Here is a 415,840-nt window from a genome sequence, read left to right as displayed (position 1 = left end):
AAAAAGGTTAATTCAACAACCAAAAGTGTAACCCATGTCTCCGGTTTAAAGTGTTACCTATGTTCCCGGTTCTTCACTGTTTAGGGTGGGGGGCGTGGTTCGTGGGACCCCAAGCCCCAAATCCCAGCTATCAGAAAAATTGATTTCTTTCAAACGAAAAATTCCAGGCCATCTCGTGTAGGAGCTCCTTCAAAATTCCCGTCGAAAAAATATTCCTGCGCTTTTATTCCTCAAATATGCCAAAAAAATTCTTGCGCGAAAGCAGTTCTTCGTATTCATTTAGAATCGTTCTAAACTGGGGGACAAGGATGAATCTTACAAAAAAAATCCCAATACTTATCGTTCTACTCACTCTCTCCGTAGCTTGCGGTCCATCGGAGAAATCCAAACGACTCATGGATGATTCCAAAAAGACCTTTGGCACGATTCCGGAAAAAATGCCCGGATCGGAAAAGGATACTCCGGAAAGGGTTGCTCTTGGAGAAAAGCTGTACTTCGAAAAAAGGCTTTCGGCAAATGACTCGCAAGCCTGCAATTCTTGTCATAACGTAAATGGAAAAAGCGCAGGAGTAGATAATCTTCCTACTTCTCCGGGCGCATTTGGCAAAAACGGAGATAGAAATTCACCTACGGTGTTAAATGCAGGATTTCATCTTGCACAGTTCTGGGACGGAAGAGCCCCAAATCTGCAAGCGCAAGCAAAAGGACCGATTCTGAATCCGATCGAAATGGCTATGCCTTCTGCTAGCGAAGTAGAAAAGAAAATTTCCGCAATTCCTGAATATGTGGATCTATTCGGAAAAGCATTCCCTGCCGAAGAAAAGAAAATTACTTACGACAACCTCGCGGAGGCAATTGCAGCCTACGAACGCACATTGATTACCAAAGACCGCTTTGATGATTTTCAGAATGGAAATCATCGCACATTAAATTCGGATGAGCAAAAAGGATTAGAAACATTCTTATCAATAGGATGCATCGCCTGTCACAATGGCCCTTTGCTCGGAGGGAATTCCTTCAGAAAACTGGGACAAGTGAATTCGTACGAAAACACAAATGATAAGGGAAGACATAACGTCACGAAGAATCCTGCCGATCTCTTCGTGTTTAAAGTTCCATCGCTCAGAAATGTCGCTCTTACCGGTCCGTATTTTCACGATGGAAAAATCCCCACTCTGGAGGAAGCTGTGAAAAAAATGGGGCATTTGCAGCTGGGAAAAGAGCTTTCCTCAGAAGAGGTAAATTCTATAGTGAGCTTCTTAAAGACTTTGTCCGACAAAAATCGGTCTAATTAATTAGCACTAATTTGTATTGAAACCTATTCGAGCCGGCCTCTCACGAGGACGGCTTTTTTTTACCTTTCCAGAATTTGCTTGTACTTCCTCGGGGCGTTCCCGGTGTAAATCTGTCTCGGTCTTACTTTAGAATAATCCCCGCTCAATCTTTGCTCTCTCCAATGGGCCAACCAGCCGGGGAGCTTGCCGATTACCTGCATCGCGGTGAAGAGCTCTTTAGGTATCCCAAGACTGTGGAATATTATAGCACTATAAAATTCTAAATTAGGATATAAGTTTTTTTCTAGAAAGAAGGAATCCTTGCTCAAGTGATCATCCACTTGCATCGCGATTTCCGCAACAGGGTCCAATTTCTTTTGGCGATAAAAATCCAAGAAAAGCTTTTGAGCAATCGATGATCTTTTGCTTTTTGCTTTGTACGCGTCGTGCCCAAAACCAGTCGAAGGAAAGTGTACCTTGTCTTTCTTAAATCTTTCAAAATACTCGGACACGGAAAGTTTCGATTTGATTACCGCTTCGATTAATTCGACCGTAGCAACCTGTCTTCCACCTTCTCTGGAACCCCAAAGAGCATTAATCGCCGAGGAAATGGACGCGAATATATTCGCCTGCGTAGAACCGATCAGCTGAACCGTAGTGTTGGAAACGTTCTGCTCGTGATCCGCATACAAGATCCAGAGTTGGTTTAGAATTCTATCGTGGTCCTCTCCAGGTTGGTATTTGACCGAAGGTAGGGAAAACAACATGTAAAGAAAATTCGTGCAATAAGGATGACGATCCAAAGGATACACGAATGGTTGCCCTATCATTTTTTTGTACGAAAACGCTGCAATCGTTCTAATCTTAGCGAGCAACCTAGCCGCCTGATCAATCCCGCGATCCAGATATTCCTCATACTCATCTTGGTAATAGCTAGAGAGAGATGAAACCATTACGGAAAGTACTGCAAGAGGGTGAGCTCTTCCTGGAAATCCGTCAAAAAGATTGATCATATCTTCATGAATCAATGAATGCTTGGACAGCTTCGTGGAAAATTCTTTCAGCTGTTTTTCGGTTGGAAGTTCGCCATAGATAAGAAGGTAGCTGGTTTCTACAAATGTAGAGTAATGCACCAGTTCCGCGATATCATACCCCCGATAAAGAAGATCACCGGTTTCCGGATCTCGTTTTGAAATACGACTCTGAGCATATGCTGTATTAAAAAAACCCGGGTCGTAAGAAGTCAGGCCTGTCTTGTCGTGCAGTTCCCTAAGATCGATTCCCTTTTTTCCGTCCGTTCCATGAATCACAGGAAAACGGTGGACAGTATCTCCCACTTTTAGTTCCACGAAGTCGCTCATACCGATAGAAAACTTAATATAGTCGCGATCGTCAACAAGCTTACGCGAAAATTCCTTTCTGCTGGACAAAGCCGATGTATGCGGCTTTTCTTTTCATTCATGTCCGGAATCGATTTCACTTATTACACTTCCGGTTTTTTTTTGCATCTATGGATCCAATTCGGGACCGGACTTTGCATTTTGCTAGCACTGATGGAATTGGTCAAAAAAAGGGAGACGAAATTTCCTGGGGGAATGTTTCTCTTGGCCTTGCTTCTCGCCTCAGTCCAAAGCAGATTGGGTTTTACAATCCTTCCGAATTCTTTCGAAAAAGCTTGGGCCTGGACTTTTTATTTTTCTTCGATCTGGGCAATAGGTCCGACCTTACTTTTGGTGTCCAGAAATATGGTTCAGTTCGCCTTGAGCAAAGAAGTGCCGATCGTAATACACTTCATCCCCGCATGTATCGTATTTTTGCTAGAACTCAGCACTTTTTTCTTACCCGAAGAAGCTCGAAATTCTATTATTAAGAACGCAGCCTCGGAAAGAAAGTTAAGCGGACTTACCGCACTTTTGACATTAGGTTTTTTGCATCAAACGTTCTACTGTTTATATCTCTGGATGCTATTCAGAAGGGTTTTTAAAGAAGTAGAAATTCATTTGTCCAAATTCGTTTATCTAATATTGATAAACGTATTCGCGTCCGTTGAGTTTTCCTGGCTTGGATTCTTTTTAATGGATAACAGGATTTTGGCAATCGGCGCGAGCTTCATTACGCTTGGTTCCGCTTCGATTTTCTTGTTTTCCTCTCGCTATCCGAACTTCTTTGTCTCTCTAAAATCAGAGTTACGACAAAGGAGATACGAAAGGACTCAGTTAGGAGGAATCGATCTGAACGCAGTTCAGATCAGACTGAAAGAATTCATGGAAGAGGAAAGAATTTACCAAGAAGAGACTTTGAAGATCCAAGACTTAGCTCAAAAACTACTCATCTCTCCTCACCAACTCTCCCGAGTATTGAATGAAACATATGGAAGAAACTTCAATGAATTCGTAAACGGTTACAGAATCGAGGAAGCAAAGAAACTACTACTAGCCGACGAAGCCAGAACCGTGCTATCCATAGGATACGAGGTAGGCTTCAATTCCAAATCCACCTTTAACGCACAGTTCTTACGGATCACAGGAAAGACTCCCGTAGAATGGAGAAAAATAAGTCGCAATTCATAAGTTCGGACGATCTTTTTGGCATTCCAAATATAATAAGACCCTGAAGGAAAAATCTGCATGGGCAAAAGTGAAATTTTGGAAAACAAAGAATTCGTTTATTATCCGGTGCGAAAACCCAGATTCGAGTTTTCTGAACCTGTCGCTAAGCACTGGTTAGGTGACTCTGCCTACCGGACTCATATTCTGAATGCTTGGACTTTGATCTTTCCAGATGGAGAGAGATACTTTATCCGAACTGTACAGCCCTTTTTATCCAAAATCAAAGATCCCAGAGTCTTGCGAAACGCAAAAGCATTCATAGGACAAGAAGCCCAGCACGCAGGGGAGCATAAAAAGTTTTGGAGAAATTTGGAAGACCAAGGCTATCGAATCAAAGGTTTCATTAAATTCTTCAATAAATTTGCTTTCGGCTTTTTGGAAAAGATCGCACCGAAAAGGTCCAATCTTTCCGTCACCGCCGGCTTAGAACATTATACTTCTTTAATAGCCACTGTAGGTTTAGGGTTAGGCGTACTAAAACAAGCGGATCCTCAAATGCGAAAACTCTTTGAATGGCATGCCGCAGAAGAAATAGAGCACAAGTCCGCCGCATACGACGTCTATTTGGATACGGGAGGTGGATACTTCAGAAGAGTCATAGGCATGATTGTGGCCTCGATTCTATTTTGGAGTTTTACTTTTTTGGGTGCAGAAATGCTGCTTTGGCAGGATGGTCTTACCTTTAATTGGAAAGTTCGGAGGGACGCTTTTGAATTTATTTTTTGGAAAGAAAAAGTATTCTTTCACGGAATCTTCGCATTCTTAAAATACTTTCATCCTCGGTTTCATCCCGAGCAAGAAGACAATTATCACCTGAGCCGGGAAATCTTTACTTCTCCCGAGCACCAGTATAAGGAAGTAGCATGAGTAAACTGAAAGGTAAAAACATTTTGATCACCGGTGCCAGCGGAGGATTTGGCCGAGAACTAACCAAACAACTTTTGAAAAAGGGAGCAAACCTAGTATTAACCGACATTAAGCCTCCTGATAAGCGCCCAGAATTCTACCTAGACAACGGTGCACCGGCGGAAGGTAAAATTCTTGGAAGCTTCGGCGCGGATCTTCAAACCGAAAAGGGATGCAATAACGCCTTTAAAGAAGCCAAAAAGATCCAACCGAAAATCGATATTCTAATCAACAACGCTGGCTTAGCTTTTCTAGGACAATTGCTAGATATTCCAGATGAAAAATGGAAGCTGATCTTGGACGTAAACCTAATGGCTCCGATTTATCTCACCCGACTTTTTCTACCGGGTATGCTTGAGAGAAAGTACGGACAAATCGTAAATATTTCTTCCTGCGCAGGAATTACTGCCCCAGGAGAACTCGTATATTATTCGGTTTCTAAATTCGGCATACGCGCATTAGGCGAGGCACTCGATTCAGGTTATAGGAGACACGGAGTCTATACTACGAATATCTATCCTTTCTTTTCCGATACCGCAATCTTAAAGTCTCAACAATTTGGAGTGCAAAAGAACAAGGACGTTCCTAAATTCCTGGTGGATAAGGTCGACAAAGTGGTGAAAGCTATGGTGAGAGGAATCGAAAAGAAAAAGATGCATGTGTTCCCAAGTAATATGGCAAAATTTCTGAGATTCTTGACTAGAATGTCTCCCGGGTTTTTAAGAAAACTAGAACATATCGGACAAAAATTTACCTAAGAGATCTACTCAGATGAAAGTAAAGAATGCGAAAACAGCAAAAGTTTCCTCCAAAGCTCCTAATAAAAAAAGGAGCTCTCTTACAAATTTCGATCTCGCATTTTCCGCCGAAAAGAAAAAGGGGCCTGGATTTTCCAGGGATGAGTTCCAAGAAGCTTACGTTCCAAACGGAGAACTTTCGCTTTATGTAAAATATAATCATACAGCTAGCGAATCTCCGAATAGACCCACTCTGCTGTTTGTCCATGGATATCCGGACGATCACACTACTTGGTCTTATCAAATGGAAGCGCTAAGCGACAAATTCAATGTGGCTGCTTGCGATCTCCGGGGATCAGGGAAGTCCTCCAAGCCGAAAGAACAGAAAGCATATAATGTTCGTAGAATGATGGAAGATCTAGAAAAAGTAATACAGTTTATTGGAAACAATAAACCTGTTCACTTAGTAGCTCACGATTGGGGAGCGGTGATTTGCTGGGCCTTTATCGCAGATTCAAAATATTCCAAATGGGTGACTTCCTATACCGCGATGGGCTGTCCACACCCTGTTTTAGCTACAAAGGCAATGTTCCGATTGCTCCTTAGTTTCAACCCGATCCATTGGTGGAAGGCATTTCGACAGTCGATAAGATCCTTCTATATAATCGTATTTCAAATTCCTTGGTTGCCTCAGTGGATCTGGAGCACATTTTCATTTCGGGTATGGCAACTTGCTATGACCATGGGTGGAGTACCAAAAAAAGATCCACTACGACTCAAGACTAGAGAGAAAATTTTATCTTCTTCTATTTCTACTCTGAATCTATATAAAGAATTAGTCAGAGGAGAAAGATTCCCTGAAATACAACAAATCAAAATTCCTGTACAGGTCCTAATTCCAATCCGCGATTTTGCGCTAAGCCCCGAATGCTACACATTACATTCTGGAATATGCGAATCCTACACGGAGCATAAGATAGATTGCAACCACTGGATCCAGAGAATTTTTCCTCAGTATGTGTCAGAAAAAATTTTGGAGCACGTTCGATCCGTTTGACTGCGATCTTTATCTAGGAATCTTCTCCTAAGCATATAGATTTGATTTGAAAAACTTTTGCATTCTTAGAAACTAAGAAGTCGGAGAAGTAAAATCTTAGGTTCCGCATTCGGTTTGGAAATCGGCGGTCCATCTTATTCTATGACCCAACAAACTCGAAACGTTGACATTTCGGAATTGGAAGAAGGAGATCTTCTTTTCTTTGATATTACAGGATCCGGAATCAGTCACGTAGATGTGTATCTCAAGGACCAAAAGTTCGTCCATGCTTCTGTAGTAAAAGGAGTCACCGTAAACTCCTTACAAGAAAAGTATTATCAGGAAAAATTTAAATCCGCAGGAAGGATCCTTACAGTAAGAAAACACGAAAAGGATTAAGATTTTTGATTATATGATAGGGAATAGAACGAAATACTCCGCTATAAATTTCATTCAATCGATTTCTTTGATTTCTCTTTGCTTGGCTTGTCTGTCCTGCGAAAAGGAAAAAATCCAACAGAATGATTCGAGTCTTTTCGTTGTACAAGGATTAGTCGCTCTAAAAGATATAGACCCTACAATTCGAATCGAACTTAAATACTCCACTCAAGACAATTTTACCGGAGAAAAGATTTACCCTTTTCATACCTGTTTACTTCGGAAGGAAACCGCGGAAAAACTCAAGAATGCGAATCTGGAATTTGCAGGCTACGGCTACAGGATCAAAGTTTGGGACGGATATAGACCGGGATACGCGCAAGAAATTCTCTGGAGTAAAGTTGCAGATGCTAGATATGTGGCCGATCCCAGAAAAGGCGGATCTGTTCACGGAAAAGGCGGCGCAGTTGATCTAACACTCGTCGACTCCTCGGATAAAGAACTGGAAATGCCATCTTTGTACGATGATTTTTCTAGCGCGGCCTCTCCTCTCAGAAAGGATTTGACACACTCGGTTGCTTCGAACTTGAACGTACTCGTAAGCGTTTTAATAAAACATGGCTTTTCCCAAATTTCCTCTGAGTGGTGGCATTTCAACGATTCTGATTCTAGATTCTACCAAAGACTAGAAGTAGACCCGCGACTCTGGGAAGGAAACCACTGACGGGATTTGCACAAGAAAAAGTGCCATCTTGTGTGGCACCTTTTAAGGAAGATCCTACTTAGAAACAATCGCGTTGATTCGACCAGACAGAGAAGTGGTAGTCACTTGCCAATCCGATGTAGCAGCTGGAGAGTGGGCCTTTCCGATTTGGCCCCCTACATCTTTTCCTACCGCTACAAACAAATCCAAAGTTGCATTATATGCTGCGTCTGCCCAGTCCGTCCTGGTGCATCCGGTCATCGTTGCAAATGATGTCCAGTTTGCGCCGTCATCAGTGGTCTTGACCCAATTGCAATGATCCCCCAGGCCTAGCAGCATCGAACTCGAATCTGCAGCAGCATTAATTCTATAGTTTATCCCAAGAGAAAGATACTTTTCTGTTTCCCACGGTGTACTTGGGGTTCTTCGACTAGCAATAGCTAGACTATCTGTGTTTCCCAAACCAAAAGAAAAGTATCTACCCGACTTTGCAGGATACATCCAAAAAGTTCTAGGGGAATAATTCGGCGGAGGAGTAGCTGCCAAAATGGCCATTTGCTGAATTCCACCTGCGGCTTCCACACCGGTTCCCCCGCCGGGGTAGGTAGTGAAATTCCAGGCTCCAGTGTTCGGATTGTATTTCGCCACGTCAAAAAAGGAGCCGTTTTCAATCGAACATTCTGCAGTACCGTCCAAGAAAGTGATAAAACATGTAAAATCAAAAATACTCGGAATAGAATAGTCGCTTACGATTCCTGTGTATTCCCAGTTGAAGCCGTCGGAACTTTTGACTCCATAAATATTTCCGGCAGAACTCATCTCGATTTTTAAGCCGGCGGCCATAAATGTTCCGACACCATTAATATTACCGAAACTTAATGAACGAAGTGGAAGGTCGACCACCGCCGAAGCACCAGAGGTTGGTCCGTGCGGACACAAGACTCTTGTCCAGGTAGTTCCATCAGTGCTCACCCAAATTCCGCAATTGTTAGAACGAGTGGAGTAACTCGCTGTAAGAGTTCCAACAGCCACGTAGGTTCCATTCCCGTAAGCAACGTCATAGATGGATCCTCCATTGCAGCCAGGAAAAGGACTCTCTGCACCTTGCAAGACCGTCCAGTTCACACCGTCCTCTGAAGAAAAATAAGAGCAGTTGTCTCCGACAGCCATGAGCTGAGGTCCAGGAGAGAAATTTGCCAATGCAAAATCGAAAAGCAGCCCGAGCGGACTTTTAGAGGCATCAATATCTAGGGCCTTGGCCTTATTACAGCTTAAAATAGCCAAAATTCCTAAAACCATTACGAAACGATGATTCATTCCACTATACCCTACTCATATATAACAAAGGAAAGTCTTTGTTCCGACGATTCTTTTCTAATAAGTAGTAAATTTTTTGCCGGTCACCGACAGTAAATACAGATTTTATTCATCCGTATCAGGCTTTGCATGATTCGAGTGGGAAGGAGCTCCCTCGGCTTATGTAGCAGATGCTATACGTTATTTAGGGAATGAATAGGGATTCGACTGACTATTTTTCACTTTAATAACCGAACTTGTTGTCTCAAAAGTACAAAACTGAGGTTCTAATAAACCATTGCAGAATATTCAGTATAGAGCAGGATGCTGCATTTACGGATTCTTATCTTTTTCAGAGGATCCTCAGATTTAAGAAATGCGGAACAGTTTTGAGAAAACGGCAGTCACCATAATTAAAAGGAACCTTAGTGAATAAAAAACAAATCTCTATACTATATATCGAGGATGAAATTATCGTTTCTACTGCCATGAAAAAAATCTTATCTGGCAAATTCCAAGAGGTAGTCACTGCAGAAGACGGTGTGCAAGGGCTTGATTTTTTTCAAAAGCTTCGACCGAATATCGTGCTAACCGATATCAGAATGCCAAAAATGGACGGCTTAGAACTATGCCGTAAAATTAAGGCATTAGATCCAAATGTTCCGATTGTAGGAATCACAGCTTCTACAGAAGAAGACACTCTAAAGATTTGTAAGCAGGCGGGAATGAGCCTGGTTTTAACAAAGCCGGTGAATTTTGTGGATATTATTCAGCAAATCGAGGACCTAGTAAACAAAGCGGAGTCTAAATCAAAACAAATAATCTGACGATATTGGGATTGTAACCTGTTCTTTTTGGCAATATCCTTTGAACCGATACAGAATCCCAGCTAATCTTTTCTTTTTACTCGCCCTTCTTTGCGCTTTCAAACTTCAGTCACAAGATCAGACTAGTAACTTACGAATTTATAAAGATGTGATTGTCGAAGACTTTGAGAACTTTACTGTCGACTCTAAAATGGTAAAGGAAAAGCTCGGTCCGGAATTCTTTCCGGAAGTTCGCATTTCCAACGTTCTGCACACTCAGCAAAGGGAATCCGCCAAATCACTGTATATCGAAGTAAAGGCAGAGAAAAATCAGTCCTTTCAAATATTGTTCCCTAAGCCTTGGAGCTCCTCCGAATTCGTTAAGGAATTTACTTTTCATATATATGCAAACGAAGGCGGAGGTTCGCTTTACGTTCTGCTCAGAGACTCCACCTTAGACATTAAGAAAATCCTAGTAGCACATTTACTCTTTTCAGGGTGGAAGGCCCTCTCTATAGATGTTTCCCGCAAAATAAGACAAGATGATCTCGTAACGAACAAGCATTCCGAATTGCAACTTTTGGGTTTTCTTTACGAGGCTCCTTTTGAAAGGAGAAGGGGCACTAGAGAAATATTCGTAATCGATGATATTATAGCGAAAGTCCGACCCAAGTATCTTCTCTTTCAAGGAGAGAAAACCTTGGTACGATAAACCCTCAGACTTCTATCAAACCCATATCCAGTCTGATTGGATAATGATTCCTTCTTCTTTCAAAATATTCCCAATCCTGTTTAGACCAAGCTTCCCTTAATTGACGGTCTTCTTCGGACAAGAAAAACTCGGTCTTAAGATCGGAGGAGAATATCATAAATTTCTGAATTTTTGGAAGCGGCTCTTCTCCGTAAAGAATTGCAAGCTTTTCCGCAAGCCTATATGTACCGGTTAATCTTCCAAGTTGACTGTAGCCGGCAATATGAGGAGTAAAAATCGATCTGGTCGAATTCAGGAATAGCTCCAATTCTTTTTTAGGAGGTTCTTCGGAATACACATCGATCACTTTCATGATATCTGATCTGCTAAGAATTTCCTGATAAGCTAACTTTTCCCAGACTTCTCCCCTACTCGTATTTAAGACTAAAGTTTCCGGTTTGAGCGCCGTAACATGCTTTTTCTGAAACATAGCTTCCGTCGGATACGGTCCCGACTTTGTCAAAGGAACATGAAAACTTAATATAGGACATTGATAAACTGCATCTAAACTACTTGAAAATTCCTTAAAATAAGGGTCGTGATAGACAAAGCTTATCCCGAAGTAAGAGAGGATCTTACCAAAAGCCTTTCCAGTGTTTCCAAAACCCACCAAGCCCACTTTCTTGCTTTTCAATTCTTCGAGCGAAAAAAAATACAAAAGCGAAACCCAGCAGTATTCGGCAACTGAACCTGCATTGCAGCCGGGAGAGTTTAAAAAAATTTTTCCGGCCTTCTTTAGATCCGAAAAGTTTACATGGTCCACTCCGGAGCTCACTGTGGCAAAAATCCGTACGCTCGGAAATTTTTCCACCGCCTTGGAGTCGACGATAAGCCTTGTGCTTGCGATCAGAATTTCGGGTTGCAAGGACTTTGCAAATTCCAGGTTCCCGCTGGGATAGGATTCAATGTGCAGTTTTTTAAAGCGGGAAAATATCTCCGAAGCGCCAACTGTTCCTTCGGGATAGCATAATAAAGCCACAGGGATACTTTCAAATGAAAGCCTATCTCATCCAACGCTTTTTCTGGGAAAATCTCTTGCCAACACGCGCCCTGATTGTAGCCTCTCGCTTCAAACGGAAAGAGAATTGGTATGTGGACAAAAATAAAGCAACTTCCGACACTCGTATGGATCTTAGGTGGAGTAGTTCTACTCGTATTACTCCTGATTTTCGCATTCTCAGAGTCTGAGAGTAATAAGTCTGGTTTTTTTGGAAAAGATGAGGACGAGTCTTACGGATTTTCGGTGAGTCAAAACGAATCCGGAGATTGGATTATTCATCCAGCGATACAGGAGACTTCGAGAAATATCTATAAAGACGGAGAATGGTTATCATATGAGGAAATACTGAAGTATGCTGCCAGCGGCGAATTAGATATGGTCTCAGAATTGTGGGCCTTGAGAAGACGTTGTCCGCAAGATATGGGCCCAGATCAGTGCAATGAAATAGTCAAAGCGTTTTTGTTGGAACAGTATCCGGGCAAAGACGGTGAAAAGTTAGTGGCGTTGTTCGGTAAGTACCTGAAGTACGAAGTCACTATGAGAGAAATGGAATTACCGGGCGACCTGAAATCTCAGGAAACTTACGAACTGGTCAAGCGAAAGAGAAGAAATATCTTTTCGGACGAAGAGGCCAAACTAGTTTTCGGAATGGAAGAAGCCGAAAGAGACTACCAGTTTTCCCTGTCTCATTTTTTGAACGAAACCAAGAATCTATCGGGCGACAAGCGTATGCAAAGATTTGATGAATTCCGCAAACAAGTCTATGGCAATTATTATAATACGGTCACGAAGAGAGAACCGAAGTTTAATGGTTACGAAACCGAAATGTTCCTGAGAGAAAACGAAATGGAAAAAATGGCTCAGGCTCAAAAAGATTCTCAAGTGAGAGCAATTCGGGAGAAATATTTCGGCAAGGAAGGCGCGGATCGTATCGAACAAGTATATCGCGACATCGAAGATCGCAAGAACAAAGAGACCCAGGTAATGAGAGAAGAACAAGCCTGGCTATCCACAAACCCGAATGCTAGCGCCGACGAAAAGAACAAAGCGATCGAGGCGATCCGATCTAGAATTTTAGGCTCTGATGAAGCCGAAGAATATTCGCGAAGAAGATCCTTAGAAGAAGAACAGAAAAAATTGAACATTAAATGATCCGCTTCGATCAGAATCGGAAGCTGATTCTTCTTACAACATATTGCGTCGGAATCTCCTTGGGGATTTTGCTTGCGATGGAGCCTTTCGGATTCTTTTTGGCTGGGATCAGCGCAGCTAGTTTGGCTTATCTTTTCTATTTGGAACTTAGGGAATTACCACTCAGATTTCAAATCGCTTGGCTTTTGATTTTATCCCAGCTAATAGATCTGATCGTTTTTTTATGGATCCCAAATTCAATTTCCGCGATTTCTGGTTCTGGCAAGACCGTTTCTTGGGCTCTATTTTTGGTTTACGGTCTGTTTTCCCAAATTAAACTTTTTTTATTTTACTTCGGATGGAAAATTACTTCCGATTTTCATAATAAACTAAATAAGAATAATATCCAAAGTCGGCAATCTTTATTGTTCGATTGGGCCTCCTTTCCGATTTGGGGAACGATTACTGATCTGATTACGCCTCAATTGTTTCCGTGGTTTTGGGGAAACTTAGCTGAGGGAAGTTTGTCTTTCTCCCAAAGCGCATCCTGGTTCGGAATATACGGCATCGGATTCTTTTTACTTTGGATCGGGGCAAGTGCCGCACTCCTGGTTGTAAAAAAGGAAAGAATTCTCGGAATCTTAGGGGTCGCGATATTCACCTTCATTTGGATACTTGCTTCACTTAGGCTCTATTCTGCTCCCGAGTATGCCGTGCCCACAAAAACGCCGGCACTCGAAAAAGAAGTCCTTCTACTCTCGGGGTTGTTAGTACAACCGAACACTTCTCCCGCAAAACGAGAATTAGCCGAAAACGCAGATTTTATCGGAAACGCGATGAGCAAAATTTTGGAACTTTCTCTACAGGCAGCCTTGACTACTTCTCCACCGCCAGATCTAATTTTTCTACCTGAATCCGCAGTTCCATTTCACGGTACGAATCCAAATCAATCCTCCAAGGAAAAGAACATCTACTCTCCGACATATCATGGTTTAGTAAAATACCTTTCGCTAAAAACTGGAGCAGATCTAGTATACAACGAACTAAACCAATATTCAGAGGGCTTGAAGAACCAAGTGTCTCTTATATCCTCCGAGTCTCTATACTCGATTCGTTATGATAAACGAAGACTACTTCCATTCGGAGAATTCATTCCTTTGGAAAAATATTTCCCGAAACTCAGGAACCTATTCGAAGAAACTTCGAAGTATGTTCCAGGTGACGAGCCGGCTCCATTGAAAGGGCAAAGGAAAGAGACAAGAAGTCGATTTCCGAAAGCGCCTACCGTTCTCGATCTGAATCTCATCCAAAAACCGGAGCAGATCTCTTCGGGGCTCGTTTATAACGATGCAGAAGCTGAATCATCCGGAAGTTTTGATTACCAAGTACTTCCGCTCATCTGTTATGAGGCAATGTTTCCAGAATTAGTCAGTGATTCGATTCAAAACTCAGAATCCGAAGTTTTCACTTTTTTGGTCAATCCTACAAATGACGCCTGGTTCTCTTCTTCAACCGAAGCTTGGCAGCACGGGGCGGCTTCTAAATTTCGATCGATAGAATTTGGACTGACATTAGTTAGACCGGCGGTTAGCGGAATCTCTTATGCAGTAGACCCGTATGGAAGGGATCTCACTCCACCTTTAGAATTCTCCGAAGTAGGGAGCAGATCTTTTTTACTCCCGATCACTCGGAAAAGAAAAGAGGGAAATACCTTTTATGCTAAAATCGGAAATCTACCGTTTTATTTATATTCTGTTTTATTGATCGGTTTTCTGTTCGTCTTACGAAAAAGAAACATTGTTTTCTTAAAATAAGAACCGAAAGGCGGAAACAAAAGATAAAAACTTTTAAATTTCCCGCTTAAGTGAAGTATAGAGGAAAAAATATTTGTTAGAACACACTTTCTGTCACCTTCCTGGAATAGATATCCAAGAAGAGAAAAGATACTGGGAAAAAGGAATTCTCACTTGGGAGGATCTTAGAGGGCATTATCTTGAACTTGCTAAATCCTCCGAAGATACCTATCCAAAGCTTCTTTTGGATTCTCTAGAGTTTTCTCGCCGTGAACTCGAAAGAAAAAACTGGAGCTACTTTTTCTTTGCACTCCCGAACAGACAAAAATGGAGACTGTTCCCCAGAATCCGAGAAAAAATCCTTTATCTCGATATTGAAACCTCCGGACTTTCAAGGGAAGACTTCGTCACTGTAGTAGGCTCTTACGACGGTCAACAGTTCAAGGAATTCCTTAGAGGTCGAAATATGGATGACTTCCTGGGATATCTTGATCCTCAACATATATTAGTAAGTTATAATGGAGTCGCTTTCGACATTCCATTTCTCGAAAAGGAATTCGGTCAAAAGTTTCGAAATCTTCACTACGATTTGATGCATATGCTCCACGGGCTAGGATTCAAAGGTGGTCTGAAAAACTGCGAAAAGGCCTTGGGCATTACTAGAGATCTTCCTTTCGAGGTCAACGGATCGGATGCGGTAAGGCTTTGGTGGCAATACGTTCAATACGATGACCAGGAAGCTCTTAGTCTACTGCTCAAGTACAATCGCGAAGACGTAAAAAACTTAGAGCTGATTTTTATTAAGTGTTACAACCTAAATATCCGAAACACTCCCTTTTACGGAGAAATTATTTCGGAAAATGTAAACCAAATCTGATCGAATGCATTTTTACTTTTCGCCGATCCAGCGGTAGGTTTCGTAGGGTGGCTCAGTCTCGATCACTTCTACCCAACCTTTATCGATGAACTTTCTTACAAATGAATGCAAAATCGCCATAGCTGTATTATAATATCCTGAATTAGCTACCTTCTCTCCCATCGCTTCCAAGACCAAGTTCGAAAGGTCCTGGTCTCTTTCCTTTAATCTCCTCATGACACCTCGTTCCAGAATCTGAAGAGTTTTGGAGAGCAGCTTGATCGCTTTTTGAGGGTCTTCTGGTTCGGATCCGTGGGCCGGCAAAAGTCTTCGAATCGAAATCTTAGAGAGCCTATCCAAGGATCTGTGGTAATCATCCAAATTGCCGTCAATTTCAGCGTAAATCGAGGAAATATTTTGGAGGACCAGGTCACCTGTAAAAAAGATTTCTTCCCCTAACAAATACGGAGTTAGATGCCAAAGGTTGTGACCGGGAGTGTGCAAAAAACCGATCTCTCTTCCTCCTGCGTGAATCACATCCCCTTCCACCAACTCGATGTCAAAGCGTACATTCGGCTCCACCTTATGAGAACCTTTGACTGTATTAATTAAATTTAAATTACCTTCTTCGATTCTAGTCAGCTCTCGCTTTCTGTCTTCCGCAGAACGGTGACCTTTATATACTAATCTCTTTGTGGCCCGATTGAACACCTGAATATTTTCAAGATAGTTGCCGATATCAGCCGCCATACCTTTCATTGCATACAATTTTGCGTCGGTATAAAATCGGAGAGTAAGCATCGCACTCATATGATCCAAATGGTTGTGCGTATAAATTATATGCTTTATCTTCTTTAGATTTAGACCTACTTGTTTAAGAGCTCTTTGGAGCATTCCCAAGTTCGCAATATACCCAGAGTCGATAAGCGTCGGCTCACCGTCTGGTAGTATGTATATATTGTTAGGCGCATAGAATGGCTGGGGAATTTCTGTTTTAAGTATTCCGTCTCCGATTTCTTCTATTTTTGGGACAGAATCATAATGATGAACGCGCATACTGAAACTTCAATACTAGGAAAACAATCTACTCCTTTCCCTGCAAGCTTCTAAATTTCCGGTGCGAATATAACTAGATAATTCTCTGATTAATTCCAAGTGTTGCTCCGCATCTTGGCCCAAGATCTTTTTTAGATACTTCGCCTCAAAGGAGGATAACTTACCATCAAAAGAACAAGCAAGGCACAATAGCTTTAGGCAAGCTTCCCTATCTTCCTTTTTGAGCCCCGCAATCAATTTTGCAAAAGTTTCTAAATCGTCAAAGACAAAGTCTTCGGTTCGTATTCCAAAATTCTTATACATTTTGATTAACAAATATTCTAGATTCGGATGGAACCTTTGAGTGAACACTACAGAGTTTCCGACAGCGGCCAAGAATGCCAGCTTGGCTTCCTTTGTTAAACGACGTTCGTTAGCGAAAATTTGAGCGACGATATCCTCAGCGATAACTCTGGAAATTAATCGAATCCTTAGTTCCGACAAAATGAGCCAAAGTACGACCGCGTCCCAAATTGCAGTAATCGGTGCGGCTATAAACTCTGCATAAACTCTAAGAGAATTTCGCGCCAAGACCTTTCTTAAAACGATTTTTGCAACTAAGTTGGAGAGCAAAACTTTCGCCTTGTATAAGACAGTTCTGACTAGTAGACTTCGTTTATCAGTAAGTTTTAATGGATCGATCCCTAATAGCTTTAAGTCTGGATCCGGGATCTCCAGCGCCATTCTAGCAAGCAGGTTCGATTTGGCAGTGAAGAGATCCGGGTCGTCCTCAAGGTGCATTCCGGCGAGTTGAGTGATTCGAAACGCTGCCCACAATCCAAGCTCGTATAATAAATAAAATTCTAATAGAGTCCCGACGATTAACGCCCCACCCGTCCAGGCCCATTTTTCGTAAAATTGAAAAGACCAAAGTTCAGGTGATTCCGGAAATATTTTTTCTACGATCGTAATTCCGAATGTGGTCCAAAATCCAATATTCAAGCCCCAAAAGAAGGACCACCAGATAATCTTGCCACTTTGGGAAAAGAATTTTGACCCAGGCCCAGAAGGATCCTTTTCTAGCGGCGCTCGTTTGACATAATTCTTTAGAACGCCTATACCCCATTTTTCCAGGAAGCCTGGGTTATACTCTTGGGCGCTTTGGTGCAACATTTCCATAGGTGGTGATAGGATATTAAAATCGAATTTGAGTCAATCGGAATGGAACGGTTTTTAAGCTCTGGGGTCGAAAAGAAGGCAGAGGACGAAAGTCCTCTAATTCGATTTCATTCTTGACCGGTGCTTGCCGATGATTCAATTTAGAGCTATGCGTTCCCTTTTTTCTCGAACACTGCAATCTTTATTTGCTAAGTCTTTTTCTCTATTGGCATTTTGCGGGGTGGCAACCCTGGCGTCTTGTCAACACACCACCCCGAATAAGGTAGATATGAAAGTAACCGGGGGAGGAAACGTTTATCAGGTATACCTGGATGTGGACAACGATAAGACTCCTAACTGCGGAAATGCAGCTCCATATACGGGAGGAACTGGAACCTCGACTACCGGTGGAACAACAACTACAACACCGACCACTGGAGGGAGCACCACAAACAGCAGATATCTCGTTACCAGTACTCTCTACATGAAGACTGGAGAAATTCTTATATTACGTTTTATTTATGATAACAACCAAAACCAAGGGACTGTGGACCCTCAGCAAGGTTTCTCTTTTTCCGGAAGTGTTGGGACTAGTTCCCAGTATATTCCAGCGGTTACAGGAAAATTCGGAAAAGTATTCTGGGGCGGTTCAGGAGTTCCAGTCTATGATAGCTCCAGCGGTGGTGCGCAGGCTCAGGCGCTTCAATACCTAGACGTAGATATTAATCTTACCGGAAATTTTTCGACTACGACGGGCGGCGTGCAACTCAATCAGTGCTTCACAGTAGACGGAGTTAAGTGTACAGCTCAGACTTCTTCGACGACTTGTTTTACTCAGGATAATATCAGTTGCTTCTCTACTTCAGCTTCTACTGGAGCTGCCGCTGCCATCCAAGGAAGTGTAAGCTGCAATGCTCCAGGGGTTTTCCCAGCAGGAACCTAAGTTAGCGGACTTCAGAGAAATTCTTTGATCCATAAAAATGCGGATAAAGCGCTCTAAACCGAGCTAAGCTTTCGAAACTGCTCTTGGACAAGCTTACCCTCTTCAGTCGGTGGGTAAGCATTCAAGAAACGTAGTAGTTCCTCGATATCGGCCTGAAACTCATCATTTAACATTTTCCGAATATTATACCTATTCAAAAGAGAAAGTACGACAACTTCATCCTGTCCGTTTCTTTCCGCTTTTCCAAAAAGAGAATGCACTAGCTTTTTATCGTTCCTGTCAGATTTTTCGAGCAATTTCAAAACGGGATATGTGTACAATCCGTTTTTAAAATCCTTAAGCGGCACTTTCCCAGTTTGGTTGCCCGCTTGAAAATAATCTATCGCATCATCCTGCTTTTGAAACAAGAATCCAAGTCGAATCCCAAAGTCATGCAGCTTCTTGCGACTTTTCTTGGGAAGTTCTACAAGTATGCCAGCGGCTTCAGAGACAGCTCCAAAAAGAGAAGCCGTCTTTCCGTATACAACGCTATCGTAAATCTCGGAGGTAATTTTAGAGTTCTTTTCCCATTCCATTTGGATTAGCTCGCTTACCGAAAGATCTTTGATCACTTTCGTAAACAGGTCCATCAGCTCCGAAGAACCCAAGCTGTTTAGATGGTCGATTCCGCAAGCGAGAAGATAATCTCCGGCCAAGATCGCGGTCTTGTTTCCGAATTTTGCTCCTACACTCGGAATTCCTCTTCTAGTTTCCGCCTCGTCCACCACGTCATCGTGGAGTAAACTCGCGGCGTGGATCAGTTCAGCGATCGCTCCGACGTCGGCCCACTTTTCTCCCCGATAACCCAAGATCTTGCATACACAATAATGAAGAATAGGACGAATTCGCTTTCCACCGGACTGGATCGTATAGTCTTTGATTTCAGAAAGTATTTCGAGATCTTCGTCGATGATCTCTTTGAGCTTTTTATCGAATTTGCGGATTAGTAATTCTTTTAATCCCTTGCCTTTCACTTCTATCCCCGTTTCGACACTATGTACGGGCGAGCTTTCGGCTCAAGCAGGAAAGAAGTCTTCGACTGATGACGAATCTCAAGAATTAGAGGACCTAAGCTTTCGGTTTGTTATCCAAGGCGAGCAAATGCTTTGAAAGGGTCTTTTCCATATCTCGGTCTTCTTTTTTTCTATAGATATGGATCAAATTTCGGTACATCCGCTTAAGCATTGTTAGAGTACTAGCACGCGTAAAATAGCGATCGTGAGCTTGAAAACCGTTCGCTTTCAAAAATCGAATGCAAGTAGATCGATCGAGCATCACACCACCGTGATATGGATCAATGTACGTCTGAAATTCGGAAGATTCAAAATGGAGTAAGAAGTGCAACGGCATATTCACTCCGTATAAGGGCAACTGCAATCTGTGAGCCACAAGCAAGTAGATCGCGGATAATGAGATAGGAATTCCGCGCTTCGATTCGAAGACTTTATGTAAATAAGAGTTATCCGGGTCCTCGTACTGATCGTGATTTCCGACAAAGCCTTCCTCCTGGGATAAGACTCTCGTCAAAAAATGCACCTTCACATCGTCCGAGGCAAGATCCTCGTTTAAGTCGACAAGTTCTTCTACTCTCAAAGCGATCCGATCCAGATACGTCCGAAAATCAGGATAGTATAATTCAGGGTTCACGACACTAGATAATAAGAATACGCCTTCTTCCAAATCATCATAGTGATTCAAATGGCCTTTCTCCGCCAAGGCAGCATAACGGTAGGAGATCCTCTCCATGTGAATCGATTCGGAGACTGCTCTAGCGTAAACTCTTAAGGTTGGATCTTTTAGATCGTCTACCACTTCGCGAATCCGAACTTGCCAAGGAATCATGCTAGCAATCTCTCGGATGATACCGGATTTTTCTTCCGACCGAGAAAACTCTAGTTGGTAAAATTTATCTTCGATCCTTTCCGGAGGAAAAGGCAACGTCCCGAAAGACGAATCAGAGGATTGCATACACAATAGATTCCCATCTTAAAACCAAGCAGTCAATTCAGAAGTGTTTACTCTCTTCAAAAAAAGGATGTACTTGATAATTGGACTATGTCGTTCACAAAATTTATCGCAATAGCTTTGCGAGATAACCGAGACGAAAGATTGTTTTCGAAAATCAGAATCGGTTCATTCAAAAAACGGCAGAAACCGATCGTTTAATATTCTTTCAGATGGAAACTGCATCCAATTCTTGTAAAGCCTGCTTTCCTTGCTCTTCGCTTGGAGGAGTACCATGCCACCCTGGATTGTTTTCCATAAAGGAAACACCTTTACCCAGGACAGTAGTGAAAAGGATAATCGTAGGAGATCCTACATGAGCTTTTGCTTTTTCAAAAGCGCTAATGATTGCGGAAACATCATGGCCATCAGCATCGATCACATTCCAACCGAAGGCTTTGAACTTTTGATCCAATGGCTCCAGATTCATCACATCTTTTGTATATCCATCGATCTGGATGCCATTTTTATCCATAAATGCAATTAGATTGTCAGTTTTGTAATGAACCGCAGATTGAGCGGCTTCCCAAGTCATTCCCTCTCCGCATTCTCCGTCAGAAATACATGCGTACACTTTAAAATTTTTGCGATTCAAACGAGCACCGAGCGCAATCCCAACAGAAACAGATAGACCTTGGCCAAGCGAACCTGAAGAACTCTCCAATCCTTTTAAATAACGAGTTGATGGATGACCCTGAAGCTTGGAATCGATCTTACGAAATGTCATAAGATCTTCTATGGGAAAATAACCTGACTGAGCCATGGCAGCATATCGAACCGCACAAACGTGTCCGTTGGAAAGTATCAAACGATCCCTATCTTCCCAATCAGGATCAGAAGGCTTGTGATTCAAAATTTTCTTATAGAGAACCGCATAGATATCCGCCAAACCCAAAGGACCGCCGGGATGGCCAGATTTGGCAGCGGTTACCATCTTGATTACATTCTTACGAATCTCATTTGCAAATTTTTTGATCTCAACAATTTCATTCATGGAGGTTCTTCCGATCCTAGTGTGCTGAGCGAAAAAGCAACAGCCCGGATATGTACACCAGGGTATATAATGGTAGAAAAATAAATCTTAGCTTTCGATGGAATCCTTTTTTTCCAAATGCTCCTGACCATCCGGTCAGTAACATGAGAACTAGTGCGATTGCAGCAAATCCGCGATGAACGTCTATAATCCATCGATCGACTGTAGGAACAAACCCTGCTGCGTCCAAGCCTCCGAACAAATACTTCAATGAAAGAAGATAAAAGGCCGTGATCAAATTAAACACGATTCCGATGCTGTTCAAGATCCTGTGAAGTCGGTTATTTCGAAATCGAAAGTACAATCCGGTATAGAACAATACGATCGAACAGGTCATACCCAGGTTCACTAATAAAAGCGCCATTGGAGTCAGGATCGAGATTCCCTTGGAGGGATAAATTCCTTTTTAATCGGTTGACCGAGGAATTCGGACGGAAATACTGGTTCTCGAGTCCAATGCTGCCTTAGCTCAATTGGTAGAGCAGCTGACTTGTAATCAGCAGGTTGGGGGTTCGATTCCTCTAGGCAGCTGACGTAGATTCTTACCAAAAAAATCTACGCCATATTCCGGACTCAGATCCCACTTAACCACGGGTAGGTACTCAAGCGGTCAACGAGGGCAGACTGTAAATCTGCTGGCCAAGCCTTCGAAGGTTCGAATCCTTCCCTGCCCATTATAAATTTCTAATTCAAATAATAAATCAGAAGGATTCGAAGATTTCGAGCGAGAGCATTTGTAGCGACCCGTAGGGAGCGTAAGCAAATGCGACCTGAGTCCATGGATGGACGAAGGACGCGAGAAAGACGCCTCGGAGCACAGTTGACCACGAGGGGAAACTGCGAAGAGGCGAATCCTTCCCTGCCCATTATAAATTTCTAATTCAGATAACAAATCAGAAGGATTCGAAGATTTCGAGCGAGAGCATTTGCAGCGACCCATAGGGAGCGTAAGCAAATGCGACCTGAGTCCATGGATGGACGAAGACGCGAGAAAGACGCCTCGGAGCCCAGTTAGCCAGGATGGATAACTGCGAAGAGGCGAATCCTTCCCTGCCCATTATAAATTTCTAATTCAGATAACAAATCAGAAGGATTCGAAGATTTCGAGCGAGAGCATTTGCAGCGACCCATAGGGAGCGTAAGCAAATGCGACCTGAGTCCAGGGATGGACGAAGGCGCGAGAAAGACGCCTGTAACTAAAAGCGCTTTCTCTAAAAGGCAGGATGAGGAAATTCGCAAGGTCCGAGAGTGGGCCACGGAGGGTCCACGTCCCAGAGCTTGATACAGGATGTATCAGCGAAGGGCGAGGATTGCGATTTACGAATCCGACTTTTTATTTTTGCCAAGCCACTATCGATGGCTTGACCGCTACTACAAAATACTCTTTACCGAGTCTGATTTCCGCATAGGTGCGATTTAGTATTTTACGATATACAAAATATTCCAAATTCCATGGTCCGAGTGCGACTGTAGGACCTACCTGATTCGATTTTACGGGAAGTGTCGGCTGAACTGGAGGATCGACCGGATTTTCGGGAATAATCTCTACTTCTTTCCAAAATAGTTTTGCAGAAATCGGCAAATACGCTGGATCAGCAAAGGCAAAGCTCACTTCCTCCTCTTCCTCCACAGAGTTCAGCATTTGTTCCAGTGTCCCGGGAAAAATTTCGGTGCAATACTGCGGTTGGATAGAAGGATTCGAAAAGAAAGGTCTACGTAACACTTTACAAATATATTTTGTTCTGTCCGGAAGTACTAGATTAGCTTCTCGATCTCTTGCGTCCCAAAAAGGAAGTTTGTTCCTATCCTCATTTGGCAGAAGCAAAGTTAAAATCTCCTCGGGTTCGAGATCTTCCTCTCCATCGGTATCCGTATCTGACAAAAAGGTTCCCATCTCTTTTACGAAGTAGTCCCTCGCCTCTTTACCGCCTCCTTGCAGAATATATGAATATAACGGATCTGGAGAATCCTTCGAAAGAATACGAAGGGCATGAGAATATTGAGCGCCCCAATCAGTTCCCTTGGTCTGACAGATTTTTCTAAACAAAGCTTCGGGTTCTTCGGACCCGTTATAAATTTCTTGTGGATAATCGCAAGCTTCCTGTTTTCGATCCATAAGGAGCAAATTTTTAGCTGCTTCGAATTTCGCTCTTCTCGGATTTCCGTACGTCCCGCTCATGAGAAAGTATCGAGTGCTCGCTTCCCATCTCCCCTTATGACGCAAAAACTTTGCGTAGAGAAATGCAATATCCGATTTTGATTCGTTGGTAAGAACTTTGGAAGTACCTGAGAGATAAATTCTTCGATAAGGAACTCCTCTACCGGACTGCAAGGAGTATCCAACCCAAAGTGGAAGAGCAGTTTCCTTTGAAATCGAATTCTTTTGAACTATCGTTTGAAAGATATTTTCCCAGCTTTCATAATCTTTGAGTTTCATTTTGATCGAATAGCAAAGACGAACCAAGGGAGCATTTTCAGGCTTAAGCAAAGAGCGGTACGGCTCAAAGGGCACAAACGGAACAGGCTTGCCCGTTTCTGAATCAACTGATTGCTCTTGGGGTTCAACCAAAGGAGGCGTGGACCTGGAACAAGAGGAGAGAACTCCGATTAGAGAATACGGGCTGACTCCCAATCCTTGGGAAACGCTCTGAACGATACTAGACCATTCCCCTTTTTTAGTCTTTGTAGTTCCTGCTCTGATTTGGTACTGCAAGGCCGGAACGTACTTTCGAAATTTTTCATATAGAAAATAAAGTCTCGTAGAGGCCGTCTTGCGGACATCGTTTTGTTTTGCGGTGCGAACCACTTCTTCGTAGAGAGGAATGGCAAACACTGGAGAATCTTTCTCCATCGCATAAGCTTCCTCATACGAAACTGCACTGACTCCTCGAGTGATGAAAAAGTAAATACCTATGGTTAAGAAAATTCGAAAAAAGAAGCCCACTAAAAACCACAGAATTGGATAGCGAGGTTCAAAATACGTTTTGGAAGATTTCTTTTTTTGCATCCGATTTGTGACTCAAAGGGCAAACTTCTGTAGGGGGATAAGAAGGATGGAACAATTCACTCACCTTGGTTGGACAATCCGGTCCAGGTAATTTTCCGGACTCAGGACACACGCTGACGGAAATCGCTCTCTGCGAAAACTTATACTTTCTCTTATCTTCCTTGTCTCCAGATTCGACTTGCTGAAACAACTTCGCGATCGTTCCCCAAAGAGGCGCCGCCACGACTCCTCCTAACGCAGAAGGTCCCATGCCATAACTTGGGGAATCATATCCTACCCAAATTGCCATAGAAATCCCGGGCCGAAAACCTACGAACCACGCGTCCCTGTATTCGTTTGTAGTACCTGTCTTTCCAGCTACTTCGCCTTTATAGCCCGTGTTTCTAACTCCAGCGTGATTTGCACTTCCGTGGAGCAAATCCACCATGATCTCCGCGGTCGGCGGCGAAATCGTCTTTCTCTCCTTGGGCCACTTCAAGCCGAACTCATCTTGGTCCTTTCTTTGAAAGACTATATTCCCCGCTCTATCTACAATTTTTTCGATAAGATGCGGTCGTACGATTTTTCCATCATTCGCAAACGCAGAATAAGCAGACGCCATTTCCAAGGGAGAAAGTTCCAATGAACCTAGCGCTAAAGATAAGTCTTTTCGAAAGCGATTTTTCAAAATCTTTTCTTCCGGAAAGAAGAAACGACCGAATGCATCTTCGATTCGGTTAAGTCCTAATTTTTCCGCAATCTGAACTGCCGCAGTATTCTTAGACTTTGCTAATGCGACTCTGACCGAAATATCTCCGTCGTATTGATTTCCTATATTCTCGGGCATCCAATTCGAACTAGAATTTCTATAAATCAAGGGCGCATCCAAAATCCTCGAAGCCGGATTGATATATCCTTCATCGATCGCATCCGCATACAGGATGGGCTTAATCGTCGAACCCGTTTGACGATACATGCCTGTGGCACGAGGAAACTGGTTATCCGCCTTGAACTGAGTTCCTCCGTGCAAAAGTAGGATATCCCCAGTATTTGGATCAACCGCGACTACGGCAACTTGGAGTCCACTGTCTTGGCCGGTCTCGAATTTATCTGTATCAATGAATAATTCCAGTGCCGGAGAAATATCGGAGACTAAGTTTCTAAAAGGATTCGCTTCTACATTGCGCCCTGGATCTACTAATCTATTCCGCCTAACTTGTCCGGAACGCAGTACATTTTCTACATGAGATTTTACTAATCTTTGCAATTCCGCCTGAACAGGCTGAGAAATCGTGGTGTAAACGGAAAATCCTCCGGTTTCATAGATATTCGTATCCGGATACATAGTTTGCAAAAATTTTCGAACATGCTCGGTTACATAAGGAGAATCATCCCTTCGATTTCCGAATACAGTTTCTCCCGGAGATCTGGTGGAAAAAACCATATACAATTCATTAATCACCGGCCTCAGATCTTCTTTTAAGGCACCATCGTTCTTTAAAGAATCTAGTATGTTTTGCACACGATTCATGGATAGTTCAGGATTTTTTAATGGAGAATATCGATTCGGAGCCGAAGCCAGAGACGCCAGAACGATCATCTCCGGCAAAGAGAGATCGTTCGGTTTTTTTCCAAAATAGAATTCTGAAGCGCTAGCGAATCCGAATGCACCGTGACCTAAGTATACATTATTCATGTAATGCAAAAGAATTTGCTGCTTATTTAACTTGGATTCTAGGGCGTAGGCCAACTGTGCTTCCTTCAATTTCCTACCGAGGCTTTTTTCTCTGTCGTTCAAGAGAATTCTCGAAAGCTGTTGGGTGATCGTGGAAGCACCTTGCTTGAATCTTAAATGTATAATGTTTACAAAAAACGCCCTCAAAATCGAAGGATAATGGATTCCTCCGTGGTCGAAAAAGTGTCTATCTTCCACGAGCATAACCATACGTTTCAAGTTTTCTGGGTATGCATCCCACTCTAGATTGCTGGTTTTCTTTCCGAATATCTCGGATACTTTCTTTCCATCACGATCGTAGATAATTGTTGGTTGATGGATATAAAACACATTCAACAACCCATCCACTTCTCCTTCTCTCTGAATCACACCGATCCAAAAGAAAATCAGCATTACCAATGCCATGGGTAATGGAATGGCTAAATACCAAATGTTAAATGATACTTTAGGAAATTGGAATTTTCTACTTTTCTGTACGAGCCTTTCGGCCAAGGTTTGGATCGGCCTCTTGAATTCGCTTGGTTGTTCGATCGTTTGTTTGGTTTTTACTTTTTCGAACCAGGGCTTCGTTTTTTCAGATCCAGTGTTTCCCTTTTGAAAGACATCCTTCCAACCGTTCAGCTGCTTTTCAAGCTTGGCCACCGCGCTCTCAAAAACGGCTCCCCATTTCTGAAAAAACTCAGGCTTAGAAGTTTTGCCTTTTGCTATTTCTATCCTGGGTGGTTGGGGGAAAAATCGATCCCCAAAAGAATCGAACCTTTCCGAAGATTGATTCTTTTCCGAAGTAGCAAGAGAAGAAGCAGATTCTTCCTTGGGAGCGAATTGGGGTGGCGCCTCCTGAGAAGTGGCTTTTGGTTCTAATCGAACAAGTGATTTATTTCCACACCGATAACAAGTGAGACGGAATATGGAATGAGTAGGAACTCCTTCCGGAAGCCGAGATAAGGTTCCGCAAGATGGACATTCAAATTTATGCTCCGAGAGCGTGCGGATTCCTGTGTCGAGCATCTCTTATAACTTCGGAGAATCCTCATGCTCCTACAAGCACGAAATTCTATTCTTGCGCCGGCTTTCTCTGAGTAATTACAACAAAATCTGCCAATTTATATTCAGAGTCCCCGACTTGTTTTCCTTCTTCCAACGGAAACAAACTGAAAGTAACCACTTTTAGGCCCAGTTGTTTGAGTCGATATACGACTCCCATTCCTTCGTCACTATGAAACCTTCCGTTTATATGAAAGACCTTTCTACCAGACATATATACCGCTTGTGCAATCGAGTCCGACATGCTCGCGTCCCAAAGATGTTGTGCATCTACAAAATTCTTCAGATTTTCCTGAGTCACTCCGTGCCCATGAGATGACAGTGCCTCTATCAGTTTCGTCTCGTATTCAGGCTGCCTGTGAATTAAAGATAAATATCTGGGCGGAAGATATGGAGAGCGAATCGCGAAAATAGATTGGATCCCTTTTAAGGAAACCATGTTTACATACCTGCGGGGACAGTTTCCTGCAATCACAAGAGATTTTCTTTCCTTAGCGGCTTTTACCAGGGGATGGTAATCTTGGTTATAGTTTGTCCAAAGCTTTAGTCCGCTAAGATAACCAATTTCTGAAATTTGATCCTGAAGAAATTCATCTAATACTCGTTGCTGATCTCTCTCCAAAGCTTCCAGTGAAAGCACCAACGGAAATTTTTCGGAAATCCTTTGAAACGCAATCAGTTTCCAAAAATGTCCGTACTCATCGAAATGCTCCTCACCAAGTACGAGCGCATCAGAATTCGAAACCGCATTTAAGAGAGCATCCCAGCCTACCTGCTTTTTGCTCGCTGATTCATAGATCTCAATTTTATTTATATCAATAGATTTAGCATCCGAGGAAGTGAGCTCTCTCCCGAAGGAAAAAAGAATCAAAAGTAAAAAACAGAAACGAACCCAAATCTTGTACATAAAAACCTACGAATCGATAAAATACGGAATTATCTTGGATTCTTCGGATCGCTGAATGGTTGAGAAAAATAGCTTTCCGGCTGCAAAGGAACAGGGCTATCGCTTACTGTCATTTCTTTGACTGGATTTCCGTTCAAATACTGGCCCATGAATTTTTGAGATGACGCGCCATCGCCTAGCGCGATCGTTTTGGCGGTCGCATTGTTATTAAACGTATAGTCCGCCAACGCTTCCAGTGGTTTCCAGACACCGTAATAGTCCAGCGCATCCAGTGCCCCGATTCCGATGATTGTATCCTTGATCGGAACGTAATGATCCGCTAGCAAGGTAGTTCCGCTGGAAGAATCAGTGTATACAGAAAGAAAATCTTTTTCTGTGTTCGCAATACTAGTGATGTGTTGAAAGATATCGATTCCCATTCTGTGATCAGTTACCTGATCGTTTTCATAAATCTGAACCAAAAGCTTTGTCGAAGCCGGGATCTGAGTTAAATCGGTATCGGTCATTCCAAAAGAATACCAAGGAGCGACCATAAATATAAAGCCCCCGTTCGATCCCCAGGTTTCTGTTACGAGCCCTTTCTTCGCCATATAAGGAGTTGCGCCTCCTCCATAGCTATGACCCATGAACCCTACTCTAGTCGTATCGATTTTATCGGGATACTGCTGAACAGCCGACAAAATTCCATTCCACATTATATCATAATTTTCTAATGGATCTCTGTCGTCCGAAAAGTAGATCGGAAATACAACGACGTACCCTTTTGAAACATAAAAATCGATCAAAGGATAATAAGGCTCGGCAGAAGGAGCGCTGAACCCGTGAAACAAAAATAAAACAGGAGCCGGGCCTGATTGATCCGCCGGAAAATAAACACAGACATTCTTGGGAGCGACCGGATTCGGAAGAATATTTACGGAAACAGAATGAGTTCCTCTTGCTCCGTAGCCAGATGTGATTTGAGGAACTGGTCCTCCAGGAACTACCGGAGTTATCGCACAAGTATTGATTAGGTAGGGATATGCAACGATCGCGAGGGATTCCATGAGAACTTCATTCTTGCTCTTTCCCTCATTATTAGTGCAATAGAAGCTAGACTGCAGGATAAGCAAAAGAATTAGAACGCGGATGATCATACATCATCGTTCTAATTCAATTAGTAGCTTGTCAAGACGCAAGTGCGCTTTCTGGCAAAAAGCGCACTTCTCTTACTATTCTGATATTTATTTGCCTGACTCTTTATTATTGAACCAGGAATTCTCTAGATGTTCCGGTAAATTTGCTATAAGTAGTTCCGAACAACCACCAAACTTTGCTTAGACCGTTGTATACGATTCTATAAGTTCCAGGTTGCACATTGCGTACTAGCCAAGTTACTGTAACTTCCGAAGTAGCAGACAAATCTCCGCCGGTTCTTTTCCAATCGAAAGCAGTGTATGGATCCCCGTCTTTCGCCACAGTTACCCATGCCCCGTTGCTATCTTTCTTTTGAACTTCTAAGAAAGTAAAGGTGGCCGGATTGTAAAATTGGGAAAGACTTCCGTCTAGTTTCTTCTCTTCGGTAGTTCTAGGGTGAGCACCTTGGAATCGAACAGCGACAGTATCTTTCGCTTTGCTATAAGTTGCATTTGCGTCAGTCAATACTGTACCGAAGTTTCCTCCATCGGTTACTACTCCGTTCTGAGAAACCCAAGTTTGGATGAACTGCTGGTTGGAAAGATCCGGAGGATTCGGGCCAGCATTCGTTGGACGAGCAGCAACGATGTCGCTCGCAATTCTATCGAAGTCTTGATTCAGTGCTGCAGAAGCCCAAGGCCCATAGACAGTGAATCCACCTTCGAAGTGTTGTGCGGAGAATTCTTCACGAGTAGTTAGATACTGTGCATACGCGTTTGACATCCCAGCCACTACGATATTGCTGATATTCGCAGGTGCAAAGGTAGTTTGCAATTTCTGCCTTAGCCTTCTTCCGGCTTGCGTACTAATCTCGAAAGGTGCAGCGACAATTGCAGTGTTACCGATCGCAACGATTTGGAACGGTAGAACCACAGGAACAAACGGAACATTTGGATTCGGAAACCAGAAGTCATCCACTTCTCCGACCGGAAGCAGCGTAAACTTATCTGCATCGCAATTATCATACTTGGTTGTCTGTAAGACTGCCGAGGCTAGTGGCCAGAGGACTCCAAGAATCTTAGCAGCTCCAGACGCATCTGTGAGATTATACTTGTGACGCACCCATTGCCCGTTTTCGAAAGTATAGGTGTTTTTGATATCTCCTTCTTTCGCAAAATCTACAGGAGCTCCTTCTTCGTCTCCTGCCAAGAAGGCTCCTCCTATGGTCGCCACACAAGTAGTTGCAACGTTAGCGTTGTCATAAGGCATTTGTTTATCGCCGATATAGCTTGTATTAACCGGAAGTTTTTGATTCCAAGTTACATGCGAATGGCGATACGTCAGTGCACCAGACAGAACTGTGCTTGCGGAATTATACAATTCCAAAGCTTTATTCGCCTGAATCGCGCCGTGCACAATTGGATTTTCCAGCATATGCAAATTTGGATCCAAATCGTTCGGACGCTTGAACGGTTTAGTAATATCCGTTGGATCTGGGCTGTTTGGACTTACGTCCCCGAAAATACCCTGAGCAAAAGCCGCGATAAAGTTCCCGCCTTTGGTCCTTTCCACTTCGTAAGCAGCCCAACCCTTGTTATCTCCGTGGACTCTGTCGTTCTTAATTCCCAAAGAAGTACCATGAACACCAAGCCAGTTGATTAAGCCGATTTCGGAACCATCCGTTCCGTCAAAGCGCAGAAGGTACATGGTTTCTTCGACGTTCTTTGCATATTGAGTAGCGTCGAAGTTCTTCCAGTATGCAATGGAAGAACGATTGTTGATTCCACCGGGGATATTTCCGCTCGCAAATTTAATTTTTGCAGGCTTTTTGTTTGCGTAAGCTGCTTTAATAGAATCAACGACTCCGTTTACCACGATATTATAGTGTAAACGGTCGAAACCCACGACACCATTAAATAAATTGAATAGAGTGTACCACGAATGATTCGATGGAGCCGAATGTGTGTGCGTAGCAGAAAGTAGGATATTTTCGGTCTTGAAAATGTTTCCGTAACCATCAGCGGCTAGTTTTTTGACAACTCCAATCTTAATACTTTGATACATATGTATCTGTTCGAGAGTTACAATCGCGACCTGATCTCCAGTTCCTGGTTTTTCGATTACGAAAGCTCTTGAATGCAATCTCATTGCAAGGCCATGCATTTCGTCGCCAGGGCTATTATAACCTGTGCTTGATTGCACAAACGGGCCAGTGATATCTTTTTTAGCTGCCCCAACCATATATACATCGTCCGCACCAGAAGTAAGTGCGAGAGCATTGTTTCCAACTAAGGAAGAAAGACTGTTTACATCTTTATCATTAGAACCGAGTAAACCCTTTGGGCTACCATTACCATTATCACTACAAGTGCTTAATAAAAGCATTAAGCACAAGATTGGAATCATTCTGAAATTCAAACGAAACATTTTTCGCCTCCGACAAACACGGACTAACTGGTTACTCGAGTTTTTTTCTTAGTCAAGCGTTATTTAAAAACTGCTTGCAAAGAGACTTTTGATCACTGCGAGAGTCCATCGAATGATCAAGAAACGATTCGTCATCAAACTCTAAATTATAATCAAAATATAAGTGAGAAAAAAACTACATAAGACAATCATAATGTACTGCACTTTCTTTTGACACAATTCGCAAGGATCAGCGTATAAGTCGCCCCATGTCCCTAGAGTGACAACAAAGCAGGAAAAATCGGCTATTCAGAAAAAGAAACGGCGGGTAAGTAGCCTGGCGGATCTTCCCTAATTCGTAAAATGGCTTTCTCGCAAGCCCTTATTTTCCCGCGGATTGGTTGAAACTCCTGCAAACTATATTCAATAATTTTAATATATGAATTCTCGCAGGATCTCCAGTTATAAAAAAGCCTCGGAAGATCCGAGGCCCTTTAGTTGTGAGTTATTTTTTAAGGTTAAATTCTAGATGTCTAAATTAACCTTCGTATCTTTCAATGAGCATAGACCCCGCGATTCCACCGTGAGCACATGCAGTAATCACGACTCGTTTCGCACTTTTGTCTTCCTTCAGATCCATAATCGCATTTGCGACAAGTCTGATTCCGGTAGCTCCGAAAGGATGTCCGATTGCAATGGACCCGCCGTTCGGATTGATTTTCTTCTCATCGAATTTCTTTTCCCAATCCCAACCGGTATCCATTTTAATCTGCTCGAGGGCTCCAACCGCAGTGGCTGCAAACGCCTCATGAATTTCTACGTAGTCGATATCCTCGATTTTAAGTCCGGTGTCTTTGAGAAGTCCTTCGGTAGCATATGCTTGGCCGATTCCCATATTGTTTGGATGAACCCCTCTCATTTTCCAACCGGAAACTACTGCTTCAATTTTTAGACCCAGTTCTTTTGCCTTCTCTACTGTAGTAACAATTATACCAGCAGCACCATCAGAACGAGGGCTCGCATTGAAGATAGACACGGTCGGACCGTGACTCTTTTTCAGATCTTTAGAATATTTGGTTTTAAACTCATCAAATTTCATCTGTGGATTGTCAAAGAGCAACATCGCGCGGCCCATACGGCTTGGATTTTCTACCAACCCTTCTCTCAATCCAACTGCTTCGTCAATCGCAAGCTCTGTTCCGTCTTCATCTTTCATTGGAATGATGTAAGGAGCATATTTTCCTGCTTTAGAAGCCTCTAATGCGCGTTTGAAAGATTCAAAAGCCAGCTTGTCGCAAATCTCTCTAGAAAGGGCGTAGTTTTGTGCAACGATTTCCGCAGTCACTTGCATTCCGTAAGAGGTTTCTCCGTCTCCCAAACCGTCTTCCAGAGTGTCTCTGAGCTCCACGCCTTCAGGCAAGTTGTCCGGGAGTAACTTCTTCAGTTTATCCAGGGATCCTGCTTTCTTATTTAATCTTGCATTCTTAACAATAAAAGGCATAGAAGTCTGGGACTCTTCGCCGATTGCAAGGAAGAGTTCGCCTTCACCTAATGTAATACGACGTGCAGCCTCAGCCACAGCTTCCATTCCCGACACACAATTGTTAGCAACCGTGATCGCAGGAATTTCATCCTTCAGGCCAATTAGGTTTGCAATGACTCTAGCCGAGTTTGGTGCGTTCGAAAATCCCTCTCCGACAACCACTCCGTCGATCTGCTCTTTCTTTAGTCCGCTCTTCGCAAGAATATCTTCAGCTACTATACGACCTAAATGGTGGCCAGGATAAGGTCCCAACGCCTTCGCGATTTGCGCAAAGGGAGTTCTACGTGGCGTACATAACGCCAATTTTTTCTCAAGTTTCATCTTTTCTCTCCAGATGTTAGATTTAATTCCATTCCTAATCTAATAAAATAGTTCATTCGTCTCCCTCCAGTTGCCATCCTTCGGGATATTCAGTGTTTTTGATCGCGTCTTTCAGCATTTCTTCGGTAACTCTTTTCGGCCTAGTCTTACTGATCGAAACAACCAACAAATCATCGAGTGACTCTGCTAACACTTCCTGAGTGATCGAGTCCGTGATTTCCTGGCGCATTCTACACCAAATTTTTTCAAAATTGCGGATCCAGGTTTTTACTACAACCTTGCGTCCCGCTATGAGAGGTTTCGCATAACGTATCTTTCCGCCCATATAAAAATAGGTCGTATCCATCGCAATCAGGTGATCCAAGGATAAGCCTGACTCAGCGGTAAAGTTCCATCTTCCTTCTTCTAAGATTCTCCAATAGTGAGATGGATTGTAGTCTCCAAAAGGATTTCTCTCACAGAAAAACAAATCCCTCTCGGCGCCGGTTCGTTCACAACTTCCGGAAAAAGGCAGGATCGGTTCGAAAGAAGAGATCAAAGCCTCCGCACTTTCGGTGGCGGGAATTGCTTCGAAAAGGATTCCAGCTTTTTCTGTGCGAGCCAGAGTTCTAATTTCTGCTGCGACTTTTCCCGTGGAATCGAGTAAGTCCTGTTGGAATAACAAGAATCCACCTTCTCCGGAGCGAACATTGGTTCTGACTTCTAGATCAGAATTCTCCATTTGCTGGGCCAAGAACCGTATATCGGATGCTTGAGTCTTCAGAGAAATCGAATCCGAAAGCATTTGCTTCCAGTTAAAACCGGCTTCTTCTAAAATTCGGTAACGATCTCCTAAGCAAGCTTCTTCGTATGTTCTACTCGTAACGTGCCTTTGGGTATCCAGATCCGAAAATCTAGTTCGAAAGTTTTCCTGTCCTACTTTTGGCATTGGAACCTCTCCCTGACACTAGATTAGACCCCTCCAGATTCGGAGCAAGAAAAATACAGAACGTTCGTTCTGTATTTTTTTGCACTAATCTCAAATTCTATTGACGGAATGCCTAATTCAGGGGATAATGCAATTAGTTACGACTTAAAGAAATGACCGCCCAAAGGAAAAAAAGAGACTCCGGTGCAAGCGTCCGGGAACGTATTTTAGATACAGCCACCGACCTTTTCTATAAACAAGGGTTCTCAAACACCGGAATGAGACAGATCATCCAAGAGTCCGGATCTGTAGCGGCGAGTTTGTACGATCATTTTCCCTCAAAAAAAGAATTGGGAATCGCCTACTTAGCCAGACAGGAGGAGAAAACTCTTTCTGACTTGAACAACCTGATGGAACGCTACCCGGAAGTGCAGGAATTCCTGCGTGCCTGGGTGATTCTAAAAGAAAGGCAAATCAGACAGGGAGAATTTCACGGGGATCCGTTTGCAGGTTTTGCAAACCAAGTGATGGATTCAGATCCAGAATATACTGAATTTCTGAAAGGGATCGCTGACAAGTGGACTCGCATGATTCGTAATTATCTTTCCAGGGCCGTAGCGTCCGGACAGCTCTCCAGAAGCATGGACATACACTATGTTGCCAGAAGAGTGCTCATGGCTTATCACGGAGCGATCACTCTTTGGAGAGTTACGAAAGATCTTCGCTATATTAAGGAAATGGAAGATAGCTTGCGCGAAATATTCGAAAACTATCTTACCAAATAAGCTTTATATAATTCTGAATCGATCGCTAGTTTTTCCTTTAGCGGTCTAAATTTTTTTGTTTTTCGTTAACGGCTTTTCTTCTTTGCGCGTTTTGGGTTAGCTTTGCTCGCAGATTGTTTTTTCGGCGAGCCTTGCTTTTGAGACTTGGAAGAAGATTTTTTCGGAGCTGCCGAAGCTTTCTGCTTTGCCATGGCTTTTACCGGTTGTTTTGCTTTTGCTATAACCTTCGCGGATTTTTCGGAAACGACCGCTTCTTTTACCTCAGGTTTGACTTTGATCGGAAGCGGATCTTTCTTTTCTTCCGATGTCACCAATGAGCCGATACACTCAATTCCCAAAGGCCCAAGAACTAAATTTATATGTCCGTATTCTGGAACTTCTACGTCGTCGTGGTTTCCCAAGCGGGAAGACTGCCATGGAAGAACGATTTCTTCACCTTTAGTGAAGACGGCTTGTACATTATGATATTTTGAATAAGTCTCGATGACCTCTTTGACGATCTTGGACCCCGGCATCATTTGCCAACACGCGATAAACATCGGACCAATATAAGCCAATCTAGTTCCGTGAATCGGAGATCCGACTAGATATACTTTTCTGACTCTATCCCTTCCCTTGTAGGTAAGTCCAGCAGCAATCAATCCACCCATGGAATGGCAAACTAGATAGCAATCCTTAATCTTTCGCTCGATCAGGAACTGCTCGAGTTGTTTGCTTTTTTTACGAATATTGCCTACCTGAAAACCAAGGTCTACGGTATAAACCGGGTGGCCCAGTTCTATCAGGTGTTTTCGCATATTATTCCATGTTAATGGTCGTCCCAAAAATCCGGTAACTAAGACGATTGGTCTCTTGAAACCCTCGATATGATCCGGGACTTTGATAAAGATGCCTAACAAGTTGCAAGCTAAGTAAAACAATCTATAATAGAATTCTGCAATTCTCTGTACTAAGAACGGACGTATCGGCTTGTTTTCGGGAAGGTAAGTAAGATAATCTTTTCTCATGCAATTAGGACCACAGACTCTGTCGTCCGCCTTGGAGAGATTCTCCCGGTTGCCAGGGGCTGCAACCGGAATTTTATAAGGATGGTTTACTTACTGATTACTTTGCTTCTTTCTTGAATTTGAGAGAGACTGAATTGATGCAATATCTCTTTCCAGTAGGTGCAGGTCCGTCTGGAAAAACGTGACCCAAATGTCCTCCGCACCTGGAACAATGCACTTCCACCCTCGTCATTCCATGACTGTTATCCGTTTCCGATGCAACGTTCTTATTATTTGCAGGCTGATAAAAAGAAGGCCAACCGGAACCAGATTCATATTTTGCATCGGACTTAAATAACTCAGCTCCGCATGCAGCACAAAGATATGTCCCTTTTTCCTTGTTATGATAGTACTCACCGGTAAAGGCTCTTTCGGTTCCCTTATCTCTGAGTATCTGATACTGCTCTTCCGACAGGATTTTTCTCCATTCTTCTTCAGTTTTTTGTACTTCGTACTTCATTTTTCCTCCTTTTGATTTTTGATTAGGATCCCCAAATTGGGGAGAACAGCCCCCTGCTACTAAGAACAATAAAATACTATAGACTACAATCGCCTTACCGGCAACTCCCTGGCCCATTCCTCTTACCTCACTTAGTTTGTTCGATAGAACGCAGTATAAGTTACGTAATTTTTCCAAAAACTGCTCCATGATTCAAACAAGTTGTTTGCAATACAACCGAAACGTACAAGCGCTAGCTCCTATCGAAGACTTGACATTCGCTCTAACGAGAGTTCAACTAATGTACATTAGATTTCTTTTTCACCGGAGCGGCCAATGATTCAGAGTAATTATTTTCAGGACAATCATGACCTTCAGCTTCATTTCGATCAGTTGATCGACTGGAACGAAGTTGTTCATGCATACGAAGGCGACTTTTTAGACGCGGCAAAGTACAAATCCACAGGAAACGAAAGATACTCCTTCGCTCCCTCTAGCGTGGAAGAGGCAAAGAGTTACTATCATTCTATTTTAGAATCTTTGGGTGAAATCATGGGAGACTTTGTTGCTCCCAGAAGTAAGGAGATGGATAAGATAGGATTAAAGTACGACAACGGAAAAGTAATCTTCCCGAAAGCTCAAGAAGAATGTTATACTACGTTGAAAGAATCGGGTCTCATGCCGATCGGAATCAGTCGCAAGTACGGCGGACTGGGATTGCCGGTTGCGGTTCAATCTATTATGTGCGAGCTCTCTGCTCGTGCAGACGCTGCCTTTTGCCTAACATACGGAAATATTAATATAGTTGAGATTATGGAAAGGTATGCTTCCGAAGAAATGTGCGAGAAATGGCTTCCGGAAATTGCCGCGGGTAAGTATAGCGCAGCAATGGCTTTGACGGAACCAAATTACGGCTCCGACCTTCCGAATGTGCAAACCAAGGCAGTCCAAGAAGCTGATGGTTCATGGAAGATTACCGGTACAAAACGTTTTATCACTCACGCGTGCGGTTATATAGGATCTCCTTCGATCATCCTGACTCTTGCGAGAACAGGATCTCCGGAAAGCGGAGCAAGGGGACTCTCCTTTTTTCTAGTAGAAGGAAAGGACGTACATATCGCCGGAGTAGAGCACAAATTAGGACTGCACTGTTCTCCTACGTGCGAAGTGGTCTTTGACAAATCTGCCGGACATCTGATTGGAAAAGTTGGTTATGGTCTTGTCAAATATTCGATGGGAATGATGAACGCTGCCCGATTGACGATTGCCGCTCAGTCTTTAGGAATTTCCCAAGCGGCATTATCCGAAGCCCAAAAATATGCTTCTGAAAGAATCCAATTTGGAAAACCGATCTCCAAAATTCCCGCTGTCAAAAAGATCCTGGATCGTATGGAAAGAGAAGTTTGCGCCACCCGATGCCTGATCCAAGAGGCAGCGAGAACGATCGAACTCTATCACTGGAAAAAAGAAAGAATGCTCAAGGAAGAAGGCAAAAGTGAAAAGGATGTGAGTTCTAACCAAGAATTGCGCCACTGGGAAAAATTAGCGGACTTATTTACTCCATTAAGTAAATATTATGCTTCGGAGGGATGTGTATCGATTTCTTCTGATGCAGTTCAGATCCACGGCGGAAGCGGTTACACCGAAGACTATGATGTCGGAAAAATCTTCCGAGATAGCAGGATCACGACTATCTACGAGGGCACTACCCAACTTCAAATAGTAGCAGCGATCGGAGGAGTGGTTTCGGGTATGTCTCCGACCGGAAACTTAAGACATTATGTGGAAGAGGAGTTGGCTAAATTCCAGCCATCTCAGGATCTTCTTCATCTGTGGAAAACCCTGGACTCGAGCGTTCATGCTTACAAATCGATTTCAGACAGTATAAAGAAGGACTCTCTCGCTTTCGAAACCGTAGAAATCGCGGCTAGATTGATTTGCAGCTTACTACTGGAGAGGTCCCTTACGTCTGTTACTGGGCCGGAAAAAGAAAAACGCAAATCCATGACCGAGGACTACTTGGTTGATAGTTTAGCAATCGCTGAAGCAAATTCCTTGAAACTTGAAAGAGCTTCTAAGCAAGCCGCGACAGTTTCCTAGAAAAAGTTTTCATTCGCCAGATCCTTTCTTTTCGGAAGGGATCTGGGGGATCTCCCCGATGGACACGCCGAGCGCGATCCGATTCAAAGTATGTTGGTGAATCATTCTTTTATAAATTGTTTCCGAATTGATCATCGCTAATTTAGAAAGGATCGCTTCGATTTTACTGGATCTTCCTGATTGATAATTAGCAGCTTGGCTCCCAGAGGTCTGCTTTGCGAGTTGGAAAGCTTTTTCGTAGATTCTTAACAACTTTTCCGAATTTTGAAAACTTTCAAATGCATTACGGATTTCTTGAGTAGCAGTTCTTCGAATAAGAGATTCCTGCAGCTTTGCCTGCTTACTAGCAGACTCCGCCATCTTTATGTCGGCAGCCGCCGATAAGGGAGTCAAAGGGACCGTAACCGCCAACTGAACTATGACGTCTTTGTTGCGAGCTTGCCCGTGGACCGGAAAAGAATAGTAATTATTCACCGCGATATTTGGGAGAAAACCTACTTTCGCCTTATCTTGGTTAGCCTCCGCGACCTTAACGCTCTTCCCCGCAGATAAGACATCGAATCGCTTGGAAATAAATCCGTCTGGATCTATAGACATAGGCACGGGCGGAAGAATTACCTTGAAATCGGCTAGTCGAACTTCTTCTTTTAAACCGACCATAAGAGCCAACGCAGAGCGAACCTGTTCCAACTGAAATTTGGTATCCGTAAGAGTAGCTTCTGAATTGGACAAGTCGGTTTCCGAGGAGAGCAATTCGCTCCTCATGATTCTTCCTAGAGAATATAATCTTCTTCTTTCTTTTACGATCTCGGTCTGAAGTCTAAACGATTCTTCTGAGCTTTTAACACTCTCTGCTAATTGAAGAAAATTAAAATATCCTTGAGCGATTTCCAGATACAATCTGCCCGCTTCATGTTTTGCTTCCAATTTTCTTTCTTCGATTAACATTTTTGCGGCTCGATAATCGTTGTAAGCGGATATCCCGTTCGTTAAAGGAATGCTCAGGAGTAACCTAGATCCAGCACCGACTGTTGGAGGCAGTGCGCTATAAGAAGAGGACGAAGGCAAAAAGGCAGTCGCATCTCCGCTTTGATACGCATTGTACTTTCGAATATTTTCCGTAAGAGTCGGCTGAGGAGTATGTCCCGGAACTGAGTAGAATTTGTTATAAACATAGGACAAAGTAGGAAGAAAGCCGGCTATTGCTTTCGATTTTTGTGCTGAGGCTTGTTCCATTGCTTCGTTTTTGATGGCCAGCCTTTCCGTTCTTTCCACCGCCAAAATATACAGATCATCCAGACTCAACTCTTCCTTATGGGAAACCCTCGATACGTCGTCCGTCGTAATTCCTGTAATATCCTTCATGCTCTCTTCTACAATTCCGTCGTTCAGCCGAATCTCCGGAGCAGAAGAACATCGGCACAGAGATATCGCAAAAAGCAGGATAGAAATCCTCGCAAGGTAAATGAAAGACCTTGTAATAGGTTTCAGAAAAGACATGTCTATTCCTTTTCCATAATATAGTATGCAGCAGGAACCACTACAAGAGTAATTAAAGTGGATAAAGTCATTCCGCCGAGAACAGTGACTGCCATCGGAATTCGAGTCTCGGCCCCCGGCCCCAGCGCGAGGGCTGGAGGAATTGCGGCGGCGATCGTGCTAAAAGAAGTCATCAATACAGGCCTCAAACGAATCGGGCAACCTTCCCTAATCGATTCCGAGATGTTCTTTCCGGAAGATCGGATGTGATTTACGAATTCTACTAACAAAATAGAGTTCTTTTTGACTAGTCCGAGTAACAGAATCAACCCGATAAAACTGTACATATTAAACGACTGACCGAACAGGTATAAGGCGATCAACGCACCGGAAAAGCTGAATGGCATCGAAAGCAAGATGTACAAAGGCTGTCTTAAACTATTGAACTGACTAGCGAGAATCATATAAGACAGGACGATCCCCAACACTAGAGCAAAGACAAGGCTTTCGGAAGATTCTTTGGCAGTCTTTGCAGATCCGGTCACATCGATTCTGTATCCAGGGGGTAGGATTTCTTTGGCGAGCTTGATCGATTCTTCGGTGGCCTTATTCTGTCCAAGCTCTGGCGCTGGATTCCCGAAAAGTTTGATTGTTCTTTGCCTGTCCACTCTCGTGATATTCTGGAGACTAGATGATTCTTCCAAATTCAGTACTTCTCTTAACCGAACAATTTCGTTATACGTATTCCGAACCGATATATTCGGGATAATGTCTGCCTTTGCCCCCTGCTCTTTTCGAATTTTTACCCTTACGTCGTAACTGCGCCCGTTCTCGGTAAACCTGCTCACTTTCTTTCCACCCATCAGAGGTCCGATCGTATTTCCGATATTCGCCATGCTCACACCGCGAGAAGCTGCCGCGATTCGATTTGGTATCAGTCTGATCTCAGTTTGCCCAGTAACATAGTCTGAGTCTACATCTAACAGCACTCCGCTATCATGCAGTTTTTTTTCTATCCTTTCAGAAGTAAGGGCAAGCTGTTCCCAATTTGGACCTGTAAGCACAAGTTCCACGGGGTACCCTCTTCCTGCAGAAAAACCTCTCTGTGAAAAATCCTGGATCGAGAATTTGGCTTCAGGTACAATTTTTGGCAATTCAGATCGCAACTCTTTGAATACATCACTCTGAGTATATTCATTGCCTGTCGCCGGGTTACCTGGTCTTTTTCCAAAATCCTTCATCGTGATAAAGAACATAGCAGAACTAGGCTCCCCTCCCCCAAAACCACCAATCGCGACGAACTGCTTTTCTAACTCCGGCCTTTTGGAAAGATATTTTTCTACCTTCTTCATTTCATCGTCGGTTTTATAAATCGAAGAACCGATCGGAAGTTTTGCCCTTAACAAGAACTTGCCCATATCTTGCGGTGGAATAAACTCCTTTCGCAAAAGGAAAAAGAATCCGAGAGAAACGCAAAAGAACAACGTAGATGCCAAGAGTATTTTGCGCGGATGCTCTAAGACTATATTCAAAATTCTTGAATAGAATCTGGCGGACCAATCCATGAAGTTTTCCATCCAAGGGTCAATCCACCGAAACGGAGAATAGTTCAGCGCCGCTTTTACAAAGTTCGGGACAAATGCACCTGATGCCGATTTCCCCGGCAAAAAAGATTGAGTTCCTGATCTAAATCTAGATGCCCGCATCGATGTAAAGCTGAGTGCCTCAAACAAAGAAAGAACCACAGCAACCGAAATCGTGATACCGAATTCTAGAAAATACTTTCCAATGATGCCCGACATGAATGCGACCGGGAGAAAGATCGCCACAATTGCAAGAGTAGCAGACAAGGCAGCAAACCTGATTTCGGAAGAACCGTCCAATGCAGCTTGCATCCAAGATTTTCCGAGATCCCTGTGTCTATTAATATTTTCTAATACCATTATGGCATCGTCGACAACGATACCTGTCGCCAAAGCAAGCCCGAGGAGAGTGAATGTATTGAGTGTAAATCCAGAAAAGTAAAGAAAAAGGAATGTCCCGATAATGGAAGTCGGAATCGCAAGTAACACGTTTCCGGTGCTTTTCCAATTTCCTAAAAAGAACCTACACACAAGCCCCGTGAGAAGAGCGGAAAGAACCAATGTGAAATTCAACTCGTTTACTGAATCTCGAATGTATTGAGTATTATCCGTGGTAATATTGAGCTGATATCCAGGAGCCAACTGCGGACCTAACTCTAAGACCTTTGCTTTGACTCGATCCGCGACTTCTACTGCGTTCGATCCTTTGACTTTCTTAATTCCTAAGCCAACTGCAGAAATAGAATTGTATCTGGAAATTCTTCTTACCTCGTCCAGGCCGTCTTCAACTTCAGCTATTTCCTTTAAGCGAATAGGTCGGAATAAGGGTACTCCACTTCTGGAGTTTAGAAATATATTACGAAATTGTTCTACAGTAGGAACATCGCCGACAGCGCGTAAGGAAATTTCGGAGTCTTTGTTTTGCAACCTGCCGGACGGAACTTCTATATTTTGCTCTTGGAGAGTACTGATGATATCATTTACAGTAATTTCATATCTTGTAAGCAGTATCGGATCCAAGTATACGTTGATCGTTCTGTCTACATAACCTCCTAGATAGATTTCCCCGACTCCCTGTACCTTTTGGAATTTATCTTTTAGGAAGTCCTTCACATAGATCATCTTTTCCTTTTCGGATTTTCCTTCCGCAGTCAAAGCGACCCAAATAATGGGAGTATCATCCGGATTCGCCTTAGTCAAAACCGGCGGGTCCAAGGCGTCCGGTAATTTGTTGGAAACTTGGGCGATCTTGGTCTGAATTTCCTGAAGCGCGACATCCACATTTCTGCTGAGCTCGAGCTCTACAGTGACATTTGCAGAATTGTCGGCGGAAACAGAGCGAACTTCTACTACTCCCTCGACTGTAAGCAGAGCCTCTTCGATCGGATCAACAACATCTGTCTCCATAACGCGAGCATTTGCGCCTTCCAAAAATAAACCGACGTTCACGATTGGGAAATCTACGTCGGGCATTTGAGAAAGACCCATCCTGGAAAAGCCAATCCCGCCGAGAAGAATTAGGGCTGTCATCATCATCCAGGAAAAAATCGGATTTCGTATGGAAACTTCTGAAAGCAAGTGAGACCTAGCCTAGTGAATTCGACCGCTGAAAATTCTTCAAGTGCCTGATTTTTTCTTGAGACCGAATCCGTTTCAAATTAGAAGTTTGGCATGTCTTTTCAACTTCTAGATTTCGATAAGGGGATTTTCCTAAAAGAAGCGAATTCTACCAATTCTCTAGTCAAACAAAAGGAATTTTCACCGGGTACCTGGATATTAGCCGATTCTCAAAGTTCTGGAAAGGGTAGAAAGGGTAGAACCTGGACAATTTTAGGGAAGGAATCCATCATATTTTCCGGAAAACTCAGATCGACTGGAGATGTACCTTCCCCCAACCTATTTTCCATCATGGTAGGCTCTGCGGTCGCAAAGGCCTTACTTTCTACCTACAAAAATTCGATCTCTGTGAATGAACTGAAAATCAAATGGCCAAACGACATATTCGTAAGAGACAAAAAAGTCTGCGGAATATTAATCGAAACAGAACAAGAAGGTTCTCACTGGGACTGGATCGTTGGAATTGGAATCAACCTTTTGGGAGATCCTAAAGAAATCCCAGAGAATTTACCGGACGCAGGATTCGTAACAGCAGATCCAGCGAACGCAAATAAGAAACACGCTCTATTAGAAACTCTGATACCGTTGATAAACGACGCCGCATTGGCCATACAAAGAGACTCGGAACCTACGGAAGAACTTTCGTTTATCAACGAGCACCTGCTTTGGAAAGACCAAAAAGTCTTTTATACGGAAATGAGAGAACAAAAGAGCGGACAGCTTTTAGGAATCGATTCTGCAGGCAGAATGTTAGTTCGGTCTCCAAATGGAAAGGTCATCGAATTTATTGACACACCGGATGAATTCAGATCCTTGGAGTAGAAATGATTCTCGTTGTCGATATAGGAAATACGAACACAGTTTTCGGAATTTTTCGGGATGGGGCCAAAGAACCGATCTTTCATAAAAGAACCGTCACTAGAAGGGACAGAACTTCGGATGAATGGGGCTTATTTCTCCGAGGCTTTTTAAGAGAATTTGAAATCGCAAGCTCTTCGATCAAGGGCGGGATATATTCTTCTGTAGTTCCCACATTGAATCCGATCTTGGAAAGAATGATGCATGATTGGTTCGAAATCAATCCTGTGCAAGTTCACTACCAAATGAAATTGCCCTTTAAAATCAAGTATGCGAGACCCTTTGAAATAGGGGCTGACCGATTAGTGAACGCAACAGCGGCAATCATAGATCATCCCGGAAAATCCATAATTATAGATCTCGGGACTGCGACTACATTTTGCGTAGTCGACGATACACCGTCTTACATAGGCGGTGTCATTGCACCGGGGCTCAAAGTGTCTATGGATGCACTTACTAGAAATACCGCCCAGCTACCTCCGATTGTATTTCAGGCTCCATCCAAAATACTCGGGGACTCAACAGTTGAATCGATTCAAGCGGGTTTCTTCTACGGTTGGACAGGACTATTGGAGGGAATCATTCGAGAAATCAAATCTAAATACGGAAGCGATTACAAAGTAATCGGAACCGGCGGCCTGGTCACAACGATCGATGCCGCGCATCCAGGGTTGTTCGATCGAATCGAGCCGCTCTTGACATTACGAGGTTTACAAATCTTGTACGAAATGAATTCCGAACATTAAGAGATTATAATTTGGATTTAGAATTCGAACAAATCAGAAACCCTTCCGACGAATTGCAGGAATTCCTTTGGGGTCAACTCAGAGAATTTAGCACGTCGAAGCACAAGGATCCACGGTTAGAACCCTTTGATTATATTAGCATTTTGGCAAAGGACGGGGATCAGATTGTGGGTGGATTACTTGCAATCATGTATTTTCGCGGAATGAATTTGCAATGCTTATGGGTTCACGAGAAATTCAGAAAGCAAGGGTTAGGAAAGATCCTATTACGCAAGGCCGAAGAAGCAGCCAAAAAATTTGACTGCACTGTAGTATACGGAAATACTTTTACTTTCCAAGCTCCAGATTTTTATTTAAAGGAAGGATACAAAGTGTTCGGAACTATCGAAGATTATCCAAAAGGATACAATTGTTACTATCTAGTGAAGTATATCTAAGCCTAAAAAAACAGAAATCTCCCCAAGGCGACTCCCGCCAAACAAAACAAAACTCCAAACAAGTTCGATAGAAAAAAGTAACCGATCGCGAGAAGAAAGTTTCCGGATTCCAAGAGGCGAACTATCTCCAAACAAAAAGTGGAAAAGGTAGTAAAACCGCCCAAAAAGCCCACCGTAATTCCTGCACGAAGGTGGGCCGGCAGAATCGTCTTGTCTCCCTCCGTACCGAATACAATTCCGATCAAGAAAGCACCGACTATATTGACCAAGAAAGTAGCAAATGGGAAATCTAGAGTCCAAATTCTGAGGACAGCCAAGCTAGTATAATATCTTGCGAGTACCCCGAGTATCCCCGCGGGAATGATCCAGTAAATTGCGTTCATTCTAGTAAATAGGAGGGACCTTTCCTTCTGGTACAAAAATCGAAGATGATGTCTCACTTGCCAAGAAAATCGCTAGATTCGTCGCAAATCCTTGTTCGGCGAGCGCGGGCAAAAAAGTAAGATGGATCTGCAAAGATTCGATTAGATTTTTCAAATGTCTGCGTCCAGATTTCAAGCGATGAGATTTTGCTTTAATTCCAAAATCAGAGGCATATTTCATTGCCCTTTCAATTTCGGGTCTCCGCTGGAAAAATCTGTTTACGGTAGCAATGTGCAATTCCAGTTTCCTTTCCTCAGAAAGCATTACAGCGGTTCGCAAAGCCTTGCACGCATCGGAAGTTCCATCAAATAATACTAATATAGATTCTGGAAGTTCCAAAGAATCATCCGCAAGTAAAACCGGAGACGGACTCGATAGAAGGAATGCTCTTGACAACGAGCCGATCTTTGCGCCGCTTTTTTGGAAGTTTAAACCTCTTTTCCCAAGAACAACTAAATCGTACCAATTTGATTCTTTGACCAAAGCTGAAGCACCCCACCCGGTAATGAACCTAGACTCCACATTTTTAGTTATCTTTTTACATTCACGAAGGCGCTTTTCTAGGACGTCCTTCTCGTGCTTCTCAGATGCAGCCGGGGGTTGAGGAAGTTTGCGAGCGTAGAGGTGTGCAAGAGTTAATCTCGCGGACGTAACCCTTGCCACCCATAGAGCAAAATCTAAAGCTTTTCTACTTTGGACAGAGCTATCTTGGCCAACTAAAATGGAACGGTACACTGGTGCATCTGTATACCGTAGAGTTAAAGGATGTCAAGTTAAAGCGAACTTAGCCTGCAACTTCCTGTGCTTGTCTTTCCATGCCAGGACTTGCTTCAGAACTAAAATTCGATTTCTCTTGTTGGCTCGACTTCCTAGAATTTTTGAGAGATTCGTACATGCCCGGTTTTAGCGGAGACCATCCGATGTTTCTTCTCAGCTTCTTTAAGTATCCGAGGTACGCATGCTTATTGACGTAAACTGCGTTTCGATCGATCTTCAGGTATTTCACTCCTCCGTTCAAAACCGGATGATCTTTTTCGATGAGCTGCTTGAATTTCTTTTCGGATTTGCTTCCGTTTCTTTTCGAGGCAACATAAGAAGAAATTAAATCTGCCATCTCATCGTACATTTTGTATGCCCCGCCATCAGTTTCCATGTACCCAAGAGCATAAAGATCCTCGTGATCTCTGCTAAAGAGAGACAAATAAAGATCTGGCCTACCTCCTCTCCAAATGAAGTAAGACTTATCCATGTACGGAATTGACCAATTGTAACCGGTAGCATAAACGATCAGATCAACTTTTTCTCGGCTTCCGTCTTTGAATTCCACAAAGTCTCCGTCCAAGCGTGTGACATCCGGTTTTGCCTGAATATTACCATGTCTTAAATTATGAATAAGTTGATCGTTCGCGATCGGATGTGTTTCCAAAATATGGTGGTCGGGTTTTGGCAAACCTACTTTTCTAAGATCTCCCATCACAATTTTGTTTAATAGGAATTCAAAGATCGGCGTGGACATCCAAGCGGGCATCCAGGTTGATCCTTCGCCGAAAACGTCAGCAGGTACACCGAAAATATGTTTCGGAATAAAGTAATATCCTCTGCGCACGCTGATAAATGCGTTATCCGCGGTCGTAGCCGCATCGCAAGCAATATCGCAACCCGAATTACCTGCACCGATAATTAAAACTTTCTTTCCTTTAAAGATGCTTGGGTCATCATACTTAACCGAGTGCATCTGCTCTCCATTAAAACGACCCGGAAGAGTAGGCTGATTTGGATCCCAGGTAATTCCAGTAGCGCACACGACCCCTTTGTACTGAATCTTTTCGCCATTTTTTAAAGTCACGATCCAGCCTTTCTCCTCTTTGACTATATTCTGAATCGGCATATTGAAAGTAACGTGGTCGTACAAGTGGTATGTCTTTGCAAAAGATTTATGGTATTGCAGGATCAACTGATTGGAAGGATAGTCCGGATACTCCTCCGGCATTGGAAAATCAAAATACCCGGATAGAGTTTTTGAAGAGATAAAGTGCGCAGACTTATAAATCGGAGAACCTTGGTTTTTTGGGTCCCAGATTCCACCCACATCGGAATGCTTTTCAAACACATCAAAAGGAACTCCTTTCAATAGAAAGGACCTTGCCATCGCCAACCCGGCAGGACCGGCTCCGATAATACAATAGTGATCGGATTTGTCCTTAATTGCGGTCTCTTGGGATTTTTTTGCCATGGTTTTTCTCCTTACTCTTCGATTAACAATATATGATCAATGAACACATTTTCATGAGCATTGTTCATATTATTGATATTAGTCAACTGAAAATAGGACCCGATCTTGACCAAAAGAAAAAAAGTTGCCAGATAACCAAACTCAGAATGGATTCTATTTGAGCATGAATAAGCCGATTATAAGAAGGAAGCCGAGTCAAACTCGAAGTAGAGAACGGGTAGATCTTATCCTAAATACTGCCCGCGATTTAATCGGCCAATTTGGGAACGATGCGGTCAGTATGAGAGAGATAGCTACTAATGCCGGGATTCCAATTAGCTCGGTCTATCAATACTTTCCGGATAAAAGCTCTCTGTTGATGAGAATCATGACCGACTACTTCGAGTCGATTCACACTGCTCTCCGAAATGAAATCAGCGAAATCAATGACCTAGAAGCTTTATTCGAGGCTGTCCCTAAATCACTTAAAGTATTCGTAAACTTTTTTGTAGAGGATCCCGCTTTATCCAATATTTGGGCAGGCATACAAGCGGATCCAAAACTCGTCAAACTGGATGCAGACGACAGCTATCGCAACGCCGACCTTTTTAGCGACGTAATTCTTAAGGCCATTCCTGCTTTAAAGAAAAGCGAAGTAAAACCATTCGCTTTGTTTTTTACTCACACAGTCGGAAGTTTGGTCCGGTTCACTTTGATCGTGGACCAAACGGACGGAAAAGCTCTTCTAAGAGAGGCGCAAAAATTAATCGAGTTAAGGCTACTAGACCTTATACGCATCGCTGAAGAAAGAGCGAAAGCAAATCTGTAACTTTTAGAAGTTCATCGTGGAACACTAATCCGCTTCTTTTCCAATATTTTATAGACGAGAGCTCGGGCAAAGGATAAGAATAGCAAACTTATGGGCTATAAACGAACCATCGCGACCAGTGCATCCGAAGACCGTCTTGAAAAATTAATCCAGGACAGATTACAACCCGGAGCAAATAAAGAAAATGTTGATAAGCGAATATGGGACCTTTTCGGAGAAGAATGGTGTGTCATGTTCACGGATCTTTCCGGATTTTCGAGAGGCGTAGAAAAGTTCGGGATCATTCATTTTTTGCAAACTATTCACGAATCAGAAAGAATCCTAATCCCGGTCATAGAAGACCACGACGGAATTCTTCTGAAATCGGAAGGAGATAGTTTGCTGGTCATTTTCAGAAATGTAGGCAAAGGAATTCAGTCGGCAATTCGAATGCAAAAGGAACTGCTGACTTACAATAAGGATAAGATACCTGAAGAAAAAATTCTGCTCTGTGTCGGACTTGGATACGGGAAAGTTTTAAAAATCGGAGATTCGGATGTATTCGGTTCCGAAGTAAACTCAGCAAGCAAACTAGGTGAAGATACTGCAGAGGCTGGAGAAATCCTAGTGACAGATTCCGTTTTTCAGGAAGCTTCCAAGAACGGTTTTAAATTCGAACAACTTTCAGAAGCGCCCGCTGGAACTTCAAAAGCTTTTAGACTTCTATATTAGAAATAAAAAAGGAGAGAATTTCTTCTCTCCTTAAGATCAATTTTAGGATTCGAAAGAGAACCGTAAAAAGTTCTCTGACTACAATAATACTTTCGGAATTACCAGCGATAGTGGCTGAACGCTTTGTTTGCGTCTGCCATCTTACGGATGTCTTCCTTCTTCTTAATCGCAGATCCGGTTCCTTTTTGCGCTTCGATGAACTCGGCAGCCAACTTGTTTGCCATGCTCTTCTCGTTTCTCTCACGAGAATAGCGGATCAACCAGCGGATTCCGAGAGCCAAGCGACGCTCTGGACGAACTTCGATTGGAACTTGGTAAGTAACCCCACCCACTCTACGTGATTTTACTTCTACTTGAGGTTTTACATTCTCAAGAGCTTCTTTAAACGTAGTGTAAGGATCGTTTCCGGTTTTCTTTTGAATAATTTCTAAAGCATCAAAGAATAATTTCTCGGCGACTGACTTCTTTCCGTCTACCATCAGACAGTTGATGAATTTCGCAATTTGTGCGTCTCCATAAACTGGATCCGGTTGGATCTTGCGTGGTTCTACCTTTCCTCTTCTTCTAGACATCTCTAACTCCTATTACGCCTTAGGCTTCTTAGTTCCATACTTGGAACGGCCTTTACGACGTTTGTCGATACCCAGAGTATCCAAGGTACCACGGATAATATGATAACGAACCCCTGGAAGGTCTTTTACCCTTCCTCCGCGGATCAGAACAACGTTGTGCTCTTGCAGGTTATGTCCTTCACCCGGAATGTAAGCGGTTACTTCTATTCCAGTTGTTAAACGAACCCTTGCTACTTTTCTCATAGCAGAGTTTGGTTTTTTCGGAGTGAATGTTGTCACCCTCGTACACACCCCTCTTCTTTGGGGGCTGCTCTTTAAGGCAGGAGACTTAGATTTGTTTTTCTGTCTCTTTCTACCGTGGCGGATAAGCTGGCTTATTGTAGGCATGAATCCCTTCTTTTATTTCCGCGGTTTTCGGACTATTTTACCAAATTCCTAAAACCGCGCAGTTTGTAAAGTTTTCTCTTAGTTCTCGGTGTCTTCCGGTATCGCAGGAGGTAGTTCCTCTTCTTCGACTTCCAGAGGACGATCCAAGTCCCCGTATGTTTCCTTGAAGACCGCTACGTCGCGATACTTCCTCATTCCGGTACCTGCTGGGATCATGTGACCGATAATCACATTCTCTTTAAGTCCCATTAGGTTGTCCGTTTTTCCTTTGATTGCAGCGTCTGTCAGAACCTTAGTAGTCTCTTGGAAGGAAGCTGCCGAGAAGAACGACTCAGTATTCAAGGATGCTTTTGTCAGACCGAGCAGAATCGGAACCGATTGCGCAGGAGATCCACCTTCAGCGATGACTCTCTTGTTTTCTTCCATAAAGGTAAATCGATCCACTTGCTGCTGGCTTACAAACGAAGTATCCCCAGAGTCTGTAATCAGAACTTTTCTCATCATTTGGCGGACCACAACTTCGATATGCTTATCGTTGATGTGAACCCCTTGCAGTCTGTAAACCTCTTGGACCTCTTGGACGAGATAGACCTGAAGTGCGGTCACTCCCTTTACTCTCAAGATATCGTGAGGATCAAGGTTACCATCGTCTAACTGGTCTCCTCGTTTTACGTAGTCACCGTGACGAACGCGAAGCTGCTTTCCGATTGGAATCGTAACTTTTACTCTATCTTGGTCAGGATTGTCAGGAGTGATATAGAGAACGCGCTTTTCTTTCACGACTTCTCCGCTATCTTCGATCTTTCCATCCACTTCTGCCAGAGTAGTCGCGTCTTTCGGACGTCTTGCTTCGAACAACTCGTCTACACGAGGAAGTCCTCCGGTAATATCCCTGGTTTTTTCCGCCAAGGTAGGAATCTTAAAGAGAATATCGCCCGCTTTGACTTTGTCTCCATTCGGAACGCTAAGAATAGCATCCACCGGAACCACATATTCTTCTCTAGAACCACCGGATACGATTACGATTCTTGGTACTAGTTTTTCCCTACGTTGCTCGATGACTTTGTAGATAACGTTGGATGTTTTTACGTCCTCGTCGCGTCGTACGTTCTTTCCTACTTCCAGATCCACCCACTGAGCAACTCCTTCGAACTCGGAAACTCCGACTTCGTTATAAGGGTCAAATTCAGCTAAAGGTTGGTTGGCTTCGGTTACATCCGCAACTTTTACCTTGATCGCAGTTCCCGTTTTGACCGGAACAACTGCCTCATCGCCGAGAATACGGAACAGACCGTTCTCGATCTTAACAGTACCTGGAGCTTCAGAAGTTACGTTCTCGCCAGAAACAAAGGTAGCTACTAACTCGCCCTTATCTACTTTCTGGCCAGTCTCAACTCTTAAGTTGGTCAGATCAGCCGCGTTATATTGTTGAATCAATCTCTGAACCACAATAGAACCGCGACGAGTAAAGATCGTCTGACCTTTATCGTTTACGATCGTGCGCCCGTTGATATTGTTAACGATAGCTTTATAACCGACTTTGTGTTCCTTCTCCTGAACTTTCGCAGAAGCAGCACCACCGATGTGGAAGGTACGCATTGTCAGCTGAGTTCCCGGTTGCCCGATCGACTGAGCTGCGATAGTTCCTACAGCTTCACCTATCTCCACTTGGATCAGACGAGCCATGTCCATACCGTAACAACGCGCACAAATTCCCCAGCGAGCTTCGCAAGTCAGAGGAGAACGAACCTTAATTCTTTCGTAACCAAGGTTCTCGAGTTTTTGTCCCACTTCTCTGGTAATCAAAGTGTTCTTAGGATAAACGATTTGCTCAGATACAGGATCCACGATGTCTTCTGCAGTGAATCGGCCGAACACACGATCACTTAAGGAAACGATAATGTTCTCACCTTCTTTTACTGTTCCAAGAGTGATGGATTCTTCGGTCTCACAATCATCTTCTGCGACGATTACGTCTTGAGAGATGTCCACCAAACGACGGGTCAGGTAACCTGCGTCCGCAGTTTTCAAGGCGGTGTCCGCAAGACCTTTACGAGCTCCGTGAGTTGAGATAAAGAATTCTAGAACGCTCAATCCTTCGCGGAAGTTAGAACGGATCGCGAGTTCGATGATTTCTCCGGATGGTTTTGCCATCAATCCCCGCATCCCTGCGAGCTGACGAATCTGTTGCTTAGACCCGCGTGCCCCGGAAGCCGCCATGATAAAGACCGGATTGTATCCACCTTTATCTTTCTCTAACTCTTTGAACATTGAATCGGTGATCAGGTCGTTTGTCTTAGTCCAGATCTCGATTACTTTTTTCTTACGTTCTTCGTTAGTGATGATACCTTTCCGGTATTCGCCGTCAGCTCTCTCCACTTCCTTGTTCGCGTCACTTACCAGGGTTACTTTACCAGGAGAAACACGAATGTCTTCGATAGAGATCGTAGGGCTGAAGATTGTCGCATAACGATACCCAAGTTTTTTGATATCGTCCAACATTAGAACAGTCTGAGCAGCGCCGAATTTTTCATAAACATCTGCGATGATTCTGTTCGTTTCTTTATCGGAGAGTGGACGGTTTACGTATGCATAACCTTCCGGAAGAACCGTGTTAAAGATCAATCTTCCCGGAGTTGTTTCCAGGATTTTACCTTGGTGTAACACGGAAATCTTAGTCCGGTACTCGATCACTCCGCGATCAATCGCATACATCACTTCTTCTAAGTTCGCGAAAGATTTGAGGTTCGTTCCAGGTGCCGAAGGCAATTCCGAAGTTAGATAATAAATTCCTAATACGATATCCTGAGTTGGTCCGCAAATCGGATGCCCGTTTGCAGGGTTCAGAATATTGTGAGGAGAAAGCATGAGCATCCAAGTTTCCAACTGGGCTTTGGGAGTCAGAGGAACGTGGATCGCCATCTGGTCCCCGTCAAAGTCTGCGTTGAACGCGTGACATACTAACGGATGCAGCTTGATCGCTTTCCCTTCGACCAAAACAGGTAAGAAGGCTTGGATTCCGAGTCTATGGAGAGTCGGAGCACGGTTCAGAAGAACTGGGTGCTCTTTTACGACAGTCTCGAGAACGTCGAAGACTTCTTTTTCTTCTGCTTCTACTTTTTTCTTAGCAGACTTGATGTTCGGAGCGAGGTCCAGATCCACAAGTCTTTTCATTATAAAAGGCTTAAATAGCTCCAGAGCCATTTTTTTAGGAAGTCCCATCTCATGGTACTTCAACTCCGGACCGACAACGATTACCGAACGACCGGAATAGTCGACCCGCTTACCGAGTAGGTTTTGACGGAAACGACCTTGCTTTCCTTTGAGCATGTCGGAGATCGATTTTAGAGGACGATTTCCTTTTCCTTTTACAGTCCGCTTGCGGCGGCTGTTGTCGAAGAGAGCGTCCACAGCTTCCTGCAACATTCTCTTTTCGTTACGAACGATGATTTCAGGAGCCTTTAGTGCTAGTAGTCTTTTGAGACGATTGTTCCTGTTAATGACTCGGCGATACAAGTCGTTCAAGTCAGAAGTCGCAAAGCGTCCACCTTCCAACTGCACCATAGGGCGAAGTTCGGGAGGAATGACCGGAACCACATCTAGAACCATCCACTCAGGGCGGTTTCCTGAATCACGGAACGCCTCTAAAACTTCAAGACGCTTCAGAATTCTCTTATCAGAAATTTTTTCTTTATCTTGGATTTTCTGACGGATAATGCGCGCTTCTGCATCCACGTCGATGCGAGAAAGTAATTCCTTAATCGCATCCGCTCCGATTCCAGCTACGAACTTATCTCCGTACTCGTCTAGATACGCGTGGTATTCTTCCTCGTCGATTAGCTCTCCGCGATTTCTTCCCGTGTCCGCCGGATCTATGATCACATACTTTTCAAAGTATAGAACGCTCTTGAGTTGATTGATGGTCATGTCCAAGAGCAGACCCATACGAGATGGAACTGAGCGATAGTACCAGATATGTGATACAGGAGCCGCTAACTCGATATGACCCATTCTCTCTCTACGGACCTTGGAGTGAGTTACTTCCACACCACATTTGTCGCAGACCACGCCTTTGTAACGGATAGACTTGAACTTACCGCAATAGCATTCCCAGTCTTTCGTAGTCCCAAAGATCTTTTCGCAGAATAGACCGTCTCTCTCCGGCTTTAAAGTCCGGTAGTTGATGGTTTCTGGTTTCTTGACTTCGCCGTAGGACCATTCTTTGATTCTTTCCGGTGAAGCCAGTCTTATCGTAATTGATTCGAAGTCGTTGTTGGATCTCATGCTGCGGTTCCCTTAAGCGTTTTCGATGGTCTCGAATTTAATCTTCTTCTTACTTTTGGAATATTCATCTTCGTAATCGGAGATATCCACTTGGTTACCTTCCGAGTCGGTGATGACGATATCCAACGCAAGTCCTCTGAGTTCCTGTACCAATACGTTAAAGGACTCCGGAATTCCAGGTTTGATGGAATGAATTCCTTTAACGATTGCCTCGTAGATCCGAGCCCTTCCGAGCATATCGTCGGACTTGATCGTGAGTAATTCTTGTAATGTATGGGATGCTCCGTATGCTTCCAGTGCCCAAACTTCCATTTCTCCCAAACGCTGACCACCGAACTGAGCCTTTCCTCCCAGTGGTTGCTGAGTAACCAGAGAGTAAGGTCCTGTGGAACGAGCGTGAATTTTGTCGTCCACAAGGTGAGCCAGTTTCAACATGTAGATGTATCCGCAGAATACTTCGTTCATGAACGGCATTCCGGTTCTTCCATCATACAGTTTAAATTTAGAACTCAATGGAAGGTTTGCTTCCTTGCAATATTTCTCAACGTCTGCTTCTGTCGCACCATCGAAGACCGGTGTTTCAAAATTGATTCCGAGTCTGCTTGCGGCCAAGCCGAGTTGTGTTTCGAAAATCTGCCCGAGGTTCATCCGCGAAGGAACACCTAACGGATTGAGTACGATATCCATCGGAGTACCGTCTTCCATGTAAGGCATATCTTCTTCAGCCATGATGCGAGCGACCACACCTTTGTTTCCGTGGCGACCGGCCATTTTATCTCCGACCAAAAGCTTACGCTTGCGAGCCACAAAAACTTTGACCATTTCTTCTACGCCGGCAGGCAACTCGTCGCCTTTCTCACGAGAGAATCTCTTGATATCGATGACTGTTCCCTCGAAGCCGTTTGGCATACGAAGTGAAGAATCTCTAACTTCCTTTGCCTTTTCTCCGAAGATGGAATGTAAAAGTTTATATTCAGGAGTGAGGTCTGTTTCTCCTTTTGGAGTCACCATACCCACCAGGATATCGCCTGGTTTTACTTCTGCTCCGATTCGAATCACACCTGTCTCATCCAGATCCCGGAATGCTTTGTCGGATAAATTTGGAATATCTCGAGTGATCTGCTCTTGTCCAAGTTTAGTTTCTCTAGCTTGGATTTCGAACTCTTCGATGTGAATAGAAGTGAAGATATCTTCCTTCACTACTTTTTCGGAGATTAAGATCGCGTCTTCGAAGTTGTAACCTTCCCAAGGCATAAATCCTACGAGAACGTTTCTTCCGAGTGCGAGAGTACCGGTATCTACTGCTGGTCCGTCCGCAAGGATCGTTCCTTTTTGCAGAATATTTCCGTGCTCGTCTAATCTCTCTCCAACGATGATTTGTCCAGCGATCGTACTTCCTCTACGAACTTCTTCGCCGTTTGCAACAAGCGGTTGGTATTGCTTGGACCCGATCTGGAGAACGTACTCTCTAATTTGTCCGTTGTCCGCTGTAACTTCGATTTTATCCTTACCGACCTTGGAAACTTTTCCATCGATTTCAGAGTGGACCACTCCAACTACTGGAGTTTGGTTAAAACAAGTTCCTTGGTTGGTCTTTTTGAACTTTGTAAGATCGTAAGTATCAGTTTCTTTGCCGCCTTTTCTTTCTGCGACGATCTTCTCTGCGTCTACGTACTTAACTACTCCGTCTTGTTTTGCGATTAAGCAAATTCTAGAATCGTATGCAGCGCGGGTCTCCATACCAGTTCCCACAAACGGAGCCTCTTGTTTCAAAAGAGGAACTGCCTGACGTTGCATGTTGGAACCCATGAGCGCACGGTTCGCGTCGTCATGTTCCAAGAACGGAATCAGCGCAGTAGAAACAGAAACCACTTGCATAGGAGCAAGGTCCATGTACTGGATTTCGTTCGGATTTCTGAAAGGGAAGTCGGAACGGTGACGAGTTGAGATCAGCTTGTTTTTGAACTCGCCTTTTTCATCCACTGCAGAAGAAGACTGAGCGATAAAATGATACTCTTCCTTGTCTGCGGTAAGATACTCTATCTGATTCGCAACTTTTCCATTTTTGACAACTCGATAAGGAGTTTCCAAGAATCCATAGTCGTTGACTCGAGCATACGAAGACATGGACAGAATCAATCCGATGTTTGGACCTTCCGGAGTTTCAATCGGACACATACGACCGTAGTGGCTGTAGTGAACGTCGCGAACCTCGAAGCCCGCTCTGTCTCGAGAGAGACCTCCCGGTCCGAGAGCGTTGAGACGACGTTTGTGAGTGAGCTCTGCAAGTGGGTTCGTCTGATCCATGAACTGAGATAACTGGCTGGATCCGAAGAACTCGTTGATGACCGCAGTAATCGGTTTGATGGAAATCAGTAGCTGAGGTGTTTGAGTTCCTACTTCTTGAACGGTCATTCTTTCTTTGATGACGCGTTCAACCCGTGTAAAACCTACTTTTAGCTGGTTAGCAATCAGCTCACCTACAGAACGAATCCTACGATTTCCGAGGTGGTCGATATCATCCGGGTAATAGTTTTCGGTTTCAGAAATCAGGTTCAGGAGATAACGAACCGTTTCAATAATATCAGCAGGACGAAGAACTCTCTCGTGAACGCTGGTGAATTCTTTCGGGTTGTTAAATTCAAACTTGCTGTTGATTTTGTAACGACCTACATCACCCAGATCAAAGGTCTTTGGAGAAAAGAATAAACGATTCAACTCTGCTTCTGCGTTTTCGATCGTAGAAGGTTCGCCTTGGCGCATAATCGAATGGAATTTCAGAACTGCGTCTTCGTAATCGTTGACTCCATCTTTTTCCAAACAGTTCACAAGAACCGGATTGTCCTTTTCACGCGGGAACTCCACGAGTTCAACTTCTTTGACTTTCATCTCTTTCAAGATGGAAATATTGTCTTCGTTAACTTTGGATCCGGCTTCGAGCATTACTTCTCCGGTTTCCATGTTGATCACATCTGCGATCACCCTTCTACCGATGATTCTTTTTAGCTCTCTAGAAGTAGCTCCGGTGATTTTCAGTTTCGTAGAACGATAGAATAAACGTAGGACTTCCTCGTTTGTTCCGTGTCCTAGAGACTTAACTAGTAATGTAGCTGGGAACTTTTTCTTACGGTCGATCTTCGCAACTAGGATCCCTTTGTTGTCCATCTCGAACTCTAACCAAGATCCGCGATAAGGAATCACTCTTGCGGAATAGGTATCTTTCTCAGTATCATAAGAGAAAAAGATTCCTGGAGAACGGTGCAGCTGGCTCACGACCACTCTTTCTGCTCCATTGATGATAAAGGTTCCTTGCTCTGTCATGACAGGCAGGTCACCCATATAAACAATCTGCTCTCTGATCTCTCCGGTTTCTTTAATGATTAAGCGAATTACTGCTTTTAACGGAAGCGCAAAAGTTGCGTCCGTATCCTTACATTCTTGAGGAGACTTTTTAGGATCTCCTAGAACATAATGGCTGTATTCCATTACCATATCGTTGTTGGGACTTTCGATAGGGAATGTTTCGCGAAAAACTGCTTCCAAACCTTGGTTCTTACGTTTGGTGGGGTCCTTTACTTCTGATTGGAGAAACCAATCAAAGGACTTCTTCTGAATTTGAATCAAGTTTGGAAGGTAATCAAGATTCGTAATCTTTCCAAAATTTACCCGTTTTCTCTCTACTTGACCGTACATCGGATGCCCCCTTGTGGGAAAAAATAATGAATAATTGCGATAAAAAGCAATCGGGCAAGGAGGCCTAGACCTCCTTGCCTAAATGAAAGGATTGATTGTTGGTTTCGAGGAGACAGAGCCTCGGGACCGATCAAACAGCCTTGAGTTCGATTTGGGCGCCGACCGCTTCTAGTTTCTTTTTCAGGTCTTCAGCTTCTGCTTTAGCAACCCCTTCTTTCACTGACTTTCCGCCCGCTTCTACTAGATCTTTCGCTTCTTTCAAGCCGAGTCCAGTTATTTCACGAACAACTTTGATGACTTCGATTTTCTTATCGCCAAAGCCTTTGAGGATTACATTGAAAGAAGCAGGCTCTTCAGCTGCTGCTGCTCCGCCGCCCGCAGGTGCTGCCGCCGCAACTGCGACTGGAGCTGCTGCGGAAATTCCGAACTTCTCTTCCATTTTCTTAACGAGGTCGGCCGCCTCTACGAGAGTCAGCTTTCCGATTTGCTCTAATAACGTTTCAGTAGACATTAGGTGCTCCTTTGATTCCGTTTCGTCCTTTATTCTTCTAAATAGGTTCTTCTATTGGTTGTTCTTCTCTGCGACTGCTTGAATCGCACGTGCAAGACTTGCAATGATCTGGTTGATTCCAGAAGCAATGCTTCTTGCAGGACCGTTAATACCGCCAGCAATCTGAGCCAAGAGTTGCTCTTTGCTTGGCAAGCCTGCAATGGCCTCGACACCGTTTGCATCGAGAACGCCACCGTCCATATAACCTGCCTTTAAGACTAGATTCTTGTTAGTCTTTGCAAATTCTTTACAGATCTTTGCAATGGAAGGAAGGTTTGCATCTGCGAAGATTGCAGCAAGCGGGCCTTGGTATTCTGGTCCAAAAGCGATGTTCTTATCCTTGTGCTTTGCGGATTCTTTCAGGGCGAGTAGGAATAAGTTGTTCTTAACAACTTTCATTTCCGAACCTTCTTTACGAAGTTTCGCTCTCAGTCCTGTGATCTCCTCAACGGTAAGTCCGCTGTAGCTTGCTAAAATAAAATCGCTGTTTGCTTCTAATTTTCCCTTGAGTAGGGCAACTTTTTCGTATTTGTCCTGGCTGGGCATCTGATATTTCTCCCTGCTCCCCCTTCCTTACACGGAAGAGTTCACGAGCTCCTTAACATCTACCTTAATTCCCACACCCATGGTCGGTGCCACAGAGAAGGTCTTGAGATAGTCACCTTTTGCGTCCGAGGGTTTGTCCCGGAGAAGGGTTTGTACGACAGTGCGAATATTCTCCACGAGTTTTGCTTGGTCAAAGCTGACCTTACCAACTCCGAGGTGAACAACTCCGCCTTTGTCAGGACGATATTCGATACGACCTGATTTTAGCTCGGTAATTGCTTTCACTACGTCATTCGTAACAGTGCCTGCCTTTGGCTTGGGCATAAGTCCCTTGCGACCTAGAATAGGGCCTAATTTTCCCACATCCTTCATCATGTCAGGAGTAGCCACGCAAGCATCGAAGTCAGTCCATCCGCCGGCGACTTTTTCGATCAAGTCCATATCTCCCACAAATTCCGCACCGGCAGCCTTTGCGTCGTTCTGCTTGTCTCCTTTACAAAAGACTAATACTCGAACTTTCTTTCCGGTTCCGTGCGGTAAAGAGATGGTCCCGCGAACATTCTGGAGTGATTTATAATTTACTTTAGTTGCGATTTCGATCGTTCCATCGAACTTGCTGTAAGAAGAAGCTTTTGCTAATTCCACGGCTTTGTCGACTGGATACACCTTGGTGCTGTCGATTTTATCTTTCGCAGCACGGTATTTTTTTCCGCGATTCATTATGCTCTCCTTCTATTAACCTTCTACAGTAACGCCCATAGAACGACAAGTCCCTGCGATAATCGCAACTGCCGCATCTACATCGTTCGCGTTCAGATCCGCCATTTTAGTTTTGGCGATTTCTTCCAGCTGTTTACGGGTAATCTTCCCCACCTTGGTGGTGTGAGGTGTTGGAGATCCGGTCTCTATCCCGATCGCTTTCTTTACTAGAAGAGCTGCAGGAGGAGCCTTGGTGATAAACGTAAAACTCCGGTCGGAGAATACGGTGATTACAACGGGAAGTTTATATCCGATTTGGGACTTGGTCCTCTCGTTGAACTGTTTGCAAAACTCCATAATGTTCAAACCGGCTTGACCTAAAGCTGGACCTACAGGAGGTGCAGGGTTGGCCTTTCCGGCTTCCACTTGGAGCTTAATCTGCTTAACTACTTTTTTTGCTGCCATTGGCGAAACACCTTAATTTGTTTCTCCCGGTATATCCCACCGGTCAAGGTTCGGTTTTTACCTGTAAATAATCTAATTCCACAGGCGTGGAGCGTCCGAAAATCTCCACTTTCACTCTAAGCCTTCCTTTATCAGGAAAGATTTCATCTACAACTCCGGTGAAGTTGGCAAATGGTCCGTCGATAATCTTGAGACTATCTCCCACTTTAAATAGAATGCGAGGAGTCATCGGCTCTTCGCTCTTCACATCACCAGATTCCGCAAAAAGATTTTTCACTTCTTCTACGGATAAAGGTTCTGGTCCTCCATCTTTGGATCCCACAAACGTGGAAACAGAAGGAAGACTTTGAATCATGAAACGGAGGTCATCGTCCATCTCCATCTCGATCAGGACGTAACCGGGCATCAGTTTTTTTTTGGAGACTTTCTTTTTCCCGTTCTTCATCTCGGCCACATCCATGGTCGGGATTCTGATCTGGGCTATCTTTTCTTCCAGCTTACGCTGTAGAACAAGCTTCTCCAAGTTTTTTTGGACCTTATTCTCATGACCGGAATAGGTCTGAAGCGCATACCATTTCAAATCGCCCATTGCTCCTACCTCGGTATTCCCTAGCTCCTTAATTCTCACAGATTCCAAAATCCGGTGAGTATCCGGACAAATGCCATGTCAGAAAGGAAAAGAAATGTTGAGAAAAATAGTACGGTTGCGAGTACCACAAAAGTAGACTGTACAACTTCCTGGCGATTTGGCCACTGGACTTTTTTCAGCTCTTCTCTGCACTCTTGTATGAAAACGCTCAACTTCACTCTTTTCCTTCCTAAAGATAAGGTTTGTTCCTCTTTTGGAACTTTCTCTCCAGGCCTGGAGAGAATCGAACTCCCACCAAGGACTTTGGAGATCCTTGTTCTACCATTAAACTACAGGCCTGTTTCTATAAACCAGCCCTCTACCAGGCTTGAACTGGTGACCCCTTCCTTACCATGGAAGTGCTCTACCGCTGAGCTAAGAGGGCGTGCTTCGATCTTTGCCCCCTGGTAGGGAAGCTAGAAATACACATTATTTTTACCCTGGGTCGTAGGTCAAGGTTTTCGCGCCCGAATGGGGGTGATTCACCTGTATGTTCAAAAGTTTTTCTTAGACGCTAGTATAACTGGCATTATTTGTGCTAGACACTCAGATCGGTTAGCTCCGAAAACCGATCCCCTAGCAACTTTTGAACCAAAAACTTTCCCATCCAGAAAAACGGATGTCTTCCATTTTTGAAAAAAAAAATGAAGCACATGAGAATTTCCAGAAAATGAAGAAAAAAGAGGTAAGAAAATGGGAAAACCACTTGAAAGCTATCAGATTAAGCCATATAATGCCATCTATTCTAGACATATGAAGACTACACTCTACATACCAGATGAGCTACTCGCGAGTGCTCAACAATATACCGGAATTGAGGAAAAGACCAGACTAGTACAAGAAGGCTTAAAAGCTCTGATTCGGGAGAAGGCAGCCGAAAGACTTGCATTACTGGGAGGGTCAGAATCGAATGCTAGCGCTCCAGAAAGAAGGAAAATGCAAGAGTGAAAGTTCTTGTGGATACATCGGTCTGGATTGACCACCTCAGGACACCAGATTTGGAGCTAATAGAGCTGTTAAAACAGGGCCTAGTGTTACAGCACCCTTTTGTAATCGGTGAATTGAGCTTGGGAAGAATTCAGAACAAAAGTGATTTCTTGAATAACTTACGGCAACTTCCGGAAAGCAAAATTGCCACGCACAAGGAAGTATTCCAATTTGCAGAAATTCGCTCACTTGCTTCCAGCGGAATCGGCTGGATCGATGCGCATCTATTGGCTAGTTGCGTTATCTCCAGATCCAGTTTATTTACTAAAGATAAATCCTTACGCCGCACTGCAGAATCCTTATCTCTTCACGTGCAAACGAAATCCTAAAACGAATCACTTTCCCTTTTTAGGAGTTGCTGCTTTCAAAGATTTGCGCTTTGTTTTAGATTGAGGTTCCTCTTCAAATCGAAAGAAAAAATCGACCGGCTTTCCGTAGAGCTTGGCCAAATTCCAGAATTCTATCACATCAATTCTACGATCTCCTGCTTCAATCTTCGAAACGTAAGATTGTGCCTGCCCTAAAGCCTCCGCAACGTCCACCTGGGTTAATTCTGCTTCCCTCCTGGCCTGCTTTAGTAGCTTTTGAAAATGACGATATTCGTCGGTATAGATTGTTTTGCCCAAGATAGTATTAGTTTACTTTCTATATCAGTATATACCAAATCGGGATAGAAACCTTGAAAATTTGGAACTAGATATCTATATAAAGGAAAATTATTTTAGTTTGTTCCATTTTAGATTTTGGTTTATGGACGAAATCGGAAAATCCAGATTGATTTTTTAGACCCCGGAACTGCGGTAACCATATGTCTAATTTTGCGATCGGAATGCTCATTTTTCCTAATATGACCCAATTGGACCTTACCGGTCCGCATGAAGTATTTACTCGAATGAGCTCTGCAAAGGTATTCCTAGTTTCCGAAACAAAGGATTTGATCCGTTCGGAAAAAGGACTCATATTTCAAGCGGACTATTCTTTGGAAGAAGCTCCAGCCTTTGATTTAATCTTTGTTCCGGGAGGCGTAGGAACAAACAACCTATTGCAAAACCAAAAAGTTCTTTCTTGGCTGCAAGGGCGCGCCCCGAAGACTAAGTTCATAACTTCGGTTTGCACCGGCTCGTTAGTGTTAGCTGCAGCAGGATTGCTAAACGGTTTTCGAGCCACGACCCACTGGCTTTCATTAGATATTCTTAAACTATTCCCTTTGATTCAAGTTATTGAGGAAAGAATCGTAAGAGACCGAAATAGAATCACAGGTGGAGGGGTTACGGCAGGCATAGACTTCGCACTTTCTATCGTCGCTGAATTACGCGGAGAGGAAGAAGCGAAGGAAATTCAGCTTATGTTGGAATACGATCCGGAACCTCCATTTCGCTCCGGACACCCTCGGTCCGCGCCTAAAGAAGTTACTTTAAAAGTGAAACGAGCTCGAGAGCAAGCCCAGGCTCTTCGCTCGGATATCGTCACAAAGATCGTAAGTCAGCCGAAGACACAGTAGGAATCCTTTTAACTCTAAGGTAGATTTTCGCGTTTTTTGTTTCGGTAGGAGAAGATTGCAAATACAAGAACTCAGATTTTTAAAGTGGGCTCTAACAAACGCGGCAATTCGGACAGGCTAGAAATTTCTCCTTCTGCGTGTTTCTGAAATGCGGTCCAGCCACGTTCTCTTGTTGGAACAATATCAAATTCCACCTTATCTCCGCAGTATATTAGATTTTTCGGGTCAAGACCTACTGCTCTTTCTGCCGCTTCAAAGATTCGTGGTGATGGTTTTTCATAACCGAATTCCGCAGAAACAAAAATCGGATTAAAGTACTGAGCTACCCCTACGCTTTTCAACAAATCTCGTAATCTGTGGTCCCAATTAGAAATAATTCCTAACCCGAACTGATTCTGTTGGGTAAATTCTAAAACTTCACGAAACCCGGGATCTAAATCCCAAAGTCTTGGATCATCAAATTTTTCGAATATAGATTCTGCGATAGAATCAGGAGAAACATCTGACCCAATCTTTTCTAGAAAAATACTGAGGAGATCGCGCCACCACCCTTTGCTTCCGTCCTGGTGGACGTGAAACTTATCCTGAAAATCTGGTAATGGATTTCGAGTCATCTCTGCGTAAGCTAAACGAAATGCCTTCTCTAGGTTTAGCTTGGGCTTTTGAGTGATGCCGAATTTTGAAAGTACTTCGAAATAGATCTCGCCTGCAGGTCTATTCAGAGACATCAAGGTGTCGCCTACATCTAAGAATAGATAACGTTCAAATTTTATCGACATTTACCTACAACCTTTCAAACACTGTTCCAAGGGCAATGAAAAACCGCGATTCTAAGGAGACCAAGTGCAATTATGGAGTTGAAACTTTTGAGTTAGATTGAATCGCCAATCGAACTTCATCGAGTCCTTTGCTCAATTTCGGATCCAAGGAACTAGAAAGCGCTAGCTTCAATTCGCGACGCAATGCTTCTTCCTTTTCTCTCGAAACTATCTTATCGTTCGAGTGCAAAGAAGCACTCAAGGCATCCAGAACTTCCTTAAGCAGAACCTCGGATGACTTGTCCCAAATAGCAGAAGTTAATACGATTACGATTTTCTTACTTGGCACAAGGTAGATGAACTGACCACCCTTGCCAGTGGCCATATAGGCAGGAGATCCTTCAAATTCATGCAACCACCAATGCAAACCATAACGAGGATCTGTTCCTGGTTCAAAAGTCCAGGCAATCCACTCGGGGCGAACCAATTGGCGTCCGTTCCATCTTCCTCCATCTAGATAGAGCTGTCCGATTTTGGCCATATCGATTGCTCTGAGGCGCAAACCGAAACCAGCAGTTTGTCTTCCCGAAGTAGCGGTGTTCCATTCCTCACCCTGTATATTCAATCTCGAAAATACAGTTTTCTTTGCATATTCGTACAAGCCATTGCCGGTCTTTGCCTCTAAATATCCTGCGGCTAGCTGAGAATCTCCATTAGAATATTCGAATTTTGTTCCGGGAGGATGCGAAAGTGGAGGTTCCCAGGCGACAGCAAGAGGATCGGAATCTGTTCTGATTTCTTCTTTTTTCGGAAAGGAATCCCATCCCATTCCAGAGGTCATTCGTAGGACATCCTTCAATCGAATAGATTCCTTTCCTTCTAACTGAGCCGGAAGCAACCCAGGAAGCTTATATTCAGCTTTTGCAATGCTTTCGTCTAGTTCTACTCCGCAGGATTCTGTAAAGCATATCCCTAGTAAAAGTGAAAGGACAGACTTGGTAACCGAATACATGCTATGATTATGATTTCTTGTAGTACCACCGGCGTATCGTTCCCAAACTAATTTTCCCTCTTTCACGATTAAGAAGGAACGAACTTCCCATTTCTCTTTTCTCATCTTTTTGGAAAGTTCCACTAGAGGCTTGGAGTCTAAACCTACCTCTTCAGGATAAACTACGGAGAAGGCGTCCGCTGAAGTTCTATATTCGGTATCTGAAATTTCCCAATTGAATCCCTCTGGAAGCTTTACCCATCCCATTTGGAGAGCACTACAGTTTCCAAAAAATAAAAACAGTAGAACAAAAAGTATCCGAGATATCTTATAGAGAAATAACATCTGCAAGTTTCCCTGATTGCTGCTAAAGGGCATGCTACTAATTCTATCTAAGAGAATTGGCGCGGCGGTCACCCGTGCATTTATTGGACGCGGATCTATAAAATTATTATTAAGCTTTTTTCCGTATTTTTTAAGCAAATTTGGTTGATTTCGATTGTTCGCACTGGCCTTTCCCGTTAACCTATTCTCTATATTGAGTGCTACAAATTTACGGATACCAGATTCAACTTGAGATTAGTAAGTTATTCGTTTCTGTCAATTCCTCTTGTGTTTCTAAATTGCGCATTCGCGATCAATTGGACTGATAAAAAGTCTCAGTTGCGCGAGAGAACAACCTTGGCTGAGGAAATGATTCCGACCAAAGATTCAGCAAATCTTACAAAAGCAGAAAGTGCTAAAAACGCTCGCCAAGGCAAAAAGTCGGCTGAAGCAAATTCGTTACGCGTCGAGGCCACATCAGATTCTTCGGGATACGCGTATGAAAAAAATTGCTCGAACCAGTTTCTCAAATGCAGTGAAGATTGCTGGAAAGAATATCCTGTTCCTAACTTGATTACTGTTTTCACTTCAGTTGACGCTGACTTGAAAAGGCGAGTCTGCTTAGATAAATGCGCTAGCGCTTGCCCTGGAGTGAATCTACCTTATCCGTATTCCAAATCAAGCGAGAGAAATATTCCTTAATCTCAGTTTTCCTTCTTTGGAAAGAATACGCCTAACTTAACCAACCATAGATCATTAAAAAGTTGGAAGAAAGTGTAGACAAATGAAATGCAAGAATATATTTCCTCACTTTCAGAGGAATTACAATGGCAGAATCACAGGAAATTTTAGTTTTTACGACTCTTGCAGACCGAGATTTGGCAGAAGAGCATATTGAAGAAATGCTCCAACTTGGAATCATCATCAGTGGGACGATCTTTCCAGAAGTTTCTTTGCTTTATCAGTGGGAAGGCAAGCTCACGATAGATTCTGAAAATAAGATCCTCTTGAAAGCCAAGGCCGACAAGTATTCTGCAATTGAAGAATTTATTATGAAAAAACATCCATATCTTGCTCCTGAAATTATAAAAATGGAAGCTAGCTTTGGATCTGATAAGTTTAAAGCTTTTATCAAAGAAAAGATCGCGCGGGGTGGTTAACTTTTTTTGCGGAAAGGGCCCCGCCCTTTTTAGGGTGGGGGCCGGTGGTGGGTACCCGGAGCGCCGATTCCAAGTCGCATATCAGATATTGCACGATTTGTCAAGTGCTTTATAGTTGAAAGATCTGTAGGAGCTCCTACAAAATTGGGACTTGGCTACATTATAATATTGGAATATATTGATTTCATTTTCCCATTGTCCTCAGTCGGATTTCGGGAAATTTTCGAAAAAGATTACAATAATTTCAAAAAATAGGAAATGAATGCGCTGAATGATTCCGGAGCTATCCACAAGGCGCAAGCTAGACCAGCAAGTGCCCCAAACAAGTGAGCATCGTGATTGATCCCGTCGTTTCTGCTCCTTGAAGCGTAATAAGTATAACCGATATATAACACTGCGTATATTGGACCTGGTATCGCGAACGGAATCGGAAACATGTAGAGGCTCATTCCAGGAAAAAAGAGAACTGCCGCAAATAGAACGCCCGAAACTCCTCCGGAAGCGCCCAAGGTCGCATAGTTCGGATCATCTTTATATTTTAGCTGAGAGACTACACTTCCAGAAAGTACCGAGAGCAGATAGATTACACCAAAAAGGATTGGTCCTACTTGCCTTTCTACTGCAGTCCCAAAAAAATACAGAGTGATCATGTTGAAGGCGAGGTGCGCCGGATCTGCATGCAAAAAAGCGCTCGTAATTAAAGTATAATATTCTCTCTTTCTATCCTCTCGGTATGGCCGAAGCATGAACCGATCCAATAAACTTTGATCTTGGTAGAGAGCATAAAGGCTAATCGCGACGTTTGCCACGATCAATAGAAGAGTAAACATATCTAATTCTTACTCCAATTTCACTTTAGAGAAAGCATTTTATCTCTGAGCATTGCAGCCCTCTCGAAGTCCAATTCTTTTGCCGCCTTGAGCATTTCTTCGCGGATCTTTTCTTTGAGTTCATCTTTAGAGTTGAAATTCTTTTGCTGGAACTTCTTGTTGATCTGCTCCATCGCTTCCTCTTCGGCGGTTAACTCTCTGGTTTCCCTTTCAATGATATCAGCGACTTCTTTTTTAATCGTCATCGGAGCAATTCTGTATTTCAAGTTATGATCTTCCTGTATCGTCCTTCTTCTGTGAGTCTCCTCGATCGCTTTTTTCATTGAATCTGTCATATGATCCGCGTACAAGATCGCAGTTCCGTTGACATTTCTCGCTGCTCTTCCGATGGTTTGGATCAAACTCTTGAAATTTCTTAAAAAGCCTTCTTTATCCGCGTCTAATATTGCAACCAACGAGACTTCCGGAATATCCAAGCCTTCTCTTAACAAATTAATCCCGACGAGCACGTCGTATATTCCCTTTCTAAGATCGCGGATAATCTCAACTCTCTCAAGTGTATCCACCTCTGAATGTAGATACGAGACCTTCAGACCAAGCTCCTTGTAATAATCGCTTAAATCCTCGGCCATTTTTTTCGTAAGAGTAGTCACCAATACTCGTTCTTGCTTTTCAATTCTCTGCCTGATTTCTACAAGAAGGTCTTCGATCTGGTTTTTGGTCGGCCTAACTTCTACGACCGGATCCAAAAGCCCGGTCGGGCGAATGATCTGTTCTACAACTACTTTACTTTTTTCGAATTCATATTCTGCAGGCGTTGCGGATACGTACAATGTTTTTGGCGTGAGTGTCTCGAACTCCTGAAAATTCAAAGGTCGATTGTCCAAAGCGCTAGGAAGTCTAAATCCAAAATCTACAAGAGTTTGCTTCCGCGCCTTATCTCCAGCGAACATTCCACCAACCTGAGGAATGGTGACATGTGATTCGTCCACAATCAGCAAAAACTCACCTCGGAAATAATCGATCAGACAAGCCGGCCTTTCACCTTGCTTTCTTCCTGTCAGATGCCTGGAATAGTTCTCGATTCCATTACAGTATCCCATTTCATCCAACATTTCCATATCGTAGTTGGTTCGAGATACGATGCGCTGAGCTTCTAAAAACTTATTCTCTTTTTTGAATTTGTCTTCTTGTTCGACAAGTTCGCTTCGAATTGCTAGGATCGCTTCCTTTACCTTAGGAATAGAAGTGATAAAGTGTTTTGCCGGATATATAAAACAGCGCTCGAGCTTCGAAATAATTTGTCCGGTGACCGGATGAATCCGACTGATACCATCGATTTCATCTCCAAAAAATTCGATTCTGATTCCATCCGTGTGATACGAAGGGTAAAGTTCGATTGAATCTCCCCTGACTCTGAAATTTCCTCTCGAGAAATCGGTATCATTTCTAAGATACTGGATATGCAATAACTTACGTATTACCTGGTCTCGATCTAGGTGATCTCCCTTTTTGACCGCGACGACCGAATTCGTATATTCTTCTGGCGAACCCAGGCCGTAAATGCAGGACACCGAACTAACTATAATCACATCATCCCTCTCTAACAGAGAAGAAGTTGCTCTAAGTCTGAGTTTATCGATTTCTTCGTTAAGCGAACTGTCTTTTTCTATAAAAGTATCCGAAGAAGGAACATACGCCTCTGGTTGATAATAATCGTAATACGAAACGAAATATTCTACGGCATTCTCGGGAAAAAATTCCTTAAACTCTCTAAACAATTGCGCCGCAAGAGTCTTGTTATGCGATAGAACCAAGGTTGGAAGACCCAAGTTCGCGATCACTTCCGCCATGGTAAATGTCTTACCGGATCCGGTTACACCGACAAGAGTTACTTTCTCCTCTCCGTGTTGGTAAGCGTGAACAATTTTATCGATGGCCTGGACCTGATCGCCCGCCGCATGGTATGGTGAATGTAGTTTGAATACAGCAGCCATCTTCGTTTAATATTAGATTCTCCCGGATGTTTTCCGGCTATTAGTAAGTAAGATTTGTTATACTTTTTTTTCTGCTCGAAACAGTGCTTGTTTACGCTCTTCTAAGATTTCCAAGTCGAGCTTATCGAACAGCTTTTGCATAACCATCATGCCCCTCATCAAGGTCGCTGTAGAAGAGAACTTTCCTCTCTCGATATCTTCATCAATGCTGAACTCGCGAAGATTATTCACCATTTGGATTTTAAAGAGAGAACCGTTTTCTATCCAATAACCGACCTCTACAATGGAACCGTCTCCATATTTTACAGCATTCTCTACTGCCTCGATAGAACCTATTGTCAAATCTACGATCGTATCTTCTTTGATTCGATTGCCTCTTAAGAAAGCTTCCAATCTACTCCGAACGTATTGCATTGGTTGGAATTCGGTTTTGCCTAAAATTACATATTCTTCTTTGAGAGTAGGCTTATTTAAAAGTTCCGAATTGGTAGGTAATCCGAATTCTCTAGAATTATATTTCCCGTGTATTATGGTTTTGGATTCTTTTAATGTTTCGAGGATCTTAGGAATCCAATCAGGCGGAATTTTCGGTTCTTCTCGAAATTTTCTAAGAATTCCCATGCGAATCCACGCATAGAAATCCTGGGAAGTTCCGACTAGACCGCAGGCTAGGAGTTCCTGTACTTGGGACTCGATTTCTCCTAGGGAAAAGGTCATTCCCATATTTCTCCATAGGATCTTCTTTTTAGGAGAAAGTAAATCCGATTTTTGCGAGTCTCCCGTCGTATTTCTCTTTTCGGAAATTCGTATTTTTCTACCGAACTCTGCATTTTCGAATTACAAATTTCTATTCGCACCTTACTTGCAACTCTCCTCTGGGACCAAGAGGGTTCGACTGAACCTCTCCTTTGATTTTACCAAGACTTAATTTGACGAAGCGCTTCGTAGGCAACCACTGCCACCGCGTTACTAAGGTTGAGACACCTGCAATCGTCTTCCATCGGGATCCGTATTACAAAGGATGGATCAACGGAGGAAAGAATTTTTTCAGGTAAACCTGAGGTCTCACTTCCAAAAAGAAACGTATCGTTTTCTCGATATCTCTGCGAAGTGTACGATAGTTTACCCTTTGTAGAAACCAAAAAGATACGAGAATCCGAGGAAGAATTCTCTAAGAATTCCTCCCAATCCGAATGTTTACTCAGATTCACTTGGTTCCAGTAATCTAGGCCAGCCCTTCTGGCTGCTTTTTCGGAAAGGTCAAAGGATGCAGGTCCTACGATATGTAGTTCGGCAGCAATCGCTACACATAACCGAGCAATATTGCCGGTGTTTGGCGGTATTTCAGGTTGAAAGAGTGCGATTCGAAGAGCCAACCTTTTTCTCTACTTCTTTTTGCCTTGACTGAGAGATTTGGCGAGGATCGCACCGAAGGACGACGTAGAAGAAGTTTCCTCGGTCAGGAACCCGCTGTATCCCATTCTGTCTTCGATCTCCTTTGCTTTTAGGATAGAAAGTGAAATCTGTTTTTTTGCAAGATTCACTTCCATCACAAAGGCTCGAATCGAATCTCCAGGTTTAAAGTGTTGGTTCAAAGGAACTCGACTAGAAATTCCTGTTTCGCGATTAGGAACCAAACCGGAAAAGTTTTCATTGATCTTTACAAAGATCCCGAACGGCTTGATGCTTTCCACCGTGCAAGATACGATATCACCTTCTTTTAACGGGATATTTTGCGCCCATGGATCGTTGATAAAATCTTTGATCGTAAAGCTATGCTTATTCTCCACCCAATCTAGTTTCAGCACTTTTGCCCGCAAAACTTGACCCGGGTGAAATTCCTTGGCAAGGTCCACATTCTTTTTGAAAGTAGCTTCCGAAGTAGGGACCAAAGCGGTCAGTCCGTCTGCTTCCACGATCAGTCCGAAGTTGTGCACGGACTTTACTTTGCAAGTTACGAACATTCCAACTTTTAGTTCGCTTTTTAGTACGCTAAGTTTGGCGTCTCTTTCTTTGTCAGCGATCTTCTTTTGAGAAAGTATAATTTTCCCTTTGGGTCCGATATCTTGAACTAGAAATCGAATTTTTTTCCCTACCGCGCTCCCCTGTTTGCGCAGTTCTTGGTCCAACTGTGAGAACGGGCAAAAACCGACACCGTCGCCTAACCGAACTTCGACGCCAGCTTCGTTTTCTGCAACGATATGACCTAGAATCGGAATCTCTGACTGAAAAGCGATGGAGATTAAGTCTTTATCGATCGTATCTCCTATTAAGCAAGTCGTGAAGTACTGATCTCCTGCGGATTCCCTCAAAAAATAAGCTTCTACTTGTTCTCCGGATTTTGGAAGTTCAGAAAATTCCTCGGAGGCAATAATTCCGGTTACTCCGGTTTCTTTTGCTTTTATAAAAACGTAATCCGATTTTGCGCTAGTTACAACTGCAGTTACTTTTGCTCCGGTTTCGAGTGCGGCCTTTTTGCGGAAGCTTTCCTCCAAAAGTTTTTCAAACAATTCTTTTTGAGAATCTTTCATATTACATCCCCCCTATCTTTTCGCGAGCTAATCAATTACTTCGGTTTACCTTGCTGTTTCGATCGCTTCAATTCGGTTCTTTTCTTTTCAGTTATGATTGTCCTTAATGAAGAAAGTTTTTCCAATCCTTTCAACGGATCTTCCTGAAAAATCAGCAGATGGGCCTTTCCTCCAGTTCGAATTCTGCCCTCGTGAGGAGCTCCCAAAAAAGAGCAGGTTGTCTCCGAAGCTGTTCTCAGAGCTTCTTCGGGTCCGAATATCTCGGATAAAATAGAAAGCTCCTTCCAACCCCCAATTCCCGGAAACGTTAGGTAATAGCCTGCTCCGGAAGCCAGCAAGATCCTAGGAGACAGATTTTTTCGGGCTTTTAGAAACGCAAGGTAGGAATTGTACTCCTTCTCTGCCTCAGACCTTTCCTTTTCTGACAAACCTGTCAAAGAAGAAATCCAGTCTTCGGGAAGCGCTTTCTCTTTAAAGCTCGGGCTCCACGATAATAGTCTAGACCACTCTTGCTTAAATTCTGGAGTTCCCACCAACTTCTGATTGTAGTAAACTCCGAGCATTGGTCCCCAGTGAGCTTGAAAAAGATGCCGAGTTACTGGAGCAAGAAACTCAGTTTCAGGAATCGGATGGTACAGTATTTTTACGCCGGAAGAAAGAGCCTCCCAGTTTGCAAACTCCTCTCCGAAAGTAGAAACTGATAATTCTATTCCTAGATTTTCCGACTTTGCCTTCATCCTGTACAAAAGCTTTCCATCAATTTGAAACGAATCACCTTGCGTGTATCTCAAAAATAAATGAAGATTCTTTTTGGATTTGGAAGAGATAGCATCCATAGCTTCCTCTTCACTTTTCAAAACCTGGTATCCGGAAAGTTTTCCAGATTGGTTACGCAATTCTTCCGAATCTGAAATTAAAATAGGAGGAGTTACTTTAATCTGAGGAAAATTTCCGTTTTTACTTTGGTTCTTTGCGAATTCCTCCAGCCAGGATCCATCTGCAACACTTTGCACAAAAGTAAACCCATGTTGCAGTAAAGAATTGAGAGCCTCTTCGGTTTCTTTTTTGTCTCTTTGGCCACCTAATGAATTGGAACCGAGAGTTACATATGCATCGCAAAATCCAGGAAGAATAAAGACAGGAGCTTGAGAAGATTCCGAAGGAAGTATTTTTTGCACCAGTCCGTCTTTCACAACAATTTCTACCGGACCTTGGTACCCGGAAGAACCTTGTTTTAGAACATAGGCGCCCTTCCAACTCCAGGTTTGTGAAAAACTTTCCTGGTTCAGAACAAATAGATAGGCACACACCAAGACTCCAAACCATAAGATCGAAGAACGAGGCTGCTTTTTTAATTGCGATGGAATGAGTCTCTTGACAAACAAAACGATTTCCGGAAAATTTAAGACCATGGGACAGGAAATCCGGGATATCTCCGATAATATCCGGCTTACAGTCGAGAACGGTAAGATTCTTTCCCTCAAAACCCACAGGATGACCAAATCCGTGGAGGAACACCTTCAGGAAGCGATCGAGCTCATCTTGGATAAGGTGACCACTCCAACTCTCGCTACCACTGTCTACACTATCGTGAAAGAGTTGGCGATCAATGCCTGTAAAGCAAACCAAAAAAGAATCTACTTTGAGGAAAAAGGGTACAACCTAAACGATCCAGCGCAATACTCCAAAGGAGTTTCGGAATACAGAGAAATTTTTTCCGAGTCCATGTCTGAAATCTACGGAAAGAAATCAAAACAACGAGGTTACTACTGTTTGATCAGCTTTGATTACAGCGCTGACGGAATCCGAATCGAGGTCTTAAATAATATAGAAATCCTTCCCGAAGAAGAAAAGTCGATCAGGGAAAAATTAGAAAAAGGTATGCAGTACAGAGATATCGCCCAGTTTTACCTAGATAACGCAGACAAGATCGACACTACGGAAGGGGCAGGATTGGGGCTCGCACTCATTTTGATTATGCTGAAAGGAGAAGGAATAGATCCCTCCCACTTTCGAATCGGAATCAGAAAAGATGCCACCATCGCCAGGTTGGAAATCCCTCTTACCGAATCCTTTCAATCTGTGAGAGACCAGGATTTTATTCGAAACTAAATGCCTCTTTCCATCTCCGCTTGCATCATTACTCTGAACGAAGAAGATACGATCGCTCGCTGCATTTCCTCACTTTCGTTTGTCAGCGAGGTCATCGTCCTGGATTCGGGATCCACGGATAGAACCAAAGAACTAGCAGAAAAATTAGGCGCTCTAGTCGAGTATCGCAAATTCGACGACTACGTCGCACAAAAGAACTATGTAGTTTCTCTCGCAAGAAATAACTGGATCCTAACGATAGATGCAGACGAAGAGGTCTCTCCAAAACTCGCCGAAGAGATTTATGAGTATTTCGGTGGTAGGGAACCCGAAGAAGACGGTTTTTTAATTCCAAGACTCACAATGTACATGGGGCGCTGGATTCGGCACGGAGGCTGGTATCCTAATTATAAGGTTCGTTTGTTTCGCAAGGAAAAGGGAAAATTCGAAGGTGGAAAGGTCCACGAATCGGTCACATTAACCGGAAAAGGGAAAAAGTTAGAGAACCCACTATTTCATTATTCTTATCAAAATTTATCCGATCATTTGAACTTCATCAATCGCTACTCCGATCTTTCCGCCCAAGAGAAGTTCGCAAAAGGAAAAAGAATCGGACTCTTTGTGTCTCTGGGAAAAGCTTTTTACAAATTTGCTTGGATGTATTTGGTCCGATTCGGCTTCTTAGACGGAAGAAGAGGATTGGTTCTCGCGATTATGGGGTTTTATTATAACTTTCTTAAATATGCGAAAGTATTCGAGATGAGCCTGACAGAGAAAGATCGAATCAGAGACGAAAAGAAAACGAATTCTTAATCTCTACGTTCTTTGTTATGATTGATCCGATTCATTATATAGAGTGCTAAATAGCCGCCTAACAGAACAGCGATCAAGTTTACGTTCGAAAGTTGATAGATTCCAACCTTCGGAGAGATCAACCAGAACACTGTGTCACGAATGATGTCCTGGAAAATGGACAAAATAATCAAAGAACCGAGTAGAGAAACTAGGAAGGCAACCCAAAATCCACCCAAAAGATCCTTACGCTTATAGTAATAGAAAAACCAAGCGAGACCGGCGCTGATTCCTACAACAAATAAAGCATTTGTGATCGGTGTCCACCAACCAACTGAAAACGCTCCAATGATTAAAAAAGGTTGAGAGCCTAATAAAGGAAGAAAATTGTAGAAGGAAACCAGTACTCCCATCTAGTTTACAGCTTTTTCGAGTTTTGGGATAAAGTCGAGAATTTTAACGAAAAAACGGGCAGCCCTTTCTTGAAAATCTTCAATGACACATCTTACTACTTCGGAATTTTAGGGAATCCCCTTTCACACACCCTTTCTCCTCTACTTCACAATTCCTGGTACCAGGATTTAGAGTTAGAAAATGCATATTTAGTATTCCCGATCGAGAAAATCAGTAAGAGTGAACTGCTAACTCTTTCCAAATTCAAGTTCTTAGGTTTCTCTGTGACGATTCCTCACAAGGAAGCAGCCTATAAGCTGGCAGACATTGCGGATCCTACCTCCAAAGCAATGAGGGCGAGCAATACCCTAGTCATTCAGAACAATCAGGTGCGTGCATTTAATACGGATGGCATGGGAGCTGTCAGGGCGATTCGGGAAAAAACACCCGATTGCTTGCAAGGACATATCTTGATTCTCGGAAGTGGAGGCAGCGCAAGAGGGATCGCATATTCCTTGTTAGAGGAAGAAAGCGTCAAATCCATAACGATATCTTCTAGAAACCAAGCCAGAGGAACAGAAATCGTAGAACTTTTGAACCAAATCCGCAAAAACTCTTCTACTTATGAGGATTTAGGCAAAGTAAAAGAAAATTTTAAAGAATATTCCCTGGTAATTCATACTACTCCTCTCGGAATGAAAGGAAAAGATCCCGGACCAATCATCAAAGAAGTCGAATTTGCGAAAGACCAGGCGTTGTTCGACATAGTATACAATCCGCTCAGAACAGAACTCGTAAAAGTTGCGGAAAAATCCGAAGCTCGAATCATCCTAGGATCAGAAATGCTATTGTACCAAGCGGTCGAACAATTTAAGCTTTTCACCGGAATTACATTATCGGAATCTAATATAGAGGCGGGAAGAAAAAGACTGGTCGCCGCGCTCGGTGTTTCCGAAACAACATGACCACCGACTTTTTAGAGTTTGCCGGCAGTCTGAACAACCTAGAGAAAACTAGGAACTTTAACGTCTTTACCGGATATTCCTTGGAACCGTTCTCCGATTTGCTCGATCGATTTGGCTGGCGAAATCGGCGCAGACCAAGGCTGAGGATCAGCGTAGTAGGAACTAACGGGAAAGGATCAGTTTCCCATTTTATCGCACAATCTTTTTGTAAATTAGGTTTTCGTACTGGATTATATACTTCTCCTCATCTATTGGATCCCAGAGAAAGGATCCGAGTAAGCCCCGATTTACGACCCATTTCCGATTCGCTCTTAAAAAAAATATCGGAAGAAATATTCTCCCGCTGCGATCCCAAAGATCTCGCACAATTATCTTGGTTCGAATGGTTCACATTAGGTGCATTGGTTGCCTTTGAACAAAATGACTTGGAGATTCAGATCTTTGAGGCAGGTTTAGGAGGAAGATTAGATGCTACAAAATTAGCAGAACCTGACCTAGTAGTTCTTTGTGCGATCGGAAAAGATCACACTTCCATTTTAGGCGACACAAAAGAAAAAATACTTTTGGAAAAGATAGGAATTGCGGGAAAGAACACAAGATCCATGCATTCGATGGATCCCGGGCCCGAACTGAGGAAAGTCTTAGAGAATTCCACAAGAGACAAAGGGATCGAGCTCAAGGTTTATCCAGCCTTAAAGTCCGGAGAAAACTACTTAGAATACAACCGGAAACTTTCCGAAGAAATCGTAAAATATTGTATATTAGAAATCTCGAAATCTCTTTCTTTGGGAAGTTTGGTCGATGCAAGGCATAAGCTGCAAGACCTACAAAATTTTGACACTCGATCGGAAGATCAAAACTTAGAACTAGAACCAGACAAATTCAACTCTTTACTCCCTCCAGGTCGCCTCGAAGTACTCTCAAAATCCCCCTTGGTTATTTTTGATCCTGCGCATAACCCGGATGCGATCAACATTACTCTCCAAGCGATTCGATCGAAATATGCAGAGAAAAAATTTTCGGTCCTTGCGGGCTTCTTGAGGGATAAGGACGGAGAAGAGATGGCAAATCTGATTCAAGAATTTACCGATAAGACGAACGCATTCTTTTTAAAGGATGGAGAATTTCGCTTGCCCAAGAATGAGGGAATCCAGTCCATTTCTATAGCCGAAATTGAATCCGTGATAAACAACCCGAAAAATTCCGAAGGAAAGGGAATCATCGCCTTAGGTAGCTTTCGACTATATAAGTATGTTCTGGAATCAGTAAAAAACTTGTCTAACCATTAGTTTTTTTGCATATTCTAAATCGGGATTCCGCAACAGCGAACATTCCATTTGCAATTCAAAATCTGAGAAGAAATCTTGCGTAGGTCTCCGTTTCAAACTGATTCTCTAAGATATTGGTATAAATAGGAGATCGCACTGGGCGAATCCCTATATCGACAGTTTCAGAATCCAAGCCCAAAGCATAAAAAGTAATCGTAAGCGCAATCATCGCCGCGATTCCGTACAACATGATTCCACCATGTAATTTTTGATGACGGCCAAATTTTCCGGAAATCGATCGATAGTGGTTAGCCTTATCTCTAGCGTGCTGCACTAAGTTATCTTGGTAGAAAAATGCGGTGGCAAACGTGTTCAAATCCGGAGAGCTCTGCTGCAAGGCTTGCACCGCCGCAAAGTTTGTCAAAGTGACTTGTGGCCTCGTTCCTTCCAGAACAGAATCCGCTTTTAAATTAAAATAATAATAGCCCGCATAAAAGAGCAGAGTTCCGTACAAAGAGTAGATCGCAAAGTCGTCGTAGGTGTGATCCAGAAATAGATATTTTTTATTGGCGTAGTAGGCACTGGAATCGCCTTCCTTCAACTTAGCTTTTACTTCTATAGGAGAATCTTTTTTGATTTCGACTCCTTGAAAGGAATCGATATATCCTTCTTTGGAAAATCGTATTCGATTCCAACCAGTCCGAACCGGAACTTTTTGCAATGGAGTTTCGCCGAGATACTCCATTCCTAAGTAAACCTTGACTCCGGACGGATCAGTTTCTACAGAAAGAAGACCCTCCCTCTTTTCTTTCAAAAGTTCCAGCTGTATTTCTTTCGAAGAAACTCTCATGTCCAGTTGGTCTTTCCATTCTTCGAAACCTTCCTTAGAAACCCGTAACTCGTGAATTCCCGGAAGTAAGTCGTTACGGACTAAAGGAGTTTTTCCTATATAGTTTCCGTCCAAAAAAACCAGTGCGCCCGTTGTATTAGAAACTTTTAATTGCAGTCTGTATGTTTCACGTCCGAGCAGGAATTTTCTGAGTTGATCGATCAAAGGATTTAGTTCCTGATAGGATCGCCTAACACTCGTTGTATGAGAAAATTCTTTTTTCGATCCTTCTTTTAAAGAAAGCAGCAAAATTCTGATTCTCATTTCCTCGGCTGCTTTTTTTTCGTATTCCCCATAAACCGAGTAAAAACATCCATTTTTTTTAGCAACGTTGATGATCACTCCGTCGTCGGGAGCAATTTCTTTTTCATAAGGTTCGGATCGTAAAGAGATATATCTGGGGTCCTTGGATACAGGAAGGTGCAATTCTCCTTTTTTTAGTTTTTCTAATTTTTCAGAGTTCCAACTAGTATCCTTGTTTTTCTTTCCCGAATCTCCTCCAGGCTGATTGGAATTTTTTCCAAAAGGATGTTGCACCACGACCGGTAACATTTCTTCGTCATAGATCTGTACTATCGATTTGAGATTTGAATAAAACACAGACGCATATCCCGAGGAAAAATAGTCGATATTCGACTCGCCGCCCAAATTCCGAAGCGGAAAAAAACAGAGCTTCCTTTCTGTTTCGAACTGAATCTTCTCCTTTGTAGAAGATTCTCTGAATCGAAATAGATCATCGATCGCATAGAGATTCACGGTGCAAGGTAAGATGGAAAAAAGCGCGAACACAGCACCAAGTCGGATATGCATATCAGGACTTCCTTCCGCCCGAAATGTAAACTAGACCGAGTATTCCGAGTATGGGCGAAAGTAATGCCCAGGGGGCCCCCTCCACATAATCCTTTGAAAAAGAGATTTGTTCGCCCAACCCCGGACCAAAAATTTCTCCACCGACAGAAATTCCCAAGAATCCAAAGATCGCCATAGTCATTATTACCGAAGGCAAACCAGTCGTTAACAATATTAAGAATATTTGAAATCCCTGAGGTAAAATATGAGCACGAAATATATAAGCATTGCTCGCACCGAAACAAGATGCCGCCAAAACATATCCACTGTTCTTGACTTCCTCGAATTTTGCACGAAGGGTTTCATAGGCAGGCGCCCAATCACCTAACAGAATCGCTATGAACAAGGAAAATGTTCCGATTCCGAAGCCTTGGATCACCAGTAGAGCCAATAACAAAGAAGGAAGAGCTATAAAAACTCCGGATAACGGAGAAATGATATTCTTTTGAGCAAATGGGGACAAATAGGAAAATAACCCCATGACCGAAGCGAAAAAAAGAGTCAGAAGTCTAGCGGGGAACGCGAATAGAAAAGTAGCAAAGCTTCCGTAGCTCACCATTGCCCACACGTCTCTTCCTAGTCGATCTTTACCCAAGGGAGATTGCCAACCGGGCGACAAAAATGAATCTGACAGTTTCACGTTCGTAGGACTTTCATTAATCACGATTCCCAAAAGAATCAGAAACAAGAAAATCGCAGTGATTGAAGTGCGAAAAGAGAATTTAGGAAAACGAAACCGATCTTTTATCACTTTGCTTCCTCTTCCCAGCCTAACAATCGATCCCGAACTTTTTCGGAAATTCTGCCCATTAAGTAAAAAATCAATCCACTATAAAACAATAATGCAGCCAATAGAGATGAGTCCATGGTGCGTATTGCGTGATACATCGATTTTCCGATCCCGGGAAAAAAGAATATCTCTTCTACCACGATGGCACCCGAAAGCAAAGAGCTGAAGTCCAACAGGATCAATACAAGTAACACGGGCAGAATCTTCAAAAGTATGTGTCTGTACAAGATTCTTTGTTCAGAATATCCTCTCGCGCGAAGCACCCTCACGTATTCGCCTTCTAATTCTGTCTCCGCCAATCTAAAAGTAAATCTATACAACCTCGCCCAAACTCTGGATCCTAACGCGATGCCGGGAAGTATTACAAAGGAAATATTCCAGGATTCGTATCCGCCCGGCGGCAACCAACCTAGAATCAAAAAGAAAACGACTAACAGTAGTATCGCGACGACGAAAACCGGTGTGGAAAGAATCAACTGGCTGAGTATATTAAGAAATTTTTGTGGAGCAACATTCACTGTGCTAAGCGAAAAGAATGCCAAGATCAAAGAACCAAGGACACTGCCAATAATCGCAAAAGACGCCAAATGAAATGTAGGCCAAAATCTGGAAGCCAAATGCGCCAAGACTAGTTCTCCGGATTCGGTGAGACCCAAATCGAAAGTGACCATTCCTTTTACGAATCTAAGATAGCGATCGGTCAGGTCTTCTCTTTGCGAAAGTTTTTGCCTGTCTTCCTGACTCATTCCCGAATCTGCAAATAAGAAGCCACGATTGACAGACCGAATTTCGGAAAGGAGTACTGACATCGCCGAAAGTATCAATACGAAGATGAGAAAACGTCTTGTCTCTTCCAGCAAGTCGGAGTTCCTTCAGTTAGAAAACGTTTTACGAATCTCGTCGAAATCCTTGGCCTGGATTAATTTTTCTCTGTCTTCTTTTACGTTCAAAGTTTTTGCTATTTGTGCGAGAGTCTTAATGTGTTCCTGAAATTTGGATTTAGGCACGATTAATAGAATAAAAATATGCACTGGAAGATGATCGATCGCGTCGAATTCGATCCCTTTTGCTGAAAGGCCCATTACGCATTTCAGTTCATCTACTAAGTTCACGGAACAATGCGGAATCGCAACGCCACTGCCGATTCCCGTTGACATGGACTTTTCTCGAGCAAGTAAAGATTCGTAAACCGGTTCTCTTACATCCGGTTCGATCAGTTTTGCCGACACAGCCTTATCTAGAAGTTGTCCGATGACTTCCTCTTTTGAGGAGCCCTTGATCTCAAAAACTACTGTTTCAGGCTTGAGTAAAGTCAGGAGCTGATTCATGCTTCTCTACCCTATCCCCTAGAAAAATACGAATTAAAATGGATTCAATGAAAAAATACGAAGGGATCCACACAAATGGAGGTACAAAATCCAGTGGTACCCAAAAAATAAAAGGGACTAAAAGAAAAAGAGTTAAAAAAGATACAGGCAAAACTTTACCGAGGTTACGCCCTGGAAGTCCCAACAACATAGAGAAGAATATTACGCTAGACAAGCCCGGGCCCTGAAAAAAATCTCGAGGCGGAACTCCGCCGATTTGCAACCAAGCGATCTCAATCACAGAAAGACCGACTGGCAAAAGCAGTGCTAAAGGCTGCTTCAATAACAGCGGCAATAAAAAAAGGACCGAGTAACCGCTCGCTGCTTCAAGTATAGAATAGCGAAACCCAGGGAGAGACTCTTCCAAATAATATCCTTTTGTAAACCAGTCCGCATATTGGTCGATTCTGTATCCTGGAGAGACTCCGGATTTCCATTCACTAATCCCGGGCAAAACTGTATAGAATATTAGAAATACTAAAAGTTGAAATAAGGCGATCGGAGATCTTACATTCAACTTTCTTTCCCATTGGAACCAAAGTACAAATCCAAGTGCAATCGCGATAATGGAATGCACAGTATATCTAGGATCCCTAGGAATCACCAGAATAAAAGTGAGTGAATGTAGGGCCCAGTACAACGGGTACGTTTTCTTTTCTAAAAGTAAAAAATATGCAACGAAGCCGACTGCGATCGAACAAAAGAAAGGTACTAGTAAAAAGTAGCTGCCACCAAACCCAATAAAAATTACTAGAACTGAAAGTATAATAAAAACGATGTCCGGAAATAGTAGGTCTTTCTTGCGAAAGAAGCCGTACCCAGTACTTAATACTGAATTAGTTCCCAACGATTTCACCTTTAGCTTCCCGAATTTTATCCCTAAGAGATATCGAAGACGGACACAGGAAAGTACAAATACCGCATTGCATACAATAGTCGGAGTTAAACTCTCCTAAATATCCCACCAAGGCCATCGGATTGGATCTAGTCGGACAATTCAAAGAACATTCACCACATTCAACACAGGGAAATTCTTTTTTTTCGCGATCATGATTCGCGAGTAGAATCAAAGAATGATAGAGTCGAACGTCCCAGAAAAATCCATCTTTGACGGAACGGACGGGATAGTAATCGTAAAAGGAATTCAAAGTAAATGCTGAATATTTTGATCCGTACTCATCGAAAAGAAATTTTAGATTCTGTCCGTTTCTTAAGCGCAGCGGAGCATTCGCTTTTTTTAATGTACCGTTCTTTTCTACAAAATAAAGAGTAATGTCCCGTTCGATAAAAGGAAAGTCCCCGTAGAGTGCCCGGTACAAATGATGGAGAGTTTCAGGACCCAAATATAATACTTCATTAAATTCGGCAAAAGGGAGCTTTTCGGTCTTGAAGAGAAAGTATTCCGGAATGCCCCAAGGATGCATGTATTTCTTAATCGGGGATTTTAGGTCCAAAATATAATCGCGAACTTCGCTCTCTGGAAACCAAACCTTAAGTGCATCCAAGAACGCTAAATGAGAAGCACGGTTTTCTTTAAGGATTTTCAGATAATCGATATCTTGAGTTCTGGTAAATGGCGCCAGTACTATAAATTTAGGTTTTTGTAATTTTCGAAATAGAGAGGAAAGCGGTCGATCTTTTATATCTAAGGAGACGAGACCGTAAGCGTCCATTGCATCTAAAGCTTCTCCCAGTTTCCAGGACCTAGGTTGGAGCTCCTTTGACTGATAAAACACTCCGTCTTGCACAATCCGAATTCTGGTTTCTGAATCCGACTGCTGCAAGGAAGCGACTCCGTTGACCGGGGAAAGTACTACTCCAGATTCTCGCTTGAATAATGGATCACCCGCCCGAACACGCGCGGGAAACTCTTTTAATAGCAGAGCCCCGCCGTCTGGGAAAAGTGTATAAGGTTCATCCAGGACCGTTTTGCGATTTCCCGCATTTGGAACGATCCCTGGTTGGAGAAGAAAGGGTTTTCCGAACAAAGCCCTTTAATTAGGGGACTTAACCATGTAGATTTCGTCTTTGATGGGAAGTTCTTTCTTAAGATTTTTGATATAAGGAAGGACCTCTCCCATTGGCTCATAAAACTCGCAATCCGTTTGCATACGGCGTGCAACGGTGAAGTATTTATAGAGTTTCTCTTCACCGGAGCGCTTAGACCATTTCTTTTTGGTGCACTTGACCCGGAGGATGTATTTGTCTGCCTCAGATTCGTACTGCCTAACGGTTACGCAGTGGAGGCAGTTGGCGCAATAGACTTTTTCACTCATCGGTTATCCTGTTTCCTGGGGTATTTGACAGATTTTGCCGGAGAAGCGAGCCGTCAACCCGTTTCTCCTACTAGTATTGGACTGCCGATTAGGCTTCCTGGGGAACTTCCTCGGTAGACGCGGTTTCGGCAGCTTTTAGCTTCCAAACCGCTTCACGGAAGGATTGGAAGGATACAAAGAAGAATCCGATTCCGTAAACCATCAAGAACCCTACAATATAAGGTTTTCCTACAAAGAAGGATAAGAATACGGAAAACAGGCAATAGAGCCCGAGCAAGAATTCTAGGACTACATGGAAGTCTAGAGGCACTGTATATTTCATTCTTTCTTTCAAAGAGTCCGAATTCTTTTCGATTCGAAGTTTCGGTGTTCTCTTAAAGGAGGACTGGATTCCCATAATCGCTTCTAACCAAGCACGGGTATTTACTACGGAAACCCCGGTACCGATCATGACCATGATCGGAAGGTAACGAAGACGGCTTTTCCAATCTTTGTATAGAGTGCGCTGAGAATATGCGTAGAAGAATAGCGGTCCTACAGATCCAATCGAAAGCACTGCCGCAGTTCCGGTCAAAACTTCCAATGGCAAGCCATAGAAATCGATTCCGGCCCAGTATTTCATTAATAAGAGAGGAGCGCTGAACAGAATATTCATCACCATCAAAGGTGCAACAGAGTAATTCAATAAGTGAGTAATCGCCTCTGCCTTAATTCTCCAAGGGAGACTTGCATCCCAAATTCTAGGCAAAAGTTTGACCGCAGTTTGGATGGATCCTTTGCACCAGCGGAATTGCTGTGATTTGTATGCAGACATCATTGCAGGGATTTCTGCAGGGCATACCACATCCTTGAAATAACGGAATTTCCAACCCCTTAATTCTGCTCGATAGGATAGATCGAAATCCTCGGTTAGAGTATCGTGTTCCCATCCACCTGAATCAACAATGGTTTCTTTTCTCCAAACTCCTGCGGTTCCGTTGAAGTTCATCCAAAGATTTGCTCCATTCCGAGCTACCTGCTCGATCATGAAGTGCCCATCAATTCCAAAGCTCTGGGCCTTTGTAAGAATATTATAATCTGCGTTAATATGACCCCAGCGTGCTTGGACCAATCCGATTTGCGGATCGTCAAAATATGCCATCGTTTTTAATAAGAAATCAGGATCAGGAATAAAGTCCGCATCGAAGATCGCAATAAAATCACCTTTGCATACCTTCATGCCCTCGTCAAGTGCGCCCGCTTTGTGTCCTATTCTGTTCGTGCGATGCAAATGAGAGATCTGAAATCCTTTCGCTTTGTATTTCGCAACGAGTGAGGCTGCTTTTTCTACGGTTTCGTCGGTAGAATCATCCAGAACCTGGATCTCCAACTTGTCTTTTGGATATTTGATTGCTACAGTCGCGTCTATCAATCTGTCTACAACGTAGAACTCGTTAAAGATTGGCAGTTGCACGGTTACTTTGGGCAGGTTTTTGTCTGTTAAGGATAGGTCTTTGGCAGGATCTGTATCGCAGCGTTTATGGTATTTTCGAAACAGATACACCATGATATATGTATGTATCCCAAAAAAGAATAAGCCCAAGATATTAAGGCCGTAAATTAGCAAAAATAAGACTGTAACCGCTGTAAGCATTTGGGTCAAAGCTTACGGAAGGGGGTAAAAAGTCAATGGGTTTTGCACCGCAACATGGAAACGGCACATTGATTTTTCCCTCCTGGCACTCTTCGAATTTTCTGAATTTCTAAAGAAAAATCCTAAGTTCCTCTAAGGTAGAAGGATCTGAGACCGATATTTGTACGCGGATGGACCTCGACCTCCCTGGTTGGGAATCCTCCACTGCGAATTTTCACTTCCCCGAGGGGACGGGCACACCGTCCTCCGGCTTTTCTTCCTGTTAGATTCTTCTTGCTACTCGTTCCGACATTTCTAAGCTTGCTCCAATGCGATCCACAATCTTAGGACTTGTTGCTGCATTCGCCTCTGTCCTACTTGCGATCTTATTGGAAGACGCTCACCTATTCTCTTTTATCAAGCTTTCCGCTCTAGTTCTTATCATTGGAGGAACCGCAGGCGCAACTTTTGCGAGTTATTCCATGGATGAATTTGCAAACTTAATTTTGCACATGCAAGACTCGATTTTTCCGCGCAAATCAATTCAGTTAACCGAGTTATTTTTGGATTTCTCCGAAAGAGCCAGAAAAGACGGACTGCTTTCTCTCGAAGATAGATTGGCAAGTGTTCCGGATGCATTTTTAAGAAGAGGAGTGCAATTGATTGTAGACGGCACGGATCCTCGAGCTGTCGAAGAAATTCTATTCGAAGCCGCAGCAGGCCTAGAGGAAAAAGAATTACGTTCTTCTAAAATACTAGAAACTGCAGGCGGTTTTTCTCCTACGATAGGAATCATTGGTACGGTTATGGGACTCGTTAGCGTTTTGGAAAATCTAGGCGCCGGGACTAGAGCTTTAGGAGAAGGAATCGCTACTGCATTTATTGCAACTTTCTATGGAATCGCTTTTGCGAATTTGCTTTTCTTTCCCTTGGCAAACAGAATCAAGACTTGGGCAAGATATCAGAATAACAGAAGACAAGCGATCATTCGCGGCATCATCGCTCTACAAACCGGAGACAATCGAAGAATCTTACAGGAAAGAATGTCTCCTTTCTTGGATTAAAAAGTTATTTATAGCTAAGCAGTCCTTTAGATCGCGCTTCTTTTTCACTTGCAAGTACCTAGAAGGATCTTGAGATCGTAAAGTTAGTCCTTTAAAGTATGAGATGTAAAATGAAGAGAGCCGTTTTATTTTTATCATTTTGCGCGATCCTCTTTTTCTTCCACACCGCTTGTCTCAAAGCCGAAAGAAATTCTAGAGACGTTTCTACTTCCTCCGGATTGATAAACGACATTCTATACCTTCTCACAATCGCAAATTCTATCGAAAGCGTATCCAGTCTTTCTCCCCCTTTCCTTATCAATGGAGAAAGTTATTTTTCTATAATGCGAGGACTTGGTTCGGAAACGAGCGTCTATATTGTTCAAACTAAGGATGGTGTCACATTTACTGGCTATCCAGTGAATGGTATGAAGTACGCCAGGAGTGTCGGAGGCACGGGAACAGTTGGTTATATGGCCGGTGCAATCTTCGACCCTAGTTTCATTACTTTTTATTTTTCTCAGTTCGATCAGCTAAATAGTTCAGGATCGAATATCGCAAACGGAAGATTATCCAACTACATTACTCCTGTCGGTGTCACTTCTTTAAGTTCGAGCACTACTCCTTCACTTTCTCCTTCTCCGACCAATCCTACTTTGCCTTCTGGAGAATTTGTATATCGGATATTTCCTTTTTTGGCGGGCGGGAGTAGCAGATACTTTTTGACGGCTACTTCTACAATGCAACCGTATCGATTGTTCTTCAGTCCGGACTTTGTAAGTAATTCTCCAGTACTCTTAGGCAGCCAAACATTTCGAGATGCTAACGCCTGTAATACGGTGTATTTTGGCGGAGGAACAGTTGCTTGCGGTGTATTTTCAGGAGCTTCTCAGATTTCACCTCTAACACCTGGCTCAGCTCCTGCTGGAACTTTTATAAACGAATTAATGTTGAATGAAAGTGTTCCTGGAAACTTTGTTTGGCCGATCCAAACTTCGGGTGCTCCGAATTTTACTTTGGACTTTCGTTTCGGCACCACATTCCCGCCAGGCAATATTTTTGCGGGGACTAGACCTTTCTCTCTCGGGTTCTCGAATCCTAGAAGATTCAAGATGGTGGGAACGGGTGGCGCCGGCTTTGCAGCGATTGTGTTTCTTGCTGATTTTTGTGACTCGTCTGGTTGCGGAACTCACGTAGTCTTTATCAATGCTACAGGAGAAACAAGTACTTCAGGACAACCGATGGCTTCTGCTCCTTTCGGGGATGGCGATAGCGAAAGGGGGATGGCTCTGTTTACCACCACTGGTGGTAATAAGGTTCATTTTTTGTACATGCAAAAAGAATTTTTGGGGTCTCGTCAGTTAATGAAGATAACCTACGACGGATTGACAGTAACTCCGGCTCAACCAGTTCCGATCACATATTTGCCATAAATTCGATCCATAATCGAAGCCTTTGAAAATCGGATCTCCCCATAAGTTCGACATCGAAAAGTCTTCTACTTAAGATAGGAGCTATTTGAAATAAAAATATTTCAACGGGTCGTTTTCCTATTGAAATAATTTCTGGATCGATCGCATTGTCTGTATTCGGCGGATCGAGCTATCTAATGTATTCAGGAAATAAATTACTTTTGCGAATTAAAGCCAATCAAACTGCTCTTCTATATATTATTCTATTAATTACCTCTACGTCGTTGTTCGGCGAAACAATCATATTAAGAAATGGTAAATCGTTTAAAGGAAAAGTGATCAAACAGTCTGAGAAAACAATTACCGTACAAGATGAATCGAACCAAGTTGTGGAATACAGAAAGACCCAAATCTTAAAGGTAGTATTTAAAGACATCTCCGAAATAGAGGCGAAGAAAATCCACGAAGAAGAAGAACGAAAGTTAAAGGAAAAACAAGAGCTGGAGCAAAAAAAAGAAGAAGTTCCTCCTCCAAAAATTGAAGAACCGAAAAAACCTTTAAAGCCTCGCTGGGACCTGACTTGGAGATCTGCGGTATTTCCCGGCTGGGGACAGTACCACGGCGGTTATAAAAAAGAAGCAAAGATAGATGCAATCGTTTTTTGGTCCTTGGCTGCAGTCGCTGTGTATGCTTACTACGACCAAGACCAGGCAAAGAAAAAGTACCAAAACAATTCCGGAATGGATATCGTGCGATTATCTATATCTGACCTAGATCCGTTCACGTATTCACTTTTGGATGACGATAAAAAGAATTTCCAGGAGTATCATTCGAAGGTCCAAAACTTCAATATTGTAGCCGGTCTATTAACATTGTGGTATATCGGACAGTTAGGTCACGCATACATAAAAGGAATCGAGCTAGAAGCAGCGGAACACGTAGGGTGGAACTTTCAAGCCGGTATGCGATCCGCCTCAACATTTTATTTACCTAAGTCTATAAATGGAGCGGAATATTTCGGAGAGATCGGTTATACTTTCCCCTTAATTACTGGTGAGCATCGATGAGAAAGCTCGGAAATTATGGTGCTATACTTTGTATCTTTTTCTATTTCTCCATTTCTTGCTTAAGAGCAGATCGTGTCTCTCGAGACGTTTCTACGGCACCCGGGCTAATCAACGATATGCTCTATCTTATGGGAATCGCATACTCAGTAGATAGCGTGAGTAATCTTTCTGATCCGTTTAACAATGGTGGAGAAACCTACTTTTCCATCATGCGACAGTCAGGAACTACATCAACTCTCTATTTAGTGCAGACCCAGGACGGCGTTACGTTTACCGGATACCCGGTCAGCGGACAACAATTTGCGCGACTGCTCGGAACACCTAGAACTGTTTCCGTGATGACAGGGGCGGTAGGTGCAGGTGGATACGTTTATTATTTTACTCAATACGATGAAATGGACGATTCAGGCAATTCAGCGGATCACGCGAATCACTACTCGTTTACCTCGAGCGGAACTTTAAACCCGGCGACTACTCCTGTAATCTTGCCTGTGCCCATGTCTCCTACTTTAGGTACGGGCGAAATTATTACTAAAGTTTTTCATTACGTTGATGGATCCTCGAATCGTTACTACTTAACGGGAAACTTAAGTACGAACCCTTATGAATTGTATTTTTCTTCGGATTTCGTTACTGCACCGTCCAAGATCACTTTTGGAGGACTTGCCTTTCGTGACGCAAACAATCCTTGCGAAAGAGTGTACTTGGTCGGAGGAACCATTGCCTGCGGTTTCTGGTCGGGGGCGGCGGGTACTGGTAGCTTAGGTGCCGCTGGTAGCACTCCGGGTGGTGCACTCGGAAATGGACTCATGGCAAATGAGGAGGTCCGTACAAATTTTGTATCTCCAGCACAAGTTTCCGGTCCTCCAAACTACTCCCTGGATTTTTACTTTGGAGGAACGTACTATCCGAGTAGCCTTTTTGCCGGGACTGCTAGGCCGATTTCACTTGGATACACAAATCCTCGCAAATTTAGGTTAGTCGGTGATGGCTCTAACAATGCGATCGTATTTCTTGCCGATTTTTGCGATGCGGCAGGTTGCGGAACACATCTCGTCTTTGTAAGCGCACCGAGTGAAAGCCAAATTATGAATCCACCTACTAGTTTTGGTCCAATTTTGGACGTAAGTGCGATGGAAAACGGAATCGTGCTATCTAATAGTAAACTTGGTGTTCTTCCCACCAATGTCCAGTTTCTTTACATAGAAAAGGGCCTTTTGGGTGCGCAAAAATTGATGATGCTGAAGTATGATATAGCCAGTGGGAAGTTGACCGGGCCTGTAGAAGTAATCATTAATTATTTGTAATATATAAGTTTTTAAACTTTCCATTTTCCTTTCAATCGGGACGTAACGTTTCGGTTCTCACCTTCGGAACTTATTGGAGTAAAACCGGGTTTACATCTCCATCCTCTAATTTCGTTTTTCCTGGTAGTACGATATGAGCATCTCCGCGATAAATCATTTCGGATTCCACCAGGCCTTTTTCTTAAGGAAAAGTTGCAAGGGGCGTGAGACAAGCATCCGTATTTTATCTGCCTAAGTGCATAAAAGGAGCGGATTTTTCTGGAGAAGTAAGTTATACTTTTTCTTTAATACCTAGGGGGGGGAAGTGAGAAGGCTAAGATTTATTGCAGTTATTTGTATCGCGTTCTCCTCTTCACTATTTTGCCTCAGAGCCGAAAGAGTACAGAGAGACGTTTCTACTTTCCCAGGATTATTAAACGAAATGCTCTATCTACTCGGAGTTGCATATTCAGTAGATAGCGTATCCAATCTATCGGATCCATTCAATAACGGTGGAGAAACCTATTTTTCCATTATGAGGGAAACCGGTGGACTTACCTCACTGTATTTGGTGCAGACTCAGGACGGTATCGCATTTACCGGTTATCCAGTGCAAGGTCAGCAGTTCGCGAGACTGATCTCCACTCCGAGGACGGTTTCGGTGTTAAATGGAGCCACCGGAACCAATTACTACTTTACTCAATATGATGAAATGGACGAAGGAAGCGCAGCCGACCACGTGAACCATATGAAATTTACTTCGAGTGGTACATTGAATCCTGCGACTACTCCTGTGATTATTACGACTTCCTACTCTCCGGTCCTTCCGAACACCGGCGAATTCATTACAAAGGTTTTTCACTTCTCAGATGGATCCGGAAATCGATACTTCCTTACTGGAAACTTAAGCACAGCGCCGTATGCGCTGTATTTCGGTGCAGATCCATTTACGACTGTAAATGAAATTACATTTTCAGTGGGAGGAGTTCCTACACCCTTTCGAGACGCTAACAATCCTTGCGATCGAGTGTACATGGCGGGAGGTACAATTGCCTGCGGATTTTGGTCCGGTGCAACAGCTAGTTCTATTTTGAATCCGGCGAGTGGACCTCCTGCCGGAGCCCTCGGACACGAAATCATGGGTCTTGAGGAGTTAGCTACTACATTTGTTGCACCTGTGCTAACTTCGGGAGCTCCGAACTATACATTGGATTTTTATTTCGGCGGCACGTACTTTCCGGGTTCACTTTTTGCCGGAGCGGAAAGGCCAATTTCTCTAGGTTATGCGGATCCTCGCAAATTTAAGATGTCGGGAGATGGATCTAGCGATGTTATTACTTTCCTGGCAGATTTCTGCGGTAACAACGGTTGCGGAACACATCTAGTATTCCTTAGTTCGCTATCAAATTCTCTAGACTCTCCTCCTGCGACTTTTGGTCCTATCTTCGATATAAATGCATTTGAAAATGGAAAATTACTTTCTAATAGTAAGCTTGGGACTCTTCCCACCAAGGCCCAGTTCCTCTATTTAGAAAAAGGCCTTTTGGGTGCGCAAAAATTGATGATGCTAACCTTCGATATTGCCTCGGCGAAATTAACTGGGCCGACCGAAGTCATCATTAATTATCTGCCGTAAGACAATTTCATTTATCGCTCGCCCTCATTCTGGACAAGATTTCTCGGATCGCGCCTTCAGCGTTCACCTGCGTAAGCACCAGAATCACATCTCCATCCTCTAATTTCGTTTTTCCTGTCGGTACGATATGAGTATCTCCGCGGTAAATCATCGTAATCAAAGAGTTCTCAGGAAAGCCGAGCTCGTACACGAATTTACCAACGGAAGCGGATCCGTATGGTACGATGAACTCCAACAATTGTGTATCGCTTTGTTCCTTGTTTTCAAATTCGAAAGGATAAGAAGCTCTCTGTTCCAACGGAGCTTCTAAACCCAAAGTCTTAACCATCCACGGAACCGTAGTTCCTTGCAAAAGCAAGGAGGTCAGAACTATAAAAAATACGATGTGAAAAATCATTTCGGATTCCGGCAGGCCTTTCGCATAAGGAAAGGTCGCAAGAATAATCGGCGCTGCGCCCCTCAACCCGACCCAGGAAATCAAAGTTTTTTCCTTCCAATCCATCCCGGATCCTAATAGCGAAATAAAAGTCGCAAGTGGTCTCGCTACAAATATTAGAAAAATCGAAAATGCGATTCCGATTCCGATGACCGGGGGAATCCTAGACGGAAAAACGAGCAACCCCAGTGCAAGAAACATCGAGATCTGCATGAGCCAGGCAATCCCATCCATAAATCGAAGATTACTTCGTTTGTGCACGAAGGATTGGTTTCCTATAATTAACCCAGCAATATAGACTGCAATAAACGGATTGCCGCTAATGATACTTGTAAAAGAATAAATAAATACTACCGAAGCGGAAAGTAAGACCGGATACAATCCTTCATAATCCAACTTAATCCGATTGATTCCTCTGTAGATGATGTAACCTAGTACAAGCCCCGACGCGGTTCCAACGACGAACTGGAGCAAAAGATTCGTGATTAGTTTGGGAATATTCGGAGCGCTTGTGCCGACAAAGTCAAGGATGCTAACTGTCAGTAAAACCGCCAGAGGATCGTTACTCCCTGATTCCAATTCCAAAAGGGAGGTCAGGCCTTTCTTCATTCCTGTATTACGAGTTCTTAATACATTGAATACTGCTGCAGCATCGGTCGAGGACACGACGGCTCCCAAAAGAAATCCGATCACTGGATCGAAACCGAGGACGTAGACCGAAAAAAGACCCAGAATTACGCAGGTCAAAAAAACGCCCAAATTTCCGAGCGCAAGTCCTCTCCAAAGTATCGGGCGAATCTTGGACCAGTTTGTCTCCAAGCCCCCGGAAAAAAGTATGTAAGCAAGAGCAATCGATCCGAACTTTCTAGTAAAATCCGCGTCCGAAAATTCAATTCCGAGAATTCCGTCGGAACCCGCTAACATTCCGATTGTTAAGAAGAGAATCAGAGATGGAACTCCTACCTTTGTAGAAATCCGAATGAGTACAATGCTCAATATGATGAGACTCGCGATCGCGAATACTCCGAATTCGAAATCCATTCGGTTAAACAACATCTGCGTTCAATTCATTCAAGAGATCTTCAAGTTCGCGAGGGTCTAGCACTTCGACTAACCGATCTTCTCCGTACTCGTCCGCTTCCAAACGGACAGCAAAATATCCGAAACTTTCCTCACCTTTTAAAAAGCCTACATCCAAATTGACGAGCTCCCTGTCTTCTTCCGAAGTCGGGATGAGCAGAAAATACTGGCTCTCATCAATTTCTACAGCCTCTCCGATCAGAAAAGTGTGGGAATTCCCATCTTCGTCTAACAGATAAAGAGATTCTTCGCTGAATTCTTCGAAACCTCTTTCCGCTGATTCTGGATCTAACGCTTCCATTTTTATACTGCAGAGTCGCTACCTGTAAGATCGGCTAGAAGTCCGTGCGACAGAACCAAATTTCACGTCAAATCGGTGGGTCGGAAAGTGTAGACAAAGCCCAAAAAATGAGGATGCTGAACACTATCAGACACCTTTGAATTTAGTGCTCTTATGAGAAAAATTCTTTTTTGTATATCTCTCATTTGTCTTTTATCTTGCAAGCAAGGTTTTCGGTCCAAGTTACTTGCGACCCAAGGTGAACTGGATCTGAAAAGCTGGGATTATTCTCAAAGTACAATTCAGCTTTCTGGAGAATGGGAGTTTCATCCAAATGAATTTCTGATTTCGGATTCACTCGCGGATTCGACCGTCTATAAATTTGTCTTCATTCCAAGAGATTGGGATTCAAAATATAGGACTGCCTATCCATTATATAACTCTAATGCATCAAAGAGAGGAAGTCTAAGACTCAAAATTTACCTCCCAAACAATGCAAAAGATTTGTCGATCCGCCTTCCGTATCAAGATACAACGTACAGAATTTATATTGACGGGAAGCTTCTCGCCAATGTGCAAAAAAGCGACTCGAATAACACCGACTTTTCTCTATTTTTAGGTGCGGTGGTGAAAACCATTCCCCTGCGCGGGCCGATTTTGGAATTGGTTCTGGAGATCGAAGATATCGGACAAATCGACTACGGAATCTGGAACGGCCTGCAAATCGGAAGTTCCGAAATCATTTTCAGTAATATCTACCGAGATGTGACGCTTGAAATCAGCATAGCCTCTTCAGTGTTTGTTTTATCATTATACCATTTCGGAATATTTCTAACTCGAAGAAAATCCAAAGCGCCTCTCTACTTTGCGATCTTTTGTTTTGCAGCTGCTATTCGAGTCCTGTTCATCAACAATCGATCCTTAGATACTTTGTTCCCGGAGATTTCCTCCGCCCTGTCCCTGAGAGTAGAATACATTTCTACCTATACTTTCGGATCCCTCTTGTATATTTACGCGGCGGCCAATTACCGAAAAGAGTTCCATCGGTTCACCATACCTGTAGCTCTGACATTCTTGGTTTTCTTTGTGGGGATTGCGGTTATTTCACCAATGCAAGTTTATACCAAGTTGCTCCTGCCCTTTGAGGTTTTTTTGGTACTCGGCTGCATCTATGTGCTCGGCGGATCTATTCTTGCTGTTTTAAGAAAAAGAGAAGGCGCTCTTATTTTTCTAGTCGGCATTTGCGTTATCTTGCTCGCTGCAATTAACGATTTGTTATTTAACCAATATTTAATACAGACTGCGAGCATTATTCTTCCTGCATTTTTCATCTTTATTTTTATGCAAAGTTTCGCGATTACTCTTTCCTTCTCCCGAGCTTACAATCAGTCGGAAAACGTAAGTAAAGAGCTCAAGAGCACGAACAGAAATCTAAATCAAGTCAGAATCCTACTCGAAAGAAATGTAGAATCTCGGACGAAAGAACTGCGTGAAGCCAAAGAACGCGCAGAGGAAGAAGCAAGATACAGGTATGAGTTTCTTGCAACCATGAGCCACGAAGTTCGAACTCCTCTGAACGGACTTATGGGAACCGCAAATTTGTTATCCGAAACCCCATTAAACGAAGAACAAAAAGAATATCTGGATATCATTAAGCTGTCCGGAGAAAATTTATTACATTTAGTGAACCAATTGTTGGACCTCTCCAAAATCGAAAACAATCGATTCCAATTGGAAGAGATCCCGTTTGATCCCTACGGCGTGATCCAAAAGGCGGTGAGAGTCATTCGGGCGAGAGCCGACGAAAAAAGGATCAAACTGGAGATCCAATATTCAAATCGACACCCCGGAATTTTTTCGGGAGACGAGAACCGAATCCAACAGGTACTCCTCAACTTGCTAAGCAACGCTGTCAAGTTTTCCAATTCCGGAGATAAGATTTCCGTTGGAGTTAAATTCGTTGGAGAAGATTCCAATTCCAGAATATTAGAATTTTTTGTAGAAGATACCGGGATAGGAATTGCTCCAGAGAAAATGTCCTCTCTTTTTGAACCTTTCGTACAAGCAGATTCATCAGTTTCTAGAAAATACGGAGGAAGCGGCTTAGGACTCACAATCTCGAAGAAACTAGTAGAGTTATTGGGAGGGAGTATCCAAGTTGAAAGCAAATTGGGAGAAGGTTCCCGGTTTTCCTTCAAAATACCATTTCCGCAAGAAGAGGAAGATTTGGCTCTGGCGGTCGGTGAAGCCGATTCCGCTCCGGAACCTTTACGTCCGATGAGAATTCTTTTGGCAGAAGACCAATCTTTTTCCAGATCTGTCGGAAAGGACACTTTAGAAAAATTGGGAATGATCGTAGAAACTGCCTCGGACGGAAGGGAAGCCTTGCATAAACTACAAGAGGCCAAATTCGATATAGCTCTTCTTGATATCAATATGCCCGAAATGACCGGAACTGAAGTTGTCAGAATATTGAGACAAAAAGGAGGAAGCATTCCTCAATTAGTCGCATGGACAGCTCAATCTTTTCCGAATTCCGAAAAGGATTTCAAATCAGCAGGCTTCGATCTTTATCTCCGAAAACCTTGCCTAATCTACGACTGGGACAGATTCTTAAGAAATATATAATATATTGCTAGCTCATTTTCCGATATATTTCGCCTTCCTCTTTTCTAAGAACGATTTCACACCTTCGGCGGCATCCTCAGTCTCCATTAGTTTCAAGGTAACCGGAAGCAGATCCCTCGCGGCTGCGATTTCTCCCTCTTGCACATATTTTCGAGAAGATGCCAGAGCGGCTTTTATCGCAAGTGGAGCTTGCTCGCTAACTTTTGTCGCAAGTTCTATCGCACGATCGAGCAACTGATTTTTCGGAACCACTTCCTGGACTAATCCCATTCTAAAAGCTTCATCGGTTGAAAAATCATCTCCGGTCAAAATATATTTCATTGCATTTCCCCAACCTGCAGATTGCACGAATCTGAATGTCGCTCCGCCAAAAGGCATAATTCCCCTCTGCACTTCCACCTGTGCGAAACGGGTTTTTTCTGCTGCGATTCTGATATCCGAAGCGAGCAGTAATTCTATTCCAAGGGTAAAGCAAAAACCGTGAACCGCGCAAACAACCGGCTTAGTGCGAATCCTATCTGTTCCTCCGGTTCCCCAAGGGTCAACATGGTCTTTTTTGTATAAGTGATGTTTATTTTTTCGTAATGTGTTCGCCACATCGTCAAGTTCCAGACCCAAAGTAAAGTGCATCCCATTCGCATAAACGACAGCGCATCTTAAATTATCATCGTTCTCGAACTCGGTATACGCTTCGCTCAATTGGATTAACATTTGGGTGTTCATCGCGTTACGAGCGTCCGGCCTGTTGAACCCGATTAGATAAATATGATCCCTTTTTTCGGTTAGGATAAATCGATCTTTACTCTCAGACATATTTTTCTCCCCACATAGAAACTTTAGTTTTCCTACAAAATTAATCGGAAACCCGCCGTTCTTCTAGCGCGGATAAGAATACATCAAAGGAAGTCTATTTGTCTATGTTTTTAAAACTCTTCGAAAGGAAGTTTGTTCTTTTTTGCATTATTACATTCTTTGCATGCAGGAACAAGGTTTGCTTTGATAGACTTACCACCCTTTGCAAGCGGGATCAAATGATCCATGGTTAGCTCCTCGGGCGGAAATTTCTTGCCGCAGTAATAGCAAATTCCGTCAGCTTTCTTTTTTTTCCACCAAGGAGTCTTTCTCAAATCTTTAGCGATCTGCTTTTGCTTTTTAAGTTCTTGCTCGCTGACCCAAATCGCGGGTTCTTCTGGAAAGATCGGTGGCTCTTGCATAGAATTAACTGTAGTGAATCCAATCCGATCCAGGCCCTGACCAAGAAAGTTGCAAGTTTTGGCTTAGTGATTTACATCGAATCCCTGCTTTCATCCCCGCCGCAGTAATCAATACTGTGTCCCCCGTTTTCAATTCCAATTCACCATCCAGGGAACACGAACCGGACAATACTAGTAGAATATGAAACACTGGCTCGATTGAAAACGCAGGTAGCATTACTTCCTGTGCAACAGGAATTTCTAATATTTCCATTCTAAATTTATCATTTGCGGTCAGAAGTTGACGGGAACCTTCGCTCGCCCAAGAGATCTTTTGCGGAATCAGAGAATCGTGATGGTTCGGTCCCGAATAATCCAAGACATCCAATGCCTTTTGCAGATGCAGCTCCCTTGGTCTACCGTAATCATAAACTCGATACGTAGAATCGGAAGACTGTTGTACTTCCATCAATAGAATTCCCCGACCGATTGCGTGAATTCGTCCAGGGTTCAATAAAAAAGAATCCATTTCTTTGACTTGGATTTCTTGCAGGAGTTCCTCTGCACGGTTCTCGGAGACAAATTTTGAAAATTCATCCCGACTAGTTTTCTTGGAAAATCCGCAAACCAAGCTAGCTCCTTGGTCGGCTTGCAGTACTGTCCAGGCTTCTTTCTTTCCCGAACTTTCCGGATCGTATTTTTCTGCGTATGCGTCATCGGGGTGTACTTGCACAGAAAGCTTATCTTTTGCATCGATCAACTTTACCAGCAATGGAAACGACTGTCCGACAAAGGGCTTTCCTAGAACTGCCTCGGTATCTGAAAGATAAATCTCGCGCAAGGTCTTTCCTGCTAAAGTACCATTCTCAACCAAAGACAAATCGTTTCCGTAATCGGAGACTTCCCAGGATTCCCCTATCTCTCCCGGTGGTAAGTTCCTTCCCAGTACAGATTCTAACTTGCGACCTCCCCATACTTTCTCTTTATAGATCGGTCTGAACTTTAAAATCTTCTGCATATGCCTATTTTTCCGGGACTGTGCAAAGTTCAATTTTTACTTTCAAAGATTGCTTCTTGAAATGAGTAAAAGGGTCGGGTCTAAACCCAGATAAATCAATCGTATAGATCTTTCCCGGAACCAAAGTCCCAGGTTCGGCTCCAAATCTCAAATAGCGGAAACTTTTATATGTTCCCTTTCCCCCGCAAGAATCGCAGTACAAATCCGAGCCTCGGCAATTCGGACAAAGTACACGAACCACCAAAGGAATCTCTGCCCTAATTCTACCTGCCAGCTCTTGCTCTGTCACTCTGATTCGGATATCGTGAAAAATTCCGGAATATTTCCTTCGATCTCTATTCCGGAGGCCTGCCTTTAACAGACCACGTTTTGCGAATTCGACCGCTTGTGTCGAAAAGACGATTCTAGAGGCAGGGATCTTGAAGTAATTTTTAGAAGGCGAAGCCTGACTTGCTTTTTGAAATTCAAAAAATTCGTGATCGAATCTCTTTCTTTCTTCGGGTTGAATTAGAACCTGATACGATCGAATGATTTTCAAAAATATTTCTGAAGATCCTGTACCAGGGTTATCGGGATGAAATACTTTTGCTAGCTTTCGAAACCTAGCCTTGATCAGTTCTAGTTCGGCTCCCGGAGGAATTCCTAGAATCCTATAATGGTCCACGAAATTCCGGTTCATACTTCCTCAAAACCTAGAGCAGGAACGAGCGTAAGTATAGATCGATTATTTGCGAGAATTGTACTCTTGGAAAGTACCACCGGACTCGATACCATCCAACATGGTGTCGACATCCCTTTTGTCCGCTTGCAAGGTTCCCTGTACATACTTTTCAATCGATCTAACGACTTCCATGAGGCTGTCTCGATAGGTTCTAACCAATTTCACTCTTTGGTTCGGAAACCTCATGATTGCGAGATTGTATACTTCTTCCTGTACTCCCGCATCCGTTTTTCTTTGTACGGTCAAGACTAGGGAGTTCGGGTCCGAAGCAGCCACGCTTTCGTTTTTTAGCTCTCCTACTTCTTCCGAAAAAGGTCTGAGCTTGGTTACAAGGGATTTGCGAGTAATAAATCGAATCCCTTCTAATTTCAGCTCTTTATTTCCTCCGGCGGTCTTTAAATAAAACTTCCTGTCTATTAGATATCTGTCGCGGACTGGGAAATTAAAATTTTCCATTGCAGGGACAAATTGGAAATATTCGTTATTAATGATTTTTTTACGTCTATTGAGAAACGGTAGTAAACCTTCGATGCGCCTGTGGTAATCCCGGATGTCCTGAGTCAGAAGCTCAATTTCTCTGGCTTGCGTTGGTTCGTACGGTAGGATCTTCATATTGCCATCTGCATCGAAATCTTGAGCGGTCAATATGGAGCAGAATAGCAGAATCAGAATGGCAGAGACGTACATTTTCTTCATGAATTCAAGTTCACCGTACTTGTTTCTTTAATTAATGTCGTCCTTTCTCTCAAAAACCCCGGAATTTTCTGAAAAATTCGTTGAATTCCGGCCGGATTGTACGAAAAAGGAAGGGTACAAATATGGAAATCAGTCAGCGAAAATCCGGAGACACAAACGTGATCTCCTTATCAGGAAGTTTGGATATCTATACTTCCATCGACCTGAAAAATTTTTTCGAACAGAACATCGATCGAAATAACAATCATGTCGTGATCAATCTGGAAAAACTGAACTATATCGACTCTTCCGGAATCGGAATGCTGATCAAACAGCTAAACTATGTCCAAGAACTGAACGGAAAATTTTATATCGCAAATATGAAGCCGGCGATCGAAAAAGTATTTAAAGTTGCGGGTCTAACTTCCTACTTTCAAACTCTTTCGGAACATGATTACCTGAGTCAGTATCCCTAACTATCCCCGCGGCAAAGCGCAAGACATAAACCAGAAGCTATTCGCAGCCGAAACGAACTGCGTATTTCTTATTGTATGATAGTGGAATTAATCCTCTTTGTTATACGAATAAAAAATATCCCAGATTCCCCAAAATCTTCCCGTATCGCCCGGATCCGGTTCCAATTTTACAATCATCCTTCCGTTGACTAATTCGGCAGGATCCACTTCGATCCTGACTGGCGGAGACCTGGAATAGATGGATTTCTGGTACAAATTTTGATTCGGGAAACGTACTCTTTCTTTTTCGATTCCGTTTACAAAAATTCTGAGTTCTCTTTTCTGCAATGCGGAGGAGGAGCTGCTGATCTGATACAACGTGAGATCGAGATATATATAGAGTAGATCCTTCCTGTCCGGATCCGCCACTAGTAGGACCTCCAAACCATCTACCGGAATCATTCTACACTGATTGTCGAAGAGAATCCCGGTTCCGGCTCCCGGAGCAGCATCTTTGCGATCTGGCGCTAACTTCATTCCGTTGTGTAAAGCCCATACTGATAGTTCCGGGTACGTACGATAATCTTCCGAAATGTACTTCTCTCCTCCCATCGGGAGGGAGAAATTCTCGTAATTTTTGGTTTTCCGATTTTCGTCGGCTCCAAGACCTTGGTAGCTAGTGGTCGAGAATAAAAGCAGAAGGCAGATGAGTCTAAGCTTAGACATCCTACTAAAGTATCGACAAGATCCGGAGCAAAGACTTTGAAAATTCTCCGACGATTAGAACATCTTCAGGACTCCATTGAATCCCCAAATGTAGTTACTTTGGGAAATTTCGATGGAATTCACTTGGGTCATCAGGCTCTCCTGGAAAGAACCCGAGAAATTTCCATCGAGATGGACCTCCCCTCCTGCGTAGTAACCTATTACCCAAATCCTGCTCTGGTATTGGGAAAAGACAAAGATCTAGGCTCCCTCACCAGTCAAAGCGACAAAGAAGCGTTAATCGAGTCTTTCGGTATCGATAGCCTGGTAGTGGCTCCATTCACGATGGAACTCGCGCAAATGGAAGCCGAAGATTTTATCAGAAAAATACTGGTAGAAGAACTCAAAGCAAAAGCGATTTTGATCGGTTATAATCACTGCTTTGGAAAAGGAAGAAGAGGGAATTTCGAACTACTCGAACAGTATTCCTCAAAGTATCATTATCGACTGGAAAAACTGGATCCGGTATATTTGGGAAACATAAAGCTCTCTAGTTCCTATATTAGATCTTTATTACGCGATGGAAACGTAAAAGAAGCGGAGGAGTGTTTAGGCCGGGAATTCTCTGTGACAGGAAAAGTGATCCACGGAAAAGAGAGAGGTCGCAAAATTGGATTCCCTACTGCAAACTTAGAAGTTTCTAACGAGTTGATTTTGCCTGCGATCGGAGTCTATGCGGGAAAAACCGAAATCGAAGGCAAATATTATCCTTCGATGATCAACATCGGGAACAACCCGACCTTTGGAAACAACGCGATCAGTCTCGAAAGTCATATATTCGATTTTTCTGATAATCTTTACGGAAAAACAGTCCGTGTATTATTTACTGATAGAATTCGCTCCGAAGTCAAATTTCCTGGCGTTGAAGCCTTGGTTAGCCAACTAAAGCAAGACGAGGAAGTTTCGAGAAAAATACTTTCGGAGCTGTGATTATTTTCTTGAGCTCAGTTGGAAACGTGAACCGCTTCCCTCGCCCTACGCCGACACATCCATGTGTCGAGCTCCGGGACGTGAGCCTTCCTGGCTCACTCTTCGTGAATGCGTTTCCCGTTTCCTGTCTAATTCTCTGCGAGGAATTGCTCATAGCTTGCCGCCTCCGGCTTTGCCGGACGGGCGACTCCGGTTTCGCTAAGCGCTCATCCAACACATTCTGCGCATCCAGGTTTGCTCATTCATTACAATTCTGTGTTGGACTAAAGCCCTTTGTATCCCTGGCGGTTTTATTTCTTCCTAAAGTCCACTCTCGCTTTCTTAAAGAATCGTTGTCAATGAACAATATTTAACCGTTCTATGATCAGCTACAGCGCCGGTACAGTTGTAGAGAAGACTGTTTGATGTTTTTGTAGCCGCGCTTAGCTCTTGGCAGGGACCTCGCTTCCAAATCACCAAGAAACCGAACACTACAAGCAACCATCCCCGAGAAATAGACAAGAAACGGAAACCAACCCTATCACTAGAAAAGAAACCGAACACTAAATGCAACCAACGCCGAGAAATAAACAGGAAACGGAAAGCCGAAATCCCGAAAGCGAAGCCAGGATGGCGAAAGCGTTCCGGAGCTCGGCACAGGAGGTGCCGGCGCAGGATAGGGATTCGGTTTCCGTTTCCAAACTTACTCAAGATTCATCCTTCCAAAATCTTGTTCGCAAAAAGATAGCCGCCAAGAAAAGGAACTCCATCTCTACCGAGCAGAACTCCTTCTAAATCCTCAGGTGGAGTATAGCGAAGTACATTAATGAAAAGTTCGAATGGAATCAATTCAGTCCAACCGGATAATATCCTATGGAAAGGAGTCCAAAATACACGAAATCCGTCGGCTTCCTTTTCCACCTCGCTGAAATCAAATTTATTTCCTGAAGTCTTTTGGAACCAGTCGACCAAAAGCAAGAGAATGTCCGTCTTGCTCCGAAACGGAAATGGCTTTTGAGTTTCGAATGTAAATGAAGGTTTGAATTTGCAGCCGCAGCCTTTTTGAGTGCAGGAAATCTCTCGAACTTCCTCCATAAAATTTGCCCAATCTCTAAGTCTACCTTTTGACTTTAACCAGTAGATTGGGGTCTCTTTCTTACAAGAAAGGCAATACCCTACGGGATAAATCGTGATTTCTCTAACAGAAAGAACGCAAATTCTTGTAATAGGTAAAGTGATATCTAAGTTCAATAAATAGGGGGAGGAGTATTCTGGGTCAAAATCTTTCCCATCGGTTCGGGTTTCAGATATCAGCTTTTTTCTGTCGGATTCCATGTTACGAACCTACAGAAATTATAAAATTGGCTTTCAATATCGCCTAACGCAAGCTATTTTTTAGGGTTCAAACTTAAAGAAATCTTGAAATTTCAAACCTTTTGACTTTGGTAAATTTCTGCATTTCGTACCAAAAACTACCCAGATTAGAGATTGATTCGCAATTCGTACCGAGGTACGATGCCTCGAAGCAAATCAGGCAATGAATCATTATTTATTTTTACCAATTACCGCCCTGATTACGAATACGCTTTTAGTCACTTACGTATTTGCTCGAAGATTTAGAAGCGCTGTAATCGCGGATTTCTTAAGATTTGCCTTTTTCCTGGATCTTTGGCTTCTGGCCTATATTCTTTATTGGGGGATGCTCCCTGCCGAGTGGATGACCCCTATTTTCAAGCTCACTTGTTTTACTTGGATTCCGGCTGGATTACTTTATCTAGAGGTGGTTTTTCGATTTCTTAACCGAAAATCAAAAGTACTCCTACCATTCTTCAGATTCGTTATCCTTTTTTCTATACTTGTTACCACGGTAACGGATTGGGTGATCAAAGGCTCCGTACTATATGACTGGGGCTATGAATTGGATCCCGGCTGGTTCTTTGTTCCTATGAGTCTTTTGGCGGTAAGTGCTCCTGCTTATACAGGTCTGTTCTTACTCATTCGCGAAAGATTTAGAACTAAACAGGAACACATAAAAAGCCAGCTAGACTTTTGGATTGTCGGAACCGTAATCGCCTTTTCGTTAAGCATGTACACCGAACTGCTCAATTTGGACCAGAACGGTCGATATCTATTCCCACCTCTGACTCCGGTTGCAGTAACGATTCAAACATTCTTTATATTCATCGCGATCACTAGATTCGGATTTTTGAATATTAGCATGGAGAGAATCGCAATCGAACTTTTCCGCGATATTCAAGATGGGATCATTCTGACTAAGGAAGACGGGGAATTTTTTTATGCAAACCAAGCAGCGATTTCCCTGATTCCGTCTTATCTGGCCAAAGCGAGCCACTTTCATCCAGGGGAACACTTTTTGAATTACAGCGAAGCAGATGTACTTCCGAAAGAATATGCTCTTGCGGGAAAGACCCAACCGGAATTTATAGAATTGACCAAGTCCAGAATTCGGATCAGCGAGTCAGAATCGGGCATCTTGTATTTGCTTCACGATGTCACAGAGAGAAAATCGAATCAGGAAAAAATAGTCCAACTATATTCGCAAATCGTAACAGACCTGGAAATCGCGAGAGTAACTCAGTCATCAATCATTACTCAAAAATTTCCGGAAAGAGATAGATTCAAACTGTATTCTTTCTTCCAACCGATCGACAAAGTGGGAGGAGATATGCTTAGGGTCATCGAACATCCGTCAGGAAGAGTAGATATTCTTTTTGCAGATGTTTCCGGTCACGGAATCGCTTCTGCAATGGTAGGCGGGATGCTTTCGATCACATTCCAAGTAGTTTCACAAAAGTCACTTTCTCCGAAAGAGAGCCTCGAAGAAATTCATTCTATTTTAAGCAAGATGGTGCTTCATCATCATATATCCGCGATCTATGTCAGCTACTATCCTGAGGAAAATCGTATAGATTATTCCTACGCAGGACATCACCCGATATTAATACTTCGCGATGGTAAACTGATTCCATTGCAAGGAGAAGGAAGAATCTTATTAGCGATCGAAGAGACGTACTTAAATAATTATTCTGCGCAAGTGAAGCCTTCCGATCGGGTCATCTTTTATTCGGACGGATTCTTTGAAGTGAGAGACCAAGAAGGCGATATTCTGGGATACAGTGCGTTTTATAACTGGTTGCAAACAATTGTTCACAAAGACACTCCGACCATGTTAGAGGCGGCAATTCATAAATCTCTAGAGTTTGGAAACGGAAAAACGAACGACGATTTAGCAATGCTGGCAATGGAGATTCGCCCTGCATGAATCCGTATTTAGTGATTCCGCTACTTGCACTTTTTCTAAATCTATATTTATTTACTTACGTATTAGCATTGAAGGGAAGACACAAAGTCGTAAATGTTTATCTGATTTATTCCGCAGATCTTAGTCTCTGGATCTTTTCCCTGGTTCTTTACTGGTCCTTTTTGCCCGAATCATGGATGATGTGGCTAATCAGGATCACATCATTTAGCTGGATTTTCTGCGGGCCTCTATTTCTGGAGTTCTCTTTCGTTTTTCTGGGAAAACGTAGCAATATTCTATTAAACTTATTTAGGGTTTTTGCAATTGCTACTTACGTTCTTTCCCTTCTGACCGACTTGGTAATCGCAGGGTTCGTGCGAAAATACTGGGGAGATACTTTGATCCCGGGACCATTGTATATCGTAAGCCAGTCGGTCCTATTCTTAGGCACAACATCTTATTCCGTATTTCTATTGCTCTTTGAATCTAAAAAATTTGAACCCGGATTTAGAAAGCAGTGCTACTTGCTCGCCGGAGGTACTTTACTCACTACTTTATTCGGATTTATAACAACAGTTTTGCCTCGCGTCTTTCAACAAGGAACCTTAATATATCCTCCGTTAAGCGGGAGCGCTAGCGTGATCCAATCAGTCTGTACTTTTATCGCAATTTCGAAATACGGTTTTTTGGAAATCCGGTTAGAACGAATCGCGCTGCAGCTTTATTCTAAAATAAGAGAAGGCGTCGTATTACTTTCAAAAGAGAGAGAATTACTTTATTGGAACCAGAGCGCGAGACAAATGCTCGGCTTTCCACCTGGGACCGGTTCTCCCGAAAAGCTGAATTTATCCGATTATTTAGAAGGATTTACTTCGGATCAGATTATAAAGCAGGACTTTAGGAGGAAAATTGGAGACTCGAAAGTTAAGAAAAGGAGCTTAGATACTGACGAAAATCTTTTGGATCTAAAGTCTCCTATGGCGCTCTATTTGGAAGTGTCTAAATCCGTAATCCCTCTCGCCGGCAAGGACGAAGGAGATGTTTTTGTTTTTCGCGATATTACGGAAATGAAAATCGCCTCAGAGAAAATCCGTATTCTATATTCTAGAATTTTAAAAGACCTAGACTTTGCGAAAGAGATTCAGAGCACGATCACTACTAGAGATTTTCCGAGTTCAGACGAATTTAGAATCTACTCTTATTTTCGACCCTACGATCGCGTCGGAGGAGATGTGCTTAATTGCGAAAGCACCGAGAAGGAATCCATCGATGTTCTATTTGCGGATGTTTCGGGACACGGAATTTCTTCTGCTATGGTGGCTGCCATGGCGTCCATTGGATTCAGCGTCATTTCCCAAAAAGGAACCCGGCCAAAAGAAGGGCTATTATTCACCAACGAACTATTGTCATCGGTCGTGACTCAGCACTTTATTTCTGCTGTTTATTTAAAGTACGAATACAAAAAAAGAAGATTGCTCTACAGCTATGCCGGCCATCATTGCGGCCTTTTATTAAGAAAAAATAAAGTAACTGAAATCGAAGGGAAAGGCGGAGTTTTATTGGCTGTAGGAACTCCAATACTAAACGAATACGAAATCGTATTAGAACCCGGAGATAGAATTATTTTCTATTCTGATGGTCTTTTTGAAGTCACGGGAACCAATGGAGTCCCTTTGGGAAATAAAGCCCTAATCGAAGAGATTAAAAAGCTTTCTAACCGAGATTCGGAAAGTTTAATCCGAGCCTTAGTACTTTTTTCTGAATCCTTCGGTTCAGGAGTCATGTCAGACGACGTGACTCTTTTCTGTTTAGAAGTGAAAGACTAGAAGTTTTCAACTTCTCGATCGAAAGCTTTTATTAAACCGAAAGAGAATTTGCCCTTTCCTTCACTTCTTCTAGATAAGGTAAGAACTCGTCCAAAGCGGCAGGAAGTTCGTATTCGATAATATCCCCTGCCCGAATGATGTCCTTTTCTTCTAGTGCCAAAGCAATAGCAGCGAGAGAATCGTTCAGTTCGTTTGTCTTCTGCTCGAAGGACTTCCCATTAATTTCTACAGTAGAATAATCCAAGCCAGGAAGCTTTTGCTTTAAAGTGATAAACGAAGTGAGCAATACGTTAATCTGGGAAACCGCTTGTGTGAGCAAGTGAGTAGCTACCTCGTCTCTTCCTGACTGATAGTTTTCATTTACCTTAATAAAACCTTCTTTCAACGCAGGAACTGCTTTGATGAAAGTCTCGAGAATATCCCTGAGAGTGGGAAGATCCAGATCTAAAACCGAAGCCCGCGCTACCAGATCCATTATAAACAATTTTAGATCTCTTAGATTTTCGAGGAATTCCTCGATCGGAAGCACTCCATCCAACTTGGCAGATTGCCGAGCCAATGAAAAAAGTATTTCTTCTACATTGTTTCCGGTGCCCATTGGTTTAATCTGTTCGAATTTTAGTTTCAGCAAGTTTCCCGCGGATCTCAAAACAGTATCGATCCACTTGACTCCGTCGGAAAGTTCTCTGGATTCTTTTTCCGTAAGGCTATCTCTTCCCAAGAGAGTGGTCCCAATTTTATCCACATAGGAATCCAGTTCTCCCAAAGAACTAATGAGGATATCCAACTCTTCGCCTACGAAAAATTCCATTTTAGAAACTGTATCGATTCCGATTCCATTCATGGTAGATAGGAATTCTTTTCCGTCTACCGTACAGGACAAAAGGAATTTACCGTTAGCCTCGACCCATTTGCCGACAGCCTCGAAAATCTCCCCTAGGCTTTTCTCGTTTTCAATGGCGCTTTGTAACTTCTGGTCGTTAACAAATATTTCCACCTAAATTACCTCCGATGAGTATGCGATCATTTTCATTATTTACCGTCATCTCCACCCTGACCCTTCATCAAGTTGTTGTTCAGGTAGTTTCCGACGGCCTTGTTCCTGCCTACGCCTTGTTCCATGTAAAGAAACTTATCTTTCAGTTTCTTCTCATAGCTTCCTAAATGAGCTTCAAAATTCTTAATCTTCTTATTATTCTCAGCAACTTGCTCTTCCAACAACTTGATCTTTCCAGTGACTAGGCCTCCGGAAAACTGAGTGTATGGTTTTAGGTGATCGATAAGATTCACTCCTACACCAGTATCCATCCTAGCGTCCGAGTTGGTATCCTGAGCGAATAGATGCCTAACCGCGTCCGGATTTTCGGCTAATCTTTGCATCAGCTTTTTTTCATCTAGAACGAGGAACCCTTCTTTAATATCGGTCCACTTGGAGCCGACCGGTCCCGTAGAGATTCCGATATCCGCTAGCATTCTAATTTCAGAATTCGTTAATGCGGGGTAAGAAGAACTGACAGTGGTCTTCATTCCGGCAATGAGTCTTACGACTGAGTTTTCTCCGGATAGCAAACCGGACTTGGACTTTCCTTCCCAATAGGATCTCGTGATATCCGGATCTTCATTCTTGGAATCAGAGATTTCTGAGCTCTTTTCAACAGAAGTCGCTTCAGAAGAGTATTTTATGACATTATTATATGCTTCGATGAATTCCTTTATCATCTGGATCCCTTTCTCCGAATCCACGCTGATATCCACGGTCACGGGACCTTCGCTTTTTTTGTGCAAGTTCAGCTGAACCCCGTCGAGTACGTCGGTCAATCCCTCGTTCTTGGGCCTATGGACTTCGATACCGTCAACAGTAAAAAGAGCATCTTTTGCTTCCACGATAGTCTGAGCTGGCTTTGCGCCCATAAACTCCGCAGGAATTACATAACGAATTTGTGATAGTTCTCTTTCTTTTTCCGTAGAATTGACTACAATGATTCGATGGATTTTCTTATCATCCAGAGAAGATTTCAATGCAACTCTGAGCTTTCCATCTTTGTGATAGGCCTTTTCCAGAAAAATTTTATCTTGCTCGTCCTCTTCGTAAACGATTCCGAGCTGAATCGTATCGTTTTCTTCCAAGGGTTCGGAGAGTGTGGCTTCTAACCTTGCTCCCTTCTTTGCTTCCTTCGTATCGATCGTAAATTGAAAAGCTTGCTTTGCTCCGATTTTTACTTTTGCGGGTTCTTTTTTCTCAGGATCCGCAGGTATGAAAACAGGTCTCGCACTCTTATCAATTCCGTACTTGTCTGCTTGAAAGCTCGTAGTCTGACTAGCTTCCCAACGAATTCCAAATACTTTGGGTGGCTCTTCCGGAAGCATTCCACCAACTAAATAGGCGGCTTTCAATACTCCGTTTGGATCGTTGAACTTGAGCTTGTTTTCTTTTCCAGACTGACTCGCAATTAAAGATAATACGTATTTGTCTTGGTCTACTTTTACGATTGTAGATTGCACCAGACCCGCGGCTGCAGTTCGAATCGTCTGCGCAAGATCTTGTATCGTCCCGCCATTGAATTCGATTTCTTTTTCGTTTTCTCCGGAGATGATCTTAAAACTTCCTGAATGAATTTTTCTCTCCGAGTCAATCGGACTCCCGGAAACTTGGTGAAAGGTTGCTAATTCTTTAATATCGATTTTACGTTTACCGCCGACTGCCGATCTCGCAGCATCTCCGGTGACAACTCCCTCCGGCTCGGAAACGATGGATTTGGTAGCGAACGGCGCGGTAAAAGAAATAAGTTCTCTGGTCTTGTTCTGCAGATCGGTGGTAAGAGTTTTTAACTGGTTCCAGGCTTTCACCTGAGCATTGTTATATGTATTTTGGCGTTCCAAGCGGCGGATTGGCTTTGCTTCCAACTCTACCAGCTTTTTGACGATTTGGTTTGTATCCTGGCCCGAACTTAGGCCCGGAATGGAAAACGCAGGCATACTCTTCCCCCTTTTGTACCATCGGCCATTTCCCAAAAATGATAAGATTTTCTCGGATTTTTTCCGGTTTTATAGACTGTAAAAATCGATTTTTAGGTACAAATCGGTAGGAATATAACAACATTCTTTGAAAATTCCAGAAAGAAAGGGGATCCTATAACGTGAAGCAGAAAAGCCAAACACCAAGTGCTGTATTCCGTTTGCTTAATAGTGTAATGATTCTATTTTTGCTGACGTTCGGATGCAGCGACCAGGAACAATTTTTCTCCAAAGAGGAATCGTCTCTCTTGTACAATAATGCCAAGAAATACTATAATGAAAACCTTTGCTCAGCAAAAGAAAAAGAGGATCAAACATCTTTAAATTCGCTGTTTTCTCAAGAGTTTGTCTACGATGACCTGATCCAAAATTTGAAGATTTCAGGTTTTAATAATATTAATAATTCTCTGCGTTCCTCTGTCATCAGAGATATTTGCAAAACTATAAATCAACCGAACAATTACTATAGTTATGTTTCCAAGAACGAAAGCCAACTATCCGTGACCTATTCAGAACTGTTTAAAGACGGTGTCCGAATTTTATTAATCAAAATTGCTTTGTCCGAAAACCGTTTTATCATCAAAGCGTTGCAAGTCGGCGGAAACTGAATCTAAAGAATTTTATCTATTTCGGTTAACAATCCAAACTATTTCGCTTAATAATTTTTGTAGCGCGAATCAGGTCTGATTTCACCCTTTACATCCCAGGAGCATCAAATTGCGAAAAAATAAAGTGCCGTATCTCTTACTGGCTCTTTTTGCCACAAGTCTTTCCGCACAGGATAGCTTTTTGAGCGGAAAAAAGAGTTCGATGTCCATTCGGGCGATTGATCTAAGAATAGATTCTGCGACAGCGAAGAACGCCCTAAGTATGGGGAACGGCTTATTTTTGAACAATCGCCTAAGCGGAGTAAATGATATTACTTTTGCACCCTCGATGCAGTTCAAAGGCCAGGGCATCGAATGGGAAACAAATATTCGACATACTAGATTGTTCAAAAGTAATTACCTTCTCTCCTACGCCGCACTTACCTCCGGAGAAGCTCCAGTTCCCAATACGTATGATTCCACTATTACTTTCGGCGGTTCTCCGATCGTGACGCATTCCGACACCGCATTCATATACTCAAATAACAAACTTTCCACTGCGAGAATTAGTTATTCGGGAGACTTTTACATTTTTAATCAGACTAAGAATCCTCTTTTAGAGAATCTTGCACTTCGAGTAGGATTCGAGTCCACTGGAAACTTTGTTAAAATGATTTCAAACCGAAATATCGAAAACGGGTACGATTCCTTTTCTGGACCAACCAGCGGGATCGATTTTATGACCAAAAAATCCATCGAATATTCAGAATCGTACGGCAATGCGTTGTTAGGTTTTAATTACAGCATGACATTCTTGAATAAAAATAAGATAGATTTCGGTTTCGAGTATTTTAAGAGTTTTGCAAGTTCCGCTGCATATTTGGAAAAGACTTTGTCAATCTTTTCAGTTGGAGGACTTGTTCTACCATCCACAGGAAAAATCGACGGTATGGTTAAGACCGAGGCCTCGGGTGCCAGATACGCGTTCGGTTATTCCTACCTCTTGGGCGAATCAGCATATATCCGATTTTCTTATATGATGTCCCAAGCAGTTCATACCGTAACGAGTGCAGATATTAAATCACCACCAGGGGTCAGTCTTTTCCTATCGGGAGACACAACTACTGCTCTTTTTCTATTGACCCAATCCGGTTTGGGCCCTTATCCGAGTTCGAAGGATGTAAGATCCCAAATCGGAATCGAGTTTGGGTATAAATATTAAAATTCAAATGCAGGAATTAAAAGGGAGAGCGACCTTGAACCGATTTTCATTTTCATTTATCATTCTGATTTCTTCAATAGCTTATCAATGTACTTCTCTTCCGGAGTATCGAGAAGTAAATAACTCTGCAACACAGCTTTTAGGTGACGCAGACCGGTTTATTCAAGAAGGAAATCTGGAAGAAGCTTCTGAAATCCTGAAGTATGTATACAAACTCTATCCGGAAGACCAAAGGATTGCAGCTTCTCTGAACAAACTTCCAGAAAAACTTAAAGAAAACGTAATATCGAAATCTCATCTAAGCACGAATAAATCTGATAGAGTCTTTGATGACACGGGCATTTTAGAAAGAATGGCATGGTACCTTCCCGACAGAATCTTGGACTTTCTGGATATTTTTAGTTTAAATATTAAGATAGGACCTCAGATCGGTGCGAGTGCCTGGATTACGAGAGGTATCCAGGTTACTGCATATGCAGGTGACACCGTACAAGTAGGCTGGTTTCAAAAAAGAAATCTTGGATTCATGGAAGAACAATCCGCGGAGATTGGATTGGGTCCATACGTTCCGATCGGTATTTCCGGTAGAAAAACTGGAACCGCAGAGGAAAAGGACGCTTACGACTCGTTCACTGTACACGGTCCGCAAAGTCCTGTTTACCAGGATTACCGTGATTATTGGAGCGTAGGAAGCAAATTAGGTGTGGGGCTGATCGGTTTAGAAACTGAAGTTCACTTACTAGAAATTGCGGACCTGATCGCCGGAATATTTACGATTGATTTTACCAACGATGATTATGCGAAATCGCGGCCCTTCAAATTCACCAAGACCCAGAAAGAAAATCTTTCTAAGGTCAAAGAAGCACTTAGAAATTATAAAGAAAACGAATTTAAGGAAATCCGGGAACAATACCTAAATTCAGGCGTCACGCCATCTGTCACGGAGACAGCCGAAACATCTAAAGTTGAAGAGAAACCTAAAAAGAAAAAATAAGCTAGGATTTCATAGAAAGAGATCATTTGAAGCATCAGAAATCCTTTTACAGTTTGAAGACTTTAATTCTTGGATTAGTTTGCTTTTCATTGGGATGTTTTTACAGATCAATTGATTATCCCAAAGAACGACAAGTATCAAGCGAACCGAGCCATTCATCCACGCAACTTAGGGTTCTGGTTCGTGGAAAAATTTGCTTGGAAAATCCCGTTCCTCAGAACGGTCACGAAAGGATTCCAAATCAACCGAGCAAGGAAACTTGCAAAAAATATAAAATAGCCTGGATTCCGATCCAGCTACTTTCTTACGAGAAAACTCTTTTCGATCCCGAATTTTATTCCGAGAGAAAACGGGGTTTTTTTCTAAAACTTCCTAAGATATTAGAAACTTATTGTATTAAGACTATCCGATGCTCCCTTTTTGATGGAGAAAATCCAAAGCCTAAAGTGGAATCAGATTCTCGCGATCATTCTGAAAACATTTTAGAAATCAAAATTTTAGGAATAGATAAAAAAATCCATTGGTCTTTGTACGCTTCTTCTTTTAGTCTCTTGATCTTTCCCGGATTTTTTCGAGAGTCCCTACATTTGGAAATTACAAAAGCCCAAGGAGAAAATCGAATTAACCCAGTTCAACTAGGAACTCCTACGATTAAGAACTGGTTCGGTTGGATCTTTTTCCTGTGGGGTCCTCTGGCCTCGTATTCAGAGGAGGATCTATTTTTGGATGTGCTAGAACAGGCTTTAAATTAAGGCGCTTAGGAAAGTTGCACTTGCGATCTTGCTGCTAACTTCAGCAGTTTTTTAAACAACTTCTATTTAATCCTGGTGAACGACCAGACCTTCGTTGGATAATTCTAACCAACCACTATCCTGAAATTCTTCCACAATTTTGGATAAAAATTGATTAAATAGAGAGAAGAGCTCTTTGTTCTTTATATTCCCAGTAGTTACTATTAAAAGCTTACGCGGTTTCTTTTTTATTAGATAAGAATCTAAGAAATCTGAGTCCTTAGTAACCAAAACTAAATCATTTGAATCACAATACGAAATTATATCGGAATCGGAAGTTTTATTTCCGAACGGGAGATGCTCGGTATGAAGTACTTCAAAATTTTTTTCATTGAATATATTAATTAAGCTATAAGGAAGTTGGGCATCAATAAGGAACTTCATGCAGAAGCTTTGTATATCGATTTAACTTTTACTAAATTTAAAGCATACTCAAGACAAGCTAAGATATCTTCTTTTTCAATTGCAGGATAATCAGAAATAATTTCTTCTTCACTCATTCCAGAAGATAAGAGATCAAGTATTAGCTCAACAGTGTATCTCTGGTTCCGAATAGTTGGTTTTCCGTGACATACTTCTGAGTTTAACGTAATCCGATTTAACAAATTTGAACTCACGAATCAACCATAAGCATTTAAACCATCAATGTCAACACTAATCGTTTGTAATGTTTTGTGAAGTTCTAAATATCAAGATATGATTGAAAGCTGCTTTAAACAACTGAAGCACTGCTAAGGGAAAGTCAAACGCCCTATCGAGTGGTAACAAGCGCCTACTTGTAAATTTCTGAATCACTCGAGTCCGGATTGAGCACATTTATATCCACCGGCCCGGTAACTCCAGATATGGCGCCTCGACTATTAAATTGCCAGAGAACCCATTTCAGATCTGAAAAAGTATTAGGATGTTTGAATATATCTCTGATCCAAACCGGGTAGTCCTCAAAATCTTTCCCTAAGTATTTATCTTTAAACTCATAAGTCAGGTACAGAACAGTCTTTGTTCCGTAATGAAAATCTACTTTCTTTAGATAATCTTTGATCTCTTTTTGAACATCATCGATTTGCGGTCTTTCCGAACAATTTCCTGTAAACTCTAGATCTAAAACCGGCGGAAGAGAATTCGCTTCTTTCGGAACCGTTCGTATAAAGTTCTGCGCCTGTTCAAGTCCAGATCTACACAAAGTAAAGAAATGATAGGCACCAGTAGGAAATCCTACATTTTTCGCTTGGCGCCAATTCGCACGAAACGATTTATCTTGGAAGTCTCCACCTTCTGTAGCTTTTATATATACAAAAGATACTTCGGTTTTAGGAACGATTGCCCAGTTGATCTTACCCTGATGATTGGACACATCGATCCCTCGAATTGGATATTGCTTCTCGGAAGGATATACGAACCAAATCTTTCCAGTATTCAAAGCTTGGTACAAGGTAAAAAGAATCAGAGCACCGAAGATAAGAAATCCGCTAAGTACAGTGAACCTGATTTTCAAATTTGTCCGATTCACTTTTTCGTATTTGGGAGTGAAAGAAGCTGCAAAGTTTACTTTCTCATTTTCCGATTGATGGACCAGCGTTGAAAAAATGCAAAGACTCCATACGCAAAAAAGACTGCACCTAGTGAAATAAGAAAGATATTCATTTCCGAAATTGACCCGAAGATGATGAAAATTGCCCCGCTAATCATCAAAAATCCCCCGCCTATGTAGCCGGACTTTTTATTTGCTAAGATAAGCGTTTCCGAAGGAGTAATCAGACGCAAATTTCTCTCGATCAAATCGATTAGCAATCGAACATCTTCCTCGCATTTTCCTTTGCATGCGAGTCCTTTTCCCAGATCTACAGCGTATTCTAATGACAGACCCTTGCCGCAACTGCGACAAGTCCCAACAGCATCCTGGCTCATATTATAAAAACATTTCATGTGAATCCCTTAAGATAGAAGCTAATCATTTTCAGAGAGTCCCGTCAGAATCCATTCTTAAAGAAGAACCGGTTTGGATTCGGCTACGCAAAGCTTTAATTTTGCTTTTAACCCTTCCAAAATTCCGAAACTGTCCAGATTGTATTCATGAACGTAATTTAATCTCTCGCGCTTGAGTTCATTAGGAGTTCTTAAAGTAGATCGGAAGAATAATAGTCCAGCGAGCAATCTTGCGCTCGCCCAGATGATTTCATCTGCGGACTCTTCTCTGGATTCGGAACTAGGGAGCTCCTTATAAAGAGAGATAATTTCCTTGTAACAGTCCCAAACTTCAGGGAGTACACCTAAGTCTTGTGTTTCGAATTTCTTCCATTCGTTCTCCACGTACTCCTTTAAAAAACCATGGGAAGACATTCCGCTCACTACGCTTCCGATGGCAGCGTTTACTTGAATTTGAGAAGTTCCGTCGTATATTGTCGTAATACGAGAATCACGATAGATTCTGGAGATATCATAATCCTCCGTGAATCCGACACCTCCGTGCAGCTGCACTCCGTCACCGGCAATTCTTACACACATTTCAGAACAGTAGAATTTCGAAATAGGAGTGAGCAGGCCTGCTAGCTTTTCCCAGTATTTCAAAACGATATCTGATTTTAGATCACGATCGTTCGCACCTTTAGCTCTTAGGTGCTCTCCCCTCCAATAGTACATGTCCATGGTTCTCGCGCCCTCGAGCATCAGGCAGCGCATCGCCATTGTCTCTCTTTCCATTCTGCGAAGAATTTTGCGAACAGCAGGAATTTCGTTTAAGGGTCTGCTAAATTGGGTTCTCTCGCTTGTATACTTTAAAGTTTCTGCAAGTGCTGCTTGTGAAATTCCAGTACCTTGCTGCGCGATTCCCATTCTTGCACCGTTTAACATTCCCATCGTATGCCGGATCAGTCCATGGCCCTCTTGACCGATCAGAATTCCGGGGGTGTTCTCTAAAACTACTTCGCAGGTAGGAGAACAATGGAGGCCCATTTTTTTCTCGATTCCGGCGATTTGTACGTCCTTCGATTGTACCAAGAAGAATGACAGTCCTCTTGCTCCGCTACCTTGGTCTCCGGTTCTTGCTAATAACAATAGAACCGCTGGGATTTCGCCAGTTCCGCATCCTTGAGTGATGAACCTTTTGGTTCCATTTAATAAGTAAGTATTCCCTTCTTTGTGAGTTGCTCTGGTCCTCAGTCCGGGCAGATCGGATCCATGATCCGGTTCGGTTAATCCCATAGCACAAGCGAATTCGCCCGCAGCAAACCGCGGAAGCCAGGCATCCTTTAATTCATCACTTCCGTTTCTCTCGATAATCTCGGCCAGGTTAACGCAACCGATCGCGATACAAATAGAAGCATCCGCTCTATATAACATTTCCGTAATGAAGGCACGAACAGTCCAAGGGATACCCAAGCCTCCGTATTTTCTGGAAAAACCTGTCGGTTGCAGTCCAGCATCTCTTGCTTTTCGAACGATCTCTAATAATTTTTCCGGAAAGATTACTTTGCCATTCTCGAACTTGAGACCTTCTCTGTCCAAGTCCGCCACGTGAGGAGCAATCTCCTTGCCTGCAAATTCCCCTACTGATTCGACCAGAGTTCGATAGTAGTCTAATGCTTCTTCGTAGTTAGAAGGGGCTGTAGCGTACCGATCATCCCCTGCTTTAAATTTGGCTGCGTCCGAAAATCCGTTCTCGTACGAATCTATAATTTCCTTCCAGTGGATTAAATGATCAAAATGAAGTTTTAGATCTGGTACGTCGTTAAAATAGTTATTTTGGATCATCGTTTTACCTTTCCGATCCCAGAATACTCCCTGAATTCGAAAAGGGTCAAACGGTTTTTAAGATCAGATATGCTCGTGATTGGAAAGATGATCAGAACAGTATTCGTGATCACCGCATTCCACACAATATCGAAAGTCCATTTGTCTGTTTTCGTTTTCAGTGATTCCACAAATTGTGCATCTGTGAATCGCGGAACTCCCTTCGTACTTGGTCATTCTAACTTGCTTTCGCATGTTTCCCCGCAGATCCAAAACGAAATCTCTTCCGTAGAACAAGAGCAGGTTAGAAAGCCCCAGGATCATTCCCAAGAAAGGTAAAAAGGAACCGAGTACACTAACGGAATAAATTCTAGAGATCAAAAGAATCGCCGCGGACAAAAGCCCAAGCCACTTGATGCGGATGGGAAATACCAGGAGTATATAAATTTGGTATTCCGGATATCGATAAGCGACAGCAAGAAACACGCTAGAATAAAATAGACTCTCGTCTATGGCTAACGGATAATAAACGGAAGCAATTGCACCTAACGTAGTTTGCAGGATTCCGACCAAAATATACAGATTGAACTTTGGAACTCCCAAGTCTTCCTCTAGCATCCTTCCTAAGAAAAAGAAGAAGTAGAGATATAAAATCAGACCAAGCCAAGGGTTGCCGAAAAAAGAAGAATCTACGCGAAAAATATAAAATAGTACGCTGAGCCAATCCCCCTTTCCGACCGTCATTGCATTGATTTGTGCAAAACCTGGTTCTCTCCAAAGGCTGTACGCGCTGATGACTCCGGTCAATACCACAAAATATCCGGCCAAATTCTCCACCGCATATTTGTTTACAAAATTATAAAATGCCCGTTTCAAAGATTGACATTCTCCTTTTCTTTATATGCTTCCGGAATGGCAGGGATATCGGTAACTCCGTAGTCAACTCCAGCCTGGAACAGTGCAGTAGAAATTTGACTTCTATGGTGGGTTTGGTGGTTGAAGAACTGAGTCACTGCAAGCCAACAAGGAAGAATCATCTCCTTGTTGTACATAACGCTCTGAAATCTAAGATCATTCGACAACCAATCTGCATCCAGATATTTGGACCAGGAAAGAATTTCCAGATCCAAGAGTCCCCTTTTTTCCTGCAGATCTCCCAGATTTGAAAAAATCGATTGTTTCGGATCCGAAAACCGAAGTGGTCTTTGAAAAAACCGATCCATCCAGACATAATCGATAAATAGTAAATGATTCCAAGTTCCGAAAATAGACTTAAAAAAGAGTCCTCGATCTCGTCTTAGCTCTTCTTCTTCCAATTTGGAACAATTTGCCAATAAGGATTCATTCTGCCAGCGGTTATAACTCGCCATTGCTTTGCAGTATTCCAAATCGATCATGGTTCAGGTCTCCTGTGTCTTAGGACCTGGTCAATCGTTTTCCTTTTCCCTAAGATTCGGAGGAAAATGCACATCCTGATACCGTCAAAAAAGTAAGAGATCATGGAATCTAGCTCTTTTCCAGGGTTTCCGGAATTTTCAGGCAGCTTGACACTCCGCCTAGCAATTCTAAACCAAGAAGAAAGAAGGAATCTACAGTGCCCCCGAAAACGAAAACAGTCGAGTCGGCCTTACCGGCAGTTCCAGCTCCCGCAAACGGATCCCTGGGCCCTATTCATCTCGGAAATCCTGATATTTTTTTCGATCGGGAACTCTCTTGGTTGGACTTCAACACTCGCGTCTTGGAAGAAGCGAGAGACCTGGAAAATCCACTCCTAGAGCGACTGAAATTTCTCTGCATTACTGAAAGCAATCTAGACGAGTTTTATATGGTCCGCGTCGCTGGACTTAGAAATATGCTCCAAGAAGGAAACGACGAAAAAAGTCTAAACGGCCAAAGAGCGTCAGAGATCCTCGGAGAGATTTCCAAGAAGGTGGGCGACTTTGTAGTAGAACAATACAGGATACTTTCTTTGACTCTAGACCAGCTCAAAGAAAACGGAATCCATCTGATTCAAAATCCAAAAGAATTAAATAAATCTGAAATAGAGTACATCCGCCAATACTACACAGAAGATGTTTCTCCGATTTTGACTCCTTTGGCGATTGACCCTGCTCACCCGTTTCCTCATATTCTAAATCGATCCTTGAATCTGGCCATCATTCTAAGCACGGATGATGAAAAGACTGGTATGAAAAAAGATCTCTTTGCGGTCGTGCAAGTTCCTTCGGTGCTTCCTCGATTTTTGCAATTACCTTCAGAAGGAAAACAGAGAAGATTCTTTCCTTTAGAAGAAATCATCAAACTGCATGTAGACGATCTTTTCTACGGAATGGCGGTAAAAGAAATTTATCCTTTCAGAATCATTCGAGATGCAGACATTTCTATCGATGAAGAAGCTTCAGTCAAAGACCTTCTGATCACCATGAAAAAGGAGATTCGAAATCGGATTTGGGGAGACGCTGTCAGAATGGATATTTACGAGGGAACTTCTCCTTTCGTAAAAAGCACTCTTAAGGATCTGTTGGAATTACAGGATCACGAAATATTTCCTGTTCCTTCTCTGCTGAATCTGAACGATACGATGTTCTTTTACGGACTGGAACATACTTCCAAGTTCAAATATCCTTTCTTTCAGCAAAAGCTCACTTTGAAGTATGATTCTCCGGAGAAGATCTTTGAAGCGATCAAAAAGAAAGACCGACTTTTGCATCACCCTTACCAATCTTTTGCTCCGATAGAGGACCTCCTACAAAATGCTAGCGAAGATCCGAAAGTTCTAGGAATCAAAATGACCTTATATAGAACAAGCGGGGATTCTCCGATCATCCAATATTTAGGTCAGGCAGCAGAAAACGGAAAGCAAGTGACAGTGCTCGTCGAACTCAAAGCAAGATTTGACGAAGAAAGAAACATCAAATGGGCCCAGAAACTGGAAGAACGCGGAGTTCACGTGGTGTACGGAGTCGTCGGACTAAAAATCCACTGCAAGATGCTGTTGATTGTGCGCAAAGAAGAGGAGCACCTCATGCGCTATGTTCACCTCGGAACTGGAAACTACAATTCTACGACTTCTAAGTACTACACTGACCTGAGCTTTTTTACGGTGAATAAGGAAATCGCCGAAGACGTATCAACAATCTTTAATACGATCACTAGCTACGCAAAAATGCCTAGGCTGCACAAACTGGCAGCTTCTCCACACAATCTAAAGTCAGTATTTTTAGGTCTGATCGAAAACGAAACTGAGAATGCAAAGGCTGGCAAACCTGCTAGAATTATTTTCAAGATGAACAGTTTAGTGGATCCGCATCTGATTCTCGCAATGTATAACGCGAGTCAGGCGGGTGTAAAAGTAGAATTGATCATCAGAGGAATCTGTTGTCTCAAACCAGGCCTGCCCGGAATTTCGGAAAATATCACCGTGCAATCCATCGTAGGCAGATTTTTGGAACATACCAGAATCTACTTCTTTGAATCCGGAGGCGAAGAAAGTATTTTCCTAGCTTCTGCGGATTGTATGCCTAGAAATTTTGAAAGAAGGATCGAAGTCCTGTTTCCCATTTTGGATGCCAAGAACAAAGACAGAATTAAGAAAATTTTAGACGTCCAGCTGAGGGATAATGTAAAGGCGAGATTTTTGCACCCGAACGGACAGTACATGAAGAAAGTCCGTACTCCGGACGACAAAGCAGTGGACTCTCAAATCGAAAGAATGAACTTTGCGGAATAACCTGAACGATGAGCAACTTGACGGAAGAAAAACGGACTCGCTTAAAATCAATACTCGGAGAAGAAAAAGTATTCTTTCGAGACGAAGATAAAATGGACTCGGCGACCTTCCTTTCCTACGGATTGGATCGTACAAAAACATATTCTCCTGATTTCGATATCCTGGCTTTTCCTAGAAACACCAAAGAAGTTTCGGAAATATTAAAATTTGCTTATGAAACTGATATGAAAGTAGTTCCTTCCGGAGGAAGAACCGGATACGCAGGAGGAGCCGTAGCAAAAGAGAGGGAGATTGTTGTATCCCTTTCCAAAATGGATCAAGTTCTGGACTTTGATCCTTTCTTTGCTTCCATCAAAGTCCAGGCAGGAATGATCACAAAGAACTTGCATAAGGAAGTAGAAGAACGCGGGTTTTATTTTCCAGTGGATTTTTCAGCAACTGGGTCTTCTCATATCGGAGGAAATATAGCAACCAATGCCGGCGGAGTTCGCGTAGTCCATTATGGTCTGATTCGCCAATGGGTTCTAGGTCTTACCGTGGTCACCGGAACCGGAGAAATTTTGGAATTCAACGGTGAAATTCTAAAGAACAATACAGGATACGATCTTAAACAACTGTTTATCGGCTCCGAAGGTACACTCGGCATTATCACCGAATGCACTCTGAAATTAACCAAAAAACCTTTGGACCACAGGGTTCTATTTACTGCGGTTCCGGATTATCCTTCTATATTAGAATTATTTAAAGAAACTCACAATGTTCGGGTCCCTCTACTTGCCTTCGAATTTCTGACCAGGTATTGCCTGGATAAGGTAATAGATCACTTGCACGTTCCTGATCCATTTTCGGAGTCTAGTCCTTATTATGTTTTAATGGAATTTGAAATTGGGGAAACTTCCGACGAGGAAAAACTCTTCGGATTCCTGGAAACGATCCTTGAGAAAGGATACGTAACCGATGGAAGCCTAGCGCAAAATTCCAGACAGGCCGAAACATTCTGGAAGTATCGCGAAGGAATTAGCGAATCTATTTCGTTGGATTATACGGTTCACAAAAACGATATCTCTCTTCCTCTTAGAAACATGAATCCGTTTTTGGAAGACCTGATGGCCTTATTGGGAAAAGAGTATCCTGATTTTGAAGTCGCGTTGTTCGGACATATCGGAGACGGAAATCTACACTTGAACATGATAAAGCCTTCCAATCTTGCAGATAAGGACTTCTTTGCTAAATGCAAGGAAGTGGATCCTCACATGTTTGCACTTTTGCAAAAGCACCACGGATCTATTAGTGCAGAACACGGAATCGGACTTTTGAAAAAAGAATTTTTGCATTTTTCTAGATCCAGCGCAGAAATAGAAATCATGCGAAAGATTAAACAGTCTCTAGATCCAAAAAACATATTAAATCCGGGTAAAATACTTCCTTGAGTCTTCGACTTGCTGCCATGCCGAAAGAATTTTTCAAAGGATTCACCGTACTGAGTTGGATCGTATTCGCCGCTTTGCAGTATAACGATCCGGATCCTTATCTTTGGATGCCTGCTTATCTCAGCGTTTCGTTTTTATATGCCTCTTCCTGGGTTTCGCTATTCCGATCGCCTGTATGGGAACGCAGGCTCAGAATATTTTCCTTATCTTTAGCAGCAGTTTTTTTGGCTTGGGGGATAACAACATTTTTGGTCAATCCGATCGCAGACTTTGATTCGGAAACATTCCGAGAAAGTCTAGGACTGACCTTAAGCTCGATTTGGTGCTTGATCTATCCCCTCCTAGCAAAAACGAAAAAGGGAAATTGAAGTGAAATCCTATTTGATCACCCGAATCGTATATTATCTTTTGAAACTCATTTATTTTTCCATTCGCTGGAAATTGGAAGATCCGCCACAAAAGACCGCAGAGTTTCTTAAGGCCCGCAAGGGCTTTCTTGTAGCGTTGTGGCATTACGAGATCTTTACGATGATCTATGTGATCGCATATTCCCTCCAAAAAAAGTTCAAACTGAAAATTGTACCGCTTGCCTCTCAATCCGAAGACGCGGAGATGTTGGTCAAAATATTAGATTCTTTTAAAATACATACAAAAAGAGGTTCGAGTAAACGAGGAGGAGCTGCAGGATTGAAAGCGCTGGTCAAGGAAGCCATGTCTGGCAGCGTTTCTTTGATTACACCGGATGGTCCAACGGGTCCAGCGCTCGAACTAAAATTAGGAGTCGTAACCTTAGGTTCCTTGACCGGGTATCCAATCATTTCCTATACCGCTCAGATAGATCGGTACTGGACTTTGAAAAGCTGGGACAGGGTCCGAATTCCAAAACCTTTCGCAAAAGTTACATTCAAATTTTCTGAACCGTTTTACGTGCCGAAGCTAAAGGGTGAGAAAGATACGGAAAAATGGAGAAAGAAACTGGAAACGTTTATGCTTTCCCATTCCGGTATATCTTTTCCAGAGGCAGAAGATTTAAGAGAAGAAGTCAGGTTGCACAAGGAAATGCGAATGCATCGAAATGCGTCAAAACTTGGATCTGTAGAAACTCCAGTGAACGATAAAAATTCTAGAAAGCAACAGATATAAAGTTTCTCCGTAGGATCTTTCATTAGGATCCGTGATTGCTTCAAAAGAACTAATCAGTTCTCTTAATATTTCTCTTTCACCAGGATCCGAAATCAAGTTCAGATCGATCGACTGAAGATCTTCGTCTTGCGGGAACATCAGACCGTTGGCTTCGAGCAAAGTTTCTAAAAGCTTTTCTCCTTCGATTACGATTGAATCCGAAGTTTTGTCCGGAGTTTCCGGTCCTTCGATCAGACTATAAATTCCGTCCGCGAGCTCTAAAATCAACTCACCAAGAACCATATCGTCTCCGGAATTAAAACTCTCGGAGATAAGATCATACCTTTCTTTTAACAGACTTCTTACTTTTAGAAACGATTCGGCTGCATAACGCATCTCAACTTCGTCCATCGCTTCTTCGAATCCCTGCAGCCAATCCGGCCCCGTCGGATTAAAATCTCCCCAATTCGCCCATAGTGATTCACTAGCGATAAATACCTGATCTGCAGTGGTTCCAATATGTTGATAGGTATTAACTACTTGCGCCAGTTTTCCGACTGCTTCAGACCAATCGGTTTCACGACGATTGGTCTCCATGTTCATAGACATATCCATATCATAACCTTATATAAACAAAGGGAAAAGCACGATTCCTAGGAACTTGTTCCAAACTTAACTTTTATACCTAAGGACGTATCCTTAGATACAACGATTGATTTACATGACTACAATCGAGCGTTAAATATTTTGCACGTAATTCGTTTATTAATACTGAAAATATTTTAAATGTTATTTAACCGAATCCAAACTCTGAGCAAAAAATTCTATGCTTCGCAAAACAACTTGTGCTGCAAAAATCAACAATTCTTAATTTAGAATCATTACAACCACTGATTCATAATCTCGGAGACTTCACTTGCCTTTTCCACATGAAGAGCGTGCTTTGCTCCTTTGATCCAGGATATCTTACTTTTCTTTAAATACGATGAAAGCTTTCGAATCATTTTCGGTTCCGTAATCGGATCGTCTTCTCCGGAAATAATGAGAGTTTTTAATTTGATGTCGGATAATCTTTTCCCTGGAAATATCTCTTTCTCTCTGTCTAGTGTATTAATTGTCAGATAATGGTGAGCTGTATTATTCCAGACTGATAGTAATGCCTTCTTGGCAAAGCCGCCCAAACTAGGAGCAGATTCATAATAAAGCGCTGCCAGTAATTTCTCGATCTCTTTGGAGGTTTGAGGAAACAAGAGAGCCCTCATCTCGTCTCGTCTTGGATGTGGAATTCCTCCAGGCGCTAACAGTACTAATTTTTGAATCCGTTCTTCCACTTCCTTATCTCTTAATGCAATATGCATTGCGATAAGTGCGCCCATCGAGTGCCCTCCCAGAACTACATCTTTTAAATCCAAAGACCGGATCAGTGAGTATACTAAATGGGCAAAAATATCCACTTGGTAGAGATAACGAACTGCGGGCAATTTGCTCCAACCGAATCCGGGAACATCCACGAGATACAAGTCATAATCCTTGCGAAGAGTCGGACATAGTTTCCGAAATCCGGAGGCCGAATCTAAAAGACCGGGAATCAAGAACAGAGTTTTACGTTTAGCTGCATTTGAGTTGGACGATCGTTTTAAATAGAAGATCTTATGGCCACCTAGATCGTGAAAAAACTTATGGAAGCCCAACTCCTTCTCCATAAATCTAATTTTCTGCCTTGTATACTTCCAGAGAAATAGTTGGTAGATCTGCTTCATATTTGCACATCTAACTAGAAGCTTGAGGCAGATCATCTAAGAATCGGAGAACGTACCAATTTTTGAAAGGACCTGCGCGTTTTGAATAAGTATCGACATATACAAGAGAGAAGAAAAAATCTCTCCGATTCATGCAGAATAAGGACCTCCTTCAAATTCTGGAGACTGCGTTTTTTCCTTCTCACGAAGGTATGCTCGCACTAGAACCTCATACTTATAGAATTCTAAAATCAAATCCCACAGCTCGACAAATTTTGGGATATTCTAAGGAAGAACTGGAGAATCTATCGCTCCACCATCTACTTTCCAGACCGGAGAGAATTCTTGATATATCTCCTGGTCCGGAGGAACTCGGCATTTCCCTCCTATGGAATCTGAGAAGAAAAGACGGCACAAAGCTGCTCGCAGAATTTGCGATCAACACCTTAGGTGGAGTCCAAAACTCGCCTTTAATCTTTCATATCTACCGCAGGTCAGAACTGCGCGAAGCGGAACTAAGACTCTACTATCTTCAAAGTATACTAAGAACACTTCGCTTATTAAAATTGAATCTGAGATCGATCCGAATGAATTCAGAATCGACCCTGTTTCAAAAAATCTGCGATACTCTTAAGGAAAATCCTCACTATAGTCTGGTCTGGTGCTTTTACGTGAGAAAAGACGGATCCGAAAAAGTACTGACTCAATCTGATCTGAGCACCAAGTGGAGAGAAAAAATCGAAGCTGCCTGGAACGACAAATCTATCGCTTGCCCTCTCAGAAGCCTGATTTCCGAGAAGGAGCAGTTTGTTATACACGAATTCGGGAGCGGCAATTTTCCGAGATGGGAAGAGGAACTTGGAGATCACGATTTTAGACGTTCTTTAAGTTTGATCGTAAAGGAAGAGGGAAAAATCGTCGGGGGCGTAGAAATCCTTTCTAAAGAAAACATGTCCTTTGATTCCGGAGAGAATTATCTATATTACGAAATTCTTGAGGACTTATTGTCTTCTCTTCAAAATCTCCGAATCGAGAGACAAAAAAGAGAGACCGCAAAATTGCTCCAGTTCCAGAGTGCTCTACTCAATTCTCTAGAGGTGCCTCTACTTTCCACGGATGACGAAGGATTCATTACTTACGCGAACAAAAATATCGCCGGACTATTGCACATGAACCGAGAGGAAATCACCGGTTCCCAAGTGAGAGATCTTTTAGATCTAGATCCAGAAGCAATGGATAAAATTCTTTTAGGATCTAGAGCCGAAATCAAACTTTCTTTTTCCGGAGCAAAGCAAGTTCCTTTTTTATTGGCTTCTTCTTCGTTAAAGGATGATTATGGAAATAGAATCGGCACTATATTACTTCTCTTGGATATTACCGAACAAAAAAAGAACGAAGAACTGATTCGGGCCTCAGAGCTTAAATTGCGAAATCTCTTCGCATCAATGAATAACGGAATCGTAATACTTGCTCCGGACGGAAAAGTGCTCGAAGTAGCTCCCATTCTAAAATTTTACTTATTTCAATTCTTAAATGTGGAACCGGGAGATCCTTTTCCCGAACTATTTCCGGAAGACACGAAAAAAGGGATCCTCGAGAAATTGGGAGAATGCGTGAGAACCCAAAGAGCAACGTATTTAGATTTCTCTATGGCGCTGTTAGGAGACGAAGATAGTTTTTTCTCTGTAAAATTTCTACCACTTAAGAAATACCAAGAACACCATATTGCTGCAATGCTCGTCTTTTCCGATGTGACGCAAACCAAGCTCTTGGATCGTCAATTATACGAGACTGCAAAATTCTTATCGATCGGAGAAATTGCTGCCGGAATTGCTCATGAAGTGAACAATCCGCTTCAATCTAGCTTGCTTTATTTGGAAGATCTTTTGGATCACGAAGACCCTGATCCAGCAGAACGAAAGAAAGTATACAAGCGAATCGAAGGCGCGGCAATTCGAATCAGAGATCTGATCAAGGGTTTGCTAGATCTAGGAAGAAGCACTCCTCAAAAGAAAGAATTAGTTTCTCCCTATTTTATTCTACTAAGGGCTTGCGAATTGATAGAGGTCAGTTGCAGAAAACAAGGCATCGAATTAAAAAGGACGACTAGTCCCGAACTTCCTCAAATCTATGTTGCTTGGCAGGAAATAGAACAGGTGCTGATTAACTGTCTAGTAAATGCCGTAAATGCGATTTCAGAGATGGAACATAAACCTGCATTCCCTTTTATTCAAGTCTCGGTAAGAAAGGAATTGTATTTGAATGGAGAAACTGTCAGCTTTACCATCCAGGATAATGGTCCAGGCATGAACTCCGAAGTCGCAGAAAAAGCATTTCTTCCGCTTTTTACTACAAGAAGGGGAAGACAAGGAACAGGTTTGGGGCTTACCATCTCTCAAAGGATCGTTGCAAATCATGGTGGGACGATTCAACTGGAGACAAATCCCGGTTACGGAACCAAGATCACAATCCGCATTCCCGTAGGAAAAGTACTCGTACAATAAAATTGGAAATTATGGCTGCCGATCAACCGAGTGTTCTTGTAATAGATGACGAAGCAGAAATACGAACTGCTCTCGAACGCGTAATCTCAAGAGAAGGCTATTCCGTATTCGTAGCGGAAGATTTCGATTCAGCGATGAGAATCGTTCACGAAAATTCAGTAGATATCGTGATTTCAGATATTCTAATGGGTGGCAAAGACGGAATCGAAGTCACAAAAGAAATTAAGAAATACAACTCAAACATTCCAGTGATTCTTATCACCGGTAACCCGCAATTAGAAACTGCGGAAGAAGCTTTAAGAACAAGAGCTTTCGATTATATTTCCAAGCCAGTCACTCGACAAAACCTGCTCGTCGTTTTGGAAAATGCTAGAAAAGAAAAAGAAGATAAAGACCGCAAATCCAGAAGGATCATGCAGACTGTAAGAGAGAAAACTCATCTCGCTCAGCAGTTTAAAGATTTAAATTTTAGAAATTCATTAATCCTGGAGTCAACTGGAGATTGCGTTATCACCTTGGACGAATCTCTGATCATACGCTGGGTCAATGAATCCACCTGCAGACATTTTCACTACAGGGAGAACGAGATCATCGGACAAGATGTTTCCATTCTAATACCTGAGCCAAAGAGAGAAGCTTATACTGAGAAAGTAAATTCTCTGATCGCCAGAAAGCATGACCGCCAGATCGCGAGATTACATAACGCGGAACTCATGAATAAAAAAGGAGAGGTCCGCACTTTCGATATATCAGTTTGTCGTTATATGATCGGAGGAAGGGCCTACTACACTGGAATTGCAAGAGACATTACTCAAAAGCTTTTGATTTCAGAAAAATTGATTGATGCAGAAAGAAGAGCCTTCCTTACAACGATCGCCTCGAGTATCGGTCACGAAATCAATAATGCCTTAACTGCAATCCAAGGATTCATCGAAGTAGCAAGATTACCCGATTCAGATGAAGCCCTGAAGGATAAAGCTATTCAAGTGACCTGGAACCAGATCACTAAACTGAAAAATCTTACTTTCAACCTACTTCAGCTAGGAAAACCGGGAGATATCGGAAAAGATAGGGAAGTACTAGACCTAAACGAAGTAATCGAGTCAGTAATAGAAGTTTTTAGAAAAGCATCTAGATTAAAAAACTGTGAAATAACCTTCGAAAAACCCAGGGAAAAGGTTCAGGTTTATTCAAATTCAGATCAACTCAGTCTGCTACTATCAAATATCGTTCTAAACTCCGCGGACGCTACCCAGAACAAAGGAAATATTCAGATTTCCTTAACCGAAAGGAACCATCACCCCGTACTCAAAATCAAAGATAACGGTGTCGGAATGAGTCCAGAGGTTCAGAAAAAAATCTTTCAGCCTTATTTTACTACGAAAAAAACCGGGCAGGGAACCGGACTCGGGATGTTTGTCGCCAAGGAAATTGCCGATCTATTCGGAATCCGAATCGAAATCGACTCAGAGTTGGACAAGGGAACTGAATTCCGCTTGGTCTTTCCGGATAAGCTGCCGAACTAGTCTCGGCGATGTCTTTTTCACTAGGAGAAATAGAACAAAAATTTGTCACTCTGGACGGCGAAGTTCCGAACAGAATTGAAGCGCTTACTCCAGAAGCATCCGCTAGGCGTTACTTCAGAATTTATTATCCAAAACGGAAACTTATCTTAAGCAAGGATGTGCAGTACCAGCACGACTATGTGGAAGTCTCCAAGTTTCTCCAAAAAAACCACATATCTGTACCGCAAATCATTAAGACAGACGAATCGAATCACTTAATGCTACTTTCCGATGCCGGAGAAAAAGACCTAACTTCTGTCTCCGACGATTCGCAATATCGTGATTATCTAATGGACTTGATACAGACAATCGCTCGCATGCAGGAGCTCCAACCAGAGGAGCCAGTAATAAATAGATTGTTCGATTACGAAAAGTTAAATTATGAAAATCAGTTTACTCTTTCTGCGTTCGATCGGTTCTCCAAGAGATTTAATATAGAAATCGTCCTCAGGCCCGAAGTAAAAATATTTATGGAAGAAGCCTCGGCGTATCTGGGACAATATCCGGTCAAAGTCTTTTGCCATCGAGACTACCATTCTAGAAATATACTTTTATCCGATGAGGGAAAACTTACTTTGATCGATTTTCAGGACGCAAGAATGGGAACTCCTTTTTACGATCTGGCTAGCCTTCTCTACGACGCGTACCGTCCTATACCATTTTCGATGCGCCAAGGATTGTATTTGCATTTCCAACGATTCCTTGACCCTAACCTTCCCAAAGCAAAAGAGTGCTTTTATTTGCAATGCTTACAAAGGTCTTACAAAGCGTTAGGTTCCTACTTTATGCTGGTTACTGATAAAGGTTTTGATAAGTATAGAATCAGCCTTTTAAATTGCCTGGAAAATTTGCTCGAAATCGTTCAGGTAGGATTATTTCCTGACCATCTTTTCGTATTCTTTCATTTGCTTCGAAAGGAGTTAATGAATGACAAAGACTTTATGAGTTTGGTAGAGAGCTGAAACAGTTTTGAAAAAGAAAGTGTTCTTACCTTGCGCCGGATTTGGAACCAGAATGCGCGAACTCACTAATGACACCCCCAAGCCTTTACTTTTAGTACATCATGTTCCTTTAATATACTATTCTCTGTTTCTAGCTAACAAGTGGGGAATGACAGAAGCGACCGTCAACGTTCATCATTTGAAAGAAAAATTCTCTGGAGAGTTTGAAAAGTTCTCTCTCTTTCCGATTCATGTTTCTGAGGAAATTCCGGAGATATTAGGAACCGCTGGCGGACTCAGGACTGCAATCGAAAGATTCGGCTCTCTGAACGATGAATATTTGATCATCAATCCGGATTTTATCTTATTGCCTGAGAAGGATTTCAATCCTTGGCCTAGCGACGAAGAAAGAGAAAAATTCGACTGCATTTTGTATCTCGGCCTTTTATCGAATAAAGACAATTACACTGGGCTCTCGCTTTCGGATGGAAAAGTCAATTTTTTGCAAACAGGGAAATATTTCTATCTGGGTCTTGCTTGGATCAGAGCCTCGATCCTTTCCGACTTAGAGGTGAACCGAAGCTACGATCTGGCCGACATATTCCGCGAACTGTCCGCCAAATCTAAGTTAGGTGGAAAGGTTTTCCCCGGTGAATTCATAGATCTCGGAGAAAAGGAACCTTATTTGCTTCACAAGGATACTGATTTTGGAATCCAGTACGGACCAGAGTGGACCGCCTATCTAGATATAACTGGAAAGACACCAGGCGCAAATTCCTAGGTCTCTAGATAAATGCTCTGCGTGTTTTAAGTTCACATCTTCCGGAACTTTCGGGAAAAATATTCTATCGTCTACTACTCTGCCGCAATAGTTGCATTTGGAAGTCTTCCAAGATGGTTCCGTTTCCTTCTCGTGAAAATCGGGAAAAGGTCGAATGTCCTCGTCGTGCAGTAGTTTTTCGCGAATCGACTCGAATCCCTCATCGAACGGAAGTTCGACTCTGAAAACATGCTCGCCTCCAGAAGTTTCAAATCGAATTAAGCTAGGGTGAATTCCAATATCACGAAATTGTAAAAAGGCAAGTGCAATGCCTAACTCTTTTCCCTCTTCGTCAAAAGGATAGTCTTCAAAATATTCGGACACATCCAGGTAACTCTTTGCTCTGGACAAATACTCGGTTAAATCCTCCTCGGATTCGTCGGGAATTATTGCATTATTTGCAATTTCAATAGAGATAGAACCAGGACCGTGAAATATCGTAGTTCTCAAGAAAAAACCTTTTTCTTTTAATTCAGCTCTAAATTTATTCGGGGAAGAAAAATCCCATTGAGAAATGAACTGATCTTCCTTTCCGGATAGGTCGCTTCCATCAGCCGCGTCCCAACCGTTTTGCAGGAAAAAGAAGTTCCTACAATTCTCCCTATGGGAGCGATCCATTAATGCGAATAACAAAGATAATGCGGGAGGAAGAAGGTCCGTCTTTTTGTAATAATCAAGACAGAATCTGAGGTAGTTTTCCAAGTTGGATTGATAGCAGGAAGTAAGCACAACTCCGTGGAGTATGATTCGCTTTCCTGCATCCATTGCTTGGATGAGTTGGTTCCATTTTCCGAATTCGAGATTCATCCGCTTGATGGGGAAGAATCCCTTTTTAATGATCGGACGTTGGAACTCCTATGTCCGCTTTTTTTCCTAAGAGTTAATTCTTTTTCTTGCGGAGCTCGATCACCTTCTGCAATTCCTTGCGAAAAGAATAATCCAACCTACCCATCAATAGCCGCAGACCCTGCAAAATCGTGTCCGGCCTCGGGGGATCTCCTGGAATATAAAGGTCAGGCTCCCTAGGGACAATTCCCCGCTCAAAAGAACCTCCCGAGATCGCTTCGGTACCACAAGCGACTAAAGCCTTCGGATCCGGCATAGTGTCCCAGGCTTTTGCGAGCGGACCCCTCATTCCGTCACTCACTGGACCGGAATACAGCAACACATCCGCGTGCTTCGGTGATGCCACAGAGCGGACTCCCTCAGATTCAGAATCGAATACGTTGTTAAAGCTCGCATTCAACTCCGCCTCTACCGTGTTATTGCCGCAAGCAGCTACTTCACGATAATTTAATCCTTTTCTGTGAGTTAATTTTTTGAATTCTTCTCTTCGTTCTAATCTTTCCTGCTTCGTTTCTTGTACTTCGAAAGGATTCGTACGCAGCGGCTTGCTCGGATTTTCCTGTATTACACCGTTTTCATATTCCACTACAAGCTCTTCTCTATCTAACGTAAAAGCGTAAATCAATCCAGAATTCTCTAATATAGCATTCGGGCAAATCTCCACACAGAGCCCGCATTGCAAACAAGCTCCGTAGTCGAAAACGAGTTTGGACTTCGATTGGGAACCGTTGAGAGCTATCGCTTTTGTAGGGCAATAACTAACGCACTCACTGCAACCTTCACAAGATCCGTTTTTTACCGGAACCGGAACGCCTCTCGCCTTTCCGTGAACAGGTGTCGGCTTTTTGTAGTTTAAAGTAGCCGGCTTTTTGAAAAAGTTTACGATTTCATAAATTGCCATTAAAGATCCACCCCAACATAGCTCAAATTGAAGGATTTGTTGTTCAGAGGAAAGTCACCGACAAGCTCACCTCGAATCGCGATTTCTAGTGCGTGCCAGTTCAGAACGCTCGGGTCGCGTATATACGCTTCCTTTATTGTTCCGTTTTGATTGAGCAAGAGCGCGACCAAATTCGAACCTCTCCATCCCTCTACACCCGCGTAAAAAGGTCCTGATCCTTTTACCTCTGGCTTTTCTTTTAATACCCTAAAAGCACCTTTGCCGGACGCATCCAAATTCAATGTTTCGATTACCTGTAGCAGCCAATGAGAACTTGCCTGAAATTCCAGGAACCGAAGATAGAACCGAGACCATGCGTCTCCGTGAAACGAAGCAGGATCATGATCCAATTGTAAAGGTTCCTTTGCGTGCGAATAAAGAGGCTGGCCGTATCTTAGATCCAGTTTCATTCCTGTCGCACGACATGCCATACCGATGACACCGTTTGTATATGCTTGCGTAGTTCTTAATATTCCGCAGTTCTGCAACCTTTCTCTGATCGTGGAATCCCTGGCGGCTTTACCGAAGTGAATTTCAATCTTTCGTAATAGAGCGACCAACTTTTTCTTGATGTCTTTTAGATCCGAGGCTACCAACTTAGGATTTGCCCTGACTTCTCCTGGATAAAGCGCACCCTTGCCCATGCGATTTCCTACCAGTGTCTCCATGAAACCTAGAGGAACTCCCCTATCTGTTGAACAAACTCCGAGTAATGGATAATAGCCAATGTCCCCAGCGATAGCTCCCATATCACCGATGTGAACCGCAATCCTTTCTACCTCGAGCAGGACCATCCTCCAGAGCTCCACATCCGGAGAAACCTTCCATTGGAATGCCGACTCGAAAGCTTTGGAGAAGGCATAGGAGTACGCGACTGTTGAATCACCTGAGATGGTTTCCGCAATCGCCATGGCTCTTATCGGATCGCATCCAACAAGTTTAGATAATATTCCTCGTTTTTGAAAACCGAGTCGGATCTCCAAGTTTTGGATCTGTTCTCCATTGACTACGAACCTAAAATGTCCAGGCTCAATCACTCCGGCATGAATCGGTCCGACCGCGTGGCTGTAACATCCCTCCAAAATCGGAATCTTAAGCCCGGAATATTTCAATCCTCTCAAAGTTCCTTGTTTATAAAGTCTAGATACATAAGCTTCTCTTTTCAGAGACAAGTATTCTCTTGCATCCCGGTCAGTATAATCTTCGGGTAGCTCAGAAGTACCCAAAGAGTGTCTCAATAACCAAAGAGGATACTTTCGATCCATCAGCATATTTAGCAGATCCGAAACACCTTTCTTTTGGGTCTCCATAAAGAGATTGCTCTGGGAGATCTTAAATACGTAATAATCTGTGCCCTGAGCAGGATAAAATAATCCTGTAGCAATCTTACTTTTTCGATCAGCCATGAATCCAACCTCCTTGCGTCAATCCCCAGAATCCTAGGAAACCTAGGGCAATCAGTATGAACAAAAGCACAGTCGTGATAACGAATCGAATATTCACGTTATTGCGAATATCTTTATAGACTTTTCTATGAGGTAAATTTAATAAAGGAAGCAACCTACCGAATATGACCGCAAAGAAAATCAGACCTAGTCCCGGAACCACTAAAGGCCAGAAGTATCCGTTATCCAACCCAAGCTTTACTAATAAAAGGTCCGTAAAGAAGACCGGCGAGATGGGCAAAGTGAATGCCGCGCATACCGCAGCAAGCATGAGAAATGTCGTAAACCTATGAATCCCTCTCCCTCCCAGTATTTGGTCCAAAAATCTGTGCCCACCGTCCATCCTCAAAATACCCAATGACGAAAATAAGAACCCTTTTAGGGCAAGATTGACTGCTTGCAGAAAAAAGAATATTTCATTAGAAGGACGAAACCATAAGAAGACCGCGATCGCACCGCTATGAAAAAGGGCTACCTTTGCGGTCATCCTTCGAACATCTTGCAATTGATAAACGGTCCAAATGCTATACAAAATCGTAATAATCCCCGAAATCAAAAATACGTTAGACGGTTTTATGAATTTCGGAGAAAGCATTGCATCCATCTCCAAGAGAGGACGTAGAGCAAAACTTACCGCAACCGGAATAAATGCTGCGATCAAACCAGAAATTTGGCTGGAACTTTCGGCATATGTATCTCCAACCCAAAACAGATTCGGAAACAAACCTAATTTCGCGGAATAGCCAAAGATCGCGAGCCAGAGTCCGATTTGCACTATAAAGTTATCATGCGCACCGATAGTAGCCAATAGTACAGTCGAATCCATGGATATTGCATTTTGATTTCCAAAAGAAATGAGGATCAATCCAATGAAGGCAATACCCAATCCGTAAGAGTTCAAAAGCAGGAATTTCCAAGCGGCTTCGACGGACTTGCTAGATCCATTGGATGCGACTAGCAAGGCGCCAAATAAGGTGCTCGTTTCTATCAAGACCCACTGAAAAGTCAGATCAGTAACTCTTAACGAAAACAGCAATACTGCGCAAAACATCAGCATTACTAAGGTCCATACGATGCTGTTTTCCTGATTTTTGGTATGAGCAATAAGAAAACTCAGGGACAGTAACCCACCTACAGCTAACGCAACGTAGATTAGAATTTCATAAGTCATCTACAATTTCTCCATCTTGAACAGGGGGTACCAATTGAGCGTGTTTCCGCGGATCCGTCCTAATTCGAATAGCGGCGGCAGAAACGATTACGAGTAATGCGTCGACGAAGGCTCCCAACTCGACTCCGAAAGGAAGACCGCCGTGCAACAGTAGTGTCAGCAAGAAGGTTCCATTCTCGAAAATTACAAATCCTGCAACTAGTGCAATCCAATGAGTTCTGACTATGAAAGTAAGAATTCCCACATAGATCAGAAGAAGTACATAAACTACGTCGATACGATGGATTCCCTCGGGGAGTTTTTCAAGGCCCTCTGTAATTCCAACGGCGAATAGAATGCCTGTGATCAAAAAGAACAAAGTTGCGGTAGAGCCAACCCTCGGGTGAGTTCCTTCTCTAACGCGCATTCTATTAGAAACCCAATACAAAACGATCGGGGACAAGAGAATCTTAAAAATTAGGATTAGTCCGATTAATATCCAAGTATGGTATTCCGTGATTTTGTGAACTTGCAAAACAGAAATGGCAAGAAGCATCCCTTGCAGAGTTAAAATCTGCAGCACTCGCTTCAACCTGTTCTCGATGAGAATGACCACACCGGTCAAGAGCAGAAGCAAATAGACTATGTCAAAAAGCATATCAGCACGATTCATAATCATTCGCTCCCTATATATTCAGTTTTAATAATGTTCCCAAAATCAGGATAAACAGGAATGTTAAGCCTAGAGTTTCGGGCACCCAAGTCCATTTTCTACGAACACTCATAGATTCCCAGTATCCGAGGACTCCAAAATAAAAGAGACTTCCAAACAATACCAACAAGTTTTGATATAGTGGCGCCCAAGAATGAAGTTGAGAATGTTCGATTGATAAACGAATCAGAAAGACAACTAAGGCGCAGAATTTATGGAATCCGGCTACTTCAAAAAAAGCGAATGTACGACCGGAAGCTTCCAAAAGCATAGCCTCGTGCACCATCGTCAATTCCAAGTGAGTTCTGGGATCATCAAACGGCGGTTTTTTAACTTCTGCGAGAATCGCTACCGAAGAGGCCGCAAAAAATGCCAGGCCGATGATGATCGAACCTTGTGATAACGGCATTTGCAACTTTGACTGAGCCACGATGATCATCAAAATGATGATGGGCTCCGCAGCGACGGAGAGCAATATCTCCCGGGAACTTCCAAGGCCACCGAAGGAGGTCCCCGTTTCCATCGCAAAAGTCATCAGCGTGATTCTCTGGAGCGCTAGGAAAAATGGAATCAACAAGAAGGGAGCCCATTCGAAAACCGAAATGGAATACAGGATCAAACTCGATACCAAGGCGATCGTAGGAGAAATCTCTGCAAAAATACCGGAGTTTACTCCGTCGACAGGTTTCTTTGAACCCAATCTCATTACGTCAAAAAGTGACTGCAACAGCCTGGGCCCCTTTCTGTTCTGAGCCCTGGCTCTTATTTTTCGAATTATACCCGGGGCTATCGGCGGTAATCCAAGGAATATTAGAATCAGCACGAAAAAGTTTGCGATATCCATTAGCCCGATATTGGAAAGTCGATGTATGATTTCGTTAAAATCCAAGAATTACCTCCAGAACTTCTGCATCGCCATCAAGACAATGGATAATAAAAGGATAATAGAGGAAAATGCTAAATAGTTCGAAACTTCGCCGGAGCTTGTCCAGGACCTCCAATATTTTCCTACGTCCATTACTTTATCCGAATATTTATGAAAGAGAGAATCCACTCTCGCCAAACCTTCCCGATTTACGAAAAACCTTCCGAGAGAGGAATACAACGGCTCAGAGAATATGTGCGAAGGAATAGAAACTTCCTCTCCCTTGTGTTCGCTACCACAGTCCCAAGTACTCCTTTTTTGTATCCTGTGCGAACGCTTTAAGAATATGTAAAGGAAGAGAGACTGAAATAATAAAGACATTACGAACAGAATTTTGAACCAACCCGTGTGGGTCGTTTGGACTCCCCAAGTCAAGTACGCGGTAAGTAGAACAGGCAAGATTAACAAAAGAATTAGCAAGGATAGCAATGCTGTTTTTACTGTAGTCGGAACCGTGTGAGAGCCGTGCTTTTCTACCCAAGCTCTCAAAGCAGGAGAGGGCATCGAGAGCACGGTAGGCAAATAAATTCTTACGTGTGCCAACCCGCCCACGACCATTCCGATTAATAGTACCACAAAGCCAGGTAGGTATGCCGCGGCTTGAGCACCTCCCAGATCCGTAACCTGAGCCAAAAGATAGAAGAAGGTGACTTCTGTCAAGAAGCCGAGACTTCCAGGGACTAAAGCAAAACTGAATGTTCCCATCCCGAGCAATAGAGAAGGCAATCCACTTAATCTTCCGACACCACGAAGTTTATCCAGCCTGGTGCTTCCGCCCAATCTGCAAAGATAACCGAATGCAAGAAATTGGTACAATTTGGAAACACTATGGTGAACCATTCCGATATAGAATAGAATCTTAAAGCCGTTTCCAATCGAAGCGAGCGTAGGATCTGAACTGGTGGTCCATTCCGAAGCCAAAAAGAGACAAAGCCAGAGAAAGTTCAGATTTTCCACAGTGGAATATGCGAGCGCCTTCTTTGCATCCCTATGAAAAAAGGAAACAATACCGCTAAAAAAAACCCCGATCCCGGCCAAGGGAATGAGAAATTTCCCTAGGCCGAGATCAGCCCAAACCGGGGTTACGTTAGTTGCAAATAGGAGCAAAGGTAAGTTATCCATTAATCCGGAAAAGGCTGCAGCTAAATGTGCTGGAGCTCCTCCGTTGGCTTCCGGAAGCCAAAAGTGAAATCCAAAGAAAGCGGCTTTCACAAGTAAACCGACGATCAGAAATAAAGTGCCGGTAGTTCCCGTAGGTAGGTACACCCAAACTGCAAGACAAAGCATACTGAGCCCGCTCGCGATAAACAATGCCACAGTAGATTTTACTGATTTATGCCCGAGATTGTGCCCGGAGTGAATTCCGAGTGTACCATAGGTAGCGGTTTCCCAAAAAATCCACAACCAATGAGACTTGCCGGACAGGTAGGAACCGGCAAGTCCTCCGAAGAATATTAAATAACCGAAAAGTATCCAGCCACGATTCCTATATTCATATCCATAAACATAGTGAATCAATATAGACCCGCAAACGAATTGCAGACCGAGTCCGACGAGCAGCGGAAACTGTGACTGGCCAGGCATCAATTTGCCGGGGTCAAGAAATAGTAAAGGTATTGCCAAGAATAACGAGGCAATGGTCTGGAAAAGGATCATTCAGAACCCCTATTTGACTAGAGTCGCTTAATAACTAAAATTGTTAAGGATGTGTTAGACGGTGGAAGGAGGAGGGATATTCAGCAGATACTGCGCCAATAATTTACAGAACTGATATTGAAACCTATCCTGGTGGGAAGGGTAAAAACCAACGAAACCTGGTCTAAGTATTTTTTCCAAGGACAGGAATTGAAACAAGAGCTCCGTAGATTCGGAAGCTTCTGCCAAATTGCTGTCTTCTTGGTATTCGGTTTCGATCCCAGTGATGATTTGTTTTGGTTGGGATTTCTTCCCGGGATAAGGGCTGTAAAAAGATGAATGTAGGAAAAATGCAAGAGTAGAAAGAGCTAGAACCGAAGCGATCGATCGAATGCCCTTACCTTTTACAACCATACATCCCTATCCAGAACCCAAAAGGCCCCTTGTCAAGCTTTTCAGGAAACTTTTAAATTATTAGAAGAATCCGTAATACGGATTATGACGGACTCAAAGACCTTTATCTTTCAATCGATTTCTTAATTCTTCCAAGCCTGGTTTTCCCAAAAGTGCAAACATGTTTTGCTTATATGCCTCCACCCCAGGTTGATCAAACGGATTTACACCTAACATGTATCCGGAGATCCCGCAAGCAAATTGAAAGAAATACATCAAATGGCCTATGCCCTTTGGTCCTATCTCTGAGAAAGAAATTTCTAAACAAGGGACTCCTCCTTCAGAGTGTGCGGCGAGTGTACCGATCATAGCTTCTCTGTTGATTTCGGAGATGTCCCTTCCCGCGACGAAATTAATTCCATCCAAATCCTGCGGATCAAAAGGTACTTTCAAATTGGAATTGGTTCTATCTGGGTGTAGCATCGTTTCAAAAATTTTCCTCTCTCCATCCTGCAGATATTGACCCATAGAATGCAAATCGGTTGTTAAATGAACTCCGGCAGGGAAGATTCCTTTTCCGTCTTTACCTTCGCTCTCACCATAAAGCTGTTTCCACCATTCAGTAAACGTATCTAGGTTCGAAGAAAAATTTGCGAGCACTTCCAGCAATCTTCCATTTCGATAGAAATGATTTCTTAATACTGCATATTTACACGCTACATTATTCCGGGGATCTTTTTCTTTTAGGAGCGCTTCGCATCCTTCTTGAAACCCTTTTAGAAACTGCGAAATGTCTATACCCGCGAGAGAAACCGGAAGCAAGCCCACGGGAGTAAGGACGGAATATCTTCCTCCTATATCATCCGGAATCGAAAAAGTGACAAACCCAAGTTGCTCCGACATTTTCCGTAATGCACCCTTTGTGGAGTCAGTGGTCGCGATGACTCTATCCTTGGCTTTTTCTCCGTATTTCTTCTTGAGGAGCTCCCACAAATTTCGAAACGCAATCGCAGGTTCCGTCGTAGTTCCCGACTTAGAAATAACGTTCACGGAAAAATCTTTGTGTTCTAAATAAGAAAGAAGCTGGGACAAATACTTTGAGTCCAAATGTTGCCCTGCGTATAATATTTCAGGAGAACCTTTTTTATGTGATTCGAAATGACTTTTGCAAGAGTCGATCACTGCCTTTGCACCTAAATAGGACCCTCCGATTCCAACGATCACTACCGCTTCTGATTGAGACTTCAATCTCGCAGATTCCTGCTCGATCCTTTCTATTTCGGTTTTCTGGATATGATTCGGTAATTCCACCCAACCTAAAAAATCTTTTCCTTTTCCATTTTTGGAAACCAAAGTCTCAAGCGCGAGCTCGGACTCCTCGTACAGGTTTTTTTCTAGATTCGTGTCCACATATTCTCGAGCGAATCGATCATTCAGTTTTACCGAAAATGCCATAATCCCTCCAAAGTGGGAATTCCGAGACAGACTAAGCGGAGAACAAGAGAGATCAAGGAAAATCATCAAACAGAAATACTACGAATTTGTAAAATCCTTGATGGAATCAATGATATAGATTACCCAGTTTGAATGCATTCAGCATCGTTCCGGGAACTTTCTCAAAAACTAGATTTTGCATTCGGAGAAAGTTCAGTAGAAAAGCAGCCTCGTTACTTTTCGGCACCCGGACGAATCAATATCATCGGAGAACACGTGGACTACGCAGGAGGGATCGTACTTCCGGCAGCGATCAATTTAAAAATCAACCTAGCGATCCGAAGAAACGAAAGTTCGACATTTCGATTTTATTCCATAGATATGAATGAAACTCTGCAAACGGATCGGATCGAGTACAGCTCGGAATATCCATGGGCAAACTATATTTTAGGGATCATTTCAGAGGCCAAACGGATTGGCAAAAATGTTTCGGGATTCGATGCTGCATTTTCCGGAAACATACCGCAAGGAGCCGGGCTTTCTTCCTCTGCTGCCTTGGAAGTAGTCGTAGCCTTTGCGTTATCCGAAATTTTCCAATGGAATTTTACAAAAACTGAATTAGCTCTACTTGGCCAAGCAGCGGAGAACAGATTTGTCGGAGTGCAGTGCGGAATTATGGACCAGTTCGTTATATCGGTGGCTAGAGAAAATACTTGTATTTCACTGGACACTGATACTCTCGAATTCACATATCAACCACTCGATTTAAACGGACATGAATTCTACTTAATAGATTCAAAGGTAAAGCATAGCTTAAAAGACAGCGCCTACAACCAAAGGAGATCGAGCGTGGAATCCGCGACCCTCAAACTCCAAAAATCTCATCCTAATCTAAAATCTCTGTACGACTCTGATCCGAACTGGTTAACTAATTCGGAATTAAGCGCCGAGGAAGCCAAAAGAGCAAAGCACGTACAAGGCGAAAGAAGACGGACCGAGTTAGTGATTCAAAATCTAAAATCAGGAGATCTTGAATCCTTAGGAAAGCTACTCTTCGATTGCCACAGATCCTTGTCTGAAGAGTTTGAGGTTTCCTGTCCGCAAACCGATTCCTTAGTGGATCTATTAAAGAGCCAAAAAGTGACCGGGGCAAGAATGATAGGAGGCGGATTTGGCGGATGCATACTTGTTTTGGACAAGATCGGTCGGTCTGAGACCGTTTGGCAGAATATCCAAAAATCCTATTTTCAAATATTCGGAATCCAACCCGCGCTTTATAGAATTTCGATCTCCGGTGGAGCCAGAGAAGAAGTGTCTATCGATTGAAAAAACAGTCGAAAAATCTTTGCGCTAGTTACATGCTGTTCGTTATACCAAGGAATGTATGTTGGAATCTCCCCTTGACTTAGATAGTTCCGAATTCGATCACAACGCGCCGGAGCTAGGTGTCGTACTGGATAAAGATCATATCCCGAAAGGATTACCTAGAGAAGCGGTAGTGGTCAGAATCTATGGAGAAATCAATCTGTACTCTGCACAGATCATGAAGGAGAAATTTTTCCATCTCTTGGACAGAGGATTTTATTATATCCTAGTGAATATGGAAAATGTGAAGTATATAGACTCTTCCGGTTTAGGGGTTTTTATGGCCACTCACTCCAGACTGGTAAAAGCCGGCAGAGGTGGAATCGCTGTATTTTCACCTTCTTCCCAAGTAAACAAAATCCTAGAACTAACTAAACTCAAAAGTTTAATTAGAGTAGGAAGCACTTCCGAAGAAGCTTGGAAGCTGCTGGCACCTTAACCAAATCTCTCCTGTAAATCCGTAGGGATGACTCACTCCAAAGAATTCCAAACGCATATTCAAAAATTATTAAAATGCAAACTTTGTCCTAAAATGGAAGGTGGTCCTGTCCATGGTTGCATCGAAGGATCTCGGATTCTCAGCATAGGACAAGCTCCTGGAATTCATGAAGAAAGATTCGGAAAACCTTTTGCATATACAGCCGGCAAAACTTTGTTCAAGTGGTTTGCGTCGATCGGAATAGAGGAAGAAATTTTTAGATCCACAGTCAACATGTCCGCAGTTTGCAGATGTTTTCCGGGCAAGGCAAAAAACGGAGATCGCAAACCGGACGCCAAGGAAATCGAAAATTGTTCAAGATACTTGGACTTTGAAATCAAGCACAACAAGCCAGAGTTAGTGATTCCGATCGGCAAATTGGCGATCGATCAATTAATCGAATTAAAAAAATATAAATTAGAAGAAGTGATCGGAAAAAAATTCAGAAAGAATTTTCACGGAGTAGAACTAGACTGGATTCCTCTTCCTCATCCGTCCGGCTTGAATGTCTGGAATCACACCCCGATCGGAAAGAAATTGATCTCCCAAGCTCTGGAATTGATCAGGAATCATCCTGCGATCGAAGAAGAATTTTTCGAAATCAGTAAAAAATCATGATACAAGAATTGGAACTCAGAGTTTCACCAGAAGTAGCGGGGCAGGAACCCGAGCTAAAATCATATATTTCTAAATCTAGCAAAATCTCCGAGAGCGAAATCCGTCATATCGAAATACTGAATCGGTCGATCGATGCGAGACAAAAGAAAGTAAGCGTAAATCTGAAAGTTAGGATCTACGTTCAGGAAGACTTTGTAGAAGAGAAGGTGCAACTTCCGGATTATCCGAACGTTAGCAACCGCAAGGAAATTCTAATCGTTGGCGCCGGACCAGCAGGATTGTTCGCGGCGCTTCAACTGATTGAATCAGGTTTCAAGCCCGTAGTTATCGAAAGGGGCAAGGATGTAAAATCCAGAGTATTAGATCTGCAAGCGATTAATGTCCGACACGTCGTCAACGAAGATTCCAATTATTGCTTTGGAGAAGGTGGAGCGGGAACCTATTCTGACGGTAAACTTTATACTAGATCTAAAAAGAGAGGGAACGTCCGACTCGTTCTGGAAAGGCTAGTAGGCTTTGGAGCAAATAAGGATATCTTAATAGAAGCGCATCCACATATCGGAACCAACAAACTTCCGAATATAGTGCGAAGTATAAGGGAGAGAATTATCGCGCAAGGAGGAGAAGTACATTTTAACAGTCGAGTCACCGATTTTTTGTTAGATGGAAATAAAATCTGCGGAGTCGTAACTCAGAACGGGAACAAATTCCTTGCAGAAAATGTGATTTTGGCAACTGGACATTCGGCCAGAGATATATTCGAATTACTTTATAAAAAAGGAATCGAGATCGAGCTAAAGCCTCTCGCGATGGGAGTGAGAGTAGAGCACCAACAATCTTTAATCGATTCCATACAGTATAGCTGCGAAGAAAGAGGCCCATTTTTACCCCCTTCTCCTTATAGCATAGTAAAACAGGTCCAAGGAAGAGGAGTTTACTCTTTTTGCATGTGTCCGGGTGGGGTCATCGCAGCTTGCGCCACTAGGCCAGAGGAAATCGTTACGAACGGATGGTCTTCCTCTAAAAGAGCAAGGCCGTCCGCGAATTCCGGAATCGTAGTAGAATTACGACCAGAAGATTTCCGGACTTTTTCGAAGCACGGAGTCTTGGCAGCAATGGAATACCAAAAGCAAATCGAGAGAACTGCCTGGATAGCGGGTGGAAAAACTCAAGCCGCTCCGGCACAAAGGCTCGCGGATTTTGTAAATGGAAAGCAGTCTTCTGACTTACCTAAAACTTCGTACACCCCAGGAATCACTTCCGTAGATTTACAATCGGTTTTGCCGAAACTAATTTACGATTCCTTAAAGGAAGGATTCAAAGAGTTCGATAAATCCATGAGAGGATATCTGACAAATGAGGCGGTAGTGCATGCACCTGAAACTAGGACTTCTTCTCCAGTCCGAATTCCCAGAGATTCAGAAACATTAGAGCATACGAGAATCGAAGGATTATATCCGTGTGGAGAAGGAGCAGGCTACGCAGGGGGCATTATCTCCGCCGCAATCGATGGGATCAAATCAGCGAACGCTTGTGTGGCGAAGATTAAAAACCGAGGTTAAGATCTTTTACTTTTAATCCTTCCAATTCCACCATTTTGATTTTTCAGAGTCCGGGTTTTTAGATCCAGAAACATAGACTGCACATCTGAAAACATACAGCATGCACCGATCCACATGAGTTCCAAACAATTTGCAAAGTTCCTCATAGAGCACTTCCGGATCTTTTGCAGCGAGCTCCTTTCTGCTTCGAATTCCAAGATTCCAAAGATCCTCCGAGATGGACTTCCCCACTCCGGGAAGAGTTCGAAGTTCTTTCAATACGGCCGCTTTGTCATGGCTCATGGAAATCGAGCCTCCATTTGATTTGCATAATTGCATTCCAGAAATCGAATGCTGAAAATTTCGGACCTTACACGATCACTTTTCAGAGTATCCCAAAACTTCAAAACACCAACGCTTTTCCAATTCTCGGTTGGAGAAAGTGACCGATTCCGGATCTGCGGTTTCAGAAAGTATCTTCCAAGCATCTGGATGAAATTCGTCGGACACAATTCTTGCGCTGGGGAATTCCTCGCCCAAGCCTTCGGCGAATCTGACGGCTTCGGCCCAGTTCATCTCTTTGAATACTGGCAAATACTCTCGGACCTCTTCGATCCATTCCAAAGGAAAGTCGCTCTCTGCATTCAGAACCAGGACGATTCTGTGGAGCATATTCTCTCCCCTATGAGCCAAGGTCCGGGATAAGTAAGAAGGTGGAACTTTCGAGAATTCATCTATCAATTCCGTGATTAAGGAAAGTGCAAACGGCTCGCTAGGATATAAAACTAAATCAGTAACCGCAAACGGGTCTCTATTCAATCTAAGTTTCAATCTAGAAAAAAACTCTTTTCGACTGGATTCCAATTGTTCGCCTTTCCACCAAACAGAGACGTGGCGAGCACCAGATCTGGAAAAATCTTCGATTCCATTTTTGTCGCTCTTGCCACGCGTACCAAAAGTAAAGACGTCGATCATTCCGGGTATTGGATCCACTAGATACGGACGAGGACTTTCATCCAATCTGCGATTCAAGCGATCCTCGGAACGAAACAAAGTTTCAGTCAAATCTTCCGGACTAAAACTAGGAGTCCTGATGACTCTGTAAGGTGGCTTGGAAAGATACACCAATCCTTCGCGATCCGAATCCTTTCTCATTGCGGTCCCTGGGAGAACAGAAAGCGGAAAGACTTGCACCCATTCTCCTAGTCCTCTTTCGAAAAAGAAATCGATTCCCCTTAGTACATCCTCTGGCGAATCTCCCGGAAGTCCAATGATCAAATCCAAAAGCAGTTCGACCCCCCTGTCGGTTAACATTTTTGCTGCTTCCGCAACTTTCTCCGGGCTACCGTATCGCTTCACCCGCTTTAAAGTTTCCTTATTGATCGACTGCATTCCGATTTCGACTCGATTAAACCCGGCTAACGCAAGTTTATCGGCTAATCTTTCTGTAATTCCTTCTGATCTGAGTTCGGCAAACATGGTCATTTGTCTGTCAGAATTTATTTCGATAATTGCGTCTAGAAATTCCTCAAATCCGGGTCTATGGTTGAAAGTCGGATCCAGAAACACAAGCTCCCTAGCGCCTTGGTCCTTCAAACTAGCAAGCAACCGAATCGTTTCAGGAATATCTAATAGACGAAGCACATTGCTGCTCTTAGGATAAAAGCAATATGTACATTGGGATCTACATCCTCTAACTGTTTCTAAATATGTGGATCTAAAAGGGTCCACCGGCACAAAGCCTTCAAGATAAGGAGAAGCATAACTCGTCAAAGGAAAGGAAGCATTCTCTTCTTGCGAAAATGCACTCATCTTCCCGTCCTTTCCCCTGACGGAAAGATTCGAAATCAGCCTAGGGTCTTCTTTTTTTAAAAGGGTATCTATAAGTAGGGCAAATGTCTGCTCTGCTTCTCCTGAGACAGCAATATCATAACCTGTTTCAGAAAGTACAAATGGATTGTCCGGATTCACTTCCGGACCTCCGATCAGAATTTTCGTACCTGGAGATCTTTTTTTGACTTCTCTAGCAAGATGAAGACTACGTTCCGAATTCCAAAGATAGAGAGAAAACCCAACAAATTCCGGTTCTTCTTTTGCGATTCTATCTGCGAGTTGCGAATCTCCTTCCAGATCCGTTATGGTCGGATCCATTACTTCGATTTCTAAACCGCGTTTTTCCAAACCATGGGTCCGCGCAGAGACAGCGAGGCTTCCCGCTGCTAAAGGCACATTACCGGTAGCCGCAAATACGGAAGGAGGAGGGACTGGAAGTTGCACTAGCTTCAACTTGGGCATAAGAAACCTAGTTCTAAGTCAAGATTTTGCAATACTGGCCAAGCGAGCAACCTTGAAAAATTAGAGGTTTGAAGGAACAATCGGAATCGGAAACGCATCCCGCCATGTCTTGCTTCATGCACCTCGGACAGAACTGATTACCTAAATTCAAAAGCTGGTTGCTCCAGCATTCGGTAATCCTGAATTTGAATTGATCGACTTCATTATTGTGCCAATCTTTCTTTCGCGATGCTTGGACTTGTTTCGAGACTTTTAGCAATTGTAAGCCTTGTGTTTCTGAAATTTTTTACCAGAGACGCCCGAACGGCAGATCTCGATTTTATCTTATCCCCGACCGTTTTTTTAACGGAGCTTATGTCTTCCCGTAGGTTTGCCCAGGACACAACTTTGGGCTATATCGATTGGACCGGAAATATTCTCATTGATAAATCCTGTAGCGGGATGAACTTCCTGGTTCTCTCTGCAATTCTTCCGATTCTATTTAGAAAATCCGAGGACTGGTGGATATTCTGTGCGATAGCTTATCCCATTACGATTATTGCAAATTCCATTCGAATTACCGGAGCCATTTTCCTTCAATCGTTCGCAAACGATCCCGTGTTTCATACGATGCACGGTAGTTTCGTATACCTCAGCATACTGATTGGTTTCTATCTTTGTATAATCGGATTCAAAAGAAAGGAGAGCATTCCGCAATGAATGAAAGTCAAAAGGTTCGCAGAATCGAATGGTATGTACTCAGTACTATCCTGCCAGTTTCTATTTATCTCTTATTGTGCTGGAGAGATTTTTCGCTCTTTCAATCCATATTGCCAGAAGAGTCCTTATCGGATTGGCATATCTTATTTTTACTGTTAGGAGGATATTTAACACTATCGATTTGTTATGCGATCTCCACCAAGTTCTACGGAAACTTTTCGGTTCATGCCTTAGTTTCCCCGATCGTACTCTTGCTCCATACTTTTTTGCTCTGGTTGTTCCTGACCAATGACTACCGTCTGTATCCTAGAGAAGTACCGGCTTGGATGAGCACAGGATCCGAAGCCTTTATATATCCGCTCACCTTTTTGATTCCCGGATTATTGTACGCGGTTTTGGTCGGCATCATCATCCTAACCCCCGAACAAAAAAAACAAAGGATCTGGCTCAATCTACTTTCGACCGTTCTGATACCGATCTTTCTGTACATCGGGTATTTGTTCTTAGAATTCCTTAGAAATAAATATTCGTTCGATCCACAAACCGGTGATTATGTACATAATGAAAATTTTATATTCTTGCATTCGGTTGTTATTTCCTCCGGATTCGTGATCGGGTTCTTTTTGTTCCTATTTTTTCTTTTCCGCTCTTTATTATTGATTTGGAGAAAATCGGAAATTCCAAGATCGATCAAAACGACCATAGTCGTTCTATTTTGTATCATATTCCCTATCCTGGGTTTATTATTAAACAACCAATCCAAACTGCTTGACCTGCCCGGATTTCGCACGAACGAACACATCTTTGGAGACTATAAACATCCGCTATGGTATATCTTGGCGGTTCTAAATGGAATCCTAATCATCCTACCTTCTCCAAATGATCGAAAATGGAGAAGTGCTCTTACCTTTGGAAGATTCTTGTTAGTTCCCTACACTCTATATTTTGCTTTAGTATTTCTCCCTTACTTACCTTTTGCATTTTTTGGTCTCTTTTTATTCGGGGTTGGGCTTTTGATGTTCGCTCCATTTGTATTAGCTTTTTTTCATACTCAAGTTCTAAGTGTTGATCTCTCTTACTTTCGCGAAAAAATCGGAATTTCCAATACGGTTATTTTTGCTCTGATTTCTGTTTCGATTTTGCCCGCATTTTATTATGCGAAATTGAGAATCGATCGTTATATCTTGCATTCTGCGCTGGAATACTTATACGAACCTGATTTTAGAGATACAAAGTCTCCGTACTTTATCTCCTCGCTCGAAGGAATACTTGATCATATCCAAACAATAAAGGAGGGGAATAGATTCAACTTCCTAAGCGGTTCAAATTCTACTCCCTACCTGGATTCCTGGTACAACCGAACAGTTCTAGATAACTTGGTGCTTTCCGATGAGAAAATAGAAACATTGTATGCTGCTTATTCGGGAAAGCAGCCGATACGCAGAAAAAACTCCAGTTGTCTGGCGGCTCGTTGCGACTCCTATCTCCCCCCGGAGGATAACGCAAAATTAATCTCCGTATCCGCCAAAACCGAAAACTTCGACCATTATTACAAAAGCACGATAGAGCTGACGACCAAATACGGGCAAGGATGGGCACAGGGTGACTATATTACCCAATTTACGCTAGCAGATGGAGCATTTATTAGCGACTATTATCTATTTATAGGCTCTCATAAAGAGCAAGGGATATTGTCCGAAAGAAAATCTGCATTATGGATCTATAATCAAATTCGCAATTTCCGCAAGGACCCGGGAATACTTCATTATGTATCACCCAACCGCCTAGAATTAAGAGTCTTCCCTTATTCAAAGGGTGAAATTCGAAAAACTGGATTTACGATATTACATTCTCGTCCGGTGAATTTTTCCATAGATGGTAAGGAGATTCATCTGGAAGGGAATGACATAACAATTCAATCTCTATCAAGCGTGTTCGTTTCGGAAAAATACTTTGCAAAACTTCCAGAAATCAAACGCACTCCCAAATATTATTTTATCCTGGATAACTCTAAATACTCTTCGGAATCCGAAAAAGTATATCAAGAATTTGTAAACAAGTACGCCGACAAAAGTTCTGTCATCTTGTGGGCCAATTATGAAGTCGAAGAAAGGAACAAGGAGAATGCTTTTATAAATATTCCAGCTTACAAAGGCGGTTTTCTGTTAGAAAGGACATTAAGGAGTATCTTCGTAAAACACTACTTAGAAAGAGATTTTACGACGTATCCTGTTCCGATCGTCGTAACAAACCAAAATAGCTTCTACGGCAAAAATCATGAATTGCTGGTTTGGGAAAAGAACCTATCGGATATTTCTTTTCTGTTTCCGGAAAGCCCGAGATTTTATTACGCGATTGCAGATAGCAAAACCCAAAAAACGGAAACGTATCTTCTCTCCTTGGAAAGCGATTACGCAGCAGGGAAATTGATTTCCGGAGATCTAAAAAGCGAGATCTCCAAATCCAGAAGTGTAGTCCGCATATTCGGAGATCTACAGAACAACGGATTTTTACTAAATGCGCCCGGAGTGTATCCGATTCCAAAAAAAGAATCGGGTGCGGAGGAAATTCAAGATGGTGCCGAATCAGAATTCCAACAGGCAATCTCTTTGGAAAGCCTGTGGAAACTCGCATCTATGAATCCGAATACTTATCAGTGGAAAAGGGTCGTAGCAGAAAGTTTCTCCACAAAAATTCTTAGCCCGCATACTGCATATCTTGCCCTCGAAGACGATGCACAGAAGGAAGCGCTAAGACGCAAACAAAAGGAAGTTCTCTCCTCGAAACCGTACTTGGACGGAGAGGAATTGATTCAGATGTCCGAACCTACTCTCTTCGACTTGGTCTTACTTCTCTTACTTTCTATAGGATTCATAAAGATCCGCTTAATAAAAGAATATTCAATATTCTTGGTGAAAACTATCAGCAAGCAGAGGTTTTAAGCTTTAATTTAAGTTTCGATCTTCCGGTAAATTTTACGAGTAAATTGAATTACGAAATGTAAAACGACCTTTCGAAGATATTTCTCCGAAGGGCCGCAAGATTTAAGTAGGAGGTAGATCTGGTTTACCGAATTCTTTTTTACATTTCTTTAATTCTGTAAACTTTGTGGCCTCTAATTCGCATTTGACCTGTTTTAGAGTTTTTTCCAGAACGCAATTCTTAACGATTGCTTCATTCATTTCCGGCTTTAGTATGCTACGCAGCATAAGCGCTTGCACTTGTTTGTCCATGCTTTGGTCATCGGCGATCAGCTTAACGATATGAACCTGTGCATCCACACACTCTTCCGGAGTAGGAGTGGTTCGAGTGCAATTGGAGTTCAAAAGTAGAAAGCAAAAAAGAAAAGCGGACGATATCCGTCCGCTTTTCCTGTTTGTGTGAAAGTGAAAGCCCAGATTACTGGTTAGAAGCAGATTCATCAACTGCTGCAGTAGCTTCCACGCGTTTACGAAGCTCTCTTAAGTAACTCTTATCGGCTCCAGACATTTTCATAGCTTCTTCGTAAAGCTTAATAGATTTCTCAAAATCACCTTGAGAGAAATAGTAAGTAGCTAAGTTTGCTTTTGCTCCCCAAGACTTACCGCTCGCTTTCTTATCAGCTTTTTCCCAAACTTCTTTTGCTTTTTTAAAGCTAGGAGTTTCTCCAGCGATCTCTTCGAGACCCTCTTTCAAAAGCTCAGAAACTTCTTCATCTTCATCTTTTACGAAAACTTTGATTTTCTCGGTCTTAACTTTCGGAGAAAGTCTTTCTCTGATGTAAGCAGCTGCTTCATCTAGACCTTTTCCAAAAGAATCCAGAACCGATGGGCAGTTTAGATTTCCCACACCACCATCTACTTTCGCAGGGTTGGAAACCACAGCTTTTTTCACTTCTCCGGTTTCTACTTTGATCAAAGTAGCATCCAAAGGAATGAGCATATAGCGAATTGCAGTTTGTTTTTGGACGGGTCCGGATCCGGAAGTATCTACGTTTCTTCCAGAAGCCATAGAAGCAATTGCACCACCGAGTTTCATCGCTGCTGCACCGTAATCCATCATCATTTCAGAACCACACTCAGTATATGGTTTTTGGTAACCGATATAAAGAATTGCCTCCGCACCGATCAAATTTCCGATCTTAGCTTTGTTTTTAGTAATTCCTGATAATGAAAGAGTTGCTTCATTCATCGCGTCCGCACGCTTGCTGAGGTCGATCAATTTGTAATAGGATTCCTTATCGAATGCCTCGAAAACTTTTGCAGGCATTTGATCAATAAAGCTGGATCCAGGACCAAAAACTGCCTCCCAGAGGCTCTTTTGGGGTTTTTCGACAGCGAGACCAACGTTACGAATTGTTCCGAGGAATTTTTGAAGAGCACGTCCTTCTTTAGATTTTTCGAAAACAGGGTATTCGACATCGATTGTCGGGTCGCAATTAACGAAAGAAATGAAGAGCACTCCTGCAACTAGCAAAGAAGCGATTTTATTCATTTGGTTTAGTACCAATCCTTTATGGATGATTTTTGGGATAAGTATGTATTTGTGCTAAGAATTGGTTTTCTGTCAATTTATTTTGAAAATAACCCTGCGAAATCGCCCGGAATGGGGAAAAGGGCACATAATCAGGGAACAAAACTAGTTTCTTTTTTGTCGAAGCTTCTTTTTCGCCCTGGATTAGATTTCCTTTTCAAACTTTCGGATCTGAATTGAATTGCACCGAAAAATCCATCCTGAGAAATGACGGAAGGCTGATCGCTTTCCAATTTCGGCAAATTGAGAATTACGGTCTAATTATATAGATCGATTTTGACGGAATTAATGCACCAAACTAAACCCCTTGTAGCGATTGAAAGTGCGCAATTCTCTGAGGAGTCCAAATGAAAACTCTTGAAGAAATCAAAAAATCCCTAGAATCCACTTATCTTAGTCACGAAATCGATGAAAAGCTTCCTTTAATTGAGGAAATCAATCGACTCAAAAAGGAAAAAAATGCGATTTTACTCGGCCATAATTACATGACACCTGACGTATTTTTCGGTGTTTCAGATATCACTGGAGACTCTTTGTATCTGAGTAAGGTCGCAGCAGAAACAGACGCAGATATTATTTTATTTAATGGAGTTCACTTTATGGCGGAGACTGCCAAATTAATGTCTCCGGAAAAGAAAGTACTCATCGCAGATTTGAAAGCTGGTTGCTCTTTGGCGGAAAGTATCACGCGCGAAGATGTGAAAAAACTAAAAGCACAGTATCCAGGGGTTCCGGTCGTGACCTATGTCAATTGCACTGCTGAGGTCAAAGCTGAGACGGACATCTGCTGTACTTCTGCTAACGCAGCCCAGATAGTAAATTCTTTAGACTCCGATACAGTGATTTTCCTACCCGATGAGTACCTCGCGGGGAATGTGCAGAATCAAACGAATAAAAAAATCATTTCTTTTCCGGGAAGATGTATGGTCCATGAAATGTATACTGAGGAAGACATACTTTCCGTTCGCAGGCAATGGCCTGAAGTAGCGGTGATTTCTCACCCGGAATGTAACAAGGATGTAGTCGCGGTCTCTGATTATTCCGGATCCACTTCTCAAATGTCGAAATACATCAAGGATTCTGGCGCAAAGAATATTTTCCTGGTTACGGAATGCTCAATGGGAGACAATCTCAGAACCGAATTTCCGGATAGAACATTTGTATCTTCCTGCAGGACCTGCCCTCATATGAAAAAAATCACTCTGGAAAAAATCAGAGACGCGCTCGTATATGAACAGTTCGAAGTCAAACTCAAACCTGAAATTATCGAAAAAGGCAGACTTGCAGTCCAAAGAATGCTGGATCTTTCCTTTAAATAAAAATAATTTAAAGATAATTAAAATACTTAAACTATAAAAACGAAAGAATGTTTCGAATTGGACAAGGATTAGATTTTCATAGGTTGGAAAACAACCCGAATCGCCCCCTAATTCTGGGGGGAGCGATCATCGATTCGGAATATGCATTGGTAGGACATTCCGACGCCGATATCATATTACATGCATTAGCCGATGCGATCCTAGGGGCTCTTGGATTGGGAGATATCGGACAATACTTTCCGGATACAGATCCGAAATATAAAAACCTAGATTCTAAGCTGATTCTACAAAAGTCTCTGGATCTCATGAAGGAAAGAGGTTATAGCATACTAAACCTAGACTGCACGATTTTGGGGGAAAAGCCAAAGATCGCGCCGCATAGGGAAACGATCCAAAAATCTTTGGCAAAACTTGTAGGAAAAAATCCAGATTCAGTTTCTATCAAAGCTACGACTACGGAAAAAATGGGCGCCCTAGGCAGAAGCGAAGGAGTCGGAGCGAGCTGTGTGGTTCTATTACAAAAAGTTTAAGTACTCAGTGAATTCTCCGGGAGGAAAATTAGATTTTCGACGTAACAGATTATTCTGTGGAATATTCCATAAGAACCGCGTCTTTTCCAGGTCCGTAGTAGGATTTTCTCACTCCGATTTCTTTTAGTCCGACTTTCGCATATAAATTTCTAGCGGAAACATTCGAAGACTCGACCTCCAGAAATGTTTTTTTCGCTCCATTGCACATCGCCGTTAGAGCCTTTTCTGCTTCGCCTAATCTTCGTTTATGCGGCAGAATTCCGATTCGCAAAAGTTCCCTTTCCGATTCGATTTCTATAAAAAGCAAATAACCTAATCCCGGAAAAACCCAAGCGGATTTGTCTGTTAGGTGATCCTGAATGTTCTGTATCGTCCAATGAGTCTGAGGAAAACAAATCTTTTCCATTTCAAAAAGTAACTCTAGATCTTTTCCTGTCGCAATTCTCCATCCCATCGGAAGTAAATTTTTTTTTCTATCAGGCAATTCTTTTTCTCCTTGCGAAGCTCTAAAATCGAAGCCACAATCATCAGTCGTTATTGCACGTCGCTATTGTTTTGAGGAGGATTTAAATGGTAAAGAACATCGGTAAGTACATTTACGGAGCTGTAATGCTCATTTTCGGTCTCAGCCACTTGGCAAATGGAGAAAAAATGGCCGGTATGGTTCCAGCTTTTATTCCAGGCGGAGTAATTTGGGTCTATGTTACCGGGCTTGCACTGATTGCTGCGGCGGTTAGTATTTTTATAAATAAGAAAACAAAACTGGCAACATTGCTTTTGGCAATTCTGATCGGAATCTTTGTCGCGACGATTCACGTGCCTAACGTAATCAATAAGGTTCCTTATGCCGAAGTTACCTTGCTAAAAGACGTTGCTTTAATCGGAGCAGCATTGATTATCTCCGGAATTTCTAAAGATAACGATTAGAGAGATTCCTGTAGGAGGTCCTACATCTTAACCAAATTTCACTTGCAAACAAAGCAAGTTTTTGGTAAGGGGCGGACTTCCACCGCACCGGCCCCCGCCCAGGAAGGGCGGGGACTTTTCACTAAAAAGTACCCCTCTTCGAATCATTTTTTCCAAAATACTTTTAATTTCCGTCGACGAACCGTTATCTCGGGAGAACCGTATACTTCAAAAATTCATTTCATCCTCGAGGGTCCTATTAATGCGTAGGTTTCTAGTTCTTCTAATGACCATCTTGATCTACGGTGACTGCAAAAACATTAGCAAGTTCAATCTTAAAAAGGGAGATAAGCCACCCACTGTAGAAGATTTGGAAGCGTGGAAAGAGAGACTTTCCATGGACGAAGCAGAAATCGTGGAACTGGAAAAAAAGATTCGAGCTCTTGCAAGCAAGACAAGATCGGCCGGCGCCCTGAGCTGGAAAATCGCGCAAGGATATATGAAGATTGGAGACTATGATCTTGCCACAAAATATTATAATAAAGCAATTCACGAAAACTCGGAAGGAAAGAAGGTAGAAGTGATCGGCGCAGATGTGCACTTCTTTGAATCTGCACTTCCATATTTTGATCGAGCTTTGATCCAAATGCCTGTGGACCAACAACTTCTATTCGAAACTGGGTTGGCTTATGCAAACGCCTCCAAGGATCGAGGCTGGGAACCAGTGCGAAGACAATCTGCAATCGAAATTTTTCAGGCATTGTCCCGACAAGATCCGAGAGATTCTAGATTCCCCTTCCAGCTTGCATTGATTTATTTCGACTCCTCCATGTCTGACTCTTCATGGGAAGGAATCAATGCTGGATTTCACGACCAAGACAAGGCATTCGTAATTTTGGAATCGATTCTAAAAAAAGAACCTCGCAACGTTCCGACAAAATTTACATTAGCAAACTTTTATTTTAGGTTGGGAAAAGTCCAGGAAGCAAAACAGGAGTACCTCCAAATCAAATCTACAATCGAAAGTTTAAAAAAAGACGGATTTGTGAAGGAAGAATTAGAAGAAAATGACTCTTACAAGAATGTTCTAGAAAATTTGAGACAAATAGACCAACTCGAAAAATAAGAACTTTATTCGGCTATTTTTCTTTCTTTGGGAGGATTTTATCCAAGACTTTTTATCTCTTTCCTTTCCCAAAATATTCTCAGTATTGACTCGCTCTAAGCTTTTGAAGGATTCCAATTCGTGCCAGGAAGTCTTGAGAAAAATCGTCCCTTTGCTTTCCGAAAAAACCAAGAAGGAAGCCGATGCATTTTCAAATCTGGTCAAATCGGAACTTATAAAGTGGAATGCCAAGGTCATCGATTTTTACCATCCTCATTACCCAAGCCTGTTAAAGGAAATCTACGATCCTCCAGCCAATCTATTTTGCATCGGGAACTCAGAAGTTTTGAAAGGCTGTCATATTTCCGTGGTCGGAACAAGAAAGCCCTCTCCTATCACAATTGCAGCCTCCAAAATTCTTCCAAAAGATTTGAAAGCTTGTGGGTATGACGGAGTTGTTTCTGGACTGGCGGCAGGGGTGGACGCAGCTGTGATGCAAGCGGCCCTGGAAAGCGATCTTGCGGTTATTGGCGTGATGGGAACCGGGCCGGAAATGGAATATCCTCCCTCTAACAAATTACTTTACAAAAAGCTTAAGCAAGGTTCTAAAACTGCGATCCTTACCGAATATCCTCCTGGCTTCTTAGTAAGAAAGTATGCCTTTCCGCGAAGAAACAGAATTATCACCGGAATAAGCGATCGCCTTCTAGTGCTCGAAGCCCCTGAAAAAAGTGGGGCGCTTTCTTCGGCTGCAAATGCAATCGAACAAAATCGAGAAGTCTACATTTTCGATCATCCGGATCAGATCTCGAATGCTGGAGGAAGAAAACTGTTGTTAGATGGAGCAAATCAGTTTACATTTTTAGAATCCGATTTCGGCACTAACATATTTCATTTTAACGAACAACTTCCCAATGAATTTGAAGGGGTTTCCAGAATGCTTGCCCAATTTTCAAAAATGGAATCCGATGGCAGTTGGAAACATTTAGGACAAGGCTTTTTCCGACAAACCGCGCCGGAGCCAGACCGATGATCGAAGCAATAAAATCTTTTATCCAAAAATCAAAGCTACATCTAAAGGGAACTTCTCCTGCCTGGTCGGTAGGAATTTATAGATTCGTTTTCGGAATTCTATTACTGATTCTCACTCTTAGATATCTTGTCTACGGATGGTTGCCGAAATACTTTTTGAATCCATCGTTTCACTTTAAGTTTTTTGGATTCTCCTGGGTACATGTTTTACCGGCTTGGTTACTCTATCCACTGTTCTTTTTATTAGCTTTGTGTTCGATCGGAATCGCTCTTGGAGTTCTTTATCGAGCTTGTATCGTAATTTATTTCTTCGGGTTTGTTTATTTTAATTTAATAGATGTAACAGTATATTTAAACCACTACTACTTGATCGCGCTTCTTCTCTGGATCCTTTTCTGGATACCTGCGGATAAAAGTCTATCTGTCTCTCACTTTTTGGAATCGTTTCGTCAAGGTAGATGGACAGTTCCAAGAATTCCTACCTGGGGACTTTGGATTCTGAGATTCCAAATCGGATGCGTATATTTTTTCGGAGGTTTAGCAAAGATTGTTCCGGACTGGTTATTTCAAGCTCAACCACTCAGGATTTGGCTCCTGCGAAACACTGATTTTCCGATTTTGGGTAGCTTCTTTTCAATGCCAATTGCCGGATATTTATTCAGTTATCTCGGTTTGTTTTTTGATCTATTTGTCCCCTTTTTACTTTTAAGTAAACGGTTTAAGCTTTTCGGATATAGCCTGGTTCTGATCTTTCATTTGATCACTTGGAGACTCTTCCCAATCGGAATGTTCCCTTGGGTGATGATTTGCAATGCCACCTTATTTCTATCCCCTTCTTGGCCCTTGAAACTGCGAAATTTCTTAAAAAGAAGAGTGCTATTCCCTTACGGTGGACCAAGGAATTTATTTTATTTTGTCTGGGAAAAACTTCCGTTTAGAATTAGATACCGTTTTGGAAAACTAATACTTAAGATTTTAAGTGTATTCGAAAATCTGAATGCTTGGGGCCATAATCTGAGTTCTCGCCTCCCGCATCTGCTTTCTTTCCCACCGAGATTAGCTGCAGGATTTTGGATTTCCTACGTATCGCTTCAGTTATTTCTTCCGGTCCGTCACTTTCTTTACCCTGGAAATCATCTTTGGACCGAACAGGGATTTCGATTTGCATGGCATATCATGCTGATCCAAAAAAATGGAATTGCATCGTTTAGAGTTTTAAACCTAAGAACAGGCGAACAACAGTTCGTTCTTCCGGAAACGTATCTGTCCGAAATGCAAAAAACAATGATGAGCACACAGCCGGATCTGATCCTGCAATTCGCTCACTATATCGGAAAACTCGAAATGGAAAGAACCGGCGATTCGGTTGCCGTTTTCGCAGATGTTACCGTTTCCTTGAACGGAAAAAGAAGCAGGATTTTTATCGATCCAAAGAGGGACTTAATGAAGGTAGAAGAAGGATTTTTGCATAAAGATTGGATCCTTCCGGAAGACTAAGCTATCTAAAAATGCCTCAGAGTTAAATGCTCATAAAGCTTCTCATCGAAATCGATTTATGCTCGAACCCTTCGTGTATGAATTCGATTTTTTCGTCCCTTCCCATTGACCCCAAAACGTAAAAAATAGGATCGAAGTGTTCGGTCGTAGGTACGGATAATTTTGCAGCCTCTCCTACTTTAGAATATTCTAAAATAGCTAAATCATTTCTTTCAATTAAAGCTTCCCGAACATATCTGTCAAACTCGATTGCCCATTCGTAAGGAGGAATTTCCGGGTGATGAAAGTCGGCCAATCTCAGATTATGGACTATATTTCCGCTACCTAAAATCAATACATCCTTCTTTCTGAGTTCGTGCAATTTGCTTCCGATTTCCATTTTTTCTTCAGGGCTCAGATTTATATCCATGCTCAGTTGCAAAACAGGAATCTCTGCTTTCGGATAAATATGTAGCAAGACAGCCCAAGCTCCGTGATCCAGTCCCCATTCTTCCGTGGTCAAGGCACCATCGTGCTTTAGGAATTCTGCAATTTCTTTTGCCAACTCAGGATTGCCCGGAGGGTGGTACTCTATCTCATAAAGCTCTTTAGGAAATCCATAAAAGTCATAAATCTGCTCCGGCGCTTTTGCCGAAGTTACGAAGGTCCCGCGACTCTGCCAATGCGCAGAAATGACAAGAATCGCTTTTGGCTCTTTCAACTTCGACACAAGGTTTTCCAAATTCTTTGTATAAGAATTTTTTTGAGTCGCATTCATCGGGGAGCCATGACCAATAAAAAGTACGGGCATCATAGTTTTAGTAAAGCGGTCACTCCTGTATTTAGGCAAACAAATTATTTGGGCGTTTGGTGTAGAATTAGAGTTAATCCGAGTTTAGTGGCTGGTTCAAATTTGAGAACATCGGACCAAAGCCTTTTTTGCTAATAAACCAGAATATTGCTCGGGCAATAAAATAGATTTAACTGTTGTCAGGGCAACAACGACTAACGTTCAATATTTTCTTTTGTCTCTTAACAATGTCAGAATGTAAGGCACGATTTCGGCATTAAAATCCTTAGAATCAAAGTTAATATTTTTTGAAATACTGCCGAAGAATACATCGTCTTATAAGGAAAGTATTGCGTGGCACCAAAAGATAAACAAAGCGAACTTGACTCAAAAAAATTGGATCCAGCAGACCAGCCATTTTCATCTCGGAAAGGATCCGATTTCCGTGGAAAGATTCGGCCAATTTTTTTAACAAGAACCTTCCTAGTTTCAATCTGTGGATTCATTTTGTTCCTGCTTTTTCATTGTAAGCAGGCTTCTATTTCGGAACCTTTGCAGTTTCAAAAAGTTCCCCAGGCAGAATTCTCTCCTTACCAAGCAAGTATCGACGGTAAACTAAGCGAGAATAGCCTCGAATATAGATTCAGGCTGAAAGTCGCAGAGAATATCAAGTTTAGAATGGAGATCTCCACGGATCACTCAGGTTTGGTCGCTTATCTAGTAAAGAAGAGCTGGTGGATGGATGAGAGATTCCCATGTATTCAAAAGCCAATGCAAGGAATGATCTTTTGTGAAACGGAGATCAACCCGATCCGCAAAGGAGACTATGCGATTGTACTCACGAAGGAACATAGTCCAGGTATAGAACCGATCTCTTATCGAGTATTTTCATCGATCCAAAGAAACGGCAGAGGAGATCCTTTCGTCTTATTATCTTGGGGAGAGGAAATTGCGGAATAGTAAGAAGCATGCAATCTTCGCACTACCGATTTTTCTAGTAATGTTTTTCGGTAACTGCAGACACGCATGGGTTAGATACGCTCAGGCCCCGCCTGAGTCTTGTAAGATTTATCCTAGTTCCAGAGAGTGCAAAAAAGCATTAGAACTTAGGAATTCGATCACGGAACAAAAAGGACAAGTGCACAAGGTGCAACAAACCTATTACTTAATGGGTTTCTATCCTGCAGCGAGGGTCCTGGATACTGCGAATTATTGCCCCGAAGGGCCTAAGGTAGTGCATCAGTACACTTCTTTTTCCGATGGATTGTATGAACAACTTAGCCTCGGAATCTATTCTCCGCAAACCTTGGAGGTAGAATGTTATCCTTAAGTAAAACACTAGCACTATTCTCTTGCCTCATATTGACACTGAATTGCCATACCACAGTTGTTGTGCACAAAGAATCCGGAACTCCTGATTCTGTTTCAAAGGAGCAGACTTTTTCGCCTGATCGCACCTTTAGACAAGGCAGCTATCTTGTAGGAATTTACCCTTCGGAATCGGCTCCCGATATTTCTTGTCCCAGCGGAACTCCCGAAGTGAAAATGATCACTAGTTTTCGCGACGCTCTAATGCATGTACTGATCGGCGGAGTTTATACTACGAAGACTGTAGAAGTGTATTGCAAAAAATAGTAAATATCTCCAGAGCCTCAGATCTCTTTCCCAATCACACAAATTTCATTTCTTGAAAACTGACTTAGACTTTTTGCATTAGCGTTTCTTCTTTGTTTTGAGTGCTTTAAACTTAAGCAAAGATTTGGATTACAATTGCACTGCAGTCCGTTGCACATCGCAGAGCCATCCTGTAAGAGATGAACAAAGGTAGTAGTTTTGAAACTACTACTTCGACTAACACCAAACTGACTATAAGCGATAATTCGTATTTGGTTCGAAATAATCCTTTTACATTATTTTTTTCTTAAATGCGACTTACGTTTTCTCTCTCATCACGACGAAAGTGTATGTCAATTTATTAATATTTAATCCCCATTGACAAACGAGAGTCTTCCGATATATTGATCGCTAATCAGCTATCATTTTCACAAAAAGAGTTCCTCTATGATCACGCGCATTCATTCTGTTTATTCCGTAAAAAAAGTTATTTGCTCCATCATCTTATTAGGAACTTTACAAAACTGTATGGCTTGGCCTCTCTTCACGGTCGCCGCCGGACTTGCAGCGGGCAAAAAAGGAGGCGGTAAGTCCTTAATGTTTTTACCGGGTGGAGACAATCCGCCAGAACTTTCAAGAATAGAGATTTCTTCCACTGCAGATAGCTTTGCGAAAACTACGACTCTTTCTCTCAAAGCAACAGCCATTTATTCCGACGGCACAAATCAAGACATTACAACTGAAGCAAGTTGGTCTTCCTCAGACGCAAATATCATCGAATTTGTTTCCAAGGCAAATGCGAAGGGAAAAGCAGTAGGTGTTGCGAAAGTAAAAATCGAATTCCAGGGGAAGACTGCACAGTTTACACTGACTGTCACACCTGCTCCTTTGATCGGTACGAATCTTACCTGCGCAGAGACAGGGAACCTTCCCAAAGGAATTACTAGGCAATGTACTCTCACCGGGAATTTTGCGGATGGGACAAACCAGAATCTGACTACGGATCCAGCAGCTCAATGGGACACTCTGGATTCGAGTAAAGCCACAGTCGATTCAAATGGATTGGTAACTGCAGTTGATGCAGGCTCTACTCAAATACGTGCAAAGTACCACGGCTTCACCGCACTCTTACCTATTACCGTCAGTACAGCTACTTTGGTTTCGCTCGCAGTCACTCCGACAAACAAATCGCTTCCATTGGGGAAAAAACAACAGTACACCGCGACCGGAACTTATAGTGACAACTCAAATGTGGATATTACTGGTTCTGTAACATGGAGTACTGGAAATGGTGGAATCGCGACAATCTCTACTTCTGGATTCTTGTCTACTCAGTCCGAAGGTGGAACCGAGGTAATTGCAACTCTGGGCACGGTCAGCAATCAAACTAATGTAACCGTAACTCCGGCAGTATTGGAAACGATCACGATTACTCCCGCTGCACCAAGCATTGCGAAAGGTAGAATCGAAAATATGATCGCTACCGGAAATATGTCCGACGGTACTACCACACCTATTACCGACCAAGTTACTTGGTCGAGCGGTGACGACTTGGTTGTAGATGTAGCAAACGGTGCAGGTCTGCACGGTCGCGCTACCGCAAAAAAGGTAGGAAGTACTAGCGTCCAAGCAGAGATCGGTGGAATTTCCGCTAGTGTCACATTCACTGTCACAGCTGCGGTAATCGATTCAATAGAAGTACATGCGGATGATTCTTCAATTCCAAAAGGAACCAATACGTTAGTGACCGCGACCGCAATTTTTTCGGATGGCACAAATCAAAACGTTTCGGACCAAGTATCTTGGAACACCTCGAGTTCTTCTATTTTACAATTAGGAGTCTTAACTGCCGGACCTAAGAAAAGAGTTAATTCTCCTAATAACGGAAGCACTGGCACTGCAAGGATAACAGCTACACTCGGAGCAAACAGCGGCTTTGCGGATATCATAGTAGCCGCTCCGATTCTAGTTTCGATACAAGTAGATCCTACGAATCCAAGTGTAGCGAAAGGTTTAACAAAAACCTTCTCTGCAACCGGAACCTATTCGGATACTTCCACTCAGACTTTGACTACTCTAGTTACTTGGAATTCCTCGAATCAAAGCGTAGCGGAAATCAGCAACGCAGGCGGCTCTGAAGGAATTGCTACAACCAAGATCGTAGGTGCTACGAACATCACAGCTACTTTAGGCTCAGTCACTTCTCCTATTAGTGTACTTACGGTTACAACAGAAGAGCTTTTGGACATCACGATTGCACCTTCTCCTACTCTAAGTATCGCCAAAGGCAGAAATCAAAACTTTACCGCAACGGGCCACTACACCGACGGAAGTACTCCGACTATCACTGATCAAGTTACTTGGTCATCTACGGACACTACGAATGCTCAGATTAGCAATGATCCTGGCACGAAAGGAAAATTAACTGCTTTAGTACTAGGCACTGCTCAAATCAAAGCGAAGCTAGGATCCGTAGAGAGTCCGAGTACTCTTGTAACAGTCACCGCAGCAGAATTAGACAGCATTCAAGTGACTCCGATCAACGCGAGTGTTGCCAAAGGTTTAACAAAACCTTATACTGCAATGGGAACCTATTCGGATAATAACACTCTCGATATTACTACTCAAGTCACTTGGGATTCTAGTAGCACCGCAACTGCGGAAATCAGCAATGCAGATCCAACCAGAGGAGTTGCTAGTTCCAAAGCGGTCGGAACCACTACAATCTCTGCTCAATTGGGAACAGTAACAGGAAGCACTCAACTACAAGTGACGGCGAAAGAGTTGGTCTCAATTGCAGTTTCACCAACCAACCCATCGATCTTTACAAGCCAGACCCAAGACTTTAGCGCAACTGGTACCTACACCGATTCTACCACCAATGATTTGACTACTCAGGTAACTTGGTCTCCGAGCAGTAACGGAGTCGCTACGATCAGTAATGCTCCCGGAACCCAGGGTCGAGCTACAGGTGTGATCGCGGGAACAAGTACGATCACCGCGACTTTTGGATCCATTACTGGAAGTACCGTATTGACGGTAGCGACCCTGGATACGACTGCTCCGACAGTTACAAACGTCGTGTCTTTAACTCCGACAACAATCAAAGTAACTTTCTCGGAACCGGTGAATTCTACCCAAGCAACCACTGCTTCGAATTATAAAGTTGTTCTTACTTCGGGAATGACCGGTACTTGCTCGAACAATAGTAACTTCTCTTCTAGTTCCGCGATTTCGGTGTCCTCCGTTAGTGGAACCGGTTCCGTGTACACTCTGACTTTAGGATCTTCTCAAAATTCAGGAACGAATTATACGTTGGTCGTAAATAAGATCGGCATCCAAGATTTGGCTCCAAGCCCGAACTCCTTGGGTTGTCCGAATAACGCTGATTTTGTGGGATTGGAACAGCTAAAAGTAAGCTCTGCTTCTTGTTCGTCCACATCTCAAGTAATCGTTAACTTCTCTAAACCTGTGAAGGTCGGAAATAACGTCGATGGCTCTGCGGAATGTACTTCTGCGATCCAGTGTGCCAAGAGATTCAAACTCTCTGGAACTTCGAATTTGGGAGATATTACCCAGGCAAGAATTTTGGATGGAACTGTTTGCGGTGGAGCGGCTGCGGATACTTCTAAGGTGTGTTTGTCTCATAGCTTGCTGCAATCAGGTGCCCAGTACCAAGTCACAGTTGCAAACGGTCTGGACGGAGACGGATTTGATAACTCCACCTTTGGATCTCTCCGGGATTCGGCGGATTCTGAAAATGTGCAATCATCTCCAAGAGATAGGGCTACATTCTTAGGCTGCGGAAGTTCCCCAGTGAATTTCAATGATGGGCCGATCAGCACGGATCCGTTCGCAGATAATTCCTCCTTTGGATATCTAACTGATTACAACGGTAAGATCTATATCGGTCCGAATGTTCTGGGTAATGCGGCTACAAGATTCCAGTATGACGGATCTTCTCCTGAGTCGATTCAATTCACCTTTGCAAAAGACACTGATAATTCTAACTCTGGAACGAGCGGAAACACTGCAACCACTCGAGACGGTTCTATTACTGTGCCACCTTATGTTACTTTGGGACACTCAGGTTGTACTCAAAACAACGCGAACCTTTCTACTGGATGCGGGCCGGATAACGAGGATGGAAGAGGAGTGTTCGCGACTGGAATGTTAGGCAGCACTCCGAATATATTCATCGCGGCCGCTCGTTCTGGTCAAAATTTCGATTATCTGTATTATAGCTCCGATATAGATTCCAGCTTAGATTTCAAATACATCGATTTGGGAACGATCACTGGAACCGTGACCGCTGGAACTTCTTCCATCGGAGTACTAAATAACCGAGTATTTGTAGGATTTGCGAAAGAGAATACCGGAGAATCCAACGCACCTGACTTCGGATTCGTTACTTTCAATTCTGCGGATTCCGGAACTGGGAATTGTACGATTGGCACTAGCTGCGACGCTAACGACGGAACCAAAGGAAGAAGAGTGAGAATCGACTTCTTGTCGTTCTTTGGAGGAGGATCAGCTGGTACGGATAACACAAGTCCGAACTGGGGTTACTATATTGGGGTAGATTCCATCTTTGTGTTCCGGAACTTTATTTATGCTGCAAACGGCGGACACCATAAACTAGATCACAACGGATCGATTATCCGCTCCACAGGCGCAGATCCAACTACGGCTTGTTCGGCGATAAACACCTGCACAAACTGGACGGAAGTGGGACCAAGGACAAATGCTAAATGGTACAACTCTTCCCCCGGAACTTCAAATCGCTACTCTTTGGAACTCACGAAGTTCTTCGATTTGATTCCAGGAGATAAAGCATTCTCAATGTTTGCTCAGTACAACGGAAACTTGTATGTGACAAGGACTACCTGCCAAGTAACCCAGTCCACTGCGACTACCTTCCGAACAGGCATTACTACAATTGCAGGCTGTACAGACGGAACTGATACAAACCGAAGGGCTCAGCTTTGGAAATGCGTACCAGAAACGAGCGGAGGCACGGATACATGCGACGCAGGTGACTGGTCTGTGGTTGGAGATGACGGAACCGGAAACACCAACTTTGGGGAAGATACCAACAGAACGATCACCATGGTGGTCAAGAACGGCGCATACCTGTATGTAGGATTCGATAACCCGACTACCGGAATCCAGGTTTGGAGGACTGGTGACACCAACCCAGGATCCTCTTCTTCTTCCTGGACAAAAATCGGAGGAAACGGACTGGGAGACGCTACGAATATCAAACAGATCTTCTCTGCTACTTCTGTTCCAGTGGGTGGTGTGAATTATCTGTACGTAAGCGCGGGTAAGAATGGAGTTCCAGTTCGTGTATATAGGCAACAAAATGAATAGGCAGGAGAAGAAACAAAAAGAACCGGGAGTAATCGTTATGAATCCAGCAGCAAAAAAGAGAGCAAAGATTTTAGGAATCTTCGGATTTCTAATCTTGGTAGCAATCCTATCAGAAGGATGCAGGCATGCGTGGGTGCGTTATCCGCAACTTCCACCAGAAGCTTGCAGAATCTATCCTAGTTCTAGGGAATGCAGGAGAGCCTTGGATGCCAGAGATACGAACCAGCAATCCAGTTCCGGATCGGTACACAAAATTAAACAAGACTATTACTTTTTTGGACTCTATCCTGGAATTCAGGTGCTAGACACCTCACAGTACTGTCCGGATGGACCTAAATTGGTCCACCAGTACACTTCTACTACGAACGCAATATGGGAACAGGTAAGTCTGGGAGTGTATTCTCCTCAGACTGTGGAGGTAGAATGTTATCCTTGATCCGCAAAAGCACAATCTTAGGTTCGATTCTGATCTTCCTAGTCCTAAATTGCCACAGTACTGCGGTGATTTATAAGGAGCCGGTGATTCCTGTTGCAAACACTGAGAAACATTCTCCACCGGAGGAGAAGCTGAATCAGGGAAGTTATGTATTCGGAATTTACCCAAGTTCTCCTGCACAAGAGATTTCTTGTCCCGGTGGGGCGAATTATCCAGAGGTGGTCATGACTACGGGAGTCTGGGACTCTGTGATCCATATTCTGATCGGCGGAGTCTACACCAGAAAGACCGTAGAGATTTATTGTAAGAAATAACGCTCCGTCGTATTATTGGACCCAGTCTAAGAGATTTACATGCCTAGCTGGGTCTTCGATTATATTGTTCTGCCAATCGGCATTTATCTAGCAAGGGTAACCGACGTTAGCATCGGTACGGTTCGAATCATCCTGATTTCAAAGGAAAGAAAGCTTCTGGCAGCAGGCCTTGGATTTCTGGAAGTTTTGCTCTGGTTGATCGTAATTACCCAAATTATGAAAAATCTAAACAACGTGCTCTGTTACGTAGCTTACGCTGGTGGATTTGCTACGGGAACCTATCTCGGGATGATCGTGGAAGAAAAGTTAGCCATAGGCCTTTCTCTGATTCGGATCATCGTTCCAAATAAAGGGGAAGAAATCGTTAGAAACTTAACGAAAGCCGGATTTAGGACAACCTGCTTGGAAGCTACGGGCTCCAGGGGACCGGTAAAAGTGATCCTTTCCCTGCTCCGCAGAAAAGATGTTCCAGTGGCCCTAGCTCTAGTAGGAGAAACGGCTCCTGGTGCGTTTTATACGGTCGAGAATGCGAGAAAAACGAGCGATCCAGGACTCTGGGAGGAAGGAGAGACGGATGTGGCTGCCTTCGCTAACATCCTGTGGAGAAGACAATCGAGAATCCGAAAATAGGATTCTCTAGAAAAAGAAAAGCCCGGGGTGGACCCCGGGCTCATTTTTCCAAAGAAAGCTAAGCTGGAACCTTGATTAAAAACTTTCGGATCTCCTTATGCATAAAGGCCGGAAAGTTTAAATTATAGTCTGGCAGCAGCAACTTCCAATCATCCTTACGGATGAATTTTCGACAAGACTGAGCACCACAACGACACTCGAAGGTCTGGTCAAAGTTTACCACGAAATTTGCGTAATCAATGGTAAGCTCCTCTCCTACTTCGATGTCCCTCTTTGCTATGATATTATCGTTTTGGTCGTACCACATGTTTGGGTTACAAGAATGATTCATGAAATTGGAGTTGTTTACGACGAATTCGGATCCACTCGGACCGGTCATCAGTCCAAAATCCACGTCATATCCGTATTTCATGAAGATTTCCCTCTCGGATTCGGGTAGGGCTTCGACTTCAGGTACTGATAGTACGCTCCAGCCGAACTCTTCGTCCTCGATCCACTCGCTATAGCTGAATAATAGAGTACCCTTAGCTATGGGCGCCGAGGCGAAAATCCCGTTCTCCCCGAACTTGTTCGTGCGTCTTTCGATCATGCAAGATCAACCTGCTCTTCCCCAATTTGGCGGGGGCAAAATTTTTATCAGTCAAGACTAGGATCGAAAAAACTTCAATTAAAATAAAGAAATGTCTCTACCTAGTCGTGGAAAAACAAAGAAGGTAGCCAGCCGAATTTTTCCCTCCATTCCACGGCCAAGGCTCCTTCTCTCTTTAGACGACGAAGTCCTTGAGTCCCCAGCTCGAATACGAAGTTGGAATGAGTAAAGAGAGATGTTCTAGAGCTGGCCTCGGAAATACGAGAAGAGTCTCTTCCGAACTCCAAAAAGCAGGTTAGACCAAAGTTATTATTCCATTTTTCCAGAAGACCCTCCAATTGCTGGGAAAAATCTCTTCCTTCTCCGTCCAAGCCCATGCGAGTCGCATTCACTAAGACCGGCAAAATTCTGGGGGAGGTCATTCCCAACTTGCCGTCCGAAATTTGTTTGCAAAAAGCGTCGGCTTGCGTGAGCGATTCTGCAAAACCGAGAATGATTGGATGTTCTAGATCTGAGACTTCCCTCAGGACCCGACCCAACTTGAGAGCTTCCTCCATACCCAGACTACCCTTGGGCAGGATGATGACCGGTTGAATTTTTCTTTTGGTGATTTTGAACAACCATCTCAACAGACGAATCGGTCGGTCTTTGGAAAGTGAAATCAAAGTAAACAGCATGACTTGGATTCCTGCTTATATGATATCTATTCTTTTGTATAGTATTATTCTCGGCAAAGTATCGAATGTGAGAAGGAAAAAATTCACATTGCACGAGGACAAACTCCCGGTTATCCCAGAAGGAGTTCCGACCAAAAAAGTATATTACAATAATCTAATTTTCCTAACTTACTTTCTTAGAAAAAACGCCACAGCTACGACACAAATCTCATTCTTACAGTCCACTATGTCTCATAGAAAGAACAGAAGAATTCGAAAAAACCAAATTTTGAAAAACGGCTTGAGCGTATTTGCTATGAGTATAGATTTCGGATCTAATTTTTACCCATCTTTTGCGAGGTGAACGCCTATGAATGGAAAGAGAATCGTATCTAAGCAAGATCACCAAAGGATTCTTTCTAAAATAGAAAGTCCTGAAAAGCCGGAAGCTTCGCACCAACCCACACTTCAATTACTCAAGAAGGAACTTTCTAAAGCAAAGAAGATCGATCCAAAAGAAGTGCCACAAGACCTCATAACGATGAACTCTAAATTTGTGCTGAAAGACATAGGAGATGCAAAGGCCTATCAATTCACTTTGGTCTATCCGGAGGACTTTGAGCCAAAAGAGGGAAAAATTTCAGTGTTATCACCTCATGGAACCGCTTTGATTGGGATAAGAGTAGGTGAAGTGGTCCGATGGCCTTTCGCAGGAGGAGAAAAGTATCTGAGAGTTCAGGAGTTGCTTTACCAACCAGCGGCGTCAGATCATTTTCACCTTTAATCTGTGAATCAGACCTTTATTCTTCCATTTATAAAATGTATCTAATTCCGTGACTTTTACAATAAACACCTAACAATAACTCGTTTTTTTAATCCCTAAGCTCTGCCAAGCTTCACTTGTTAGTGATTAGCTACTAACAAGTCGAATGGAGGATGACTCCCCCTCGCTACAGTCGCGTTATTCGCGCCTTCCGCTACCCCCTCGCCGGGAGCTTCTTTCCTGCGAAGCCCGGAACCCGGCTCGACCTTGCTTCTTTTTTCTATTTTATCCCGGTCCTTCATACTTTAAGAAGCTGTTACCAATGAATGAAGAAAATCACGAAATTTTCTGAACGTCTCGGTCCTCTTAATAGATTCACGCCTCAAATCTATCAAATAGAATCAGAATTCATATTGACACTGTTATCAAATTTGGTAACATTCTATTATTATAAATGCCTCTTAAAGTTATAGAGAAGAGGAAGTGACCTAAAGGAGCCCTTGAACTTCCAGCTCTGGAAAAGAGAAAGTATGCTACTCTATTGCGAGAACTCGAAGTTTCAGGACCGATTAGAAAAATTGGCCAAACTTCTCTCCCTTAGGGAAAAATAAATATCACTGTCATTTATCATATAGCTGGGTCGCTTGCTGGGAATATGTGAAAGGGTCAATAGTGATTGAGGTGTATTATGTTGGTAGTCGTGAAAACGCCCCTTACTGAAGTGAGAGTCATAGGTGAAATTCCAGAAAAACTTCTTGATGTATTAAAGGAAGAATTCGGAAAGAAAGTAAAGATCGAGAAGGATAACCCTGTCTCGTTTAGAAAAGGAGAGTTCTTTCAAAAAAATAAAAACAGTTACTGCAGTTTCTGTGCTGAGATAGTATTCACCTGACAGTCATCGAAAAACCGGTGGCCCCAGCTTCTTCTAAAAGAGAATTCAATGGAAACAGTTTTATGGCCTACATGCGGATGCAATGATTGTCTCGGATACTGTTACAGTCTATTCTGCGAATTTTCGTCAGATTTTTCGGGTCGTTTTCTTTTTGCATATTGGAACAAGAAAGATTCTTCATTTCGATATCCACACGAATCCCACCACAAAATGGATGAGAAAAGTTCTGAAATTTGCTATAAGGAAACGCTGCGGTAAAGACTTTCGCTATTTTCTTTCGGATAATGATCCTCTCTTCGGAAGACGATTTACAACCTATTTAGAAAGATTAGGTATCAAACATAAAAAAACAGCCCCACGCTCTCCTTGGCAAAACTGCGATGCGGAACGATGGATTAAAACTTGTAGAAACGAATTTCTAGACTTCTTCATTCCAATAAATGAATACCATTTATTAAGAAATTTAGATGAATTCATTCATTTTTATAATCATCACAGAACCCATTTAGCCTTAGAAAAGGACACCCCCGTGCCTTCTACAGGAAGAAGTTCTTATATCCTCGGTCAATCATTCTGAATAAAAATTAATCGAAAAATTCTCTGTTACGTTAGTTTTTGCGAGGCTGAAGTAATATTTAGGAGCTCAAGGATAGGCTTTTCGATTATAAGAGCTGAACTATTACCGTGTTGTATGAGTTTTTTAATCATAAAAACCTCCGTAACAATAAAGTATATACAATAGTATTACCAAGTCAAGGAGTATTTTTAAGGCTTTTGCGTCTAAACGACCAAGGCCTGCAAGTTCGCTTAAACACAGGGCTTCCCCTCCGTTAACGCAACCACTCTTTCCGCATCTTCAAAAATAAAGTTGCCTGCTTTTGTCAGAACTAGTCAATTTATCTCACCTTTCGCAAAAAAACAAAAGATGATAAATGAAAATAAATTATATAGATTTTCAATTCTGTAATTTTATTATATAATAATATACTAATGTTTTGTAAATTCACTGAAGCATTAAACATTTCAATTAAAAATAATCGCCTCCCCATTGCACCACCCGAAGTGATTAAAAAAATTAAATATTACAAACTAATTTTCTAATATTTAATTTGCTCAAGACTCCCTCCTGGCTTTTCATTTCAAAGGCCCCACTTAAGAAAAGGAGGAATATGAAAAAGTCTAAAAACAGCTACCATACTACACTGATTTTTAAAACGCAGCTAAACCTCCTCACTCCAAGAGAAAGAAAAGCTATTCCTAAATCTACTCAGCAGGACTGGAAAAAGAGAAACCTGTCCAAAATTGTAGGATTCGACGAAGATCCAAACTGCGGACAAGCCGAGCTGTTTCAAAAGATGATGGATAGTCAAAACTTTAAGAAAGTCTTACGATCAATTTTTCGTGTTTATTCATTCTATGCATCTCTGGTAGAAAATCTTCGCGGCAAGAGAAGAATATGGAACGAACAAAAACAAAAAATCATCTCCATCATACAGAGCATCTCACCGGCCTTCGGAGTAAAACGCTCCTGTCAGCTTATGAAAATCTCTCTCCAAAGATATTACAGATGGAAAAACGAAGTGCCTTGTAATTTGTCACCGTTGGCTCTTTGCCGAAAAAAGAATCAGAGACAACTCAGTTCAGAAGAACAGAAAACCATCTCCTCCTATGTAAAAAATCCTCAATTTGGAAATTGGCCGCTTCGCTCCATTTTTTACAAAATATTGAACGACGAAAACGCGTTTTTCAGCATTAGCACTTTTTACAAATACGTAAGAATCCTCTTTCCTTTTAGGAAAATAATTCGAAAGCAAAAACATAAGATAGGCATTCGAGCGAATTCTTCTTTACAGCTTCTCCATATGGACACAACGCTCTTAAGGACTTTGGATGGCTCAAGAGTATATATCCATTTTATAATGGATAATTTTTCTCGAGCAATTCTAGGATGGAAAACTTCCCTACAATGGAATTCGAAAAACACCATGTTGAACCTCAAAGAAGTCTGTCATAAATTTGATCTTTTCTACAAACCGCTACACCTTTTATGTGACGACGGATCCGAAAACGCTGGAGCAGTAAACAACTTCCTTTTAGAGCCTGGAGTTTCTATTCGTAAGTTGACTGCGCAGGTCGATATTATTTTTTCAAATAGTATGATCGAAGCAGTGAACAAGAAAATGAAATACGAATTTTTATTTCCAAGCAAACCATTCTCGATCCAGGACGTCCAAAAAACTTTAGAGAAAGCTGTTCCTGAATTTAATTCCAGGCCTAACGGTGTTCTTTTCGGTTTTACTCCCAACGAAGTTTTAGCCGGAGCCATACCCGACAAGTTCAGATTCTCTACTCAAATCAAAGACGCCGCTACAAAGCGAGTGCAAGTGAATCAAAACAACCATTGCCATGAGTGTTAAGTAATCTTAATGTATAGAGTATGCAGCACTGTTTATCCCTCTTTAATGGTGGCCGGATTTCCGCACCTTGTTTTTAAGGTTTTGCGCGGATTCTGCACTGTTCTTAGTTGTTTGTGCAGGTCTTCGTTGGCACTCTTAATTGTTTCTTCGTAGGCTTTTGGTATAGAGTAGAGAGAATCTAGTGTCTGAAGTACCACCATCTTTTGCGAGTGTTCGTCCATCTCGTTTCTGAGTTGTTCAAATGCTTTTACGTTCTTTTCATCTAGCTTCGTTGTTTGCAATTGGTTGATAAAGAACTGTACGTCTTGGGTTGCGCCTTGGCTGATTGTTCGTTCGTCGAACTTGCTCGGACTATTTGCAAGGACGGAATTCAGTATAGTGTTGGCGTTGAGATTTACGGAAACTCCGGTTGGCAATGTTCCACCAAAGCTTTCTACCATTCCTTGGATTTGGTTATATGCATCTCGGAGTACGGTGCTATCATCCTGATCTTTCATCGTAGATAGAAAATCTGTTTCCCAGCGCGTCTTCTCTTTCAGCGCTTTTTCTATTTCCCTTAGGTGGGCTTCTTCTCCTACTTTGGCTTCTTTTCGGAAGTCGACCCTCCATTCATCCCACTGTTCTCTTGAGCTCATTCGGAAACAAGAACCGCTTCCCTCGCCCTCCGCCGTCACTTCCTGTGACGAGCTACGGGACGTGAGCCTTCCTGGCTCACTCTTCGTGAATGCGTTTCTCGTTTCCTGTCTAATTCTCGGCGATTCTTGCTTGTCGCCTCCGGCTTCACCGGACCGGGCTCTACGCTCAATCAGCGAAGCACCATTACGCTTCCTTTATGCACGACTCAATCGTTTTAATCATGGTGCATCGCCGTATTTCCGCTACGATCCCTGGCGCTTTATTTCTTCCTAAAGTCTGCTCTCGCTTTCTTAAAGAATCGTTGTCAATGAGCGATCTCTTACAGTTTACTGCATCCAGCTGCACCGCCGGTGCAGCTGGAACCATTCCTAGTTAAGAATTACAAATCTATATATTACAGATTTGATTTGTATAGTTTAGAGTCATACTTACTTTCAGTCAAATTAGTTTTGGTTATTTCTTTTTTATATACCAGTTGTTGCTAACTCCTCATTAGTTCCTGCCACTTTATTTATCAATTCGTTTCTTATCTTTCCTATCAAGCCACATAAGACTATTCAAATAAATAGATTTCTAATATCTCGCTTCATGCTCTTCTTAACTCTTTTGTTAATATGGAACGATCTTTTCTTTCCTTTTCGCTACTGTTTATTCTTCGTAACGAGAATAGTGTAGATACTTTTGCCTATCATTAGTATTGGATTCGAAGGTTCTTAAAAAGATCTTGCTATTGATTATTTTGGAACCCGGGTTTGGCTTTTCTTCGGAAACAAGTTTCCGAGACTCTTTATAATTTATTCTTTTATTATAACAAGGTAATGTAATGTACTATGAATTCAGTTTCTGAAGAAATTAAGAACATTCAACATTCCAAAGACCATTAATAGGGTTCAGATTCTGAGCCCTTTTTTTGATTTCTTTCGAGTCTTTCGGCCATGTTACTTCGCTCTTTTATAACAAAATATGGCTCGACTCACGTCCCTATTGGATTATTTATATATTAATTCAACGATATTCAGGTATCTATTTCTATGAAAAAAACCTTACTTCTATTGCCTATCTTAGCCGCCCTTCTTTGGAGCTGTGGGGATGAGAAAAAAACGGACAATACCGCCCTTTTTGTAGCACTTACCGGCGCACTGCCTCATAGCATTGAGATTTTTAAATCAACTACTTCTGTTAATAATTCGGCCTCCATTTCGGTAACCGTTTATTCTGGTCAAGGTTGCACAGGTACAGTTATAGTTGCCCCCTTCACAATGACAGATGCAAGTAATACTACCACTGTTCAAGTTCCAGCTAATGCAGTGTATTCGATACGCGCTATAGATAGTGGTCAGATCGAGACACCAATTTGCGGTAATTCTACAGATGCTTCTAATGTGAGACCAGGCGGGACTAGCACCTGCCAAATCATTAGCGCTGCGATCAACTGCTAAGCAGTAGTAAAATTTCTTTATTTAACCTTAAGGGATGGCAATTGCTTAGCATTTCAAAATCCGAATACAAATACATATCTTTAAGTATGCAAAATTTTTCTTGCGCGCATTAGGAAGTATCGGCCAGTAATTCGCCAGGTGCTTGATAATTCTAAGGAACGACATCCTCCTTCTTGTGAGGATGTCGTTTCAATTGGCTTCGCTGCTTTCTGGAAAGAACTTACATAAGCGCCTAATCAAACACATGTCACCGCGAATTGCGGTAAATCCTGACGGGAAAGATTCCTCGGCTCCATTTCCCAAGACTTAAATAAATCTCGTAAGTATGCGTAAGGATCCGCTCCAGAAATCTTCGCATTTTGCACTAAAGAATAGAATCCTGCACTGGCAGTAGCTCCACCTGGGCAACCAGAGAAGAGCCAATTCTTTCTTCCTACTACGAAAGGACGAATATCATTCTCGACCAGATTCGTATCTAATTGCAATTCCGGATGATCCAAAAAGATAAGAAGTTTCTCCCACTGACCTGCGAGATAACTAAGAGCCTTGCCCATCGAAGATTTTGGAGCAACTTCTATGATGCGTTTATTCATCCAGGAACGGATCTCATTAACGACCAACATAGATTCGGATTGTCGAAGTCTAAGATGCTCTTCCGAATTTAGATTTGCTTCTTTAGCCTTCGACTCGATTGCGTAGAGCTTACCGATTTCTTTTACGATCCATTCAGCTTGAGCGTTCTTGGAATCTATCTTTAGAATTTCGAAGAATCGCCTTCGAGCATGATTCCAGCATCCGGCATGAAGAATCTTTGGTTTTACTTTTAATAAAGAATCATAAGATTCAAAACCGTCTGTTTGGATAATTCCTTCGAAATCTGAAATCCATTCCTCTAAAAATTTGGCACTGCGACTCGGTTCGTAGTGATATAATACTACTGGCCTTTCTCGGATAAATCCTCGAATCACCCACATGTATGATTTAGAAATGTTAGATTTCCCAGGCTCGTTCAATACTTGGAGCACAGTCTCGTCAATTTGCAAATACTTTGACTTGAAAAGCTCCTCTCTTACATCTTCGATCATTGGAGAAATCTTTTCATAAACTTGGATTGCGGTATTTGACAAAGTCGTTCTAGAGATATCTACTCCGGATCTCTGAAGAATTCCTACTTGTCTGTAGAATGGAAGAGCATCCGCAAACTTTTGAGTAAGTGTGTAGGCTAAGAATCCAGAAGAAAGCATACTCTTCTCGGCAATCTGATTTGGAACCGAAGCTATTTTGACAACTGGAAGACTTTCATTGGAAGTCCCTTCGCAATGCTTGCATGCATACTTAGGACGAATATGTACTTCTACCTGGACTTTAGCAGGAATAATGTCCAGCTTCTCCGACTTTTCTTCTCCAATACGAGTAAGCTCATACCCGCAAGAGCAAGATTTTTCGGTCTTTGGAATATCGTGTAAAATTTCGATTCTGGGAAAGTAGTCGGGAAATGGCTGTCTTCCCGTCTTCTTTCTCGTGTGGCTTTTGACTGGAGTGAAAAGACTTACTTCCTTCGGATCCGGCGAATCTTCTTGAAGAGAACTTTCTATTTCATTAAATAAAGACCCCTGCTCTATTTCGATTTGACTCCATTTCTCAGTCCTTCTGCCGAATAACTGGATCTTTAAACGTTCAATTTGGTCGAGGTGCTCCGCTTCTTTTTGCCTTTGGAATATAATAATTTTCTTGAGTTCTTCTAAATCATTCGGCAATGCATTTATATCCAAAGACACGGCGTTTAGATTTCATTCTTACTCAAAAATTAGTCAACCTGTTTCAGCTTACTTTCTTATATTTTAATTTCTTATGTTCTTTAAAGAAATCAATACCGTTCAAGAGCCAATGAAGTCTCTCTACGGAGATTTTTCGAACCTCTTCCTCCGAGTTCGGCCAAGGAAATTTACTCTCCTCCAATCTCTTTTGCCAAAGGCAAAATCCGCTCTTGTCCCAGTAGAGCATTTTGAGTTTATCTTTCTTACGATTACAAAATAGAAATAGGCTCTCCGAATATAGATCCTTTTTCATCTTGCCTTCTACGATGATAGCAAGTGTATTAATCGATTTCCTTAAATCGGTGACTCCAGGTCGTAAATATACCTTTCTATTACCAGGATTTAGCTTCATAGATCAAGACTAAACTGGAGGTTCACTTGTAGCGAAGCCTTGCCCGAGGAATCTATTTTTAGAGTCAAAAACTCAGACCCTGAAGGAGAGATACCATTTACGACTGAGCTAGGAACTTCCACGAAGCTGTCTTTGTTCTGATTTTTAGATCGTCTTTCCCAATGGTAGCGAAACGTCGAATACTTGATCTGCTTTTCTCTGCAATATTGCGGCTGAGAAAGGCCGCTTTTTGAAAAGTCTTCAAATTCCTTTTCCCAATCAATATCCGTTTTTTCATCGGGGATAGATTACCACGTTTTGCGGATTAGGAAAAGGTGTGTTTGATTAGGCGCTTACCTACAAGTAATCTCGCAATGGATTCGTTTTAAAAACTTCCGAACATACCGGAAAATAAAGTAACGGGACCGAATTCGAAGCTGAATAGCTGAAAGATTCGCAAGGGGTTAAAAAAACTTCTTCCAAGCAGGTGTTTAAAGATCCGCCGTCTATGAAGCTGTATCTTGACTCACAACTTCTAAGCTCCTTCACCGACTCCAAAAAGGTTTCGTCCGTGCAGTCCACCTCCCCCATGGTCATCACGCCACCGTATTGGATTCCTGCCTGGTATGCAGAAGGGCAACTTCCACTTTTCAAGACCACGGCCGCATAGAAACGGCTCGATGCCTCCGACCTCGGAATTCTGGATTGTCTCTCTTCATCCCGCAATTTCCAAACCGGATCTGTAAGGCAGGAAACGAATACGAAAATACCCGCTAAGATAAAAAGGGAGGAAGGAGGAGAGAGGTTCAAGTCCCTGGAACTTCTACCCACTTTTTCGCTTTTGCCTGCACCTTCTTTAAGTAAGAAAAATCCCCTGAGTCCATTTCCTTTTTCCGCTCGTAATAGCCGTCTTTTTTAAGCTCATTCTCAAAGTCAGGTGATTCCCAGGCACAAGGTTCCGCATGAGCTACCCAATAATCTTCCTTGAGCTTTTCCAATTGCCCACTCTTCGTGTAATAGTATTTTCCATCACAATAAGCTTCTGGCCAAAGCCATCCGATATGACCTTTTCTTTTTCTATGTTTTTCTAAAACGTCTTTCGTTGCATTCTTACCTAGTACTATATTCTTTCCCTTTGGCCCAATTCTCACTTCCTGATACACCGAAAAATCAATAAGTTGATTTCTATAAAAAAACAAACTCACGGTTTGCCTTTCATCCGTCTGGATCTTACGGATGATATTTTTGCCATCGTCTTTTTCAGACTTATTAGAGAGAGTTCCAAAATAGCTAACAATGCGATCTACAGGATAATAATTTCCCTCGATTTTAATCGGCAATGTATAGTCTCCATAAATCGTTTCGGCATAAATTTTTTTTCCGAAGGAAGACTCTATTCTTTCAAACGTTTCTTCTCCCAATTTCAAACGTATAATTTTCTCAATTGGAATATACACAAATTCATTATAAGCGAAATCTCCGTGCTTTTTCGTTTCGGCATCCACGCAGAGAGTAGTGAGCACTAAGCCTAAAGTAAGCGACAAGTTATAACGATTCATCCTGCTCACCTGTTCCTATCGTAATAAAGCAGGAATTCCTCGCGATATGTCCCCATGTAGCTATGAGTTTTCCAATCTTTATTGTTCGCATCTTGGTAATTCGTATTGATAGCCTTATAGTTATCTACACTCGTATCGTAAGTTTTCGTGCCCCATGTTTTTCCAGTGACTAAGTCCTGTTTGTGCATGATATCCGTCCAAGATTTCACCTTTGCATTAATTGCATTACTATTCGCTCCGCCAAGGGTTATTACATCGGCTTGGATCGTAGCTCTGGCATCCGCATCCCTGATCCCATTCTCGATCGTGCGTCCACCTGCACTGTGCCCCAAGATCGTACCTCCTGTTTCAAATGCTCCATTGTTGATCAAGGTCGTCAAAGAAGAAGAAACTGTCTTATCATTCAGATTCGGTGTTACCACGTTACTCACTTGCCTATCCCGGAATATATGAATCACTTCGCCAGTTTGACCCCCCTGGTTTGCATCCAGAATGTTTACATGCCTTGCTATCGATTGGAACATTTGGGCAGCGTCTACACCGGAGTTTCCGATTCCATTTGTGCTCACAACGGCGTCGGTGATTCCATGGTCTTTAACATACTTTCCGAGTTCTTCTTTCTTGATTACTCGTAATGATCCGTCTGCGTCCATGACCATAGCATCGCCATTTCTCATTAACTTATTATTCACATAGGTTAATGTTTCGCCGTTGACGACCCTTTCGGATACTTCGTTGACTACGCCATTTTTCAATTCTTGAGTATAACCGACTGTAGCTTTTCCATCAGCTCCGTATGCCAGTTTCCATCCAGTTTCACCTTTGGATGGATCATAAACCTTTGGTGTTGCTTCTCCGAGACCGTATCCGTTAGGTTCAGCCTTCCCAACGGGCAGCATCCAAGAAACACGGTCCCCGGAAGAATCCCCATTCCATAATGATCTAATGTATTCGCTTCCAACTTTACCGGCTTCTATTAAGCTTTCTAGCATTGAGGTTCCAAAAGATGAAACTGCATCCATAGTTCCGCTGAATAGATTCTTCGTCCCTTCCCAGAGACCCGCAGATTGGGCTCGAGCTTTTAACTGTTCTACCTCATACTCGGTATACTCTTGATTCGACATACCTCCGGTAGACATCGCTCTATTCTTACCAACATCTCCGAAGAAACTCTGGTTATACGTGGCAGTTCCACTCGCTAAATCATAGGTCAGTGCTGTCGCTCCATTTGAATTCAAGGTTGCACTAGCACTCTTCGTCAAGTTGTTATACGAATAGCTTACGTTCGTTCCAAGTACAGCGGGAGTGCTTGCAGTCCAAGTATCTCCTCCAAAGGCTGTGTGGCTGTAATCGATTCCACCTTGCGAGACCGCTTTGTTCACACTTTGGGAGATCCCTATATTCTGTCCAAAACCGGTATTTTTATCATAGCTAAGTCCTACGTTTAGTGAGGCCATCGGTTTACCCGCAGAATTCGTTCCCAGGCCCACACCGAAGCCGGTATTGACTCCTGTGATCCCGCTATTGTCAAAATTCACTCCTAAGTTACCCGTGATCCGTGCGTTTGGGTCCATGCGCATTTGAACTCCTACACTTCCGGATATGGCTCCTGTATTCGCACTGTAGGATAAACTTCCTCCAAGGCCTAGTCCAGCTTTACCCAGTCCTCCTCCGACACTCGCTTGAAAGCCATCTTCGTAACTGTAAGACATTCCGTAAGAAAGCGCTCCCGCCGAGAAACCTTGCAAATAAGCATTTCCAAAGTTTGCTGCTCCTGCTACTGCACCGAGCACTCCACCTTCATACGCTCCTTGGACTGATTTATAAGCCGCATAAGCGATAAACGATGCACCACCAGTAAATGGTGCTGCTATCACGGCTGCAACCGCAGTCACTGCATCCACGATTTCTTTGTTATCGTGCAGTGTTTTACTGATCATTTTACCGTCTAACAAGCCAAAGGTGCTCGCCTCCATCACACTTCCCATGGCATTCGAGAATCCATCTCCCTTGAGCGATTCTCCTTCTTGTTTCATTTCATTATATTTTTCTTTGAGTTTCAGGATGGTATAGAATTGGCTAAAATGATGGTCTCCGAACTTTCCTCCCTCTGTTAGCCCTACTAGGTATCCGGAGTTCATGGCGCTCTCTTCCATTGCGCGCTTGCCACGTTCATCTGCATTCGTATATTCTAATGCTTTTTGTGGGTCTGTGAACAGTTGTCTTAGTCCTGCTTGAGCTGCTTGGGCTACCTTTGCGACTGCGATTGGGTCTAATGCCGCTATCGCTATTTCTCTGTTAGATGGATTTTCCGGGTCGTATACTTTTTTAAAGTCCAAATCCATCTGAGTTTGTGCCAATTTCACCATCGTCTGTAATTCAGAGGATGTGGGTCCTCCTTTGGCGCTTAATGCGCTGTAGTTACTTAGGTCCCATTCTTTTCCGTTACTATCTTTTACTTTTGGTAGTTGGTCTGGTGAGTTGTACACATAGTCTGTGTAGTCTGGTAGCACCTGTGCTTGTGGGTTTCCGTCTGGTCCTACTGTTTGCCGGATATACAGGTTACCCGTTGGCATAAATCCATCTTGCCCAAGTTGCGTTTTGAGTTGTTTGTGTAAGTCCTCGTTGGCACTTTTGATCGTTTCTTCGTACGCTTTTGGTATAGAGTAGAGAGAATCTAGTGTCTGAAGTACCACCATCTTTTGAGAATGTTCGTCCATCTCATTTCTGAGTTGTTCAAATGCTTTTACGTTTTTATCATCCAGTTTGGTCGTTTGCAATTGGTTGATAAAGAACTGTACGTCTTGTGTTGCTCCTTGACTAATCGTTCGTTCGTCGAACTTAGTCGGACTATCCGCTAATACCGAATTCAAGATTGTATTTGCATTGAGATTAATAGATACTCCGGTTGGCAATGTTCCACCAAAGCTTTCTACCATTCCTTGGATTCGGTTATATGCATCTCGGAGTACGGTGCTATCATCCTGGTCTTTCATTGTGGAAAGAAAATCTGTTTCCCAGCGCGTCTTCTCTTTCAGCTCTTTTTCTATTTCCCTTAGGTGGGCTTCTTCTCCTACTTTGGCTTCTTTTCGGAAGTCGACCCTCCATTCATCCCACTGTTTTAGTATGACACCGGTTAGGTCATTGAATCTGGCATTTCCTGTATCTTGCAAGTACTGGATGTTTTGTACCCATTCTTGTTTTCTGGAATGGAAATCCTTTTCTTTTGCATCCCAGGAAGCGATCTGTGCTTTTCTCTGTTGTTCAAGACTTAGTTCAAAGAGTTGGTCCACGATTTTCCCTTTGCCCATGTAATCCGAAATTACGGTTTGGTACATTTCAAACTCTATGTTTTGCCCATTCCCATTGCTTAACTTGTTGATGAGTTGGGAGAAAAACTGTTCTCTATCGTCCAGAATTTCTCTTCTGTCTGCCTTCTGTCCTCCTGGACCGACGCTTGCTTCTTGTGCGGCAAAGTATTCGTCTCTTTCCACTTCGTACTGAGAGCGAGATAGTACTGCCAAGGCAGATACAAACTCATCTCCCGACACCATAAAGGCCGTTTTTACTCCGTCACCGCTCGTTGAGGTAGAACTGGTTGCTATAGCCGTTCTTCCGCCTGGAGTATAGCTTGTATTATTTCTTACGAGTAGTCCGTATGCATCGTGGATATATCGATCTTGTGCTACTGGATCTCCGTTCTTACCTGCAATTTTATCTAGATTAAGTCCTTCTTTTCCAGCAGTCCATTGCAGGCTGCCCTCAGTCAAAGTTCCTGTACCGGTTAAGAAGTCCGCATCACTCGTTTGTAGTCCAGTGTTTAGCTTATACTTACCTGAACTATTTCCAGTTCCAAGTAATACGGACCGCAATTGTTCCGCACTAGAGATGTCGGTATAATAATTCAGCTCTGCCTGCAAATCTTTGAGTCTAGTTGCCGAAACCGTCGCATTGTCGATGGAGTTTTGCAGATCAGTTTTGGCTCGGATCCATTCTTCATTTCTACGAATTGCCTCCGCACCTACAAGCGGATTCCCCCAGCCCATGATCGCGATAATGATTGCTTCAGCACTTGTAATCTCGCCTAACTTTGCATCCATCTTCGATGCATATTGCGAATAACTACTCGATTCTAACCTTAAACGTGCTGTAGAATTAGCCTTGTCGTCCGGCCAAGCAAACCATACTCCGTCGAATGCATTTTGAGCATCGATCATCCTGTCCGCAGCTGGTCCTCCTTTTCTCCGTCCGTTCACAAAGCCCAAAATATCATACTGAGGATATTTATTCGAAAGCCCTCCCCCAAAGGTCGACCCATAGTCTCCTCTTCCGCCATTGATAAAATCCCACATCCCTATTTTACCGTTTAATATTCCTTCCACGATATTATATTCGCTACGAAGATCGTCTTCTATCACCCTGTAGGTAGCTGCATTAATATCAATACGTCCAATGAGTCCATTCGATTTAATTTCTGTCCTTGGTGGAACAAGAAACATATCGAGCTGCCCCTGCAAACTTTGCCTCTCATTCGCTATCTGCTTTTTCAAATCCTCCATCCGATCCTTAATCTTTGTCTCTGCTTGGCTAAATCGTAGTGCTCTCTCGGCCCAGTCTTCGGTAGCTTGTTTGTTTTCTGCTACTTTTGGATCCGCATTCAAGTTTGCTAATGTGGTTTGGTTCGCGATTCTGGTTTGGATTTCCTCGATTTCCTTCAGTTTGTTTGTGACTTCTAGGTTCGAGGCGTCTAATCGTTGCTTTACGATCTCTGTTGGACTACGAATGCTACTCGGATCGCTTCCTTCTTCGCTAGTGTGTTGCGAATACGCCACCATCTGTGCAAAATCGTACAGCGCTGTTTTGCTATTGAGTTCCTTGGACGAATCTTGCAAGGCATTGTATGCCGTTGTCACTTGTGTTTGTTTGGCTGTATAGTTTGCCTGTATCCCATCTACTACCACTTTTTGGTTGGTAAACTCTGTCTGCGCTGTCTCAAAGTCTGTCAGTGCTTGTTGGTAATTGTTTTTTACTTTTTGTAAGTCGGTGACTAGTGCGTTTTGTAGTGCTGTTCCTTTCAGTGCTTTTCCGCTGGAGTCTACGTATGTGTTAGCTATCCCTGTTAGGATTCCAATACTCTTTCCTGCGGTGATCATACTTTCCGCTGATCCTGTCATATTTCCTTTTGCTTGTGACGTCTCCGCATACGGATCGTTTACTGCCGATCTTCCCGGTAGATTATTATCTACGTAGTTCTCTATGATTCCATATAAATTATCCAATCCGCCTTTGAAGCTGTAGTCTCCCGATGCGTTTTTGGCGTACACCTCATCTCTGATTTCGTATCCTGAGTTATCAAAGTCTTTGAGTGCTCTTCGTATCGATGGGTTTGCTTCTTCCTTAGTTGGGTCAAATGCTACGCTCTTGTATCCCTCCACCAGGCCCAAAAAGTTCCCCAGTCTTTGTTCTGCTTGCAACTCCAACTCTCGTAATCGATCCGTGATCTTCTGGTCGTCGCTCGGTTCTAATTGGCCCTTTGGTCCTATGTTTATATAACTTAAATAAGATTCTACGAGTGCGTTTTTCTTTACGATATCATACGCAAACTTGCTGTTTTGCTCGTTTCGATTCAGTTCGATTGCTTTTTTGGTAAACGTAACATCTTCTTCTCCTAGTTTATTTACAAAGGTAGAAAATCCTGTTTTATAACTAAAACTCTTTAGGAATTGCTCCGCGGACACTTCTTGAAACGGATTCAGAGTTCCAAATGGATCGTACAACCCTGCTTTCGCTAGTATCAGTCCCTGTTTTTCTGAATCTGTAATTCCTCCGCTCAGTTTGGTGCCCAGATACGCAAAATACTCTTCTTCTGTTTCTCCTACGTATCCAGATAGAATGGTTTCCATTCTGACTGATTTGTTAAGTGAAGTGACCAAACTTGGTTCGTATTTTTTATCCTTGAGCCAATTGGTAAGTGCAACCAGGTCGTCCGGCTTGAGCGTGTTAGCTGTTGCGTCGTTGTAATACGCAGTCAACGCGTCTCTTTGTTGTAATGCTTCCGTTTTTAAATAATATGCAGTATTTCTGTTATTGTAATTGGCAAGATAATCGGCTAAGATTGTGTCTTCCGAATTTTCCTTTCCGATTCGTAGCAAGTACTCATTTCTAGCAGCGATTCTGTCGGCTTCATTGTTTCCATTCCAGTTCTTGTTGGAACTTAAAAAAGCCAGGTAGTTCGATACGATTCCGTACTCTTTCAACTCCGGTTGGAGTGCATTCACATTGACTAATGTTCCTTGCGCCAAGGATGTCTGGATTCTGTCATAGTTCAGTGCCAATGCTTGCGTTTTTAGTGCTTCTCTAATCTGTGGGTCTGTTACAGTGAGTATCGCGTCGATATTCGCACCCAAATTGGAATTTGCGATCTTCACTTGGTCTGCGTATGGCTTGAGACTATCCTTCAAGTCTGCTATTTGTGCATCTGTTAGATTTTGTCCTAAGAATTTAGAGTTTCTTTCTACTCTCGATCCGTTTTGTCCGGTCAATACATACTTTCCGGCCTTGACTTCTGCCAGAAACGTATCCAAGGATATATTCTCTTGGCTCGATGCCAAATACGCCTGTGTCAGATTTCCTTTATGTGCACTCCAGGCGTATTCTCTGAGTGATTCCATTCCGCTTCTGATTTCGCTACTCAATTCATAGGTACCGCTAGCAAGTTTGGTTTTTAGCACTTCATATTTTGCTAATGAACTCTCTATCTGGTCCATTGCCGTATACATTGGCTGTCCGATTTTGTCCAGATTTTCGAGCGTAGCCTTCAGGTCCCTAAAGAGCAATTGTGCTTCTTTTATGCCGGAAGTATTTGCCTTTGCTTCATTCCACTTTTGTAACGTGGCCGCCTCTGTTCTGTCTGCGGAGGGGACACCTTGGAAAAATTTCAGTTTTGCGATTTCATCTGTAAATGCTCCCACGTTTTCAAGTGATTCCAATACAGCAGTGTTTACTTCCTCTCCCTTGGATTGTTTTTCTACAAAGAAGGTTCTTAGTTGGTTTACATATCCTACCAGTTGCTCCTGTGAGATCTGATTTTTTGGCTCTCCTCCCAAGTACACTTGGATCCTGCCTTCTAATCCTGTGCGAAATGTTGCTATTTGTCCTGCAAGTGCATCCTTGTCTGTTTTAGCTTTCTGTAATATGCCAAGGCCTAAATCAGCCCCGCTGAGCAGGCTCCCTCTTGCTCCCACCGGCAAATAGCTATCTTGTACATTATATACTCCGAATGTATCTCTCGTAAATAACGCTTCGTATTCGATCAGTCGATCTGTTGGCTCTCCTTGGGAACTCGAATAGTACTGAAAGCTATACAATCCTCCGTTGTTGTTATAATCGTTTCGAACTCCCTCAGGCATTACTGCAAGTGATGCATCGTTTACTAGAAACTTGTTCGGTAGTCCAAGGCTTGTCTTCATACTCGTCAGAATAGACTTTCCTTGTTGGTAAACGGAAATCGACTCAGAAGAAATATCCATAAAGTAGATTTTTGCTGACTGATACGCAGCATTTAGTTCATTCAACTTTTGTGATACAATCTCCAACTGCGCAAAATACTCAGGGCTTGCTTGCGTAAGTCCGGATAGTTTCGTGTTCTCTGTTAGATAGTTCTGGCGCGCTGTTTCTAATCCGGTCTTTTGAGCGTCCCACTGCGCTAGCTTCGGTCCAATATTGTTAATATAACTTTCCAGTCCGGTAAAATCCACTCCCGGGTAAGCAGGTTGGCTAACATCCAATGGATTCGTTAAATCTTTCAGGTTGTAAAAGTTTGTGACATCAGTCACTCTAGAAGAATACCAATCTCTCAAATCACTGGTCATAAATCCAAGTAGTGATTGTGGCGCGTCGTTTACGCTCGCAAGGAGCGGGGTCAAATTCGACATTGCAGTCGTCAAATCCCCACTTCTTACATTCCATTCTTCTCCGTAGTTGGAAGCTTCTGCGTATACCTTCAATCTTTCCTGTGCGCCAAATATATTCCCGAGTTTGTCCAGATCTTCTAATGCAGCCAAAAATTCTGATTCGCTCGTTTTGCCGCTGATCAAATCATTGAGAAGATTTTTTCGGAGTGTTTCCGCTTCCGTATCATGGTCCGTACTCGTTCCCAAAGAAAAAGAATCCTGCAATAGATCCGATGCGGTCAGACCCGATAATCCGCCGACTTTTTTGTGTATTTCGTTTAACAATCCGGAAGACTTGTTTTCCTGGGTTCTATAATAATCTTCTTGGATGGCGCTTAAAATTCCTCCGGAGCGGACATTTCCCGCAAAGCTTTCCAATCTCTGTACGATCGCGCCTAAAGCAGCCACTTGATTTGTCGCTTTCCCGAAAAAGAATGTACTTCCAAATGTATAATATTCGTTTAATTCCCTTTTTTCATCCAGACTTCCGTTCTCTCGGATGGCATTTCTCTCTGCCTCTGTTAAATCCCCTCCGTCCTCGTAGAACTCTGTTATTTTTTCCGCAGTTGTTAGTTGTTTAGAAATACTGTCCACGAACGTATTATAATCGCCTGCTTGCAAAGACCTGTCTAAAGAGCTTCTGTTCGCTCTTACAAAGTCTAATACCAGCTCCATCGCTTTACGTTCTTGTAATGCATTCGGTCCCAGTTGCAAATTCGTAAATCTGTCGTCGCTATCCTTTAGAATTTTGAGATAGATATTATCTACATTTCTGTCTTCTGGATCCAAACCTGAAATATAACTTTCAAAAATCGATAGAGCCTTCTCGTTAATTTGTGCGCCTTCTAGATTTCTCTTGTTTTGGGCGGATTTTACTACTTCGTTTAACGAATCGGAACTACCGTTCGGATCGAGCAAGAACTGTAGCTCTGCTTTTCTTCCTTCGTACTCTATATTCAAACCGTCATACAAAGATAAAAGCTCGGAGGAAACCTTCTGTCCGATCCCACTTCTATTTTCCAAACTAGAACGAAAAGACTGGATCGACTGACCAAAATTAGAAAATACTGAATCTAAAGAACCAAATGGAGCCGATGCCAGGGTCAAAACCGGAGTCCATTCTTTGCTCCCGGTAGTATAGCTCGACCTAAGACCCGAAAGTGTTCCCTTCGCGTTATTTCTAGCATCTCCAGTCAAACTAGAATCGATCGTTGCGTCTGCGATCTGAAAAGAATCCAGAAATACCGCATCCAAATACGATGTAGTATTCTGAATTTCTGTTAGATAGGTTTGAAACCCACCTACTTTCATTGCACTCTTCTGAAGTACTCCTCCCAAAGAAAGCATCTCATTCGAATATTCTACATTCCCCTTCTTACTAGCATTCGCAGTAGCATAATCCAAAAAGTCCTGGCTATCTTCGGACAAATCTTCCAAGCCGTCTTTCAAAGTACCAATATTAGAATCCCAATGAGAAACCAGATCTTCTAGATAAGCTATCCCCTGATTGATCTGATCCTTATCTATATAAGAAGTATCGAAAGTGTTCGCTCCAAGCAAAGAACTTCTAAGAGACTTCATTCTGTCCAAATACTTCACTAAGTCCGCTTTCTTTTGGCCCAGTTCCTCGCTTTGGAATTCATTCGATGCGTTGTGTAGTGCGCTCACCTGCGTTTGAAATACATCTACAGAATCAGTAACCGGCTTGTTTACATTGACTAAACCCTTTTGCAGGTTGGTCAGATTCGCACGGATCTGTACAGAAAGATCGTTTCCATACAAAACGTTCAAATTCGATCCGGACAACAATGAATCTATTTTTTGAGAAAGAGTGCCGTCTCCTCCGATCAAATTCCCTAGGAGTACTTTATTTTCTTTTAATTTCTCGAATTCTAAAATCTTCTTTAAACTTTCATTATAGAACGCCTCTGTTCTGAGTGCATTTTGTCTTTCATAAGAAAGTTTGTACATCTCAGCTTCTTGCTGGCGTAATATCTCTCTTTGCCTTTCTAACTCTTCGTTCGCCTGATAAATCTCGTATCTTAATCCGCTATCTACTTTGTTTGTACCAGGATCCGTTTTTAATTCACCGATTTTTCCGAGTAACTCGGGGTTATTCACCAAAACCTGCATTTTCGTGACCGAATCAAAACTTAACCTTCTCTCTTCCATGAGAGAACGAGCTTCCTCTACTTTCTTACGCTTTTCTTCCAGAAGTCGATTTGCAACTTCCAAGTTCGCCAAGATCCCGCTTCCAGTTGCAGTCGCAGTACCTCCTACAGTACTCGAAGTAGAATCCAAACCTGTAGAAGAAGAACTAATGTCTCCACCACCATTCAAATCCGCGAGTAGCTTCAAATAAGCAGCTTCTTGTGTTTGGAAAGCGCTCTTTGCAGCCTCTACCTCAGAAGTAAGTTGAGCCTGAGACTTTCCTGCTACATTTTGGATCGCATAGTCATACACTTGTTGTGCTCGATCCTTTTTCTGCTGTAAAACCTTTAGCTCTTCTTTAGCAATCTTTAATTCTAGTTCTGCGCTGGAATAAATAAAAGCGTCGGAACCGCCCGCGTTATACAACAAACCTTTGCCGACGGAAGTTCCACGAATGTCCTCGTTGTGAATCTGATTTTGAGAGCTCGCGACTAGGTTTCTAATCCTAGTCTCTAAACTAGTCCAATAGTTCAATTGGTCTTGGTACTCTGTTTTGATTTTCGTACCATACCCGGAGCCTGGAACATTCGCTCTATCTAATGCTTCTTTAAAGAATTGCTTGTTTGCAACAATTGTACTGAGAGTATCTGCTCCACCGCCAACAACGCTTTCTACACCTCTCACATGAGACTGCCACTGTTCACGATTTGTTTCCAAGGTGCGATCAAGTTCACCCAAAGCTTTTTGTCTGTTTGCTTGCAAATCTGCTGCGGATTTGTCCCAAGCCTCCAATCCTTTTTGGATCTGGGCCTTGATCGTAGAAGTCCAACTTTCTCTGGCAGCTAACAGCTGATTAAACGCTTCGGCCCAGTTTTCTTCTCCGTTTTTCCACTGGCGCTCTACTGCCTTGTCATACTTAAGCTTTCCGAGTACCAAGTCATCGATCGACTTTTGCCACTGAGCTTGCCCGTCTTGCAAAGCTTTCAAAAACTTCGACTGGTAATCTTCTCCCTCAACTACGCTAACAGGAGGAGTAAGAACGCCACCGTCCGGTGGCAAAATCCCAGAATATTTTTCGTCGATCGTTTTCTTTGCACGTGCGATCAAAAGAATCGCTAGCTGAGAAGGATCCGTTTCCTGAGCGATTCTATTCTGCAAATCTTCGCTTTCATTTTCTTTAGAAACAAACTGAGCACGATACGCACTCAAAACCGAAGATTCTTCGTAGGAATATTCCGCCTGAATATATTTCTTGATATCTAAAAGTGACTTCTCAAAGGAATCCTTCTCAACTGCACTCCCAAAACTAACAGAGCCAGACAAACCGCCAATCCGATCATCTAACTTAGTTTCCCAGTTGGAACGATACGCGCCCAAAGCACCCTTTATAGATGTATCAAAAAGACTCACCCTTTCTGTAGCCGACGTGCCTGCTTTAGAAGCATTCTCCGCACTTACAATCGCTTGGTAAATTGCAACCTTATCGATTCCGTCGAGCAAGTCCTCCAAGCTACCGCTGGAAACTTTTGCCTTCCATTCGCCCTTTCTTGTATCTATCTCTCTTTGAACGTCAGTTTCCCATTCTCCCAGAACGAGCACTTTATCTTTTTGTAATTGTTCTCTAACAGAGTCTTTATCCGAGAGAGCAACACCCAAAAGTTGCTTTTCGATTTCGCTGTCCGCATTCGCTTCCCAGTCCGCTTTTAAAAGCTGCTTTCCCTGGTTTACATCCTGGTCCCAATCGGATTCTTGCTTTTCGGAATCCGCTTTTTTGTACTGCCTTTCTAATTTACCGTCCGAACCGTTCTTCCAAAGATCTCGAAATAAACTAGGATCTGCAGCCAAAGGAGAAAGCGCAATGTCCAGAATCATAAAAGCCAAAAGCCCGAACTTCGCACCAACTTGGCCTATAGCCCGCACCTTTCTAAAAAGTCTTCTCCGGTTTTTTCTGTCCGCAAAACCCTTCCACGAACGATCCGCTGTGGAGATACAGAGCAAAGCGACGGACAAAGCGCCGGAACAAGCGACGCTCTGAATTTGAGAGACAACCTTCGCCTGCCTTCGTGTTGGATTCTGCGTTAGGTTACGCTTTAAATTGTGCGTTAGGATACGCGTTAAATTTTGTCTTAGATTTCGTGTTAGATTTAGAGAAGAGATCTTTTGGAAAAAAGTTAAGGAAGGAAATTTCATAGTAGTATAGTACCTCTAAGATCTGGATCGCCATGAGTACGGCGTGCATAATAACGCGTCAGTTTTCGATTCAGGTGCACATCATTTACATGAAGCGCAAAAATAGCGTTAGGCGAAGAATCGCCCCTAAAAACAGAGAAAGTAAACTTCGAGTTGGAAGACTTTTTCTCTTTCAAAGAATTGCCGGAACGGTCCAAAATAAAGCCCGGCAAGACCACCAGAGTTCCACCGAATTGAGAAAACGGATCCTCGGGCCTCATTTGCATCAAGTCCAAGCCGAATCCATAATAAAATTGTAAATTAGATTCCACGATCCCCAAACGAATCGCGGCGATAATGGGATCTTCCCAATCATTTTCAAAGGGAGCAAAAATTACACCGTGCGCTTCCGCCACACTACTCTCAGTTAAAAGTTGAGAAGAGTCCGATTGGAAAATAGCAACCTCTGCACGAAAATCGACAGATCCACTATCCAAACTTGGAAATTCAAAAGTCTCCGCTTGGTGAAAATCTTCTAGGAATTCCCAATGAGAAGAAACCAGAGCAGAACCGCTTGCCACCTCAAAGTTTCCACCCCTGGAATCAACCCCTTTCAATAAGGAAAGAAATTGAGTAAAAGGAAGGATTAAGGCGGACGCACAAAGGAAAACCCCAAAGAAAGCTTTCCAGTTACTCTCGCCGAAATGAAAAATACGCGCAAAAATCACAAAAAGAGCAAAACTCCAAAATTATGTCAAAGTGATGAAATAAATTGGCTTAACGGTAGGAGCTCTGGCCAGATCATAACGGACAAGTACTTTTTTTCAGGAAGGTGCCTTAAATTCCACCTAACAGAACAATCACTATCAATTAAGGGATGAATTGCCAGGAAAGAAAAACTTTCCCAAAACACCAAGCAAGCCCACTGACCAATACACAAGAAACCGAACACTAAAAGCAGCCCTCGCCGAGAAAACACAGGAAACGAAACACAAAGAGCAGCCACCGCCAAGAATAAGACAGGAAACGAAACACTAAGAGCAGCCACCGCCGAGAATAAGACAGGAAACCAAACACTAAAAGCAGCCACCGCCGAGAATAAGATAGGAAACGAAACACTAAGAGCAGCCACCGCCGAGAATAAGACAGGAAACGGGAACCAAGCCTTCCTGAGAGCGGAGCCAGGATGGCGGAGCGCTCCGGAGCTCAGCACAGGAGGTGCTGGCGGAGGACGAGGGAAGCTGTTCCCGTTTCCAAATTGCTCAAGAATTCGCATTGACTTTGTTATCAAATTTGGTAACATTCTATTATTATAAATGCCTTTTAAAGTTTTAGAGAAGAGGAAGTGACCTAAAGGAGCCCTTGAACTTCCAGCTCTGAAAAAGAGAAAGTATGCTACTCTATTGCGAGAACTCGAAGTTTCAGGACCGATTAGAAAAATTGGCCAAACTTCTCTCCCTTAGGGAAAAATAAATATCACTGTCATTTATCATATAGCTGGGTCGCTTGCTGGGAATATGTGAAAGGGTCAATAGTGATTGAGGTGTATTATGTTGGTAGTCGTGAAAACGCCCCTTACTGAAGTGAGAGTCATAGGTGAAATTCCAGAAAAACTTCTTGATGTATTAAAGGAAGAATTCGGAAAGAAAGTAAAGATCGAGAAGGATAACCCTGTCTCGTTTAGAAAAGGAGAGTTCTTTCAAAAAAATAAAAAGCTTTTTACCCCGGGAAATCACATGAAAACATATAGGTCTATGGCTGGATTCACTCAAACAGAACTTGGTAAAAGAATCGGTGGGATTCCAAGATCTCACATATCGGCGATGGAATCGGGAAGTCGTTCTATTGGGAAAGAAACGGCTAAAAAGTTAGCGGAACTTTTCGGTGTATCTGTAGAAATGTTCCTATAACTTGAATACAAGTGCAAGAATCAGTTTCTGTTCCTATACTCGGCGGACTTTAACCTAGTTACGTTTTAGGAGACACTTTTTAAGCAATTCGTTCTTCAAATTCCGCAGGACTCATAAACCCTAAAAATGAATGAGACCTTTGTCTATTATAAAATACTTCTATATGATCGAAGAACACTGAAGTGGCCTCTGCGATATTATGGAAAGTATTATATTCCAATTCTCTTTTAAGGGAACTAAAGAAAGACTCTGCGACTGCGTTGTCCCAACAATTCCCCTTTCTACTATTACTTCTCCTAATTTTATTTAAAGACAACAGCTCACGAACTTCACGAGAACAGTAATTAGATCCTCGGTCCGAATGGAATATTAAGCCCTTTGCCGGATTTCTAAGTTCGATCGCCTTCGCAAGTGTATTCGTCACGAGCCGAGAGTCATTCTTGTCACTGAGAGACCAACCAGCCACTTTTCTCGAATACAAGTCTATGATCACGCAAAGATAAAACCAGCCCGAGAGACATCTTATGAACGTTACATCCGATACCCATCGCCTATTCTTAGAAACTGCATTAAAATCACGCTTTACTAAGTCCGGTGCAATACGTTCTGAATGATCAGAATTAGTCGTGAATATCCTAAACCGTTTCTCTTGTTTCCCTCGAATATTGCAGAATTTCATCACTTTCCGAACTCTCCTGGCTCCATAAGGAAAAGAGGCTTTTTTAACTTCACGCAAGATCCTAACTAAGCCATAATTCCTTTTACTTTTGAGCCACGTTTTGCGAATAAAATCCACGACGACCGGATCAAGATTATCCATTTCAGTTTTACAACGTTTTAGAAACTTATAATAATAAGTCCGAGATACCTCCAACACTTCCGCCATGCTCTTGACTCGAAATTCCGTCCGGTGAGTTTCCATAAACTCTAATCGGGATTTTGTTCCCGTGAAAGCATGGCTGCAAACTTTTTTAGGATAGCTACTTCTTCCTTAAGCTTAAGATTTTCTTTCCGAAGCCTTTTTAGTTCTTCGCTCTCTTTGAGCTGCTTATCTGTCGGAGGATTTTGATCTTCCGACTTCTTCATGTATTCAGCCTTCCATTGTCTAAGCACAAAATAGCTGACTCCTAATGACTGGGAAACTTCTTTTATTGTAAATGAGCCTGTCAAAGTCCGTCTTACGGCCTGTTCTTTAAACTCCGGAGAGTATTTACCTCGTTTACTCATCTTTACCCTCTTCTCCTTTTGAGCGAAAAAGGTGTCTACTTTTACGTAACTAGGCTAATATGGAACAAGCAGAAACAAAAAATCGTTTCCATTATCCAAAAAATCTCTCCATTGCTCGGTATAAAACGCTCCTGTCCGTTCTTGAAAATTTCCACCCAAAGATTTTATAAATGGAAAAACGAATTTCATGCGCCTTGTCCCCGATCAATCTATGCAGAAAGAGTAATCCAAGGCTTCATTAGAATACAATTCCAAAGTTACTATGATGAATCTCAAGGAAGTCTGTCGGAAATTTAACTTATTCAATAAACAACTTATACTACTATGCGATAACGGATCAGAGAATGAAGGCGCCGTAAACGGTTTCTTAGCTCAACCCGACGTTTCCATTCGCAAGATGATTGCCCAAGCTGATATTACGTTTTCAAATAGTATGATCGAAGCCATAAACAAGAAAATGAAATACGAGTTCCTTTTCCCAAGTAAACCATTTTCATTCAATGACGTGAACAAAATTCTACAGCAGGCTGTCCCTGAATTTAATTCCCGACCAAACGGAGTCCTTTATGGTTACTCTCCTCTCGAAGTTCTAAATGGAGCTAGGCCGATTTTCGACCCAGGTAAAAGAAGCCGCCGTAAAACGACCAAAAGAAAATAGAATAACTAAATGTTCTGATTGTTGAGTTAATCTAAAATGAAAAAATCAACTTTTACCATCAAGCCAATACTCGTCCGGATATCCGGACGGTTTTGTTTAGGTTTTGTGTGGATTCTGCACTGCATCAGATTCGACAAGAGTCACATTTCGTATCCGTACACTCCGTCTAATTCCTCTTTCAGACGCTGCTTATAGTCGATTTCTTTTACCAAGCCTGTGCATACGTCGTACACCCATCCATGAATTTTTGGAAAACCATATTTCTTTAAAGCACTTTGGATCAAACTCGTCTTGTACAGATTGATCACTTGTTCGATCACATTCAGTTCGATCAATCTCCTTTCTCTCTGCTCTTCCGAAAGTCCGTCCAATTCGATTCTATGTTTTAAATAAACGTCCTTGATATGAGTAATCCAATTGTCGATCAGGCCCGTCGATCTCCCCAAAAGGGCAGCCTTGGCGCCGCCGCATCCATAATGACCGCAGACAATTATATGTTTTACGTTTAATACCTCGATGCCGAACTGCAAAACACTGAACAAGCTCATATCGTCTACCGAGACTACATTTGCAATATTCCTTGTTACAAAGATCTCGCCAGGATCCGTTTTCGTGATGACGTTCACAGGAACTCTTGAGTCACTGCAACCGATAAAAAGGACTTGCGGTGTTTGGCCGTCAGCCTGCCGCGAAAAGAAATCGGGATCGATGTCGGTTCTTTCTTTTACCCAATCTCTATTATTTTTTAGTAATCTTGTGTACTTTTCTTCCATTTCAGATTGAAGAGAAGCGATATCATTTTTCATATTCGGAATACCTCCGAGAACGACTTTGATGTTTTTTCGTTCCGCATTTCGCCTAAATTCGTGAATCAGCTCGGCGATATCCTGATCCAAATGAAGTGTTCGAGTCCCATCAATTTCTAAAATAATTCCTTCGGGGAGTTCGTCTAAAACCGTTTGAATTCTTGCCTTGTGAAAGAATCCTAAATTCTCACCCAAGACGATCCTTCTGAACTTTCCAAAATTCTCAACCCTGACAATCGCAGTTTGGTGGTCTTCCTTCAAAACAAAGATCAAGGAGGTAGCGATCCCGGTGACTACGCCGATCAGTAGGTCAGAAAGCAGAATAGCGACAATCGTTACGAGAAAAGGAACAAATTGGTAGATTCCTTTTTTGTACATCGCCTTGAAATTTTTCGGAGCCGCAAGTTTGAATCCGTTAAAAATTAGAACAGCTGCCAAGGAAGATAGAGGAATTGCATTCAAAACATTAACAAAGAAGACAACTCCCAGAAAAATCAAAACTCCATGGATTATCGTAGAAAGTTTTGTTCTTGCCCCAGAAGAAATATTGACCGAACTCCTTACGATCACGCTAGTCAACGGCAAACCACCGGTTAACCCGCAAACCAGATTCCCTGATCCCTGAGCGATCAGCTCTCTGGACGTTGGAGTCTTTCTATGTGCGGGATCCATTCGATCCACTGCTTCGATTCCAAGCAAGGTCTCTATCGAAGCAACAAAGGCAACAGTAACCCCCAGCAACCATACTTTATAATTTCCTAATTCTTCCAATTTTGGAAAAATAAAGTAATTCATCAAATCTGTTCCCGAATTCAAATTCGGGAGCTGCACCAAGTGATCTTTGCTTAGGCTCCCACCGGACAAGAAATCTCCGAATAAAGAGTTGGCCATTAACCCGCAAATTACTCCGAGAAGTGAAGACGGAATCTGCTTCAGCTTTTTAGGACCGTACCATTCCCATAGGACAATTACCGACAACGAAATCAATCCTATCCAAAGTACGTTCAATCTCAAGTTACTAAGCGAGTGGATCAAAACGGTAAAACTGTTCGACTCTGTTCGCTCGTGCGGATCGGAATAGGATTCGTTCAAATCCTGAGCGGTCAGTCCGAATTCTTCCACACCGAATTCTTCGATATCGTATCCGATCAGGTGAGGCAATTGCTTGATAATCAAAATGACTCCGATTGCCGCCATCATTCCATTCACAACGGAAGACGGAAAATATGCAGAGAGAGTTCCGGCTCGAAGTACGCCCAAAAAAATCTGGATCAGACCTGCCAATACCAAAGCGCATAAAAAAGCCTGAAAGCTGCCTAAATCGCTGATTCCGGAAAGAACTACCGCAGTCAAACCGGCCGCTGGTCCGGAGACGCTTAAATTAGATTTGCTTAATACGCCGACCAGAATTCCGCCGATTACTGCACTGATAATTCCGGAGAATAATGGTACGCCCGAGGCATGAGCGATACCTAAACTCAAAGGGAGCGCCAAAATAAAAACGGCAATCCCGGAAAGTGAATCCTTAAATAGATTCCGCAATCCACCTGAAAAATCAAGTTTCGCAAATACAGGAAACTTTGCCGTGATTCGGTTAGATAAGCTCAAAGAACTTTAATTCCTATAAAAATTTCCCAAACAATCAGTAACCGCTCCAAAAATCGAACGAACAATTATGATGTAAGAATCAGAAAATTTACGACTAGTAAAATTGCCAGGACAAAAAACTTTTTTTGGAGGTGAATTGGATGGAATTTCCGTTGAATCGAAAGCTGCTTAAAAGTTCCACATTATTGATCTATTTATTTTTGGTTGCAATAGCAACTAACGGTAGTTTTGCGAAAGATAACGTCAAAACCGAAACAGCAATTTTTGCCGGCGGCTGCTTTTGGTGCATGGAACCTCCCTTCGAAAAACTACCAGGAGTCCAATCAGTCATCTCCGGGTATTCTGGCGGAAAGGAAAAGAATCCTACTTATGAAGACGTTAGCTACGGAAGGACCTCCCACAGAGAGTCGATCCAGGTGACCTACAATCCAAAGATGATTTCCTACGAAAAGTTGTTAGAAGTATTTTGGAAACAGATAGATCCGACCGACGATGGGGGGCAATTTGCGGATCGAGGAAGACAGTACCGTACTGCGATTTTTTACAAAGGTGAATCTCAGAGAAAACTCGCTGAAGCTTCTAAAAAGAAATTAATCTCTTCTGGAAAATTTTCCAAACCGATCGTAACGGAAATATTGCCCGCAGAAAATTTTTATCCCGCCGAGGAATACCATCAGAACTACTATTTAAAAAATCCGGACCACTATAAAGCATACCGCAAAGGATCCGGCAGAGAAGATTTCATTGAAAAGACCTGGGGAAAAGGTCCTTAAGAAGAAAACTAAAGACCGGTATTCCCTACTCTTCTCTTAACAACCGGAAAAGATAAATCGTGAGTCTTTGGAGTTTATCCCTTTCTGGTCCGGGGATTTCTCTTTCCCTATCGATTGTCTTGCGATAAATCGACTTAAGGTGATTTTTCATCGTTCCTGAATGAATTCCGAGTTCTTCACTAATTTTGACTTTATCAGTGCCTATCGCGATAGAAGCACAGATTTCGGTTTCCTTTCTAGTCAACTTGGTTCTTGAACGGATTACTTTTACAATTTCATCTCTGTCTTTATCACCCGAAGAGTGACTGAGCAAATCGTTACCTAACGAATGACCATTCAGATCTTTTTTGTGGAGTTCCTCTTGAGAATTACGGTTTAGAACCATGCTTAAGAAATTCGTAACTTTCCCGGAAGAATCTTTTATAGGTTGTATAACTTGCTCCCATTCCACAACTTTCCCATTGTGATTTCCATTCTGGAACAACCCTTTATATTCTTTTCCTTGGAACATTCTATCCAGAAAGAGAGAATAAAATTCTTTGGAGATATTACCTGACTCGAAAATTTTCGGAGTCTTGCCTAGAAGTTCCCTTTCTTGCAAGCCCGAGATCGACTCGAATTCGCGATTTGCTGCTATGATCTTACCGTCGGTGTCTGTAATGAACATCGCATTTTCCGAATTTCTAAACACGTTATAAAAGATTTGGTTCTTATCGTATTCTTTCGGAACCCCTGAAGGCTTTAAGAAAATAAAGAAAAGAAATTTCTGATTAGAATCAGACATGGGGCGAAGAATCAATAAGGCTGAAACTTCTTCTCCGTTCTTCTTTTTTACTTGGATTTCCCCTCTCCATTCGCCGTTGCTAACCGCGCTTGGAAGTATGTCCTTGTCAAAATTATCTTTATTTAAACCGGAGAACAACTCGTAGAAAGATTTATCATTTATCTGAACACCCTGAGGCAGACCTAGTGACAATTTACCCTTATCACTAATATAATAAATCTCTCCCTGTGAATCACAGATGAGGAGAATGTCCGGTATGTCCTTGTGCTGAAGCGCTTGCTCCTGTATATCTTCCAAATACCGAATCCTCTGCAAAGCCTCTTGCTACCAAAAGGCTGTTATTAATAGTCCGACAAAAAATTTAGATAAAATCCAACACTTAAGTACGTTGAAATCATTATCCGTTAAGTGAAGTGTTCAGAATCAGAGAGAATCGTTTGGTTCCTTTAATAAGTATGGCTTTGGGTCACAGGTAAGTATGTCAAAAGTATATTAAGTTCGTTTGAATTCCTAAAAGAATTGAACACATTGCATTCAATCCAAAAAATAAATCAAAGCATGTGCGATATCTTTTCGCCCATGAAAAAGCACTTTAGACGGTGTGGATTATTAAAATACACATAAAGAACCGCTTGCCATACCGAATCCAATCGCAAATTTACGTAGGCATGTCCGAATTCAAATTAGTGTTAGGTACTAAGAACTATTCTTCCTGGTCTCTAAGACCTTGGATACTGCTTAAGCAGTTTGGGATTCCTTTTTCAGAAACCATTCTTACGGTTCAACATGAATCCTTTCCGAAAGAAATTCAAAGGTATTCTAGGGCAGGCAAGGTTCCGGTACTGATTGATGGAGTTATAAGTGTTTGGGATAGTCTCAGTATTGCTGAATACGTTGCTGAAGCCTTTCCAGAAAAACACCTCTGGCCCCAGGACAGCGTGGCAAGGGCAAAAGCCAGGTCTATTACTGCAGAAATGCATTCTGGATTCCTTAGCTTGAGACAGAACTGCATTTTTAACTTTACCGGAAGATTTAATCCTCCTGTATCGGAAGCCGTAGAAAAGGACGTTCACCGAATAGTGGAAATTTGGGAAGAATGTATAAAAGAATTCGGAGGACCATTCCTGTTTGGAAAAGAATTCTGTGTAGCCGACGCTTTTTATGCGCCGATCGTTTCTAGATTCACTTCTTATAATATTCCAATTTCTTCTGAAATAGGAAAAAAATACATGAGCACGATCCAATCCCTTCCTTCTTACCAAGAGTGGAGCAAACTCGCAGTGGAAGAGATGGATCGAGCCAAATCTAACTGAAAGAATTTGTTTATCGGAAATTTCTTAACCTTAGCGCATTCGTGACAACCGAAACTGAACTCAAAGCCATTGCGGCTCCTGCCAACCAAGGAGCCAAATAGCCCAGGGCAGCGATCGGAATTCCGATAGCATTGTAAGCCAAGGCCCAAAATAAATTTTGTCTAATATTCCTGACAGTTGCTCTGCTCAATCTGATCGAGTCCCAAATGCGCAATAGATCTCCCTTAACAAGAACCACTCCGGCACTCTCCATCGCAATATCTGTCCCGTTACCCATTGCAAATCCCACCTGAGCAACTGCGAGCGCTGGTGCATCGTTCATTCCATCTCCCGCCATCCCAACCTTCTTGCCGCCTATTTGCATCGCTTGGATAATTGCCGCCTTGCCGTTTGGATTCAGAGAAGCTTCGATTTTCTGTATACCTGTTTCTGCGGCGACAGCTTCGGCTGTCTTTAGATGATCTCCGGTTAACAAAACTAGTTCCAATCCAAGTTCTCTCAATTTTTGAACCGCTCGAATCGAAGAAGATTTTAGAGAATCTTCCAATGCTAAAATTCCGAGTGCTTTCTTTCCACCTTCGATTGCTGCCCAAACTACCGTTTTTGCAGAGAGCTCCCATTGATTCACAATATCTGCCAAATTCTTAGGAATAGAAACGCCTTGCGCTTCCAAAAATTCCTTTTTACCGATTACGATCGAATCTTCTTCCAAATTGGCACGGATCCCACCTCCGGGTTCCGAAACTACCTTTGTAGGAGTTCCTATAACTAGACTTTTCGCCAAGGCTTCTGCGACGATCGCGGCACCTAACGGATGTTCGGAGGAAGATTCAACAGAAGCTACCTTTCTCAAAAAATTATTCTCTTCGTCACCTTGTACGGAAATTGCGGTCAGTCGGGGCTTACCTTCAGTCAGAGTCCCAGTCTTATCGAAGGCGAGCACCTCAAGAGAGGATACCGTCTCGAGAGATTCCGCATTTCTGAATAGAATCCCCATGGTAGCCCCTTTTCCAGTTCCGACTAACAGGGATACAGGTGTCGCTAGGCCTAGAGCACAAGGACAAGCGATCACGAGAACAGCAATTGATTTTTCCAGTGCACCCGACAAATTACCGAAATCTATAAAAAAACTCCAAATCAGAAAATCCAGCACCGCAATGACAACTACTGAAGGTACAAATATAGCCGAAATCTTATCTGCGATTCTTTGCAATGGGGCCCTGCTCGCTTGCGCCTCCTCTACCGTTTTAATAATAGAGGAAAGCACCGTATCTTGACCGACCTTGTCCGCCCTTTCGATCAGTCCACCTTTTCCATTCATCGTTCCACCGAATAGTTTACTAGAAGAAACTTTCTGCACAGGCAGGCTCTCACCGGTTAACATAGATTCATCGACTGAACTCGAACCGTCTAAGACAATTCCGTCCGTCGGGATCCGTTCGCCAGGGCGAATTTGAATCAAGTCACCTTCTTTCAAAAACTCCAAAGGTACTTCTATCCATTCTGAATCTTTTTTTATACGAACTGTGTCAGGTCTTAATCCCAAAAGTGCCTGGATCGCCTGAGAACTTTTTCCCCGGGCAATTGCCTCCATCCATTTTCCTGCTAGAAGAAAAGCCAAAAGCACTGCAGAGGTTTCGTAATACAAAGAGGGATACATTCCATGTCCTTGATGCGATTGACTCTGGTTTAAAAACCAAGGATCCTCCAAAGACAAGCCAAGAGTCAGACTGTAAACGAAGCTATAGCCAAACGCAGCGCTCGTGCCTAGCGCGACCAACACATCCATGTTAGCTGATCCATTCTTCAATGCTCTAAATGCACCCTTGTAAAAAGGAAATCCGATCCAAAATTGCACGGGAGCAGCAAACAGAAACTGTACCCAAGGGTGCATTAGATACTCCGGAACCGGAAGAAAAGATAAAATGGAAAAGTGCGAAGCCATCGTGTAAAAAAGAGGAAAGGCCAAAATCGCCGAGGAAATAAACCGGAATCGTAGTCTGTTTTTTTCTTTAACGTGCTCCTCAATTACTTTTGGAGTGCTCGAACTGAGGTGCTCTGAAGCATTATATCCTAAGGATTTCACCTTCTCAATCAGGTCCTTAGTTTGAAGCTCAGTATTAAATTTTACGTAGGCAGTCTCCATCGCAAAATTCACCCTGGCATCCTCCACTCCATTCAATTTATTTAATCCTTTTTCGATTCTGAGCGCACAGTTCGCGCAAGTCATTCCGTAGAGATCCAAGGTAACAGTAGAATCTTGCGTATTACTTGATTCAGTTGGCTTAATCATTTCCATGCAGATTTCAACCGATCGGTCCTCCCAATTCGTATCCCTCTTCTTTTAGGAGATCCTTCAATTTATCCAATCTGGAAACATCGTCGATCGATTCAAGTTCTACGAATTTTCCTTCCAAATTCGCCGCTCCCGAAATTCCTTCTTGTTTTAACAGCGCATCAATCGTTTTGACACAATGACCGCAGCTCATACCATTTATGGAATATTTTGTTTTCATAATTCTATTTACCTAACCATCTTGTTCAGGGTGGAATCGAGTTCTAAAAAAATAGACTCGTCGTTTTTGCGAATTTTATCAGCTACACAAGTCCTCAAATGATGTGCAAACAGAAGTTTGCTCACTCCATTGAGCGCTGCCTGTACGGAAGAAATCTGATTCAGAATATCGTCGCAGTATTCGTCCCGAGTAACCATTGCAGAAACTCCTCGAATCTGTCCTTCGATTCTTTTTAGCCGGTTTTCCAGATCCTCTTTTATTTTTGGATCATTCTGGATTTTTTTGCGAGCAGCCACTATAGAATACCCCCCTATCCTATAGACCTCGAAAAACCAAATAAGTTCGCTTAATAAAAAAGCCTAAATAACTACTCATTTTTATGCTTTACTTTTGTTTAGTAACAGTTCAAAATCCTAAGTAAGGTTAACTTTATGAGCGAGAATCCAGGAACAGGTCGATCCAGAAGAGGAACAGATTCCAAAATAGAAGGTAGGTTCGAAAAAACAAAAAGAGAATCCTGGACCGAGGACGAGACCGACGGAATCTTACCACACAAGGTAACAACCCAGTTTTTCTTTGAATCCGCAAAAACAATTTTAACGAGCAACCAATCTCCCGATCTCCCTTTTTCCACATCAATCAATCCGTACCGAGGCTGTGAGCACGGCTGCATTTATTGCTACGCTCGTCCGAACCATGCTTACGTGGATCTTTCTCCGGGATTGGATTTTGAATCTAAAATTTTTGTAAAAAAGAATATTAAGAATCTACTCGTAGAGGATTTAAAAAAACTTAAAGCTCCCATTCGTGCAATTAGTCTAGGTGCGGCGACCGATCCATATCAGCCAGGAGAGAGAATCCACCAAAACACAAGACAGGTTCTGGAAACTCTATTAAAGTTCAAACATCCGGTAGGAATAGTGACAAAATCCTCCTTAATTCAGAGGGACATCGATATTCTAGCCGAGATGGCTAAATTAGATTTAGTGAAAGTATTCGTATCGATCACGACTTTAAACAACGAACTCTGGTCAAAATTGGAACCGAGAACCCCAGCTCCGGCCAAAAGAATTGAGACTTTAGAAAAACTTTCCCAATCAAAAATTCCGGTTGGAGTAATGTTTGCTCCAGCAATTCCCTTTCTGAACGATTTTGAAATGGAATCGATTCTTTCCAAAGCTAAAGAATCTGGGGCAGCCTCCGCAGGAATGGTCTTACTGAGGCTACCTCACGAAGTAGCTCCTCTATTCGTAGATTGGCTTGATACACATTATCCATTAAAGAAAGATAAAATTCTAAAAGTGATTTCTGAGGCCCGTGGAGGAAAGCTCTATGACTCCGCTTTCGGCAAGAGAATGATAGGCTCAGGTAATTACTCGGACCTGCTTCAGAATAGATTCCGAGCAGCAATCCAAAGATTAGGATTAAACAATAGGCATCCTTTGAGAACAGACTTGTTTAAGGTCCCGGAAGAATATCAGATTCGCAAGTATTCAAAAGAAGAAATACTTCCGGGCTTATTCGACTAATATCAATTCACTGAGGAAGTTCCCTTAAAGACTGAATTTTCTGTTCTTTTTCGGGAGACTGCCAAGCCTTTGACGAAAAAGTATTCAGATCGTAAGTTCTAGTGGCATAAGAATCCTTGAAAGGAGCGATCAATTCTTTATCAGGTTCGGTCGATTTTGCAGCTAATATCTTCTTCATCCCGGCTTCACCTTGTTTAAACCATTCCGGATCGATAGGCAGATTCACTCTGTGTCCTCTTAATTGCTGTATGGAATAAGGTCCGTCAAAGCCTGCATCCTTGAGTAGTTTTCCAAAAAATAGAAATTCCACTTCTTGCCGTCCGCCCTGTAGCTTTCCGTCAAATGACGCCCAAGCTATCGGGCTACCGGATCCCGGATGAACGAGGTTTGCCTCGAGATGATAATTGCCTGCTTTAAAAATATTTAATCCAGCTTTTATTACTAAGGAACCATCGCTCGGAGAATCCGAAAAGTAACCGCTCCACTCCGCGGGTTGATTCGGCGAAGAAAAAAAGGAAGTCAAAAGTTTTCCCTCTTTCTTTTCCTTTCCATACACGAACTCGGCTTCTAGATACATATCACCCCAGTCCTTAGGACTAGGTCTCCAACTAAAGGTATACAGGTTGTCGCTCGATTTCACATCTCCGTCGATTCCCTTATCATTATAATCCGGTAAGACCGAGCCGAACTTTTGACCGTCAAACTCACGCCAGAACTTTACGGAACGGACATCCAAGTTGGCACGCTGCATCTTTGTATCAAAACATTCTAAGGTTATATAAATCGGATCTCTTGTACCTATCGCGGCCCAGTGCAAAGGTTGTAGTTTGCAAGAGTACCCATTTGGCGTTTTATCCTCGGGTCGATCCACCATCGGAATTGCAACCATCCCAATAAAATCCGGCTGCAATAAATCGGGGTTATACTTTGTTAAAGGCCTGGAGTTGGGAGGATATTCAGCCCATTCCATATAATCTTTAAGTATGATCTCTGGCGTAATCGTCTTGTCTATGCTTTCCAGATAATTTCCGTCTTCGGTGTCAAATCCGACTCCTCCAGGCGGATAACCCTTTGCCATGAACTCTCCTTTTTCCCTTTTCTCCTTTTCGGATAAAAACCATCCTTGGTCTTCGGCTTCGTCGTATAACAAAAAAGATATTAAAAGAACAGCTAAAAAGATTCCTGCGTAGATCCAAAGTTTTCTCTCTTTCACGATTTTACCAACCCGCGTACTAACAAATCGGCTACCTTTTTTCAAAGAATCGCAAGGAGAACAAGTGAAATTTCCCTCACCTAACTGAATCCCGGATATAGATTTAGAAAAAAAATTCGATTTTTTTCTCAGTATTTCTCCAGTAGGACTGCTCCCCAACTACACCAAGAGATTTATTTTTTCAAATCAAGAGTCCTAATCCGAATGGTATAATTTTAATTTTCTACGACCTTTAGTTTAGTATGTTTTTCTAATATACATTACCTTAGTAATCAATTTATTTCACAATTCCATCAATGTATCAATTCAACTTATTATTGCCATTTTTATCCAAATTCGTTTCATATCGTATGTTATGCGATAAAACAGCACTTTCGATTGACTATTTTTTTTAATGAGTTATTGAACACCGTTACGCGGAATCGTTCCTGAAAAAAGAACATTGCTTCCGGGTACGGAGAAAAACAAGTGAAGAAGAATCTTTGGAAACCAATTATGATGGGCTGGGTGGTTGTAATGTTTTTGGCAGGTTCATTATCTGCACAAACATACACTATCTTTATACACGGTAAATCCGATCTGAATCATAGCGGTATCGGAACCCAAGATGTAAACAACTACTGGGGTAGCGCTCCGGATTCCGTATCTGGCGCTAAAATATTTATCGGGTATGATGGAACTTCTGATCCAAGAAATTACGGACCAGAAAGAGCACAGACCAACATTACAAGCGGATTAACGACTTATTGCACAGGAGCAAACTCTTGCAAGATCGCTTGTCACAGCGCTGGTTGTTATGCGATCGAATATTGGTTTGCAAACTTGGGCGGAACAGTTGCTTCTAGAGGTTATAATTTGACTAAGGTAACCGCCTTGGCATCGGCCTCCGGAGGATCCGAATTAGCGTCTGCATTGAATGCTGTCACCTTTGGATTCGGCGGATCTGCAATGGACCAAAGCTTGATCGTATCAACTGCTAGAGGAGCTTACAACCATAACAACGGTTCTGGCGTGACTATCTACCAAGTACCTGGGTCAAAAGGTCTTTTCGGTGCATCCGCGATTCTACCAGGAGAAGATGACTTTGCAGTCGCATATCACTCTTCTTGCGCATACAACCAAGCAGGGGGATTGAATGTATGCCAGTCGTCGGTGACTCAAAGTGAAGGAATTTGGCCTTTCAATTATAATGTGACCTACACACAATTCCAAGGACACACTAGAGCACCATCGGTCAGCACAAGCGGGTTGTATTTAAATCACACCGAGTTAAAAGGAGAAGGATGGAGATAAGGAGATAACCGACACTCTGTTCGTCCCGGTTTAGAAAAATACATTCTGTTTTTCTAAACTATTTTCAAAAATGCCGTCCGGAAAAAAAATTTTGGGCGGCGTTTTTGTAACCTTTCTCTCACAAAAAACTTTAAGAAGACGCAAGTAAACAATCGTTCACAATTTTTCAGAAGTGACGAATAATCCATTCGCTCTAGTTTTTCTTCAAACCAAACCAGTTTAAAGCTATTTCATCCCGATACAAATTTGGTTTATTATAGTTTTAGAGTGTGTTTAACGAAAAACGTTATCCGAATCTGAGAAAAATACTATTTCATAACAATTGATATTAATAAAGGATGCTTCGCATAACACAAAAGCATCGAAAATCATATTATCCTAATTGTTATGCGAAAAAAGAACCCATTCGCTTGACTCAGAACTCCGGCTCCGTCAAAATAGTAGGCGAGCAGATTCCAAGCGCTCGGCTAGGGATTTGCTCCAAAGATCGGAGAATAGTGAAAATGAAAAAAGCAAAGAGTATGATATTGGGATGGGTTTTCGCGCTGGTATTTGCCGGCTCTCTATCGGCTGAGACATATACTGTCTTCATCCATGGAAAGTCTGACAGCAACCACAACGGCGTGGGAACTACTGACGTGAATAACTACTGGGGCTCTGCACCAAATTCTGTTTCTGGTGCTAAGATATTCATCGGATACGATGGAACTTCTGACCCTAGAACTTACGGCACGGCCAGAGCACAGACCAACATCACAAGCGGTTTGACTGCATATTGCAAAGGTACAAATACCTGCAAGATCGTATGTCATAGCGCAGGTTGTTACGCAATCGAGTATTGGTTCGCTAATTTAGGATCCAGTGCTTCCAATAATGGTTTTCATCTGACTAAAGTGACTGCTTTAGCTTCAGCTTCCGGTGGGTCGGAACTTGCTTCCGCACTAAACGGTATTACGTTTGGTTTTGGTGGAAGTGCAATGGATAAAAGCCTAATTGTAAGCACAGCTCGTGGCGCATACAACCATAACAATACCGCTGGTGTTACGGTATATCAAGTTCCAGGTTACAAAGGAATGTTCGGTGCATCCGCAATTCTACCTGGAGAGGATGATTATGCTGTGGCATTCCATTCTTCCTGCGCGTACAACAAAGCAGGCGGTTTGGATAAATGCCAAACTTCTTTGACTCAGAGCGAGGGTATTTGGCCGTTCAATTCGAACGTTACTTATACCCAGTTTCAAGGTCATACAAGAGCTCCATCCGTTCCAGTTTCTGGACTATACTTGAACCACAGTGAATTGAAAAACGAGGGCTGGAGATAAAATTCTAGCCAAAAGACTCGCTGCGCTTCATTAGAAAATCTAAATGTTTCGCAGCGAGTTTCACTCCAAGGTAAGTTTCAAATACCTTATGAATTCCAAATCCTACTATCTTTTATTCCTAAATTTCATTCTTATTAATTGCTCGTATCTCCAGTGGAGACCTGCTAGCCTAGCAATCGAACGAGGCTGGTCTGAAAACGGAAATCATGTGGTTCAAACCGAAGTAATCTACGAAGAAAGAGATGCTTGGAATCCTTTAACAGGAACGACTCATAAGCGAAATTATGGTACAAAGTTTCGTATTTATTTAATAAACGACAAAGCAAAGGGCGACGGCTCACCTCCAATTTTTACTAAGGAAGTCTCATCCTGGACACTGCCTGGCTCAGTATATTTTCATTCCGCAAGCTCTTTGCTATTCTGGATACAGGGTAAAAATGACGAATATGCTGGAAAATCTCGCTTCCCCGCTATATGGTCTCCTGAACTCTCCATCGACCAGGATCTAAGTTCGATTTTACTTGCTGGTGAAACAGTTTTACAATTTGTTCCGGCGCCTGATGCAGAATTAGCTGCATTAATTTTAGGAAAAGTTGATCCGAGTCTAGAAATACTTTCTCCTAGATTAGTTTTTTGGAATGTTAAGGACAGAAAGACGCTTACCTCCATAAGTTTAAATTCCTGGAAGGAAGTACCGAATTATAGAATCAGATGGTCAGTTAATTCAAAAACTCTCTATTTAAGAATGGAAGACAAAGTTTCCAAAGCAGAAAATGATTTTCATTCTTTGAGTAAAGCTTCCGAATTTCCCCTTTGTTTTTTTCCGCCGACAAATTTCGGCCCTGTAGGAATTAGTCCTGCAGGTTCCGGGGGAGATACTTCCTTTGATAGAAAAATCGAGCCCCCCCTTTTCAAGAAGTTTGAAAAAGTACCGATGATAAGCGATGTCGGAAGGATTCGAGATTGTTCGAATCCCTAGCTTTATTTTGAGATTTAAATTCTACCTTTTCGTTTCTCTTTAATAAACTCAATCACCGCTGGCATCACGGACAAGACGATAATCGCCAAGATTACCAACTTAAAATTTCTTTGCACAAAAGGTAGATTGCCAAACTGAAATCCACCTATCGTAAAAATAAGAATCCAAAAAAGCGCGCCGAGAACATTATACAGAGCGAACTTAGCATAAGTCATCGTTCCGATCCCTGCAACAAAAGGAGCGAAGGTACGAATGATCGGAATGAATCTAGCAATAATGATCGTCTTACCACCGTAAGTTTCATAAAATCGATGCGCTTTTTCCAAATGTTGTTTGTTCAAAAAGCGGATTTTTTCCTTCGCTAAAATCTGTTCTCCTGCGACATTTCCTATGAAGTAGTTTACTGCATCTCCTAAGATTGCAGCAATCACGAGCAATACTATCACCGTCGTTAAGTCGAGAGATCCTCTTGATGCAAAAGCTCCCACTGCAAACAAGAGACTATCGCCAGGTAAGAAAGGAGTCACAACCAGCCCAGTTTCGCAAAATATGATCAGAAAGAGTATTAAATAAGTCCAAGCGCCATATGACTGGATCATCCCATCCAAGTGAGTTTCTAAATGTAAAAAGAAATCTAAAACAAAAGTAATGGCTTCCAAATCGGGCCTCCTGGGTCAGATTTGGGTTCTCAACAAGGATGTCAAACGTCTTAGTAGATTAGGATTTCGAGAATAGACTTTCTGATTCGTAATCTTTTCTAAATATCTTTGTAGGATAATTCAATCTGTACCCTTCGGAAGACAACCCACGCTTATCCGGTTTGATCCGAGCGTTAAACTCCACTTCATCTCCCTTGGATAACGCAAGCTTTTGAAATCCTCGAGAGTAATAAAACAATTGCTTGCTAATCACCTTGCGACCCGAAATAAGTAATCGGATTTCTTTTAACAAAATCTTAGATTTAGAAATATTCTTATCGGACAAAACGGATGATACAACAGCGCTATATCTCGTGCGAATCGAAGGTACCTGCTCTAAGCTTGGATTAGACATACCGCTACTTCCTGAATAAGTAGTGTCCATGGAGCAAATCAACCTTTTTCTATTGTATTCTCTCTCGAAACAATGTTATAAGGATCAATTTAAAGTTTCTATTGGTCCAATTTTCAAGGGGACTTATCCCGAGGAGCTCCATATGACTAACAGCCACAATTTCCTTCAAATCAGGTCCATGTTTCGTCGAGTCCTTCTTTATTGCTTCGTTATTGTTGTCAATATCCTATCAGTAAACTGCTTTACTAGCATAAAACCGGGTGAAGCCGGTTTAAGATGGTATCCGTTTTCCGACGGGCTACAAAAGGAAGTACTTACAAATGCATTGTTCGGGTACGCACCTTGGAACGATATATACGTTTATAATCTACAGTGGATTTCTTACAAAGAGAAGGTAGATGTATTGACTAGAGACGATCTGACGATAGATGTTTCTGCCGCTGTAATACTTCGTCCGATGCCGTCAGAAATATACTTTCTTCAAAGAGAAATCGGCACAGATTATTACGAAAAAGTTGTCAGGCCTCAATTCAGAACTTCAGTAAGAAATGCATTATCTTTATATAGCATGATTAGAATTTCAAAAGAGACTCCAAGGGTATCGCAAGATATCAAAACCTCTCTTGCGGAGAAACTAAAAGGCAAACATATTGAAATCGATGATGTAATTATCGATGATATAGAGTACAGCCGTCCTATTCTCGCAGCTATTGAAAGTAAACTGACTAAGGAACAGGAACAGGAGCAGATGAAATTCGAGATCAATATTGCAAAAAGGGATGCAGAGATCACGATCATCAAAGCTGAAGCAAAGGCCAAGGCAGTATTAATCGAGGCCGAAGGACAAGCCAAAGCTCAAAGAGTCATTTCTTCAGAGCTGACTAAATCTTACATTCAGCTTAAAGCGTTCGAGAATCCAAATACGAAACTGATGTTAGTTCCTTCAGGTAGGGATGGTTTACCCGTAATCGTAAACACTCCTGCAGATACCGCAGGAAGCTCAGCTCATCCAATCGCCTCAACTGTGAAAAAGGATCATCACTAAACTTCGCAAAAGCTAAAGCTCAGCTATTCAGTGCGGCAAAATGCTCCTTATTTGCCGCATATAGTTTTTTGAAAACGGAGTAATTCCTGTCGTAAACTTTGCGATTCTGAGGATTTGGTATCCAACGATCTTTCACAGGGACTAAGTCCTTAATCTGCTCGAATTTTTTTATTTCACCTAACCCTAATGCGGCGATGGCTGCAGCTCCAGTTGCTCCGGCGTTTTGAGGATGGTCGATCGTCTCAATTTCGTGACCGGTTACATCTGCTAGTATTTGGCAAATCAAAGGGGATCTCGCAACCCCACCAACGAATCGGATTTTAGAAGATGCTTTCACTTTTCGATTGGCCAATTCAAGAATCCATTTTTTTTGGAAGACTATCCCTTCTATTACAGCACGAATAAGCATACGCTTTCCCGTTCCCAAACCTATATTAAAAAATATTCCTCGTGCCAAAGGATCTTCAAAAGGACATCTACTTCCGTGTAACCATGGAGTGAAAATTACGCCATTAGATCCAGCGGGAGTATCCTTAATTGCATCGAACATAAATTCAAATAGGCTAGCGTGAACCGCCTCAGGTCCATCTGTAACATGTTTCTTTTCAAGATAAACATCGATCTCATCTAAGGCGAGGTGATCTTTTACCCATTGCAGACACTTTCCCGAAGTTTCTTGTTCGCCAAAATAATTATAGTAGCCGTGTCTCGCTCCCACAATAGAAGCAATTCTTGAAGAGATATCTACTTTACGTTTTCTTGTTACTGTTGAAACCCAGCCGGAAGTGCCTGCATAAATATGAGTATCTCCTTCTTCGACCGCTCCGGCACCAATTCCAATTAGGGAGGCGTCTCCCCCTCCACCAAAAACCGCTGTGCCTTCCTCCAGACCGAGTTCCTTGGCCGCAGCAGCAGTAATACCTCCGACTCGATCAGTGGAAGATACTATCTCAGGTAAATGTTCTATTTTCACCCCAAAGGATTTGCACAAGCCTTTGTGCCAGTTTCCTTTTTTAGGACGAGAATCAAACAGAAAAGTCGCAAACGCCGAGTCTTCCGTCATCACAGCTCTACCGGTCAGTCTTCCGATCAGATATTCCTTTACATCCAACCATTTATAAATTTTGGAAAAATTGGACGGTTCGTTACGTTCGACCCATTTGTATTTCCACAGTGGATCCTTTACGCTTGCGGCCACAGCTCCAGTAATATAAAGGGATTTTAATAGCTTTCTAGCGTTTAGCCCTTCGATTTTCAGGCCATGCTCGATTCCCTTTTTCATTTCCCCTCTAGCTCTCTGATCCATGTAACTCATGGCGGGTCGAATATGGTTAAGATTTTTATCAACTAGAACTAATCCCTGCATTTGAGAGCAAAACGATATTCCCTTGATAGAGGATGCAGATACATTAGATTCTCTTAATACGCTTTGAGTGGTGGATTTAATTGCATTCCACCACTCCTCCGGGTTTTGTTCCACCCCACCATGGTCCAACAAAAAAAGTCCGTATTCCGCAAGCGACGCGTAAACCAAACGAATCCGGTCCGATATTTCAAAAAGACAAGTTTTTGTTCCGGTGGTTCCTATATCATACGCGATTACATGCACGGGCGAACTCATTCTCTGTAGCTCCCTAAGGGCAATTTGCCACATCTACTGGATTTCACTCTCTATGAGTGAGCGCTCACTCACGATAAATGTGAGGCGCGACCCAGGCAATCCTTTTTCAAGGGGGGAGGTTGGTTCCCCCACCCTCTTTAGGGTGGGGGGTGGGATCGTGGGAAAGCACTGCGCTCGCATAGCGCATTTCCAGGCAAATGTCAATGGCTTTCTGTGCGGATGTGGGAAGTCCTACATCGGATAGATTCCGAAATCTAATGGCTTTCAGCTTTATTATTACCCTTTGCTTCCTCAGCCTCCTAGTTTCATATATTTGAAATAGAATTTGCGCGAAGCACCGAGCAAATCACTCGCAGCTTTCTTCCTGGATATAATCGCAAATTTCGATATTTGATTTTTCAATCGATTCCTAAGATTGCAAAATCAGAAAATTCCCAAAGAACTTTAATTTTCTCTAAAATTCCTTTCGTCCCTAAAGTGAAGGAACAAAAGCAAGCTTGTTTCACTTTTATCTTAGTAAGCTATAAGAAATAACGACTGTTTAAATAAAAATGCAGCCAAGGAAAAAGTAGATTACTAAATACTTATATTTCCCTTATACTAAGCATAAATTCTATTATCAAAGATATTTTGTTAAGTAGCATCGATTCTCTTTCTAAACATCTTTCTTATCGATTTTGAATAAAAAAGTTCCTTTTCTATCGATACCGTGGCACACTGTGCCTTAGAGAGAATGGAACGCATGGTTGTTAAAAAAGCTGCTCAGGATTCGGTTGCGAATAACGTTGGTCATAAAAAACATATGAGCCAAAAAAGAAAAGGTAACTTAATAAAATCGTACCCAGTGCAAAACGGCACAAATGGACACACAGAGTCAAACATCCAGGTTTATGGATATCGATGGGCAGTTCTTTTCGGATATGCTGTTATTACCGCAATTATTTGTATACAATGGCTCACCTTCGCACCGATAGCAAGAGAAGCGAAACTATTCTACAACGTCAGCGCGTTTCAGATTGATCTTCTCTCAATGGTGTTCTTGGCCGTATTTATAGTGATGGCCATTCCGGCTTCTTATGTAATCGATACCTACGGCATTCGCAAGGGAGTCGGATTTGGGGCTGCACTTACTGGGATTATCGGACTTATTAAAGGTGCTTATGCAAGCGACTATTCGATCATGATCGCTTGTCAATTTGGATTGGCAGTTGCACAACCCTTCATTATCAATGCCGCAACTAAGGTCAGCGTTCTTTGGTTTCCAATCAATGAACGAGCTACCGCAGTAGCACTCGGAACTTTGGCACAATTTGTCGGAATTATTATCGTGATGATTTGCACCCCAATTTTGATCCAGACTTCTTCTGGCTTGAACATTCCTAGCGCGATTATGACCTACGGAATTGCCTCAAGCATAGGAGCAGTTATATTCTTCCTTTTGGTAAGAGAGAAACCTCCTACCTCTCCTAGCACACACGGTGAAGATGCAAGAATTAGTGTCCTTGAAGGATTAAGGCATATCCTGAAACTGAAAGACATGCAAAAAATGATTCTGCTTTTCTTCATAGGATTAGGAATATTTAATGCTCTTAGCACTTGCATCGACCAGATATGCGAGTTAAAGGGATTAAATATTGACCAATCAGGATTGGTCGGCGGGGTGATGTTAATTTCGGGAATTTTGGGTGGAGTGATCTTGCCCCCTCTTTCGGATAAGATTCAAAAAAGACACCCTTTCATGATCCTGGCAATGGCCGGTTTTATCCCTGGAATCGCAATTTTGACTTTTTCAAATAACTTTAATATTCTCCTAATAGGCTCTTTCCTAATCGGATTCTTTCTTCTCGGAGTAGGTGCACCTGTCGGATTCCAGTATTGCGCAGAAGTGACCTCTCCTGCACCTGAATCCTCTTCCCAAGGCCTACTTTTGTTAATCGGTCAAGTGTCTGGAATCGCATTCATTGTCGGGATGAATATATTTGGTATGCTAGAGTTCATGAAGATCTTCTTAATTCTTGCCATATTGAATGTCGGTTTGACATTCATGCTCAAGGAATCCCCCATGATGAATCCAAGTTCATCAAAAACGGAATCGCATTAGAATTCATTAATATTCCCATTTTATGATTTTAGACAGTTTCCGTAGGAGCTCCTACGGAAACTTGCTTAAAAAGTGATTGATTTTTTATCGCGTTTAAGTTATGCGGTGTGGCGTACTTCCACCACACCGGCCCCCGCCCAGGAAGGGCGGGGCCTAACCCCCATACCAAAAACCGGAAGCCACACACCACTCTTACTGAATATCCAAACAGCACCGGAACGAATACGCATAAAGAAAGCTTAATTGATTTCCCACAAGGAACAAAAGTAGAAGCGAATCTTTCCCGCGCAAGTCATTCGACGAGAAGAAATAACTTGCCTAGTAACTCACCTCTCACGAACTCTGATTCGAAATCTTTTTTTGCAGAAGAATGGGCTGAGAGCTCAATGGTCAAATCTCCGGCGCATATTTGAGAGATTCTAGCTTCGCAAAAATAATGAGGGGGACAAAGGCATGATGAAATTCAAAAGGGCCTGGCCTTTTTTAATAGCAATTTATTGTTTCACTGCATTATTGCATTCCGAATCTGCACAAAGATCTTTGTTAGAGTATACTGACATTTTTGTATCAAGCGACAAGTTCGGTGGCATTTGTTCGGAAAAGAATATAAATCAAATTACCGGATTAACAATCGATGGGTGGTCCACCAATACAAGCACTTTAGATATTAATGAAAAAATTGCTAACTTTTACAAATTAGCTGAATGCGCAACTTCACTTCGAATTCTTGTATTACGTTCCAATAATACAGATTCTGCCTGTTCGGTATTCCTTCAGGAGTTGGATGTGTTTAACAATATTTACGGAGAAAAATTGCAGAAAATATTTTCTGGAACCGCAACCTATTATGAAAAATACAGTTTTACCCCAGACTGCTCTCCAAAAAATAAAACTCCCAATTATATAGGGCCGGAGAATACCAATAATGGCTTTGCAAAGTATAATTATGAACTTAAGAACCTGAAGAAGGATCAGTGCTTAAAGAAAATCCAGGATCTAAGTACATTTCATATGCAGCTCGTTTCGTTAAAGTCTGAACCTTCTGAATGGTCAGAGGAGCTAAAGAAAAAATACAGGACTAACATTGAAAAAGACTTGGAGCGACTCAAAGGATTGAACCACTGCTCTCGCCTAAGGACTGTCATCATAAACTTGCCGGCAATACTTTATGTTCCTAGATCAGCGTATAGAGATCGAGAAATTTATGGTAAAATGAATTCCGAAGAAAGAATGTTTTACTATGACAAAATCTATAAAGTAAACTTAGATGCTTTTCGCAAAATATATGGAAAAAGAATTCAGGAACTATTACCGAATAAAGAAATACTGCTACACAATACGGTTTGGTAACTTTTCGCAATGCAGTGCATCTATTGCTGAATGCGAAGATAGGTAAGCGGTTATTCATCTTAAGAATCGGATTCGCAAATGGAACCCTTACTGAGAACTAGATCAGACCTTTTTTTCGAAATTCCGCAATCACCGGCTCTAGATCGTTCGGAACATCTACGCTCAGTGCAGCACTCGCTGCGATATATACTCCAATGGAAAATCCTGCCTCCAAAGCTCTTAGTTGCTCCAAAGATTCGGATTCTTCCAATGGACTGTTCGGTAAGTCCGGATAACCGAGTAAAAAATCGCGATCGTAAGCGTAAATTCCGAGATGTCGATAGCAGGGAACATCTTTCTTGAATTGGCTAGGAATCGCCGACCTAGAAAAATAGAGAGCTCTACCGTTACGATCCATCACAACCTTAACCCGATTCGGATCCCCAATTTCCGCAGAATTCATTCGAACTGCGGCCGTGCTCATTTCCCAATTTTTGTGTTCGGCTTTGAGCCTAGCAACTCCATCGATCAGATCAGCTTCAATGCCAGGTTCGTCTCCTTGGATATTCACAATGATAGAAGCATCCTTGAAAGCAAGGGCTGCCTCGCGAATTCGATCGGTGCCCGAAGGATGTTCCGAGGAAGTCATCACAGCTTTTCCACCGTGTTTGATGACTTCGTTAAGGATTCTCTCGTCATCAGTAGCAACAACCAAGTCATCTAGCAAAGAAGACTTTAAAGAATTCTGATATGTCCAGACAATCATCGGGTAATGACCTATCATCGTCAAAGGCTTACCTGGAAATCGAGTACTCGCAAAACGAGCAGGGATCACGCCCAGTATCTTTGTACCAGGCATTAGTTTACAATAAACTCTGTAAAGTAGACTTCCTGGATTTTACCTTCTGAGAGAATATGGTTGATCTGAGCCTTAATCTCTTCCCTTAGATCAAGTTGGTCTTCCACATCGATCAGATCATCCTTTGTCTTTCGACCAACGATCAAGTTCACAAGGTCTCTCATTTGCGCGATCCGTTCTGCAAGTTCATTCGTAATTTTGGTATCATCTCTACCTACACCGAAAGCAAGTTTCATTTTCACGAAATGAGCTTCTCCCTTGTCTGCGGTGTTGATCCTAAACTCGTCTAAGAATGCAAAAGTCACTAGCGGTGGAGGCGGTTTTACCAGTGCTACGTTCTTCATCTCTCTAAACGCACTGGTAGCAGTTTGCCTAGAAACAAACATAGAAACTAATACGACTAGAATGATTCCGAACACCGCTCCTGCGATGTATATTAGCCATTTGATGAGTGGGGACGATGCAGCACCGGCATCCCCCGCGGGGGCCGCCCCTTCTTCCTCATCTATTTCCGGATCACCCATAAGTCCCTCCTTGATTTCGTTTAATATCCAGTCTCGCTGGATGATTCCGACCCTGGAAGTCGGCTTTTTGGAAGTCCGTAATTCGATTCATGCGGACCCCGCTTCGTTGACCTGTCGGTCAAAATAACAATATCAATTCTACGATTCAGTGCTTTTGCTTCTGGAGTCCCCGCATTCTCGAGAACCATCGGACGATAAGAGCCGTAGCTTACAGCCTGAAACCAGCTCGGATCCAATTTGCCTACTCCAATCAGATAATCCGTTGCGTTAATCGCTCTTGCTCCCGCAAGATCCCAGTTATTTAAATATGCCCTTTCTTCTCTACTTGGACTTACACCCGGAATCACCGAATCTTGATCGCAATGCCCTTCGACTCGAATAAACCTTTCTAAACTCTTAATTAGGCCGCTGGCTTTCTTTAACGTTACTTTAATTGGCTCATTCAGAATCGCAGATCCAGGATTAAAGTAATCCGCACCGACCAGACTGATAATCAGACCTCTTTCGTCTTCGGAAACCCGGACTTTTCCGGCTTCGATCTCTGGCTTAAACAATTCCGTAGCAGTCTTCTTTGATTTAGACAGTGCTTTACCGGTGGTCATAGATGGAAGACTTTCAATATTCATCCCCATCTCTTCTAACTTACCTTTAGAAAGAGTTTGGCCACCGTCAAAGAAACCGGTAGTTGTCTTGAATGCAGACAGAATGATCTGCATTTCGATCGCATTCGTTTTACCGGTTTTGTACAACATGATGAAGAAGCAGAGCAGCAGAGTCACCATGTCTCCATAAGTCAACATGTACTCTGGAATTGCCTGTATGCATTCTGGACATTTTTGGTTCGCCATAGTATTATTGTCCTACACTGAAGTCAGGGTTAGTCGTTTTCTTCCTTCAGTACGCCGCGTTCAGATGGAGGCAGGAAGCTAGCTAACTTATCTTTTACAATCCTCGGGTTGTCTCCGGATTGTATGGATAAAGTTCCTTCGATCATAATTTGCTTCACGAGAAGTTCGTCTTCGGATCTGCGCATTAATTTTTTCATGAATGGAATCGCGACGATGTTTGCTCCAAGCGATCCATACAGTGTGGTAATCAAAGCGGCCGCCATCCCGGTTCCGATCGCGGTGGGGTCCCCGGAACCAAGGTTTTTAAGCATCTGTACCAAACCGATCAGAGTTCCGATCATCCCGAATGCAGGCGCAAGAGATCCCCAGTTTTCCCACCAAGCTTTTCCTTGTGCGTGCCTTTGGGCGATATTCCCCATTTCGGTTTCCATAATATTCCGAACTAGTTCTGGGTCAGTTCCATCCACAACCAGAGTAATCCCTTTACGCAGGAACTCATCCGGCAATTCGTTTACATCATCCTCCAAAGCGAGGAGACCTTCTCTCCTTGCTTTTTCAGAAAAAGAAACCAATGTTTTGATCAATTCTACTAGATCGTTCTTTTCCACCTGAAAAGCTTTTCTGGTAACTTTACCGATCGCCAAAGTGGATTCCCAAGGCATCGCTGTAATCGTACTTGCAGTTGCCCCTCCGAACGTAATGAGAACGGATGGTATATCGATAATGTCTATCGGGTTCAACCCCGCGACCACCATCCCGAATGCTACGAGAAAGAATCCTGTTCCTAACCCGATTAACGATGCTATATCCATAATCGCCTACTCCACCTTCTTAAATTGGTCTGGGTCGGAACCAATTGGAAACATAAGTACTCTTTTCTTAAACTCTACGATTTTAGCCAAGACCTCGGGTACGCTTTCTCGAACCACATACTTCCGATCATTCGATAGAGTGATCGTAGTATCTGGGTTGGCTTCGATACATTCAATATGGGAAGCGTTTAGTACAAATTCCGTTCCCTTTAATCGATGCAGGGTGATCAAGTTCCCTTCCTACCTTTCGGGTTCTTGGTTATAGTCTCGACCGTCTTTTCGATTTGGATAATGAATTTTTCCTCTGTAAAACGATCCACGGAGCGCTGAAAATCCTTTTCCTTCCAATCTATTTCCAGGATTTTCTGCAAGTTCTGGTTCAATGATTCCACGGATTGTTCTGAAAAAAATAGACCCGTCTTACCCGCTACGACAGTTTCCAAGGCACCCCCCTTTCCGAAGGCCAGAACAGGAGTCCCATGACCCTGAGCTTCCACCGGAGCTATCCCGAAATCCTCCATACCTGGAAAGATGAATACTCTTGCTTTAGACATGTACTCATCCACTTCCTGGCGAGGCCTATGCGGTAGAATCTCCACATTTTTTGGAAGGTTTTGAGACAAGGATTTATACTCCTGCCCGCTTCCCAAAATCTTAAGCTGCCTTCCGTTCTTTCGATACGCTTCAATTGCTAGATCGATTCGTTTGTAAGGAGCAAATGCAGAGACAATCAGGTCGAAATCCTGCTTTTCTTCTCTTTTCACCTTAAAACCTTTCGGAAGGCAGGGCGGATAAATTACATCCGAGCTTCTTCTATAAAACTTCTGGATCCTGCGACCCACAAAGGCGGAATTCGCAATAAAATGATCCACTCGATTGGAGGAGGTTGAATCCCACATTCTGAGATAGTTTGAAACCGTCTGAAATGCGAAGAACTTGAATCCTTTCTTATTCGGAAAGTAGTCATAGTACAAGTCCCATACATATCTCATAGGAGAATGAATATAGCTGATATGAATCGCGTCCGGTTCAGGGATCACTCCTTTTGCTACACAATGAGAAGAAGAAATTACTAAATCGTATCCCTTCAAATCCAAGGACTCGATCGCTGTGGGGAAAATCGGCAAGTACCATCTGTACTTGGATTGGAATGGCAATCGATTCGTAAAAGCAGTAACGATCTTTCGATTTTCGATCCTAGAATTCAGTTTTCCGGGAGAATAGAATAAAGTAAACAGGTCGGCATCCGGAAATACTTTTAGAAGGGAATTCAGAACCACTTCCCCGCCTCTCATTCCGTTTAACCAGTCATGAACGACTGCAACTTTCATACTTAAAGAATCGGCAATCCGGATAAATCTACTGCCCGATTTTTGCAGAACAAGCAAGTCGTGTTAAGGCTTGAACTCGCACCAGGAGGAACAGCGCACCTGTTCCAGGGAATCAGCAATCTACCCCAAGAGCAACTTTTTCCTAATTCATCCGTTATTCTTATAGAACCCGGAAATTTTGAGAACCTGCGCCTATCCCCGATTTGAATTTCGCATCGGACCAGTCTAGGAGAACAGAACGTGAAACGAAGTAATCTATCTATTCTTAGTGATATCCCCAACTTACAAAAACGAAGAAAATTTTCTGAAACGTTTGGCATTTGGATTCTTGCGTGTATCTTTGGAATCATTCAGAATTGTAACGAGGCCAAGCCACTCGAAATCGATTCGAGCAAGAGCGCACTTGGCCTGGCTATGGATAGCACAGCCTCCATTATACAACAAGCTCAGAATCAAAATTTCTCCGTGCAAGGAAATCCTAGCGAAGGAGGTTCAGTTCTAGTAAAGATCATATCGTCCACAGAATTTCCGTTAGATGCAACCGCGAGCATCAGCGTAAACTCTGCGAATGTCACACTCTCCCAAAATGAATTAACCTTTTCTGTCGGTACTAACTTTTCCGAAATTTCTATTACAGTTCCGGAAGATATAGGATGCGCAGATACAAGCGCAGAACTCACTCTCTCCTTCCACCAAACGAATACTGTAGAAAAAGTAGCGCTGATAGTCCAAGACAATGATCGCTGCCTTTTTATCGCAAAAAATCCGAACGGGGCATTTGCATTAGGTTTTGACGGGAATCTAGGCGGAATCCCAGGAGCCGATGCAATCTGCGCTTCTGAGAAACCTGCGCACTTCCCGGGACAGAACACACAATACAAAGCCTTCCTTGTAGGAAGATACCAGAAAAACGGCGCTCCGGTGACAAGGGGAATTGGCGGAGACGAATGGGTAATTCTTCCGAACACAAAGTACTACAAGTTTGAAGAAAACCTATTAGAGTGGCAGTTGATTTTCGATAGAACGGATTCTCAGGGAAAATTTCCGTTTAATACTACATTCAAACCGATGTACTATACTGCTACAGATATGTGGACTGGATTGACCAGCACCTGGAACACCACCGGGTCTAAATGTAGTTCCTTCGTTACTCCTGGAATTGACTGGACGTACGGTTTTGACTCGCAAGGAGGAGCCCCTCAAAACGGAAACGTCGGGTTAGCGAATTCTCCGGCAAGCTCCGGCATCTACTATGCCACGAAAGGTTGCGGAAGCCACGCACTAATTTCCTGCGTGCTTGTGAAATAACTATAGCTAAAAGTATATTATAACTTATTGAAATAGAAGTCGTTGGACACGTTTCCGATCAACGTCGTCCTGCGATACAAGTTGATCGAAAATGGAATCGTGCTGTTTCTTTCTAGCTTTCGGTATCCTTCCATGTATCTTCTTGCGTCGTCGCCAAAAAGACGCATATCGTAGACGGTTTCGGAGAGTCTGTCATAGAGCTCATAAGAATTAATAAGGCGAGGAACGGATCCTTTTTCTCCACCCAATTTAGCGGAGATCTCTTGCATATTCTTAAAGCTCAGACGAATATCATCCCGGTTCTCTCTAATGATACCGGTGGAGGCCGCAAAAAAGTCGTCATAGTACCGAGCAGAAGGTGAAAAGTCCGGAACGATATCTTGCCCTTCCTTAAAAGTAGGGTTAAAAAAAGCTTCGTTCGGATTTTCCTCCGCACTCCCCGGGTCTATATCGATCGTTCTTCCAGAAAGCACGGTAGCAGTCCGAAAGTAAATTCCGTAATTTGAATATAGAGTGATCGGATCGGAGAGTCGAATCGTAATCTCTACCGCCTTTTTTCGGTGTACATCTAGGAATTTTTTATCAGGAACATCTTCGATCGGAACTACGTCCAAATCCCGGACTAGCCCCTTTTCTACTCCGAGAATACTGACCGGAGTTCCCGGTCGGATTCCCTCCGACTTTGGGTAATAGATTTTTAGAGTATAAGGATACATATCCTTGGTACCGGCTCTCTCTATGATCGCCTGGTACATGATGAGTCCGAAGCTTATAAAGAAAACAAAGCCAATATAAATCGGAGAAGGTCGGCTAAATCTCATTTCAAAAGGGCCCTTTCAATCTTCCATCGGCCCAGTTAGTATGACAACTAAAACCGTTAGATTGCCTTTTTAAAAACTAGGAGATTCCTTTCAAAGATCCCGATACCTATAAAATAGGTACAAAAAGAACTGAAGAAAGCTGTATGAGACATAATCTAATTGACTTTCTAAAGGAATTTCTGCAAAAAAGAACCAGTTGGTGGCTTCTGGCGGCTTTGTTTCTATTGCTTGGAGCCATAGGATTTGCTTTCCAAAGGGGAAAAACTCCTCAGGAACTAAATAAGCTTATCCTAACCGGACACGAAACATTAAAGACGGAAGAAATCATTCAGACCATGGGAATCCAACCGGGGACCTCCTTCGAAAACTACGATCTGAGTCTCATGGAAGCCAAATTGTCTTCGCACCCCAGAATCAAATCAGCTCATCTAGAAAAAAAGTCTGAAGATCAATTGCTAGTCGAGATCACAGAGAGAAAACCTACCTACATCGTAAACTCCGATGGTTCCTTGTTTGAAATTGATTCAGAATTTCATGTATTATCAAAAGATGATGTTAGAACAAAGGGTCTCACGATATTATCCGGTACATTTCATCGCGAGAACGGAAAAGTAGTAGGTGCATCCTTTCAAGACCTTCACACGTCTGTGGAGAATGCATTCAGAGCATACCCTGCACTCAAATCTAGAATCTCAGAAATTGCATTACACGAAGACGGAGAAATTTTCGTTTATACCGATATTCCAAAGCCGATCCGAGTCCAAGTTGGAACCTTATTTCAAACGGAACAAGTTCGAAAGCTTTACGCTGTTCTAGCGTTTTTAGAAAAAGAAAATATTCAACCGAAGTTAGTCGACATTCGGGGCGAAGACGCGGTCTACCACTAAGATATGGAAAACTCCAATACGATCATCGCAGCATTGGATTTAGGTACCTCGGTCACGAAAGTGGTCGTAGGACGTCCTGTCTCTGAATATGAGACGGAAATTATCGGCACAGGATCCTTTCCTTCCTCCGGAATTAAGAACGGTTCTATCGTAAACATAGAGGGAACAACTCGTTCGATCATCGAAGCCGTCAGCGAAGCGGAACTTATGTGCGGTCAGGAAATTGGTTCGGTAATCGTAAACTTAACTGGCAAAACAGTCAGGGCAGACAACTCTAAAGGAGTAGTTGCGATTACAAACAGAGACCGAGTCGTCACAGAGCCCGACGTGGTCAGAGTGATCGAGGCAGCTCAATCGATTCGTGTCCCGGCTGATCAGGAAATTATCCATGTATTGTCCAAGGAATTTTCGGTGGACGACCAATCCTCTATTAAGGATCCGATTGGCATGACCGGAGTCCGTTTAGAAGCCGAAGTTCATATCGTCACCGCAGGTATAACAGCACTTCATAATTTAGATAAATGTATTGAAGCGGCAGGCTTAGCCGAAGGAGCAAGAGTTCTTTCTAGTCTGGCATCTTCGGAAGCGGTACTGACCACTGGCGAAAAAGATTTAGGTACAGCCGTAATAGATATCGGAGCCGGAATTTGCGATCTGATTATTTATATCGATGGCGGTATCTCTTATTCAGCGATCGTTCCGTTCGGAGGGTACAATGTTACTTCGGATTTGTCCATCGGCCTGAAGACTACAATCGAAACCGCGGAGCTTTTGAAGAAGAGATATGGCCAATGCGCGTTAGACGAAATAGATCCGACGGAGACGGTAGAAGTTCCGCCGATTAGCGGAAGACCGGCCCGTACAGTCTTAAGAGAAGAGTTGGTCAACGTGATCGAACCTCGAATGAGGGAAATCTTCGAAATGCTGGACGCTGAACTAGTTAAATCCGGAAAAAAATCCTTTTTGGCGGGTGGAGTCATTTTAACCGGAGGCGGGAGCCTATTGGACGGGATAGAAGTCCTCGCAGAGGATGTATTCAAGCTGACAGTAACTCGCGCAAGGCCAGCGGGTTTGTCCGGTTTGTCCGAAAGAGTTTCCTCTCCCGAATTTTCCACAGCAGTGGGTCTGGTTAAATATGCGTCCAGATTAACCGACATGGAACAAAAGTCCCAGGACCGCACTGAATCCTGGGGAAGAAAAGTACGTCGTTGGATAGAAGAGAATTTATAAGAATTCCTTAATTTACGAAAGGGTGTTAGGAAGGTAAAAAATGTTACGTTTTGAAGATGAGGAAAAGACAAGCCCTGCAATTATTAAAGTACTAGGAATCGGCGGCGGCGGAATGAACGCCGTTTCTCGGATGGCGAATTCGAGTATGACCGGTGTGGAATACGTCATCATGAATACTGATGAACAGGTTCTTAAGAAATCTCCCATAGAAAATAAGATCAACCTAGGCTCGAAGGTAACGAGAGGAATGGGCGCTGGGGGAGATCCCGAGTTGGGAACCAAAGCCGCGGAGGAAGACAAGGATAGGATACTGTCCGTGATCCAAGGTGCTGATTTAGTCTTTGTGACCGCAGGGATGGGTGGCGGAACCGGAACCGGAGCTGCTCCAATTGTAGCCAAGATCGCAAAGGAAGCAAAATGTTTGGTCGTAGGAGTTGTTACGATCCCCTTCTCTTTTGAAGGCAGAAGAAGAATGGAATTCGCAAAGAGAGGAGTCGACCAACTTAGAAACTATGTAGATACTCTAATATTAGTAAATAATGAATCGATTTTTCAGGTAGTGGATCGGAATACTCCGATCGATCAAGCTTTCAGAGTCATAGATGATATATTACTGAACGCTGTCAGAGGAATCAGCGACATCGTAAACAATCCGGGAATCATTAACGTAGATTTTGCAGATGTAAAAGCGATTATGAAGGACACCGGCGATGCGGTTATGGGCGTCGGAGAAGGTTCCGGAGAAAGCAAGGTTTTGGAAGCTGTAGGTTATGCGATCGACAATGTTCTACTCGATTCGAGATCAATTATGGGTGCGACTTCCCTACTGATCAATGTAACCGGCGGATCCGATCTTACGATTTCTGATTGGAACGAAGTCTCTCAAATCATCACCTCTCAAGTGGATCCGAACGCGAATATCATTGTTGGCCTGACAGAAGACCCTCAGTTGCAAAATAGAATCCGAGTCACAGTAATTGCAACCGGCTTTAATAAAAGACCGAACTCTTTATCCTCCGGGTTAAGACAACCGGAAGCAAAGGTAAATAGTTTCCGAAAAGTTGTAGGAATTCCTGATATAGAGCAAGAGGAAGAATCGAAATCTTTGCGGCGAGAACCTGAAAGAGGTTTAGACCAAGATACGTATCGGAATCTCAAAAACAAAGCGAGCGCGAGGCAAGAGGATTACGATATCCCTGCGTTTCTCCGGAGGGGGGATAAAGGAAGATAAGATGCGTCCCTTCGGAGTAAATTTTTGTGCCGGTATTGGTTCCAAAATTACTCTGGTCCTCATTCTTGGTTTCTATCTTTCCTGCGGCGAGCTCCTAATCCGGGAGGACTACCATTCTTCTCAATTGAAATGGCGAGAGCCGAACCCAAAGGCAGCCCTCGCAGAGTTTCCTTCTGGTGAGAGAGGTTCCTTCATTACTACTTTAGAAAAATCTACATTACGCTTTTTCTCAGGCGATATGGATTTTTCTGACTTGAAGCGACAAGCTGAGCGCAGCAAAACAAAACTTCGTTTTACTAGTAACCGAGATTCGAAATCATTCTTTTATATGGAATCACCCGAAGGCTATTACGCTTCTGAAGCAGAAATAATCTACATGCATATTCTGCTCGGTTTGTTTTATGCAAAATCCAGTGATTTGAATTCCGCCAAAATAGAAGCAACCTATGCAGGAAATTTACTCAATAGTGAACCAAACGCAGAGGGTCAATTTGACGACGCCACTCTTAGGATCTTGCTGGCCACTCTTCTTACTACTTGTGGAAATTGGAATGAAGCGAAGGCAGAATTCAAGGCTGCACTCAAGCTTTCCCAGAAATCTTCCTGGCTGAAACAATTGTCAGGTTCTACAAATCCTCCTGCCGAGCTATTAGTACTGTTTGGTGGCCCCGGACCTGAACCATACTCAAGCACTGGAATGAATCCAAATCTGATCACCGGCTTGAAAAATCTGAGCTTTGAATTCTTTGGAAAACGGACGGATCTAAATTGGCAGGATTCAACCGGTAGAAAGGGCCAATTGTTTTTGGGTCCTTCTACCGCAGACTGGTACCAGAGACGTTTAATACGAGATAATGCGATACAGGAAACTCTGAAAGATTCTCGTTACTTTCATAAATTTCTTTCTTCTGCAAAAAAAGAAGAAACGATTGCGGGGCTAAAAACCGCAAGTGCAATCGCAATAGGTTCTATGATCTCCGCCTTAGGGGCCGGTATCGCTTATATTTCTGCGAACACCAGTAATGGAAAAGGAATATTGGTCGGAGTAGTCATGATTGCTTACGGAATCATGTTCGCAGTCGAAGGAAACGAGCAAGGCGAGGCGCAAGCAAAGAAACAGTCTTTAAACGAAATCGATATTTCGAATAACTTTCGTTTTGCTAGATTCTTACCAGAATATCTTTGGGTCGGAGATTCGCAGATTTTCTTAGAAGCGCCTGTTGCTGCAGTCAAAAAAGAAAACCTTCTCGTTCGATTTAACCCCTCGTTCGGTAAAATTCCAGTACGGATCGGATATTTTCCCGATCTCTACGACTTTGAAGATTGATACACATTTATATCCGGATTTTTACTTTGCTTTGACGTCTTTCCATTTCAAGGAAACAGTCCAAGTTAAAATATACATCAATAGTCCGTACATCAGAATCGTAAGTAAGGTTTCAGGTTGATTGACATAAAGTTCCGCGATCAAAAGTGCAAGGGACAAACTTCGGACCCCGGTTACCATAGAAACAGAAGCTTGTACAGAACGCGCTTCTCGAATAAAAAGTGTACCTGCAGATAAAGCGATTACGATCAAGAGCGCAGCGACAACCCATGAATTCCAGCCTAAGAGCAATGCATCCGAAGCATGCGCAAATGCGAGCAACAAGATCGAAATGACTAAGGCAACCGTGCTAAGCTTTTCTACCCAGGGCAAAACTTTCTCCGACAGTTTCGGTAAATACAGTCTGCTGATCAGGCCAGAGAGTAAAGGCAAGCCTTGGACTACTAAACTGACTCCGAGCAAATATCCTAAGACATTGATCTCTATTTTCCCACCTCCCGTATATTGAGCAAATAGGAACGGAGTGATAAAAGTATTTGCTGCGTTAAGTGTTGCGATGAGCAAACCTCCGATGGCAGGATTACCATTCGCTTTTAGAACGAACAGACCTCCGGAGGCTCCTCCCGGAGAAGACGCGCAAAGAAAAATTCCAAGCGCGATAGGATAAGAGAGAGCAAACCATTTTCCTAAGAAGATGGCAATGACCGGTAAAATCAGAAAGTTAAGTAAAAAAGCTCCTAGGACAATAGGACCAGATTCTTTTAAGGATCCGAGTTCCTTCCGGTTTATTTTCAAACCTAGACCGAACATGGATGAGATTGCTAATACAACAATCGCCAATTTAATCGCTGCACCGGACTCAAACATTCGCAATCGAACCTATTAGATTCCGAGTTTTTCCCGGAATCTTTTTTTCTCCTTTATGAGTTGCGATACGAAAGTAGAAATCGCAAAAAAGAAGGCAAATGCTAAAAAGAAATATGGCATGATGGAGGTCCTCTCCGGTGGAATACTAGACTGGATCGTCAGTCCGGAAAATGTCACCACACCGAGTACAGCGGGCACGGTCAATACTGCCCCCAAATTTACGGAAACCTTATATGTAAAAGATGAATCGAATGCTTTATCGATCACTCCGTAAGACCAGAGCCAGCTTCTGAATTTTTCTTGAGAAGATGCGTTTTGAAACCACAATTTCTCCCCGACCTTTTTTACCGTATAACCTGCGGATTCTAATTTTGCGATTAAGGTTTTTAGATCCGTTTTTGTATCGAATTTACCTTTTAAGAAAGAAGGAAAGGTTCTACGAAATTCACTTTCCTTAAATTCTATCTTCTTTTTCTTTTCGCGGATGGAGAATAGAAAGATCGTAATAAAAAACAAAAACGGCAGAACCATCTGGAGCACATTCATGCGAGCTTACTCTTTTTGCCGATTATCGGCTGGGAATATTTGTATCTTTTCCCAGCCTGTTCTCTTTTCGACTAAAAAACTAGTAACTAGAATCCTGCAGCCTGAATCGCGGTGCTCGCGCAAAGAACTGCATTCGGATCGCATAGATACGAGTTATACTGAACTCCACTCGCTTCTATAATTACAGATCCAGCTCCGCTAAATCCTAAATCCGCACAGGACTTTGTACTAAGCGCCGATTTTCTCATGGAATTATCTAATCCATAATCCGGATGCAAGTAGACATACGCTTCGGGCGTCAAGGTCACAAACTTGTCCAAGCAGATACCGCTATAAGTAAGGTTCGATGCTACATCTATACGGACTACTGATTTATGACCGCTGGGACTCGTAGAGAGCAGCCCTAACACATTCCGATAATCTTCCTCTGGAACTGGTCCCTTGCAGGATGAGAAGAGCGCGCAGAATAATATAATTTTAAATAACTTCATATAGATCTCCTATTCTAGCCTCGCAAATCTTTCCGGCGTCATAGTACCGGTCCAGAAATTGGCTTGAAGTTGAAAATAAACCACATTATCTCGAACATCCGTTGGTTGTCCGGTAACCCGATCCGGAATCAACTTATCTCTAAAGATTTGATAGAAGATCTGGGCTTTGAAAACGTGTTTGTCACCAAACAGATTCAAGCCGATCCAGTAGGAACGAAACACCTCGCCGGGATCCAAACTCTTATTCCAATTTAGATCTCCTTGGAGGTAGTCATATCTTGCTGTCGGCATAATGAATTTTCCTCCGCCCAAATGGAACACGTAACCCAAAGAGAGGTGATATCCTTTCAACTTGTCCGGAGCTGCAGATCCGGAAAAAACAGAGTAAGCTCCGTTCGCATAAAACCCGTGGGAAGTAAAGGTAAAATCATAGGTGTGCCCGATCAAACCTAGCTTCGGTTTTCCCGGACTAGTTTTATTTGCCGGCTGAATGTAAGAAGCTCCCGGATCGCCTCCATCCGGTGTGGTTTGATATGCGAGTAGTCCTGGCTGCGCAACCCCTGCTGGATAATAATCAGGGTTAAACGGCGATGGAACTTTTATGTTTCTATGATCTGCAAAGGCTGCACCTAAAGAGAGCTTAGTGTCTTTTTGAAAGATTTCCTCTCCCTCTATCCATCCGATATCCTTTCCGTTTTTATCCAATCCTCCAAAAACATTCCACTGCATTCTTCCGTAATAGGCAGGTGAAGTCAGCTTTGGAACATTTGGTCTATCTTCGGCTAAGTCCACTCTTCTTCCGAATCCGTAGTCTCCTGGACCACCATGCCCATTCGCAACCATAAGCTGAACTGTGAGCATCCTTTCCCACTTCTCATTGATCTCTTTTAGCGGATGGAGCAAAAGGTTAACACCTGCATCGAATTGAGGAAGTACGAGTGTGGCCATAGAGCGTTCCACGTTAATCAAGTTTGCAGAAGTGGCTATATATTCCCTTTGAAACGGAACGTTAATCGCGCCGAAGAAAAGTCTTGATTTCATCCACGGGATGTTCAACCAAATAGCTGCTTCTTGGATATACCCTCTTGCGTTCCCGAGAGATACATCTTTTACGTTTCCTGCGGCGTCTTTTTTCGTACGGAGGAACTGACTGCTAATTGCGTTCTCCAAACGTAGGTTGGCCATACCCCCCCACCATTTGTCCCCTTCATAGATAAATCCCAAACGAAGTCTTCGAAAGTTCCAATCAACTACGGAGAAGTCGTCACGACCATTCGCATAAACGGAGCCGGCTTGTCCGGAAATACCACGGAATTGCACTCGACCTGTAATAGTTAATCTCTCCGTATTCGGATCCTGGGGTCTATTCGCGATCCCGTTCGGAAGCGGAGCTTCTGGAAGGCTGGTTGTAAAATTCTGATTTTCTAATATGATTTTTTTCCGATTCGGACCGGGCTTTCTGTAAATTTGGCCCGTGGCTTCATCCTCATATAGTTCCTGTACTCGATGAGCCTTTTCCTCTTGTTTTGTAGGCTCTGGACTTTTCTCTTGTCCCCTTAATATCTGTGTTTGGAAAGCCAAAATTCCGACAAGAAGTACCGTCCTTTTCCTTCCCTTTGCTTTGATTCTTTTCATTTTTAAACCGATGAATTCCTACCGTTTCGAAAAATTGCCCGTAACGGATTTGTAATCGTTGTAACCGAATCTAAACAATTTTTATTACAATTTAATTACGAATTCACTAGGACTATTTTACAAAGACCCGGCACGCACGCTGAATCACAGGGAATTCAGTGATAAAAGAAATTTTCGATTACTAATAGGTTACATGTTGAATGCCTAGGCCAAAGGCCAGAGAATCAGCAATATGGCGGAAGAGAGTAAAAATTGCGCGAGAAGAAGCTTATATTTGTTCAGCTCGCGGTTAATAAGTCGGCATAAGTGAAGCCGCTTCGCTCTACGATCTCACCTAGTCGGATCGGAATCGGGCGAGAGAAAAAAGGCGCATCATAGACGATCGTATGGAATTCTCCGTTTTCGCCACAGGGATCTACAGTAGCCGGAAGCTTTTGTAAAAAATCCAAGTCGAAATCCAGACCGACTAAATCAGGAGAAAGTATTTTAGGATTCAGAGTGCTTATTTTGGCCTTAAATCCATTGGCGATCATGTCTAAAGCGAGTTGTTTTGTGTCCCGACCCCAAATCGGGAACACCGGACGAATCCCCGAATTGGCCAGTTTCTTTTCTCTATAGTCCCGAATGTCCTGGAGAAAAAGATCTCCGAATACCAAGATCTCTACTCCACTTTCCTTTAGTTGCGCACATGCAATATCCATCTCTGCTTCGTAGACTTCCATAGGACAGGGTTCAGGCAATCTAACTTTCAATAGAGGAACTCCTGCTCTATCACCTTGGAGATCCAAGAGTTCTTCGCGTACTCCGTGCATCGATACTCTGGATCGTTCTTGGTTGATGCTAGTTAGCAGAAATTTGGGTTTTTTTCCGTACATTTTTTCCGCGACCCAAAATGCAAACGCCGAGTCCTTTCCAGAACTCCAGGAAATTGCCCACTCCATATTTTCGCTTAACTGCATCAATTCAAGACTTCCCTTATAGATTTTCTTTTACTAGCTTAAATACGAAAGACAATTCTTTTGAAATGAGATCCCTAGTTTCAGAATATTTTTGCTCCTCGTCCGATGTACCGTCTGATTTCTTAGGATCGTTATATGGAAGGCTGACTCTAGATTCAGCTCCAGGAACATAAGGACAGCTAGAATCCGCGTCGGAGCAAACCATTACTGCGATAAATTCAGAGTTTGGATTCGTTGCATCGGAAATCTTTTTGGAAAAGCCCATGAGTGCAGGACCTCCTTCCGCCCAACGAAAAGAGTATTTTGGATTTCGAGGAGGTCCTTCGTTTTCGATTCTGTATCCTACATTTTCTAGACAAGAGATTACGGTTGGGTAAATTTCAGTTACTTCGGTTCCACCAGAAAAAGATTTTACTCCGGGGATATCATAGAACTGAGGGATACAAGCTCCCAAAGCTTGGGCCAATTGGCTTCTTCTAGAATTATGAGTGCATACAAAGACCAGGTTTGCTTTTCCTTTATCGTGCAAAGATTCTTGAACTTTAAATGCCAACGACTTTAGAATCTCTTTTCGTTCCGTAGTGATTTCTTTTCCGTTTGATTCTATTTTTTTAAGGTACTCATTTATCTTGGAAAATAGTTCATTCATGGGTCCGCCCTTTTCCTTTCCAAAGTTACCAGAATTACAACCGACTACGGTCAGGGTTTCTTTGCGTTCTCGGAAAACTCCATTCGAGCAACTTCAGAAAAAGACACAAACGAGGGTAATTTTCCAGAAAAGGGGAGTCAAGATAGAAATCCAGGACCATTCTTAGTACCTGTCCTTCTTGGTTCCATCGATTCAAAATCCAGTACAAATTGTTCGTTACGATTTGACTGCATCACATTAGATCTCTTAGGCGAAGGACAATCGGAGTGTATAAGGAAAAAACCGATTTTCGACTTGAATTAAGTCCGATTCAAGGAAACCTTTCTTTCCAAACGTTCTTTTTCATGACAAGAGATTCTAAGAATATTTCAAAAATATGATACGCAAAAAAAGTAAACCTGTACATTCGAAAAAAAATACTTCTGATTCAACTCCAACCGTACTGATCACCGGTGGTTCTTCCGGAATCGGAAAGGAATTTTCCAAATTATTTCTCAAAGCCGGATATCGACTATTGATTGTTAGCCTGGACAAGTCCGAACTAACAGAAACCAAAAAGGAACTTACTAAGATCTCCAAAAACCAAAAGATAGAAACGTTAGAGTTAGACCTGACCTCCAAAGGAAGCGGTCAAAAACTTTATGCGTGGACAAAATCGCTCGACGCAAACGTGGACATTCTTGTGAATAACGCAGGTTTTGGATTATGGGGAGAAACGGTCGAGCTCAGTCTTGCAGAAATTCAATCCATGCTAAACCTAAACGTAATCTCCCTAACAGAACTCTGTTCCATCTTCGGAAAAAAAATGAAGGAAAGAGGTGGAGGTTCTATCTTGAATGTCGCTTCTACCGCCTCATTCCAACCCTTGCCTTTTATGGCAGCATATGCAGCGAGCAAAAGCTATGTGGTAAGTTTTTCGGAAGCCTTGGCAGAGGAGCTATCTCCATTTGGAGTAGAAGTAAGCATACTTTTTCCAGGAACTACTCGCACAAATTTTTTATCGAGAGCGGGAATACACGCGGAAGAAGGAAAAAAATCTCTCGGGACCTTGGCGTACAGAATTGCGATGGAACCAAGCGAGGTCGCGAGGATAGGATTCGAAGCCGTTCTATTAGGAAAATCGAAAGCAATTCCCGGAACGATGAATTATCTGCACTTTCTTTCCACGAAGATTTTTCCCAGATTCATCGTTCGATCCATAGCCGGAAAGATTTTTCAAAAGAAATAGACGGATTAAGATTCTACTCCGTAGAATTTCCGAGCATTGTTTCCTAGGACATCATCCAAGAGTTCACCTTCGAATACTTCTTGGATGGTTTCTAAGTCCTTTTCTGAAAAAGGTATTCTGGATCGAGTACTCGGCAAATCGGTTCCGAACATCAGTGAAGTCGGGTCCGCTTTTGCAAACATTCGTAACGCGATCGGAACGTCAAAATCCACACGACCGAAACCGGTCGCCTTGATTTTCACTCCGTTTTCGGCTAGTTTTATCATGGTGGGAAGTCCTTCCTTCGAAAGACCTAGGTGATCAATAGAGATTTTAGGTAAGGAAATAAAGAGCTTAAACAAGAATTCATCGATTTCTTTCGCATCTATGTACAGTTCTGCGTGCCAGCCTACAAGGTCATAGACCCGATTGGCAAGCTCCCTGATTCTTGCCAAAGATTCGGAGCCACCACGCTTGACATTAAATCGAATTCCTTTGACTCCTGCTTTCGCAAGCTCGAAGATTTCAGAATCGGCAGTGTGAACGGAAATCTGAGTCACACCTACATAATTTTTTCCTAATGTTTTAAGCGCATCGATTAAGTACGTCTGATCAAATGCCTGAAAGGATCCGGAAACGACTACCCCTCCATTGATTCCCAATTTTTGAACCCAAGGTTGGTAATCCGAAATCGGAAATGGGTCCGGAAGGTAACCGTGGTTTGGGACCAAAGGAAACCTGGGATCTATAATATGAAAATGAGCGTCAAAAATAGACATGAGCTTTCAAAAGATTCTGCCTTAGATTCGAGTTAAATTCACTCAAAAATAGAGCAGTGCTCCAATTTGACTAGAGGATCAAAGCGAACTTGGTATTACAAGACAGTTTACGATTGCTTTGAAAGTTTCATGCATTCGTATTTTCTGCTTTCCCTTAATCCCAAGGTTCGGGCAATACCTGCAGATTCACCTGAAATCGCATCCCAATGGACGAACTTTCCTTGTTCCAGGCCCCATTGGAACATCCGGATTCCCAAGGCTTTTGCAAGTCCTTGGCCTCTATATTGAGGGTGAGTGTCTACCTGAACTTCTACTCCGTTCTTATAGACTAGATAAGATGCAATAGAAGCAATCGGTTGCAATCCTTCAATGACTACAAAGCCGACTCCATATTGGCAAAAACTGCGAGCCGATTCAAAATTAGAAATTTGATCGCGGGACCATTCTTGTTCCAATAGAAAACTTGCAAAATTAGGATCGATCGGGCGGATTTCTATACCCTTGGAGTATTTTCTTTGAGCCGCACGAAACATCCATTGATCCAAACTATACCAGTCGAAACTCTCTCTAAAATAAATTTCGGTTTTAAATCTACCGCTTCCGCTTAGCTCTCTCCACCAATCGGAATCGGAAGGTAAAATATGCAGCTCTTTTGACTGACAATTTTGCAGCACTCCTTCCAAGAACTCTGTTTGGAAATCGCCTACAAATAGTAAAAAATCACCGGCTCGTATAGCTCCCGTTAGCTGGTTATCCGAACGATCTAACCACGCCTCACCCATTCCCGACTCCAGAAATGCATATGGAATCTTCGTAGGCAGACAATCCGGTAACAATTTGGCCGGAAATTCTAAGGAGGCAATTGGGTTCATAAGGGACAATTTCATATACAAGCGTGTTTTAAAAGATTCAAGCTATTATTCAATAAATCGAATATATTCCACTTATTTTATGTTCTACTATCGAATAATATTACTCTATTATTTATTTTATTTTTATGATTCTTTTGAGTTTTGATACGCAGAAAGTATTAATTCCCACGATTGCGGGATCATATCAAATCGGATACGATTCAATATGAATTCATTTGATTTCCGTCTTTCCACTTTCCTTGATAGGAAACTTTACCGTCAGAATCGAACAAAGTTCCTTCGCCATTCCTCATATTGTTGGACCAACTTCCTATATAAGAAGAACCGTCTATATAACGATATGTGCCTTTTCCTTCTTTCCTACCAAAAGCCCATTCTCCTTCGTAAGATTCTCCTGATTCCAAAATCAAAGAGCCCTTTCCATGTGCTAAACCGCTCTTAAAATCTCCTTCATATCTATAAGAACCGGGACGAGCCTTAATTCCATACCCTGATTCGCAATTACCCTCGATACAGTTAGAGGAAAGATACTTGTACAAGCTTGCAGCTCCCACCAGGAGCGCTACCACCAAAAGAGCTCGTTTCACCATACGAAACAAAAATCCTTATATCTGTTTTCTAAAAATTAAGACGTTGTTATAGCCGCTTCCATCGGATTTGAAACCGCTCTGAGTAACACGAAGAGACTTACGTCCGTCCAACGATTCAATTTCTCTAATAGAAGAGCTCAAAAGTTTTCCTTCTTCCGAAAAAATATCGGTAACCATGCGATCCGGAGCCTTGAATTCCAGGATTACTCTTAATCCGTTGAAATTATTTTCTCCTTCCACCAGATGATATACGATCTCTTGACTTTGCTGATCCTCGTCAAGATACTGCATGCTTACGATATAGGCGTTATCTTCTGCCTGAACACTATACTCCCCGCCCATTGGAATCGGGCCAAATTCGTATTTGGTTCCCTTCGGGTCCATAATCCAGGTTCCAAGAAAGTCAGAACGGTCCATAGCCGGTGCCTCTTGCAGAAGGTACTAACTTTAACTGCATTTTAAAAGAAAGTCAATAGCATCCGGAAGACGGACATAAAACAGGAGACCCAGACAAGCGTTGCGTATTTTCTTTCCGGTTTTTCCTCCGATACGGTAATTTTATATTTACGATACTAACAAGTTCCGTAATTATTGGAATTCATGAAAAAATCTCTGCGCTATGTGAGCATGGTTTTGCTCGAAGCCCAGCCTGCTTGGTTGGCTCTAGATCGTAAAACTCGGAATGAAATTATGACCCCGTTACGAACGATCTTATCCAAGTATCCAGATGTAAGCGTACGGTGGCTGGATTCGGACGCTATCGGACACGGATATACAGATATCGCACTTTGCGAATATAATGATATTGAAAAGTATCACTTTCTTTGGGAGGAATTGAGGGACACGATTGTTTTCGGGCATCCTTATTTCCTGCTGAAAGATACGCTTTTCGGAATCGAGGACGCTTACGTTGCCTTCGAAAACAGTAAAAATTAAGAAGAGAGGTCGGCCTTTTTCTTCGGATACTGAGAGTGCGATTTTGAAGGCCGTGCCTGCAATTCTAGCATCTAAAGGATTTTCTGGTATGACTCTAGACGACGTTGCACTTGTCTCAAAAACCGGAAAGGCTGCGATCTATCGAAGATGGAAAGGAAAATCTGAGCTGGTCGTAGACGCGATTCGAATGGCTTTTCAACAGACAAATCCGAAAGCGCCGAATACCGGGGATCCGATCAAAGATTTGTGCATTTTATTGGGCAATACTGCAAACATGTTGGAAAATTCTTTCGCAGGAAAAGCGATCCGAAGGCTGGTTTCTGAATTGCCTTCTCAACCGCAACTCAAACGCCTAGTGCGAGAATTGGATACAGAGCGTAGGTCCTTACTGATCGAGATTTTAGACCGTGGGAATTTAAGGAACGACTCGGAGACAATATCTATGCTTTTGGGTCCGATCTATTTTCGATTTTTGATTACGGGGGAAAAAATTTCGGAGGAATTTATCTTTCAAATCGTAAACAGAGTTTCTTCCCCTGCTAATTCATTGACAGCCGGAGCCTAAAGGATTCCCCTTTTACTGTGGATCGAAATCGTATAGCTTTAGCAGTCACTTTCGTAGTTGCAGTTCTTTCGTTGTTCGTCGGACTAATCAATCTTGTATCGAATGTCACTCCGTCCAGACTCACTAGATTAGAAGGTCGTCCAGGATTGGGTACTTCTAGGACTGGTGCCGCCCTGGTCAAAATCGACGGAGAAATTCACTCCGGACATTCTACTTTTGAGAGCACAGGAGCAGATACAATCCTGGAACAACTTAGATCGATTGAAGAAGATCCGAATATTGTAGGAGTCTTAATCGAAATCAACTCACCCGGGGGATCTGTAGGAGCATCTCAGGAAATCTATCGAGAATTGATGCACCTGAGAAAGGACAAAAATATCAAAATCGTGGTGTCCATGAAAGATATCGCAGCATCCGGGGGCTACTATATCGCCGCAGCTGCGGATAAAATTTATGCGTTAGGCGGTACGATTACTGGTTCGATCGGAGTGATCGCGATCGCTCCGAATATAAAAGGACTATTGGATCGATACGGCGTCAAAGTAAGAACCTTTAAGGAAGGAAAGTACAAGGATTCTCTTTCCCTTTTTAGGGACAATACTGCGGAAGAAGATGATATGATTCAGAAAATGTTATCCGACACCTATGAAGAATTCATCGAAGATGTTTCCAAAGGCAGAAACCAAACCGTAAAATTCGTTCAAGCACTTGCGGAAGGAAGAATCTATTCCGGACACGATGCTTTCAGAAACAAATTAGTCGATGATATCGGAGGCAGAAGAGAAGCCCTTTCTGAATTATCAAAGCTTTGCAACTACGATGGAACACTTCCTTTATACGAAGAAGAGCACAATCCTTTGGATCGGTTTTTTCAACTCTTGCAATCCAAGATGAACGGCTTTTCCTCCGAGAAAGCGTTATTAAACGAATTAAGACGTTCTCCGGTTTTAGTATTGTATCCAGAGTCTATCCGTTGGTGAGCAATTATGCTTAAGATTTTTTTTGTAAGAAGTATCGATCTGATCGACTGTATACTATTCGAGCCCTTCCGCGCGGAATCTCTTCTTTCTACTTGGGAGCCAAGGTCGTTAAAAATTTTAGCAAGCTTGATAACGCTCATCTCATCTATAAGTATGGGTGCTGCATTCGTACTGATTTCTCCACCTTACACAAACAGAAGTTTTGGATTTCTGATATCGGGTGCGATCGGTCATTTTCTTTTCTTTAGCCTTCTCCCCTATTTGCTTGCTTTCGTGATCGATGGCTTTGCGCAACAGAGGGATAGAAAAGGGCACTCGAAGATCACGTTCGTTTTCGTAAAGCTATCCATCGTAGTGTTCCTCACCGCTGCTGCTTGGTCAGTCCTACTCTCGCAGTTAGGACTTTCAGGTGGATTTGGAATATTCACGTTGTATACGGTACACTATGGATTCTTCACCGCAGTGTTGATTCGAGGAACCATGTACTTATACGATCTAAAATGGAAAGATGCTGTGTTTTTTAATTTAGGAACTTTTATAGTGACTTTCTTTTTTCCTCTGACCATGTATTTCAGTTTAGTGTCTTCTTTCAGCGCAGTGTTTCAATAGATCGATCGGTAAGTTCGCAACTTTAACTATGAATATACTTATCACCAACGACGACGGAATTTCGTCCCAAGGAATCCTCGCTTTAGAAAAAATTCTTGGACCGGAACATAAAACCTTTCTGATTGCTCCTTTAAAAGAAAGATCTGCCACTTCCATGGCTTTAAGTATTTATGATACACTTAGGGTCGAGAAAGTAAATGATAACCATTACATTGTGGATGGCTATCCTGTTGACTGTGTGAATATCGGTTTGCACGGTAATATTTTTCCCGAAGTGGATCTGGTCTTATCCGGAATCAATCGCGGGGTCAATATGGGCTACGACGTTCATTACTCCGGGACTGTTGGGGCGGCAAGACATGGTGCGATTCATAAAAAATTGTCGATTGCAATCAGTTCCGGAAACATGCAAAGCGGTTATGATTATTATCCGGAAGCACAACTGATTAAAGAATTCATTAAGACCTTTGCGGATAAGTTAAACCCGGGAACCGTTTATAACTTCAACGTTCCTCCTAATATCAAACCTGAAATTTCTAAAATAGAAATTGCTAGACTAGGAGTTAGAACCTATACAGATACATATTCTACAAGCTCGATCATCGGAGGAATTTCCGATTTTTCTTTGGGCGGTTCTATTCTCGGGTACCATCATGAAGAAGGGACCGACTTCACTGCGTATTATTCGGGCAAAATACCACTGACTCCATTGAGCCTGGATCAGACTTCTCATGTTTCTCTCCAGAAGCTAAAACAGTCACTATCTCACCGAGTAAAATAAAATAAGCAAGGGCCAAGCTTTGGATAAAAAGGAATCAAAGCCTCCGAAAAGTTCCAGCATTCCTCCAAAAAGAAGGATATATTCCGAAATTCTAAAGGAGAATTATACGTTTGCGATCACTTTGATCGACCGTGAGATTTCCGAAAAAGGAAAGGATCCAGAATTGTTGTACAACTTTGCGGTCTGTTGCTCTAGAACAGGGAACCACAACAAGTGTGTATCCGTTCTGGAGGAATTACTCTTGGAGTTTCCGCGTTTTTATGAGCGAGACAATGTTTTCAGAATGGAGATCTATTCTCTGATCGAGATTGGAAAGTATAAAGAAGCGCTGGAAAAAACCGAAGAAAGATTAAAGCTCGCGGTCGACGATATTATGCTGTTATCTTTGAAAGCCAGTGCTCAAGAAAAATCTGGCGAGGTCGGTGCTGCCATAGAAACTCATATGAGAATTTTGAGACTACAGCCCGAACACAAGAACAGCCTGAATTCTTTAGGATACCTGCTTTTGAACGATAGATCCCCGAACAATGAGGAACTCAAAATCGCGATCGATAGTTTAAGAAAGGCGCTTCAGCTTTCCCCGGAGAATCCTGCCTATTTGGATTCGTTCGGAGTGCTTCTTGCTAAATTGGGAAAAACCGAAGAGGCACGAAAAGCCTTTTTGAAAGCTCTTCAGGGTGCGAGTTCCAACGATACGATTCTAGAACATCTGAAAAATCTCTCTCAAAGCAGCGAACAAGGAGCTTGACAATGCGGCCTCCGTGGAAAACATGGAATCCGAATTCGGGATGTAGCGCAGTGGTAGCGCATCTGTTTTGGGTACAGAGGGTCGCTGGTTCAAATCCAGTCATCCCGAGATCGAGGGATCGACTCGGTAGCTCAGCTGGATAGAGCAACTGCCTTCTAAGCAGTCGGTCGGGGGTTCGAATCCCTCTCGGGTCAAATACGGTGAGCGTAGCTCAGTTGGTAGAGCTCCAGATTGTGGTTCTGGCTGTCGCGGGTTCGAGCCCCGTCGTTCACCCATCTTCCTCCCTCAAATTCCAAATCTAATCATTCCAAACACAATTTCATTCAGGGGCTCGAAGCGAGATCTTGAAAGCGATCATAGCGACCCATAGGGAGCGTAAAGGATCGCGTCCGAGACACACGATGTGTCGAGGCAAGATCGAGACGCCGTGGAGCTTAGTCGGCCACGACGGACGACTGCGTAACGGCGAGCCCCGTCGTTCACCCATCCTCCCTCAAATTCCAGACATACAGCTTTCATGCATCCAAAGCATTCCGAATGCTAATCAACATTTCATCCATTTGGAAGGGCTTTTGCACGCAGGTAAGCACTCCAAGCGCCCTCATTTCGGAAATAATTCCCGGCTCAAAGGAACCACTGGTAAGGATAAGTTTCATTTTCGGATGAATCGCTTTGACCAACTTAGCGACTTCCCTTCCGTCGATTGTCGGTAAGCCTAGATCTGTGATAATAATGGAAATTTCTTTTTGGTGCTGAGAAAACATCGTAATGCCTTCGGCTCCGTCTTTAGCTTTTAAAACCGTGTAGCCGCTTTCCTCTAGATTCGAGCTCAGCAAATCCAGAACCATTTCTTCATCTTCAATTAATAATATAGTTTCTGTTCCTCTCGGAATTCTTCTCGCGATTTGCTCTTCTTCCGTATTTATTTTAGAAAGGATTTCAGGTGCAGGCAAGTAGATCGAAAAGATCGTACCTTTTCCCGGTTCGGAGGCTACATTGATTCTTCCTTGGTGATTACTGATAATACTATAAGCAAGAGACAAACCTAATCCGCTTCCTTTGCCTATGTCCTTTGTGGTAAAGAATGGATCGAATATTTTCTGCTGAATCGATTCATCTATTCCAAAACCAGAATCTTCAATTTCTATTACTACAAACTCGTCTGCGATTTTTCGTAAGAGCTTGTCATGGATATTCTCGAATGGAGTTGAATGGGTCCGAATACACAATTTTCCACCGCTCGGCATAGCGTCTTTAGAGTTTACGCAAAGGTTCAATAAAACTTGATGGATTTGACTGGCATCAGCCAAAACAAATGGAAGATCTTCTTGGAGATCCGTTACGATTTTTATGTTTTTTGGAAAGGTTTCACTTAAAGTTTCATAAATTTCTAATGCAATATCGTTCACCTGAGTCGGCCCCAGGCTAAAGTCGCTTTTTCTGGCAAAAGTAAGTAGCTGTCGAGTTAAGGAGATCCCTCTCTGAGTAGCTATTTTCAGGGCTTGCATGCTCTTGGAAAACCTATCATAATCTGATCGGAAGTTCTCTAAGACGGAAATGTGTCCGGTTATAATCGTAAGAATATTGTTAAAATCGTGGGCAATACCGCTCGCGAGCGTCCCCAGCCCCTCCAATTTCTGGGCATGGATTAGCTGGAGTTCCATTTCTCTTCTGTAGATTTCGTTTTCCTTTAACTTCTGCTCCTTTTCTTTATTCGCAGTGATATCTTCAGCCAAACCGGCAAATCTAAAGATTTCTCCTTTTGAATTTCGAATTGGAAAGCCCCTATCTCGTATCCATCGTATCGATCCGTCTGGTCTTATAATTCGGTATTCCTCGCTGTAATTACCAGTAACGAGTTTATCAAATGAGCTCTGCCTTACTCTTTCTTTGTCTTCCGGGTGAATTGAATCGAGCCATGAGCGTGGATTCTGAGTCAAGCTTTCACGTGACCTACCCCAAATCTCCTCGTAGCCTAAACTAATATAAAATATCTGCGTCTGCTCCGGATCTACCATCCAAAAGACTTCTCGAATAGCATCTGTCAGCTGGCGAAACTGCTCTTTACTTTCCTCTAGTTCCTCCTCCGCCAGTATACGTCTTTGAATTTCTCTATCCAGCTCCTCTGACAAGCCCGGTTTAACAAATTTACTGTTTGTGTCAGAATGATCCATAAACGTTCGCCAAGTTGGCATAGGAAAATAATTCGCACCAAATATATTATATATATATAAAATACCTGCAGTGGCCGCTTTTCTATCCCAAGAACCGCTCTATTTAAAAAGAAAAATCGGGATTTTGTCTACCTATTACTGGTCATACACAAGTATTGTTAGTTTCTTAATATGTCCCATTTATAGATTTGACTTGTAAGTTTAGGGACGAATTTCAGACTTAAGCTATGGATCAACTGTTAGAAAATAAGAAAATTGTAATTCGCTTTAACAAGGAAGTTATTGAAGACGGAAACTCCCAGACATTTCGGGAGATTTTCGATCCTGATTTTGTCAATCGAACTGCCCCAGAAGGATCTAACGGACCGGAAGGAATGTTCAATACTTTTAACAATATATTGAGACCGGCTTTTCCGGATCTTCGAGTAGAAATCTATGATCAGATTGCTGAAGGCGACAAAGTAACAACAAGAAAGGCAATCCTCGGAACCCATAAGGGAGAAATCATGGGGATTCCGCCTACAAACAAGAATGTACGGATAGACGTTATTGATATCGTAAGACTTCGAAATGGCAAATACTTTGAACATTGGGGAGTAAATACCCTGCCATCCGTGCTCGCAGAATTGAGAAACGGTTGATTCCTATATTGTTAAGCGACTTGAATAAAATCGAGTTCCGCGGGTTTTGGATTAGAAAATATACGAATCGCACTTGAAATCACTTTATTGATTGCAGCAAACATCGATATGCAAGATGGTTGTGAATTTTCTGAATCATTGAAATAGAAAAAAGGAATATTCAATAAGCTTTGTTGAATATTTCAAGAGGAAGGAACCATAATGCGTGCAATACCAATTAGAAAACCTTGTAAAGCATCTGAACTTAAAATTGAGAATTGGCCGGATCCTAAACCCCAAAAGGGAGAAGTATTAATCCAAGTCAAATCGTTCGGCCTAAACTTTGCGGATATAGTCGCGAGAAAAGGCCAGTACAATGATGCGCCTAAAATGCCCTTTGTTCCGGGTTATGAAGTCGCCGGAATCGTCAAGTCGGTCGGGAGTGGTGTAAAGAAATTTAAGCCTGGGCAGAAGGTATTAGCTCTGACTTTATTCTCCGGCTACGCAGAACTTGCAATTGCTAGCGAGATGACTTGCTTTCCTCTGCCGGCAGGTATGACCTTCGCACAAGGCGCTTCTATACCGGTTAACTTTGTGACCGCCTGGCATTCGTTACACGAAACAGGAACCCTATTAAAAGGGAGTAAAATACTAATTCACGCTGCCGCTGGCGGGGTCGGATTGGCCGCGATTCAGTTGGCCAAGCTCGTCGGCGCTGAGATATTCGGAACGGCGGGATCAGCCGAAAAATTAAAGCTACTAAAGAAGAGCGGTGTAGACCATCCGATTAACTATACATCACACGACTACGTTAAGGAAATATTAAGAATTACGAAAGGTGAAAAGATCGACATAGTTTTGGATTCTGTCGGTGGCGCCTTTTTTAAGAAGGACCTCTCTTTGATTAAACCACACGGAAGAGTTGTGGGCTTTGGAGCTTCTGCATTTTCGGATAGAAGCTTTGGAAAAATGTTCTCAATTGTTCCTCAGTTGATCAGCATGCTCACTCTTTCGATGATAGATCTTATGCTCAACAGTAAGGGCTTTTATGGAGTTAATATGCTCCGCGTTGCTAAAGAAAACACGGAGCTATTCAATCAGGAGATGAATAATCTTTTGTCCTTGTTCAAAAGCAAGAAACTAAAAACTGTTATCAGCAAGGAATTACCTTGGGATAAAATCGGAGAGGCACATTCTCTGTTAGAAAATCGTAGCACTACTGGAAAGATCGTTTTGAATGTAGTCTGATATCAATAGATGTTAATAGACATCGCTTCTTTTAGTCGCGCGACTATTGGAAATGCAAATTGTGATTTGGGTCTCCCCGCCCTTCCTGGGCGGGGGCCGGTGTGGTGGACTTCGGCCATATTCCACAAAAATCGGTCTTTTTCAAGCCTCTTATTTTATTGAATCCCCTGTAGGAGCTCCTACATCTATAGTTGAAAAACTATTGCTTTTTCACTCGCCTTCTCCACCGAAGCTTTCTCCGGCTCATTCAACTAATTGGATTTCTCTAAGACAAACTTCAGGCCCTACTTGCTCAAAAGATCCCTGGACCGACCAAATAAATATTCCTTTTGGATAATCTGTTTGTGGAACATTGGTGAAATTTTCTGTAATCTGAATTGTTTCTTTTTCTGAATTCCGAAAATCTAAAGTTACTCTCTTTACGATTTGATCCTTGGGTAACCTAGATTCCTTATCCACATTGATGGATTCCCGCAAAATAAGGGAAAGTTCCAGCGGGGGTGCATTCTTGGAACAGGCAATCACTTGAACCGCCTTCCATTTCCTGGGGACATATATTTTTTCCTGCAACGTATGAGTCAGCCGAAGTTCTAAATCAAAATCAGCCTGTTGCGGTGAGTTCCTAAGTTTTTTCCAGGTAGAATCCAATTTTCCATCCACTAGATGAAAGATTTGCGAACTTCTATCCTCCAAATAAGAATCTGTAAAATCAAACCTCAGAAAAGGAGGGTTAGACTGATACACCTGCATTTTTTCCCTGGTAGTTATAGCGAGGTATAGATTTGCTAGGATCAAAAAGGAAAGAAACAAAAATGAAATCAGTTTGGAAATTGAGAAATATTTCATACTGGAACTTAGTGCAGAATTGCATTATACCAAATCGGTGCAACTTAGATTTCCTTTCTTCTTGTCGGAACTGATCCCTTAAGAAAGAATGCTCAAGAAAGTCACTTAAGCAAAAAATTTTTTAGTAACCTTTTAGAAACAATTTTGGACGGATAATTGCATGCTTATTGGAATTACAGGCGGTACAGGATTAATCGGATCACTTCTTGCATTGCGCCTCCGCGCAGAAGGTTATGACGTCAGAATCTTTAGTAGAAGTGGCAAGTTACCGTCTAGATTGATGCGTATGTCCGAATGGGATGTCCGATTGGGAAGCATTCCTAGTAAAATTGATTTAGAAGGTGTCAAGGTCCTTATCAATTTAGTAGGAGCTCCAGTCGTAGGTGCTCGATGGACCCCCGAATATAAGGAAGTAATCCGATCTTCGAGAGTAGACTATACACGAGAACTAGTGGACGTCTTAGCAGAACTGGGAAGCAAAGGTCCAAAAACTTTAATGAATGCGTCCGGAATCGGTTACTACGGTGGATTTGAATCTGCTACTCCTCCTTTTTCGGAGTCCAGTCCTGCAGGAAGCGATTGGCTGGCCACGCTTTGTCAAGACTGGGAATCCGAAGCTCGAAAGGCAGAATCGATCGGAATCAGAACCGTTTTACTTCGGACTGGAATTGTACTTACTACAGAGGGCGGGGCTTTGTCAGCGATGCTTCCGGCTTTTCGTTTGTTCGCAGGAGGTCCACTCGGGACCGGAAACCAAGTCATGTCATGGATCCACATCGAAGACCAACTTTCTATTATACTTTATCTACTAAAGCGGGAAGAAGCAAAAGGAGCTTTTAATCTAGCTTCACCTGAAGCAGTTAGCAATTATGATTTTAGTAAAGCTTTAGGCAAAATTTTGAACAGGCCTTCCATTTTTAAAGTACCTTCTTTTATACTCAACACCGTGTTAGGCGAAGGCGCGTTCGTCGCCACTCATGGACAGAGAGTGATTCCGAAGCATATTATGGAATTTGGATATAAGTTTCGCTATCCGAATTTAGAAGGAGCCCTAAGAAGCCTACTCGGATAAACGAAGCAACGGAACTCGAATCAAAAAACAGATTTGATTTTACGTTAATCTCCCTGAAATACTAAAACTCGACCGGCACATAGAGCGCTAGGTGAAAAGTTCTAAATTCATAAGTGTACCCGTTTTGATGAAAGATAGGTCCGCCAAAAGCTAATCGAAATCTCACAATATCGAAGATTCTAGGTGTCTCAAAGAAAAATAAGAATGAAGTAAACGTACTGGCCGAAAAGCTCACCTGAGTCCGGGCTAAACTTCCGATCGTAAGTGCTTCCAACGGAGTGTAGAGTCCGGGATTCATTGCAAGCACTCCCAATGCAAAAGGATCTGGATGAAGAAGTCCTTTGGAGGCCAAGTACAATCCCAATAACTCAAGATTGTTTCCCGTACTTAAGTTCGCGAGTAAATAAGTAACGACTGGATCTCCTGTGCTTGGGTTTACATTTCCTAAACCGAACTGAATTGCAGAAATATTATTTAAGAATAATGTACGATTTGAAGAATCACCTAGACCGATTGCCAAATTAACAAGCGGATTTGAAAAATCCACATTCCCATTTAGGCGAACTTGACTCGGGCCTACTCCTAATCCGAAGCGAAACGAATCAGAATTAGATTTACCTAAATAGAATATGGGAATGGCCATCGAATATACGCCTTCCATTCTTGTATTTAAATCTGCTTTAACTCTGTCTCCGGAACCAGTCGGACTGGTATTGGAAGTACTTCCGCTGCTACTGCCTCCGGAATCCGAAGTGGAAGGTCCACTCGGAGGCTTTGGAACGAATTGATTGTTTAGATCAAAGCTGGAATTGTGAAGTAACAAATGAATTCCATACCATTCTCCGATTTGAAAATCCTTGGATTTTATATCTAACATCCAAGTTGATTTACCAGGACCTGCTTGGGTCATGGTGGCATTGTTACCGCGACCAGAAATATCTACAGTAACGCTTTCTAAAGTTACTCCAGGATTTAAGGAAAAATATTTCGGTGCGTGAGTCGGTGGAGGCGTTATGGGACTAATCATAGAGCCGGGCTTGCTCTCGACAGTCGATGAGTTCCCTTCCTCCTTATCACCTCCTCGAAGAGGTGAAGAAGGAATTTCCGGATTCTCAATTTGAGAGAGTGGGTACTGCGGCAAAAACCAAGCACGACCGAATTTTGAGTGAATCGTCTGAGCTCTTAAAGATATGCCAGGCAAAAGAAATAAGAGCCCTAACAAATAGATTTGATTTTTCGCTAGCAAACAAAGCACCTCTTAACTTTTCATTTATAAGTCAGAATCGGGATCAAAATCTTATTCTCCGAAACAACAATGAAAAATTTTTCGATTTCTTACTAACTTATACCTCAAACTTTTCGTCTCGGACTCATTAAGCCTAAGGATTTCAAAAACAGATGCGTGAATCTTGGTAAAGTCTGATAGAAGCGAAGCATAAACCAAAGAATCCAGGGAAAAATAACTTCCCGCTTGTTTTTCCGAATCGCAGCGATCGCCTTGTCTGCTACCCTTTCCACTGTGAGTGTCGGTATGATCTGTTCGATTCTAGGAAAATAGCGAACGTCGGCATCGTTTCTCTGAAAATATCCTGTATCCACTTGTCCCGGGCAGATAAGAGAAACTTCTATGCCTTTTTTCAAAAGTTCCTCCCTCAAAGAAAGGGACAATCCTACGATTGCATGCCGCGAAGCCACGTATGGAGTCATGTAAGCAAATGGAATGTAACCGGCTGGGCTTGTTAGATTGAGAATATGACCGCTTCCTCTTTTTATCATCGAAGGAAGAATCGTATGAATCATCGCAATGCTAGCAGCTAAGGGAACCTTTGTAGAAATCAAAACCTCTTCTAGACTGGATAAATCCATTGGCTTGAAAGTTCCGGTTCCAGCATTATTCACCAAAATATCAATCGGATTCTTTATTATGAAATCGCTTACCGTAGAAACCGCTTTTTCAATATTCGTTAAGTCGCAGACAAGAAGTTCAGCTTGGTAGCCTTCACTCTTTATTTCGTTCACCGCTGCCTGAAGCTTCTCTTTGCTTCTTGCTAACAAAATGACTTTGCATCCTTCCTTTGCAAGTCTGTATGCGATTGCTTTTCCGATCCCTTCCGATGCTCCAGTAACTAATGCTGTTTTTCCTTTGATTTCCTTCATAATCCCACCTTAAGCAGATGAAATTCCGCGAACAGTCGCAAGCGTTTCATCTACTGGCAAAGAATCGATTCAACGAAGAAATACAAGAATTAATCCTGTAAATGACAAGTTGTTCACTATTTTTCACAGCCGGTGTTCTTTAGAGGCTGGAACTTTACAGATCAAATCCAAACAAAAAAGATAAAAAAAGCGCAAATCCGATATACCCCCTAGAGTATTCATGTCTAATCAACATATGGACAATGCACTACCGACATCTTTCGAAGAACTGATTAAATCTCACGATAAGCCAATACTTGTGGACTTCTGGGCTCCTTGGTGCGGACCCTGTAAAATGGTCGCCCCAGAACTAGAAAAGTTCGCTCAGTCTCATAAGGGCCAAGTTACTGTTGTGAAGGTAAATACAGATGAAAAACCGGAAATCGCAGGGAACTATGGAATCCAGGGAATTCCTACGCTGATTCTATTTAAGAACGGAAAGGTTGCAGAAAGGATTTCCGGTGCAATTCCTGCTACACAGATGGAGAAAATTTTCGGCCAGCATTTGGCCTGACCGAAGCCGATCGCCCTGCGTCTGATCGAAAGGACGCAGGTTCTGAAGATCTATGCCTGTCAACGTAGACTCTTTCCAAGCAAATTTGAATTATACAAAAATATAATATAGAATTACCACTCTATAATTTGATTTACTTCCTCCAAATCCAAAGAGGTAGAATCGAAATCGCCAGGAATCCCTGGAATGGTTCTGTAAAGATGATTCACATACCCTTTTGCAAAATTATCGAAGATAGAAGTTTTTGATCCAGAATCCCTATCGTAGAGCGATTGTTCCAAAAACTCTGCTAGCGCTAATGCGCCATAGGCAAGATCCGATAGATCCACTCGAAAAGCTTCTTTCCATTCTCTCGTTTGGTTTTCGAGCAAGTTAGTCCATTTTGATAACAACCAGTTACCCACCTCCGATGCTTGGCGCAACTCAGGAAACTTACTCGCACGATTAAACTGTTCGCTTGTAAGTAAAACAAAGGAGTCACGAATCTTTTTCCGATTCATCGCACCTAACGCATGGTCTGTAATAATTAAATGAGTTCCTTCCCAGGTCTCATTAATTATACAATCGTTATGAAGTCTAGGCAAACAGGTATAATCCCCAACGATCCCCGAACCTCCAAGAGCTAAAATTGCTCTGTGAGTGATCTGAGTAGACAAGGAAGAGGATTTGTATTTTAAAAGAGGAGTTGCCAACTGCTCTGCCAAAATGGAAGACCCTGACCAAGCGATTCCTCTGAACAATGGCAGCACAATAGATGCATAAAGAATTTTTAATTCCGCCAATTCCCTGGCGTATGCACCAAAATCTCTAATTTTTTTGCCATAGGCAGTCCGAAACTTGGAGTATTCAAAAGCCTCCATGAACGCTCTTCTAGACATGCCAGCGGCTGCCAAAGCTACGTGAACTCTGCTTGTTCGAATTACATATCGTATCAAGTTTGCAATTCCATGAGAAGGGCGTCCTAAGGCTTCAGCCTCAAGGTTATCATAAACGATTTCGACAGTTAGCTTTCCTCTAGATCCGATTATATCCTTTTTCCTTAATATATGATGTCCGTTTAGCGTACCATCTTCCTTAACCCGAGGGACTAGAAAAAGGCCGATTGTTTCTGAACCCTCAATCTTGGCGGTAGTTACCCAAAGATCTCCTGGATTCGAGCAAAACCATTTCTCACCGTTTAGGATCCACTTTCCATTTTGCCCCTTTCTGGCAATTGTCCGATTTGCCCCCACATTACTTCCGCCGACTCTTTCGGTCACGTACTGACCAGCCATAAAATGGGAATTAGATCCTTTACCAGCGACTAAAGGCAAATACTTTCGCTTTTGCTCTTCGGTTCCGATCGCTTGTAAAACTTGGATCATTCCCTCAGTCATCGCAAGAGGACAATTGACTCCAGCCTCTCCATTTTGATTGGCAAGATAAGCCAAGGCAGATCTATGAAGATCCGTAAAAGGATATTTCCATTCATCATGAAAATCTAAATTTACAATTCCGTATTCGTAGGAAATTTTTCGAGAAAGCTTTTGCTCGTTGCAGTAAACGATTTCGTCAATTCGATTCCCAGTTCTGTCGAATTTAACAACCTCTCCATACTTTCCTTCTTTATGACTCGCCTCCGTCAGCTCGTCTAGAATTCCTCCCACAAGCTCACCATAACCTCTAACGTGATCCAACATGGCTCTCTTATGCTCAGAGGAATATTCCGCAGAATATCTTTCTAAGACTCTCTGCAGCACCTTGTCTGCATCGTAAAAATTTTTTCCTCGATTCCCTTTATAGTTTGAAACGTCGTATGGCGCTAATCCTGGATTGGATGCTAGTCCTTGTGGAACTTGCATGTATTTCTCCTTAGCAATTATTGAAACCGCTTAGAATTTTGTTTATATCAGGTAGCTAAAATTATGCCCAGCATTTTTAGGGAATCGGAATAGGTATAAAAAGCTCATGAAGCACTGTCTAAACAGTGTTCAAACTTTTTGCATATAGATGTACGGAATCAAGTTCAATACTGAAGCACAAGACCTTCGTACGGAGCGATTTCGAACACAACCGGTATTTCCATTTTTTCCGGCTTGCGATGTGTCGATATAACTACTTGTGCAGTTCGATTCGCGTTAGCTACGATCTTCTTGGATTCATTCTCGAAATTTAAAATGACCAAACATTTCTTTTTCTCATATTCTCTGGTGTACTGCAATACGCCAGGAGGAGAATCGTAATCCAGAGCCAGACTGCCTTTTCGTAGAATTTCATTTTTCTTTCGGATCCAAATCAATTTTCGATAAAAATTCAACAAACTATTGATCGTTCGAGATTGTGTTTCTACATTCACGGAACCGTACTGAGAATATACAGGCAACCAAGGATCAGCGGATCCAAATCCTCCGTAAACATCTCCCGACCAGCACATCGGCAGCCTACAATTGTCTCTGCTCGGATAAAGAGGCCAATACCTGATTCCAACTGGATCTTGAATTCTCTTTTTCGGAACTCTTTCATCCATCATCCCGAGTTCTTCCCCGTAATATAAAAAGGGAGTTCCGCGCAAAGTTAAGAGCATTAGCGCTGCGATCTTTGCACGAGCATTCGTTTCCAGACCGTTTCGGTAACGAGAAATATGGCGGCGAAAATCATGATTACTTAATGTATAATTTGGCCACCCTTTATCTCTCAGGCACTTTTCCCATTCTTTGATTACGTCTCTGAATTTCTCTGCTTTCCATGGAGTGTGAAAGAAAGCGAAGTTAAAAGCCATGTGCAATTCATCGCCTTTTTCACCGTAATAAGACGCCGGAAGCGAGCTGGTTCCAGGAGGTTCCATCATCACCTCTCCCACGGACATACGATCGCCGTAAGAATCCAGAACCCTACGTAGATCCTTGAGTATTCCATGCATCTCGGGCCTGTCTCTATCGTAAACGTGGTCCTGTCTATCGAATGGCCGAGCTAGCCAACGCTTGCGAGGGTTGCTTCTAAATTCAGAATCCTTAATGTATAAGTTGACTACGTCTAGGCGAAAGCCGTCCACTCCTAGATCGAGCCATTTCTTAATCATCTGGAATACTGCTTTTTCCACTTCCGGATTTCTCCAATTCAAATCCGGTTGCTGGGATAAAAAAGAATGATAATAATATTGCCCGGTTTCTTCATCTAAAGTCCACGCCCTTCCTCCAAAAGTACCCATCCAGTTATTTGGAGGTCCACCATTCACAGGTTCTTTCCAAATGTACCAATTTCTCTTGGGGTTGCTTTTAGAAGATTTGGACTCCAAAAACCATGGATGAAGATGAGAAGTGTGGTTTACAACAAGATCCATGATCACCCGGATCTTTCTTTTATGCGCTTCCTTTAGTAGTTTTTTAAAGGTATCTATATTACCGAAAACAGGATCTATGTTTTCGTAGTCCGAAATATCGTAACCAAAGTCGAACATTGGAGATGGATAGATCGGGGATAACCAGATTGCATCAACTCCCAGAGAATTCGGAGTTCCATCATTCAGGTAATCCAATTTTTGAATGATACCTTCCAAGTCTCCGATTCCGTCTCCATTGGAATCCCGAAAACTTCTGGGATAAATTTGGTATACAACTGCTTCTTTCCACCAATCCGGATTTGATTTTTTTTTGACGGTGGTCTTAGGTTTCGCCTTCTTTTCCAATGCCTGGTTTCCGTTTTTCTAATGGAATGAGAAAGAAGGCCATCAAACCCTCTTCGTGAACCATTTTTAAAACACGAGCTCGCCTGTCACGCTTTCCGTGGCCTGAATTCCTAGGATTCGGGACTCCAGAGTTGACAATAGATTCGAATCTGTAACCTGTTCTCCATCCTTTGTTTGAATATAAAAGGAATCATAGGCATAATCAGCGGATGTAGAGACTCGGAGGTAAGAAACCTTAAGGTCAAATTCGAAAACTTTTCTTAGAATGCGGTATAGAAGACCAACCATATCCGGCATACGAACTTCCATAATCGTAGTGTCCGAAAGGTCCACATTAGAAAAACGTACGGAACGATTGATCATGCTTTCCGGAATGGCCTTCCTTGGATTCCATTCAGTTCTAGCGAAAGCAATGCTGTCTCTTTGCAGTTCTCCCTTCGCCATTTTTTGCAGTTTGCTCTCTATTTTCAAAAGCCTATCCGCAGAAAAATTACCGCTACCTGAGGAATCCGTAATCTGGAGAACGTGGATCTGATATTCTGCAAAAGCATAACTCTTCATTCCAACTAGATTCAAACCTTCGGAAGAAACTGAACAACATAGATCGAGTAAAATTTCCGGAATATTTTTACTTACGACTTCTACAGTGACAAACGCGGGATCCCGTTCAGAATCAAAGGACAACTTGGAATCTTCGGCCTGTCCCAAAGTGACAATCATTTTAAAATGTTTTAATATTCTCCGATTCGAAACTGTGTTTAAGTAATTCGGTGGAATCACTTGATTTGCGAATTCGGAAGCCGCGATAGCCACATGTGGCTCTTGCCCTTCTCTTTCTATCAGATAGGATTCAACGTTTTTCTTCCAAGCTGATCTTTTGGAATCGGCTTCGCCATCGTCCTTCGGCCCATCCATCGAACGGAAGTAATCCATCGTATTCATGAAAAGATGATTTAGAATCGATTTTTTCCAGTTCGTAAGTACGTTATTGCCTACGGATTTTGTATCGATAATCGTAAGCACATAAAGCAACCTAAGTCTGTCAACGGTTCCTACAGTACTTGCAAAATTCTGAATCAGTCCGGGATCCGAAATGTCTCGCTTAGAGGAGAGTTCAGACATTAGGATATGCTTTTCTACAAGGAATCGGAATAAGTCAGTATCTTCATCCGAAAGGCCTAACCTGTCTCCGACCGCGACAGCCAGCTCAGCACCATATTCAGAGTGATCTCCTTCTTTTACTTTTCCGGCATCGTGCAAAAGAACCGCGAGAGCCAAAATTTCAGTCTTGGAGCATTCTTTATAAACTTCTAATATTTCTGGATCTTCAAATTCTCCGCGATCCAGTCTATCGAGTTCGTGCAAAATCAAAAGTGTATGCTCGTCAACAGTAAATTCGTGATGATAGCTAAACAAAGGAAAGTTTGTGCAAGCACCAAATTCCGGCATAATGGCGCCGAGCACCTGACATTCGTGCATCAACTTGAGCACTCTTCCCCTGTCTCTTCTGTCTCGGAGTATTCTTAAAAATTCTCCATTCACTTCGGCCGAATATCGAAAGTCGTCGTTTAGAAAGTTAGAAGCAAATCGGATTTCGTTTAATAAAGTTCCGGAAACCAGCAGCCCTGTTTCTTGGATCATCCTAAAAGTCCGAATCACATCCCTGTATAAGGTGTGAGGATCGGCAAACAAGTTCCCTTCTACTGGAGGAAACACCAAATTCTCAATCTTATAAAAGGAAATTCCTTCGGAAGCGATTGGTTCTCCCTGGCCAGACTTCCTCCTCTCGATAATCGAATCGAGATAGGTCCTTAGAACAAAGAAGCAGTTTTTTTGGTGTCCATATAAAACATTCATAAACCTTTCTATCGTCTGTAGTTCGTCCTTGCTCCCAAAGCCTAAATATTCGGCGACTTCGGGTTGCAGATTCAGATCCAGGCGATCCAACTTTCGGCCTGTGACAACATGTAAGGCAATCCTAACTCGTAACAAGAAGTCGTACGCTTCTTGTAAGAGTTGTACTTCCCCTCTTTGAAATACCGGAAGAATTGCCAGGCCACCCAAGGAAGGGATTTGTCTGAGAGATTTTTCCATCCAATATGCGTATTGAATGTCTCTTAGACCGCACAGATCCAATTTCAAATTCGGTTCAGATAAAAGTATCGGCCTATCCTCTCTCAAAAATCTTTCGGAGAGTTGGGCTTCCTTGGCCTGGTTGTATCGATCTATGTACTTGATCGGAATCTTTGCCAGGAATTCGGTTTGGTATTTTTGGTACAGTGCTGAAGAGCCTATTAAGAAACGGCTGTCCAAAACCGCGTGAAAACTGGACATATCGTCCAAGTATTTAAAGGATTCTTTAATAGTCCTACAAGTATGACCTACTTGCATTCCAGAATTGTACAGGTATGTATTGATCGAGGAAATGATCTCATACAGTTTCGTCTCGGATATCCCGTTATGTAGATAGAGCAAGTCTACATCCGAATACGGTGCAAACTCCATTCGCCCGTAGCCGCCTAATGCAACCAAAGCGAGCTGATCTCCCTTACCCAAAATGCCTGAGATCTTTTCGTATCGGGTCCGGAGAAACGAATCTATAATGAATGTTAGTTGGCGCGCGACCAGCCTACCGGATACGGAACGGCTCTTTTCCAGTAGCCTTTGAAAACTGTAGTTAATTTCTAGCTCTAAGGGCATAGGCCCCTTCTCAACCTCTTATTTTAGACGATCTCCGGGCATAGCGTCCTTTTGGGGAACGAATAGAGTCAAACTTTCACCCTCTCCAGCCGCGAGTAACATCGCTTCTGAAATTCCGAATTTCATTTTGCGGGGCTTGAGATTCGCGACTGCCACAACTTTTAGACCTACAAGTGCTTCCGGCTGATAAGCCACTTTAATCCCTGCAAACACATTCTTTTGACCCAGATCTCCTAGATCCAATTTGACCTGGACCAATTTTTCGGCGCCTTCGACTGGACCTGCTTCTAAAATTTTCCCGACTCTTAAATCAACTTTTGCCAGTTCCTCGATAGAAATCTCGGAGATGCTCGCAACTCCCTCGGTCTTAGTTTGGCCTTCAGAATTTGACTTTGCTTTGGTTTCTTCCTTTAAAGGAGCCTGACTTGCCTGATTCTCTTGCAACATAGTTTGGATCGCCTTTTCTTCTACCCTCTTAGTGATCATTTCATAAGGAAGTACTTTTGTATTTTCAATATCTTTATTTATATCAGCGAAATTAGGATCATGATCAATTCCTAATATTCGATAGACCTGCTTCGAAATTTTTGGCAAAATCGGATAGAGATAGATAGAAAGAATTCTTGCCGCATTCAAAGCCACAGTCACAGTATCTCTGGCTTTTTCTGGTGATTCCTTAATCTGAATCCAAGGCGCGAGATCGTTCACATATTTATTCGCGATGTCCCCGAGCCTTGCGCATTCACGCATAACTTTCGCGTAGTTACGAGACTCGTAGGATTCCCGAATACTGGATTCGGAATTCTTCAGAATGTTCAGCAGATCCTTTCCGTCTGGATTCAACTTTCCTAGTTTTCTATCAAGTTTATCTAATATAGATGTAGATACTCTCGAAACTAAGTTTACGAAATTTCCTACTAGGTCCGAATTTACCTTTGCGGTATAGTCATCAAAAGACAGATCCAAATCGTCCATTCCAGGGCCGAGCTTTCCGGCCAAATAAAAACGCAAGTGTTCGGGGTCTAGATACTTCAAATAATCTTCTGCACGGATGAAAGTACCGCGAGACTTAGACATTTTTTCCCCGTTAACTGTGATAAATCCATGAACGTGCACCAGTGAAGGGGGGCGATAACCTCCACCTTCCAAGGTTGCTGGCCAAAATAAAGTATGAAAGTACAGGATATCCTTTCCGATAAAATGCACTATCTCGGAGTTGCTGTTCTTCCAAAAAGAGTCGAACTCCTTTCGATCTCCTTTAAAATAATGTAAACTAGAAGCCATGTACCCGATTGGAGCATCTAGCCAAACATAGAAGTATTTGTTCTCTTCTCCCGGAATTTCAAAACCAAAGTACGGTCCGTCCCTTGATATATCCCAATCCTGCAATCCTGCGCTGAACCATTCCTTGAGTTTTTTGCTGACTCCTTCCGCGACATGGCCTTCTTCGGAAACCCAGTCGGATAGCAATTTTGAAAAGTCGCCTAACTTAAAGAATATGTGTTTTGAATTTTTCGTAACTGGAGGAGTTCCGCAGAGAGCGCACTTGGAATCTTTTAAGTCTTTAGGTGAATAGGTTGCTCCGCAAACCTCACAACTGTCGCCATACTGATCGGTAGAACCGCAGTTCGGACAAGTCCCTTTAATAAAACGATCCGGCAGGAACATTTTGTCGTTATTGCAGTACGCCTGTTCTATTTCCCGGTCGGTAATATGGCCCTTTTCTTTGAGAGATAGGTAAATTTCTTCAGAAAGAATTCTGTTTTCGTCTGAATTTGTGGTATAATAATTATCGTATTCAACTAGAAAGCCGCTGAGGTCACGGTAGTGCTCTTTGCGAACACGAGCAATCAGCTCTTCGGGCGGTATACCCTCTTTTCGGGCAGCCAACATGATAGGCGTACCATGAGTGTCATCGGCACAGAAAAAATAGCATTCATTCCCAGATGCTTTTTGAAAACGCACGTACACGTCTGTTTGAATCGCTTCTAAAACATGTCCGAGGTGAATCGGACCATTTGCGTACGGTAACGCAGACGTAACTAAGATTCTGCGGTTGCCTTTGATTCTCACTCAGTCAGGATCTGAAAATTTCCTGCGAACGCAACATGGATTTTCATTGCAAAACGCTGACGTCGGATAAAATACTCAGAAAAACCGGGTCGCAACCTCGGTGGGAAGGAAAACATGGAGAGAGTTTCATCCTTGGCAAGCAAGGTCCTACCAGGCCACGAATTTTATGAGAAGTTCCAGGAGAGCTTGGATCCTGAAACAGAAATATTTCAGCTGAAAATGAACTATGCAAAAGTATTAGTAAGCCTTTGGTCTTATTCTTGTCATGCGGACGGAGTCTTTCACAAAAAAGAAGGAAACCTAGTAGTTCAAATGGTCAAAGCCATGTTCGACAAGGATTGCATCTTTTACAGTCACCAAGACCAAAAGCCGGAAATCATCGATGAGCTTTCTGAAATCTTCGATTCTCCTCTCCCGATTAAAATGATTTCCGAATTTGCAGAAGGCAATCCGGTGCTTGCCGCAAACTTCTATGAAGATGCAGTCTGCATCGTTTCTATGGATGGAACCTTTAGCGAGAAAGAAAAGGAGTTCTTAGACGATCTCGCAAGCGAGCTCGAGATTTCCTCCATGGATCGAAAAAACATCGATCAGAAATACACAGTCACTTCAAAAGAAGATTAGGGCGTTTCCCCGCTCTTCACAAGTGAATGTCCTCCGTCTTATTGGTTTTAATCTACACCTATATCGGTGTACAGTTCCTACTTTCAGGGCCGTTTCTTCAGCTCATCGTCAATATATTCGGATTTAGAATTTTCAAATTTAAGTGGCTTTCTCCGGGGGTTTTGCTTCCCGGACTTTGGGTCTGGGCCAGAACTTTTTTAGTCCATTTTCCTGGAGAACTTGGTACGGACATTGTCCACGCGAAAGGAAGCTTTCTAAACTTTCGGATCTCTTTTTCCAGATTACTCAAAGGGAAGCTGGTGCTCAAAGGTGTCAATGTTCGGTCCTTTCATATGGACTACACGAACAGAATCGATTCCAGAAAAAAGACTGCCTACCTTCCTAAGCGAGGAAGAATGCAGGTGCGTTTTGAGAAAGTAGGACATACGAGCATCGATATAGAAGATCGAACCTTGACTCCGACCTTTACGATCCAGATCAGGGATATTCGAATCGAGAATTCAGTACTGGACATAGGTTCTCCCCTGGAAATCCTGTTTAGAAGTAAAATCGGAACCTGCAGATTAGGAAGAGAAGGTTTACTAAGAGTCGGACTATTGCGTTCTGGAGATAGAGGTTATTTGTCATTATCAGGAATCACTTGGGGAGAATTGGCCGGATTAGAAATCATCCCTATCCCCCTATTCAAGAAAAATGTGCACCTCTCTTTGGAATTCAGACATTTAGATGAAAATCATACCGACTTTGAAGGAACTCTGGTCCACACTTCAACAGGTGAAGCGGAAGTTAGTGAAAGCTACCCATTTCGTTTTGGAGTGGACTGGAGGGATTACAACCTTACCTTCGATATCGCATTACGTAAGTTGATTATGGAGCTCTTCCTCCACACTAAGTTAGAAAGCTTGATGGCTCGGACCTTACAATCCATCGCGAAAGGGATCCGATTATTTCTAAAAAAAGATTAGTCAGACAAACTCGATTCGTATAAGAAAGTTTAAATATTATTTTTCCATGAAACATACCCCTGAAAGAATTCCCTCAATAAAGAATGAGCCCTTTTTTTCGTCCTGGAGCGGCGGGAAAGATTCCTGTCTAGCACTTTACAAAGCCATACTCGGCGGAGGAGTTCCGAAACTCCTAATTAGCATGATGATCGAATCCGGAGATAGATCCAGATCTCACGGACTTCATATTGATGTATTGTTAAAACAGGCAGAATCTTTGGGAGTTCCACTTAGGGCAACTCTTACAAGTTGGGCCCACTACGAGGAGAATTTCATTTCTTCTGTCAAAGAAGTACAGCAACGAGGAATTCAGTTCGGCGTCTTTGGAGATATCGATGTTGAAGAAAATAGACAGTGGGTGTGGAATGCTTGCGAAAAAGCTAATGTAGAAGCGGTTCATCCTCTCTGGAAAAGACCCCGAAAAGAACTTTTGGATGAGTTTCTTTCATCCGGATTTAAGGCAAAAATTGTAGCAGTAAGGGATGGAGTCTTAGATAAGAAATTCTTGGGCGCGGAGTTAAATCAGCAAACTATTTCAGACTTGGTCGATTCTGGAATAGATCCTTCGGGAGAAAACGGTGAATATCACACTGTCGTAATGGATGGTCCTATTTTTCAGTTTCCGATTCGGTTAGAAGCGGGAGAAAAATTGTTAAAAGACGGAGTTTGGTTTCAAGACTTCGCAATCTAAGTATTGAAAACGACCGGGTGAACCGCGGCGTGACTTTCCCTAGAGCAAACCGACCTTTTAAAGACGCAATAATTTTAGTCGGCTACTCCTTCTTTCACACGATCCACAAGATGATCCAATTTGATTAGGCCGGATACTATATCCTTCATCGCAGACCTAAAAAGCTTTTTCTCCTCTTCCGTTGCCGAGAAATTCGTGAGATCCGATTTCATGGAATCCACAGTATCTATTACCAAAGATAAGATTCCGTACATCGGCTTATCACTGTTTGTCGCAGAAACGACAAATTCGATATTCGTTCTATACATAACCCGCACCTAGACTATCAAAACTTTTTAATATATATTTCAGATCTATTTCTATCATGATTCGATAAAACTGTAGGAGCTCCTACAAACTGTGTCTTCAAAAAACTCTTGACCCAAAAACGAGTCTGTGATAAACGCCCGTCCAGGATTTGCTTTTGGGGTTTTACTTCCACCGCACCGGCCCCCGCCCAGAAGGGTGGGGATTCACACTAAAAAGTACACACGCTCCAAGCAGGCCGCATCGCCTTCCCTTACTATAGACAGTTATTCCTTTTTCAATTCTCTTCTTTCCGAAGTTTTAGGACCTTTTTCCAGAAGAAATTCTGGCAACATTTCGTCCTTGAGAGCGACCCCAGAAATTTTCTTCGCGAAGGCTTCGCTCAACAGATAATTAGTTTTTAAAACTGCTTGAGATAATTCCAAACCCCCGGGGCGTATATTTGAAATGCAATTCCGGAGTTCATCGGTCATTCCTATCTTAGGTCCGTAGGTTAGATAGACTCCGAGGCTGTCCGAAGAACTAAGCCCCGGACGCTCACCGATGATTACAACCACGGCTTTCGCGTTTAAGACTTCTCCGATCTCGTCCCCGAGCGCTACTCGACCCAAACGAGCCAAAACGATTGGCCCTAACTTCCAGGGTTTAGAGTCAAACGACTCCAAAAGCAATTGCATAAACGGGATCAGATTCGTTTCTAAAGCCGTCGCAGAAAGCCCGTCAACTGCGCATATTAGAATATCGCATTTTCCTGATATTCCCTTAAGTTCATCTCGGGAGGAAGAGGAAAGCCTTCTTCCCAAATCTGGTCGAAGCAGGAACTCCTTTCTATCTCTTGCCAAACTACTTACAAATGAAGTCTGAATCCCAAATTTAGATCCAAGATTTTCTGCCTGAGACCTTAGATTCTCGAAATTCGGCTCAACCAAGACTGCGTCTCGAGCCTTTGCATGGTCTAGACGAAACTTCAGTAAATCGGAAGTAGTTACCGAACCTCCGGATCTTCCTAAACCGATTCTCGCACTACTGAATCTTTTCCAATTCTCCCAGTTCAGCATCAGGCCTTCTCCGTTAGCAATCCTTCCAATAAGTTAAGACTGCTATTTTCTTTCGGAATAAGGCCTCTGAGTTCTGAAAGCAAACCGATCTTGACCAACCATTCTTCAAATTCAGGAGTCGGCCTTAAACCTAACACTTGTCGCAGGTACAATGCATCGTGAAAGGAAGTACTTTGATATGACAGCATTACATCGTCCGCACCAGGAACACCCATAATGTAATTACAACCCGCTACCCCAAGCAGAGTCAGTAAGGTATCCATATCGTCCTGATCGGCATCTGCATGATTCGTATAACAAACATCTACGCCCATCGGCAATCCAAGTAGCTTTCCGCAGAAATGATCTTCTAGACCGGCCCTCAAGATCTGCTTTCCGTTGTATAAATATTCCGGACCAATAAATCCGACGACTGTGTTAACTAGGAGCGGAGAAAATCTCCTGGCTACCGCGTACGCACGCACTTCCAAGGTTTGCTGGTCGATTCCGTGGTGCGCGCCTGCAGAAAGCGCGCTACCTTGTCCTGTTTCAAAGTACATAACATTTTCTCCGACGCTCCCCCTCTTCAACGCCAAAGCCATTTCCTGGGATTCCTGGAGAATAGAAAGATTGACCCCAAAACTTTTATTGAGAGCTTCGGTTCCACCGATAGACTGAAAGACCAAATCGACCGGTGCTCCTCTCCTCATCGCTTCCATAGACGTGGTCACATGACAAAGAACACAAGACTGAGTAGGAATTGAGTATTTTACAATAATGGAATCTAGCATCTCCAAAAGAGCAATGACTGTTGGAACATTATCAGTGGCTGGATTAATTCCGATCACTGCATCCCCGCTTCCTAACAGGAGTCCGTCCAAAATACTCGCAGCGATTCCCTTTGGATCGTCCGTAGGATGATTCGGTTGTAATCTGACCGACAATCTACCAGGCAGACCGATCGTATTTCTAAACCGGGTGACTACACTGCACTTTTTACCGACCAAAATCAAATCCTGGTTGGACATGATTTTAGAAACCGCAGCCACCATTTCGGGTATAAGTCCCCATTTCAAAGATTTCAGTACTGCAGAATCGACTTCTTCGTTTAATAAAAAGTCCCGAAAGCCCCCGACAGTCAGATGAGCAATCGGTTTAAAGGACTCGTAATCGTGAGAATCTAAAATAAGACGCGTGACCTCGTCGGTTTCACCCGGAATCAGATGTACATTCAAAAATTCTGATAGATGTAGATCGGCAAGAGCCATCTGTGCCGCGACCCTTTCTTCTTGGCTTGAAGCGGCGATTCCGGCCAATGAGTCACCAGATCTTTCTGGTGTTGCCTTTGCCATCAATGTTTTCAAATCTGGAAAGCTGTAAGTTTTGGAACCTAGAATCGTTTTGTAGCTCATAAAAATATCTTATCCCGGTATTTTTGGAAGAAATAGAACTTTTCCCGCCCATAGCACTCCGCTCGCCAAAATCAAAAGAAAAACTCCGAACAATTTAGGGTGCTGCCAGGCAATAATCAATAGAATCAGAAAAGAGAGAGTCATTGCTACAATCGGAACAAATGGGGCACCCGGAACTTTGAACGGTCTCTCTTTCTCCGGTGCTTTTGATCTTAAAACAAGGAAACTGATCATCGAGCAGAAATACAATGTAACTGCACCGATTGCAGAAAGCGTAATTAATTCAGAAGTTTCTGCGATAAAAAGAGAAAAGATTCCAATTGCTGTATTTGCAAGAAGTGCCCAAGCGGGCGTATGAAATTTAGGGTGAACTCGTCCCAGGAATTTTGGTACGAATCCTGCTCTCCCAAATTCGAAAGTTGCTCTTCCACCGGCCAGGATGATTCCATGAAACGATGCTACTAATCCAAAAAGTCCGATCGTAACTAGTAAATGAAACGCCCAAGAATCCTGCCCATAAATTTTGCGCAGAGCCAAAGGAAGCGGGGAATCCGAAGTATCTATTCCATTTCCTGAATATACAATCGCTTCCCAACCATCCACTCCAATGGATGAAAAAAATATGAGTATACAAAGAAAAACTAATGTAACCAAAGCAGACCCAAATCCTAAAAGGACATTCCTCTGAGGGTTTTTTGTCTCCTCTGCAACGTTTGCAATACCTTCGATTGCTAGGAAAAACCAGATGGCAAAAGGCAAAGACGCAAGAGCTCCGGACCAGCCGTTGGGCAATGGATCGATAGCAAAACGCTCCCAGGAAAAGTGAGGCAGAGTTAATCCTGAAAAAATTAGTAATTCTAGTACTGCTAAGATTGTGATTCCAAGTTCAAATACAGCAGCTGTCTTAACTCCTACGATATTCAATGTTGTAAACAGCAAGTACACAATAATCGAAATCCAAACCGGATTTGTGCCATTTAGAAAAAAGGAAAAGTAGGCTCCGATTGCGGCAGAGATTGCCGGAGGTGCAAACAAGAATTCTACCAATTGAGAAGTGCCTACCAAGTAGGCCCATCGATCTCCTAGAGCCTCTCTACCATAGTCAAAGGCGCCCCCGGCTTTTGGAATCATGCAGGCCAACTCTGTATAACTGAGAGTAAATGTTACATAAAGTAGGATAACTACGAGTGTAGAAACTCCTAAGCCAAGGGTTCCTCCCACAGGAAGTCCCAAATTCCAACCAAAGTACATCCCAGAAATGACGTACCCCACGCCTAGACCCCAGAGCAGCCAAGGTCCTAATGATTTTTCTAATTCTTCTTTCATTCGAACGATTTAAGATGCAATATTGATGCCTAGATGAGAAATCTAGGCAACTATAAGAAATTCGATTTTAAACACTCGACGTCTAAACCTATAGCAGTGTAGCCGTTAATTATGCCCCAGTACAGATCACGCACTTCTACAAATGGCCGCAATATGGCGGGAGCAAGAGCACTTTGGCGCGCGACCGGAATGAAAGAATCCGATTTCGGGAAACCAATTATTGCGATCGCAAATTCTTTTACCCAATTCGTTCCTGGCCATGTTCACCTGAAGGATTTGGGGCAGCTGGTTGCACGAGAGGTAGAAAAAGCCGGCGGAGTCGCAAAAGAATTCAATACAATTGCAGTAGATGACGGAATCGCAATGGGGCATTCCGGAATGTTATATTCGTTACCGAGTAGAGATCTGATCGCCGATTCGGTGGAATACATGGTCAACGCACATACTGCAGACGCACTCATTTGTATCTCGAACTGCGATAAAATCACACCAGGCATGTTAATGGCCTCATTGCGTTTGAATATACCGACTGTATTCGTTTCCGGTGGTCCGATGGAAGCAGGCAAGGTAAACTGGAACGGCCACGACAGAAAGTTGGACCTGGTCGACGCGATGGTAGACGCCGCAAATCCGAATATTTCCGACGAGGAAGTGGCAGCTGTAGAAAGGTCAGCGTGTCCGACCTGCGGCTCTTGTTCCGGAATGTTCACGGCAAATTCCATGAATTGTTTAACCGAAGCGCTCGGGCTTTCTCTTCCAGGAAACGGGTCTACTCTCGCAACACATTCGGATCGCAAGGAACTGTTTCTTACAGCCGGAAGGTTAATTGTAGAATTAGCCAAAAGATATTATGAAAAGGAAGACGAATCAGTACTTCCAAGAAACATTGCAAGCTTCGAAGCATTCGAAAATGCAATGAGCTTAGATGTTGCGATGGGAGGTTCAACGAATACCGTCTTACACATATTAGCTGCTGCAAATGAAGCCGGAATTGATTTTACCTTAAAAGATATTGATAGAATTTCCAGAAGAGTTCCTTGCATCTGTAAGGTCGCCCCTGCTACTCAAAAATATCATATGGAAGATGTACATAGAGCAGGTGGGGTCATCGGCATTCTTGCTGAACTAGACAGAGCGGGATTAATCAATCGAGATGTTCCCACAGTTCATAGCCGGACTCTAGGCACTGCATTAGAAGAATGGGATATTGTTTTGCAGAAAAATGGATCCAGGGCCAGGGAATTATTCAGCGCGGCACCCGGGGGAATTCCTACGACTGTGGCTTTTTCTCAGTCTATGCGCTGGCCTGAATTGGATCTGGATCGTAAAGAAGGCTGTATTCGAAGTAAAGAATATGCTTATTCTCAAGACGGAGGATTGGCGGTCCTATTCGGAAATCTAGCTCCATTCGGCTGCATCGTCAAGACTGCAGGAGTAGACGAATCCATTTGGAAATTCAGCGGTCCCGCTCGAATCATGGAAAGCCAGGAAGAGGCAGTCGAGAAAATCTTACACGGAGAAATTCAAGCCGGAGATGTGGTAGTGATCCGTTATGAAGGACCAAAGGGCGGACCCGGAATGCAGGAAATGCTCTACCCTACTTCCTATTTAAAGTCCAAAGGACTCGGTAAATCCTGCGCACTACTGACAGATGGAAGGTTTTCCGGAGGAACGTCCGGATTGTCCATAGGCCATGTTTCCCCGGAAGCGGCAGAAGGCGGAATCATTGCGCTTATAGAGGAAGGCGATCTTATAGAGATCGATATTCCAAATCGGAAAATCGAGCTAAAGGTTTCGGAATCGGAATTGGAACATAGAAGAGAAGAAATGGTTTCCCGAGGAGAAAACGCTTGGAAGCCCAGGGAAAGGAACCGATTTGTTTCGGCAGCTTTAAGGGCTTACGCTGCTTTGACTACATCTGCTCACACAGGAGCCGTCAGAGATGTCTCCCAAGTAGAAAAGGTGCGAACTCAAAGTAAAGCTCAGCCTATTGCGGGTAGGTTATAACCTTTCTTCGATAATTTTAAGTTTGGCTCCGACAATCTTTTCCAGACCGGATAGAATTTTAGAATTCAAGTCAAAGCTATCTACGATTTTGAAATTCAGATAGAAATTGGTGACCGCGGTCGCCACATTCGCTTTTAAGTTTGTGAGCATATTTTTTGCTCCGCAGTTTTCGCATACCAAGCTTTCCAAAGATGCGTCCGTAGGATCGTCCGCCCAATCGTTTAGAAAGTCGATCAGAACATCGTCCATATCCTCTTCGCATTTGGAGCAACGGGATCCGAATCCTCCCGAATAGTTTTCGGGAACAAATTGGGCCTCGGATTTATCGTAAAGAACCATGTACTCAAACGCAGGAGCATCGCCTTCGTAACCGTTGAAAAGATCGGCTGATTTTTCCCCCGCACTGAAAGCTCCGGGATCGTCCCCATAGATTCCGTTTAAAATTCCAGTTTTGGAAAGATAATCGATGATTTCCTGCCCTACTCCCCTCCCCTTTCTCCTCGGTTCGTCAACGGGAACTAGATAAAAGTTTAATTCGGACATGAACCCCCCGAAGCATGATTCGTAGTTTTGATAACGTTATAGTCAAACGGAAAAAAGAAAAAAAGGCGGGAAAAAATTCCCGCCTTCCTCTGTATTCATTTGGATTCGACCGTTTTAGGTCGAAACAATTTTAGGAGTTAGGATGCGTACTGATCCAGCAGAGATTTGGCAATTACCCGAAGCGCCATGACTTCTTCCGCGCCTTCGAAGATGGAAAATACTCTCGCGTCTACAAAGTATCTGGAAACCGCGTATTCTTCTGCATATCCCATTCCACCGTGGATTTGCATCGCTTCTCTGGAAACCCATTCGGCCACCTTAGAAGCATAAAATTTGATCAGGGTTGCTTCCATCTGACCTTGGTGATTATCCAAAAGTTTTGCCACGGTGTTTGTGTACTGACGGGAAGCTTGCACGATCATAGCCATGCGTGCGATTTTCCACTTGGTCATGTTGTACTCGAAAATCGGTTTTTGGAATACATGTCTTTCTTGGGCATAACGGAGGGCCGCTTCCATAGCAGCTTGCATCACACCATTTGCTCTCGCGGCAGTCTGAATTCTTCCACCGGAGAAACCCTCCATTTGATAGTAGAAGCCTTTTCCACGACCGGACTCACCACCGATTAGATTCTCTTCTGGTACAAAGTAATCCTCGAAAGATACTTCAAAGGAGTGCATTCCTCGGTAACCGATTGTTCCGATCGCCTTACCAGAGATCCGCCCTCCCCCATCCTGTTTGTAATCAAACTCATGACCTAAGAAGGTAGGTTTTTCCGCTAAAAGTATAGATAGTCCTTTGTGCTTCAGCTCAGGATCTGATTCGGTTCTGCAGAGGATCAAAAGTAGGTTTGCATACCCGGCAAATGTACACCAGGTCTTGACTCCATTAATCACCCAACCGCCCTGCACCTGTTTTGCGGTGACGGAAACTCCGGCTACGTCCGACCCGTAGTTCGGTTCCGTAACCATGATCCCTCCCATTTTCTCGCCGCTTGCGATCAATGGTAACCACTTCTCCTTTTGGGCGTCCGTTCCACCTTTCAATAAGGCTTTGGATAAAATTTCCGGACGAGTGATCAAGGATCCTGCAATTCCGAGAGAGCCTCTAGAAAGTTCTTCGGTAACTACGAGCATAGAAATATTGTCCGCTTTTCCGTCTGGCTGTAATCCGCCATAGGATTCCGGAATACACAGACCGAAGCATCCCATGTCTCTGAGTCCCTGGATAATTTCTTCAGGAACAATATCATCATCTCTGTGAACGTGCTCTGCTTTTGGAGCCACAACTTCTTCTGCAAATTGTTTGAATGTTTGGCGGAACATTTCGTGGTCTTCACTAAGACCGTAAGCGCCAAAATGTCCTTGGGAGACGATGAGCTCCGAAATCTGATTATAATTTTGGATCGCAGTGGCTTCTTCAATGAACTTGTTCGTTTCTTCGTCGAAAAGTTTGGAGACTAATTCCTGAGAAGTAATTCCGTATTCAGAAGGTCTCGAGCTAATTTCCGAGCGGATATGACCGACTGCTTCCGCCGCAAATGCAAACGCCATCAATCTTTCTAAATCTCCTGTCCCGAGAGATTCATTCCATGCGTATTCGATGAAATTTTCTGCGATCCTTTGCTCCGAAGTCATCCACGCGAGTTGGTATTGCACCAACTGGTTCTGATCCATTTTGGCCACGGAGACTTTTCCGTTGGAGCTGCATTTTGCTGCTAAGGATTTAGTGATCTGTTCAATCACTCCAGCTGAATTAGAAAGTGCCTTTTTTGCTTTCGACGCGTCCGTCGGGGAATTTACTGCAATCATCGTTTCAACCTGCCAAGCGATATGCTTTATTCATTCACCGTTTATCCAAATCCAGAAAAGATTCAGAATCGTTCTACGGTGTTTTGTGGGTATAAATTACTATAAATTGGCCTAGTTGAAGGATGTCATTCGGTTTTTGGGAAATCCATCCCTTGGGCTTCCCAATTCATTTGGAGAAGCTCAATCGCTAAATCGATTTGAGAGGAAGTCGAGAGAATGAGACAGAATTACTTGAAAAGAAGTCTCTTGTATTTCTAGTTTGTGCTCTTTTCTGAACCCATTTTATTTTTAGAATAAGAAGGAAGAGACGGATCTATATTCGCCCAGGGAACTGCTAAACTCGTCCAGATTTGGTGCGTAGGTTTGACCAGATTCGGATTATCTAAAGTACCCGCCTTGATAAAAACGAGATCGGGATGAGCGGGCGATTTTGTAAATAAGGGAGATCCGCATTCGGGGCAAAATTCTCGGGTAATTTTGTTTCCGCTATCTGCAACTTTCGTAAATCCTTTCGGTTGTCCTGATACGATTCTGAGCAATTTTATCTGCGCCCGAACTCCTACATTAAATGCGCTTCCAGTAGTTCGTCTGCAATCCGGACAATGACAATAGTTAGCCCCTTCGAGTATTCCATAGTATTCATAACGAACGAACCCGCAGAGACATCGACCGGATATCATTTTTGATAAGTGACCAACGAATTACGAATTTTTAATAGATTATTTCGAATTCTTCTTTTTTGATCTTCTGTCAAGTGAATGACACCTTTTTCCGCTCTATCTAACACCAAGGAAGCTTTCTCTACAAAGGTTAAAGCCGCTTCATCCACAGATTCTCGCTTTAGCTGTTTTTGTTTGAAAACATCGAGAGCTTTTTGGACTTCTTTTAACTGATTCGCGACTGTTTCGATTTCGTTCAATTGCGCCGGCATCGGATTCTCCTACTCGTAAAGCACATCTATGTACTTTTTCTTTGCTTCCGCGTGTTCCTTGAATGTTTTAGAAAAGTAATGGAAACCGTCCGGCTTTAACAGAAAGAACAGATAATCTGTTTGCGCCGGCATAAAGGCGGCCTCGAGCGCAGGAAGTCCCGGATTCGAAATCGGCCCAGGTGGATATCCTTTATTTAAATAAGTGTTATATGGAGAAACAATCTTAAGATCTTTTTCAAAGATGCGAGGATGAGGTTTGTCGAACAAATATTGAATCGTGGCGCAAGACTCCAATGGAATATCCTGCTTTAAACGATTCAGAAACACACCTGCCATTAACGGTCTTTCCTCGTTTTTCTTCGCCTCTCTCTCCACAACCGAAGCAAGAACTACGATTTCATGAAGTTTTTTGGGAGTCAGATCCTTAGAATTCGGAATCTTTTCTAGCTTTGCAAAGAACCGTTTGATCATCATTCTCGCAATCTTATCCGAGGGATAATTTACCGGAACGCTATAAGTCTCGGGGAAAAGATAACCTTCCGAAGTTCCGGCAGGTATATTAAATTCTCTCAATATTTCCGTCTTATTTGCTGCGTTTAAAAAATCAGCTCTACTTTTTACCAGATTTTTCTGAACTAGAAGGTCCCCAATTTGCCGGTTGTTGTATCCCTCGGGAACTGTAAAATGTACCAGCTTAACCTTTCCTTCGGTAATCACTTGCAGGATTTTACGAGAATCCATTCCGTCATTGATCTCATACAAGCCGACCTTGATTTTGTTCGCCGACCGAGTCGCCTTGATCAAGAATAGAAAATATTTCGAAGATTTGATCAGACCGTTCTTCGACAATACATCCGTTACCTCCGAAGGTGTGTCCCCCGGTTCGATAGAAATATCCACTTTTACTTGGCCTGCGCCTACAGCCCCGCCCTTCAGTTCATCCACAATAAAGAATGTTACGAGTGCAATTAGTGCGAGTCCCCCCAGTACTATACCGGAAAGTAGGAGGAATTTTTTCTTAGAATTCATACTGAAAAGTCCCTCTGGACATATCGACAAAAGTTAAAAAAATCGAAATCCATTTAAAGCGTGTTCTTCGTATTTTCCTTTCCGAAAAACGGTATAGAAAGTGTCTTATATTCTCCATTGCCAGTCTTTTCTCTAAAAAAGCAGGAGTAATATCCCTCGTGGCAGGCAGCACCTACTTGTTCCACTCGATACACTAGAAATGTCTTATCTTCGGAGACCAAAATTTCTAGTACATTTTGGATGTGACCAGAAGTATCGCCTTTTAGCCAGAGCGAATTTCTGGATCTGCTAAAGTAGGTACCTCTCTTATTTTTTAAGGTCATCCGAAGACTTTCTAGATTCGAGAATGCCTGCATTAAGATTTGATTCTTTGCATCCACTGTAACTACAGGAATCAATCCGTCTTTGAACTTTAAGGACTCTTCCAAACTCGAATCGATTGGATACGAAACCAAAGAGGAACTGCGGAACGATGGATTTAAAAATAGAAAAGTATCCGCGTCGCAATCTACCAATTCGGTGGTTCCTGAAGGCAATCCTCTTCGAAATCCATCCAATTCCTCATTCGTAATTCTGGTTAACGAAGAGAGCATTTCATTCGAGGAAGGTGCGCATATCGCCGTAATCATAGTTCCCCTTACAATAACTTGGACCATCCGAACCGTGTCAAGGTTACCTCAGAATGAAACCAGAGATTTGCAAGAATATAGCCGGGGAAAATCCCCGGCAAACGATGACCAAGGCGAATCGATGTGTTACGAATTGTGAAGTAAACTCGCATTGCCTTGGCCAATTGTATGAAAGGAAATTTTTTGAACTATTTAGATGTCGACCGAAGAGTTTTTATGCTGCTTCCTTTTCCCTTTTATCGAACCCGTCAAAGCGAACATCATCCGCGATTATCTTCACTTTCGAGCGACTTTGTCCCTCCTGGTTCTTCCATCTGTCTTGCTTCAGGTATCCGACTACTGTGACTTTTCGACCTTTCTTTAAATACTCGGAGCAAGCTTCTGCACTTTTGTCCCAAGTCTCTATATCAAAGTAAGAAACATCTCCGTCTTCATTTTCCGAACGAGTGAAATGATTGACTGCAAGTGTAAACTGAGCGACCGACTTTCCGTTCGGCGTTTTCTTGAGTTGAGGGTCTGCGGTTAAATTTCCGTCCAAGACCGTGAGAGAAAGATTTTTCATTCTGTATCCTCCAGGATTTCAACGATTCGGTTCCCAGAGAACACAGATTGCGAAAAAAAATTTTGAACTATTCTTCTAAGCTGCTTAAGTAAGGTTCGCCTTCCAAAATAGAAGAGATCCCGTAAACAATTTCATCTTCCTGAGAATTCAAAACGTTCATCGTGGTCCAACCGAGACCCAAAGTGAGCAGAAGAATTGCAGCCGCTGCCAAAAACCTTGAAACAGTTCCTGATCCGAATTTTCTAGACCCGGATTCTGCACAGTATTTTTGTATTACGCAGCTCGCTAGATGTTTGGACCATTGCGGATCCGATTTTCTCTTCTGAACTTCTTCTTGTAAGTTAAGGTTTTTATTCACGGCTCGCTCCATATCGCGCCTCCGTCCCTTCGCTCTGCATGATAAATTCTGCGAAGCATTTCCCTTCCTCTTGCTGCCCTAGATTTTACCGTGCCAGCTGGAACACCTAAAGTTTCCGCGATTTCTCTTTCTGAAAATCCGGATAAATAGTACTGCAAGACAGTACGATACGATTCAGGGATTTTTAACAACCAGGTCTTTGCTTTTTCCCAGCTAGGCAAATGTTCCAGGCTATTGTCATCCTGAGAATGGGAGAATTCTTCTTGCCTTGCTTCGACGGATCTTCTGCCGGCACGTTCCGCCTTCGCTTCTTCCCTTGCTAGATTCTCATTCATTCTAAGAGATTCGTTTCTAGCAATTGTGTATAACCAAGTGGTCAGTTTGGATTCTCCCCTAAACTGACCTTTCTGCAAAGCCTTGTAAGCTCTAAGATACGTTTCTTGAGCGACGTCATCGATCGCATATGCAAATCGCTCAGACAAATTACGAGAGATCGCCGATAAGACGATCTCTCTTGTATCTTCTACGAATCGGGAAAACTCTTCTTCTCCCATCATTCCTCCGTAGGGATTCTATCCCTTAACCGTCAGCCCTATCAAATCTACTCTGGAATTTTATCACAAGATCTGCAAGCTTGTTCCTTTGTTCCGGAGTGAGTACTGCATGAAATTCGACTGCTTTTTTAAGAAAGAAGACTCTCATTGTGCTCATCTTTTTTTCTCTTTCCTCGCCGACCTTGTTCCACTTATCTACATTCAGTGTAGCGCCCCTTAATTCCTCAATGGCCTCTTTTGGAAGCATTGGGCCACCCAGTTGGAGTTCCTTGCGTTTTGCCAGGACTTCGTCCTTGATCTTGTCAAGAGTAGCAGACTGCGCGTCAGTCAAGTCTAGTTCGGATTTTAGTTTTTTGACGATGTATTCCGCCCTTTTTTCCGGAGAATGCCATCTGTGGTGACATCCTTGTGTTACTGCCACCGCTAGTCCAAGTACTAGAGCGACAGCTGAAATTTTTGCGATCTTTCGAAACATTGGTTATTTCCTCGTTACTGAATCTGGGACCAGAAACTGAGGAAGCGGTTCCAAAAAAAATCAGGGTTGATCAATCACCAGGATATCTTCTTCGGGAATTTCATATTTAGACGCAAGGCGCGTAACGACTGAAGAAAGGATTTCTTTTGCATTTTTTCGAAAGTAAAACTGAGGGCCAATCTCTAAGAAAAATTTTCTGGGCTCCGGAAGCTCTTTTAAAACGAAAGCCACTTCCTGCACGATCCTTTCTGCGTTCTTGTTATAAGGACATCCGTTCAGCTTTGCTCCTACTCCGTAGGAAACCTTCTGAGCAAGTTCGACAGTGAACGGAAAGGATCTCTTATTGACCAATTGATTGGATTGGATGCCGATAGCTTTGCAAATACGATCTAAAAGCTGGTCCGGCTGAAATGGCTTAATTATATAAGCTGCAAGTTGTTTACTGGACGCAGCGTTAACTATATCTTCTTTCTCGTTACTAGCAGTAAGAAAGATAATCGGAGTCTGCCGGTTTCTGTCCGGAATTCTGTTTACCAGTCGAAGCCCAGTCATGACCGGCATTCGGTTATCAAGCAAGATTAAGTCATACACTTCTTTTCTGAGCTTTAGTTCGGCAGCCATTCCATCCACAACATGGTCGACTTCGAAATTGTATTGCTCCAAGAATCGCTGAAGAAGTTCAGCGGTCGTTTCATCGTCTTCAGCGACGAGCACTCTGTAGGACTGGTACTTCATAGAAACGTAATCTTTGTTGACTGTCCCGAAACCAGAGAATCCAAAATCCTATCTCGCTCGGATTTTAGAAATCTGGACGGACCGTTTGGGATCCTATATTAAGCAGAACTGCCAAAAAGAAGCAAGAAGAACCTGCAAATTTGCCACAGATTTCCATCAGTTTTCGAAAGAAACAGTGCGATTATGAGGCAAAAAAAAACCGACCCTGGGGAAGCGGCATATCCCTAGATCGGTTGTTAGTGAGGATGGATTCCGAGGTTAAAAGAGTATCTTTTTAACGACCTCTTTCCCAGTAACCTTCGTTGTATTGGTCGGTCAAATCGACCCAGACATCGTTGGTCCCAGCAGAAGCTTTAGCTTCTTGTAATTTGCGATTTTCGTACGGAGTCAAAGGAACCGAGAAAGATGCTCCAAGAGCACCACAAACGGACTTTCCATTTGACCATGGACCGGAAGAAGAGGTGATCACCCAGTTATTTGATCCGCTTTTGCAAGCGTATCTTAATGAAGCCGAGCAATTATTATCATTCCAACGCCCGTCTCCCCAAGATTGTACACAATCTTCATTACCGCCGGCATTGTTCGGTTCCGCACTTGCCCAGGACCAAAGTCCCATTTTTGCAAAATCAGGATTAAACTGATCAATTCCGAATACATTTACTTCGCACGACAACATTTGAGAAATATTATCTTTTGTGAATACTCCGGTTTCCTTAGCGCCGTCAAAAATTCCAAAGTAATTCGTGCTATCGTTGTAGATTCGAGTCATACTCTGCTCGAAATTACTTCTGCTCCAATTACAATCTGGGTATCCTTTGAATTCTTTAGGATGCGCAGTGTATGGACCAAAGAAAGTCTTCTTAAAGTAACTATTCCAAGAACCACCATAGCAGCCGTTGCTCATGAGAAGAATTCTTTGATTTGAATTCACCATATCTTTCAGCTTAGGCATGTCTGCTGGACTCGGAATGTCTCCGCAGGAACCGTTATAGCGATAAAGGTAGGGATCCAAGTAGGATTTTAGAATTCCCAGAAATTCGTCTGTTCTATTATCTATATAGTCTTCTATATAAAGAATTAGAACTTCATTACGATTTTCTGATTTAGTTACCCAGTTTCGAATCTCTTCCAACCCTTTTTGAACCGGGCGATCGAATACATTGCAACCTACACCATTTGCTTGTGCATGACAGAGCAAGAATTCTTTTTTGAAGTGTGCACCCAAAGTGTAGTGTACATCCAACTCTATGAATCTTGCGCCAAGTCGTAATTGATCACCGATCGAATACTGTTGGTTCGGAAACGCATAAGAAAAGAACGGTCCTGCATATGCTTTGCTGTTATACGAATTGTGAGTTCCGTAAAACAACGCCCTATGAACAGGAAGATTCGTTTCTACTTGAATCTGTCTTTGCAAAGAAAGACCTTTTGCTTCTGACGACTTTTCAAATACGTCGATGGGGTTTTCTACAACCGCACCTCTGCTCGCGAACAACGAACTGCCCGCAAACAGAAAGATGGCTGCAAAAAGGAGCATCTCAATTTTCTTCATCAATTTCACCTAAAATGATTTTCCAGGGCTTATAGTAGGTTCCGGTCCATTTTTTGAAAAACAGAAGTCTTACATCCCTCTTATATTTGGAGATTTTTATATATAGCGCTCGTTATATTTCTGACTGGATCCAACATTTAGGTACCAAGAAGATAGGAATTTTTGAAATTTGTAGGAGCTCCTACAAAAGCCTCCACAGAAATTACGGCTTGAAAAAAAACGAAACTTCGGATATCGCGCTGTTTAGGTGCCGGTGTGTACCCTCCACCATCCCCCCACCCACGATGGGCGGGGCCCATCCGCAATTAACCTACCCTTATGTCTGATAGAGTCACATTTTCTCCCAGGGCTTGCAGGAATCGGATTCCATTTTTCTAATTTTGCAAGAATAAGGCCCCAAATGACCGCAAAAGACCGTTTTTTGCTTGCTATAAAAAAATCCAATCGGCACACAAGGTCTCGGTACCCCCAATGGAAATTACGGTTCAAGACGACATTCATATCATCAAGATCTCCGGATCCATCCTCCAATCCGATAGCGAGGAACTGGACCGTAACTTAAGTGATCACAATTTCTCCCCTTCCCCAAAGGTCATTATTGATCTAACAGAGGTGAACCATATTTGCTCTACCGCGCTCGGAATTTTGGTTTCCTATAAGAAGAAATTCAATTCCGCGGAAGGCGATATTATCATCGTTGTAAACGACGAAGATTTGCTCCAGCTATTCGAAATTACGATGCTGGATAAAGTTTTCAAAGTTGTTCCTACAATTGAAGACGCATTTGACGAGTTCAAACTCGGCAATTGAAATCTTTAGCATTAGCCACCAACAACCCTCATAAAGTAAGAGAAATCAAGGCCATACTTGAACCATTGGGCTTCGAGGTAAAAACACCTAAGGAGCTTAGAATTAGTTTTGGTCCTGATGAAACTGGGTCTACGTTTCAAGAAAACGCATTCATTAAAGCAAAAGATTTGCACAAACAATCTGGACTCTTGTCCTTAGCGGACGACTCAGGAATTTGCGTAGATGCTCTAGAAGGAAAGCCCGGAGTCAATTCGGCTATCTATGGTGGAGACGGTTTGAACGACGAGGGCAGAGCAAGGCTACTCTTGCATGAAATCCAAGGAAAAGAAGATCGAAGCGCAAAGTATGTTTGCGTCATGGCTTTGGTTGGTCCAGACTTAGAAGTTTCCTTTGAGGGAGAGTGTAAGGGAAAGATTGCGGAAGATTACGATCAGACCGGGCATGGATTCGGCTACGACCCGATTTTTTATTATCCACCCTTTCAAGCTAGATTCTCGCAAGTGCCCGAATCTCGAAAAAACGAAGTATCACATCGTAAAATCGCGCTAGACAAACTAGTTCACTACTTAATAAATTTCTAAAATAGATTTTTTTCGGTTTTTTGCAAATTGTCAAATGTACGTATTTTTGACAAAATTTTGCAGCGAACTTTCCTTCCTTCTGGACTGCCAAATTTTCCGAATCTTCTTGTAGCGTTCGCTCAATAATTCTACTTTGTGGCATCTTATCTAACAGTATTCAGGGGAAAAAGGTATGTCGAAAAGAAAGTATGGCCGCCAAACATCGATTTTACTACTGATTTTGCTCCTAGCAATGCATTCATTTTGTAAGCCTTTTACTTACAATCCTGGAGACCCTTCGACAAAAGAGTTCGCAGAAACAAAACTTTTGGAGTGCATGTTAGGTGGATGCAAGCACGTGGATCCAGGTACTTCCCCTCTTCCTCCAGTTCCATCGAACGTTCAGCTTTCGGCTCTGGACGTTTCTAGTTTGAGTTTAAATCCCGCCTTTTCACCCGCTGTTCCAAGTTATTCGGTCGCATTGCCGGAGGGTTCCACTGACATCACACTCACTGGAACCGCACCCCAAGGAAGTGTCTCAGTCACTGTAAATGGAACTCCTCAGGGTTCCGGATTTCCTCCATCGCCGGTTCCAGTTTCCTTAGGACCTACTACAGTTCAGATACAAGTAGTCAACGGAAGCGACACGGGCACCTACGAAGTCAAGGTCATGAGATTTGGCGCAAAAGTGCTTACTACGGAACAGTCCACTTGCTATAACGCAAGCGGGGCTACGATCTCTTGTTCTGATCCGACCTTTCCCGGCCAGGACGCTGCTGTTTCTGCGACTACACATAAGGCTAGAATCTGGCCAGGGCTCCAACAACCAGTGGCAAATCAGTTCACAATGCCTGAATCCGTAAGCGGACTCGTATGGCTTCGTTGCAGATTGGATAATGCCGGGAACGGCTTGAGCACTTCTAGCTGCCCCGCAGGAGGTCCTTCCGGCATGAATAAGACGAATTCATTCAATGCTTGCGACAATTTAGTATACGCAGGATTCAGCGACTGGAGACTCCCCTCTGCCGCAGAATTTCTGAGCATTGCGAATCTGAACGATCCTTCGTTTTCGTTTACGACCGAACTCCCGAATTTCGAAAACAATCTCTGGACTAGCCAGACCTTAGGTTCGAATTCAGTGAAACTTCAATCCGCGTCTTTCAAATTTAACGCGGTTCCGGGATCTGCGAACAATTCAGCTCATTGCGTAAGAGGAGCCTACAGCTACTCTCAGCCACCTATGTACGAAACTACGAGCGCGGACACCGTAATTGACTATAGAACCGGTTTAGAGTGGGACCGTTGCCCGCAAGGGTTATCTACTTCTTCTTGTAGCGTTGGGACAGCGAATCCGATGAATTGGGGAGCAGCCCTACTCGCTTGCCAGGGCAAAGGTACAGGCTGGAGAGTTCCAACCAGAAACGAGCTGATCAGTATATTAGATATGGGTAAAGTATTTTCAGGAGCCAGCGGTCCTTTTATCGACGATGTGACCTTCCCTAACACCGGAGCAGTTCTCTATTCTACTTCAACCAGTGATCCTTCGGATGCAGCAAAGAATATCGGAATCGACTTTGGCACTGTGGCGGTGGCACCAAGCCAAATTAAAACCACGGCTCTCCGGGTAAGATGCGTGAGAAGTTTGTTCCCTTAGAACAAGCTTCTCATTCAAACTTCTACTTTGCTTCGGCTAAGACAGGACCGCCTGCCAATCTTTTATAGAATTCTGCGCCTTCCCTTTCTAGGAACTCTTCATAGGTTCCTTTGAAATCTCGGATCCCTTCCGTTGTAACTTCTAAGATTCGGGTCGCGAGTGAAGAAACAAATTCTCGGTCATGGGAAACGAATACTACAGTTCCTTCAAATTTCGTAAGTGCGTAGTTCAAGGATTCGATCGATTCCAAGTCCAAGTGATTGGTAGGTTCGTCCAGCGCTAGAAGATTATCTTGTTCGAGTATCATTCTGCCGATGATGATTCTGGATTTTTCGCCGCCGGAAAGTACGTTTGTCGGTTTTTTGGCCATATCACCGCTGAATAACATTCTTCCTAGAATTGCGCGGATTTCTTCCATTTCCGTTCCGGCAGGAGCATGTCTGTACAACCAATCTACCAAAGTATCAGCGTCTTGTCCGATCCCTTCTCTATGATCTTGCGGAAATACGGAAGCTTCTACAGATTCTCCGAACACAACTGCCCCGGAGTTTGGATCTATCTGCTTCATCAGGGTTTTTAAAAGTGTAGTCTTTCCTACACCGTTTGTTCCGATGATAGCGATCTTTTCACCTTTCGTAATATTAATAGTAAAATCTTTGAATATACTCTTTTCCTCATAGGATTTACTGATGCTATCAGCAAGGATTACATCTTTTCCGAGAGGCCTTTTCATTTTGAAAATGATATAAGGAAATTGTCTGGAAGAAGGACGAATCTCAACCATATCATCCTTGATCTTCTCGATCATTTTTTGACGAGAAGTCGCCTGCTTTGATTTCGCGGCATTCGCGCTGAATCGGCTCACAAACTCTTGCAACTCTGCGATCTTCTCTTTCTTGCGCTTGTTATCTGCACTCATCCTTTCTCTCGCAGCTTGAGAAGCTTCCATGTACTCGTCATAATTTCCAGGATACACGGTCATGGTCTGATAATCCAAGTCTACGATATGAGTCGCGATCGAATTGATAAAATGTCTGTCGTGGGAGATTACGATGACGACGCCTTTGTAATTGGTAAGGAACATTTCCAACCAGTGAATGGTTTTGATGTCAAGGTGGTTGGTAGGTTCGTCCAAAAGCAAAACATCAGGTTTTTGAAATAGAACCTGAGCCAGCAAAACCCGGAGTTTAAATCCACCAGTCAAAAAGGAAAGAGTTTGGCTGTGTATCGTTGTAGGAATTCCTAAACCTTCCAAAAGCTCGCCTGCAATACTCTCGGCTTCATATCCGCCCATTTCTCCGAACGCTTCCTCTAATTCAGAAACTCGGATCCCATCCTCGTCCGACATTTCTGGTTTAGAATAAATCGCGTCCCTCTCTTTCGCGACCTCCCAGAGTTCCTTATTTCCCATCATGACGGTGTTTAGAACCGTCTCGTTTTCGTACTCGTAGTGATCCTGTTTTAAGTATCCGACTTTTACTCCCACATCGATCGAGACTGCTCCGGCCGCAGGTTGCTCCAAGTCCGCTAAAATCTTCATAAATGTGGACTTTCCGGATCCGTTTGCACCAATTAGACCGTAACGGCAACCTGCCTTGTATTTTAGGGTAACGTTCTCGAAGAGTATTTTCTTACCGAAATTGAGGGACAATCCTGAGACGCTAATCATATCAAACTACCTGCCTGTTAAGGGACATTCCGAAAAGGGGGGAATAGATCCAGAGTTTCCAAGCCGCCAAAGCTTGCCAACTAAATCCCTCGTCAAGGACTCCGGAAAAACCTCCGAAGCTACTTATATGACCTTATCATCTAGGATTCTCTCGATCATTTCTATTCTTTTCTTTTCGACTGGCATGTTTGCAGAAGAAAGAATATTGGAGGGGAAGGTCCTACAATTTGGAAGGATGATCCATGTTGGAGACGAGTTCGTGCAAGTTCTTTCCAACGACTTGAGCTCTGAACTTTCCAGACTTCAAAACCAAACGGTCCGAATGTTATGCGAAATGAAAGGACCGAACTGCGAACCTGTTCGTTACGATATCTATCCTTTTGCGGACTCCAAAGGAATCGATCCATGGACTCTCAAAAAAATTCCGGACTATGTAAATCGGGGCCTCTTCGCTTTCAACCCGACTGTATCTCCCGATGGTCGATCGTTATTCTGGACTGTCTTTGTGCGAAAAGGCAGATCAGGAACTCAGAAAATCTGGATTGCCGAAAAAGATAGGAACGGGTTTTGGAAAGACGGCAGAGAAATGGATCCACCTCTGAATAACGATCTGCCGAGCGCTCTTATCTCCGCCCTCCCCGGCGGAAATGAATTATTTCTATTTGGATCCTTTGGAATCAACGACTCCAAGCAAGTTCCACTCTATAAAAGTTACAAAGAAAATAATTCCTGGTCCAATCCGAAGATGATCGATTTTCCAAGATTTTATAATTTGTACAGAAAAAAGGAAAGCCCTAGTCAAGAAGTCTTCGGCGGTTGCACTTTATCATCGAGTGGAACCATACTGATTTATTCTGCGCAGCACGAGGACTCTAGAGGAAAACTGGATTTGTACGTGAGTGTTCAGAATGAGTCCGGCACGTACTTGTTAGGCGAAAATCTGGGGGACACGATCAATACGGAAAAGGAAGAAATGGCTCCCTTCCTGGCGAGCGATAGCAGAACCTTGTATTATTCGAGTGATGGTAAGAACGGATTATCTATTTATGTTACAAAAAGAATCGGGGAAGGTTGGAAAAACTGGACTCCTCCGGTAGAAGTCTCGAAGAACTTGCGCGATGTGAACTTTTTTTCGATACCCGCCAACGGAGAATGGGCATACGCCAGTAAAGAAGGTCACTTATTTATGACCTACCTTCCAAAAGAATTCAGGCCAAACCCTGTCGTAGTTATTAACGGAAAGGTCTTGGACGAGGAAGGAAGTCCTTTGTCTGCGGAAATACATTACGAATCCTTAACACGTCTAGAAAAAAGAGGAAGTTCCAAGAGCGATCCAAAAACCGGCGAGTTCAGTCTGATCCTTCCTTACGGAGAAAAATACGGATTTTACGCGGAGAAAGAAGGCTATCTTCCAGTTTCTTTGAATGTGGATTTAAGTGGAACGGAGAAAACTCAGGAAAAAATACAGGTTGAGTTTCGATTGCCGACGGTTTCTATCGGAAGACAAATTCAATTGAATAATCTTTTCTTCGAATCCAATAAATACGAGCTCTCCAAAGATTCCGAACCGGAACTAGATAGGATCGGTGCACTGCTTAAATCCAAACCGAATCTAAAAATTTTGGTAGAAGGACACACAGACAATATCGGGAAAAAAAGCGACAATCAGACACTTTCCGAAAACAGAGCGAAGGCAGTTCTAGAATACCTAAAGGCAAAACATAAAATCGAAGAAACTAGAATCATGACCAAAGGATTCGGAGATTCGGTACCAATTACAGAAAATGATTCGCCGGAGGGCAGGCAAAAGAATCGAAGAGTGGTTCTTAAAATCTCCGAATAGTGGTTTACTTCCATTTTTTTAGGGTTTACTCGCGGAAAACTACGAAAAAGATAAAAACCCTTGAACAACCGCTTGAATTTTGTTTTCTAAGTAATTGATGAAAATCGCGGTCATCGGCAGTGGAATCGCGGGACTAAGCGCCTGTTGGTATTTGGGCAAAGAGCACAATGTGACACTAATCGAAAGGCAGCCATTGGTAGGAATGGATGCACAAGGCACAAATATCGAGACCGAAAGCTCTACCGTTCGTGTAGACGTTCCCTTTAGAGCATTCAAAAAAAATTACTACCCTTGTTTATTAGAACTTTATAAAGAAGCCGGAATCGAAATCAAACCGATCGATTACTCTTTTTCGCTCAGTTATGACGATGGTAAAACTTACTTCGGTTTTTCGACGATCGGAATCGGAGGGAACTTTTTTCCTTTGGCGCAGCCGGAATGTTTTACCTCTTCAGACTCTAGGAGAATATTCTTCGATGCAATTCGATTCTATAGTAAGTCGGCGGAACAGCTAGACCAGTTGAAGGGAGAACAACTGACTATTTTGGAATTCCTGAGAAGGTTTCAGTATTCCGAAAAATTCGCTTTAGAATACCTCTTGCCTATGTTCGCGACCATCAATACTTGTTCCCTTGAAAGCGCGGGAAATTATCCCGCAGAGGCAGTCATTGATTATCACTCAAAAGGTTTTCGCTTTTTAAGATTTTTTTCCCATGCAAAGGGAACTACAGATGTGACCACTCGGCTGAGTAAAAGAGCCAGAGAGGTTCGGTTGAACTCTGATCCTAAGAGACTCGTACTTTCCGGAGACAAAGTGAGAGTACTCTACGGAGACGGAGAAGAATCTTTTGACAGAATTGTCCTAGCGGCACCCGCCAACCAAGCAATCACAATGCTACCCGACGAATTTAGAAGGGAAAAGGAGATCCTTCGCTCGATTCGATACGAATCTTCTGAAGTAGTCACTCATACCGACGAAAGTTTTATGCCCGCCAAAAAAAGGAATTGGGCACCGCTATGTTTCTCCTTATCTGCAGCAAAAGATAGTGCATCTGCTACATTACGATTGAATAAACTACTTTCTTCCATCGGAAAGAGAGAGATTTTCCAAACCTGGAACCCCACCCGCGAGATCCGGCAAGGTTCCCTGATTAGCCGCTCCAGATTCGAAAGGCCTGTGATCAACCTAGAATGCAAAAGAGCTCTGACAGAGTTTCACGAATTGCAAGAACAGCCGAACCGTAAGATTTGGCTCTGCGGATCGTATGCAAGATACGGGATTCCACTCCTAGAGGCGGGGGTAGCAACTGCCCTAGATGTGCAAAAGTGGTTGAATCACTCTGTTTTAGTTTAGAAATTCTGCATATTATGCGATTTTAATAAAACTAATTCTAATCCTTTTTTGCACAAAATACTACGAATTGAAAAAACTCAGCGCATAGCTCTGACCCCAAAAACTCTCCAAAACTAGAATAACGATTTGCTAGGCCTGGAGGAATCTTTCCTTTTAAAAGAGGCAGGTTGATTTTCAAAAAATTGCTGAATCCGCTAAACACTTCCTTTTCAATTCGTTCTAGTTTTTGTATAGAGTAGCCCTCCGCTTTGAGCATGGAACTTAATTCCTCAGAGGTCATTCGGCTTTTAGAGGGAATTCTCGCTATAATACAAATTAAGATCCTTAGCAAACTTTTCCAAACAGAAAGCTTTTGGTCGTTATAGATCAGCTGCGCGGACGCCAAAATTCCACCTGGTCTTAAGATCCGAAAGCATTCCTTATATGCCTTTTGCTGATCAGGAAAAAAATAAGCACTATCTAAACAAAGAATTCTATCTCTTTCGGAACTTTGCATTTTAGAAAGAGTTCTTAAATCTGAGCAGATAAGATACGCGGAAAGGCCGAGTTCGGTTAGTTTTTTCTCTGCAAAATGGTACTGCAACTTCGAGGAATTAATCGCAGTGATATTTTCTGAAGATACACCGAAATCTTTGCACCAAACAAGGATTTGGTCCCCACACCCAAATCCGAGATCCAGAACCTTATGCCACGAATCCAAACCGGCATCGGATCCCAATTGTCTGGCTAACTCACGGCAAGCTGAGGAGTATTCTGCTGTATTTTTCCAATATCCCAGGTTTGCCCACGAATTGTGAGGGTCCGTGTTTAAGTACAAATGGGATAAAGTATCAGGCGATTCCGATTGAAAGAAATTATTTCGAAACCACTGAATGATTCGGTTAGTGCCCGAGAATCTGGTGTTAACTTCTCTATCCATCGATTTCAAAAATTCGCGTATTTCAATCATCGGATCGTAAATCAGAAAGAATGCGTTTCTGCCAAAAAAATCCTTTCCCTAACGGAACTTTTAAGAAAAAACTTCAGACAAAGAGAGCGCCATGAATAAAGAACGATTGCTAAAGATCTTATTCTCCTTTTGGGAAACTATAAAGAAAAATTGGAGGTCGATTTTAAAGTACGGATCGATCGCTGGTTTGATCATAGGATCCTTTCTTGTCGGCGGATCCTACGTGGTCTGGTTGACGAAACAGGATGAAGTATCAAAGAATCTAGAGGCATTCGAAAGAGAAGTAACCAACGTCTTTGATCCTAATGAAATCAAACCGATTCGTATATTGGATAAAAACGGAAAGCTTATCGGTGAGTTTTCCAGAAGAAAATTCAAACCAATACGAACTGATAACCTCAAAGAACACTCAAACATTGTTTGGGCGCTGCTCAGTTCAGAGGACCAAGACTTCTATTCTCACCATGGGATCAACTACACCGCTCTATTACGCGCGATCATCGTCAACCTTACCACCTTTCAAAAACAGGGCGGATCTACGATCACGCAACAACTTGCTAAATTGACTCTCGATCTTGGCGCGAGAAACATATTCAACAAACTGACTGAGTTTTATTGCACTTTCTACCTGGAAAGTAGATTTAGCAAGGACGCGATTCTGGCAATGTACCTGAATCGAATCTTCTTGGGAGAGAGCAATACCGGCGTAGAAGAGGCTTCGAGATACTATTTCAATAAGCCTGCCTCAGAACTTACCCCTGCAGAGGCTGCGATGCTCGTCGGAACAATTCCAGCGCCCTCAGTCTATAATGCGGTTCGAAATCCAAAAATTGCCTTAAAAAGACAAAAGATGGTACTTTATCTAATGGCAGATCACAAGGATCTGAATCCTAAGAGCTCCTCAGTGGAAAGGGATTTCGAAAGAAAGGTAGAGGCGAACATTAGAAAATTCAGAACTTCTTATAAAGTAGAAGAAACTAAAGAGGAAGACGAACAGATCACAGTTACTTCCGAAATCGGAAAATACGGATTCGACAAAGATTTTACGGTCAACCTTGCCCCCGATTTTAATTTCGGAGTCAGGCAATTCGTAATGGAAAATTTCTCAGAAATCGACCTCGAAAGTAGAGGATTAAACGTCTACACTACTCTAGATTACGATAAACAAGAAGCCGCAGAAAGATCTCTCAGAGAAGGAATCGAAGGAGTTCGCAAAAAACTCACGGACGACAAAGCTGTTTTCTTAAAGGCGGGAAAGAACGAAGAGGCGACACTACAAAATAAGATCATTCAAAATATGAATGGTAGCTTGATTTCGATAAATCCTACAAACGGTTATGTCGAGGCAATGGTCGGTAGTTACAAAATTTCTAATATATTTCGACTAAATAGAGCTGTTTCTGCAGTCAGACAGCCGGGTTCGGTGATCAAAGGGCTCGTTTATCTTTTGGCATTTCAAAAAAGGATTATCAACCCGACCTCCATCGTAATAGACGAAGCGATAAAAATCCGAGGATATTCTCCGAAAAATTGGTATAAAGGATACCGAGGAGAAATGCAGGCGAGAGTTGCATTTGCACAATCCGTAAACACAGTAGCAGTTAAACTTCTCCACGAAATCGGAGTCGGAGACTTCTTATCCACGTTAGGCGATATTCTAGGACTAGACAAGTCAGAGCTCGACCGAAGATTTCAACCGAATCTTTCTTTGGCACTGGGCTCAGGAGAACTTACACCTGAAGAGCTCGCTACGATTTATGCAACGATTGCAAATCTCGGAAAAAGAGTTCGTCCGATTCAGATCTTGAGAATTACGGATTATGAAGGGAGTGAATTTTATTCTTCTGCTCCGATCGATATGCAAGAAAAGGATCAAATCCTGGACCCGGTTGCATGCGCCATGGTGCTAAATTTGTTGGAGGCAGTTCTGTCAGAAGAAGGAACTATGAAGATCGGTCTCAAGGATGGAGATCGTTTCCCGATGGGGGGAAAAACCGGAACTGTGCAATCTCCTAAGGAAGCACGAAAAAAATGGGGAAGCAGAAAAGGAGTTCGAGACGCTTGGTTTGCGGGTGTAAACCCTAAATTAGTGACTACCGTCTGGGTCGGGAACGATATAGGAGCTCCTTTTCAAGGATCAGGTTCCGGAATTTCCGGCTCGATTTGGTTTAGATATGTATCTTACGTGGCAAGAACCATAGGATTCGGAGATACCTTGATTCCTCCGTTTAACGGGGATTATGTGAAAGTAGATATTTGCGGAGACGATGGAAGCATCCTATCGGAATCAGAATGTAAAAACCCTTTGAAAGGACAGTACTACTATGTTGGAGACCAACCTACCGGACCAATCGTAGTTACTTCCAACGAATCCGCAAAGTCAGGAGCAAATGGCTCCGAAAACGGTGAAGGCCTTTCCGGAGATGATTCGGTAGAGTTGGAATTACCCGAACAACCTAAGGAAGGTCAGACGGAAGATTAGATTTAGATTCGAGGGAATTCCAAAGTCTGTCCCCGACCAGATATAATTCGTACGGAGACCAAAGAAAGATCCAAGGGGCGTCCTCCTTGAGTATTTGCCAGGAACTTCTTTCTGAATCTCCCAAATCCAATTTGTCGGAGTTCCTCGCAGATTGAAGCAGTAGATCCATTTTGTGATTCGAGTAGAAGGCACGATTTCCCGCATTACCAAAGCGATCAGAGGCAAATAAAGGATCTATAAAGTTCCAAGCGCCCGGAAAATCGGCGTACCAGAATAACAGAGTCAAATCTCCTTTCCTCTCTCCGTTTTCCTTGTACAGCTCCGCCTTTTCCATTGGCAGGATCTTGATTTGCAAACCGATCTCCCTCAGGTATTGAACGATTGCTGCACCGTTCGCCTGGTTCTCTTCGTCTGCTCTCATTCTAAATTCCAGTTCTCTCTTCAAAATGCTCGGATAGCAAGCTGACTTAGCAAGATATTCTTTCGCGAGTTCCCTATTGTAAGCAAATATCTCTTCTTGTTTCCTGGAAAAAAGATCACTCGCAACCGAGGATGGAAAAGGACCCGATGCGACTTCCGCGTTATCGTCCAAAAGAACTTTTATTATTTCTCGTTTGTCCACTGCGTAATTCAAAGCGTAGCGAAAATTTCTGTCAAAACATGGATCTCCCTCGCGTATCGCCACATACTGAACTCCGGAACCTTTTCTAGCCAGGATTCTGTCCCTGCGCACATTCCGATTTCCTAATAGAAAATTGGGCAATCTCATCAGATCGAGCTGGTCTTTCGCATACAAAAAAACTCCCGTGCTCGCCTGCGGAAGTACACGGAACAGAATTACTGAGGCTTTTCCATCCGATTGGAATTCATTTTTCGAAATTCTAATATAGTTATTTCTCTTCCACTCAACTAGCGAGTAGTCTCCGCATTCGACTTTCTCAGGACAATATATACTCGCTTGCGGAAGGGCCAACTTTTCCAAGGCATTACGCAGACCGCCCGAAAAAAATACATCGAGTGTAGACTGATCCACTACCCTTCCACCTTTGATAAACGAATAAGAACTTTGTTTAGGACCAGATTCAGAACGCAATCTGTCGAGAGAATCGATTACTAACTGAGAATTTAGCAGCTTATCTCTTGAAATCTTACGAGGAACCAGCTTGATTCTAAGAGTTCTCGTGTTCGGGTGCGATCCAGGAAGCAAGGAATAACTTTCCGCAAGAGAAGGAACAATTTTCCCAGATTCGTCGTATCTGAACAGACTTGGATACAGATACTTAATTACGATTCTAGAAGAAAGATCCGTAGATAGAATCGGATCGAGAGAAATGGGATCCGATGGTAATGAGATAATAAGTTCATTCGGGCTACGCTCACTCCCCTCACAAGAGCAAAAAAGAAGGGACAAAAGAAGTAAAGCCAGAGACAAGGTAAGAGGAGTAAATCGCATTTCGGACCTATGAACGTCTATAGGCGCCTTTTGAAGTATTCCTTCAAGTATAAATACAGATTAATCACAGGGATCGTACTATCTTTCCTTGTATCTGTGTTAAATGCTGCATCTCTCACCAGTTTAATCCCTGTGTTCGATTCATTAGGCACCGGGGAGAAAACAAATTTCGAAATCACTCTTACCAAAAAGGATAAGGCGCTCTTAGAAAAAAAAGCCGCGCACGAATCCTTGAATACTGTGGATGAAATCGAGGTAGCCTTCGCAGAATATAAGATAAAGGCGAACGACTTTTTCCGATCGCTCCCACAAGACCAACTTGTTCTACTCTTCTGCATGGTCGTTTTTCCAATCTATCTGGCAAAACTGATCTTTTTGGCCGGCGCTGTCTACTGCATCAATTCCGCAGGATATTTAGCAGTCAGAGATCTTAGATTCGAGCTCTACTCGAAGGCCCAAGATTTGCCGCTAAATCATTTCGTTCAAGAAAAGACCGGAATCTTTATGAGCAGAATCATCAATGACGTAGAGGTTCTTGCGAAATTAGTTAGTTCCGATTTGAAAGATGCCATCACCGATTTCTTTTACATCGTAGTACACCTGTTGCTTCTGTTGATTTTAAGCTGGGAAATGTTCCTCGCTGTCTTCATAGTAGTTCCCTTAATATTGGGCCCAGTTTCGTCTTTTGCAGATCGAATCCGAAAGGCGACGAAAAACCAACAAGAGCGCCTTTCTGCGTTAAACGGTCACTTGCAAGAAGTGATCTCTGGAATACGAGTGATCCGCGCGTTTTCTATGGAAAAGGCAGAGGCGCTAAGATTCTGGAACATCAATAACGACCTTTCGGACAAAACGTTCAAAGGACATTTTTACCACCAGGTTGGTCCTTCCCTAGTGGAGTTATCCAGTTCGATCGTAGCGGTCATCTTCTTGAGCTTCGGAGCTTACTTGATGGAAGGCGGAAAGATTTCGGGTGGAAAGTTCTCTCTTGGGGACTTCATGGTTTTCTTTCTAACACTGATTTTCTTGATGCGACCTTTCAAACAAATGGGAGTACTTTCCAATTCGATCCAAAGTGCGGTCGCAGCTGGTCAAAGAGTATTTGAGTTACTCGACAGCCAGACAGATATTGTACAGCCGCAAAATCCTCAGTTTATTAAGAAGCTATCCAAGGAATTGGTCTTTGACCGTGTAAGCTATACATATCCCAACGCAAAAAATCCTACATTACAGGATCTTAATTTAACAATTCCTAGAGGGGCGACAATCGCACTAGTCGGAGCTTCCGGAGCTGGAAAATCCACTTTGGTAGACATGATTCCAAGACTAATCGACCCGACAGAAGGAAAGATTACTTGGGACGGAATCGACCTTAGGGATTTGGACTTATCTTCCTTACGTAAGAAAATATCCATCGTAAACCAACAGGTATTTCTATTTAACGGAACTATTCGCGAGAACATTTGCTACGGGAGCGGTCAAGTTTCCGAGGAAAAATTGCGAGAAGCTTCGGACCTAGCCTTTGCTTCCGAATTCATATTATCTTTTGATGATGGATTCGACACTCTCGTAGGAGAACGCGGAGTCATGCTTTCAGGAGGCCAAAGACAAAGAATTTCAATCGCAAGGGCTTTGCTTTGTAATCCCGAAATATTGATCTTAGATGAGGCTACATCCGCTTTAGACACTGAATCCGAAAGAGTCGTGCAGGAAGCCTTGGAATCTCTTTATAAAAACAGAACCGTAGTGATTATCGCGCATAGATTGTCTACGGTGCAAATCGCTGACACGATTTTTGCGATGGAAAACGGTCAGATCGTAGAATCAGGAAGTCATCAGGAATTGATCAAATTGGACGGAAAATACAAAAAACTCTACGAAATGCAGTTTTCGGAAAGTTCGGTGTAAGACTCCTTGATTCGAAAAATATTTTATTATCTCTTCTTTCCTATTTTATATATATTAAGTTTTGTTTACAGACTCCTTTTTCTACTCGATCGACTTCGAAAGAAAAAAAGTACCCTTTCAAATGCGATCGTAATCAGCGTTGGAAATTTCAGCGTCGGCGGAACCGGAAAAACTCCTTTCACTTTAGAATTAGCGAATCTTCTTAAAATTTTTTTTTCAGATACTCCAATTCTGATTTTGAGTAGAGGTTACGGATCCAAAACAGCAAATTCAACTCGAGTTACTACCCAGTCCTTGCCGGAAGAAGTTGGAGACGAACCTTTGCTACTGAAGCGAAATCTTCCTTTTGCTGAAATTTACATCGGGAGAGATCGGCAGTCCTCCTATCTCAAGTATAGAAAAGAAATATTGTCGGATGATAGTAAGGCTGTTTTCGTACTTCTAGACGACGGATTTCAGACTCATAAAATCCACAGAGATTTGGATATTGTTCTCTTGGATTGCACTCGAATCAAAAAAGACAATTTCTTGCTGCCTGCAGGTAGGTTGCGGGAATCCTATAATTCCTCCGCACGAGCCGATATGATCATCGCTTCCAAATATTCTCAGCAATATGATGGCGATTTGATTTCTTGGATAAAAAAATACAGACCGAATCAGGTTCTAAAATTTTCCATGACTCCGGTCGATCTCAAGTGTGTCTGGTCCGAATCCAAATCAGTTGCACTCGACACAATTAAGAATAAAAAAGTTTTAGCATTTACAGGATTAGGAAATCCTAATCCGTTCTTCGAAGATATAGCATCACTGCATCCGAAGGAGCTCACTCGAAAACCTTACTTGGATCATTATTCGTATCGCGCGAAGGATCTGGAAGAGCTCCGAAAAAATATTGGAGAGATCGATTATCTGGTCTGCACCGAAAAGGATGCAGTAAAACTGCAAACTTTGGCTGCTCCAAAATTTCCGGAAAAGTTTTTGTTTCTCAAAATCTCTCCGAGCCTAGAAAATAAAGAAATCTTGATCGAGCAAATTCGAGGACAACTCGTAAACCGCTGAATTTGATTCTGAAACATTTCATTTTCGGAATGTAACATTCTCTAAACAGAACAAGACGCACTGAAACAGAATTTTATATATAACGTACGCTCCAAAAATATTCCGTAAGATTTCTAAGTTTTCCAGCGTTCTCTTAGAAATTCAATGGAAATTAATTTCCAGGGAAATGAACTTTGTCCCATAGCCCTACTCAGGAAGCCCAAGAATTAAGTCTCTCTTCCCTTCGGAAAAGGATTGTAATGCGATATGCTTTCACTCATAATCCCGGAAGGCCCTACTAATTATGCATAGATCGCCAAGATTTGGTTTTATTTTTATCCTATCCTTTCTACTTTCATTTTCTTTCTCCCCTTTATTTGCAGAACAAACCGTTTACCTTCGAAATGGAAAAGTACTGAAAGGAGAAGTCATCAAACAAACACCAACTGTAATCATCGTTCGAATGCCGGACGGAACAGAACAAGAAATTAAGAAAACAGCAATCTTGAAAGTTTCTTTTAAAGAGTTGTCTGCTCAGGATCTAAAGGCAGAGGAAGAGAAAGCCAAGAAACAAAAAGAAGAGCAAGAGAAGGCTTCTAAACTTGCAGACGAAGAAAAAGAAAAGGCGGCAAAACTTGCAGAGGATGAAAAGAAAAAAGCTGCTGCAGAGGAAGCAAAATCAAAACGAGCCAAGGAAATGGAAGAAGCGAAGCGGCATTATATCCAGCTGCTGCTAGGATTCGGACCTGGTCATTACATATCTGGAGCACCTCAATATTACGATAATATTGAGAACGTTGGAACTTTTCTGAATGATTTTTCAGCGGGTCCTTTGCACACCGCTCCAGTTAGAAAAGGAAAGTTTTCCAGAACAATACATCTTAGATATGCGTGGAATCGTTTGGTAGTAGAAACCGGAGGTTCCTACTTTGAGTCCAGCACTACGTCTAGTTATCCCGGAACCCTGAGATTGAGCGATAGCCCTTTGGTAATCCAGAACACTTTTACCACAGGAACTTATCCCGAAAAATACAAACAAGTTTATGGACAGATTTCTTATTCCGTTTATCCGAATAAGAAATTTGATATTCGACCGATTGTAGGAATTCAAAGAATCATCACGAACACTGTGGATAAAAATTCTGTGCTATTATCACCTGCGGCTCCTGGAGGATTCGATTTGATTCTAAGAAAGGATAATTCCTTTTCGGAAACGATGAGAGGAACCAGCGCAGGACTTGCTTTCGAAATGAAATTTGCAGAGAAATTCGAAGGCAGAATTGAAGTGCTATCCTATAACTTGAACGCAAGTTCTCGGGGAGAAAGAGGAGACTATTCTCTTAATTTATCTAACGGGTATAGAAATAAATACGGAGTCTCCAATGATTGGAAGATCACCGGAACTTCCGTCAACTTAAGACTATTATACCAATGGAAATACGGCATCTCTTTCTGGGCAGGGATCAGCGCTGCAACTTACCAGTATAAGGCGGTAAACACTGTGGCAGCCTTTAACGACAATAGTACCCCAGACCCAGTCGTCTTACTACTTCAGGCAAAGCTGATCAATGGCCTGACTCAAATGGTTGCACCGGAGGCAAAAGTTTCCGCACTATATTTCGGAGCGGCTTACACGTTTGATTTTATGAAGAGTAATAAAACAGAATGAAGTAAATCGGCAAGTAATAGTCGATCGCAGAGGAACCTGCTAGCCTAAAACAGAGCAGACAGGGCAATCTTTTCTGCGTAGCAATGACACTTTCCTAAAATCTTCCGATTTCGATTCTACCTGGAGCATTTTACCGAACAAAGCATTGTCGCCGGTTTCGGTCATTCCCAAAAGAAATTTAACTGCTTCGGTAGATTGAATTGTTCCTACAATTCCTGCCATCGATCCGATCACACCTGCTTCCGAACAGGAAGGAATAGAATCCGGAGGCGGCAAAGATTCGTAGATACATCGAAAGCAAGCATCCATTCCCGGTCTGACACCCATGACGGTTCCATCGAATCTCAAAATACCTGCTGTGATGAATGGGATCTTCAATTTTACGCAAATATCATTTACTAAGAATTTGGTTTCGAAATTGTCAGAACCTTCCAGGACTAAATCAGATCCGGATAGGATCTTCTCAGCATTATCTAAATCTAATCTAGATTGTATTCCTTCTACAATGATAAATGGATTTAGTTCTCGAGCGCGCTCCGCAGCTACCAAAGCCTTTGGCTTTCCTATATCTGCGTGCTTATAGATAACCTGCCTTTGCAGATTTGTGGTATCTAAAATATCAGAGTCAATGATGCGAAGAGTTCCGACTCCGGAAGCCGCCAAATACAACAAAGCCGGCGACCCTAGTCCGCCGGCTCCTACAATCGTTACCTTGGAGGCTTTGAGCCGTTCTTGTCCGGCTCTTTTTACCTCATCCAGAAGGATATTTCGTGAGTATCGACTAAGCTCTTCTGGGCTGAGCATCCCAATCCGAAAAGATCAGCCTTTAATTTTTTTGGTGATCACGTTGAGCAAGTCGGCAACAAATTCGTCTCCGCGACGGTTTTTATCTGCAAACTCTAATGCTTCCTTAGTAGCATCTTCCAACTTTTCGCTCTTCGTAGTAATATTCAATAAGCCGGCAAGAGCAACATAAACTATGTCTCCGTTCTCCGAGCTGATGATTTTATTTTTCAGTGCAATTGTAGTATCACCGGGCTCGGCGATTAGCCCTAAAGCCACGAGCACAGGAACGGCAACCTTCGGGTCATTCGCACGATTTAATAAATTGATAAGTTCTGGAATTGCAGATTTCTCTTTTTTATCACCGAGATACTCTGCAGCTTCGACTTTTTCCACGTCGGAGCCGGACGAAAGAGCCTTAATATGGTCTTCGGTAGATTTTTCCGCATAGAGAGAAGAAGCCGAAATAAGTGCAAACAGCAAAGCCGCAGGTAAAATACGAGTTTTCATGAGTTCCTCCAGTAACCTCGGAATTCTCTAACCAAGCCGAGAATCGTCAACCGAAATTAATCCAGGCACAAAAGATAGTGAAGGAAACCAGCCTATGCTAAATTCTGGATACTGAGATAGATGGAATTCAAGATTCCCAAGTTTTCCAAATCGTCACTGGAGAGTTTTATTTCCGGAACCAAGGAGGAGTTCTTCCCACCCAGAATTCTGGACAAGTACGTATTTTCCGAGTTTTTTAAAACCTTCCTAGGCACCTGCCTAATGATTACTGCTTTGATCTTTTTGACAACGGTAAACGATAATCTTAAGAACATATCTTCCACGAAGGCTCCAAAGTTTCACGTCTGGCTTTATCTTTTGTACAGTTTGCCGGACATTATCACTACTTATTCGATCAACATGTCATTGCTATTTGCGGTGTCATTTACAATAGGACAGTTTTCGGCTAACAAGGAGTTAGTGGCGATGATGTCTGCGGGAGTTTCCTTTCACCGTATCGTTGCGCCGATTGTGTTCTTTGGATTTTCTTTATGGTTCATCGTTTTCGTAGTAACTCAGGTGCTGGTAAGACCTTTCAACAAACTTGCTCGCGAAGAACACAAGATGATCACAGCAGGTACCGGTACTTTGAGCAACATGGTGTACCAGTTTCATTTTAAAGGAAAGGAAGGCTTTTACTATATTTACTTTTATGATCCCGTAAAAGACGAGATTAACGGCGGATTTAATTACGTAAAATTGACCCCGGACCAAGTACCTGATTATGTTGTGTCTTCCCTAAAAGCTAAATATGATCCTAACAGAGATATCTGGAAGCTCACCAAGGTAGAGGAAACTAAGTTCAATTCTGATCTTGAAGTAGAGTCATTTACTACTTATCCCGAAAAAGAATATTACTTTCCTGAAAAACCTGATTACTTTAAAATTCCAAAAGGTTCTGTCAAAGAGATGAATTTGTTCGAATTGGCGGAGGAAAAGGAAAATCGTTTAAAGAAGGGACTCGCGTACGGCGATGTAGAAGTAGAGCGTCATTCACTATTCGCAAATCCTTTTTTAGCTGTGATCGTCACCTTGGTCGGATGTGTGGCAGGATATTTTACCAAGAGAGTAGCAGGAGTCGCTTCTTTAGGAGTAACTTTGATCGTGATCTTGGTCTATTTTGTGATGAGTTCCGCTTTTGTATCCATCGGTGAAAATGGAGTAGTTCCCGCTTGGTTGGCAGTTTGGGTCACACCCGGAATTTTCATGAGTGTTTTGTACGGAATCTACCGCAGAATGCGAATATAATCTCTCAGATTCTTTGCAAAAGTACAGTATATTTTCTTAATATATCTAGTTGAAATTCTCAGGGGAATTCAAAGTTTCTAAGGGAGAAATCAGTTCGGGAATCCCTTGTGCAAATACAATGAATTCCCGAATTCTGAAAATCGGTTAATGATACAACTTTTATTGGGCTGACTTTGGTTTAGCTGAGGTGGTATTTCCAACTCGAAGCGAATCTACCAAGATTTTGTAACCGCCGGAAACGGTGACGACCCCTTTGTATAAATCAGAAACATCCGTGATTTTTGCGATAAACCAACCGCATGTACGAGCTTCTTCCTTATCATTCGGAGGACGATATCCGTCCTCAGCACTCAAATCCGCCATGATCACAACCGTACCAATTTTCAGTTCTGATTCCACAGCTTTGTGAGTCGAGTAATAGAATTTTGTCCAAACCTTTTTGCCGTCGACCACTTGCAAAAATTCACCTTCGTTCTTGGTTTTAGCACTAGGAGGAGTTGTTTGTTTCGCTATGTACACATGAATCCAAGGCTGAACTTTAAATTCCTCTTTTGTAATGAAAAAATCATCCGGCTGAATGTAGTGTGCGTCTTCTTCGGCAAATATCGTAGAAAAAGGTAATATGCTCAAGATGAAACATACAACCAGGAAAATTCGAGTTTTTTTATATTGAAAATTCATAAACAAGAGACTCCGTCGTTTATTCTTTATCGTTAATTGGTTTTTGTCTTTCAAGCTTTTGGACAACAGCCATAAGCCCATCGACTCTGATCAAATTGAAGTTCTCGCTAGATTTAGTCAACGGTTCCTTGAAAGATTTTTCCAAAAATCTCCGAACGAAGCTGCAAATTTAATAGACAATCGCAAAAATTTTTCGCGAATAACTGTCCGTTAAATTAACTTATTGGAATATCCTTTATCCCTTAATGTAAAACGAATCCGATCGAAAAAACTTTTTTCCGATCGGATTCACGAACGAACGAAAAGTCAAGGAGCAGTTTTTAACTGAGCGCTAAATAATTTTGGAGCCATCTTATCGACCATTTTTCTGGATAATGCAGGCAACCACCAAGAAGACATGTACGAACCAGGATATATAAGTCTTGGCTTTCCTTTTAACATGGAGCTTATTATTTTCTTAGCCAAGATTTCTGGTTTTCCCTCGGGGAGTAATTTCAGGACTCCTCTTTTACCTCCCAACGCAGTATACGCGTGTTCAGACATAGGAGTAGTCACAGGACCCGGATACACAGTGAGGATTGAAACTCCGGTATTTTTGAGCTCCGCACGAACCGATTCGGAAAATGCGCCTAACCCAGCTTTGGAAGCTGAGTACCAGGATTGCATTGGAGATGGCACAAATCCCGCAACCGAGGATACGTTGATCAGATTTCCTTTTGACTGAATCAATTTAGGTAAAAGCAAACGAGTTAGTACAAGAGGAGTCTCGAGGTTTAATCGGAGCAATTGCAATGATTCATCGATAGATGACTCTAAAGTTGGACCAGTATTCTCCATGCCTGCATTATTTACGAAGATATCAATCGGTCCGAATTTGGACTCTATGTCTGCGATACAGCTTGTCGCCTTCTTTAGATCTGATAGATCAAGTGGAACTATATTGCACGGAACTTTGGCTTTTTTTGCGAGGTCCTCCAAAAGATTCGCTCGTCTAGCGATCAGAGTCAGCTTCGTATTATACTTTGCGAATTCTAAAGCGAGTGCAGCTCCAATTCCGGAAGATGCTCCTGTGATTACCACATGCTTTCCAGATAGCTTTTTCAAAATTTTACTATTCATCTTTTTACTTTTCCTTTCGAGTTTGGATCAAAACAAATCTATGTTCACTATTTAGAAACCAGTCATAAAAAAAGGATCCTATTTATTTTCATTTGCAAAGCAAATTATTTTAACAACAAAACATCGTTCAATTAACTCAAAAAAATCCTCTAAGTCATTTAGAAAATTTGAAACTATTGTTGTCTCGATATTCATCCTATATAATTCATTTATCAGTGAGCAACAAAGCCACTGAGCCTAAATATAAGGAATCAAAAAAAGAACAGTAATAGAACAGGGGAAAACACAAATGCCTACTTTTAAGAATATCAAAATCGAAGAGAAAGGGCCACTGGCTTGGATATGGTTAAACCATGCTCCTTCCAATGAAATGACTGAAGAGATACTCGAGGAGTTAATCCAAGCTCACTTACATCTGGCCGAAATCAAAACAATCAGGGCTGTCATGATCGGATCCAAGCAGGAAAAGTTTTTTTCCAACGGATTAGGAGCAAGTTATATGTTGGATCGATCCATCGATGAGAGAGTAAAAGTATTCTCAAAGCTCTTCGATCTTATAAGAGTAATGTACTCTTTTCAAAAGATCGAAGTGTCCGTGATCAATGGGCATGCAATGGCAGGCGGAGCTGTTCTCGGAATATTAACCGACTTCAGATTCATGGGGGACGGAAAATTTCGATACTGCTTTTCAGAGGTTCTTGTGGGCCTTACGATCCCCCGGACTCTATTGAATATCATTGAGACAGTCGTTGGAAAATCCAAATTGAGAGACGTCGCGATGTTGGCAAAAGCATACAAACCCGAAGAAGCAAAAGCGATCGGATTAGTGGATCAAATATTTCCGACCGCCGATATGAACAAAAAGTCCGAAGAAGCAATCTTAAGTATGTTGGAACTCCCGCAAGCGAGCATGGAATCGATCAAGAAAAGTATTCGCGCCGATCTAGTACGGGAGTTAAGCAATCCTTCGGAAAAACTGATTCAGGAGTTCGTGCCTTTTGTGAGTGGAAACTTCGATGAAGGTTTGCACGCTGTACTAGAACGAAGAAGGCCCAAGTTTGTAAACTCTTGAACTGAAACTAGACGATTAAGGAATCGGCTCCCACAATTCGATTTTGTTTCCGTCAGGGTCCATGATCCAACAGAACTTTCCGTAAGGTTCTTCTAACATCGGAGCAGTGGGTTCGATTCCTTCTGACTTTAGTTTCTCCATCAACTGTACCAGATCGTCCACGACGAAGTTGATCATAAATTCTTTTGTAGAGGGCTCAAAGTATTTCGTACTTTTCTCGAAAAGTCCGAGCACGACTACCGATCCGTTAGGATATTTTTCCAAAGTGAAGGCCGGTACGTTTTCATCTTCAAACGCTATTCCTAAGTGTTTTTTGTACCAAGCTAGTAGATCACTTTTGTTATTCGATTTGTAAAAAACTCCGCCGATTCCTAAAACTTTAGCCATGCTCCTCTCCCCCGCAAAACAGGGGTTTCGGAAATAGAATATTAGGAAAGCAGAAAACGGATTTGATAGTGGTTTTTCTTTTTTGATCGAAAGATCTGATATAACTACGCGAAAGTTACAAATTGTAATCGATTGAGATTAGATCTTGGTTCATCAATCTTTCCATTCCCTTCCAACTATCCCTAAGCGGGACGAATCCGACCTTAGAATACACCTTATGCGCATCGTTGGTAAAAAGCAAAAATCTAGTCCCTCTTAATTTTGGGAGGTTTATAATCGTTTCGACGAGCCATCTTGCTAACCCGTTTCCGCGATGCTCGGGCAGAACAAACACATCTGCCAAATAAGAAAACCTTACCAAGTCGGTTACCACTCTCGCATAAGCGACTTGAGAGGCGCCCTCGCTTCCTGGCTCGCCCCGGTAGACTCCGAAGCACGCCGGAGAATTCTCAATGAGAACATCGACTAATTCTTTTCGGATTCCCTTTGCCCAGTACGAATTCGAAAGGAAAGAATGTATCGTGCTTCTATCCAAATACGATTTTTCTGAGCTCAAATAATAGCCGTCGCCGCGGGCGATTAAGGTGCTTTCCACAGATTCTCTTTCGGATTTTTTTCCCAAAAAGCTGATACATCGGAAAAAAAATTCATTGGTTCTGAGGACTTTTTCCGATATTGAGTACAGATAAGCCTGCGGAGTAGCCGGATAGATGCGACATAAAAGCCGGGTGGGGAAAGAGAGGAAGTAGATTCCAGTTATCCTCCACTTTGGTCCGGTAAATCCGAAAAGGAGGGTAAAGAACATGGACGTTCAACTGACGAATCTAGTATCATCAGCAGAAAAACTGCTCAGAGACAAAAGATCCGCCGTTCCAGGGAAAACGGAAGCCCCTTCGGAAACAGCAAAGAACGCCGTAGATAAGACAGAATTCTCTTCGAGTTTGACTTCTAGGTATCTCAAGATCCAAGAATCGCTCGCAGGACTTCAGGCAGAATTATCCAAAGAGCAGATGAAGTTAGGAATTCTCGGTGAAGGAAACACTCCTAAATCCGAGTTAATCAATATTCTATTTGGAGAAACTCCCTTATTTAGAGAACTCGCTGAAAATCCAAACATGGATCTTCAAGCAGTAGAGAAAAAAATCACCGCGAATAAAGAGAAACTAACCGGAGAGATTCGAAAATACGAAGTTGAATCCGAGAATGTTCTATCTGTTGGAATGCTGAAAGGCCAGGACCAATTCAGAAAATCTCTGGAAGATTTATCTGCAAAAGATGTCCGCATGAAACAGCTTTCCGAAAAAACCATCGAACGCCTAATTCAGGATTAATCTCTAATTCCTGAGTCAGCGTTTTTCCGCGATCTCAACCGATCTTGAGAATGGTTTTGATTTCTTAAGATCCGCAGATAACCTGTATTTTCTCCAAAGCAAAAAGCTCCTTATTAAACGAAATCCACTTCAGAAAAATGTTTGCTGAGTTCTTATTTCGCAAGGAATATGATTCATAGATGTTCTTTCGCAGTCATAAGTTGATCGCTATACTAACTCTCTTTCTTTTACTTCCGGTTTTCCCGGAAGATAAAAGTGCTGTACGTTATGTTCTGATCACTTCGGGAAGTTTGAATGTCAGGGAAGCCCCCGAGACTGGTAAGGTGCTGTTCGGTCTAACAAAAGGCGCCAAAGTTCATATCGTAAAAGAAGAGCCCTCCGAATGGGTGAAGATAAAAACGGAGGACGGCAGAACCGGGTTTGTCTCTAGAAAGTATTTAGGCTCAACTCCCCCTGATACACTCGACACATATAGACTTTTAGGTTTTGTGTCGGCTGCATACGATCCTAAGGAACTCCCAATTTTTGTGCCTCTCGCCTTTTACGGCCCAGGCGGTTGGCAAGTAGCCAAGGAAGAATACGAATTTGATTATAAATTCAGAAGCGGGGTCAAAGAAACATTGCCTTCGGTAGCACTTGTTACTGGAGAGAATGGACCTGACTTTCTAGGAGATGCAGCTACTACTTACGGATGCCAAGAATTACCAGCGTTGAAGGTAAAGCCCAGCAAATCCTTGGATTCAAAAAATATCTATGTCGTTTATTCTCCGGAGCTTGGGCTAAAGTCTATCGCCTTACAGGAATTAACTACAGCAAATTCCACGGATTTCGAACTTTATAAAACTTTAGCCGGAACTGTATGGAAGGCAAAAGGATTTTCCGAAGCAGAATGGCTAAAAGTGCAAATACAGGAAGTATACGAATTCAAAACCCCCAAAAAGGAAACTTTCATTTCTGGAAGAATCGCTTACGTTAAGAATAACGCAGAGAGAAAATACTTGTATTTATTGGCTCGCAAATCAGGGCCCGAAAAAGTATTAATTGCATTCGAATATTCTGATAAACTTACGGAAGAAATCGGAATGTACGGCGGCTCGTATCACTTGAATGGAATCGTTTACAGATCGGAAGACCCTACACCAGTTTTGATTTTTACTGATATAGGCTACGACGCCTCAATACACAGCCTGTTTGAGCTGAGAAACGGAACTTTACATCTCCTCCTCCACGGAGGAGGAGATGCTTGTTAAGTTGACTCGCTAGTTTACGAGTTGCTCGGAAAGCACACCGTTTTGGTGCGAATTCTCGGCTAACACTTTATAGTCGGTATAGCCTTTCGGTCCTGGTGTATAAAATGTATCCGGATTCGGATTTTCCAAAGTTTGGCCTTTTCTCAATCTATCCACCAAGTCTGGATTGGAAATAAAGTTTCGTCCGAAGGCGATCAAATCACCTCTTCCGCCTTTCAGATCTGAATCGGACCTAAGAACATCGTATCCACCCGAAAGAATGTAGAGACCGTTCGGATTTGCCTTCTTATATTCTTCGCGGATCCTGCGAACCGTATTTTCTTCAGGTTTCGGAGCTCCCATAGAGGAATGGTCAACGATGTGAACGTATGCCAGCTTCAGAGTTCCCAACTCCTTGGCTAAAGTGGAATATTGCTCTTCGATTCCATCATAAATTTCTAAACTATTGAATACCCCAAAAGGAGAGATTCTGATTCCGACCTTTTCCGGTCCGATCCTTTTAGCAACTTCTCGAGCTACTTCGACCGCAAAACGATTTCGGTTTTCAATGCTTCCACCGTATTCGTCGGATCTGTGATTCGTACCAGGATTCAGGAATTGATCGATCAGATAACCGTTGGCTCCGTGAAGCTCCACGCCATCAAATCCGGCAGAAAGTGCATTCTCAGCGGCAACCGCATATTCTTGAATCGCCTTTTCAATATCTGCCTTTTGCATTTCCCTAGGCGTTCCGTAGGGTTGGTTTCCTTGGGCATCTGTCCAGATTTCACCCTTGAGTGTAATTGCTGAAGGTGCGATTATCTCGGCTCCTTTCGGCAAATTCAGAGGATGTCCCACACGCCCTGTATGCATAATTTGAACAAAGATTTTTCCACCCTTTTTGTGAACTGCTTCAGTGACTTTTCTCCATCCAGAAACCTGTTCCTCAGAGAAGATTCCTGGGATCCTTGCGTAGCCTAATCCATTCGGAGAGGGAGAAGTTCCCTCGGTTATAATTAAACCTGCATCTGCCCTTTGTGAATAGTACTCTGCCATCAGTTCGTTTGGCAGATTGGAAATCGCTCTAGACCGAGTCATGGGGCTCATTACGATGCGATTTTTCAAAGAATGTGCGCCTATTGATAAGGATGAAAATAATTGGTTCATGTTTACCTCAAATACTTAGACAATAAACTATTTAATATTAAAGTATTTTTTTTAGGTTTTTGGAGTGAATTTCTTTTCTTCAGGTTTATGATGCTTTTCTTCTTTGGTTCGGAGTTTCTTTAACTCTTCACCGGAGACTGCCACTAAAGCCTTGCAGATATTCAGGAATTTGATGAGGTCTTCGTCGGAAAATTGGGAAAGTGTGTTCTGAACAGCCATTCCAAAGGATTCAAAATGGCATCCAATTTCTTGGCCACGATCGGGCAGAGGCATGATCAGCACCTTTCGTCGATCCTTCGGATCGGCTACTCTTTTGGCCAGGTTCGCCTTTTCTAAGCGATCGATCATTCCAGTAACCGCACCAGAGGTCAGACCCGTACGTTCTGCGAGTTTCCCCGCACACATTGGCCCATGGATATTCAAAAAGTCGGCGGATTCCATATCCGAACTATTGATCCCGACTATATCGGCCACCGCCTGACTAATCAGAACAGAAATGCTCCCTAGTTCCCTCATGGTCCAGTGCAGCGTTTGTAAAATCTCTTCCCGAGACATTTTTTCGACAGAAAAGGTTGACATATATCTTAGACGATAATTATCTTAGTTATTAAGATATTTAGCACTAAAGAAATTTAGTATATAAAGGATAATCTCATATTCCCTAGGTTCTAGTCAAGACTGAACTTTATTGGGAGAAAGAAATCCGAACGGAGGCACCTGTGAACCAAATTCTTGATGAACTACAAACCACCCAGTCCTGTGAAATCGACAAAAGTCCTTTGGTATACCGTGCAGTGGAAGCATTCGCACTCACCGACCAGATTAGCTCCCGTCCGGAACCGGATTCTAAGGAGTTTTATCTGGAATCTATTTTGGAGAAGGATCTGAGCCAAAGCTATGTAGGCTGCGTTTTCCTGCCGTTTGCGTTTGCTTGAGGGTGTCCCCACCCTTCTTTGGGTGGGGGCCGGTGCGGTGGTACCCGCGAGGCAATACAAAGCGCCTTTCACCGCGCCGATCGATTGGCCTCATAGCATTGATTCGCTTTTTACGCAAGTTCTAATTTGAATCTATGTAGGAGCTCCTACACGATAAAAAGTTATTCTATTGGTGGGCCCAGTACTTGGATCGTGTCTTCGTAAAACTCTTTCATTCGTTGGAATAATTCTTCCGGCAATTTTCGCTCTTGGTCGTTCTTTAAGTATTTCTTAATCGGAATTACCCTGAATTCTGCCTTCTCTTGTGTCTTATCGATATGAACCCAGATTGGTTCGTAACCCGCATCTTCTACCTTGGTGGAATTTCCTTTCTTTACGAGTTTGAATTTTAGGACCATACCTCCATCCACATAGCGCCGATCCTGACCAGAGACAAAGTTCCCTAGAGAATATACGAAAAATCTTTCCTTCTTGTCTTTAAATCTGTCTCTGACTACTTTCTTCCCGAATTTTTGAACTGTATGAGGATGACCTCCCAGCACGATATCGGCACCGGACTTAAATGCAAAATCCGTAATGTCTTTTTGATAATCGTCCGGTTCTCTCAAATATTCCGCACCGTAATGGAACATCACGATGATTGCATCCGGGTTGTAGGATTTCGCTAAACGTATATCCTTGGAAATCAGCCTTTTATCGATTAAATTTACGATAGTATCCGAAGGAATTTCCAAACCATTCGTTCCGTACGTATAATTCAGGAAGGCAAGTTTGAAATCCCCAACTTCCACTCGAAGTATTCTATTTTTCTTATATTCTTTTTTGCTTTGGTAAGTGCCGAGATGCTTTAGTCCTATTTCATCGAGCGCCTGAATCGTTCTAATAATCCCGTGCCTGCCCTTATCACAGGAATGATTGTTGGCAGTAGATACTACATCGAAACCTATGTCTTTGATCGTTTTCGCTAAAGAATCCGGAGATCCAAACTGGGGATAGCCCGAATAAAACTTGGGCTCTCCCGGCAAGGTAGTCTCTAGATTTCCGACCGCAAGATCCGCTTCCGAAATCATTGGTGCAATCTCCGAGAAAACCTTTGAGAAGTCCCAACAAGAACAAGAAGAATCAAAAGCAGAATCCAGCTGGGTTTGGTGCGACATGATATCGCCCACGGCCACAATACTCAGAGTTTTGGCGGGTTGACTAGGGGCCGAGTCCGCAGGAATTTCTACAGAGCAGAGGCAATATACGAAAATTGAATATAGAATGTACGACACTTTTGTCATGAAAAACTTTTTGTTCCAAAAATCAGAGTTCTCGTCGGAATCTTGTTCTACTGAATTACAAAATAAAAGGATTCGAATATTTATATATTTTTACGTGCGATCGTCAGACCATCCGCAATCGAGAGCATGGAGAGATCGACTCGGACATCTCCGAGAATAGCATCGTTAAGAGCCCGAATCGCGATTGTATCATTGTCCTGGTGATTCGGATCAATCACTTTGCCATCCCATAGTACATTATCAATCAGTATTAAGCCGCCCTTTCGCAAGATGCTCAGGGATAATTCATAATACAATCTATAGTTTCCCTTGTCGGCATCGATAAAGACGATATCGATCTGCTCTTCCTTTCCAGAATCAATTTTCTCTTTCAGCTCTTTTAGAGTTTCTGAAGCGGGACCGATTTTAAGTCGAATCTTTTGTTCTAGTCCTGCCTCTTTCCAGTATTTCTTTGCGATATTTGTCCATTCCTCGCTGGTATCACATGCATAAAGGACTCCGTCTTTAGGCAAAGCGGATGCAAAACAAATAGATGAATAGCCGGTAAAAGTTCCGATCTCCAGAATTCTCTTCGCACCTAAAATCTTAGTGATTAAGTGCAAAAATTGACCTTCATCCGGGCTGATTTGCATTCCGGCCTGTGGAAGCTTAGCGGTTTCTTTTCTCAAATCCCTTAGAAGTTTATCTTCTCTCAAGGACTTAGAAAGAAGATATTTGTAAAGTTCGTCTGTGAGTTGGATTGCTTTTCTGCTCAAAATGTAGTTCCGTAAATTTTTTTCAGATCCGCAGCGATATTCTTTTGCATGGCCTCGTTTGTGCCTCCTCCGATCGAAAGCAAAATCGCATCTCTGTGCAATCTTTCTACCGGATACTCTCTGCAATATCCATAGCCTCCTAAAACTTGGATCGCATTTCTAGAAACACGCTCCGCCATTTGCGTAGAAACCAACTTTGCAGATGCAGCACCCAAAGAGTTTCTATTTTCCGGATGAATCTTGGAAGCTACTTCATAAACAAGTGCCCTTGCCGCCTGAAAGTCAGCATAGGATTCCGCGACCAATCTTTGGATTTGTCCGAATTCGATCAGCTTTTTACCAAAAGCCTCTCTATGCCGGATCGTATAATCGCACATGATATCCACGCAGCGTTTTGCAATTCCCAAGGACTGGGCCGCCAAAGTGATCCGCTCTATTTCCAAATTCCGCATCATATGAGTCAGAGCACCGTCTTCAGAACCTAAAAGATTTTCTGCAGGTACTTCCATATTATCAAAAACTAATTGAGTTGTCGGAGAAGATCGCATCCCCATCTTCTCTTCTTTTTTTCCTACGCTAAATCCGGGAAAAGTACTCTCCACTACAAAGGAAGTAGTTCTGCGCGCGTCCTTGTGTGTTTTTGCATAGATCAGGAAAACGTTCCCTGTATTTCCGTTCGTAATGAATTGCTTGATACCGTTGAGAACAAAGCGATCTCCTTTCCGAGTGGCAACTGTGGTCATTCCGAGTACGTCGGTGCCAGCTCCGGGTTCGGTCATTCCCATTCCGGCAATCCATTCTCCACTCAAAACTTTAGAAAGGTATTTCTGCCTTTGCTTTTCATTCGAGCTGAAGTAGAAGTTATTTACGAAAAGAACTTCATGTGCCAAATAAGAAAGTGTAAATCCTGGATCGTAAGCTGATAACTCTTCGTGAATAATGACTGCTGCAACCGGATCCATTCCCATTCCACCGTGCTCCTGTGGAATCGTTACGCCGAAGATCCCTAGCTCGGATCCTAATTTACGAAACAGGTCCAAATTGAACCGCTCTTCGTCGTCGTGGCTTTTGGCTTGGGAATCCAAGCTTTGTTTCGCAAAGGTAGCCACATTTTCTCGAAGGGCTATATGGTCCTCAGTAGGATTAAAAATGTCTAATTTCTTCTCCATGGTTGCTTTCATGGTTCTCCTCTCTTTCACCTTTTATTTGTTAAAGACAATTTGTTCTTTCTGTCTCAGACTTTGGACCGTTACAAATTGATGGAACACCTGCAACGAACCCCGTCTCTTATCTTCCAAAACGGGCTGGACATTGAAGACGGTTATTTCGATCCTATTGTAAGAGCGGTTATGAAAACCGCATTTTCTTTTTTCCGGATTCTCACTCAAAACGTTACCTGAACGACGTTTCTTATTCCAGAACCGGTTAGGATGGAACAAAATGATCTATTCAATCATACTCACTTTGCTTTGCGCCGTATTCTTTTTCTTAGGTGCACGTAAAGGAGGATTATCCTCATTTAACTTAGAGGGGATCAGAACTTCTTACCAGAACTCCATTCATCAACCTCTTCAATCCAGATCAGTTTATTGGTTTTTGTTTTTTCTTTGTTTTTCACTTTTACCCTTCTTTTGGGGATTAACCTTTTTCTTAAAAACCGATGCAAACGTGATCGTAGTAATCGTTGGATTGGCTTGGGTATATTTCTGGAGTAGAACGTTCATTCTGTTTCATTGAGGTAGATTTCCTAAAAGAAGCTAAAAAAGTAGTTTGCACCCGACCTTTCGCAGATTTTCGTGTTTAAAGCACTATTTTATTTGGAGAACTCAGGTTCATGAAGATCATCGTTTTAGTGAAGCAGGTGCCTGACACCGAAACGAATATCAAGGTCGGAGACAAATCTATTAACGAAGCTGGTGTTAAATGGATTATCTCTCCCTATGATGAATTCGCAATCGAAGAAGGTTTAAGACTGCGCGAGAAAAATGGAGGGGAAGTTATTGCTGTTTCCTTAGGACCAGACCGCGTCCAAGAATCCCTTCGTCAATCATACGCAATGGGAGCGGATCGCGCCGTTCAAATTAAAGTTGATAACTATGTCCCTTTCGACACAACACTCACTGCAGAGTTAATCGCTAATTTTGCTAAGTCTGAAAATGCAGACGTTATTATCGGAGGACGCCAGTCCATCGATTCTGATAGCTCTCAAGTTGTAGTTCAAGTCGCTGAAGCATTAGGAATTCCTCACGTAGCTTTTGCAGTTAGCCTCGAAATCAGTGGAAGCTCAGTAAAAGCAACGAAAGAAATCGAAGGCGGAACTCAGGTTGTAGAAACTTCTCTTCCAGTAGCAATCACAGCTCAAAAAGGATTAAACGAACCTCGTTATCCTAACCTAAAAGGTTTGATGGCTGCTAAGAAAAAACCGATCGAGACAAAAACTCCGGCCGACCTAGGAAATCCTGCAAGCAAAGTCGAAGTGGTAGGTTTAGAACCTCCTCCACCTCGTATTCCTGGCAGAAAACTGGAAGCTGCAGATGCTAAGGGTTACGCAGAACAATTAGTGAAAGCTCTCAGAGAAGAAGCTAAGGTTATCTAAGGAGAGAATCAGTGAGCAACGTTTTAATTATAGGCGAACTCAAAGACGGAGAACTGAAGAAAATCTCCAGAGAAATCACTTCCGCAGGTCGCAAGATTGCGGATAAATTGGGTGGAAAAGTAACTGCACTTCTTATCGGATCCGGTGTAGAAAAATTTGCCGGAGACTTGGGAGCAGTTGGCGCTGACACCATTCTAACCGTAAATGCAGGCGAGTACAACGCAGAAACTTGGGCAAATTTAGTGTCCGAAGTGATTAAAGACAAAAAACCTGCTGTAGTATTACTCCCTCATACTTCTCAAGGGAAAGATTATTCACCTAGAGTGGCTGTTAAGGTTGGAGCTGGAATCATTGCTGACGCAGTAGGTCTTTCAGTAGACGGAGACCGCGTAATCGCAAAGAAACCGATTTATTCCGGAAAAGCGTATGGAAACTTCAAAGTGACTAGCGCGATTCAAATCTTCACCGTGCGTCCGAATTCACAAGAAATCGTTCAAAAAGCTGGAGCAGGAGCTGTGGAATCCGCAAGCCCTTCCGCTGGAGAAGCAAAAGTAAAAATCGTATCTACCGATTTATCCGGTGGTTCTAAAGTACAACTTACGGAAGCATCTATCATTGTTTCCGGAGGTCGCGGAATCAAAGGACCAGAAAACTGGCCAGTTCTGCAAAGCTTAGCGGATGTTTTAGGTGCGGCTTTGGGAGCTTCCCGTGCAGCAGTGGACGCAGGTTGGATTGCTCACAGCCACCAAGTGGGCCAGACCGGAAAGACTGTTTCTCCGAATTGCTATATCGCATGCGGTATTTCCGGAGCGATTCAGCACCTCGCCGGAATGGGTTCTTCCAAGTATATCGTAGCAATCAATAAGGACGGAGACGCTCCGATCTTCAAGGTTGCCACTTACGGAGTAGTCGGGGATTTATTCGAAGTAGTTCCTGCACTCACCGATGAGTTTAAAAAAGTACTTGGATAATTTCGTCTAATGAAGCCATAGTAGGAACGATTATGGCTTTATCCAAGGGTATTATATCCTTTTTGGGTGCCGCAGTCCTACTGGTCTGCGGCACTTCTATTTTAGCGGATCCTGGTAGGGACCGACTCAACGCGCTTTTAGGAAAAATGGGAGAAATCTCTAGTTTTCGGGCAAGTGTTACGATCAATAACGAACTTTCTGGAACCTTGTCTTACAAAAAGCCCAACCAACTTCACGTAAAATTCTCAGATGGAAGGGTGATTGCTGCGAATGGTAGATTTCTTTGGTTTTATTCCCCATCTAGAGGAATTGTTGGAAAACAGGATCTAAGAGGAATGACCGGTGGAGTCTTTGGATTGCTTTCTGGATATGAGGAAGTAACCCCAGTCGGAGGCTCGCTTAGATTGAAATCTTCTAGCAGGACCTACGAAGAAATCGTAGTCACAATGGGACCAGACAATACTCCTCGTTCTCTTAGAATGAAGCACAGAGGTACTGGTGAATACACTTCCATTGCTTTCTCTGGCGTGCAGACTAATGTTGGACTCTCCGCATCTCTTTTTAACTTTGGCGCTCCTTCCAATGCGCAGATTGTGGAGAATCCCCTAAACGAGAGGGAATAACCTTGTCCGCTAGTTCGCGCACAGACGCACATAAAATTTTTGCGGACCTTTACAGAAAGACCCGGTCCCCGGAACACCAACAGAAGATAGATGAAGTCATTCAGAAATCGAATGATATCTTTATCCGAATCGACTTGATGAAAAAAGTTGATGAGGAGTTTGAAGCTAAAAAGCGGGAAGAAAGCCGAGTCAAAACAGAGGAAGAAGGTAAAGAAGAACGTCCTTCCGAGGCAAAAACTTCGGCCACCAAGTCTCCTTCGAAAACCACCCGAAAGACAACCGATCCAGGGCAAGGGTTTGGATTCTTTGCGAATTTGTTCGGCGGTAACGCAGCGATCAATCGTTTCGCAAAAGAAACCGGAACTGTCGAAGTCGGATTTTTGGGTAGAAATCTCAAGATCCATCCAGCCGTAGAAAGATTATTCAAAGCTTTAAAAGAAGATCAGATTATCACGACTCTGCAAGCTTTGAGACTTTCCGAACAACAAGGCTGGAGACATTGGAGACCTATCGTTTATAATATCGTATTAAATTTTAATAAATTCTTTAATAACTTTATCTCCTTGGACTCTCTGTTTATCGATGAGATTTCGCCCGAAATCTTTTTGAATCGATCTTTAAAAATGCAAATGTACTACGCGAGGCATTTGTCCAGAGAGGATGCAAAGGAAATCATACTGACTCATGTTCCTGAGTTAGTCAAAAAAGACGAAAAATTAGCACTGAAATTGCCTTCAATCGTTTCAGGTTTAAATTACGGACTAAGTCTTGAAAGTGGTCGTCCAAAACTAACGGATGCAATTCGCGCGTTTTATGTAGTATCCAACAAAAAAGTTATCACTTGGGAAGAAATATTAGAAACTTTGAATGTTCCACCGATCGTTGACACGAAATTCCAGGGATCTCCGGATATCACAAAAGAAGTCGATAGTACTCTCATCAAATTGACGGATGATATCCTAACCCGTATGAACAAAAAGGAAGAACTGCAGGGTTTAAGGCAAAGATACTTTAAGATCGATGAAAACGGGAAAATCTCTTTTGATTTTCTAAATGGAATCGTAGACGACTTCTTTGCCCACCATATGCCGGAGAATATGCAATCCGCTGCATTCAAGGCATCCTATAAAGGAATGCCTCATAAACTGATCTATATCTTAATGAGGGATTTCCAATCTTGTTATACTCCGATTCTGGAAGGAACTGTTAAAGTCGGATCTAGAAATCATAGCAGGGACGTGCTCATCATGGCTCCCGGGCTCTTCAAACCGGAGATCGAAGAAATCAATAGCTTGCTTAGACAACTAGATGCATTTAACAAAAAATATCCGAGCTTTCAGTATTCCTTTGCGAACTTCAATCAGCATTCCACCGGAGGAGTCGAGGATCAGATCGCGGTCAATCTGATCAAAATGTTAACCGAAGCCTCGGCTTTTATGGGAAAATTTGCGGAGAAGATTAATATCCTCGTAGAAAATCACCTGCTTGCAAAAGATTACGAAACGAAGGGACAACTCAATGATCGAGTGTTGGCTTCGAAAGAGAAGGTAATCGACGAGGTCAAAATTCTCCATCGATTCATTCCATTTTACGATTCTGCGCTAGTCACACAAAACAGATTGATGGGAAAAACTCTCGAATACGCATTCGTAGATATGGCCCAGCTTTTGTTTAACTATGCAGTAATTTATAAAGATAAATTTACGGTGAACAAGCTTACAGCGCACAGAAAACTAGACGTGGAACTCAGAGCGCTGAAAGGTGAATACGAAAGATTATCTGGAAAAACCTTCGAGCTCCCTCCGCATCTACTATCATCAGAGGAAAAACAATGAGGATCCTGACTGGAGTCCAACCCTCCGGAAAATTGCATTTAGGAAATTATTTCTCAGTCATTCGAAAACTCGTAGATTACCAAAATCGCTCCGACCTTTTCTGCTTTGTAGCAGACTTGCACGCACTTACTTCATTCTCTAATCGGGAAAATCAAAGTAACAACACATTCGATGCGGTTTGTGATTTTTTGGCCTTGGGAATCGATCCGGACAAGTGCACCTTTTGGGTGCAATCCGACTTACCAGAAGTGACCGAACTGAGCTGGTATCTCTCAATGTCCATTACCGTTTCCCAGTTGCAATTGGCGCATTCTTTTAAAGACAAAGTCGCGAAGGGAATCAATCCGAGTGGTGGGCTTTTCATTTATCCTGTTCTGATGGCTGCGGATATCCTTGCATTCAATAGCGATAAAGTCCCAGTAGGAAAAGACCAGAAGCAACACTTAGAATACGCGAGAGATATCGCTGAAAAATTTAATGCTCAGTACGGAGAAACCTTTAAGCTCCCCGAACCGGAAATCGACGAAGAGACCGCAATTGTCCCCGGGGTCGACGGAGCAAAAATGTCCAAGTCTTACGGAAATACGATCAACTTCTTTGATGATGAAAAGAAACTTAAGAAATCCGTAATGGGTATTGTCACCGATTCTGCTGGAATCGACGACGCAAAGGACCCGGACAAAAGTATCATTTATTCAATTCATTCTTTGTTTTTAGATGCAAAATCCAGACAGCAACTAAGAGAAAAATTCACTACTCCTGGAACAGGTTATGGTGATCTAAAAAAGAATTTATTAAACGACATTCTCGAATATTTCGCGCCTCAAAGAAAAGAGAGGGAAAGAATCGCGAACGACCCTGCATACGTAATAGAAACCATGAAAAAAGGTGCAGCAAAAGCTAAAGAAGTTGCCTCCCATACCTTAGAAACTGTGAGAGATCGACTGGGGATCGGAATTGAAAACAGAATCTCCTCAGTTCGAGGAGCTGCAGGAAAAAATCAGTAATTTAGAAAAATTGAATGGACTAACCCATTAAAAAAAGAGGAGGGTGGCCCCTCCTCGACAAATTTCTTGGGTTAATAAATCTCCTAGTTAAAGCCAAGAGGAATTTTATAAACTTGGTCCTCCAAGTTCAGGTCAATTACCTCCTCTCCTATTTTACCCTTTATAATCACGCTTTCTTTAATTTCCAGGGTAGGAACACCGGTATTAATATCGGGGGCTACTTTAATACTCTGTTCTACAACCTCAACGCTTAATTCAAATGGTGGATACTGATAACCATTTGCGGAAAAGTTGTTCGATTGCAGGCTAAATAAACCAGTAGAGTGAAATTCTTCCTCTCCAGCGATATTAGGATCAATATCCACTATTGTCATCGTTGAATCGGCTACTAGCTTGAGCTCGCCGCTCACGGTGAACACAACAGCTTGTTTGGAACCGTCGAGAGAGATCGAAGGTAGTACGCAATTTGCGTAACCTTGTACCATATTCGCGGTAATATGATCGGTCGTAGGATCAATTGACACAATAGTCTGATCACCATCGACCGTTTGAATTCCACCAGCTGGACAAGGAAAGGTTGCCTGCACAGCCGCTCCCTTTTGCAAGGAAGAAGATTTTACTGATGGGTTTGGGTTTCCTCCACCGCCATTCGCCTGATTCATCGGAGAAATCACCGCGTAGATCCCACTCAAACCGGGATTTCCTGCAGCTATTAACGCCATTAACTTTGCAGTATCTTTCGCATCTTGTTTATTGCCCGAACAATAAGAGACAGACAATAGTAGGAAAAGGAAAAGTAACCAACGATTCTTTTTCATCTGATCCTCCTTCATAAGATCAAGGTTGAAAACGAAATCGATTGATTCGTACTGCCAAAAAAATTAGAAAGCTTTTCCAAAAGAGAATGAAGCGCCTCCTTGAAGGAGCGAAACCTTAAGCAACAGAGTTTCTCCTTGAGAATCCCGATTCATACTTAGAAATCCATCCAATACTAATACTGAGAGAAACGTTAGCGCAAAAGCATCCCTTTCTCTCTTCAAAGTCTCCAATTCAATTTCTCTTCCATTTGCCAAAACAAACCTTTGAGACAGATACATAGTGCCATATCCAAAAACAATTGCTCTCTGATCCGGTGGCACAACGAAAGGAATTAGCCCTAACTGCATCGAAGGACCTGGTTTTTCCAACAGTGAGGTCTTTTCCCCATAATATAGCGCTAAGTTATAGGCTAAATAAATCTCTAGCAAAGAAAGCCCAAACCCAGTTCCCCGCTTCCATGGATCCGTGGATCTGATTAAAGGAGACCATCCCGGAATCATTCCACCTGCAAAGAGCAACAGAGAATCCGAAGTTTGAGAAGTTTCTTGCGGCTTTAGGTCGACTGACTTAGGCATTTTCAACAAATCGGAGTTGTCCGCTTTTTCTAAGATTTCACCGTCCTTGGAATTTGGAACCTCGTTCCAATTGGCTTCCGACCTAGCAGGCTTCTCTCCAAAATTTGCAGGAGAATTTGAACTTATAGAGGTCTTCTGAGTCTCCACGGCCTTGATTGAACTACTCGAGAAAACTCGTTTGCTTCCGTTTTGGAATTTTACTTCAAACCCGTTTTGCACAAGCTTCACTTTTACGTTCTCGAATTTTGAACCATCCTTCAGCAGCAAAGTATCTGCTCCTATACTCTCAGAGAGGAATGAAACACCAAAAGTAAGGAACGAAATAAAGAATATTATAATATATCTATATGTTTCCATTGTAGGTAGAAAAAATTAGACAAGAGAAATGATTTTTTTGTCCTATTTAAAATAGTCAACATGTAACAACTAACGTATGAACTTAAATGCTTATTCATTCAACTTCGATGAAATGTTCGGAAAATACCATAAGAAGGTATTCTTTACTCTCAGAAAATGGGGCGCAGAATATGAAGAAGCAGAAGAGTGCGCGCAGGAAATTTTTGTTAAGATACTCAAAAATTATCATACCTATGACCCAACAAAGGGATCGGAAGCGGCCTGGGTCTTTTCGATCGCTAGAAATGTTTGCATCGATCTCTTTCGGAAGAACAATAAATATTCAGCATTACAGTCTATTCAGAACTTAGATTCGAGCGGTTGGCTTTCTACTGATTCAGAAGAACAAAAAAGAGACCAAAAATGGGTGCAAGAAATACTTGTAAAAAGAATCAAGGAACTTCCCGAGCCAGAAAAGTCCATCGTTATATTAAGATTTTTTAAAGAATGCACTGCCGAAGAAGTCGGGAAGACCATCGGTGTATCCGTAAGAACTGTTAGCCGAAAAACAATTTCTGCGTTAACGATACTAAAAATGCAGTTAAAGCGGGACGGCTTGAATGAAGAAGCGCTCAAAGGAGGACTTTTATGAATACCTCGGACAAGGACGACAAAAATATGGAACGAGCGCTTTTTGGAAAAATCGAACCAAAGGAACTATCCGAACTTCTTGCAAACCAGGAGTTTAGAAAAAGGTATTTCTCTTTGCTTTCTCTAAAGGTTGAGCTAAAATCTCTAGATACAAATTTAACAAGAAACCTACTTGAGGCACAAACTAAAAGTGGACCTAAGGTTAATTACAAAACTTTAATGTTTCCGATTTTAGCGGCAGCCGCTACTTTAATGATCGTATTTTCGATCTATCGGTGGAAAAATACAAATCTGAGAGACACTCAAATCTCCGTGCAAAAAACGATTGGGCTTGATACATGTTTACCCAAGCTAGCCGACGGATATTTGCAAATTGATTCCAAAGATACTTTTTGCGATAACCTATTGATCGCAAACTCGAAACTATTTTTGAGGCAGTTCCCGAATACTGCTCTAAGTATCCGAATGGAAAAAGATGAGATTCATATTGAAGTCGTCCAAGGCACCGTATTTCTCTCTACTAGTGAGAGGGAGGCTTCAATCCGAATTTTTGCAAAAACAGGAAAACTTCAAGGAGAGCTTCTCGGGACTACCGTCGTTTTATCTTCAGATGGGGAAAGTGAAAAAATTCAACTTCTTGAAGGTAAAGTTTCCCTTACCCAGGAGGATCTTGCACAAAGTAACAATCAGACACCGATTCTGCTCAATTCGGGACATTTCACTTCTATCGGACAAAAAACAGGTTTTGAGTCCGAAGACCCAATCGAAATCCAAACAATCTCTGAAAGAGACATGCAAAGATTGAAAACCATATCAGATAATATGCAAAAAACATTATCTGCTCAATCCTCAGACTTTCGCTATTCGGAGGCTGAAATGAATTTGCTTCTGAAAAATCAGAAGATCGCGCAATGGAGCAAGTACCCCTATCTTACTTTCTATCGCAAAGACAGTACTAAAATAGCCGGATATGCGACTCAAGAAGGCAATATTTATAAGGTGCTCTTAGACGATGGTTCAGAGATCGTCTTGCCAAAATCGAAAATTGCGCGCATCGAAGTAAGCGCCGAGTAAAGTCAAAGGAGAGGAGGACATTCCTCCTCTCTCAGCCGGCTTCAGAAAACTCGATAAATTTCAAGCAAATGGAAAAGAAAACTCCATCCAGATCCACATTCTAGAGTACTGATTCAATCCGATTCGTCTGTTTATACAGGACGTCTGACAAGAGGACCCTAGGCTAATATGGTTCTTCGATTTGCTATTTTTCGCCAAAAATCCTTTTTCGTTTTCTTTTTTGTCCTCGGAGTCTTTTACTCTTCTCCGAATAACTTGTTGGCCCAGCAGGATTTGTTTAACGTCTCCGCAATCAAAATCACACCCGAAGGCAGACACTACTTTCAAGAGCAAATTATTCCTTATCCGAACAACATACAGTTTGATACCACCTACATGCACGGTATAGGGAATCATCAAGAGATGGGATTAAATCTTTATAATGTTTTTTGGATTCCAAGACAGAATTCTTCCTCCTTTTGTTTTACATTGGATTGTTTATCTCCATATCCCCACGTAAGTCCCACATTAACTTTTGCTTATCAAAAAAAAATTCAAATCTCCGAGGATCTGAATATTGGATTTGGCACTAAGAGCGGAGGTGCGGTTTACCCAAACGACCGAGATATTAAATTTGCAACATATGATTATTTTCTAGTTGCCCAAGATCTGAAGAAAGTCCGGGGCATAGTTTATTTTGGCGGTTACTATGGAAATCCAGCTTTTCTTGGAGCAAATCGAAGAAAACTAAGAGGATTACCGGAACCGCATAAACTGAATTATTATGGGATTCTGAGTGGATTCGACATAGCATTACTCTTCCATTACAGTCTCCTGTGCGATTCTATTTCCGGGGCTAACGCACTTGGTGTAACGGTATGTGGACTAAGTTACGAATTCACTAAAGATCTCGCTCTGTCAGTCGGATACCAAATTCCAAATCATAAAAACGCAGATTTCAATCCGCATTCAATACTTTTTGAACTAAACTTATATTTCTAAAACTTCAAACCTGTAAAAGGATCCGCGGGTTTCCAAACAATCGGAATTCTAATATCGACATCGCTAGCTTTTCCTTTGGCCAATAAGAACTTGATCGAGTTATCGAAATTATCCAAGAATGGAGGTAATAAAACTAGTTCCCCATCCAAGGGTTCAAAGAAGTCGTCCCAATGAACCAAGATCGCGCGTTTCGCACCAACGGTTTCCATTGTTTCCTTCCAGTATTCTTGAAGGTATGATTCATCAAATTTTCCTAAACCGCTTACTCCTAAGTAGACCACATCCGCCTTGTGTCCTTTCAATGCTCCCGGAATGAATCCAGCGCTTCCTTGGATCAAAATCGACCGATTGCCGTGCTCGACTAAGACAGAATAACAATCCCCCATTTTATATTCGCTCGCCTTCGTAGGATTCGTAATGGGAGAGGTGATTTCCCCAAGGTAGCGGCCACCTGGAATATGAGAGGATTTTAATATAGTGATTTTGAATTTTCCGTACTGAAGTTTACTTTCGTTAGTTACAACCTTAATACGATTCTCCGGAAGTCCGAATCCTAGACCGATATTGCGAGTTGATTCGGATCCGACCAAATCTGCATTCGTCAGTTCTGCTACCACTGCAGAGTCAAGAGCGTGATCGTAATGAGAATGAACCGGAATGACTGCGGCGAGAGACTTGACTCCCAATTTTCCTAGACTTTGCACAATTAAATCTTTATTCGGTGAGATACTATTCAATTGCAATAGCCCTGGTCGAGTAAAGAATCCGTCCGTCATAAATGCGGTCTGGCCGTCATCAACTAGTAAAGTGGAAACTCCCAGGAACGTGACTTTCAGGTCCGCTGATTCCTTTTCAGGCTTTTCCTCAATCGGTATGAAATGATCCTTGTATGCGTCTAGGCTAGGATGGTAATTCAGCTGATAGCCGATCCAAATTAGGACAATCAAAAGTATAATGGAAAGTACTGCGAATATACGTTTTATCATTATTTTACAAATACTTTATTTTTATCTTAAGCAAGTAAAAATTCCAGAGAACCGTCCGCTTAATGATTTCGGAAATCGAAAAACAATTCAGAGACTGGATTCCAATCTCCTTAGTTTCTTATTTTGCGATCGGCTATTTTTCCTGTTTGTCTCTAGACCTGATCCTTCCGAACTTGCTAATTTTCTGGTGTAGCGCCGCCTGCTTAGGATTGGCCTACCTCCTAATACAAAATTCACCTCGAAATGACTCTCGCAAGAAACTGAGTACGGTCTGTATCGGAATTCTATTCTTTTTAGCGCAAGATCTTTCCCAAGCTCGACGCCATGAAGCCCCGTTTCTAAAGGATTCCGAGATTCTTAAGCAAAAATCCGGCCAATTCGTAAATCATTTGTTAGACGAAGCAGATATAAGCGGAATCGATAGAGATATTTCTCTTGGCCTTGTGTTAGGCGACTCAAAAGGGTTAGATCCGGATTTTAAACGCGCTGCACAAGAAGGTGGGATTCTTCATTTATTTGCAGCCTCCGGATTGCATCTCGGAATATTGCTCGGGTCAATTTTTTTCTGCTTAAAGAAATTTCCAAAATTAGGATATTATTTTCCTATAATATTTCCTGTAGGATTTGGATTCGCTTTTCTGGCTTGCCTGGGGTTTCCGATGTCGCTTTGTAGAGCTTGGGTCTTTTCCTCACTTCTTCTGCTGCAATCTCTCGTTTTCAGAAAACTAAGAATCTCCGACTTGCTACTCTTTACAGCATTTATACTCTATCTCTGGGATCCTGTCCGATCTTTCGGAGTCTCGTTTTTACTTTCTTTCGGTGCAGTAATCGGAATTTTCTTACTAAGGAATTGCTTTGCAGTCTTAATTCCTTTTTCGAATCGAGAAAATTCATGGAAAACAACTGTGCTTCGATTCATGAGAGAGAATTTATTGATCTCGATGTCAGCAGGTCTCGGAACCTTTCCGGCTCTGGTGTGGTATTTCGGTTCTTACAGTTTCGGCTCCTTATTCCTGAATTTACTCTTAGTACCTCTTTGTGGAGTACTTTTACCGATTTTATATCTTGCTATCCTGCTTCAATCGATGGGAATCCCGTATTTCTGTGAACTAGCCTGGTGGAGCGCTAAGCTTCTACTTTTTTTACTCGTAGAAATTACTAGATTTTGGTCGGACAGCGAGCTCGGAATTCTTTGCAGCTATTTTAGAGAAGCAAAGATTCTTTCTTTGGCCTTATTCAGTTCGCTTATACTGTTTCTTTGTTATACGAAAGTCTTACTTTCTAAAGACAGAAGTGTGAAGCTTCATGCAGAACAAGGGTCTTTAAATTTATATTTAGAAACATCTTCTGGAGAAGATTCACTATCTCAAGCGGCGGCCAGAAGAAAGAATTCGGCGCTTAGAAAATTTTTCCGTTCATTATTCGCGTCTGGCTTTGCGCTCATTTTATATCTTTCCCTTTACTTCAGTTCCAAGTGGACCCCTCCACCTCCACTTTTCTTCGGGGACAGATTTTCTTTTGTAATCCGAAACCAAGGTACACTAGAAATCGCGGGCAAATGCAAGTATAGCAATCGTTTGTACTATTCCACATTCGTAAGAAAGCGTGAATTTGTCTGTGGTAATCTTGCCTATTCCAAAAACGAAGAGAGAACCTTTCCGATCCGTGAAATATATCTCGAAGATGAATCTTGTTTTAAGTGGATCGCCTCTTGTATAAAAGGTCGATCTAACGTTTCTATTTTTTATGCCGGCAAAGATTTTGAAAATTCGGACTCATATTCGGATTGGAATATGCAAAAGACAGAAAGAAGGAGCTGGTTTTACCTTCCGAATCCATCCGGCCCCAAAAGACTCATTCGATTTCGATTAGGCAAGGATCGTGTAGCAAGTCTGGTCCGAGAAACAAGAGATCAGGAAGGACTTATCTTACTATTGCCTCGGTACAAACAAACCGCGGACATTTACCGATGGAACCAAAATAGAAAACAGCTTGGAATCGGGCCAGGTTGGAGATTTATTGGAAGCAATGAAATTCCCGGAGTACCCATTTTATAAGCCGTCCAAGATCCGAGAATTTCTAGAGAGCAGATCTTCGGCTCCTCTGAAAAAATGGGGGCAGAATTTTCTGATCGATCCAAATTCGATCCAAGCGATCTTCGATAGCGCAGATTCAACACTGGTGCAAGAATCCGAACTATTGATCGAGATCGGTCCAGGGCTTGGGGCACTTTCCCACAAATTAGTGCAGACTGGAAAAAAAGTACAGTTATACGAGATCGACCCTGTCTATTGCAACTGGTTGAAGGAGTTCCTTCCGGAAGCAGAAATTATTCCTGGAGACGTAAGAGAATCCATTGCACATGAATTTCCCGAAAAATGTTACGTTTTTGGAAATCTTCCCTACTATATTACTTCCGAACTTATACTATTGTGTCTGGAAAATTTTACCGGATTACTGGGAGCAGTATTTTTAGTGCAAAAGGAATTTGCGCAAAGGATGACCAAGGAAATTTCTTCGTTGGGAATTTATGCCGGAGCATACGGAACCTTCAAACTAAAAAAGACAGTCAAGGCAGGAGCATTTTATCCGCCGCCAAATGTAGATTCTGCAATTTTGGAATTCCGCGCAAATTCCAGATTTCAAAACTCTGATCGCTTTAAAGCCCTCGAATTATTGTGTAGGGTACTTTTTTGGGGGAAAAGAAAAAAGATCGGTTCTTCTATAAAGGAAGCACCGATCAAATCCTTTTATCCGACTCGACTTCCGTTCGACCTATCAGAACAAACCCTTAGAGAGAGAATGTTAAAAGCATTAGAAATATCTAAAATATCTACGGACAAACGACCAGAAGAATTGCTCCCAGAAGAGTTCTACGCCTTGGCGGAAAACTTTTGAAATTTTCAAGAATATCTTTCTTTTGCCCTCTGCTTTTTCAACAGCTTCTTCCACAGACATTTGAGACCGCAATAACTCCGCTTTTAGTTTTGTGTAGCTTCTAAATCTGTCCAAGGCAATTTTTCCGTTCGAGATTGCGGCCTGCACCGCACGTCCTAATTCAGAATTGTGAGTGCAGTCCTTAAACTTGTATCGCTCAGCCGCTTCGGTTATCTCCGGAAAGCTTGTCTCTAATCCGGAACCATCGGACCAGAGTTGCACCTCGCGCATTCCTGGCGTATCAAGCAACCAAGCCCCATCTGAAAGTCGCCATGCTCTATTTCCTAGAGCGAATTGATAACAGATCCTTTTTCCTTTCAGTGGAAATTAGGATCTCGCCTCTCGAGGAGAGGCACCAAAGTGAAATTGGTGAATGGCGATTAGGCAATCATATGCGGATCTGAGTAAATGCTGGAATCTATTCTATGCTTTGTAAAGAAAATTTTGCAGTACGTTTTGAGAACGCGAGGAAGACTTTCCCCTGTAATTTACGATCTATACTTGATTGGTGAAAGTGCCATACTCTTTAATTACCGCCTCTCCGAATTCCCTCCAATCATCATCTTTCTTGAATCCGAAATATTGTAGGACCTCCCAATGAATCGCCGCAGAATCCGCTTTACCATCGTGACAGTCGATCATCCAGTCTGAAAGATAGACTGAATACACGATATCCTTGGATTCCCTTTTCGCCATCAGAGGTCTGTGATGATATTCCGCGGCAACCCGGATCGTATCCGAAAAATTCCATTTTTCGCAGATCATACTTCCCAATGAAGTATGGGTAATTCCAAGAGCGGCTTCTTCCAAACCTAAAGGAGACGGAAGTAGATTCTTTCCGGTAATGTCTGTTAGACGATGAACAGTATCCGGTTCGAGAGTTAAGAGCAGGACTAGGCCAATATCATGGAGTAAGGCGGCACATACCAAATTGGTAATGAAAGTCTTTTTCCATCCCATCCTTTCTCCAAGACGTCTGCAGATGAATGCCGACAAGCTCGATCTTTCCCAGATATTCTCGAATTCCTTGTATCTATCTTCTAGAATTTTCTTAGTCCCTAGGCTCAAAAGGATATTATTCAATTCGGAGAGTCCAATTCTCTTGATAGCATCCTCTAGTGTTTCTACTTTTCTACCCATGGAAAAAGAAGCTGAATTAGCTAATTTTAATATATTCGTAGAAAGGGACACATCGCGCCCGACTAAATCAGTTATGTGACTCATAGAGGAATCGGGTTTATTGATAACACTCATCAGCTGATTCAGATTTTCAGGAAAAGTTGGAAGCTTATCTATCTCGGCAATAATTTCGACAGTTCGTTGAAACGAAACGTTTCTATGTTTGAAATCTAATGGAATCTTAATATATGCAGAAGTAATTCCGCCTTCACCCTTGATTTGATAACAATTTCCTTCTATACCTTCGTTCTTAAGCATCAGCAAGGACATCGCCAAGCCTAATCCGGCGCCCTCGGAATCGTCGGCGTGATCTGCAAAAACCTCGCCGAGGTCATTGTATTTTTTGGACTTACCGATTCTATTTTCTACCCTTCTGAATTCTTCCGGCAAAATCGGAGCATTATTTGATACCTTCATTAAAAAACTGTTTCGATTGAAGGCCAAGGTGATAAGACAATGAAAATTCTTTTTTTCCAAAAGCTGCGCGTATCGATCCTTGTCCCGAATCATTTCCTGCTTAAAGGTAGTCATCCCTTTTGCATAATCCGCTGGATTCAGAATATTCAGTCCGTTTTCTAGAAAAAATACCCGTTTAGAATTTGCCTTCACTGCATTCATTACGCTTTCCCTAAGAATCGAAAAAACGCATTCTTTCAAAGATATCGCGTCCAAATACACGAGATATCGATCTAGAAGAACAGTTAGTAGCTTATCGACGTTTTTATTAAGTGTGTTAATTCGAATATATAACGGATTGAGTCGCTCAATACGTTCGTTCACGTTTCGAACGCTGATATAGTATCCTTCCTTTTCAAAGTGGTACCAATCAATATTCATTTTTTCGGAAGGCCACCTCTATCCTATTCTTCGGCAAGTTTTGTCAAGCCGGAGTAATTCGAGAAAACCAAATTCAAGAATTTCAAATATTCCTTAGGGGGGTAACTGGGCATTCGATTATATTTCCATTCGACGATTTGTCCACAAGAGTAGGATTTTTAGAATTAAAATCCAAAGGCCTACCTGTAAAATGGCAAAAATTCCGTAGGACGAGGGATCATTGACAGTCCCCTCTAATAATCTGTTTGAGTGGTAAAAAACCGACCCCAGCTGAGGCAATATCCAGTAAGCGGATAAGATTACGAGTTTGTTAGCTTCGCTTATCAACTTAGATTCTGCTAAAGTTCCAGAATAGACAATATAGTCTATAATCGCAGTCGCTATAATTAAGATAAAACTGGCTAAAACCGAGAACGTCTGATTGATTTTCAAAGTAATCTGAAATGATAAAAGAAGCAGAAACAAATAGGGAAAAAACATTATACTTTGGTACATAATGAATTCCCACGGAATCGAATTCTCCCTCGAGAAAGCCGAACCGACTTGAATCACAAAAACTGAAATCAGAAATATTGCAATAATACTTAATAGCGCGATCGCTTTACCCGCGAGATAGGTTCCCAAACCTAGAGGTCGGCTTAACCATAGGGTTTGTGCTTGAGAATCCCAATCTTCTCTGAGCAAGTCCGAAGCCATCATTATGATAAATGCCGTGATCCAAAGTGAAGAAAGGAGTACGTACACCCACATGGATACACCTTGTTGAACTTCTCCCCCGATTTCCGAAGTACAAATCCATTCGCCTAACAAAAAGAAACCGAGCAGTGAAAACAAAAAGAAGAGAGATTTACGTCGAAAAACTTGTCGATAGGTTAAGCTCGCGATTACCGGAATTTGCACAATTTGAGCTCGAAGAAAAGACAAAATAGAAGTGTCTCGTGGTTTCAAAGTCATTCTATCAAACCTCTCTCGATTCAGCATGTATAGCTTCGTTAGTCGTCAAACGAATGAACAGTTCTTCGAGAGACTCAGTACTTCTTTCATAAAGCATCAAATCAGCGCCGCGGTCCACGAGACGCGACGGCAGAGTTCGAAGATCTACGTCCGGCTTCGGTTTTATTTCCCATTCTTTTCCGTCCTGTTTCCATTCGATCGCGATTTCTCTTAACAAAAGTGCAACTTCTTCCTGCTCTGCTCCGAGACGAATTCGAAGTCTGTCCTTTCCCTGTTTGAGATCATTCAGTTTTCCTTGAGCCTTTAGATGTCCTTTGTGTAAGATTGCAATATCCGTACAGATTTGTTCTACTTCTGCAAGTCGATGTGAGTTTAACAAAATCGTCACACCTCGTTTTTGATTTTCTCTCAGAATCGTTTCGCGAAATTCCTTATAACCAACTGGGTCCAATCCGGTTCCTGGTTCATCCAGCAAAAGCAATTCAGGCTCAGCACCAAGTGCATTCGCCAACCCCAATCTTTGCAACATACCTTTCGAATACGTAGAAACGCGTCTATCACCTGCACTTTCTAAACCCACACTCTGTAGGAGTTCCTTTGCTTTCGATATAGATTCAAGCTTCGGAACAAAGGCAAGTCTAAGGCTATACTCGAGAAATTCTCTGCCCGTTAAAAAAGTAGGAATCGCCATGCGTTCAGGAAGAAAACCAATCCTAGATCGAAGAGAAACTGACGGAACCTTTCCGAGAACATGGCAAGTTCCTTCTGAGGGAAATGAAAACCCAAGTAGGATTCGAACTAAGGTCGTCTTTCCGGCGCCATTCGGTCCGAGTAATCCGAAGACGCTGCCTTTTGGGACTTGAAGGTGAACATTTTTTAAAGCGCGAACACCCGGATAATTTTTAGTTATCCCTTCGATTTCAATTGCAAATTGAGACACTGCTTTAGACCTTGTGCTTGCGGAAGGTTTGCTCCGCAGGCCGACTATCTTTTTCTGAAAAACAGAAAGCACAACTAAGAAACTCAGAACTTATCTTATGAAGATCATCATTGCTCGCCACGGAGAAGCTGAACCCGCCTCCGATGATGGAAAAGATTCCTCCAGAGAATTAACACAAAAGGGGAAAGAAGACGCGGAAAAGATGGCCACGTTTTTACAAACCGGATTCCATATTAAGAAAATCTTCCATAGCCCCTTTTTGAGGACTATGAAAACTGCTGAAATTTATTCTAGAATTTTAAAGCCAGAGTTAGAGACTGAATCGACTTTAGATCTTGCACCTGGAGAAAATTACGGCGGAATACTTCCAAGACTAAAAGAATACTCCAACTCAGACGCGATTCTGATTGTAGGACATAGTCCTGATGTAAGCATTTTTGCGGAGAGACTTTTGGGAATCTCAGGAGTCGGAAAGTCCTTCTTGTTTACTCCAGGGTCCGCGCTCGCAATCAACGTTCCAAGGGAAAAGATGCACGATGGTCAGATCATCTGGTTTGTTTCTCCAGATTTTCTTTGCAACTAGAGCCAAATTGTTTTGCGAACTTGCTCCGAAGCTATGTCGGAAATTAATGTTTACAGGATGCCTAAATCCGGAAGAACATGCAAAGTAGAGAATCGGGGTGTAGCGCAGTGGTAGCGCACCACTCTGGGGGGGTGGTGGTCGCTGGTTCGAATCCAGTCACTCCGAGTCTTGCATCTCCCGAAAAATCCAACCGGATTCTTTTTAATGATTCCTATTCCAACTTCGGCATAGGACATTCGATCAAATCATAAAATTTTTGGATCGTTTGACTTCGATTCGCTTGGCTACTTCGATTTAAAAACGTAATCGCAGTAAATTGATGCAAATCCGAATCGACAAGAAGACCTTGAAACCAAAAGCTTTTTTCCCATGAACCGGATTTACCATAAACAAGAATCCCTTTCTCGGAACACTCCGACCAAAATAAACTTTGCATCCAAGTTTCCAAAAGGTTCTTATCCATCTTACTTTTTCTGTTAGGACTGGTCCAAAAACTGGCAACCCAAATTGAATGGATTTCGCCTGGTCTAAGGCGAAGCGAACCCCCATGCTTCAATGCTTCCGTTCCTCTCCACCAATTTGCTGGCAATTTACCAGTTTTATCCGGTGTAGGTTCACCTGGCATTTCTCCGTATCCTATTCGAGATAAAGTTTTTTCTAATTTCGATTTTCCTAATTTTCTAAACGTTTGCAAAAAGTAATCATTAGAAGAATAGAATAGAGCCTCCCTCAAATTGAGCATTCTAGGAGAACCTACAATATGCGGATCGGAACAAGCGAGTTTTTGCGAGAGAGAGACGACTTCGTTTTCTAACAAAGAAAGCGCTAGGTAAGATTTGAATGTTGAAGCCGGAGAGAATTTTTCCGTTCGATATTCCCGGTTTCCAAAATATTCCATTCCCGGAGTCTGCTCCTGCTTTGGTGAAAATCTGGAATAAATCAGCAGTTCGCTTTTTCCGATAACAAACTGCTGAATCGTACCTTCTCCCCAAACCGAGAAATTGGAAATGAAAACTATGAAGATGAAAAAGGATTTAAGAATTCTATCGAAAAGGTAATGGACCGTTTTTTCAAGTTCGCTGGAACATATAATTGAAGAACTTTCCAAGAATTTCATACCGAACTATAAAGTATATTAAGAATACTTTATATACTTTCGATTTAGCCTGTAGGAGCTCCTACACTATTTCCCGACTTTAAAGAACTTGCAAGAAAAGAAAGCTTATGATAGATGGCGACTGGGTGTACTTCCACTGCACCGGCCCCCGCCCAGGAAGGGTGGGGACTCCTCCCATCGCTCCAAAAAGGAAGATGGACTTTATTTTTTTAAAAACTGCTTCAGAAGGTTGTCACGGATTTCTTCAAACTTCACCAAACCCCAAGCAAGTGGGACCTTAACTTTAAGAGCATTCTCGCTCAGATCCTTTTCGCCCTGCGCGCGCAATTCGTCGAAACGCTGCTCCACCTTTTCCTTTCCGTGATTTAGATCCTCTAATAGTTTATCGAAAATTTCCTTGGATGTTTGGACAGCACCGATTCCCGCGTTGATGATATCGTTTAGCTTTTGGTTGTCCATACGAACACGCCCCTTTTTCTTCCATTTTTATGCAGCGCACAATAAAAGCAAGCAGAAAATTCCGGCAATATGGAATGAATCTGATTGCCAGGGATAAAGAAGATCGGAAATCCTGTGCCCCATGGCTTCAAGAGTTATCGTTCGAATTTGCTTATTTCTGCTTCTGTTTCTGGCCTCCTGCGCCGGGGAGGTAAAAAAAATCTCTTTAAGCCAATGTAGCAAATTTCCCGGAATGCCGGGCCCTGAGGACCTTGACATAGATAGATCTGCCGGAATTTTATATGTCTCTTCCCATGAAAGAAGGACCCCCGACCAAGATGGATTTTTATTCGTAATCGACCTAAAATCCCCGAATCCGCAACCGATTAGAATCGAAACAAATTATCCGAAATCCTTTCGACCTCATGGAATCAGCCTACTTAATAAAAACGGAAAATACAGGCTGTTTGTAATCTCTCACCCGATCATGTTCAAAGAACACGCGATCGAAGTTTTTGAGAGAACGGAAGTACCAAGTGCAAAATCCAAGACCGGAGTCTGGAAACACATACGAACACTCAAGGATCCTCTTCTGACTAGCCCGAACGACTTGTTTGTCAGGGCCGAAGATGAGATTTTCGTTTCCAATGATCACGGTTCCGGAGGAGTAATGAGGTATTTGTTCGACGATGCATTCAATATCGATCGAGGACCTATTGCGTATTTTGACGGAAAGACTTGGTCGAGTTTAGGCAACGAGCTAAATTATGGAAACGGAATTCTATCAGTAAAACGATCCGATGGAAGTGAATTTCTATATCGTTCCGGATTTACGGATCGAGGCGTGTACAAATTTCCCATCCTCAGAGAATCGGGAAAGCTAACATTAGGAGAACCTAAATTAATCTCTTTGGACTCCGGCACGGATAATTTGATCGAAGATGAGGACGGGAAAGTAATTGTAGTCACTCATAAATCGACTTGGAAATTCTTGAGGCAAATGAGAGATCCGAATTATCCTTCGCCAACTCAAGTCTTTGTAATTAATCCAGATGATTCGTTTAATGAGATTTATGCAGATACTGGCGAAGAAATTTCTGCTGGAAGCACCGCTTTGACTTACGCAGGCAAATTATATATTGCTCAAGTATTTAATGATTTTGTTTTAGGCTGCAATTTACCTAAAAAATAAAAACAAATTTCATGCCCGAAAATCTAAAAACCCCCAAAGAATCTGCTGTGGAAACAAGGCATATCGTTATGCCGGATCACGTAAATCACTACGGCACTCTTTTTGGAGGGGTGTTGATGTCATGGATCGATTTGATCGCGGTCATGGTAGCTCAAAGACATTGCGGTAAAGAAGCAGTCACTGCGAGTGTCGACAGACTGAACTTTTTACAGCCGATTCATATCGGAGACCATGTGGTCCTGCGGGCTTCGGTCAACTACGTCGGCAGATCTTCCATGGAAGTCGGAGTGCAAGCTTCAAAAGAGAACCCTTACACCGGGACCGTCGTAAGAGCGACTACCGCCTACCTTACCTTTGTTGCCCTAGACGAGAATAAGAAACCTTGCGAAATACCTAAATTGAAGCCGGAAACCGAATTAGAGCACAGACGGTTCGCAAATGCCTTATTAAGACAAGAAGCAAGCCGCGAGCTTTTGAAAAAGATCCTCGAAAAAGAAAAAGAAAAAATTGAAAAGTCTTAAAGATAGATACCGATCAATTTCGAGATAGCGCTTACATAAGCGTTTCGCATAATCAAATAACCCGATTGGTTCGGATGAATCGGGTCTAACGAAGGATACAACGGAACCTGGGTTTCCGCGGAAAGAAATGCAGTTTCCATATCAGCGGTTATGTAAATCGAAGCTAGACTTTTTAGAAAAACATTAATTTCTAATATTTTAGTTCTGTAGCCACCTGGACCCGCACTTGTTGGAGGCAAAATAGTTATCAGAGGAATCGCATTAGATCTTTGTTTAAGTTCGGAAAGCAACCTTTGGTAATTTCCTGGGAATTCGGAAGTCGGATATCCGGAAACATCGTTTGTGCCGAGCTCTATAATGACCAACTTGGGATTTGGAGCCAATGCAGTTTGCAAATCCGGAATCCAATCTAGTACGGTCCTTCCACTTACGCATGTGTTGTAGACCAGAAAATCCGCGCCTAATCCTTCCTTCAGATTGAAGGCATCGGATCTTTCGCAGAGAGAGTCCCCGATAATAGAAACTGGAATTTGGTGGGATAAAGACAAAATATCCGATACGGTATTTTCATCCGTTTCTGAATAACAATGGAAAATCGAAAACAGCTGGACCGATAGAACCCAAATCGGAATGAAAGAGCGCTTTCTCATTTCTACTTCTTCAAATAAATCTGGGCTTCTGCTTTTACAAGCTTTCTGGCACCTGAAGGTTCTACGGAAACCGAAACGATTCTAAACTTTGCATGATTTTCCTGTAAAAACCGATCCACATATTCGTTTCTTTTTTGGCCGACCGAAATAACAAACGCGTCCACGGTCTCGAGTGTAGCAAGAAAATCAGAGGGAGGGATCGGAAGTTCTCCTGGGATAAATTCTAGAATTTTTGTACCCGGCAATTCTTTGGACAATGTAAAATACGGATCCGGGATCGCCTGAAGGTAAATCTTTTGGGATCCCTTCAACTTTGGAATCATAGCTTCCGTAAAATTCTTCTTTAAGTCAAAATTTGAATTCGCAAATCCTATCTTTCTATACGCATAAAACAAAATAAATATATTACAAAATATTAATATAGCAGCAAAATACTGAACTCTTCTGCTCCGAATTCGTTCAAAAAAGAATCCACCGATTGCTGAAATCGGTAAGCAAAGATACATTACATAATAATATTCCGTGGATAAGAGTAGAAATCCTAGAATCGAAAATACCCAAATAAGAAAAAACTTTGCGAGCTCCGACTTCTCAAAAAATTCTTTTCGGATCACCCAGACTCCGAGCGCGAGACCTAAATAAAATAAAAGCCTAATTCCGGGAGTCTCGTATCCTCCTAACAGGACTTTGATTTTGGTGATCGGAGAAAACGTTTTAAACAGTTCGGTTTTTCTGCCAAATTGCAAACCGAACTGGTAGATGAACAATTCCCAATCCGGGTAGATCAAAACTCCCCAGGCGACAATCGGTATCAAACCTCCGAACCAATAGGTCCATATTTTCCAGCCTTTCCTTTTATGAATGAGAAACAGAGAAGGAATTCCAAACACAGCCGCAAACGGATGAGCCAAAAAGGAAATTCCAAGACTTAGCCCTGCCAGACCGCCTTCCCAGTATGTGAGGTTTGATTTTGTCTGGTTTGCAATTCCAGAATTTCTGGATAGTATATACAAAGACAGGATAGAAAAGAAAAGACAGAGAGCTTCCATTCTTGCTGTCCAACCCACTCTCAAAAAAAGCAAGTCAGTAGAAAGTAATAAGCATGCACCGAATCTAGCTCTAACAGAAAAACCTAAAGATTGCAAAAAGACCCAGAACATCCATACGGAAGCAAGAGTAGTAACACTTGCAAACAAGCGCAGGCTCTCGATTTCAAAACCGAAAATCTTTATCCACCATCCATTCAGAATGAAAAATAGTGGAGGCATCCAAAGAGTCTTTTGATCCATTCCACGGATCAATCCTTCTAAAACTTGAGTTCTGAGAGTTCCATGCTCCGCAAAGTCAAGAGACGGAGAATAAAAGAGAACTTCATCCGGCCAGATCGGTGGGAACTCCATCCCAGATTGGTAGAACGCCAATAGATAGAGGACGGATAGCAAAACTAAGGCCGCCAAACCTAATTGATTCGGATAAAGAAATAAAAAGGAAAAGAATTTTTGGGGCCTATTCGGTTCGGAACGCAACCTTGGTCCCCTTTTATTATTTGAGAGTCGTTACTGCTTCAGATTCAGTTTCATAGACCTCAAAGAGATCCAATAATTCAACTACATCGAAAACTTTCTTCACATTTGGTGTAATGCAGCAAAGTTTCAATTTACGTCCTTGTTTTTCTAGCTCCCGCACCATACCTACAAAAATCCGAATACCTGAAGAGGATATGTAGGAAATATTCTGCAGATTGATAACGATATCTCCCTGCCCCGATTGAACATCATCCAATAATTTGGCTTCTACTTCATCGGAATGGGTAATGTCCAGCCTGCCATCCAACTGCACAAGAGTGTGTTTACCGATTTTTTTGGTTTTAATTTCCAAGCATGACTCCCAACACCGGTTTACGAGGCGAAATCAACTGCAAAAACTTTCCAACCTAATTAGAATTGGAAATAAAAGCAAAGGCAGAAATCTCGCCGAAGACTAAGATAGGGAGGAAATAGCGTTTTACAACAAATTTTTGGGGTTTTAGGTCGATTCGTCAGGCCGCCTTTCGCAGAAATTCCTCCAAAGGATACTGTTTTCTGGGATTTTGGGACTGAGTGCATTTACCATATTTTCTCAGAGCGCGCTTCGTTGTAAAACCGACCTGAGCTAGAATACTAGACTGGTCCCATCCGACCTCCATCATATGTACGATGGAAGACTTTCTTAACAGTAAATTATTGACTCTGATTCCGGAGCGTTCCTGTAATTTCACAAACATTTTTTGGACAGTACGAGGATGCAATTTACCAGACCTTCCTTCGAATAGCGGATCTTCGGGTTTTCTTTTTTGGCAACGAAACCATAAATCCCTCCTCAAATATTCAGGAATCATTAAATCTCGGGAAGTTCCTTCTCCCCTAATTCGAATTTCGTAATTTTCCCAATTGATGTCCCCCACTTTTAATTCTATGAGCTCTTTGATGAATAGCCCGAGTGAATAGATCATGCGAAACCACAAAGAATGATTTTCGTTTCTACTCAAATGCAAAAGTAGTTCACAAATCAAATTCTGAGAAAGGATTTCCTGGTTCGTTGTCTCTTGCGGCCGGAACCTTTGAATCGGAAATCTATGATACTGCATAAAAGTCTAGGAAAAACGGAAGGGTGCAAAAAATCGTGTTAAGTGCGATACAATTTCGGGAAAACCAAAAATCCAAATGAGAAGCGGAAAAGAAGTTCCGATCTTAAATCGTCATCCTTCCGTAATGTTCTCTTAACCCTAATGCTGTCTTTTATAACAATGAGCTATCTGTGGAAAGCCGCAAAGTTTTCGTATTACTGTCAGTCCTTTACTCCTCCTTCGGTCAAAGAATCAGAAATAGTCATCAACTTTGATAATCAAAGCATCCCAGCAATTTTATATACACCGGAAGGTAATTCGGCTGGAACCATTCTTGCGGTCAATGGATTGGCTTATCTCGGAAATAAGGATCCAAGATTTGCGAGCGTATGTAAGGCTGCTTGTTCTGTCGGTTTTACAGTTATTTCTCCATTTCTGGAGGAGGTCACACAATTCAGAATCGAAACTGCTACAATCGATCGAATTCGTGGATTGATCTTAAAAGTCTCTAACGACCCAAAGCTTTGCCCCCAAGGAAAAGTCTCTTATATCGCTCCTTCTTTTTCCGGAAGTATGGGGTTGATAGCGGCATCAGACCCTTCCACAAGTAGAAGATTAGCTTCCTTTTTGGCGATCGGAGCTTATTGCGATCTGGACTCTACATTAAATTATCTCATGACCACAAAGAATGGAGACGAGTATGGTCGAATGATCTTACTTTATAACTTCTTGAAGTTCGTTGTAAAAGATTCGAAAGAAATCGAATCTGCAATCTACGCTTGTATTTTGGACGGAAGCTTCGGGAGAGAATCCCAAGGACTTCCAGAAATACTTAAAAAGATTCATCCGGAAAACAGAAAGATCTTTGAAGACTTGAGAACGAACGAAGAGTATAGACTCAGTATATGGTCTTCCATTTTAAAAAATGCAGGCGCCTTTCAATCATTTCTGAAGGATTTGCAGGTAAAGGATAAATTAGAACAAATTTCTTTTCCAGTTTCCATCGTGCACGGTTTGGAGGACAATGTAGTTCCTTCTGTTGAGGCCTTACGCCTTTCTCAAAACTTACCGAAAGGAAAATCAAAACTTCTGGTCACACCGCTCTTGTCCCACGGAGATATTGGCATTTCTCTCAAAACAATCCCAGCGATCGCGCAACTTATCCAGGGTTTTGCCTATTTCTTCAAGTATGCGACTCAGAATGGCTCGCAAGGAAGTGTTCCAGTAGAAGCGGACTTACCGGAAAATTCCCCGGAAATGCAGATTATAGTATAAATTTTCGTTTGCGAATCTATCTTAATTCGAAATCGTTTTACGAATCGCGTTGGACCTTTCTACTGGATCGATATCTACATTGATCCAGTACTCGTCTCCATAGTCAAAGAAGAGCTCTTCTCCTGCTCTGATCCTACGTATTACTTCGAATCGAGCGGTTTTCCAGCGAGTAGATACTACGAGTTTGATATTAGGCTTGGTGCTATGATTGATATAACGAGTATAGTTGGCTTCTTTACCTTCTCCATAGATCCAATGGTCCTTACAAATCCAAAGAAGGTATTTCGATTCACAGTATTTGGATGAATTCGCTGATTTATCGTCTAAGATTCTTCCCGTATAAAAACCGACCGTATCACCCTTAAAGACATCCTCTTTTGCAAAAAGGCCCATTCCTATTCCAGGAATCAAGGATTCTCTAATTTCAAAATCGGATCTCGAAAAAACTTGGGGTCTGCGAAGTCTACGACTCAAGTTCATATTCGGAAAACAATCCTCCAATGGATACGGATATTTTGTACTACAGAATAACAACCCCTCTCTTTGTCCATCTTCTATTCAAAAGAAGCATGATAACCTTGAGTAATCGAAACTAACTTCATTAGAAGCACTTGATTTTCATCATCTACATAAGATGCAATTGCGAAAGCGGAAACGACTTGTCTCAGAACCAGCCATCAAGTTTGTTTTCCTTAATATGAGTAAGCCTTACCGAAAGAACGTAGGAATGGTTGTATTTAATTCCAAGGGAGAAGTCTTAGTCGGTGCGCGAATGAGTTTTCCAGGTTCTTGGCAATTCCCGCAAGGCGGCATTGATGATAACGAAGATCCAAGCCAAGCGGCTCTGAGAGAATTGTATGAGGAAGTAGGCATCCAAGAAGTTAAGATCGTTTCCGAATATCCTGGTTGGATATCCTACGATTTTCCGGAGAATCTGCAGTTAAACAAACATTTACAAAAATATAAAGGTCAGATGCAACGATGGTTTCTCATTTATTGGGATGGCAAAGAGGAAGATACCAATTTAGAAATCCATGAAAGAGAGTTTGAACAGGTTAAATTTGTTCCGTTAAGCGAATGTCTAAAAACTGTTGTATCTTTTAAGAGAGATGTATACGAAAAGGTAGTCTCCGAATTTTCCCCTACGATCCAAAAATACTTAGAAAAGCCTAACCAATGAACCAGGATCAATTTTTTTTGCCTTCCGGAGGACCTCCTGAGCCTGACCCGCGCTTGCGATCGCTCTATAGCATATTGGGAGAGGAAAAAATTAGAAAGCTCGTATTCGAATTTTATAAAAGAATCGAGTCTAGTTCTATCCGTTCTATGTTTCCACCAACGCTCGAAGAAAGTGAGGAAAAGTCGGCTGATTTTCTGATCCAAGTCTTAGGAGGACCTCCTCTGTACGTTCAAAAGCACGGTCCTCCTAGAATGAGAGCTAGGCATTTTCCGTTTCCGATTGATGAAAAAGCCAGAAGGATTTGGCTTTCTTGCTACCGGGAAGCACTGCGTGATTGGGAAGCTGAGACGGACGAGAAGGAAATCCTGTGGAAATTCTTGGAGTCATTTTCCGCATGGATGGTGAATACTTCTACGAAATCGGAATAAATTCTCACAGAGAAAGCAGTCGAATTTGTCCTGATTTTCAAAAATTCTTGAACAAAAACCTTTTTTGTTAAATGATTCTAATCCGAGAAAGGGGATGGAATGGGAGAAAAGAATCTAAGTAGAGCAAAAATTCGCATTCGTGGAATCGTTCAAGGCGTCGGGTTTCGTTACTTTATCCTACAAAGAGCCCAGGAATGCAGGTTAAAGGGTTATACGATGAATCTTCCCGGAGGGGAAGTAGAAGCAGTCGTAGAAGGTGATAAAGTTTTTATTGAAGACTTCTATAAGGCTGTTCAAAGAGGACCTTCCCAAGCAAAAATCTCCGAAACAAATATTTATTGGGAAGAGCCCAAAGGAAAATTCCGCACATTTGAAATCAAACGATAGATTTTCTTTTATTTACTGACGAATCCGATCTTTTTACAAAGATTGGACCCTATGTTTGCGAAGGGAGTAGACTTCCAAGGAAAATCTAATTTCAACTTTCGTGATTCAGTTTTCTGTCGCATTACATTTTTCATCTTCTTAACTGCGCTTCCACTTTGGACTGAGATATTCGCCGGAAATCCTGTTCAAACAAGTTCTCTAACTTTAAATCCGATTTATGCGGTTCAGGAAGATAAGGGAATTCTAAGACTTATCTCCATTTCCGCAAATTCGGGGAAATCCACATTATTATATACAGGACCTTTAGAAAAAGGGATTCCGGTGTTCAGAAAGAATCAGATGATTTTATTTCAAACTCCATCTGAGTTAACTTTATTAAATTTACTGAATGGACAAAAAAGTATTCTTCCGGGATCAAAGGATGCATTTCCCGGAAATTCTGGTTTTTTCCGAGACAGGCCTTGGTTGGTTTATTCCAGAAAATCCGGCTCAAACACCGCTCGGTGGGAGACCGTTCTCTTTGATTACGAAAAAGAAAGCGAACTCAAAGTCTTACCAGGGAACCAACCATTCATTTCACCGGATCAAAAAAATATCTATTTGATCGGAAATGAAGTAAAATATTCTGAGCACGGTGAGCCTTCCCTAAGAGTACCTATTCATAAATTCTCAATAGACACTCAAGAAACTTCTACCCTCGCCTGGATCGAAACTGAATCAACAACCGAACGAATCCAAGTGACTGACGTCTATGGAATCAATGATGATTATGTAGTCGTTCGAGTTTCGAGCGAAAAAGAGAACAGATACCATTTTCTTCCTTCCACCAAAGGTGAATTAGTCAGCCTCCAACAATCCTTCTTTCCATCAAAAAAGAAATCGGATTTACCCAAGGAGCAATTCAATCTAAGCGTAAGTCACGATGGAAAGTTCATCGCATTTTCAGAAAGGACAGAAGGAAAACTTGGTTACGTAGTCGTAGTGGATCTCCGCAACAGACAAAGATACGAATCTTCTTTTATAGGCTCTTTTCCTGTTTTTAGAAACGGATTCGTTTATTTTCTAGCGGATCCGGAAATAGTGAGGGCAAGTAAGGAGACGGCAAATAAACTTTATAACTCCTTCACTCTTTACGAGCTGGATTTTAGGAAGGATAAAATCAGAACGATTGCTAACCTTTCCGGAAAGGCAGAACTTCTAGAATAACTTTAACTGAATCTTGGGCCGATTTCCTTCATAATATTAGTTTATTTTAATTTTAAAAAATCTTCCCGAAGTTTAGAATACCTAAATCTGGAATCACTTTCTCCACCTAGCTTTCGATCCAGTTGCTCGTAATCTATAATCGATAAGACGTGCAGTACCTCTGGCAAAAGGGCTCTTCTGAATCCTACGAAATATGCCATTCGGTAAAGCCAAGGAAATTTTTCTCCGAGGCATTCCAGAGCTGCTCCGCAGAATGCTTCTACAAACGCATCTCTCAAAAACCAAGAACCAATCTTATTGCGATTCGAGTAAATTAATAACAAAAAGGATATTGAAGTCTCGGACTCAAATCCGTATTTTTCCTCGAATTCCCCTAGAATCGAAAGTACTATCGCTTCCGAGTTAGGGCAAATGCAGATGCAAGGTCCGGTTCGACCATAATAAACTACATTTATAAAATCGTGATCTTCTAATAAAGGTTTTAGCGATTTCGATCCGAAAGCTCTGCCCTCGAGTCGAATGAATTTGGAAAGCGGTTGACCTTCTTTCGAAATTGTTTGGCGTAAATTTCTTTGAATCCTGGCACCTTCCGTCTCCCTTACAAAGTTCTCGTTCATTAATGCCTTTGTGCCGATAGAGGTGGCCAAATTTAAGAAATCCACATCAACAGAAGGGAGCTTAGTGTCCGCAATTCTAGCCCATTCACCGTTCAGCATTCGGCTTCTTGCAGGCTCCGGCGAATCTACAATTTCGAGTAACTCAGCTTCTAAAAACTGATCCCTATGATGCTTTACCTCTTCCTCAAGCCATTGAGCTTGTTCCAAAACTCTTGGAAGAAAATGATGAACATAAAGTATTTTAACTCTTTCGAATAAACTTCCTATTTCCGTTTCTGGAACGTACACATAACCGAAATTTTTTGTTGCAACCAGGAATCCTTCTTCGTTTAAGAATGCATCGATTTGCTCTTCTGCTTCATCCGTCGCGTCTGATTTTAGCAACTCTTGGTACCGAATTCGGTTTAGGAAATTTGAAAGTGTCTGTCGAGCCGATATAGGTTTTTCATTCCAGGTCCCACTCGCAACTTTGGTCAGCAATTCTTCTAACTGCTTTACTTTTGCATTTTGAGATTCTAAAATATAATTACGCACAGCCCATGCGGATCTACGATGAATTTCGAGCAAGAGTGCACGAAAGTCTTCACGATCTCTTGAAGATGTACCCTTTGCAGTAATTACGTGAAATACCAGTTCACCGCCAGGCTTTTCTTTTTTGTACTTAATTCTCGGAACGAGCAAAATCAAACTTTCCCTCAAAAGGGAATGGATTCTGGAATAGAGCTTTCTATCCCATTCTTCTTCAGCGGATAAAGTAAGCAGTTTGCCGTCCGACAAACCCCCGATCGTAGAATTCGATTTTACCGAAGATAATAGTATCTCGGTGTCTGAATCAAAATACGAACGAGTCTGGGATACGGGATTCGGTTCGGTCCTCAATCTTGGATGTGTTTGGTGGGGCGGTGTAAACCCGGCGACTGTGTCAGTGTTAGTTGCCTTCATGTGTCTCTGATTCTAATACTTTTGACTTCGAAATCACACACTTTTTCGATAAGATAATAAAGAATCTTCGCGTACATCCCCGAAGTAATCCCAATAGACTACCGCTTAAGGCTTAATTTAGAATATTATAAATCTCTATGCTAGATGACGTGACATATGGATTCGGCACTATAGCATTTCAAGAACGGACTAAATTTGATCGAATCAAATTGACCGGCTTCGAGAACTCATAGATATTTTAGGATCTGAGCTTTCAAAATTCTTCATTTAACGATGAATATTAAAACTTTTTTCGGGAAATCCTGTCTGTCGTAAGAGCAGGTCGGTACATCTTTCTTTGGAAATTAAGGCCAACTCGATCGATTTATGGCTGTTTGCTAAAAAAGCGAACAATACCGTTTTACATCAGTTGTTAAACGTTTCAAAGGATGGGACTGGAACTATTCCGAAATAAGCCGAAACCATTCCTCGCGTCTAACATCTCGTTTCGGAAAACGATTGCTATCGAATCAATTCAGAATAAGTTTCGGTAAATTTATTTCCATGGAGTACTTTATGACTAAGTTAATTACAGCTTTAAGCCTTGGGCTTTTTGCGATCGGAATCGCTTTTACTTCTGCAAAGTTATTTGCTGGGACAAAATACAGCGTATTTTGTGCGGATAATAAGATTGAAGTGGATATGCGTGATTTGGATCAAATGAAGTCTGCGCGCGGATCTAATGTTTGCATTCTCAAGGAATTTGATTATTCTTCGGATGCTGATAATTACGCGCAATCAATTGGTGGGAAAGGAGCAGCTTGTTCCTGTAACTAATTTTCGATTAGTTTCTCCAAATCTTTTTGCTTCCCGAACAAAACCAATACATCATTCTGTTTGAGAATAAGATCGGGCTGCGGAATTCCGAGGACATCCTCGATCGCAGCTCCTTTTTTTAGCGCTTTCTTTGGTCTCTTTACTGTGACCAAATTCAAATTCCATTCTTCCCGAAATTTACACTGGGCTAAAGTTTTGCCTGACATCCCTTTGGGCAATATGATTTCGAGCATCCTAAAATCCTCACCGATTGCGGTGACTCCTTTGACTCCGGTATGACCTAGTTGCTCGGCCATAGAACGCGCGGCTTGTTCTTCGGGGTTAAATAGATTTTCAATCCCTAGCATCTTTAGAACTCTTTTATCGAGATCGTATTGATACCGAGCATAGATCGATTTTACATTCATTCTACGAAGTACATCTGCAGTAACGATCAGATTTTCAAAATTATCTCCGATCGCGATTACTACTGTGTCCATATCTTCCAAGCCATGTTCCCTGAGCTCAGATTCGTCGGTCGAATCTATCGTTACACAGTAAGTACATTCATCCTTAATTTTATCCACCTTGACTTCGTCCTGATCAACTGCCGTAACCTCGTGCCCGTCTTCGTGAAGCCTTTTTACTAATTCGATTCCAAAATCACCGAGTCCGATAACCGCTATTTTCTTTTTCTTCATGAATATCTCCGTTTAACCTACTACGACGTACTCTTCGGGATAGCGATAGTGTCTCGGTTTTCGCTTAGGAACAAATGCAATTAGTACAGTAAGAACTCCAACACGACCAACGAACATAATAACGCATAACAGTAGTTTTCCGAATATCCCAAACTGTGGAGTGAGCCCTCTAGACAATCCTACAGTCGCGTAAGCCGAAACGACTTCATAGCAAATATCCAAAAATGGCATGGACTTTTCAAATACTACCAGTCCGAATATACCTAAAAATATTACAAAAAGAGAAAGTATTATAGCCACTGACGCTCTTGCAAGTGAACTTTCCGCCAAGGTTCTTCCAAAAACATCCACTCTATTTTTCCCTACAAGATATTGATGAAACTGAAGAATAGCGACCGCTAATGTTGTAGTTTTAATTCCGCCACCCGTTGAATTGGGAGAAGCACCTACCCACATTAAGAACAGGCTTACAAAGATCATCGGCGTTCCCATTTTAGCGATATCCAATGTGTTGAATCCTGCCGTTCTAGTTGTGACCGAGTAGAAAAGCGAATGGAAAGCTTGCTTGTACCAAGGAAGTCCAGCCAGAGTCTCATTGCTTTCCAAAACCCAGTAGGAAACCGTTCCCCCAAATAAAAGCAAACCGGTTGTAATTAAGATGAGCTTTGCTCCTACCGTAAATCTTTCCGAATGGAGAGATCGTATCGAAGCAATTTTCTTGATCAGTTGGTTTACTGTAGGAAAACCTAATCCTCCAAAAACTATGAGCAGCATAATACTAGTGATAAACGCATAAGAATCTTTTAATAAATCCTCTGCCAAACCTTTTGGAAACAATGAAAAACCCGCGTTACAGAATGCACTGATTGAATGGAATAAGCTATAAAAAGCCAACCTGTCCAAGCTCAGTCCAGTCTGATTCGGAAAGCTCAAGAATAAAAGGAGGGCACCCGCCATTTCTATCCCGAATGTAAGAAAAGCTACTTGGCGCAGGATCGAGCCGACTCGACCGATTGTCTCCTCACTGAATAGATCTCGAATCAATAATTTTTGTGCTACGGAAACTTGACCTTGCAACACTAAAGAAAAGAAGACCGTCAAGGTCATGAGGCCCAACCCGCCTAACTGAATCAATACCAGCAAGATTGTCTGACCTGTTCCCGTGAGCTCGCGACCAACGTCGATCGTACTAAGCCCAGTGACACAAACAGCACTTACAGAAGTAAAAAGTAAATCTACAAAAGCAACAGGAACAACTTGGGCACGGGGCAAACAGAGAGCAGCAGTCCCTAATAAAATCAATGCCAAGAAACTCAAGGTCATGACCAGAGAAGGGGAAATCTTTCGTAAAGAAAATGTGGCCCTTCTTAGAAAATGCGCGATCCCTCCAAAAAGTAAAGTCAACTGACTCACGGATAAAAATAACAGAACCACATCATCCGTTCTGGCTTTCGATCCTGAAAGAAAAGATTCGATTTCTCTTTCAAAATAAAATTGTAATAGAACCAATAATACTACAACCGCTTCCACCTTGTGCTGAAAAAGATAGGCTCGATACGTATGCAAAGTGAACAGAAAGCCAGCGATCTCGTACGCGATCAGATACCAGACCACCGCTTTTGTGCTTTGCTTTAGAATATGAACCCACTCAAGTGGATAATAAAAACCGTAGATCAATATTAACAGTCCGAGTGATACGATTCCCGTAACCCCGAAGGCAACTCTCAAAATCGGTCGCAATCTTTGATCAAAAAAAAGACATATTTCAAGCCAAAAGTTTTTAACCATAGTTAGGCGGTCTTTAACTGGATGATCAGTAGGATTGGATGATTTCAAGAGTTCTGCCTAGAATGAAGCTCTCAAAATCTGTAATTCAAGTTTTGATTCACTTACTTGGGAAAATGAATCATATCGATATCCTGGAATTTGATGAATGACTCTGGACAATTTGTCCGGGCTAGTCGGATCCGGAACAGGAGCTTCCGGTTGATTTTCCAATTTCATTTTATCATAATCTCTTAAATCAACCCAAGCGTTCGCAAACGACAAAGAAAAGGCGGCGCCGAATATCCATAAACCGCCTTCAAATGTCTTCTGATATCCGTGCCCAGCCAGGCTAACCGTGCCGTAACTCAATGCGGCTGCTATCGGGAGAGTTAAGAAAAATATAATAGAGAATCTTCTGAATCGGGTTTCGGTATAAGGCTCTTCTTCCTTTCCGAACTCGTCCATTTTCCTTTTTCTCTCTTGAGCCTTGGCTGCCCTTGATTGAATCAGGTTCGTATTCACTTCTCCCGTAATCGGGTTGAACAGCTCTTCGTCTCCTCGATTTTGAACCGGATTTACAGTTCTGCGAACTCCTTGTGCAGAACCAGGTAGCGGCAAAGGATTTGAAAATGGAATTTGTGCATTCTTCGGAGTCACCAAACTAGGTTTCTCGAATTTTGGAGGGAGGCTGTAATCTTTGAAGCCGCCTTCCGCACCGTCTTCTTTATAGTTTCTTAAATTATAATCGTAAGGGTCAGAAAAATCGCTCTGTACCTGAGCAAAAGTTGGTCTCGAGATCAATACGAGGCAGACCAAAAATCCCGAAAGAAATTTTATAATTCTCTTCCATCCTGCCCGACTCACAGAGTTGAATGCTTTTTTATCAATGACTTTCAAATTCATGAATATACCGAGTCATTATCTATCTGAATTAGATTCTTACTGCCGCGCTCTTCCACTGAGTATCTCAGATGTGTATTGAAATGAATCCTTTCTAATTTCCTCTAAAAATTCAGGGGAAACACCGATGGTTTCTGCCTTATTATATTCGTTTTTCATACTCGTCCCGAAAATGCCTGGATCATCTGTCGATATCGTCATCCTCATGCCCTTTTGAAAAAACCGGAGCAAGGGATGGTGGCCAATATCTTTTACCATTCCTATGTATTCATTTGAACTCGGACAAGATTCAATTACTGCTTTTTGATCCAAAATCGAATCCATACAGTAATTTTGAAATCCTTTTGATATGAGCAACGATTCTTCGTCCTGATAAAGTTCTACTTTTTCTTTATGTCGGATTGAATCTATTTCAAGACCGATCTTTTCCCTAGTCTGTAATTCGCAATAATCGGAGATTTCGTCCCGCCTTTCATACAAGAATTCCAGAGTATCTCTAAGCTCTTGCGCGGACTCAACGATCGTCTGTCCCAAAAAGGACATAGGCTCTATTCCTAACGCTATCGCGTGACCCAAACGGTGTGCTCCAAATTCTGCGCTTTGCAATATCCACCTGCTTGCCGAAACCAAACTCTTATCTTGAAAGGATTCTCCTACATGGTATAAGACCGCAAGCGCTGTCGAACTCTCTGCAAGGTTGTCTCTGTTCACCAGCTCCAAAAATTCTTTCTTATCTTTTGGTGGAAATCCTTCTTCTATATAACAAAAATCCAATCCGACTAAGTATTCTTTGATCAAGGAAGATTTTTCCATAATGCTTTTGACTACTTCATATTCCCGAAAAACATCACCGTCTCTGTGTAAAGAGATAACGAGTCTTCCTCGAGCCTTTTCTTTCAAAGTAGATTCTGCTTTTTGAAGTCCTTCGCAAGCCGCTAAAGTTTTTTCATAAATACCTTCGTAAGTTTCTTTCTCAGAGTACATGATTCTGTATTCTCCAAAAGTAACTCCGTCTTCGTACTGATCCAAAACTACTCTTTCAGAAATGAATCGAATCTCTTGAGGATTGAACTGCGAAAGTGCAATGATTAAATTAAACTTCGCCTGAAACTCTAAGAAAGGACCTGAATGATTGAACAGATATAAATCACGAAACGCTTTCGAGTCTTGAAAATCCGAAAAGAAAGTTTCCGGTCTTATTTTTCTTCCGTACAACTGTTCATACGGAATCGTAAAGATTTCCCATCTAGGAGAAGGATTTGATCTTCCGATCTCCCAAAGTAATTCGGGTCGAATACTTCCATATAAATGATTGTGTAAGTCTGCAAAACCTGAAGTAAAATCTTTCATACTTGCCGATCTAAATGCCATCCTAGCAGCCGATCCTAGTGGATAAATCGTTTTTCCGGAAAAAAGGCTGGTGACTCCAAGCTTGGTTGCAAAGTTTGAATTTGATTGGAAGCAATTATTAAGAGAATCAAGCGGAACTATAAAGCTTCTTCCCTGAATAAGTCAATCCTTGGCTTAGCCATACCCGTTGTATTATCCATGGTAAGTCAGACTATTGTCTGGTCGACTGATTCAATTATGGTCAGTTACTTAGGCAAATCAGCTCTCGCAGCAATCGGAATCGGAGGGATCAGCTACTATACTTTAGTAGCTTTCCTAATCGGGTTTTCCATCGGAGTACAGATCATCGTTGCGAGAAGATTCGGAGAGGGCAAGGTCTCCGAAATCGGCAAAATCGGAATCACAACACTTTATCTTTCCGTTTTACTCGGATCTCTTATTAGTTTCTCAGGTTTCTTGTTTTGCGAACCTCTAGTAAAATTAATAAGCAACGACAAGACTGTAAACGAATTAGCCGAGACCTACCTGCGATATCGCTTTATTGGGAGCGCGTTTTATTTTATAGGATTTTGTTTTCGCGGCTTCATGGATGGACTCGGAATTACTTCCGCAGGATTCGTGTCCATGGTGGCAACTACTTTGTCAAACATCCTCTTAAACTGGATATTCATCTACGGAAATTTAGGGTCGTCGGAAATGGGACTCGCGGGTGCTGGCTTAGCTTCTTCTTTGGCAGGCTTAGTAGGCTTATTAGTATTTCCTGTTTATCTAATTTTCTATAAGGCTGACCGTTATTTTAAAAATATCGGATTCTTACCTACGATAGAGCACGCAAGGGAAATCTTCAGAGTTGGAGTTCCTCCAGGATTGGAAGGTGGAATGGAGAATATCGCCTTCATGATTTTCTTTAAGTTCCAAGGAATGGTGTCTACGGTTTCGGTAGCAGCTTCGAATATCTTATTTTCTACACTCAGTATGTCCTTTTTGCCTGGATATGCATTCGGAGTAGCGGCGACTACACTGCTGGGTCAAGCAATGGGAGCAGGAAAGTTCAGATTAGCCTACCATGGAACTTTTCGGTCAGCCTTATTTTGCGCACATGTAATGGGACTGCTCGGACTTTGCTTTATCCTATTCGGAAAATCCATCTTGAAGATCTATACTCAGGACCCTGAAATATTAGAAGAATGTTATCCGGCTTTGTTGCTACTAGGGACGATTCAAATCGGAGATGCGTACCACTTGGTTTTCGCAGCTGCTTTGCGAGGTGCGGGATTTCAAATGTATGTGTTTAAAACTTATTTAGTAGTATCTTATTTTGTTATGCTGCCCTTGGCCTATGTTTTTGGAATTGTTTTGGGCATAGGATCAATGGGCATTTGGGCTGCCTTATTCCTTTGGATCCTGATTATCTCGCTTGTCTTCGTATTCGAATTTCGCCGCAAAAAATGGGTCAAAGGGACGGTATAGAAGCCTGCTAGGTTCCTAAACTTCCTTGCCTCTCTCGGTCTCTTAATGTTTTTGGTATCAGAATGAAAAAAGCGCTGATCACCGGGATCACTGGCCAAGACGGATCCTATCTAACAGAATACCTCCTAGAAAAAGGATACGAAGTTCACGGCATCGTTCGCAGGGCCAGCTTGTTCAATAGAAGCAGGATCGAACATATCAGAGGAAATGCAAAATTATTCTTACACTACGGAGATCTTACCGATTCTTCTAACTTAAATAGAATCCTGGAAAAAGTTCAGCCTACCGAAATCTATAATTTAGCAGCGCAATCTCACGTAGGAGTTTCCTTCGAAGTCCCTGAATACACTGCGGAAGTTGACGCAGTAGGAACTCTGAGAATTCTAGATGCGATCAAACAAACAAGTCTGACTTCTAGATTCTACCAAGCTTCCACATCAGAATTGTACGGAAAAGTTCAGTCTATTCCACAGACAGAAAAAACTCCATTCTATCCTCGTTCACCTTATGCAGTCGCAAAATTATATTCTTACTGGGCAGTAGTAAACTATAGAGAAGCATTCGGTTTGCACGCATCAAACGGAATCTTATTCAATCACGAATCTCCCAGAAGAGGAGAAGGATTCGTCACGAGGAAAATTACTCTTGGAATCGCAGGATTGATGTCCGGGAAGACCGGTCCGATCCAACTCGGAAACCTCGAGGCAAAACGCGACTGGGGCTATGCTCCTGATTATGTAGAAATGATGTGGATGATGCTTCAACAACCTGAGCCGGACGATTACGTAGTTGCTACGAATGAAATGCATACCGTAAAGGAATTTGTTGAAGAAGCATTCAAGCACCTAGACATCCAAGTAGATTGGCGCGGTTCCGGAGATTCCGAAAAAGGATTCAGCAAAAAGGACGGAAAGCTACTTGTAGAAGTCAATCCTAAGTTTTACCGCCCTTCTGAAGTGGAATTGTTAATCGGTGATCCTCAGAAAGCAAGAGAGAAACTAGGCTGGGAGCCCAAGGTCAAGTTCAAAGAACTCGTCGAAATTATGATCAAAGCCGATTGCAAACTTTTCGAAGTCCATATCTGATCTTTCCACTGTGTTTCCCAGCGGAAAGATCTATTAGAAAAACTTAAATAAACTTCGGCCTGCGCTGCTCCGTAAATGCAGTCATTGCTTCCATCAGATTTGCCTGGATCGTTACATTGGAAAAATTTTCAGACAGAATCTTAGCGTGAAAATCTATACTTTTCACGATATCGTGATGTAGAGACAATTTTGTTTTCATGAACGCAGAAATCGGAATTCTAGTAATAGTTTCCAATTTCTTCACGGTGATTTTACGGAGTTCCTCTTTGGTTGTCGAGATTTCATGAATAAATCCGATCTGCTTTGCTTCGTCTGCCTTATAGATTCCGCCGTAAATCATATCGTTGATAAAAGCTGGTGAAACGGAAAGCTTGATCTTTTCAATAAAAATTCCTGGCAAAGGCAATCCGAAAAAAACCTCCGTAAAAGAGAGCCTGCCTTTCTGATTTAACATATGCCGAAAATCGCAAGCCAGAGCAAGTACTGCTCCTCCACCCATCGCATACCCGCCGATCTCCGCAACCAGAGGTTTATAAAACTGCATCAGGTAACTAAAGAACTTAACGATTTCTCCCATTTCCTCCGCTAAATCCTCTTTCGGAGTTTTTGCAACCTGAGAGGCATCTACCCCGTTACTAAAAAACTTTTCATTCTCAGAGCCTAATATCACTGCTTTTACGGAGTTATCATTCTTCAGTTCTTCCATGATGGCTCTAAACTCGAGAAGACTACTACGTGTCAGAGAGTTTTGTTCATTTGTCTGAATCAGTATGGATTCTACACGACTGCCTTTAATATCTAATGTTTCTCTTTTGAAATTCATCAGCAAATCCTCATCTATTTACAGTTCTAGGAGGTTGGCTATATCGGGTCAGCAGATTTTTTTAGTGGATAGGAATACTTAAACGCAAATTTCCCTTTTTCCATTTTGAATCGGTTTGACGGAAAAACAAAATAGACTCAGAATGAACGTCTGTTTACCATTCTTCATCGCCATTACTTATGCTCGCCCAAAGGTACCACGAAAAGATCGTTTTATAAGGAGAATAGAGATTTGCGTGATTGATGATTTCTTTTTTCGAATTTCGATCTATGCCATAATGGATTTCAACTGCTTTGCGAAGAACTAAATCGTTTAACGAAAAGTGATCCCATCGATCCAAAGCGAACATGAGCACCATCTCCGCGGTCCACGGTCCGATTCCTTTAATCTTGCAAAGTTCTTCAATTACATTCTCGTCATCCAATTTTCTCAGCTTCGAATCCGTGATCGTCTTTTCCGAATATGCAATTCCGATCCGATGTAAGGTTTGAGCTTTTGCGTTGGACATTCCAGCAGAGCGAAGTTCTTCGTGAGATAAATTCACCAGATTTTCCGGTGTAGGAAATTTGTTTCTAGAACCGAAGCGATCGATTAACTTTTTCTGCATACTAGCAGCCGCTTTCGTAGAGAGCTGCTGTCCGACTACCGATTTCACTAAAACATGGTAAGGCGAACCGATCGGTTTAAGCGTGCACGGTCCTACTTTTTGAATCAGCTTTTTTAATACAGGGTCTTTTTTTCCAAGCCACTGGACTGCTTTCCGCAGTCGGGCATCCCTATCCATTGGAAAAGTTACGCCCTCTTCTTGAGCTTTTGATCGATTTGGGATTTTTTACGATACGCTTGGACTAGTTTTTCTAGCTCGAGTAAGTCAATACAGGAAAGCTTTCCTTGGTCCAGTTTGATGAATTTGTTTTTCGTAATTAAATCTAAAACTAAATTCTCATCCTTTGGATAAGCGAGTCCAACCATTTTCAAAAGATCTTTGGTTCCGATCTCGAAGTTGTAGGAAGCCTTCGCTACAACCCTGACCCTATTTTTTTCTGCCAATGTCAAGAGAGTATCGGCGACTCTACCTTGCGGATCCGTGATCAACAAGTTGGCGAGCTGTTTATATGCAGTCCAAATTCTTTCAGAAAGAAGAGTAATCAATCTGGTGGCAAGTTGCGGTTGAGCCTTGACCATTCCTTCAAAGTTTGCCTTATTGATTGCGAGCAATTGTATATCTCCCCATGCAATCGCTGAAGCAGATCTTGGCTTATTATCTAGCAAAGCCATTTCGCCAAAAATGTCACCGCTTTGCAGAACCGCCAAAAGGACTTCATTAGAATCTACAATCTTAGTGATCTTAACTTTTCCGTTTTGAATGATGTACAATTCTCTACCAGGTTCGTGCTCGCAGAAAATCATTTCATTGTCGCTATAAGATCGATTGAACTTTGTATAATCAATCGGAGCGGCCGCAACCGGCTGGTTCATCGTTTGAAGTTTCAGTTTTGCCTGAGTCGCGTACTGTCCATTCGGAAGATATTGCAAATACTGTTGGAATGCATAAGCAGCGTGTAGATTATTTTTTTGATTAAAGTAATATTCTCCGATCGCAAAGAGTTGGTTTGGATCCTCTTCTACCGCAGATCGAAACGACAATCTTGTAATCGTAGAATCAAATTGTCGGAGCTTCATAGAGAAGTACCGAATGATTTTCATTGCGACCGGTGTATTCTTTTGGATTAGAGTACCAAACTGATCATAGCTGACTTGGATAAGAGAAACATCGGTCAGTGCGATTGCAGATTCGATTTGCGCGTGCTGACTCATTGCTGCGACAACACCGAAGAAATCTCCGGGTCCCAAAAGTTGGTTAGGATCCTCTCCTACTACTTGGTTTTCGCGAGCAACGCGCACCTTGCCCTGTCGGATAATAAAGAAGTTATGAGCTTCCTTTTTTCCTTCTACAATGACATACGACCCTTTCGGGAAGTTCACGATTTGAAAGAAGCCGTTGGACATACTTTACCAGTGATTAAAAAATTCCGCCGTCGGAGTTCAACTATAAACTAGTATCGGCTGGAGAACGCAATTTTTGGATTTAAATACGCTTCTTTCTGCTAGTTTTGGCGACAAGGTTCCGCCTCCGGGGAATTTTCGGTGTTTTCCGAGAGAACCTCTAAACCGGAAAACTCTAAAGCCGCCTTTTCGGCCATTCCTCTCGAGTAAGATTGTCTACAAATCGAAGAAAACACTTCTTTCGCTTGAGCAGTTTCTCCCATCCTGACAAGTAACCGCCCTGCTTCCAAGTAGGATTCGAGTCCGAATTCCCCCGTTGGCTCCATTTTGTAAAGGTCCAGACTGACTTCTAACGCTTTTTCCGGCCGGTCTAGCTTCAAAAAGCATTCTCTTAGCATTCTCAGGACTTTGGTCCTGTCTGAACTGGTTGGATACAGGACTAAAAAGCTACGGAGCTCTTCGACCGCTTTATAATACCTACGGTCTCGGAAAGACTCTTCGGCGATCCTCATCAGGATATCCGAGGATTGGATTCCATTTTTCGCCGGTTTTGCGTTTTTATCCGAACTCTGGGGGTAAATTCCCAGAGAGGTTATCAAAAGGAAGGAAGATAGGAGGAGAACGATCCGATTTGTTTTTAGGTAGAAATAAAATCCGGAAAACAAGGCTGCCTACGATAGAGAAAAACTCTATCCTAATTATCCGCAGTTTTCCGGATTTTATGAATCACTTTTTTTTATCTATTTTTTTCCTGTGAAACTCACAGAGTCGATATAGCCTTCCAGTGGAAGGGTTCTTTTTAGCAACTTTGGTACCGCATACGATACAAAGTCCTTCTTTTCTTCTCCTTTGGTAGAGAAGCTGTACTCTTTCAGCTCCTGAAAGATTGTACTTACTGACCTGAATCCGGAACCCCTTATAAAGGTAGTTCCCAATCGCTTCGACGGACTGGGTTTTGACTCCGGTGATGATTTTCTCTAAATCATCATTGGTAACTTTCTTTGGCTTCATAAATCTTAATGGACGTAACAACGATTATATTCTTACAAAATAGTTAAAGTGTTTTTAAGTTTCCGCATAACATAACGTTGTTTTTTTGCGATTATTATTCGTTTACGCCTGTTAGATTCTTATTCTTTTTCCATTGATTCAAATTCAGTTATATAGAATCGGATAGCACCGAATAACGCATCTTTGACGCTCGAAAAGGCATCAATTCAGCGTTTGGCGGAAATTACCCACAAATATGGAAATTTCTTTCCATGGATTCGCCACATAACAGCGAATGAACGCTTGTCCTCAAATTTCAAAGTACTTAAGGAACAGATCGTTCCTAAGATCATGGCCGGAATTTCTGATCCGATTTGTTTAGCGAACGATATAAATCAAAATCTGTAGCATGGGAGGGCATATAAATTAACATAGATCAAGTGTCAGAAAAAGCTATGGGCGAATTTTTAAGTGTTTTCCAGTCTTATCTTATGGGGGAAGTTTCCCTAAAATCGATCTTTCGAAACGAGGTTTTCTACATGGATCATTCCCCTATATTGAGGTCTTATTCTGCAACCTGGGGATGTATTTTCATAGTTTTCCTAATTCTGTTTAGTTACGGCTGCAAACAATCACCTAAAGAAAGCGCCTTAGAAATTTTACAAAAGCAATCCATCCCAGAACCGGAAAGAATCCGCGAGGCCGCCGAGGCGCTGTTTGGCGAAAGGCTTAAGGACATGGAGGTTGTTCCGGGATCTGACTCTTCCAAATACGAAATCTATCTGGCGTTTGGTGGAACTTCTGCTCTTACTTTCTTGGAATCAGACCAATACGCTGCAAGAATGAGACTGGAGCTAGCCTTACAAACATTCAGATTTTTGCAAGTCCTCGAAGGATATCCGATCGGCAAGTTTCGAATGAGTTTAGTAAAACCTTACTTTGTCAAAAACTCAGAAGAAGACAGAGGCGTAGAAGAATTCGAGGTGTTCCGATTTAGGGCAGACGGAGAACAGCTGAGAGCTTTGCCTGGTTTTAAAGATGTGGATGCTTTTTCTGCAGATCGATACGACGCACCTAAGCCAGAGGTGATCAACGTTTTGTTCAAGATCGTCCAAAATTGGCAGGTAGAACTGGATCTGTTTCCTAGAGTTCAAGTCAAGTAAGCAGCTTACTCATTCTTTCCGGAAAATTAGTAAATATTCCATCCACTCCGGCGAGTAGCCCAGAGCGAATTTCCTCTTCTGAATTCAAAGTATAACTTAAGACCAAGAATCCTTCCTGGTGTATAGAAGATACAATTTCAGAAGTTAAAGAAACAAATGGGAGATTGATACTTACCGCATTCAAGCGGAAGGCGATATCCAAGGCTTCCTCCCAAGGAGTATTGTCTCCTACGAGTATCCCAATCTTGGCATCTGTACATAATTCCCGGATCTTAGCTAGAGAATCCCAGGAAAACGAAGAAAACAAAGTTCTCTGCAATAGCTTTTTGTCTTCGGCATATCGAATCACTTTTGCTTCGATAGAATCTTTTTTAACCCCCGGTTCGTACGCCGAGGATTTGATTTCTACATTTAGGCCTGAGCTCGAATTCGCAACAAGGTCCCAGACTTCCCAAAGAGTAGGAACTCCTTCACCGGTAAATTTCGAATCCTTCCAGGTTCCTGCTTCGGCTTTTGCAAGCTCTGCACAGTTAAAATCCGAAGCCATTCCTTTTAGGTTGGTGGTTCGGTCCAAAGTATCATCGTGCAGCACGATTACTTCTCGGTCTTTAGAAAGCGAAATATCCAATTCGATCCAATTTGCGTTTGCCTCGATTGCTTTCTTGAAAGCTAAAATTGTATTTTCTGGGTACAAACCGCTATAACCGCGATGGGCAATGACCCAAGGTTTTTTTATTTCAAAAGGATTCTGTGATTTCATGTAGGTTCAGATTTTATTTCAGAAAACTGTAATTTATAAGAATTCAAAATGCGATTCCGATTACTATATTCAAACCGAAGCTACTCCCCGGCTTTGTTTCGTAGTTTTTCAAAGAATAAATTCTATAGTAAAGATCGTTCAGATCAGCGACTCGGTTGGAATATCCTAGATCAGAAACTTGATAGGAATTTTTATACGGGAAATACCAACTCCAAACTCCTTCCCAACCCCAAAAAAATCGGCTCTCTGTTTGAAATCGTAAACCAAGTCCGAATCCTGCAAAGGTTTGAGGTCCCCAGGTTACCGAGCTCCTTTCCCATCTGTAGGTGCTACCTGCACTTTCCCAAAATATGGAACTCGCCTCTCGCCTCATGTGTTCTCTTCCCAACCAAAAGGATACAAAAAAGGGAGAATCGTACAGATACCTCTGAAGATAAAGGGCCCCACCCCAGGTTTTTCTTTCGTAATTTCGAATTCTTCCGTAAAATGTATTCGCAGGAAAGGCGACCGAATAAGCAACATCTGAATCGAATCTGTTTACATAAGCATTTTGGTAGCCGGTCATTCCGACAGCCCAGTCTCTATTGATTATAAATGTGTAATCTACGGAGAAATATCTTTCGTATCCAAAGCCTCCGAGTTGATTCCGAAATTTTTCCCGTATATCACCCTGACTTAGTTCCTTCTTTTGTGAAGAAGCGTCCGATTTTTCGGCTAGGCCAGTTTTTTCGGATTTTTTTTCCTCCGAATTTACGGAAGGTATTGGGCCGGAATTTTCCTGGGCGAGAAGAGCATCATCGAAAACCAAAAGAGAGGTAAGAAAAATGGAAAGGATGAAAATCAGATCCCTTTTCTTGTTACGTTCGGGACACATAAACTAGGATGAGAATCCCGAATTTCAGAAATGTCAAGCAGGGCTTTTTAGGAGTGGGCGGGAGAATTCCCCCCGCCTTAAAAGAGAATTAAGCTTTGGTTGCGGTTTTTCCAGCAGCAGTGGTTTTGATTGTTTCAGCTACTTCAGCTAGTTTTGCTTTAACAGCTTCTAACTGGCCTTCTGGAACGCGTTTTTTGATTTCTTCAGAAATTTGATTGTACTTTTCTACAATCTTTCCGCGAGTTTCTTCGTAGTTTTTGCCAGCTACAGTAGAAACTTCTTTGATTTCGTTTAACAGTTTGTCTACTGACTCACGAATTTTTACAGAAGCTTCTGAATTGTCTGCTGCGCCTTTTGCGACGAGCTCGCCATAGGTTTTTTCCAATTCTACTTTGGCTTTTTCCAAACCTTCTTGGCCAGATTTGAAGATTCCAATACCAGCATTGAGGATGTCCAACAGTTGCTTTTCCATTTTTTTCTCCTTTCGGGAATGAGCTATTTAGTGCGATGCACAAACCAGTTTTAATGCGGCGCACAAAATCCGTCAACATGCTTTTGATTTTTTTCCGCAAATGAGGAGTTTTTTTACCTGTGGACTGGCCGGAATTCGTTTGCTAGAATCCGCTTTCGGTGTTAAAAAATACCGCTTCCAGCTACCCTTCTTGCTTACCACCTGAAAAGGCCGACTGGTCCCATTTCCTCAAAAAGGAGGATGTTCTATGGTAAAAGTTATTTTCTATTCTCTTTTGTTCCTCGCGGTCGGTTCAGCCCAGGCAAGCACACTTTCCGAGTTCAAGCAATTGCTGGAAAAATACTCATTATCTCTGGAAGAGGACAAAGAGTATTCCGAAATAAAGTTGGAAGAAGGATCCAAGTTAAAGTCGGACTTCACTTTGAGGCATATATCAAAAAAGCTTGAAATACGGTATATCATTCAACCCGTAGTTCCTGAGTTAGAGAGCAAGTTACCCGGACTCTATATTCTACAGGCGCAGAATATTGCGATGATCATTTGCCAATGCAAAGACCGAATTATCGGTTTACCGTTTTCTAGAGAATCCATTAAATCCGAATTCGGTGCAGATTGGGGTGCAACCTTGCATGTTGCATCGGCAACTGAGTTCAGCAAAGACTACGCATTTGCGATCGTAATCGCTTTATATAGAAAAGGTAAGGCGAACGCTTATACTATATTTTTGTTCGATGATTTTATCGAGATTCGCGAAGAGCTTAAAAAAGCTTTGTATCACTTAAAGTTCAAAGGTGAAATCAAAGGAGCATATTCCGCCTAACATACTCAAATCGAGGAAGCTATTTTCCCAAGAGTTGCGATCGAGCTTTTCACTCTTGGTCCGAAAGAGATTCCTGCGTTAATCCTAAAGCATTCCTTGTATTTCCCGGAAAGTGAGAACAGATAACCGGGAACGATACTGATTTTTTTCTTTAAAGCAAGATATCTTAGATCTCTCGAATCTTTTCCGGGCGACAACTCTACCCAGAGAAGAAATCCTCCTTTCGGCAATGTGATATTCGTACCAGAAGGAAAATATTCTCGAATCGCATCCGCATAGGACAAAATAGAATTTCCGATCTTCCGCCTAAATTCTCTTAGGTGCCTTTCAAAGGCAAGAGACCCCAAGAAATTTGCCGCTGCAAGCTGAGTCAAATTAGGAAGAGAAAGTGCCGAAGTTGTTCTCCGATTCGATGCTGCATCCACATTACGTTTATCAGTTATCATCCAGCCTATCCTTAGACCTGGATCAAGAATTTTGGATAAAGAAGAAACTTGGGTCACAACCTCCTCTTGGTCCAGTGAAAGTAAAGAAGGAGGCCTCGGTCCTGGCAAATGGGAGCATTCTCCATAAATATCATCTTCGATAATTCGTACTCCGTACTTTGCCGAAATTCTGATGAGCTCCTTCTTTGCCTCTACCGGAAGCAGACTTCCGGTCGGATTAGAGAATGTGGGAACAGTCACCAAAAACTTTGGCGCGTCCTTTTTTAAAACCGATTCATAAGAATCTATATCTAACCCAAACTTTGGATCCGTAGGTATCTCGATCGCCTGTAATTTCAAATCGATAAGTATTTGGTACAGTATAAAATGTAAGGGAGATTCTACGGCGATCTTATCTCCCGGACGCGTAGCTTGTGCAAGTGCGGTGTATGCGGCCTCAGTACAGCCTAAAGTAATGTATACCTGTTCGGGCGTAATTCGATTGGATTTGCCAGATGCTCTCAAAGCGATTTTACTTCTAAGCTCGAAGTCTCCTTTCGGATCCGAATAATTGTGGGCAAGAGGGTTCTTTAAAACTTCTTTATATGATTTTTCCAAAGCTGCCAAAGGCAAAAAATTAGAGTCAGGAATTGCTGCACCGAATGAAATTATATTAGGATCCGTCAGTTCGGAAATTAAGCTATTCATTTCATCGGGAAGACTTGGTTTGGAAACCCGAATCGGTTTTGCTACCTTTGCGCGTACTTCGTTTTCAACCCTAGGCAGAACAAAGAACCCGGATCTTTCTCTTCCGCTAATATATCCTCTCTCTTGCAAGATTCCGAATGCCTCTACTACTGTAGATAAATTGCACTCTTCCTTTTCGCAAATCCGACGCAAGGAAGGTAGCTTGGTGCCTACGGGAAATTCGCCGCCTTCTATTCTCTTTATTAAATAATATGCTATTTTAGAATATTTAGTTTCGAATTGATCTGTATCGCTCATAATATGAATTTCTGTATCTGTATTGCTCTTATGATTTCGGATATAACATATCCTCAGAATGGTTCAAGGAAATAACGAATCTAAAAGCTTAAACGACTTGATCCAAATTTCAAGCCGAGCACAAAGAACCAGATCCTCTGCTATTCGGGAAATCTTAAGTGTCATAGATGCTCCTGGTATGCTTTCCTTTGCAGGCGGACTTCCCGACGAATCTTTATTTCCAATCGATGGTTTTCGAAAGTCATATGAAAGAGCGATCGAAATTCTCGGACCCAAATTATTCCAATACTCTTCGACTCAAGGGTGCTATTCCCTTCGATCTTGGATCCATGAGAGATATTATTCCGAATCGGATGACTCAGCTCCCGATCAGATAATTATTACAAGCGGATCGCAACAGGCTTTAGATCTGCTTTCAAAATTCTTCATTAATGAGGGAGATACGATTTTCGTAGAAAGACCGAGCTATTTGGGAGCCTTGCAAGTTTTTTCCTCATACGGAGGCCGCGCTTTGAGTATTCGGTGTGATTCCGAAGGACCAGGCATAGATGACTTGAAACAAGCAATCCTTAAGTTTGGTCGTCCAAAGTTCTTTTACGGAATTCCGGATAACCAAAACCCGACAAGTAGATCCTACTCGACCAATCGTAGAAAGTCTATTTCTGAACTGTTGGAATATTATAATATTCCAATCATTGAAGATACTGCTTATTATGAGCTCGATTTCCTCCCCGAAAAAAACACTTCTGGCGAAAGAGGAAAGCCTTCGTTTGCAAAACTTTTGCCAAATCACTCATTTTCGATTGGCACATTTTCTAAAACTCTTTCTCCAGGATTGCGAATGGGCTGGCTTCGTGCGCCTAAAGAGTGGATCTCTCGTTTGATTTCTCTCAAGCAATCCATGGATTTGCATTCCGCGGTTTTGAATCAGGAAATTGTGAATCAGTTTCTTCGCTCTGGAGAATTCGAAACTCATTTAGAAAAATTGAAAGCAACGTATTCTTATAAAGCGTCTATTACGAGCGACAACCTCTACAAGTATTTTGGAGAAGATATTCGGTTTGAGGCACCAACAGGTGGTATGTTTTTTTGGTTAGAGTTTCCAGATAAAACGGATACTTCTGTTTTATTTGATTACGCCCTCAAAGAAAATGTTGCCTTTGTTCCGGGCTGTCACTTTTATTCCGAAAACCCAGAGCATCATTTTGCTCGCTGGAATTTATCGCATTCTGGAATCAATGACTTAGAAGAGGGAGTTGGAAGACTACACAGAGCATGGAAATCAGCTCGAATCGGTACTTGATGAAAAAAGAATAAAGAGGGGAAAAATTGTCGGCGGGAGAATACCCGCCGATCCTGGAGTCAAACAAACGGCAATTAGTTTGCAGTAGCTGATTTTTGCGAAGGAACTGCTTTTTTCACAGTTTCCGCAACTTCAGTTAATTTAGCTTTGAAAGCTTCGATTTGCTCTGGTGGAACAATCTTTTTTACTTCTTCAGTAACTTTGTTATATTGTTCTACGATCTTAACGCGGGCATCTTCATAGCTCTTTCCGGCCGCGGTGGAAAGTTCTTTTGCTTCATTCAAGAGTTTATCTACGAACTCACGAACGCGAACTGAAGCTTCTGAATTGTCAGCTGCTCCTTTTGCGGCAAGCTCCTGAAAAGATTTGTTGAACTCAGCTTTAGCTTTTTCCAGTCCTTCTTGACCGGTCTTGAGTACTCCGAGACCTGCATTTAGGATGTCTAGAATTTGTTTTTCCATTTGGGTTTCTCCGTGGTTAGATCGTTGTGCGACGCACAATCCATGTTTATTGCGCCGCACAATTCTTGTCAAGAAAATATAGAAAAAAAGCAAAGGAAAGCTGTAGGAACTCCTAATTAGTAAAAAACTGAGGGAAGCACAATATTATTGCGACATAATGTACAAAACTCTTATGACATTCTGACAATTATCATATTTGTATTCTGTTTGAGCTATAGTATGATTTCAGCATAGTTCAGGAGGCAATTGATGAGCTCAAATGTGGGAAACCTAGATCGAATTCTAAGAATTCTTGGCGGAATTCTGATTATCGGTTGGGGAATTTACGCGCAGAACTGGGTAGGGGTTTTAGGAATCGTTCCGCTTTCCACTGGCTTGGCGGGTTGGTGTCCTGTTTATTCACTCCTAGGACTAAATACCTGTTCTGGAAACGAATCCTAGCCTGAGTTTGAAGTGTACGAGGGCAGCTACGAGATTGGAGAAAATTCTCAGATTAGCGACCGGGCACCGAAGAAAATTCAATTCTCTTAGCAGAGTGTTTTAATAAACGAATACTAGCTCTCGTAGCTTGCTGCAATCCCTCATAAAGTAGCAGGCTCTTTTTAGCGATTGCAAGTTGCTCGTTCTTTTTCTCTTCGAGTGAAAGAGAAGTTTCGTATCCTTCCGTGATTGTAAGAATGACTCTTTGCAAGCTTAATCCAAGATACTCTGTAAGTCCTTTTTTTGCTGTAACTACTTCATCGATTTTGGAAAGTTCCCTTAGCGAATTTTGAATTTTCAGTCGATCCTTTCCTCCTTCGGAAATTAAGTCATATACCTCGCCAGATAAATTGACTCCGGTTTCGATCGAAGAAAGAAATTCTTTGAGCTCTATTTCTAATTTACGAATGTCTTGAATAAGACTTTGGAGATCCAGGTCTCTGTTTGGCGTAGAAAAAGAACTGATCTTTTCTTTTACCTTGGATGCAAAACTTGTATCCGCTGGATTTCGTTTATAGTATTCCGAAATCTTTTCGGTAGAAATTCCTTCGAGGATCACTCCGTTTCTACTCAAATTGATCCAGGGACAAGTCTTCGGATGTTCTTCAAACCATTTCTTAAAAATAAGTAGCTTTTCGTTTGTCCTCAGTTTTTCGCCTTGAATAGAAGGAACCCATTTAGGAGGCAATGCAGTCATTTGCTTATAATTGTGATGCTCTCTTCGGAACTTTCTGGATTCTAGATGGTTTAGTCTTTCCTCCAGTACTGCTCCCTTGCAGTGCGCCAGATTTCCAGGAAAGGATAAGTCCTGTCCGATCAATAAAACTGATCGCGCTACCATTTTCTCGGCAAGGCTTGCTGCGTTTGTAGAGACAGATCCTCCAAAATCGACCTTCCCCAGATCACCTAACCATCGTTCTTCGATCAGTTTGATCCAAGGAAATGGAGAAGAGGATACAAAGCCGCCTAATTGGACGGAAGGAAGCCTCATGGAATGATAGGAAGTAGTGGGATCGAAAACGAATCTAGCGTTTCCTGAATATTCCTCCAGATATTTCGAATTCAAAGGCTGAGGATCCACACTAAAGACCAAATCCGGATCGATTCCGAATTTTTGTAAAACAGCCAGAGATGTATCGACTGCAATCAGTACAAAACGATCTCGGTAAGAACGCAATTCTTCCAAAGATTCGGACAAAGAAGGTCCGGCACCGCAAACTACTATATCTACTTTTCCGGCACAAAGCCCGAACAAAGAACGAAGCGGTTCCAATTGAACCATTTCAGGTAAATTGAGCAGAAAATTCTTGGTCCAGACTTTCTCAAACCTGGTGAGAGTCGCCGTATTTACATCCTTCTTATGAAAGAAAGCTTCGGAGACAAAGCGCAGCTCTTGGTAATCAAAAGACCTCCACTGAAGACTTCCCCTGTGCGGAATAAAGGTGACTGGCAATCCTAGGATTCCTTTGAATCCCTCGTACAAAGATGCTTCGTTATAAGGCGGAAGAAGTATGCGGAGTCTGTTTTCTTCGAGATGTCCAGAAAAGTCGTAAATCGAAAGTGCCAATTTCAGAATCCCCGGATTCGGCTCCATCCATACACAAGATACTTTAGGAAATTCTAATGCATATTGCACCGAATATCCGAGCCCCGCTCCGAAAAACAAGAATACCCTTTCTTCATCTTCCTTCTTCAATTCGGACAATTGTCTGGTAACTTCTGTCCACGGATCTCTGCTACTGTGCAAAAGCATAGAGTCGATTTGTAGCGTAGGATATCCCGCAGGTGTCTGAACTAGCTCTCCAAGGATCTTTGTAGATCGTATTGTTTGGGCGATGTCTGGAGAAATCTTCTGGATAGATTCTAGATTTCTCCGAAGGACTTCCTCCCTAGTCTGAAGCTCGTTCATTGGAAATATACGTTGATTCTGGTTTCGGAAATGGGAGCGCCAGGAGCAGGTTCCTGCTGGTAGCAAAATCCGCTGCCGTGCAATTTATAAGTAGCTCCGGAACTAGATAAGGACTCTACAACTTCTCTTTTACTTCTTCCGATCAGATTGGGAACTGCATTTAATTTCGGATCTGAAATCTTTCGCTCAAGTTTGGATAAGCGTACTTGGACGGTTTTTTCGCCCTGCTCAATAATCGGTATGATGTTCTCGACTACTTCCTTGAAAACCGGGGCGGCGATTCCTCCACCGGTATGGCTAGACCCTTTTGGTTCATCGAACAGAATCAGACCGACAACCTTCGGTTTTTCTGCTGGAAAGAATCCTAGGAAGGATGCGGACCACAATCCTTCTTGGTAGCCTCTTCCAGAAATCGCCTTTTGGCCGGTTCCTGTTTTTCCCGCAATAGAGTATTCTTGAATGTAAGCATTCTTTCCTGTTCCGGCCTGGACGACTCTTGTCATTGCTTTCAAAAGTCGATCGGTCGTGTATTCCTTGATTCCGACCGGAGCTTCTTCCAATTTGAATTCGTGTAACACTTCTCCATAAGAATCCGTAATGTGAGAAACGATCCTCGGGGTAATAAATCTGCCTCCGTTTGCTACAGACGCGGCTGATGCAACCAGCTGAATCGGAGTTACTGAAATTCCCTGGCCAATTGCCATGAACATTGGTGTACTCAAATTCCACTTGCTAACATGGGGCATAAATCCAACCGATTCATTTGGGAGCAATCCTGTCTTTTCTCCAAATCGAAATCGCTTCATATATTCATAAAGCACATCGTTGGGGATTCTAGAAGCTGCCTTGATAATCCCTGCATTGCATGAGTACTGTAGGATTTCATCGAGGTTAACCATTCCGTGTGCTTGCGTACAGTTTATTCTAGTTTTGCCTAGTTCCACGTATCCAGGACACTGGAATTTTTCGTGCGGTCGTATTAAGTTTTCATTTAGTAAAATGGTAGCTAGAAAGATTTTCATTGTCGAGCCAGGCTCGTACACATGCCTTATCGCCCAGTTTGTATGAGTAATTTCTTCAAACGAGGCATATCGATTCGGATCAAAAGACGGGAAACTCGCCATTGCCAAAACTTTTCCAGTATGAATCTCCATTAAGATACCGATGGCTCTTTTTGCACCGGTCTCCTCGAATCTTTTGCCTAGGGCCTTTTCCAATTTGAATTGAATAAGACCGTCCAACGTCAAATGAACGTTAGCGCCCTTGGTGGAATCCGATTCCACCGGAGTCATCAATTCCTGATTATAATAATATTCTAATCCAGAAAGTGCCGAATCATCATCCATTCCAGTAAATCCGACCAGACTCGCGGCCAGACTTCCGTGAGGATAAACCCTTTTAAACTCCCTTTCTCTTCTTACTCCCGGCAACGCCATTTCCATGATTCGACTCGCGGTCGCATCGTCTATTTCTCGCTTCAGCAGGAAGTAGCGGCTCTTTTCTCGAATGAGAGATTCTATCCTTTCGGTGGGAATATCCAAATAGGGAGCGAGTTGCACTGCGGTGAAATTCGGATCATAGATATTCGCAGGATAAATTCCGATCGTGGAAGAATCGATGGAAAGAGCGAGCTCTATTCCTCTGCGATCATAGATAGCACCTCTCAAAATTCTCTCGCCGTTTTTGTACGCGATTTCTCGATCGTTCAAAAAGGATAAGAAGGTGACCCGAGCCAATAGAACAATAAATAGGCCACATAGGAGATAAAAGAGGATTCCAAATCTTTTTCGGTTAGGTAACACGCTGCTGATTTACAGATCGGCAATTTAACCAAATCTGAAAAGCCCTTTCCAACCCTAAACCGTACTTCATAAAGCCCAAAGTACAATTCCCCGGAGTTTATGAAACGGGATCAGTCCGTAATTTCTAGAGTCTGTGGAGAATTCCCTGTTATCTCCCAACACCATAAAATAGCCCGGAGGGATCCTACCCGAATCCCCGATTCCAATATTCCCAGAAATTGAAACTACCGGCAGCACTGCCCTAGAAGGCGCATCCGTTCTAAACCCTTTGGAAAAGGATTCTTCCAGAGGGCTGTCGTTAATATGAATTCTACCGTCAGAAAATCGAAAGTAATCGCTCGGCAGGCCGATCACCCTCTTAAGACTTAATTCGGCCCCCACTCCGTCCAAAACCAGAACATCGAATCTTTTCACTTCCGAATGTCTGAAACTCAAGGTCCAGGGACCGATTCGAGTAGGAAATCCCCACTTCCAAACTAGAACTAGATCTCCGTCTTTGAAGTTAGGCAACATAGAGTTGCCGCTAATAAAGTAAAATTGCAGAACAAAAATTCTAAGGTACAGTACGGTGCTAATTGCTAGAATTACCGGAAATGCTTTTCGGAACCAAAGCCAAATCAAAGGTAAGAATTTTGCTGCAACAGACTTTAAGACTGAATTCATTTTCTTCCAGTAGACCTTTCGTTATAGCACACCAGCCATTCCCTCATTTTTTTTACAAAGCTCAACGGGAATTTATTCTTTGCGGATGAATCTATGCTGATTTCCGAGAATCCATTTCTACAATAGAAAGCTTGTCTTTCCATAAAAGAAATGGCTTTTCCACAATTAAGAAAAGAAGCCATGAGAATAAAAAGGAAGAAGCCAAGCCCATCACGCAAGCCCAGACAATTTGTCCAGGACCGATAGTTCGTGTTCCTTTCAAAATATGGGAAACTGCCCATCCCGCTAAAATCAAATTCCACAAGTACATCGTATAACTAAGTCTGGCAATCGGCCTTAGGATAGGCTGATTGAAAATCCACGCGCACAAAGAATTCGAATCTAACGCTAAAAGCAAGATCCCGGCATAACCTAAATTGAAACAAGAGATTCCTAAAGTTCGGCGGAACCAGTTTTCTAAATCAAAACTGTGACCTAACAGCAATAATGCGATAGATAAGAAAATCAGAATCGCGCTGACTTTCTTATCGAGTGCAAACTGAGAACCCGATCGGTTTCGAGAAGAGATCAATTCTGCGACAAGCATTCCGGAGACAAGGCTGTCCATTCTGCAATGAGTATAAATCAAAGGATCCAGTCCTGAATTTTGGGCTTCGTAAAAAAATCGAAACCCGAGAGCGATAAAATATAGTAAGAACAGAAAACCGATTCGCATCTTTTGCGAAACAGTAAACAAGAAATATCCGGATAAGAATGGCAATATCAAATAAAACTGTTCTTCGATAGAAAGAGACCATCCGACAATACTCAACCGAAAAGGAGTATAATTCGAAAAATAGAAAAAATCTCCGAAAGAATATTTCAAATTCATCATAATTCTGTAAAGTAGCTCTATCTCCCCAGGATTAGGATTCGCAACTGAATGCAACTTAACAGATTGATTTTGATAATAGAAGAATAGTACGATTAAAGAAAAATAGTAGGCGGGAAAAATCCTAAGCGTCCTATCTATAAAGAATTTCCGGATGGATAATTGCCGATTTTTTTCTAAGCTCCGAAGAAATCCTCCATAGATCAGATAACCACTCAGAACAAAAAATAAATCCACTCCCGAATTCAAATTTACTAGAATATTTTTTATAAGTACAGGAGTTTCTGTAGCAAATTGTCCGAGCAAGGTCCATAAGTGATATACGATCACGAATAAAATCGCAAAGGCTCTCAATCCATTCAAGGATTCTAATTCTCCCTGCTTTTTTAAGAAAGGAGAGAAAACGTATTCGAACAATCCTTGCAAAAATGTTCTTTTTGTAACGGTATGCATTCTTTTTATAAAAAGAAGAAATGAAACCGTTCTAGCGACGTCGACCTTTAAATCATAAAGAATGACCGAAAATCTTCTTGCGCGGATCGAAAATCCAAGTCAAATTTTAGCTATGTCTACAGACTCGCTTTCGCAAGCTTCTGCGTATATTTCTCGCTTCCGTGCAGAAAGGGGCAAGATAAGATCCTTTTTGTCCAAATTTCCATTTTACGCAGATATCGTTAAGAATCACGAGTACTACAATACCGATTTATTAATCCGAAAGGAATTAGCTTCCAGGATCGATGCTTTAAAGGAGCCCCTCCGAAGAATCGAAGAGGGATTTGTTCGACAAAGAAGATTGGAACTTATCGGATCTACCGAGATCTTACTTTCACAAGTAGATCGACTGAAAAACGAGATCGTCGGCGCGGGTTATGGACTGACCGGAATCGGTTCAGGCTTTAAGGCGACCGAAAAAGAATTGGAGTCACTCGCAGATTGGGATTATTCCCTTTTGAGCCATGCAGAAGAATTGAAAACGAAGGTCAATGCACACGGCTTGCAAGCAGAAGATTCCGAGTCGAAAGTAAGAGATTGGGTGAGTCAGTTTAGAGTAGAATTGGATCAATTCGATTCAGCTCTCAAGAAACGGAAGGAAGTCTTTTTGAAAGCATAATAATTATTTGATTTCATTCACTTAGTTTAGATCAGTCAGTTGCAACGAATAATTTTAAAGGAGATAGAATGGCACTCATAGATGTTATAAAATACGAAGGAAATCCCGGCGAGGTAGTTTGGAAATTTCCAAGAAATGATATCAGTACCTTTGGGCAGCTGATCGTAAATGAAAGTCAAGAAGCAGTTTTCTTCAAAGAAGGAAAGGCTCTAGACATTTTCGGTCCCGGCACTCATACTTTAAAAACCGGTAACGTTCCGATTTTGGAAAAATTAGTGAATCTTCCTTTCGGAGGCCAGACACCGTTTACCGCAGAAATAGTCTACGTAAACAAAGCTTTAATACAGCTAAAATGGGGCACCCCTACTCCGATACAGGTAGAAGATCCGAAATACAAGATCACTCTGGGCGTGAGAGCATTCGGAAATTATAATATTAAGATTATTGATTCTAAGTCTTTCGTTACAGGAATCGTAGGTGCAAAAGGTGCCTATACTCATGACCAAGTCGATGAATTTTTAAAACCGATGGTGGTTACTCGACTCAGCGATTTTCTCGCGGAAGTGGTATTAAAAAGCGGCGAACCAATCACCCGGTTGAACCAACATTTGGAAGAGGCTTCCTCTGCGGGGAAAACCAAGGTCCAACCTGACTTTTCGAAATACGGAATCGAGGTAACGGACTTTTTCGTTCAATCGATCAATTTCGACCAAAATGATCCCAATTTCCAAAAGATACAAAAGGTTCTGGCAGACAAATTCGAGATCGAAACCTTGGGCGGAATGTACCAGCAAAAGAGAATGCTGGATATCGGTGAGGCTGCGGCAAGTAATCCCGGGGGAAATGCAGGGGAGGGAATGTCCGCGGGAATGGGTCTGGGCATGGGAATGAACATGGCAAACATGATGGCGGGAATGATGGGCCAGAACAAAGCTGGAGGTGGCCAAGAAGATGCCACTGCCAGACTTGCCAAGTTGAAAAGCATGTTGGACCAAGGCTTGATTTCTCAGGAAGAATTTGATGCCAAAAAAAAGGAGATTCTGAACTCTATCTAAAAGTATGAGTTCCACAGCGACTAGATACAAGGCAGAATTCCGTTGTATCAATGAATCTTGCAAATCCACCTATGATTTAAACGAGGTCATCTACGAATGCAGAAAATGCGGCAGTCTGCTGCAAGTTTCTCACGATATGGATGCACTCAAAGAAAAATCCGGCACACAATGGAAGGAGCTCTTTGATTCCAGGCTGTCCTCGGTAAAATTTCCGAATACTTCCGGTATTTGGAATAAGAGAGAATGGGTCCTCCCGCATGTAGAAGACGAAAGCATCGTCAGTTCCGGGGAAGGACTCACTCATCTTTTTAGCTCAGAAAGACTTACAAAAGATCTGGGTTTGGGCGGTCTTTGGATCAAGCAATGTGGCATCTCACACACAGGTTCTTTTAAAGACTTAGGGATGACTGTGCTACTCACTCAAGTGAAGCATATGATTTCCAAAGGGGTTGGAATTCGCGCGGTAGCCTGCGCAAGCTCCGGAGATACTTCCGCTGCCTTGGCTTCGTACGCAGCAAAAGCCGGAATTCCCTCTATCATTTTTCTACCTTCCGGAAAAGTATCCCAAGCCCAATTGATTCAACCGGTTTCTAACGGTGCATTCGTGATTTCCCTGGACACAGATTTTGATGGATGCATGAAGATCGTCAAAGAAGTCACTAGACAAAACGGAATCTATTTAGCAAATTCCATGAACAGCCTTCGCATCGAAGGTCAGAAGACGATAGCTCCGGAAATCTTACAACAACTGGAGTGGAAAGCTCCGGATTGGGTCATCATCCCTGGAGGCAATCTAGGAAATGTCTCGGCCCTAGGTGCAGGCTTTGAAATGTGCAAGGAACTGGGGCTTATCGATCGACTGCCTAGAATTATTCTTGCCCAGGCCGAAAATGCGAACCCCTTATATCTTTCTTACTTGAAAGGGTTCGAAGAATTTTCTCCTGTAGAAGCCAAGCCTACTCTAGCATCTGCAATCCAAATCGGTAACCCGGTTTCCGTACAAAAGGCGATCTCTATTCTAAAGAAATTTCACGGAATCGTGGAGCAAGCGAGCGAAGCCGAACTTTCAGATGCAGCAGCTCGTACAGATTTATATGGGCTATACAATGATCCCCACACCGGAGTGGCGCTTGCGGCCATGCTCAAATTGCTAGAAAAGGGGACGATCCAAAAGGGAGAAAAAGTGGTCGTAGTCTCTACTGCGCATGGCCTAAAGTTCACCGAATTTAAGCTAAAATTTCATGAAGGAAAAGTTCCCGGAACAAATACCGGATTGCAAAACTCGATTCACTCTTGTAAACCTGACCTAAGCAAAGTAACAGATCGGATTAAGGAATTCCTAGATTCTAGAACAAAATAAGGTTCTAAGAGGTCCAGGATAGAAGGAAACGCCTTTATTGCGACGTCCCTTTAGGCCGATGTTAAACATATAGATGGCCTTTTTTATTCAAGTAACTCCCTTTTTTTGTTTCATTTTTTCTGATGCGCTTTTGGTTTTTTTCTCGAAAGCAAAATTGGCCAGTTATAATCGAGAATTCGAATGAACGAGGGATTTGAGGATCTTTCCCAGGAATTCCTTTTCGAAGTCGAAAATGCCGTCCGAAAGGAAAATCCCCTTTCCATTATTACCTATGTATTGAGCAATAATGGAGAATCCAAACTCAAGCATATCCTACAATCGGTTCTGGCCAAGTATGAAAGGCTGGATTTAATCGAATTACTTTTTACCTCTGCAAAAGAACTAATCGTTAACGCGACAAAGGCGGCCATCAAAAGAGTCCTCTTCAACGAAATGAAACTGGATATAAATGATCCTGACGATTACGAAATCGGGATGGGCTCATTCAAGGAAAATCTGGTAAGTCGTAAGTTCCCTTATTACCGCCGAAAAATGAAGGAAAATAATCTTTTCGTAAAGGTTACATTAAGCTTTACTAAAGACAGAATTATATTGCTGGTACAGAATAATTTTACGCTTAGTACAAAGGAAGAAAAGAGGATTCGTGAAAAGTTCCTGCTTTCGAAAGAATTTGACAATCTCTTTGAATACTATATGAAGTACGGAGATACTACGGAAGGGGCAGGAATGGGGATCACCATGGTCGAAATCCTTGTAGCCCAAAGCGGATTTGATCGACATCTATTCACCATCTTTAGTCGCAGAGACGAAAATCGGACCGTTGCAAGAGTAGAGATTCCTCTGAACGAAAGCTACGTGCCCAGAAGACAAAGATATAAAAAGTGGCTCGAAGAAAAATCCCGTAGCATTGTGGAATAGCTCTATACACTTGAGGAAGAATGGAAGAAAATCCGCAGACAAACAAACTCCAGGAGCAGGCAAATTTAATGAACCTTGCCCTGGAATCGGTGCATACGGAAGAACAGGCGATCGAATTAATCCAGGGCAAAATTAAGGATGCATATTTACTAAAACTTAAAGTAGATATAGAAAATCGAGTAGGAGTCGTTCTTGGAGTAATCTCGAAGTATCGGAGCGAGATCCTGGAATTGTACTGCCTTTTTTCAAACTCAGATCTGCTAAGAAGAATTAGAACATTTGAAGATTTTGCTCAATTCACACATGACATGGCGGAGGCCGCAAAGCAGGAACCTATCGATCAACCTTTGTGTGATCAAGTCGGGAGAATCTTATATTCCAAATTAAACAAAACTATATTAGAAACTTATTATCAACATTGGGACAGAAACGACACAGCTGCTCTAGTAAATCTTATTGAAAATCAGATCAAGGCTGTTCTGAAAGTAAAAATGGTTCGAGTACAATCGGACGTGGAATCTGTATCGAGTTTGAAAGTCCGCTCGAAGGCTTTTTTTGCCGGAGTCTTGCCGACAATTAATAAACCCGTCGAGGAAAAGGTTCAAACCGTAACCGCTATTGATGACCCAGAAAAAGCCGCTGTTCAAAGACAGATTGAGACAATCGTAAAACCGTTTGGAAGAGTGGTTGCGGCAAAGACGATTCTCTCTCCAGTCAACGGAATCGATTTTGACGACTTGATGGAGGGAGATAAGATTCTATTCAATTTGCCCACCGGAACCATAGAAGAAAAAGCATTAGCTAAAACATTAGGAGCAATGGACCAGGAAGGAAATCCGAAGCCAGTGATTGGTCAATTTGTAGCCATCGCTTCCGGAAAGAATGAATACCATGTATTTGCAAAAGGTCCGGCCGGAGTGTTGCTCAGAGCTTTTGAAGAGCGTCCGGTCAGACTTGCAAGACCGAAAGCTAGTTCGTCATCGCCTCCTCGTCCACCCGGAATGGGTTCTTCTAAATCCAGTGCGGACGGGGGCAATTTATTGAATTATATCATAATAGGCGGCGTGGTTTTATTGGCCGGATTGCTTGCATTTATCTTAATGAAGTAAATTTAAGCAACGACTATATTGACAAGCTTGCCTGGGACGTAAATTTCCTTTTTGATCTGTTTTCCGTTTAAGAAAGGAAGAATCTTATCCAACTTTTTCGCTGCGGATATTGCCTCTTCTTGTGCAATCTCTTTCGGTGCTTTGAATTCAGCACGAAGCTTTCCGTTGACCTGTACTACGATCAAAATCTCATTTTCGATCAAATATTTTGGCTCTAGAGTCGGATATGACTCGTATGTTAAGCTTTGCTTCTTTCCGCAAAGAGCCCACAGTTCCTCTGAAATATGAGGAGCGAATGGAGCCAAAAGCAAAAGGAACTGTTCTAAGATCTTTCTAGGTCTGCGATCGCTAGGAGTCAGTTCATTCACAAAAATCATCAATTGAGAAATTGCAGTGTTAAAGGAGAAATTCTCGATATCTTGAGCGATCTTCTGAATAGATTTGTGCAGAATCTTGTATTCTTCGTCGGTCGGCTCGATATCATCCAGGCGAAACGTTTCGTTTGCGCCGGAATGGAACAATCTCCAAATCCGATTCAAAAAGCGAAATACACCTTCAACTCCTCTAGTGCTCCAAGGTTTGACCATTTCGAAAGGTCCCATAAACATCTCGAATAAACGAAGACTATCCGCGCCAAAAGTGTTCACCACTTCGTCCGGGTTGACCACGTTTCCTAAAGACTTTGACATCTTTCGTTTGTCTTCTCCAAGGATCAGTCCCTGGTGTACTAATTTCTTGAAAGGTTCAGGAGTGGAAACATATCCTAAATCGAACAAAACTTTGTGCCAAAAGCGAGAGTAGAGCAAATGCAAGACTGCGTGTTCCGCACCGCCGACATACAAATCAACCGGCATCCAAGCTTTTTCTAAATCAGAATCGACAAATGCTTTTGGGTTCTCTGGATCAATGTATCTCAAATAATACCAGCAAGAACCTGCCCACTGAGGCATGGTGTTCGTTTCTCTTTTTCCGATTTCTCCGGTAGCCGAATCTTTGTAGGACAACCAATCTCCTGCCAAAGCAAGGGCAGATTCGCCTGTGCCCGAAGGCTTAAATTCTTGGAGATTCGGAAGCTCTAAAGGTAATTCAGATTCTGGTAGAGGTTTGGTAACTCCGGAAGGAAAGTGCACTAAGGGAATAGGTTCTCCCCAATACCTTTGTCTAGCAAATAGCCAATCTCTTAATTTAAACTGAATCTTTCCTTTGCCTAAATTCTTGCGAATCGCCCAGTCAATAATTTTAGAAGATGCTTCTTTATAACCCAACCCATCAATTGAAACTTCTTCCGAAGCAGAATTGATACATTTGGATTCCTTGGAGTCAAAGGCAGAATTCGTAATCTCGCCTTCAATAACCGGTAGAATGTCTAATCCAAAAGCCTTTGCAAATTCGTAGTCTCTCTGGTCATGAGCCGGAACCGCCATGATCGCTCCAGTTCCATATCCGTATAAAACATAATCTCCTACCCAGATCGGAATCTTTTTATTTGGAGCGGCGGGATTGATCACGTAGGAACCAGTAAACACACCAGACTTTTCCTTGGATAATTCCACTCGGTCCAACTCACTTTTGAGCAGAGAAACTTTTCTGTATGACTGAACTTCTTCCCAACAATCTTCTGTAGTGATCCAGTCTACCAAAGGATGCTCTGGAGCCAAGACCATATAAGAAACTCCGAATATAGTATCCGGACGAGTCGTATAGATTTTGATTCCTTCGAGAGAAATATCCTTCAAAGAAGACTCCAGCAGGTTACGTGCCGAAGTTTTATTTGAACTTTTTAATGATTCGATGACTTGTTTGGCTTCTTTTGCAAAAGGAAATACAATCTCCAATCCTTCACTTTTTCCGATCCAATTTCTTTGCATCTCCAAAGTGGAGTGAGGCCAAGAGACCAGACTTAGGTCTTCGAGCAATCTTTCTGCATAAGCAGTGATTCGCATCATATACTGTCTCATTGGTTTTCGAACTACTTCGTAACCTTTTTCGGTCCATTCTTCCACTTCTTCATTAGCGAGAACGGTTCCAAGTCCTGGGCACCAGTTCACAGGGATCTCTGCCTGGTATACCATTCTAAATTTTGCAAGGATTGCGTCCTTTTGCGCTTCGGAGTTTTTCTCCCAATCTTCTGCAGAAAAAGTCTCCAGCTCAGTAAAACCCGCAGAGCCTTTTTTTTGGAAGATTTCGACTAGTTCGGAGATCTTACGGGCTTTCTTAGAGTTCGAATCGTACCAGGATTCGTATAATTTTAGAAAGATCCATTGGGTAAATTTGTAGTATTTCGGATCTGTAGTCGAAAATTCCCGATCCCAGTCGTAGGAAAGACCAATTAGCTTGATTTGCCTGCGAAAATTATCTATGTTCTGTTCGGTAGTTTTGGCCGGGTGAATTCCCGTCTGCATCGCATATCTTTCTGCAGGAAGTCCAAAAGCATCCCAACCCATAGGATGCAATACTTCGAATCCCTTCATCCGTTTGTAGCGAGAAACGATATCGGTAGCAGTATAGCCCTCCGGATGTCCCACATGCAAGCCTGCACCGGAAGGGTAAGGAAACATATCTAAACAATAGAATTTGGGTTTTTTAGAGCGCAGATCCGTGCGAAAGGATCTGTTATCCTCCCAGAATTTTTGCCACTTAGATTCTATTTCCCGAAAAGGATAGTCCATACCGAGAGATTTTTAGCAGAGTCTTAAAATCCAATCCTTTTTTGAGCAAAAGGAATCGATTCAAGATCGGATCTCTGTAGTGCGCGTTCGAATTCGTGAAGAAATGTTGGCCGATTCGTTTCAAAAAGTGGAACAGTAGAATTTTTATTCGGTCCAAAAACAACAAAAGCCGGATGGAAGCCGGCCTCGAGGAAACTTCGCCACCTAAAATCTTGTAGCTCTGGCGAAAGAAGGAATATTTGGAAAGGAAAGTTACTTTCTAACTGAGTCGATCACCTTGATGAGTCTCTTAAATGCCACATTCAAGCAGTCGCGACATAGATCGTACTGGAATAATTGTGCCGTATCTACACCGCATCCTTTACAAGTAAGTAAATTTTCCGATGCAGTTTCACCTTCCGCCTCTTCTTTATTTAAATCAGTCACTGTTAATAATTGCATCTTGCTCCGAGATATTTCCATCGATGTTGTTTTTATTTACGGAGTGTCAATAAGTCCGAACCCTTTGCCCTTTTCGGAGTCGACCCTCCGCAGGTCGAGAGTTACTTTATAAATTCGACCGATTCTAGAGTCAAAAAAAATTAGGAGCGTCTGAGTTGAAAATGCCGGTAAAAATTTTGAAAAAAAATTCCATGTGACATGTATGTTGGAATAGTTTTTTCCAAAGAAAATTTTTTGCGTGGAAATAAATTTCACATCAAGTGCCGAGTTTAGGTCAGTCCAAACCGAGGAAGGTAACATTTTGCTATCCGTATCAAAGTTAAACAAGTCGTACAAAGTTGCTGGAGAAAAATTTAATGTACTAAAAGAGGTAAGTTTTACCGTAAACGAAGGAGAATTCGTAGCGATCGTCGGTCCTTCTGGATCCGGCAAGTCAACTTTACTCTCTGTCTCCGCAGGATTAGACAAAGCAGATTCAGGAAACGTAATTCTAGACGGAGTATCTTTGCTCGAAAAGCCAGAGGACGAGCTCGCAAAAATTAGAGGAGAAAAGATCGGCTTCATATTTCAGAATTTTCAACTCATCAAAACATTGAATGCATTAGAAAACGTATCATTACCGTTGGCCCTGACCACGAACCTATCTGAAAAAGAAATTAGAGACAAGGCAACGCATTGGTTATCAAAAGTTTCTATGCAACATAGGGCGATGAACTTTCCGAGCCAGCTCTCAGGCGGAGAAGAACAGAGAATCGCAATCGCAAGATCCTTCATACACTCTCCTAGAATTTTATTTGCGGACGAACCGACTGCAAACTTGGACAAAAGAAATGGAGACAATGTTATGTCATTGTTAAGAGAACTAAATCTCAAGCACGGCTCCACTCTTCTCGTAGTAACCCATGATCCGAATGTCGCCGCAATCGCGGATCGAATTCTGGAAATGAGAGATGGAGAAGTATTCCAAACAAGAGCGAAGGCGAAGCCGAAAAGTAAGAAGAAAAACTCACCCAGGAAATACAAATGAGCCTTTCTTTTTTTCTTCGAAATATTTTTCGCGAAATCGGCTCTAGAAAGACCTCCTCTCTGCAGGTAATATTAGCCGTTGCTATAGGAACAGGAGCAGTATTAGCGGTTCATTCGTATCGAGATCAGTTATCTAAAGCAATCTTAAGAGAAGCCAAAAATATCCTTGGCGCGAACCTAGTAGCTACGAGCCCTGCACCTATTTCCTCCCAGCAGAATGCATTTTTACGCAAAATACTCCCTAATGGGACAAAATCTTCTGAACTCATTCAGTTCCCTTCCATGCTCCGAAATCCGGATTCGGAAGATACTAGCCTAGTTTTAGCCAAAGCAATGAAAGGAGAATATCCGTATTTCGGAGAAATCGAAACCGAACCTCCTGGATTGTATCGCAAACTAAGGCCTGGAGAAGTTCTGCTAGATCAAAGTCTGGTAAAGAACCTAAAGCTAAGAATCGGCAGTTTGGTTCAGCTTGGAGAAAGTAGACTAAAGGTGATCGGTGTAGTCACTAAGGAGCCAGGACTAGTTGGAAACTTTCTTTCCATGGCGCCGAGCTGCATTCTTCATAAAGATTCCTTAGCAAGTACAGGCCTAGAGCAAAGGGGTTCTCGGATTAGCTACCAAGTTCCTATTTTATTGCCAGAAACGATAAATGAGTCCGAGTTCAAAGCAACACACTTTAAAGAATTTGCAAAGATGGACTTCATTCTGTACGAAAGTACTGAAGCAAATTCAGGCTCTCAGAAGTTCTTAACAAATACATTAGATTTCTTTACTTTATTGGCGCTCTGTTCTCTTTTCCTTGGTGGAATTTCGATCCTGCTCTCCAGCCAAGCAGGACTGAGAGCGAAGGCAAATGCAATCGCGATCTACAAATGCTTGGGCGCTTCCCCAAACATGATTCTCTCCTTAGTACTAGGTGAGCTGCTAGTCTTATCCACAATCGGCGCTTTACTCGGATTTGTTCTTGGAATTTTTGTACAGTCCAGAATTCCAAATTTGGCAGGAAAAGAATTTCTATTTGAACCATCTCTGGTTCCGGGTTTTAAAACTCTACTTTGGGGATTTTTCCTAGCCTGGGTGGTCCCACTTGCTTCCGCTTGGGATTCTCTTTCTAGAACGAAAAATCTAAGCCCTTTGTATGCACTTCGCTCTGATTTTTCGGAACAACTCGAAACGATTCCCAGATTGCGACTTCGGAGAGTACTTTCTTTTGTGATCGTTTACGTTCTTTTTTGGGCGTTAGCATTTTGGGAGACACAGGATTGGATCAAGTCGTTTCTATTGTGTAGCATCTTGATTCTGCTGCCGCTCGTAATCTATTTAGGCGTGATAGTTGTGAGGAGAGCGTTATCCTTTGCTTTGCTTAGGTTCAACTTTACTCCTAGCGCTAGGATGGCTCTGCGAAAACTCAATCGACCGGGCACCGGTCTCTCTTGGGTCATTATCGGTCTCGGCTCCTCTTTGTTTGTGCTTTTATTAAGCGTATTCATAAGCGATAGTCTTTTAGAATACAGTGGAGCAAAAGATACGGAGAGGAGGCCGAACCTTTTTGTGATGGATATTCGGCCGGAACAATTGGAATTCTTTTTGCAAAGCGCGGGAAAATATCGCGCCGAGAAAGTACTAACTGCACCAGTGATCGGAGCTCGTTTGGCAAAGATCAATGGCCAAACCGTTAAAAAAGAAGATACCGAATCCTCGGCTCTCAGAAGGGATTGGAGGTCCACTGCAAGAACAAGAGAATACTTTCTTTCCTATCGAGAGAATCCATTTCCTACGGAGAAAGTCACCGACGGTGACTTTTGGAGAAAAGGAGAAGAGGACCAAATCTCTGTGGAAAAAGAATTTTCAAAATATCTAAAAGTCGAACTCGGAGATACGTTAACTTTCTCTGTGGGAGGAGTCGAGGTCAACGGAATCATTCGAAACTTTCGGAGCGTAAATTGGTCCGATATGAGGCCAAACTTCGTGGTGATATTTTCCAAAGGAATCTTAGAAAAAGCCCCGAAGGTTTATCTAAGCTCACTTCGGATTGAATCCTCGGAAACTCGCTATCTGTTACAAAGAGAATTAGTCTCTGAATTTCCTAACTTAACCATTATAGATACGGAAAAGGCAATTCAGTCCTTTATGAGAATCCTGGAAAAGGTCTCCTTTGCAATTCGCTGGATGACCGGATTGATCGTTTGCTCCTCGTTGCTCCTGATTCTAGCCTCTTTGGAATTGGGAAGAAAGGAGAGATTAGAAGAAACATCTCTATTAAGAATTCTTGGCGCCACGAAGGAGTTCCTACGAAAATACTTTCTGGGAGAATCGTTTATATTATCTCATACTTCTTTTCTTCTAGCGATTTTGCTCGCTTGGATTTCCTCCAATCTTACGGCGCGAATTCTTTTTGAGATAGAGCCAACGGTTCCTTGGATGGAAATACTGCTGACCTATCTTGCCACAAGTCTTGCGGTGCTCACCGTACACTTTTTGACCTTGCGAAAAGAATGGGATAGGAGCCCAGCCCTCTATCTAAAAGAAGTCTGAAAATCGAATGTTTAAGATTGTTGAGTTTGAAGTATGAAAAGAGCAACAGAACTCTGCGATCTCCAAAGGATCCGAAGAGCTCTTTTTCAATTCGTATATCTGAGCTTATCTTAGTGATGAGATAAGCTTCCTCCCGAAACACAGCGCACGGATTCCTTATTTAACTTAGGTGTGGTGGTAGCGTAAGGTGTCGGAGTGGTTGTAGAAAAGGAGATTGCATATGCCATATCGGGAAACGAAGAAGGCTCCGCTGACCAATACAAGTCCTCTTCTGTATTTGGAAATTGGCTCTGGTGTAAAAGAAAATACTGATAAAAAATAAACAATTCGCAGTCATTTCCGGCTGAACTAAAATCGCGACAAGTAGGAACTCTCCAAGTATTCGTTCCACCGAATCCTATTCCGTTGTTTCTTTTATTCAAATCGTCGCATACCTTAAAGAGTGGACCTGTTTGCACTTGGTGAGACGAATCCCCTCCATTGCAAGAGTGATCATTTACTGTGCAAAATTCTACCTTTGTAACGCTTCCTGCGCAATTCGGATCAGCAAGATCTTGGCCGTGGCTGCAGCGCATTACTTTGATTGGGGATGCGTTGTACCATCCACCGTAGTCCAGCTGATTTGCGGACAGTCCGACAATGTTATTGGCCTCAGCAATTACCGTCTGATCTATGCCGGCACTTGCGAGCGCGGAATCCAGTAATAATCCAATTGGAGATTTGGAGGAATCGAGATTTAGCGCTGTAGCTTTGTTACAACTTACCGATGCAAAGATAAGAAAGGAAATAAGGCTTAATTTCATGGAATATAGCTATCCTGGATAGGAACAACAATTTTACCTCCCCTTTTTTGCGCATTTTTTGCGTTAGGTGGCCCCCACCTGCAAGCATTTGGTTGTTTCACAAAGGCTTTACCCCGATTGATTTTACTTCGGTCGATGCCTCCGAGAACCAAGAATCGGCAATTGTCCAATCCTCCGGAAGCCCGCTATCCGAAATTGAAAATAACGTGGAAAGACCAGGGCCTCCATCTGCCGTTTCTCGAAAGCCCAAGGTCACAAACAATTTTAGATATTCGTGATATTCTAAATGAGTCCAGTGCGAAGGATATGTCGTGCAAAACGACATTCTCTGGGAAGGTCCTCCGACCCACGTATTCCCACCATCTTCGGAATAATCGATTCTGCAATTCTGACTAGCGATTACAAACCTTTCCGGGCTCAAAGCCACCCCGAACTGAGCGCTTTCAATATTGGAAAAATGTGTGGTCCAAGAAGAGTCGGACTCATTAAAAATGGAAATCCCGGCATTTATAGTATGAGCCCTATCTGGGTCCGCGTTTCCAAACGCTAAAAGTCGGCCGCTTGGATCTGTTTTTAAGAATCCTAAATTTTCAATTGAATTCTCATAAAAGGAGCCCGGGGTCGAAATCAATGAACCGCTCCAATGAGTATCCGAAAAACTGAGGCTTCTATGAATTCTGCTATAGTTTCCATCCATGCAGTAAAAATGATCTTTATAAAAATGAAGGTTACAGGACGGATAAGAATTCGATTCAAAGGCTTGCTGGTGAAACCAAGTTACCCCATCATTAGAGTATATTAGGTAAGTATAATTTCTCTCCGACTGCAAATAGCTTCTGCCGACTGCCCAAAAGCGAGTTTTGCCGTTCTCATTGCCAACAGATATGCTCTTTAAAGTACTGACCCCTCCCGATTCGTTTCTCGGGCAAGAACGCCTTGTCCAAGTCAAACCGTCCGGACTTGTCCAAATTCCACACCCTTCTCCAGCTATCGAGCTCGGCGCAGAATCTCCTCCCACAGCTACCCAGAGTCCGTTCCCAAATTTAATATCATACAGAACGGCACCGGTATTACATTCCGAAAAAAGAGTCGTCGATCCTTCATGGCCCGTCCAACCCTTTCCATCTATACTAGAAAAACTAGAGCAATTAGAACCTACTGCTATGATCTCTGCCCCCACTCTCGGAACATGATCCCCGAAAAAATCTCCTGAAGCAAGAGCACCCAGTGGTTTAGAAAGATCCAACTCGATCTTTTTTGCGCGGTTACACTGACTTAGAAATATTTCAATCAAGAGTAAAAGCGAAATAGCCAACCTTCGTTTCATTTTATCAAATCAATTTAATTATTTCTAATATTCAAAAGCCCGATAATTTTGAGCTTTCAAATACGGGCAAGCGCGCTTCCTAAACATAGCCAGGAAGGGCCTAAAACCCTCTATTTGATCAGAAAAAACAAACTGACTGACGTGTCATTCTTTTTTGTTCACCATGTTCTGGTTTCCGAGGAAAGCCCCGAATTGCGTAAATCCTCAAAGCAATCTAGGATTTGGGCAATTCGGGGTATTTGTAACAATAGCGCTTTCTTAGCGCGAGAACGTTAGCTGTCCTTCTTTGTTCTTTTCCAGATTTTGCTCTAAAAACGATTTCAGGTCTTTTTCAAAACGGTCTGGACACTCTAGCATCGGCGTATGGCCAATTTTGTATTTAATCAGTTTATGATTTTTGAATTTTCGAATCGCTTGTATATTTCTACCAAGCTGAATGAAGCGATCTCGAGTCGCCCAACAAAAGAGCACAGGACAATCGATCTGAGCAATTAGCGGCCTCAGATCCTCGGAATCTCTCCAAAAAGAGTCCCAAGCTTTCTCTAAGACTGGAGCGATCTCGTAAGCATTCCGAACAATTTCATTTCTTGCTGCTTCTGCCTGTTTGGAAGGTAACACAAGTTTGTAATAAGCATGAAATGCAGAGCGAAACCATTTCCTTTTTCTTGTTCCGGCATGGAAAAAGGAAACCATCATTTTACAGACGAGTTTGTTGAATAGTCCCCCGCCTCCTTTGTCAAGACCACCAGGATCCATTAATACTACAGCTCTCGGCTTTATTTCTGGATCGGCGCCTAACCGGACTGCCACCGCGCCACCTATTGAATTTCCAAGTACGACCGGATTCCGAATCTCGGATCTAAGCAAAAACTCCTTTAATAATCTATAATACGATTCGGAAGATACACTTTGCTCTCCAAGAGGAGATTTTCCGTTACCAGGAAAATCAATTGCAATTACTTTGAAACCTGCAGGAGGGTTATTTAGGAGAAAATTATAATCCTCGGAGCTGTGACCAATCGCGTGAAGACAAACTATGCAGGGGTCTCCGTCCTTTCCTGCCGATCTGTAATGGATTGGATTCCCTGAGATTACTTCTCTTCTGATTTCTACGTTATTCGAAGCTTTCATTTGCACCATGCATCAAACTTAAGAAATTTTGAAAGTAAAGTCATTAACTCAGGTTAATTCGAAAATTTTTTTCAAGAAATTTTTCCTTCTCCCTTTAACCGCGTTCTAATTCTGCTCAAAGCCACAGGAGTTATCCCAAGATAAGAAGCGATCATGTAGTCTGGGACAAGCTTCTCCACTTGCGGAAGATTTTTTTTGAAAAGTAAATATCTTTCCGGAGGAGACAGCGCAAGTAATTCGTATTCTCTCTTTGCCTTTTTTATAAATAATGATTCAGCTACTTTTCGGCCGACTCTTTCCCAAGCAGGATGCTCATCAAATAAAGCAAAATAGTCTACAAATTTGGCGACTGCCAACTCACAGGCGTTAACCGCTTCTATGCTTGCCGTGGAAGGCTGTTTAGACAGGAGGTCAAAGTAAGAACCAGTAAACTCCCCTGGTATACAAAACGTTTTTATAAATGCAGCACCCTTTTCGGTCGTGTAAAATTCCTTCACAACTCCCGAAATAATAAACGCAAATTCAGATGCGGGTTCGCCTTGTCTTACTAAAAACTCTCCTGGACGCAAACGACGGAACTCAAATATTTTCGCGGCCTTGATCATCTGCTCTTTTGGAACCGGAGCAATAGAAAGAACAGCCGCGCTTAATGATTCGATATAAAATTGATCTATTTGGTTCATACCCTTGGAACAACCCTAAAGTTAATTTGTATTTGATTACTTTTTCCGCGTTCTGAATTAAACCTATAACTAAGACTTCTTATTGCGTTCAAGGAAAATATCCAGCCACAGCGATTGATAAAATTGTTATCACTTAAAGACCAAGCTAGGACATTTTTGGTTTTAGTTATTTTCGTTTTTTTATATTATAAAAACTTAAAAAAACTTATTTTTTTTCATTTAATATGGAACTCTTTTGCAAACGCAAGGCAAGCCTAAAACATTTGCAATCTGTCCCAAATCATCTAGCACCCCAACTAATAAATGATAATCCAACAGTTTGGTCATTCAAAGTTTTTGTCGTTTTAGGCATACTCGGCAAATCTTCGATCCTTCTCTTATCAGACCGGGGTATAAATGTAATCGCACGCCTAACACCTGTAAGCTTGGTGCAAGATACACAATCTAGGGCGGACGATTTTAGTCTTGAAGGAAATGCAAAATGTGCAAATTGACTAAAGTTAAATCAATGGGCTTCGAGAGCTCAATGGATCGGGATTTTGATCCGATTTTAACTTTTGCTATTTTTTGGATGAGACTGTTTCTCTAGATAAACTGTGAAATCAATTTGTCCCTTAATAAATTTAAGATTATAGCGACTTTCATACAAGAGAAGAGCACTTGCAGATAACATGAAAATGCCACCTAACATGGCGATGGCGGTCGCTACCCAAGCAATCTCTCGAACAAGAGCGATAGTAAGCGCAAATGTCAAACTCGAAGTGATAAACAAGCAAGTGGATAAGTAGAGAAAAGCCATAGACCGTTGAATTAAGACTGCCCTTTTCTCTTGTATTGCTAACTGGTTCTTGAGATATTCTCTTCTTTCCTGAGGAAAGGAAAGTCGGCCTTCGAGTACGGCTTCTACTTCTGCTTTTAAGAGATTCACTCGATCGAAAATTCGACCCAGTCGATTTGCTGTGGAAAAAATAAGACTTGCAGTGGCGGAAATTAGAACCGCCGGTGCGATCATACCTGTGAATATTTCGAAGCCGGCTAAATTCTGGAACATAGGGCTAGTTCAGCATTGGATCTTTTGTATGCTCCACAAAATACTTGTATAAACCACCTTTGCTTTTTAGAGCCTCTTGCCAGGTGGTTTCAGGATCATCCGTAAAAATCCATTCTGCTTTAGGTTCGTGTACAACCCAGGATTTCCGCTCCATTTCTCCCTCTAACTGATCTGCTCCCCATCCTGAATATCCTTGGTACACATTGAATTTCGACTTAGTGGGGAACTCCAACAATTCTACTAATGCTTCGAAACTTCTAGCTAAGTAAACTCCTGGAATGACCTCGATACCAGGTTGTTTCAACTTTGGATTATCGTGCAAAATAGAGACGAACGTCGGATCTACAGGCCCACCCGAATAGATCGGCATAGAACCATCTACGGTTTCTGGGATTCCTTGAATTACATCGTTTAGAGAGACTTCCATTTTTTTGTTCAGAACAACACCAAAGGCGCCATTTTGATCATGCTCGACCATCAAGATAACGGTCCGATTGAAATAGTCTGTCACTATCGAAGAATTAGAAATTAGAACTTTTCCACCGTAAGTCTTTTCCATACTTTCTTTAGTTATTATGGATTTCCTTCAGAATCCGATGCGCAATTTCCAAAGTCTGTAGATCAGACTGGCCGTATACCATAGGTTCCGTTTCTTTCCGAATACATTTCACAAAATGTTCGTGCTCTTGCTTAAGTGGATTATCTTTATGAACGAAGATCTTTTCCACGATCGACTCTTGTCTATATTTGATTTCTCCAGTCATGAGAAGAATATCAGAAGTAGCCTGTCTATGTAGCTCAATTTCTTGGTCCGTAAAATCTAATGTAATATATACATCTTTTTGAGTAATATTTAATGTACGAATCTTAGACTGCGTGCAACGGCTTGCAGAAATATTTGCAATCGTCCCATTTTCGAAATGCATTACGACCGATGCGATATCTTCATGATCGGACATTACTTTCGCTCCAACTGCGGTCAGATATTTGACGGGAGACTTTACGAGATTCAACACGATATCAATATCATGAATCATCATATCTAGGACTACGCCAACATCTTTAATCCTGGGATTGAAAGGAGCTAGACGCCTTGATTCAATAAGAAGAGGTTTGTCTGCAATATTTCCCAATTCAAGGACTGCTCCATTAAACCTTTCCACATGTCCGACTAACAGAACCAGGTCATTCTTGGAAGAGAGATCGACCAGTTCCTTTGCTTGCTCCAAATTTTCAGCGATCGGCTTTTCGACTAGAACGTGTTTTTTTGCAAGCAACGCTTTTTTAGCGATTTCGTGGTGCAAGAAAGTCGGAGCCGCGACGATTACAGCGTCGACCTTTGCAAGCAGTTCCTCTATGGAAGAAAAAGCGGAGGTTTTGTGCTTCTCCGCCATTTGTTTTGCTCTTTCTTTATCTGCATCGTAGATTCCGACCAAAACGGCGTCGGAAAGCATCTTAGCGACGTTCACATGATACTGGCCCATATGTCCGGTGCCAATGACACCGATCTTAACTCTATCGGACATTCAGTTTCCTTTATCCTAGTGTAAGTTATTTGTTTGAGAAGATTTTGCTCTTAGGTCCGTGCAAGTTTTCCCCGGACTCTCTTGCAAACTCTTCGATTAATTCTCTTTGACGACGAGACAATCTCTTCGGTATTTCCACTCTTACGATTACGTGCTGGTCTCCCTTTCCATAACCGCCCAAGTACGGAATTCCATGTCCTTTTAAACGGAACACTTGTCCGGATTCTGTTCCTTCCGGAATTTTCATTTTTACTTTCTTACCGTCAATTGTAGGAACCTCGATCTCCCCTCCCAAAATTGCCAGAGATAAGCTGATTTTTTTGCTTAGTATAAGATCGTTTGCCTGTCTCTCAAAGAGTTCGTGTTTTTTAATATGTGTAACAACATACAAATCTCCGTGAGGGCCGCCGTTTGGTCCGGCTTCTCCTTCCCCAGAAACTTTTAAGCGACTGCCAGATTCGATACCTGCAGGAATCTTAATATTTATAGTTCTGCGTTTCTCTACCAATCCTTTTCCATGACAAGAACGGCAAGGGTTCGAAATCACAGTACCTTTTCCATTACAAGTACCGCATGTAGTTGCTACTGAGAAAAATCCTTGGGACCTACGTATTTGTCCGCTTCCACCGCAGTCAGGGCAGGTCACGGGTGTACTTCCTTTAGCCGCTCCGCTCCCGGAACATTCCACGCAAGTTTCCAATCTCGGAATATCAATCTTAAATTCTCTCCCGAGGGCGGCATCTTCTAGAGATACCTCTAGGTTATAGCGCAAGTCGGAACCTCTTTGAGGTCCCGATCTACGACCGCCTTGAAAGCGACCACCTCCGAAGAAATCACCAAAGATATCTCCGAAATCTCCAAAAATATCAGAAAAGTCCGTGTAAGCACCGGCTCCGAATCCGCCTTGAGCGCCGGCCCCAACTCCAGCTTTACCAAACTGGTCGTAGGCCTGACGCTTTTTAGGGTCCCGAAGAACTTCGTATGCTTCCGTAGCTTCCTTGAATTTTTCTTCCGCTGCCTTATCACCCTTATTCTTATCCGGGTGATATTTTATCGCCAGCTTCCGATACGCAGCTTTGATTTCATCATCGCTTGCGCTTTTGGAAACGCCTAGAATATCATAGTAATTTGCTTCACTCATCGGTTACTTACTTTTTCTCATCGTCCACTACAGTATAGTCTGCGTCCACGACCTTTTCGCCGGATTCGCTGGTTTCCTGAGATTTCGCTCCTTCACCCGCTGCTCCGTTTTGGGAAGCTCCTGCAGACTCATTACCACTTTGGGAATAGATCTTGGAAGCAATCTCTGAGGAAAATTTAGAAACTGTTTCTTTCGCAGCTTTGATTCTACCCAGGTCTCCCGACTCGATCGCCTCTCTTGCTCTTTTTACTTCGTCAGTTGCAAGTTGTTTCTCGCTTTCGCTGATTTTGTCCCCGGCTTCTGAGACTGCCTTTTCAAGAGCGTATGTGATCGTATCCAGTTCGTTCTTAGCTTCCACCAATTCTCGAAGTGATTTGTCCGCAGCGGCATGAGCTTCTGCGTCCTTGACCATTCTCTTGATCTCGTCCTCGGATAATCCAGAAGAAGATTCGATTCGGATCTTTTGCTCTTTTCCGGTTCCAAGGTCTTTTGCAGAAACGTGAACGATCCCGTTCGCATCGATATCGAAGGTTACCTCGATTTGAGGTACTCCTCTCGGTGCTGGCGGAATTCCGATTAGATCAAATTTTCCTAATGTACGGTTGTCCTTTGCCATCTCGCGTTCTCCTTGAAGAACATGGATGGAGACCGCATTCTGATTATCAGCAGCCGTAGAGAATACCTGAGACTTTTTAGTCGGTATCGTAGTATTCCTTTCGATCAATCGGGTTAAAACACCGCCGAGAGTCTCAATTCCCAAAGAAAGAGGAGTTACATCGAGCAATAATACATCCGATACTTCTCCGGCCAAGACGCCGCCTTGGATAGCTGCACCAACTGCGACTACTTCGTCTGGGTTGACTGAACGGTTAGGCTCTTTTCCAAAAATTTGACGCACTAATTCTTGCACAGCTGGGATCCGAGTAGAACCACCAACAAGAATCACTTCGTCTACTTCAGAATTTTTTAATCCTGCATCTCTAAGAGCGTTCTCACAAGGAATGCGAGTTCTTTCGACCAGGCTACGTGTCAACTGATCAAATTTTGCTCTAGTCAGATTCATATCCAAGTGCTTCGGACCGCTTGCATCTGCAGTGATGAACGGAAGATTGATCTGAGTAGACATCGTTCCGGACAATTCGATTTTTGCTTTTTCCGCAGCTTCCTTAAGACGCTGAACTGTATTTTTATCGTGAGAGATATCGATTCCGTACTGCTTTTTGAATTCTTCGATCATCCATTCCATGATGACCATATCAAAATCATCTCCACCCAAGTGAGTATCACCATTGGTAGATTTTACTTCGAATACCCCGTCCCCTAATTCCAAAATTGAAATGTCGAACGTTCCACCACCGAGGTCGTAAACCGCAATCTTCGCATTGGTTTTTTTCTTATCAAAACCATAAGCAAGAGCTGCAGCCGTCGGCTCATTGATGATCCTTTCCACTTCCAATCCGGCGATACGTCCTGCATCCTTTGTTGCTTGGCGCTGATCGTCGTTGAAGTAAGCCGGAACAGTGATCACCGCTTTGGTAACCTTGTGACCTAAGTAATCTTCTGCGGTTTGTTTCATCTTTTGCAAGATTCGAGCAGAAATTTCCTGAGGAGTAAATTCTCCTGCAGCAGTTTCGAATTTCAGCCCATCGTTTCCGGCACGGATCACTTTATAGGAAACGTGCTTCATTTCGGATTCAACTTCGTTGAACCTGCGACCGATGAATCTTTTCGCAGAACGCACTGTATTTACTGCGTTTGTAATTGCCTGATTCTTCGCGAATTGGCCGACAAGGGTTTCTCCCTTTGCCGTAAAGGCAACGATCGACGGGGTCGTTCTAGATCCTTCCGAATTCTGGATTACAACCGGATCTCCACCTTCCATAACGGCAACAACTGAGTTCGTCGTACCAAGGTCGATTCCGATGATTTTTTCTTTTGCCATATTGGTTCTCCTTTATTTGTTCCCTTATTAAAATTTCCTGTTGTTCAGTTTCCTGCTTTTGGTCTTCCTACTCGAACTCTTGCAGGACGCAGAGAAAACGTTTCATCGTTTTCCTTAATCAAATAACCAGCCTGATACACTTCCACCACGGTCTCTTCTTTGTACTTTTCGCCCTCTTCAGATGAAATCGCTTCCATCGTAGTAGGGTCAAAAGGGAGCCCAACCGGTTGAAATCTGTACACGCTTGCTCTCTCCAACACGGAGTAAAATTCCTTTAGAATCATACCGACTCCCTCAACAAAGGGTTTTAACTCGTCGGTAACATTGGTCGTCGCCTCAACTCTCTCAAGATTGTCTATCGGAGTTAGGAAATTCGCAACAATCGATTTAATCGCTTCTCTTTTTACATGAGCGAACTCCTGCGCGGATCTCCTTTTATAATTTTGGAATTCCGCTCTTTCGCGAGCCCATGAATCTTTCAAAGATTCGATTTCTTTTTTCGAAGCTTCTAATTCTTTAGAAAGCTTTTCTTCTAGAGATTCCTCCTTTCCGTTTGCTTTTTCCGATTCTAGATTGTTGTCGGCACTTGCTACGGTTTCTTCTTGATTCATTTCCTTCTCTTTTCCTCGCTAATTTCCTGACTATTATCTATCTACTTATCCTGGTGATCATTTCAGAGACAAGCTTAGAGGTAAAATCTACAAGCGGCAATGCTCGATTATAATCCATCCTCTGAGGTCCGATGATTCCCATCGTTCCGATTCGCTTTTCACCCATCCGATAGTTTGAAGTAATAATTGCGACACCGTCCATTAGACCGTCTCCTTCCTTGCCGATCACGGTGATGACACCTTCGTGATCGATATGCTCTCCGAAGAATTCTCTTAACAATCTCTTATCGTCGAGCAAGGAGAGAACTTGGTTCAGCTGCTTTTCTTCGTCTCGAAAACGACCATAAAGGTTTTTTAATCCATCGATATACAAGCTCACTTCCGAATTATCCGGAGTCATTGCAGCAGCGATGACATCTGATACTTTATAAAAATCTTCTGGACCATCTTTCTTGTTCAAGAGTTTAGGAATAACCGATTCCTGAATCTCGAACATATCGTAACCTTTTGCATTCTCATTCAAATATTTTGATATTTGATAGAGCTCTTCTTGAGAATAGTTTCTATCTAAAAAGACATTCCTGTGAACGACAGCTCCTGACCTCATCACCATGATCATAAGAACTTCGTCTCCATGAACATGGATCAATTCCACATGCTTTAAAGTATCCAGACTTTTTGCGGGTCCGATCACAATCCCTGCTGTGTTAGATAAACTTGCCAATACACTCGCAGTCGCCTTCAGGATCTGATCCAGTCTGAATTGCATTTTCAGGTATTCTTCCTGGATCCGCTGTTTCTCTTTCAAAGTCAGTTCATAGACAACTAACAGAGAATCTACGTAGAAGCGGTATCCTTGCTCGGTAGGTATCCTTCCTCCAGAAGTATGCCTGGAAGCAAGAAAGCCCATATCTTCCAGATCCTTTAATACAGCACGAATTGAAGCGGGTGAGAGACCTATATCGTGTTTATCGAATAAGGTCTTTGATCCCACAGGACGGTTCTCATCGATAAATTCATCGATCAATGCTTTCAATATCATCCTGTGTCTTTGGGACAGTTCCATTCCATTGATTCCTGGCACTCTGATGGTTAGAGTGCTAAAGCTCCCCACAAGTTTCCCAAAAAAGCCAAAAAAAGTCAAGAATTTCAAGGGAATCTGAAGCAGTTTCGGCTTGGAACTGCTAATTTATTGGGTATTGCCTGGATTCTGGATTCCTTTCGGTTTTCGCGGGCCCCACCCGGGCCTGGGTGGGGGGATGGTGGCGGGCAAACCGAAGGACCCCAATACCAGACTTTCTCAATTTCTACAAGGATTTTTGCTCTGTCTTCGGACTGTAGGAGCTCCTACAGATCTTGATTTACACTGGAACGAGCTTTTTATAGAACAGACTTCCCCTCAAAATCGGCCAATGCAGAAAATTAAATCGCTCTACCTTTCCTTTCTACTAGCTTTCTTTTCCTTACAGTGCTCAGATAAAACTCAGATCGAGAATCTCAATGAAGAGAGCCTACTGATTTCTCTTCATTTGCAGAGCAGATTGATTTCCTTATTCGAAGCCCAGCTTCCCGCAACTGCGAGTATCTTCCCCAAAGGCAGCACTGAAACTTCTAAAGCGATCGGCTCCGGTTTTTTTATTAACAGACGAGGAAACCTTCTCACCTGCCAGCATGTAATCCAAGGCAGAAGAGAGGTAATTGTGCAGCAGGGGAAGACTACAAAGAAATGGAAAGCTATTGTGATCAAAGAGGACAAGGAGTTGGATTTGGCCCTTTTAGAAGTGCAAATTGATTCTGAGTCGGTTCCATTTCTGGCAATCCCCAAAATATACACTGGAAAGCACGGCACGATCTATCTTGCAATCGGTGCATCCTATGGACTCCCGGACTCAGTTACATTCGGGCTAATTTCTTTTCCTCAGAGAGCGAATGTAGACCCTGCGAAACCACTCCAAGGTTTTGTACAACTTAGTCAGTCTGTACTTCCCGGAATGTCTGGCGGTCCCATTCTGGACTTGGAAGGAACTCTGATCGGAGTCCAAAGGTTTACTTACACTCCGACAGGGCTCGCCGGCATCGGACCCGGATTTGCGATTCCAGCCGGGAAATTATCAGCCTTTGTCGAATCTGATTTGGGCGTGCTGGCCGATAAGCAAAAAGTACAACGCGGAATTATAGAAATCCCGATCACTACTCCTTTCTTAGTAAATAAGTTAAAACTACCCAGCCCCTTTGGAGTGATCGTTAGTTCAACGGAAAAAGGAAGTCCTGCCGAAAGGGCAGGTCTCCAAAGATACGATTTTATTGTAGCAGTAGATGAAGAAAAAATTCGGTTTGCGGGCGATTTTTTTAGAATCATGTCCTCCAAGAATGTTAAAGAAGATATAGTTCTAACCATATTTCGTTCCGGAAAAGAGCAGAAAATTACCGTATCGGAATAGGCTTGCCAACTTGCTTGGAAATTTTTTTCCATTTATAATAGCTAGAGAATTCTGAGTGAAGCTTTCGATTCACTGGGAGAGGAAAATGAGAAAACTGACGAATGTTGCCGTTATGATCGCTTTACTAGGTCTCGTAACGGTATGTAAGAGCGAAAAGGAGAAGGCTGCGCATAATTTAGCAGTTCTTTCCCTCTTGGGCCAAAATGTCCAATTAAGTCCGGAACAAAAATCAGCCAGCGCATCTGTGAACGGTGCAGTTTCGGCTTCGAATGGAGCTCAAAATAACGGTGGCATGGTTGCTTTGGGAGCTCAGTCCATCGAACAAGAACTCATCGCTCAAGTCTTTGAAAACGGATTGGACCCGGTTGTTGCTAGAGAATCCGCGATTGCAATTGCAAACTTACACAAAGATAAAAAGAGTGAAGTCCAACTCACAGCAATTAATACTCACTCTACCACCTACCCTAATTTTACTTTTGATGGAAGTGTTACCGGTGTTGGGATTCAAGTACAGAACATTGATATAGGTGCAATCATGCCGTTTCTGGGAGCTTGCTCCGTGAATTATGTAACTGCGGATCCAGGTATTCCAACTGGAACTGCAACCTTCGCCAATGGAACACTTACTTTCACCGGTTCTGGTTCTGGCTCTTCTTTTTCCGGATCTAGCGCCTTTGCCGCCGACGTAACCTTTGCAGGCTTTGGAGCATTCTACACAGATTGGTTAGAATACATCATCGTTGCAAAAAACCCGCCGGACACGAGCGGCGCATTTACTTGTGAAGCATTCAAAGATTCTTTTTCCCGCTTCTTAGATGTCTTTTACAAATATAGCGTTTTTCAATCCGGAACTGCTCACGTGACTCATAACAGAACCTACTCCAGTGAAAGCACAGGAACTTCTTTAAGTGCGAATTCTTCGTTCACGGCTACTGTAAATTCTCCCGCTGGATTGATGATCCAAGAGTACGAAAACGGTGTCGCAGGAACTGCAAAATTAGTTACGTTGGAAAATGTGACCTACGGATTCCAATCCAGCATGCAAGTGTTAACTGGTACTCCTGGAACTCCTCCGATCAGTGCAAACGGCGGGATCAGTGTGAATTTCTCTGGGACCGTAAACGGCGTAGCGATCGATCAATCGTTCGCGATCAATTTCTAATATTACTAGAACCTAATCTCCTACTCCCTCTTACAAAAGAGGGAGTTCCTTCTTTTTCCCCTTTTTTCTCCCATCTTTTCCTAACATTTTTCCTTAGGACCAAAAGAACCAAAGTCCAATCTTTGTGATTTTGTCCAATCTCGGGCTTATTCAAAATTTAGTTGAATCCAAATCCGTATTGGGTTGGATAATAGGACTTTATGGAAACCATCCAATTGTTTCCTTTGCTTTATCTTTTCTCCGGGGGATTTTTTACCCTTGTTTGGTCTTTAGGCTCTTTGGCGGAGCCTTCCAAATCCAAAGATAAATACTGGGTTTCGTTTATTCTCTTTTGCACGGCGATTTGGCAATTTGCAGGTGCGATTTCGTTTTCGGAAGTTCTTCGCTCTGTGCCGATTTTTCTCGGGGTACACTTGCCCTTTGCTTGTTCGATCGGACCTGCACTCTTTTTATATTATAAGAATGTACTAATGGAGGAAGAGTCTTCTTTCAGCTTGGAAGCCTTGCATTTTCTACCAGCCTTCATTTGCTTTTTGCTGTTTTTGCCGTATTGGATTATGGATCGGCAATCCGAACTCGGAATTCTTTTTAAGATCTATTTGGGCAAGAACGATCCGTATTCGATGATTCTAAGTTTTCTAATTCTATTGCCCAAGGTTCTAATACTAGTCTATTTATTGCCAGTCTTGTGGCCAGCTTTACATGTGCTTTTTAGAAAAGAAGCCGGCAAGAAAGATGAAATTAGACGAAGATGGTTCCTTCGCTTTGTCGCTTTGACTTTTTTCCTGATTTCCCTCGGTTTAGCCGGCTTTATTCTCCAAAAACCCTTACTGGTTTTACTCAGCGCTTACGGTCTCCCAATTTTATTAGTAAAATCTTATATCATTTCCCAAAGATTCCCTGGCTTGTTGATCGGAATCGGAAAGAAAATTCGTGAAACCAAGTACGCGAAATCTCGTCTAGGAGGCTTGGATCCTTCTGAATTGAGTGAGAAACTATCTCTGCTGATGCAAAAGGAAAAAGCTTTTACCGACGAAGATCTGACTCTCCCGTCCCTGGCCCAGGATTTAGAAATCAGTACGCACCAACTATCCGAATTTCTAAATATGGTCCTTCAGACCAACTTTTCAGATTATATTAACTCTTGGAGAGTCAAGGAAGCCGAAAGCTTTTTATTGGAGGATCCAAACAGATCCATACTTTCTATCGCTCATGCCTCTGGTTTCAATTCAAAGTCCTCTTTCAATCAAGCTTTTCGTAAATTCACCGGAATTACTCCTTCAGAATATAGAAAACGAAAAAAGGGAACTTCCCCCCACTTTGCGTAGCAAGTTATAACTACGCACGTTTCAAACTATCTCCCCGGTCGAACGATCCTTTCTAAACTCATATACTATCATCTTGCAAATGCAAGGAGGAGTGTATGAGGACACTGGCTGATTTGTTCAAATATTGCGCGGAAAAATATGGTGAGTATCCTGCTTTCGCAACCAGAAATGATAACGGCGATTTCGAAACGATTTCGTACAATCGACTTTATCGAGACTCGATCGCTCTAGCGGCAAGTCTTGCAAAACTGGGACTGCAACCAAAAGATCGTGTCGCGGTTTTTGCAGACAATCGTTTAGAATGGATGCTTACGGATATGGCGGTCATTCTTTGCGGTGCTGCTGACGTGCCTCGCGGCACTGATCTCACAGATAATGATATTAACTATATTCTACCTCATTCGGAAGCTACATTTCTGTTTGTTGAAAATGATAAAGTATTAGAAAAAGTTTATAGAAATCCGGAATCCTTGGAAAACGTCACAAACGTAGTTCTTATGGATCTTACAGCCCAGGGTACAGGAAAGGAACTTAGGCTCTGGGATCTTATTCAAGAGGGCTACGGGCTCCTAGAATCCCAAGGCGAATTAATTCAAAAAAGGATAGAGCAAATTGACGAAGAAGATTTGTTCACGCTCATTTATACTTCGGGAACGACAGGCAAACCGAAGGGAGTAATGCTTACTCACAAAAATGCTCTTTCACAAATTCACAATTTGCCTATCGCCCTGAAAGCAAAAGAAAGGGTTGTTTCCATTCTTCCGATCTGGCATATCTTTGAAAGGATCTTTGAAATGGTCTCGATGTATTTCGGGGCCTGTACGTATTATTCGTCCGTGAGGAACATAAAAGAGGATCTTAGAAAAGTAAAACCCACCTTTATGGCCTCTGCCCCAAGAATTTGGGAAAGCGTTTATCAGGGAATATTAAACACCGTAGCAAAATCCTCTTTAATCAAGCGGGCACTATTCCGCTCCGCCTTGACCTTGAGTTCTATAAAGAGTTCCTCTGTGCGTTGGTTACGATTCCAGGAGTTGGACCTGAAAAATCGGAACTCGATCAGCTCATTTTTTATAGGGCTACTCAAATTCTTGGAATTGCTCTTGGTGTTTCCTTTCTATCTAGTCTTAGATTTTATAGTACTGAGAAAGATTCGGTCCGCAACTGGAGGCAAGTTGGTAGCAACTTGCTCGGGGGGAGGAGCACTTCCCTTTCATGTAGACCAATTTTTCAACAATATCGGAATCCCGGTACTCGAAGGATACGGTTTGACGGAGACTTCTCCGATTTTGGCAGTAAGAACTTTTGATAAACTAGTGCTAGGTACTGTTGGCCCACTTTATCCAAACACGCAACTTAGAATAGTAGATCCCATCTCGGGAGAAATCCTGTATACAACCGAAAAAGAAGAAACAGAAGGAGTCAGCTTAAAAGGAGAAATCCATGTAAAAGGCGACCAAATCATGAAAGGATACTTTAAAGATTTGGAATCCACTTCGAAGGTTTTGAGAGACGGATGGTTTAATACTGGTGACTTAGGAATGATCACCTACAACGGTTGTTTGAAAATTGTGGGTAGAACCAAGGAAACGATCGTATTAACTGGGGGCGAAAACGTAGAACCTGTTCCGATCGAAAACCTGCTTTTGCAATCCCCTTTAATCGAACAGTGTATGATCGCCGGGCAAGACAGAAAATATCTTTGCGCACTGATCGTACCGAACCGAGAACTTTTCCCTTCTTATAAGAACGGATTTGGCTTTTCTAGTGAGTTCGAAGAAGAGAGGTGCATCCAAAAAATTCGCGAAGAAATTAAGCAGAAAATCTCCGCTCAAAACGGATTTAAGAATTTTGAAAGAATCGTAGACTTCCGCATTCTTCCAAAAGCTTTTGAGCCTGGGGACGAATTGACCGCCAAACTCTCTGTTAGACGGCACGTAATTTCGGAGAAATATTCGCACTTAATAGAAGAGATGTATTCTGAAAATGTAAAAGTTGCAAAATGAATTCCTGGTTGGAAGGAAAAGGTTTATGGCATAGTTTCAGATTTATGCTTCAAAAAAAGTTTAGTGCGCTTAACAACGAGGCTTGAATCACAAAAAATATTTGACCTAGTCTCGAAAAGCGCCCTATCATTATTGCGATTTATGCGGATGATTGCGTTCGCGAGATCTAATATTGCATAGACTCAGGCATAGGTGTGATTCATGAATATACTTGTCTCTTTCGCAAATCCCAAAATGGGAGCTAAACTTTTCGGACTTGCGCGATCCTTATTTGCAAAATCGGGACAAGACCTTTCTATCGTAGCATTACATATTATTTCAGTCGAATCCGAATCTGAAGGATTTCCTCGTCTTACAGAAGATGAGATTTTTGAATCGGTTAGGCAAGAGGCCGCCGGAGCAAATCTGAATTTTGAAACGGTAGGTTTTCCGTCTGACTGGATCGTTCCCGGTATAGTCGAAATGGCCAGGACAAAGGAAGCCGATTTGCTATTGTTAGGTGCTTCGGGTTCCTTGTTTTCCAATGATCTTTTGGGCGGCCGGGTTGGAGAAATATTGCACGAGCTTTCCGATTCGGATATTGCTGTTTTAGCAGACAATGGTTTACGTTCTCCGATAGAACCAGTATTACTTGCACCTGGGATCGCTTCGATGGAGCTATTTCCACTTGCAGAAGGTCTTTCCAAATTTATTCAGAAACCAATTGCTGTCCATGCCGGATCGGCTCCGGAAGAATACAGTTTAGAGACCTCTAGCCACTTTGTTCCTTGGCTACCCTTCTCTCTACAGGAGGACCATTTTATAGATAAGAACTTAGTAATATTGGAATATGATACTTACAAAGGTTTCCATTCTCATTTACTCGACATGAAGAATGTTTCTTATCTAATCCTTAGAAAAGGAAACAGGTAGATTTTTTAGCGAACTTTGGACTGAACTAAAAGAGCGCTTGTCATTCCATCCTATCAAGTTTGAAAAATTGGGATCGAATGACAAGATTATCCTAACTACGCAGCTCGCTTCTGTTTGATAGACAGAGAGCCAGCCGGGCGGTCTCCGGTTAAGAATCTCTCGAGCAAGTAAACAAACAAGAAACATCTGGATACTCCGTGAAACCGTGCAAGGTTTCCCAATTTTATCCAATCCGATTGCCTGGGTCTAAAGTTGATTCTGACCCAAGTTGTTTTCGTCTTGGCCCTTTGGTATCGTACAAATATCGGGTTCGAATTCAATCTTTCGATTCGGTCGATGCTGCCGGAATACGTTTCAAGTAACTCTTTTAAACACTTCGTAGCCGACTTGCTTGTATCCCAATGCTTTTTATATCTACGATGCGTGCGCTGCGGTAAAATTAGCGTGCAAACTCCGTTTTCAGAATTAGAAGAGGCTGCCAAAAGAGATTTAGTTTTTGAATTTTTTATAGGATTAGTTTGAATCAGTCTAAGTTTCATACCAGTTACGGTGATAAATAAAAATCACCTGCTTTAACTTTTGGGATTTGGAAAACAAATTCCAAACAAGGAGCTTTATGAATCAGGACAAACTAGAATATGCCACTCTGGGTGGAGGTTGTTTTTGGTGTGTGGAGGCAATTTACCAACTTGTAAAAGGCGTAGAAAGCATAGAATCAGGTTATGCAGGAGGTCATGACCCTTCCCCCAATTACAAATCAGTTTGCTCTGGCCAAACTGGCCACGCGGAAGTTATACGAATTGGATTCGATCCTAATATAATATCCTTTGAAAGTATCCTGGAAATTTTTTGGGAAGCTCATGATCCAACGACTCGCAATCGTCAGGGAAACGACGAGGGTCCTCAATATAGGAGTATTATACTTTACGAAAATGAGAATCAAAAAGCGATCTTTGAAAAATCCAGGACAAAAGCGCAGGAGAAATTCAAATCTCAGATCGTCACAGAGATTGTTCTTTTAACAAAGTTTTTTAAGGCAGAAGGCTACCACCAAAATTATTTTCGGACCAATCCCAATCAGCCTTATTGTCATTACGTCATTCGCCCAAAAATCGAAAAATTTCTGAAGCGCTGATATGAGAAGCTTTTACGAAGCTTCTCATATATAAGAAAAAACTAACCGACTGGAAGCCTTACGAAGAAAGTAGTTCCTTTCGAAGAAGTCTCAAACCGAATCGAGCCTCCGTGATTTTCCACGATTCTTCGAGCGATATCTAGTCCCAAACCGGACCCTTCGCCCGGTGCCTTGGTAGTAAAGAAGGGCTCAAAGATTCTATGTTGAATCGCTTCTGGAATCCCTGGACCGGTATCTTTGATTCGTACTTCTACCTCGTTCTCCGAAATCCAAAAACTAGAAACAGTTAAAACGCCTTGGAAATGCATCGCTTGAGCTGCATTATAAATTAGGTTCATCCAGACATGCAAAAGATCATCTGCATATCCTTCAATCAAGGGAAGATTATTATATTCTTTTACTACTTGGACACCCGACTTCAACTGATTGTGATAGATCGTAAATACTGTTTCCAAGCACTCAAATAAGTTTACCAAAGTCTTTTCTCCGGAGTGATTCGGATGCGAAAAATTCTGCAGGGCGTAAAGGATCTTAGACGTTCGATTCACCGACATTCTAATCATTTTACTAGACCGAATTGCTTGAACTTCTTCCAAAGCGTACTGGACCAGTTGCGGTCCTTGTTCAAATTCAAATACTTTAGGAAATTGGATAGGAGATTCTTCCAAACCGGATTCCACAAGCCATTCGGCTAATACTTTTGGATTATGGTAACCGAGCCCCGATAGCGCAGGTTCTATTTTTGTAGCCTTGTTCCTAATTTCCCGTGGAGTTGGAATCTCTACAGCCCTTTGACCCATGTCGATCATTCGTTCTAATTGTTCTCTGGTGTCTGTATCGAGTAATTCGTAAATAACCGCAGCTTCATTTGCTCTTTTATTCGTTCTTTCTAGATAATCCGCCAAATATTCGTTAGATGAACCAATGACTGCCAGCGGATTGTTTATTTCGTGTGCAAGTCCAACTACGATTTGGCCAAGAGAAGCCCTCTTCTCTGATTGAAAAATCTGAGCCTGAGTCCTTTTGATGCTTTCCATCGCTTCGGCAAGCTTGGAGTTTTGCACTTCGATAAATTGATTCTGAGCCGAGATTTCCTGATTCAATCGCCTCAGTTCCTGGGCTTCCTTCCGGTCTGAAATATCCCGGACCATTTCTATCAAGCATTCCTTCCCGGCAATATTCACTACTCGTGCAGAATACTCTGCATGTTTAACTTCTCCGTTTTTTGACAAAATACAGAGTTCTTCGTTTAATATAATATCTTCTTTTAGGAGCTTGATTATGATCCGCTTCCTTTCTTTCGGGTCCTTCCATATCCCAATTTCAGCACAAGTTTTTCCTTTCACCTCTGCTCGAGTATAACCGAAAGTTTTTGTAAACGCTTCATTTACATCTATATAAGTACCAGTACGCATGTCTGAAATAGAAATCGAATTCGGACTCATTCTAAATACCTTCAAAAAGAGTTCCTGACTTTTTCTAAGTTCCTCTTCGGATTTATATTGTTCGGTAATATCCTGTCCGGTCCCGAATCCTAGATGTTCTTCTTTGTAACTTCCCCTTACCTGTATGTACCGATATTTTCCAGTTCTTCCTCTTGTTTTAAAAACAAATTCGGCGGTATACCTGGGATTTTTTCTTTCAGCAATTGCAGTATTGTAAACAGAAACGATTTTTCCTCTATCGTCTTCATCCACATAATTGAACAAAAAGTCCGTGAATTTAAATGTCCTGGCAGACTTTGCCCTGCGGTAACCTAAAACGCAAAGATATTCTTGGCTCAAGGTTAACTCTAGAGTTCTGGTATCGAACATCCAGCCGCCTAACTGAGCATATCTTTGTATATCGCTGAATTCTTCTTTGATTCTTCCATACCCTCTAAGATTCGAAATAAGTAATATTGCAACAGTAATGAATCCAAGCACCTGTGTTAGCAGTGTTTCTTTTACATCAATTCCCTTTGTTAGAGGAATCAACCCAACATCTTGTATAAAAAATAGAACAATACAGGTAAGAATGGAAAATATCGCATACGAGTACGTTGTTTTTTCTCCCAAAACCATGGAAGCAACTAATATCGGAACGGAAAAGAGTGAAATCGAACCGACTAACGCGCCCTCTATGATAAAAGAGGAGGAAGCCATCATTGCCCAAAGATAGAGCACAAAAACATGGGCACCGAGTATGAACTTTCCGTTCTTCGCCAAAGTATGACAGACAGCGATTGCCAAGATTGTCAAAACGATTACATAGTGAGTATCTCTCGTTCTATCCGTAATTAAGGGATGGAGCACGGAATAGAGAACTGACATGCCCGCAGCCAATCCCATGAGCCAATATAAGATCTTAATTTTCGAATCTCTTTCCGCATCGGTATAGACCGGCGGGGTCAGTAAATCCAACATTCGATATCGCATCTAGTAATTTCCGTTTGCACCTTATTTTCAAATCCCGACCGATAAGCCAACCCACCATTTGAAGCGAAGATATTCGACACTGCAACGTTAAGCGTAATCTGATTTCGATGCAGTAATCCGAATATTGCGTTTCGGACAGACAATATTTACCACAATTGATAGAAGAGATTTTTGATCTAAACAGAAATTTTTAAAAAAAGAAATAAATCATTTTATAAAATCTTTATGTCTTCATTTTGTCCAAAAGCCATTTCTGTGTCGCAAAGTTTTTCCGCACTTATTTTTTGCTTATATCCAAAAGTTTTCCATCTAACAATCATTAACCTATTTTAGAGCGATTAACAAATTGGAAGAGTTACAAAAAAGGTCGTACCCTTTTCGGAAGTCTCGAACCGAATCTCTCCTTTGTGGTTTTCTACGATTCTTCGAGTGATGTCCAATCCTAATCCAGATCCTTGGCCCCTAGCTTTCGTTGTAAAAAAAGGTTCGAAGATTCTATGCTGAATCGCCTCGGGAATTCCAGGGCCAGAGTCTTTGATCTGGACTTCTACCCTTTCCTTACCGGATTCGTAGACACCGACTAGCAACTCTCCAGAAAAATTCATAGCTTGCGCTGCATTATAAATCAGATTGGACCAGACATGTAAAAGATCATCCGAATTTGCCTGGATATTTGGTACAGGATTATATTCTTTCGTAACTGCAATCCCGGATTTAAGTTGATTGTGATAAATCGTAAGTACGGTTTCCAAATTCTCCTGAAGACAAACTTGAGACTTTTGACCGGAACCGTCAAAGTGGGAATAGTTTCTGAGTGCATAAACGACTTTTGATGTTCTATCAACCGACATCTCGATGAGCTTGCTATGTCGTTCCGCCTGGATCTCTTCCAACACAAACTCCAAAACATTTCTGGAATCCGAACTACCGAACAATTTGGGGAACTCCTCCAGGAACGAATCCAATCCATTCTCTGCAATACCTTCGGCTAGATTCCTTATATCATTCTCAAATCCGCGTTCCATCAGTTTACTCTCCAAATTCTTGCTTCTCAGGCGAAGCTCTTTGGGAGATAAAAGGTCCGGACAAGTTTTTGCTTTTTCGAAAATTCTTATTAGCTCCTCTTTCTGTTCCTTATCTAGAGAGCTTAATATTTGGATCGCCCGATCTATCTTTTGTTCATTTTTCGCAAAATGAATTTTTAGTAGTTCGTTTGAGGATCGTATCACGCCGATCGGATTGCTCAATTCGTGCGCGATACCGGCAACGAGCTGACCAAGCGCTGCCATTTTTTCGGAAAGGATGAGTTGGCTTTGAGTCCTTGTTAGATTTTCCAGCGTATTTTCGAGTTCCCTTTTTTGTTTTTCGATCAACTCCTTTTGTGACAGAATTTCCAAGTTCAAGATTCTAAGTTTCTGAGCCTCTTTTCTGTCTGCAAGATCTCTCACGACGGAGATTAGCCATTGCTGTCCATTGATAATTGCGACTCTTGTAGAGAATTCGGCCTGAATGATCCTGCCATCTTTTCTTCGATACTCGGTTTCTTCGTTTTTTAAAAGACCATCTTTTAGGAGCTTCTTTACGAAATACATTCGATGCTCTGGATCCACCCATAAATTGATTTCGAATGTAGTTCTTCCTACGACTTCCTCTCTTGTATAACCGAAGAGGCTCGCGAACCCGTCATTCACATCTATGTATCTGCCTTCATCCATCGTGGAAATTGCGATCGCATACGGACTGAGCTGAAAAACTTTCGAAAATAGTTCCTGACTTCTTCTCAATTCTTCCTGTGCAATTTGTATTTCGGTAATGTCCTGCGCCGTTCCGAATCCCACTACATCGTCCCGGTATTTTCCGTTTACTAAGATGTATCTTATCTCTCCATTCTTAAGCCTTGTTCTGTAATAAAATACGGAGGAGAAATTAGGATCGTGACGATTTTTAAGAGCCTCGCTCATCATTCCGATTACTTTCGGGATATCTTCTGGAATTACATATCGCTGCAGGAATTCTTCGAAGGAAAGTATTTGGATTTCTTTTGCCTCCGGTTCACCCAAAAGCGCTAGATATTCTTTGGAAAGAATTGCTTGGTGAGTGACCGTGTTTAAAGTCCAGCCCCCCAGTTTCGCATATCGTTGTATCTGAGATATTTCGTCTTTGATCCTTCTAAAACCGAATAAGGCGATTCGCATCAAAAGAATCAGGAAAACAAATCCTAGAACTTGTCCGGCGAGCATGATCCAGTCGCCCTGTCTGCCTGAAAAATTAATCCAAAACCGATTGTCCCAGGAGATCATTCGAGCTGCGGCAATAGAGATCGCAATCGAAGCGTAAACATAGGTAGATTTCTCATCCAAAACTAACAAGGAGAGTACGATCATCACAATACATAAGGAAAATAAAACAGAGTGGATTCCTCCTTCTTTACTAATCCAAGCAAATGCAAGAATCCAACCGAAACCGATCAAAGCGTGAGCTGCAATCTTAGTCCTTCCGGACCGAAGCAGAAAATGCGAAAGGATCAAGATAAAAGGAAGAGCGTAAATCGGTAGATAAACTTCTATCGGAGGTTCCGCAACGAACGGATAGAAAAGCCCAAACAGCAAAGCAGAAACGAAACACAAGCTCATCAGACCGTACAGTAGCCTGATAGCAGAGTCCTTCTCCGCATCTGCATACGCTGGGGGACTTAATATGTTCGGTATCTTCAATTTTAGAACCGTGTATCCGAAAAAGTGCCATCTATGATAAAATGATTCGGGCGAATGGAAAGCCTGATTTCGGAAATCGTTTATTTTTTAGATGTAACTAAGGCTAGATTGTGTAAAAACACTTTCAAGACATTGGTAAATTTGATGAAATTGGCACCATGCGCCTTCTACGAACCTTGTTTCCAAGTCCCATAAAGATTCATCGAGTGATAGAAGTATTTAGCGTATTCGCATTCTTACTTTTAATAGGATACCTATGCTTCAAGTTTTCTTTGGTGTTAGCTAGTGCGATCCTCGAGGACACTTTAAGTGCAAGTTTGATTATATTCGGATTAATCTTATCGGCCTATATTACTGCCGATTTCTTCTCAGGGTTTGTGCACTTTCTCGGGGATAGTTTTGGAAATGAGCACACGCCTTATGTCGGTCCGGCCTTTATTTTTCCTTTTCGCGACCACCATGTAGATCCCAAAGGAATTACTAGACACGATTTCTATGAGACCAATGGAAACAATTGCTTGGTCTCGCTACCTATTCTTCTTTATGCCCTATTCGCTTCTTATGACGAATCTGAAATACCTTGGGGAAGGATTTTCTGGGTATTCGTGTTGGCTGCCATCTTCTTTACGAACCAAATCCACAAATGGGCTCACCAGGATTCTCCGTCCAAATGGATTGCGTTTCTGCAGAAAAGGAGAGTTATCCTTTCTCCGAGCCATCACCAGATTCATCACACCAAGCCACACGACTCTTACTTTTGCATTACGACCGGCTGGTGCAATCCGGTTCTAGAGAAGCTCGGTTTCTTCAAAGGTATTAAGAAAGCCGTAGATTCTATCCTCGCTAAATTTTAACATTCTCCGACAGCAGGGCTCTGCAATTTTCATTTGCCAGTCCTTGCCATGGTCTGACATCTCACCTAACAGTATTTATAACTCTTGAATTTTCCTTGATTCCAGCTCGAAAGAAATAAGCATCGCTGCTTATGGTCCGTAAGTTCTTCTTTCTCGCAGTTCTATTCGTCTTTCAAATGAATTGCTCCACCACAATCTCGCTAAAGGGAGAGATCCATCACCCGAAGACATCCGACGGTTGGGATCTAACCTTGGAGCATTTCCCTCCTCTTGCAGGAACCCCTCCAAAAAAATATCCGGTCATCGTATGCCACGGGATCATCGCGAACAGACTCTACCTAACGATCAATGAAAAGTCATCGATCGTATACAATTTGCAAAAGGAAGGATACGATGTCTGGTTACTGGAGCTACGAGGCCGACAAGAAGCCGGATCGCCTTCGATCTTCTGGGGGGAAAAAACTTTCGATTATTCAATAGATGATTATATTACAAAAGATGCAGATGCTGCGATTAAGCATGTTTTAAATGCAACAGGAAAAGATAAAGTAAATTGGGTCGGGCACAGTCTAGGCGGAATGATTATCTATGCCCGACTAGGAAGTTATTCCGAAAATAGGATTTCGAACTTTGTCGCGATCGGCTCTCCCTCGATCATGGATCCACCTTCCAGGGCTTTATCCCTCTGGACCAAATTCTCCTGGGCAATGAATCTATGGCCTGTGGTTCCTACGGAAACTTGGTCAGCAGTCAGGGGCGGGACTGGCATCCCTTTTCTTCCTAAAAGGAATTTCGAAGAGATCTTTTGGCACGCTGATAACATAGACGACAAGATAGTTTCAGGTGTGATGACAACTGCGATTGCCTCAGTCGCAAAACGAGAAGCTAGACAAATGGAGAAAGTAGTAGAGATCGGCCAGTTCGTTTCCGAAGACGGAAAGATCAGCTATAGTTCCAACCTATCAAACATAAAGATTCCTGTTCTATTTGTAGCCGGCAGGAGAGACAAACTCGGATTCGCCTACTCATTGAGATACGCCTACGATTCCGTTGGCTCGACCGACAAAACCTTGTTCATTGCTTCGAGGAGCAAAGGTCATGCTGATGACTACGGACATACAGATCTAGTCGTCGGAAGAAAAGCAGAGGAAGATGTATTTCCTTCGATCATAAAATGGCTCAATAAAAGGAACGAAAAATAATGTCCCAATTCAAAATCATCCAAAAGCGTTTTTTCGCCATAGCATTGTTAGTTGTTTTAGGTGCATGCACAAGTTTTACAGTTATTACTGAGGAAAAATTCGGAAAACAGACCGCAAATATCGGCCCGAATCTCTACTTAACTACTTTCTCTTACGAAAACTCTGATTATCCACCTATCTTAATCGTAGATCCGGTACTAGTAAATAAGAAGGCCCTTTATCTAGGAGAATATTCCGGATTAATCGGAGTATTGAACGGCAACGGATTTTCTGTTTGGTTCCTGCACTTCGAAAACTATCAGAACTTAGACCTGAAAGAAATCGGTGATAAGGTACTGCCTCAGGCAATTTCTCAGGTTCAAAAAATAGCAAAGAGAAAAGATATCATTCTAGGCGGAGTCTCCGTAGGCGGCCAAGCAGTGTTGCATTATCTCAGCCAAAAGAAGGACCCATCGGTCGCAAAGACATTCTTTTTGGGAACCGGAATGGACTATCAGTATAACGATAGTTTTATAGAAGAGATGACCAAAGAAAAGCGCTTTGGATCCGATCTTTCCCTCAAATGCAAACAGAAAGATTCTTTTTGCTCTAGATATATCTCCTTTGATGAGGACGACCCTAAAACTATATTCTTATATCGTAATCTTTGGAACTATCTTCCTTCGCTCGACTCGAAGCTTTGGGCGGATTTCGAAGCGATGGAAGTGCCTACTTTATTCGTCACCGGCAAATTGGACAATGTCAGTCCAAGCGAATCAGTTCATCCGGTGTATAGAAGGAAAAAAGGAGAAAAATATTTCTGGGAAGTCGGAAGAGACAATCGAGCAAGCATCGACTACGATCACATGTCACTTTTTTCTTATGAAGAAGCTGGACCGGAAATCTACGAAGTGATCGCAGACTGGTTAAAAAAGAAGAAGGGAGAATAAGAAAAGGGAAGTTTTTCAACTTCCCTTTTCTGCGCTTTTCGAAATCAACAATTGATTCTACTTAAGAATGTTTTGCCAGCCAAGACGCAAGATCGGATAAAACTTTTCTTTTATCACTTTCTAACTCGTTCATGGTTTCATGATATAAGCCTTCGTAAATATTCATACTTTTATCCTTAGAAGGGATCGTCTCGAAGGCCTTGACCGTGCCTGTATACATTACTATATTGTCAGATTTTCCGTGAAAAAGATACACCGGAATTTTTAGATTAGAAGCCATCTTTAATCCGTCGTTGTAACAATTAAGCAGGAAATTTCCAAGCGCAGCAGAAGCCATTCCATGGACCAAAGGATCTTTTTTGTAAGCTTCTACGACGGCCTTATCTCTAGAAAGATCCTTGATATTCAAACCTGTAGGAGCTCCTAACGTAGGAGTAAGCTTCGCAGCAAGAGAACCGACACCTCTTTGGATCGAAACTATCACATTACTTTTGACTTCGATAGCCAAGCCGCTCAAAACCAAACCTCTAAGCTTGTCTTGATGGTTTCCCGATCCAGAATAGAAAAGTGCTACATCCGCTCCCATGGAATGTCCGAGTAGAAAAACTTTCTCCACGTGTTCCGCATCTTTGGCAATTTCGATCAGTTGATTCAGGTCGTCTAAATACTCCGAAAAGTTTTTTACGATTCCGCGACTTCCTTCGGATTTGCCGTGGCCTTTTGCATCGATTATATAAACTACCCAGCCGTCGTTCTGCAATCCTTCCAAGAGATTCTCGTATCTACCGCTATGCTCTCCGATCCCGTGGTGCACAACTAATACTCTACCAGGTACTGGATTTTTAGAGCGGCACACTTTATAAGAAATGCGTAGTTTGTCCTTATTCTGAAAGCTCTTTTCCTGAATGTCGTAGTATTTCGCCAATTCACTCATTCTATTTTATTCTCCTTAAATCCTTTTTCTTAATATATTTTTTCGTAATAAACCAAATTCTTTAGTTTGGAACAGTTGCTTGCTGAGATTCTTCCATTTTAGGACCGCATCTTTCCCGCAAATCCATCCATTTCCTTCTAGAAATACCGATTCGATCCTTCGGAAAAGAAGGATCCGATAGAACTCCCCGAATTTTATTCATTCTCGATTCAGTAGTAGGATGAGAACTCAAGAAACTTGGAATCGAAGCGGCATAAGAATCGGATTCGGAATCGGACTCATATTTTTTCTGCATTCTTTCAAACCAGTCTAAAAAACCTTTCGCTGAAATCCTCGCAGACTTAAGACTCTCGAGTGCTACCGAATCGGCTTCTTCCTCGAACTCTCGAGAGAACTTTTGTTTAAAAATTGCTGCACTAGTAATCTCGTAAAAAGTATCCAGATTTTCTATAAAGTCCACGCCTTCAAATCCAGCGCCGATCGCGAGGGATAAGAAAAAGAAATTGCCGAGAAATTGAATTTCGTTTCTGATTCCGTGTCGCTTTCTGACATGGGCCATCTCGTGAGCCAGAACCCCAGCCAGCTCTTCGGGAGATTCCATGTCTTTTAACAACTCAGTAAATAGGATTATATTGCCTCCGGGCAAGGCAAAAGCATTGTTCACTTCCTCTTGCACGACTACGATGTCGTAAGTAAACGGATCGTCAGCATGCTTTAATCTTTTGGAAAGACTATCCACAAAGGAATTCAGTTCTCGATCTGAACAAACATGTAGCATCTCTCGAATCTTACTCGAGACCAAAGGCACCCTAGAAGTATCATAGGACAAAGGCACAAAGTGATGAGACATCGAAAGCAAAACATTATACAGGACCACAACTACGGTAGCAGCCACTGCTAAAGTAAAAATTTTCTTCCAGGGAGATAGATCGTACCAAAAAGGCAGAAGCGATCGCTTTCCAGACTTTCTGTAGGACTTCCAGTTGTCTATTAAGGATGTATAATCTTCCTTAGAGTAGAAGGCCAAGATCAGATTAATATGCGGATTGGTTTTGTTCTTTAGCTCTAGGCGGTACTCGCCACCTAGAGTTTCGAGTTCTAAAATATCGGAATAGGAAAATTGGCTTTTGGTTTCCCCAGAAATGAATTCAAAGAATTGCGGTTTGAGTAAAAGGTGCCCTTCTTTCGGGACAGGAGTTTCTCCGTCGTATAACAATCCCTTCATTCTGACACCTTTTACGGCTTTCGATAGAATGACCTCTTAGAGTGTTCTTCGTCCAGCACATTCCTATGAAAATCGGATGCTCTAACCTAGAAAATTGGACAAGGCGTCCGCAAGACTCGCAACGCTTTCCATTCCGTCGGCGAGAGGCGAAGCTCCTCGATCGAAATCAGGACGAATCGCACTTAAATCAGGAGAAACTTCCAGAGAGATCGCTTCTAGATAAAGTTTGATCCATCGAACTGCGATCCAAGGTACGGCAATACCGACCGTAATCAGAATTAACAAGATAGAATACAAGGTAAGCAAAAAGATTCTGCCTCCTCGAAGGTCCGATCTTAACCTGATTCCATTAAAACTAGTATGGTTATAGATATAGTTTTGCAGGTTTGCGGTATACCAAGAGGAGTAAATTCCAGCTGTGATCACTGTAAGAAAGAATCCCTTCAAATTGATCAGTAGTAAATCCAGACCTTTTCCCTCAAACTGAAAGGATGCATTTCCGTAATACGTATTGCTCATGTAGAATTTCTGCAACTTGACTGTGAGCCAGTTGGTATAAATTCCGAAAGTGATAATAGAGAGAAGCACTCCTGGAACATAAATCTTTACTAATTCTAGAGGATGTCCCGCAAAATGAAAACGAATATTGTTAAACGAAGTTCTGCTTAGGTAATATCTCCTGCTCCCGATAATTACAAAAGGTATTAATGCCAATAAAACGGCCACAATCAAAAGTGCAGAAAGGATGGCGGCAACTTGTGCGGATAAAATTACGGTTAATACCCATTGCAACAGGGCAATTATGATGTACACACCTACGAATAAAACTAACGCCTTCAAAAACCCTATGAACTTTTCTTTGCCTGTCGCATGAAAATCAAAACGATGGCCCTGAAAGATAAGATGTTGGTGCAGATACTTTGTGGTTTTTACGGTTGCCCAAAAATAATAAATACCGATCGTAACGATAGTGGTTAGCGCATTCGACAAATAGATTACGAAAAGATCTTTCCCCTTTCCGTCAAATTGTAGTCTCGTATCCTGAACGGAATTCATTCTGTCCTCCATATCCAATATGAATTATCTGCAGTCGCCGTATCTTATGTACAGAGCAGCGATGCTGCGAGGAAATAGAATAAAAGCCGATCTGTGCAAGCAAGAAATAAATTTTTGTTTTTCGGATTCAAGAACGAATGGTTGGAACTCGGAACCAACTAACTTTTACTTTCTCCAACCCAGTTTGAGTAAAACCAATTTAATATCTTCCCAGACTTCTCTTTTGAGCGGACTATTCTCTCCACCATTCCGAAGCACATAGCTAGGGTGATACGTAGGCATCACTGGAATTCCGTGAAAATCTCCCCACTTTCCTCTCAGCTTGGTAATTCCTTCCTTCGTATTTAGCACGAATTTTGTAGAAGGATTTCCTAAAGTAATGATTACCTTCGGTTGTATCACTGCAATCTGACGAACCAAGTAAGGAGAACAAGCAGCGCTCTCTTCCTCGTCAGGTGGTCTGTCTTTTTCGAATTTCAAATCTACTGTTGGCCTGCACTTAGTCAGGTTTGCGATAAATACATTATCCCTAGGTACTCCGATACCATTTTCAATGATTCTTGTCAGTAGTTCCCCCGCCCTTCCTACAAAAGGCCTTCCCATCAAATCTTCCTGTTTGCCGGGTCCTTCTCCGATAAACATAATCTCAGCATCCGGATTTCCCTCTCCAAAAACTGTTTGGGTCCGAGTCGTATGCAACTTGCACAACTTGCACTGGGAAACTTGATTTTGGATTAGCTTCAACTGCTCTATTTTTTCGGCTGTGTTCATCCGAATTAATCGATAAAGAGTTCGCGTTATCCAGCAACTACTTTCTATAAAAATAAGTTGGAAGAAACTTTGATTCGATGCTAGCATACATTTATGCACGGCAAGCACCCTCATTCGGATGCACACGATCATGAGCATGGCCATCACACTAGTCATACTCATTCACACGGCGATTTCCATTCGCATTCCCACGGTCCGATTCCGGATAGTTCCGGCGCCTTTCTGATCGCTTTCGGACTAAATTTTACTTTTGCAATTATCGAATTCGTAGGCGGATATATCACCGGCAGTTTGGCGATTCTTTCGGATGCTCTCCACGATTTGGGTGATAGTGGTTTTTTGGCAATTGCTTGGATTTTTCAAAAAATCGCCTCTAGACCTAGGACCCAGACTTTTACCTTCGGATATAAGAGGTTGGGGCTGTCGGCGGCTTTAGTAAATTCACTCGTATTAGTTTGCGGCTCGGTTCTTATTCTAAGCGCTGCGATTTCCAGACTACAGTATCCGACTTCGCCAAACGGATGGGGAATGCTCAGCTTATCCGTATTAGGTGTTTTGGTAAACGGTGCGGCGATGTTGCGGATGAAAGGCGTGGAAGGAGTGAACGCCAAAACAGTTTCCCTTCATTTATTAGAAGATGTTCTAGGCTGGGTCGCAGTATTTATTGGCAGCATACTTTTGATTTTATTCGGTTGGAATTGGGTAGATACCGTTTTGTCCATTGTAATTTCTATCTGGGTCGGAATATTAGCTTTTCGGAATCTAAGAAAAGTGCTCAGATTGCATTTGCAGTCGACTCCCGAAGGAATCGATACCAAGGAATTGGAATCTAGAATATTAAAGCTTAAGGGAGTCTCGGAAGTACATGACCTCCACCTATGGTCGATGGACGGAGACTATCATGTGCTGACCTTGCACGTTAGTGTAAAAGAAACCACTTTAGCAGCGGGGCAAAAGTTGAAAGAAAAGATCAGATTGATTGCAAAGGAATTCAAAATTCCGCATGCAACCGTCGAGCTCGAACCAACAGGAGCAGAATGCCCTTATGACAATTGCTGATGACGGTAACTTTTCCAAGCTTGTCCATTTAAAAACTCAGCACAGAGAATCGATCTTGATCGTCACTCTGAATCGCCCCGAATACAACAACGCATTAAACATGAAACTTCGAGACGAGCTCGAATACGTGTTTTCTACTACAAAATCGAATGACCAAATTTGCGGGATCGTCTTGAACGCGGAAGGTAAGAATTTTTGTGCGGGATACGATCTTGAGGAAGTCATCCAGACCAATTTGGACTCATTTCGCCATCGAATATTAGAATATCATTATGAAATCTATTCTTACCCAAAACCAGTGATCGCACTGCTCAAAGGATTCTGCTCTGCTGGCGGATTCGATTTAGCTCTTTGCGGAGATTATATCATCGCAGAAAAGAAAACGATATTGTTTCGACCAGAAATCAGATTTAACGGACCTCCTTTGATTACAAGCCTTGCACGCAAAGTCGGACCTTCCAAAGCCCTGAGCATTACTCTAAAGGGAGATCCGATCTCGGTAAGCCAGGCTCTCGAATGGGGAATTATTGATGAAATAGACACTTCCGAAAATCCGTTAGAGCACGCTATCAAAGTAGCGACTAAATTGAGCCAATGGAATCTGGATCTGATAAGAGCGGAAAAGGATATCGCAAACAATTTATTTCACGGGAACTTGCACGAAAACTTAAGGAGAGAGTTCGATCTCTTCGCAAAATTTTTGGAAGATCCTAGTTTCCTAGAAAACCTGAAAAAGTACGCCGGAAATATCCGACAAAAAGTATCGTAGATTCAAGATCCAATTCTTTATGTTTTTCGAATCAATCAGTTACCTTTTATGTCAATTTTCTATATTCAATGTCCTTAATAGAGCTTAGACCGCAGGGAATCTATGTCCCGATTGCTGATGTATATGTAGATCCTTGGAAATCAGTACCGAAAGCTCTAATCACTCACGCGCATTCAGACCACGCTAGATCCGGCTCAAAATATTATCTATGCACAAGAGACGGATATGAAGTCACTCGTTCCAGACTCGGTCCGAATGCAAATCTCAATGCTGTAGATTACGGACAAGAAATTGCCATTAATGGGATGAGGATTCGTTTTTATCCTGCGGGACATATCTTAGGGTCCGCACAAATTCGCTTCGAATTCAAAGGAGAAGTGCTCGTAATCAGCGGAGATTATAAAACTGAATCCGACCAAACCTGTCTTCCGATTGAGCCGATTCGATGTCACACTTTTTTGTCGGAGTCCACTTTTGCGTTTCCATTTTACGACTGGCCTTCTGCCGAGTTTGTTTTTTCGGAAATACTAGATTGGTGGAAGTACAACCAATCGCAAGGTTGCGAATCGGTTTTGAGATGCTATTCTTTAGGAAAAGCACAAAGGTTACTTTTAGGATTGCACGAACTTATCTCAAAATGGCCCGAACTATCTTGGGAGAAAATTAGAGTTCACGAAACCATCGAAGTGATAAACGAAGCGTATCGTAAAAGTAATGTGAAAATACCCCCGCTTCAAAATCGGAATGTACCTTTTTTGCCTGGATCCTTGCACCTGCTTCCACCGGGAGGAGAAGATCATTTGCAAGGTTCAGAAATTAGAACCGGATTTTGCTCCGGCTGGATGCAAATCTCCGCGAATCGAAAAAGAGGAAGTATAGATCGTGGGTTCGTACTCTCAGATCATGCAGATTGGAAAGGATTGATTAACGTAATCACTGAAACCGGTGCAGAAAAAATACTTCTGACCCACGGTAAGACCGAAGTTATCTCCAGGTATTTAACAGAAAAGGGAATCCGAGCAGAGGAATTCAAGACTCGTTTCGGAGAGGACGAACGTTGAAACAACTGTCCATTCTTTTCAAAAACTTAGAATCCGCTAGAACCGATTCTGAAAAGAAGAAACTACTAACTACATATCTTTCGAAATTATCCGAATCGGATTCTGCCATCGCGATTTGTCTTTTTTTGAAAAAAAGAAAATATCCCAAGCTCGCAATTTCCAAATTAACCAAATGGCTTGGTGAATATTACAAAATTCCAATTTGGTTGATAGAGAAAAGTTTCGAAGAGGTAGGCAATCGTACCGAAACAATCTCCTTACTATTGAAAATCGGAAAGAATGATTATGATAAGAATTTATCAGAAACTTTCTCAATGTTGGATGGTATAGTTTCCATCCCATTCGAAGCACAACTAAGAGATTCGCTTCTACAATTTTTGGAATCTGTAAATTCCGACCAAAAATTGATTCTGTTAAAATTTCTGACTCACAGCCTAGACTGGCATATCACCGAAGCCATGATTTGCGAATCTCTCTCTCAAATTTATCGAATCGGAATCGGAGAGATACACCTTCGACTAGAGCAGGACCTAGGCTGGGACGAGAATAGTTTTCGCAGAATGATCGCAAAGCCGGAGGCTGAAGACTTCTCAGGTCCCCATCCTTTTCCGGAATATTCACTTTGGCCAATAAAGGAAAGAGATGATCTTTCTAAAGGAAATTATATCGCAGAATATATTTACGACGGAGCGCGCTGCCAGATTTTTTTGCGAGAAAGGGGAGTTTTCATTTGGTCAGAAGCATTTGAATTCTTAAATCATGAAATCTTAAAGTATTTTCCGATGCTCGAAAAAAAAGAATTCCAGAATCCAGTTTTCGAAGCGATCTTCCTGCATAGCGGATCGGAGAAGCTCGGCGCATCTTCGCACAAACTGATCCTCACTGATTTATTGGAATGGAAAGGGCAAGACTTAAGAAATGTTCCCTTTCACTCGCGGAGAGAAAATCTTCAGGATTGGTTTAAGAATGTACTCCAAGGCAGCAAAATAAAGTCTGCAAAATCAGAAGAAGTTTTGGTCCAAACCGAATTAGAGCCTTTCGAGATCGAAAATTTAGAAGGCTTGCTGAATCGATTACCGAAAGGAGTCACTGGAATTTCCTTAAAGCATAAAAACGGACTCTACGAAAGAGCAGCAAAATCGGAATCTAAGGATTGGATCCTTTTGAAACCGGGGCCGAAAACTTTAAAGGTTGTTTTACTTTATCGAAATCTTTCTCCAAATCAAATCGATTCCGAATTCACTTTCGGAATTTGGAAGGGACAAGATCTGGTTCCGATCTGCAAATTCAAGCCAGCCTTTTCGGAAAAAGATAAAGAACTTGTACTTCGCTTTAGTTCGGAAAATGTTTTGGAAAAAAGAGGTCCTTTTCGTTCCTTACGACCAAAACTTACATTCGAAATTTCTTATGAAGGAATCCTAGAATCTCCCAGAAGAAAATCCGGATACGCCTTAGTTCGTCCTGAAGTAATATGCTCCAGGACGGATCTGAGTATTCACGAAGCAGATCATTTAGAGGAACTTATCTCTTCTAATTCCGTGAGTGCGGACAGGAATCAATAGAATCTCTTGATCCACCAATCGGAATTAGAAGTCGAACCGACAATGTTTTTTGCTGTTCCGACAGCAAAAACACTAGCATTTCCAATCATGATTTGTCTCAGGTTGTCCTCGTTGGAATTTCCATCAAAAATCTTGTTCCAAGGAGTCGAGTATTCTGCACCGGAAGGACTGATTTTTTTGATCACCCAATCCACTCCCGAAGTTTGACTGACCAGATTATTTCCCCATCCTCCTATATACAAATTCCCGGACAAGTCTGTCTGCATCGTAGTGATCGCGCCTGAAATAGGAAATGCCTTATTCCAATTTACAGTATCCTCGACTCCGTTGTTGTCGAATTTCTTCACCCACCAAGCAGTACTAGGATTTGGAAGTACTCCTCGCCCGTAACCACCTATATAAATATTTCCGAAAGCATCTCCGGTCATCGCATATGCTTCCCCTCCGATTGGATTTGGATGCAATATGAGTTTGTTCCAATTTACAGTGTCTTCCACTCCGTTCGAGTTGAACTTTTTGATCCACCATCTCGCCTGAGACGGCTGGCTTTCTGTTCCCGCCAAATACACGTTATCTGCTGGATCAATAAAAATGGAATATAACGAATCCGGATAGATCCCGGAGCCGTCGATTTTCTTATCCCAATTCGCAGTATCTTCGACCCCACTTGGACTAAATTTTTTCACCCACCAAGCCCGGGCCATGGTACTTCCAAAATCTGCCCATCCTGCAATATAAATATTTCCGGAGCTATCCTTCGCGATTCCAGTTAGATCAATCTCCATGTTTGGAGTTCCTACATTGATTAGTTTGTCCCATCCACTCGTAATCTCATTTCCGGCTGAATCAAATTTCTTAATTCTCCAGGAAGGATACAATTGTGCATTCGTTACATATCGAGCGGTCCCGGCTACGTACACATTATTCGAGTCGTCTATCAAAAACGCTTTTACAGTTCCGCCGTTTCCTACAGTGATCGATTTGTCCCATCCGGCCGTGATCTCGGTACCATTGGGCTGGAATTTTTTGACTCCCCAGCCGACTCGATTACTCGCTAAACTGGTACCTCCTACATAAATATTTCCGGCCAAATCCACAGTGATTGCATATGCTTCATTTGTAATATTGTTCACATCCAATCGTTTATTCCACTGGGCAAGGTCTTCGATTCCGTTCGGGGCGGGTGTAGGTGGAGAAGCCGGACTCCCAGTTAAAACGTCGCAATAGTCTACATCCACACTGGCGCTTCCGCCGGAGCTCGCGGTGAAAGTAGAAAAAGTCGACTTTTGTCCGAGTGTGGGGTGAATCGAAGTGACAAGGACTTCGTAAGTAGTTCCAACGATCGCATAAGGAATGTTAGTTTGTCCCGAAACAATGGAACCGCCGAACTGAAAGGAACAGAAAGGAACAGTGCAACCGTTCTTTCTATAAAAGACGTAACCGTCGATATTTGAGTCCGAAAGAAATGGGGTTGCACACGTAGCTCTGGCTTGCACCGGATAAAAGTTAATAGCCGGAGCTGAAGGAGCGCTTGCAGGAAAGTTAACCGGAAAATCGATTTCGCCGGAAATGCAGAGATTGTTTAGGGACAGGTTCCCTATGATCTGCCCGTTGTAGTACGCGCTCAGAACGACAGGAATTCCGGAAGGGACGCGCCTGAGAACGAGGGATAAATCCGAAGTCTGGAATTGATAACCGAAACCGGGAGCAGTAGACCTGATGACTACTTGGATCGGTGCACCGGAAGGAGCTCCTACGATCCGAATATTTGCAGGCTGACTACAAGTGTTCGTTTTCCAATCCAAATTGTAATACGACAAATGATTCGATGCATAAGAAATATTTAAATAACCGCCAGATTCCGAAACGATCTGCCCCTGAGATTCAAATTTCCATTCACCTGAATTCTCGTTATAACTCCAGACCGGAATCGTATCTCCCACAATAAGTGCATTTCCATTCAGAGGATTGATCGAGCCAGATGGCATCTGCATCGAAACCTGAAAGTTCGAAGAGAAATGCGAAGCAGATCTTCCTGAAGCATCATGAATTTCTAATGCCATAAATCCACCGGTCAAAAAATTCGTCTGTTCAGGTGTACCAGCTTCGTTACTTGAGATGTCTGCCTGAAATCCCCCCCGGAAACGACAAGAGAGAATTTACTGAAGAATGATTGAACTGAGCCAGCGTCGCGGTCAAAGCACCGGTAAGCGAATCCCCTTGCGAATCTGTTAATATAGTTCCGTTTGGAATAGAAACTTGCAATTGGATCCCTGAACCTGGATCGGCTTCTCCTACCAAGGTTACAGGAGAAGAAAGTTGTCCACTTCCATTCGTGGTTCCGGAAGACAACTTTTTGACAGTTACTCCGGTCGGCGGAAATACAGTATTCACAACTGGAATCTGAATCGTTGTTTGTTTCGAGGACAAGAGAACTGATTGCCCGCCGTGAATATAACCATCGGCTTTTACTGTTACTTTCAGATGGATTGGAGAATCATTATTAGGATTCACTCCCGATTTGAGTCGAACCGAAACAATTCCTTGGTTTCCGCTGATGCTGGTGATAGAAGAACCGCTTTCATCTATGATTCGATCTGATCCTGAACCGGAAAAGCTGACCTGAAAACCATTTGAGAGAATTAAAGGAGAACCGGTCTTTGCATCAGTTACCTGGATCAAAAGCTGCGCATTTTCACTCGTAGGTTTTCCCCCTTGTCCCAAACCTAATAAAAGGAAAGGATTCAAGCCTTCTCCGGATGTACCACATCGGATCACAAAGGCAGCTAACAGAATCAATGTTAACCTTTTGAAATAAGTTGAATTAGGTGCAGTTTTCATAATGTTTTATCCGCTTCCGTTCTAATCTCTTAGCCGAATTTGGGCAATGAACGGACATCCAAACATTGGAATTGTTGCAGCAATCTTGAATTTTCCCCAAAAACGTCGTATGGTTGCCTTGACAGTAAGATTCCGTACCAAGTATTGGTTGTATATGAACCAGAAGACCTCAAAGCTTTTAAAAAAATATGCCGAAGCGAAAGGCATTAGCGAAAAGCAGATGAAGCGCGAGTGGTTGGTCTTGAACCAACAGCAAAAAGACAAGAAACGCCAGGAAATCCTCAAAGAACTCGTAAAATAATTGGTGAGGAAGCCTGGCTTCCTTTGCAGTTCCCGGAACTTGATAGAACGATTGGTTTCGGTTTCGTTTCACATTTAGTCTCCTTAGCTTCCCAAGGTACGGTTTGGCCCGTTTAATGGAAGAAATAGAACTTACTAAAGAATTCCGCTTTGATGCGGCCCATTTTTTACCGAATGTGCCCGAGGGGCACAAATGTCGTCGAATGCACGGACACAGTTTTCGATTCAAGCTTCATCTAAAAGGAAGACTGGATCCTCACACTGGGTGGCTCATGGACTTTGCTGAAGTTAGCAAGTACGTAAAGCCCCTTGTAGAAAAGTACCTAGATCATTATTTATTAAACGACATAGAAGGTTTGGAGAATCCGACGAGCGAACAGATTTGTATCTGGCTTTGGAACAAATTAAGACCCCAATTACCTCTCTTGTATAAAATCACTTTGCACGAGACCTGCACGAGTGCCTGTATTTATTCCGGTCCCAACTTAGAACCAGCTTAGAATCGTCGGCCTAAAACTAAAGTGTCCCTTAGTTCTGGAAAAAAGCGAAAGCCTCCGATTCCAAAAACGGAATCCAATACTGCGAAAAGACCGAAAGCAGTAGTACTCTTCTCGGGTGGTTTGGATTCTACGACCTGTCTATACAAGGCGATCAAAGACGGGTACAATCCTACAGCACTATCTTTTGACTATGGACAACGACATAAGATAGAATTGAAGTCTGCAAAGAAAATTGCGAAGATGTTAGGAATCACACACCTGATTCAAAAGCTGCAGCCGGAGTTATTTAAAGGCTCCTCTCTTACCGAAAGAAAGCTCAAGGTTCCAAAAAACGCCTTAGACTATTCTCATATACCGAATACGTATGTTCCGGGAAGAAACATCCTGTTCCTATCATTTGCAGTATCTTTGGCAGAAGGAATCGGTGCAGATTCTTTGTACATCGGAGTTAACGCTCTAGATTACTCTGGATACCCGGATTGCAGACCTGAATTTTTGCAGGCGTATTCGGAAGCGATTGCGAAAGGGACCAAGTCCGGAGTCGAAGGAAAACCGATCCAGATCAAAGCACCTTTACAGTATCTGAGCAAAAAAGAAATCATACTTTTAGGGGATTCTCTAGGAGTTCCATTTTCTCTTACCCATTCATGCTATGACCCGGTGAACGGTGCTCCTTGCGGTAAATGCGACTCCTGCCTCCTTCGAAAAAAGGGTTTTCAGGAAGCAGGCATCCCAGAAAAGTGAACGAACAGATTTTCGGGCTGCGGAGATTTTCATTCCTGCCGTGTCCCTAACCAAGAAGGAAGCTAATATGGAACAATTCGTAGGCTACCTGACGATTTTCCTCCTCGCAGTATTCGTAGGATTCGAAGTCATCACCCGTATTCCTCCATTATTACATACACCACTCATGTCGGGATCCAATGCGATTTCCGGGATCACAATCATCGGAGCTGTGCTTTCCTTACATTTGGAAAATAGCATTTTGATCAAGGTTCTTGGAGTAATCGCAGTTGCTGCCGCAACGATCAACGTGGTAGGCGGATTTGTGGTAACCCACAGAATGCTCGGAATGTTCAAAAAGAAGGACTAGAATCTAAATGGAAAAAGC

At 42.4% G+C, this 415,840-nt stretch carries 384 protein-coding genes, 8 tRNA genes and 3 pseudogenes (1 of these 395 running past the window's edge); 177 read left to right on the top strand and 218 right to left on the bottom strand.

Translation table 11 applies throughout. From position 1 onward, the window contains the following. Positions 1 to 308: 308 nt before the first annotated feature. Positions 309 to 1,295 (top strand): cytochrome-c peroxidase, encoded by a 987-nt coding sequence (locus tag CH373_RS03870; RefSeq protein ID WP_100714825.1) that lies wholly within the window; start codon positions 309 to 311, stop codon positions 1,293 to 1,295. A 59-nt stretch (positions 1,296 to 1,354) separates the two neighbouring features. On the opposite strand, the gene CH373_RS03865 is transcribed toward CH373_RS03870, so the two are convergent. Then, a complete protein-coding gene (locus CH373_RS03865; protein WP_165778773.1) occupies positions 1,355 to 2,635 on the bottom strand; it encodes a citrate/2-methylcitrate synthase in 1,281 nt (426 codons plus the stop codon). Positions 2,636 to 2,713: 78 nt separating this feature from the next. Here CH373_RS03865 and CH373_RS03860 point away from each other — a divergent pair, with 78 nt between their 5' ends. The 6 genes from CH373_RS03860 (at position 2,714) to CH373_RS03835 (ending at position 7,664) form a co-directional block, all read left to right on the top strand. Continuing rightward, the gene (locus CH373_RS03860) at positions 2,714 to 3,844 is read left to right on the top strand and encodes a helix-turn-helix domain-containing protein (RefSeq protein ID WP_243393234.1); all 1,131 of its coding nucleotides are present in this window, start codon (positions 2,714 to 2,716) and stop codon (positions 3,842 to 3,844) included. Positions 3,845 to 3,901: 57 nt separating this feature from the next. After that, positions 3,902 to 4,750 (top strand): metal-dependent hydrolase, encoded by an 849-nt coding sequence (locus CH373_RS03855; RefSeq protein ID WP_100714811.1) that lies wholly within the window; start codon positions 3,902 to 3,904, stop codon positions 4,748 to 4,750. Next, positions 4,747 to 5,547 carry an SDR family NAD(P)-dependent oxidoreductase gene (locus CH373_RS03850; RefSeq protein ID WP_100714810.1) on the top strand — a complete coding sequence of 267 codons (801 nt, stop codon included), beginning with the start codon at positions 4,747 to 4,749 and terminating at the stop codon, positions 5,545 to 5,547. Before CH373_RS03855 ends, CH373_RS03850 begins: the two co-directional genes overlap by 4 nt. Positions 5,548 to 5,560: 13 nt before the next feature. Beyond that, on the top strand, positions 5,561 to 6,583 hold the full coding sequence (locus CH373_RS03845; protein WP_100714809.1) for an alpha/beta fold hydrolase: 1,023 nt from the start codon (positions 5,561 to 5,563) through the stop codon (positions 6,581 to 6,583). 114 nt (positions 6,584 to 6,697) lie between these two features. Beyond that, positions 6,698 to 6,961 (top strand): C40 family peptidase, encoded by a 264-nt coding sequence (locus tag CH373_RS03840; RefSeq protein ID WP_279305854.1) that lies wholly within the window; start codon positions 6,698 to 6,700, stop codon positions 6,959 to 6,961. 13 nt (positions 6,962 to 6,974) lie between these two features. Continuing rightward, the gene (locus CH373_RS03835) at positions 6,975 to 7,664 is read left to right on the top strand and encodes a M15 family metallopeptidase (RefSeq protein ID WP_100714808.1); all 690 of its coding nucleotides are present in this window, start codon (positions 6,975 to 6,977) and stop codon (positions 7,662 to 7,664) included. Positions 7,665 to 7,718: 54 nt separating this feature from the next. On the opposite strand, the gene CH373_RS03830 is transcribed toward CH373_RS03835, so the two are convergent. Further along, positions 7,719 to 8,960: a sialidase family protein gene (locus CH373_RS03830; RefSeq protein WP_125170036.1), complete on the bottom strand. Its 1,242-nt coding sequence runs from the start codon at positions 8,958 to 8,960 to the stop codon at positions 7,719 to 7,721. Between the two features lie 407 nt (positions 8,961 to 9,367). Between CH373_RS03830 and CH373_RS03825 the strand changes: the two genes are divergently transcribed. Then, entirely contained in the window at positions 9,368 to 9,766 is a 399-nt protein-coding gene (locus tag CH373_RS03825; protein WP_100714806.1) for a response regulator, read from the top strand. 40 nt (positions 9,767 to 9,806) lie between these two features. Then, positions 9,807 to 10,457 (top strand): hypothetical protein, encoded by a 651-nt coding sequence (locus CH373_RS03820; RefSeq protein WP_207761487.1) that lies wholly within the window; start codon positions 9,807 to 9,809, stop codon positions 10,455 to 10,457. 4 nt (positions 10,458 to 10,461) lie between these two features. On the opposite strand, the gene CH373_RS03815 is transcribed toward CH373_RS03820, so the two are convergent. Further along, entirely contained in the window at positions 10,462 to 11,481 is a 1,020-nt protein-coding gene (locus CH373_RS03815) for an NAD(P)-dependent oxidoreductase (protein WP_100714805.1), read from the bottom strand. Between the two features lie 105 nt (positions 11,482 to 11,586). On the opposite strand from CH373_RS03815, the gene CH373_RS03810 reads away from it, so the two are divergent. The 3 genes from CH373_RS03810 to CH373_RS03800 all read left to right on the top strand — a co-directional run bounded on the left by CH373_RS03810 (position 11,587) and on the right by CH373_RS03800 (position 15,297). Beyond that, positions 11,587 to 12,648 (top strand): lipase secretion chaperone, encoded by a 1,062-nt coding sequence (locus tag CH373_RS03810; protein ID WP_100714804.1) that lies wholly within the window; start codon positions 11,587 to 11,589, stop codon positions 12,646 to 12,648. Further along, entirely contained in the window at positions 12,645 to 14,441 is a 1,797-nt protein-coding gene (locus tag CH373_RS03805) for an apolipoprotein N-acyltransferase (protein WP_100714803.1), read from the top strand. The genes CH373_RS03810 and CH373_RS03805 overlap by 4 nt, the downstream gene beginning before the upstream one ends. Before the next feature lie 73 nt (positions 14,442 to 14,514). Beyond that, the gene (locus CH373_RS03800; RefSeq protein ID WP_100714802.1) at positions 14,515 to 15,297 is read left to right on the top strand and encodes a ribonuclease H-like domain-containing protein; all 783 of its coding nucleotides are present in this window, start codon (positions 14,515 to 14,517) and stop codon (positions 15,295 to 15,297) included. 12 nt (positions 15,298 to 15,309) lie between these two features. On the opposite strand, the gene CH373_RS03795 is transcribed toward CH373_RS03800, so the two are convergent. Continuing rightward, complete coding sequence (locus tag CH373_RS03795; RefSeq protein WP_100714801.1) at positions 15,310 to 16,332, bottom strand: MBL fold metallo-hydrolase; 1,023 nt, start codon at positions 16,330 to 16,332, stop codon at positions 15,310 to 15,312. Between the two features lie 15 nt (positions 16,333 to 16,347). Continuing rightward, positions 16,348 to 17,490: an LBF_2804 family protein gene (locus tag CH373_RS03790; protein WP_100714800.1), complete on the bottom strand. Its 1,143-nt coding sequence runs from the start codon at positions 17,488 to 17,490 to the stop codon at positions 16,348 to 16,350. Positions 17,491 to 17,620: 130 nt separating this feature from the next. On the opposite strand from CH373_RS03790, the gene CH373_RS03785 reads away from it, so the two are divergent. After that, positions 17,621 to 18,412: an LIC10920 family plasminogen-binding lipoprotein gene (locus tag CH373_RS03785; protein WP_480174962.1), complete on the top strand. Its 792-nt coding sequence runs from the start codon at positions 17,621 to 17,623 to the stop codon at positions 18,410 to 18,412. A 53-nt stretch (positions 18,413 to 18,465) separates the two neighbouring features. Here the strand turns inward: CH373_RS03785 and CH373_RS03780 are convergent, their stop codons facing one another. From CH373_RS03780 to CH373_RS03765, 4 genes are all read right to left on the bottom strand, one after another. Further along, positions 18,466 to 19,425 (bottom strand): polyprenyl synthetase family protein, encoded by a 960-nt coding sequence (locus CH373_RS03780; RefSeq protein WP_100714799.1) that lies wholly within the window; start codon positions 19,423 to 19,425, stop codon positions 18,466 to 18,468. 94 nt (positions 19,426 to 19,519) lie between these two features. Then, positions 19,520 to 20,419, bottom strand: coding sequence for a transglutaminase-like domain-containing protein (locus CH373_RS03775; protein ID WP_100714798.1), 900 nt, complete (start codon positions 20,417 to 20,419; stop codon positions 19,520 to 19,522). A gap of 205 nt (positions 20,420 to 20,624) precedes the next feature. After that, positions 20,625 to 21,449, bottom strand: a complete 825-nt coding sequence (locus CH373_RS03770) for a transketolase (protein ID WP_100714797.1) — start codon at positions 21,447 to 21,449, stop codon at positions 20,625 to 20,627. A gap of 16 nt (positions 21,450 to 21,465) precedes the next feature. Then, on the bottom strand, positions 21,466 to 21,852 hold the full coding sequence (locus tag CH373_RS03765) for a hypothetical protein (RefSeq protein WP_100714796.1): 387 nt from the start codon (positions 21,850 to 21,852) through the stop codon (positions 21,466 to 21,468). 94 nt (positions 21,853 to 21,946) lie between these two features. Between CH373_RS03765 and CH373_RS03760 the strand changes: the two genes are divergently transcribed. Both CH373_RS03760 and CH373_RS03755 read left to right on the top strand, forming a co-directional pair. Then, positions 21,947 to 22,019, top strand: a tRNA-Thr gene (locus CH373_RS03760). A gap of 61 nt (positions 22,020 to 22,080) precedes the next feature. Next, positions 22,081 to 22,162, top strand: a tRNA-Tyr gene (locus CH373_RS03755). Positions 22,163 to 22,821: 659 nt separating this feature from the next. On the opposite strand, the gene CH373_RS03750 is transcribed toward CH373_RS03755, so the two are convergent. The 7 genes from CH373_RS03750 to CH373_RS03720 form a co-directional block, all read right to left on the bottom strand. Further along, entirely contained in the window at positions 22,822 to 24,495 is a 1,674-nt protein-coding gene (locus CH373_RS03750; protein WP_243393231.1) for a hypothetical protein, read from the bottom strand. After that, positions 24,461 to 27,217 (bottom strand): transglycosylase domain-containing protein, encoded by a 2,757-nt coding sequence (locus CH373_RS03745; RefSeq protein ID WP_100714795.1) that lies wholly within the window; start codon positions 27,215 to 27,217, stop codon positions 24,461 to 24,463. Before CH373_RS03745 ends, CH373_RS03750 begins: the two co-directional genes overlap by 35 nt. Positions 27,218 to 27,263: 46 nt before the next feature. Beyond that, positions 27,264 to 28,160 (bottom strand): ChaN family lipoprotein, encoded by an 897-nt coding sequence (locus CH373_RS03740; protein ID WP_100714794.1) that lies wholly within the window; start codon positions 28,158 to 28,160, stop codon positions 27,264 to 27,266. A gap of 29 nt (positions 28,161 to 28,189) precedes the next feature. Then, positions 28,190 to 29,296: an alpha/beta hydrolase family protein gene (locus CH373_RS03735; protein WP_100714793.1), complete on the bottom strand. Its 1,107-nt coding sequence runs from the start codon at positions 29,294 to 29,296 to the stop codon at positions 28,190 to 28,192. Between the two features lie 106 nt (positions 29,297 to 29,402). Then, the gene (locus tag CH373_RS03730; protein ID WP_243393230.1) at positions 29,403 to 31,703 is read right to left on the bottom strand and encodes a neutral/alkaline non-lysosomal ceramidase N-terminal domain-containing protein; all 2,301 of its coding nucleotides are present in this window, start codon (positions 31,701 to 31,703) and stop codon (positions 29,403 to 29,405) included. 517 nt (positions 31,704 to 32,220) lie between these two features. Continuing rightward, positions 32,221 to 33,546, bottom strand: a complete 1,326-nt coding sequence (locus CH373_RS03725) for a thiolase family protein (protein WP_100714792.1) — start codon at positions 33,544 to 33,546, stop codon at positions 32,221 to 32,223. 52 nt (positions 33,547 to 33,598) lie between these two features. Continuing rightward, on the bottom strand, positions 33,599 to 34,474 hold the full coding sequence (locus tag CH373_RS03720; protein WP_100714791.1) for an acyl-CoA thioesterase: 876 nt from the start codon (positions 34,472 to 34,474) through the stop codon (positions 33,599 to 33,601). A 152-nt stretch (positions 34,475 to 34,626) separates the two neighbouring features. Between CH373_RS03720 and CH373_RS03715 the strand changes: the two genes are divergently transcribed. Beyond that, positions 34,627 to 35,238 (top strand): TetR/AcrR family transcriptional regulator, encoded by a 612-nt coding sequence (locus CH373_RS03715; protein ID WP_100714790.1) that lies wholly within the window; start codon positions 34,627 to 34,629, stop codon positions 35,236 to 35,238. A gap of 65 nt (positions 35,239 to 35,303) precedes the next feature. On the opposite strand, the gene CH373_RS03710 is transcribed toward CH373_RS03715, so the two are convergent. Continuing rightward, a complete protein-coding gene (locus CH373_RS03710) occupies positions 35,304 to 36,245 on the bottom strand; it encodes an esterase/lipase family protein (protein ID WP_100714789.1) in 942 nt (313 codons plus the stop codon). A 97-nt stretch (positions 36,246 to 36,342) separates the two neighbouring features. Beyond that, entirely contained in the window at positions 36,343 to 36,744 is a 402-nt protein-coding gene (gene msrB, locus CH373_RS03705) for a peptide-methionine (R)-S-oxide reductase MsrB (RefSeq protein ID WP_207761488.1), read from the bottom strand. A 315-nt stretch (positions 36,745 to 37,059) separates the two neighbouring features. Here msrB and CH373_RS03700 point away from each other — a divergent pair, with 315 nt between their 5' ends. Beyond that, positions 37,060 to 38,823 carry an acyl-CoA dehydrogenase family protein gene (locus CH373_RS03700; RefSeq protein ID WP_100714788.1) on the top strand — a complete coding sequence of 588 codons (1,764 nt, stop codon included), beginning with the start codon at positions 37,060 to 37,062 and terminating at the stop codon, positions 38,821 to 38,823. Positions 38,824 to 38,832: 9 nt separating this feature from the next. Here the strand turns inward: CH373_RS03700 and CH373_RS03695 are convergent, their stop codons facing one another. Both CH373_RS03695 and CH373_RS03690 read right to left on the bottom strand, forming a co-directional pair. Next, positions 38,833 to 40,323 carry a TolC family protein gene (locus tag CH373_RS03695; protein WP_100714787.1) on the bottom strand — a complete coding sequence of 497 codons (1,491 nt, stop codon included), beginning with the start codon at positions 40,321 to 40,323 and terminating at the stop codon, positions 38,833 to 38,835. Positions 40,324 to 40,325: 2 nt separating this feature from the next. Continuing rightward, positions 40,326 to 43,463 (bottom strand): efflux RND transporter permease subunit, encoded by a 3,138-nt coding sequence (locus CH373_RS03690; RefSeq protein ID WP_100714786.1) that lies wholly within the window; start codon positions 43,461 to 43,463, stop codon positions 40,326 to 40,328. Between the two features lie 93 nt (positions 43,464 to 43,556). On the opposite strand from CH373_RS03690, the gene CH373_RS03685 reads away from it, so the two are divergent. From CH373_RS03685 to CH373_RS03675, 3 genes are read left to right on the top strand one after another with little or no spacing between them, the layout of a single operon-like run. Beyond that, positions 43,557 to 44,324, top strand: coding sequence for a biotin--[acetyl-CoA-carboxylase] ligase (locus CH373_RS03685; RefSeq protein WP_100714785.1), 768 nt, complete (start codon positions 43,557 to 43,559; stop codon positions 44,322 to 44,324). 2 nt (positions 44,325 to 44,326) lie between these two features. Next, the gene (locus CH373_RS03680; protein ID WP_100714784.1) at positions 44,327 to 45,106 is read left to right on the top strand and encodes a type III pantothenate kinase; all 780 of its coding nucleotides are present in this window, start codon (positions 44,327 to 44,329) and stop codon (positions 45,104 to 45,106) included. A gap of 11 nt (positions 45,107 to 45,117) precedes the next feature. Then, positions 45,118 to 45,543 (top strand): GNAT family N-acetyltransferase, encoded by a 426-nt coding sequence (locus CH373_RS03675; RefSeq protein ID WP_165778768.1) that lies wholly within the window; start codon positions 45,118 to 45,120, stop codon positions 45,541 to 45,543. Between the two features lie 2 nt (positions 45,544 to 45,545). On the opposite strand, the gene crcB is transcribed toward CH373_RS03675, so the two are convergent. Genes crcB through CH373_RS03660 form a run of 3 tightly spaced genes read right to left on the bottom strand, consistent with a single transcriptional unit; the run spans position 45,546 to position 48,199 of the window. Then, positions 45,546 to 45,926, bottom strand: a complete 381-nt coding sequence (crcB, locus tag CH373_RS03670) for a fluoride efflux transporter CrcB (RefSeq protein WP_100714782.1) — start codon at positions 45,924 to 45,926, stop codon at positions 45,546 to 45,548. Between the two features lies 1 nt (position 45,927). Further along, positions 45,928 to 46,701, bottom strand: a complete 774-nt coding sequence (locus tag CH373_RS03665) for a universal stress protein (protein ID WP_100714781.1) — start codon at positions 46,699 to 46,701, stop codon at positions 45,928 to 45,930. Positions 46,702 to 46,750: 49 nt separating this feature from the next. Then, complete coding sequence (locus tag CH373_RS03660; protein ID WP_100714780.1) at positions 46,751 to 48,199, bottom strand: flavin-containing monooxygenase; 1,449 nt, start codon at positions 48,197 to 48,199, stop codon at positions 46,751 to 46,753. Positions 48,200 to 48,323: 124 nt separating this feature from the next. Here CH373_RS03660 and CH373_RS03655 point away from each other — a divergent pair, with 124 nt between their 5' ends. Beyond that, positions 48,324 to 49,007, top strand: a complete 684-nt coding sequence (locus CH373_RS03655; protein ID WP_125170034.1) for a TetR/AcrR family transcriptional regulator — start codon at positions 48,324 to 48,326, stop codon at positions 49,005 to 49,007. A gap of 90 nt (positions 49,008 to 49,097) precedes the next feature. Continuing rightward, positions 49,098 to 49,718, top strand: a complete 621-nt coding sequence (locus CH373_RS03650) for an adenylate/guanylate cyclase domain-containing protein (protein ID WP_100714778.1) — start codon at positions 49,098 to 49,100, stop codon at positions 49,716 to 49,718. Positions 49,719 to 49,816: 98 nt separating this feature from the next. Here CH373_RS03650 and rpsG read toward each other — a convergent pair whose 3' ends face one another. The 12 genes from rpsG to CH373_RS03590 all read right to left on the bottom strand — a co-directional run bounded on the left by rpsG (position 49,817) and on the right by CH373_RS03590 (position 61,927). Continuing rightward, a complete protein-coding gene (gene rpsG, locus CH373_RS03645; protein ID WP_100714777.1) occupies positions 49,817 to 50,290 on the bottom strand; it encodes a 30S ribosomal protein S7 in 474 nt (157 codons plus the stop codon). A 12-nt stretch (positions 50,291 to 50,302) separates the two neighbouring features. Next, a complete protein-coding gene (gene rpsL, locus CH373_RS03640) occupies positions 50,303 to 50,677 on the bottom strand; it encodes a 30S ribosomal protein S12 (protein ID WP_100714776.1) in 375 nt (124 codons plus the stop codon). Between the two features lie 78 nt (positions 50,678 to 50,755). Continuing rightward, positions 50,756 to 54,961, bottom strand: a complete 4,206-nt coding sequence (gene rpoC, locus CH373_RS03635) for a DNA-directed RNA polymerase subunit beta' (protein ID WP_100714775.1) — start codon at positions 54,959 to 54,961, stop codon at positions 50,756 to 50,758. Between the two features lie 12 nt (positions 54,962 to 54,973). After that, entirely contained in the window at positions 54,974 to 58,654 is a 3,681-nt protein-coding gene (rpoB, locus tag CH373_RS03630) for a DNA-directed RNA polymerase subunit beta (protein ID WP_100714774.1), read from the bottom strand. A 130-nt stretch (positions 58,655 to 58,784) separates the two neighbouring features. Then, positions 58,785 to 59,165, bottom strand: a complete 381-nt coding sequence (rplL, locus tag CH373_RS03625) for a 50S ribosomal protein L7/L12 (RefSeq protein ID WP_100714773.1) — start codon at positions 59,163 to 59,165, stop codon at positions 58,785 to 58,787. 51 nt (positions 59,166 to 59,216) lie between these two features. Beyond that, positions 59,217 to 59,750: a 50S ribosomal protein L10 gene (gene rplJ / locus CH373_RS03620; RefSeq protein WP_100714772.1), complete on the bottom strand. Its 534-nt coding sequence runs from the start codon at positions 59,748 to 59,750 to the stop codon at positions 59,217 to 59,219. A gap of 27 nt (positions 59,751 to 59,777) precedes the next feature. Continuing rightward, positions 59,778 to 60,470: a 50S ribosomal protein L1 gene (gene rplA / locus CH373_RS03615; protein ID WP_100714771.1), complete on the bottom strand. Its 693-nt coding sequence runs from the start codon at positions 60,468 to 60,470 to the stop codon at positions 59,778 to 59,780. A gap of 15 nt (positions 60,471 to 60,485) precedes the next feature. Next, positions 60,486 to 60,914 carry a 50S ribosomal protein L11 gene (gene rplK / locus CH373_RS03610; protein WP_100714770.1) on the bottom strand — a complete coding sequence of 143 codons (429 nt, stop codon included), beginning with the start codon at positions 60,912 to 60,914 and terminating at the stop codon, positions 60,486 to 60,488. A gap of 43 nt (positions 60,915 to 60,957) precedes the next feature. After that, a complete protein-coding gene (nusG, locus tag CH373_RS03605; protein WP_100714818.1) occupies positions 60,958 to 61,503 on the bottom strand; it encodes a transcription termination/antitermination protein NusG in 546 nt (181 codons plus the stop codon). Between the two features lie 35 nt (positions 61,504 to 61,538). After that, positions 61,539 to 61,721: a preprotein translocase subunit SecE gene (secE, locus tag CH373_RS03600; protein ID WP_100714769.1), complete on the bottom strand. Its 183-nt coding sequence runs from the start codon at positions 61,719 to 61,721 to the stop codon at positions 61,539 to 61,541. Between the two features lie 50 nt (positions 61,722 to 61,771). Next, a tRNA-Trp gene (locus CH373_RS03595) sits at positions 61,772 to 61,842 on the bottom strand. Between the two features lie 13 nt (positions 61,843 to 61,855). Further along, positions 61,856 to 61,927, bottom strand: a tRNA-Thr gene (locus CH373_RS03590). Between the two features lie 308 nt (positions 61,928 to 62,235). Here CH373_RS03590 and CH373_RS03585 point away from each other — a divergent pair. Further along, the gene (locus tag CH373_RS03585; RefSeq protein ID WP_207761486.1) at positions 62,236 to 62,490 is read left to right on the top strand and encodes a type II toxin-antitoxin system VapB family antitoxin; all 255 of its coding nucleotides are present in this window, start codon (positions 62,236 to 62,238) and stop codon (positions 62,488 to 62,490) included. Further along, on the top strand, positions 62,487 to 62,858 hold the full coding sequence (locus CH373_RS03580; RefSeq protein WP_100714768.1) for a type II toxin-antitoxin system VapC family toxin: 372 nt from the start codon (positions 62,487 to 62,489) through the stop codon (positions 62,856 to 62,858). The genes CH373_RS03585 and CH373_RS03580 overlap by 4 nt, the downstream gene beginning before the upstream one ends. Positions 62,859 to 62,864: 6 nt before the next feature. On the opposite strand, the gene CH373_RS03575 is transcribed toward CH373_RS03580, so the two are convergent. Then, positions 62,865 to 63,155, bottom strand: a complete 291-nt coding sequence (locus tag CH373_RS03575) for a helix-turn-helix domain-containing protein (protein WP_100714767.1) — start codon at positions 63,153 to 63,155, stop codon at positions 62,865 to 62,867. A 182-nt stretch (positions 63,156 to 63,337) separates the two neighbouring features. Between CH373_RS03575 and CH373_RS03570 the strand changes: the two genes are divergently transcribed. Beyond that, positions 63,338 to 64,030: a DJ-1/PfpI family protein gene (locus CH373_RS03570; protein WP_100714766.1), complete on the top strand. Its 693-nt coding sequence runs from the start codon at positions 63,338 to 63,340 to the stop codon at positions 64,028 to 64,030. Positions 64,031 to 64,101: 71 nt separating this feature from the next. Here the strand turns inward: CH373_RS03570 and CH373_RS03565 are convergent, their stop codons facing one another. Both CH373_RS03565 and CH373_RS03560 read right to left on the bottom strand, forming a co-directional pair. After that, the gene (locus tag CH373_RS03565; RefSeq protein ID WP_100714765.1) at positions 64,102 to 64,809 is read right to left on the bottom strand and encodes an HAD-IA family hydrolase; all 708 of its coding nucleotides are present in this window, start codon (positions 64,807 to 64,809) and stop codon (positions 64,102 to 64,104) included. Positions 64,810 to 64,879: 70 nt separating this feature from the next. Further along, positions 64,880 to 66,046, bottom strand: coding sequence for a serine hydrolase domain-containing protein (locus CH373_RS03560; RefSeq protein ID WP_243393229.1), 1,167 nt, complete (start codon positions 66,044 to 66,046; stop codon positions 64,880 to 64,882). Between the two features lie 306 nt (positions 66,047 to 66,352). Here CH373_RS03560 and CH373_RS03555 point away from each other — a divergent pair, with 306 nt between their 5' ends. Both CH373_RS03555 and cutA read left to right on the top strand, forming a co-directional pair. Continuing rightward, positions 66,353 to 66,805, top strand: a complete 453-nt coding sequence (locus CH373_RS03555) for an LIC_10730 family protein (protein WP_100714763.1) — start codon at positions 66,353 to 66,355, stop codon at positions 66,803 to 66,805. A gap of 125 nt (positions 66,806 to 66,930) precedes the next feature. After that, complete coding sequence (cutA, locus tag CH373_RS03550; protein ID WP_100714762.1) at positions 66,931 to 67,263, top strand: divalent-cation tolerance protein CutA; 333 nt, start codon at positions 66,931 to 66,933, stop codon at positions 67,261 to 67,263. A 233-nt stretch (positions 67,264 to 67,496) separates the two neighbouring features. On the opposite strand, the gene CH373_RS03545 is transcribed toward cutA, so the two are convergent. The 6 genes from CH373_RS03545 to CH373_RS03520 form a co-directional block, all read right to left on the bottom strand. After that, positions 67,497 to 68,093 (bottom strand): rhomboid family intramembrane serine protease, encoded by a 597-nt coding sequence (locus tag CH373_RS03545; protein ID WP_100714761.1) that lies wholly within the window; start codon positions 68,091 to 68,093, stop codon positions 67,497 to 67,499. Positions 68,094 to 68,113: 20 nt separating this feature from the next. Beyond that, positions 68,114 to 70,090 (bottom strand): excinuclease ABC subunit UvrB, encoded by a 1,977-nt coding sequence (uvrB, locus tag CH373_RS03540; protein WP_100714760.1) that lies wholly within the window; start codon positions 70,088 to 70,090, stop codon positions 68,114 to 68,116. 57 nt (positions 70,091 to 70,147) lie between these two features. After that, on the bottom strand, positions 70,148 to 70,807 hold the full coding sequence (locus CH373_RS03535; protein WP_100714816.1) for an ATP-binding protein: 660 nt from the start codon (positions 70,805 to 70,807) through the stop codon (positions 70,148 to 70,150). A gap of 197 nt (positions 70,808 to 71,004) precedes the next feature. Next, on the bottom strand, positions 71,005 to 71,466 hold the full coding sequence (locus tag CH373_RS03530) for a tRNA (cytidine(34)-2'-O)-methyltransferase (protein ID WP_100714759.1): 462 nt from the start codon (positions 71,464 to 71,466) through the stop codon (positions 71,005 to 71,007). 9 nt (positions 71,467 to 71,475) lie between these two features. Next, complete coding sequence (locus CH373_RS03525; RefSeq protein ID WP_100714758.1) at positions 71,476 to 72,621, bottom strand: S1 RNA-binding domain-containing protein; 1,146 nt, start codon at positions 72,619 to 72,621, stop codon at positions 71,476 to 71,478. Positions 72,622 to 72,656: 35 nt separating this feature from the next. Beyond that, entirely contained in the window at positions 72,657 to 74,033 is a 1,377-nt protein-coding gene (locus CH373_RS03520; RefSeq protein WP_243393228.1) for an amidohydrolase family protein, read from the bottom strand. Between CH373_RS03520 and CH373_RS03515 the strand changes: the two genes are divergently transcribed. Next, a complete protein-coding gene (locus CH373_RS03515; RefSeq protein ID WP_100714757.1) occupies positions 74,032 to 74,733 on the top strand; it encodes a histidine kinase in 702 nt (233 codons plus the stop codon). The two genes, CH373_RS03520 and CH373_RS03515, sit on opposite strands and share 2 nt — an antisense overlap. Then, positions 74,734 to 75,525, top strand: coding sequence for a glycosyltransferase family 2 protein (locus tag CH373_RS03510; RefSeq protein ID WP_100714756.1), 792 nt, complete (start codon positions 74,734 to 74,736; stop codon positions 75,523 to 75,525). It abuts the gene before it with no gap. Here the strand turns inward: CH373_RS03510 and CH373_RS03505 are convergent. After that, a complete protein-coding gene (locus CH373_RS03505; RefSeq protein WP_100714755.1) occupies positions 75,522 to 75,917 on the bottom strand; it encodes a hypothetical protein in 396 nt (131 codons plus the stop codon). The two genes, CH373_RS03510 and CH373_RS03505, sit on opposite strands and share 4 nt — an antisense overlap. Positions 75,918 to 75,986: 69 nt before the next feature. Here CH373_RS03505 and aroE point away from each other — a divergent pair, with 69 nt between their 5' ends. Continuing rightward, positions 75,987 to 76,862 carry a shikimate dehydrogenase gene (aroE, locus tag CH373_RS03500; protein ID WP_100714754.1) on the top strand — a complete coding sequence of 292 codons (876 nt, stop codon included), beginning with the start codon at positions 75,987 to 75,989 and terminating at the stop codon, positions 76,860 to 76,862. Continuing rightward, positions 76,859 to 78,151: a glutamate ligase domain-containing protein gene (locus CH373_RS03495; protein WP_100714753.1), complete on the top strand. Its 1,293-nt coding sequence runs from the start codon at positions 76,859 to 76,861 to the stop codon at positions 78,149 to 78,151. Before aroE ends, CH373_RS03495 begins: the two co-directional genes overlap by 4 nt. A 55-nt stretch (positions 78,152 to 78,206) precedes the next feature. Here the strand turns inward: CH373_RS03495 and CH373_RS03490 are convergent, their stop codons facing one another. The 8 genes from CH373_RS03490 to CH373_RS03455 form a co-directional block, all read right to left on the bottom strand. After that, complete coding sequence (locus tag CH373_RS03490; RefSeq protein WP_100714752.1) at positions 78,207 to 79,829, bottom strand: PEGA domain-containing protein; 1,623 nt, start codon at positions 79,827 to 79,829, stop codon at positions 78,207 to 78,209. A 1-nt stretch (position 79,830) separates the two neighbouring features. Then, positions 79,831 to 80,616: an ABC transporter permease gene (locus CH373_RS03485; protein ID WP_423789796.1), complete on the bottom strand. Its 786-nt coding sequence runs from the start codon at positions 80,614 to 80,616 to the stop codon at positions 79,831 to 79,833. Beyond that, positions 80,616 to 81,518 (bottom strand): ABC transporter permease subunit, encoded by a 903-nt coding sequence (locus CH373_RS03480; protein ID WP_100714751.1) that lies wholly within the window; start codon positions 81,516 to 81,518, stop codon positions 80,616 to 80,618. Before CH373_RS03480 ends, CH373_RS03485 begins: the two co-directional genes overlap by 1 nt. A 12-nt stretch (positions 81,519 to 81,530) precedes the next feature. Then, positions 81,531 to 81,986, bottom strand: a complete 456-nt coding sequence (locus tag CH373_RS03475; protein ID WP_100714750.1) for a PTS sugar transporter subunit IIA — start codon at positions 81,984 to 81,986, stop codon at positions 81,531 to 81,533. Continuing rightward, on the bottom strand, positions 81,955 to 82,872 hold the full coding sequence (locus CH373_RS03470) for a hypothetical protein (protein WP_100714749.1): 918 nt from the start codon (positions 82,870 to 82,872) through the stop codon (positions 81,955 to 81,957). Before CH373_RS03470 ends, CH373_RS03475 begins: the two co-directional genes overlap by 32 nt. Then, entirely contained in the window at positions 82,862 to 84,013 is a 1,152-nt protein-coding gene (locus tag CH373_RS03465; protein ID WP_100714748.1) for an oxidoreductase, read from the bottom strand. Before CH373_RS03465 ends, CH373_RS03470 begins: the two co-directional genes overlap by 11 nt. Positions 84,014 to 84,019: 6 nt before the next feature. Next, the gene (locus tag CH373_RS03460; protein ID WP_100714747.1) at positions 84,020 to 84,301 is read right to left on the bottom strand and encodes a hypothetical protein; all 282 of its coding nucleotides are present in this window, start codon (positions 84,299 to 84,301) and stop codon (positions 84,020 to 84,022) included. 88 nt (positions 84,302 to 84,389) lie between these two features. Next, positions 84,390 to 85,934 (bottom strand): cellulose synthase family protein, encoded by a 1,545-nt coding sequence (locus tag CH373_RS03455; protein ID WP_100714746.1) that lies wholly within the window; start codon positions 85,932 to 85,934, stop codon positions 84,390 to 84,392. A 308-nt stretch (positions 85,935 to 86,242) separates the two neighbouring features. Here CH373_RS03455 and CH373_RS03450 point away from each other — a divergent pair, with 308 nt between their 5' ends. From CH373_RS03450 to CH373_RS03430, 5 genes are all read left to right on the top strand, one after another. Continuing rightward, complete coding sequence (locus CH373_RS03450; RefSeq protein ID WP_100714745.1) at positions 86,243 to 86,977, top strand: motility protein A; 735 nt, start codon at positions 86,243 to 86,245, stop codon at positions 86,975 to 86,977. Between the two features lie 110 nt (positions 86,978 to 87,087). Next, positions 87,088 to 88,389 carry a hypothetical protein gene (locus CH373_RS03445; protein ID WP_125170032.1) on the top strand — a complete coding sequence of 434 codons (1,302 nt, stop codon included), beginning with the start codon at positions 87,088 to 87,090 and terminating at the stop codon, positions 88,387 to 88,389. A 146-nt stretch (positions 88,390 to 88,535) separates the two neighbouring features. Then, on the top strand, positions 88,536 to 89,435 hold the full coding sequence (locus CH373_RS03440) for an LA_0442/LA_0875 N-terminal domain-containing protein (protein WP_125170030.1): 900 nt from the start codon (positions 88,536 to 88,538) through the stop codon (positions 89,433 to 89,435). Next, the gene (locus CH373_RS03435; protein ID WP_100714742.1) at positions 89,432 to 90,742 is read left to right on the top strand and encodes a hypothetical protein; all 1,311 of its coding nucleotides are present in this window, start codon (positions 89,432 to 89,434) and stop codon (positions 90,740 to 90,742) included. The genes CH373_RS03440 and CH373_RS03435 overlap by 4 nt, the downstream gene beginning before the upstream one ends. Positions 90,743 to 91,046: 304 nt before the next feature. Continuing rightward, complete coding sequence (locus CH373_RS03430) at positions 91,047 to 92,357, top strand: hypothetical protein (protein WP_100714741.1); 1,311 nt, start codon at positions 91,047 to 91,049, stop codon at positions 92,355 to 92,357. 7 nt (positions 92,358 to 92,364) lie between these two features. Here CH373_RS03430 and CH373_RS03425 read toward each other — a convergent pair whose 3' ends face one another. Continuing rightward, positions 92,365 to 93,834: a potassium/proton antiporter gene (locus CH373_RS03425; RefSeq protein ID WP_100714813.1), complete on the bottom strand. Its 1,470-nt coding sequence runs from the start codon at positions 93,832 to 93,834 to the stop codon at positions 92,365 to 92,367. 4 nt (positions 93,835 to 93,838) lie between these two features. Further along, the gene (locus CH373_RS03420) at positions 93,839 to 94,174 is read right to left on the bottom strand and encodes a DUF1292 domain-containing protein (protein WP_100714740.1); all 336 of its coding nucleotides are present in this window, start codon (positions 94,172 to 94,174) and stop codon (positions 93,839 to 93,841) included. Positions 94,175 to 94,327: 153 nt separating this feature from the next. Here CH373_RS03420 and CH373_RS03415 point away from each other — a divergent pair, with 153 nt between their 5' ends. Further along, a complete protein-coding gene (locus tag CH373_RS03415; RefSeq protein WP_100734061.1) occupies positions 94,328 to 96,781 on the top strand; it encodes an ATP-binding protein in 2,454 nt (817 codons plus the stop codon). A 12-nt stretch (positions 96,782 to 96,793) separates the two neighbouring features. On the opposite strand, the gene CH373_RS03410 is transcribed toward CH373_RS03415, so the two are convergent. The 5 genes from CH373_RS03410 to CH373_RS03390 all read right to left on the bottom strand — a co-directional run bounded on the left by CH373_RS03410 (position 96,794) and on the right by CH373_RS03390 (position 100,409). Then, complete coding sequence (locus tag CH373_RS03410) at positions 96,794 to 97,594, bottom strand: crotonase/enoyl-CoA hydratase family protein (protein WP_100715500.1); 801 nt, start codon at positions 97,592 to 97,594, stop codon at positions 96,794 to 96,796. A gap of 110 nt (positions 97,595 to 97,704) precedes the next feature. Then, positions 97,705 to 97,980 carry an HNH endonuclease gene (locus CH373_RS03405; RefSeq protein WP_100715501.1) on the bottom strand — a complete coding sequence of 92 codons (276 nt, stop codon included), beginning with the start codon at positions 97,978 to 97,980 and terminating at the stop codon, positions 97,705 to 97,707. 19 nt (positions 97,981 to 97,999) lie between these two features. Then, positions 98,000 to 98,992, bottom strand: coding sequence for a type I phosphomannose isomerase catalytic subunit (locus tag CH373_RS03400; protein WP_100715499.1), 993 nt, complete (start codon positions 98,990 to 98,992; stop codon positions 98,000 to 98,002). Positions 98,993 to 98,996: 4 nt separating this feature from the next. Further along, positions 98,997 to 99,671, bottom strand: a complete 675-nt coding sequence (locus CH373_RS03395; protein WP_100715498.1) for a DnaJ domain-containing protein — start codon at positions 99,669 to 99,671, stop codon at positions 98,997 to 98,999. A 45-nt stretch (positions 99,672 to 99,716) separates the two neighbouring features. Then, positions 99,717 to 100,409, bottom strand: coding sequence for an LIC_12936 family protein (locus CH373_RS03390; RefSeq protein ID WP_100715497.1), 693 nt, complete (start codon positions 100,407 to 100,409; stop codon positions 99,717 to 99,719). Positions 100,410 to 100,531: 122 nt separating this feature from the next. Between CH373_RS03390 and CH373_RS03385 the strand changes: the two genes are divergently transcribed. After that, entirely contained in the window at positions 100,532 to 100,864 is a 333-nt protein-coding gene (locus CH373_RS03385) for an STAS domain-containing protein (protein WP_100715496.1), read from the top strand. Positions 100,865 to 100,951: 87 nt separating this feature from the next. Here CH373_RS03385 and CH373_RS03380 read toward each other — a convergent pair whose 3' ends face one another. Further along, positions 100,952 to 101,569 carry an LIC10729 family protein gene (locus tag CH373_RS03380; protein WP_100715495.1) on the bottom strand — a complete coding sequence of 206 codons (618 nt, stop codon included), beginning with the start codon at positions 101,567 to 101,569 and terminating at the stop codon, positions 100,952 to 100,954. A gap of 36 nt (positions 101,570 to 101,605) precedes the next feature. Here CH373_RS03380 and CH373_RS03375 point away from each other — a divergent pair, with 36 nt between their 5' ends. Continuing rightward, positions 101,606 to 102,538, top strand: a complete 933-nt coding sequence (locus tag CH373_RS03375) for a bifunctional riboflavin kinase/FAD synthetase (RefSeq protein ID WP_100715494.1) — start codon at positions 101,606 to 101,608, stop codon at positions 102,536 to 102,538. 693 nt (positions 102,539 to 103,231) lie between these two features. On the opposite strand, the gene CH373_RS03370 is transcribed toward CH373_RS03375, so the two are convergent. Beyond that, positions 103,232 to 103,852, bottom strand: a complete 621-nt coding sequence (locus CH373_RS03370) for a hypothetical protein (protein ID WP_100715493.1) — start codon at positions 103,850 to 103,852, stop codon at positions 103,232 to 103,234. 202 nt (positions 103,853 to 104,054) lie between these two features. Between CH373_RS03370 and CH373_RS03365 the strand changes: the two genes are divergently transcribed. Next, on the top strand, positions 104,055 to 105,800 hold the full coding sequence (locus CH373_RS03365) for a SpoIIE family protein phosphatase (protein WP_100715492.1): 1,746 nt from the start codon (positions 104,055 to 104,057) through the stop codon (positions 105,798 to 105,800). Then, complete coding sequence (locus tag CH373_RS03360) at positions 105,797 to 107,605, top strand: SpoIIE family protein phosphatase (protein WP_100715491.1); 1,809 nt, start codon at positions 105,797 to 105,799, stop codon at positions 107,603 to 107,605. Before CH373_RS03365 ends, CH373_RS03360 begins: the two co-directional genes overlap by 4 nt. A 31-nt stretch (positions 107,606 to 107,636) precedes the next feature. Here CH373_RS03360 and CH373_RS03355 read toward each other — a convergent pair whose 3' ends face one another. Both CH373_RS03355 and fliD read right to left on the bottom strand, forming a co-directional pair. Continuing rightward, complete coding sequence (locus CH373_RS03355) at positions 107,637 to 108,602, bottom strand: hypothetical protein (protein WP_100734060.1); 966 nt, start codon at positions 108,600 to 108,602, stop codon at positions 107,637 to 107,639. A 35-nt stretch (positions 108,603 to 108,637) separates the two neighbouring features. Beyond that, positions 108,638 to 110,581 (bottom strand): flagellar filament capping protein FliD, encoded by a 1,944-nt coding sequence (fliD, locus tag CH373_RS03350; RefSeq protein ID WP_100712519.1) that lies wholly within the window; start codon positions 110,579 to 110,581, stop codon positions 108,638 to 108,640. Between the two features lie 161 nt (positions 110,582 to 110,742). Between fliD and CH373_RS03345 the strand changes: the two genes are divergently transcribed. The 4 genes from CH373_RS03345 to CH373_RS03330 all read left to right on the top strand — a co-directional run bounded on the left by CH373_RS03345 (position 110,743) and on the right by CH373_RS03330 (position 114,175). Beyond that, positions 110,743 to 111,228: a hypothetical protein gene (locus tag CH373_RS03345; RefSeq protein WP_100712518.1), complete on the top strand. Its 486-nt coding sequence runs from the start codon at positions 110,743 to 110,745 to the stop codon at positions 111,226 to 111,228. Positions 111,229 to 111,337: 109 nt separating this feature from the next. After that, complete coding sequence (locus CH373_RS03340; RefSeq protein ID WP_100712517.1) at positions 111,338 to 112,429, top strand: hypothetical protein; 1,092 nt, start codon at positions 111,338 to 111,340, stop codon at positions 112,427 to 112,429. A gap of 34 nt (positions 112,430 to 112,463) precedes the next feature. Beyond that, positions 112,464 to 113,423, top strand: coding sequence for a hypothetical protein (locus CH373_RS03335; RefSeq protein WP_125169879.1), 960 nt, complete (start codon positions 112,464 to 112,466; stop codon positions 113,421 to 113,423). A gap of 197 nt (positions 113,424 to 113,620) precedes the next feature. After that, positions 113,621 to 114,175: a hypothetical protein gene (locus tag CH373_RS03330; RefSeq protein ID WP_100712515.1), complete on the top strand. Its 555-nt coding sequence runs from the start codon at positions 113,621 to 113,623 to the stop codon at positions 114,173 to 114,175. A 66-nt stretch (positions 114,176 to 114,241) separates the two neighbouring features. On the opposite strand, the gene CH373_RS03325 is transcribed toward CH373_RS03330, so the two are convergent. The 7 genes from CH373_RS03325 to CH373_RS03295 form a co-directional block, all read right to left on the bottom strand. Next, positions 114,242 to 114,598: a DUF5615 family PIN-like protein gene (locus CH373_RS03325; RefSeq protein WP_100712514.1), complete on the bottom strand. Its 357-nt coding sequence runs from the start codon at positions 114,596 to 114,598 to the stop codon at positions 114,242 to 114,244. Further along, entirely contained in the window at positions 114,595 to 114,831 is a 237-nt protein-coding gene (locus tag CH373_RS03320) for a DUF433 domain-containing protein (protein WP_100712513.1), read from the bottom strand. Before CH373_RS03320 ends, CH373_RS03325 begins: the two co-directional genes overlap by 4 nt. Before the next feature lie 155 nt (positions 114,832 to 114,986). Next, positions 114,987 to 115,709 (bottom strand): glycoside hydrolase family 25 protein, encoded by a 723-nt coding sequence (locus CH373_RS03315; protein WP_423789746.1) that lies wholly within the window; start codon positions 115,707 to 115,709, stop codon positions 114,987 to 114,989. Positions 115,710 to 115,759: 50 nt separating this feature from the next. Then, on the bottom strand, positions 115,760 to 116,140 hold the full coding sequence (locus CH373_RS03310) for a hypothetical protein (protein WP_125169877.1): 381 nt from the start codon (positions 116,138 to 116,140) through the stop codon (positions 115,760 to 115,762). A 57-nt stretch (positions 116,141 to 116,197) separates the two neighbouring features. Next, positions 116,198 to 117,964: an acyl-CoA dehydrogenase family protein gene (locus tag CH373_RS03305; protein WP_100712511.1), complete on the bottom strand. Its 1,767-nt coding sequence runs from the start codon at positions 117,962 to 117,964 to the stop codon at positions 116,198 to 116,200. Positions 117,965 to 118,027: 63 nt separating this feature from the next. Then, complete coding sequence (locus CH373_RS03300) at positions 118,028 to 118,819, bottom strand: rhomboid family protein (RefSeq protein ID WP_100712510.1); 792 nt, start codon at positions 118,817 to 118,819, stop codon at positions 118,028 to 118,030. Further along, on the bottom strand, positions 118,816 to 119,340 hold the full coding sequence (locus CH373_RS03295) for a DinB family protein (RefSeq protein WP_100712509.1): 525 nt from the start codon (positions 119,338 to 119,340) through the stop codon (positions 118,816 to 118,818). Before CH373_RS03295 ends, CH373_RS03300 begins: the two co-directional genes overlap by 4 nt. Before the next feature lie 197 nt (positions 119,341 to 119,537). Between CH373_RS03295 and ppk1 the strand changes: the two genes are divergently transcribed. From ppk1 to CH373_RS03275, 4 genes are read left to right on the top strand one after another with little or no spacing between them, the layout of a single operon-like run. Beyond that, entirely contained in the window at positions 119,538 to 121,673 is a 2,136-nt protein-coding gene (ppk1, locus tag CH373_RS03290) for a polyphosphate kinase 1 (RefSeq protein ID WP_100712508.1), read from the top strand. Positions 121,674 to 121,681: 8 nt separating this feature from the next. Further along, positions 121,682 to 123,103 carry an FAD-binding oxidoreductase gene (locus tag CH373_RS03285; RefSeq protein ID WP_100712507.1) on the top strand — a complete coding sequence of 474 codons (1,422 nt, stop codon included), beginning with the start codon at positions 121,682 to 121,684 and terminating at the stop codon, positions 123,101 to 123,103. Next, positions 123,100 to 123,471, top strand: a complete 372-nt coding sequence (locus CH373_RS03280; RefSeq protein WP_243393227.1) for a transmembrane 220 family protein — start codon at positions 123,100 to 123,102, stop codon at positions 123,469 to 123,471. The genes CH373_RS03285 and CH373_RS03280 overlap by 4 nt, the downstream gene beginning before the upstream one ends. Position 123,472: 1 nt before the next feature. Continuing rightward, entirely contained in the window at positions 123,473 to 124,246 is a 774-nt protein-coding gene (locus CH373_RS03275; RefSeq protein ID WP_207761424.1) for a lysophospholipid acyltransferase family protein, read from the top strand. Here the strand turns inward: CH373_RS03275 and CH373_RS03270 are convergent. Next, the gene (locus CH373_RS03270) at positions 124,184 to 124,828 is read right to left on the bottom strand and encodes a hypothetical protein (RefSeq protein ID WP_243393226.1); all 645 of its coding nucleotides are present in this window, start codon (positions 124,826 to 124,828) and stop codon (positions 124,184 to 124,186) included. The genes CH373_RS03275 and CH373_RS03270 overlap by 63 nt on opposite strands. A 278-nt stretch (positions 124,829 to 125,106) precedes the next feature. Beyond that, positions 125,107 to 125,985: an alpha/beta fold hydrolase gene (locus CH373_RS03265; RefSeq protein ID WP_100712504.1), complete on the bottom strand. Its 879-nt coding sequence runs from the start codon at positions 125,983 to 125,985 to the stop codon at positions 125,107 to 125,109. 131 nt (positions 125,986 to 126,116) lie between these two features. On the opposite strand from CH373_RS03265, the gene CH373_RS03260 reads away from it, so the two are divergent. Genes CH373_RS03260 through CH373_RS03245 form a run of 4 tightly spaced genes read left to right on the top strand, consistent with a single transcriptional unit; the run spans position 126,117 to position 131,755 of the window. Further along, complete coding sequence (locus tag CH373_RS03260; protein ID WP_100712503.1) at positions 126,117 to 128,468, top strand: ATP-binding protein; 2,352 nt, start codon at positions 126,117 to 126,119, stop codon at positions 128,466 to 128,468. A gap of 11 nt (positions 128,469 to 128,479) precedes the next feature. Then, a complete protein-coding gene (locus CH373_RS03255; RefSeq protein WP_100712598.1) occupies positions 128,480 to 129,994 on the top strand; it encodes a hybrid sensor histidine kinase/response regulator in 1,515 nt (504 codons plus the stop codon). An 8-nt stretch (positions 129,995 to 130,002) separates the two neighbouring features. Next, positions 130,003 to 130,995, top strand: a complete 993-nt coding sequence (locus tag CH373_RS03250) for an aminoglycoside phosphotransferase family protein (RefSeq protein WP_100712502.1) — start codon at positions 130,003 to 130,005, stop codon at positions 130,993 to 130,995. Between the two features lie 7 nt (positions 130,996 to 131,002). Next, complete coding sequence (locus tag CH373_RS03245) at positions 131,003 to 131,755, top strand: sugar phosphate nucleotidyltransferase (RefSeq protein ID WP_125169875.1); 753 nt, start codon at positions 131,003 to 131,005, stop codon at positions 131,753 to 131,755. Here the strand turns inward: CH373_RS03245 and CH373_RS03240 are convergent. From CH373_RS03240 to CH373_RS03200, 9 genes are all read right to left on the bottom strand, one after another. Next, positions 131,717 to 132,601 (bottom strand): hypothetical protein, encoded by an 885-nt coding sequence (locus CH373_RS03240; protein ID WP_100712501.1) that lies wholly within the window; start codon positions 132,599 to 132,601, stop codon positions 131,717 to 131,719. The genes CH373_RS03245 and CH373_RS03240 overlap by 39 nt on opposite strands. A 73-nt stretch (positions 132,602 to 132,674) precedes the next feature. Next, positions 132,675 to 133,541, bottom strand: a complete 867-nt coding sequence (locus CH373_RS03235; RefSeq protein WP_100712500.1) for an NADH-quinone oxidoreductase subunit B family protein — start codon at positions 133,539 to 133,541, stop codon at positions 132,675 to 132,677. Beyond that, on the bottom strand, positions 133,541 to 134,986 hold the full coding sequence (locus CH373_RS03230; RefSeq protein WP_100712499.1) for a hydrogenase large subunit: 1,446 nt from the start codon (positions 134,984 to 134,986) through the stop codon (positions 133,541 to 133,543). The genes CH373_RS03235 and CH373_RS03230 overlap by 1 nt, the downstream gene beginning before the upstream one ends. Continuing rightward, a complete protein-coding gene (locus CH373_RS03225; RefSeq protein ID WP_100712498.1) occupies positions 134,979 to 136,196 on the bottom strand; it encodes a formate hydrogenase in 1,218 nt (405 codons plus the stop codon). The genes CH373_RS03230 and CH373_RS03225 overlap by 8 nt, the downstream gene beginning before the upstream one ends. Continuing rightward, a complete protein-coding gene (locus CH373_RS03220) occupies positions 136,186 to 136,848 on the bottom strand; it encodes a formate hydrogenase (protein ID WP_207761423.1) in 663 nt (220 codons plus the stop codon). The genes CH373_RS03225 and CH373_RS03220 overlap by 11 nt, the downstream gene beginning before the upstream one ends. Before the next feature lie 13 nt (positions 136,849 to 136,861). Further along, entirely contained in the window at positions 136,862 to 137,776 is a 915-nt protein-coding gene (locus tag CH373_RS03215) for an NADH-quinone oxidoreductase subunit H (RefSeq protein ID WP_243393225.1), read from the bottom strand. A gap of 3 nt (positions 137,777 to 137,779) precedes the next feature. Continuing rightward, entirely contained in the window at positions 137,780 to 139,468 is a 1,689-nt protein-coding gene (locus CH373_RS03210) for a proton-conducting transporter transmembrane domain-containing protein (RefSeq protein WP_100734058.1), read from the bottom strand. A gap of 54 nt (positions 139,469 to 139,522) precedes the next feature. Next, positions 139,523 to 139,861, bottom strand: coding sequence for a hypothetical protein (locus CH373_RS03205; protein ID WP_100712496.1), 339 nt, complete (start codon positions 139,859 to 139,861; stop codon positions 139,523 to 139,525). 93 nt (positions 139,862 to 139,954) lie between these two features. Beyond that, the gene (locus CH373_RS03200) at positions 139,955 to 141,295 is read right to left on the bottom strand and encodes a glucose-6-phosphate isomerase (RefSeq protein ID WP_100712495.1); all 1,341 of its coding nucleotides are present in this window, start codon (positions 141,293 to 141,295) and stop codon (positions 139,955 to 139,957) included. A gap of 132 nt (positions 141,296 to 141,427) precedes the next feature. On the opposite strand from CH373_RS03200, the gene galK reads away from it, so the two are divergent. The 4 genes from galK to CH373_RS03180 are packed head-to-tail and all read left to right on the top strand — an operon-like array spanning position 141,428 to position 145,297. Next, positions 141,428 to 142,600: a galactokinase gene (galK, locus tag CH373_RS03195; RefSeq protein WP_100712494.1), complete on the top strand. Its 1,173-nt coding sequence runs from the start codon at positions 141,428 to 141,430 to the stop codon at positions 142,598 to 142,600. Positions 142,601 to 142,658: 58 nt separating this feature from the next. Continuing rightward, positions 142,659 to 143,078, top strand: coding sequence for an STAS domain-containing protein (locus CH373_RS03190; RefSeq protein WP_100712493.1), 420 nt, complete (start codon positions 142,659 to 142,661; stop codon positions 143,076 to 143,078). A 27-nt stretch (positions 143,079 to 143,105) separates the two neighbouring features. Further along, entirely contained in the window at positions 143,106 to 143,735 is a 630-nt protein-coding gene (locus CH373_RS03185) for a uracil-DNA glycosylase family protein (protein WP_100712492.1), read from the top strand. Further along, entirely contained in the window at positions 143,732 to 145,297 is a 1,566-nt protein-coding gene (locus tag CH373_RS03180) for an NAD(P)/FAD-dependent oxidoreductase (protein ID WP_100712491.1), read from the top strand. The genes CH373_RS03185 and CH373_RS03180 overlap by 4 nt, the downstream gene beginning before the upstream one ends. A gap of 12 nt (positions 145,298 to 145,309) precedes the next feature. Here the strand turns inward: CH373_RS03180 and CH373_RS03175 are convergent, their stop codons facing one another. Next, complete coding sequence (locus CH373_RS03175) at positions 145,310 to 145,579, bottom strand: helix-hairpin-helix domain-containing protein (RefSeq protein ID WP_100712490.1); 270 nt, start codon at positions 145,577 to 145,579, stop codon at positions 145,310 to 145,312. 75 nt (positions 145,580 to 145,654) lie between these two features. After that, complete coding sequence (locus tag CH373_RS03170) at positions 145,655 to 147,571, bottom strand: B12-binding domain-containing radical SAM protein (RefSeq protein WP_100712489.1); 1,917 nt, start codon at positions 147,569 to 147,571, stop codon at positions 145,655 to 145,657. Between the two features lie 228 nt (positions 147,572 to 147,799). Between CH373_RS03170 and xrtK the strand changes: the two genes are divergently transcribed. Both xrtK and CH373_RS03160 read left to right on the top strand, forming a co-directional pair. Next, entirely contained in the window at positions 147,800 to 148,270 is a 471-nt protein-coding gene (gene xrtK / locus CH373_RS03165) for an exosortase K (protein WP_100712488.1), read from the top strand. Next, entirely contained in the window at positions 148,267 to 151,212 is a 2,946-nt protein-coding gene (locus tag CH373_RS03160; protein WP_100712487.1) for an MSEP-CTERM sorting domain-containing protein, read from the top strand. The genes xrtK and CH373_RS03160 overlap by 4 nt, the downstream gene beginning before the upstream one ends. 102 nt (positions 151,213 to 151,314) lie before the next feature. Here the strand turns inward: CH373_RS03160 and lep are convergent, their stop codons facing one another. Both lep and CH373_RS03150 read right to left on the bottom strand, forming a co-directional pair. After that, positions 151,315 to 151,692: a LipL41-expression chaperone Lep gene (gene lep / locus CH373_RS03155; protein ID WP_100712486.1), complete on the bottom strand. Its 378-nt coding sequence runs from the start codon at positions 151,690 to 151,692 to the stop codon at positions 151,315 to 151,317. Then, on the bottom strand, positions 151,670 to 152,743 hold the full coding sequence (locus tag CH373_RS03150; protein WP_100712485.1) for a lipoprotein LipL41: 1,074 nt from the start codon (positions 152,741 to 152,743) through the stop codon (positions 151,670 to 151,672). Before CH373_RS03150 ends, lep begins: the two co-directional genes overlap by 23 nt. A gap of 386 nt (positions 152,744 to 153,129) precedes the next feature. On the opposite strand from CH373_RS03150, the gene nadA reads away from it, so the two are divergent. Together nadA and ispF are read left to right on the top strand one after the other, a co-directional pair. Continuing rightward, positions 153,130 to 154,101, top strand: coding sequence for a quinolinate synthase NadA (nadA, locus tag CH373_RS03140; protein WP_100712483.1), 972 nt, complete (start codon positions 153,130 to 153,132; stop codon positions 154,099 to 154,101). Between the two features lie 47 nt (positions 154,102 to 154,148). Further along, a complete protein-coding gene (ispF, locus tag CH373_RS03135; RefSeq protein ID WP_100712482.1) occupies positions 154,149 to 154,631 on the top strand; it encodes a 2-C-methyl-D-erythritol 2,4-cyclodiphosphate synthase in 483 nt (160 codons plus the stop codon). Between the two features lie 49 nt (positions 154,632 to 154,680). Here the strand turns inward: ispF and CH373_RS03130 are convergent, their stop codons facing one another. Continuing rightward, positions 154,681 to 155,115 carry a GNAT family protein gene (locus CH373_RS03130; protein WP_100712481.1) on the bottom strand — a complete coding sequence of 145 codons (435 nt, stop codon included), beginning with the start codon at positions 155,113 to 155,115 and terminating at the stop codon, positions 154,681 to 154,683. Between the two features lie 86 nt (positions 155,116 to 155,201). Here CH373_RS03130 and CH373_RS03125 point away from each other — a divergent pair, with 86 nt between their 5' ends. The 4 genes from CH373_RS03125 to CH373_RS03110 all read left to right on the top strand — a co-directional run bounded on the left by CH373_RS03125 (position 155,202) and on the right by CH373_RS03110 (position 159,171). Further along, positions 155,202 to 155,558 carry a DoxX family protein gene (locus CH373_RS03125; RefSeq protein WP_100712480.1) on the top strand — a complete coding sequence of 119 codons (357 nt, stop codon included), beginning with the start codon at positions 155,202 to 155,204 and terminating at the stop codon, positions 155,556 to 155,558. A gap of 265 nt (positions 155,559 to 155,823) precedes the next feature. Further along, positions 155,824 to 156,663: a tetratricopeptide repeat protein gene (locus CH373_RS03120; RefSeq protein ID WP_243393243.1), complete on the top strand. Its 840-nt coding sequence runs from the start codon at positions 155,824 to 155,826 to the stop codon at positions 156,661 to 156,663. Positions 156,664 to 156,796: 133 nt separating this feature from the next. Next, positions 156,797 to 157,675: a DNA-processing protein DprA gene (locus CH373_RS03115; protein WP_243393224.1), complete on the top strand. Its 879-nt coding sequence runs from the start codon at positions 156,797 to 156,799 to the stop codon at positions 157,673 to 157,675. Beyond that, entirely contained in the window at positions 157,672 to 159,171 is a 1,500-nt protein-coding gene (locus CH373_RS03110; protein ID WP_100712477.1) for an HTTM domain-containing protein, read from the top strand. The genes CH373_RS03115 and CH373_RS03110 overlap by 4 nt, the downstream gene beginning before the upstream one ends. A gap of 22 nt (positions 159,172 to 159,193) precedes the next feature. Here CH373_RS03110 and ygiD read toward each other — a convergent pair whose 3' ends face one another. Beyond that, on the bottom strand, positions 159,194 to 159,964 hold the full coding sequence (ygiD, locus tag CH373_RS03105; RefSeq protein ID WP_100712476.1) for a 4,5-DOPA-extradiol-dioxygenase: 771 nt from the start codon (positions 159,962 to 159,964) through the stop codon (positions 159,194 to 159,196). 483 nt (positions 159,965 to 160,447) lie between these two features. Here ygiD and CH373_RS03100 point away from each other — a divergent pair, with 483 nt between their 5' ends. From CH373_RS03100 to CH373_RS03070, 7 genes are all read left to right on the top strand, one after another. After that, on the top strand, positions 160,448 to 160,900 hold the full coding sequence (locus CH373_RS03100; RefSeq protein ID WP_125169873.1) for a hypothetical protein: 453 nt from the start codon (positions 160,448 to 160,450) through the stop codon (positions 160,898 to 160,900). Further along, positions 160,890 to 161,270 carry a Bor/Iss family lipoprotein gene (locus tag CH373_RS03095; RefSeq protein ID WP_423789745.1) on the top strand — a complete coding sequence of 127 codons (381 nt, stop codon included), beginning with the start codon at positions 160,890 to 160,892 and terminating at the stop codon, positions 161,268 to 161,270. Before CH373_RS03100 ends, CH373_RS03095 begins: the two co-directional genes overlap by 11 nt. Next, a complete protein-coding gene (locus CH373_RS03090) occupies positions 161,258 to 161,575 on the top strand; it encodes a Bor/Iss family lipoprotein (RefSeq protein WP_100712474.1) in 318 nt (105 codons plus the stop codon). The genes CH373_RS03095 and CH373_RS03090 overlap by 13 nt, the downstream gene beginning before the upstream one ends. 507 nt (positions 161,576 to 162,082) lie before the next feature. Beyond that, positions 162,083 to 166,927: a beta strand repeat-containing protein gene (locus tag CH373_RS03085; RefSeq protein ID WP_100712473.1), complete on the top strand. Its 4,845-nt coding sequence runs from the start codon at positions 162,083 to 162,085 to the stop codon at positions 166,925 to 166,927. A gap of 37 nt (positions 166,928 to 166,964) precedes the next feature. Next, positions 166,965 to 167,363 carry a Bor/Iss family lipoprotein gene (locus CH373_RS03080; RefSeq protein WP_100712594.1) on the top strand — a complete coding sequence of 133 codons (399 nt, stop codon included), beginning with the start codon at positions 166,965 to 166,967 and terminating at the stop codon, positions 167,361 to 167,363. Further along, the gene (locus CH373_RS03075) at positions 167,351 to 167,677 is read left to right on the top strand and encodes an LIC_10461 domain-containing protein (protein ID WP_100712472.1); all 327 of its coding nucleotides are present in this window, start codon (positions 167,351 to 167,353) and stop codon (positions 167,675 to 167,677) included. The genes CH373_RS03080 and CH373_RS03075 overlap by 13 nt, the downstream gene beginning before the upstream one ends. A 39-nt stretch (positions 167,678 to 167,716) precedes the next feature. Next, entirely contained in the window at positions 167,717 to 168,307 is a 591-nt protein-coding gene (locus CH373_RS03070; protein WP_100712471.1) for a DUF2179 domain-containing protein, read from the top strand. A gap of 58 nt (positions 168,308 to 168,365) precedes the next feature. On the opposite strand, the gene CH373_RS03065 is transcribed toward CH373_RS03070, so the two are convergent. Together CH373_RS03065 and CH373_RS03060 are read right to left on the bottom strand one after the other, a co-directional pair. Continuing rightward, entirely contained in the window at positions 168,366 to 168,896 is a 531-nt protein-coding gene (locus CH373_RS03065; RefSeq protein WP_100712470.1) for an SET domain-containing protein, read from the bottom strand. A gap of 101 nt (positions 168,897 to 168,997) precedes the next feature. Next, a complete protein-coding gene (locus tag CH373_RS03060; RefSeq protein WP_100712469.1) occupies positions 168,998 to 169,573 on the bottom strand; it encodes a hypothetical protein in 576 nt (191 codons plus the stop codon). 19 nt (positions 169,574 to 169,592) lie between these two features. Here CH373_RS03060 and CH373_RS03055 point away from each other — a divergent pair, with 19 nt between their 5' ends. The 3 genes and pseudogenes from CH373_RS03055 to CH373_RS03040 all read left to right on the top strand — a co-directional run. Beyond that, positions 169,593 to 169,916, top strand: coding sequence for a hypothetical protein (locus tag CH373_RS03055; protein WP_125169871.1), 324 nt, complete (start codon positions 169,593 to 169,595; stop codon positions 169,914 to 169,916). Positions 169,917 to 169,922: 6 nt separating this feature from the next. Continuing rightward, positions 169,923 to 170,336: a GreA/GreB family elongation factor gene (locus CH373_RS03050; protein WP_100712467.1), complete on the top strand. Its 414-nt coding sequence runs from the start codon at positions 169,923 to 169,925 to the stop codon at positions 170,334 to 170,336. 908 nt (positions 170,337 to 171,244) lie between these two features. After that, a pseudogene (locus CH373_RS03040) lies at positions 171,245 to 171,784 on the top strand (integrase core domain-containing protein); the annotation flags it as partial. A gap of 47 nt (positions 171,785 to 171,831) precedes the next feature. Here the strand turns inward: CH373_RS03040 and CH373_RS18900 are convergent. Further along, positions 171,832 to 171,915: pseudogene (locus CH373_RS18900) on the bottom strand (AbrB/MazE/SpoVT family DNA-binding domain-containing protein); the annotation flags it as partial. Positions 171,916 to 172,376: 461 nt separating this feature from the next. Between CH373_RS18900 and CH373_RS03030 the strand changes: the two are divergent. Beyond that, positions 172,377 to 173,624 carry a DDE-type integrase/transposase/recombinase gene (locus CH373_RS03030; protein ID WP_100712466.1) on the top strand — a complete coding sequence of 416 codons (1,248 nt, stop codon included), beginning with the start codon at positions 172,377 to 172,379 and terminating at the stop codon, positions 173,622 to 173,624. Positions 173,625 to 173,656: 32 nt separating this feature from the next. Here CH373_RS03030 and CH373_RS03025 read toward each other — a convergent pair whose 3' ends face one another. Further along, positions 173,657 to 174,259, bottom strand: a complete 603-nt coding sequence (locus CH373_RS03025; protein ID WP_125169869.1) for a hypothetical protein — start codon at positions 174,257 to 174,259, stop codon at positions 173,657 to 173,659. A 1,032-nt stretch (positions 174,260 to 175,291) separates the two neighbouring features. Here CH373_RS03025 and CH373_RS03020 point away from each other — a divergent pair. After that, positions 175,292 to 175,699, top strand: coding sequence for a hypothetical protein (locus CH373_RS03020; RefSeq protein ID WP_100712464.1), 408 nt, complete (start codon positions 175,292 to 175,294; stop codon positions 175,697 to 175,699). 236 nt (positions 175,700 to 175,935) lie between these two features. Here the strand turns inward: CH373_RS03020 and tnpC are convergent, their stop codons facing one another. The 7 genes from tnpC to CH373_RS02985 are packed head-to-tail and all read right to left on the bottom strand — an operon-like array spanning position 175,936 to position 192,259. Continuing rightward, positions 175,936 to 177,477: an IS66 family transposase gene (tnpC, locus tag CH373_RS03015; RefSeq protein WP_100712463.1), complete on the bottom strand. Its 1,542-nt coding sequence runs from the start codon at positions 177,475 to 177,477 to the stop codon at positions 175,936 to 175,938. 43 nt (positions 177,478 to 177,520) lie between these two features. Then, a complete protein-coding gene (gene tnpB, locus CH373_RS03010; protein ID WP_100712462.1) occupies positions 177,521 to 177,868 on the bottom strand; it encodes an IS66 family insertion sequence element accessory protein TnpB in 348 nt (115 codons plus the stop codon). Then, complete coding sequence (gene tnpA / locus CH373_RS18770) at positions 177,865 to 178,152, bottom strand: IS66 family insertion sequence element accessory protein TnpA (RefSeq protein ID WP_100712461.1); 288 nt, start codon at positions 178,150 to 178,152, stop codon at positions 177,865 to 177,867. Before tnpA ends, tnpB begins: the two co-directional genes overlap by 4 nt. Positions 178,153 to 178,204: 52 nt before the next feature. Beyond that, a complete protein-coding gene (locus CH373_RS03000) occupies positions 178,205 to 178,657 on the bottom strand; it encodes a hypothetical protein (RefSeq protein ID WP_100712460.1) in 453 nt (150 codons plus the stop codon). Beyond that, a complete protein-coding gene (locus CH373_RS02995; protein ID WP_100712459.1) occupies positions 178,654 to 179,406 on the bottom strand; it encodes a hypothetical protein in 753 nt (250 codons plus the stop codon). Before CH373_RS02995 ends, CH373_RS03000 begins: the two co-directional genes overlap by 4 nt. 5 nt (positions 179,407 to 179,411) lie before the next feature. Beyond that, complete coding sequence (locus CH373_RS02990) at positions 179,412 to 191,699, bottom strand: hypothetical protein (protein ID WP_100712458.1); 12,288 nt, start codon at positions 191,697 to 191,699, stop codon at positions 179,412 to 179,414. After that, positions 191,696 to 192,259, bottom strand: coding sequence for a hypothetical protein (locus CH373_RS02985; RefSeq protein WP_125169867.1), 564 nt, complete (start codon positions 192,257 to 192,259; stop codon positions 191,696 to 191,698). Before CH373_RS02985 ends, CH373_RS02990 begins: the two co-directional genes overlap by 4 nt. 969 nt (positions 192,260 to 193,228) lie before the next feature. On the opposite strand from CH373_RS02985, the gene CH373_RS02970 reads away from it, so the two are divergent. After that, a complete protein-coding gene (locus CH373_RS02970; protein WP_100712455.1) occupies positions 193,229 to 193,588 on the top strand; it encodes a helix-turn-helix transcriptional regulator in 360 nt (119 codons plus the stop codon). Positions 193,589 to 193,667: 79 nt separating this feature from the next. Here CH373_RS02970 and CH373_RS02965 read toward each other — a convergent pair. Further along, positions 193,668 to 194,815 (bottom strand): IS3 family transposase gene (locus CH373_RS02965; protein ID WP_100712454.1). Its coding sequence is split into 2 segments (ribosomal slippage): positions 193,668 to 194,563 and positions 194,563 to 194,815, totalling 1,149 coding nucleotides; the frame shifts between segments, so codons are not numbered across the junction. 51 nt (positions 194,816 to 194,866) lie between these two features. On the opposite strand from CH373_RS02965, the pseudogene CH373_RS18765 reads away from it, so the two are divergent. After that, positions 194,867 to 195,498: pseudogene (locus CH373_RS18765) on the top strand (hypothetical protein); the annotation flags it as partial. 115 nt (positions 195,499 to 195,613) lie between these two features. Here CH373_RS18765 and CH373_RS02955 read toward each other — a convergent pair. Then, complete coding sequence (locus CH373_RS02955; RefSeq protein WP_243393223.1) at positions 195,614 to 197,887, bottom strand: SulP family inorganic anion transporter; 2,274 nt, start codon at positions 197,885 to 197,887, stop codon at positions 195,614 to 195,616. 140 nt (positions 197,888 to 198,027) lie between these two features. On the opposite strand from CH373_RS02955, the gene msrA (CH373_RS02950) reads away from it, so the two are divergent. Next, positions 198,028 to 198,660 (top strand): peptide-methionine (S)-S-oxide reductase MsrA, encoded by a 633-nt coding sequence (gene msrA / locus CH373_RS02950; RefSeq protein ID WP_100712452.1) that lies wholly within the window; start codon positions 198,028 to 198,030, stop codon positions 198,658 to 198,660. A gap of 25 nt (positions 198,661 to 198,685) precedes the next feature. Here msrA (CH373_RS02950) and CH373_RS02945 read toward each other — a convergent pair whose 3' ends face one another. Continuing rightward, positions 198,686 to 199,741 (bottom strand): PAS domain S-box protein, encoded by a 1,056-nt coding sequence (locus CH373_RS02945; RefSeq protein WP_100712451.1) that lies wholly within the window; start codon positions 199,739 to 199,741, stop codon positions 198,686 to 198,688. A gap of 371 nt (positions 199,742 to 200,112) precedes the next feature. On the opposite strand from CH373_RS02945, the gene CH373_RS02940 reads away from it, so the two are divergent. Further along, positions 200,113 to 200,757, top strand: coding sequence for a glutathione S-transferase family protein (locus CH373_RS02940; protein WP_100712450.1), 645 nt, complete (start codon positions 200,113 to 200,115; stop codon positions 200,755 to 200,757). Positions 200,758 to 200,767: 10 nt separating this feature from the next. Here the strand turns inward: CH373_RS02940 and CH373_RS02935 are convergent, their stop codons facing one another. Genes CH373_RS02935 through CH373_RS02925 form a run of 3 tightly spaced genes read right to left on the bottom strand, consistent with a single transcriptional unit; the run spans position 200,768 to position 203,569 of the window. Then, entirely contained in the window at positions 200,768 to 203,050 is a 2,283-nt protein-coding gene (locus CH373_RS02935) for a heavy metal translocating P-type ATPase (RefSeq protein ID WP_423789742.1), read from the bottom strand. A 13-nt stretch (positions 203,051 to 203,063) separates the two neighbouring features. Continuing rightward, a complete protein-coding gene (locus tag CH373_RS02930) occupies positions 203,064 to 203,273 on the bottom strand; it encodes a heavy-metal-associated domain-containing protein (RefSeq protein WP_100734056.1) in 210 nt (69 codons plus the stop codon). Positions 203,274 to 203,281: 8 nt separating this feature from the next. After that, complete coding sequence (locus CH373_RS02925; RefSeq protein ID WP_243393221.1) at positions 203,282 to 203,569, bottom strand: metal-sensitive transcriptional regulator; 288 nt, start codon at positions 203,567 to 203,569, stop codon at positions 203,282 to 203,284. A 135-nt stretch (positions 203,570 to 203,704) separates the two neighbouring features. On the opposite strand from CH373_RS02925, the gene CH373_RS02920 reads away from it, so the two are divergent. Continuing rightward, the gene (locus tag CH373_RS02920; RefSeq protein WP_100712447.1) at positions 203,705 to 204,802 is read left to right on the top strand and encodes a PA0069 family radical SAM protein; all 1,098 of its coding nucleotides are present in this window, start codon (positions 203,705 to 203,707) and stop codon (positions 204,800 to 204,802) included. Positions 204,803 to 204,809: 7 nt separating this feature from the next. Here the strand turns inward: CH373_RS02920 and CH373_RS02915 are convergent, their stop codons facing one another. Then, complete coding sequence (locus tag CH373_RS02915) at positions 204,810 to 206,015, bottom strand: hypothetical protein (RefSeq protein ID WP_100712591.1); 1,206 nt, start codon at positions 206,013 to 206,015, stop codon at positions 204,810 to 204,812. Positions 206,016 to 206,510: 495 nt separating this feature from the next. Here CH373_RS02915 and CH373_RS02910 point away from each other — a divergent pair, with 495 nt between their 5' ends. The 3 genes from CH373_RS02910 (at position 206,511) to CH373_RS02900 (ending at position 209,609) form a co-directional block, all read left to right on the top strand. Continuing rightward, the gene (locus tag CH373_RS02910; protein WP_100712590.1) at positions 206,511 to 207,308 is read left to right on the top strand and encodes a hypothetical protein; all 798 of its coding nucleotides are present in this window, start codon (positions 206,511 to 206,513) and stop codon (positions 207,306 to 207,308) included. Positions 207,309 to 207,811: 503 nt separating this feature from the next. Next, entirely contained in the window at positions 207,812 to 208,630 is an 819-nt protein-coding gene (locus CH373_RS02905; RefSeq protein ID WP_100712589.1) for a hypothetical protein, read from the top strand. Between the two features lie 88 nt (positions 208,631 to 208,718). Then, positions 208,719 to 209,609 carry a hypothetical protein gene (locus CH373_RS02900; protein WP_100712588.1) on the top strand — a complete coding sequence of 297 codons (891 nt, stop codon included), beginning with the start codon at positions 208,719 to 208,721 and terminating at the stop codon, positions 209,607 to 209,609. Positions 209,610 to 209,623: 14 nt separating this feature from the next. Here CH373_RS02900 and CH373_RS02895 read toward each other — a convergent pair whose 3' ends face one another. Then, entirely contained in the window at positions 209,624 to 210,268 is a 645-nt protein-coding gene (locus CH373_RS02895; RefSeq protein ID WP_100712446.1) for a DedA family protein, read from the bottom strand. A 58-nt stretch (positions 210,269 to 210,326) separates the two neighbouring features. Next, the gene (locus CH373_RS02890; protein ID WP_100712445.1) at positions 210,327 to 210,662 is read right to left on the bottom strand and encodes a hypothetical protein; all 336 of its coding nucleotides are present in this window, start codon (positions 210,660 to 210,662) and stop codon (positions 210,327 to 210,329) included. A gap of 178 nt (positions 210,663 to 210,840) precedes the next feature. Here CH373_RS02890 and CH373_RS02885 point away from each other — a divergent pair, with 178 nt between their 5' ends. Further along, positions 210,841 to 211,707, top strand: coding sequence for a prohibitin family protein (locus CH373_RS02885; protein ID WP_100712587.1), 867 nt, complete (start codon positions 210,841 to 210,843; stop codon positions 211,705 to 211,707). 19 nt (positions 211,708 to 211,726) lie between these two features. Here CH373_RS02885 and CH373_RS02880 read toward each other — a convergent pair whose 3' ends face one another. Beyond that, positions 211,727 to 213,328: a xylulokinase gene (locus CH373_RS02880; RefSeq protein ID WP_100712444.1), complete on the bottom strand. Its 1,602-nt coding sequence runs from the start codon at positions 213,326 to 213,328 to the stop codon at positions 211,727 to 211,729. 742 nt (positions 213,329 to 214,070) lie between these two features. Here CH373_RS02880 and CH373_RS02875 point away from each other — a divergent pair. Together CH373_RS02875 and CH373_RS02870 are read left to right on the top strand one after the other, a co-directional pair. Beyond that, the gene (locus CH373_RS02875; RefSeq protein WP_243393220.1) at positions 214,071 to 215,429 is read left to right on the top strand and encodes an MFS transporter; all 1,359 of its coding nucleotides are present in this window, start codon (positions 214,071 to 214,073) and stop codon (positions 215,427 to 215,429) included. Positions 215,430 to 215,882: 453 nt separating this feature from the next. Next, on the top strand, positions 215,883 to 216,779 hold the full coding sequence (locus CH373_RS02870; protein ID WP_100712443.1) for a hypothetical protein: 897 nt from the start codon (positions 215,883 to 215,885) through the stop codon (positions 216,777 to 216,779). 97 nt (positions 216,780 to 216,876) lie between these two features. Here the strand turns inward: CH373_RS02870 and kdsB are convergent, their stop codons facing one another. From kdsB to CH373_RS02840, 6 genes are read right to left on the bottom strand one after another with little or no spacing between them, the layout of a single operon-like run. Next, positions 216,877 to 217,617, bottom strand: coding sequence for a 3-deoxy-manno-octulosonate cytidylyltransferase (gene kdsB / locus CH373_RS02865; RefSeq protein WP_100712442.1), 741 nt, complete (start codon positions 217,615 to 217,617; stop codon positions 216,877 to 216,879). Next, entirely contained in the window at positions 217,617 to 218,141 is a 525-nt protein-coding gene (locus tag CH373_RS02860; protein ID WP_100712441.1) for a flagellar basal body-associated FliL family protein, read from the bottom strand. Before CH373_RS02860 ends, kdsB begins: the two co-directional genes overlap by 1 nt. A gap of 20 nt (positions 218,142 to 218,161) precedes the next feature. Further along, positions 218,162 to 218,989 carry a flagellar motor protein MotB gene (gene motB / locus CH373_RS02855; protein ID WP_100712440.1) on the bottom strand — a complete coding sequence of 276 codons (828 nt, stop codon included), beginning with the start codon at positions 218,987 to 218,989 and terminating at the stop codon, positions 218,162 to 218,164. Between the two features lie 29 nt (positions 218,990 to 219,018). Then, the gene (locus tag CH373_RS02850; RefSeq protein ID WP_100712439.1) at positions 219,019 to 219,801 is read right to left on the bottom strand and encodes a motility protein A; all 783 of its coding nucleotides are present in this window, start codon (positions 219,799 to 219,801) and stop codon (positions 219,019 to 219,021) included. Between the two features lie 6 nt (positions 219,802 to 219,807). Further along, positions 219,808 to 220,032 carry a flagellar FlbD family protein gene (locus tag CH373_RS02845; protein WP_100712438.1) on the bottom strand — a complete coding sequence of 75 codons (225 nt, stop codon included), beginning with the start codon at positions 220,030 to 220,032 and terminating at the stop codon, positions 219,808 to 219,810. After that, on the bottom strand, positions 220,029 to 221,132 hold the full coding sequence (locus CH373_RS02840) for a glycosyltransferase (RefSeq protein ID WP_100712437.1): 1,104 nt from the start codon (positions 221,130 to 221,132) through the stop codon (positions 220,029 to 220,031). The genes CH373_RS02845 and CH373_RS02840 overlap by 4 nt, the downstream gene beginning before the upstream one ends. Before the next feature lie 240 nt (positions 221,133 to 221,372). Here CH373_RS02840 and CH373_RS02835 point away from each other — a divergent pair, with 240 nt between their 5' ends. Then, on the top strand, positions 221,373 to 222,440 hold the full coding sequence (locus CH373_RS02835; RefSeq protein WP_100712436.1) for a DUF1554 domain-containing protein: 1,068 nt from the start codon (positions 221,373 to 221,375) through the stop codon (positions 222,438 to 222,440). A gap of 17 nt (positions 222,441 to 222,457) precedes the next feature. Here CH373_RS02835 and CH373_RS02830 read toward each other — a convergent pair whose 3' ends face one another. Continuing rightward, positions 222,458 to 223,261, bottom strand: a complete 804-nt coding sequence (locus tag CH373_RS02830; protein ID WP_100712435.1) for an MlaD family protein — start codon at positions 223,259 to 223,261, stop codon at positions 222,458 to 222,460. Positions 223,262 to 223,404: 143 nt separating this feature from the next. Here CH373_RS02830 and CH373_RS02825 point away from each other — a divergent pair, with 143 nt between their 5' ends. The 4 genes from CH373_RS02825 to CH373_RS02810 are packed head-to-tail and all read left to right on the top strand — an operon-like array spanning position 223,405 to position 227,936. Further along, positions 223,405 to 224,148 carry a cell division protein FtsQ/DivIB gene (locus CH373_RS02825; protein WP_100712434.1) on the top strand — a complete coding sequence of 248 codons (744 nt, stop codon included), beginning with the start codon at positions 223,405 to 223,407 and terminating at the stop codon, positions 224,146 to 224,148. A 3-nt stretch (positions 224,149 to 224,151) separates the two neighbouring features. Continuing rightward, positions 224,152 to 225,378: a cell division protein FtsA gene (gene ftsA / locus CH373_RS02820; protein ID WP_100712433.1), complete on the top strand. Its 1,227-nt coding sequence runs from the start codon at positions 224,152 to 224,154 to the stop codon at positions 225,376 to 225,378. 40 nt (positions 225,379 to 225,418) lie between these two features. Continuing rightward, positions 225,419 to 226,609, top strand: coding sequence for a cell division protein FtsZ (ftsZ, locus tag CH373_RS02815; RefSeq protein ID WP_100712432.1), 1,191 nt, complete (start codon positions 225,419 to 225,421; stop codon positions 226,607 to 226,609). 1 nt (position 226,610) lies between these two features. Then, a complete protein-coding gene (locus CH373_RS02810) occupies positions 226,611 to 227,936 on the top strand; it encodes a hypothetical protein (protein ID WP_100712431.1) in 1,326 nt (441 codons plus the stop codon). Positions 227,937 to 227,957: 21 nt separating this feature from the next. Here CH373_RS02810 and CH373_RS02805 read toward each other — a convergent pair whose 3' ends face one another. From CH373_RS02805 to CH373_RS02780, 6 genes are all read right to left on the bottom strand, one after another. Continuing rightward, complete coding sequence (locus CH373_RS02805; RefSeq protein WP_100712430.1) at positions 227,958 to 228,803, bottom strand: bile acid:sodium symporter family protein; 846 nt, start codon at positions 228,801 to 228,803, stop codon at positions 227,958 to 227,960. Between the two features lie 15 nt (positions 228,804 to 228,818). After that, on the bottom strand, positions 228,819 to 229,349 hold the full coding sequence (locus CH373_RS02800; RefSeq protein WP_100712429.1) for a hypothetical protein: 531 nt from the start codon (positions 229,347 to 229,349) through the stop codon (positions 228,819 to 228,821). Between the two features lie 86 nt (positions 229,350 to 229,435). After that, a complete protein-coding gene (locus CH373_RS02795) occupies positions 229,436 to 229,840 on the bottom strand; it encodes an LA_3150 family lipoprotein (RefSeq protein WP_100712428.1) in 405 nt (134 codons plus the stop codon). A gap of 9 nt (positions 229,841 to 229,849) precedes the next feature. After that, positions 229,850 to 231,475, bottom strand: a complete 1,626-nt coding sequence (locus CH373_RS02790) for a hypothetical protein (RefSeq protein WP_100712427.1) — start codon at positions 231,473 to 231,475, stop codon at positions 229,850 to 229,852. A gap of 278 nt (positions 231,476 to 231,753) precedes the next feature. Continuing rightward, complete coding sequence (locus CH373_RS02785; protein ID WP_207761421.1) at positions 231,754 to 232,434, bottom strand: Dph6-related ATP pyrophosphatase; 681 nt, start codon at positions 232,432 to 232,434, stop codon at positions 231,754 to 231,756. A gap of 16 nt (positions 232,435 to 232,450) precedes the next feature. Continuing rightward, positions 232,451 to 233,083: a low molecular weight phosphatase family protein gene (locus tag CH373_RS02780; RefSeq protein WP_100712426.1), complete on the bottom strand. Its 633-nt coding sequence runs from the start codon at positions 233,081 to 233,083 to the stop codon at positions 232,451 to 232,453. 376 nt (positions 233,084 to 233,459) lie between these two features. Between CH373_RS02780 and CH373_RS02775 the strand changes: the two genes are divergently transcribed. Then, complete coding sequence (locus CH373_RS02775; protein WP_100712425.1) at positions 233,460 to 234,311, top strand: SDR family NAD(P)-dependent oxidoreductase; 852 nt, start codon at positions 233,460 to 233,462, stop codon at positions 234,309 to 234,311. A 5-nt stretch (positions 234,312 to 234,316) separates the two neighbouring features. Here CH373_RS02775 and CH373_RS02770 read toward each other — a convergent pair whose 3' ends face one another. From CH373_RS02770 to CH373_RS02755, 4 genes are all read right to left on the bottom strand, one after another. After that, on the bottom strand, positions 234,317 to 235,069 hold the full coding sequence (locus CH373_RS02770) for an amidohydrolase family protein (protein ID WP_100712424.1): 753 nt from the start codon (positions 235,067 to 235,069) through the stop codon (positions 234,317 to 234,319). A 107-nt stretch (positions 235,070 to 235,176) separates the two neighbouring features. Further along, entirely contained in the window at positions 235,177 to 235,941 is a 765-nt protein-coding gene (locus CH373_RS02765) for a GNAT family N-acetyltransferase (RefSeq protein WP_165778766.1), read from the bottom strand. 200 nt (positions 235,942 to 236,141) lie between these two features. Beyond that, positions 236,142 to 236,531: an MORN repeat-containing protein gene (locus CH373_RS02760; protein WP_100712422.1), complete on the bottom strand. Its 390-nt coding sequence runs from the start codon at positions 236,529 to 236,531 to the stop codon at positions 236,142 to 236,144. A gap of 15 nt (positions 236,532 to 236,546) precedes the next feature. After that, on the bottom strand, positions 236,547 to 236,948 hold the full coding sequence (locus tag CH373_RS02755; protein ID WP_100712421.1) for a hypothetical protein: 402 nt from the start codon (positions 236,946 to 236,948) through the stop codon (positions 236,547 to 236,549). Positions 236,949 to 237,131: 183 nt separating this feature from the next. Between CH373_RS02755 and CH373_RS02750 the strand changes: the two genes are divergently transcribed. From CH373_RS02750 to CH373_RS02710, 9 genes are all read left to right on the top strand, one after another. After that, positions 237,132 to 237,467, top strand: a complete 336-nt coding sequence (locus CH373_RS02750) for a darcynin family protein (protein ID WP_100712420.1) — start codon at positions 237,132 to 237,134, stop codon at positions 237,465 to 237,467. Between the two features lie 52 nt (positions 237,468 to 237,519). After that, the gene (locus CH373_RS02745) at positions 237,520 to 238,032 is read left to right on the top strand and encodes a TetR/AcrR family transcriptional regulator (RefSeq protein WP_279305855.1); all 513 of its coding nucleotides are present in this window, start codon (positions 237,520 to 237,522) and stop codon (positions 238,030 to 238,032) included. Positions 238,033 to 238,178: 146 nt separating this feature from the next. Beyond that, complete coding sequence (sppA, locus tag CH373_RS02740; RefSeq protein ID WP_423789751.1) at positions 238,179 to 239,012, top strand: signal peptide peptidase SppA; 834 nt, start codon at positions 238,179 to 238,181, stop codon at positions 239,010 to 239,012. Between the two features lie 6 nt (positions 239,013 to 239,018). Beyond that, positions 239,019 to 239,621 carry a hypothetical protein gene (locus CH373_RS02735; protein ID WP_100712416.1) on the top strand — a complete coding sequence of 201 codons (603 nt, stop codon included), beginning with the start codon at positions 239,019 to 239,021 and terminating at the stop codon, positions 239,619 to 239,621. A gap of 28 nt (positions 239,622 to 239,649) precedes the next feature. Continuing rightward, positions 239,650 to 240,402, top strand: a complete 753-nt coding sequence (surE, locus tag CH373_RS02730; protein ID WP_100712415.1) for a 5'/3'-nucleotidase SurE — start codon at positions 239,650 to 239,652, stop codon at positions 240,400 to 240,402. 19 nt (positions 240,403 to 240,421) lie between these two features. Then, positions 240,422 to 241,150, top strand: coding sequence for a tetratricopeptide repeat protein (locus CH373_RS02725; RefSeq protein ID WP_100712413.1), 729 nt, complete (start codon positions 240,422 to 240,424; stop codon positions 241,148 to 241,150). Positions 241,151 to 241,186: 36 nt separating this feature from the next. Continuing rightward, positions 241,187 to 241,258: transfer RNA gene (locus CH373_RS02720), tRNA-Pro, on the top strand. A gap of 12 nt (positions 241,259 to 241,270) precedes the next feature. After that, positions 241,271 to 241,344, top strand: a tRNA-Arg gene (locus tag CH373_RS02715). 6 nt (positions 241,345 to 241,350) lie between these two features. After that, positions 241,351 to 241,423: transfer RNA gene (locus CH373_RS02710), tRNA-His, on the top strand. A gap of 242 nt (positions 241,424 to 241,665) precedes the next feature. Here CH373_RS02710 and CH373_RS02705 read toward each other — a convergent pair. Further along, positions 241,666 to 243,324, bottom strand: coding sequence for a hybrid sensor histidine kinase/response regulator (locus CH373_RS02705; protein ID WP_165778765.1), 1,659 nt, complete (start codon positions 243,322 to 243,324; stop codon positions 241,666 to 241,668). A 227-nt stretch (positions 243,325 to 243,551) separates the two neighbouring features. Here CH373_RS02705 and CH373_RS02700 point away from each other — a divergent pair, with 227 nt between their 5' ends. Further along, entirely contained in the window at positions 243,552 to 243,965 is a 414-nt protein-coding gene (locus CH373_RS02700; protein ID WP_100712410.1) for an ester cyclase, read from the top strand. 201 nt (positions 243,966 to 244,166) lie between these two features. After that, a complete protein-coding gene (locus tag CH373_RS02695; protein WP_100712408.1) occupies positions 244,167 to 245,192 on the top strand; it encodes a quinone oxidoreductase family protein in 1,026 nt (341 codons plus the stop codon). A gap of 243 nt (positions 245,193 to 245,435) precedes the next feature. Here CH373_RS02695 and CH373_RS02690 read toward each other — a convergent pair whose 3' ends face one another. Next, positions 245,436 to 246,038: a hypothetical protein gene (locus CH373_RS02690; protein WP_100712406.1), complete on the bottom strand. Its 603-nt coding sequence runs from the start codon at positions 246,036 to 246,038 to the stop codon at positions 245,436 to 245,438. A 160-nt stretch (positions 246,039 to 246,198) separates the two neighbouring features. Here CH373_RS02690 and CH373_RS02685 point away from each other — a divergent pair, with 160 nt between their 5' ends. Further along, complete coding sequence (locus CH373_RS02685; protein ID WP_100712405.1) at positions 246,199 to 247,110, top strand: TIGR01777 family oxidoreductase; 912 nt, start codon at positions 246,199 to 246,201, stop codon at positions 247,108 to 247,110. A gap of 61 nt (positions 247,111 to 247,171) precedes the next feature. On the opposite strand, the gene CH373_RS02680 is transcribed toward CH373_RS02685, so the two are convergent. Both CH373_RS02680 and CH373_RS02675 read right to left on the bottom strand, forming a co-directional pair. Further along, the gene (locus tag CH373_RS02680; RefSeq protein ID WP_100712404.1) at positions 247,172 to 248,356 is read right to left on the bottom strand and encodes a hypothetical protein; all 1,185 of its coding nucleotides are present in this window, start codon (positions 248,354 to 248,356) and stop codon (positions 247,172 to 247,174) included. 104 nt (positions 248,357 to 248,460) lie between these two features. Next, complete coding sequence (locus tag CH373_RS02675) at positions 248,461 to 249,267, bottom strand: SDR family NAD(P)-dependent oxidoreductase (RefSeq protein ID WP_100712402.1); 807 nt, start codon at positions 249,265 to 249,267, stop codon at positions 248,461 to 248,463. Between the two features lie 235 nt (positions 249,268 to 249,502). Between CH373_RS02675 and trxA the strand changes: the two genes are divergently transcribed. Beyond that, positions 249,503 to 249,820: a thioredoxin gene (gene trxA / locus CH373_RS02670; RefSeq protein ID WP_100712401.1), complete on the top strand. Its 318-nt coding sequence runs from the start codon at positions 249,503 to 249,505 to the stop codon at positions 249,818 to 249,820. A gap of 113 nt (positions 249,821 to 249,933) precedes the next feature. On the opposite strand, the gene CH373_RS02665 is transcribed toward trxA, so the two are convergent. The 4 genes from CH373_RS02665 to metG form a co-directional block, all read right to left on the bottom strand. After that, complete coding sequence (locus CH373_RS02665; RefSeq protein WP_100712399.1) at positions 249,934 to 251,661, bottom strand: acyl-CoA dehydrogenase family protein; 1,728 nt, start codon at positions 251,659 to 251,661, stop codon at positions 249,934 to 249,936. Between the two features lie 164 nt (positions 251,662 to 251,825). After that, on the bottom strand, positions 251,826 to 253,484 hold the full coding sequence (locus CH373_RS02660) for an alpha-glucosidase (protein ID WP_100712397.1): 1,659 nt from the start codon (positions 253,482 to 253,484) through the stop codon (positions 251,826 to 251,828). Between the two features lie 66 nt (positions 253,485 to 253,550). After that, a complete protein-coding gene (locus CH373_RS02655) occupies positions 253,551 to 256,184 on the bottom strand; it encodes a [protein-PII] uridylyltransferase family protein (protein ID WP_100712396.1) in 2,634 nt (877 codons plus the stop codon). Positions 256,185 to 256,202: 18 nt separating this feature from the next. Next, positions 256,203 to 258,257 carry a methionine--tRNA ligase gene (gene metG, locus CH373_RS02650; RefSeq protein WP_100712394.1) on the bottom strand — a complete coding sequence of 685 codons (2,055 nt, stop codon included), beginning with the start codon at positions 258,255 to 258,257 and terminating at the stop codon, positions 256,203 to 256,205. Between the two features lie 114 nt (positions 258,258 to 258,371). On the opposite strand from metG, the gene CH373_RS02645 reads away from it, so the two are divergent. From CH373_RS02645 to CH373_RS02635, 3 genes are read left to right on the top strand one after another with little or no spacing between them, the layout of a single operon-like run. After that, a complete protein-coding gene (locus CH373_RS02645) occupies positions 258,372 to 258,881 on the top strand; it encodes a tellurite resistance TerB family protein (protein ID WP_100712392.1) in 510 nt (169 codons plus the stop codon). A gap of 26 nt (positions 258,882 to 258,907) precedes the next feature. After that, positions 258,908 to 259,846 carry a hypothetical protein gene (locus CH373_RS02640; protein ID WP_100712390.1) on the top strand — a complete coding sequence of 313 codons (939 nt, stop codon included), beginning with the start codon at positions 258,908 to 258,910 and terminating at the stop codon, positions 259,844 to 259,846. 46 nt (positions 259,847 to 259,892) lie between these two features. Further along, the gene (locus tag CH373_RS02635; RefSeq protein WP_100712388.1) at positions 259,893 to 260,576 is read left to right on the top strand and encodes a Dph6-related ATP pyrophosphatase; all 684 of its coding nucleotides are present in this window, start codon (positions 259,893 to 259,895) and stop codon (positions 260,574 to 260,576) included. Positions 260,577 to 260,650: 74 nt separating this feature from the next. On the opposite strand, the gene CH373_RS02630 is transcribed toward CH373_RS02635, so the two are convergent. From CH373_RS02630 to eat, 4 genes are all read right to left on the bottom strand, one after another. After that, positions 260,651 to 260,884 carry a hypothetical protein gene (locus CH373_RS02630; RefSeq protein WP_100712387.1) on the bottom strand — a complete coding sequence of 78 codons (234 nt, stop codon included), beginning with the start codon at positions 260,882 to 260,884 and terminating at the stop codon, positions 260,651 to 260,653. A 264-nt stretch (positions 260,885 to 261,148) separates the two neighbouring features. Continuing rightward, a complete protein-coding gene (gene eutC, locus CH373_RS02625) occupies positions 261,149 to 261,940 on the bottom strand; it encodes an ethanolamine ammonia-lyase subunit EutC (protein WP_100712386.1) in 792 nt (263 codons plus the stop codon). Next, complete coding sequence (locus CH373_RS02620) at positions 261,940 to 263,331, bottom strand: ethanolamine ammonia-lyase subunit EutB (RefSeq protein ID WP_100712384.1); 1,392 nt, start codon at positions 263,329 to 263,331, stop codon at positions 261,940 to 261,942. Before CH373_RS02620 ends, eutC begins: the two co-directional genes overlap by 1 nt. 9 nt (positions 263,332 to 263,340) lie before the next feature. Further along, a complete protein-coding gene (eat, locus tag CH373_RS02615) occupies positions 263,341 to 264,657 on the bottom strand; it encodes an ethanolamine permease (RefSeq protein ID WP_100712382.1) in 1,317 nt (438 codons plus the stop codon). A 111-nt stretch (positions 264,658 to 264,768) separates the two neighbouring features. On the opposite strand from eat, the gene ilvD reads away from it, so the two are divergent. Continuing rightward, positions 264,769 to 266,664, top strand: a complete 1,896-nt coding sequence (ilvD, locus tag CH373_RS02610) for a dihydroxy-acid dehydratase (protein WP_100712380.1) — start codon at positions 264,769 to 264,771, stop codon at positions 266,662 to 266,664. On the opposite strand, the gene CH373_RS02605 is transcribed toward ilvD, so the two are convergent. The 12 genes from CH373_RS02605 to CH373_RS02550 all read right to left on the bottom strand — a co-directional run bounded on the left by CH373_RS02605 (position 266,659) and on the right by CH373_RS02550 (position 275,843). After that, complete coding sequence (locus tag CH373_RS02605) at positions 266,659 to 267,207, bottom strand: hypothetical protein (protein WP_100712379.1); 549 nt, start codon at positions 267,205 to 267,207, stop codon at positions 266,659 to 266,661. The two genes, ilvD and CH373_RS02605, sit on opposite strands and share 6 nt — an antisense overlap. Before the next feature lie 137 nt (positions 267,208 to 267,344). Continuing rightward, a complete protein-coding gene (locus tag CH373_RS02600) occupies positions 267,345 to 269,018 on the bottom strand; it encodes an acyl-CoA dehydrogenase family protein (RefSeq protein ID WP_100712378.1) in 1,674 nt (557 codons plus the stop codon). 254 nt (positions 269,019 to 269,272) lie between these two features. Further along, positions 269,273 to 269,698, bottom strand: coding sequence for a GFA family protein (locus CH373_RS02595; RefSeq protein WP_100712377.1), 426 nt, complete (start codon positions 269,696 to 269,698; stop codon positions 269,273 to 269,275). Further along, complete coding sequence (locus tag CH373_RS02590; RefSeq protein WP_100712376.1) at positions 269,695 to 269,949, bottom strand: hypothetical protein; 255 nt, start codon at positions 269,947 to 269,949, stop codon at positions 269,695 to 269,697. Before CH373_RS02590 ends, CH373_RS02595 begins: the two co-directional genes overlap by 4 nt. A 9-nt stretch (positions 269,950 to 269,958) precedes the next feature. After that, entirely contained in the window at positions 269,959 to 270,978 is a 1,020-nt protein-coding gene (gene mltG, locus CH373_RS02585; RefSeq protein WP_100712375.1) for an endolytic transglycosylase MltG, read from the bottom strand. A gap of 53 nt (positions 270,979 to 271,031) precedes the next feature. Then, positions 271,032 to 271,607: a phosphoribosyl-AMP cyclohydrolase gene (locus CH373_RS02580; RefSeq protein ID WP_100712373.1), complete on the bottom strand. Its 576-nt coding sequence runs from the start codon at positions 271,605 to 271,607 to the stop codon at positions 271,032 to 271,034. 214 nt (positions 271,608 to 271,821) lie between these two features. Next, complete coding sequence (locus CH373_RS02575; RefSeq protein WP_100712372.1) at positions 271,822 to 272,169, bottom strand: single-stranded DNA-binding protein; 348 nt, start codon at positions 272,167 to 272,169, stop codon at positions 271,822 to 271,824. Positions 272,170 to 272,236: 67 nt separating this feature from the next. After that, complete coding sequence (locus CH373_RS02570; RefSeq protein WP_243393219.1) at positions 272,237 to 272,527, bottom strand: hypothetical protein; 291 nt, start codon at positions 272,525 to 272,527, stop codon at positions 272,237 to 272,239. Beyond that, complete coding sequence (locus CH373_RS02565) at positions 272,524 to 273,084, bottom strand: RNA polymerase sigma factor (protein WP_165778764.1); 561 nt, start codon at positions 273,082 to 273,084, stop codon at positions 272,524 to 272,526. The genes CH373_RS02570 and CH373_RS02565 overlap by 4 nt, the downstream gene beginning before the upstream one ends. A gap of 22 nt (positions 273,085 to 273,106) precedes the next feature. Then, positions 273,107 to 273,556 (bottom strand): Spy/CpxP family protein refolding chaperone, encoded by a 450-nt coding sequence (locus tag CH373_RS02560; RefSeq protein ID WP_100712367.1) that lies wholly within the window; start codon positions 273,554 to 273,556, stop codon positions 273,107 to 273,109. A gap of 60 nt (positions 273,557 to 273,616) precedes the next feature. Next, complete coding sequence (locus CH373_RS02555) at positions 273,617 to 274,291, bottom strand: response regulator transcription factor (RefSeq protein ID WP_100712366.1); 675 nt, start codon at positions 274,289 to 274,291, stop codon at positions 273,617 to 273,619. A 274-nt stretch (positions 274,292 to 274,565) separates the two neighbouring features. Further along, positions 274,566 to 275,843, bottom strand: a complete 1,278-nt coding sequence (locus CH373_RS02550) for a phosphoinositide-specific phospholipase C-related protein (RefSeq protein ID WP_100712365.1) — start codon at positions 275,841 to 275,843, stop codon at positions 274,566 to 274,568. A gap of 471 nt (positions 275,844 to 276,314) precedes the next feature. Here CH373_RS02550 and CH373_RS02545 point away from each other — a divergent pair, with 471 nt between their 5' ends. The 3 genes from CH373_RS02545 (at position 276,315) to CH373_RS02535 (ending at position 278,867) form a co-directional block, all read left to right on the top strand. Next, positions 276,315 to 276,653: an STAS domain-containing protein gene (locus CH373_RS02545; RefSeq protein WP_100712364.1), complete on the top strand. Its 339-nt coding sequence runs from the start codon at positions 276,315 to 276,317 to the stop codon at positions 276,651 to 276,653. After that, on the top strand, positions 276,650 to 277,234 hold the full coding sequence (gene rdgB, locus CH373_RS02540; protein WP_100712363.1) for an RdgB/HAM1 family non-canonical purine NTP pyrophosphatase: 585 nt from the start codon (positions 276,650 to 276,652) through the stop codon (positions 277,232 to 277,234). Before CH373_RS02545 ends, rdgB begins: the two co-directional genes overlap by 4 nt. Positions 277,235 to 277,406: 172 nt before the next feature. Further along, positions 277,407 to 278,867, top strand: coding sequence for an Lcl domain-containing protein (locus CH373_RS02535; protein ID WP_100712362.1), 1,461 nt, complete (start codon positions 277,407 to 277,409; stop codon positions 278,865 to 278,867). Positions 278,868 to 278,889: 22 nt separating this feature from the next. Here CH373_RS02535 and CH373_RS02530 read toward each other — a convergent pair whose 3' ends face one another. After that, positions 278,890 to 280,536 (bottom strand): ATP-binding cassette domain-containing protein, encoded by a 1,647-nt coding sequence (locus CH373_RS02530; protein WP_100712361.1) that lies wholly within the window; start codon positions 280,534 to 280,536, stop codon positions 278,890 to 278,892. 184 nt (positions 280,537 to 280,720) lie between these two features. Between CH373_RS02530 and CH373_RS02525 the strand changes: the two genes are divergently transcribed. Further along, positions 280,721 to 282,379, top strand: coding sequence for an OmpA family protein (locus CH373_RS02525; RefSeq protein ID WP_243393242.1), 1,659 nt, complete (start codon positions 280,721 to 280,723; stop codon positions 282,377 to 282,379). Between the two features lie 97 nt (positions 282,380 to 282,476). Continuing rightward, positions 282,477 to 283,733 carry an FAD-dependent oxidoreductase gene (locus tag CH373_RS02520; RefSeq protein ID WP_100712360.1) on the top strand — a complete coding sequence of 419 codons (1,257 nt, stop codon included), beginning with the start codon at positions 282,477 to 282,479 and terminating at the stop codon, positions 283,731 to 283,733. Positions 283,734 to 283,770: 37 nt separating this feature from the next. Here CH373_RS02520 and CH373_RS02515 read toward each other — a convergent pair whose 3' ends face one another. Further along, positions 283,771 to 284,682 (bottom strand): class I SAM-dependent methyltransferase, encoded by a 912-nt coding sequence (locus CH373_RS02515; RefSeq protein ID WP_100712359.1) that lies wholly within the window; start codon positions 284,680 to 284,682, stop codon positions 283,771 to 283,773. Positions 284,683 to 284,773: 91 nt separating this feature from the next. Between CH373_RS02515 and CH373_RS02510 the strand changes: the two genes are divergently transcribed. Next, positions 284,774 to 287,164: a transglycosylase domain-containing protein gene (locus tag CH373_RS02510; RefSeq protein WP_100712358.1), complete on the top strand. Its 2,391-nt coding sequence runs from the start codon at positions 284,774 to 284,776 to the stop codon at positions 287,162 to 287,164. Here the strand turns inward: CH373_RS02510 and CH373_RS02505 are convergent. Then, complete coding sequence (locus tag CH373_RS02505) at positions 287,139 to 288,617, bottom strand: ABC transporter substrate-binding protein (protein ID WP_100712357.1); 1,479 nt, start codon at positions 288,615 to 288,617, stop codon at positions 287,139 to 287,141. The two genes, CH373_RS02510 and CH373_RS02505, sit on opposite strands and share 26 nt — an antisense overlap. 9 nt (positions 288,618 to 288,626) lie before the next feature. Between CH373_RS02505 and CH373_RS02500 the strand changes: the two genes are divergently transcribed. From CH373_RS02500 to CH373_RS02490, 3 genes are all read left to right on the top strand, one after another. Then, positions 288,627 to 290,525, top strand: a complete 1,899-nt coding sequence (locus CH373_RS02500; RefSeq protein WP_100712355.1) for an ABC transporter ATP-binding protein — start codon at positions 288,627 to 288,629, stop codon at positions 290,523 to 290,525. Positions 290,526 to 290,531: 6 nt separating this feature from the next. Then, the gene (gene lpxK, locus CH373_RS02495; RefSeq protein ID WP_243393218.1) at positions 290,532 to 291,584 is read left to right on the top strand and encodes a tetraacyldisaccharide 4'-kinase; all 1,053 of its coding nucleotides are present in this window, start codon (positions 290,532 to 290,534) and stop codon (positions 291,582 to 291,584) included. Positions 291,585 to 291,867: 283 nt separating this feature from the next. Further along, entirely contained in the window at positions 291,868 to 293,232 is a 1,365-nt protein-coding gene (locus CH373_RS02490) for an LA_0442/LA_0875 N-terminal domain-containing protein (RefSeq protein ID WP_100712353.1), read from the top strand. Between the two features lie 39 nt (positions 293,233 to 293,271). Here the strand turns inward: CH373_RS02490 and CH373_RS02485 are convergent, their stop codons facing one another. Both CH373_RS02485 and CH373_RS02480 read right to left on the bottom strand, forming a co-directional pair. Beyond that, positions 293,272 to 294,036 carry a HesA/MoeB/ThiF family protein gene (locus CH373_RS02485; protein ID WP_100712352.1) on the bottom strand — a complete coding sequence of 255 codons (765 nt, stop codon included), beginning with the start codon at positions 294,034 to 294,036 and terminating at the stop codon, positions 293,272 to 293,274. A 15-nt stretch (positions 294,037 to 294,051) separates the two neighbouring features. Continuing rightward, entirely contained in the window at positions 294,052 to 294,525 is a 474-nt protein-coding gene (locus CH373_RS02480) for a hypothetical protein (protein ID WP_100712351.1), read from the bottom strand. A 120-nt stretch (positions 294,526 to 294,645) separates the two neighbouring features. On the opposite strand from CH373_RS02480, the gene CH373_RS02475 reads away from it, so the two are divergent. Next, complete coding sequence (locus CH373_RS02475; RefSeq protein WP_100712349.1) at positions 294,646 to 295,812, top strand: LptF/LptG family permease; 1,167 nt, start codon at positions 294,646 to 294,648, stop codon at positions 295,810 to 295,812. Positions 295,813 to 295,971: 159 nt separating this feature from the next. Here the strand turns inward: CH373_RS02475 and CH373_RS02470 are convergent, their stop codons facing one another. Then, on the bottom strand, positions 295,972 to 296,493 hold the full coding sequence (locus CH373_RS02470; RefSeq protein WP_100712348.1) for a hypothetical protein: 522 nt from the start codon (positions 296,491 to 296,493) through the stop codon (positions 295,972 to 295,974). Between the two features lie 306 nt (positions 296,494 to 296,799). Then, positions 296,800 to 297,612, bottom strand: a complete 813-nt coding sequence (locus tag CH373_RS02465) for an SDR family NAD(P)-dependent oxidoreductase (protein ID WP_100712347.1) — start codon at positions 297,610 to 297,612, stop codon at positions 296,800 to 296,802. A gap of 289 nt (positions 297,613 to 297,901) precedes the next feature. Between CH373_RS02465 and CH373_RS02460 the strand changes: the two genes are divergently transcribed. After that, positions 297,902 to 298,684 (top strand): enoyl-CoA hydratase/isomerase family protein, encoded by a 783-nt coding sequence (locus CH373_RS02460; protein WP_100712346.1) that lies wholly within the window; start codon positions 297,902 to 297,904, stop codon positions 298,682 to 298,684. Between the two features lie 15 nt (positions 298,685 to 298,699). Here CH373_RS02460 and CH373_RS02455 read toward each other — a convergent pair whose 3' ends face one another. Further along, the gene (locus CH373_RS02455; RefSeq protein ID WP_100712345.1) at positions 298,700 to 299,071 is read right to left on the bottom strand and encodes a VOC family protein; all 372 of its coding nucleotides are present in this window, start codon (positions 299,069 to 299,071) and stop codon (positions 298,700 to 298,702) included. Between the two features lie 115 nt (positions 299,072 to 299,186). Beyond that, positions 299,187 to 299,666, bottom strand: a complete 480-nt coding sequence (locus CH373_RS02450) for a GNAT family N-acetyltransferase (protein ID WP_207761420.1) — start codon at positions 299,664 to 299,666, stop codon at positions 299,187 to 299,189. Between the two features lie 208 nt (positions 299,667 to 299,874). Here CH373_RS02450 and CH373_RS02445 point away from each other — a divergent pair, with 208 nt between their 5' ends. Beyond that, positions 299,875 to 300,402: an LIC10415 family protein gene (locus tag CH373_RS02445; protein ID WP_100712343.1), complete on the top strand. Its 528-nt coding sequence runs from the start codon at positions 299,875 to 299,877 to the stop codon at positions 300,400 to 300,402. 179 nt (positions 300,403 to 300,581) lie between these two features. Beyond that, positions 300,582 to 301,652, top strand: a complete 1,071-nt coding sequence (locus tag CH373_RS02440; RefSeq protein WP_100712341.1) for an SH3 domain-containing protein — start codon at positions 300,582 to 300,584, stop codon at positions 301,650 to 301,652. A 9-nt stretch (positions 301,653 to 301,661) separates the two neighbouring features. Here the strand turns inward: CH373_RS02440 and CH373_RS02435 are convergent, their stop codons facing one another. Together CH373_RS02435 and CH373_RS02430 are read right to left on the bottom strand one after the other, a co-directional pair. Then, the gene (locus CH373_RS02435) at positions 301,662 to 302,798 is read right to left on the bottom strand and encodes an alkene reductase (RefSeq protein ID WP_100712340.1); all 1,137 of its coding nucleotides are present in this window, start codon (positions 302,796 to 302,798) and stop codon (positions 301,662 to 301,664) included. Between the two features lie 51 nt (positions 302,799 to 302,849). After that, on the bottom strand, positions 302,850 to 303,353 hold the full coding sequence (locus CH373_RS02430; protein WP_243393217.1) for a MarR family winged helix-turn-helix transcriptional regulator: 504 nt from the start codon (positions 303,351 to 303,353) through the stop codon (positions 302,850 to 302,852). 164 nt (positions 303,354 to 303,517) lie between these two features. On the opposite strand from CH373_RS02430, the gene CH373_RS02425 reads away from it, so the two are divergent. Beyond that, positions 303,518 to 303,733, top strand: coding sequence for a hypothetical protein (locus CH373_RS02425; RefSeq protein WP_100712337.1), 216 nt, complete (start codon positions 303,518 to 303,520; stop codon positions 303,731 to 303,733). A gap of 161 nt (positions 303,734 to 303,894) precedes the next feature. Here the strand turns inward: CH373_RS02425 and CH373_RS02420 are convergent, their stop codons facing one another. From CH373_RS02420 to CH373_RS02410, 3 genes are all read right to left on the bottom strand, one after another. Then, complete coding sequence (locus CH373_RS02420; RefSeq protein ID WP_100712335.1) at positions 303,895 to 305,016, bottom strand: CapA family protein; 1,122 nt, start codon at positions 305,014 to 305,016, stop codon at positions 303,895 to 303,897. An 80-nt stretch (positions 305,017 to 305,096) separates the two neighbouring features. Continuing rightward, positions 305,097 to 305,771 carry an O-methyltransferase gene (locus CH373_RS02415; protein WP_100712334.1) on the bottom strand — a complete coding sequence of 225 codons (675 nt, stop codon included), beginning with the start codon at positions 305,769 to 305,771 and terminating at the stop codon, positions 305,097 to 305,099. Beyond that, entirely contained in the window at positions 305,768 to 306,952 is a 1,185-nt protein-coding gene (locus CH373_RS02410) for an acyl-CoA dehydrogenase family protein (RefSeq protein ID WP_100712333.1), read from the bottom strand. Before CH373_RS02410 ends, CH373_RS02415 begins: the two co-directional genes overlap by 4 nt. A gap of 259 nt (positions 306,953 to 307,211) precedes the next feature. Here CH373_RS02410 and CH373_RS02405 point away from each other — a divergent pair, with 259 nt between their 5' ends. The 6 genes from CH373_RS02405 (at position 307,212) to trpS (ending at position 312,803) form a co-directional block, all read left to right on the top strand. Next, positions 307,212 to 307,508, top strand: coding sequence for an LIC10362 family protein (locus tag CH373_RS02405; RefSeq protein WP_100712332.1), 297 nt, complete (start codon positions 307,212 to 307,214; stop codon positions 307,506 to 307,508). Between the two features lie 97 nt (positions 307,509 to 307,605). Next, the gene (locus tag CH373_RS02400; RefSeq protein WP_100712330.1) at positions 307,606 to 308,367 is read left to right on the top strand and encodes an electron transfer flavoprotein subunit beta/FixA family protein; all 762 of its coding nucleotides are present in this window, start codon (positions 307,606 to 307,608) and stop codon (positions 308,365 to 308,367) included. 11 nt (positions 308,368 to 308,378) lie between these two features. Beyond that, the gene (locus CH373_RS02395; RefSeq protein ID WP_100712329.1) at positions 308,379 to 309,338 is read left to right on the top strand and encodes an electron transfer flavoprotein subunit alpha/FixB family protein; all 960 of its coding nucleotides are present in this window, start codon (positions 308,379 to 308,381) and stop codon (positions 309,336 to 309,338) included. Between the two features lie 32 nt (positions 309,339 to 309,370). Beyond that, on the top strand, positions 309,371 to 309,961 hold the full coding sequence (locus tag CH373_RS02390; RefSeq protein WP_100712328.1) for a LolA family protein: 591 nt from the start codon (positions 309,371 to 309,373) through the stop codon (positions 309,959 to 309,961). A gap of 2 nt (positions 309,962 to 309,963) precedes the next feature. Beyond that, a complete protein-coding gene (locus CH373_RS02385) occupies positions 309,964 to 311,796 on the top strand; it encodes a hypothetical protein (RefSeq protein ID WP_100712327.1) in 1,833 nt (610 codons plus the stop codon). Continuing rightward, the gene (gene trpS, locus CH373_RS02380; protein ID WP_100712325.1) at positions 311,793 to 312,803 is read left to right on the top strand and encodes a tryptophan--tRNA ligase; all 1,011 of its coding nucleotides are present in this window, start codon (positions 311,793 to 311,795) and stop codon (positions 312,801 to 312,803) included. Before CH373_RS02385 ends, trpS begins: the two co-directional genes overlap by 4 nt. A gap of 83 nt (positions 312,804 to 312,886) precedes the next feature. Here the strand turns inward: trpS and srp are convergent, their stop codons facing one another. Further along, the gene (gene srp, locus CH373_RS02375) at positions 312,887 to 313,621 is read right to left on the bottom strand and encodes a sigma factor SigX-regulated lipoprotein (protein WP_125169853.1); all 735 of its coding nucleotides are present in this window, start codon (positions 313,619 to 313,621) and stop codon (positions 312,887 to 312,889) included. A gap of 63 nt (positions 313,622 to 313,684) precedes the next feature. Beyond that, positions 313,685 to 314,464 carry a hypothetical protein gene (locus CH373_RS02370; RefSeq protein WP_100712322.1) on the bottom strand — a complete coding sequence of 260 codons (780 nt, stop codon included), beginning with the start codon at positions 314,462 to 314,464 and terminating at the stop codon, positions 313,685 to 313,687. Positions 314,465 to 314,630: 166 nt separating this feature from the next. Between CH373_RS02370 and CH373_RS02365 the strand changes: the two genes are divergently transcribed. The 3 genes from CH373_RS02365 (at position 314,631) to CH373_RS02355 (ending at position 317,239) form a co-directional block, all read left to right on the top strand. After that, positions 314,631 to 315,185 (top strand): RNA polymerase sigma factor, encoded by a 555-nt coding sequence (locus tag CH373_RS02365; protein WP_100712321.1) that lies wholly within the window; start codon positions 314,631 to 314,633, stop codon positions 315,183 to 315,185. Then, positions 315,182 to 316,258, top strand: a complete 1,077-nt coding sequence (rsx, locus tag CH373_RS02360) for an LIMLP_03685 family anti-sigma factor (RefSeq protein ID WP_100712320.1) — start codon at positions 315,182 to 315,184, stop codon at positions 316,256 to 316,258. The genes CH373_RS02365 and rsx overlap by 4 nt, the downstream gene beginning before the upstream one ends. 168 nt (positions 316,259 to 316,426) lie before the next feature. Continuing rightward, on the top strand, positions 316,427 to 317,239 hold the full coding sequence (locus tag CH373_RS02355) for a hypothetical protein (RefSeq protein ID WP_100712319.1): 813 nt from the start codon (positions 316,427 to 316,429) through the stop codon (positions 317,237 to 317,239). On the opposite strand, the gene CH373_RS02350 is transcribed toward CH373_RS02355, so the two are convergent. Continuing rightward, on the bottom strand, positions 317,236 to 318,225 hold the full coding sequence (locus tag CH373_RS02350) for an MBL fold metallo-hydrolase (RefSeq protein WP_100712317.1): 990 nt from the start codon (positions 318,223 to 318,225) through the stop codon (positions 317,236 to 317,238). The two genes, CH373_RS02355 and CH373_RS02350, sit on opposite strands and share 4 nt — an antisense overlap. Before the next feature lie 62 nt (positions 318,226 to 318,287). Between CH373_RS02350 and CH373_RS02345 the strand changes: the two genes are divergently transcribed. Together CH373_RS02345 and rsmA are read left to right on the top strand one after the other, a co-directional pair. After that, the gene (locus CH373_RS02345; protein ID WP_100712316.1) at positions 318,288 to 320,282 is read left to right on the top strand and encodes a ComEC/Rec2 family competence protein; all 1,995 of its coding nucleotides are present in this window, start codon (positions 318,288 to 318,290) and stop codon (positions 320,280 to 320,282) included. Beyond that, complete coding sequence (rsmA, locus tag CH373_RS02340; RefSeq protein ID WP_165778763.1) at positions 320,254 to 321,123, top strand: 16S rRNA (adenine(1518)-N(6)/adenine(1519)-N(6))-dimethyltransferase RsmA; 870 nt, start codon at positions 320,254 to 320,256, stop codon at positions 321,121 to 321,123. Before CH373_RS02345 ends, rsmA begins: the two co-directional genes overlap by 29 nt. 534 nt (positions 321,124 to 321,657) lie before the next feature. Here the strand turns inward: rsmA and CH373_RS02330 are convergent. The 3 genes from CH373_RS02330 to CH373_RS02320 form a co-directional block, all read right to left on the bottom strand. Next, a complete protein-coding gene (locus CH373_RS02330) occupies positions 321,658 to 323,178 on the bottom strand; it encodes an HDOD domain-containing protein (RefSeq protein ID WP_100712313.1) in 1,521 nt (506 codons plus the stop codon). A gap of 117 nt (positions 323,179 to 323,295) precedes the next feature. After that, positions 323,296 to 324,132, bottom strand: a complete 837-nt coding sequence (locus tag CH373_RS02325) for an ABC transporter permease (RefSeq protein WP_100712581.1) — start codon at positions 324,130 to 324,132, stop codon at positions 323,296 to 323,298. A gap of 4 nt (positions 324,133 to 324,136) precedes the next feature. Beyond that, complete coding sequence (locus CH373_RS02320) at positions 324,137 to 325,072, bottom strand: ABC transporter ATP-binding protein (protein ID WP_100712580.1); 936 nt, start codon at positions 325,070 to 325,072, stop codon at positions 324,137 to 324,139. A 97-nt stretch (positions 325,073 to 325,169) separates the two neighbouring features. On the opposite strand from CH373_RS02320, the gene sixA reads away from it, so the two are divergent. Continuing rightward, positions 325,170 to 325,655 (top strand): phosphohistidine phosphatase SixA, encoded by a 486-nt coding sequence (sixA, locus tag CH373_RS02315; RefSeq protein ID WP_100712311.1) that lies wholly within the window; start codon positions 325,170 to 325,172, stop codon positions 325,653 to 325,655. Between the two features lie 93 nt (positions 325,656 to 325,748). After that, positions 325,749 to 325,820 (top strand) — tRNA-Pro (locus tag CH373_RS02310). 46 nt (positions 325,821 to 325,866) lie between these two features. On the opposite strand, the gene CH373_RS02305 is transcribed toward CH373_RS02310, so the two are convergent. Beyond that, the gene (locus CH373_RS02305; protein ID WP_165778762.1) at positions 325,867 to 326,763 is read right to left on the bottom strand and encodes a penicillin-binding transpeptidase domain-containing protein; all 897 of its coding nucleotides are present in this window, start codon (positions 326,761 to 326,763) and stop codon (positions 325,867 to 325,869) included. Between the two features lie 210 nt (positions 326,764 to 326,973). Next, the gene (locus CH373_RS02300) at positions 326,974 to 327,231 is read right to left on the bottom strand and encodes an LIMLP_16025 family protein (protein ID WP_100712308.1); all 258 of its coding nucleotides are present in this window, start codon (positions 327,229 to 327,231) and stop codon (positions 326,974 to 326,976) included. A 121-nt stretch (positions 327,232 to 327,352) separates the two neighbouring features. Between CH373_RS02300 and CH373_RS02295 the strand changes: the two genes are divergently transcribed. Together CH373_RS02295 and CH373_RS02290 are read left to right on the top strand one after the other, a co-directional pair. Continuing rightward, complete coding sequence (locus CH373_RS02295; RefSeq protein ID WP_100712307.1) at positions 327,353 to 328,402, top strand: SMP-30/gluconolactonase/LRE family protein; 1,050 nt, start codon at positions 327,353 to 327,355, stop codon at positions 328,400 to 328,402. 11 nt (positions 328,403 to 328,413) lie between these two features. Then, complete coding sequence (locus CH373_RS02290) at positions 328,414 to 328,923, top strand: acyl-CoA thioesterase (protein ID WP_100712305.1); 510 nt, start codon at positions 328,414 to 328,416, stop codon at positions 328,921 to 328,923. Here the strand turns inward: CH373_RS02290 and CH373_RS02285 are convergent. The 4 genes from CH373_RS02285 to CH373_RS02270 form a co-directional block, all read right to left on the bottom strand. Then, entirely contained in the window at positions 328,920 to 329,573 is a 654-nt protein-coding gene (locus tag CH373_RS02285) for an SGNH/GDSL hydrolase family protein (protein ID WP_100712303.1), read from the bottom strand. The genes CH373_RS02290 and CH373_RS02285 overlap by 4 nt on opposite strands. 2 nt (positions 329,574 to 329,575) lie before the next feature. Beyond that, complete coding sequence (locus CH373_RS02280; RefSeq protein WP_100712579.1) at positions 329,576 to 330,973, bottom strand: ArnT family glycosyltransferase; 1,398 nt, start codon at positions 330,971 to 330,973, stop codon at positions 329,576 to 329,578. 142 nt (positions 330,974 to 331,115) lie between these two features. Beyond that, positions 331,116 to 331,451 (bottom strand): STAS domain-containing protein, encoded by a 336-nt coding sequence (locus CH373_RS02275; RefSeq protein WP_100712301.1) that lies wholly within the window; start codon positions 331,449 to 331,451, stop codon positions 331,116 to 331,118. A 160-nt stretch (positions 331,452 to 331,611) separates the two neighbouring features. Further along, positions 331,612 to 332,199, bottom strand: a complete 588-nt coding sequence (locus CH373_RS02270) for a site-specific integrase (RefSeq protein ID WP_100712300.1) — start codon at positions 332,197 to 332,199, stop codon at positions 331,612 to 331,614. Between the two features lie 159 nt (positions 332,200 to 332,358). Here CH373_RS02270 and CH373_RS02265 point away from each other — a divergent pair, with 159 nt between their 5' ends. Next, positions 332,359 to 333,453, top strand: a complete 1,095-nt coding sequence (locus CH373_RS02265; RefSeq protein WP_100712578.1) for an alpha/beta hydrolase — start codon at positions 332,359 to 332,361, stop codon at positions 333,451 to 333,453. Positions 333,454 to 333,474: 21 nt separating this feature from the next. On the opposite strand, the gene CH373_RS02260 is transcribed toward CH373_RS02265, so the two are convergent. Further along, the gene (locus CH373_RS02260) at positions 333,475 to 333,933 is read right to left on the bottom strand and encodes an SET domain-containing protein-lysine N-methyltransferase (protein ID WP_100712298.1); all 459 of its coding nucleotides are present in this window, start codon (positions 333,931 to 333,933) and stop codon (positions 333,475 to 333,477) included. A 217-nt stretch (positions 333,934 to 334,150) separates the two neighbouring features. On the opposite strand from CH373_RS02260, the gene CH373_RS02255 reads away from it, so the two are divergent. The 4 genes from CH373_RS02255 (at position 334,151) to CH373_RS02240 (ending at position 336,654) form a co-directional block, all read left to right on the top strand. Further along, positions 334,151 to 334,633 carry an RNA pyrophosphohydrolase gene (locus CH373_RS02255; RefSeq protein ID WP_100712297.1) on the top strand — a complete coding sequence of 161 codons (483 nt, stop codon included), beginning with the start codon at positions 334,151 to 334,153 and terminating at the stop codon, positions 334,631 to 334,633. Next, positions 334,630 to 335,061: a globin domain-containing protein gene (locus CH373_RS02250; protein WP_100712296.1), complete on the top strand. Its 432-nt coding sequence runs from the start codon at positions 334,630 to 334,632 to the stop codon at positions 335,059 to 335,061. The genes CH373_RS02255 and CH373_RS02250 overlap by 4 nt, the downstream gene beginning before the upstream one ends. Before the next feature lie 99 nt (positions 335,062 to 335,160). After that, positions 335,161 to 335,448, top strand: coding sequence for an acylphosphatase (locus tag CH373_RS02245; protein ID WP_100712295.1), 288 nt, complete (start codon positions 335,161 to 335,163; stop codon positions 335,446 to 335,448). Between the two features lie 51 nt (positions 335,449 to 335,499). Next, on the top strand, positions 335,500 to 336,654 hold the full coding sequence (locus tag CH373_RS02240; protein ID WP_100712293.1) for a hypothetical protein: 1,155 nt from the start codon (positions 335,500 to 335,502) through the stop codon (positions 336,652 to 336,654). A gap of 41 nt (positions 336,655 to 336,695) precedes the next feature. Here the strand turns inward: CH373_RS02240 and CH373_RS02235 are convergent, their stop codons facing one another. Further along, positions 336,696 to 338,213 carry an exonuclease gene (locus CH373_RS02235; RefSeq protein WP_100712291.1) on the bottom strand — a complete coding sequence of 506 codons (1,518 nt, stop codon included), beginning with the start codon at positions 338,211 to 338,213 and terminating at the stop codon, positions 336,696 to 336,698. Positions 338,214 to 338,768: 555 nt separating this feature from the next. Here CH373_RS02235 and CH373_RS02230 point away from each other — a divergent pair. Next, positions 338,769 to 339,029, top strand: a complete 261-nt coding sequence (locus CH373_RS02230; RefSeq protein WP_100712577.1) for a hypothetical protein — start codon at positions 338,769 to 338,771, stop codon at positions 339,027 to 339,029. Here CH373_RS02230 and CH373_RS02225 read toward each other — a convergent pair. Genes CH373_RS02225 through CH373_RS02210 form a run of 4 tightly spaced genes read right to left on the bottom strand, consistent with a single transcriptional unit; the run spans position 339,026 to position 343,747 of the window. Further along, positions 339,026 to 339,709, bottom strand: coding sequence for a potassium channel family protein (locus tag CH373_RS02225; protein WP_100712289.1), 684 nt, complete (start codon positions 339,707 to 339,709; stop codon positions 339,026 to 339,028). The genes CH373_RS02230 and CH373_RS02225 overlap by 4 nt on opposite strands. A 12-nt stretch (positions 339,710 to 339,721) precedes the next feature. Continuing rightward, positions 339,722 to 341,497 (bottom strand): TrkH family potassium uptake protein, encoded by a 1,776-nt coding sequence (locus CH373_RS02220; RefSeq protein ID WP_100712288.1) that lies wholly within the window; start codon positions 341,495 to 341,497, stop codon positions 339,722 to 339,724. A gap of 57 nt (positions 341,498 to 341,554) precedes the next feature. Then, entirely contained in the window at positions 341,555 to 342,379 is an 825-nt protein-coding gene (locus CH373_RS02215) for a hypothetical protein (protein ID WP_243393215.1), read from the bottom strand. Positions 342,380 to 342,415: 36 nt separating this feature from the next. After that, positions 342,416 to 343,747: an amidohydrolase family protein gene (locus CH373_RS02210; RefSeq protein ID WP_243393214.1), complete on the bottom strand. Its 1,332-nt coding sequence runs from the start codon at positions 343,745 to 343,747 to the stop codon at positions 342,416 to 342,418. An 84-nt stretch (positions 343,748 to 343,831) separates the two neighbouring features. Between CH373_RS02210 and CH373_RS02205 the strand changes: the two genes are divergently transcribed. After that, a complete protein-coding gene (locus tag CH373_RS02205) occupies positions 343,832 to 345,196 on the top strand; it encodes an MATE family efflux transporter (protein ID WP_100712287.1) in 1,365 nt (454 codons plus the stop codon). 62 nt (positions 345,197 to 345,258) lie between these two features. After that, positions 345,259 to 346,281 carry a GDP-mannose 4,6-dehydratase gene (gmd, locus tag CH373_RS02200; RefSeq protein ID WP_100712285.1) on the top strand — a complete coding sequence of 341 codons (1,023 nt, stop codon included), beginning with the start codon at positions 345,259 to 345,261 and terminating at the stop codon, positions 346,279 to 346,281. A 43-nt stretch (positions 346,282 to 346,324) separates the two neighbouring features. Here gmd and CH373_RS02195 read toward each other — a convergent pair whose 3' ends face one another. The 5 genes from CH373_RS02195 to CH373_RS02175 all read right to left on the bottom strand — a co-directional run bounded on the left by CH373_RS02195 (position 346,325) and on the right by CH373_RS02175 (position 350,122). Next, entirely contained in the window at positions 346,325 to 347,104 is a 780-nt protein-coding gene (locus tag CH373_RS02195) for an enoyl-CoA hydratase/isomerase family protein (protein WP_100712284.1), read from the bottom strand. 154 nt (positions 347,105 to 347,258) lie between these two features. Further along, a complete protein-coding gene (locus CH373_RS02190; protein ID WP_100712282.1) occupies positions 347,259 to 347,888 on the bottom strand; it encodes a DNA-3-methyladenine glycosylase family protein in 630 nt (209 codons plus the stop codon). An 8-nt stretch (positions 347,889 to 347,896) separates the two neighbouring features. After that, entirely contained in the window at positions 347,897 to 349,114 is a 1,218-nt protein-coding gene (locus CH373_RS02185) for a Crp/Fnr family transcriptional regulator (RefSeq protein ID WP_100712281.1), read from the bottom strand. Positions 349,115 to 349,212: 98 nt separating this feature from the next. After that, positions 349,213 to 349,623 (bottom strand): tetratricopeptide repeat protein, encoded by a 411-nt coding sequence (locus tag CH373_RS02180; RefSeq protein ID WP_243393213.1) that lies wholly within the window; start codon positions 349,621 to 349,623, stop codon positions 349,213 to 349,215. Positions 349,624 to 349,837: 214 nt separating this feature from the next. Further along, on the bottom strand, positions 349,838 to 350,122 hold the full coding sequence (locus tag CH373_RS02175; protein ID WP_100712278.1) for an LIC10235 family protein: 285 nt from the start codon (positions 350,120 to 350,122) through the stop codon (positions 349,838 to 349,840). A 434-nt stretch (positions 350,123 to 350,556) separates the two neighbouring features. Between CH373_RS02175 and CH373_RS02165 the strand changes: the two genes are divergently transcribed. Next, a complete protein-coding gene (locus tag CH373_RS02165) occupies positions 350,557 to 351,264 on the top strand; it encodes a hypothetical protein (RefSeq protein WP_243393212.1) in 708 nt (235 codons plus the stop codon). Here CH373_RS02165 and CH373_RS02160 read toward each other — a convergent pair. The 3 genes from CH373_RS02160 to CH373_RS02150 all read right to left on the bottom strand — a co-directional run bounded on the left by CH373_RS02160 (position 351,257) and on the right by CH373_RS02150 (position 353,370). Continuing rightward, positions 351,257 to 352,024: a glycerophosphodiester phosphodiesterase gene (locus CH373_RS02160; RefSeq protein WP_100712275.1), complete on the bottom strand. Its 768-nt coding sequence runs from the start codon at positions 352,022 to 352,024 to the stop codon at positions 351,257 to 351,259. The genes CH373_RS02165 and CH373_RS02160 overlap by 8 nt on opposite strands. A 43-nt stretch (positions 352,025 to 352,067) precedes the next feature. Further along, positions 352,068 to 352,898 (bottom strand): hypothetical protein, encoded by an 831-nt coding sequence (locus CH373_RS02155; RefSeq protein ID WP_100712273.1) that lies wholly within the window; start codon positions 352,896 to 352,898, stop codon positions 352,068 to 352,070. Positions 352,899 to 352,986: 88 nt separating this feature from the next. Next, positions 352,987 to 353,370: a phasin-related domain-containing protein gene (locus tag CH373_RS02150; protein ID WP_100712271.1), complete on the bottom strand. Its 384-nt coding sequence runs from the start codon at positions 353,368 to 353,370 to the stop codon at positions 352,987 to 352,989. A gap of 247 nt (positions 353,371 to 353,617) precedes the next feature. Here CH373_RS02150 and CH373_RS02145 point away from each other — a divergent pair, with 247 nt between their 5' ends. After that, positions 353,618 to 354,190 (top strand): hypothetical protein, encoded by a 573-nt coding sequence (locus tag CH373_RS02145; protein ID WP_100712270.1) that lies wholly within the window; start codon positions 353,618 to 353,620, stop codon positions 354,188 to 354,190. Positions 354,191 to 354,195: 5 nt separating this feature from the next. On the opposite strand, the gene CH373_RS02140 is transcribed toward CH373_RS02145, so the two are convergent. Next, positions 354,196 to 355,620, bottom strand: coding sequence for an aminotransferase-like domain-containing protein (locus tag CH373_RS02140; RefSeq protein WP_100712268.1), 1,425 nt, complete (start codon positions 355,618 to 355,620; stop codon positions 354,196 to 354,198). 58 nt (positions 355,621 to 355,678) lie between these two features. Between CH373_RS02140 and CH373_RS02135 the strand changes: the two genes are divergently transcribed. Next, complete coding sequence (locus CH373_RS02135) at positions 355,679 to 356,923, top strand: aminotransferase-like domain-containing protein (protein ID WP_100712267.1); 1,245 nt, start codon at positions 355,679 to 355,681, stop codon at positions 356,921 to 356,923. A gap of 74 nt (positions 356,924 to 356,997) precedes the next feature. Here CH373_RS02135 and CH373_RS02130 read toward each other — a convergent pair whose 3' ends face one another. Further along, on the bottom strand, positions 356,998 to 357,384 hold the full coding sequence (locus CH373_RS02130) for a phasin-related domain-containing protein (protein ID WP_100712266.1): 387 nt from the start codon (positions 357,382 to 357,384) through the stop codon (positions 356,998 to 357,000). 249 nt (positions 357,385 to 357,633) lie between these two features. Here CH373_RS02130 and CH373_RS02125 point away from each other — a divergent pair, with 249 nt between their 5' ends. Further along, complete coding sequence (locus CH373_RS02125) at positions 357,634 to 357,825, top strand: YgaP family membrane protein (protein WP_100712265.1); 192 nt, start codon at positions 357,634 to 357,636, stop codon at positions 357,823 to 357,825. Between the two features lie 52 nt (positions 357,826 to 357,877). Here the strand turns inward: CH373_RS02125 and CH373_RS02120 are convergent, their stop codons facing one another. The 4 genes from CH373_RS02120 to CH373_RS02105 form a co-directional block, all read right to left on the bottom strand. After that, on the bottom strand, positions 357,878 to 359,773 hold the full coding sequence (locus CH373_RS02120; protein WP_100712264.1) for a motility associated factor glycosyltransferase family protein: 1,896 nt from the start codon (positions 359,771 to 359,773) through the stop codon (positions 357,878 to 357,880). After that, on the bottom strand, positions 359,770 to 361,575 hold the full coding sequence (locus tag CH373_RS02115) for a penicillin-binding protein (protein WP_100712263.1): 1,806 nt from the start codon (positions 361,573 to 361,575) through the stop codon (positions 359,770 to 359,772). Before CH373_RS02115 ends, CH373_RS02120 begins: the two co-directional genes overlap by 4 nt. Positions 361,576 to 361,641: 66 nt before the next feature. Next, the gene (lepB, locus tag CH373_RS02110; protein WP_100712262.1) at positions 361,642 to 362,238 is read right to left on the bottom strand and encodes a signal peptidase I; all 597 of its coding nucleotides are present in this window, start codon (positions 362,236 to 362,238) and stop codon (positions 361,642 to 361,644) included. 91 nt (positions 362,239 to 362,329) lie between these two features. Then, positions 362,330 to 363,562, bottom strand: coding sequence for an acyltransferase family protein (locus tag CH373_RS02105; RefSeq protein ID WP_100712261.1), 1,233 nt, complete (start codon positions 363,560 to 363,562; stop codon positions 362,330 to 362,332). Between the two features lie 112 nt (positions 363,563 to 363,674). Here CH373_RS02105 and CH373_RS02100 point away from each other — a divergent pair, with 112 nt between their 5' ends. The 5 genes from CH373_RS02100 to CH373_RS02080 all read left to right on the top strand — a co-directional run bounded on the left by CH373_RS02100 (position 363,675) and on the right by CH373_RS02080 (position 368,662). After that, the gene (locus CH373_RS02100) at positions 363,675 to 364,220 is read left to right on the top strand and encodes an LIMLP_15305 family protein (protein ID WP_100712573.1); all 546 of its coding nucleotides are present in this window, start codon (positions 363,675 to 363,677) and stop codon (positions 364,218 to 364,220) included. Positions 364,221 to 364,288: 68 nt separating this feature from the next. Continuing rightward, positions 364,289 to 365,275, top strand: coding sequence for an SPFH domain-containing protein (locus CH373_RS02095; protein WP_100712260.1), 987 nt, complete (start codon positions 364,289 to 364,291; stop codon positions 365,273 to 365,275). A gap of 4 nt (positions 365,276 to 365,279) precedes the next feature. Then, positions 365,280 to 366,635, top strand: a complete 1,356-nt coding sequence (gene thrC / locus CH373_RS02090; protein ID WP_100712259.1) for a threonine synthase — start codon at positions 365,280 to 365,282, stop codon at positions 366,633 to 366,635. Between the two features lie 180 nt (positions 366,636 to 366,815). Continuing rightward, a complete protein-coding gene (locus CH373_RS02085) occupies positions 366,816 to 367,553 on the top strand; it encodes a hypothetical protein (protein ID WP_100712258.1) in 738 nt (245 codons plus the stop codon). A 20-nt stretch (positions 367,554 to 367,573) separates the two neighbouring features. Continuing rightward, positions 367,574 to 368,662, top strand: a complete 1,089-nt coding sequence (locus CH373_RS02080) for an LIC10486 family protein (RefSeq protein ID WP_100712257.1) — start codon at positions 367,574 to 367,576, stop codon at positions 368,660 to 368,662. 2 nt (positions 368,663 to 368,664) lie between these two features. Here the strand turns inward: CH373_RS02080 and leuS are convergent, their stop codons facing one another. Further along, positions 368,665 to 371,331, bottom strand: a complete 2,667-nt coding sequence (gene leuS, locus CH373_RS02075; RefSeq protein ID WP_100712256.1) for a leucine--tRNA ligase — start codon at positions 371,329 to 371,331, stop codon at positions 368,665 to 368,667. 252 nt (positions 371,332 to 371,583) lie between these two features. Further along, positions 371,584 to 371,772, bottom strand: a complete 189-nt coding sequence (locus tag CH373_RS02065; RefSeq protein WP_100712254.1) for a hypothetical protein — start codon at positions 371,770 to 371,772, stop codon at positions 371,584 to 371,586. 301 nt (positions 371,773 to 372,073) lie between these two features. Between CH373_RS02065 and CH373_RS02055 the strand changes: the two genes are divergently transcribed. Beyond that, positions 372,074 to 372,799, top strand: a complete 726-nt coding sequence (locus tag CH373_RS02055; RefSeq protein ID WP_100712252.1) for an ABC transporter ATP-binding protein — start codon at positions 372,074 to 372,076, stop codon at positions 372,797 to 372,799. Beyond that, entirely contained in the window at positions 372,796 to 375,336 is a 2,541-nt protein-coding gene (locus CH373_RS02050; protein WP_100712251.1) for an ABC transporter permease, read from the top strand. Before CH373_RS02055 ends, CH373_RS02050 begins: the two co-directional genes overlap by 4 nt. Positions 375,337 to 375,446: 110 nt before the next feature. Here the strand turns inward: CH373_RS02050 and CH373_RS02045 are convergent, their stop codons facing one another. The 11 genes from CH373_RS02045 to hrcA all read right to left on the bottom strand — a co-directional run bounded on the left by CH373_RS02045 (position 375,447) and on the right by hrcA (position 386,617). Further along, positions 375,447 to 376,139 (bottom strand): Lcl domain-containing protein, encoded by a 693-nt coding sequence (locus CH373_RS02045; RefSeq protein ID WP_100712250.1) that lies wholly within the window; start codon positions 376,137 to 376,139, stop codon positions 375,447 to 375,449. Positions 376,140 to 376,236: 97 nt separating this feature from the next. Further along, positions 376,237 to 377,466: a hypothetical protein gene (locus tag CH373_RS02040; RefSeq protein ID WP_100712249.1), complete on the bottom strand. Its 1,230-nt coding sequence runs from the start codon at positions 377,464 to 377,466 to the stop codon at positions 376,237 to 376,239. Positions 377,467 to 377,724: 258 nt separating this feature from the next. Then, complete coding sequence (locus CH373_RS02035; protein ID WP_165778760.1) at positions 377,725 to 378,597, bottom strand: alpha/beta fold hydrolase; 873 nt, start codon at positions 378,595 to 378,597, stop codon at positions 377,725 to 377,727. A gap of 71 nt (positions 378,598 to 378,668) precedes the next feature. Beyond that, positions 378,669 to 379,280, bottom strand: a complete 612-nt coding sequence (locus tag CH373_RS02030; RefSeq protein WP_100712247.1) for a Crp/Fnr family transcriptional regulator — start codon at positions 379,278 to 379,280, stop codon at positions 378,669 to 378,671. A gap of 550 nt (positions 379,281 to 379,830) precedes the next feature. Beyond that, positions 379,831 to 380,331, bottom strand: coding sequence for a DUF2721 domain-containing protein (locus CH373_RS02025; RefSeq protein WP_100712246.1), 501 nt, complete (start codon positions 380,329 to 380,331; stop codon positions 379,831 to 379,833). A gap of 4 nt (positions 380,332 to 380,335) precedes the next feature. Beyond that, positions 380,336 to 380,890, bottom strand: coding sequence for a YqgE/AlgH family protein (locus CH373_RS02020; RefSeq protein WP_100712245.1), 555 nt, complete (start codon positions 380,888 to 380,890; stop codon positions 380,336 to 380,338). 7 nt (positions 380,891 to 380,897) lie between these two features. Beyond that, on the bottom strand, positions 380,898 to 381,857 hold the full coding sequence (locus CH373_RS02015; protein WP_100712244.1) for a Gfo/Idh/MocA family protein: 960 nt from the start codon (positions 381,855 to 381,857) through the stop codon (positions 380,898 to 380,900). 25 nt (positions 381,858 to 381,882) lie between these two features. Then, entirely contained in the window at positions 381,883 to 382,998 is a 1,116-nt protein-coding gene (gene dnaJ, locus CH373_RS02010; RefSeq protein ID WP_100712243.1) for a molecular chaperone DnaJ, read from the bottom strand. A gap of 7 nt (positions 382,999 to 383,005) precedes the next feature. Beyond that, a complete protein-coding gene (gene dnaK / locus CH373_RS02005; protein ID WP_100712242.1) occupies positions 383,006 to 384,940 on the bottom strand; it encodes a molecular chaperone DnaK in 1,935 nt (644 codons plus the stop codon). Between the two features lie 44 nt (positions 384,941 to 384,984). Further along, positions 384,985 to 385,551, bottom strand: a complete 567-nt coding sequence (grpE, locus tag CH373_RS02000; RefSeq protein WP_100712241.1) for a nucleotide exchange factor GrpE — start codon at positions 385,549 to 385,551, stop codon at positions 384,985 to 384,987. Between the two features lie 37 nt (positions 385,552 to 385,588). After that, complete coding sequence (gene hrcA / locus CH373_RS01995) at positions 385,589 to 386,617, bottom strand: heat-inducible transcriptional repressor HrcA (RefSeq protein ID WP_100712572.1); 1,029 nt, start codon at positions 386,615 to 386,617, stop codon at positions 385,589 to 385,591. 109 nt (positions 386,618 to 386,726) lie between these two features. On the opposite strand from hrcA, the gene CH373_RS01990 reads away from it, so the two are divergent. The 5 genes from CH373_RS01990 to CH373_RS01970 all read left to right on the top strand — a co-directional run bounded on the left by CH373_RS01990 (position 386,727) and on the right by CH373_RS01970 (position 393,400). Then, the gene (locus CH373_RS01990; protein WP_100734054.1) at positions 386,727 to 387,992 is read left to right on the top strand and encodes a S1C family serine protease; all 1,266 of its coding nucleotides are present in this window, start codon (positions 386,727 to 386,729) and stop codon (positions 387,990 to 387,992) included. Between the two features lie 85 nt (positions 387,993 to 388,077). Continuing rightward, a complete protein-coding gene (locus CH373_RS01985) occupies positions 388,078 to 389,154 on the top strand; it encodes a hypothetical protein (RefSeq protein WP_125169851.1) in 1,077 nt (358 codons plus the stop codon). Between the two features lie 200 nt (positions 389,155 to 389,354). After that, entirely contained in the window at positions 389,355 to 390,482 is a 1,128-nt protein-coding gene (locus CH373_RS01980) for an AraC family transcriptional regulator (RefSeq protein ID WP_100712238.1), read from the top strand. Between the two features lie 95 nt (positions 390,483 to 390,577). Next, positions 390,578 to 392,488, top strand: coding sequence for an AMP-dependent synthetase/ligase (locus CH373_RS01975; RefSeq protein ID WP_100712237.1), 1,911 nt, complete (start codon positions 390,578 to 390,580; stop codon positions 392,486 to 392,488). 201 nt (positions 392,489 to 392,689) lie between these two features. Continuing rightward, positions 392,690 to 393,400, top strand: coding sequence for a potassium transporter Kef (locus tag CH373_RS01970; RefSeq protein WP_100712236.1), 711 nt, complete (start codon positions 392,690 to 392,692; stop codon positions 393,398 to 393,400). 95 nt (positions 393,401 to 393,495) lie between these two features. On the opposite strand, the gene CH373_RS18915 is transcribed toward CH373_RS01970, so the two are convergent. Next, positions 393,496 to 393,939, bottom strand: coding sequence for a DUF1564 family protein (locus CH373_RS18915; RefSeq protein WP_100712235.1), 444 nt, complete (start codon positions 393,937 to 393,939; stop codon positions 393,496 to 393,498). 77 nt (positions 393,940 to 394,016) lie between these two features. On the opposite strand from CH373_RS18915, the gene msrA (CH373_RS01960) reads away from it, so the two are divergent. After that, positions 394,017 to 394,535, top strand: coding sequence for a peptide-methionine (S)-S-oxide reductase MsrA (gene msrA / locus CH373_RS01960; protein ID WP_100712234.1), 519 nt, complete (start codon positions 394,017 to 394,019; stop codon positions 394,533 to 394,535). A gap of 41 nt (positions 394,536 to 394,576) precedes the next feature. Here msrA (CH373_RS01960) and CH373_RS01955 read toward each other — a convergent pair whose 3' ends face one another. Both CH373_RS01955 and CH373_RS01950 read right to left on the bottom strand, forming a co-directional pair. After that, a complete protein-coding gene (locus tag CH373_RS01955) occupies positions 394,577 to 396,952 on the bottom strand; it encodes a PAS domain-containing sensor histidine kinase (protein ID WP_100712233.1) in 2,376 nt (791 codons plus the stop codon). A 338-nt stretch (positions 396,953 to 397,290) separates the two neighbouring features. Beyond that, on the bottom strand, positions 397,291 to 399,666 hold the full coding sequence (locus CH373_RS01950; protein ID WP_243393210.1) for an ATP-binding protein: 2,376 nt from the start codon (positions 399,664 to 399,666) through the stop codon (positions 397,291 to 397,293). Positions 399,667 to 399,824: 158 nt separating this feature from the next. Between CH373_RS01950 and CH373_RS01945 the strand changes: the two genes are divergently transcribed. From CH373_RS01945 to CH373_RS01935, 3 genes are all read left to right on the top strand, one after another. Next, positions 399,825 to 400,520 carry a fatty acid desaturase CarF family protein gene (locus tag CH373_RS01945; RefSeq protein ID WP_100712231.1) on the top strand — a complete coding sequence of 232 codons (696 nt, stop codon included), beginning with the start codon at positions 399,825 to 399,827 and terminating at the stop codon, positions 400,518 to 400,520. 131 nt (positions 400,521 to 400,651) lie between these two features. After that, positions 400,652 to 401,722, top strand: coding sequence for an alpha/beta fold hydrolase (locus CH373_RS01940; protein ID WP_100712230.1), 1,071 nt, complete (start codon positions 400,652 to 400,654; stop codon positions 401,720 to 401,722). Then, positions 401,722 to 402,651 (top strand): alpha/beta hydrolase, encoded by a 930-nt coding sequence (locus CH373_RS01935; protein WP_243393209.1) that lies wholly within the window; start codon positions 401,722 to 401,724, stop codon positions 402,649 to 402,651. The genes CH373_RS01940 and CH373_RS01935 overlap by 1 nt, the downstream gene beginning before the upstream one ends. Before the next feature lie 61 nt (positions 402,652 to 402,712). Here CH373_RS01935 and CH373_RS01930 read toward each other — a convergent pair whose 3' ends face one another. From CH373_RS01930 to CH373_RS01915, 4 genes are all read right to left on the bottom strand, one after another. Beyond that, complete coding sequence (locus tag CH373_RS01930) at positions 402,713 to 403,585, bottom strand: alpha/beta hydrolase (protein ID WP_100712228.1); 873 nt, start codon at positions 403,583 to 403,585, stop codon at positions 402,713 to 402,715. A 61-nt stretch (positions 403,586 to 403,646) separates the two neighbouring features. Next, a complete protein-coding gene (locus tag CH373_RS01925) occupies positions 403,647 to 404,810 on the bottom strand; it encodes a M48 family metallopeptidase (protein WP_100712227.1) in 1,164 nt (387 codons plus the stop codon). Positions 404,811 to 404,891: 81 nt separating this feature from the next. Next, positions 404,892 to 405,866 carry a YjgN family protein gene (locus CH373_RS01920; protein WP_100712226.1) on the bottom strand — a complete coding sequence of 325 codons (975 nt, stop codon included), beginning with the start codon at positions 405,864 to 405,866 and terminating at the stop codon, positions 404,892 to 404,894. Positions 405,867 to 406,031: 165 nt separating this feature from the next. Then, a complete protein-coding gene (locus CH373_RS01915) occupies positions 406,032 to 406,637 on the bottom strand; it encodes a uracil-DNA glycosylase (RefSeq protein WP_100712225.1) in 606 nt (201 codons plus the stop codon). A gap of 93 nt (positions 406,638 to 406,730) precedes the next feature. On the opposite strand from CH373_RS01915, the gene CH373_RS01910 reads away from it, so the two are divergent. From CH373_RS01910 to CH373_RS01895, 4 genes are all read left to right on the top strand, one after another. Beyond that, on the top strand, positions 406,731 to 407,696 hold the full coding sequence (locus CH373_RS01910; protein WP_100712224.1) for a cation diffusion facilitator family transporter: 966 nt from the start codon (positions 406,731 to 406,733) through the stop codon (positions 407,694 to 407,696). Continuing rightward, positions 407,683 to 408,465, top strand: coding sequence for an enoyl-CoA hydratase/isomerase family protein (locus CH373_RS01905; protein ID WP_100712223.1), 783 nt, complete (start codon positions 407,683 to 407,685; stop codon positions 408,463 to 408,465). Before CH373_RS01910 ends, CH373_RS01905 begins: the two co-directional genes overlap by 14 nt. Positions 408,466 to 408,533: 68 nt before the next feature. Next, on the top strand, positions 408,534 to 409,526 hold the full coding sequence (locus tag CH373_RS01900; RefSeq protein ID WP_100712222.1) for a ligase-associated DNA damage response exonuclease: 993 nt from the start codon (positions 408,534 to 408,536) through the stop codon (positions 409,524 to 409,526). Then, entirely contained in the window at positions 409,523 to 411,088 is a 1,566-nt protein-coding gene (locus CH373_RS01895; protein WP_165778759.1) for a DNA ligase-like domain-containing protein, read from the top strand. The genes CH373_RS01900 and CH373_RS01895 overlap by 4 nt, the downstream gene beginning before the upstream one ends. On the opposite strand, the gene CH373_RS01890 is transcribed toward CH373_RS01895, so the two are convergent. Then, positions 411,082 to 413,151 carry an NHL repeat-containing protein gene (locus tag CH373_RS01890; protein WP_100712220.1) on the bottom strand — a complete coding sequence of 690 codons (2,070 nt, stop codon included), beginning with the start codon at positions 413,149 to 413,151 and terminating at the stop codon, positions 411,082 to 411,084. The two genes, CH373_RS01895 and CH373_RS01890, sit on opposite strands and share 7 nt — an antisense overlap. Before the next feature lie 46 nt (positions 413,152 to 413,197). Next, complete coding sequence (locus CH373_RS01885) at positions 413,198 to 413,929, bottom strand: hypothetical protein (protein ID WP_100712219.1); 732 nt, start codon at positions 413,927 to 413,929, stop codon at positions 413,198 to 413,200. A gap of 46 nt (positions 413,930 to 413,975) precedes the next feature. Between CH373_RS01885 and CH373_RS01880 the strand changes: the two genes are divergently transcribed. The 5 genes from CH373_RS01880 to CH373_RS01860 form a co-directional block, all read left to right on the top strand. Further along, positions 413,976 to 414,230 (top strand): hypothetical protein, encoded by a 255-nt coding sequence (locus tag CH373_RS01880; protein WP_100712218.1) that lies wholly within the window; start codon positions 413,976 to 413,978, stop codon positions 414,228 to 414,230. A 115-nt stretch (positions 414,231 to 414,345) separates the two neighbouring features. Continuing rightward, the gene (queD, locus tag CH373_RS01875) at positions 414,346 to 414,729 is read left to right on the top strand and encodes a 6-carboxytetrahydropterin synthase QueD (RefSeq protein WP_100712217.1); all 384 of its coding nucleotides are present in this window, start codon (positions 414,346 to 414,348) and stop codon (positions 414,727 to 414,729) included. A gap of 57 nt (positions 414,730 to 414,786) precedes the next feature. Beyond that, the gene (gene queC / locus CH373_RS01870; RefSeq protein ID WP_100712571.1) at positions 414,787 to 415,473 is read left to right on the top strand and encodes a 7-cyano-7-deazaguanine synthase QueC; all 687 of its coding nucleotides are present in this window, start codon (positions 414,787 to 414,789) and stop codon (positions 415,471 to 415,473) included. Positions 415,474 to 415,540: 67 nt separating this feature from the next. Continuing rightward, on the top strand, positions 415,541 to 415,822 hold the full coding sequence (locus CH373_RS01865; RefSeq protein ID WP_100712216.1) for an NAD(P) transhydrogenase subunit alpha part 2: 282 nt from the start codon (positions 415,541 to 415,543) through the stop codon (positions 415,820 to 415,822). A gap of 7 nt (positions 415,823 to 415,829) precedes the next feature. Further along, positions 415,830 to 415,840 carry the start of an NAD(P)(+) transhydrogenase (Re/Si-specific) subunit beta gene (locus CH373_RS01860; protein WP_100712215.1) on the top strand. 1,384 nt of this gene lie beyond the right edge of the window, so 11 of the gene's 1,395 nt are visible here — the first part of the coding sequence; the start codon lies at positions 415,830 to 415,832; its stop codon lies beyond the right edge, outside the window.

Origin of the sequence: Leptospira perolatii (assembly GCF_002811875.1) — a bacterium.
In the GTDB taxonomy this organism is placed as follows: domain Bacteria; phylum Spirochaetota; class Leptospiria; order Leptospirales; family Leptospiraceae; genus Leptospira_B; species Leptospira_B perolatii.
The sequence above is the reverse complement of the archived record's forward strand: the minus strand, read 5'-3'. Positions and strand labels throughout refer to the sequence as shown.

Coding starts and splice junctions, on each gene's coding strand:
- ygiD (WP_100712476.1), bottom strand. CDS start 159,964: ATGATGCCCGTACTTTTTATTGGTCATGGCTCCCCGATGAATGCGACT.
- CH373_RS02230 (WP_100712577.1), top strand. CDS start 338,769: ATGACTAAGTTAATTACAGCTTTAAGCCTTGGGCTTTTTGCGATCGGA.
- rpoB (WP_100714774.1), bottom strand. CDS start 58,654: ATGTACGGTCAAGTAGAGAGAAAACGGGTAAATTTTGGAAAGATTACG.
- CH373_RS03410 (WP_100715500.1), bottom strand. CDS start 97,594: ATGTCTGAGAGTAAAGATCGATTTATCCTAACCGAAAAAAGGGATCAT.
- CH373_RS01980 (WP_100712238.1), top strand. CDS start 389,355: ATGGAAACCATCCAATTGTTTCCTTTGCTTTATCTTTTCTCCGGGGGA.
- rsx (WP_100712320.1), top strand. CDS start 315,182: ATGAATACCTCGGACAAGGACGACAAAAATATGGAACGAGCGCTTTTT.
- CH373_RS02035 (WP_165778760.1), bottom strand. CDS start 378,597: ATGAAAGCTTCGAATAACGTAGAAATCAGAAGAGAAGTAATCTCAGGG.
- rpsL (WP_100714776.1), bottom strand. CDS start 50,677: ATGCCTACAATAAGCCAGCTTATCCGCCACGGTAGAAAGAGACAGAAA.
- CH373_RS02935 (WP_423789742.1), bottom strand. CDS start 203,050: ATGATTAAGCCAACTGAATCAAGTAATACGCAAGATTCTACTGTTACC.
- msrB (WP_207761488.1), bottom strand. CDS start 36,744: ATGAAGTACGAAGTACAAAAAACTGAAGAAGAATGGAGAAAAATCCTG.
- CH373_RS02595 (WP_100712377.1), bottom strand. CDS start 269,698: ATGATATCCGGTCGATGTCTCTGCGGGTTCGTTCGTTATGAATACTAT.
- CH373_RS02580 (WP_100712373.1), bottom strand. CDS start 271,607: ATGATTACGGCGATATGCGCACCTTCCTCGAATGAAATGCTCTCTTCG.
- CH373_RS02445 (WP_100712343.1), top strand. CDS start 299,875: ATGGACGTTCAACTGACGAATCTAGTATCATCAGCAGAAAAACTGCTC.
- CH373_RS02195 (WP_100712284.1), bottom strand. CDS start 347,104: ATGAATTTCAAAAGAGAAACATTAGATATTAAAGGCAGTCGTGTAGAA.
- trpS (WP_100712325.1), top strand. CDS start 311,793: ATGAGGATCCTGACTGGAGTCCAACCCTCCGGAAAATTGCATTTAGGA.
- CH373_RS03180 (WP_100712491.1), top strand. CDS start 143,732: ATGATACAAGAATTGGAACTCAGAGTTTCACCAGAAGTAGCGGGGCAG.
- CH373_RS03710 (WP_100714789.1), bottom strand. CDS start 36,245: ATGAGAAAAGATTATCTTACTTACCTTCCCGAAAACAAGCCGATACGT.
- CH373_RS02065 (WP_100712254.1), bottom strand. CDS start 371,772: ATGCAATTATTAACAGTGACTGATTTAAATAAAGAAGAGGCGGAAGGT.
- CH373_RS03125 (WP_100712480.1), top strand. CDS start 155,202: ATGGTAAAGAACATCGGTAAGTACATTTACGGAGCTGTAATGCTCATT.
- CH373_RS03805 (WP_100714803.1), top strand. CDS start 12,645: ATGATCCGCTTCGATCAGAATCGGAAGCTGATTCTTCTTACAACATAT.
- CH373_RS01885 (WP_100712219.1), bottom strand. CDS start 413,929: ATGAAAACTGCACCTAATTCAACTTATTTCAAAAGGTTAACATTGATT.
- CH373_RS02465 (WP_100712347.1), bottom strand. CDS start 297,612: ATGAATAGTAAAATTTTGAAAAAGCTATCTGGAAAGCATGTGGTAATC.
- CH373_RS02130 (WP_100712266.1), bottom strand. CDS start 357,384: ATGGAAAAACAAATTCTAGACATCCTAAATGCAGGTCTCGGAGTACTC.
- CH373_RS02970 (WP_100712455.1), top strand. CDS start 193,229: ATGTTGGTAGTCGTGAAAACGCCCCTTACTGAAGTGAGAGTCATAGGT.
- CH373_RS02325 (WP_100712581.1), bottom strand. CDS start 324,132: ATGACTTTGAAACCACGAGACACTTCTATTTTGTCTTTTCTTCGAGCT.
- CH373_RS03360 (WP_100715491.1), top strand. CDS start 105,797: ATGAATCCGTATTTAGTGATTCCGCTACTTGCACTTTTTCTAAATCTA.
- CH373_RS03175 (WP_100712490.1), bottom strand. CDS start 145,579: ATGAGCCATGACAAAGCGGCCGTATTGAAAGAACTTCGAACTCTTCCC.
- CH373_RS03460 (WP_100714747.1), bottom strand. CDS start 84,301: ATGAGTGAAAAAGTCTATTGCGCCAACTGCCTCCACTGCGTAACCGTT.
- CH373_RS02555 (WP_100712366.1), bottom strand. CDS start 274,291: ATGAAGTACCAGTCCTACAGAGTGCTCGTCGCTGAAGACGATGAAACG.
- CH373_RS03545 (WP_100714761.1), bottom strand. CDS start 68,093: ATGTTTACTCTTCTATTGATCGTGGCAAACGTCGCGATTAGCCTTTAT.
- CH373_RS02475 (WP_100712349.1), top strand. CDS start 294,646: ATGGAATTCAAGATTCCCAAGTTTTCCAAATCGTCACTGGAGAGTTTT.
- CH373_RS02235 (WP_100712291.1), bottom strand. CDS start 338,213: ATGAAGGCAACTAACACTGACACAGTCGCCGGGTTTACACCGCCCCAC.
- CH373_RS02630 (WP_100712387.1), bottom strand. CDS start 260,884: ATGTATAGAACGAATATCGAATTTGTCGTTTCTGCGACAAACAGTGAT.
- fliD (WP_100712519.1), bottom strand. CDS start 110,581: ATGCCTGCGTTTTCCATTCCGGGCCTAAGTTCGGGCCAGGATACAAAC.
- CH373_RS03850 (WP_100714810.1), top strand. CDS start 4,747: ATGAGTAAACTGAAAGGTAAAAACATTTTGATCACCGGTGCCAGCGGA.
- CH373_RS02300 (WP_100712308.1), bottom strand. CDS start 327,231: ATGGACAACCAAAAGCTAAACGATATCATCAACGCGGGAATCGGTGCT.
- CH373_RS03395 (WP_100715498.1), bottom strand. CDS start 99,671: ATGAACCGGAATTTCGTGGACCATTATAGGATTCTAGGAATTCCTCCG.
- CH373_RS03090 (WP_100712474.1), top strand. CDS start 161,258: ATGTTATCCTTAAGTAAAACACTAGCACTATTCTCTTGCCTCATATTG.
- CH373_RS02255 (WP_100712297.1), top strand. CDS start 334,151: ATGAGTAAGCCTTACCGAAAGAACGTAGGAATGGTTGTATTTAATTCC.
- CH373_RS02785 (WP_207761421.1), bottom strand. CDS start 232,434: ATGCAGTTAAGCGAAAATATGGAGTGGGCAATTTCCTGGAGTTCTGGA.
- CH373_RS03110 (WP_100712477.1), top strand. CDS start 157,672: ATGATCGAAGCAATAAAATCTTTTATCCAAAAATCAAAGCTACATCTA.
- ispF (WP_100712482.1), top strand. CDS start 154,149: ATGTTTCGAATTGGACAAGGATTAGATTTTCATAGGTTGGAAAACAAC.
- CH373_RS02125 (WP_100712265.1), top strand. CDS start 357,634: ATGAGCTCAAATGTGGGAAACCTAGATCGAATTCTAAGAATTCTTGGC.
- CH373_RS02890 (WP_100712445.1), bottom strand. CDS start 210,662: ATGTCTAATCCAAGCTTAGAGCAGGTACCTTCGATTCGCACGAGATAT.
- CH373_RS03725 (WP_100714792.1), bottom strand. CDS start 33,546: ATGAAACTTGAGAAAAAATTGGCGTTATGTACGCCACGTAGAACTCCC.
- CH373_RS03190 (WP_100712493.1), top strand. CDS start 142,659: ATGTTGGAATCTCCCCTTGACTTAGATAGTTCCGAATTCGATCACAAC.
- CH373_RS02410 (WP_100712333.1), bottom strand. CDS start 306,952: ATGAAAGCAACCATGGAGAAGAAATTAGACATTTTTAATCCTACTGAG.
- lepB (WP_100712262.1), bottom strand. CDS start 362,238: ATGAATTCAGTCTTAAAGTCTGTTGCAGCAAAATTCTTACCTTTGATT.
- CH373_RS03865 (WP_165778773.1), bottom strand. CDS start 2,635: ATGAGCGACTTCGTGGAACTAAAAGTGGGAGATACTGTCCACCGTTTT.
- CH373_RS02920 (WP_100712447.1), top strand. CDS start 203,705: ATGAGCGAGAATCCAGGAACAGGTCGATCCAGAAGAGGAACAGATTCC.
- CH373_RS03270 (WP_243393226.1), bottom strand. CDS start 124,828: ATGAACATGGAGACCAATCGTCGTGAAACCGATTGGTCTGAAGCAGTC.
- CH373_RS01905 (WP_100712223.1), top strand. CDS start 407,683: ATGACAATTGCTGATGACGGTAACTTTTCCAAGCTTGTCCATTTAAAA.
- CH373_RS02480 (WP_100712351.1), bottom strand. CDS start 294,525: ATGAAAACTCGTATTTTACCTGCGGCTTTGCTGTTTGCACTTATTTCG.
- CH373_RS03420 (WP_100714740.1), bottom strand. CDS start 94,174: ATGGAAGCGTTAGATCCAGAATCAGCGGAAAGAGGTTTCGAAGAATTC.
- CH373_RS02795 (WP_100712428.1), bottom strand. CDS start 229,840: ATGAAGTTATTTAAAATTATATTATTCTGCGCGCTCTTCTCATCCTGC.
- CH373_RS02515 (WP_100712359.1), bottom strand. CDS start 284,682: ATGATTGAAATACGCGAATTTTTGAAATCGATGGATAGAGAAGTTAAC.
- CH373_RS02770 (WP_100712424.1), bottom strand. CDS start 235,069: ATGTCTATTTTTGACGCTCATTTTCATATTATAGATCCCAGGTTTCCT.
- CH373_RS02655 (WP_100712396.1), bottom strand. CDS start 256,184: ATGCCCTTAGAGCTAGAAATTAACTACAGTTTTCAAAGGCTACTGGAA.
- CH373_RS01910 (WP_100712224.1), top strand. CDS start 406,731: ATGCACGGCAAGCACCCTCATTCGGATGCACACGATCATGAGCATGGC.
- CH373_RS03210 (WP_100734058.1), bottom strand. CDS start 139,468: ATGATCCTTTTCCAGACCATTGCCTCGTTATTCTTGGCAATACCTTTA.
- CH373_RS03565 (WP_100714765.1), bottom strand. CDS start 64,809: ATGTCGATAAAATTTGAACGTTATCTATTCTTAGATGTAGGCGACACC.
- CH373_RS02240 (WP_100712293.1), top strand. CDS start 335,500: ATGTTTGCGAAGGGAGTAGACTTCCAAGGAAAATCTAATTTCAACTTT.
- CH373_RS03380 (WP_100715495.1), bottom strand. CDS start 101,569: ATGTCTAAGCTTAGACTCATCTGCCTTCTGCTTTTATTCTCGACCACT.
- CH373_RS03660 (WP_100714780.1), bottom strand. CDS start 48,199: ATGGCAAAAAAATCCCAAGAGACCGCAATTAAGGACAAATCCGATCAC.
- CH373_RS03240 (WP_100712501.1), bottom strand. CDS start 132,601: ATGAATCTCGAATTCGGAAAATGGAACCAACTCATCCAAGCAATGGAT.
- CH373_RS02520 (WP_100712360.1), top strand. CDS start 282,477: ATGAAAATCGCGGTCATCGGCAGTGGAATCGCGGGACTAAGCGCCTGT.
- CH373_RS02270 (WP_100712300.1), bottom strand. CDS start 332,199: ATGCAGTATCATAGATTTCCGATTCAAAGGTTCCGGCCGCAAGAGACA.
- CH373_RS03715 (WP_100714790.1), top strand. CDS start 34,627: ATGACCGCCCAAAGGAAAAAAAGAGACTCCGGTGCAAGCGTCCGGGAA.
- CH373_RS01955 (WP_100712233.1), bottom strand. CDS start 396,952: ATGCGATATCGAATGTTGGATTTACTGACCCCGCCGGTCTATACCGAT.
- CH373_RS02605 (WP_100712379.1), bottom strand. CDS start 267,207: ATGTCCGAATTAAACTTTTATCTAGTTCCCGTTGACGAACCGAGGAGA.
- mltG (WP_100712375.1), bottom strand. CDS start 270,978: ATGAATTCTAAGAAAAAATTCCTCCTACTTTCCGGTATAGTACTGGGG.
- CH373_RS03785 (WP_480174962.1), top strand. CDS start 17,621: ATGATTCAATTTAGAGCTATGCGTTCCCTTTTTTCTCGAACACTGCAA.
- CH373_RS01935 (WP_243393209.1), top strand. CDS start 401,722: ATGTCCCAATTCAAAATCATCCAAAAGCGTTTTTTCGCCATAGCATTG.
- CH373_RS03020 (WP_100712464.1), top strand. CDS start 175,292: ATGAAAAAAACCTTACTTCTATTGCCTATCTTAGCCGCCCTTCTTTGG.
- thrC (WP_100712259.1), top strand. CDS start 365,280: ATGAGTTCCACAGCGACTAGATACAAGGCAGAATTCCGTTGTATCAAT.
- CH373_RS03325 (WP_100712514.1), bottom strand. CDS start 114,598: ATGAAGTTCCTTATTGATGCCCAACTTCCTTATAGCTTAATTAATATA.
- CH373_RS03285 (WP_100712507.1), top strand. CDS start 121,682: ATGAGCAACTTGACGGAAGAAAAACGGACTCGCTTAAAATCAATACTC.
- sixA (WP_100712311.1), top strand. CDS start 325,170: ATGAAGATCATCATTGCTCGCCACGGAGAAGCTGAACCCGCCTCCGAT.
- CH373_RS02470 (WP_100712348.1), bottom strand. CDS start 296,493: ATGAATTTTCAATATAAAAAAACTCGAATTTTCCTGGTTGTATGTTTC.
- CH373_RS03060 (WP_100712469.1), bottom strand. CDS start 169,573: ATGCTGTTTACTTTGATTTCACTTTCCAAAGACCGACCGATTCGTCTG.
- CH373_RS02905 (WP_100712589.1), top strand. CDS start 207,812: ATGAAAAAAGCAAAGAGTATGATATTGGGATGGGTTTTCGCGCTGGTA.
- galK (WP_100712494.1), top strand. CDS start 141,428: ATGCATTCAGCATCGTTCCGGGAACTTTCTCAAAAACTAGATTTTGCA.
- CH373_RS03855 (WP_100714811.1), top strand. CDS start 3,902: ATGGGCAAAAGTGAAATTTTGGAAAACAAAGAATTCGTTTATTATCCG.
- cutA (WP_100714762.1), top strand. CDS start 66,931: ATGGCAGAATCACAGGAAATTTTAGTTTTTACGACTCTTGCAGACCGA.
- CH373_RS02755 (WP_100712421.1), bottom strand. CDS start 236,948: ATGGACCGTTCTGACTTTCTTGGAACCTGGATTATGGACCCGAAGGGA.
- CH373_RS03255 (WP_100712598.1), top strand. CDS start 128,480: ATGGCTGCCGATCAACCGAGTGTTCTTGTAATAGATGACGAAGCAGAA.
- nadA (WP_100712483.1), top strand. CDS start 153,130: ATGAAAACTCTTGAAGAAATCAAAAAATCCCTAGAATCCACTTATCTT.
- CH373_RS02220 (WP_100712288.1), bottom strand. CDS start 341,497: ATGGTTAAAAACTTTTGGCTTGAAATATGTCTTTTTTTTGATCAAAGA.
- CH373_RS02485 (WP_100712352.1), bottom strand. CDS start 294,036: ATGCTCAGCCCAGAAGAGCTTAGTCGATACTCACGAAATATCCTTCTG.
- CH373_RS02705 (WP_165778765.1), bottom strand. CDS start 243,324: ATGGATCATTCTGACACAAACAGTAAATTTGTTAAACCGGGCTTGTCA.
- CH373_RS02105 (WP_100712261.1), bottom strand. CDS start 363,562: ATGCATACCGTTACAAAAAGAACATTTTTGCAAGGATTGTTCGAATAC.
- msrA (WP_100712234.1), top strand. CDS start 394,017: ATGAATCAGGACAAACTAGAATATGCCACTCTGGGTGGAGGTTGTTTT.
- CH373_RS02190 (WP_100712282.1), bottom strand. CDS start 347,888: ATGGATAGGGATGCCCGACTGCGGAAAGCAGTCCAGTGGCTTGGAAAA.
- eat (WP_100712382.1), bottom strand. CDS start 264,657: ATGAAAGAAGAATTAGAAAAATCATTAGGACCTTGGCTGCTCTGGGGT.
- CH373_RS02560 (WP_100712367.1), bottom strand. CDS start 273,556: ATGTTTCGAAAGATCGCAAAAATTTCAGCTGTCGCTCTAGTACTTGGA.
- CH373_RS03570 (WP_100714766.1), top strand. CDS start 63,338: ATGTCTAATTTTGCGATCGGAATGCTCATTTTTCCTAATATGACCCAA.
- CH373_RS02210 (WP_243393214.1), bottom strand. CDS start 343,747: ATGGCATTTAGATCGGCAAGTATGAAAGATTTTACTTCAGGTTTTGCA.
- CH373_RS03295 (WP_100712509.1), bottom strand. CDS start 119,340: ATGATCGATTTGGAATACTGCAAAGCAATGGCGAGTTATAACCGCTGG.
- CH373_RS03070 (WP_100712471.1), top strand. CDS start 167,717: ATGCCTAGCTGGGTCTTCGATTATATTGTTCTGCCAATCGGCATTTAT.
- CH373_RS02045 (WP_100712250.1), bottom strand. CDS start 376,139: ATGAAATTAAGCCTTATTTCCTTTCTTATCTTTGCATCGGTAAGTTGT.
- CH373_RS03520 (WP_243393228.1), bottom strand. CDS start 74,033: ATGGTCTTAAATTTTCCGGAAATCGTTTTGTTTGTCAAGAGACTCATT.
- CH373_RS03735 (WP_100714793.1), bottom strand. CDS start 29,296: ATGATCATCCGCGTTCTAATTCTTTTGCTTATCCTGCAGTCTAGCTTC.
- CH373_RS02900 (WP_100712588.1), top strand. CDS start 208,719: ATGAATTCCAAATCCTACTATCTTTTATTCCTAAATTTCATTCTTATT.
- CH373_RS01890 (WP_100712220.1), bottom strand. CDS start 413,151: ATGGCATTAGAAATTCATGATGCTTCAGGAAGATCTGCTTCGCATTTC.
- CH373_RS02640 (WP_100712390.1), top strand. CDS start 258,908: ATGTCCTCCGTCTTATTGGTTTTAATCTACACCTATATCGGTGTACAG.
- tnpB (WP_100712462.1), bottom strand. CDS start 177,868: ATGAAGCTAAATCCTGGTAATAGAAAGGTATATTTACGACCTGGAGTC.
- CH373_RS03535 (WP_100714816.1), bottom strand. CDS start 70,807: ATGACCTTTTCCCTAGGAGAAATCGAGTCCCAAGTACAGGAACTCCTA.
- CH373_RS01925 (WP_100712227.1), bottom strand. CDS start 404,810: ATGAAGGGATTGTTATACGACGGAGAAACTCCTGTCCCGAAAGAAGGG.
- CH373_RS03050 (WP_100712467.1), top strand. CDS start 169,923: ATGAATGGAAAGAGAATCGTATCTAAGCAAGATCACCAAAGGATTCTT.
- CH373_RS03435 (WP_100714742.1), top strand. CDS start 89,432: ATGAGAAAGCTCGGAAATTATGGTGCTATACTTTGTATCTTTTTCTAT.
- CH373_RS03160 (WP_100712487.1), top strand. CDS start 148,267: ATGAATGAAAGTCAAAAGGTTCGCAGAATCGAATGGTATGTACTCAGT.
- rpoC (WP_100714775.1), bottom strand. CDS start 54,961: ATGAGATCCAACAACGACTTCGAATCAATTACGATAAGACTGGCTTCA.
- CH373_RS03185 (WP_100712492.1), top strand. CDS start 143,106: ATGACTCACTCCAAAGAATTCCAAACGCATATTCAAAAATTATTAAAA.
- CH373_RS03510 (WP_100714756.1), top strand. CDS start 74,734: ATGCCTCTTTCCATCTCCGCTTGCATCATTACTCTGAACGAAGAAGAT.
- CH373_RS02120 (WP_100712264.1), bottom strand. CDS start 359,773: ATGAACGAGCTTCAGACTAGGGAGGAAGTCCTTCGGAGAAATCTAGAA.
- CH373_RS03730 (WP_243393230.1), bottom strand. CDS start 31,703: ATGTTTCGTTTGAATTTCAGAATGATTCCAATCTTGTGCTTAATGCTT.
- CH373_RS03065 (WP_100712470.1), bottom strand. CDS start 168,896: ATGATCGAAAGACGCACGAACAAGTTCGGGGAGAACGGGATTTTCGCC.
- CH373_RS01865 (WP_100712216.1), top strand. CDS start 415,541: ATGGAACAATTCGTAGGCTACCTGACGATTTTCCTCCTCGCAGTATTC.
- CH373_RS02600 (WP_100712378.1), bottom strand. CDS start 269,018: ATGATTGCAGTAAATTCCCCGACGGACGCGTCGAAAGCAAAAAAGGCA.
- CH373_RS02390 (WP_100712328.1), top strand. CDS start 309,371: ATGGCTTTATCCAAGGGTATTATATCCTTTTTGGGTGCCGCAGTCCTA.
- CH373_RS03560 (WP_243393229.1), bottom strand. CDS start 66,046: ATGGGATGGGTAAAGCTTCCAGAGGGATTCAATTGGGAAATTTCAGAT.
- CH373_RS02135 (WP_100712267.1), top strand. CDS start 355,679: ATGGTTCAAGGAAATAACGAATCTAAAAGCTTAAACGACTTGATCCAA.
- CH373_RS02020 (WP_100712245.1), bottom strand. CDS start 380,890: ATGGAAAAGACTTACGGTGGAAAAGTTCTAATTTCTAATTCTTCGATA.
- trxA (WP_100712401.1), top strand. CDS start 249,503: ATGGACAATGCACTACCGACATCTTTCGAAGAACTGATTAAATCTCAC.
- CH373_RS02085 (WP_100712258.1), top strand. CDS start 366,816: ATGAACGAGGGATTTGAGGATCTTTCCCAGGAATTCCTTTTCGAAGTC.
- CH373_RS18915 (WP_100712235.1), bottom strand. CDS start 393,939: ATGAAACTTAGACTGATTCAAACTAATCCTATAAAAAATTCAAAAACT.
- rplA (WP_100714771.1), bottom strand. CDS start 60,470: ATGAATCGCGGAAAAAAATACCGTGCTGCGAAAGATAAAATCGACAGC.
- hrcA (WP_100712572.1), bottom strand. CDS start 386,617: ATGGAACTGTCCCAAAGACACAGGATGATATTGAAAGCATTGATCGAT.
- CH373_RS03170 (WP_100712489.1), bottom strand. CDS start 147,571: ATGCCCAAGTTGAAGCTAGTGCAACTTCCAGTCCCTCCTCCTTCCGTA.
- CH373_RS02550 (WP_100712365.1), bottom strand. CDS start 275,843: ATGAAGAAAATTGAGATGCTCCTTTTTGCAGCCATCTTTCTGTTTGCG.
- CH373_RS02215 (WP_243393215.1), bottom strand. CDS start 342,379: ATGAATTTGAAAGTCATTGATAAAAAAGCATTCAACTCTGTGAGTCGG.
- CH373_RS02455 (WP_100712345.1), bottom strand. CDS start 299,071: ATGGCTAAAGTTTTAGGAATCGGCGGAGTTTTTTACAAATCGAATAAC.
- CH373_RS02500 (WP_100712355.1), top strand. CDS start 288,627: ATGAACGTCTATAGGCGCCTTTTGAAGTATTCCTTCAAGTATAAATAC.
- dnaJ (WP_100712243.1), bottom strand. CDS start 382,998: ATGAGTGAAGCAAATTACTATGATATTCTAGGCGTTTCCAAAAGCGCA.
- eutC (WP_100712386.1), bottom strand. CDS start 261,940: ATGCTGAACTGGGAGAATTGGAAAAGATTCAGTAGTGCGAGAATCGGT.
- CH373_RS03835 (WP_100714808.1), top strand. CDS start 6,975: ATGATAGGGAATAGAACGAAATACTCCGCTATAAATTTCATTCAATCG.
- CH373_RS02435 (WP_100712340.1), bottom strand. CDS start 302,798: ATGAACCAATTATTTTCATCCTTATCAATAGGCGCACATTCTTTGAAA.
- CH373_RS02700 (WP_100712410.1), top strand. CDS start 243,552: ATGGATCAACTGTTAGAAAATAAGAAAATTGTAATTCGCTTTAACAAG.
- CH373_RS02620 (WP_100712384.1), bottom strand. CDS start 263,331: ATGAGCTACAAAACGATTCTAGGTTCCAAAACTTACAGCTTTCCAGAT.
- CH373_RS02875 (WP_243393220.1), top strand. CDS start 214,071: ATGGTTGTTAAAAAAGCTGCTCAGGATTCGGTTGCGAATAACGTTGGT.
- gmd (WP_100712285.1), top strand. CDS start 345,259: ATGAAAAAAGCGCTGATCACCGGGATCACTGGCCAAGACGGATCCTAT.
- CH373_RS03490 (WP_100714752.1), bottom strand. CDS start 79,829: ATGCATATCCGACTTGGTGCTGTGTTCGCGCTTTTTTCCATCTTACCT.
- CH373_RS02015 (WP_100712244.1), bottom strand. CDS start 381,857: ATGTCCGATAGAGTTAAGATCGGTGTCATTGGCACCGGACATATGGGC.
- CH373_RS03205 (WP_100712496.1), bottom strand. CDS start 139,861: ATGGTTGTAAAAGGTAAGGGCATTCGATCGATCGCTTCGGTTCTAGCT.
- CH373_RS03765 (WP_100714796.1), bottom strand. CDS start 21,852: ATGGCGCTTTTATTAGTGAACCTGGGTATGACCTGTTCGATCGTATTG.
- motB (WP_100712440.1), bottom strand. CDS start 218,989: ATGGCGAACCAAAAATGTCCAGAATGCATACAGGCAATTCCAGAGTAC.
- CH373_RS01970 (WP_100712236.1), top strand. CDS start 392,690: ATGAATATACTTGTCTCTTTCGCAAATCCCAAAATGGGAGCTAAACTT.
- CH373_RS03260 (WP_100712503.1), top strand. CDS start 126,117: ATGCAGAATAAGGACCTCCTTCAAATTCTGGAGACTGCGTTTTTTCCT.
- CH373_RS02285 (WP_100712303.1), bottom strand. CDS start 329,573: ATGAGAAAGCGCTCTTTCATTCCGATTTGGGTTCTATCGGTCCAGCTG.
- rplJ (WP_100714772.1), bottom strand. CDS start 59,750: ATGCCCAGCCAGGACAAATACGAAAAAGTTGCCCTACTCAAGGGAAAA.
- CH373_RS03080 (WP_100712594.1), top strand. CDS start 166,965: ATGAATCCAGCAGCAAAAAAGAGAGCAAAGATTTTAGGAATCTTCGGA.
- CH373_RS02860 (WP_100712441.1), bottom strand. CDS start 218,141: ATGGGTGATCCGGAAATAGATGAGGAAGAAGGGGCGGCCCCCGCGGGG.
- CH373_RS01975 (WP_100712237.1), top strand. CDS start 390,578: ATGAGGACACTGGCTGATTTGTTCAAATATTGCGCGGAAAAATATGGT.
- CH373_RS02825 (WP_100712434.1), top strand. CDS start 223,405: ATGAGACATAATCTAATTGACTTTCTAAAGGAATTTCTGCAAAAAAGA.
- CH373_RS02490 (WP_100712353.1), top strand. CDS start 291,868: ATGCATAGATCGCCAAGATTTGGTTTTATTTTTATCCTATCCTTTCTA.
- CH373_RS02885 (WP_100712587.1), top strand. CDS start 210,841: ATGTTTCGTCGAGTCCTTCTTTATTGCTTCGTTATTGTTGTCAATATC.
- CH373_RS02645 (WP_100712392.1), top strand. CDS start 258,372: ATGGAGAGAGTTTCATCCTTGGCAAGCAAGGTCCTACCAGGCCACGAA.
- kdsB (WP_100712442.1), bottom strand. CDS start 217,617: ATGCCTGGTACAAAGATACTGGGCGTGATCCCTGCTCGTTTTGCGAGT.
- CH373_RS01930 (WP_100712228.1), bottom strand. CDS start 403,585: ATGAGTGAATTGGCGAAATACTACGACATTCAGGAAAAGAGCTTTCAG.
- CH373_RS03720 (WP_100714791.1), bottom strand. CDS start 34,474: ATGCCAAAAGTAGGACAGGAAAACTTTCGAACTAGATTTTCGGATCTG.
- CH373_RS02295 (WP_100712307.1), top strand. CDS start 327,353: ATGGCTTCAAGAGTTATCGTTCGAATTTGCTTATTTCTGCTTCTGTTT.
- CH373_RS02180 (WP_243393213.1), bottom strand. CDS start 349,623: ATGAGGATCGCCGAAGAGTCTTTCCGAGACCGTAGGTATTATAAAGCG.
- CH373_RS02460 (WP_100712346.1), top strand. CDS start 297,902: ATGCCTACTTTTAAGAATATCAAAATCGAAGAGAAAGGGCCACTGGCT.
- CH373_RS02140 (WP_100712268.1), bottom strand. CDS start 355,620: ATGAGCGATACAGATCAATTCGAAACTAAATATTCTAAAATAGCATAT.
- CH373_RS02685 (WP_100712405.1), top strand. CDS start 246,199: ATGCTTATTGGAATTACAGGCGGTACAGGATTAATCGGATCACTTCTT.
- CH373_RS03265 (WP_100712504.1), bottom strand. CDS start 125,985: ATGAAGCAGATCTACCAACTATTTCTCTGGAAGTATACAAGGCAGAAA.
- CH373_RS02030 (WP_100712247.1), bottom strand. CDS start 379,280: ATGAACCAAATAGATCAATTTTATATCGAATCATTAAGCGCGGCTGTT.
- ftsA (WP_100712433.1), top strand. CDS start 224,152: ATGGAAAACTCCAATACGATCATCGCAGCATTGGATTTAGGTACCTCG.
- CH373_RS02780 (WP_100712426.1), bottom strand. CDS start 233,083: ATGAATGAACTATTTTCCAAGATAAATGAGTACCTTAAAAAAATAGAA.
- CH373_RS02165 (WP_243393212.1), top strand. CDS start 350,557: ATGGGCGAATTTTTAAGTGTTTTCCAGTCTTATCTTATGGGGGAAGTT.
- CH373_RS03650 (WP_100714778.1), top strand. CDS start 49,098: ATGGGCTATAAACGAACCATCGCGACCAGTGCATCCGAAGACCGTCTT.
- CH373_RS01915 (WP_100712225.1), bottom strand. CDS start 406,637: ATGAACACAGCCGAAAAAATAGAGCAGTTGAAGCTAATCCAAAATCAA.
- CH373_RS03390 (WP_100715497.1), bottom strand. CDS start 100,409: ATGAAGAAAATGTACGTCTCTGCCATTCTGATTCTGCTATTCTGCTCC.
- CH373_RS02760 (WP_100712422.1), bottom strand. CDS start 236,531: ATGGTGAAACGAGCTCTTTTGGTGGTAGCGCTCCTGGTGGGAGCTGCA.
- CH373_RS03790 (WP_100714800.1), bottom strand. CDS start 17,490: ATGGAAATGTTGCACCAAAGCGCCCAAGAGTATAACCCAGGCTTCCTG.
- xrtK (WP_100712488.1), top strand. CDS start 147,800: ATGCTTGGACTTGTTTCGAGACTTTTAGCAATTGTAAGCCTTGTGTTT.
- CH373_RS02365 (WP_100712321.1), top strand. CDS start 314,631: ATGAACTTAAATGCTTATTCATTCAACTTCGATGAAATGTTCGGAAAA.
- CH373_RS03775 (WP_100714798.1), bottom strand. CDS start 20,419: ATGCAATCCTCTGATTCGTCTTTCGGGACGTTGCCTTTTCCTCCGGAA.
- CH373_RS02910 (WP_100712590.1), top strand. CDS start 206,511: ATGATGGGCTGGGTGGTTGTAATGTTTTTGGCAGGTTCATTATCTGCA.
- CH373_RS02355 (WP_100712319.1), top strand. CDS start 316,427: ATGGTTCTTCGATTTGCTATTTTTCGCCAAAAATCCTTTTTCGTTTTC.
- CH373_RS02050 (WP_100712251.1), top strand. CDS start 372,796: ATGAGCCTTTCTTTTTTTCTTCGAAATATTTTTCGCGAAATCGGCTCT.
- CH373_RS02025 (WP_100712246.1), bottom strand. CDS start 380,331: ATGTTCCAGAATTTAGCCGGCTTCGAAATATTCACAGGTATGATCGCA.
- crcB (WP_100714782.1), bottom strand. CDS start 45,926: ATGAACGCAATTTACTGGATCATTCCCGCGGGGATACTCGGGGTACTC.
- CH373_RS02430 (WP_243393217.1), bottom strand. CDS start 303,353: ATGTCTCGGGAAGAGATTTTACAAACGCTGCACTGGACCATGAGGGAA.
- CH373_RS02260 (WP_100712298.1), bottom strand. CDS start 333,933: ATGAACTTGAGTCGTAGACTTCGCAGACCCCAAGTTTTTTCGAGATCC.
- rplL (WP_100714773.1), bottom strand. CDS start 59,165: ATGTCTACTGAAACGTTATTAGAGCAAATCGGAAAGCTGACTCTCGTA.
- leuS (WP_100712256.1), bottom strand. CDS start 371,331: ATGGACTATCCTTTTCGGGAAATAGAATCTAAGTGGCAAAAATTCTGG.
- CH373_RS03745 (WP_100714795.1), bottom strand. CDS start 27,217: ATGCTCGACACAGGAATCCGCACGCTCTCGGAGCATAAATTTGAATGT.
- msrA (WP_100712452.1), top strand. CDS start 198,028: ATGGAATTTCCGTTGAATCGAAAGCTGCTTAAAAGTTCCACATTATTG.
- srp (WP_125169853.1), bottom strand. CDS start 313,621: ATGAAAAAGAATCGTTGGTTACTTTTCCTTTTCCTACTATTGTCTGTC.
- CH373_RS03150 (WP_100712485.1), bottom strand. CDS start 152,743: ATGAATAAAATCGCTTCTTTGCTAGTTGCAGGAGTGCTCTTCATTTCT.
- CH373_RS03525 (WP_100714758.1), bottom strand. CDS start 72,621: ATGAAAGATTCTCAAAAAGAATTGTTTGAAAAACTTTTGGAGGAAAGC.
- CH373_RS03445 (WP_125170032.1), top strand. CDS start 87,088: ATGAAGAGAGCCGTTTTATTTTTATCATTTTGCGCGATCCTCTTTTTC.
- CH373_RS03365 (WP_100715492.1), top strand. CDS start 104,055: ATGAATCATTATTTATTTTTACCAATTACCGCCCTGATTACGAATACG.
- CH373_RS03740 (WP_100714794.1), bottom strand. CDS start 28,160: ATGTACAAGATTTGGGTTCGTTTCTGTTTTTTACTTTTGATTCTTTTT.
- CH373_RS03385 (WP_100715496.1), top strand. CDS start 100,532: ATGGAAATCAGTCAGCGAAAATCCGGAGACACAAACGTGATCTCCTTA.
- queD (WP_100712217.1), top strand. CDS start 414,346: ATGGAAGAAATAGAACTTACTAAAGAATTCCGCTTTGATGCGGCCCAT.
- CH373_RS01940 (WP_100712230.1), top strand. CDS start 400,652: ATGGTCCGTAAGTTCTTCTTTCTCGCAGTTCTATTCGTCTTTCAAATG.
- CH373_RS02990 (WP_100712458.1), bottom strand. CDS start 191,699: ATGAAATTTCCTTCCTTAACTTTTTTCCAAAAGATCTCTTCTCTAAAT.
- CH373_RS03680 (WP_100714784.1), top strand. CDS start 44,327: ATGATTCTCGTTGTCGATATAGGAAATACGAACACAGTTTTCGGAATT.
- CH373_RS02525 (WP_243393242.1), top strand. CDS start 280,721: ATGTTTGCAGAAGAAAGAATATTGGAGGGGAAGGTCCTACAATTTGGA.
- CH373_RS03870 (WP_100714825.1), top strand. CDS start 309: ATGAATCTTACAAAAAAAATCCCAATACTTATCGTTCTACTCACTCTC.
- CH373_RS02590 (WP_100712376.1), bottom strand. CDS start 269,949: ATGCCGGCGCAATTGAACGAAATCGAAACAGTCGCGAATCAGTTAAAA.
- CH373_RS03235 (WP_100712500.1), bottom strand. CDS start 133,541: ATGGCAATTTATGAAATCGTAAACTTTTTCAAAAAGCCGGCTACTTTA.
- CH373_RS01880 (WP_100712218.1), top strand. CDS start 413,976: ATGAACGGACATCCAAACATTGGAATTGTTGCAGCAATCTTGAATTTT.
- CH373_RS02160 (WP_100712275.1), bottom strand. CDS start 352,024: ATGAAATCACAGAATCCTTTTGAAATAAAAAAACCTTGGGTCATTGCC.
- CH373_RS02995 (WP_100712459.1), bottom strand. CDS start 179,406: ATGAATCGTTATAACTTGTCGCTTACTTTAGGCTTAGTGCTCACTACT.
- CH373_RS03795 (WP_100714801.1), bottom strand. CDS start 16,332: ATGCGCGTTCATCATTATGATTCTGTCCCAAAAATAGAAGAAATCGGA.
- CH373_RS02245 (WP_100712295.1), top strand. CDS start 335,161: ATGGGAGAAAAGAATCTAAGTAGAGCAAAAATTCGCATTCGTGGAATC.
- CH373_RS02405 (WP_100712332.1), top strand. CDS start 307,212: ATGATCTATTCAATCATACTCACTTTGCTTTGCGCCGTATTCTTTTTC.
- surE (WP_100712415.1), top strand. CDS start 239,650: ATGAATATACTTATCACCAACGACGACGGAATTTCGTCCCAAGGAATC.
- CH373_RS03830 (WP_125170036.1), bottom strand. CDS start 8,960: ATGAATCATCGTTTCGTAATGGTTTTAGGAATTTTGGCTATTTTAAGC.
- CH373_RS02675 (WP_100712402.1), bottom strand. CDS start 249,267: ATGAAGGAAATCAAAGGAAAAACAGCATTAGTTACTGGAGCATCGGAA.
- CH373_RS01900 (WP_100712222.1), top strand. CDS start 408,534: ATGTCCTTAATAGAGCTTAGACCGCAGGGAATCTATGTCCCGATTGCT.
- CH373_RS02545 (WP_100712364.1), top strand. CDS start 276,315: ATGGAAATTACGGTTCAAGACGACATTCATATCATCAAGATCTCCGGA.
- CH373_RS01945 (WP_100712231.1), top strand. CDS start 399,825: ATGCGCCTTCTACGAACCTTGTTTCCAAGTCCCATAAAGATTCATCGA.
- CH373_RS03495 (WP_100714753.1), top strand. CDS start 76,859: ATGACCACCGACTTTTTAGAGTTTGCCGGCAGTCTGAACAACCTAGAG.
- CH373_RS02810 (WP_100712431.1), top strand. CDS start 226,611: ATGCGTCCCTTCGGAGTAAATTTTTGTGCCGGTATTGGTTCCAAAATT.
- CH373_RS03700 (WP_100714788.1), top strand. CDS start 37,060: ATGATTCAGAGTAATTATTTTCAGGACAATCATGACCTTCAGCTTCAT.
- CH373_RS03750 (WP_243393231.1), bottom strand. CDS start 24,495: ATGCAAAAAAAGAAATCTTCCAAAACGTATTTTGAACCTCGCTATCCA.
- CH373_RS02095 (WP_100712260.1), top strand. CDS start 364,289: ATGGCACTCATAGATGTTATAAAATACGAAGGAAATCCCGGCGAGGTA.
- CH373_RS02880 (WP_100712444.1), bottom strand. CDS start 213,328: ATGAGTTCGCCCGTGCATGTAATCGCGTATGATATAGGAACCACCGGA.
- CH373_RS02350 (WP_100712317.1), bottom strand. CDS start 318,225: ATGATAAAACGTATATTCGCAGTACTTTCCATTATACTTTTGATTGTC.
- CH373_RS03505 (WP_100714755.1), bottom strand. CDS start 75,917: ATGGGAGTACTGGTTTCCTTCTACAATTTTCTTCCTTTATTAGGCTCT.
- CH373_RS02250 (WP_100712296.1), top strand. CDS start 334,630: ATGAACCAGGATCAATTTTTTTTGCCTTCCGGAGGACCTCCTGAGCCT.
- CH373_RS03075 (WP_100712472.1), top strand. CDS start 167,351: ATGTTATCCTTGATCCGCAAAAGCACAATCTTAGGTTCGATTCTGATC.
- lep (WP_100712486.1), bottom strand. CDS start 151,692: ATGAATCTGCTTCTAACCAGTAATCTGGGCTTTCACTTTCACACAAAC.
- CH373_RS03305 (WP_100712511.1), bottom strand. CDS start 117,964: ATGATCCAAAATAACTATTTTAACGACGTACCAGATCTAAAACTTCAT.
- CH373_RS02420 (WP_100712335.1), bottom strand. CDS start 305,016: ATGACAAAAGTGTCGTACATTCTATATTCAATTTTCGTATATTGCCTC.
- CH373_RS02225 (WP_100712289.1), bottom strand. CDS start 339,709: ATGAAGAAAAAGAAAATAGCGGTTATCGGACTCGGTGATTTTGGAATC.
- CH373_RS02530 (WP_100712361.1), bottom strand. CDS start 280,536: ATGATTAGCGTCTCAGGATTGTCCCTCAATTTCGGTAAGAAAATACTC.
- CH373_RS03860 (WP_243393234.1), top strand. CDS start 2,714: ATGCGGCTTTTCTTTTCATTCATGTCCGGAATCGATTTCACTTATTAC.
- CH373_RS02080 (WP_100712257.1), top strand. CDS start 367,574: ATGGAAGAAAATCCGCAGACAAACAAACTCCAGGAGCAGGCAAATTTA.
- CH373_RS01985 (WP_125169851.1), top strand. CDS start 388,078: ATGAGAAAACTGACGAATGTTGCCGTTATGATCGCTTTACTAGGTCTC.
- CH373_RS02145 (WP_100712270.1), top strand. CDS start 353,618: ATGGTAAAAGTTATTTTCTATTCTCTTTTGTTCCTCGCGGTCGGTTCA.
- CH373_RS02665 (WP_100712399.1), bottom strand. CDS start 251,661: ATGCAAGTTCCACAAGGACTAGCATCCAATCCAGGATTAGCGCCATAC.
- CH373_RS03425 (WP_100714813.1), bottom strand. CDS start 93,834: ATGGATTTCGAATTCGGAGTATTCGCGATCGCGAGTCTCATCATATTG.
- CH373_RS02575 (WP_100712372.1), bottom strand. CDS start 272,169: ATGAAAAATCTTTCTCTCACGGTCTTGGACGGAAATTTAACCGCAGAC.
- CH373_RS02750 (WP_100712420.1), top strand. CDS start 237,132: ATGAAAAAATCTCTGCGCTATGTGAGCATGGTTTTGCTCGAAGCCCAG.
- nusG (WP_100714818.1), bottom strand. CDS start 61,503: ATGGGCGATTTGAAATGGTATGCGCTTCAGACCTATTCCGGTCATGAG.
- CH373_RS02840 (WP_100712437.1), bottom strand. CDS start 221,132: ATGAAAGTTGCAGTCGTTCATGACTGGTTAAACGGAATGAGAGGCGGG.
- CH373_RS02345 (WP_100712316.1), top strand. CDS start 318,288: ATGATTTCGGAAATCGAAAAACAATTCAGAGACTGGATTCCAATCTCC.
- dnaK (WP_100712242.1), bottom strand. CDS start 384,940: ATGGCAAAAGAAAAAATCATCGGAATCGACCTTGGTACGACGAACTCA.
- CH373_RS03250 (WP_100712502.1), top strand. CDS start 130,003: ATGTCTTTTTCACTAGGAGAAATAGAACAAAAATTTGTCACTCTGGAC.
- CH373_RS02850 (WP_100712439.1), bottom strand. CDS start 219,801: ATGGATATAGCATCGTTAATCGGGTTAGGAACAGGATTCTTTCTCGTA.
- rsmA (WP_165778763.1), top strand. CDS start 320,254: ATGAAATTCCCGGAGTACCCATTTTATAAGCCGTCCAAGATCCGAGAA.
- CH373_RS03230 (WP_100712499.1), bottom strand. CDS start 134,986: ATGGCTGATCGAAAAAGTAAGATTGCTACAGGATTATTTTATCCTGCT.
- CH373_RS02870 (WP_100712443.1), top strand. CDS start 215,883: ATGATGAAATTCAAAAGGGCCTGGCCTTTTTTAATAGCAATTTATTGT.
- CH373_RS03225 (WP_100712498.1), bottom strand. CDS start 136,196: ATGACTTATGAAATTCTAATCTACGTTGCGTTAGCTGTAGGTGGGTTA.
- CH373_RS02330 (WP_100712313.1), bottom strand. CDS start 323,178: ATGAATATTGATTGGTACCACTTTGAAAAGGAAGGATACTATATCAGC.
- grpE (WP_100712241.1), bottom strand. CDS start 385,551: ATGAATCAAGAAGAAACCGTAGCAAGTGCCGACAACAATCTAGAATCG.
- CH373_RS03770 (WP_100714797.1), bottom strand. CDS start 21,449: ATGAATGAAATTGTTGAGATCAAAAAATTTGCAAATGAGATTCGTAAG.
- CH373_RS02695 (WP_100712408.1), top strand. CDS start 244,167: ATGCGTGCAATACCAATTAGAAAACCTTGTAAAGCATCTGAACTTAAA.
- CH373_RS02635 (WP_100712388.1), top strand. CDS start 259,893: ATGAAACATACCCCTGAAAGAATTCCCTCAATAAAGAATGAGCCCTTT.
- CH373_RS02155 (WP_100712273.1), bottom strand. CDS start 352,898: ATGTGTCCCGAACGTAACAAGAAAAGGGATCTGATTTTCATCCTTTCC.
- CH373_RS02265 (WP_100712578.1), top strand. CDS start 332,359: ATGAGCTATCTGTGGAAAGCCGCAAAGTTTTCGTATTACTGTCAGTCC.
- CH373_RS02150 (WP_100712271.1), bottom strand. CDS start 353,370: ATGGAAAAGCAACTGTTGGACATCCTCAATGCTGGTATTGGAATCTTC.
- CH373_RS03685 (WP_100714785.1), top strand. CDS start 43,557: ATGTCTTTTCAACTTCTAGATTTCGATAAGGGGATTTTCCTAAAAGAA.
- CH373_RS02505 (WP_100712357.1), bottom strand. CDS start 288,617: ATGCGATTTACTCCTCTTACCTTGTCTCTGGCTTTACTTCTTTTGTCC.
- CH373_RS02690 (WP_100712406.1), bottom strand. CDS start 246,038: ATGAAATATTTCTCAATTTCCAAACTGATTTCATTTTTGTTTCTTTCC.
- CH373_RS02830 (WP_100712435.1), bottom strand. CDS start 223,261: ATGAGATTTAGCCGACCTTCTCCGATTTATATTGGCTTTGTTTTCTTT.
- CH373_RS03695 (WP_100714787.1), bottom strand. CDS start 40,323: ATGTCTTTTCTGAAACCTATTACAAGGTCTTTCATTTACCTTGCGAGG.
- CH373_RS02510 (WP_100712358.1), top strand. CDS start 284,774: ATGAATAAAGAACGATTGCTAAAGATCTTATTCTCCTTTTGGGAAACT.
- CH373_RS02100 (WP_100712573.1), top strand. CDS start 363,675: ATGTCTACAGACTCGCTTTCGCAAGCTTCTGCGTATATTTCTCGCTTC.
- CH373_RS03220 (WP_207761423.1), bottom strand. CDS start 136,848: ATGAATCGTGCTGATATGCTTTTTGACATAGTCTATTTGCTTCTGCTC.
- CH373_RS02280 (WP_100712579.1), bottom strand. CDS start 330,973: ATGGAGTTCCCACCGATCTGGCCGGATGAAGTTCTCTTTTATTCTCCG.
- CH373_RS03845 (WP_100714809.1), top strand. CDS start 5,561: ATGAAAGTAAAGAATGCGAAAACAGCAAAAGTTTCCTCCAAAGCTCCT.
- CH373_RS02940 (WP_100712450.1), top strand. CDS start 200,113: ATGTCCGAATTCAAATTAGTGTTAGGTACTAAGAACTATTCTTCCTGG.
- CH373_RS01920 (WP_100712226.1), bottom strand. CDS start 405,866: ATGAATTCCGTTCAGGATACGAGACTACAATTTGACGGAAAGGGGAAA.
- CH373_RS03085 (WP_100712473.1), top strand. CDS start 162,083: ATGGCTTGGCCTCTCTTCACGGTCGCCGCCGGACTTGCAGCGGGCAAA.
- CH373_RS02440 (WP_100712341.1), top strand. CDS start 300,582: ATGTTCTTTCGCAGTCATAAGTTGATCGCTATACTAACTCTCTTTCTT.
- CH373_RS02800 (WP_100712429.1), bottom strand. CDS start 229,349: ATGAATGTGCTCCAGATGGTTCTGCCGTTTTTGTTTTTTATTACGATC.
- CH373_RS02735 (WP_100712416.1), top strand. CDS start 239,019: ATGCTTAAGATTTTTTTTGTAAGAAGTATCGATCTGATCGACTGTATA.
- CH373_RS03450 (WP_100714745.1), top strand. CDS start 86,243: ATGCGATCCACAATCTTAGGACTTGTTGCTGCATTCGCCTCTGTCCTA.
- CH373_RS03370 (WP_100715493.1), bottom strand. CDS start 103,852: ATGGAATCCGACAGAAAAAAGCTGATATCTGAAACCCGAACCGATGGG.
- rpsG (WP_100714777.1), bottom strand. CDS start 50,290: ATGTCTAGAAGAAGAGGAAAGGTAGAACCACGCAAGATCCAACCGGAT.
- CH373_RS02805 (WP_100712430.1), bottom strand. CDS start 228,803: ATGTTTGAGTCCGGTGCAGCGATTAAATTGGCGATTGTTGTATTAGCA.
- CH373_RS02535 (WP_100712362.1), top strand. CDS start 277,407: ATGTCGAAAAGAAAGTATGGCCGCCAAACATCGATTTTACTACTGATT.
- CH373_RS02400 (WP_100712330.1), top strand. CDS start 307,606: ATGAAGATCATCGTTTTAGTGAAGCAGGTGCCTGACACCGAAACGAAT.
- CH373_RS03515 (WP_100714757.1), top strand. CDS start 74,032: ATGGGACAGGAAATCCGGGATATCTCCGATAATATCCGGCTTACAGTC.
- CH373_RS02565 (WP_165778764.1), bottom strand. CDS start 273,084: ATGATGGGAGAAGAAGAGTTTTCCCGATTCGTAGAAGATACAAGAGAG.
- ilvD (WP_100712380.1), top strand. CDS start 264,769: ATGCCCCAGTACAGATCACGCACTTCTACAAATGGCCGCAATATGGCG.
- CH373_RS03310 (WP_125169877.1), bottom strand. CDS start 116,140: ATGAAATGTTTTTATAATATGAGCCAGGATGCTGTTGGGACTTGTCGC.
- CH373_RS03120 (WP_243393243.1), top strand. CDS start 155,824: ATGACCATCTTGATCTACGGTGACTGCAAAAACATTAGCAAGTTCAAT.
- CH373_RS02290 (WP_100712305.1), top strand. CDS start 328,414: ATGCCCGAAAATCTAAAAACCCCCAAAGAATCTGCTGTGGAAACAAGG.
- CH373_RS02790 (WP_100712427.1), bottom strand. CDS start 231,475: ATGAAAAGAATCAAAGCAAAGGGAAGGAAAAGGACGGTACTTCTTGTC.
- uvrB (WP_100714760.1), bottom strand. CDS start 70,090: ATGGCTGCTGTATTCAAACTACATTCACCATACCATGCGGCGGGCGAT.
- CH373_RS02175 (WP_100712278.1), bottom strand. CDS start 350,122: ATGAAGCCAAAGAAAGTTACCAATGATGATTTAGAGAAAATCATCACC.
- CH373_RS02775 (WP_100712425.1), top strand. CDS start 233,460: ATGATACGCAAAAAAAGTAAACCTGTACATTCGAAAAAAAATACTTCT.
- CH373_RS03810 (WP_100714804.1), top strand. CDS start 11,587: ATGTGGACAAAAATAAAGCAACTTCCGACACTCGTATGGATCTTAGGT.
- CH373_RS02040 (WP_100712249.1), bottom strand. CDS start 377,466: ATGAAACGAAGGTTGGCTATTTCGCTTTTACTCTTGATTGAAATATTT.
- CH373_RS03415 (WP_100734061.1), top strand. CDS start 94,328: ATGAGAAAAATTCTTTTTTGTATATCTCTCATTTGTCTTTTATCTTGC.
- rplK (WP_100714770.1), bottom strand. CDS start 60,914: ATGGCAGCAAAAAAAGTAGTTAAGCAGATTAAGCTCCAAGTGGAAGCC.
- CH373_RS02765 (WP_165778766.1), bottom strand. CDS start 235,941: ATGAACCCAATTGCCTCCTTAGAATTTCCGGCCAAATTGTTACCGGAT.
- CH373_RS02185 (WP_100712281.1), bottom strand. CDS start 349,114: ATGTCCAACGGCTTCTTTCAAATCGTGAACTTCCCGAAAGGGTCGTAT.
- CH373_RS03030 (WP_100712466.1), top strand. CDS start 172,377: ATGAAAAAGTCTAAAAACAGCTACCATACTACACTGATTTTTAAAACG.
- CH373_RS03475 (WP_100714750.1), bottom strand. CDS start 81,986: ATGAATCAGCTCCTGACTTTACTCAAGCCTGAAACAGTAGTTTTTGAG.
- ftsZ (WP_100712432.1), top strand. CDS start 225,419: ATGTTACGTTTTGAAGATGAGGAAAAGACAAGCCCTGCAATTATTAAA.
- CH373_RS03400 (WP_100715499.1), bottom strand. CDS start 98,992: ATGCAGAAGATTTTAAAGTTCAGACCGATCTATAAAGAGAAAGTATGG.
- CH373_RS03025 (WP_125169869.1), bottom strand. CDS start 174,259: ATGAGCTCAAGAGAACAGTGGGATGAATGGAGGGTCGACTTCCGAAAA.
- CH373_RS03455 (WP_100714746.1), bottom strand. CDS start 85,934: ATGCTTACAGCGGTTACAGTCTTATTTTTGCTAATTTACGGCCTTAAT.
- CH373_RS03585 (WP_207761486.1), top strand. CDS start 62,236: ATGGGAAAACCACTTGAAAGCTATCAGATTAAGCCATATAATGCCATC.
- CH373_RS03055 (WP_125169871.1), top strand. CDS start 169,593: ATGATATCTATTCTTTTGTATAGTATTATTCTCGGCAAAGTATCGAAT.
- CH373_RS02930 (WP_100734056.1), bottom strand. CDS start 203,273: ATGAAAACAAAATATTCCATAAATGGTATGAGCTGCGGTCATTGTGTC.
- CH373_RS03200 (WP_100712495.1), bottom strand. CDS start 141,295: ATGGCATTTTCGGTAAAACTGAATGATCGATTCGCTCGAGAATATGTG.